The organism is Rhodococcus sp. DK176 (genome assembly GCF_038447315.2).
In the GTDB taxonomy this organism is placed as follows: Bacteria; Actinomycetota; Actinomycetes; order Mycobacteriales; family Mycobacteriaceae; genus Rhodococcus_F; species Rhodococcus_F jostii_A.
This window is the reverse complement of sequence record NZ_CP118321.2, coordinates 339,111-798,291: the sequence shown is the minus strand read 5'-3', so window position 1 is coordinate 798,291 and position 459,181 is coordinate 339,111. Positions and strand designations below refer to the sequence as shown.

423 protein-coding genes, 29 pseudogenes and 1 riboswitch (1 of these 453 running past the window's edge) are annotated in these 459,181 nt (G+C 65.9%); of the genes and pseudogenes, 235 read left to right on the top strand and 217 right to left on the bottom strand.

Going from position 1 to position 459,181, the window contains the following annotated elements:
• Positions 1–72: 72 nt before the first annotated feature.
• On the top strand, positions 73–1,614 hold the full coding sequence (locus tag PSR88_RS03700; protein WP_029538078.1) for an alpha/beta hydrolase: 1,542 nt from the start codon (positions 73–75) through the stop codon (positions 1,612–1,614).
• 160 nt (positions 1,615–1,774) lie between these two features.
• Here PSR88_RS03700 and PSR88_RS03695 read toward each other — a convergent pair whose 3' ends face one another.
• From PSR88_RS03695 to PSR88_RS03675, 5 genes and pseudogenes are all read right to left on the bottom strand, one after another.
• Positions 1,775–4,195: a hypothetical protein gene (locus PSR88_RS03695; RefSeq protein WP_342338059.1), complete on the bottom strand. Its 2,421-nt coding sequence runs from the start codon at positions 4,193–4,195 to the stop codon at positions 1,775–1,777.
• Positions 4,192–4,527 (bottom strand): helix-turn-helix transcriptional regulator, encoded by a 336-nt coding sequence (locus PSR88_RS03690; protein ID WP_342338058.1) that lies wholly within the window; start codon positions 4,525–4,527, stop codon positions 4,192–4,194. The genes PSR88_RS03695 and PSR88_RS03690 overlap by 4 nt, the downstream gene beginning before the upstream one ends.
• Positions 4,524–5,570, bottom strand: coding sequence for a tyrosine-type recombinase/integrase (locus PSR88_RS03685; protein ID WP_342338901.1), 1,047 nt, complete (start codon positions 5,568–5,570; stop codon positions 4,524–4,526). The genes PSR88_RS03690 and PSR88_RS03685 overlap by 4 nt, the downstream gene beginning before the upstream one ends.
• A 195-nt stretch (positions 5,571–5,765) precedes the next feature.
• Positions 5,766–6,806 carry a site-specific integrase gene (locus PSR88_RS03680; protein WP_342338057.1) on the bottom strand — a complete coding sequence of 347 codons (1,041 nt, stop codon included), beginning with the start codon at positions 6,804–6,806 and terminating at the stop codon, positions 5,766–5,768.
• Between the two features lie 143 nt (positions 6,807–6,949).
• Positions 6,950–7,605: pseudogene (locus PSR88_RS03675) on the bottom strand (transposase); the annotation flags it as partial.
• A 180-nt stretch (positions 7,606–7,785) separates the two neighbouring features.
• Between PSR88_RS03675 and PSR88_RS03670 the strand changes: the two are divergent.
• Positions 7,786–7,875, top strand: a pseudogene (locus PSR88_RS03670) (acyl-CoA dehydrogenase family protein); the annotation flags it as partial.
• A 263-nt stretch (positions 7,876–8,138) separates the two neighbouring features.
• Here the strand turns inward: PSR88_RS03670 and PSR88_RS03665 are convergent.
• The 5 genes from PSR88_RS03665 to PSR88_RS03645 all read right to left on the bottom strand — a co-directional run bounded on the left by PSR88_RS03665 (position 8,139) and on the right by PSR88_RS03645 (position 15,166).
• Positions 8,139–10,148 carry a fatty acid desaturase gene (locus PSR88_RS03665; protein WP_029539779.1) on the bottom strand — a complete coding sequence of 670 codons (2,010 nt, stop codon included), beginning with the start codon at positions 10,146–10,148 and terminating at the stop codon, positions 8,139–8,141.
• Positions 10,149–10,273: 125 nt separating this feature from the next.
• Positions 10,274–11,524 carry a PucR family transcriptional regulator gene (locus PSR88_RS03660; RefSeq protein WP_016884888.1) on the bottom strand — a complete coding sequence of 417 codons (1,251 nt, stop codon included), beginning with the start codon at positions 11,522–11,524 and terminating at the stop codon, positions 10,274–10,276.
• 204 nt (positions 11,525–11,728) lie between these two features.
• Positions 11,729–11,986, bottom strand: coding sequence for an aldolase/citrate lyase family protein (locus PSR88_RS03655; protein ID WP_148228369.1), 258 nt, complete (start codon positions 11,984–11,986; stop codon positions 11,729–11,731).
• 977 nt (positions 11,987–12,963) lie between these two features.
• Positions 12,964–14,379, bottom strand: coding sequence for an SLC13 family permease (locus tag PSR88_RS03650; RefSeq protein WP_016884886.1), 1,416 nt, complete (start codon positions 14,377–14,379; stop codon positions 12,964–12,966).
• Between the two features lie 313 nt (positions 14,380–14,692).
• The gene (locus PSR88_RS03645; protein ID WP_011593973.1) at positions 14,693–15,166 is read right to left on the bottom strand and encodes an Lrp/AsnC family transcriptional regulator; all 474 of its coding nucleotides are present in this window, start codon (positions 15,164–15,166) and stop codon (positions 14,693–14,695) included.
• Positions 15,167–15,408: 242 nt separating this feature from the next.
• On the opposite strand from PSR88_RS03645, the gene leuC reads away from it, so the two are divergent.
• Genes leuC through PSR88_RS03625 form a run of 4 tightly spaced genes read left to right on the top strand, consistent with a single transcriptional unit; the run spans position 15,409 to position 21,750 of the window.
• Positions 15,409–16,812: a 3-isopropylmalate dehydratase large subunit gene (gene leuC / locus PSR88_RS03640; RefSeq protein ID WP_029539778.1), complete on the top strand. Its 1,404-nt coding sequence runs from the start codon at positions 15,409–15,411 to the stop codon at positions 16,810–16,812.
• 6 nt (positions 16,813–16,818) lie between these two features.
• Positions 16,819–17,436, top strand: a complete 618-nt coding sequence (gene leuD, locus PSR88_RS03635) for a 3-isopropylmalate dehydratase small subunit (protein WP_016884884.1) — start codon at positions 16,819–16,821, stop codon at positions 17,434–17,436.
• Positions 17,429–18,205, top strand: coding sequence for an RraA family protein (locus PSR88_RS03630; protein ID WP_016884883.1), 777 nt, complete (start codon positions 17,429–17,431; stop codon positions 18,203–18,205). Before leuD ends, PSR88_RS03630 begins: the two co-directional genes overlap by 8 nt.
• A 35-nt stretch (positions 18,206–18,240) precedes the next feature.
• On the top strand, positions 18,241–21,750 hold the full coding sequence (locus tag PSR88_RS03625) for an indolepyruvate ferredoxin oxidoreductase family protein (RefSeq protein WP_083853147.1): 3,510 nt from the start codon (positions 18,241–18,243) through the stop codon (positions 21,748–21,750).
• Positions 21,751–22,091: 341 nt separating this feature from the next.
• On the opposite strand, the pseudogene PSR88_RS03620 reads toward PSR88_RS03625, so the two are convergent.
• Positions 22,092–22,253: pseudogene (locus tag PSR88_RS03620) on the bottom strand (TetR family transcriptional regulator); the annotation flags it as partial.
• 193 nt (positions 22,254–22,446) lie between these two features.
• Positions 22,447–22,602 carry a DUF6131 family protein gene (locus tag PSR88_RS03615; RefSeq protein ID WP_011593967.1) on the bottom strand — a complete coding sequence of 52 codons (156 nt, stop codon included), beginning with the start codon at positions 22,600–22,602 and terminating at the stop codon, positions 22,447–22,449.
• Between the two features lie 227 nt (positions 22,603–22,829).
• Here PSR88_RS03615 and PSR88_RS03610 point away from each other — a divergent pair, with 227 nt between their 5' ends.
• Entirely contained in the window at positions 22,830–23,105 is a 276-nt protein-coding gene (locus tag PSR88_RS03610; RefSeq protein WP_011593966.1) for a hypothetical protein, read from the top strand.
• A gap of 66 nt (positions 23,106–23,171) precedes the next feature.
• Here the strand turns inward: PSR88_RS03610 and PSR88_RS03605 are convergent.
• A pseudogene (locus PSR88_RS03605) lies at positions 23,172–23,464 on the bottom strand (hypothetical protein).
• A gap of 582 nt (positions 23,465–24,046) precedes the next feature.
• Positions 24,047–24,811, bottom strand: a complete 765-nt coding sequence (locus PSR88_RS03600) for a TetR/AcrR family transcriptional regulator (RefSeq protein ID WP_237724216.1) — start codon at positions 24,809–24,811, stop codon at positions 24,047–24,049.
• 685 nt (positions 24,812–25,496) lie between these two features.
• Here PSR88_RS03600 and PSR88_RS03595 point away from each other — a divergent pair.
• Positions 25,497–25,772: a hypothetical protein gene (locus PSR88_RS03595; protein ID WP_011593959.1), complete on the top strand. Its 276-nt coding sequence runs from the start codon at positions 25,497–25,499 to the stop codon at positions 25,770–25,772.
• Positions 25,773–26,131: 359 nt separating this feature from the next.
• Here the strand turns inward: PSR88_RS03595 and PSR88_RS03590 are convergent.
• From PSR88_RS03590 to PSR88_RS03540, 11 genes and pseudogenes are all read right to left on the bottom strand, one after another.
• Positions 26,132–26,409 (bottom strand): annotated as a pseudogene (locus tag PSR88_RS03590) (gas vesicle protein K).
• Between the two features lie 62 nt (positions 26,410–26,471).
• Entirely contained in the window at positions 26,472–26,681 is a 210-nt protein-coding gene (locus PSR88_RS03585; protein WP_411755674.1) for a gas vesicle protein, read from the bottom strand.
• A 5-nt stretch (positions 26,682–26,686) separates the two neighbouring features.
• Entirely contained in the window at positions 26,687–26,935 is a 249-nt protein-coding gene (locus PSR88_RS03580) for a GvpL/GvpF family gas vesicle protein (RefSeq protein ID WP_016884875.1), read from the bottom strand.
• The gene (gene gvpJ, locus PSR88_RS03575) at positions 26,922–27,326 is read right to left on the bottom strand and encodes a gas vesicle protein GvpJ (RefSeq protein ID WP_016884874.1); all 405 of its coding nucleotides are present in this window, start codon (positions 27,324–27,326) and stop codon (positions 26,922–26,924) included. The genes PSR88_RS03580 and gvpJ (PSR88_RS03575) overlap by 14 nt, the downstream gene beginning before the upstream one ends.
• The gene (gene gvpO / locus PSR88_RS03570; RefSeq protein ID WP_011593955.1) at positions 27,323–27,601 is read right to left on the bottom strand and encodes a gas vesicle protein GvpO; all 279 of its coding nucleotides are present in this window, start codon (positions 27,599–27,601) and stop codon (positions 27,323–27,325) included. The genes gvpJ (PSR88_RS03575) and gvpO overlap by 4 nt, the downstream gene beginning before the upstream one ends.
• A gap of 7 nt (positions 27,602–27,608) precedes the next feature.
• A complete protein-coding gene (locus PSR88_RS03565; RefSeq protein ID WP_011593954.1) occupies positions 27,609–27,860 on the bottom strand; it encodes a gas vesicle protein GvpG in 252 nt (83 codons plus the stop codon).
• 4 nt (positions 27,861–27,864) lie between these two features.
• Positions 27,865–28,671, bottom strand: coding sequence for a GvpL/GvpF family gas vesicle protein (locus PSR88_RS03560; protein ID WP_009480808.1), 807 nt, complete (start codon positions 28,669–28,671; stop codon positions 27,865–27,867).
• A complete protein-coding gene (gvpJ, locus tag PSR88_RS03555; protein WP_011593952.1) occupies positions 28,671–29,045 on the bottom strand; it encodes a gas vesicle protein GvpJ in 375 nt (124 codons plus the stop codon). Before gvpJ (PSR88_RS03555) ends, PSR88_RS03560 begins: the two co-directional genes overlap by 1 nt.
• Positions 29,042–30,403 (bottom strand): SRPBCC family protein, encoded by a 1,362-nt coding sequence (locus tag PSR88_RS03550; RefSeq protein ID WP_342338056.1) that lies wholly within the window; start codon positions 30,401–30,403, stop codon positions 29,042–29,044. The genes gvpJ (PSR88_RS03555) and PSR88_RS03550 overlap by 4 nt, the downstream gene beginning before the upstream one ends.
• 5 nt (positions 30,404–30,408) lie before the next feature.
• Entirely contained in the window at positions 30,409–31,167 is a 759-nt protein-coding gene (locus PSR88_RS03545) for a hypothetical protein (RefSeq protein WP_342338055.1), read from the bottom strand.
• 463 nt (positions 31,168–31,630) lie between these two features.
• The gene (locus PSR88_RS03540) at positions 31,631–32,017 is read right to left on the bottom strand and encodes a hypothetical protein (protein ID WP_342338054.1); all 387 of its coding nucleotides are present in this window, start codon (positions 32,015–32,017) and stop codon (positions 31,631–31,633) included.
• Between PSR88_RS03540 and PSR88_RS03535 the strand changes: the two genes are divergently transcribed.
• A complete protein-coding gene (locus PSR88_RS03535; protein WP_342338053.1) occupies positions 31,992–32,597 on the top strand; it encodes a hypothetical protein in 606 nt (201 codons plus the stop codon). The two genes, PSR88_RS03540 and PSR88_RS03535, sit on opposite strands and share 26 nt — an antisense overlap.
• A 101-nt stretch (positions 32,598–32,698) precedes the next feature.
• Here the strand turns inward: PSR88_RS03535 and PSR88_RS03530 are convergent.
• Positions 32,699–33,113: pseudogene (locus PSR88_RS03530) on the bottom strand (PAS domain-containing protein).
• A gap of 986 nt (positions 33,114–34,099) precedes the next feature.
• Here PSR88_RS03530 and gvpJ (PSR88_RS03525) point away from each other — a divergent pair.
• The 3 genes and pseudogenes from gvpJ (PSR88_RS03525) to PSR88_RS03515 all read left to right on the top strand — a co-directional run bounded on the left by gvpJ (PSR88_RS03525) (position 34,100) and on the right by PSR88_RS03515 (position 35,740).
• Entirely contained in the window at positions 34,100–34,462 is a 363-nt protein-coding gene (gene gvpJ / locus PSR88_RS03525) for a gas vesicle protein GvpJ (protein WP_009473324.1), read from the top strand.
• Positions 34,463–34,691: 229 nt separating this feature from the next.
• Positions 34,692–35,193: pseudogene (locus tag PSR88_RS03520) on the top strand (CHAD domain-containing protein); the annotation flags it as partial.
• Positions 35,194–35,344: 151 nt separating this feature from the next.
• Positions 35,345–35,740, top strand: coding sequence for a hypothetical protein (locus tag PSR88_RS03515; protein WP_009473321.1), 396 nt, complete (start codon positions 35,345–35,347; stop codon positions 35,738–35,740).
• Between the two features lie 74 nt (positions 35,741–35,814).
• Here the strand turns inward: PSR88_RS03515 and PSR88_RS03510 are convergent, their stop codons facing one another.
• Both PSR88_RS03510 and PSR88_RS03505 read right to left on the bottom strand, forming a co-directional pair.
• Positions 35,815–36,300: a DUF4190 domain-containing protein gene (locus PSR88_RS03510; RefSeq protein WP_016881697.1), complete on the bottom strand. Its 486-nt coding sequence runs from the start codon at positions 36,298–36,300 to the stop codon at positions 35,815–35,817.
• A gap of 276 nt (positions 36,301–36,576) precedes the next feature.
• The gene (locus PSR88_RS03505) at positions 36,577–36,930 is read right to left on the bottom strand and encodes a hypothetical protein (protein ID WP_016881698.1); all 354 of its coding nucleotides are present in this window, start codon (positions 36,928–36,930) and stop codon (positions 36,577–36,579) included.
• 154 nt (positions 36,931–37,084) lie between these two features.
• On the opposite strand from PSR88_RS03505, the gene PSR88_RS03500 reads away from it, so the two are divergent.
• The gene (locus tag PSR88_RS03500) at positions 37,085–37,372 is read left to right on the top strand and encodes a hypothetical protein (RefSeq protein WP_009473318.1); all 288 of its coding nucleotides are present in this window, start codon (positions 37,085–37,087) and stop codon (positions 37,370–37,372) included.
• A gap of 520 nt (positions 37,373–37,892) precedes the next feature.
• Here PSR88_RS03500 and PSR88_RS03495 read toward each other — a convergent pair.
• Positions 37,893–39,188, bottom strand: coding sequence for a serine/threonine-protein kinase (locus PSR88_RS03495; RefSeq protein ID WP_016881699.1), 1,296 nt, complete (start codon positions 39,186–39,188; stop codon positions 37,893–37,895).
• 226 nt (positions 39,189–39,414) lie between these two features.
• Here PSR88_RS03495 and PSR88_RS03490 point away from each other — a divergent pair.
• From PSR88_RS03490 to PSR88_RS03480, 3 genes and pseudogenes are all read left to right on the top strand, one after another.
• Positions 39,415–39,782, top strand: a pseudogene (locus PSR88_RS03490) (SRPBCC family protein).
• 293 nt (positions 39,783–40,075) lie between these two features.
• Positions 40,076–40,447: a gas vesicle protein GvpJ gene (gene gvpJ, locus PSR88_RS03485; RefSeq protein ID WP_016881700.1), complete on the top strand. Its 372-nt coding sequence runs from the start codon at positions 40,076–40,078 to the stop codon at positions 40,445–40,447.
• Complete coding sequence (locus tag PSR88_RS03480; protein ID WP_016881701.1) at positions 40,444–41,244, top strand: GvpL/GvpF family gas vesicle protein; 801 nt, start codon at positions 40,444–40,446, stop codon at positions 41,242–41,244. The genes gvpJ (PSR88_RS03485) and PSR88_RS03480 overlap by 4 nt, the downstream gene beginning before the upstream one ends.
• A gap of 485 nt (positions 41,245–41,729) precedes the next feature.
• Here PSR88_RS03480 and PSR88_RS03475 read toward each other — a convergent pair whose 3' ends face one another.
• Positions 41,730–43,235 (bottom strand): diguanylate cyclase domain-containing protein, encoded by a 1,506-nt coding sequence (locus PSR88_RS03475; RefSeq protein WP_342338052.1) that lies wholly within the window; start codon positions 43,233–43,235, stop codon positions 41,730–41,732.
• A 1,310-nt stretch (positions 43,236–44,545) separates the two neighbouring features.
• On the opposite strand from PSR88_RS03475, the gene PSR88_RS03470 reads away from it, so the two are divergent.
• Genes PSR88_RS03470 through PSR88_RS03455 form a run of 4 tightly spaced genes read left to right on the top strand, consistent with a single transcriptional unit; the run spans position 44,546 to position 48,418 of the window.
• Positions 44,546–45,178 carry a hypothetical protein gene (locus tag PSR88_RS03470; RefSeq protein WP_011593939.1) on the top strand — a complete coding sequence of 211 codons (633 nt, stop codon included), beginning with the start codon at positions 44,546–44,548 and terminating at the stop codon, positions 45,176–45,178.
• Positions 45,175–47,262 carry an SRPBCC family protein gene (locus PSR88_RS03465; RefSeq protein ID WP_342338051.1) on the top strand — a complete coding sequence of 696 codons (2,088 nt, stop codon included), beginning with the start codon at positions 45,175–45,177 and terminating at the stop codon, positions 47,260–47,262. The genes PSR88_RS03470 and PSR88_RS03465 overlap by 4 nt, the downstream gene beginning before the upstream one ends.
• Entirely contained in the window at positions 47,259–47,642 is a 384-nt protein-coding gene (gene gvpJ, locus PSR88_RS03460) for a gas vesicle protein GvpJ (protein ID WP_011593937.1), read from the top strand. Before PSR88_RS03465 ends, gvpJ (PSR88_RS03460) begins: the two co-directional genes overlap by 4 nt.
• Positions 47,642–48,418, top strand: coding sequence for a GvpL/GvpF family gas vesicle protein (locus tag PSR88_RS03455; protein ID WP_011593936.1), 777 nt, complete (start codon positions 47,642–47,644; stop codon positions 48,416–48,418). Before gvpJ (PSR88_RS03460) ends, PSR88_RS03455 begins: the two co-directional genes overlap by 1 nt.
• Positions 48,419–48,529: 111 nt before the next feature.
• Here PSR88_RS03455 and PSR88_RS03450 read toward each other — a convergent pair whose 3' ends face one another.
• Positions 48,530–49,183 (bottom strand): PAS and ANTAR domain-containing protein, encoded by a 654-nt coding sequence (locus tag PSR88_RS03450; protein WP_016881705.1) that lies wholly within the window; start codon positions 49,181–49,183, stop codon positions 48,530–48,532.
• 284 nt (positions 49,184–49,467) lie between these two features.
• Here PSR88_RS03450 and PSR88_RS03445 point away from each other — a divergent pair, with 284 nt between their 5' ends.
• Complete coding sequence (locus tag PSR88_RS03445; RefSeq protein WP_011593934.1) at positions 49,468–49,722, top strand: hypothetical protein; 255 nt, start codon at positions 49,468–49,470, stop codon at positions 49,720–49,722.
• Positions 49,723–49,740: 18 nt separating this feature from the next.
• Positions 49,741–50,028 carry a hypothetical protein gene (locus PSR88_RS03440; protein ID WP_016881706.1) on the top strand — a complete coding sequence of 96 codons (288 nt, stop codon included), beginning with the start codon at positions 49,741–49,743 and terminating at the stop codon, positions 50,026–50,028.
• A gap of 97 nt (positions 50,029–50,125) precedes the next feature.
• Here the strand turns inward: PSR88_RS03440 and PSR88_RS03435 are convergent, their stop codons facing one another.
• Complete coding sequence (locus tag PSR88_RS03435; RefSeq protein ID WP_009473303.1) at positions 50,126–50,383, bottom strand: three-helix bundle dimerization domain-containing protein; 258 nt, start codon at positions 50,381–50,383, stop codon at positions 50,126–50,128.
• 211 nt (positions 50,384–50,594) lie between these two features.
• Here PSR88_RS03435 and PSR88_RS03430 point away from each other — a divergent pair, with 211 nt between their 5' ends.
• On the top strand, positions 50,595–50,852 hold the full coding sequence (locus tag PSR88_RS03430) for a hypothetical protein (protein WP_011593932.1): 258 nt from the start codon (positions 50,595–50,597) through the stop codon (positions 50,850–50,852).
• A gap of 145 nt (positions 50,853–50,997) precedes the next feature.
• Here PSR88_RS03430 and PSR88_RS03425 read toward each other — a convergent pair whose 3' ends face one another.
• Positions 50,998–51,267: a hypothetical protein gene (locus PSR88_RS03425; protein WP_237735098.1), complete on the bottom strand. Its 270-nt coding sequence runs from the start codon at positions 51,265–51,267 to the stop codon at positions 50,998–51,000.
• Positions 51,268–51,484: 217 nt separating this feature from the next.
• Here PSR88_RS03425 and PSR88_RS03420 point away from each other — a divergent pair, with 217 nt between their 5' ends.
• A complete protein-coding gene (locus PSR88_RS03420) occupies positions 51,485–51,658 on the top strand; it encodes a hypothetical protein (protein WP_016881707.1) in 174 nt (57 codons plus the stop codon).
• A 655-nt stretch (positions 51,659–52,313) separates the two neighbouring features.
• Here the strand turns inward: PSR88_RS03420 and PSR88_RS03415 are convergent.
• Positions 52,314–52,460, bottom strand: coding sequence for an acyl-CoA synthetase (locus tag PSR88_RS03415; RefSeq protein WP_237724011.1), 147 nt, complete (start codon positions 52,458–52,460; stop codon positions 52,314–52,316).
• A 333-nt stretch (positions 52,461–52,793) separates the two neighbouring features.
• Between PSR88_RS03415 and PSR88_RS03410 the strand changes: the two genes are divergently transcribed.
• From PSR88_RS03410 to PSR88_RS03395, 4 genes are all read left to right on the top strand, one after another.
• Positions 52,794–53,324, top strand: a complete 531-nt coding sequence (locus PSR88_RS03410; protein ID WP_009473295.1) for a hypothetical protein — start codon at positions 52,794–52,796, stop codon at positions 53,322–53,324.
• A gap of 99 nt (positions 53,325–53,423) precedes the next feature.
• Positions 53,424–54,410, top strand: coding sequence for a hypothetical protein (locus PSR88_RS03405; RefSeq protein WP_016881709.1), 987 nt, complete (start codon positions 53,424–53,426; stop codon positions 54,408–54,410).
• A 301-nt stretch (positions 54,411–54,711) separates the two neighbouring features.
• Positions 54,712–55,116: a hypothetical protein gene (locus tag PSR88_RS03400; protein WP_237724012.1), complete on the top strand. Its 405-nt coding sequence runs from the start codon at positions 54,712–54,714 to the stop codon at positions 55,114–55,116.
• A gap of 390 nt (positions 55,117–55,506) precedes the next feature.
• Positions 55,507–55,845: a hypothetical protein gene (locus PSR88_RS03395; RefSeq protein ID WP_342338050.1), complete on the top strand. Its 339-nt coding sequence runs from the start codon at positions 55,507–55,509 to the stop codon at positions 55,843–55,845.
• A 397-nt stretch (positions 55,846–56,242) separates the two neighbouring features.
• Here PSR88_RS03395 and PSR88_RS03390 read toward each other — a convergent pair whose 3' ends face one another.
• The 4 genes from PSR88_RS03390 to PSR88_RS03375 form a co-directional block, all read right to left on the bottom strand.
• Complete coding sequence (locus PSR88_RS03390; protein ID WP_342338049.1) at positions 56,243–56,686, bottom strand: DUF6262 family protein; 444 nt, start codon at positions 56,684–56,686, stop codon at positions 56,243–56,245.
• On the bottom strand, positions 56,676–58,520 hold the full coding sequence (locus tag PSR88_RS03385; RefSeq protein ID WP_342338048.1) for a tyrosine-type recombinase/integrase: 1,845 nt from the start codon (positions 58,518–58,520) through the stop codon (positions 56,676–56,678). Before PSR88_RS03385 ends, PSR88_RS03390 begins: the two co-directional genes overlap by 11 nt.
• Positions 58,521–58,915: 395 nt before the next feature.
• Positions 58,916–60,028, bottom strand: coding sequence for a tyrosine-type recombinase/integrase (locus PSR88_RS03380; protein WP_342338047.1), 1,113 nt, complete (start codon positions 60,026–60,028; stop codon positions 58,916–58,918).
• Between the two features lie 283 nt (positions 60,029–60,311).
• Entirely contained in the window at positions 60,312–61,010 is a 699-nt protein-coding gene (locus PSR88_RS03375; RefSeq protein WP_016880795.1) for a GntR family transcriptional regulator, read from the bottom strand.
• A gap of 87 nt (positions 61,011–61,097) precedes the next feature.
• Between PSR88_RS03375 and PSR88_RS03370 the strand changes: the two genes are divergently transcribed.
• Together PSR88_RS03370 and PSR88_RS03365 are read left to right on the top strand one after the other, a co-directional pair.
• On the top strand, positions 61,098–62,510 hold the full coding sequence (locus PSR88_RS03370; RefSeq protein WP_011593915.1) for a CitMHS family transporter: 1,413 nt from the start codon (positions 61,098–61,100) through the stop codon (positions 62,508–62,510).
• Between the two features lie 14 nt (positions 62,511–62,524).
• Positions 62,525–62,929 carry a universal stress protein gene (locus tag PSR88_RS03365; protein WP_011593914.1) on the top strand — a complete coding sequence of 135 codons (405 nt, stop codon included), beginning with the start codon at positions 62,525–62,527 and terminating at the stop codon, positions 62,927–62,929.
• A gap of 486 nt (positions 62,930–63,415) precedes the next feature.
• Here PSR88_RS03365 and PSR88_RS03360 read toward each other — a convergent pair whose 3' ends face one another.
• Genes PSR88_RS03360 through PSR88_RS03335 form a run of 6 tightly spaced genes read right to left on the bottom strand, consistent with a single transcriptional unit; the run spans position 63,416 to position 68,142 of the window.
• Positions 63,416–64,249, bottom strand: coding sequence for an HpcH/HpaI aldolase/citrate lyase family protein (locus tag PSR88_RS03360; RefSeq protein WP_016880796.1), 834 nt, complete (start codon positions 64,247–64,249; stop codon positions 63,416–63,418).
• 46 nt (positions 64,250–64,295) lie between these two features.
• Positions 64,296–65,492 (bottom strand): lactonase family protein, encoded by a 1,197-nt coding sequence (locus PSR88_RS03355; protein ID WP_011593912.1) that lies wholly within the window; start codon positions 65,490–65,492, stop codon positions 64,296–64,298.
• Complete coding sequence (locus tag PSR88_RS03350; protein ID WP_016880797.1) at positions 65,489–65,806, bottom strand: antibiotic biosynthesis monooxygenase family protein; 318 nt, start codon at positions 65,804–65,806, stop codon at positions 65,489–65,491. Before PSR88_RS03350 ends, PSR88_RS03355 begins: the two co-directional genes overlap by 4 nt.
• Positions 65,807–65,845: 39 nt before the next feature.
• Entirely contained in the window at positions 65,846–66,316 is a 471-nt protein-coding gene (locus PSR88_RS03345) for a cupin domain-containing protein (RefSeq protein WP_011593910.1), read from the bottom strand.
• Positions 66,317–66,360: 44 nt separating this feature from the next.
• On the bottom strand, positions 66,361–67,779 hold the full coding sequence (locus PSR88_RS03340) for an NAD-dependent succinate-semialdehyde dehydrogenase (RefSeq protein WP_011593909.1): 1,419 nt from the start codon (positions 67,777–67,779) through the stop codon (positions 66,361–66,363).
• Between the two features lie 42 nt (positions 67,780–67,821).
• Positions 67,822–68,142, bottom strand: a complete 321-nt coding sequence (locus PSR88_RS03335; RefSeq protein ID WP_016880798.1) for a putative quinol monooxygenase — start codon at positions 68,140–68,142, stop codon at positions 67,822–67,824.
• An 85-nt stretch (positions 68,143–68,227) separates the two neighbouring features.
• On the opposite strand from PSR88_RS03335, the gene PSR88_RS03330 reads away from it, so the two are divergent.
• Entirely contained in the window at positions 68,228–69,280 is a 1,053-nt protein-coding gene (locus PSR88_RS03330) for an Ldh family oxidoreductase (protein ID WP_011593907.1), read from the top strand.
• A 207-nt stretch (positions 69,281–69,487) separates the two neighbouring features.
• Positions 69,488–69,853: a type II toxin-antitoxin system HicB family antitoxin gene (locus PSR88_RS03325; protein WP_016880800.1), complete on the top strand. Its 366-nt coding sequence runs from the start codon at positions 69,488–69,490 to the stop codon at positions 69,851–69,853.
• 255 nt (positions 69,854–70,108) lie between these two features.
• On the opposite strand, the gene PSR88_RS03320 is transcribed toward PSR88_RS03325, so the two are convergent.
• Positions 70,109–70,570 carry a Rieske (2Fe-2S) protein gene (locus PSR88_RS03320; RefSeq protein WP_011593905.1) on the bottom strand — a complete coding sequence of 154 codons (462 nt, stop codon included), beginning with the start codon at positions 70,568–70,570 and terminating at the stop codon, positions 70,109–70,111.
• A 261-nt stretch (positions 70,571–70,831) separates the two neighbouring features.
• On the opposite strand from PSR88_RS03320, the gene PSR88_RS03315 reads away from it, so the two are divergent.
• Positions 70,832–71,236, top strand: coding sequence for a YciI family protein (locus PSR88_RS03315; protein ID WP_016880801.1), 405 nt, complete (start codon positions 70,832–70,834; stop codon positions 71,234–71,236).
• A 438-nt stretch (positions 71,237–71,674) separates the two neighbouring features.
• Positions 71,675–73,648 carry a potassium transporter Kup gene (locus PSR88_RS03310; RefSeq protein WP_011593903.1) on the top strand — a complete coding sequence of 658 codons (1,974 nt, stop codon included), beginning with the start codon at positions 71,675–71,677 and terminating at the stop codon, positions 73,646–73,648.
• Positions 73,649–74,158: 510 nt separating this feature from the next.
• Here the strand turns inward: PSR88_RS03310 and PSR88_RS03305 are convergent.
• The 3 genes from PSR88_RS03305 to PSR88_RS03295 form a co-directional block, all read right to left on the bottom strand.
• On the bottom strand, positions 74,159–74,848 hold the full coding sequence (locus PSR88_RS03305) for a ZIP family metal transporter (RefSeq protein WP_029538205.1): 690 nt from the start codon (positions 74,846–74,848) through the stop codon (positions 74,159–74,161).
• 117 nt (positions 74,849–74,965) lie between these two features.
• On the bottom strand, positions 74,966–75,958 hold the full coding sequence (locus PSR88_RS03300) for a potassium channel family protein (protein ID WP_016880804.1): 993 nt from the start codon (positions 75,956–75,958) through the stop codon (positions 74,966–74,968).
• A gap of 556 nt (positions 75,959–76,514) precedes the next feature.
• Positions 76,515–76,844 (bottom strand): hypothetical protein, encoded by a 330-nt coding sequence (locus tag PSR88_RS03295; protein WP_029538206.1) that lies wholly within the window; start codon positions 76,842–76,844, stop codon positions 76,515–76,517.
• A gap of 132 nt (positions 76,845–76,976) precedes the next feature.
• Between PSR88_RS03295 and PSR88_RS03290 the strand changes: the two genes are divergently transcribed.
• Entirely contained in the window at positions 76,977–77,897 is a 921-nt protein-coding gene (locus PSR88_RS03290) for a S1C family serine protease (RefSeq protein WP_009473280.1), read from the top strand.
• Positions 77,898–77,930: 33 nt separating this feature from the next.
• Here the strand turns inward: PSR88_RS03290 and PSR88_RS03285 are convergent, their stop codons facing one another.
• The 3 genes and pseudogenes from PSR88_RS03285 to PSR88_RS03275 form a co-directional block, all read right to left on the bottom strand.
• Entirely contained in the window at positions 77,931–78,428 is a 498-nt protein-coding gene (locus tag PSR88_RS03285) for a hypothetical protein (protein WP_016880807.1), read from the bottom strand.
• 70 nt (positions 78,429–78,498) lie between these two features.
• A pseudogene (locus tag PSR88_RS03280) lies at positions 78,499–79,081 on the bottom strand (aldehyde dehydrogenase family protein); the annotation flags it as partial.
• Positions 79,082–79,365: 284 nt separating this feature from the next.
• Positions 79,366–80,313 (bottom strand): hypothetical protein, encoded by a 948-nt coding sequence (locus tag PSR88_RS03275; protein ID WP_016880809.1) that lies wholly within the window; start codon positions 80,311–80,313, stop codon positions 79,366–79,368.
• Positions 80,314–81,165: 852 nt separating this feature from the next.
• Between PSR88_RS03275 and PSR88_RS03270 the strand changes: the two genes are divergently transcribed.
• Positions 81,166–81,309 (top strand): hypothetical protein, encoded by a 144-nt coding sequence (locus PSR88_RS03270; RefSeq protein ID WP_009473275.1) that lies wholly within the window; start codon positions 81,166–81,168, stop codon positions 81,307–81,309.
• Positions 81,310–81,473: 164 nt separating this feature from the next.
• Positions 81,474–81,752, top strand: a complete 279-nt coding sequence (locus PSR88_RS03265) for a hypothetical protein (RefSeq protein ID WP_009473274.1) — start codon at positions 81,474–81,476, stop codon at positions 81,750–81,752.
• Positions 81,753–82,278: 526 nt separating this feature from the next.
• Here PSR88_RS03265 and PSR88_RS03260 read toward each other — a convergent pair.
• Together PSR88_RS03260 and PSR88_RS03255 are read right to left on the bottom strand one after the other, a co-directional pair.
• Complete coding sequence (locus PSR88_RS03260) at positions 82,279–82,878, bottom strand: glyoxalase (RefSeq protein ID WP_016880812.1); 600 nt, start codon at positions 82,876–82,878, stop codon at positions 82,279–82,281.
• A gap of 803 nt (positions 82,879–83,681) precedes the next feature.
• Positions 83,682–83,930: a citrate lyase subunit beta gene (locus tag PSR88_RS03255; RefSeq protein WP_011593891.1), complete on the bottom strand. Its 249-nt coding sequence runs from the start codon at positions 83,928–83,930 to the stop codon at positions 83,682–83,684.
• A gap of 308 nt (positions 83,931–84,238) precedes the next feature.
• On the opposite strand from PSR88_RS03255, the gene PSR88_RS03250 reads away from it, so the two are divergent.
• Both PSR88_RS03250 and PSR88_RS03245 read left to right on the top strand, forming a co-directional pair.
• Positions 84,239–84,637, top strand: a complete 399-nt coding sequence (locus PSR88_RS03250) for a hypothetical protein (protein ID WP_016880813.1) — start codon at positions 84,239–84,241, stop codon at positions 84,635–84,637.
• A 360-nt stretch (positions 84,638–84,997) separates the two neighbouring features.
• Positions 84,998–85,447, top strand: a complete 450-nt coding sequence (locus tag PSR88_RS03245) for a nuclear transport factor 2 family protein (RefSeq protein ID WP_016880814.1) — start codon at positions 84,998–85,000, stop codon at positions 85,445–85,447.
• 320 nt (positions 85,448–85,767) lie between these two features.
• Here PSR88_RS03245 and PSR88_RS03240 read toward each other — a convergent pair whose 3' ends face one another.
• The 4 genes from PSR88_RS03240 to PSR88_RS03225 form a co-directional block, all read right to left on the bottom strand.
• The gene (locus PSR88_RS03240) at positions 85,768–86,235 is read right to left on the bottom strand and encodes a hypothetical protein (RefSeq protein ID WP_011593813.1); all 468 of its coding nucleotides are present in this window, start codon (positions 86,233–86,235) and stop codon (positions 85,768–85,770) included.
• 59 nt (positions 86,236–86,294) lie between these two features.
• Entirely contained in the window at positions 86,295–86,504 is a 210-nt protein-coding gene (locus PSR88_RS03235) for a glyoxalase (protein ID WP_342338045.1), read from the bottom strand.
• Between the two features lie 141 nt (positions 86,505–86,645).
• A complete protein-coding gene (locus PSR88_RS03230; RefSeq protein WP_016880815.1) occupies positions 86,646–86,942 on the bottom strand; it encodes a hypothetical protein in 297 nt (98 codons plus the stop codon).
• A gap of 662 nt (positions 86,943–87,604) precedes the next feature.
• On the bottom strand, positions 87,605–88,615 hold the full coding sequence (locus tag PSR88_RS03225; RefSeq protein WP_037196167.1) for a zinc-dependent alcohol dehydrogenase family protein: 1,011 nt from the start codon (positions 88,613–88,615) through the stop codon (positions 87,605–87,607).
• A 369-nt stretch (positions 88,616–88,984) separates the two neighbouring features.
• Between PSR88_RS03225 and PSR88_RS03220 the strand changes: the two genes are divergently transcribed.
• Both PSR88_RS03220 and PSR88_RS03215 read left to right on the top strand, forming a co-directional pair.
• Complete coding sequence (locus tag PSR88_RS03220; RefSeq protein ID WP_029538216.1) at positions 88,985–89,509, top strand: hypothetical protein; 525 nt, start codon at positions 88,985–88,987, stop codon at positions 89,507–89,509.
• A gap of 65 nt (positions 89,510–89,574) precedes the next feature.
• Positions 89,575–90,123, top strand: a complete 549-nt coding sequence (locus PSR88_RS03215; protein WP_237723883.1) for an RES domain-containing protein — start codon at positions 89,575–89,577, stop codon at positions 90,121–90,123.
• A gap of 87 nt (positions 90,124–90,210) precedes the next feature.
• On the opposite strand, the gene PSR88_RS03210 is transcribed toward PSR88_RS03215, so the two are convergent.
• Positions 90,211–90,501 (bottom strand): DUF4193 domain-containing protein, encoded by a 291-nt coding sequence (locus PSR88_RS03210; RefSeq protein WP_011593883.1) that lies wholly within the window; start codon positions 90,499–90,501, stop codon positions 90,211–90,213.
• A 490-nt stretch (positions 90,502–90,991) separates the two neighbouring features.
• On the opposite strand from PSR88_RS03210, the gene PSR88_RS03205 reads away from it, so the two are divergent.
• Complete coding sequence (locus tag PSR88_RS03205; RefSeq protein ID WP_016880820.1) at positions 90,992–91,735, top strand: cutinase family protein; 744 nt, start codon at positions 90,992–90,994, stop codon at positions 91,733–91,735.
• Positions 91,736–91,842: 107 nt separating this feature from the next.
• On the opposite strand, the pseudogene PSR88_RS03200 reads toward PSR88_RS03205, so the two are convergent.
• A pseudogene (locus tag PSR88_RS03200) lies at positions 91,843–91,991 on the bottom strand (acyl-CoA desaturase); the annotation flags it as partial.
• Positions 91,988–92,365 (bottom strand): nuclear transport factor 2 family protein, encoded by a 378-nt coding sequence (locus tag PSR88_RS03195; protein WP_016880821.1) that lies wholly within the window; start codon positions 92,363–92,365, stop codon positions 91,988–91,990. The pseudogene PSR88_RS03200 and the gene PSR88_RS03195, both read right to left, overlap by 4 nt.
• A gap of 285 nt (positions 92,366–92,650) precedes the next feature.
• On the opposite strand from PSR88_RS03195, the gene PSR88_RS03190 reads away from it, so the two are divergent.
• The 5 genes and pseudogenes from PSR88_RS03190 to PSR88_RS03170 all read left to right on the top strand — a co-directional run bounded on the left by PSR88_RS03190 (position 92,651) and on the right by PSR88_RS03170 (position 95,970).
• Positions 92,651–92,980: an XRE family transcriptional regulator gene (locus tag PSR88_RS03190; RefSeq protein ID WP_337464686.1), complete on the top strand. Its 330-nt coding sequence runs from the start codon at positions 92,651–92,653 to the stop codon at positions 92,978–92,980.
• A 36-nt stretch (positions 92,981–93,016) separates the two neighbouring features.
• A pseudogene (locus PSR88_RS03185) lies at positions 93,017–93,124 on the top strand (transcriptional regulator); the annotation flags it as partial.
• Between the two features lie 73 nt (positions 93,125–93,197).
• The gene (locus PSR88_RS03180; protein ID WP_009473252.1) at positions 93,198–93,374 is read left to right on the top strand and encodes a hypothetical protein; all 177 of its coding nucleotides are present in this window, start codon (positions 93,198–93,200) and stop codon (positions 93,372–93,374) included.
• Positions 93,365–93,610, top strand: a complete 246-nt coding sequence (locus tag PSR88_RS03175; protein WP_011593877.1) for a hypothetical protein — start codon at positions 93,365–93,367, stop codon at positions 93,608–93,610. Before PSR88_RS03180 ends, PSR88_RS03175 begins: the two co-directional genes overlap by 10 nt.
• Positions 93,611–93,903: 293 nt before the next feature.
• Entirely contained in the window at positions 93,904–95,970 is a 2,067-nt protein-coding gene (locus PSR88_RS03170) for an FUSC family protein (protein WP_016880822.1), read from the top strand.
• 385 nt (positions 95,971–96,355) lie between these two features.
• Here PSR88_RS03170 and PSR88_RS03165 read toward each other — a convergent pair whose 3' ends face one another.
• Positions 96,356–96,883 carry a hypothetical protein gene (locus tag PSR88_RS03165; protein WP_011593875.1) on the bottom strand — a complete coding sequence of 176 codons (528 nt, stop codon included), beginning with the start codon at positions 96,881–96,883 and terminating at the stop codon, positions 96,356–96,358.
• A gap of 1,037 nt (positions 96,884–97,920) precedes the next feature.
• On the opposite strand from PSR88_RS03165, the gene PSR88_RS03160 reads away from it, so the two are divergent.
• Together PSR88_RS03160 and PSR88_RS03155 are read left to right on the top strand one after the other, a co-directional pair.
• On the top strand, positions 97,921–98,793 hold the full coding sequence (locus tag PSR88_RS03160; protein WP_011593872.1) for an LLM class F420-dependent oxidoreductase: 873 nt from the start codon (positions 97,921–97,923) through the stop codon (positions 98,791–98,793).
• Positions 98,794–99,099: 306 nt separating this feature from the next.
• The gene (locus PSR88_RS03155; RefSeq protein WP_009473244.1) at positions 99,100–101,340 is read left to right on the top strand and encodes an NADP-dependent isocitrate dehydrogenase; all 2,241 of its coding nucleotides are present in this window, start codon (positions 99,100–99,102) and stop codon (positions 101,338–101,340) included.
• A gap of 80 nt (positions 101,341–101,420) precedes the next feature.
• Here PSR88_RS03155 and PSR88_RS03150 read toward each other — a convergent pair whose 3' ends face one another.
• From PSR88_RS03150 to PSR88_RS03135, 4 genes are all read right to left on the bottom strand, one after another.
• A complete protein-coding gene (locus PSR88_RS03150; RefSeq protein ID WP_029538228.1) occupies positions 101,421–102,053 on the bottom strand; it encodes a hypothetical protein in 633 nt (210 codons plus the stop codon).
• A gap of 203 nt (positions 102,054–102,256) precedes the next feature.
• The gene (locus PSR88_RS03145; RefSeq protein ID WP_016880825.1) at positions 102,257–102,424 is read right to left on the bottom strand and encodes a hypothetical protein; all 168 of its coding nucleotides are present in this window, start codon (positions 102,422–102,424) and stop codon (positions 102,257–102,259) included.
• Entirely contained in the window at positions 102,417–102,674 is a 258-nt protein-coding gene (locus tag PSR88_RS03140; protein WP_029538231.1) for a Clp protease N-terminal domain-containing protein, read from the bottom strand. The genes PSR88_RS03145 and PSR88_RS03140 overlap by 8 nt, the downstream gene beginning before the upstream one ends.
• A 129-nt stretch (positions 102,675–102,803) precedes the next feature.
• Positions 102,804–103,337 carry a hypothetical protein gene (locus PSR88_RS03135; RefSeq protein WP_011593869.1) on the bottom strand — a complete coding sequence of 178 codons (534 nt, stop codon included), beginning with the start codon at positions 103,335–103,337 and terminating at the stop codon, positions 102,804–102,806.
• A gap of 282 nt (positions 103,338–103,619) precedes the next feature.
• On the opposite strand from PSR88_RS03135, the gene PSR88_RS03130 reads away from it, so the two are divergent.
• Positions 103,620–103,772, top strand: a complete 153-nt coding sequence (locus PSR88_RS03130) for a hypothetical protein (protein WP_016880827.1) — start codon at positions 103,620–103,622, stop codon at positions 103,770–103,772.
• Between the two features lie 54 nt (positions 103,773–103,826).
• Positions 103,827–104,732 carry a 4-hydroxy-tetrahydrodipicolinate synthase gene (gene dapA, locus PSR88_RS03125; RefSeq protein WP_009473241.1) on the top strand — a complete coding sequence of 302 codons (906 nt, stop codon included), beginning with the start codon at positions 103,827–103,829 and terminating at the stop codon, positions 104,730–104,732.
• Between the two features lie 58 nt (positions 104,733–104,790).
• On the opposite strand, the gene PSR88_RS03120 is transcribed toward dapA, so the two are convergent.
• The 4 genes from PSR88_RS03120 to PSR88_RS03105 form a co-directional block, all read right to left on the bottom strand.
• Positions 104,791–105,426 (bottom strand): GyrI-like domain-containing protein, encoded by a 636-nt coding sequence (locus tag PSR88_RS03120; protein WP_016880828.1) that lies wholly within the window; start codon positions 105,424–105,426, stop codon positions 104,791–104,793.
• 187 nt (positions 105,427–105,613) lie between these two features.
• Entirely contained in the window at positions 105,614–106,021 is a 408-nt protein-coding gene (locus PSR88_RS03115) for a YciI family protein (protein WP_016880829.1), read from the bottom strand.
• A gap of 181 nt (positions 106,022–106,202) precedes the next feature.
• Positions 106,203–106,907, bottom strand: a complete 705-nt coding sequence (locus PSR88_RS03110) for a hypothetical protein (protein WP_016880830.1) — start codon at positions 106,905–106,907, stop codon at positions 106,203–106,205.
• Positions 106,908–107,003: 96 nt separating this feature from the next.
• Entirely contained in the window at positions 107,004–107,384 is a 381-nt protein-coding gene (locus tag PSR88_RS03105; RefSeq protein ID WP_011593864.1) for an NAD(P)/FAD-dependent oxidoreductase, read from the bottom strand.
• A gap of 386 nt (positions 107,385–107,770) precedes the next feature.
• On the opposite strand from PSR88_RS03105, the pseudogene PSR88_RS03100 reads away from it, so the two are divergent.
• Positions 107,771–109,574, top strand: a pseudogene (locus PSR88_RS03100) (zinc ribbon domain-containing protein).
• Positions 109,575–109,966: 392 nt separating this feature from the next.
• Here PSR88_RS03100 and PSR88_RS03095 read toward each other — a convergent pair.
• Positions 109,967–110,116, bottom strand: coding sequence for a hypothetical protein (locus PSR88_RS03095; protein WP_009473232.1), 150 nt, complete (start codon positions 110,114–110,116; stop codon positions 109,967–109,969).
• A gap of 339 nt (positions 110,117–110,455) precedes the next feature.
• Between PSR88_RS03095 and PSR88_RS03090 the strand changes: the two genes are divergently transcribed.
• Positions 110,456–111,340, top strand: a complete 885-nt coding sequence (locus tag PSR88_RS03090; protein ID WP_029538234.1) for a class I SAM-dependent methyltransferase — start codon at positions 110,456–110,458, stop codon at positions 111,338–111,340.
• Positions 111,341–111,635: 295 nt separating this feature from the next.
• Here the strand turns inward: PSR88_RS03090 and PSR88_RS03085 are convergent, their stop codons facing one another.
• Genes PSR88_RS03085 through PSR88_RS03075 form a run of 3 tightly spaced genes read right to left on the bottom strand, consistent with a single transcriptional unit; the run spans position 111,636 to position 113,803 of the window.
• On the bottom strand, positions 111,636–112,259 hold the full coding sequence (locus PSR88_RS03085) for a cytochrome b (RefSeq protein WP_016880833.1): 624 nt from the start codon (positions 112,257–112,259) through the stop codon (positions 111,636–111,638).
• A complete protein-coding gene (locus PSR88_RS03080) occupies positions 112,249–113,352 on the bottom strand; it encodes a catalase family peroxidase (protein WP_016880834.1) in 1,104 nt (367 codons plus the stop codon). The genes PSR88_RS03085 and PSR88_RS03080 overlap by 11 nt, the downstream gene beginning before the upstream one ends.
• A complete protein-coding gene (locus PSR88_RS03075) occupies positions 113,345–113,803 on the bottom strand; it encodes a hypothetical protein (RefSeq protein ID WP_016880835.1) in 459 nt (152 codons plus the stop codon). Before PSR88_RS03075 ends, PSR88_RS03080 begins: the two co-directional genes overlap by 8 nt.
• A 208-nt stretch (positions 113,804–114,011) precedes the next feature.
• On the opposite strand from PSR88_RS03075, the gene PSR88_RS03070 reads away from it, so the two are divergent.
• Both PSR88_RS03070 and PSR88_RS03065 read left to right on the top strand, forming a co-directional pair.
• Positions 114,012–114,569, top strand: a complete 558-nt coding sequence (locus tag PSR88_RS03070; protein WP_192815045.1) for a sigma-70 family RNA polymerase sigma factor — start codon at positions 114,012–114,014, stop codon at positions 114,567–114,569.
• Positions 114,556–115,224 (top strand): anti-sigma factor domain-containing protein, encoded by a 669-nt coding sequence (locus PSR88_RS03065; RefSeq protein WP_016880837.1) that lies wholly within the window; start codon positions 114,556–114,558, stop codon positions 115,222–115,224. The genes PSR88_RS03070 and PSR88_RS03065 overlap by 14 nt, the downstream gene beginning before the upstream one ends.
• 24 nt (positions 115,225–115,248) lie before the next feature.
• On the opposite strand, the gene PSR88_RS03060 is transcribed toward PSR88_RS03065, so the two are convergent.
• From PSR88_RS03060 to PSR88_RS03050, 3 genes are read right to left on the bottom strand one after another with little or no spacing between them, the layout of a single operon-like run.
• Complete coding sequence (locus tag PSR88_RS03060; RefSeq protein WP_016880838.1) at positions 115,249–116,457, bottom strand: amidohydrolase family protein; 1,209 nt, start codon at positions 116,455–116,457, stop codon at positions 115,249–115,251.
• Positions 116,454–117,941: an APC family permease gene (locus PSR88_RS03055; protein ID WP_016880839.1), complete on the bottom strand. Its 1,488-nt coding sequence runs from the start codon at positions 117,939–117,941 to the stop codon at positions 116,454–116,456. The genes PSR88_RS03060 and PSR88_RS03055 overlap by 4 nt, the downstream gene beginning before the upstream one ends.
• Complete coding sequence (locus tag PSR88_RS03050) at positions 117,931–119,202, bottom strand: amidohydrolase family protein (RefSeq protein WP_016880840.1); 1,272 nt, start codon at positions 119,200–119,202, stop codon at positions 117,931–117,933. The genes PSR88_RS03055 and PSR88_RS03050 overlap by 11 nt, the downstream gene beginning before the upstream one ends.
• Positions 119,203–119,395: 193 nt before the next feature.
• Here PSR88_RS03050 and PSR88_RS03045 point away from each other — a divergent pair, with 193 nt between their 5' ends.
• The 18 genes from PSR88_RS03045 (at position 119,396) to PSR88_RS02960 (ending at position 141,273) form a co-directional block, all read left to right on the top strand.
• Positions 119,396–120,091, top strand: coding sequence for a GntR family transcriptional regulator (locus PSR88_RS03045; RefSeq protein ID WP_016880841.1), 696 nt, complete (start codon positions 119,396–119,398; stop codon positions 120,089–120,091).
• 376 nt (positions 120,092–120,467) lie between these two features.
• Positions 120,468–122,123 carry an ABC transporter substrate-binding protein gene (locus PSR88_RS03040; protein WP_083853030.1) on the top strand — a complete coding sequence of 552 codons (1,656 nt, stop codon included), beginning with the start codon at positions 120,468–120,470 and terminating at the stop codon, positions 122,121–122,123.
• 3 nt (positions 122,124–122,126) lie between these two features.
• A complete protein-coding gene (locus PSR88_RS03035; RefSeq protein ID WP_016880843.1) occupies positions 122,127–123,089 on the top strand; it encodes an ABC transporter permease in 963 nt (320 codons plus the stop codon).
• A gap of 12 nt (positions 123,090–123,101) precedes the next feature.
• The gene (locus tag PSR88_RS03030; RefSeq protein ID WP_016880844.1) at positions 123,102–123,968 is read left to right on the top strand and encodes an ABC transporter permease; all 867 of its coding nucleotides are present in this window, start codon (positions 123,102–123,104) and stop codon (positions 123,966–123,968) included.
• Complete coding sequence (locus PSR88_RS03025) at positions 123,969–125,645, top strand: dipeptide ABC transporter ATP-binding protein (RefSeq protein WP_016880845.1); 1,677 nt, start codon at positions 123,969–123,971, stop codon at positions 125,643–125,645.
• 32 nt (positions 125,646–125,677) lie between these two features.
• A complete protein-coding gene (locus PSR88_RS03020) occupies positions 125,678–126,091 on the top strand; it encodes a rhodanese-like domain-containing protein (RefSeq protein WP_016880846.1) in 414 nt (137 codons plus the stop codon).
• Positions 126,092–126,273: 182 nt separating this feature from the next.
• Positions 126,274–127,506 (top strand): acyl-CoA dehydrogenase family protein, encoded by a 1,233-nt coding sequence (locus tag PSR88_RS03015; RefSeq protein ID WP_016880848.1) that lies wholly within the window; start codon positions 126,274–126,276, stop codon positions 127,504–127,506.
• 29 nt (positions 127,507–127,535) lie between these two features.
• Positions 127,536–129,161, top strand: coding sequence for a TIGR04028 family ABC transporter substrate-binding protein (locus PSR88_RS03010; protein ID WP_016880849.1), 1,626 nt, complete (start codon positions 127,536–127,538; stop codon positions 129,159–129,161).
• A 10-nt stretch (positions 129,162–129,171) separates the two neighbouring features.
• Entirely contained in the window at positions 129,172–130,146 is a 975-nt protein-coding gene (locus tag PSR88_RS03005; protein WP_016880850.1) for an ABC transporter permease, read from the top strand.
• On the top strand, positions 130,143–131,039 hold the full coding sequence (locus PSR88_RS03000; RefSeq protein WP_016880851.1) for an ABC transporter permease: 897 nt from the start codon (positions 130,143–130,145) through the stop codon (positions 131,037–131,039). The genes PSR88_RS03005 and PSR88_RS03000 overlap by 4 nt, the downstream gene beginning before the upstream one ends.
• Positions 131,036–132,685, top strand: coding sequence for a dipeptide ABC transporter ATP-binding protein (locus PSR88_RS02995; protein ID WP_016880852.1), 1,650 nt, complete (start codon positions 131,036–131,038; stop codon positions 132,683–132,685). The genes PSR88_RS03000 and PSR88_RS02995 overlap by 4 nt, the downstream gene beginning before the upstream one ends.
• Before the next feature lie 114 nt (positions 132,686–132,799).
• Positions 132,800–133,705 (top strand): LysR family transcriptional regulator, encoded by a 906-nt coding sequence (locus tag PSR88_RS02990; RefSeq protein WP_016880853.1) that lies wholly within the window; start codon positions 132,800–132,802, stop codon positions 133,703–133,705.
• 179 nt (positions 133,706–133,884) lie between these two features.
• The gene (locus PSR88_RS02985) at positions 133,885–135,279 is read left to right on the top strand and encodes an NtaA/DmoA family FMN-dependent monooxygenase (RefSeq protein ID WP_051004114.1); all 1,395 of its coding nucleotides are present in this window, start codon (positions 133,885–133,887) and stop codon (positions 135,277–135,279) included.
• A gap of 1 nt (position 135,280) precedes the next feature.
• A complete protein-coding gene (locus PSR88_RS02980; RefSeq protein ID WP_016880855.1) occupies positions 135,281–136,471 on the top strand; it encodes an acyl-CoA dehydrogenase family protein in 1,191 nt (396 codons plus the stop codon).
• Positions 136,468–137,820: an LLM class flavin-dependent oxidoreductase gene (locus tag PSR88_RS02975; protein ID WP_016880856.1), complete on the top strand. Its 1,353-nt coding sequence runs from the start codon at positions 136,468–136,470 to the stop codon at positions 137,818–137,820. The genes PSR88_RS02980 and PSR88_RS02975 overlap by 4 nt, the downstream gene beginning before the upstream one ends.
• On the top strand, positions 137,820–139,148 hold the full coding sequence (locus tag PSR88_RS02970; RefSeq protein ID WP_020476747.1) for an NtaA/DmoA family FMN-dependent monooxygenase: 1,329 nt from the start codon (positions 137,820–137,822) through the stop codon (positions 139,146–139,148). The genes PSR88_RS02975 and PSR88_RS02970 overlap by 1 nt, the downstream gene beginning before the upstream one ends.
• A gap of 32 nt (positions 139,149–139,180) precedes the next feature.
• Complete coding sequence (locus PSR88_RS02965; RefSeq protein WP_016880858.1) at positions 139,181–140,233, top strand: aldo/keto reductase; 1,053 nt, start codon at positions 139,181–139,183, stop codon at positions 140,231–140,233.
• Positions 140,233–141,273 carry an aldo/keto reductase gene (locus PSR88_RS02960; RefSeq protein WP_016880859.1) on the top strand — a complete coding sequence of 347 codons (1,041 nt, stop codon included), beginning with the start codon at positions 140,233–140,235 and terminating at the stop codon, positions 141,271–141,273. The genes PSR88_RS02965 and PSR88_RS02960 overlap by 1 nt, the downstream gene beginning before the upstream one ends.
• Before the next feature lie 275 nt (positions 141,274–141,548).
• Here the strand turns inward: PSR88_RS02960 and PSR88_RS02955 are convergent, their stop codons facing one another.
• Positions 141,549–141,812, bottom strand: coding sequence for a WhiB family transcriptional regulator (locus PSR88_RS02955; protein WP_272942749.1), 264 nt, complete (start codon positions 141,810–141,812; stop codon positions 141,549–141,551).
• 229 nt (positions 141,813–142,041) lie between these two features.
• Here PSR88_RS02955 and PSR88_RS02950 point away from each other — a divergent pair, with 229 nt between their 5' ends.
• The 5 genes from PSR88_RS02950 (at position 142,042) to PSR88_RS02930 (ending at position 146,726) form a co-directional block, all read left to right on the top strand.
• Positions 142,042–143,460 carry a PLP-dependent cysteine synthase family protein gene (locus tag PSR88_RS02950; RefSeq protein ID WP_016880860.1) on the top strand — a complete coding sequence of 473 codons (1,419 nt, stop codon included), beginning with the start codon at positions 142,042–142,044 and terminating at the stop codon, positions 143,458–143,460.
• On the top strand, positions 143,447–143,677 hold the full coding sequence (locus PSR88_RS02945) for a hypothetical protein (protein ID WP_237723892.1): 231 nt from the start codon (positions 143,447–143,449) through the stop codon (positions 143,675–143,677). Before PSR88_RS02950 ends, PSR88_RS02945 begins: the two co-directional genes overlap by 14 nt.
• Entirely contained in the window at positions 143,656–144,297 is a 642-nt protein-coding gene (locus PSR88_RS02940) for an MFS transporter (RefSeq protein WP_342338899.1), read from the top strand. The genes PSR88_RS02945 and PSR88_RS02940 overlap by 22 nt, the downstream gene beginning before the upstream one ends.
• The gene (locus PSR88_RS02935) at positions 144,279–144,902 is read left to right on the top strand and encodes a hypothetical protein (protein WP_237723885.1); all 624 of its coding nucleotides are present in this window, start codon (positions 144,279–144,281) and stop codon (positions 144,900–144,902) included. Before PSR88_RS02940 ends, PSR88_RS02935 begins: the two co-directional genes overlap by 19 nt.
• 270 nt (positions 144,903–145,172) lie before the next feature.
• Entirely contained in the window at positions 145,173–146,726 is a 1,554-nt protein-coding gene (locus PSR88_RS02930; protein ID WP_016880861.1) for a catalase, read from the top strand.
• Between the two features lie 85 nt (positions 146,727–146,811).
• On the opposite strand, the gene PSR88_RS02925 is transcribed toward PSR88_RS02930, so the two are convergent.
• Complete coding sequence (locus tag PSR88_RS02925; RefSeq protein ID WP_016880862.1) at positions 146,812–147,315, bottom strand: GNAT family N-acetyltransferase; 504 nt, start codon at positions 147,313–147,315, stop codon at positions 146,812–146,814.
• A 143-nt stretch (positions 147,316–147,458) separates the two neighbouring features.
• Positions 147,459–148,010: pseudogene (locus tag PSR88_RS02920) on the bottom strand (TSUP family transporter).
• 254 nt (positions 148,011–148,264) lie between these two features.
• Positions 148,265–148,357: riboswitch (SAM riboswitch) on the bottom strand.
• A 287-nt stretch (positions 148,358–148,644) separates the two neighbouring features.
• Between PSR88_RS02920 and PSR88_RS02915 the strand changes: the two are divergent.
• Together PSR88_RS02915 and PSR88_RS02910 are read left to right on the top strand one after the other, a co-directional pair.
• Positions 148,645–149,754 (top strand): acyl-CoA dehydrogenase family protein, encoded by a 1,110-nt coding sequence (locus PSR88_RS02915; protein WP_016880865.1) that lies wholly within the window; start codon positions 148,645–148,647, stop codon positions 149,752–149,754.
• Positions 149,755–149,783: 29 nt separating this feature from the next.
• Positions 149,784–150,848, top strand: a complete 1,065-nt coding sequence (locus tag PSR88_RS02910) for an LLM class flavin-dependent oxidoreductase (protein WP_011593849.1) — start codon at positions 149,784–149,786, stop codon at positions 150,846–150,848.
• A gap of 95 nt (positions 150,849–150,943) precedes the next feature.
• Here the strand turns inward: PSR88_RS02910 and PSR88_RS02905 are convergent, their stop codons facing one another.
• Positions 150,944–151,975, bottom strand: coding sequence for an aldo/keto reductase (locus PSR88_RS02905; protein ID WP_016880866.1), 1,032 nt, complete (start codon positions 151,973–151,975; stop codon positions 150,944–150,946).
• A 329-nt stretch (positions 151,976–152,304) separates the two neighbouring features.
• Between PSR88_RS02905 and PSR88_RS02900 the strand changes: the two genes are divergently transcribed.
• The 3 genes from PSR88_RS02900 to PSR88_RS02890 all read left to right on the top strand — a co-directional run bounded on the left by PSR88_RS02900 (position 152,305) and on the right by PSR88_RS02890 (position 153,349).
• Complete coding sequence (locus tag PSR88_RS02900) at positions 152,305–152,586, top strand: methyltransferase (RefSeq protein WP_237723886.1); 282 nt, start codon at positions 152,305–152,307, stop codon at positions 152,584–152,586.
• Positions 152,583–152,918: a hypothetical protein gene (locus PSR88_RS02895; protein WP_237723888.1), complete on the top strand. Its 336-nt coding sequence runs from the start codon at positions 152,583–152,585 to the stop codon at positions 152,916–152,918. The genes PSR88_RS02900 and PSR88_RS02895 overlap by 4 nt, the downstream gene beginning before the upstream one ends.
• A 227-nt stretch (positions 152,919–153,145) precedes the next feature.
• On the top strand, positions 153,146–153,349 hold the full coding sequence (locus tag PSR88_RS02890; protein ID WP_005242781.1) for a cold-shock protein: 204 nt from the start codon (positions 153,146–153,148) through the stop codon (positions 153,347–153,349).
• 124 nt (positions 153,350–153,473) lie between these two features.
• On the opposite strand, the gene PSR88_RS02885 is transcribed toward PSR88_RS02890, so the two are convergent.
• The gene (locus PSR88_RS02885) at positions 153,474–154,817 is read right to left on the bottom strand and encodes an NAD-dependent succinate-semialdehyde dehydrogenase (RefSeq protein WP_016880868.1); all 1,344 of its coding nucleotides are present in this window, start codon (positions 154,815–154,817) and stop codon (positions 153,474–153,476) included.
• A 533-nt stretch (positions 154,818–155,350) separates the two neighbouring features.
• On the opposite strand from PSR88_RS02885, the gene PSR88_RS02880 reads away from it, so the two are divergent.
• On the top strand, positions 155,351–155,509 hold the full coding sequence (locus tag PSR88_RS02880; RefSeq protein ID WP_016880869.1) for a hypothetical protein: 159 nt from the start codon (positions 155,351–155,353) through the stop codon (positions 155,507–155,509).
• Between the two features lie 80 nt (positions 155,510–155,589).
• On the opposite strand, the gene PSR88_RS02875 is transcribed toward PSR88_RS02880, so the two are convergent.
• Positions 155,590–155,961 carry a thioesterase family protein gene (locus tag PSR88_RS02875; RefSeq protein ID WP_016880870.1) on the bottom strand — a complete coding sequence of 124 codons (372 nt, stop codon included), beginning with the start codon at positions 155,959–155,961 and terminating at the stop codon, positions 155,590–155,592.
• A gap of 265 nt (positions 155,962–156,226) precedes the next feature.
• Between PSR88_RS02875 and PSR88_RS02870 the strand changes: the two genes are divergently transcribed.
• Together PSR88_RS02870 and PSR88_RS02865 are read left to right on the top strand one after the other, a co-directional pair.
• A complete protein-coding gene (locus tag PSR88_RS02870) occupies positions 156,227–157,873 on the top strand; it encodes an alpha/beta fold hydrolase (RefSeq protein ID WP_016880872.1) in 1,647 nt (548 codons plus the stop codon).
• A 118-nt stretch (positions 157,874–157,991) separates the two neighbouring features.
• Positions 157,992–159,284: a wax ester/triacylglycerol synthase domain-containing protein gene (locus PSR88_RS02865; RefSeq protein ID WP_016880873.1), complete on the top strand. Its 1,293-nt coding sequence runs from the start codon at positions 157,992–157,994 to the stop codon at positions 159,282–159,284.
• Positions 159,285–159,336: 52 nt separating this feature from the next.
• Here PSR88_RS02865 and PSR88_RS02860 read toward each other — a convergent pair whose 3' ends face one another.
• The 4 genes and pseudogenes from PSR88_RS02860 to PSR88_RS02845 all read right to left on the bottom strand — a co-directional run bounded on the left by PSR88_RS02860 (position 159,337) and on the right by PSR88_RS02845 (position 161,926).
• Entirely contained in the window at positions 159,337–159,780 is a 444-nt protein-coding gene (locus PSR88_RS02860; RefSeq protein ID WP_011593840.1) for a DoxX family protein, read from the bottom strand.
• Positions 159,781–159,959: 179 nt separating this feature from the next.
• Positions 159,960–160,915 (bottom strand): annotated as a pseudogene (locus PSR88_RS02855) (NADP-dependent oxidoreductase).
• Between the two features lie 181 nt (positions 160,916–161,096).
• Complete coding sequence (locus PSR88_RS02850; protein WP_083853031.1) at positions 161,097–161,363, bottom strand: YdeI/OmpD-associated family protein; 267 nt, start codon at positions 161,361–161,363, stop codon at positions 161,097–161,099.
• 170 nt (positions 161,364–161,533) lie between these two features.
• Positions 161,534–161,926, bottom strand: coding sequence for a hypothetical protein (locus PSR88_RS02845; protein WP_157180083.1), 393 nt, complete (start codon positions 161,924–161,926; stop codon positions 161,534–161,536).
• Between the two features lie 551 nt (positions 161,927–162,477).
• On the opposite strand from PSR88_RS02845, the gene PSR88_RS02840 reads away from it, so the two are divergent.
• Complete coding sequence (locus tag PSR88_RS02840; RefSeq protein WP_016880877.1) at positions 162,478–162,819, top strand: YciI family protein; 342 nt, start codon at positions 162,478–162,480, stop codon at positions 162,817–162,819.
• Between the two features lie 160 nt (positions 162,820–162,979).
• Here the strand turns inward: PSR88_RS02840 and PSR88_RS02835 are convergent, their stop codons facing one another.
• Both PSR88_RS02835 and PSR88_RS02830 read right to left on the bottom strand, forming a co-directional pair.
• Positions 162,980–164,524 (bottom strand): protein adenylyltransferase SelO, encoded by a 1,545-nt coding sequence (locus PSR88_RS02835; RefSeq protein WP_016880878.1) that lies wholly within the window; start codon positions 164,522–164,524, stop codon positions 162,980–162,982.
• 51 nt (positions 164,525–164,575) lie between these two features.
• Entirely contained in the window at positions 164,576–165,778 is a 1,203-nt protein-coding gene (locus PSR88_RS02830; protein ID WP_016880879.1) for an NAD(P)/FAD-dependent oxidoreductase, read from the bottom strand.
• Between the two features lie 132 nt (positions 165,779–165,910).
• On the opposite strand from PSR88_RS02830, the gene PSR88_RS02825 reads away from it, so the two are divergent.
• Together PSR88_RS02825 and PSR88_RS02820 are read left to right on the top strand one after the other, a co-directional pair.
• The gene (locus tag PSR88_RS02825; protein ID WP_016880880.1) at positions 165,911–166,549 is read left to right on the top strand and encodes a TetR/AcrR family transcriptional regulator; all 639 of its coding nucleotides are present in this window, start codon (positions 165,911–165,913) and stop codon (positions 166,547–166,549) included.
• Positions 166,546–167,580, top strand: coding sequence for an LLM class flavin-dependent oxidoreductase (locus PSR88_RS02820; RefSeq protein WP_016880881.1), 1,035 nt, complete (start codon positions 166,546–166,548; stop codon positions 167,578–167,580). The genes PSR88_RS02825 and PSR88_RS02820 overlap by 4 nt, the downstream gene beginning before the upstream one ends.
• Before the next feature lie 28 nt (positions 167,581–167,608).
• Here PSR88_RS02820 and PSR88_RS02815 read toward each other — a convergent pair whose 3' ends face one another.
• Positions 167,609–168,532 (bottom strand): LysR family transcriptional regulator, encoded by a 924-nt coding sequence (locus PSR88_RS02815; protein WP_011593833.1) that lies wholly within the window; start codon positions 168,530–168,532, stop codon positions 167,609–167,611.
• Positions 168,533–168,718: 186 nt separating this feature from the next.
• Here PSR88_RS02815 and PSR88_RS02810 point away from each other — a divergent pair, with 186 nt between their 5' ends.
• Both PSR88_RS02810 and lexA read left to right on the top strand, forming a co-directional pair.
• Entirely contained in the window at positions 168,719–170,008 is a 1,290-nt protein-coding gene (locus tag PSR88_RS02810) for a glutamate dehydrogenase (protein WP_016880882.1), read from the top strand.
• Between the two features lie 64 nt (positions 170,009–170,072).
• Positions 170,073–170,735, top strand: coding sequence for a transcriptional repressor LexA (lexA, locus tag PSR88_RS02805; protein ID WP_037196199.1), 663 nt, complete (start codon positions 170,073–170,075; stop codon positions 170,733–170,735).
• Positions 170,736–170,884: 149 nt separating this feature from the next.
• Here lexA and PSR88_RS02800 read toward each other — a convergent pair whose 3' ends face one another.
• Entirely contained in the window at positions 170,885–171,190 is a 306-nt protein-coding gene (locus PSR88_RS02800; protein WP_016880884.1) for a hypothetical protein, read from the bottom strand.
• 165 nt (positions 171,191–171,355) lie between these two features.
• Here PSR88_RS02800 and PSR88_RS02795 point away from each other — a divergent pair, with 165 nt between their 5' ends.
• A complete protein-coding gene (locus tag PSR88_RS02795; protein ID WP_016880885.1) occupies positions 171,356–172,390 on the top strand; it encodes a LacI family DNA-binding transcriptional regulator in 1,035 nt (344 codons plus the stop codon).
• An 89-nt stretch (positions 172,391–172,479) separates the two neighbouring features.
• Here the strand turns inward: PSR88_RS02795 and PSR88_RS02790 are convergent, their stop codons facing one another.
• The 14 genes from PSR88_RS02790 to PSR88_RS02725 all read right to left on the bottom strand — a co-directional run bounded on the left by PSR88_RS02790 (position 172,480) and on the right by PSR88_RS02725 (position 187,884).
• Entirely contained in the window at positions 172,480–173,295 is an 816-nt protein-coding gene (locus PSR88_RS02790; RefSeq protein ID WP_011594393.1) for an ATP-binding cassette domain-containing protein, read from the bottom strand.
• 5 nt (positions 173,296–173,300) lie between these two features.
• Positions 173,301–174,359: an ABC transporter permease gene (locus tag PSR88_RS02785; protein ID WP_011594394.1), complete on the bottom strand. Its 1,059-nt coding sequence runs from the start codon at positions 174,357–174,359 to the stop codon at positions 173,301–173,303.
• A gap of 61 nt (positions 174,360–174,420) precedes the next feature.
• A complete protein-coding gene (locus PSR88_RS02780; protein ID WP_016880886.1) occupies positions 174,421–175,449 on the bottom strand; it encodes a substrate-binding domain-containing protein in 1,029 nt (342 codons plus the stop codon).
• Positions 175,450–175,595: 146 nt separating this feature from the next.
• Positions 175,596–176,576: a Gfo/Idh/MocA family protein gene (locus PSR88_RS02775; protein ID WP_016880887.1), complete on the bottom strand. Its 981-nt coding sequence runs from the start codon at positions 176,574–176,576 to the stop codon at positions 175,596–175,598.
• Positions 176,573–177,436: a sugar phosphate isomerase/epimerase family protein gene (locus PSR88_RS02770; protein ID WP_016880888.1), complete on the bottom strand. Its 864-nt coding sequence runs from the start codon at positions 177,434–177,436 to the stop codon at positions 176,573–176,575. The genes PSR88_RS02775 and PSR88_RS02770 overlap by 4 nt, the downstream gene beginning before the upstream one ends.
• The gene (locus PSR88_RS02765) at positions 177,433–178,440 is read right to left on the bottom strand and encodes a Gfo/Idh/MocA family oxidoreductase (RefSeq protein WP_016880889.1); all 1,008 of its coding nucleotides are present in this window, start codon (positions 178,438–178,440) and stop codon (positions 177,433–177,435) included. Before PSR88_RS02765 ends, PSR88_RS02770 begins: the two co-directional genes overlap by 4 nt.
• Positions 178,440–179,219: an SDR family oxidoreductase gene (locus PSR88_RS02760; protein ID WP_016880890.1), complete on the bottom strand. Its 780-nt coding sequence runs from the start codon at positions 179,217–179,219 to the stop codon at positions 178,440–178,442. The genes PSR88_RS02765 and PSR88_RS02760 overlap by 1 nt, the downstream gene beginning before the upstream one ends.
• Before the next feature lie 259 nt (positions 179,220–179,478).
• Positions 179,479–180,378, bottom strand: a complete 900-nt coding sequence (locus PSR88_RS02755; RefSeq protein ID WP_037196216.1) for a sugar phosphate isomerase/epimerase family protein — start codon at positions 180,376–180,378, stop codon at positions 179,479–179,481.
• Positions 180,379–180,439: 61 nt separating this feature from the next.
• Positions 180,440–181,438 carry a Gfo/Idh/MocA family protein gene (locus PSR88_RS02750; protein ID WP_016880892.1) on the bottom strand — a complete coding sequence of 333 codons (999 nt, stop codon included), beginning with the start codon at positions 181,436–181,438 and terminating at the stop codon, positions 180,440–180,442.
• Complete coding sequence (locus PSR88_RS02745) at positions 181,435–182,367, bottom strand: NAD(P)-dependent oxidoreductase (RefSeq protein WP_016880893.1); 933 nt, start codon at positions 182,365–182,367, stop codon at positions 181,435–181,437. The genes PSR88_RS02750 and PSR88_RS02745 overlap by 4 nt, the downstream gene beginning before the upstream one ends.
• Before the next feature lie 34 nt (positions 182,368–182,401).
• The gene (locus PSR88_RS02740) at positions 182,402–183,616 is read right to left on the bottom strand and encodes a Gfo/Idh/MocA family protein (protein WP_016880894.1); all 1,215 of its coding nucleotides are present in this window, start codon (positions 183,614–183,616) and stop codon (positions 182,402–182,404) included.
• Positions 183,617–183,671: 55 nt separating this feature from the next.
• Entirely contained in the window at positions 183,672–184,457 is a 786-nt protein-coding gene (locus PSR88_RS02735) for an HpcH/HpaI aldolase family protein (RefSeq protein ID WP_016880895.1), read from the bottom strand.
• Entirely contained in the window at positions 184,454–186,430 is a 1,977-nt protein-coding gene (gene iolD / locus PSR88_RS02730; RefSeq protein WP_237723893.1) for a 3D-(3,5/4)-trihydroxycyclohexane-1,2-dione acylhydrolase (decyclizing), read from the bottom strand. The genes PSR88_RS02735 and iolD overlap by 4 nt, the downstream gene beginning before the upstream one ends.
• Before the next feature lie 23 nt (positions 186,431–186,453).
• A complete protein-coding gene (locus tag PSR88_RS02725) occupies positions 186,454–187,884 on the bottom strand; it encodes an aldehyde dehydrogenase family protein (RefSeq protein WP_016880897.1) in 1,431 nt (476 codons plus the stop codon).
• Positions 187,885–188,588: 704 nt separating this feature from the next.
• On the opposite strand from PSR88_RS02725, the gene PSR88_RS02720 reads away from it, so the two are divergent.
• Positions 188,589–189,404, top strand: coding sequence for a bifunctional allantoicase/(S)-ureidoglycine aminohydrolase (locus PSR88_RS02720; RefSeq protein WP_029538258.1), 816 nt, complete (start codon positions 188,589–188,591; stop codon positions 189,402–189,404).
• Between the two features lie 80 nt (positions 189,405–189,484).
• Here the strand turns inward: PSR88_RS02720 and PSR88_RS02715 are convergent, their stop codons facing one another.
• A complete protein-coding gene (locus tag PSR88_RS02715) occupies positions 189,485–190,384 on the bottom strand; it encodes a helix-turn-helix transcriptional regulator (protein WP_016880899.1) in 900 nt (299 codons plus the stop codon).
• A 101-nt stretch (positions 190,385–190,485) separates the two neighbouring features.
• Here PSR88_RS02715 and PSR88_RS02710 point away from each other — a divergent pair, with 101 nt between their 5' ends.
• From PSR88_RS02710 to PSR88_RS02695, 4 genes are all read left to right on the top strand, one after another.
• Positions 190,486–191,535 carry an alcohol dehydrogenase catalytic domain-containing protein gene (locus tag PSR88_RS02710; protein ID WP_016880900.1) on the top strand — a complete coding sequence of 350 codons (1,050 nt, stop codon included), beginning with the start codon at positions 190,486–190,488 and terminating at the stop codon, positions 191,533–191,535.
• Complete coding sequence (locus PSR88_RS02705) at positions 191,532–192,938, top strand: MFS transporter (RefSeq protein WP_016880901.1); 1,407 nt, start codon at positions 191,532–191,534, stop codon at positions 192,936–192,938. The genes PSR88_RS02710 and PSR88_RS02705 overlap by 4 nt, the downstream gene beginning before the upstream one ends.
• A gap of 83 nt (positions 192,939–193,021) precedes the next feature.
• Positions 193,022–193,906 carry an aldo/keto reductase gene (locus PSR88_RS02700; protein WP_016880902.1) on the top strand — a complete coding sequence of 295 codons (885 nt, stop codon included), beginning with the start codon at positions 193,022–193,024 and terminating at the stop codon, positions 193,904–193,906.
• An 11-nt stretch (positions 193,907–193,917) separates the two neighbouring features.
• Positions 193,918–194,319 carry a cupin domain-containing protein gene (locus PSR88_RS02695; RefSeq protein ID WP_009473174.1) on the top strand — a complete coding sequence of 134 codons (402 nt, stop codon included), beginning with the start codon at positions 193,918–193,920 and terminating at the stop codon, positions 194,317–194,319.
• A 24-nt stretch (positions 194,320–194,343) separates the two neighbouring features.
• Here the strand turns inward: PSR88_RS02695 and PSR88_RS02690 are convergent, their stop codons facing one another.
• The 6 genes and pseudogenes from PSR88_RS02690 to PSR88_RS02665 all read right to left on the bottom strand — a co-directional run bounded on the left by PSR88_RS02690 (position 194,344) and on the right by PSR88_RS02665 (position 198,667).
• Positions 194,344–194,988: a TetR/AcrR family transcriptional regulator gene (locus PSR88_RS02690; protein WP_016880903.1), complete on the bottom strand. Its 645-nt coding sequence runs from the start codon at positions 194,986–194,988 to the stop codon at positions 194,344–194,346.
• Entirely contained in the window at positions 194,985–196,460 is a 1,476-nt protein-coding gene (locus tag PSR88_RS02685; RefSeq protein WP_011593823.1) for an MFS transporter, read from the bottom strand. Before PSR88_RS02685 ends, PSR88_RS02690 begins: the two co-directional genes overlap by 4 nt.
• A gap of 98 nt (positions 196,461–196,558) precedes the next feature.
• Positions 196,559–196,972: pseudogene (locus tag PSR88_RS02680) on the bottom strand (nitroreductase family protein); the annotation flags it as partial.
• 230 nt (positions 196,973–197,202) lie between these two features.
• Positions 197,203–197,973 carry an alpha/beta hydrolase gene (locus tag PSR88_RS02675; RefSeq protein ID WP_016880905.1) on the bottom strand — a complete coding sequence of 257 codons (771 nt, stop codon included), beginning with the start codon at positions 197,971–197,973 and terminating at the stop codon, positions 197,203–197,205.
• 30 nt (positions 197,974–198,003) lie between these two features.
• Positions 198,004–198,129 carry a hypothetical protein gene (locus tag PSR88_RS02670; protein ID WP_016880906.1) on the bottom strand — a complete coding sequence of 42 codons (126 nt, stop codon included), beginning with the start codon at positions 198,127–198,129 and terminating at the stop codon, positions 198,004–198,006.
• A 238-nt stretch (positions 198,130–198,367) separates the two neighbouring features.
• Positions 198,368–198,667, bottom strand: a complete 300-nt coding sequence (locus PSR88_RS02665) for a hypothetical protein (protein WP_202801304.1) — start codon at positions 198,665–198,667, stop codon at positions 198,368–198,370.
• Between PSR88_RS02665 and PSR88_RS02660 the strand changes: the two genes are divergently transcribed.
• On the top strand, positions 198,644–199,015 hold the full coding sequence (locus PSR88_RS02660; protein ID WP_202801305.1) for a hypothetical protein: 372 nt from the start codon (positions 198,644–198,646) through the stop codon (positions 199,013–199,015). The two genes, PSR88_RS02665 and PSR88_RS02660, sit on opposite strands and share 24 nt — an antisense overlap.
• Here PSR88_RS02660 and PSR88_RS02655 read toward each other — a convergent pair.
• Positions 198,981–199,778: a sulfite exporter TauE/SafE family protein gene (locus PSR88_RS02655; RefSeq protein ID WP_029538261.1), complete on the bottom strand. Its 798-nt coding sequence runs from the start codon at positions 199,776–199,778 to the stop codon at positions 198,981–198,983. The genes PSR88_RS02660 and PSR88_RS02655 overlap by 35 nt on opposite strands.
• 91 nt (positions 199,779–199,869) lie before the next feature.
• On the opposite strand from PSR88_RS02655, the gene PSR88_RS02650 reads away from it, so the two are divergent.
• Positions 199,870–200,646, top strand: a complete 777-nt coding sequence (locus PSR88_RS02650; RefSeq protein WP_029538265.1) for an AraC family transcriptional regulator — start codon at positions 199,870–199,872, stop codon at positions 200,644–200,646.
• Between the two features lie 34 nt (positions 200,647–200,680).
• On the opposite strand, the gene gnd is transcribed toward PSR88_RS02650, so the two are convergent.
• On the bottom strand, positions 200,681–201,580 hold the full coding sequence (gnd, locus tag PSR88_RS02645; RefSeq protein ID WP_016880910.1) for a phosphogluconate dehydrogenase (NAD(+)-dependent, decarboxylating): 900 nt from the start codon (positions 201,578–201,580) through the stop codon (positions 200,681–200,683).
• A 201-nt stretch (positions 201,581–201,781) separates the two neighbouring features.
• Between gnd and zwf the strand changes: the two genes are divergently transcribed.
• Positions 201,782–203,323 (top strand): glucose-6-phosphate dehydrogenase, encoded by a 1,542-nt coding sequence (gene zwf / locus PSR88_RS02640; protein ID WP_016880911.1) that lies wholly within the window; start codon positions 201,782–201,784, stop codon positions 203,321–203,323.
• A gap of 578 nt (positions 203,324–203,901) precedes the next feature.
• Here the strand turns inward: zwf and PSR88_RS02635 are convergent.
• From PSR88_RS02635 to PSR88_RS02615, 5 genes and pseudogenes are all read right to left on the bottom strand, one after another.
• Entirely contained in the window at positions 203,902–204,369 is a 468-nt protein-coding gene (locus PSR88_RS02635) for a hypothetical protein (RefSeq protein WP_342338046.1), read from the bottom strand.
• Positions 204,370–204,428: 59 nt separating this feature from the next.
• Positions 204,429–204,638, bottom strand: a complete 210-nt coding sequence (locus tag PSR88_RS02630; RefSeq protein WP_342338045.1) for a glyoxalase — start codon at positions 204,636–204,638, stop codon at positions 204,429–204,431.
• 141 nt (positions 204,639–204,779) lie between these two features.
• Positions 204,780–205,076 carry a hypothetical protein gene (locus PSR88_RS02625; protein WP_016880815.1) on the bottom strand — a complete coding sequence of 99 codons (297 nt, stop codon included), beginning with the start codon at positions 205,074–205,076 and terminating at the stop codon, positions 204,780–204,782.
• Positions 205,077–205,833: 757 nt separating this feature from the next.
• Positions 205,834–206,088: pseudogene (locus tag PSR88_RS02620) on the bottom strand (acyl-CoA dehydrogenase family protein); the annotation flags it as partial.
• Between the two features lie 23 nt (positions 206,089–206,111).
• Positions 206,112–206,297 (bottom strand): zinc-ribbon domain-containing protein, encoded by a 186-nt coding sequence (locus PSR88_RS02615; RefSeq protein ID WP_081437396.1) that lies wholly within the window; start codon positions 206,295–206,297, stop codon positions 206,112–206,114.
• A 53-nt stretch (positions 206,298–206,350) separates the two neighbouring features.
• On the opposite strand from PSR88_RS02615, the gene PSR88_RS02610 reads away from it, so the two are divergent.
• Together PSR88_RS02610 and PSR88_RS02605 are read left to right on the top strand one after the other, a co-directional pair.
• Positions 206,351–206,734, top strand: coding sequence for an epoxide hydrolase N-terminal domain-containing protein (locus PSR88_RS02610; protein ID WP_342338044.1), 384 nt, complete (start codon positions 206,351–206,353; stop codon positions 206,732–206,734).
• A gap of 339 nt (positions 206,735–207,073) precedes the next feature.
• Positions 207,074–207,437 (top strand): annotated as a pseudogene (locus tag PSR88_RS02605) (WhiB family transcriptional regulator).
• A gap of 231 nt (positions 207,438–207,668) precedes the next feature.
• Here the strand turns inward: PSR88_RS02605 and PSR88_RS02600 are convergent.
• Positions 207,669–207,783, bottom strand: a pseudogene (locus PSR88_RS02600) (malic enzyme-like NAD(P)-binding protein); the annotation flags it as partial.
• A gap of 1 nt (position 207,784) precedes the next feature.
• On the opposite strand from PSR88_RS02600, the gene PSR88_RS02595 reads away from it, so the two are divergent.
• Positions 207,785–207,937: a hypothetical protein gene (locus tag PSR88_RS02595; protein ID WP_016880917.1), complete on the top strand. Its 153-nt coding sequence runs from the start codon at positions 207,785–207,787 to the stop codon at positions 207,935–207,937.
• Between the two features lie 134 nt (positions 207,938–208,071).
• Here PSR88_RS02595 and PSR88_RS02590 read toward each other — a convergent pair.
• Positions 208,072–209,748: pseudogene (locus PSR88_RS02590) on the bottom strand (acetolactate synthase large subunit).
• Positions 209,749–210,308: 560 nt separating this feature from the next.
• On the opposite strand from PSR88_RS02590, the gene PSR88_RS02585 reads away from it, so the two are divergent.
• Positions 210,309–210,833 (top strand): YceI family protein, encoded by a 525-nt coding sequence (locus PSR88_RS02585; RefSeq protein WP_016880918.1) that lies wholly within the window; start codon positions 210,309–210,311, stop codon positions 210,831–210,833.
• A 54-nt stretch (positions 210,834–210,887) separates the two neighbouring features.
• On the opposite strand, the gene PSR88_RS02580 is transcribed toward PSR88_RS02585, so the two are convergent.
• The 3 genes from PSR88_RS02580 to PSR88_RS02570 are packed head-to-tail and all read right to left on the bottom strand — an operon-like array spanning position 210,888 to position 214,715.
• Entirely contained in the window at positions 210,888–211,139 is a 252-nt protein-coding gene (locus tag PSR88_RS02580) for a DUF3263 domain-containing protein (RefSeq protein ID WP_016880919.1), read from the bottom strand.
• Between the two features lie 41 nt (positions 211,140–211,180).
• Positions 211,181–212,320, bottom strand: coding sequence for a 2-oxo acid dehydrogenase subunit E2 (locus tag PSR88_RS02575; protein ID WP_016880920.1), 1,140 nt, complete (start codon positions 212,318–212,320; stop codon positions 211,181–211,183).
• A gap of 43 nt (positions 212,321–212,363) precedes the next feature.
• On the bottom strand, positions 212,364–214,715 hold the full coding sequence (locus tag PSR88_RS02570; RefSeq protein ID WP_016880921.1) for a transketolase-like TK C-terminal-containing protein: 2,352 nt from the start codon (positions 214,713–214,715) through the stop codon (positions 212,364–212,366).
• A gap of 273 nt (positions 214,716–214,988) precedes the next feature.
• On the opposite strand from PSR88_RS02570, the gene PSR88_RS02565 reads away from it, so the two are divergent.
• Positions 214,989–215,465, top strand: coding sequence for an Lrp/AsnC family transcriptional regulator (locus tag PSR88_RS02565; protein ID WP_016880922.1), 477 nt, complete (start codon positions 214,989–214,991; stop codon positions 215,463–215,465).
• Between the two features lie 86 nt (positions 215,466–215,551).
• Positions 215,552–216,256 (top strand): GntR family transcriptional regulator, encoded by a 705-nt coding sequence (locus tag PSR88_RS02560; RefSeq protein WP_016880923.1) that lies wholly within the window; start codon positions 215,552–215,554, stop codon positions 216,254–216,256.
• 69 nt (positions 216,257–216,325) lie between these two features.
• Here the strand turns inward: PSR88_RS02560 and PSR88_RS02555 are convergent.
• From PSR88_RS02555 to PSR88_RS02540, 4 genes and pseudogenes are all read right to left on the bottom strand, one after another.
• Positions 216,326–218,326, bottom strand: a pseudogene (locus PSR88_RS02555) (acetoacetate--CoA ligase).
• Between the two features lie 86 nt (positions 218,327–218,412).
• The gene (locus tag PSR88_RS02550) at positions 218,413–220,179 is read right to left on the bottom strand and encodes an FAD-dependent oxidoreductase (RefSeq protein ID WP_016880924.1); all 1,767 of its coding nucleotides are present in this window, start codon (positions 220,177–220,179) and stop codon (positions 218,413–218,415) included.
• The gene (locus PSR88_RS02545) at positions 220,172–221,062 is read right to left on the bottom strand and encodes a fumarylacetoacetate hydrolase family protein (RefSeq protein ID WP_009473143.1); all 891 of its coding nucleotides are present in this window, start codon (positions 221,060–221,062) and stop codon (positions 220,172–220,174) included. Before PSR88_RS02545 ends, PSR88_RS02550 begins: the two co-directional genes overlap by 8 nt.
• 68 nt (positions 221,063–221,130) lie before the next feature.
• Complete coding sequence (locus tag PSR88_RS02540; RefSeq protein ID WP_011593796.1) at positions 221,131–221,703, bottom strand: VOC family protein; 573 nt, start codon at positions 221,701–221,703, stop codon at positions 221,131–221,133.
• Between the two features lie 306 nt (positions 221,704–222,009).
• On the opposite strand from PSR88_RS02540, the gene PSR88_RS02535 reads away from it, so the two are divergent.
• From PSR88_RS02535 to PSR88_RS02510, 6 genes are all read left to right on the top strand, one after another.
• Positions 222,010–223,287: a PucR family transcriptional regulator gene (locus tag PSR88_RS02535; protein ID WP_016880925.1), complete on the top strand. Its 1,278-nt coding sequence runs from the start codon at positions 222,010–222,012 to the stop codon at positions 223,285–223,287.
• Between the two features lie 224 nt (positions 223,288–223,511).
• Positions 223,512–224,009: a flavin reductase family protein gene (locus PSR88_RS02530; RefSeq protein ID WP_009473140.1), complete on the top strand. Its 498-nt coding sequence runs from the start codon at positions 223,512–223,514 to the stop codon at positions 224,007–224,009.
• A gap of 91 nt (positions 224,010–224,100) precedes the next feature.
• Positions 224,101–224,742 carry a 3,4-dihydroxy-2-butanone-4-phosphate synthase gene (locus tag PSR88_RS02525; protein ID WP_016880926.1) on the top strand — a complete coding sequence of 214 codons (642 nt, stop codon included), beginning with the start codon at positions 224,101–224,103 and terminating at the stop codon, positions 224,740–224,742.
• 140 nt (positions 224,743–224,882) lie between these two features.
• Entirely contained in the window at positions 224,883–226,046 is a 1,164-nt protein-coding gene (locus tag PSR88_RS02520) for an acyl-CoA dehydrogenase family protein (protein WP_016880927.1), read from the top strand.
• 168 nt (positions 226,047–226,214) lie between these two features.
• Positions 226,215–226,826, top strand: coding sequence for a malonic semialdehyde reductase (locus tag PSR88_RS02515; RefSeq protein ID WP_016880928.1), 612 nt, complete (start codon positions 226,215–226,217; stop codon positions 226,824–226,826).
• Between the two features lie 100 nt (positions 226,827–226,926).
• Positions 226,927–227,307, top strand: coding sequence for a nuclear transport factor 2 family protein (locus PSR88_RS02510; protein WP_009473137.1), 381 nt, complete (start codon positions 226,927–226,929; stop codon positions 227,305–227,307).
• Positions 227,308–227,584: 277 nt separating this feature from the next.
• Here the strand turns inward: PSR88_RS02510 and PSR88_RS02505 are convergent, their stop codons facing one another.
• From PSR88_RS02505 to PSR88_RS02485, 5 genes are all read right to left on the bottom strand, one after another.
• A complete protein-coding gene (locus PSR88_RS02505; RefSeq protein ID WP_411755664.1) occupies positions 227,585–228,538 on the bottom strand; it encodes an AAA family ATPase in 954 nt (317 codons plus the stop codon).
• 611 nt (positions 228,539–229,149) lie between these two features.
• Entirely contained in the window at positions 229,150–229,470 is a 321-nt protein-coding gene (locus PSR88_RS02500; RefSeq protein ID WP_016880931.1) for a WhiB family transcriptional regulator, read from the bottom strand.
• 69 nt (positions 229,471–229,539) lie between these two features.
• Entirely contained in the window at positions 229,540–230,649 is a 1,110-nt protein-coding gene (locus tag PSR88_RS02495) for an alcohol dehydrogenase catalytic domain-containing protein (protein ID WP_016880933.1), read from the bottom strand.
• A gap of 119 nt (positions 230,650–230,768) precedes the next feature.
• Complete coding sequence (locus tag PSR88_RS02490) at positions 230,769–231,389, bottom strand: cysteine hydrolase family protein (protein WP_016880934.1); 621 nt, start codon at positions 231,387–231,389, stop codon at positions 230,769–230,771.
• A gap of 28 nt (positions 231,390–231,417) precedes the next feature.
• Positions 231,418–232,491, bottom strand: a complete 1,074-nt coding sequence (locus PSR88_RS02485) for an LLM class flavin-dependent oxidoreductase (protein ID WP_011593784.1) — start codon at positions 232,489–232,491, stop codon at positions 231,418–231,420.
• A gap of 364 nt (positions 232,492–232,855) precedes the next feature.
• Here PSR88_RS02485 and PSR88_RS02480 point away from each other — a divergent pair, with 364 nt between their 5' ends.
• The 11 genes from PSR88_RS02480 (at position 232,856) to PSR88_RS02430 (ending at position 243,155) form a co-directional block, all read left to right on the top strand.
• Positions 232,856–233,581 carry a GntR family transcriptional regulator gene (locus PSR88_RS02480; RefSeq protein ID WP_011593783.1) on the top strand — a complete coding sequence of 242 codons (726 nt, stop codon included), beginning with the start codon at positions 232,856–232,858 and terminating at the stop codon, positions 233,579–233,581.
• Between the two features lie 379 nt (positions 233,582–233,960).
• Positions 233,961–235,307, top strand: coding sequence for an MFS transporter (locus tag PSR88_RS02475; RefSeq protein ID WP_016880935.1), 1,347 nt, complete (start codon positions 233,961–233,963; stop codon positions 235,305–235,307).
• A gap of 4 nt (positions 235,308–235,311) precedes the next feature.
• Positions 235,312–237,222: an FAD-dependent monooxygenase gene (locus PSR88_RS02470; protein ID WP_016880936.1), complete on the top strand. Its 1,911-nt coding sequence runs from the start codon at positions 235,312–235,314 to the stop codon at positions 237,220–237,222.
• A complete protein-coding gene (locus PSR88_RS02465) occupies positions 237,219–238,088 on the top strand; it encodes an alpha/beta fold hydrolase (protein WP_016880937.1) in 870 nt (289 codons plus the stop codon). Before PSR88_RS02470 ends, PSR88_RS02465 begins: the two co-directional genes overlap by 4 nt.
• 120 nt (positions 238,089–238,208) lie before the next feature.
• Positions 238,209–239,153, top strand: coding sequence for a 3-carboxyethylcatechol 2,3-dioxygenase (locus PSR88_RS02460; protein WP_029538291.1), 945 nt, complete (start codon positions 238,209–238,211; stop codon positions 239,151–239,153).
• Positions 239,154–239,196: 43 nt separating this feature from the next.
• Positions 239,197–239,997, top strand: coding sequence for a 2-keto-4-pentenoate hydratase (locus PSR88_RS02455; protein ID WP_016880939.1), 801 nt, complete (start codon positions 239,197–239,199; stop codon positions 239,995–239,997).
• 18 nt (positions 239,998–240,015) lie between these two features.
• Entirely contained in the window at positions 240,016–240,963 is a 948-nt protein-coding gene (locus PSR88_RS02450) for an acetaldehyde dehydrogenase (acetylating) (protein WP_009473124.1), read from the top strand.
• The gene (gene dmpG, locus PSR88_RS02445; protein ID WP_016880940.1) at positions 240,960–241,997 is read left to right on the top strand and encodes a 4-hydroxy-2-oxovalerate aldolase; all 1,038 of its coding nucleotides are present in this window, start codon (positions 240,960–240,962) and stop codon (positions 241,995–241,997) included. The genes PSR88_RS02450 and dmpG overlap by 4 nt, the downstream gene beginning before the upstream one ends.
• 137 nt (positions 241,998–242,134) lie before the next feature.
• On the top strand, positions 242,135–242,380 hold the full coding sequence (locus PSR88_RS02440) for an SDR family oxidoreductase (RefSeq protein WP_029538294.1): 246 nt from the start codon (positions 242,135–242,137) through the stop codon (positions 242,378–242,380).
• A gap of 103 nt (positions 242,381–242,483) precedes the next feature.
• Positions 242,484–242,888, top strand: coding sequence for an SDR family oxidoreductase (locus PSR88_RS02435; protein ID WP_011593775.1), 405 nt, complete (start codon positions 242,484–242,486; stop codon positions 242,886–242,888).
• 39 nt (positions 242,889–242,927) lie between these two features.
• On the top strand, positions 242,928–243,155 hold the full coding sequence (locus PSR88_RS02430) for a hypothetical protein (RefSeq protein ID WP_148228366.1): 228 nt from the start codon (positions 242,928–242,930) through the stop codon (positions 243,153–243,155).
• A 334-nt stretch (positions 243,156–243,489) separates the two neighbouring features.
• Here the strand turns inward: PSR88_RS02430 and PSR88_RS02425 are convergent, their stop codons facing one another.
• Positions 243,490–245,730 (bottom strand): putative bifunctional diguanylate cyclase/phosphodiesterase, encoded by a 2,241-nt coding sequence (locus PSR88_RS02425; RefSeq protein WP_016880944.1) that lies wholly within the window; start codon positions 245,728–245,730, stop codon positions 243,490–243,492.
• A gap of 37 nt (positions 245,731–245,767) precedes the next feature.
• The gene (locus PSR88_RS02420) at positions 245,768–246,181 is read right to left on the bottom strand and encodes a serine/threonine protein kinase (RefSeq protein WP_411755663.1); all 414 of its coding nucleotides are present in this window, start codon (positions 246,179–246,181) and stop codon (positions 245,768–245,770) included.
• 572 nt (positions 246,182–246,753) lie between these two features.
• On the opposite strand from PSR88_RS02420, the gene PSR88_RS02415 reads away from it, so the two are divergent.
• Positions 246,754–247,887, top strand: a complete 1,134-nt coding sequence (locus tag PSR88_RS02415; RefSeq protein WP_016880946.1) for a BTAD domain-containing putative transcriptional regulator — start codon at positions 246,754–246,756, stop codon at positions 247,885–247,887.
• Between the two features lie 181 nt (positions 247,888–248,068).
• Here the strand turns inward: PSR88_RS02415 and PSR88_RS02410 are convergent, their stop codons facing one another.
• Complete coding sequence (locus PSR88_RS02410) at positions 248,069–248,440, bottom strand: DUF732 domain-containing protein (RefSeq protein ID WP_016880947.1); 372 nt, start codon at positions 248,438–248,440, stop codon at positions 248,069–248,071.
• Positions 248,441–248,692: 252 nt separating this feature from the next.
• Complete coding sequence (locus PSR88_RS02405) at positions 248,693–249,427, bottom strand: GOLPH3/VPS74 family protein (protein ID WP_237723905.1); 735 nt, start codon at positions 249,425–249,427, stop codon at positions 248,693–248,695.
• Between the two features lie 281 nt (positions 249,428–249,708).
• Here PSR88_RS02405 and PSR88_RS02400 point away from each other — a divergent pair, with 281 nt between their 5' ends.
• Positions 249,709–249,996: a DUF6461 domain-containing protein gene (locus tag PSR88_RS02400; protein WP_378584618.1), complete on the top strand. Its 288-nt coding sequence runs from the start codon at positions 249,709–249,711 to the stop codon at positions 249,994–249,996.
• A 283-nt stretch (positions 249,997–250,279) separates the two neighbouring features.
• Complete coding sequence (locus tag PSR88_RS02395; protein WP_016880950.1) at positions 250,280–252,139, top strand: serine/threonine-protein kinase PknD; 1,860 nt, start codon at positions 250,280–250,282, stop codon at positions 252,137–252,139.
• 22 nt (positions 252,140–252,161) lie between these two features.
• Here PSR88_RS02395 and PSR88_RS02390 read toward each other — a convergent pair whose 3' ends face one another.
• Both PSR88_RS02390 and PSR88_RS02385 read right to left on the bottom strand, forming a co-directional pair.
• Complete coding sequence (locus PSR88_RS02390; protein ID WP_020476749.1) at positions 252,162–253,373, bottom strand: LCCL domain-containing protein; 1,212 nt, start codon at positions 253,371–253,373, stop codon at positions 252,162–252,164.
• Positions 253,374–253,941: 568 nt separating this feature from the next.
• Positions 253,942–254,613, bottom strand: a complete 672-nt coding sequence (locus PSR88_RS02385; protein WP_016880952.1) for a hypothetical protein — start codon at positions 254,611–254,613, stop codon at positions 253,942–253,944.
• A gap of 178 nt (positions 254,614–254,791) precedes the next feature.
• Here PSR88_RS02385 and PSR88_RS02380 point away from each other — a divergent pair, with 178 nt between their 5' ends.
• Positions 254,792–254,935 carry a hypothetical protein gene (locus PSR88_RS02380; protein WP_016880953.1) on the top strand — a complete coding sequence of 48 codons (144 nt, stop codon included), beginning with the start codon at positions 254,792–254,794 and terminating at the stop codon, positions 254,933–254,935.
• A gap of 712 nt (positions 254,936–255,647) precedes the next feature.
• Positions 255,648–256,001 carry a DUF732 domain-containing protein gene (locus PSR88_RS02375; protein ID WP_009473109.1) on the top strand — a complete coding sequence of 118 codons (354 nt, stop codon included), beginning with the start codon at positions 255,648–255,650 and terminating at the stop codon, positions 255,999–256,001.
• Positions 256,002–256,078: 77 nt separating this feature from the next.
• Here PSR88_RS02375 and PSR88_RS02370 read toward each other — a convergent pair whose 3' ends face one another.
• Positions 256,079–256,255: an FHA domain-containing protein gene (locus tag PSR88_RS02370; RefSeq protein WP_337460123.1), complete on the bottom strand. Its 177-nt coding sequence runs from the start codon at positions 256,253–256,255 to the stop codon at positions 256,079–256,081.
• Between the two features lie 200 nt (positions 256,256–256,455).
• Here PSR88_RS02370 and PSR88_RS02365 point away from each other — a divergent pair, with 200 nt between their 5' ends.
• Positions 256,456–256,824 carry a PH domain-containing protein gene (locus PSR88_RS02365; protein WP_009473107.1) on the top strand — a complete coding sequence of 123 codons (369 nt, stop codon included), beginning with the start codon at positions 256,456–256,458 and terminating at the stop codon, positions 256,822–256,824.
• Positions 256,825–257,635: 811 nt separating this feature from the next.
• Here PSR88_RS02365 and PSR88_RS02360 read toward each other — a convergent pair.
• Complete coding sequence (locus tag PSR88_RS02360; protein WP_016880955.1) at positions 257,636–257,803, bottom strand: hypothetical protein; 168 nt, start codon at positions 257,801–257,803, stop codon at positions 257,636–257,638.
• A gap of 359 nt (positions 257,804–258,162) precedes the next feature.
• Positions 258,163–258,537 carry a nuclear transport factor 2 family protein gene (locus PSR88_RS02355; RefSeq protein ID WP_016880956.1) on the bottom strand — a complete coding sequence of 125 codons (375 nt, stop codon included), beginning with the start codon at positions 258,535–258,537 and terminating at the stop codon, positions 258,163–258,165.
• 338 nt (positions 258,538–258,875) lie between these two features.
• Between PSR88_RS02355 and PSR88_RS02350 the strand changes: the two genes are divergently transcribed.
• Together PSR88_RS02350 and PSR88_RS02345 are read left to right on the top strand one after the other, a co-directional pair.
• Positions 258,876–260,273, top strand: a complete 1,398-nt coding sequence (locus PSR88_RS02350; protein WP_011593757.1) for an NAD-dependent malic enzyme — start codon at positions 258,876–258,878, stop codon at positions 260,271–260,273.
• A gap of 129 nt (positions 260,274–260,402) precedes the next feature.
• Positions 260,403–260,578, top strand: a pseudogene (locus tag PSR88_RS02345) (glutamate dehydrogenase); the annotation flags it as partial.
• Between the two features lie 228 nt (positions 260,579–260,806).
• On the opposite strand, the gene PSR88_RS02340 reads toward PSR88_RS02345, so the two are convergent.
• The 3 genes from PSR88_RS02340 to hxlB form a co-directional block, all read right to left on the bottom strand.
• Positions 260,807–261,097 (bottom strand): hypothetical protein, encoded by a 291-nt coding sequence (locus tag PSR88_RS02340; protein ID WP_011593756.1) that lies wholly within the window; start codon positions 261,095–261,097, stop codon positions 260,807–260,809.
• Positions 261,098–261,575: 478 nt separating this feature from the next.
• On the bottom strand, positions 261,576–262,205 hold the full coding sequence (gene hxlA, locus PSR88_RS02335; RefSeq protein WP_016880958.1) for a 3-hexulose-6-phosphate synthase: 630 nt from the start codon (positions 262,203–262,205) through the stop codon (positions 261,576–261,578).
• Between the two features lie 36 nt (positions 262,206–262,241).
• Positions 262,242–262,823 carry a 6-phospho-3-hexuloisomerase gene (hxlB, locus tag PSR88_RS02330; RefSeq protein ID WP_016880959.1) on the bottom strand — a complete coding sequence of 194 codons (582 nt, stop codon included), beginning with the start codon at positions 262,821–262,823 and terminating at the stop codon, positions 262,242–262,244.
• Between the two features lie 147 nt (positions 262,824–262,970).
• On the opposite strand from hxlB, the gene PSR88_RS02325 reads away from it, so the two are divergent.
• Positions 262,971–264,263, top strand: a complete 1,293-nt coding sequence (locus tag PSR88_RS02325) for a LuxR C-terminal-related transcriptional regulator (protein WP_020476750.1) — start codon at positions 262,971–262,973, stop codon at positions 264,261–264,263.
• A 57-nt stretch (positions 264,264–264,320) separates the two neighbouring features.
• On the opposite strand, the gene PSR88_RS02320 is transcribed toward PSR88_RS02325, so the two are convergent.
• A complete protein-coding gene (locus PSR88_RS02320; RefSeq protein ID WP_009473098.1) occupies positions 264,321–264,527 on the bottom strand; it encodes a hypothetical protein in 207 nt (68 codons plus the stop codon).
• Positions 264,524–264,778: a hypothetical protein gene (locus tag PSR88_RS02315; RefSeq protein WP_237723896.1), complete on the bottom strand. Its 255-nt coding sequence runs from the start codon at positions 264,776–264,778 to the stop codon at positions 264,524–264,526. The genes PSR88_RS02320 and PSR88_RS02315 overlap by 4 nt, the downstream gene beginning before the upstream one ends.
• A 308-nt stretch (positions 264,779–265,086) precedes the next feature.
• Between PSR88_RS02315 and PSR88_RS02310 the strand changes: the two genes are divergently transcribed.
• A complete protein-coding gene (locus PSR88_RS02310; RefSeq protein ID WP_009473096.1) occupies positions 265,087–265,275 on the top strand; it encodes a ChaB family protein in 189 nt (62 codons plus the stop codon).
• 166 nt (positions 265,276–265,441) lie between these two features.
• The gene (locus PSR88_RS02305; RefSeq protein ID WP_011593749.1) at positions 265,442–265,870 is read left to right on the top strand and encodes a nitroreductase family deazaflavin-dependent oxidoreductase; all 429 of its coding nucleotides are present in this window, start codon (positions 265,442–265,444) and stop codon (positions 265,868–265,870) included.
• Positions 265,871–265,907: 37 nt separating this feature from the next.
• Here the strand turns inward: PSR88_RS02305 and PSR88_RS02300 are convergent, their stop codons facing one another.
• From PSR88_RS02300 to PSR88_RS02280, 5 genes are all read right to left on the bottom strand, one after another.
• Positions 265,908–266,690, bottom strand: coding sequence for a TetR/AcrR family transcriptional regulator (locus tag PSR88_RS02300; protein WP_029538303.1), 783 nt, complete (start codon positions 266,688–266,690; stop codon positions 265,908–265,910).
• 38 nt (positions 266,691–266,728) lie between these two features.
• A complete protein-coding gene (locus PSR88_RS02295; protein WP_016880962.1) occupies positions 266,729–268,312 on the bottom strand; it encodes an FAD-dependent monooxygenase in 1,584 nt (527 codons plus the stop codon).
• Between the two features lie 163 nt (positions 268,313–268,475).
• Complete coding sequence (locus PSR88_RS02290; RefSeq protein ID WP_016880963.1) at positions 268,476–270,185, bottom strand: (2,3-dihydroxybenzoyl)adenylate synthase; 1,710 nt, start codon at positions 270,183–270,185, stop codon at positions 268,476–268,478.
• Between the two features lie 43 nt (positions 270,186–270,228).
• On the bottom strand, positions 270,229–272,553 hold the full coding sequence (locus PSR88_RS02285; protein ID WP_011593745.1) for a hydantoinase B/oxoprolinase family protein: 2,325 nt from the start codon (positions 272,551–272,553) through the stop codon (positions 270,229–270,231).
• 11 nt (positions 272,554–272,564) lie between these two features.
• The gene (locus tag PSR88_RS02280) at positions 272,565–274,667 is read right to left on the bottom strand and encodes a hydantoinase/oxoprolinase family protein (protein WP_016880964.1); all 2,103 of its coding nucleotides are present in this window, start codon (positions 274,665–274,667) and stop codon (positions 272,565–272,567) included.
• 258 nt (positions 274,668–274,925) lie between these two features.
• Between PSR88_RS02280 and PSR88_RS02275 the strand changes: the two genes are divergently transcribed.
• From PSR88_RS02275 to PSR88_RS02225, 11 genes are all read left to right on the top strand, one after another.
• The gene (locus PSR88_RS02275) at positions 274,926–275,684 is read left to right on the top strand and encodes a maleate cis-trans isomerase (protein ID WP_029538305.1); all 759 of its coding nucleotides are present in this window, start codon (positions 274,926–274,928) and stop codon (positions 275,682–275,684) included.
• 23 nt (positions 275,685–275,707) lie between these two features.
• On the top strand, positions 275,708–276,352 hold the full coding sequence (locus PSR88_RS02270) for a VOC family protein (RefSeq protein WP_029538308.1): 645 nt from the start codon (positions 275,708–275,710) through the stop codon (positions 276,350–276,352).
• Positions 276,349–276,594 carry a hypothetical protein gene (locus PSR88_RS02265; RefSeq protein WP_009473087.1) on the top strand — a complete coding sequence of 82 codons (246 nt, stop codon included), beginning with the start codon at positions 276,349–276,351 and terminating at the stop codon, positions 276,592–276,594. The genes PSR88_RS02270 and PSR88_RS02265 overlap by 4 nt, the downstream gene beginning before the upstream one ends.
• Positions 276,591–277,826 carry a hypothetical protein gene (locus PSR88_RS02260; RefSeq protein WP_016880966.1) on the top strand — a complete coding sequence of 412 codons (1,236 nt, stop codon included), beginning with the start codon at positions 276,591–276,593 and terminating at the stop codon, positions 277,824–277,826. The genes PSR88_RS02265 and PSR88_RS02260 overlap by 4 nt, the downstream gene beginning before the upstream one ends.
• Positions 277,827–278,041: 215 nt before the next feature.
• Complete coding sequence (locus tag PSR88_RS02255; RefSeq protein WP_016880967.1) at positions 278,042–279,796, top strand: MOSC and FAD-binding oxidoreductase domain-containing protein; 1,755 nt, start codon at positions 278,042–278,044, stop codon at positions 279,794–279,796.
• 774 nt (positions 279,797–280,570) lie between these two features.
• Entirely contained in the window at positions 280,571–280,966 is a 396-nt protein-coding gene (locus PSR88_RS02250; protein WP_011593738.1) for a cupin domain-containing protein, read from the top strand.
• Positions 280,967–281,140: 174 nt separating this feature from the next.
• Positions 281,141–281,377, top strand: a complete 237-nt coding sequence (locus tag PSR88_RS02245; protein WP_016880969.1) for a hypothetical protein — start codon at positions 281,141–281,143, stop codon at positions 281,375–281,377.
• Positions 281,374–282,354 carry a PDR/VanB family oxidoreductase gene (locus tag PSR88_RS02240; RefSeq protein ID WP_011593736.1) on the top strand — a complete coding sequence of 327 codons (981 nt, stop codon included), beginning with the start codon at positions 281,374–281,376 and terminating at the stop codon, positions 282,352–282,354. Before PSR88_RS02245 ends, PSR88_RS02240 begins: the two co-directional genes overlap by 4 nt.
• A 259-nt stretch (positions 282,355–282,613) precedes the next feature.
• Positions 282,614–283,111: a dimethylamine monooxygenase subunit DmmA family protein gene (locus PSR88_RS02235; RefSeq protein WP_009473078.1), complete on the top strand. Its 498-nt coding sequence runs from the start codon at positions 282,614–282,616 to the stop codon at positions 283,109–283,111.
• 60 nt (positions 283,112–283,171) lie between these two features.
• Positions 283,172–284,197: a heme-dependent oxidative N-demethylase family protein gene (locus PSR88_RS02230; protein WP_016880970.1), complete on the top strand. Its 1,026-nt coding sequence runs from the start codon at positions 283,172–283,174 to the stop codon at positions 284,195–284,197.
• 324 nt (positions 284,198–284,521) lie between these two features.
• The gene (locus PSR88_RS02225) at positions 284,522–284,749 is read left to right on the top strand and encodes a hypothetical protein (protein WP_016880972.1); all 228 of its coding nucleotides are present in this window, start codon (positions 284,522–284,524) and stop codon (positions 284,747–284,749) included.
• Positions 284,750–284,875: 126 nt separating this feature from the next.
• Here the strand turns inward: PSR88_RS02225 and PSR88_RS02220 are convergent, their stop codons facing one another.
• Positions 284,876–285,301, bottom strand: coding sequence for a YciI family protein (locus PSR88_RS02220; protein WP_029538317.1), 426 nt, complete (start codon positions 285,299–285,301; stop codon positions 284,876–284,878).
• 166 nt (positions 285,302–285,467) lie between these two features.
• Positions 285,468–286,304: a class I SAM-dependent methyltransferase gene (locus PSR88_RS02215; protein ID WP_192815049.1), complete on the bottom strand. Its 837-nt coding sequence runs from the start codon at positions 286,302–286,304 to the stop codon at positions 285,468–285,470.
• A gap of 828 nt (positions 286,305–287,132) precedes the next feature.
• Between PSR88_RS02215 and PSR88_RS02210 the strand changes: the two are divergent.
• Positions 287,133–287,183 (top strand): annotated as a pseudogene (locus tag PSR88_RS02210) (hypothetical protein); the annotation flags it as partial.
• Positions 287,184–287,602: 419 nt separating this feature from the next.
• On the opposite strand, the pseudogene PSR88_RS02205 reads toward PSR88_RS02210, so the two are convergent.
• A pseudogene (locus PSR88_RS02205) lies at positions 287,603–287,877 on the bottom strand (FAD-dependent oxidoreductase); the annotation flags it as partial.
• Between the two features lie 1,397 nt (positions 287,878–289,274).
• Here PSR88_RS02205 and PSR88_RS02200 point away from each other — a divergent pair.
• The gene (locus PSR88_RS02200; protein ID WP_016880977.1) at positions 289,275–290,207 is read left to right on the top strand and encodes an NAD(P)H-binding protein; all 933 of its coding nucleotides are present in this window, start codon (positions 289,275–289,277) and stop codon (positions 290,205–290,207) included.
• 13 nt (positions 290,208–290,220) lie between these two features.
• Here the strand turns inward: PSR88_RS02200 and PSR88_RS02195 are convergent, their stop codons facing one another.
• The gene (locus PSR88_RS02195) at positions 290,221–290,829 is read right to left on the bottom strand and encodes a hypothetical protein (protein WP_029538320.1); all 609 of its coding nucleotides are present in this window, start codon (positions 290,827–290,829) and stop codon (positions 290,221–290,223) included.
• Between the two features lie 94 nt (positions 290,830–290,923).
• On the opposite strand from PSR88_RS02195, the gene PSR88_RS02190 reads away from it, so the two are divergent.
• Positions 290,924–291,220 (top strand): antibiotic biosynthesis monooxygenase family protein, encoded by a 297-nt coding sequence (locus tag PSR88_RS02190; RefSeq protein WP_009472946.1) that lies wholly within the window; start codon positions 290,924–290,926, stop codon positions 291,218–291,220.
• Positions 291,221–291,593: 373 nt separating this feature from the next.
• On the opposite strand, the gene PSR88_RS02185 is transcribed toward PSR88_RS02190, so the two are convergent.
• The 13 genes from PSR88_RS02185 to PSR88_RS02125 all read right to left on the bottom strand — a co-directional run bounded on the left by PSR88_RS02185 (position 291,594) and on the right by PSR88_RS02125 (position 304,854).
• A complete protein-coding gene (locus PSR88_RS02185) occupies positions 291,594–291,839 on the bottom strand; it encodes a hypothetical protein (protein WP_009472943.1) in 246 nt (81 codons plus the stop codon).
• Positions 291,840–291,999: 160 nt separating this feature from the next.
• Entirely contained in the window at positions 292,000–293,748 is a 1,749-nt protein-coding gene (locus tag PSR88_RS02180) for a sigma-54-dependent Fis family transcriptional regulator (protein WP_009472942.1), read from the bottom strand.
• 102 nt (positions 293,749–293,850) lie between these two features.
• Positions 293,851–294,171 (bottom strand): hypothetical protein, encoded by a 321-nt coding sequence (locus PSR88_RS02175; protein ID WP_009472941.1) that lies wholly within the window; start codon positions 294,169–294,171, stop codon positions 293,851–293,853.
• The gene (locus tag PSR88_RS02170) at positions 294,168–295,538 is read right to left on the bottom strand and encodes an FAD-binding oxidoreductase (protein WP_016880980.1); all 1,371 of its coding nucleotides are present in this window, start codon (positions 295,536–295,538) and stop codon (positions 294,168–294,170) included. Before PSR88_RS02170 ends, PSR88_RS02175 begins: the two co-directional genes overlap by 4 nt.
• A gap of 50 nt (positions 295,539–295,588) precedes the next feature.
• On the bottom strand, positions 295,589–295,915 hold the full coding sequence (locus tag PSR88_RS02165; protein WP_009472939.1) for a putative quinol monooxygenase: 327 nt from the start codon (positions 295,913–295,915) through the stop codon (positions 295,589–295,591).
• A 97-nt stretch (positions 295,916–296,012) separates the two neighbouring features.
• Positions 296,013–297,662 (bottom strand): chaperonin GroEL, encoded by a 1,650-nt coding sequence (gene groL, locus PSR88_RS02160; protein ID WP_005242375.1) that lies wholly within the window; start codon positions 297,660–297,662, stop codon positions 296,013–296,015.
• 46 nt (positions 297,663–297,708) lie between these two features.
• On the bottom strand, positions 297,709–298,734 hold the full coding sequence (locus PSR88_RS02155; RefSeq protein ID WP_016880981.1) for an NAD(P)-dependent alcohol dehydrogenase: 1,026 nt from the start codon (positions 298,732–298,734) through the stop codon (positions 297,709–297,711).
• Positions 298,731–299,474 (bottom strand): iron-sulfur cluster assembly protein, encoded by a 744-nt coding sequence (locus tag PSR88_RS02150; RefSeq protein ID WP_009472936.1) that lies wholly within the window; start codon positions 299,472–299,474, stop codon positions 298,731–298,733. Before PSR88_RS02150 ends, PSR88_RS02155 begins: the two co-directional genes overlap by 4 nt.
• The gene (locus tag PSR88_RS02145) at positions 299,471–300,517 is read right to left on the bottom strand and encodes an amidohydrolase family protein (protein ID WP_016880982.1); all 1,047 of its coding nucleotides are present in this window, start codon (positions 300,515–300,517) and stop codon (positions 299,471–299,473) included. Before PSR88_RS02145 ends, PSR88_RS02150 begins: the two co-directional genes overlap by 4 nt.
• A gap of 79 nt (positions 300,518–300,596) precedes the next feature.
• On the bottom strand, positions 300,597–300,938 hold the full coding sequence (mimD, locus tag PSR88_RS02140) for a propane 2-monooxygenase effector subunit MimD (protein ID WP_005242368.1): 342 nt from the start codon (positions 300,936–300,938) through the stop codon (positions 300,597–300,599).
• Positions 300,935–302,041 carry an aromatic/alkene monooxygenase hydroxylase subunit beta gene (locus tag PSR88_RS02135; RefSeq protein ID WP_016880983.1) on the bottom strand — a complete coding sequence of 369 codons (1,107 nt, stop codon included), beginning with the start codon at positions 302,039–302,041 and terminating at the stop codon, positions 300,935–300,937. Before PSR88_RS02135 ends, mimD begins: the two co-directional genes overlap by 4 nt.
• A gap of 50 nt (positions 302,042–302,091) precedes the next feature.
• Positions 302,092–303,135 carry a 2Fe-2S iron-sulfur cluster-binding protein gene (locus PSR88_RS02130; RefSeq protein ID WP_016880984.1) on the bottom strand — a complete coding sequence of 348 codons (1,044 nt, stop codon included), beginning with the start codon at positions 303,133–303,135 and terminating at the stop codon, positions 302,092–302,094.
• Between the two features lie 84 nt (positions 303,136–303,219).
• Positions 303,220–304,854, bottom strand: coding sequence for a methane monooxygenase (locus PSR88_RS02125; protein ID WP_016880985.1), 1,635 nt, complete (start codon positions 304,852–304,854; stop codon positions 303,220–303,222).
• A gap of 358 nt (positions 304,855–305,212) precedes the next feature.
• On the opposite strand from PSR88_RS02125, the gene PSR88_RS02120 reads away from it, so the two are divergent.
• Positions 305,213–306,841 (top strand): sigma-54-dependent Fis family transcriptional regulator, encoded by a 1,629-nt coding sequence (locus PSR88_RS02120; RefSeq protein ID WP_029538330.1) that lies wholly within the window; start codon positions 305,213–305,215, stop codon positions 306,839–306,841.
• Positions 306,842–306,954: 113 nt separating this feature from the next.
• The gene (locus tag PSR88_RS02115) at positions 306,955–308,412 is read left to right on the top strand and encodes a catalase (RefSeq protein ID WP_016880987.1); all 1,458 of its coding nucleotides are present in this window, start codon (positions 306,955–306,957) and stop codon (positions 308,410–308,412) included.
• Between the two features lie 90 nt (positions 308,413–308,502).
• Here PSR88_RS02115 and PSR88_RS02110 read toward each other — a convergent pair whose 3' ends face one another.
• Entirely contained in the window at positions 308,503–309,663 is a 1,161-nt protein-coding gene (locus tag PSR88_RS02110; RefSeq protein ID WP_016880988.1) for a hypothetical protein, read from the bottom strand.
• Positions 309,663–310,613, bottom strand: coding sequence for a metal-dependent hydrolase (locus tag PSR88_RS02105; RefSeq protein ID WP_016880989.1), 951 nt, complete (start codon positions 310,611–310,613; stop codon positions 309,663–309,665). Before PSR88_RS02105 ends, PSR88_RS02110 begins: the two co-directional genes overlap by 1 nt.
• A gap of 258 nt (positions 310,614–310,871) precedes the next feature.
• Here PSR88_RS02105 and PSR88_RS02100 point away from each other — a divergent pair, with 258 nt between their 5' ends.
• The gene (locus PSR88_RS02100) at positions 310,872–311,477 is read left to right on the top strand and encodes a TetR/AcrR family transcriptional regulator (protein ID WP_011593709.1); all 606 of its coding nucleotides are present in this window, start codon (positions 310,872–310,874) and stop codon (positions 311,475–311,477) included.
• Between the two features lie 87 nt (positions 311,478–311,564).
• Here the strand turns inward: PSR88_RS02100 and PSR88_RS02095 are convergent, their stop codons facing one another.
• Entirely contained in the window at positions 311,565–311,939 is a 375-nt protein-coding gene (locus PSR88_RS02095) for an ANTAR domain-containing protein (RefSeq protein ID WP_016880990.1), read from the bottom strand.
• A 75-nt stretch (positions 311,940–312,014) separates the two neighbouring features.
• The gene (locus tag PSR88_RS02090; RefSeq protein ID WP_016880991.1) at positions 312,015–312,977 is read right to left on the bottom strand and encodes an NAD(P)-dependent alcohol dehydrogenase; all 963 of its coding nucleotides are present in this window, start codon (positions 312,975–312,977) and stop codon (positions 312,015–312,017) included.
• Between the two features lie 252 nt (positions 312,978–313,229).
• Here PSR88_RS02090 and PSR88_RS02085 point away from each other — a divergent pair, with 252 nt between their 5' ends.
• Positions 313,230–320,330, top strand: a complete 7,101-nt coding sequence (locus PSR88_RS02085) for an amino acid adenylation domain-containing protein (RefSeq protein ID WP_342338040.1) — start codon at positions 313,230–313,232, stop codon at positions 320,328–320,330.
• A 4-nt stretch (positions 320,331–320,334) separates the two neighbouring features.
• Here PSR88_RS02085 and PSR88_RS02080 read toward each other — a convergent pair whose 3' ends face one another.
• The 3 genes from PSR88_RS02080 to PSR88_RS02070 are packed head-to-tail and all read right to left on the bottom strand — an operon-like array spanning position 320,335 to position 324,544.
• The gene (locus PSR88_RS02080; protein WP_011593705.1) at positions 320,335–321,576 is read right to left on the bottom strand and encodes an amidohydrolase; all 1,242 of its coding nucleotides are present in this window, start codon (positions 321,574–321,576) and stop codon (positions 320,335–320,337) included.
• A gap of 32 nt (positions 321,577–321,608) precedes the next feature.
• Positions 321,609–323,042 (bottom strand): amidohydrolase, encoded by a 1,434-nt coding sequence (locus PSR88_RS02075; RefSeq protein WP_016880992.1) that lies wholly within the window; start codon positions 323,040–323,042, stop codon positions 321,609–321,611.
• Positions 323,043–323,077: 35 nt separating this feature from the next.
• Complete coding sequence (locus PSR88_RS02070) at positions 323,078–324,544, bottom strand: MFS transporter (RefSeq protein ID WP_016880993.1); 1,467 nt, start codon at positions 324,542–324,544, stop codon at positions 323,078–323,080.
• A gap of 102 nt (positions 324,545–324,646) precedes the next feature.
• On the opposite strand from PSR88_RS02070, the gene PSR88_RS02065 reads away from it, so the two are divergent.
• The 5 genes from PSR88_RS02065 (at position 324,647) to PSR88_RS02045 (ending at position 330,079) form a co-directional block, all read left to right on the top strand.
• Positions 324,647–325,660 (top strand): Lrp/AsnC family transcriptional regulator, encoded by a 1,014-nt coding sequence (locus PSR88_RS02065; RefSeq protein WP_011593702.1) that lies wholly within the window; start codon positions 324,647–324,649, stop codon positions 325,658–325,660.
• A gap of 1,269 nt (positions 325,661–326,929) precedes the next feature.
• Positions 326,930–327,802, top strand: coding sequence for an SDR family NAD(P)-dependent oxidoreductase (locus tag PSR88_RS02060; protein WP_016880995.1), 873 nt, complete (start codon positions 326,930–326,932; stop codon positions 327,800–327,802).
• Between the two features lie 15 nt (positions 327,803–327,817).
• Positions 327,818–328,051 carry a ferredoxin gene (locus tag PSR88_RS02055; RefSeq protein ID WP_016880997.1) on the top strand — a complete coding sequence of 78 codons (234 nt, stop codon included), beginning with the start codon at positions 327,818–327,820 and terminating at the stop codon, positions 328,049–328,051.
• Between the two features lie 6 nt (positions 328,052–328,057).
• On the top strand, positions 328,058–329,287 hold the full coding sequence (locus tag PSR88_RS02050; protein ID WP_016880998.1) for a cytochrome P450: 1,230 nt from the start codon (positions 328,058–328,060) through the stop codon (positions 329,285–329,287).
• 189 nt (positions 329,288–329,476) lie between these two features.
• Positions 329,477–330,079: a TetR/AcrR family transcriptional regulator gene (locus tag PSR88_RS02045; RefSeq protein WP_011593695.1), complete on the top strand. Its 603-nt coding sequence runs from the start codon at positions 329,477–329,479 to the stop codon at positions 330,077–330,079.
• Between the two features lie 33 nt (positions 330,080–330,112).
• Here the strand turns inward: PSR88_RS02045 and PSR88_RS02040 are convergent, their stop codons facing one another.
• A complete protein-coding gene (locus PSR88_RS02040; protein ID WP_011593694.1) occupies positions 330,113–330,715 on the bottom strand; it encodes a TetR/AcrR family transcriptional regulator in 603 nt (200 codons plus the stop codon).
• Between the two features lie 71 nt (positions 330,716–330,786).
• On the opposite strand from PSR88_RS02040, the gene PSR88_RS02035 reads away from it, so the two are divergent.
• The 10 genes from PSR88_RS02035 to PSR88_RS01990 all read left to right on the top strand — a co-directional run bounded on the left by PSR88_RS02035 (position 330,787) and on the right by PSR88_RS01990 (position 346,101).
• Positions 330,787–331,968 carry an aromatic ring-hydroxylating oxygenase subunit alpha gene (locus PSR88_RS02035; protein ID WP_016881000.1) on the top strand — a complete coding sequence of 394 codons (1,182 nt, stop codon included), beginning with the start codon at positions 330,787–330,789 and terminating at the stop codon, positions 331,966–331,968.
• On the top strand, positions 331,965–332,726 hold the full coding sequence (locus PSR88_RS02030; protein ID WP_011593692.1) for an enoyl-CoA hydratase/isomerase family protein: 762 nt from the start codon (positions 331,965–331,967) through the stop codon (positions 332,724–332,726). The genes PSR88_RS02035 and PSR88_RS02030 overlap by 4 nt, the downstream gene beginning before the upstream one ends.
• 41 nt (positions 332,727–332,767) lie before the next feature.
• Positions 332,768–333,445, top strand: coding sequence for a PaaI family thioesterase (locus PSR88_RS02025; RefSeq protein WP_020476752.1), 678 nt, complete (start codon positions 332,768–332,770; stop codon positions 333,443–333,445).
• Entirely contained in the window at positions 333,442–334,692 is a 1,251-nt protein-coding gene (locus PSR88_RS02020; protein ID WP_011593690.1) for a CaiB/BaiF CoA transferase family protein, read from the top strand. Before PSR88_RS02025 ends, PSR88_RS02020 begins: the two co-directional genes overlap by 4 nt.
• Positions 334,693–334,885: 193 nt before the next feature.
• On the top strand, positions 334,886–336,427 hold the full coding sequence (locus PSR88_RS02015; protein ID WP_011593689.1) for a class I adenylate-forming enzyme family protein: 1,542 nt from the start codon (positions 334,886–334,888) through the stop codon (positions 336,425–336,427).
• A gap of 88 nt (positions 336,428–336,515) precedes the next feature.
• On the top strand, positions 336,516–337,922 hold the full coding sequence (locus PSR88_RS02010; protein ID WP_011593688.1) for an MFS transporter: 1,407 nt from the start codon (positions 336,516–336,518) through the stop codon (positions 337,920–337,922).
• A 4-nt stretch (positions 337,923–337,926) separates the two neighbouring features.
• Positions 337,927–340,059, top strand: coding sequence for a molybdopterin-dependent oxidoreductase (locus tag PSR88_RS02005; RefSeq protein WP_011593687.1), 2,133 nt, complete (start codon positions 337,927–337,929; stop codon positions 340,057–340,059).
• Positions 340,056–342,293: a molybdopterin-dependent oxidoreductase gene (locus tag PSR88_RS02000; protein WP_016881002.1), complete on the top strand. Its 2,238-nt coding sequence runs from the start codon at positions 340,056–340,058 to the stop codon at positions 342,291–342,293. The genes PSR88_RS02005 and PSR88_RS02000 overlap by 4 nt, the downstream gene beginning before the upstream one ends.
• Entirely contained in the window at positions 342,293–343,921 is a 1,629-nt protein-coding gene (locus tag PSR88_RS01995; RefSeq protein ID WP_011593685.1) for an FAD-dependent oxidoreductase, read from the top strand. Before PSR88_RS02000 ends, PSR88_RS01995 begins: the two co-directional genes overlap by 1 nt.
• On the top strand, positions 343,918–346,101 hold the full coding sequence (locus PSR88_RS01990) for a molybdopterin-dependent oxidoreductase (RefSeq protein WP_016881003.1): 2,184 nt from the start codon (positions 343,918–343,920) through the stop codon (positions 346,099–346,101). The genes PSR88_RS01995 and PSR88_RS01990 overlap by 4 nt, the downstream gene beginning before the upstream one ends.
• On the opposite strand, the gene PSR88_RS01985 is transcribed toward PSR88_RS01990, so the two are convergent.
• The 3 genes from PSR88_RS01985 to PSR88_RS01975 form a co-directional block, all read right to left on the bottom strand.
• Positions 346,077–346,538 (bottom strand): hypothetical protein, encoded by a 462-nt coding sequence (locus PSR88_RS01985; protein ID WP_011593683.1) that lies wholly within the window; start codon positions 346,536–346,538, stop codon positions 346,077–346,079. The genes PSR88_RS01990 and PSR88_RS01985 overlap by 25 nt on opposite strands.
• Before the next feature lie 366 nt (positions 346,539–346,904).
• The gene (locus PSR88_RS01980) at positions 346,905–348,056 is read right to left on the bottom strand and encodes an acyl-CoA dehydrogenase family protein (RefSeq protein ID WP_011593682.1); all 1,152 of its coding nucleotides are present in this window, start codon (positions 348,054–348,056) and stop codon (positions 346,905–346,907) included.
• A 50-nt stretch (positions 348,057–348,106) separates the two neighbouring features.
• On the bottom strand, positions 348,107–349,276 hold the full coding sequence (locus tag PSR88_RS01975; RefSeq protein ID WP_011593681.1) for an aromatic ring-hydroxylating oxygenase subunit alpha: 1,170 nt from the start codon (positions 349,274–349,276) through the stop codon (positions 348,107–348,109).
• Between the two features lie 323 nt (positions 349,277–349,599).
• Here PSR88_RS01975 and PSR88_RS01970 point away from each other — a divergent pair, with 323 nt between their 5' ends.
• From PSR88_RS01970 to PSR88_RS01955, 4 genes are all read left to right on the top strand, one after another.
• A complete protein-coding gene (locus tag PSR88_RS01970; protein ID WP_342338039.1) occupies positions 349,600–350,835 on the top strand; it encodes a 3-hydroxyacyl-CoA dehydrogenase family protein in 1,236 nt (411 codons plus the stop codon).
• Positions 350,832–352,466 carry an FAD-dependent oxidoreductase gene (locus PSR88_RS01965; RefSeq protein ID WP_016881006.1) on the top strand — a complete coding sequence of 545 codons (1,635 nt, stop codon included), beginning with the start codon at positions 350,832–350,834 and terminating at the stop codon, positions 352,464–352,466. The genes PSR88_RS01970 and PSR88_RS01965 overlap by 4 nt, the downstream gene beginning before the upstream one ends.
• A gap of 126 nt (positions 352,467–352,592) precedes the next feature.
• Positions 352,593–354,116, top strand: coding sequence for a class I adenylate-forming enzyme family protein (locus PSR88_RS01960; protein ID WP_011593678.1), 1,524 nt, complete (start codon positions 352,593–352,595; stop codon positions 354,114–354,116).
• 7 nt (positions 354,117–354,123) lie between these two features.
• Positions 354,124–354,864 (top strand): SDR family oxidoreductase, encoded by a 741-nt coding sequence (locus tag PSR88_RS01955; protein WP_011593677.1) that lies wholly within the window; start codon positions 354,124–354,126, stop codon positions 354,862–354,864.
• A gap of 138 nt (positions 354,865–355,002) precedes the next feature.
• On the opposite strand, the gene PSR88_RS01950 is transcribed toward PSR88_RS01955, so the two are convergent.
• Positions 355,003–356,364 carry an MFS transporter gene (locus PSR88_RS01950; protein WP_011593676.1) on the bottom strand — a complete coding sequence of 454 codons (1,362 nt, stop codon included), beginning with the start codon at positions 356,362–356,364 and terminating at the stop codon, positions 355,003–355,005.
• Positions 356,365–356,451: 87 nt separating this feature from the next.
• Positions 356,452–357,279 (bottom strand): SDR family oxidoreductase, encoded by an 828-nt coding sequence (locus tag PSR88_RS01945; protein WP_016881009.1) that lies wholly within the window; start codon positions 357,277–357,279, stop codon positions 356,452–356,454.
• A gap of 101 nt (positions 357,280–357,380) precedes the next feature.
• Here PSR88_RS01945 and PSR88_RS01940 point away from each other — a divergent pair, with 101 nt between their 5' ends.
• The 8 genes from PSR88_RS01940 (at position 357,381) to PSR88_RS01905 (ending at position 366,787) form a co-directional block, all read left to right on the top strand.
• Positions 357,381–358,196, top strand: a complete 816-nt coding sequence (locus PSR88_RS01940) for an enoyl-CoA hydratase/isomerase family protein (protein ID WP_016881010.1) — start codon at positions 357,381–357,383, stop codon at positions 358,194–358,196.
• Positions 358,197–358,244: 48 nt separating this feature from the next.
• Positions 358,245–359,282, top strand: a complete 1,038-nt coding sequence (locus PSR88_RS01935; protein ID WP_011593673.1) for an LLM class F420-dependent oxidoreductase — start codon at positions 358,245–358,247, stop codon at positions 359,280–359,282.
• Complete coding sequence (locus PSR88_RS01930; RefSeq protein ID WP_011593672.1) at positions 359,279–360,778, top strand: acetyl-CoA acetyltransferase; 1,500 nt, start codon at positions 359,279–359,281, stop codon at positions 360,776–360,778. The genes PSR88_RS01935 and PSR88_RS01930 overlap by 4 nt, the downstream gene beginning before the upstream one ends.
• Before the next feature lie 85 nt (positions 360,779–360,863).
• Positions 360,864–361,181 (top strand): hypothetical protein, encoded by a 318-nt coding sequence (locus PSR88_RS01925; RefSeq protein ID WP_011593671.1) that lies wholly within the window; start codon positions 360,864–360,866, stop codon positions 361,179–361,181.
• A complete protein-coding gene (locus tag PSR88_RS01920) occupies positions 361,178–361,630 on the top strand; it encodes a Zn-ribbon domain-containing OB-fold protein (protein ID WP_011593670.1) in 453 nt (150 codons plus the stop codon). Before PSR88_RS01925 ends, PSR88_RS01920 begins: the two co-directional genes overlap by 4 nt.
• Entirely contained in the window at positions 361,627–362,820 is a 1,194-nt protein-coding gene (locus PSR88_RS01915; RefSeq protein WP_011593669.1) for a thiolase C-terminal domain-containing protein, read from the top strand. Before PSR88_RS01920 ends, PSR88_RS01915 begins: the two co-directional genes overlap by 4 nt.
• Positions 362,821–362,845: 25 nt before the next feature.
• Positions 362,846–364,318 (top strand): aldehyde dehydrogenase, encoded by a 1,473-nt coding sequence (locus PSR88_RS01910; RefSeq protein ID WP_011593668.1) that lies wholly within the window; start codon positions 362,846–362,848, stop codon positions 364,316–364,318.
• A 39-nt stretch (positions 364,319–364,357) separates the two neighbouring features.
• The gene (locus tag PSR88_RS01905) at positions 364,358–366,787 is read left to right on the top strand and encodes a CoA transferase (RefSeq protein ID WP_016881011.1); all 2,430 of its coding nucleotides are present in this window, start codon (positions 364,358–364,360) and stop codon (positions 366,785–366,787) included.
• Positions 366,788–366,866: 79 nt separating this feature from the next.
• On the opposite strand, the gene PSR88_RS01900 is transcribed toward PSR88_RS01905, so the two are convergent.
• Entirely contained in the window at positions 366,867–368,105 is a 1,239-nt protein-coding gene (locus PSR88_RS01900; protein ID WP_016881012.1) for a cytochrome P450, read from the bottom strand.
• 461 nt (positions 368,106–368,566) lie between these two features.
• Here PSR88_RS01900 and PSR88_RS01895 point away from each other — a divergent pair, with 461 nt between their 5' ends.
• From PSR88_RS01895 to PSR88_RS01820, 16 genes are all read left to right on the top strand, one after another.
• Positions 368,567–369,790: an LLM class flavin-dependent oxidoreductase gene (locus PSR88_RS01895; protein ID WP_029538343.1), complete on the top strand. Its 1,224-nt coding sequence runs from the start codon at positions 368,567–368,569 to the stop codon at positions 369,788–369,790.
• Between the two features lie 49 nt (positions 369,791–369,839).
• Entirely contained in the window at positions 369,840–370,661 is an 822-nt protein-coding gene (locus PSR88_RS01890; RefSeq protein ID WP_016881014.1) for a mycofactocin-coupled SDR family oxidoreductase, read from the top strand.
• Positions 370,662–370,735: 74 nt separating this feature from the next.
• Positions 370,736–371,218: a Zn-ribbon domain-containing OB-fold protein gene (locus PSR88_RS01885; protein WP_016881015.1), complete on the top strand. Its 483-nt coding sequence runs from the start codon at positions 370,736–370,738 to the stop codon at positions 371,216–371,218.
• The gene (locus tag PSR88_RS01880; protein ID WP_016881016.1) at positions 371,215–372,390 is read left to right on the top strand and encodes a thiolase C-terminal domain-containing protein; all 1,176 of its coding nucleotides are present in this window, start codon (positions 371,215–371,217) and stop codon (positions 372,388–372,390) included. The genes PSR88_RS01885 and PSR88_RS01880 overlap by 4 nt, the downstream gene beginning before the upstream one ends.
• Positions 372,391–372,409: 19 nt before the next feature.
• Positions 372,410–372,892, top strand: a complete 483-nt coding sequence (locus PSR88_RS01875; RefSeq protein ID WP_016881017.1) for a lipocalin-like domain-containing protein — start codon at positions 372,410–372,412, stop codon at positions 372,890–372,892.
• Between the two features lie 17 nt (positions 372,893–372,909).
• On the top strand, positions 372,910–373,398 hold the full coding sequence (locus PSR88_RS01870; RefSeq protein ID WP_342338038.1) for a hypothetical protein: 489 nt from the start codon (positions 372,910–372,912) through the stop codon (positions 373,396–373,398).
• A gap of 35 nt (positions 373,399–373,433) precedes the next feature.
• Positions 373,434–373,748 carry a hypothetical protein gene (locus PSR88_RS01865; protein WP_016881019.1) on the top strand — a complete coding sequence of 105 codons (315 nt, stop codon included), beginning with the start codon at positions 373,434–373,436 and terminating at the stop codon, positions 373,746–373,748.
• Positions 373,749–373,759: 11 nt separating this feature from the next.
• Positions 373,760–374,296: a flavin reductase family protein gene (locus tag PSR88_RS01860; protein WP_016881020.1), complete on the top strand. Its 537-nt coding sequence runs from the start codon at positions 373,760–373,762 to the stop codon at positions 374,294–374,296.
• Positions 374,296–374,955, top strand: coding sequence for a TetR/AcrR family transcriptional regulator (locus PSR88_RS01855; protein ID WP_029538346.1), 660 nt, complete (start codon positions 374,296–374,298; stop codon positions 374,953–374,955). Before PSR88_RS01860 ends, PSR88_RS01855 begins: the two co-directional genes overlap by 1 nt.
• A gap of 96 nt (positions 374,956–375,051) precedes the next feature.
• On the top strand, positions 375,052–376,467 hold the full coding sequence (locus tag PSR88_RS01850; protein WP_020476754.1) for an aldehyde dehydrogenase family protein: 1,416 nt from the start codon (positions 375,052–375,054) through the stop codon (positions 376,465–376,467).
• A gap of 45 nt (positions 376,468–376,512) precedes the next feature.
• The gene (locus tag PSR88_RS01845) at positions 376,513–377,703 is read left to right on the top strand and encodes an aromatic ring-hydroxylating oxygenase subunit alpha (RefSeq protein WP_016881023.1); all 1,191 of its coding nucleotides are present in this window, start codon (positions 376,513–376,515) and stop codon (positions 377,701–377,703) included.
• Positions 377,704–377,789: 86 nt separating this feature from the next.
• The gene (locus tag PSR88_RS01840) at positions 377,790–379,139 is read left to right on the top strand and encodes an MFS transporter (protein ID WP_029538349.1); all 1,350 of its coding nucleotides are present in this window, start codon (positions 377,790–377,792) and stop codon (positions 379,137–379,139) included.
• Positions 379,140–379,308: 169 nt separating this feature from the next.
• A complete protein-coding gene (locus tag PSR88_RS01835; protein ID WP_411755662.1) occupies positions 379,309–379,461 on the top strand; it encodes a DUF1059 domain-containing protein in 153 nt (50 codons plus the stop codon).
• Between the two features lie 106 nt (positions 379,462–379,567).
• On the top strand, positions 379,568–380,449 hold the full coding sequence (locus PSR88_RS01830; RefSeq protein ID WP_011593652.1) for an SDR family NAD(P)-dependent oxidoreductase: 882 nt from the start codon (positions 379,568–379,570) through the stop codon (positions 380,447–380,449).
• Positions 380,450–380,454: 5 nt separating this feature from the next.
• Positions 380,455–380,682, top strand: coding sequence for a ferredoxin (locus PSR88_RS01825; RefSeq protein WP_016881026.1), 228 nt, complete (start codon positions 380,455–380,457; stop codon positions 380,680–380,682).
• A gap of 174 nt (positions 380,683–380,856) precedes the next feature.
• Positions 380,857–382,056: a cytochrome P450 gene (locus tag PSR88_RS01820; RefSeq protein ID WP_016881027.1), complete on the top strand. Its 1,200-nt coding sequence runs from the start codon at positions 380,857–380,859 to the stop codon at positions 382,054–382,056.
• A gap of 95 nt (positions 382,057–382,151) precedes the next feature.
• On the opposite strand, the gene PSR88_RS01815 is transcribed toward PSR88_RS01820, so the two are convergent.
• Positions 382,152–383,321, bottom strand: a complete 1,170-nt coding sequence (locus PSR88_RS01815) for an aromatic ring-hydroxylating oxygenase subunit alpha (RefSeq protein WP_016881028.1) — start codon at positions 383,319–383,321, stop codon at positions 382,152–382,154.
• Positions 383,322–383,489: 168 nt separating this feature from the next.
• Here PSR88_RS01815 and PSR88_RS01810 point away from each other — a divergent pair, with 168 nt between their 5' ends.
• The 3 genes from PSR88_RS01810 (at position 383,490) to PSR88_RS01800 (ending at position 386,999) form a co-directional block, all read left to right on the top strand.
• Positions 383,490–384,476 (top strand): GNAT family N-acetyltransferase, encoded by a 987-nt coding sequence (locus PSR88_RS01810; protein WP_011593648.1) that lies wholly within the window; start codon positions 383,490–383,492, stop codon positions 384,474–384,476.
• Between the two features lie 179 nt (positions 384,477–384,655).
• The gene (locus tag PSR88_RS01805; protein ID WP_016881029.1) at positions 384,656–385,480 is read left to right on the top strand and encodes a mycofactocin-coupled SDR family oxidoreductase; all 825 of its coding nucleotides are present in this window, start codon (positions 384,656–384,658) and stop codon (positions 385,478–385,480) included.
• 19 nt (positions 385,481–385,499) lie between these two features.
• A complete protein-coding gene (locus PSR88_RS01800; protein ID WP_011593646.1) occupies positions 385,500–386,999 on the top strand; it encodes an aldehyde dehydrogenase in 1,500 nt (499 codons plus the stop codon).
• A 102-nt stretch (positions 387,000–387,101) separates the two neighbouring features.
• Here the strand turns inward: PSR88_RS01800 and PSR88_RS01795 are convergent, their stop codons facing one another.
• From PSR88_RS01795 to PSR88_RS01785, 3 genes are all read right to left on the bottom strand, one after another.
• Positions 387,102–387,773 carry a TetR family transcriptional regulator gene (locus PSR88_RS01795; RefSeq protein ID WP_011593645.1) on the bottom strand — a complete coding sequence of 224 codons (672 nt, stop codon included), beginning with the start codon at positions 387,771–387,773 and terminating at the stop codon, positions 387,102–387,104.
• Positions 387,774–387,858: 85 nt separating this feature from the next.
• The gene (locus PSR88_RS01790; RefSeq protein WP_016881030.1) at positions 387,859–388,722 is read right to left on the bottom strand and encodes an alpha/beta fold hydrolase; all 864 of its coding nucleotides are present in this window, start codon (positions 388,720–388,722) and stop codon (positions 387,859–387,861) included.
• 27 nt (positions 388,723–388,749) lie between these two features.
• Positions 388,750–389,541, bottom strand: coding sequence for an SDR family NAD(P)-dependent oxidoreductase (locus tag PSR88_RS01785; protein ID WP_011593643.1), 792 nt, complete (start codon positions 389,539–389,541; stop codon positions 388,750–388,752).
• 107 nt (positions 389,542–389,648) lie between these two features.
• Between PSR88_RS01785 and PSR88_RS01780 the strand changes: the two genes are divergently transcribed.
• From PSR88_RS01780 to PSR88_RS01760, 5 genes are all read left to right on the top strand, one after another.
• Positions 389,649–390,611: a PDR/VanB family oxidoreductase gene (locus PSR88_RS01780; protein WP_011593642.1), complete on the top strand. Its 963-nt coding sequence runs from the start codon at positions 389,649–389,651 to the stop codon at positions 390,609–390,611.
• A gap of 24 nt (positions 390,612–390,635) precedes the next feature.
• Entirely contained in the window at positions 390,636–392,069 is a 1,434-nt protein-coding gene (locus PSR88_RS01775) for an MFS transporter (RefSeq protein WP_016881031.1), read from the top strand.
• A 192-nt stretch (positions 392,070–392,261) separates the two neighbouring features.
• A complete protein-coding gene (locus PSR88_RS01770) occupies positions 392,262–393,779 on the top strand; it encodes a class I adenylate-forming enzyme family protein (RefSeq protein ID WP_011593640.1) in 1,518 nt (505 codons plus the stop codon).
• Between the two features lie 34 nt (positions 393,780–393,813).
• Positions 393,814–394,656 (top strand): enoyl-CoA hydratase-related protein, encoded by an 843-nt coding sequence (locus tag PSR88_RS01765; protein ID WP_016881032.1) that lies wholly within the window; start codon positions 393,814–393,816, stop codon positions 394,654–394,656.
• A gap of 484 nt (positions 394,657–395,140) precedes the next feature.
• The gene (locus PSR88_RS01760) at positions 395,141–396,040 is read left to right on the top strand and encodes an alpha/beta fold hydrolase (RefSeq protein WP_016881033.1); all 900 of its coding nucleotides are present in this window, start codon (positions 395,141–395,143) and stop codon (positions 396,038–396,040) included.
• A gap of 237 nt (positions 396,041–396,277) precedes the next feature.
• On the opposite strand, the gene PSR88_RS01755 is transcribed toward PSR88_RS01760, so the two are convergent.
• The gene (locus tag PSR88_RS01755; protein ID WP_016881034.1) at positions 396,278–396,604 is read right to left on the bottom strand and encodes a hypothetical protein; all 327 of its coding nucleotides are present in this window, start codon (positions 396,602–396,604) and stop codon (positions 396,278–396,280) included.
• 768 nt (positions 396,605–397,372) lie between these two features.
• Between PSR88_RS01755 and PSR88_RS01750 the strand changes: the two genes are divergently transcribed.
• Positions 397,373–397,516 carry a hypothetical protein gene (locus PSR88_RS01750; protein WP_342338036.1) on the top strand — a complete coding sequence of 48 codons (144 nt, stop codon included), beginning with the start codon at positions 397,373–397,375 and terminating at the stop codon, positions 397,514–397,516.
• A gap of 105 nt (positions 397,517–397,621) precedes the next feature.
• On the opposite strand, the gene zigA is transcribed toward PSR88_RS01750, so the two are convergent.
• From zigA to PSR88_RS01725, 5 genes are all read right to left on the bottom strand, one after another.
• A complete protein-coding gene (gene zigA / locus PSR88_RS01745) occupies positions 397,622–398,848 on the bottom strand; it encodes a zinc metallochaperone GTPase ZigA (protein WP_016881036.1) in 1,227 nt (408 codons plus the stop codon).
• A gap of 112 nt (positions 398,849–398,960) precedes the next feature.
• Entirely contained in the window at positions 398,961–399,599 is a 639-nt protein-coding gene (nthB, locus tag PSR88_RS01740; protein WP_009472917.1) for a nitrile hydratase subunit beta, read from the bottom strand.
• Between the two features lie 25 nt (positions 399,600–399,624).
• Positions 399,625–400,248, bottom strand: coding sequence for a nitrile hydratase subunit alpha (gene nthA, locus PSR88_RS01735; protein ID WP_009472916.1), 624 nt, complete (start codon positions 400,246–400,248; stop codon positions 399,625–399,627).
• A gap of 72 nt (positions 400,249–400,320) precedes the next feature.
• Positions 400,321–401,880, bottom strand: coding sequence for an amidase (locus tag PSR88_RS01730; protein WP_016881037.1), 1,560 nt, complete (start codon positions 401,878–401,880; stop codon positions 400,321–400,323).
• Positions 401,880–402,953: a phenylacetaldoxime dehydratase family protein gene (locus PSR88_RS01725; protein ID WP_029538362.1), complete on the bottom strand. Its 1,074-nt coding sequence runs from the start codon at positions 402,951–402,953 to the stop codon at positions 401,880–401,882. Before PSR88_RS01725 ends, PSR88_RS01730 begins: the two co-directional genes overlap by 1 nt.
• Positions 402,954–403,739: 786 nt before the next feature.
• On the opposite strand from PSR88_RS01725, the gene PSR88_RS01720 reads away from it, so the two are divergent.
• Positions 403,740–404,786 (top strand): helix-turn-helix domain-containing protein, encoded by a 1,047-nt coding sequence (locus PSR88_RS01720; RefSeq protein WP_029538363.1) that lies wholly within the window; start codon positions 403,740–403,742, stop codon positions 404,784–404,786.
• A 94-nt stretch (positions 404,787–404,880) separates the two neighbouring features.
• Here the strand turns inward: PSR88_RS01720 and PSR88_RS01715 are convergent, their stop codons facing one another.
• Positions 404,881–405,420: a citrate/2-methylcitrate synthase gene (locus PSR88_RS01715; RefSeq protein ID WP_411755661.1), complete on the bottom strand. Its 540-nt coding sequence runs from the start codon at positions 405,418–405,420 to the stop codon at positions 404,881–404,883.
• Between PSR88_RS01715 and PSR88_RS01710 the strand changes: the two are divergent.
• Positions 405,382–405,646, top strand: a pseudogene (locus PSR88_RS01710) (AMP-dependent synthetase); the annotation flags it as partial. The gene PSR88_RS01715 and the pseudogene PSR88_RS01710 overlap by 39 nt on opposite strands.
• A gap of 139 nt (positions 405,647–405,785) precedes the next feature.
• Here the strand turns inward: PSR88_RS01710 and PSR88_RS01705 are convergent.
• The 3 genes and pseudogenes from PSR88_RS01705 to PSR88_RS01695 all read right to left on the bottom strand — a co-directional run bounded on the left by PSR88_RS01705 (position 405,786) and on the right by PSR88_RS01695 (position 407,270).
• A pseudogene (locus PSR88_RS01705) lies at positions 405,786–406,372 on the bottom strand (TIGR03086 family metal-binding protein).
• 134 nt (positions 406,373–406,506) lie between these two features.
• Positions 406,507–406,917, bottom strand: coding sequence for a VOC family protein (locus PSR88_RS01700; RefSeq protein WP_029538459.1), 411 nt, complete (start codon positions 406,915–406,917; stop codon positions 406,507–406,509).
• Between the two features lie 83 nt (positions 406,918–407,000).
• Positions 407,001–407,270 carry a Rho termination factor N-terminal domain-containing protein gene (locus PSR88_RS01695; RefSeq protein WP_009472909.1) on the bottom strand — a complete coding sequence of 90 codons (270 nt, stop codon included), beginning with the start codon at positions 407,268–407,270 and terminating at the stop codon, positions 407,001–407,003.
• A 178-nt stretch (positions 407,271–407,448) separates the two neighbouring features.
• Here PSR88_RS01695 and PSR88_RS01690 point away from each other — a divergent pair, with 178 nt between their 5' ends.
• Positions 407,449–407,604, top strand: coding sequence for a hypothetical protein (locus tag PSR88_RS01690; RefSeq protein ID WP_016881090.1), 156 nt, complete (start codon positions 407,449–407,451; stop codon positions 407,602–407,604).
• 28 nt (positions 407,605–407,632) lie between these two features.
• Positions 407,633–408,004, top strand: a pseudogene (locus PSR88_RS01685) (DUF421 domain-containing protein); the annotation flags it as partial.
• A gap of 53 nt (positions 408,005–408,057) precedes the next feature.
• On the opposite strand, the gene PSR88_RS01680 reads toward PSR88_RS01685, so the two are convergent.
• Both PSR88_RS01680 and pruA read right to left on the bottom strand, forming a co-directional pair.
• Positions 408,058–409,023 (bottom strand): proline dehydrogenase family protein, encoded by a 966-nt coding sequence (locus tag PSR88_RS01680; RefSeq protein WP_011593624.1) that lies wholly within the window; start codon positions 409,021–409,023, stop codon positions 408,058–408,060.
• Positions 409,023–410,678, bottom strand: coding sequence for an L-glutamate gamma-semialdehyde dehydrogenase (pruA, locus tag PSR88_RS01675; protein ID WP_016881092.1), 1,656 nt, complete (start codon positions 410,676–410,678; stop codon positions 409,023–409,025). The genes PSR88_RS01680 and pruA overlap by 1 nt, the downstream gene beginning before the upstream one ends.
• A 156-nt stretch (positions 410,679–410,834) precedes the next feature.
• Between pruA and PSR88_RS01670 the strand changes: the two genes are divergently transcribed.
• Positions 410,835–412,559, top strand: a complete 1,725-nt coding sequence (locus tag PSR88_RS01670; protein ID WP_016881093.1) for a PucR family transcriptional regulator — start codon at positions 410,835–410,837, stop codon at positions 412,557–412,559.
• 8 nt (positions 412,560–412,567) lie between these two features.
• Here PSR88_RS01670 and PSR88_RS01665 read toward each other — a convergent pair whose 3' ends face one another.
• Positions 412,568–413,296, bottom strand: a complete 729-nt coding sequence (locus PSR88_RS01665) for a GntR family transcriptional regulator (protein ID WP_029538463.1) — start codon at positions 413,294–413,296, stop codon at positions 412,568–412,570.
• 52 nt (positions 413,297–413,348) lie between these two features.
• On the opposite strand from PSR88_RS01665, the gene PSR88_RS01660 reads away from it, so the two are divergent.
• Entirely contained in the window at positions 413,349–416,198 is a 2,850-nt protein-coding gene (locus PSR88_RS01660) for an FAD-binding and (Fe-S)-binding domain-containing protein (RefSeq protein WP_016881095.1), read from the top strand.
• Between the two features lie 74 nt (positions 416,199–416,272).
• On the opposite strand, the gene PSR88_RS01655 is transcribed toward PSR88_RS01660, so the two are convergent.
• Positions 416,273–417,697, bottom strand: coding sequence for an amino acid permease (locus PSR88_RS01655; protein ID WP_016881096.1), 1,425 nt, complete (start codon positions 417,695–417,697; stop codon positions 416,273–416,275).
• A gap of 296 nt (positions 417,698–417,993) precedes the next feature.
• Here PSR88_RS01655 and PSR88_RS01650 point away from each other — a divergent pair, with 296 nt between their 5' ends.
• Positions 417,994–419,124: a PucR family transcriptional regulator gene (locus PSR88_RS01650; protein WP_011593618.1), complete on the top strand. Its 1,131-nt coding sequence runs from the start codon at positions 417,994–417,996 to the stop codon at positions 419,122–419,124.
• Positions 419,125–419,145: 21 nt separating this feature from the next.
• Here the strand turns inward: PSR88_RS01650 and PSR88_RS01645 are convergent, their stop codons facing one another.
• The gene (locus tag PSR88_RS01645) at positions 419,146–420,075 is read right to left on the bottom strand and encodes a LysR family transcriptional regulator (RefSeq protein WP_011593617.1); all 930 of its coding nucleotides are present in this window, start codon (positions 420,073–420,075) and stop codon (positions 419,146–419,148) included.
• Positions 420,076–420,245: 170 nt separating this feature from the next.
• On the opposite strand from PSR88_RS01645, the gene PSR88_RS01640 reads away from it, so the two are divergent.
• The 6 genes and pseudogenes from PSR88_RS01640 (at position 420,246) to PSR88_RS01615 (ending at position 429,511) form a co-directional block, all read left to right on the top strand.
• A complete protein-coding gene (locus tag PSR88_RS01640; RefSeq protein ID WP_011593616.1) occupies positions 420,246–421,694 on the top strand; it encodes a VOC family protein in 1,449 nt (482 codons plus the stop codon).
• A complete protein-coding gene (locus tag PSR88_RS01635; RefSeq protein WP_011593615.1) occupies positions 421,695–423,251 on the top strand; it encodes an aldehyde dehydrogenase family protein in 1,557 nt (518 codons plus the stop codon).
• A gap of 35 nt (positions 423,252–423,286) precedes the next feature.
• Positions 423,287–424,435: a Glu/Leu/Phe/Val family dehydrogenase gene (locus PSR88_RS01630; protein WP_016881098.1), complete on the top strand. Its 1,149-nt coding sequence runs from the start codon at positions 423,287–423,289 to the stop codon at positions 424,433–424,435.
• Positions 424,436–424,592: 157 nt separating this feature from the next.
• Complete coding sequence (locus PSR88_RS01625) at positions 424,593–425,759, top strand: NAD(P)/FAD-dependent oxidoreductase (protein ID WP_011593613.1); 1,167 nt, start codon at positions 424,593–424,595, stop codon at positions 425,757–425,759.
• 56 nt (positions 425,760–425,815) lie between these two features.
• Positions 425,816–426,845, top strand: a pseudogene (locus tag PSR88_RS01620) (transketolase C-terminal domain-containing protein).
• Between the two features lie 128 nt (positions 426,846–426,973).
• Positions 426,974–429,511, top strand: coding sequence for an excinuclease ABC subunit UvrA (locus PSR88_RS01615; protein WP_016881101.1), 2,538 nt, complete (start codon positions 426,974–426,976; stop codon positions 429,509–429,511).
• Between the two features lie 21 nt (positions 429,512–429,532).
• On the opposite strand, the gene PSR88_RS01610 is transcribed toward PSR88_RS01615, so the two are convergent.
• Positions 429,533–430,003, bottom strand: a complete 471-nt coding sequence (locus PSR88_RS01610) for a hypothetical protein (protein WP_237723907.1) — start codon at positions 430,001–430,003, stop codon at positions 429,533–429,535.
• 138 nt (positions 430,004–430,141) lie between these two features.
• Between PSR88_RS01610 and PSR88_RS01605 the strand changes: the two genes are divergently transcribed.
• From PSR88_RS01605 to PSR88_RS01595, 3 genes are all read left to right on the top strand, one after another.
• Positions 430,142–430,546, top strand: coding sequence for a class I SAM-dependent methyltransferase (locus PSR88_RS01605; RefSeq protein ID WP_411755660.1), 405 nt, complete (start codon positions 430,142–430,144; stop codon positions 430,544–430,546).
• Between the two features lie 159 nt (positions 430,547–430,705).
• Positions 430,706–431,032 (top strand): ANTAR domain-containing protein, encoded by a 327-nt coding sequence (locus PSR88_RS01600; RefSeq protein ID WP_009472896.1) that lies wholly within the window; start codon positions 430,706–430,708, stop codon positions 431,030–431,032.
• The gene (locus PSR88_RS01595; protein WP_016881104.1) at positions 431,032–431,196 is read left to right on the top strand and encodes a hypothetical protein; all 165 of its coding nucleotides are present in this window, start codon (positions 431,032–431,034) and stop codon (positions 431,194–431,196) included. Before PSR88_RS01600 ends, PSR88_RS01595 begins: the two co-directional genes overlap by 1 nt.
• 71 nt (positions 431,197–431,267) lie before the next feature.
• Here PSR88_RS01595 and PSR88_RS01590 read toward each other — a convergent pair whose 3' ends face one another.
• Entirely contained in the window at positions 431,268–432,950 is a 1,683-nt protein-coding gene (locus PSR88_RS01590; protein WP_016881105.1) for a nitrite/sulfite reductase, read from the bottom strand.
• 105 nt (positions 432,951–433,055) lie between these two features.
• Here PSR88_RS01590 and PSR88_RS01585 point away from each other — a divergent pair, with 105 nt between their 5' ends.
• The 4 genes and pseudogenes from PSR88_RS01585 (at position 433,056) to PSR88_RS01570 (ending at position 435,624) form a co-directional block, all read left to right on the top strand.
• Positions 433,056–433,883 carry a sulfurtransferase gene (locus tag PSR88_RS01585; protein WP_009472893.1) on the top strand — a complete coding sequence of 276 codons (828 nt, stop codon included), beginning with the start codon at positions 433,056–433,058 and terminating at the stop codon, positions 433,881–433,883.
• Positions 433,884–433,891: 8 nt separating this feature from the next.
• Positions 433,892–434,592 (top strand): annotated as a pseudogene (gene hemQ / locus PSR88_RS01580) (hydrogen peroxide-dependent heme synthase).
• Between the two features lie 73 nt (positions 434,593–434,665).
• The gene (locus tag PSR88_RS01575; protein ID WP_016881106.1) at positions 434,666–435,142 is read left to right on the top strand and encodes a MarR family winged helix-turn-helix transcriptional regulator; all 477 of its coding nucleotides are present in this window, start codon (positions 434,666–434,668) and stop codon (positions 435,140–435,142) included.
• 50 nt (positions 435,143–435,192) lie between these two features.
• Positions 435,193–435,624, top strand: a complete 432-nt coding sequence (locus PSR88_RS01570) for a DUF5313 family protein (RefSeq protein WP_016881107.1) — start codon at positions 435,193–435,195, stop codon at positions 435,622–435,624.
• 30 nt (positions 435,625–435,654) lie between these two features.
• On the opposite strand, the gene PSR88_RS01565 is transcribed toward PSR88_RS01570, so the two are convergent.
• Entirely contained in the window at positions 435,655–436,668 is a 1,014-nt protein-coding gene (locus PSR88_RS01565; RefSeq protein WP_009472889.1) for an alcohol dehydrogenase catalytic domain-containing protein, read from the bottom strand.
• A gap of 144 nt (positions 436,669–436,812) precedes the next feature.
• The gene (locus PSR88_RS01560; RefSeq protein WP_016881109.1) at positions 436,813–438,099 is read right to left on the bottom strand and encodes an MFS transporter; all 1,287 of its coding nucleotides are present in this window, start codon (positions 438,097–438,099) and stop codon (positions 436,813–436,815) included.
• Between the two features lie 104 nt (positions 438,100–438,203).
• Here PSR88_RS01560 and PSR88_RS01555 point away from each other — a divergent pair, with 104 nt between their 5' ends.
• Complete coding sequence (locus PSR88_RS01555; protein WP_009472887.1) at positions 438,204–438,587, top strand: ArsR/SmtB family transcription factor; 384 nt, start codon at positions 438,204–438,206, stop codon at positions 438,585–438,587.
• A gap of 4 nt (positions 438,588–438,591) precedes the next feature.
• Here PSR88_RS01555 and PSR88_RS01550 read toward each other — a convergent pair whose 3' ends face one another.
• On the bottom strand, positions 438,592–439,608 hold the full coding sequence (locus tag PSR88_RS01550) for a 3-isopropylmalate dehydrogenase (protein ID WP_016881111.1): 1,017 nt from the start codon (positions 439,606–439,608) through the stop codon (positions 438,592–438,594).
• A 419-nt stretch (positions 439,609–440,027) separates the two neighbouring features.
• Between PSR88_RS01550 and PSR88_RS01545 the strand changes: the two genes are divergently transcribed.
• The 5 genes from PSR88_RS01545 to PSR88_RS01525 all read left to right on the top strand — a co-directional run bounded on the left by PSR88_RS01545 (position 440,028) and on the right by PSR88_RS01525 (position 443,289).
• Complete coding sequence (locus tag PSR88_RS01545; RefSeq protein ID WP_009472885.1) at positions 440,028–440,435, top strand: hypothetical protein; 408 nt, start codon at positions 440,028–440,030, stop codon at positions 440,433–440,435.
• Positions 440,432–441,316: an alpha/beta fold hydrolase gene (locus PSR88_RS01540; protein WP_016881114.1), complete on the top strand. Its 885-nt coding sequence runs from the start codon at positions 440,432–440,434 to the stop codon at positions 441,314–441,316. Before PSR88_RS01545 ends, PSR88_RS01540 begins: the two co-directional genes overlap by 4 nt.
• Positions 441,317–441,510: 194 nt before the next feature.
• Positions 441,511–441,957, top strand: coding sequence for a PaaI family thioesterase (locus tag PSR88_RS01535; protein ID WP_037196368.1), 447 nt, complete (start codon positions 441,511–441,513; stop codon positions 441,955–441,957).
• A gap of 109 nt (positions 441,958–442,066) precedes the next feature.
• Complete coding sequence (locus PSR88_RS01530) at positions 442,067–442,804, top strand: IclR family transcriptional regulator (protein ID WP_029538469.1); 738 nt, start codon at positions 442,067–442,069, stop codon at positions 442,802–442,804.
• A gap of 317 nt (positions 442,805–443,121) precedes the next feature.
• A complete protein-coding gene (locus PSR88_RS01525; RefSeq protein WP_016881117.1) occupies positions 443,122–443,289 on the top strand; it encodes a hypothetical protein in 168 nt (55 codons plus the stop codon).
• A 409-nt stretch (positions 443,290–443,698) separates the two neighbouring features.
• Here the strand turns inward: PSR88_RS01525 and PSR88_RS01520 are convergent, their stop codons facing one another.
• From PSR88_RS01520 to PSR88_RS01510, 3 genes and pseudogenes are all read right to left on the bottom strand, one after another.
• Positions 443,699–444,640: an LLM class F420-dependent oxidoreductase gene (locus PSR88_RS01520; RefSeq protein WP_029538471.1), complete on the bottom strand. Its 942-nt coding sequence runs from the start codon at positions 444,638–444,640 to the stop codon at positions 443,699–443,701.
• 243 nt (positions 444,641–444,883) lie between these two features.
• Positions 444,884–446,260, bottom strand: coding sequence for an adenylosuccinate lyase family protein (locus tag PSR88_RS01515; RefSeq protein WP_237723909.1), 1,377 nt, complete (start codon positions 446,258–446,260; stop codon positions 444,884–444,886).
• Positions 446,261–446,523: 263 nt separating this feature from the next.
• A pseudogene (locus PSR88_RS01510) lies at positions 446,524–446,921 on the bottom strand (DDE-type integrase/transposase/recombinase); the annotation flags it as partial.
• Between the two features lie 45 nt (positions 446,922–446,966).
• On the opposite strand from PSR88_RS01510, the gene PSR88_RS01505 reads away from it, so the two are divergent.
• The 3 genes from PSR88_RS01505 (at position 446,967) to PSR88_RS01495 (ending at position 449,066) form a co-directional block, all read left to right on the top strand.
• Positions 446,967–447,296 (top strand): carboxymuconolactone decarboxylase family protein, encoded by a 330-nt coding sequence (locus PSR88_RS01505; protein WP_009472874.1) that lies wholly within the window; start codon positions 446,967–446,969, stop codon positions 447,294–447,296.
• Positions 447,297–447,357: 61 nt separating this feature from the next.
• Positions 447,358–448,149: an enoyl-CoA hydratase gene (locus tag PSR88_RS01500; protein WP_029538476.1), complete on the top strand. Its 792-nt coding sequence runs from the start codon at positions 447,358–447,360 to the stop codon at positions 448,147–448,149.
• Between the two features lie 704 nt (positions 448,150–448,853).
• Positions 448,854–449,066, top strand: a complete 213-nt coding sequence (locus tag PSR88_RS01495) for a hypothetical protein (protein ID WP_157173910.1) — start codon at positions 448,854–448,856, stop codon at positions 449,064–449,066.
• A gap of 10 nt (positions 449,067–449,076) precedes the next feature.
• Here PSR88_RS01495 and PSR88_RS01490 read toward each other — a convergent pair whose 3' ends face one another.
• The 5 genes from PSR88_RS01490 to PSR88_RS01470 form a co-directional block, all read right to left on the bottom strand.
• On the bottom strand, positions 449,077–450,513 hold the full coding sequence (locus PSR88_RS01490; protein ID WP_016881122.1) for an aldehyde dehydrogenase family protein: 1,437 nt from the start codon (positions 450,511–450,513) through the stop codon (positions 449,077–449,079).
• A gap of 278 nt (positions 450,514–450,791) precedes the next feature.
• Complete coding sequence (locus PSR88_RS01485) at positions 450,792–451,295, bottom strand: MaoC/PaaZ C-terminal domain-containing protein (protein ID WP_029538478.1); 504 nt, start codon at positions 451,293–451,295, stop codon at positions 450,792–450,794.
• Between the two features lie 30 nt (positions 451,296–451,325).
• Entirely contained in the window at positions 451,326–452,303 is a 978-nt protein-coding gene (locus PSR88_RS01480) for an HpcH/HpaI aldolase/citrate lyase family protein (RefSeq protein ID WP_009472867.1), read from the bottom strand.
• 7 nt (positions 452,304–452,310) lie between these two features.
• Complete coding sequence (locus PSR88_RS01475; RefSeq protein WP_016881124.1) at positions 452,311–453,522, bottom strand: CaiB/BaiF CoA transferase family protein; 1,212 nt, start codon at positions 453,520–453,522, stop codon at positions 452,311–452,313.
• Positions 453,519–454,709 carry an acyl-CoA dehydrogenase family protein gene (locus PSR88_RS01470; RefSeq protein WP_016881125.1) on the bottom strand — a complete coding sequence of 397 codons (1,191 nt, stop codon included), beginning with the start codon at positions 454,707–454,709 and terminating at the stop codon, positions 453,519–453,521. The genes PSR88_RS01475 and PSR88_RS01470 overlap by 4 nt, the downstream gene beginning before the upstream one ends.
• 370 nt (positions 454,710–455,079) lie before the next feature.
• Here PSR88_RS01470 and PSR88_RS01465 point away from each other — a divergent pair, with 370 nt between their 5' ends.
• Positions 455,080–455,820: a GntR family transcriptional regulator gene (locus PSR88_RS01465; RefSeq protein WP_011593587.1), complete on the top strand. Its 741-nt coding sequence runs from the start codon at positions 455,080–455,082 to the stop codon at positions 455,818–455,820.
• A gap of 71 nt (positions 455,821–455,891) precedes the next feature.
• Here PSR88_RS01465 and PSR88_RS01460 read toward each other — a convergent pair whose 3' ends face one another.
• Together PSR88_RS01460 and PSR88_RS01455 are read right to left on the bottom strand one after the other, a co-directional pair.
• Positions 455,892–457,193 (bottom strand): MFS transporter, encoded by a 1,302-nt coding sequence (locus PSR88_RS01460; protein ID WP_016881126.1) that lies wholly within the window; start codon positions 457,191–457,193, stop codon positions 455,892–455,894.
• 469 nt (positions 457,194–457,662) lie between these two features.
• Complete coding sequence (locus tag PSR88_RS01455; RefSeq protein WP_342338955.1) at positions 457,663–457,875, bottom strand: hypothetical protein; 213 nt, start codon at positions 457,873–457,875, stop codon at positions 457,663–457,665.
• On the opposite strand from PSR88_RS01455, the gene PSR88_RS01450 reads away from it, so the two are divergent.
• A complete protein-coding gene (locus PSR88_RS01450) occupies positions 457,852–458,865 on the top strand; it encodes an MmgE/PrpD family protein (protein ID WP_342338898.1) in 1,014 nt (337 codons plus the stop codon). The genes PSR88_RS01455 and PSR88_RS01450 overlap by 24 nt on opposite strands.
• Before the next feature lie 16 nt (positions 458,866–458,881).
• On the opposite strand, the gene PSR88_RS01445 is transcribed toward PSR88_RS01450, so the two are convergent.
• A protein-coding gene (locus tag PSR88_RS01445; RefSeq protein ID WP_016881128.1) for an HD domain-containing protein crosses the window boundary here: on the bottom strand, positions 458,882–459,181 show its 3' portion. It continues 339 nt past the right edge of the window; 300 of the gene's 639 nt are visible here — the last part of the coding sequence; its start codon lies off the right edge, out of view — the gene reads right to left on this strand; the stop codon is at positions 458,882–458,884.

Genomic DNA, 459,181 nt, shown 5'->3' with positions numbered 1-459,181 from the left:
ATTTATCCGAGTAAATACTCGGGCCGAGCCCGAACACAAGGTTCGGGCGGTCGCCATTTCAGGGTGGTTGACATGCGGTTTGTGAACCAGGTAACGGCGATAGCGTTTGTCTCGATTCTCGTCAGCTCAGCGTGTAGCAGCAATTCCGATCCGTCCGGTGCGCCACCGACGACTGTGGCGCATCCGCCGGCGGAGTTTGTCGAGGGTCCGTGCGCGAAGACGCCAAATCCGGTCCCACTGCTGGAGAATGCTCGCTGCGGGGAATTGTCGGTACCGGTGAACCGCACCAGAGAAGACAGCGGATCCTTGCGCTTGGCAGTTGCGATCGTTCCGTCGGAAACGCAGCCGCCGGCCAAGGCTCCGATCGTCTTTCTCATGGGCGGGCCCGGTCAGGATGCGGTCACCGATCCCCCGGTCAACCCGGACGTGCCGCTGAACCGTGATCGCGATCTGATCCTGATGGGACAGCGCGGCAACATAACGTCCAGCTCGCCGTTGCCCTGCCCGGAGATTTTCGAGTTCTTCGCCCACAGGATCGGAATGGCGTGGAACGCCGAGTCCACACGGGATGCGTACGTAGAAGCGGTGAAGGAGTGCCACGACCGCCTGGATCCCACCGTTGACCTCGCGGCATTCAATTCGACCGAGAGCACCTATGACCTGATCGACTTACGCAAGGCACTCGGCCTCGAGAGGTGGAATGTGTTCTCCCACTCGTACGGTACCGATCTTGCGTTGATCTACATGCGTCAAGACGCCGACGCTATCGAGTCGATCGTGTTCGACGGAGTGACGCCTCCATCGGCTGCTGCCCTGGGGTGGACCTGGGCCAGCGCTCGCCAAGCATTCGACAACATGGTCAAGGCGTGCGAGGACCAGCGGGCATGCAAAGAGCGCTATCCCGACCTGGGGGCCACGTTCATCCGGCTGGTCAACGAGCTCGAGGCGAAGCCCATCACCACGACGGTCAACGTTGAGGGTGTAGGAGAGACGAAAGTTGTCGTCGACGGCGGAATGCTGCTGAACTGGTTTGTCCCCGTGGCTACCCATCTACCGAAAGAGTTCCCCTCAACGGTCGATGAGCTCGCACACGGGAATGCGCAGCCCATTGCGTCGCGGTGGGCCGAGGTGTGGGGGCATCCGGAGAGGGGCGTCCTCCATTGGGGTCTCACCCTGAGCATTTGGTGCCGTGAATGGATCCCGTTCGAGACCGTCGAGCAGTCAATGCAACAGGCGGAAAAGGAATTCCCTGAACTCCCGGAGTCCGTTCGGGCCCAAGCGCCGCAGCTGCCGTTCCTGCGCGACGCCTGCCAGGTGTGGGACGTGCCGAGGGCCCCTGACTCGATCCGAGACATCACCGTCAGTGACATCCCTTCGCTTGTGCTGTCGGGTACCTACGACGGGCAGACCGGTGCGGTGTGGGGCGACTACATCGCGAAGGATCTCTCGGAATCCATAGTCGCGGTGGTGCCCGGAGCTGCACACGGTGTGTATGCAGAGCCACCGTGCGGAGCCGAGATAATCGCGTCGTTTTTCGACAATCCGGAGAAGCCGGACACATCCTGCACGGACACGACGCAACTGCCGGCATACGACATTCTCCCGCCACGCTGATGACGACCGAGGTGTTCGCCGTCGGTGGCCCTGAGTTGTCGCGCCGGGCGGTGCTTGGCGGGATCTGCATGCTCACTCCTGTCCGGTCAACTCGGTCAGCGTCGCCGAGATCGCGCGTTGGTAGGCGTCTTCGATGAGCGTTTCCGACGAAATGGTGACGTCAGGTATCACAACTGTCCGAATGCCCCCTCCTGTCGGCTATGTTGGCGGCGTAGGTGGTCCAATCTCCAGCGGAAATCTGCTGCCAGCGGACGGCGGAGCTGACGCTGATGCCGAGGGTTCGGGCGAGGATGGCTGCGGGGATCTGGGTGGCGAGGCCGAACAGTGCGGTGCTGCGTGCCTGGTTAGGTCGGATGCCGAGCTGGTTCAGTCTCAGCTTCAGTCGTTGGGCGCTGATCGGACGGCCGGGCTGACCGCCGGGGAATAGCCAGCGCGACGGAGTGGTGGCGCCGATGGTGGCGTGGCCTTTGCGTGTGGCGAACACGGTCCGGGCCAGGTCATCGACCGGTTCGGGGAGCCGGATCGGTGTTCGGCCGAAGCTGATGTGGACGTTGTCGTTGGTGATCGAGATCTGATCGACGGTCAGTAGGGCGATCGTGGAAGGACCTTGGGCGTAAAGGAGAACGAGCAGGCCGGCGAGGCGGTCGACGGAGTCGATAGTGTTGTCGTGCAGCAGTGTTCGGGCCGTTGTCCAGCGGTTGTCGTCGTCGATTGGGTTGGCCGGGCCATTCCAGCGCCGGGCCGGCAGGTAGGCGGTGGTGAGTTTGCTGGCATAGGCCCATCGGAGGAAGGTTCCGGTCTCGTAGCGGTAGCCGCCGGCTGGATCGGTGATCCACTGATCGAGGTCGGTCCGGCCGCAGCTGGCCAGGGTGAGTCCGCGGGTGGCGAGCCAGGTGAGAAGCCCGGCGGCGGCGCGGGCGTGGCTGCGGATGCGCAGCATCTGCTGCCGGGTGGTGGGACGTCCGTTGTTTCGGGTGCGCAGCCGCCGCAGCAGATGCCAGACCAGGTAGCGGTGCAGCAGCTTCTTCCATTCCGGATTCTGCTGCGTGGCAAGGAACTCGGAGATTGTTCGTTCCAGCCGCACGAGTTCCTCGTCACGCTCAGGCAGGGCGCCGACGGCGACGAGGGTGTGCCGCAGATACTCGGTGGCGGGACGTCTGGGCAGGGTGTCGAACGCGGCGTGGGTCAGGGGCATGCGGCCCGCGGCGAGGTCGGACAGGACCGTGGTGACGGGTTGTTTGGTGAGCCAGCGTTGTGCGGTGATCGAGTGTTCGGCGGTGGCGATGTCGTGTCGCAGCGCCAGCAGACCGGGTGGCATATCGGCGGTGACCGGACCCATGACCTGGTAGAGGCGTTGATTGGTCAAGCATTTCCCGCAGCGGCCCGGTGTGGGGTGGTCGGGGTCGCTGCAGGTGGGGCAGTCCCGCCAGGCGGGTGGTGGTGCGCAGTTGTCACAGAGCGGCTCGGTGAGGGTGCCGGCGGCGATCGCGGTGTGGCGTCCGCAGCGACCGCAGTCCGCGGCTCGGCGTTGGCAGGTCGGGCACCATGGTCGGCCGGTGCGCCTGGAGATGCCGCAGGGTGTGGTGTCGCCGCAGATCGAGCAGGTCCTGATCGGGAGGGTATGACAGGTCTGGCAGAGCGGTCCGTCGGTGGTCCGCCGCCCGACCGGACGTCGGCGTCCGCAGCCGAGACAGATCTCCAGATTGGCCGGGTCGGTGCAGAAGCAGTTGGCGCAGATAGGGCGCCGGTGCTCGTCCCTGCTGACCGGCTCGCGGCGGGCGCCGCAGCGAGCGCATTCTTCGATGCGGGAGTGCGCGATGCAGGTGCGGCAGACCCGCTGACCGTCCAGGGGCTTGTCGATGCGGACCTGCCGGCCGCAGCCCGGGCAGGTCGGCAGCACGATTCCGCGGACGCCGCTCGCGTGCAGGTGCTCGACGAGCCGCGGGATCACTCGCAGCGGCGCACGATGCCCCTCGCCGGTCAGCAGGGCAGGGTCGGCTTCCAACGCCCAGGCCACCCGCCGCTGGTAGCCGCGCTGACGACAGCAGCGGTCGAGAACGCCAGCGATGGCATCACGCGGGACGGCCGGATCGAGTGCGGCGACGGCGGCGTGGATGACCGCGATCGGGTCACGATCGTCGGGGTCCGGGCACTGGGCGCAGCGTGGATGCCCGTCGCGGTCATGTGACCGAACCTGTTTGAGGTTCCCGCAACCGGCGCAGGCTGCGGTGTTCTGCTCGCAGACACTGCAGTACCAGTGCTGTCCACGACGCATGAGGGTACGCAGCTGTTTTCCGCAATCGGCGCAGCAGGGCGCCGCGATCGCGGTTGCCCCGGCCTTGCGCAACGCCAACAGCAGATCCCCGATCGCGCGGGGTGCCGGGGACCGCCCGTCGGCCAACACCGCGGGCCGCGCGACCAGCGCCGCGGCGATCCGCCGCGATTTCGCCCGGCCCCCGACGGTGGAGACGACCACCGTTCGGGCCCGGCCGGGGTCCAGGCCCGGGTCGGCTTCCGCGACCAAATCGCTGATCAGCCCGACCGGATCACTGATCACCCGCTTCGGATCCACAGTGCTCACCGGTGACCGGTCTCGCGGACCCGGGCTCGTTTCGGGCGCAGGTCCCCAACTCCGGCGTTGCCGCCAACGACCTTCCTGCGCTTGGTGGCGGCCGAGGCCGCCGCGACGGGTTCGATGAGGTCGTCCATCCCGCAGCCGAGGATGTCCAGAAGTGCCATCAGCACCTTCAGGCTCAATCGTTCCGGGCGTTCGACGACGAGCCGGTAGACCTGGCTCGACGACAGCACGATCTCTCGTGCCGCGAGCGGCTCGATCAAGTCGGTGGTGGCGAACATCCCGCGCTCGGCCATCACCGCGCGTAGATTCCAGCGGTAGTCCAATTTCGGTGTCACGTGCGGTCCTCGTGTGCGGGGTCGGTCGAACCAAACAACGGTGAAAGGGCTTTTTGTAGAGCGGTATTCATGAAATCGTCGCTGACGTGAGTGTAGATGGCCGTGGAACCGTCGCATTCGTGGCCGACTTGCGATTGGATGAACCGGCGGTCAACCCCATCCTCCGTGAGATGGGTCACGTACGAGTGACGAATAGAGTGGGGTACAAGCGCTTTCGGCAATTTCAAGGCGTCACGATAAGCGACGAAACGGGCGTTGATCTCCACCGGCTTGATCCGGCCACCACGTTCGGTCAACCACAACGCCGGATGGTCGTCGAACCCGAATCGCGGGCGCACGTTCTCCACGTAATCGGCCACCGCCTCCACCGCCCAGTCCATCACCGACAGCACATTGCGCCGCCGCGGGGGCTGCCCCTTCTTCGCCTTGCCGTATCGGACGTTGAGCATGCCGTAACGACCGAACCGCGGTGCGTGCGGATTGCGGCCGAAATCGACCACATCCAGCTTGGACGTCTCCGTCCGGCGCAGTCCCCACCCGTAGACGGCCTTGAACAGGGTCGCATCACGGTAGGCGGCCAGCGCACCCTTGCGCTTCGCCCGCACTGCCCGCTCCACCTGGTCGTCGGCATAATCGAAGAACCGCTGCAGCTCCTTCCGCGTGAACGGGCGCGCCTCCGGCCGGCCCTCGTAGCTGTTCAGGTGCGCGATGGTGTTCCACTCGTGCACGATCGCCACCGGATGCACCTGCGGCCCGAACTCCCGCTGACACGCCGCAATCCACCCGTAGCGGCCATCGCAGAGGTACTCGCTGAACAACCGCAGATCCGTCTGATAACCCCGGATGGTCGACGGCGCCAGCTGCAACTCACCGGTCATCGACAGCGACCACTCGTCCACATGCGCCGGACCCCATCGCCACGGATACTCGTTGGTGAACGAGATGAACCGGCGCACCAACCGTTCCCGCGGCGCGATCGTCCCCTCCTGGAGCCCTCGCGCCGTCTGCTGGGCCCGCCACCCACGCAGCATCGCCTCGAACATCGCATCCTCCGGATGCAGCTGCGCCACTCCAGAAACCAACTCCAGATGTGCCGCACCTGCCAGATCACCACGCCTCAACGCCGCCTCCTGACCACGATCCACCCGCGACCCTCCAGCGCATGAATCATGCATCTAACGGAGTCGCTGGGCAAGCGTCCCAGCTCAAGCGGCGTGTCCGGCCTACCCGCGAAACTGTTACCGTCGGGCGGTCAGCAGGTGACCTGCGGAAACGCACCCGTCTGATGCAATTCCCGAGGGTTGGCGCACGTACCGCATGGTCGACGCGACCGTCCAGTGTCCTAGAAGTTGTTGGATGGCAACCAGATCCACGCCGCGCTCGTAGTTGTGGGTGGCGCACGCGCGACGCATACCGTGCGGGCTGAACCACTCCGCTTCGGGCCGACCCTCCACGTCCATCAGGTGCCGCAACCGGTTACGGATCGTGGCCGCGGCTATCCGGCCGCCGGACTCGTCACACAGCAGCACCGAGCTGTCCGGGAACCGGCCACGGACGTCATCGAGATACCAACGCAACACCAGATCCAGCCCGTCCAACATCGGCACCCACCGTGGCCGGGGCCCGGATCCCTTGGCGCCCTTCCCGAAGCGCACATGAAGCTTGCCGAAGGTGCCTCGCCCGAAGTGCACGTCACCGCGGTCGAGCATCACGACCTCTTCGGCGCGCACTCCGGCGTGATACAGCGTGCGGAACAACGCGTAGTCCCGCGCGGCCGGGCCATACTTGCGCGCGGTCGCGATCCGCGCCTTGAGGAACTCGAAGAATGCCGCCACCCGCTCCGCCGTCGGCGGCGTGTTCGCGGTTGGCGAGTCGTCGCCGACGTGGCGGGCGGCATTGAACTCGTCCAGCGGACAGGCCAGCCGCACCCCGAACGCTGCCTCGATCTCCGCCGCTTTGCGAACCTCGAGGAACCGGTGAAAGCCCTTGAACACCTGCACATAGTTCCGCCGCGTCGACACCGATCGACCCGAGCTGGCCAGCTCGCCCACCACCCTATCGACGTCGGCGGCGGTCACCTCCCACACCGGCCGACCAAGCGCCGCCAGCATCCGCTCCAGCACACCGACGTCATTGGCGATCGTCGATTCCGCGAATCCACGCGCGGTCCACGACGCGACGAACGCCTCCACACATTCGGCCTGGAAACACTGCGGATCTCGCGTTGCCACGCCCGGTGCGACGTCGCCCGAGATCACCCGCAGTCGCTCGTCACCCACCGCACGCCTTCCTCGCACCTAGCGTTGGGCGGTAACACCTTAACTCGCGGGCTTATACCTCGAAGATTAACGACACGCCAATCAGTGGGAAAACCTCAGGTAACAGCACGAAACTACGGAAACGAACCTGTGCTCGTTCCATATCCCTCACCACCGTCACCGGCCCATAGCCCCAGGATGTCGCGTTCCCCGTTCACGGTGACGCCGATCGCGACATAGATCGGCCGGTTCGTGACCTGACCGTCCCGGACCTTGACATGGATGGCGTCGATGAAGATCACCGGGTCTAGGGGCCGGACGGACCATTCGGCCATCTCCGCGAGGACTTTGTCGGTGATCTTGCTGATCGTCTCCCTCGACACCGAGGCGCCGTAGACGTCATCGAAATGGGCGACGATCTCACCTGTGGTGAGGCTTTCGATGAGAGCGACAAGATGATCTCGTCGACACCGGTGAGCCGTCTCTGTCGTTTCTTGACGATCTGGGGATCGAACGAGGCATCGGTATCACGGGGTACTTGGATTTCGACCGGTCCGATCTCCGTCAGCACCGTTTTCGCTCGTCTGCCGTTGCGGGAGTTCCCTCCATTTCTTCCTTCGATCTGGTGTTTCTCGTAGCCGAGGTGCTCCTCCATCTCTGCTTCGAGAGCGGTTTCGAGCACGTTCGCTGTGAGTTGGTTGAGTAGTCCGTTCGGTCCGACCAGTTCCACGCCGTCAGCCTTGCCCTGCGCCAGCAGTTGCTGCGCCAACTTCTGGTGATCGATCTTCGTCTGATCCATAGGATCGAGTGTCTCGGTCATGATTCCGCCTTCCCGCCAAGCAAAGCTCGGCGTGGGCCAGACTCAGATCAACCGATTACCGGACAGTCCCGTCGTAGGCGTCGCTCAGCTCGATGTACTTCGCGAGGACTTGTGCCCGCTCGACACCGAAGGAGTAGCCGGCAACGAAAGTGGCCCCTATTCGAAGACCAGCTTCGCGTAAGGCGCGGGATGGATGCTCGAGTGACCAAGATCTGGGCAGGATCGGACGAGATCATGAAAGAGATCATCGGCCGCGATCTCTCATTGTGATGTCGCTGGTCGGGGATTGTCATCGTACGCTGGCGCACTGCGATGCGAGTGTCACAGTGCGGCCCGCCAGGGGAGCGGGCCGCACTCGATATGACGTTGCCGGGTCGATGACGCTATGTGTGAACCGGATTCACCGGCGGTCACCCCCGCCGCTGACCGAGGCAAACCGTCAGAAGTTTCCGGCCACGGTCCACCTGGTGCCCTGGCGACGGCGGCGCCGGTGGCCCGTGCGGCCTTCTCGCGGTGTTCGCGTATGTGTTTGCTCAGCTGTCGTAGTCGACTGCGACTGTGGGTGTGGTGGGGTGGGATTGACAGGTCAGTATGAAGCCGGCCTCGGTCTCGGCCGTGTGAAGTGCGAAATTTTGCTCCATCGATACTGCTCCTGTGGTGACTCGGGCTCTGCAGGTGCCGCACGCGCCGCCGAGGCAGGCATAGGGGGCGTCGATGTTGTTTTTCAGCGCGGATTCGAGGACGGTCTCACCGGGGGCGAGTTGCACGGTGTGGTTCGCGCCGGACAGCGTGATGGTCACTTCGGAGGCGGGGAAGTTCTCGACGTGCGTGGGTCGGTTCGTGCCGCGGAACAGTTCGAGGTGTATCCGCTCGGTCGGCACCTTTTCGGTTGCGAGGTCATCGCGGATGGTGGTGGCGAGTTCGCTCGGGCCGCACAGGTACCACCGATCGATCGACGTGAGGTCGGTGGCGAGGAGGCGGTGAACCATCGCCAGGTCGATACGGCCGCGAAGAGGTGCGGGGTGGTGCGCCTGGGCTGAGCGGATGTGGAAGATGCGTAGCCGGTCTGCGTACCGGGATTCGAGCTCGTCGAGTTCGGCGGCGAACATGGTCGACTCTGCGGTTCGGTTGCCGTAGAAGAGGGTGAAGCGGCTCTCGGTCTCGATCTCCATGGTGGTGCGCAGAATCGACAGGATGGGCGTGATGCCGCTCCCGGCGGCTACCGCGACATAGTGGTGCCGGGCGAGTGGATCGAGGGGTGCGCCGAAGCTACCCGTGGGGGTCATCAGTTCCAGGACGTCACCGGCTCGCAGCGTGTCGACCGCGAAGCTCGAGAACTTCCCGCCGGGGATGTGGCGTACTCCGATCGACAGTTCTCCCGAGGTGGCGGAGGTGCAGATCGAGTAGTTTCGTCGCACCTGCTGTCCGCCGATGCGGTGTCGCACGGTCAGGTGTTGGCCGGCCTGGAAGTGGAACTGGTCGCTGAGGTGATCGGGGACGTCGAAAGTGACTTTGACGCTGTCTGGGGTCAGCGGCTCGACGCTTTTGACAGGGATCGGGTGGGTGCTGGCATGGCTTGCCGCGGAGGCAGGCGGCATTCGGACTGGGAGCAGTGCAGCGAGTGTGCCGTTGAGGCGTTTCCACTCCTGGTACTGCGTGGCGTCGAGCTGTTGCCCAAAGACGGTGCTTATTGCCGAGTCGCGCTCGAGGTAGGCGGCCTCATTGCGTTGCCAGGCCGCGACGTAGCGGTAGAAGGGGATGGAGGGGTGTAAGTGGTGGACCAGGTGGTAGTTCTGCGACAAGAGCAGGGGAGTCAGGATCCATTCTGAGCCGACGCGGTTGCGGGTCGCGCGGTAGCGGTTCTCGCGTTGGGTGTCTTCGAGGTCGTGGTGGGGTAGCCAGTCGAACCACCAGGCGAGCACGAACATCGCGACCCGTTCGGGGATCAGGTAGATCAGCGCGAGCGTCCACAGATGTCCGGTGAAGGCGGCCGAGGCGATGACGGTCACCGAAAGGGTCATCAACGACGCCGTTTCGAGAATCTCGGCGCGTGGTCGGCGACGCAGGTTGCGTACCAGGAAACTGATGTATGGCAGGTCCATGGCCGGGAAGCGGATGGGCAGCTGCCACCAGGGTGAGGCGCTGACGAAGTGATCGGGATCGGACTTACCGTCGTTGGTGTTGCGATGGTGCTCGATATGGATGAACGCGAAAGATCTGAATGAAATCAGAGGCGAGACGAAGAACATTGCCACGCGACCGAAGGCGACGTTGACCCAGCGATGTGAGCTGATCGAGTAATGCGAGGCGTCGTGCAGCACGGTGAACAGGACGAAGATTGCTGCGGAGCTCGCGGCGATGGTGGCGATCGCAGGCAACGTGTCGGTGAGCGCGGCCCAGGTCGAGAGGCCGAAGAGCGCAAGCGCAGATGTGCCGATGCCGACTATCGGCCAGGACAGCGTGGGAACCTGCTCGCCCGGATCAGGCAAGGAGTGCTCCGAGGCCGCTGTTTGGGGTTGGGGTGCTCGAGTCGTAGTCGACATCGGACTCCTCCTTCGCGCTTCGGGATGAGATTCCTCACAACCTAGATCCGGCCGGTATCGGTCGACAAGGCCTTCCCAGCCCTCTCCGGTGTGCTGTCAGCACATTCTCCGTGCTCGGGCACGGGTCAGCGAGGCTCTGACCCGTGCAACACCGAGGCCCCCAGCACATTGCAGACGGTCAGCGCTGCGTGTAGTTCGGCGATGTTGATCGTTGCGGGCCGGCCCCTGCGCTCTTCGGCACGACGCACCCTTTGCAGGACCGTGTTCCGGTGGATTCCCAAGGTGCTCGCTGCGGTCGCCAGACTCCCCTGCGCGTCGAGAACAGCCAGGAGCGCGGCGCGCTCGCTGCGCTCTTTCGCGTCGTCCCGTGCGAGAGCACCGAGCTGAGCGGCGACGAAGGCCCGCGCCGCATCCAGGTCGCGCGAGATGGCGTCTACCAACGCAACATCGCTGAACTGGGTGATCGATGGCGCCGCGCGACCGGATAGTTCGATGATTCGGCGAGTGCGTAGAGCCTCGAGGTGGGAGGTGCGGAAACCGGCTGCCCCCGGATGGGGTGAGCCCACCGCGATGTGAACGTTTTCGCGTTCGCCGGGAAACTCAGTCGCCATGCCCGTGAGCGAAGTTCTCACGTCCCCCGTGATCGATGCCCATCCCCACACCGCGAGCGGGCCGTCCGCCACGACGAGTGAGTGACCGGCCCCAAGGAACCTTCCAACCTGCCGAGCGAATCCCTCGAGGTCGACGCCGCGGTCGTCGACCCAGCACACGAAACCGATCTGCCGACCGGTGAACCGGTGGCTGAGCACACGTTCGGCACGAGCGATGTCGACGCGTTCCCCAGCGAGCAGTGCCCGCACGAGATCGGCGCGTTCCGCTCTTGCCTGGTTCTGGCGTCGGTCGAGCTCAGCGACGTACTCGGCAGCTACCAGACTGGAAATGCGGTCGATGTATCGAAATCCGAAGCGCTCGAGATCGATAAACGTCCTCAACGCGACAGCGGGGTCCTCGATCCAGTCAGTGAGTGAGTCGGAAAGCTTCTCGGTGAAGTACTCATGACCCAACCGATAGAACCGCAGCATCACATCGACGCTGTGCCCGCGTGATGCCATTGCGCGCGCGTGTTCGAGCGCCGTTACCGGCGCCTCCGCAGCCGCTACGTCGATCCCATGACGAACCATCGAAAGTACCGCTTCGAGATTCGACGAGCACGATCCCAGGGTCAGGCCGCGAAGCTCGGCATCCCCGCCGACCTCCGGTATTCGCTCGGCTATATACCTCAGCATGTCGTCAGCCAGGCTGGACACATTCGCCAGCAAATACGCAGCAATACCCCTTCCGGCCTCCGCACCGTGAGCCGGCTCCAGCGCCTCCATATCTGCACACTAACCTCGACCGAACTGCTACGGCCGACCCTTCACGACCGACGCAGCAATGGAGTTGTTGTTCCGTGGCTGCGCATTGCGAGGTCATGACCACCCATCAGAATCCGATCGACCAACAATCGCCGGCCATCTATGCTGGTCACGAAGTCTCCGGGATCAGTTTCGTCTTGGTAGCCAAACCATCTACCGGAGACCTCACCCATTCCCAGTCAACGGGCCACATCCGCACCGGCATGACCCAGATACGTAGGACAAGAGCGACACCCGCCGCACCGGCGGTACGCGTGCTGGGTCCTTCTTCGCGGCGATGACACCGTCCTCCAGGTCAAGGACTACAACGTCAGCCTGACTGCTGGTTGCGTCGGGGAAAGCTTCAGGTTTTGCCGCAGACACCAGGAGCCACGATCGAGCGTGCTCGTAGGGAATCGTGCTTGAAGGCTCAGACCGAAGCATGGACTCTATCGGTCCTCTCGGTGTGGATGAGATTGTGGCCGCGGCGCGGTTTTCCATGGCGGCTCGACCAGAGCCGGGAGGGGCCACAGCCACGTCGAAGGCTGGCGCCGTAGGTCGAACCTTCCTGTCCGGCATGCAGCATCGCAGGAGTTGGAGTTCGATTCGCGCGGCGGTCCAGGCAATGTCCGCCGTGCGGAATGGCGACGGGCCGCCTCCGACCCGATGCAGCGTGATTGGACAGATGCTCAGAGCTCTGGGTACGGCCAAGCGACCTGCACGCCACCGTCGAGAACGATCGTCTGCCCGCCCCCTGGGAGGGGCCGTTTCGTCTGTGATGGTGCTGTGACCTGGCGTGATGACATGTCCCCGGTTTGTGATGTGGGAGTGCCGGCGAGGTGTCGGGGAGGAGTACCGGTGCCGGGTGCCGCGACGCGGGCCATTGAACCCGGCGGCTTCGACCCTGGATTACCCCGTATATGTGGTCGGAAACGACGGTGGAGGGTTCGTCGTCGGCGTGGATCGTCCCCATGCCGGGCTGGGTCTGCCCATCATCGACCGCTACGGACACAGAGGGTTCATGCTTATGCTCGCCGAACACGCCGAGTAGGAACACCGCCGAGTAGAAGGTTCGACACCCGCTACCTGGATCCGCGCGGGCATTCTGGGCTAAGCGGACAGGCGAGTGTGGTGGACTTGAGATGGTCGTATCCGGGCCCCGAGCTGGAAGGTCGCCCCATGCGCGTCGGCGAACTCGAAGACGATGATCGAGGCGCGGCGGATCCCGGCCGAGCGGCCCGAATGGATCGCCGGGCATCGAACAGGGCGGAGGCGGCGCTCGGAAACCATTCGACGGAATGGTGCACCGCCGCGGGATGCTGTGCGGCGGCGGACTCTCTTCGGTGCGCTCCGCACGATGAAGCGCCGGCCACTGGAAGTGACCGGCGCTTGGGTATCGCAGAGGGATTGGGGTCCTGCGGCTAAACAGATGTGGGGAGGACGACGAGGAGCCAGGCGAGGATGGGGGCGACGAGGACGACGTACCCGGTGTATTTGAAGAGGGAGCGCTGGAACTTGTCGCGGTCGGGGACCTGGGCGTTGGCGAGGACCATGACGCCGTTGCTGGACAGGGGGCTGACGTCGACGATGACTGCGGAGAAGGAGACGGCGGCGACGAATCCGATGAGGCCGACCTCGCCCATCATCAGTAGCGGTGCCGCGAGGGGGAGGACGATGCCGAGGGTTCCGATGGACGAACCGACCGCGGAGACGGCGGCGACGGCGTAGCAGAGGATCAGGGCCGTCAGGAGTGGGGAGCCGAGGGAGGCTGCCGCGTCACCGAGGAACTCGAGAGTGCCGTTGGCCTTGAGCACGCTCATGTAGGTGAGCATTCCGCAGACGAGGAGTACCGCGGACCAGGTGACGTTGTTGACGGCGGGCTTGTGCTTGTTGGGTGCGAGGACGAGGAGGATGGCCGCGATGACCATAGAGCACACGCCGACGTCGATCTGGAAAACGGCGGATCCGATGAGCAGGGCGACCATGCCGAGGAGAGTGAGGACACGCAGCGGGGTGAATCCGGTGGATTCGATTTCCTCGAGCCGGTCCGGTTCGCGTCCGGGCTGCGGCGATTCGGTGGTCAGCACCATGGGGCCGGCACCGTGTCTGGCGGAGGTGCCGTGCTGGCCGGTGTTTGCTCCGGTGGTGACGAGGTCGCCGCCGCGTGGTTGCGGTGTGGGACTTCCTGCGATGGTGGGGTTGTCGGCGGCGAGGTCGTCGACATCGATGGTTTGGTCGTCCGTGCGGAGCAGGTCACGGCCGCGGACGAGGAAGAGGCCGAGTGCGAGTACGAAGCTGAGGCCGAGGGGGATGACATACAGGGCGAGGGGGTTGGTGGGCAGGCCGGCGGACTGGAGCCAACCGTTGGTAAATGCGCCGTAGACGGTGATCGGGGAGAAGGCGGCACCGAGCACGCCGTGGCTGATCATCATCCCCATCAGCAGGGGGTCGATCTTGTAGCGCTTGGCGATCGGCATGGCGATGGGGGCGAGCATCCCGACTGCCAGTACCGAGCCCATCGTCATCAGGCCGGCGCCGAGGAAGAACATCAGCCAGACGATGGCCCAGCGTTTGCCTCGGACGAGTTTGAGTGCCCCGGCGACGATCAGGTCGACGGTGCCGTTGACCCGGGCGATTCCGAACAGCAGGGTGATCCCGACGATGATGGTGAAGATGCTGCCGGGGAAGAACCCGAAGATGTCGTCCATGGATAGTCCGGACAGCCAGCCGCCGATCACGAAGGCGGCGGCGAACGCCAAGACCCCCATGTTGATGGGTGTCATGGTGCCGATCGCGAACAGGGCGATCAACGCCGCGATCGAGATGAAGTAGAGCATCGGAGGTAACCCTTTCGGTGGATGCCCGGGGATCCGAGCCGCCTGCCGGTGTGAACCGGTGGCAGTGAGCCGATGGCGGCGACGCCTGATCCGCCGGGGACCGCAGGTGGCGTTGCCGTGCCCCGCTATTGAAGGGTGATGGCGGTCACAGAATCAACTGGCCCGCCGAGAAAGCATCCAGTTGCTCAACGTGAACCAGTCGCGGTCAGGGCCGTTGAGCCAATAGCTCAGTATCCCGGCCCTCGCGTGGCGGATGGTTCAACTGAATCGCGAGCAGCGAGCCAGAAGCTCGGCTATCCCGGGATCCGGCAAATCAATTTTCTGCCCGCAGTTTCTCCACGATCGGAATGGTTCGGGGCCAGATGCGCCGGCTCAGGACGATCTCGGAGCGGGTGCGCAGGACGCCTTCGGTCTTCATGACCGACTGGAGGACGTCCTCGAAGTGGGAGTTGTCTCGGGCGACGAAGCGGCACAGTAGATCTCCTTCACCGGAGACGGTGTTGGCCTCGATGAGTTCGGGGATCGCGGTCAGCCGCTCCAGGGTTTCGTTGACCTGGCTCTGGGCGATGTGGACGTGCACGAACGCCATGACGGCGTAACCCAGCGGGGCGAGATTGATTTGGGGGCGCCAGGTGACGATCACGCCCGCTTTTTCGAGTTTGGTGATCCGAGCCTGGGCGGTGTTGCGGGCGATGTTGAGTCTGCGAGAGTACTCGCGCACGCCTGCGCGGGGTTCTTCGACGATGAGTCGGAGGATGTCGAGGTCGAGTTTGTCGAAGCCGTCCACTGGTACTCCTGTCGTGAGGGCGGGAAAGTAGTCCAAATGCGCATCCGGTTGTTCCGAGGCCATCCATAGTTGAGCACTTGGCATCATTTTTTGTACGTGTGTTTATCTCACGGTACAGGTCTGCATATGTTGTGGGTCATATCGAGCACGGCGGTCCGGTCGACGGACGGCCGCTCTGCACACTCCGCCTCACCACTGTGGGTCGATGGTGGAACGTGGCTAGGAAGGAACGGGTGCTGATCATGGGCTACACACTGGCGGACAAGATCTGGAGGAGCCATGTGGTGCGCTCCGCCGAGGGTGAACCGGACTTGGTCTACATCGACATGCACCTGCTGCACGAGGTGAACACCCCCGCCGCCTTCGCCGGTCTGCGCGCCGCCGGCCGCACCGTCCGCCGCCCCGACTTGACCCTGGGCACCGAGGATCACAACACACCGACCGACGACGTGCTGCGGATGATCACCGACCCGGGCGCGGCCGAGCAGCTCGACCACATTCGGCGTAACTGTCGGGATTTCGGTATCGAGCTGTATTCGCTCGGGGATTCCGCGCGGGGGATCGTGCACGTCATCGGTCCCGAGCTCGGACTGACCCAGCCCGGGATGACGCTGGTCTGCTGTGACTCGCACACCAGCACCCACGGCGCTTTCGGCGTCCTGGCCTTCGGCATAGGCACCAGCCAGGTCGAGCACGTCCTCGCCACCCAGACACTGCCGATGGCGCCGATGCAGAACATGCGCGTGGTCGTCGACGGTCAGCTGCCGCCCGGAGCAACGGCGAAGGACCTCATCCTCGCGGTGATCGAGCAGATCGGTACCAGCGGCGGGCAGGGCCACGTCATCGAGTACCAGGGTGAGGCCATTCGTGCGTTGTCCATGGAAGGCCGGATGACGGTGTGCAACATGTCCATCGAAGCCGGCGCCCGGGCCGGTCTCATCGCCCCCGACGACGTCACCATCGAGTATCTGCGCGGCCGCCCGCACGCGCCGTCCGGGGCCGCGTTCGAGGAGGAGGCCGCGTACTGGCGGACCTTCCATTCCGACGACGACGCCGTCTTCGACAAGGAAGTGCACCTCGACGCCGCCACCATCACCCCTCGGGTGTCCTGGGGAATCAACCCTGCCCAGTCCCTGCCCCTCCACGCCAACGTCCCCGACCCGGGCACCTTCGTCGACGCGGTGGATCGCGCCGCCGCCGAACGCGCCCTGGCCTACATGCAGCTGACTCCGGGAACGCCGCTGCGCGACATCGCGGTCGATGCGGTGTTCATCGGGTCGTGCACCAACGGCCGGATCGAGGACCTGCGGGAGGTGGCCGCCGTGTGGGAGGGCCGGCGCATTGCACCCGGGGTCGACGTTCTCGTCGTTCCCGGGTCGGAGGCCGTCCGCGCGCAGGCCGTGGAGGAAGGCCTCGCCGAGATCTTCGCCGCGGCCGGTGCCCCGCTGCGGTACTCCGGGTGCTCGATGTGCGTGGCGCTCAACGACGACCGACTACGCCCAGGCCAGCGGGCGGCGTCGACCAACAACCGCAACTTCGAGGGCCGGCAGGGGCGGGGTGTGATGACGCACCTGGTCTCACCCGCAGTGGCCGCCACGACCGCGATCACCGGACGTCTCACGGCGCCCGCAGACCTGGAGGACTGACCATCCATGAAGAGTTTTACCGAACACACCGGAATCGCTGCGCCGCTGCGGGTTTCCGATGTCGACACCGACCAGATCATCCCGGCGCGGTTCTGCACCGGGGTGACCAAGGAGGGCTATGGGGATGCCTTGCTTCACGATTGGCGTCTCGACCCGGAGTTCGTGCTCAATCGACCCAGCTTCCGGAACGCGTCGATCCTGGTGGCCGGGGAGAACTTCGGTGTCGGATCGTCCCGGGAAATGGCGGTCTGGGCGCTGCGGAACTTCGGCTTCAAGGCCGTCCTCGCCCCGCGGTTCGGAGACATCTTCCGCGGCAACTCCCTGAAGAACGGGCTGCTGACGGTCACGCTCGAGCAGTCGGTGATCGACGAACTCTGGGACACGATCGACAGCAGCCCCGAGGCCCCCATCACCGTTGACCTGGTCCGACGGGAGGTCCGTGCGAGCGGTGCCACCTACCCGTTCGACCTGGACGACAACGCCCGCTGGCGGCTGCTGAACGGCTACGACGACATCAGCCTGACCCTGCGCGATGTCGAAGACATCGACACCTACGAGGCGGCCCGCCGGCGCACCCTGCCGACGTCGCGCCGGGTCGCGATGGAAGGAGCACGCCGTGGCTGACACCGACCTCACCGACAGCCGAGCGCGCATGACCGGCACCGTTCCGCCGTCGAAGATCCTCACCACCGAGATCCCGCGCTACGTCGAAGACTATTCGACCCGGTTGCTGTCGATACCGGACGTCGCGTCCGCCGTCGCCGACGCCCTCGACGAACTCGGCATCGGCGCAGCGATCACCGCGACAGACCTGCCACCGGTGGCGGCCGACGCGCGGATGTGCGGCCCCGCGGTGACCTTGCGATATGTCCCTCTCGGAGGGGACGTGACCGGCAACCGCGAAACCGGGCGCGGCACCACCTTCGGTGACCGCGACCTCTACGGCTTGGGCCGCCCCGGCGACGTCGCTGTCATGGACTGTTCGGGATCGCGGTCCGGCGCGGTGATGGGTGCCCTGTCCGCCCGCTGGGCCGTGAAAGCGGAGATCGCCGGATGCGTCGTCGACGGCGCGATCCGTGACACGGCCTCCATCCTCGCCAGTGGTCTGCCGGTATGGAGTGCCACCCGGAATCCCGCCGCCGCCCGCTACCGCTACGAGACCGTGCAGATGAACGGCCAGGTCTCCCTGTTCGGGCATTTGGTCAACCCCGGCGACTACATCGTCGCCGACATCGACGGTGTCTGCGTGATCCCGTTCTTCGACGTCCCACGCGTCGTCGAGCACTGCGAGAACGCTCACCGCACCGAAGTCGCCTTCATCGACCGCATCGACGCGGCGGCGACTCTGGAAGAACTCGTCGCCGGGCTGACTCCGGGCACTGCCCCCGCCTGACCGCCGACGTCGACATCACACGAAGGAACACAGCCTTGTCCTCCACCATGCAGACCCGCCCGTCCACGTTCTCCCTCGACGACCGCTACGTCCTCGAAGAAGGCTCGGTCTACCTGACCGGCATCCAGGCATTGGTACGCGTGCTACGGGACAGGGCCATCCTCGACCGGCGGCGCGGCCACCGCACCTCGTCCTTCGTCTCCGGCTACGAAGGATCACCACTGGCCGGGTACGACCTCGAAATCGCCCGCAAACGCAAGCTTCTCGACGAGTTCGACCTCGTGCACCGTCCCGGTGTCAACGAAGAACTGGCCGCAACCGCCGTGCTCGGCACTCAGATGGCGCCGCAGATCGGACATCTGCGTTCGGACGGGGTCACCGGGTATTGGTACGGCAAGTCCCCCGGACTCGACCGCGCCTCCGATGCCATCCGGCACGCGAACCTCGTCGGAACCGATCCGCACGGCGGCGCCGTCGCCCTCGTCGGCGACGACCCGGGCGGGAAGTCCTCGAGCCTGGCGTGCGCGTCCGAGGTCGCCATGGCGGATCTGCTCATCCCCACCCTCTACCCGGCCGATTCCCAGGAGGTGCTCGACTACGGGCTGCATGCACCGTTCCTGTCCCGGTTCACCGGCCTGTGGTCGGGACTGAAAATCGTCACCGCCGTCGCCGACGGCGCGAGCTCCGCCGTCGTGCATCCCGACCGGATCGACCCGAGCTTCGGTGATATCGGACCGAGCACATACGCCCCGAACGCCAACCTCGTCGGCCCCAACCTGCTCACCCTCGAACGCAGCCAGATGATGGACCGACTGCCCCGCGCGCTCGACTACGTTCGCATCAACAAACTGAACGACATCGCGCAATCCGGGCCCGACGACCGGATCGGCATCGTCACCTCCGGGAAGACGTATCTCGATCTGCGCGAGGCACTCTCACTGTTCGGTCTCGGACCTGCAGACCTGCGCCGGTACGGGATCCGCATCCTCAAGCTCGGCATGATCTACCCCGTCGACCCCGAGATCGTGCACCGGTTCGCTGCGGGGCTCGGCGAGATCATCGTCCTCGAGGAGAAGCGGGCGTTCCTCGAGACCGCGGTCCGCGACATCCTCTACCGGCGCGCCAACGCCCCGGTGGTCATCGGTAAGACCGACCCGAACGGCAAATCCCTGGTCAACATCTTCGGAGAGCTCGACGCCGACCTGATCGCCAACGCCCTCAGCCGCCGACTGGGCGACGAATACGGCATCGAACCGGTCCAGCAGTGGAAGCAGCGACCCCGGACCTCGAAGATCGCACTGCCGCTGATCAGCCGCACCCCCTACTTCTGCTCGGGATGCCCGCACAACTCCTCGACCAAAGTGGCACCCGACACGCTGATCGGCGGCGGAATCGGCTGCCACGCCATGGTGATGATGATGGACGACAAGCAGGTCGGCGACGTGATCGGGCTGACCCAGATGGGCGGCGAAGGCGCCCAATGGATCGGCATGGCCCCGTTCCTCGAGGAGAACCACCTCGTCCAGAACATCGGCGACGGCACGTTCATGCACTCGGGCAGCCTGGCGCTGCGCGCCGCCGTCGCCTCCGGAGAGAACGTCACCTACAAGCTGCTCTACAACGCCACCGTCGCGATGACCGGCGGACAGGACCCGGTCGGCGCCATGCCGCTGGACCGGATCACCCGGCTGCTGCTCGCCGAAGGCGTGAAGAAGGTAGTGGTCACCACCGAAGACCGCAAGCGCATCAGCGCACTGAAACTCCCCAAGGGTGTCGAGATCCGGGACCGGGACGACCTCGTCGACGTCCAGACGGAACTGGCGGCCATCCCCGGGGTCACCGTCCTGGTGCACGACCAGGAATGTGCCGCCGAGAAGCGCCGCAAACGCAAGCGCGGCACACTGCCCACCCCGACCACCCGGGTGATGATCAACGAACGCATCTGCGAAGGCTGCGGCGACTGCGGGGAGAAGTCCAACTGCCTGTCGGTGCACCCCACCGACACCGAATTCGGCCGCAAGACCACGATCCACCAATCCTCCTGCAACCTCGACTACTCCTGCTTGAAAGGGGACTGCCCGTCCTTCGTGACCATCACCCCCGGCCCGAGGGAACAGCGCACCCCCGTCCCGGCCATTGCCGCCGACCTGATTCCTGACCCGGACGTGCCGGCGATCGACGACCAGTTCGGGATGCGGATCATGGGCGTCGGCGGCACCGGTGTCATCACCGTCGCGCAGATCCTGGCCACCGCCGCCGTGATCGACGGCAAGTTCGTCCGCAGCCTCGACCAGACCGGCCTGGCCCAAAAGGGCGGGGCCGTGGTGTCGGACCTGAAGATCAGCGCCGAACCACGCGAGGGCGCCTCGAAGATCGGCCAGGGACGCTGCGGCCTCTACCTCGGCTGCGACTCCCTCGTCGCCACCGACCCCAACAACTTGAAGGTGGCCAACAGCTCCGACACTGTCGCCGTCGTCTCCACCACCGAAATCCCCACCGGTCAGATGATCGTCGACACCGCAGTGCACTTCCCGGAACTGAGCACCATTCGCAGCGCCATCGACGGTGCCACCTCCCGCGCGATCTACCTCGACCCGGCCCTGCTCTCGCGTGAGCTGTTCGACGACGAGCAGTACACGAACATGCTCCTGATCGGAGCCGCCTTCCAGACCGGTGTCCTCCCCATCACCGCGGCCGCGATCGAGCAGGCAATCACCCTCAACGGTGTCTCGATCGAGGCGAATCTGCAGGCATTCCGCCGCGGCCGCCAGGCCATCGCGGACCCCGACGCCCTCACCGCCGCCATCGACGGCAACCGGCGGGCAGTGTTCGAACCGGCAGCTCCGTCCCCCCAGACCCTCGCCCTCGCCGGCACGGTCCGGGCCGCAACCGATTCCGAACTCGCCCGCATCGTCGAGCTACGCACCGCCGAACTCATCGACTACCAGGACACCGACTACGCCCGCGACTACGCCGAGTTCGTGGAATCGGTACGCCGGCAGGAGGCTACGCTGGCCGGACACTCCGCCGTGCTGGCCGAGGCAGTCGCGAAGAACCTGTTCAAACTCATGGCCTACAAGGACGAGTACGAAGTCGCACGTCTCGCCCTCGATCCTGCCTTCGACACCGCGATCAAGGACACCTTCGGCAAGAGCGCGAAACACTCAGTGCGCCTGCATCCCCCGATGCTGCGCGCGATGGGGATGAAGAACAAACTCTCACTCGGATCCTGGATCAACCCCGGATTCCGGACCCTGCACCGGATGCGCAAGATCCGCGGCACCAAGCTCGATGTGTTCGGCTACCACCACATCCGGAAGATGGAACGCGAGCTGATCACCGAATACCGCGACACCATCGAGCAACTCCTGCACCTGCTCAACCCGCACAGCCTCACCGCGGCGGTGGAGATCGCCGAACTGCCCGACCTCATCCGCGGATACGAACAGATCAAGGTCGCCAACGTGGCGACATACCACCAGGAACTGCACAAGCTCCTCCAGGCGTACCCGCTGACCGCCCGAGCCGAAAAGCAGGCCGTGTAGAAGCCGGCACGCAAACCGGCGGACACCGCTCACAGCGAGGCCCACACTCATGCATGCGACGGTGCCACCGCGCAGCACCGCACACGGAACCATCACAAAGGAACATCCATGAAGAAGTACGTCCCGTCCTGGCACGACGAGGAGGTCAAAGCACTGTCCGACCTCGCCACCGGATTCTTCGAACGAGAAGTCCTCGCCCACAACGAAACGTCGTTGACGGCCGGATCGACCAACAGGGACGAGATGCCGATCAGCGCCTCGAACGCGGGTATCCGGGAGGTGAGAAACGGGCGGCACGCGAGCTGGAACCGGGCACTGCCCGCCTCGATGACCGCGCGGGCAAGGTCTTCCTTGGAGCTGTAATGGTCGTACAACGCCCCCTTGCTGACCTGAGCGCGTGTGGTGATGGTGTTGAGCCGGGCATCGGCGTAGCCGACGCGGGCGAACACCGCCGCCGCTGCGCGTAGCAGCGCCGCACCGGTGATTTCCGCCCGCTTCTGCATTACGTGCCTTCGAGGGAGCGAGTGCCGTTGTTCATGTCAGGAACCGCCGCAGCGATCCAACTCCTCCACTACCCACGTTCTGGTCGGGTATCGCTGGCGTGCTCCCGAACCGGGGGAGCACCCGGGTTCCCACCGCCGCCGACCAGCTTGCATGCGGAGAGAGAAGTGCGCAGGGTGCCGGGGTGTCCGGCCTTTAGAACCAGTGACGGCGGCCGCCGACGGCGCGGCCGGTGCCCCCGAGCAGCGCGAGGATGACCCCGATGACCAACAGGATGATGCCAATGGTCCACAGGATCGAGATATGCGCCACGAATCCGATCACGAGCAGAATCAGTCCGAGAATGATCACGCTGAACCTCGTTTCGCCGCGAGTGGGCCATCGACCCGGCGGCCTCGACCCTGGATTACCCCATATACGTGGTCGGAAACGACGGTGGAGGGTTCGCCGTCGTAGATCGTCCGGTCCCGTACCCCTAGGCCGCGTCCCTGGTCTGCCCGCCATCCATCGCACTGACGGACACTGAGGGGTCATGCTTATGTTCGGCGAACACCGCCGAGGGAGAAGGTCCGACACGCATGCCCGAGAAAAACCGCAAGCAACCGGAGCCCCGAACCTTGACCGTGGGTACCCGGGTGTTGGTCCAGAGACAATTCGGACACGCCGAGGCCGGCGCGATCGTCGAGGACTACTCCGACCTGACGGACACCGCCGAACGCGGGCACGACTGGGCGCCCGTGCATCGGTGGGCGGTTGCCCTGGACGACGGGCGTCTGGTCTTCGCCGATACCGCTGACCTCACCATCGAGCCCGGAACCCGGGGATCCGGTCCGGGGGCCAGGACAACTGGCTGAGCGGCCGCATGCGGCCGACTGAGGTTCCAGATGCCTACGGCGACAGGTCCGGCTGAGCCGAGCTGGTCACTTCACGGTCACGCTCCCGGTGAAGAAGAACGGGGCCTGGTTGCCGAAGCAGAAGACGGTCACGTTGGATCCCTTCGCGAAGCCGCCCAGCCTGCCGACACCTGGGGCGAAGGCCCCGGTCTTGAAATTGAACCCCGAGTCGAAGCCGAAGCAGGTCCAGTTTTCCTTGTCCGGCACGGTGACAGTTACTTCCCCCGAACTTGCTGCCGCGACGTTCAGTGCGGCACTGCCGTTGCGGTACCCGTCCCGAGCGCGATCGCGGGAGCGATGACGGCCGATGCGATTGCCATGCGCGCCGCGCTCTTCTTCTTCACCTTGCTCACCTCATCCTGAGAGTCCCCGACTCCTGTAGCGAACGGGGGGTGAACATGCGGCGCGTCACGTCGTCCGGGACCACCGTCGAAGTTCAGGAACCCATTCTGTGAACACCTCAGAATTCCCCTGAAAGTGCAGGTCAAACCCTTGTGTCAGAGGTGACTCCGCTGATGCCCCATGGTGCCGACTCCGTAGTGCTGGGGCTGTCGGCCCCTGAAAGGGCGCTCATCGCTCTCTCGGCATCGGCCGCCGGCGGGCCTTCAGCGCGCGATGACCGTGTGGTCCGATTTTGGTGCTGCGACCCGTCGGGGGGCGTGGATGCGCTGCGCCCGGGCGTTCTCGTGGGCCGCGATTGCGTTCTGCCAGTCCTGGTCGGTCGGGGGGCCCATCGGACGTCGGCGACGGCGGTACGCCGAGTCGGGTGGCGACCTGCTCCCACGACATGCCCGCGGCGAGAGCCGCGGGCACGGCGCGGGCGAGGTACTCGTCGGTCTGTTCGCCCGCTGGTGCGGAACCGATGGTGTCGCGTCCGTTCCCGGGAGCGGTCACGGATTCCTTCATGGGGCCGACCTCATCGGTCGGAGATTCGTGGGCACCGTGGATCGCGCCGCACCGGATACTCCGTCGCGCGACGGACCGACATGGGATGCGACCGGTGGGACCGGGTGTTCGGGATCAGGATCGATCGGCGTGTCCGTGGGTGCGGCGGTGACTGGTGTGCGGCGGTGCGCGAAGTGCAGGAAGTACGTTTCGTCTTCTGGGGTGGTGAGCGCGGGCAGCAGCACCCGCCAACTCTCATCCACCTGGCGGGCCCCGGCGTCGGGGATGCCGGTCCCGGTGGCGTGCAGCTGGGCACCGTAGGCAACTGCGATGAGTACCTCGGCGACCTCCTGCGGATCGAGGCCCGCCCGGAAATCTCCCTCCGCGATGGCCCGCTCCACCAGGCCCCGAAACGCTTCGGTCCAAGTGTGGATGGTCGTGGTACGAAGATGGCCGCTGCTGTCGCCGATCTCGCGGACCAACCGGAACGCGGCCCGCACCATCGCCTCCCTTCGACCCGCATCCGCCAGGGTGTAGGAGAGCTCGATGAGCGCTTCGACGGCACGGGGATGGCGGCGTATCAGCCGCGAGCGAAGATGGCCCATGCGGTTCATCCCCTCGGAGATGACCGCGTCGGCGAGGGCCGGTTTCGACGTGAAATGGTGGTACACCGCGCCCTTGCCGACGCCCGAGTGCCCGGTGATGATCTCCAAAGTCGTGTTTACATACCCGTTTCGGTCGAATTCTTCGGCCGCACGCTGCAATACGCTATTCCGGGTCACGCGAGCCCGTTGTTGAATGACGATCACTCCTTCTTGAGGGGTCACTTTCGACGGCGATGTCTTCTATATGTGAGGTGCCGAAAGCTGTGCTGCGGCGGTATGCACCGGGGAGTAATTCTTGATCTGGTTTCGGGATGAGTCGCCGCTCATGGCGGTGGCTCGGCTCCCACCTGGTGAGCCGAGCCGCCGCCGTTCCAGGGTGTATACGCCGATCAGCCGATTCCGATGCCGCCGCCGAATGTCACACTGAGCCACTTCAGGAACGCCTCGAAGGCGATCGAGAGGTCAATACCTGCAGAACCCATGAACCTTCACTCCTCTTACCTGTTGTCGTTTACGAGATCATCCATCCCGCTTACCTGCATATCGCTCGGAGGTGCCCTCGTCGTTTCACCGAAACCGAAATTGGACACGATTTCGGACTTAACGAAAGACCAAATTCATTTGGACGAGTGATCAAAATAGGAAATGGACGAGTGATCAAAATGTGCGAAATCCCTGGGGTGAATCAGGACCAGGGGACTGGATCGATCCGGTGTGGCGTGGGTGCCGGATCTGCTTCCGCGTTCGGCGCCGCGCAACACAACGGGCCGTCGTGGCGATACATGGGCGGGGCGGGGTTGGGTGATCGATCGCGTCAGCGACCGTCGCCCTCGGCAACCAAGGAAGTTTTTCAGTGCTCGGTATGAACCTGTTCTGGGTGGTCGCGGTGCTCGCTGCCACGCTGATCGTGGTCGCAGCATCTTTCGCCGCGGCGGTCACCGCTGACGCGGCGTCTCGCAGGCAGGGGCCGGAACGGGCCGATCAGGTTGCATCCGACCCGGGGACGCGGGTGCTCACGGTCGAGTCACGGCATGGCGGACGGGATTGGCACCGGGTCGCGATACGGGCGTGGACGGTCTGTGTGGCCGCCTCTCTTATCGTGGTCGCGTTCGTCGGTGTGCTGATCATCGTGGGATGAGGATCAGCACTGGGCCACACCGCCCCTGAAGATCGAGATCGGAAGGCGCACAGTCCACCCGACCGTCACATCCGCCCAGCGGACGGGGATCACGTCCAGTGAGCTCGGGGTTCAGCATCGGTTACTTCACGCGGTTTCGAGGTGTCTGTCCGCGGTGCTCTCACCGACGGGCGCGGTCTCAGTCCGCCAGCGCCCTCGCCGGCTCCGGCCGTTCCGTGACCCCGCCGGGGGGTTCATCCGGCGGGGTATTGGGCCACCGCGCGGTCTGGGCGCGGCGACACCCTCAACGGTAGCTGTGTCACGGGTCGGCGTCCGGACGGAGCTGCCACCGTGGTGGGACAGAAATTGAGTGATCTCGGTTATTCGTTGGACAGCAGCGGCCCGAGTGGTCCGAGGTCGATGTTGAGGTCCTCGGAGTCAACCCGAACCGATCCCACCCTTCGGCCATGCGGGTCCTCGAGCAGCATCAGTGTCGTCCCGATCCGCTCGATCTGTTCGTCGCTGAGATCTCCGTGCTCGACCCTGCGCAGGGCCTGCCCGCTCCATCAGCTGACGCAGCAATTCGACGAGGATGAGAACCAGGGTGACCGGGCCACGTTCGACCGATTCGGGTCGGCGCCCCGATACGTTGCGGCAGTACACGGTGGCCCTCCCCGGTTAGGCGTCCAGCTCGGCGGGGCTTGCGCCAACTGTCCGGGATCAGTCATCGGTGGTATCCGGCCCCTTCGGAGGCGGCTCCAGGGCGCTGACCGAGGCGATGAGGGTGCGCAGCGAGATCCGCACCATGTCCACGTCGGCCAGCGACAGCGTGATCTCGCCGGTGATGACGACGCCGCCACCGAGCACCCGGTCGAGCAGGTCGACGAGGGCGATGCGGCGAGTGTCGTCCGCGGGGACCGCGGGGACCATGTCGCTCATGGATTCGCCCGATCGATCCCCGCGAAGGAGTATGGGGGCCACGGTCCGGTCATCTCCAGAGTCACACTCTCATGTTTGGTGTCGAGTGCCGCGACGGCCGAGGCGGATTCGTCGGCAAGTTCGTCGGCAAGTTCGTCGGTGCGGACCGGTTCGCCGGCCAGTCCGGTCACCCCGGCCGGTCGGGCATCGTCGACGCAGTCGGAGGTGATGCCGCACGGCCACCCCCCGTCGTCACTCGCGGTCATCGTCGTCTCGCCGCCTGCCCTCCACCTCGATCGGACTACCCGACTCCACCTCGGGACGCACCGTCCGGTCGGACTCGAGTGCGGCAATGCGCTCCGTGAGTTGTCGGTTCTCGAGTTCGAGGTCGCTGCTCTTGCCGGTCAGCCAGGGATCGTTCTCCCACCAGTTGATCCCGACCTCCTTCGCCGTCTCCAGCGACGCGATGACCAACCGCACCTTGATCGTCAGCAGTTCGATGTCGAGGAGGTTGACCTGAATGTCCCCGGCGATCACCAGGCCCTTGTCGAGTACCCGCTCGAGGATTTCCCCGAGATTCGTCGACTGGTGCCCGCCACCCATCCCGCCGGTGGGGCTCTGCGGAAGGCGCCCGGAGTTCGCGCCGGACAGGGTCATGACTGGTCAACGGCACCGCGGCTGTAGCGGCGGGTTCTGCGGTAGGACAACAACTCTCCGTCCATATCCAACACCACTTCGTACAGGGCGAGCAGGTCGGTCGAGGACGGGATGCGCCGATCCTCGACCACTTCCACTTCCACGGTCCACCCGTCGTCGGTCGGCATCACCGACGTCGCACCGAGCGGCTTCTTGCCCGTCAGCTGGGTGATGTCCCGCACCGCAAGCTCGGCGATGTCCTGCGCCGGCAGTGTCGGTGGCTGCTCCTGCGCCATGACCTGCTCACTCCCTCTCCGGAGTGGTGGGCTGAGCCGTTCCGGTCATTCGGTCGAGGATGGCCTGCTGCGCCTGCTCTTCCTCCTCGGCGGAGATCTCACCCCGCTCGCGGGCCTCGTCCAACTCCTCGAGCGCGCGGCGGGCGCTGGCGGGATCGTGCAGTTCCTCCTCGACCTGCCGCTGAATCAACTCGGCCAGCGAGATCACCCCACGCACCGGCGCGAGCGGCAGGGTGACGATGAACGAGAGCAGTCCCATCGCCTCAGCCCTCCGGCGTCGGGGACAGCACGAAGTCGTAGGCGGCGAGCGGTCCGAGCAGCCGCATCTCGACCCGGCCGTCCCACTGCTCCGCCAACGCTCCCACCGCCTGCTCGAGCTCGTCCTGCCGGGCAACCTCGACCAGGACCGCCACCTGGGCGGCATCCTCCTCGTGGGTGGGTTCGCGGACGTTGACCGAGTCGGCCAGCGAGTCGAGGGCCTCGACCACCGTGGCCGTATCTTCCTCCCGCTTCGCGACGATGGCGTTGGCCACGATCTCGCCGAGGGCCATCCGGGCGTCGCGGGTGGCGGCCTCCGGCTGGTCCCGGATCGTGTCGCGCAGGGCGCTGGCCCGCTCGTTCTCGCCGATCACCTCCCACAGGATTGCGTGTTCGACGTAGCGGCCCTTCACCACGTATTGGGCCTTACCCTCGAGTTCCTCCATGGCGGCGGCGAACTCGTCGGCGTGCGCGGTGAGCAGTTCGTCCTTCACCGCGTCGGTGTCGGTCAGGACCGCCCCGAACCGCAGCGGCAGTACCGGTGCCACCCGCGCAACACCGTCCAGCAGGTGGGCGTGGGCCTGGAGGTCCGCGGGTTTACCGATCGGCCGGTCCACCGAAATTTCACTGACCAGCGCCGCGATGTCGCCGTGTTTGATGGTGCTCACCCGCGAGTCGTCGACGCCGACCGCGTCGTCTTCGGTCTCCACATCCGCGGGCACGATGCCGTAGACGTAGACGCCGGTGGTACGCGGCTCTTCGGACGCATCGGCAGCCTGGTCCGACGCATCGGCCTGCTTCGACGTGGACATCATTTGTCCCCTCTGCTGGATTTACGTGACACCCGCTCGCGCTCGGGCTCCTCTTCTCCGCCGCCGAGGAGGTCACCGAGTTTGTCGCCGGCAGCCTCGAGCGCGCCCTTGGTCTTCGACTTGGCACCGCCCTCAGTGGCGCCGCCCACCAGGTCGGACAGGCCCTTGGGTTCGCTGCCGATCTCGAGCCGGTTCACCGCCTCCGCGAACCGCAGATACGTGTCGACACTGGCCACGACGATGCGGGCGTCGATCGTCAACAGTTCGATCCCGACCAGCGAGACCCGCACGTACGCGTCGATGACCAGACCCTTGTCCAGGATGGTGTCGATGACGTCGGCGAGGCTGCTCGAGCTGGGCCCACCGGTGGTCATCGGCGGGCTCCTCGCCTCGAGGCGGCGGACTTGGTGGCCGCGGTCTTGCGTGGACGGCCACGGCGTGCCGGTGCAGTGTCTTCACCCGACGCCGCGGTCTTGCGTGGGCGGCCACGGCGTTTCGGCGGTTCACTCGCGGCCGCGGTCTTGCGCGGACGGCCGCGGCGTGCCGGCGCGGGCGCCTCGTCCTCCTCGGCCTCCTCGTCGACCGCTTCCTCACCCTCGTCCTCGTCAGCCTCGTCTTCCTCTGCCTCGGGCTCCTCGTCCTCGTCAGCCTCGTCTTCCTCTACCTCGGGTTCCTCGTCCTCGGCCTCGTCTGTTTCCTCCGGCTCCTCGTATTCGTCCTCGTCTGCCTCGGGCTCCTCGTCCTCGGCTTCGTCTGTTTCCTCCGGCTCCTCGTACTCGTCCTCTGCCTCGGGCTCCTCGCCCTCGTCCTCGTCGCTTTCCTCGAGCTCTTCCGACTCCTCCGGCTGCGCCTCGTCCTCTTCGGGCTCGACCACCTGACCGTCCCGGATCTCTCCGCGCCAGCCCTCGACGTCGTCGGGATGGAGGATCGACTGTGTCATGACGTGGCGTGCAAAGTGTTTCAATTCCAGCCGTGCTCGGCGTCCCTGCGCACGCCAGAGGTTTCCCGTCTTCTCGAACAACCCCTTCGGGTGATACTCGAGAATCAGAACGATGCGGGTGAGATCCGGGGTCACCTCGTGGAACGTCACCGCACCGTCGATGAACCCCTTGGCGCCCTTCGAGCGCCACACGATCCGCTCGTCGGGAACCTGCTCGAGGATCGTCGCTTCCCAGGTGCGATGCGAAAGGAAGATCTGCGCCTTCCACTCGAGCTTCTCGTCCGATTCCTGCTCGACCCGTTCGACCTTCTTCATGAACGACGGAAAGTCGGCGAATTGGGTCCATTGGTTGTAGGCCAGCTGAACCGGGACCCCGACATCGATCGTTTCGACGATGTTGGTCAACTTCAGCTTCTTGCCTTTTCCGCTACCGCCACCACCACCGCCGGTGACCGCGTCCTTGAGGTCGGACGCCTTGTCCTTGACCGTCTGCTTGGCGCCCTCCCACCAGCCGCCACCGGTGTCGGACTCGTCCGGTGACTCATCGTCATCCGACTCATCGTCATCCGTTTTCTCGGAACCGGTGAGGGCGGCGAGCAGCCCTCCTTCGCCGCCGTTCTCGGCGTACTCGGTGAGCCGCCCGGAGGTGTTCGCCACCTTGTCCGAGACCGAGGACAGTGCCTTCTCGGCGACCGTGCCGACCAGTCTCTGCATTGCTTCCTGCAGCACGCTCGACGATCCGTCCCCGTCACCCGGTGCGGCCTCTCGTAGTTTCTTCGCGGCGCTCGTCATCGCCATCACCTCCGTGCCCGTCGGACGGGCGCTGAATCAGTGGTGGCCTTGGCCCGTGTCCTGCGTTTGCGGGCAGGAGCCTCTTCGTCGTCTTCGTCTGACTTCGCGGTTGACTTCGCGGTCCGCGACCTGCTCGCGGTGGGCCGGGAACTGCCGGAGTTCGAGGCCCGGCGGCGCGGCGTGGGCCGCTTACGTGGGGCCGGTTCCTCGTCGGCCTCGTCTTCGTCCGGCTCCTCGGCCCCTGCCTCGTCCTCGGCCCCTGCCTCGTCCTCGGCCGCTGCCTCGTCCTCGCCGCGCTCCTCGTAGTCGTCGGCCTCGTCTTCCTCGCCGGCGAGTTCGTCCTCCGGCTGTTCGTCGGTACCGGGCTGCTCGTCGTCCCGCGAGCGAGTGCGCTTCTTGCGACCGAATCTGCTCACCTTGGTGACATCGGTGACGTTGTCCGTGGCATCACCGACGGTGCCCGTGATCTCCTGGCCGCCCGATTGCAGCCGGTTGCTCAGCGAGTCGATGCGCTGGCTGGCAGCGGTGACCGCTGCCGCCTTCGCCGCGCTGACTAGTTCACCCCGGACCGTGTCGCCGAGTTTGGCGACCTCCGGGGAATTCGAGAGCATCTTGGTGCCGAGGGTGAGCAGCTCCCGCGGTCCGCCGGGGAAGCGTCCGGCCGTCCCGGCCCCGGCGAGCATCAGTGCCAGCTTCATCCGGCGGGTGCGCCCCAGCAGATAGCCCGCACCGATCGCGGCCGCCATCTGAGTCTTGTTGTTCATCGTGGAACCCCTTTTTTGCCGAGTGGTCACTTAGCACCTCTCGCCAACCTCGGAGATGTGTCGCAGGACCGTTTCGGAGATGTGCCGCAAGACCGTGCGCGGTAGGGGTGCGCGTTTTTTGACTACCCCAACCCGGGAACGCTCAATCACCAGCACAACCACTACTCCGGCCGACCCCACGGATGCCCCGTTTCTGCATCCACTCGTGCAGAAAGTCCGGCCGTCGATGATCCCGGAGCCTCCTGCAGCGACCGTGTCGAACCGTTGCGGCCGCGCATGGCATTACCTCTCGGAGATGTTGCCGTGCAGGGGAATTAAGTACTTAACGGTCGTTCCGTGGGGGTTCTTGTGCAAACGGAATTGGACGGAATCGCATGGTTGCGGAATGTCGCGATGAATTTTTTTGGTGGAGCGTCGTGTGCCGCCTGCTCACGAAATCGGTACTGCCCGCCCGTCGATCAGGTCAGCCTGCGGCGGCCCGCACCGCCGCGACGATCGCCATGACAAGCAGGGCCAGCAGCAGGACCACGAGCAGTACCGGCCCGAGGAGGAGTCCGAGGGCCAGGAGGAGGAGCAGGGCGATCTTGGCCTTGGTGCTCAATCCGGAGGCCAGCCCTTTGATCGCCGCCCACACCGGATTCTTACCCGTCAGGGCGGCCCGAACGCCCTCGAGTCCGGCTTGCATGCCCACCCCGCCGTGCGCGACCTCGTCGACGAGGGTTTTGATCCACTCCTGGATCTTTCGTTGGATTTTGTCCGTCAGCACGGCGCCGCGGTCTCGCGCCGCCTCCAGCAGCCGGTGAAGGTGGGTTTTGAGCCATTCGATGGCGGCCTCGACCGACCGCGACACCAGGCCCGGGGTGGTGTCGGCGGACCCGCCGCGGTCGGTGTCCTTCGCTGACGAGTCCGGTCGGCTTGTGCGAGTCGGTGCGGTGGACCGCGGGTGCGCGGACGTGCGCGGCCCCTCACCTCGGGGATGTGTGCGGGCCGCCGGCTTCGCGGTGGTGGCCCGCGCCGGCGCACGCCCGGAGGACTCCTCGCCGTCGGCGCGCCGCCGACGGGGTGTGCCCGAGGCCGACGCGGCGGTGGCGTCCGTTCGTCTCGGTCGTGGCGTCGGCTCCGCCGTCCGTGGGCTGCTGCGCCGCGAGGTGGCTCTGGTCGAGGTCGCGGCGGCCGGACGCCTGCGCGGCAGCCGCCCCGCCTCGGTTGTGGCGGTCGCCGCGAACCTCTTCGCCGCCGTGGATGTCCGGGCCTTCGGCTTGGTTGTGGTGGTCGGGTTGTCGCCGCCGGTGGTCGTGCCGTGGCCGACTGTGCCGCCTCGGTGCGAGGGTGTCCGGCCGCCCGTTCTCGCTCGTGCACCCATACATCGCAAGTACCCCCGGGTCGATCCGCGGAAACCGGATTCAGCGCCGAACACTGCACCGACGTGACACCACCGTCGCTATTCGACCACTGGATCAGGAACTGCTCTCGCCTGAGACGGGCTCCGAGTCCCGGACCGTTGGGATGACCGAGTGGCTGGTGTGGAACGTCAACCGAAATCCTTTGCGGGAGCACCATCCCACAGCAATTCGGTGACGTCGTGGAAGCAGACGAGCGTGACGGGGTCGTCGTGACGCTCGAGCACCGACTCGCTGACGAATGCGCGAACGGTCGAGCCGTCTCGATGCGTCAACGCGACGAGTTTCCCGGCGCTCTCCCGTAGCTCGGCCACGGCCGACGGGCCCGGGGACGCCGTCTGCATCAGATCACCGATCAACTGGCTATCGACCTCGTTCGGTGGATAGTCGAGCATCCGCCCGAACGCCCGGTTCGAGTACACGACGACACCCGTCGTGTTGCACCGCGAGGACGGGCACCGGCAACCGCTCGAGCAACACGAGAGCGGGTAACCGCTCGAGGTAACCCAGCGCGGTGTCCGGGTCCGGGCGTCGTCTCTCGTCCATATGTCGATCATCGGCCTCCGTCGTGTGCCGTTACATCGACCGACGCTGGGGCCACCGTAGAGTGCGCAGATCCCGGGTGACCCCGTTGGTCGGTTTCGGGTGCTGGTCACCGCCCGTGGTGGCAACCGCCCCGCCAGCGACGGCGCGGTTACCGGCCCCGAGCCGACTGCTGTCTCCTTCGAGGGACCGAGGAATACTGGAACCGGATCGCCTCGGCTTTTCCGCGCGATGCGGTGGACCGCCGGTGACACCGATCTTCGGCGGTCATCCGCGGCCGGGTGGATGCCGTTCGGGTACGGGGGCCGTTTTTGACCGAACCGGGCCCGCTGTTGCGTGAAGGCGAGGGCGTCCTGCTGCATGCGTCGTTGCCGACGAATAATGCTCCCTCGGGCGCGGGCGCGGGCGCAGCGCCTCGTCGTCGAGGAGGGCGGCGGCGCGATCGCCGTCGACCAGCAGGCGCTCGTTTGCTGGTCTGCCTGACGATGGTCTGCGTGGCCGCGGCGGCGGCGAGTGCTCCGAGGAGTAGAAGCAGGAGCAGGGCGACGTCGATGTTCAGGGGGTCACTAATCCTTTGTCCCGTTAGTTTCGTGCCCGGAACTTCGCTACGGCGCAACCTCCCGGCGGGCTTAGCAACAGCCCGAGAACGAGGGGGAGGACGAGGGCGACCGGTGCCGTGCCGCTCAACTCGGACACCAGCCCCTAAACGCGGCTCGCACCCGGTTGACGATCACCGGGAACCGACCAGGCGGCCCGTTCGTCCATCCGCCACACGTACGAATTTCCCAGTCAGTTCCGGTTTTTCACCGGTTGAAGATGCGCTGTTACGGGTAGTCCGGTCGGGGGTGGACCGCACCGGCACTCGCACGAGGGCAACGAGACGGCAGAGCAGCCGAGGAACGACCGCCTCGCAGGCGCAGTGACGAGCCACCCCGCAAGCGCAGCGCCCAACCGAAAACCTCCGGGAGCCGGAAACAAGGAGCGCAGCTATGACCACAGGCGGACCGAGCTCGAGCAGCCTGGCCGACGTCATCGACACCATCCTGGACAAGGGCCTGGTCATCGACGCGTACGTGCGGGTCTCGCTGGTCGGGATCGAACTGTTGACGATCGACGCCCGCATCGTCGTGGCCAGTGTCGACACGTACCTGCGTTTCGCGGAGGCGGTGAACCGGCTCGAGATCGGCAGCGAACCCAAGGGCCTGACCGACGTCGTCTCCGACATCAAGGGCAGCGGCAGCACGAAGTCCAAGACCAAAGGTGTCCTCGAGGGCGTCGGGGAAACGCTCAGTGAGCTGCTCAGCGGATCGGGAAGCGAACGCGAACCCGAACGCCGCCGGAGGCGGAAGTGACCTCCACAGACCACACCGACACCCCCGACGACAACAACGAGGCTGCTCCGGCCGCCGGGATCAACGCACAGGCATCAGCCCGCGGACGTGGAACCCGAAGACGGCGCCACCGGCATCCACGACACCCCGATCAAGATCGTCGCACACGGCGGCATCTCCGCACCCCGGCACTTTTCGCTCTGTAGAGCGCTGACAGAGTGCGCCGACCCTACGGTTTTGCGATGGGGAAGACGGTGATCTGCTCGCCGAGCAACACCGTCACCTCGAGCATGCGATGGCGGTCCTCGACAGCGGCCGCTACCGGGCACTGATGGCCGTATTGGCGCAGTGCCGCACCGGCCCACCGTTCATCGCGCCCGCCGATTCCCGTTCCATCCGCAAGGCGACCCGCAAGGCCGGGCGCAAGGCGGACAAGAGATTGATTGCCGCGGTCGCCGACACCGATGACGCGGCGCTGCATCGGGCGTGGAAGGCCGCCAAGCGGGCCCGCTACGCCGCCGAACTCGCCAGGCCGGTCCTCGGTAAGAAGAAGACCACAAAGAAGGCCGCCGAATACAAGAAGATTCAGACGGTGCTGAGCGAGCACCAGGACAGCGTCGTGGCCGCCGAGACCCTCCGCACGCTCGGTGCCCGGACCGGCACCACACCGGGCGAGAACGGGTTCGCGTTCGGGCTGCTACGGGCTCGAACGACAGGCGGCCCCGCAGGCGCGAGCAGACGCCGCGCAACTGCCAGTTAGCCCATTCGTGGGTGGGACCCCGGGTCGTGCGTGTCAGGGTGGGCCCGCAGCCCGCGCAGTCGGTTACGCACGCGCAAACCTGGGTAGTCGCGGCGAAAGATTAACTTTGATCCGAAGGTCGGGGCGCCGGAGGTTGTCCGCCGATGACCGATATCGTCACCGTCACCGAGAACGGGCGCTACCGGCTGCATCTCGAGCGCCGTCTGCACCACAACTGTGACGAGGTGTGGCGGGTCCTTCGCCGGCTGCATCCCGAATGCGTCGGCACGGGCATGGCGTGCCGTGCCCGGCCGCCCAACCTGCTCGAGTACGCCTGCGGGGAGATCGTGCTGCGGTGGGACATCACCAGTGACGGTCACTCGCGGTCGGTTCTGCGGTTCAGTCACTGTTGCCCCAGCCGACAGGACGGCATCGAAGAGATGGGCTGGTGGCTCACCGAACTCGACGTCCTCGGCGAACTACTCGACGGCGTGAACGTGACCGATTTCCGGCGCCGTGCCGAGGACATGATCGACCGCTGCCGACGCGCGTTCGAATAAAAGAGGATCGAGGGCAGATGAGTCCCACACTCATCGGTGGACTGTTTTTGAGGCGCCCGATGCTGTGGGCGGTGTCAGGGCTGCGGGACCTCGACGTTGTCGGGGACTGTGTCGCGCATCTTGTCCACTTCCTGTTCGATCCGATCGACGGCGCTGTCGTTGTTGAGGACGGTGACCACCCCGGCGGCGAAGGCAATCGAGATGACGATCGCCAGCCCGCTCAACACCAGGCCGGCGATCGCCACACCCTTGCCGGTGATCCCCACCCGGCGGGCCGCCCGCAGGCCGATCACCCCGAGGATCACCCCGATGATGCCCAGCACCAGCCCGACCGGGGACAGGATCACGATCAACACACACACGAACGCGGCCACCCCGAAGGCGAGCGCGAATGCCGCGGCCGCGCTGGTGCGCGCCGGCTTGGTCACCACCCGCTTCTCGACGGCGACGGCGACGGGGCGGTCGTCGACAGGGCGGTCGTCGACAGGGCGGTTATCGACTCCGGGTTCCATGCGCCGCGGGTCGCCGTCGCGTCCCGGGCCGGTCAGTGGTTTGCTCATCGTTACCTCCGTGTCGGCGGTCGCCTTGTGCGGCTCTGTCGGGACACCCCGTGATCTGGTGTGCCACCACACAAAGCATGCCCAGCTCACGCGCGCTCCAACCCGGAGCGGCCCCAGGGCGCCTGTCGTTGCCGGCGGTGAATCTTCTCGGGCACGGGAGGAGGCCACCGTGCGGCGACTACCGATCCCGAATAGACGTCGGCCGCTATCCGGTCCTCTGTGGCGAGAGCGTCGAACCATTTCCACCGCGGACAAGCCGACGGAATGAGAGCTGGCTCAGGAGGGATCGATTCCGTTCGGCCGGTGGTGGCGACGCGCGTAGAAGCGGTCCCGTTGCTCGTCGAGCAGGATCAGGCCCCGGTGTCGGATGCGCTGGTGCTCGCGGGCGATCAGTAGGTGGACGGCGGCGATGTGTCGAGTCAGGGCGTCGGCGCGGCGGGCCGCGTTCTCGTCGGCCAGCAGGTAGGCGGCGGCGCGGTCGCCGGCGATGAGGAACCGCTCGTAGACGAGCCGAGTGTGTGCCTGCTCGTCGAGATGGGATTGCGCGATCACCTCGACCAGCTGTCGGGGCACGCGCAGCAGCCGGTCGGGGAACCGGAGAAGGGACAGCGTGAGACCGCCGAGCGTCACACCGCGGATCGTAGCCGGATCGCTGTGCCTGGTGCCTGTTGACGCGGAAATCTGGGGGTCGGCTTGCGGCTCGCATGGTGGGTTCAGGTCGCGCTGTCGCGGGTAACCCGAGCCCACATCCCGTACGACTGCCCCCAACCAGGACCGATCCGACATGACCTCACACCGGCACATCACCACCGATCACGACGAGATCCGCGGTTGGATTCAGGCGCATCACGGCGTACCGGCACGAACGGCGACGACCACCGACACCGCAGCCGCCCTGCATATCGACTTTGCCGCGGTCCGCCCCGGCGAGCTCGAGCACATCTCCTGGGAGGAGTGGTTCACCGCGTTCGATGCGCAAGGCCTCGCCCTGTGTTACCCGGAGCCGCATCTGCGCGGGGGAGCGAGCGCGTGGTTCGAACTCGTGCCCCGCCGCGGCGGGATTGACCCGTGAGGTGGCCGGCGTGGCAGGCGTACTGCGGCATCGACGCGGGTACCCGGTCCGGGTGGGGCAAGCCGATGTCGAGAGGCCCCGCGTGAAGGTGATCGACGATGAGCAATCTGTACTACCCACTGGCTGTTGCGCTGTACATCATCGTGGCACTCTGGCAAGGCAATCTCGGCCACTGGTGACCTCGACCGAGTGCGTCCGTCGGGTCCGGGTGGTCTGCCGCCCGATGTAGAAAATCGACGAGATTCGAGGACCCCACCGTTGCTCCTCGATGGTGGCAGCGTGGTGTGCCCGAACCTTTGGGGGATGGTTGATGGCGGCGGACGGTGAGAGGTCAGCGCGACGACCGTGAGGGGATCGCCTGTGAGCGTGTGGATCCCGAGCGTCGGTGCCATTCGGTGGCCAGGGTCAGGTCCGGCGTCACCTCGTGGGTGACGATGAGGATTCATCGACCATCTCTGACGCTCCCGGAAGCGGCGTTTCCCTTCCTCGTGAGGTGGGCGAAGCACCGTGGGCGGTCGGTTCAGTTCCCGCCGCCGTTGCCGCGGCCGCCACCACTGTTGCCACCGTTGCCGTTTCCGTTGCCGTTTCCCTGGTTCCCGTTGCCCGGACCGCCCTGACCGTTGCCTTGGTTGCCGCCGCCCTGGTTGCCGTTCCCGCCGCCGGTGTCCACGCCTGCGCCCGGTGCGGTGCCGTTCGGCGCGACGATCTGGGGTGCCGGGGCGGTCGGTTCGGAGCTGATCATGGTGGCCGGCGGCGACGCTGCCGGGGTGAGGTAGCTGCTCGGGGCGGGAGCGGTCGGCGGGGGCACCGAGGTCGACCCGGTGGTGCTGCCCTCGTCCTGCGACGCGACGGCCAGGACGAGCAGTGCGATGGTCACCAGGACCGCCGCGACCGCGCCGAGGATCACCCCGGCACCCGGTGACCGACGCGGCGGTGCGGGAGGACGCGGGGGAACCGCAACGGACGGGACAGGGGTGAGCACCCGGGTCGGGGGTGGCGGCGACATCCTGCGCGGGTTCGCGAGGTCGTTGCGCATCTGGTCGGCGGTGGCGAACCGTTGCTGGGGGTCGCGGCTGAGGGCGCGCTCGATCACGGTGGTCAGTGTCGGGGCGAGGTCGGGGCGTACCGCGGTGAGCGGCTCGTGGTGTCCGTGGACGATCGCGTGGGCCAGCGACAGGATTGTGTCCCCGGTGTAGGGGCGGTGGCCGGCGAGGGCTTCGTAGCCGACGACACCGACGGCGTAGAGGTCGTCGGTCACCGAGGCAGGTTTTCCTGTGATGCGGTCGGGGCTCAGGTAGGCGACGGTGCCGAGGACCTCCCCGGCGGTGGTGTGGGTGGTGTCGGCGCTCTTGGCGATGCCGAAGTCGGTGACCTTCACGGTGCCGTGGGCGTCGAACAGGATGTTGCCCGGTTTGATGTCCCGGTGCAGGATTCCCGCCGCGTGTGCGGCCCCCAGGGCGTCGAGGGTCTGGGTGAGGATGGTCCGGGCTCGCGGGGCGGGGAGCGGGCCGGCGAGGAGGTCGTCGAGCAGGGTCCGCCCGGGCAGGCGTTCCATCACGATGTACGGGGCACCGTGGTCGTCGCCGCTGTCGTGGACGGCGACGACGTTTGGGTGATTCAGCGTCGCGGCGAGGCGCGCCTCGGATTCGAAACGCCGCCGGGTCTGCGGTTCCGAGGCCATCTCCGGGCGCAGCACCTTCACCGCGACAGCCCGGGCCAGGCGTTGATCCCACCCGTCGTACACGTCGGCCAGTCCGCCCCGGCCCAGGACCCCTCGCAGCTCGTACCGACCTGCGAGAACCACCGACACCGACATACGTTCACGCTAATGGGCGCGGCCACCGCCCGGTAACCACGCCGCCACCTACCGGTACCCGCCCGTTGGCACGCCACACCCAGTGGGCACCCAGGGCGCCGAGTGCTCGCGACCGGTTCGTCTTCCGTGTGGGATCGGCGAGAGGCGGGTACGCGAGGTCGCATGAGCACAATCGGTCCGGATCGCCGACGACCAGTGGACGCAGTTCGAGACGTTCCCGAAGTTCATGGAGGGGGTGCGGGAGATCCGTCAGCTCGACGACATCCACACACATTGGGTGCTCGATATCGCGGGGCAGACCCGTGAGTTCGATGCCACCATCACTGAACAGCATCCGGACGAGCGGGTGGCCTGGCATTCGGACGCTGGCCCCGATCATGCCGGGGTGATCACCTTCCATCGTCTCGACGGCTCCCACACCCGGGTGACCGCGCAGATGGACATCGACCCGGAAGGGTTCGTCGAGAACGCCGCGACAGGCTCGGCGTCCTCAGCCACCGAGTCAAGGCAGACATGACGTTCAAGCACTTCATTGAAGAGTGTGGCACCGAAACCGGCGGCTGGCGCGGCGGCGTCGACCGCCCCACCTCCTGAAACACCCTCAAGAGGTACTTCCTCCAACCGCCACACCTCGTCAGGCGGTGTAGTCACGGGCAACGGCTACCAGTCTCGGGCGGGGTCGAACCGTTTCGCACGGGCCGAATCGCCCGGGATTCCAGCGGTTTTGGCGGATTGAACTGCGGCCGTTGCGGGTAGTCCGGTAGTTCACGCGCGGGCATCCGTTTTCGGGGTATGCCCGCGCGGGGCGAGCCCGGCCGGGGCGCCGAGCGGACCGCACACGAAAAGTCCCCGGGGTCGGGCGGGAGCGGGGAGCGAGGAGCGATGCCATGACCACAGCGGGCGGTCCGAGCTCGAGCAGCCTAGCCGACGTCATCGACACCATCTTGGACAAGGGCCTGGTCATCGACGCCTACGTGCGGATCTCGCTGGTCGGCATCGAACTGCTCACCATCGACGCCCGCATTGTCGTCGCCAGCGTCGACACCTACCTGCGCTTCGCGGAGGCGGCGAACAGACTGGAGATCGGCAGCGAACCCAAGGGCCTGTCCGACCTCGTCTCCGACGTCAAGGGCAGCGGCAGCACGAAGTCCAAGACCAAAGGCGTCCTCGAAGGCGTGGGGGAGAAGCTCGGTGAGCTGCTCAGCGGATCCGCGAGCGAACGCGAACGCGAACCGGCACCGCGGCGGAGGCGGAAATGACCTCCGCCAACGACACCGGCGACCACGACGACGACAACGGCGAGGGTGCTGCGGCATCCGTGATGTACGTGTACGCAATCGTGCCGGCGGACGTGCAACCGGAAGAGGACGCCACCGGCATCCACGACGCCCCGATCGAGATCGTCACCCATGGCGACATAGCGGCATTGGTGAGCGAGATCGACCCCGACGACCGGCTCGGCACCCCCGCGGACCTGCAGGCCCACGCCCGTATCCTCGACGGAACCTCGCACGTCGCCCCGGTGCTGCCGCTGCGCTTCGGTGCCGTCGTGTCCGACCGCGACGCCGTTGTCAACGAACTGCTCGCCGAACATCACGACGAGTTCGCCTCCGCCCTCGACGAACTCGAGGGCTTCGCCCAGTACATGATAAAGGGCCGTTACGTCGAGGAGAGCATCGTTCGGGAAATCGTCGACGAGAACCCGAAGGCGTCCGCCCTGCTCGAGTCGATCCGGGGCCAGCCCGAGGAGCTCACCCACGATGCACGGATTGCGTTGGGCGAGATCATCGGCCACACCCTCGAGGCGAAGCGGGACGCGGACACCCGTATCACTCTCGAGGCGTTGTCGCCGCTGACCGACACCGTCACCGTACGCGATCCCACCCACGACGAGGACGCCGTCCAGATCGCGATCCTCCTCGAGGTGGACCGGCAAGACGAACTCGAGCAGACGGTCGGCGACCTGGCCGAACGCTGGGACAACCGGGTCGACATGCGCATCCTCGGCCCCATGGCGCCCTACGACTTCGTGGTGAGACCGAAGCCGGAGGACTGACGAAAGATTCTGTAGGGGTTCAGGTTTCAAGAAACCGTGCTCATTAGTGAGCTCGGTCCTGCCCTATGAGTTTTCGACTTTTTTCGTGCTCGATGATTCGTGTTCTGCCGCTGCACGTCGGAGCATTCGCGGATGTGGTGCGCGGGGAGTTCTGGCGACAGCGGTCGACGGCCTCCGCGGTGGCCGCCAGTATCAGGAGGGGGCGCACCCCAGGGCGGGTGTCGCGGTGGACCCGCCCGATGTCACACGTTCAACAGGCACGACATCACGGTGAGACGTAGCTACCCGGGGCGTTCCCGCCGTTGCCGGTGTTCCGAGCGTCAGAAAGCCGGGAGATGGATGCATACCTTGGCGGGCTCGTTGAGCCTCGGACAGGAGCACCCGGAATTACCGCGAATGAAGAGGCGCGAGCGGTGCGGCTGCCTCCGAGTTCGGACACCCTTCGTGCCGATCAGGTCGCTGTACGTCGCGTCGTGTGTGAGGGCTCAGCGGCCTGGGTCTGCGGGATCGGGATGGTGTAGTGCGTATCGGCCGGGCCCGGTGGCCTTGGCCCGGTACATCGCCCGGTCGGCGTGATGAATCAGCTCGTGCGGTGAGACCGCGGCGCCGGTGACGGCGATTCCGACACTCGCCGTGATGGGTGCAGCCCCCGGGTGCGGGTCGACGGTGGCGATTCGGTCGGCGATCGCGGTCGCATCAGCGGGACCGGTGACGGCCGGGCACAGGATCAGGAATTCGTCGCCGCCGAGGCGCGCCACGATGTCGGTGGGCCGAACCAGGGACCGCAGACGGTCGGCGAGTCGGACCAGGGCGGCGTCGCCGCCGGCGTGCCCCAGCCGGGCGTTGAGGTGCCGGAAGTTGTCCAGGTCGATCACCAACACCGCGACCCGAATGCCTGTGTGTGCCGCCTGGTCGAGGGCGGCGGTGATCCGCTCCAGCGCCAGGGTGCGGTTCGGTAACCCGGTGAGTGGGTCGTGCAGGCTCTGATGCCGCAACCGCTCCTCCACCTCGATCCGGCCGATCGCGGTGGACAGCACCGCGGCCACCGCACGCACGGGGGCCACCTCGTGCTCTCGGGCGACCCGTGGTCCGGCGAAATGGGCGGTCAGCACCCCCCAGATCGGATCGTGCCCGATCGGCACGCCGATGCCGCTTCCCAGCCCGTGCGCGGCCATGTCCGCGGTGGCGAACCGGCGTTCGTCGGCGCGGTCCGGGCAGCACACAACCGCCGTCTCGGTGGCCGCGTACCCGGTCAGCGAGCCGCGGCCGGCGGCGACGGTGCTCGGGCGCGGCCCGGGTCCGTGGTAGCCGAGCACCGGCAGCACCGCCCCGCTGGCGCCCGGCACCCGGGCTACCGCCGCGCACCGCGTCCCCAGCAGCGCGGTGACCGTCCCGGTGGCGGCGGTCGGGAGTGTGTCGAGGTCGGCGGTGACCGCGAGTCGGCTCAGCTCGGCGAGCGCGTGTTGTTCTCGGCACCGCTGGTCGGCCGCCGCCAACGCGGCGAGCAGCGGGTGTTCCCGCACGCCCGCGGTGGACGGCTCCCGGGCGATCGCCCCGATCAGCAGCGGGCGTCCGTTCTCGTCGCGTTCGGTGACGAAGACGGACAGGACCGTCGGAATCGGTGCCCCGGTGCGCAGGTGCCGCAGCTCGGTTCGCCCACACCACCGGCCCCGGTCGGTCAGGGCAGCGAAGACCTCCGATGCCTGCGCCATCGCGGTGTCGGTGCGGACGTCGGCGACCGTGCGCCCGGGCACCTCGCCGCCGTCCTCGAACCCGAGCAGGGCGGCGGCGGCCGGGTTGAGGTACCGGAGGCGGCCCGAGCCGAACTCCCACAGCCCCACCGGGGTCGGTGCGCATTCCAGCGCGGCGGCCAGTTGCGCGGACATCGCCGCGCCCGGGAACGATCCCGTCTCGGATCGGGTCACCTCTTCGGGGGACCCGGATTGTGCGGCGCCCTCCGGCACCCGGTACGGTCCGAATAATTCAGTCACGACTGGTCGGTTTCATTCTTGCCCAACATCTTTCAGTGAATAGGTATGTCGCACCGGCTGCCGCTATCGTTTCGCGAGAAGGCTCCCGGCGGCGCGGTGACACGCCGGGGCGGAGATCACCCGGGTCCCGATGCCCCGCGCCGCGGGTCCCCTGCCGATCCTCGGGTGTGTGGGGCGTGGTCGGGCAAGTCGCGCTGATCAACGAGTTGGTGACGAGGCAGTACCTGGTGTTCATCCGCGTCGCTTCCGTGGGGGTGTCCTTTGTATATGCTGCGGCCGGGAATTTCCGAGACCGGCCACTCTCGTGCGCGGTGAGATGAATATGCAGACACGGGACTCTCGGATATCCGGTGTCGGCAAAATCACGTGTACATATTGGGAGGCGCCCCACATTCTCGAACCGCGCTTCGCGCAAGGCTATTCCGGGGTCGACCGGTCCGATTTCGGGGTGACAATTTCGACTCGACTGCGGGGTCGCCCGCCGACCGGGCACCCGCAGGCCGAGCTCACTTCCCGCCCGAGGATGGCGGTAGGGACAGGGGGCATGGCCGGTGATCGTGCTGAGGTGATCGTGCTGATCAGGGCGGTGGCCCGGCCGCCCCCAGGTGTGCCGGGCCACCGCTGTCCTGGTTTACTCGGTCGGTCAGTTCAGTCCGATGCGGCCGCCGAAGGCGGCGCTCAGCCACCTGCCTCGAACGCGACGTCGAAGTCGATTCCTGCAGAACCCATCAGAATTTCCGCCTTTCCTGGTGATGAATCCACGGGATCGTCGATCTCCGCTTACGATGCCTATCGCGCTCGGGGTCGGGGAGTGTTTCGCAAATAAGCGAATTTCTCACATTATGAAAGTAACAACCGCCCATAATGTTCCCGGGAAAATCGATTTAGGAATGGGTAACTTCAAAATAATCGGCGCATTTGTTTCTCGTGTGTATTTGCGTGATCCACGAGGTTACGAAAGGTCGGGGCCGCGCGCGGGCCGAGACGGGGTGGGCGAGCACTCGACCTCGGTCCGCGCGCGGACGGGGCGCCCCGCCGGCCGACAGGTATCCCGAGGGCCGGCAGAGCCCGCGGTCTTTCGGTGCGGTCCGGTTCGATCGTGACGCGGTGGCGAACGAACCGCTCGCCGAGCACGACGACGAGTTCGCCTCCGCCCTCACGGAACTCGAGGCCTTCGCGCAGATTGAGCGTCACCGGCCCGGGGTAGTCGGCGGGAACGAAGGCACCACCCACCGACCACGGCCCCCATCTTTTTCGCCGACGCCGGCGCCGAGGTGCACCACACCTACTCGACAACAAGGGGTTGGGCGATGACGGGCAAAGGTCAGATGGCGTTGGCCGTGGGTGCCGGGTACATGCTGGGCCGCTCGCACAAGATGAAGTTGGCGTTGATGCTCGCGGGCGCCGGAGCATCCAGTCGGTTTCCTTCCGGCTCACTGGGTGTTCTCGGACAGGGGGGAAAGTTGCTCGCGAATTCACCCGAGGTCGCCAAGCTCGGCGAGACGGTCCGCAAGGAGTTGATGAGGGCGGCGAAGACCGCCGCGGTGACCGCGGCCAGTCGTCGCATCGACTCGCTCAGCTCCCGGTTGCAGTCGGGCGGGGGAGACCTCCACCTCGTCGACAGTGTCGGCACGGCCGCGGACGGGAGGAGGTCGAAGCGGCGGCGTGCCGAGGAACCGGATGACGAGTACGACGACGCGGAGGTCGAGGAGGGGCCGGGCACCGACGAGGACGAGAGCGAGGAAGACGATTCCGAGCGGGCACCTCGCGCCCGGAAGCGCCCCGCCGCGCGCCGCCGCTCCTCGAGCAGTGGTGGTTCCCGTCCCACCCGGTCCCGGTCGTCGACGAAGAACGACGACGAGGACGAGGCCCCCACCCGGGCCCGCAAGACCCGCGCGAAGGCAACGACCGATTCCGCACCCGTTCGACGCACCCGGAGATGACGACGATGACCTCGAACCTCGACAGTGCAGCGAAGAAGCTGCGCAAGAACGTCTCCGGTGTGTCCGGTGAGGCCGCATCGGTGTCACCGCTGCAGAAGGCGGCGCAGGGCCTGATCGGCACTGTGACCGACAAGGCGATGTCCACCGTCTCCGACAAGGTGCAGGGCGCCGCCGGTCGGCTGACCGACTACGCCGAGGGCGGTGGTGGAAGCCTGCTGTCCGCGGTCACCGGCACCGGAAACGGCAACGGCAACGGTGACGGTGACGGGAACGAGAAGGGCGACGGCAAGTCACTGTTCTCGGGGCTGACCGACAAGGTGAAGGACACTGCGTCGAATCTGAAGGACGCGGTCACCGGCGGCGGCGGTGGCGGCAAGGGCAAGAAGCTCAAGTTGACCAACATCGTCGAAACGATCGATGTCGGTGTGCCGGTTCAACTGGCGTACAACCAATGGACCCAGTTCGCCGACTTCCCGTCGTTCATGAAGAAGGTCGAACGGGTGGAGCAGGAAGCGGACGAGAAGCTCGAGTGGAAGGCACAGATCTTCCTTTCGCATCGCACCTGGGAAGCGTCGATCCTCGAGCAGGTTCCCGATGAGCGGATCGTGTGGCGCTCGAAGGGCGCCAAGGGTTTCATCGACGGTGCGGTGACGTTCCATGAGGTGACCCCGGATCTCACCCGCATCGTTCTGATTCTCGAGTATCACCCGAAGGGGTTGTTCGAGAAGACGGGAAACCTGTGGCGTGCACAGGGTCGGCGAGCGCGCTTGGAGTTGAAGCACTTCGGACGTCACGTCATGACCCAGTCCGTTCTCCATCCCGACGAGATAGAGGGTTGGCGCGGAGAAATTCGGGACGGCAAGGTTGTCGAACCCGAAGAGTCCGAGGACAACAACGAGGAACCGACCGACGACGAGACAGCCGCCGCCACCGGTGAGCAGGACCGGTCCGACGAGGAGACGGCCGAAGACGAAGAACCGGAGGAGGAATCGGAGGAGGAGCCGGAGGACGAGGCCGGCGAGTACGAGGAGGAGGAGCCGGAGGAGGAGCCTGAGGAGGAGGAGCCGGAGGAGGAGACCGGCGAGTACGAGGAGGAGGAGCCCGAGGAGGAGACCGGCGAGTACGAGTACGAGGAATCGGAGGAGGAGCCCGAGGAGGAGGAGCCGGAAGGCGAGGCCGGTGAGTACGAGGAGGAGGAGCCCGAGGAGGGGGAGCCGGAGGAGGAGACCGGCGAGTACGAGGAGGAGGAGCCGGAGGAGGAGCCCGAGGAGGAGGAGCCGGAAGGCGAGGCCGGCGAGTACGAGGAGGAGGAGCCGGGGGAGGAGGAGCCGGAGGAGGAGGCCGGCGAGTACGAGGAGGAGGAGCCGGGGGAGGAGGAGCCGGAGGAGGAGCCCGAGGAGGAGGAGCCGGAGGACGAGGCCGGCGAGTACGAGGAGGAGGAGCCGGGGGAGGAGGAGCCGGAGGAGGAGCCCGAGGAGGAGAACCCGGAGGACGAGGCCGGCGAGTACGAGGAGGAGGAGCCGGGGGAGGAGGAGCCGGAGGAGGAGACCGGCGAGTACGAGGAGGAGGAGCCCGAGGAGGAGACCGGCGAGTACGAGGACGAGGAATCGGAGGAGGAGTCCGAGGAGGAGGAGGAGGAGGAGCCAGAGCCACGGCGGCGTCGTCCCCGGACGGCCGCAGCGAAGAGGACCCCCGCGAAGAGGACCCCCGCGAAGAAGGCCCCAGCGAAGAAGGCCCCAGCGAAGAAGGCCCCAGCGAAGAAGGCCCCCGCGAAGAAGGCCCCCGCGAAGAAGGCCCCCGCGAAGAAGGCCCCCGCGAAGAAGGCCCCAGCGAAGAAGGCCCCCGCGAAGAAGGCCCCCGCGAAGAAGGCCCCCGCGAAGAAGGCCCCAGCGAAGAAGACCGCAGCGAAGAAGACCGCAGCGAAGAAGGCCCCAGCGAAGAAGGCCGCAGCCAAGAAGGCCCCAGCGAAGAAGACCGCAGCGAAGAAGGCCCCAGCGAAGAAGGCCGCAGCCAAGAAGGCCCCAGCGAAGAGGACCCCCGCGAAGAAGGCAACGCCGAGGCGTAGGACAGGAGCACGCGCATGACCACGGCAGGTGGACCCAGCTCGAGCAGTCTCGCCGACGTCATCGACACCATCCTCGACAAGGGCCTCGTGATCGACGCGTACGTGCGGGTCTCTCTGGTCGGCATTGAATTGCTGACCATCGACGCCCGGGTTGTCGTCGCGAGCGTGGACACCTACCTGCGGTTCGCGGAGGCGGTGAACCGGCTCGAGATCGGCAGCGAACCGAAGGGGCTGTCCGAGATCGTCTCGGGCGCTACCGAGGGCGGTGCCAAGTCGAAGACGAAGGGCGCGCTCGAATCGGCGGGCGACAAGCTCGGCGGCCTCCTCGGGGGTGGGGAGGAAGAGGAAGAACCTGAGCGAGAACGAGTGTCGCGCAAATCGACTCGAGGTGACCGGTGATGGCCACGTCGGAGCAGACGAAGCCGACGACCGGTGTGTATGTCTACGGCATCGTCCCGGCCGACGTCGAGGTCGCCGAGGATGCGACCGGGGTCGCGGACGGCACCGTGGAGGTGGTCACTCATGGTGACATTGCCGCCCTGGTGAGCGGACTGTCGGTGGACCGGGCGCTCGGCGCACCCGGGGACCTGCGAGCGCATGCGGACCTGCTGGACGCGGTGGCCGGGGTGGCGCCGGTGCTGCCCCTGCGGTTCGGCGCGGTGCTCACCGACGCCGACGCCGTGCAGGAGGAACTGCTCTCGGCGCACGTGGACGAGTTCAGTACTGCTCTCGAGAAATTGGAGGGCAGGGCCCAGTACATCGTGAAGGGCCGGTACGTGGAGAAGGCGATCCTGCAGGAGATCCTCGACGAGGACGATCAGGCGGCGGCGCTGCGCGAGGAGATCCGCGACAAGTCGGAGGACGCGGGACGGCAGGCGCGAATGGCCTTGGGAGAACTGGTGAGCAACGCGATCGCCGCCAAGCGCGAACAGGACACCCGCAGGGTCGTCGAGGCGCTCGACGACCTCGCCGCTTCCGTGAACGTGCGCGAACCCACGCATGAGGAGGAGGCCGCGCAGGTGGCGATCCTCGCCGACGTCGAGCGTCAGGGCGAGCTCGAACAGGTGCTCAGCGAGCTGGCCCAGGCCTGGAACGAGCGGGTGGAGATGAAGCTGCTCGGACCGCAGGCGGCGTACGACTTCGTAGTCACCCCGAAGCCGGAGGGCCAGGGCTGAGGGATGGGTCTGTTCTCGTTCATCGTCACCTTGCCGCTGCAACTACGCACGTGAGCGGAACCGTCCCCGGGATACCTTCCGTGTCAGGTGGACTCGTCGCTGGGGATTCCGTCACCTCCGCCAGGTGCCGACTCGTTGGTGGGCGGTCAGCAGCAGATGATCGAACCGCGCACGCAGCCCGGTGTCGGGGTCGAACTCGCGGAACCCGGCGACGATCTGTTCGGCGATAGTGCACAGCCGGGTGTTGGTTTCCTGGGAGCGCCAGGTCAGGACGTCGAACGCCCGGTCGGCGGTGATGCCGTAGACCAGCATCAGCGCACCTTTGGCTTGCTCGATCACCGCCCGTGACTGTGCGAGTTCGGCGACCGCCTCGTCGACGGAGTCCTTCACGTCGTTCTGGTGGGTGTCGGTGATGTCGATGTAGAACCCGGTCGTGCCGATCACCTGGCCGGTGTCGTCGTGCAGATGGTCGCCGACGACCACGACGTGGCGAACCTTGCCGGTGGTGTCGATGATGCGGTGCTTGCTGCTGAACGGTTCGGCGTCGGTGACCATCCGGTCCAGCACCCGGGCGACACGCGGGTGGTCCTCCGGGTGCTTGTGGGACAGCAGCAGGTCGGTGGTCGGGGTGACCTCGCCGGGTTGGTAGCCGTGCATCTGGGCGACGGCGTCGGACCACTCCCACCGCTGCCCGTCCAGCAAGAACCGGAAGCTGCCCACCCGCTGCGGCTCGCCGCCGAACACCTGTTCTGAATCCACGCCCATTTCTAGCGCATCGGTAGCGGGAGAGCTGCACGGACCGGGCCGTGACCAGACCCACGTGACTGCGCACGCCGGAGCCAATCCTTCGTTTGCCGACTACGCCGATGGGACAGTCGTGGCAGTGCATGTACTGGTGGTGTCCGTTTCAGGGGCTGGGGGCAAGCGCAGGCGTAAGCACCCAACGCTTTGGCAGCGGTGGGAGTGGGTACAGAACTGACCTCAGTAATGTTCTGACCAAGTAACCGGAACCTCCGGCGTACGCACACCCGCAGGGAAGGCGGTCGCAGATGAAGTTCCGAGAACACCTTGCCAGTGGTGTCGGAGTCCTTGGGCTGGCTGTCGACGCGGGTATCGCTCTGGCATCGATCGTGGTCGCAGTCCCGGTCGCGTTCATTGTCAGCGAGGTGGGCAAGGATCGGGCGCAGGCCCGCAGGCAGACTTCGCCCACCGTGCCGCCGGCGTCGACGACGCACGATCTCGGGACGGTCTTCACCTATCGGGAACGGACCGGAGGCGGCCGCTCGTCGCTGGGTGGCAGCTGAGGAGAAGGGTGGGGACACATGGCCGAGATGAGCGAGAAGACACCGGAACTCGGTGACGCGTTGCGCGTCGGTGCCCGAGTCCTGGTCCGCAGGCCGTCGGAGACGGCGGCGACCGGTGCGGCCGTCGAGGACTGCGCCGACCTGGTCCCGGCGCAGGATCGGGGGCACGAGTGGGCGCCGGTGCCTCGGTGGGCGGTGGCCCTCGATGACGGGCGGTTGGTCTTCGCCGACACAGAGGACCTCACGGTCGATCCGTCACCTGGCGCCCCCGAGGGCGAAATAGGCAAGGCGGTCGAGCCGAAGTAGGGGAAGGCCGCAGGTGATCGGCTCGGCGCCGGAGACCGCCGCGGGTTCGACGACGGGTGAGGCCGGCCGACCCCTCGTCATCGTCGGCCGGAGGTACCTAGAGCATGTGGTGCTCGACCCGGGCCGCCGCGGGCAAGGTGGCGGAGGTTGTCGCCCCAGCCGCCAGGGCCGCGTCCAGTGATCTGATCGCGGCTCGTTCGACCAGCAGGGGGACGAAGTCCCGGATCCGGCATCCGTCGAACCGGTGATGAGCGGTGTCAACCATCTCGCCGACCAGGTGCGGATCGAGGAACTCATACCGCCTGACCAGCTGTGCGCGCACCGCGTCGAGATGCTGTCTCTCGGTGACGTCCATGACCAGAATTGTCCTCCCGCACGCGCTCCACGTGGAGTGCATTTTTCACGGGTCGACCCGGTGGACCGCGCTCGTCTTCGCCGCCGATCGCCTGATCGGCGGGTTGACGTGTCGACCGGCGGGCTGCACGATGTGTCGCTGGACCGCAGCGCCGCAGTCTCGTTCGAGTCCCGCGGCACCGATCCTGTCGCGCCCAGCTGGAGGTCACCGGATGGCACCGATCGAGCACGACCCCGATATCGCCCAGGCACAGGTCTTCCTGCACCTGCTCAACACCGAGATCGACATCCTCACCGCCCGCATCGAAGAGACCGAAGCCGACGCCCACCGTGCCGGATCCTGGGACCGGCTGGGTGCGCGGGTACGGCCGGAGGAGGACACCCTGCAGGAGCAACTTTCCGAGGCGCACCACCTGGTCGCCCGGCTCACCGCCCGCTATCCCGAACTTCGGGACGTCGAACGGAACTGAGCCGAAGCATCATTCGGACGTCACCCGCGGCGGGGTGTTGAGGTGTGTTCGGCCGGGAACAATGCCACGGTGGTCACGCTTGCGGGGAGACCGATCTGCGGCCATTCGGCGGTCAGTGCCACCCTCCTTACCGGTGGCGAGACCGTCAGCCAGTACATCGGCTGGGTCCGGTAACGGCATGTCCCCGCGGCCCAGTCCTTCCGATCGGGGCGGTGGAAGCACGGGTGTCCGCGACCGCGAGGTCGTCCGTCCCAGCCCACACATCCAGATACGACCAGTGCGCCGACGGCTCCGCCGGATCGGTGAGCGGCCGGGTTTCATGCCGGGCCCGTTCGGCCGGGCAGCCGGTGGCGGTCAGGGTCAGGTGCGCGAGACCGGACGGATACGCCACGACCCGCAACAGCTCCAGGGTCAACTGAATGTCCGCGGCCAAGAGCCGGCGGCCGTGCACCTGGACACCGCCACATGCCGGTGGGGCGGTCGCGGGCCAGCGGGGTCTGCGCACGACCCCGATGGAGCACCCCCGCGAGGGCCGCCGCAAGCACAACGTCGTAAGACGAGATATACGCATGGGTAACAAAGCCGCGATATGCTTTGTCCTGTCAAAAGAACAGAGGGGGAGGCGGCATCCGATGAAGAAGCCCGGCGAGGAAACATCGCGTGAGAGTGGCGCGGTCGTGCCGAACGATCACCTGTCCTCGGACGATCTGGCCGGAGTTGTGGAGGCCCTCACCGGAGAACGCGTGACTCCCCGCAGCGCGACCGGCAACCTCGCCGGGGCGACCCGGCGAGCGGCGAAGAACTGAGCGGCGGCTCTCGCGGCTGAGTAGCCGCTGACCGCTCGTCGGGAAGCTGCGGGTCAAGCCTTGGCGAGGGTCGGGGTTCGGTGCTGTCTGGACCGGCTCCGTGTCATTCATGATTTGTGCGGGTGACTGCTGTAAACAAACATTTACACAACGTCTCGATTAAAAGAGCAGGTGAGCATACTTCTTGCTCTCCAGAGCGGCGCCGGAGCGCCTCGGCCACGGATTTCGCGCAGGTGGAGGCCGAAGTGTCCGTGACGAGCCAGCTCCCGGCGGACACTTGGTAACAGCACAGCCGATGATCGCGAAGTTGATCTTGTGCGAACACTGATACTGATCGGAACGGCCTTCGGACTCGGCGCGGGCCTGGTATGTACAGCCTGTTCGCCTGGTGGCTGTCGTACCCGGTGCATTTCTACGTCGGCAGCCACAAACCGCTCGGCGCCGAAGGGACCACCGGGCACATGGACGCCGTGGACCCCATACCCTTTCTTGCGGCCGGCGGGATCTTCAGCGCGGTCCTCGGGGCGGTCTCCGGGTTCGTCGCCGCACGCCGCGGCTGGCAGGACACGGTGCCTGATCCCGGCGGAAGTGCGCCGGGATCGTCCGGCCGTCGTTCTTGGACGGCGAGTCCGATTGTTCGAGAGGGTCGATGGTCCTAAACGCGCGACGTCTGGTGCCAGTACTGGGCCTTGATCTTGCGTTTGAACAGCTTTCCTGATTCGTCCCGAGGAAGCTCGGGGTCGAGGACGATGAGTCGGGGGACCTTGTAGTTGGCCAGTCGGGCACCGAGGTACTCGGGCATCCGCATATGGATGCGGCATTGGGCCTGCGTGGTCAGGGATCCGCCGCAGACGCCCGTCTAGCGCAACACTTAATCCATACCTGGCCGTGAACGGCGACCAGGGTGCGGCAGGTGACCGCCGTGGTTGCTGCTCGGACAGAAACCGATCCTGCCCCAGTCGCGGCGAGCGAATTGATCGTTGTTTCCGCATCGCACTCAGCGAGATTTTGTTACAAGCTTCAATCATATTTCGGGTGTGGCAATTATCTCGCAACCGAATCATTCAATTCGTGTACGAAAGACATTCGCCTCTCTACAGTGATCGGTACATAGCAAGATCAACTAGGAGAACTGATGCGCAAGACCACCTTTGCCGTAGCAAGCGCCGTGGCAACCCTGGGCCTGATGATGCCGGGCGTCACCGCGAATGCGGACCCTACCGCGTCGGGTCCGGCAACCTTCTCGGTTTTGAGCGGTCCGCTCAGCATCCTGGCACCCGGACCGTACGCCGGCGGCACCGTGGCTCCGGGCGAGACGGTCACACTGGTGACGACCGTGCCCCCTTCCGTCACCGATCTTCGCGGCGGTACGGCAGGTTGGACGGCGACCGCCGCAATCACCGATTTCACCCAAACTCTCGGAAGTTCGGTCATTCCTGCTTCCGGTGTCACATACACGGCGTCCGCGCCGACCCTTCGCACCGGTATCGCCACCTTCACCCCTGGCGGCCCGGCGGTCATCGATACCGCCAAGCCGGTCATGACGGCGGCGGGCGTCACGGGCAACAACACCGCCACCTGGCCGGCGAGCGTCGCAGTGGCCGTGCCGCAGGACGGTGTGACCGCGGGTGTCTACACCTCAGTGCTGGCCCACTCCGTCGCCTGAGCGGAGATCTCTGACGAGAAGAGGCGAAGCCCAGTGGATTCGTCTCGTCCGCGTTTGCCACTTGCGTTGTAGGAAGAGGACCGATCCGTGCGTTATGTGATGAGTCTGCTTGTTCTGGCTGCTGCATGGTCGGTGGCGACCCTGGCCTATGCCACCCCGCATCACGCCCAGGACCCGGCTGGTCAGACCGGACTTGGTATCCGGCTGGCCGAGGTCCCCGTCGAGCTCAAGGACGACCCGCGCGCCCTGTCGTACATCGTCGACAACGTCAATCCGGGGACCACCATCCAGCGGCGCATCGAAATTCAAAACCACACCGGTGCCCCGCAGAAGGTTGAGCTATACGCCGGGGCGGCCAACCTCACCGATTCCCAGTTCACCATCGAAGACGGCCGGGCGGTCAACGAGCTCACTACCTGGACCACAGTCGACCCGAAGGAAGCTGAGCTCGCCGACGGCACCAGCACCGACGCAGTCGTCACGGTCGCAGTACCTGAAGATGCCCCCGAGGGCGAGCAGTACGCCGTGGTCTGGGCGCAGATCACCGGACCACCCCCGACGGGAACCGGCACTCAACTGGTGAGCCGGGTCGGGATCCGGTTGTACCTCAATGTGGGACCGGGCAACGGTCCTCCGGCTGACTTCAGCATCGCTGAGGTCACCCCGCAACGGAATTCGGAAGGGATCGCCCAGCTCGTGGCCGAAGTGGAGAACACCGGTGGGCGGGCCCTCGATATGGCGGGTGAAGTACGTTTGAGCGGCGGGCCTGGGAGCTTGTCAGCGGGCCCGTTCAACGCCGTCAATGGCACCACCATCGCACCCGGAGCGACTGCTCTCGTCACCATCGACCTCAGCCCGGACCTACCGAACGGACCCTGGACCGCGGACCTCACATTGCGCAGCGGTTTGGTGAATCACCTGACGTCTGCGTCCGTGACCTTCCCGGATTCCGGCGTCGGTACACCCGTCGGCACCGGCGACAACGGGAGCGGATTTCCTTGGGTAATCAGTTTCGCGGTTCTCTTGGTTGCGTTGATCGTCACCGTCGTACTTCTGTTGCGGCAGAGAAGTCGCCAGAACACGTAGGGAACCCGCAATGACACGTCCAGCGATTATTCTACTGACGGTCGCGTTCCTCGTTGCCGGTGCAGCCGCCGCCCACGCGCAGGAAACGACACCCCCGGCAACGACGCCCCTCGCTACCCCTGCGACGACGACACCAGTCCCAGCCACCACCACGACGACCCCGGCGCCGACGTCAGTCTCCGCCAGCACCACGGTGGTGCCCACCGCCGGCGATGCAGCGGCCAGCACGCCGCCCGTCGTGGCAACTGCAACGCCGTCGACAACCAGCACACCAGCAGCAGTCGCACCCACACCGGGGGCGATGGTGGCAGCCGCGGAAACGGGCTTGCTCGCCATCACCACGGTCGGCGGGTTCGTTATGGGGGCATCGAATCCGGGAACCACGGTGGAAGGCTCCACGCTGGTAGCGATAACCGACCTGCGTCTGCTCACCGCGCCGACGTGGATCTCCACCGTGCAGATGACGGACTTCGTAGGCACAAGAACGGGACGAATAATCCCAGCCGGCGCGGCCGTGTACGCCTCCACTTCCATCGGATGCAGTACCTCGCCCGGCCCGCGCACGCTGGCAGCTACGCCCGTAGTCGTCCAGACCGCCCGCATCTCGCCGTGCCCCACGGAATGGACAGCGACCATCCATGTGTCCATTCCCCCGGACGCCGTCGCCGACACCTACCGTGCATCAGTCACACACTCCGTCGCCTGACACCCTGGCACTCTCGACACGGCTTCGGCTCGTCGGTCGTCAGTTTCCCCCTTGACGCTAGTGGCCGCACCAACGATCCACCCAGGAGCCGGTTACCGCTGCGGCAGTGCGGGTCCTGACGGCTACTCAAGCGGAGGAAAGCGCCTTCGAACTCAGTGTCGGCGATCTGATCGACTTCGAGTGGAAGAAATCCGCCGCAGACGCTCCGAAAGACTTGCTGTACCAAGCGACACAGGCGTGGCCTCAACCACCGGTGCCGCGAAAGCTTAGGTGGCGACTTAACCTCGATGCCGAGATGCCGCCGACGCACCTACTCATTTCGTCTAGGCGTGCCGTGCAGTCGGCCGGGATACTCAGTGCTTCAGCGAATTCGACGAGTACAGCTCACTCATGTGGACAAGAGAAGACACCACGGACGAGATCCCGGCATGGACTATCGGACTCAATGCCGTCGAGGCCCGGACCAATGGTGTGGACATTCCGAGCGGATTCGGATTCGGCATCCCATACGAGACAAACGTTGAGACCGCGACGGCCGAGATCGCAGAGGCGGTTCAGGACTGGCTCTCAGGCTACGAATTCGTCCTGTGGCCCATATCGAGCCGCAGCCCCTTGCTGCTTTTCAAGCCTGACGTCCGGGATGGAAACGCCGTCTGGATCGACCGCGTAGACGACTCGGTCAGTTATCCGATCAGTGAGCTCTGCACACAGCGTGGTCAACACCAGTGACCGACTTGCTGCGATCGAGCGTTCGGTTTCGATAGCACACCGGAATCCCCGTAGGGTTCGCCGTGCCGTGTGGGGATCGTTAATCGGCCTGGACGGGTCGTACCTGAGTGGCCACAAATGTGAAGTCCACTACCGTGCCGGTTGGCTTCTGCCACTCGAAGTCGACCTCTTGGCCAGGGTCGAGCGACGATCAGGACTTCGCCGGGACGAGAAACTTCACCGCGACGCTGAAGGCGTATTTTCCTGGGCTGTTCAGCAAGGGACTCGATGAGTGCATGGCGTCCTCATCGATGTTGAGGATTTTGAACTTCGAGACCCCCTGCTTATCTTCAGCTCGGTCAGTGTCCGCATCGCCGACCTGCGCGGATGCGTGGTGACAGTGTTGACGACGCAGCCGTCAGCATGGCCCGCTGAGGGTTCGAGATTTTCTTCTCGGCGTGTCGGGATTGCACTCGATGACGGCTGCGACCCGTTGTTCACCGAGGGCGATGGCGAGGGCCGCGCGTAGATGTCGGTTTTCGGTCTCCAGTTCGCTGTTTCGTTGTGTTGCGACCTCGAGCCGCCGACGAAGCGATGCGTCGGATGCGCGTTGCCGATCTGGAACCCGCTGAGCGATAGGTGACGGATTCTGCCGGTCACGCAGCCGTTCGATCTCGGAGCCCAGGTCGGGCTGTTTGTAGAGCCAGGAGCGTGAAACCCGGGCCTCCCGTGCGACCGCATCGAACGAAATCCGTTGCCCCGCATTATCCATCCTGCGCAGCGTGGCGACGGCACGCCGGCGCGTCGCGGTCGCTCGGCGCCGAGCGGAGGCGACGACATGACGGGAGTTGTCAGCGCGCATTCGGGGCCCCCTCTTCTTCTGCGTCTGTCTTCTCGACTTCGCTGATCCTCCGGTCGAGGTTGGTCAGGACCTGCTTGTTCATCTCGACCATGCGGGCCTGGCCGTTGCGTTCCGACACGTCGATGAGCGTGAGGGTGTGATGGCGCTGCTCACGCAGTTCGGGCAGGAATTTCGGGCCCGTGAGAAAGACCGGGCAGCTCAAACATGCGTTGGCGTGCGGGCAGGTCTTCTGCAACGGCAGCCCGCAGTATCCGTTCGGCAACGCTTGTGTCGCCATGCTGTAGCGCGCCTTAGCCCATTGCGCTTGGGCCAGAGGTCCTTCCGGATCGATCGAGATACGCTCGCCCTTGATGTTGACCTTGGTTGCCTGTTCCCAGTGCCGCCGCACGGTCTCGTCGGTGAGCTTGGCATAGTGCGAGGTCATCTCGTGCGAATCGTGGTCCAGAAGGACCCGGACGACCTCATGGGGGACGTCACGGTTGATGAGCCGGCAGGCGAAGGTGTGCCGCCATTGATGGGGCGTCAGATGGACCGGTCGGCCGTGTTCGTCGCGGATCTCGCAGGTCTCGAGCCATCGGTTGAGCATATGCCGGTAGGTGCCGTCCGAGAGCGGGGTGTGGCCGGAGACGTTGGCGTTGGGTCGGGGGAACAGGCAGGGTGTCCCGTCCGGCCATCGGTGCAGGACCCGTTTCTGCTGTTCGCCTATGGCCGCTTCGAGTTCCTCGTCGATAGGCACGGCAGCCTCGCGTCGCATCTTGGTGTTGAAGTAGCGGAGATAGGGGGCGCCTTGGCTGTCGTGGAGTAGGCAGTCGAAGTCGAGGGTCAACGCGCTCGAGATCCGCAGACCGCAGCGGGAGAGGATCAGTGTGATGAGCCGACCTGCCGGGTTGGGCCAGCGGTCCAGGTTGGCGGGGGCCTCTATCTGGGTCATGACGTACTCGGCGAGGCGACGGTCGACTTGTCTCGGGGTGGGAGGTGTGTCGCCGACGTAGAACGCCGCGGTACCGGGCAGTGTGTCGTCCCATCCGTATTGTCGGATGTTCTGGAAGAACACGTTGAGCGGGCCGATCCGCGCCTTCTTCGAGCCGTTCCCGCCAGGCTGTGACATCAGAAAAGCGAGATAGCGTTCCAGCAGAGGCCGGTCGATCTCGTCGATTGCGTCGATGCCGACGCTGGTGAGGAAGCTGCTGAAGCTGTTGAGCGCATCGACCCCCCTCCGAGCTGCGCCGATGCTCAGCCCGGACGACAGTCGCAGCCGCGTCCATCGCTTTCCCAGTGCACGCAGCCAGGGCTGGGCGATGCGATCGAACCGCAAATGGGAGCGTGAGCAGGGACGCCCGGCGGGAAGGGTGAGGCCGGGCAATTTATACAGCCGCCACACATCCTTGGAAAACTCGACGTCCCAGCCCGTCCCATCCCGCAGCGATTCCACCGCATCACGGGCATCGAGCAGAAACCCGATCAACTCAACGCCACGCGCCCCTGCGTGCTCGCGCCACTGGTGCTCGGACAGGTCCAGCAGCGAGACAACGCCGCGCTTCTTGACGAGACGGACTACAGCCATCACCACGCGCGGAGCGGCGGTGCGGGAGCGGGAGTCGCGCCGGCACTGCAACGAGTACTGAAACTCCAAGCGCAATTGCGGGTCCAGGGATCGCAGATCGATGCGGGCGGTTCCGATAAGTTCGCAGTCGGCGATGAAGCGGTCCGGGTCCGGCTGGCCCTGATACCGCCAGCGACCCTCGTGGCCCATGCAAAACAGTTTCGTCGGATTGACCCAGATATTGCAGAACGGCAGTCGACACTCGGCCGCCGTGGTGTCACTCGGGGTCATGTCAGGTGCGTCCCACTCTGCAACATCGGGCCTGCCGGCCCGCTCCCACCGATACAGATGCCTCGAACACAGCCCGTTCTTGGCGCCTCGCCCGTATCGGCAGCCGGTAACGATGCAGACGGCCAACGAGCTGCGTCCCCGCACCGGTGGGCCGGGGTCGGCGAGGAAGTCCGCCATCGGCGGCTTGCCGCGCTTGCGGAACCGGAGGGCATGGGGGTTGCACATCCCTCGCGTCGGTCCCGCCGGTCGGTCGCAGTCGGCGACCACACACGCGTCGGTGATGAAGACCGGATCGTCCGGGGCGGGGGCTAGGATCTCGGTGCGGAACTCGGCCCGAACGGCGGACATCAACTGTTCCAGCAGCCCAGATTGCCTCGATGCTTTGTCAGTAACTGTCACAGTCGGACCTCCCGTCCGGTGAACCAGCCCGCAGATTCGAGCGTCTGCCGGGCGTCCTCGACCGTGAGGTGGCTGTACGTGTCGATCGTGCTGGTGATCGAGGCATGGCCCAACAGGGACTGCACCGATTCCATGGCGGCACCGCGGCGCAGCAACCAGGTCGCGTAGGTGTGTCGAAACAGATGCGGCCCGAAGTCAACTCCGGTGCGTGTCCGCAGACGCTTGACCAGGTCGTAGACGGCCGAGTACGACCATGGGCGGCCGCGCGGTGCCGACCAGAGATTGACGAACACGTAGTCCGAATCGAGTGCCCCGTACTCCTGATTGAGATAGTCGGCATACAGGCGCATCAGCTCCGCGCTGGCCGGGATCGTTCGCGCTCCCGCCTTGGCGCGGGCGCCATTATCGTTATGGCGCGGCATGACCGTCACCGTCTTCTCGGCGATGGCGAAGTCTTCGTGACGCAGACCCAAGGCCTCGCCAACTCGGATCCCGGTGTCGAGCATCAGAGCGAACAACAACCGGTCCCGCAGGTGCTCGCAGGAGTCGAGAATCGATTGGACCTGTTGAACAGTAAGCACTTTCGGTATCTGGCGAGAAGTCTTCAGTTTGATCGTCCGACGCCGTTCGACACCGCGCTTGCTCACGTGGTGCAGAAACGGCTTGTACGAAGTCGCCGCACCACCGCGACCGGCTGGCTGCATCGTGATCAGTGACGCCGACAGTTCGACACCGTGACGAGCATGGAACCCGCAGAACGATGTCAGTGCGGCCAACTTGCGGTTCACGCTGCGGGCCGAGCAGTACGGCTGCATCGTCGGCAGCGCCGTCACCCTGCCGTCTCGGGCTGGTGGGGGCATCCGAAGCCAGGCCACGAACCCGGCGACGTCCTCCAGCGTCGCCGACTGCCAGTCGATCCTGTGTCGACCCAGGTAGGTCAGCCAGTCCTTCAAGTCGTGCGCGTATGCCTTGACCGTGTTCGGTGACTTCTCGATCGACACCAGATACGACAGGACGCGTTCGATCGGCTCCACCGGGATCTGGTCATCTCCGAGCACCGTCCAAGACTCGAACTCTACGGCCGGCATTAGCACTCGCTGCACCCGCATTTAGAACCTCCTGTTCCGTGATGGACAGCAGAAGGTAATCCCATCTACGACGCAATTTCGGGGATTTCGCGCTACGTCATGCACGTCGGAGAGGGCGTCGGTTCAGCTACAGATAACCTTCGGGGTGGAGCATCACCGTGTCGCCAGTAGTCAAAAGCGTGCGAGTTCCCGGATTCTCGGTCATACGACAGGCCTAACTCGCACGGTTCGGTGGCCAATTCGCAGATACGCGTCTGGTTCGATCGAGGCTCCGCTCAGGTTGCCGATCGGAACCGAACTGTCGTCACGCGGTGATCAGCTGGACGGGCACGCCCGATCCAGCAGGGTTGATGACGGCATCGAGGATCGTGCGCTGGGTCTCGGCGAGGTGATCAGTGCATGCGGTGGCCGCGGCGTCGCCGTCGCCGGCGAGGATTGCCCGGCACATGGTCCGGTGCTCGGTGAGGGAGGTGTCGAGGCGTTGGGGGCGCGAGTGCGCGATGATGCGCAGTCGGGCACTGTGGGGGCGCAACTCGGCGATGGAGCGGGCGAGGTGCTCGTTGCGGGTGTGCGCGATGACGGCCTGGTCGAATGCCTCGGCGAGCTCGTAGAACCGGTCACGTCGCTGGTCGAACGGCGCCTGATCTGCGAGTTGGTCGAGTCCGTCGAGGATTTCCGTGAAGGCCTGTCGTCCCGCGGGAACCGAGTCGATGTTGTCGGCGACCATCCGTACCGCTGCCGCTTCGAGCAACATCCGCAGTTCGAACAGGTCTCGCACCCCCTGGATGGAGATCGGCGCGACGCGGACCCCCTGTCGGTCGACGAGCGAGACCAGGCCTTCGGTCTCGAGCTGCAACAGCGCGCGACGCACCGGAGTGCGTGAAGCGGAGAAGCGCTCGCCGATGCTGATCACGCTCAGGGACTCCCCGGGGCGCAGGGTCCCGTCAAGGATGCTCTCTCTGAGCTGCGCGTATACCTGCTCGCTCTTGCTGTCGGCCGCCATGTGTGCATCATAACGAACAACATGGAACTCGCTAAAGTGTTCCATACGGTATACAGTGATGCACACCACTACAACGGAGGAAGTCCGATGCTCGTCATATTTGGCTTCTCGATGATCGCGGTATTCATGTACCTGATCATGAGCAAGCGCATCACTCCGGTCGCGGCCCTTATCGTCGTACCGACCGTGTTCGCCCTTTTCGCCGGTGCGGGAATGGGTTTCAGCGACATGATCATGGAGGCGCTGCTCAAGCTCGCCCCCACGGCGGCGTTGCTGTTCTTCGCGATCACCTTCTTCGGGATCATGATCGACGTCGGGTTGTTCGACCCGCTGATCCGACTGATCCTCAAGTTCGTCCGCAACGACCCGATGAAACTGGTCGTCGGAACGGCCCTGTTGACGTCGATCGTGTCGCTGGACGGCGACGGCTCCACCACGTTCATCATCGTGACCTCGGCGTTCCTGCCGATCTATCTGAAACTGCGGATGAGCCCGGTCGTGCTGACCGTGGTCGCGGCGACTGCAAACGGTGTGCTGAACACGGTGCCGTGGGGCGGGTCGACCGCCCGGGCGGCGGCCGCGTTGAATGTCTCGCCGATCGACATCTTCGTCCCGATGATTCCGTCGATCGTGGCTGGCCTGATAGCCGTTCTCGTGCTCGCCTACTTCCTCGGTCGCAGCGAACGCAAGCGAGTCGGCATGCTCACCCTCGACTGCGAATCGGTGGAAGAAGCTGCTCTCGTGGGATCCTCCGGTGGCACGGGCAAGACCCCGGACTCGGACAACACCGCGAGGGGGCCGGCGCACCCGTCCGCCGGCGGCGACGATGTCTCCGATTTCGCCGAACTCCCCACTGTGGGTGATCATCTCGAGAGGCCGAAGGCCCGTCCGAAGCTGGTGTGGATCAACTTCGCGTTGACCGCAGCAGTGATGACGCTGCTCGTGCTCGGCACTCTCGCGCCGCCGGTGATCCTGATGCTCGGCGTCGGTATCGCGCTGATCATCAACTTCCCCCGGGTGTCCGAGCAGGCCGATCAGCTCAAGTCCCACGCGTCGAGCGTGGTGTCGGTGGTGGCGCTGGTCTTCGCCGCCTCCGTGCTCACCGGGGTACTGTCGGGAACCGGAATGGTCGAGGCGATGGCCCAGTGGCTCGTCGAGATCATCCCGACCAGTTTCGGCCCGCACCTGGCCATCGTCACCGGCCTGCTGAGCCTGCCGCTGACGTTCTTCATGAGCAACGACGCCTTCTTCTTCGGTGTGCTCCCGGTGCTCAACGAGACGGCCTCGCACTACGGCATCGCCCCCGAGGAGATGGCCCGTGCCGCGATCATCGGACAACCCCTGCACACCTCCAGCCCCCTGGTCGCCTCGTTCCTGCTGCTGGTGGGCCTGGCCAAGGTCGAACTCGGTGACCACCAGAAGAAGGCGATCTGGCGGGCCTGTCTGGTCGGTCTGGTCATGCTCGTCGTCGGCATCCTCTTCGCCGCATACCCCGGATAGGACGGAACCCCGCCATGAACCTCGTCGTCTTGCTCACCGATCGCCCGGAAAGCCACAGCGCCCTCGACTGGACCCTCGACACCGCCGGAAAGCTCGCCGACGACCCGGCGGCGGTGACGGTGCACATCGTGATGGCCGGCGGTGCGGATTCACCGGCGAGCCCGAACTACACCTCCCCGGCACTCGCCGCGCAGGCGCGCCAGCGGCTACAGGATTCCGGTGTGAAGTACGAACTGCACGCCGCCGAAACCGATCTCGCGGACCAGGTCGTCACCCTGGCCACCGATACCGGCGCCGACCTCGTCGCACTCGGGCTACGCCGGAGATCCGCCGCAATGAAACTGCTCCTCGGCAGCCACACCCAGCGCATCCTGCTCGACGCGCCCTGCCCGGTGGTGGGCGTCAAGGAACCCGCCTAGCCATAGACAGTTCCCCGGCCACGGTGAGTGAGAACGCATCACGCGATCCCACCCACCGTGGCCGTCTGCGTACCGGCGTCTGATAGACGCAAGGTCATCCGATCGTGGAATGAGAATGAGATCCGTGCGTTTGCTGCGCACCATCCGGGGGCGGCGCGGGCGCAGGATCTGTGCGGGAGGTTGCGTCGAGGTCGCGGTGAGTAGCACCAGACCAGGGCTCTGCACTCCACTCGGCGTGCCGCCCGCGGACCTCGTACGCTCCCACGGCAGCGTGGGCATGATCGCGGGGCGGCGCGCGGACCGAGTCAGCAGGCGCACCCTGCACAGAACTCTTCCCGGTCCGGTTGCTCGCTGCTCTGTCCGCAGCGCACCCGAGACCGAGAGAGGCAGTGTGCCGCCCGCACCTGGAGGTGGCGCGGACGGCACGCTGCGGGAAGGTCCGCAACGCGGGTGACTGTCGGTTCGGGCCGCGCGGCGGACTGGTGGTCAGGAGCCGTCGGTGGCGAAGGCGGTCGCGAGCTGCCGGATACGGAGGGCGCGGGCAAGTTTCGGGCGGTCGCTGCCGTCGGTGACGTGCGCGCCGTCCACGCCGAGACGGGCGATGACGGTCTCGGCCCAGTCGATGTCGTGCGCGGTCGGGGACAGTGCGGTGCTGATCGACGCGATGTGGTCCGGGCGCAGGCACAGCTTGCCGGTCATTCCGGCCGCGACGCCGACCGCGACCCCGGCGATCAGGTCGGTGTCGGCGTGGGTGGGGCCGTCGATGGGCGGTGCGATCCGTTCGGCGCGGCTGGCGACGACCAGACGTGAGCGGGCATACGCCAGCGACACCGGGTCGGCCCCGGCGCCGGTGTCACGGCGGAAGTCGCCGCTGCCGAACGCCAACCGCGCGGTGGCGGCTGCCCGGGCAATGGGGCGGGCCTCCTCGAGCCCGAGTGCGGACTCGATCAACGCCACGATCGCAGTGCCGGCGGGCAACCGCTCGGCGGTGGCCTCGACCTGTTCGGCGTGCTCGGACTTGGCCAGCATCACCCCGCCGAGGCGACTGGTGTCGGCGAGCATCCGCAGGTCCTCGGCCCAGTGACTGGTGGTGGCGTCGTTGATCCGCACCCAGGCGGTATGGCCGTCACCGAGCCGCCGGGCGGTGTGGTGCCGGGCGGCGGGCTTGTCGCGGTCGGCGACGCCGTCCTCGAGGTCGAGGACGACCACATCGGCTCCGCAGGAGGCTGAGGCGGCGATCACCGCCGGATCGGCGGCGGCCGTGAGCAGCCAGGTCCGCGCGAGCGCGATGCGGGACGGATCGGCGGTAGACGTGCGCACGCAAAAGTCCTTTCGATGAGCAGCCCCGGACGTGGGGCGGCTGCGGTCACAGGGCGTCGACGAAGGTGATGCACGAGGGCGTGCCGGTGGCGATCGTGTCCCCGCGACGGTCCAGTCGCCCCGTCACAAGATCAACGGCGAACGGAACGATGCTGTCGCTCTTCTGATTCGCCACATACAAGGTTCCGCCCGCGCGGTCGAGGGTCATGAACCGCGGCTGGTGTCCCGCGGTGTCGGTGAGGGCCGGAGGCATCAGGGATCCGACCGGGGTGATGCCGAACGAGGCGACCGAATCGTGCCCGCGGTTCGAGACGTGGACGAATCGGCCGTCGCGGCTGATCACGATCGCCGCGGCGGTGGATTCACCCTCGAAGCCGGGTGGCAACGTCGACAACGCCGCGCCGGCGGTGACGGCGGCGGTCTGCTGGTCGTAGTGGTAGACGGTGACCTGCGAGGACAACTCGTCGACCAGGTAGAACGCCGGCAGATACGGGTGGTAGGCCAGATGCCGCGGCCCGGTTCCCGGCGCCGTGAGCACCGGATCGCCGAGCACCGACAGCGACCCGGATGCCGGATCGTAGCCGAGCCGGTGCAACCGGTCGGTGCCCTTGTCCGGGACGATCAAGTGCCGGCCGGTCGGGTCGAACAACACCTGATGCGGCTGGGGCCCCTTCTGATCGTCCGGCAGCGGCCCGGGGGTGCCGCTCAGCTGCACCAGTTGCGACCTCTCTTCGAGGGTGCCGTCGGCGGCGCGGGGGAAGACCGCGATCGACCCGGTGGCGTAGTTGGCGACGACCAGCCGGGTCTCGTCCGGGGAGAGGGCCAGGTGCACTCCGTTGGTGCCGCCCGTGTCGACGGTGCCGAGTTCGGTGAGATGGCCCGTGCCGCGGTCGATCCGGAAGGAGGTGACGCGGTTGCCGTCCCCTTCGACGCAATAGAGGGTGGTCGCGGCCCGGTCGGTGATCAGATAGGACGGGTTCGGTGTCGTGGGCAGCACCCGCACCGGCTGCCACTGCCCGGACCGATCGACCTGGAACACCGCGATGCCCTGCCCGCGGCCCTCCCTTTTGGCGGTGGTGTAGCAGCCGACGTAGGCGAACATCGCCCGCTGCTGGTCCGTACCGTCGCTCGATCCCAGCGGCCACGCACCCGCCGCGCCCACACTCGCGCCGACGGCGGCCAACGCCACCGCCCCACCACCGGCGGCCAGGAACGACCGCCGCCTCAACCGCGCCCCGGTCACCGCACCGACTCCACCGTGAATCCGACGTCGAGGCGATCGGTGTGTTCGACGGCCGGGGGTTGGGCGAAGTGTTCACCGACCAGATCGCGCCACCGGGTGAAGTCGTCGGATTCGCGGAACCGGATCGTGTGGTCGTCGAGGGTGTTCCAGTCGACGATCAGGTAGTACCGCTGCGGGTGCTCGGTGCTGTGCTGGACTTGCATGCCGCGGAACCCGTGGGCGCGGGCGAACAACGGAACGGCCTCGGTGAGTGCGGTTTCGAAGGCCTGGTTGTGGCCGTCGCGGATGTCGAGGCGGGCGATCTCCCACACCATGATCGAGGGTCCTTTCGCAGAGCCGGGAGGGGTCGGGGGTCAGGTGAGGTTGGTGCCGTGTTCCTCATCGATGCGGGTGGTAGCACCGGTGGCGACGATGGTCCGGTTGGCGTCGACGGAAGCGTAGGTCCAGAAGATGTGCAGCTCGTCGGTGTCGGAGGCGTTGCGGAAGAAGTGCGGGATGCCGGCGGGGATGAACGAGTTGTCGCCGACGGTGACCGGGTGCTCGGCGCCGTCGATGTGCGCGACCGCGGAGCCGCGGATGATGAGCACGGACTCGTCGCAGTTGTGGAAGTGCTCGGGGATCGCGGCGCCGGGACCGAACATGGTGATGCCGTTGAGGAAGTCCTTGCCACCGACCTGCTGGGAGACGAGCGGGATGGTGCGGGCGCCGCCGCCGCGCTGGCGGGGGGTGATCTGCGAGGAGCGCAGCACCGCGGCCTCGCGCCCGTCCCGCAGCTGCGCGGAGACGGCCAGAGCGGTGGGATCGGCGGTGGTGATGTCGGTCATGAACGAAACTCCTTGATTACTGGGCTGGTTGCGGGTGGGGTGGGTTATTCGGAGACCGGGGCCTGGGCGCCGGGTTCGTTCATCGCCCACCAGGTGCGGATGTTGACGAATTCGCGGATTCCGGGGGCGGCGAGTTCGCGGCCGTAGCCGGAGCGTTTGGTGCCCCCGAACGGCATCCGGGCGTCGGAGGCGACGACGGAGTTGATGAAGCACGCCCCGGACTCGATGCGCCGGCCGACGGCGATGGCGGCGTCGAGGTCGGCGCCCCAGACGCTGGCCCCGAGCCCGAACGGGGTGTCGTTGGCCACCGCGACCGCCTCGTCCGGTCCGTCGACGGTGATGATCGTCGCGACCGGCCCGAAGGTTTCCTCGGCGTAGACCGACATCCCGGGCCGCACGTCACCGAGAACGGTGGGGGTGTAGAAGAATCCGTCGGTGCCCTCGAGCGGGCGCCCACCGTGCAGGACGGTGGCCCCGGCGGCGACGGCGGATTGCACCTGCCGGTCGATGCCCTCGAGCAGATCCTTGCGGGCCATCGGCCCGACGTCGGTGCCGTCGGTTTCCGGGTCGCCGACCTGCAGCCGGCCGACGTTGTCGACGAACAGGCGGGTGAACTCCTCGGCGACGGCGGCGTCGACGATGAACCGCTTCGGGGAGATGCAGCTCTGCCCGTTGTTGAGGAACCGGCCGCGGGCGGCGAGGGAGGCCACGCGGGGAAGGTCCGCGTCGGCGAGGATCACGAACGGATCAGACCCACCGAGTTCGAGGACCGACTTCTTGATCTCCCGGCCGGCGATGGAGCCGACGGCGCTGCCGGCGCGTTCACTGCCGGTGACGGTCACCGCCCCGATCCGGGAGTCGGCGATCAGTTTCTCGGTGGCGGCGGGTACGTCGGGTTCGGCGATCAGCAAGGTGGTGAACAACCCGGCGGGCAGACCCGCAGCGAGGAGGATGTCCTGGCAGGCCAGGGCGCTGCCCGTGGTGTTCGGGGAGTGCTTGAGCAGGGCGGCGTTGCCGGCCATCAGGGCGGGGGCGGCGAACCGGAACACCTGCCAGAGCGGGAAGTTCCACGGCATGATCGCCAGCACGATCCCGACCGGCTCGTAGGAGACCCAGCTGCGGTCGGCGGAGGTGGGGTAGTCCTCGTCGGCGAGGAAGGTGGCGGCGTTGTCGGCGTAGTACTCGAGGCCGACCGCGCACTTGTCCACCTCGGCGCGGGACTCGACGAGCGGTTTGCCCATCTCCCGGGTCACCAGCCGGGCCAGGTCTTCGGACCGCTCCCGCAGGACGGTGGCCGCGGCCCGCAGGATGTCGCCGCGGGTCTTGAATTCCTCGGTCGCCCAATGCTTCTGCACGGTCGCGGCGGCGTCGACGAGGGCGTCGATGCGCTCCGGCGACATCGCCTCGTACGTGGCCAGCGGTTGCCCGGTGGTGGGGTTGATGGTGGTGATCGATGCAATCATGAACGGGTCCTTCGAACGACGGGACGGGTGGAAGCGGCGGCCTCAGGCATGCGCGGTCGCATCGGACTCGCTGACGAGCACCTCGGCGAAGGTGTTGACCTGGCTGCCGGGAACCAGGCATTCGTCCGCGCCGACTCGCCAGTCGGCGAAGTGCGGGGCCGCCTTGTGCTCGGCGAACGCCTCGGCGTCCCGGTAGAGCTCGTAGAAGAAGAAGTGGTTGGGCTCCTCGGCATGCTCGACGACATCGAAGCGCAGACACCCCGGTTCGTCCCGCACCGACCGTGCCGCATTGTCGGCGATCACCTCCAGGAACCTCGTCCGCTTTTCTGGCTTGACCTGCACCGACACGATCAGACTGAGCATTTCACTCCTTCGAACTCTTTCCAGCATCCCAGTTGGTATGTCATAGTGTATACCGAAACGTATCGAATAGGAACGGGGAACTGACATGAACGACGTCCGCGTGAAGCCCGAGGCTCTGACCGCCTTCGGCTGCGAGGTACTGGAGAAGATCGGCGTGCCTGGCGACGACGCGGCCCTGGTTCTCGACAGCCTCGTGCAAGCCGACCTGTGGGGACACCAGTCCCACGGTGTGCTCCGCCTGCCCTGGTACGCGGCCCGCCTGCAGTCCGGGGCGATGACGACGGTGACCAGCCCGGACACCCTGGTCGACGGCGGCGCTCTGCTGCTGCTCGACGGCCGCGCCGGCATCGGGCAGGTCCTCACCGAAACGGCACGCCGCGAGGCCGTCGCCCGTGCCCGCGAGCACGGCGTCGGTGTGGTCGGAGTACGTAACTCCAACCACTTCGGCACCGCGATGTACTACACCCGGCGCGCAGCCCAGGACGGGTGCGTGTCGATCCTGACCACCAACGCCAGCCCGGCTATGGCGCCGTGGGGCGGCCGCGAAAAGACCCTTGGCACCAACCCGTGGTCGATCGCCGCCCCGGCCCCCTCCGGCTCGGGCGTCGTGGCCGTCGACATCGCCAACACCGCCGTCGCCCGCGGCAAGATCTACCTCGCCCGCAACCGCGGCGAGGAGATTCCGTCCACCTGGGCCATGGATTCGGCCGGCCGCGTCACCACCGACCCGGCCACCGCCATCGACGGCGTCATCCTCCCCATGGCCGGGCACAAGGGCTACGCCATCACGTTCATGATGGACATCCTCTCCGGCGCCCTGACCGGAAGCCATACCGGAACCCGCGTCCGCGGACCCTACGAGGCCGACAAGGTCAGCGGCGCAGGACATCTGTTCATCGCCATCGACGTCGCCGCGATGGGCTCGACCACCGCCTACCTCGACTCCGTCGGCGAACTCATCGACGAGGTCAAAAACACCCCACTCGCCGAAGGCGCCGACGAAATCTTCTATCCCGGCGAACTCGAGGACCGCGCCGAACACCGGAACCTCGACGCCGGCGGCGTCATCCTGCCCGACCAGACCCGCACCGACCTCGAAACCCTCGGCGCCCAGGTAGGAATTACGGCCGACTTCTGATCACCAGGCAATACACCCGACCTGGTATCGAAATCCGTGAGGAGCGCTCAGATTTCATTCGCAACTCATGGAATCCAGCAGTTTCGAGCGAAATTGTGGGCGGGGCCAATGCGGCTCTGTGCAAAGCTGCGACCAGCTGGAATCGGCTCATGCCTCAGGTCGACCAGGTCCTCGCCGCTTACGACAAGCTCATGAAGGAGGGAGGCAATGGCTGACGCATCGCACTACACCTACCGGGTGACCTGGTCGGAACCGGACAGTGAGTTCGTCGGCACCGTCGCCGAATTCCCCTCCCTCTCCTGGCTCGCCGAAACTCTGAACGAGGCATTCGACGGCATCATCACCGTCGTCCGCGACGTCCTCGGGGACAGGGCGAGCACCGGCGAGAAGCCGCCCGTGCCGATCGCGGACCGTTCCTACACCGGCACCTTCACCGTGCGAACCTCTCCGCGGGTGCACCGCGCTCTGGCGGTCGAGGCCGACGAGCAGGGTGTCTCGCTGAATCTGATGGTCAAAAACAAACTTTCCGCCCCGGCTGCAGACCGCGTCACCCCCGACGTGAAGGCGGGGTGAGGTGGGGTTCCAACTCGACCCGCGAGTACGCACCGGACCGACCGTAGCCCCTCATCGTTCACGCTCGCCATGAAACACTCAATGCTCCAATCTGTTATCACCGCTGGGCGTTCAGTGCTGATCCAGCACAGTGGTGTAGTGGCGTTTCGTCAGGCACATACAGGCTTGGAGTCTCGGATTGTTTCCGAACGGGATTTGCCAGTCGATGAACGGGCCCCCACCTCGTCGGCGACGTCCCGATATGGGTCACACACCTCAAACGACCACGACCGAGTCACCCTGAACGGAGACACTTCGTGGGACGAGCGGAGCGATCGCCGGACCGGTGTGCACAGACCCGTCGAGATTGAACTTGCTGCCATGGCACGGGCAATTGATGGTGCCGCCGGAGACGTCGGAGACGGTGCATCCCGCGTGCGTGCATGTCGACGAGAACCCGCGGAAGTCACCACCGGTGGGCTGTGTGACGACAACATCGCCGAGCACCGTGCCGCCACCGACCGGAACGTCGCCGGTCGGCACGGTTGCACTCGCGGGATTCGCAGCTGGCCTGGCGCCGGTGCCGGGCGCAGCCGAAGCGCGGGTTCTACGGAACAGCGCGCTGCCGGCGGCCAAGGCGGCTGCCGCAGCGCCGATACCGACGAGAACTGTACGGCGGGGAAGCGCTAGTTGATCGCTCCGCAGGCTCTGCTGCTGGTCACGTTCGTCGGACGGCATGTCAGGTCGCTCCCTTGTCTGGGGGTGGGGTCGATGCGGACCTCTCATTAGTTATAACGAGGGACGGGGATGACTGGTTCACACGCGCCACACCGGGCAGGCTCTGCCCGCGGCGTGTTCGAGGACTGCCTCCTCGCGGGGCGCCACTAAAGAAAAATTCTCCCGAGAATGTTTTGGTGGGGATGCCGAGAACTGCAACCTGACTCCGTCCTTACTGAGAAAGCGCCAGAATGGGCGCACCACACGACGAGGAGTGAGACGATGCCGAAGTTCATGTTGCTGCAGAACTACGAGGGTGGATCGGGTTGCACGGTGCCGATGCCAGAGTGGACCCCAGCAGAGATCGCCGCGCACGTGAGGTTCCAGCAGGACCTGAACGCCGAGCTCGCCGCGGCGGGTGAACTGGTCGATGCCCAGGGTCTGGCGGGCCCGGAGGTCGCGAAGCGGGTGACGTTCGACGGCTCGGGCGTCCCGGTGGTCACCGATGGCCCGTTTCCGGAGTCGAAGGAACTGCTCGCCGGTTATCGGATGATCGACGTCGAGTCGCAGGCGCGCGCACTCGAGGTCGCTGCGAAGTCGTCGGCTGCCCCGGGCCCGGGTGGCAAGCCGATCGCGCAGCCGATCGAGGTCCGGCAGGTGATGGACGCACCGGAGATCGATCTGTGAGGTCCGACTCCGCGGTAGAGGACCTGCTGCGCCAACCGGCACCGCGTCGCGCTCGTTAGCGACGATCTGGACCGGATCTTCGATGTCCGCAACCAGGGCCGCCACTGTTGCCGTCGTCGCGCAAAACTTCGGAATGTCCATCGCCATCGGCGGCCTCTGAGGCAGATCGTGCGTGGCGCCGCAGAGATGCTCGATAGGTTGGGATTCGAGGGCACGAGCCTCGGTGAAATCACCTGGGCGTCCGGAATCGCGAAGGCACGCCGTATTCGCAGCCGTATTCGCATTAGCCTTCGACACCTTCGACCAGCCGTTGGAGCACCGCCGCTTCCAACGCTGCGGCGAGCGGCCGCTTGCACCGGTGAGCGGTGGCCTGGGGTTTTTCGACCCGCGGGACGAGAAACTCGACTTCCACGGTCACCGCGTCCAGGAAGGCCGACAATGGGATCCGGTCCTGCAGACGAGGAGCACACTGTGGACACAGAGCCCGGAGTCAGTCCGCCGAGGCGCACGGTGGGCGGTCGAGAAACGGTTCGAGCCGCCGTCGTGGTCGGTGCACTGGGTGTGGTGTTCGGCGACATCGGAACCAGCCCGATCTACACCATCCAAACGGTGTTCAACCCGGAGGATCCGCACCCCGTGCCGATCAGCACGAACAACGTGTACGGCGTTGTGTCGCTCATCTTCTGGTCGGTGATGTTGATCGTCACCGCTACCTACGTCTTGCTGGTGATGCGCGCCGACAACGACGGCGAGGGCGGGGTCATGGCGCTGATCACGCTGCTCCGACGTATGGGTGCGGTGCGGGGCAGTCGTGTTACCGCGGTGCTGGCCGGGCTCGGAATCTTCGGTGCCGCCCTGTTCTTCGGCGACAGCATGATCACACCGGCGATCTCGGTGCTGTCCGCGGTGGAAGGACTGAAGGTCGTCGAGCCGGGGTTGGAAGAATGGATCGTGCCGATCACGGCGGTGATCATCGTGGCGTTGTTCTCCGTGCAGCGCCGCGGCACGGCGGCGGTCGGGCGACTGTTCGGGCCGGTGATGATCGTCTGGTTCGTCTCGATCGGGGCCTGCGGCGTGAGCGGCATCGCGCGGCATCCGGAAATCCTCAAGGCGCTCTCGCCGACCTATGCCCTCAGCTTCTTCTTCGGACACTTCGGGATTGCCTTCTTCGCGCTGGCCGCGGTCGTGCTGGCGGTCACCGGCGCCGAGGCACTGTATGCCGACATGGGCCATTTCGGCAGGCGGGCGATCACCCGGGGTTGGCTGGTGCTCGTTCTGCCGGCGTGTGTGCTGAGCTACCTCGGGCAGGGTGCGCTGCTTCTCGGCGACCAGAGTGCCGTGAGCAGCCCGTTCTTCCTGCTCGCCCCCGGATGGGCGCGGTGGCCGATGGTGCTGTTGGCCACCGCGGCGACGGTGATCGCCTCCCAGGCGGTGATCACCGGCGCCTACTCGGTGGCATCACAGGCGGCCCAGCTCGGTTACCTGCCGCGGTTGCGGGTGGCACACACCTCGGAGTCGACGATCGGACAGATCTACGTCCCGTGGATCAACTGGGTGCTGATGGTGTCGGTGCTCACGCTGGTCTTCGCATTCCGCAGCTCGGCGGCATTGGCGTACGCGTTCGGAATGGCGGTCACCGGAACGATCACCATCACGACGCTGCTGTTCTTCTACATCGTCCGTACCCGGTGGGGTACGCCGTTGTGGCTGGTGGTGTGCGGCGCCGGCTGCTTGCTGGCGGTCGACCTGCTGTTCCTGGCGGCGAACCTGACCAAACTGGTGCACGGGGCGTGGCTGCCCCTGCTGATCGCGCTCACGGCGTTCACCGTGATGACCACCTGGCAACGTGGGCGCGCCATCGTCACCCGCGCACGGGAGCGAGCGGAGGGATCATTAGGGGACTTCGTCGGCCAGCTGCACGACTATCGGCCGCCGCTGGTGCGGGTCCCTGGCACTGCTGTGTTTCTCAACCGCGGAAAGCAGACGGCGCCGTTGGCGATGCGGGCCAATGTCGAGCACAATCGCGTGCTGCAGCAACACGTGGTGATCATGTCGATCAACACGCTGCCGGTGCCGCGCGTACCGGACACCGAGCGGACGGAGATCGACAAGCTCGGCTACGCCGAAGACGGGATCGTCCACGTGACAGCATTTTTCGGGTACATGGATGCGCCGAACATCCCGGATGTACTGCGACTGCTCGACCCCGCGGAGACCGAGGGGCCGATCGCGGTCGATAGCGCCTCCTACTTCCTGTCGAAGATCGAGTTGACGATGGGGACGGCACCGACGATGGCCACATGGCGCAAGCGTCTGTTCATCGCCACCTCCTACATCACGGCAGACGCTGCCGAGTACTTCGGCCTTCCGGGAGAGCGGACCGTGATCATGGGTTCTCGAATCGACGTCTAGGGCGAGTGGATCGCCGTCTCGTGTGCCCACTCGTCACCGGACGGTGGAACGCCGAGGGTCGCCGGCTCGGTGCGATCAGCCGTGCATGCGCGGGTAAACATGGGGGTGAATACGCCGATCGTGCAGCTAGCCACATTGCGCGTTCACTTTTTTACGTTGAGGTATGGGTGCTGGGACGAACCACACGATATTGTCGCCGGCCACCGAGTCAATGTCCGTGCTGGGGGCAGAATCGGCCCCTTCGGCGGGGCCCGACTATTGGACTATGCCGGCCGTATTGACGGCACACTCGGCGAGCGGCATTGGTGACATCGGCGATCGCCGCAAACAGCGATGCTCCATACCGCCAGTGGTTGCCGGGACGGCAGTATCGTAAACACCGGTTCGGCGACGGACCACTCGGCTTGGGGGAGCCGCCTCGGTGATGGTTCTCCAGGGCCCGAGATCTGTTGCGAGCCCAGAACGGAGCTGCATGGGCACCGTCCTGCCCCGGTCCGACGTGGCGGTGGCCTACGCCCCGAGGCCGAATGCCACGAGGAATCCCAGCGCGGTGGAAAGACCAACCCACCAACCACCCTCCCGGTAGGCCTCGGGCATCAACGAATCCGCCAGCACGGCGATCGTCGCGCCGCCGGCGAACGCCTGGATGGTGGCGATCGCACCATCGGAGATCCGGTCGGACACCCGGTTCGCCCCGATCACCACGAGGACGAGTAGCGCTGCGGTCGCTGCCCACACGGCGAAGGCCCGCCGACGGTTGAAACCGGGCTGGGCACGCATCGACGCCGCCCCGGCGACGGCTTCGGGGACGTTGCCGACCGCGACCGCGACGAGCAGCACAACTCCGCCGGTGCCGCCGAGGGTGACGCCCAGCGCCGTATTTTCCGGTACGCCGTCAAGCAGCGCACCGAGCATAAGAGCCCACCCGAGGGCACCAGCGCCGAGCTTGTTCTCGATCAGGTGGTCTGCGAGTACGTAAACCAATGCGCCCGCGAACAGTGCCGCGCCTGCGCCCCAGATGCCTTCGGTCTCGAAGGCGGGCTGGAACAGCTCAGTGGAGACCGCTGCAACCATGGTGCCGGCCCCGAAGGCCATCAGCGCGGCGAGTAGTGGTCTGGGCAAATTGTAGCGGAGGCCGACGCAGGCCCCGATCAGCAAAGGTAGTGCAGTTCCCAGTCCATACAACACGGCAGTGAGCATGCGGGAATGGTATCCGGGCCGACCTTTGGCGATTACCGGCCGACCGAGCGGGTGCCGGTCAGGCACAGCGGCGGGTGGCCCTCGTGGCCGGCGGACGGTGAGAACGCGTTTCCGGCATCACGGATTGACGTGGTGGCGCGCCGCATCGAGTTCGTCGGGTGTGCCGAGGGCTATCAGGATTGTTCCGGGCTCGACTCGGAGCGAGGGCACCGGATTGGCGATGAATTGTCCAGCGACAGTTCGTATCGCGAGAAGCAGCGCGCCGCTCGCCTGTTGAACACCGATCTGTGCGAGCGTGGATCCCGCCCACGGTGAGGTGGGGGAGAGGACGATCTCTTCCATGCGGTAGTCCAGGCTTTCGTCGTGCATCACCACGTCGAAGAATTCGGCCACATGCGGCTGCAGTGCGAAGGATCCCATTCTGCGCCCGCCGATCAGCTGCGGGTTGACTACCCGGTTGGCGCCGGCGCGTAGCAGTTTCGACATCGACCCCTCGTTGCGGGCGCGGGCGATGATGGTGAGGTCGGGGCGCAGTGCCCGGGAAGACAGGGTGACGTAGACGTTGTCGGCGTCGGTGTCGAGTGCGGAGATCAACGCGTGCGCGTGCGCGATGCCGGCGGCTTCGAGAATGCGGTCGTCGGTGACGTCTCCGATCACGGTGGGGTGATCGAGATCTCGCAGCCTCTCCGGGTCGCGGTCGACGACGACGATCTCCCGGCCGAGCGAGTCGAGATACTGCGCACTCGCAGTGCCTACCCGGCCCCATCCGCAGATGATGATGTGGCCGGTCATCCGGCTGATGCGTCGGTCCATTCGCCGTCTTTCCATGTGGTGGCGCAGGTGGCCTTCGATGAGCGCCTCGAGGAGGACGCCGAACATGTAGAGCGCGGTACCCACACCCGCCAGGATCAGCATGATGGTGAACAACTGTCCGATCCCGGTCAGCGGGTGCACTTCGCGGAATCCCACGGTCGTGATCGTCGTGACGGTCTGGTAGAGCGCATCCAGGATCCCGAATCCGAGGTCGATGTAGCCGACCGTCCCGATGACAACGACCAGCGCGAACGCGAGGAGCGCTCGGCCGATCCGTCCCAGTGGGCTCACTACCATGATTGTTCTCCCATCTCGGTCGGCGGGATAGGCATTTCATGCATCGACGCGCTCTGCCCTCACGCCGGTCGCAGGACAGAGCACCTGGCTGGGGCGAGACCAGTCCGAGAAGTCTCATGGGATCGCGACCGCGAATTCTTAGCCAGGTGGATGTCGGCGTTCGCGGCATGCGGCGTCAGGGTGGTCGGGAATTCGGTCGCCGCGAACCGGCACAGCAGACGCCGGTGTCCGGATGTTCGCGGCCCACCGCGACGTCTTCCGGGCACTGTTCTCGATGGCCCAACTCGACGCGGATGCGGTCGGCGGGGCCATCGCGCGGATCGAGGAGAACCGGGCCGGCGGGATGGCCCACCTCGCCCAGCGACTGGCCGAGCGCACGAGGTTCTGCGGCCGGAGGTCACCGTCGACGAGGCCGCAGACCTCCTCTGGCTATTGGCGAGCTTCGACAGCTTCGCACCGGGCGGAATCTCCCCGTCGACGACGTCTCCCGCACCCTGATCGCCGCCGCCGCCGAACGCAGCCTCTGCCGGTGAGTGGTCGGCCTCGTACCCCGCGGTCACGCGGGGTCGGTGTTTCTGCGGGGTTGGCGGCGCCGGTGGAACCGTGCACGCTGGAGATCCAGCAGGGTCGCGCTCTCGGCGTCTACTCGGCGGTGTCGACGGGCGATTCCGGCCCGGACGGCAGTCGTATGTCGGTGCAGTTCTGCTGCACGGCCGTTGGCGTTCTCGTCGTCGAGAAAGTAGCCGGCCGCTCGATCGCACTGAATGAGCAACTGTTCGTAGGCGAGGCGCGCGGGTGCCCGTTCGTCGAGTTGCGTGATCGCGATGTGCTCCACGAATTGCAAAGGGATACGTAGTAATTGGTAATTGATTCGCAATAGTGTCATCGGCACGTCGCGCAGTGTTGTCACGATCGGGGATGTTAGCGCTCGTGGAGGAAACGCGCGGAGAGTTTCGTCGGGTGGTCAGCTGGGAGCGAACAGGGGCATAGGTGGTCGTGTGCCGGCGCTGTAGTGGGTATGGGCGAACTGGAGGAGTTGGACGGGTACTCGAGGACGGTGATCTCGGTTGCCGATGCGGTGTTGCCGAGTGTGGCCAGCCTGGTTGTGCGGACGTCACGGGGAAGCGGGTCGGGCAGCGCGAGTGTGATCACCGATGACCGGCTGTTGCTGACGAGTGCGCACGTGGTTGCGGGAGCGAGCGGGGCCGAGGCGGCGTTCACCGACGGAACTGTTGTCCGCACCGACGTGGTGGGGCGCGATCCGTTGTCCGATCTCGCTGTGCTGCGTGCTCGGGGCGATGTGCCTGCTCCGGTGGAGTTGGGTGACGCCGCGTCGCTGCGGGTGGGGCAGTTGGTCGTTGCGTTGGGGAACCCGCTGGGTCTGGCGGGCAGTGTGACGGCGGGCATCGTGTCCGGGCTGGGACGCTCGTTGCCGGTGGAGTCGGGGCGGGTGATCGATGAGGTGATCCAGACCGATGCGGCGCTGAATCCGGGGAACAGCGGTGGCGCGTTGGCCGACAGTGCGGGCCGGCTGGTCGGGGTGAACACCGCTGTCGCCGGAATGGGGGTGGGTCTGGCGGTGCCGATCAACTCGACGACGAGGCAGATCATCGTCGCGTTGGTATCGGCGGGCCGGGTGCGTAGGGCCTGGTTGGGGATCGCGGGCATGCAGGTTCCGCTGCCCCCGAAGCTACAGGGGCGGATCGGGTCGAAGACCGGTTTGCAGGTTGCCGGTGTCTCCCCGCGCAGCCCCGCCGCCGAGGCAGGGTTGCGACGTGGGGACATCATGGTCGAACTCGACGGCAAGCCGATCGTGACGACGACTGCCGTTCAGCGGTTGATGGTCGAGGATGCGATCGACCGGCAGATCGAGATCACGGTATGGCGCAACGGTGCGCTGGTGGATGTGTTCGCTCGTCCCCGTGAGCTCGCGAGCTGACGACCACCCAGCGATGTGGGATCGGATCGACGGTCACCGATTCATCTCGTGACGGATCGCGTCCTGGACTCGCCCGTGAGCCACCGCGATACCGCCCGCGATATCGGTGAGCGTTTTCCGATGCTGGAGACGCAACGGGCCGTTCACTGCGCCATCGTGCAGGTGTTGCCGGTGGGGGAAGACCGGGCGCGGCTCGGCCTCCACGAGGTGTTGGTTGAACATTTCCGTGAGCTGCGACAGCTCGTTGAGTCGTCGGTAGACATCCTCGCTGGCGACGACCCGCGCCTGGCCGAGTAGAGAATCGAATTCGTCACCGCCGATCTGTCCGGCGTCATTCGGGTGCGATGCAGCCGAAGTCGTTGCGGTTGTGGCGAGGCGGGCCGTCGCTCTCAGCAGCTCGGCGTAGATCGCGAGCCGCAGCTTCACGAGTTGCTCTCGCCGCGCAGTCTTGCTGCGCAACCGTTCGGTGATCCACGGTGAGAGGGCCGTGCCCACTATTCCGGCCACGCCCATCCACATGATCGCATTCACGATCAGCCTCCCGTCTCTTCTTTCGTTTGTGCCGAAGACCCGTGTTCACATCCCGCCGCCTCCGCGTTACTCATTCCCGGACACTCTGGGGGGCGCCGTTCACGGCCGGTTCTGGTTAGTCGGAAGATCGTCTTGGCCTCGAGGTATTCCATCAGGCCGAACTTGCCGAACTCCCGGCCCTTGCCTGACTGTTTGTAACCGCCGAACGGCGCATCGAAGGCCAGCGGAGAACCATTGAGATGAACCATTCCCGTCCGCAGCTGTCGGGCCACATTCCGCGCCCGCTACGAATCGCTCGACGACACCATCCCGGACAGCCCATCGGCGGTGTCGTTCGCGATGCGGATTGCGTCGGCCTCGTCCTCGTAGCCGATGAGCATCATGACCGGGCCGAAGATCTCCTCGCGCGCGATGGTCATATCGTTCGTCACGTACGCAAAGACGGTGGGCCGGACGAAGTAACCGGTGGACAGTCCTGCCGGGCGACCGACTCCACCAGCGACGAGTGTGCCGCCCTCATCGATGCCGGTCTGGATCAGGCGCTGCACCTTGTCGAACTGTGTCTGTGACACCAGCGGTCCCACGGTCGTCCCCTCGGCCTCGGGTTGTCCGACCACGATCGACGCGGCGGCGGCTTTCGCGATCGCAATTGCACCGCTGTCGCATCCCGGGCCCTGGCCGGTATGCGTCGGAACGTTTCCGGCGCCTGACAACAATGACTCGCCGCAGCTCGGCCGTCTGTCCGCCGGCCGGGCCCATTGGAGGATGAATGCGTTGTCCCCCAATCGGAGGACAACGGTGATTTCGGATCGAGCGATAGGAATGCGAGGTGGTCGATCCATCACCGCACGAATGACCGGCTTTGTCCGACGTCACGATGCGGGATATCGACGATCAGAGCGTGAAGCCGAGCCCTGTCCGGCGGAATGGTGCCGCGTTACCTCGACGCGCTGACCGACGAGGACCGCGCGGGACGTCGGAGTGCGGCCGCCGCCATGGTGAGCGCCACAGCATCCTCGGCGAGCGCGGCCTGCCAGTCCGGCATCCGCCGGCCTGCCCACTGCCGCCACCATGCGCCGCCGTAGGAGCCGGCGAGGGCACCGACGGTTCCGATGATCAGGGCTGACGCCGTGTCGACCCGGTCGCGGTGGGCCAGCGCCGCGGCGCCTCCGCCGCCTGCGATGAGGCGTCCGGTGAGCGCGGGTTGGGAGAGGCGCGACGGTACGTTCGGGTTCTTGTCGGCGACCAGTTCGCCGCCGACGAGCGCCGTCGCGCCAACGAGGCGGGCCCGGTGCGCCGAGCCCGGGGCGCCCGACAGCAGTGCCGCCGCGATGCCCGTGGAACTGCGGAGACCGCTGGCCACGCCGATGACGGCCGACCGGACAGTGCTCGACCGTTCCGCCGCCCGGTCCCTCTGGTGTCCCGTCGCCACGTCCTGTTGCCGCAGGACTGTGGTGACGGTGGCGCCGTAGACGAGATGTGGCACGAGGTCGCTGAGCCAGTCCTGGGCGGTCCACTGCCGCGGGTCGCTGATGCCGCGCAGGGCGATCGGGATGTCGGTGGCTGCCATCGCGGCGAGTCCGATCCCGATCGTTCCGGCGGCCGGGGTCAGATGGGCGCCGGCGCGGCGGACGAGGGAGGCGGCAACGCCGAGTCCGGTGCCGACGACGATCCCACCGAGCGCACCGAACGCCGACCGTCGCGCCGCCAGCGCGTCACCGCGACCCGGTATCGCGACGCCCAGAGCGGTCGCAACGGACTCGACCGTCTTCTCCGGAACGGTGCTTGCGGGGCGGCCGCGGATCGCCATGTCCAGGTAAGTGACGGCGTCGAGCATCGTGGTGCCTGCGGCACCTGCAACGATGCCGGTCGTGACAGCGTTCATTGAACTGCCTCTCTCGCGTGATTCGACGACGGGGTCGTCCTTCCCGGGAGCATCCCCCGGTGGCGTACCGGGCAAACGCGGACGGGGTGTTGGGCGCGAGGCAGGGCATGCGGGCAGGAGTGAGCAGGACGTGATTGCGGGCGCCGGTGACTGGTTCGTTGTCCAGGAGTCGCGCGGGTAAAGGGGGTGTCCGGGAGCGTGGCGACGCCGGATATCTTGTGGCGCAGCCAAGCGCAGCCCCCGCCAACGATCGGTGTCAGCTGGCAGGGGCGCTACACGGACAAACCGCGCGTAGTGACGAGCGGCGTATTAGTGATCTTCGTGAGCCGGGGCGCGGAAGTCCAGGGAGTGTGATCTACGCCATTGCATAATTTTCTTCACTCAGTATTACCGACCAGTAAGTGTTTTCGGGTTTGTATAAGGCGTATGCGTGAATTGGTAATTCTGATCGGCGGGAGTCCTGCGGTATCGGACGAAATTCTCAATTCATCGTGTGGGAATTCAACATATCGGTACGCGGATGCGGCTGTGCCGCAGTATGTCCGGCCGTCGTTCGGAGCTGTCTGCGGAATCGAGGCACGCGGCGAGTTGCTCGCGGATCATTCGGTGCCTGCGCAGCGTACTGCTCGGTATGCAAAGAACAGGCACAGCGGTGTGACGTAGAACACGGCACATTCTCTCGGGAAGCATGGTGATCGGGAATGAGGTGTGGTTACACCCCTGCATGGGACCCAAAAGCGGGTATGGGTGTGGGTGATTCGGCCGTTGTGCAGGTGTCGACGTCGGACGATTGTGTGTGGTGCACCGTCATCGACGTGGCGGTCGGGAATCTCTGCACATGAAGGAAGAATCGTGATGGCACGGATCAGCAAGAAACTGGGAGCCGATTTACTGGATGCGTTGCGTGTCAGTGTCGTTGGCACCGTGGTGTGTGCCGGACTGGTCATGGGCGTAATCGTCCTGGCGATGTGGAAGTTCCCGATACCGGGTGTGTAGGCACCTGTGGCCTATGGTCCTTCGCCGGTGCCGGTAGGCCGGAGTGCAACACCGGGCGGCGGTTCGGCGATATAGCTGACGGGGGATTGGTTGTGCCCGTGGGGCCGGTGATCGATTTACGGCACCAGTCACGGGCGTCGTGTGGTGTGGAAGGAAGAATGGGAATGCTCGGGACGAGTACGGGTGCGATGGTTGGCCTACTGGTGATTGCGCTGCTGGTGGTCCCCGTCTCGTTCGCTGTGGCGGCACGGGCGGATGCGAAGGCCCGCCGCCTCTCGGGGCCGCAGCCTTCCGACGCGGACATGGGGCGATCGGTCGCGGTCGCGGAAGTGGCTGGTCGGTGCGATCAGTGGCGGCAGCTCGCAACGCGGGCGTGGCTGATCTGCGGCGGAGCCTCGCTGGTCGCAGTCGTGGTTGTGGGTGTACTCATCTGTATCGGGTGAGGACGGCGCAGACCGGGACCGCGCGAACTCTGGTTCGGGCTATCCAGCTTCCGTGTCTCCGGAGCCTCTCGACTGCCGTGGCATGCGCGTCCTGGAATCGTCCGGGAGTGCGGTGAACCCCTCGGTGAGCCGAAGCGGCCCGGTCGGAGTGTTCTCCGCTCCGGCCGGGCCTCGCCGGGACGTGGAACAAGCCGCCGCCGCGCTCTCCATCGGACGACCGGGTCCGCGCCGGTGCGCCTGGGTGGTTTGCCTTGGCCAATGTCTTCTCGGGCGTCGGAGATTGCATCGGCGATTTGTACTCGGTCTGTAGTGGCGCGAGGAAATGGTAAATCGGCCGGTCGGTCGCATTGCGGGTATGTGATCCACGCCACATGTGTTTTTCCGTGTCGACCGAACTGGATGCGTGGTGGCACCTGCCGTCGCGCGCTTCCGGTGGAAAGGCTTGGGGTGGTCGGTGTCGGCGGCCTGGACCGGTGACGACAAGCACCGGTTCCAGGTCGCGCCCGCACCCGAGAACTTCTCCGATTCACACTGTGTGCCAGGTGAAGCCGTCGGGGTCGGTGAAGGGTTCCGCGTCGCCGCCGATGACGATCCGGTGGGCGCCCGTGCCGTCGGGGGAGACGCCGGCGTCCTTCGCGAGGGCGCGGTGCCCGTAGAGCGCGAGCGTGACGTTCGGGCCGGTGGCGAACTCGACGTACTTGCGACCGAAGCTTCTCGTCACTTCCAGCCCGTGGTCGAGGTAGAACTGCTTGCTGGCTTTGACGTCTTCGACGCCGAGCAGCAGGACGAGGTCGTCGATGTGCCGGGTCGCCGGCCCGGTGTTCTTCTTCGACGATGTCGCGACCTTCCAGAGCGCTCCGTCGGGGCCCTGCACGACACCGCCGTACCCCCACAGGCTTTTCTTGACTGGTTTGACTGTGGTTCCGCCATTTTCGAGGGCAGCCCCGATGTAGGCGTCGACAATGTTCGGCTGGGACACGACGAGCGAGAGGGTGTAACCGCGGAAGCCGGTGGTCGGTGCGTCCGTGTCGCGGGCACTGATGTATGCGTCGACGCCTAGGGCGGCGAGGAAGACTTTCGCGGTGGTGGGGTCGGGGGATTCGAGGGCGAGGGATTCGATGTTCATGCGAGTGACGTTAATGCCGCACGTGAGTAGTCGCTTCTCGATTCCTGATCAGTCTGAGCTCGATGGTTACTCTGTGCGTGACGTAGGCGTAGCCAGCTTGCGCGACTGCTGGACGGGCACGCTCGGGGGTGGGAGCACTTCGGGGGCGTCGTGATCGAATTACTTGAAAGATGCTGCGGGATGGCACATTACGAATTCGATCGGTGCCCACCTCGACGAAGTGACGACCGAAGCGGAAGTCGCGTACCTGCGGACCCTTCTCGAACTCGGCAGGTCCCACCCCTTGGTCGCTCGAGATCGGGCAAGCTCTCACCCGGGTGCGCCACGACCAGCAAGATGATGCCGGCGACGATCGCCGGCTTCACGGGCGACCGCCGATGTCCCGGCCTATTCAGGTCCCTGAACAGTGCGGAAGTGCTCTTGGCGTGCTGCACGGAGTGCCGGGGCGGCGAAGGCCCGGTGTACGAATGCACTCAGTCGTCGCGGGGTACCGGAAGATGTAACGCATCTGCGTGTGAATCAGATCACATGTGTGCGTGGTTGCTGGAAACCACGCGACCGCTCACGGCGGCGCCCCCACAAAGCGACGAAGGCAGAATTCTCATGGCGACACCCTCGACTCCGACGATTTCCGTGTCCGCACCTAGAACTCTGAGGCGGACCAGCGCGATGAGCACCGCCGAAATCAAGGCGAGAATCGAAGCTATGTACGCCGACGATCGCCGACCGGACACTCCGACTGCTCGCTGACATAGTACCGAGCGGGGGAGCGCAAGGGCGAGCGGGTCGGAGCCGATTCCGGGTCACACCGGTAGTTCACCTACCCCGAACGCCAGTCGTGCGGTGGCGTCGGCGTCGGCGATGGCGCGGCTGTGGTCCAGCCCGGCAGCGACCCCGTCTTCGAGGTCGAGGATCATCGCGTCCGTTCTCACCTGCTCGGCGTGGGCGAATCGGTGCGGCTTGTCGGCCGGGACCAGCCGCCACGACCGGGCGGCGGCCGCGCCGATCCGGGCGGGCTGCCGGGTGGCCGGGTAAGTGGTGGATGTGGTCATCGGATTCCTTCTGCGCCTGTTCGGCGACCTCACCGAGAGACGCGGTACCGGTTTCCGGGGCCCAGGCCCAGCAGATGAGGCCACCGAGAGTCAACACGACGACGCACGCGATCAGCGCCACGTTGACGTCGTACTAGGCCACGACGATCGGGAGCAGGAAGGTGCTGGCGGCGGAGCCGATGCGGCTTGCGGCGACTGCGATTCCGAGCCTCGGCCCGCACCTGGTCTCAGCACGACGGTTGTCGGTGGCTACTGCGGAGGTTACTCGACGACGCCACCTTGTTGCGGTTGGCGATATTGTCCTCATCATGACTGCGCGCGTCGATATTTCGCTGCTTCTCGCGTCCGCCCGGATCGGCGTCGGCGTGCTGCTCATCGCGGCGCCGACCGTCGTGTTGCCTCGCGAGGACGCCGGCAACGGTACGAACGCCCTGCTGATGCGGACGGTCGGGGTCCGCGACCTCGTCCTCGGTGGGGGTGCGGTTCTCGCCCGGATGCGGGGCCGGCGCGACGAGTTCCGCCGCTGGGCGGGGGCCGGGCTCGCCAGTGACACCGGCGACCTCCTGGTGGGGATCTGCAGCGCCCGCCTGATCGGACGGTCCGGTGCGATCAAGGCCGTCGCGGTAGTGGCTCCGTGGGTGGCCGCCGGCGCTGCCGACCTGGTCAGAGGACCGCACTCGCCGGATGCGGTCCCGCGGACAAGTTAGACACCCCGCGCATTCGTGGCCTGCGAGCCCTTCTGCCCCTGGCCACCTCGAACCCCACACGCTGGTTCTCGTCTGCTCGACATCACTGCGACCTCCCGACTTTGCCGCCAGTCGTTCATCGATCAGCGATCAGTCATTGAATGGGCGTTGTGACGACCTCTTCGGCAAGCCGCTGCAGACGGGGCGGATCAGGGTCGCGCGCGCAGCGGGAGGAATTCCATGACCTCGGCATTGACGTGACGAGGTCGAGGTTCGATGGCTTACTCGCGAAGCCGCAGCTGGGCGGGCATCGAAGTCGTCCTCGAGTCGTACGGTTGGGGCCTTGGAAGAAAATGGCGTGCTCCTTTGGAGGGACTTCCCATGACCACCGATCTCGAATCACGAATTCGCCTGCTCGAAGACCGCGCCCTCATCAGCGAGCGGGTCATCAAATACGCGATGGCCGTGGACCGTGCCGACTGGGAGATGTTCGCCGACTGCTTCACCGATCCCGTGCACGCCGACTACTCCGAGAACGGGATGCCTGCAGCAGATTTCGCCCGTGACGACTTGGTCGGCATTGTTCGCGAGGCGCTCGGCAGTTACACGGCAACTCAGCACCTCAGCACCAACCACGTCATCGAGTTCGATGAAAACGATTCCGACCGGGCGCTCTGCTACTCGTATATGTACGCGCAGCACTACCGCGAGGGCGCCGAGGGAGGGTTCTTCCTGCGGCGAGGCTCGTACACCAACTACATGCTCCGCACATCGGATGGCTCGCGTATCGAGAGTCTGACCCAGCACGTCAGCTGGTCCGACGGCGAATAGACACCGTCATGGAAGCCACGGAACGCTTACCGACGGAGCGGGCAGGATCTAGGAGACCCTGCAGATGTACCCCCTGTGTCCAGCGTCGCCCCCTGCCGTGGACACCTGGGCCCCACCGTCACCCTGAACTGTCGGTGTTGCGACGACCGATAGATTCCAAGCCCCCGGGTGCTGGGACACATCGCGTTCTCAGCGGCTGCCGTGTCGGGGTCAATCCCGGCAGCACAAGAGTGATCGACAAAACGATCCAGCTGGCCGAAGGCCAGACCCTGAACGCCGCCGGGCGCCGGGGTTTGCGGTGCTCGACGGCGCCCTCTGGGTTAGGTGTTGTTTGCCGTTCGTGGGGTGTGGTTGCGGGCTTCGATGGCGGCGATGGTGTTGTCGAACGCCTTTCCCAGGACGCGGGTGCCGAAGACGCCGAGCACGGCTGCGAGTGCTCGTCCTTTGAGGTTTTTGCCGTCGCGGACCACGACGGCGTCGATGTCGGTGGTGCCGTCGGGGCGCGGGGTGAGGGTGTAGGTGTGGCCGGAGTTGCCGCCCCACAGGTTGGAGTCGGTGGTCGTCATGACGATGCGGTGGGGGTCGGTCCAGTCGTAGTGCAGGCGTTCCCAGGCCCCGCCGGAGCCTTCGGTGACGTCGGCGTGGGTGGTGTCGAGTTCGTGTACCTGGAGGTGGTCGTCGGCGCTGTTGCCGAAGATCGCCTGGCGGCCGGGCCCGAAGTCGGTGAGTGCGTCGAGGAATTGTTCCGGTGTGGCGGTGGTGGTCTGGTGCAGGTGGATCGTGGACATGACGTTCTCCTTGGTGGGTGGTGCCGGGGTGGGGGGTCGGTCGATGGTGTGGAGGGCGGTTAGAGGGGCGGCTCCGTCCCCGCCTGTTCGGCGACCATGTAGGCGGCGTACCAGTCGGGCCAGTTCGGATCCGCGGCGCCGGTGCGCGTTTCGTGTTGACCGTGGGCGGTCGCGGCGCGAATCAGCGCGCTGGTCAGGTCGGCGGTGCTGCCGAATGTTGTTGCCGTGGTGGTGACCGCCTCGGTGGAGGGGGGTTCGATGGTGTTCATGGTTGCCTTCTCGCGGGGTCTCGAAATACGCGGGGGATGTCGGGTGCGGGCCGTCATCCCAGGTTTGGGGAAGAGCTGTGCGCGGTTCGGTTCCCCTGGGTGTTGGGCGGCCGGGTTGCGCGACAGCGGGGTGCTGCTGTTTCAGCCGTCGAGCAGGATCTGGTCGAGGCCGATGGTGTCGGCGCGGCGGTCCTGCCGCTGGTCACGCTGACGGTCGTGCTGGTGTTGCTGTTGCATGTCGTTGTCGCGGTCGAGTGGGCTGTCGTGGGTGACGGCGGCGGCGGGCTGCGCGGCGTTCGGCGGTGCGGTGGTGGCGTTGGCGGCGGCGACCGGGACGAGGCCGAGTGCGGCGGTCGCGGCGGCGGCGGTGGCGAGTCGCTTCCAGGGGGAGGTGCTGGTGGCGGGGTGGGTGTTCGGGTGGAGCTGTGTGGTGCTCATGGTGATCGGTGGTCCTCATTCGGGTGCCGCGGGCCCAGCGTCTGCGGCTATTCGAACGGTGTCGGGGAGGGCCGGAAGTGTTACGCCGACCGAACCCCGGATTGATGTGACCTGCGTCACTGCTGGAAGGGTTGCTGGATCTCCCGGGTCGACGGCACGAAGTCGCTCGTTGCACTTTCGTAGCGGCGACCCCCACCGCCGGAGCCGGCGACTGCGGCGGATCGGGATCGATGTAGCACCGTCGTCCTGATCGTTCCTGCGGTCCATCTGTTGCTGTGCGCGGAGATCCCTGAGAAGCGGCGCTCGTCAGCCTGCGCCTGCGCGGATTACGCGACTGAGTCGAGGGTGGATCGGTGGGATCGACGGCGTGGTGCGAAAGGTCGTCGACAGGTGACTTGGGAAAGGGGCGAGGAACCGGAAGGCTGAGGCGCGAGACGTGACTCCCACTCGGCCAACGCTCCGGCCAGTGGTCCCAGATCGTGTGCATCCCGAGTCGCACACGTGAACGTGCCACCGGTGAGCGCCCCGGGACGGAGATCTTCAACGGACGGTCCTACGGCTTTCCGCCGGCTCGGGGTACGTGTGCCCGGCGCGCCCTCCCGGGCCGCCGCCCCGCCCGTGAGGTGGGCCGCGCCTACTCGTCGAAGGGCAGCGTCTGCCTCCTACCGTTCGAATACCAGCAACGGCTTTCCCCCGTGTTGGGGGGCTTCGGCCAGATAGACGGCTTCGCTGAAATTTTCGACGGGGATCGGCCGGCCCTCGGGCACGCGCAGCGCGCCGCTGTCGGCGAGCTGAACTGTCCGGTCGATTGCTGCGGCCATCCGTTCCCTCGGGGTCTCGGTGAGCCAGCGGAACAGCCAGAATCCCCGAACGGTCTTGGTTTCGTAGATCAGTGAACGCGCGAAGATCGGGATGGTGAGTTTGTCGGGATCGGTTTGGCGATGCGTGGACAGCGCACCGTAGACGACCAGCTCACCATTCGGGGCGAGCGCACGCGACACGTCCGCACCTACCTGACCGCCGACACAGTCGATCGCCTTGGCCACGCCGTCGTGGCCCGCAATGTCGGCCACCCGTTCGCGCAGGTCTTCATCCTCCGTGCAGATCACCGCGGTGCCCCCCAGCGCGAGGATGTCCTCGACAGCGGATCGACGACGGACCACGTTGAGGGTCTTGAAGCCGACGTACGCCCCGAGTTGGACGACCGACTGGCCCACGGTTGAACCGGCCGCGGTCTGTAGGAGCCATTCACCCGGTCGAACATCGAGCTCATCAGCGGTCAAGATCACGGCGGTGAGCGGATTGGCGAGAATCTGGGCGGCCGTGGACTCGCTCATGCCGGCGGGAACAGGCAAGACCCGCCCGGCATCGGCGATGACATACTCCTGCCACGTGCCCGTGACTCCGATCGTGATGGCGCGTTGCCCGACGGTTAGACCGACTGTGCCGCTACCGAGTTCGTCGATCACACCGACGGATTCGATTCCGGGCACGGTGGGGAACTCCGGGGTGAATCCGTATCTGCCGCGGATTGTATGCAGATCGCTGGCATGGACAGGTACTGCTGTCACCCGGATCCGGACCTGGCCGGGACCGGGCTCCGGAAGCGGGCGGGTCTGCAGGTGCAGAACCTCGGACGGTTCGCCCAACATGTCGGCAACGACAGACCTCATGGTTGTCATCTTCCTGGCGCTCCTTCATTCGGATTCAGATCTCACACGGTTCCGTGTCCATGGCGTCGGCCTCGCCGTTAGACGGCCAAGATTCGAATCAGCGCGGCCCACTTCCAGCCTTACTAGCTCTCATGCTGCCACCGCGGCCGAGTTGTCGGGGGTCTAGACCTCGGACCGCCCGGCGCTCTGCAGCCTCGCAGGAGCGCCGGCCACGCCGCTCACGGACTCGACCGAACGCTGAGCGGCGGTGTTCGAGATCGAAACCGATCGTGCATGTGCACCGGGACCGCTCGGACTCTGGTTGACGCGGTTGACCCAGAGGGTCATCATTGTGGTTGACAAGGTTGACGCGAAGGGTGGGTAGTGGTGATGACGTCGCTGGTGGAGCAGGAGAAGCAATTGATGGAGGAGCTCTCGCGGCGGGTGCACCGTACGTTCGCTGCGGCGGCAGCGGCCGGTGTGCCCACCGATGCGTTCGCGGACGTGCAGGCGATCGCGGATGCGATGTCGGCCGCGCTTCCCACCCATCATGTCTATGACCAGGTCGTGGGCCCGTTCTACGACACGGCCGGCCTGACTCGGTGGTGGAGTGTCAGTCGGCAGGCGGTGAGCAAGAAGGTCGCTACCAACGCGGTGATCGCGTGCCAACTCGAGGAGGGGCAATGGGTCTATCCGGTGTGGCAGTTCACCAGCAGTGGCACGGTGGACCCGGCGCTGGTGCAGGTGTGGCGTGTCCTGCGTGCGGGGGCGGACCCGTGGACGTGTGCGCTGTGGCTGCGGGCACCGCAGGATGCGTTCGGCGGTAAGACCGCGGTGGGCTGGTTGGCCGAGGGTGGCCGGGTCGACCCGGTCCTGGCAGCGGCCCGTGCGGACGTGCAGCGGTGGGCGGCGTGACCCGGGAGGGCGTTGCCCCACGAGCGCCCGGACGACGCACACTTACCGGGTTTCCTGGTTGGCGATTGACCGGGAGGAGGCAGGTCAAGCGGGGTCACCGGGTCTCGAATGGGCCGTGGTGGTTCTCCTCGTCCGGTAGCGGACGCTTCGATCTGTTCGCGCCGCGGGGTACTTGCTACGTCGGATTCGATGAGACGACGGCAATCCGGGAGACGGTGGGGGAGGCGTTGGCATCGCTCGGGGTGATCGCCCACGACTTCGCGGCCGAGCGGGCACTGTCGACTCTGCGGGTACCGGGCACCCATGACCTTGCGGACACCTGTACTGACGCGGCTGCCGCGTTCGGGCTCACCCGCGAGTTGTGTTCGATGACTCCGTACGACGTTCCCCGGGCATGGGCGACGGCGTTCGATGTCGAGTTCGACGGCATCCGGTACCAGACGCGGTTCACCACGGGAGGGGCGGCGAATGCGGCCGCGGTATTCGGTCCGGCCGGTGAGGTGTCCTGGCCGGTGGATCCCCGCCCGGAGTCTTTCGCGGCGGCGGCGAGGCGTTGCGGTATTGCGGTACAGCCGCTTCCGCGGTCGGTCCGGATCCTCGACCCGCCGACCTGACCATCCTGGCCGGCGCTCGATGGGCGATGTGCGTCGAAGCCGGACACATCAGCCGTTGGAGGCGGGGTGTCGGATGTGCGGACGTTCTCAGGCGCAGTCCCGGCAGATCAGCTCCCGATCGTCGGCGAGGCGGCTGCGGTGATGGACCAGAAAGCAACTGGTGCACGTGAATTCGTCCGACTGTTTCGGGATGACGCGGACGGTGAATTCTTCGCCGGACAGGTCGGCGCCGGGCAGCTCGAAGGACTCGGCGGTGTCGGTGTCCTCGACGTCCACGACCGGAGACTGGGTGGCTTTCCGGCTGGCGGTCAGCTGTTCGAGGGATGAGTCCGTCTCGTCGGATTCGGTGACTCTCGGTGCGTCGTAGTCGGTGGCCATAGTTGTTCTACCTCGTGCTCTGCGTGTTCGGACCCGCCAGGTTAGAGGATCCGGTGCCGCAACACGCTCCCGGGGTCGCCCGTGAGGTGGGGACGTCGTGTGTGGTGCGCTCGCTCTCGGACGGCCACCGTGCCGATGCGAATGCGTTGTTGTAACGAAGCGGGCCGGAAGTTCGGTGTACCTGACGCCTCCATCTCCTCTGGGTTCAACCGGCCTTGGAAGGCGTTGGTGTGCCGGTCCGCTGGTTATTGTCTGCCAATGTCATTCGCCTAGACGGCAGTGTGGACGTTGCAGCAACGCAATACTTTTGGCCGGGTGCAAATAGGTTGTGCGGGCACTTGACCCTGTAGTTCTGGCAATCCGATCGACTGGGATGGCTGAGCATTCGACGGACCTTCCACACCTGCTTCAACCCTCAATTCTCATCGCGTTCGAGATGCGGTGATCGACCTGTCGGGGGAGAAAAATATCCCGGGGTCGGTAATGAAGCATGATCGCGTCCGGTATTGAATGTACTGTTTACCTCATGGCGACACGCACGCTCGCTCGATTCCTGTACACGGCGGTGCTGACGTTTGCAGCGCTGCTCGGCGTACCCGTCGAATCCCCGCCCGCATCCGCCCAGCCGTGTCCCGATGTCGAGGTGGCGTTCGCCCGGGGTACCGATCAACCGGATGGCGTGGGCATCACAGGACTCTCATTCGTCGAATCGCTTCGTTTGTTCGCGGGCGCGCGGTCCATCGGGGTGTACGCCGTCAACTACCCTGCCGCTAGCAATTTTGATGACAGGCAAGCGTTTCTCCACACCTTCGTCGACGGGATGCGGGACATGCATTCTCGGATTCAGTTCATGGCGACAAGCTGCCCGAACACAAGGATGGTGGTCGGCGGTTACTCTCAGGGCGCGGCTGTGGCAGGGTTCGTCACCGCGGACGGAAATCCAGCCGGATTACCTACCGAGCTAGGCCTACCGGGGCCGTTGTCGCCGGATGTGGCGAGCCACGTCGCCGCGGTCGTCTTCTTCGGAAAACCCTCGGATCGGTTTATGCATGATGCAGGCAGTCCGCCGATCGTTGTCGGGCCGCTGTTCGGGCCCAAGACAATCGATTTGTGCGCTCCCGGCGACAACATCTGCGATGGGGCCCCTCTGGGACGCCCCAATGTCGCGCACGCGTTGTATCCCGCGAACGGGATGACTATCGCGGCTGCACAGTTCGCCGCCGCTCGCCTCTAGCCGGTCCGCGTGCCTGGCGCATCGCCTCATTGAGGATCGGGCTGGCGCTCGCCGGCCGCGCCGGAGCCGACTCGCGACAGTGAGGTCGGACGCAGCACACCGACACGGTCGTTCATCCAGTCCCATTGCCCGTGCATCACGTTGTGCCCGAGCTCCATGTTCTCGATGCTCTCGACAACGAGAGCATCCCGGTGCCCAGCACCCACAGTGAGCGCTCGCGGGAGCCGAAGAGCATCGCGCGGCCGCTGAGTCTCAGCTGGTCGGGACTGTCGGCGGGACCGGCGCCGAGGACGGCTCCTGCGGCGGCTGCTGCTGGGTGGGTTTGGGACTGTCCGAAACGTTCCTCGAATTTCGAGGATGTCCCGTGACGGTGGCGTTCGCCGTTTGTCGCGGGTCCGCCGAGCAGGGCACCACCCGGCGGCTCGACACGGCCTGCTGGGGCCGCTTGCCATACCCGAGCGCCTCGACGATCTTCCCGTCGCGGACGCGCATGAGATTCACTCCCCGATAGTTCTCGGTGCCGGTGATCCTCCAGCGGAAGACGGCTCGGTCGCCGTCGATGTCGACGTGCTCGACCGTGAACCTGATGGCGGGATCGGAGGCCAATCCCTGCCAGCGCGCGCGAGGCATTCGTCGTAGCCCGTCCCTCGGTTGCCGTCGGGCTCCGGGCCGGTGCCCTCCATCCCGCAGTCGGGGGCGATGAGGTCGATGAGTTTGTCGGGTGCCCGTTCGAGGAACGCGGCGTTGTATTGATCGATGACTGCTGCTGTGTCGGTCATGGCCGTATCGTCTGCCGCGGAGTCACTGCCGGCAACTCCCTGGAAGTAATGGCATCGACCCCCGGGGGTGAGCGAAGATTGATCGGTGATGACGCGGTTTCCGAGTGAGTTCCGGCGCTGGCGAACGGCCCGCCGGATGAGTCAGCTGGATCTCGCGCTTCGGGCGGCCACCACCCAGCGGCACGGGAGCTTCATCGAACAGGGCCGCTCCCGCCCGGGTCGGGGCATGGTGTTGCGGCTGGCGAAGTCGATGGAGCTCACGCTGCGGGAGCGCAACGAGATGCTCCTCGCTGCCGGCTTCGCCCCAGCGTTCCCGGAATCACCGCTCGACGACGAGGCGCTCCGCCCGGTTCGCCAGGCGCTGGAGACAATTCTCGATGGTCATCTCCCGTACCCGGCGATGGTCGTGCGGCCCCACGGCATCATCCTCGTCACCGCCAACCGGGCGTTCGAGATGTTCTACTAAGACGTCGACCCCGCGTTGCTCGCGCCACCGGTCAACGTGTTCCGCCTGGCCCTGCACCCCGATGGGAACGCGCCCCGGGTGCGCAACCTGCCGGAGTGGGGCCGGCACATCACCGAGCACCTGCGGGCTCAGCTGGCGCAGAGCCCCGACCCGGCGTTGGAGGCGCTGCTCGCCGAGCTCGAGTCCTACCTTTCCGCCGCTGCCCGAGGGGGCCGAGGTGCTGGGCTTCGCGGTGCCGTTGGAGCTGGGCTCGGCCGATGGCGACCTCCGGCTCATCACGACGCTCACGTCGTTCGCGACCGCCGCCGACGTGACGCTCGCCGAGCTGCACCTCGAGGCGTTCCTGCCCGCTGACCACGGCACCGCCGAGGTGCTGCGCCGCCGATGGGGGTGACGATCGACGATGCCCGGGCGATCGCCGCCACGTTGCCTCGTTCCTATGAGGCGCTCGTACGCGACGAGGTGAGATTCCGGGTCGGACGCCTGGTCTACGCGGCGTTCTACCAGGACGACACGATCATGGGTTTCGGCTTCCCCCGGGAAGAGCGGGTGGCGCTGGTGGCCTCGGAGCCCGATAAGTTCCTCATGTCCCGCCCCTCCGACATGCGGTACCGGTGGGTGAATGGCTGAGACTCGCATGGAGGAGGTGACACGGCGCAGCGTAGGACGGTTCATTGCTTGTCCAAGCGTCGTTCGCCGGCCGGGTTTGCTCTTCCTCGAAGGCGCGGTAGATCTCGAAGAGATCGGTGGCGATGTCTTCCGAGACTGACCGCGATAGGTAAGACGCGAATACGTACCGAATCAACCTACAGTGCATAGGATTAACGGTCGACAGGAAGTACTTCGGGGAGATATCGCAGAGCACCACGATGTGTAGGGGTGTCATGACGGATGCGCGGGTGCCGAAGGCGCACAATCGGTGAATGGCTTTTCGGTTCGTACAGGAGACTGTCCGTTTTCTCGCGGTCTCCGATCCCGGCAGGCTGCGGCTCCGTGCCGCAACCGCCACGACGATCACCGTCGTGCTCGCGATGGTGGTGCTGTTACCGGGTTCCGACGTGATCGGTCAGCCACTCACCGTCGCGCTGCTCGGGACGGTCGTCGCGATGCAGTCCTCGGCGGCGGTCAAGGACAGGGATCAGCACAGCAGGGTGATCACGACACTGCTGCTCGTGTTCCCGGCAATCGCAGCGGTGTCGATGTCCGCGGTGCTGTCACAGTTCGGGAAGGTCGCCGATGTGGGTTTCATCGCGGTGCTCTTCGCGGCCGTCTGGGTGCGGCGCTACGGCCCGCGAGGGACGGCTCTCGGGATGGTCGCGTTCATCTGCTACTTCTTCGCGCTCTTCCTTCGGGCCGAGCCTGGGCAGATTCCCATCCTCGCCGTGTCCGTCGTCGCCGGCGTCGGAATCTCGCTCCTCGTCCGTACGGTGATCCTGCCGGACCGGCCCGGGCTCGAACTCAAACGGTTGGTTCGGGCGCTGCGGGCCGCGTCGATCGACGTGCTGGAGGTGGCGCTGAACAGGGGTGATCGGAATCTCGATCTACTCCGCAAGAAACTCGATCGGCTCGGAAGCACCGCGCTGATGATCGACGACTGGCTCGACCGCAACGATGCAGCTCGGCTCCTGAGCGTCACGAATGATGATCTGTCCGTTCGCATCTTCGATGCGCAAATCGCTACCGAACAACTCGTCAGCGCGCTGTGGGCGCTCGACCCGAACAAGTCGTGGCCGAATTCGCTGGGGCAGGCGACCACGGCATTGGGATCGTGCCTGCAGAACAATCCGTCGGACGACCAACTCCGCGCTGCCCGACGCCTCGCCGCTGCGGCCGCAGACAAGTCCGATCCATCGACTCAGGCGGGTATCGCGACCGCCGTCGCGATGCGAGCAGTGCAGGCACACATCGCGATCCATCACATCACCAACAATGCCCTGCGAACAGATTCCGAGCCGAGGAAGAAGCCGGACGAGGACGAAGAAACGGACACCGGATGGAATCCGAGCACCAAAGCGGCGATCCAGGTAGCCGTCGCGACCAGCGCTGCAACGATTCTCGGTGAGCTCATCTCGCCCGACCGCTGGTACTGGGCGGTCCTGACGGCCTTCCTCGTTTTCACCGGAGCGTCTACCCGCGGTGAGATTCTCTCGCGCGCAGGCCACCGCGTGGTCGGCACCATCGCGGGAGTTCTTGCAGGAGTGGTGCTGTCCGCGGTGGTCGGAAACAACCAGCCGTTGCAGCTGCTCTTGCTCGTCGTCTGCGTATTCTTCGCGTTCTACCTCGTCACGGTCGCCTACGCATTGCTCTCCTTCTTCGTCACGGTCATGCTTGCGATGCTGTACGGACTGCTCGGCACATTCAGCATCGAGGTACTCGAACTGCGCATCTACGAAACGGCGGCCGGGGGACTGGTCGGAATAGCGGCGGCGTACTTCATCTTCTCCACCGGAACGAGATCGACGATGATCTCGAAGATCGACGACTACCTCGATCAGATGAGTGTCATCATCGACACCGCTATCGGAGCCGTCGTCCAACCAGGCCACGAGACTGACCTCGTCGCCGACATCCGGAAGCTGGACAACGCGCTGAAGGACCTTGTCACGGCGGGCAAACCCTTGGAAATGGGACCGACGACGCGGACTCGCCGGGGAGCGAAACGGTTGTTGCGGATCATGACGGTCAGCAATCGGTCGTCTCATGCACTCGCCCGAGCAGGGGTAAGCGCCTCCCGCGGCGAACCGGACAGCGAACCGTCGCAGGAGACCACGAAGGCATTGCGCCAAGCATCCCATGTCACCAAGGCAACCATCGCCGACGTCAAACGCGCACTCGCCGGCGAGCACGTAGAGCCTCCAGAGAAACTCACCGAAACCTCGGCACCCGACGTCATGCTGCAGTCGACCACCACGCCGGGGCCGGTTCGCAGTGCCGTCCGCTCGCTCAGCACCCTCAACCGCACGATGGGGGAGGCATTGACGCGTGTCTGATGGCTCGTACATATTCCCGAGCGAAGCACAAAGCAAGCCGGTCGAAGGGGGAAGCCTGTCGAAGTCCGGCGCTGACCCGCAATGGTGGGCTGTCTTCGCGAGGAGGGCGGGAGCTCGATTACCCATCGGCGGTGCGTACGATGGCGCAGCTCGTGTGGCTCAATCACGGCAAAGAATCGGTCGCGCCGGATCATTGGCGCATGTTTCGGTCACGCCGACCTCGGATGCGACTCGGCCGCATCGATTGCGGCACCGCCCACGGCGGTGATGCGAGCGAAGCGCTCTGCTGTTCCCGATCCCGCGGCACCGCCGGGCCAATGGGTGAACACAACAGGCCCCTATGGGTGACCACCCCCGATGTCGGGGGTGGTACAGGCGTCTGTGCCTATGAACTGCTGCCGAATGGTCCGGGAGGCGGCGCGACGGGGTAGGCCGCGACGTCCATGATCACCGAGCCCTCGCACGGGCCGCTGTCGATATCGGTACGCCAGGAACCGGTCAGCGTCCCGTCTGGTTGCGGTGTGTAGTACGCAACCGAGTGCGCCGGTGCCCACACCTTCGGCACCCCCTCGCCTTGGTAGCAGTCCCACTCCCAGTCGTAGGTGTGGACCCAGCTGGTCCCGTCCCAGGTGTACTGCGGCGGCAGCGGCAGTGTCGGGTTGGCTGGCGTGGGCCCATCGGTCACGGTGGCCACGCAGGTGTCGTCCGCGCAACTGGTCTCGAATGTGTACGTATCGGCGAAGTCGGGCTCCCACTGCCGCGCGGCCAAGCTCGTGCCGTCCTTCGTCGCAGCGAAGCGCTTCACGGAGTACTCGCCCGACCAGGACGGCTGCGTCGGTGCCGCCCCCGCGGGCATGGCCGCGACAACTGTTCCGGACGCTATCAACGCGACTACCAGCAGTGATTTGCGCATGACGAGATTGAATCACAGGTGTCGGCGGTGTACGGGGTGATAGGCGGCTCGGGTCTGTCGTAGGTGAATGCAAGGATGGGTGCATGAGTTCTTATGGATGGCGACGCCCGCTTCGGCGGGCGAGGGATGCGGTGCTCCAATCGCCGCCCCGGTCCGTCCTCATTCGGGGGTAGCGGGCCGGGGCGCATGAGCGCTGAAAGGCACTGCCTTGTCCCGTACCGATGCACATTCTCCTGTTTGGGTTCGCCTTCGCCGTGGCGAACTTGCCGTTGAACCGTGGCACGCCGACTGCCATGACGTCTGCGACCTCCCTGAGCGGTTTCAGGGAGGTCGGGCCTGGTTGCCCGCGACGAAGTGCTTCTGGGCCTTCGCGTACACGGGCACCGGGATTTGCTCGTGCTCGCTGTGCCACGACGGTGAGGGTCATGCTCGTGATCTCCGTCGCGAGCGTCGCCGTACTGTCCGTCGTCTCGTGGACAGGCGTGTCCGGTGGGGTGCCGGTGACACTTCGGCTTTCGACGACGTCGTTGTCCCGCATCGCAGACGGGATTGGTGGAAGTGATCACTAGGCGCAGGCGTGTTCAGTGCTGGTGTCGGCGCAGGTCTGGACGCAGCCCGGACGGGTGTTAGTCGTTGGCGCGCAGCGATTTCGAGTGATCGGCTCGAGTGTATCCGTATCCAGCACTGTGCTGCAGTCAGAAGCCGGTGTGTGGGCGGCGAGTGCGACAACGCGGTGGGCTCGATCACGAGAATCGGTCGAACAGGGCGCGGATCGCTCGACATTCTTCCGATACGGTCGAATTCGCCTGCAGGTGGACGCCATTCGGGGTGGTCGCTAGGAGGAGATCCTTGTGGACAAGAGATCCAGTTCGCCCCTCATCCGTGCAACTCGCTGCGAGAGTACAAGACCGAGCACGTCGCACACCTCGGACCGTCCACAGCCACAGGACTCCGAGACCCTCTACCAGGCGATCGGCAGGCCAAGGTGGTATCGACGATCCCTGGGTAGTCGTAGCCGACAAGCCTAACGTGGAGCTATGGAACTTGGACTGCACATCGCCGACTTCACCTTTCCGGACGGACCGTCGACCCTCGCGCACGACTTGTCTCGCATTGCCGTCACCGCCGAGGACGTGGGTTTCGCCAAGATCAGCGTCATGGATCACCTCTGGCAGATCGAACCGGTAGGACCGATCGATACCGAGATGCTCGAGGCTTACACCACTCTCGGCTACCTCGCTGCCGTCACGAAGAAGGTGGATTTGCTGGCCTGGGTCACCGCCACTGTCTACCGCGAGCCAGGCCTTCTCGCCAAGGCTGTGACCACGCTCGACGTCCTGTCCAAGGGGCGGGCGTACCTGGGAATCGGCGCCGCCTGGAACGAGGACGAGAGTGTGGGACTCGGGCTCCACTTCCCGCCCACGGCCGAACGCTTCGAACGACTGGAGGAAACACTGCAGATCTGCCTGCAGATGTGGAGCGAGAACGACGGACCGTTCGAGGGAAAGCACTACCAGCTCGGCCGCACGATGAATGTGCCGCAGCCGCTACGGCGCCCACACCCGCCGATTCTGATCGGCGGCGGGGGTGAGAAGAAGACGCTTCGGCTGGTCGCGCAGTACGCACAGGCCTGCAACCTGTTCGGGGGACCCGAGGTCGCGCACAAGCTGGAGGTGTTGAAGAGCCACTGCGACGCTCTCGGAACCGACTACGACGCCATCGAGAAGACCGTGATGTTCCCACTCCACCCGGGTGCGGGCGGACAGAACGTGGACACACTGTTGGGTCAGCTCGAGGACTTGTCGAAGCTGGGAGTCACCCACGTCCACGGATGGGTACCGGACGTCGCGTCGATCACGCCCCTCGAACTCTTGGGCGACCGCGTCGTTCCGGTGATCGCGGACTGGTGATCCGTCCGACGTACGGATCGCCGGATCCGGTCGTCCGCGGTTGCGCCGCCCGGCCTCGGTGGAGCGCATGGTGGGGAAGGTCCGGCGGTGGTGGGGTCGGTGATCGCTGCCGGAAATGAGGTGAACGCGATCGATGCGCACTTGACCGCGGAGTGTTCGCATGGTGAACCAAATGGTCGCAGTGAATCCAAATAGGGCGCTTGAATATGCTCTGATGATGTCGCACCTAACCTGGATTCGACGCGAGACCGATAGCCTCACGAGGAGCCTATCGACCTCGGAACGAACTGACGCGGGAGAACAACCATGAGCGCCGATAAGCATCCAACCATCATCTACACGCTGACCGACGAGGCGCCGTTACTCGCGACCTACGCCTTCCTGCCGATCGTGCGCACCTTCGCCGGTGCCGCGGGCATCGAGGTCGAGTCCAGCGACATCTCGGTACCGGCGCGGATCCTGGCCGAGTTCCCCGACCGCCTCACCGAAGAGCAGCGCGTCCCGGACAACCTTGCCGAGCTGGGTCGGCTGACGCAACTGCCCGAGACCAACATCATCAAACTGCCGAACATCAGCGCGTCTGTGCCGCAGCTCCTGGCCGCCATCAAGGAACTGCAGGGCAAGGGCTACCAGATTCCGGACTTTCCGGAAGCCCCCAAGACCGACGAGGAACGCGATATCCGGCAGCGCTACGGCAGGATCCTCGGCAGCGCGGTCAACCCGGTCCTGCGTGAGGGCAACTCCGACCGCCGCGCACCCCGGGCGGTGAAGGAGTACGTCCGCAAGCACCCGCACAGCATGGGTGAATGGTCGATGGCCTCGCGCAGCCACGTCGCGCACATGCGGCACGGCGACTTCTACCACGGCGAGAAGTCGATGACACTGGACCGGCAGCGCACGGTCCGGATGGAGTTGGTGACCAAGAGCGGCGAGACGATCGTTCTCAAGGAGGGGCTCGCCCTCGGCGAGGGCGACATCATGGACAGCATGTTCATGAGCAAGAAGGCCTTGCTCGACTTCTACGAGGAGCAGATGGAGGATGCGCGAAAGACGGGCGTGATGTTCTCCCTCCACGTCAAGGCGACGATGATGAAGGTCTCGCACCCCATCGTCTTCGGTCACGCGGTGAAGACCTTCTACAAGGACGCCTTCGCCAAACATCAGAAGCTGTTCGACGAATTGGGCGTCAACGTCAACAACGGCCTCGTCGACCTGTACGACAAGATCGAGACGCTGCCCAGCACGCAGCGCGAGGAGATCATTCAGGACCTGCACGACTGCCATGAGCACCGTCCGGAGTTGGCCATGGTCGACTCCGCCCGCGGCATCTCGAACTTCCATTCGCCCAGCGACGTCATCGTGGACGCCTCGATGCCCGCGATGATCCGCTCGGGCGGCATGATGTATGGCGCCGACGGGCGACTCAAGGATGCCAAGGCGGTAATGCCGGAGTCCACGTTCGCGCGTATCTACCAGGAGATCATCAACTTCTGTAAGACCAACGGCGCGTTCGACCCGACGACCATGGGCACCGTCCCCAACGTCGGGCTCATGGCGCAGAAGGCCGAGGAGTACGGCTCGCACGACAAGACCTTCGAGATTCCGGAGGACGGCGACGCCAACTTCGTGGATGTCGAGACCGGTGAGGTTCTGCTCACCCAGCAGGTCGAGGCGGGTGACATCTGGCGCATGTGCACCGTCAAGGACGCGCCGATCCGCGACTGGGTCAAGCTCGCGGTCACCCGGGCACGCAACTCCGGCATGCCGGTGCTGTTCTGGCTCGACCCGTACCGCCCGCACGAGAACGAGCTGATCAAGAAGGTCGAGCTGTACCTGCAGGATCACGACACGGAGGGCCTCGACATCCAGATCATGTCGCAGGTGCGCTCGATGCGGTACACGCTGGAGCGGCTGATCCGCGGGATGGACACCATCGCCGCGACCGGCAACATCCTGCGTGACTACCTCACCGACCTGTTCCCGATCCTGGAACTCGGCACGAGCGCCAAGATGCTGTCGATCGTGCCGCTGATGGCCGGCGGTGGCATGTACGAGACGGGTGCCGGTGGGTCGGCGCCCAAGCACGTCAAGCAGCTGGTGGAGGAGAATCACCTGCGATGGGATTCGCTCGGTGAGTTCCTGGCGCTGGCCGTCAGCTTCGAGGACCTCGGCATCAAGACCGGCAACGAGCACGCCAAGATCCTGGCCAAGACGCTCGACGCGGCGACCGGCAAGCTGCTGGACGAGAACAAGAACCCGTCGCGCAAGACCGGCGAGCTCGACAACCGGGGCAGCCAGTTCTACCTCGCGTTGTACTGGGCACAGGAACTCGCCGCGCAGACCGAGGACAAGGAACTGGCGGAACGTTTCGCCACGCTTGCCGAGGCGTTGACCGAAAACGAGGAGACCATCGTGCGGGAGCTCATCGAGGTGCAGGGCTCGCCGGTTGACATCGGCGGCTACTACCAGCCGGACAGCGAGAAGGCCGACGCCGTGATGAGGCCGAGCAAGACATTGAACACCACGCTGGCGGCCGCGCAACAGTGAGCACGAACCGCTGATCCGCCGGTTCGGGAACTGTGCACGGGTCGAACACTGGTGCGGGGCAGGGCCCTGGCCCTTGTGGGTCAGGGCCGCCCCTCCAGCGACCCTGTGACCGCCAGGTCGTCGAGCAGCCCCAAAAATGCTCGGGCACAGGGGAGGTCGGCAGTGGCCCCCGCCACGGTGGGCCAGTCGACCTGCTCGCGCAATGCGCGGGCGACGGGCAGCATCGGCACGAAATCGCACCGATGGGAACCGAGATGACGGAGTTTGTCGATCATGAGATCGGTTCCGCTGAGGACCGGTGCCCAGATCTGCCCGATCCGCATCGTCTCGGCCCGTTCGAGGAGTCCCTCCCCGGTCCCGGTGGTAGAGGCCGGATACAGCAGGATGACCCGGAGGTCACCGCCGACGACCTGCCGTGACCCGAGTCGGGATGAAACGATGGACCGCATCCCACCCGCAGCCAACGCGGTCCTCGCCTCAGTCAGGTGATTGTCCGAGGCGATGATGGTCACCTGGTGCTCGGCCGGCGGTCCGCCGCGGGCGTAGACGGCGCAGTCCCCGCCGACCGCGAACGCCCCGTGGGCGGTCGAGAGGATGTTCACGGCCCGCCCCAGCGTCCGCATCAGCTGGGCTTCGCGGGCCGCGACTATCCGAACGGTGGGGTACTCCCCCGCCCGTGGGGAACACCGGCGCGGCGGATGCTCGGTGGTCATGACCGGTGGATACCCGGCGTCGCAGACCTCAACCGTGCGATGGGTCATCTCGCTTCACGGAGTGCGGCCACGGGAAGTAGATCGACGGATCTTCGTGAGGGGCGCGCCGAGTATTGGCTTGCGCGCTTGTCACCGCAGGTGGCGATAGCGTTCCTGCCGATGGCTACGTCGGTGGCGCGGTTCTTCGCCCTCCACCGAAGCTGCTAGTCGGATTGGTTGAGGGCGTCCATGATGCGGTCGTGAATCCAGGTTTCGAGGTTCTGGCCGGCGGGGTGGGCGCGGGTGTACTCGTCGTCTGAACCGGATGGGGATGCGGTGGGCGGGCCCAGCGTGGGTTGCTGGGCAAGTTCGTGCTGTAGGTGCTCACGCATCTCGCTGATGCTGATGGGTGAGAGGTCGGTGAGGATCTGAGCGGGTGCCGGTCCTGGCGGTGTCGAGTTTGCCGCGGATAGCCGGTGCGGTGACACCCCAGGCGGTCAGTGCTGCCGCTGCGGGGCCGCCGCCATCGAGGATCCCGGCGAGTAGGTGTTCGGTGCCGAGGAAGTCGTGGTGGTGTGCGCGGGCGATGTCGGCGGCGAGGACGACCACTTGGCGGGCTTGATCGGAAAATCTCTCGAACATAATTGATCACTCGTGACGGATGGGAGTGGGTTCACTGGATCGGTGAATGTGTGGAGAGGTGGCAGGTTCCCGGGCGGCCCCGTCCCCGTCTGCTCCGCGTTCGGGTGTGTTGTGTTGTGCTGATGGGGGTTAGCTGCCGAAGATGGTGCCGAGGTCGTCGAGGTTGAGGGTGTCGCCGGCGGCAGGGGGTGCGGGATCCTCGCCGGCAACGGTGACGACCGTGGACGCTTGTTGCACGATGAACTCCGTGCCGGGCCATTGTGCCAGGTAGTCCTCGATTCCGGGGAAGTCGGAGATCCACATGGCCGGGTCGGTATCGGTGCGCGAGCAAGAGGCCAGTGCGACGTAGGAGCCGTCCGGAACGTCGATCACCGACTGGGTCGTCGTCCCCGGTTGAATCTCGCCTGTCTCGTACAGTGATTGACCGGCGCTGAGGACGTCGCGAAGGGGCGGCAGCACGCCGTCTGGTGCCGGTGCGAGGGAAGTTCCGCAGCCGATGGTGGTGCCGCTGCTGTTGGTGATGGTGTTGGTGACGGTCGATCCGTCAACGGTGAAGGCGAAGGTGACGTCGGTGGTTTCGGCCGCTGATGCCGGCGCGGCCGCTGCGACTGCCAGTGGGATGGTGGCCACGGCAAGGAGGGTGGTACGGGCGATCATGGGCATGCGGTGTCCTATTCGTCAGGGCAATGAGTAGTGATGTGTGCATCCTGCAGGAGAAACCGACCGATTGGCATTGTTTCCGCGAGTTTTGTTGAACCGGGGGACTTCGATGCTGTTGACGGTCATCGCCGTCGGTCTCCGATCCCGCAGGGGACGTGATGCCGGTCTTGAATGGCTCATGGGCTCTGCACAATTCGAAGACACTCCGGCGGTCTTGAAATTGGGACGGACTGCGGGACGCATTACTGGGTTACCCCGTGCGGGTTTCCTGGAGACTGGTCAGTCATGACCGATCAGCTGCACGCCGACCTCACAGAACGTCTGGGCCGGGCTGTCGCCCGTGCCGCCAGGGATGGTGACCCCCTGTTCGGCACCGTCGAGGTCACCATTGCCGAGTTGGCTGAGCTACTCGAACGCCGAGTCCCTCCCGGTGAATGACCGGGGGAGATCTGGTCTGGGTTGACGCGCGTTCGTCGCGCATACACTAGGGCGATGACCGATTCGTCAGCGCCGGTGGCTCCGTTCGGGCGCGTTCTTACAGCGATGGCTACGGCGTTCACCGTGGATGGCGAGATCGATGAGGAGGCGACTGCTCGGATCGCCGTACATCTGGTCGATCATGGGCACGACGGCCTTGTGGTCTCGGGGACGACCGGTGAGGCGGCCACGACTACCACCGCCGAGGACGGTCGGATCTTGCAAGTGGTCAAGGATGCGGTGGGCGACCGCGCGAAGATCGTTGCCGGGGTGGGAACGAACGACACACGGCACACGCTGGAATTGGCGAGGCAGGCTGTCATGCACGGTGCTGACGGGCTGCTGCTGGTGACGCCGTACTACAACAAACCGAGCCAGGGCGGTGTACTGCAGCACTTTCGGTATGTAGTGGAGGCAGTCGATGCTCCTGTCATGGTCTACGACATTCCCAGCCGGGCCGGTACCAAGCTGGCGCCGTCGACGTTCGAGACGATGGCGGAATGGCCGTCCGTGGTGGCGGTGAAGGATGCCGCTGGAGACCCCACTCAGGCGATCATGTTGCGCGAATTGGGCTATGCGGTCTACTCGGGAGACGACAGCCTCACCCTGGGGTTCCTGGCGTATGGGGCCTGCGGGGTTGTCTCTGTTCTCGGGCACGTGGCAGGCGACGAGATCCGCACGATGATCGACGCCTTCGTGTCGGGGGACGTCGAAACCGCACGGGAGATCAATGCCCGCCTGCAGCCGGCGTTGCGTGCGGTCATGGGTGTCCCCAATTACGGCGCGACGACGGTCAAGGGGGCACTGCAGTTGCTCGGTGTGCTCCAGAACAGAATCGTGCGGTCCCCGCTCCTTGCCCTCGACGACGGCGAGTACGAGGCGTTGCGGACGGGGCTGCACGCGTCGGGGTTACTGCACTGACAAAGCGGAGTATGCCGGAAGTGCGTCACGTGCTGATGGTTGTCAGGCGTGGTGGTTGTCAGGCGCCGGAGGCGGCGTGGGTGGTGATTGGTTGTCTGAGGATGGTGCGCTGCTTCTCGGGCGCGATCCTGCGGAAGTCGTTGAGGTAGATCTCGTGGTGCTTGCCGGACACACATAGTCCGTTGCTCGGGATGAAATCGTCGTGCAGTTGTGCGAGCACGGATGCTTCGTCGTCGAAGGAGCCGGCGTGCAGTGTCTGCACACACCGCCCTTCGCTCAGATCCGCGAGTCGGACGTCGTCGAGGCGTACCGGGCGGTTCTTGGCACCGACCTGGTCGACAGCGGTGGTGAACATGGCCTGGTCGACCCAGTTCGGGGTCATGATCATCATCGTCCAGTCCCATCGCGACTTGTCCCGCACCGTGGTGAAGGAGTCCATGTCGTCTGCCCACCACAACCCCTCGAGCGGAGGGACGACATAGTCGCGGCCGAGGTCGCGCTTGCTGGCGAATTTCAGCTTGTACGCGAGGGGGTAGAGAGCTTCGACGGCGTCGCTGAATGCCGGTGAGGTGTTGGGGTCGCCGTGACCGTCGATCATGAGGTATTGCAGGTCGGGCACATCCACGATCCGGAACTCGCCGCGTGGTGCCTGGTAGGCGGCGAGGGTCTTCTTGAAGTCGGTCTTGTCCGTCATCGGGCACCTGGACTCGCGTAGCGAGCCACCACCTTTCTGCCTCCGAGAGGCTCGATGAATAGAAGAACATCTCATGCGTCGGTTGCGGGGTGCGGTTCCGTCTCGCACCGCCTCGGCCGCCGTGGGGTGGAGTCCGCGGCGGCCGAGGATCGGCGAGCACCTTCGGGGTACTGGCCGGAGGAGGGGGTCAGTCAGCGATGGTGGGCGGCTCGGTGAGGAAAGGGCGTACTTCGAGCCACTCATGGATCGGTTTCCCTCCCGCCCCTGGAGCAGCGGAGAGCTCTCCTGCCAGCTCGATGGCGCGTTCGTAGCTGTCGACGTCGATCATCATCCAGCCGGCGATGAGGTCCTTGGTCTCGGCGAAGGGGCCGTCGGTGACCGGTGGGCGACCCTCGCCGTCGTAGCGGACGAACATTCCGTCGGGGGCGAGCGCTTGACCGTCGACGAACTCGCCGCTGCCTTCGAGTCGGTCCGCGAAGTCTTGCATGTACTGGATGTGGGCCGAGATCTCCTCCGGCGTCCACTGGTCCATCGGCACGTCGTTGACCGCAGCCGGGGCGCCGCGGTAGTGCTCGAGCAGAAGATACTTGGCCATTGTGTTTCTCCTCGGTGGTGGTGCGGCCCATTGTGGTCGCGTTCATTGTGGAGACGGAGCCGGTCGGGATTTCTCGACATGCCGCCCGAAGAGTTTTTTCGGGTCTCGTCCGAACCCGGGGTCGGGGGCTGGTAGTTGCGGTATCCGGGCGTGTCGTGCACAGCGCTCGCGGCGCACCTCGTCACAGTGTCGGCCGGTCCAGCGGCCGTGGGAGTGGCGCGAGTGCGCCGGCGTCCCGTAGTCGGCCGTACACGCGAAAGATCGTGTCGATGTCGCCCGGTGCTGCAATGTGCAGAAGCACGCCGCCGTCCAGCGTGTCCTGACGGACCGCCTCCGGGCCGTCGGGTACCAGGACGGCGCGGGCCGCGGACAGATAGCCGAACCGGCCGACGACAGGATCGCCGACGGTGAACCCGGCGTCGTCTTCGAGGGCATCGAGAATGTCGTCGTCGCTCACGTCACCGAAGTCCGGTTCCCACACCGACGCAAGCATTGCGAGTAATTCGGATTCGGGGACGACGGTGCCTTCGGGCGCGTCGACCGCCATCACCAGCGACTGCAGGAGAAACTGCGGGACACCACCCGCCACGCCGGACAATTCGACCGCCCACCCGTCCGCACCGGTGTGTATCAGCCGCAATCCGGTTCCCGTCAGATCCGACCACGCTTCAGCGCGCTGCGCGTCCAGGAGTACCGCTGTCAGGTCGTTCGGCGAACAGGTGGTGTCCGGTCCCGACGTGTGAACCTGCCGCCACTCGCCTCGCACCGGTGGCGCGGCCGCCGGCAGCAGTTCCGTGACGTGCTCCAACGTCTGCCGCCACCGTCCTGCCAGCGTTTCGACCGGCTCCGGCCGCGGCCCCCAGAAGGCCCGTACGACGCGTCGCATTCGAATACGTCCTCCCCCTCGCGATCCCTACGGTCATCCGTGCGTCCCGGGCGGGATCAGCGTCCGCAACGAACCGTGGTGCACCTGATTCTGTCATCAGATGCGTCCTGCCAACTGGAAAGGAAGCATCGCTTCCAGGATTCGACGGGTGGTAACCATGTCGGCGATCCCCTCAGCTGTGGCAGGTGCCAGCGTGACACCCAACATGCCGTGGCCGGCGGCAAGGTAGAGGCCGCGGTGACCGGGAACCGGGCCGATGAACGGCAAGCTGTCGGGTGTGGCGGGTCGTAATCCGGCTCTACCGGACCGAATTTCGACCTTCGTGTCGGGGGTCCATCCTGCCAAGTACGGGTGTACCCGGTCCACGAGGCGTCGGATCCGTCGCTCGGGGACCCGTTCGTCGCGGGCAGGTAGTTCGAATACGCCGGCGATGCGTATCGCGTCGTGGTACGGGCTCAGTCCCAGCTTGGGTTCCATCAGGTACAGCGCATGGCGTGGGGAAGTGCCGGCTCCCCGGACGTCGATCTCCGAGGATCGTGGTTCAGGTGTGCGGGAGACCCGAGCGGGACTGAATCGGATGCTCGACGACGCAGTCAGGGGTCACTTTACGGTGGGGCGAGTGGTGTGGCGGGATCGGTTGGCGCGGTTTGGCGGTGGCGTGGATCGAGCGTTACCTGTCGGTGCTCGGGGTTAAGGTCGAGGTCCTGCGTGAGCATGGGGACAAGTCGCTGGTGGAGGAGCTGATGGATGACTTCATGGCAGTGCTCGCTTAGTTTCCGGCCGTTTCTACCAGTTGCGGTCGATGCAGAGTCAACGTCGACTTCTTCGGCGATGCGGCAGCACGATGGGAGAGGGACTAGCTGATGGCCGATACCGGATTCACTGCGCTGCGGCAGTTCTCGTTCACCACCCGCCCCTACCTGGCTGTCGATGACGCGACCGGTGCGCTGATCGGGCTCGACGACCTCGACGTTCGTGTCGGGTGGATGCTCGACCTGATCTCGGGCGCCGAAGCGCACCTGCTGTCGCGGCTGTGGCAACCGGCCACCTTCGATGTCCTCGCCGCCGGATGTGACAGCCGAGGCCGAAAACTCCCGATGCAAGGTCATGTCGCTGCTGCGCGTCTCGGCTGGACCCCGCACTACCCGGACGGTGTCTACGTCCCGTCGCGTGTCACGCGGGTGGTGACCGCGCAGGCAGTAGGCACTTTGCGGGCTCTGGCATACCGAGACACCGCGATCACCGCACTGTCGGCCCGGTTCGACCCGGCCACCGGCCGCATCGCCGCACCCACTACTGCTGCGGAGTACGTCCCGTGCGGATACGCCCGAGGTGTGGTGCGGCAGCTCACCGCGCGCTCACACCGCACCGCCGGCGTGGCCGCGGAGCGCCTGCGGATCACCGACGTGCAAGCACCACCCCAGACCTCGGCGATGGCTCGGCTTTCCGCAGCGGATCGACAACTCGCACACATCACCGTCACCGACGCCGTCATGACGTTGACCGTCACACTACCCACCACTCCCGCCCCGGAAGGACGCGCGCAGTGGCGACGAGTCCGGGTGACCGCCGCGATCCCACCGCACCTGCACGCGCGGCCGATCGGCGAGTGGCATCTCCCGACCCTTCATCTCGACCACCGAGGTCTGCTGTTGCGGTGCGCTGCCACCGAAGCAGTCCCCGTCGCGGATATGAGATCGGGAACGACGGCGGTGGGCGTGGACTGGTCCCCGTCCACACTCGGTGCTGCTGCCGTCGCCACCGAAACCCCGGATGGTCTGGTCTCGGACTATCGGGGTTTCACGTACGACGACCGCGGCCTCGGGGCGAAGCTGGCCCGCCTACAGACCGAAGGGCAGATGCTGCACCGCAAAGCTGCTCGCTTGACACGGCTGGCCGCCACCGCCCCACCGGAGGTCCGCGCCGAGCTGGAGGCGAAGATCGCCGTCCTCGACGAGCACCGCACCGCGGTGGGTGCCAAGCGGGGGAAGATCAACCGGGAACTGGCGTTCCACTTCGCCCGCCAGGCCACCGACTACGCCGTCGACGCCCAGGCACAGCTGATCGCAGTGGAAGATCTCACCACCCTCGAGACCCGCGGACACGGACACGTCAACAACAACCGGGCCGCGCAGTCCGCCCGCCGCCAAGCCGTGGTCGCCCTCGCCCACACCGCCGCGGAGGTCGGTATCGCGGTGGTCTCGGTGCCCGCCCGAGGATCGTCCGCATTGTGTCCGGGCTGCGACGAACCACTTGCACGCCCCGGCGGCTACCACGACGCGTGGTGTACTCGCTGCAAGGTCGGCGGCAACCGCGACCACATCGCCGGGGTGAACCTGGCCAAACGCGCGCTCCTCGGCAAGAACAACGTCACCCCCCGGCGTGGGCAGTTGCCCGCGATCCGGGTCGCCGAGCACGCGCCCGTGCGCCAGTGCCGCCACAAGAAAAGTCCCACACCGCGTCGGCCGCGACACCGCCGGGTCCGCCACAGCCTGCCGATCGCACCACAGCGGATGGGGGTGACTCCGAAACAGCATGTTCCTGCACCACAAGCGTCGGTGTGGGACACGGTCAAACCCGTACCGCCGCACGGTGATGCGGGTAGCCGTGACACACGTCCATCTCCCACGCGCCACGCAAGTGGTAGATAGTGTGAGATCTACGTAGACGCTTCCCAGGAACACACCGCCGGAGGCACCGATCAAGCCGCTCATCAAGGAACTGATTGGATGAGCATCAGTCGAGCTCGCCGGTTACGGCCCGTGCACCCTGCGGAAACCCTGTTCGAGTGTTCGACACGCTGACCTAGCCGGCGAGGGTCTGACGGTCCGTTGATGTGCACCGATGCGACGTTCTCGACCATGATTCCGAACACTACGGACGACGTGCGGGAGCCTCTTCCATCTGTGTTCGAGCGAAGACGAGGCCCCATTCCTGAAATTGTCGAAATCTCCAGGTGAACCATCGGAACTGACGGTCTCGAACACGCCAATCGTCAATTTCCATCGAGCGATTCAACTGATCCGCTAGAGAGTCCTCGTCCGCGGCGGCGAGCTTCGTCAGTTCGTGACCGCGGGGCGGGTGGGCCTGCGGTCGTCGGCGAACATGGCCTCGATCCTCGACTTGATCTCCGCGGTGCTCATGGTGCCGCTGCGCCGGGGCGTCTGCCGTCCGGTGGGAGTCGTCGGGGCAATCGAGGTTGTCGCCATGTGTCCTGCTTTCGTCGGTTACCGATATGTGTGCCTCACGGTCACGGTTGTGATCTGTTTCACATCGTGGCCGACTATGTTGTACACCACATGTTCGGTCCCGTGCCACTCGGCCTGGTCACCTTGGCGGTGAGTGGGAATGTGACCGAGCGGGTGCGAGGTCGGCGAATCGGCTCCGGCTGATTGCGATGGCCCGAGCGTAGAATTGCGCGGGTTCGGTCGATCACGCTGGGCCCGGATTTCGGTGAGGCCTTACCGAACTTCTCCGGCCTCGTCGCCGGTCTGCGCTGCTCGGTCGTCGGCTCCGAATTGCGACAAGATCGGGAAGGTATTTCAGCGATGCGAACCGATGGAGACAGTTGGGACATCGTCAGTAGCGTGGGCCTGACCGCGTTGGGAGTGGCGACATTTCGGGCGTTGGAGACAGTGCGCCCCGACGCGCTGATTCAGGACGACTACGCGCGGTGGTTCGTCGAAGCGGCGGGTGAACCGCATTTCACCGGGCTGTTGGCCGACCCGTCGTTACTCGGGGACATGCCATTCTCGGGCTTCATGGGTTCTCGGACCAGATTCTTTGATGAGTTCTTCTCGTCAGCCACGGGCGCGGGGGTTTCGCAGGCGGTGATCCTCGCGGCCGGGTTGGACGCCCGGGCGTATCGCTTGGACTGGCCGACCGGTACGACGGTCTTCGAGGTCGATCAACCACAGGTGCTGGAATTCAAAGCGGAGGTCCTCGCCGATCATGGGGCTACGGCGAAGGCTGATCGTCGCCCGGTGGCCGTCGATCTTCGAGACGACTGGCCTGCCGCCCTCGAATCCGCAGGCTTCGACTCTGGCAAGCCGACCGCGTGGTCGGTGGAGGGGCTACTGGCTTACCTCCCAGGCGCAGCGCACGATGCGCTGTTCGAGCGGATCGACGAGCTTTCCGGCCCCGGTAGCCACCTTGCCGTGGACAACTTCGCGGCGGGAACCGATATGCAACGCTTCGACGCCATCAGGGCGAAGTATTTCGCCGAGAATCCGTTCGGCGACCTCGACATCTCCGAACTGTTCTACGGTGACGAGCGGGCCGATCCGGCGCAGTGGTTGACCGGGCACGGCTGGTCGGTGCGGTGGTCCACTTCGCTCGAGCTGGCGGCTGCCTACGGCCGGCCGGTCGCGGATCTCCCCGAAGAACTTGCCGATCTGTCGGAGCGGTCCACGTACCTGACGGCGGTCAAGTAACCCACGGTCCCGCTCGCGGCGACGAACGGCAGAAACGTGCCATTGCGGTGGGCCGCCATTCGCGCGTACATTGGAAGTTGCGGATCGAGAGAGTAATCGGCAACGGTGAAACACTCGAGAAGCAGAGATCCGGCCGAGAATGTGAGAGCATTCCCGGCCGAACCCCTGTCTGGGGCAAGTCCCGTATCTTCCGGCGGTCAACCCACCCGCGGACGTCCGCGCGATGGTGCGACCTCCGCGGCCGCGGCAGGCCGCGCGACAGCTGAGTCCACGATCGTGGCGGTCTCCACTATTCTCAATCCTGCTCTGCAGCAACGTCATCGACGATCCGCGCCGGTGCCGGTCGGGAAGCGGTAGGCGAAGACTCTCGGCGAGTGCGCCAGGGCGCCATCCGGTCGAGGAGCCTGTCCTTCAGGACCAGTACATGGAAGAGGACGGCGGTCATGTGTGCGGTGAAGGTGAAGAACAGCAGGTAGGCGAATGCGGTGTGAGCCCGCCTCAGTACCGCGTAGACGGTGGGATCGGGTGCAAGCAGGGTGGGCAGGTGCAGATGCTGGTAAAGGGTGATCGGGTTGCCACCGGCCGAGAGCATGGCCCACCCGGTGAGTGGCTGGATCACGAGCAGCCCGTACAGCAGGTACTCCGACGCGGTTGCGACCCGGCGCTCGACCGGTCCCATGGTGGCGGGTGGTGCGGGCGTGCGGCACACCAGCCGGTTGCCGATGCGGACGATGACCAGGACGAGGATCGCGGCGCCCAACGGGACGTGCACCGCGCGCAGCAGATGGTAGTGGTCGAGTGTCGTCACCATGACGGCGCCGACGAGCAGTTGTGCAATCACCATGACCGCCATCGCCCAGTGCAGCAACCGGACGGTCGGCGCGAACCGGAGCGGGCGGTCGGTCGGGTCAGTGGTCATCGCGCACCCCATCCACGTCGACGGAGGCCGGCGGTTCGGGCTCCCCGGACCGGCGGGTGAACGATTCGGTGTAGACCGCGGAGCGGGCGCTGAGCAGGGGATCGTCCGAGGGTGCGATACCCGTGGGGAGGATGAGCGGATCGAAGTTGAGGTCCCGCGCGTTGTGCGGCGCTTCGGTCCGGACCGCCTCGATGGTCACTGTGCCGACGTCGAGGACCTGCCGGGTCGGCGGCCACGGCCGGGTGGCGTCGTCGGTCCGATCGCCCGGCTGGCCGATGGTGAGCAGCATCCGCCACCGCAACGTCGCACGCGAGACTGCCGCGGTGAGTGTGTCGAAGAGATGGTCGCGCCCCAGCGGCGGCAGGCCGGGGGAGCGGGCCGGTTGCTCGGGGACCAGTGTCCACCGAACCGGAACCATGACTCCGGCGTCGTTGGTGCAATGGAAGGCGTTGAGACCGTAGAAGGTGCTGTTGTCGAACCCGGAGGTCGGTGGATGCTGTCGGATGAAGTTCATCGCCGCCGCGGTCTCGGGATGGCGGGACAGAAACGCCGCCATGCGATCCGGATCGGGTTTGCCGGTGGCCGGGTCCGGTTTCGAGGCGAGCAACCGCTCGTAGAAGCCGTCGGGTGTCCGGTCGGGGAACACCGGGGTGTTGATCATCGCGGTGCGCCACTGCTCGCCATCGGGGAGGTCGAACGCCAACCCAAGCCCCCGGACCGTGTCGTCGGCATCCGGAGTGGACGGATTCCCACCCGAGAGTGAGAACCGGCCGGTCACCGGGATGCGTCCGGCCCGGAAAACGCTGGCGGTGGAGACTATGGACCCGGCGCCGGTGGCGGTGAAATATCCGGTCGCGCCGACCCCTTTGGCGTGATTGCGCCGGAATCCGTCGTGATGCCCGGCGACCTCCTCGAACCGGTCGGTCAGCCGTGCCGGGGTCAGCGCGTCGGCGTCCAGTGTCCCCGCCGCGCAGAGGAACCCGCCGACGTCCACTGCCGCAATGGCGCCCACCGCGGCCAGGCCGAGCAGCGCACTGCGGCGACTGACCGCGGGGCGCGGCGCCTGAACCGGGGGTGTGGTGGCGTCATCCACGGGCGGAGTCGACCGTCACCACGTGCCAGGTTCCCTTGACGCCGTCGCCGCCCGTCTGCCCGGGGGCGGTGTCTTTCGCGAAACGGTACAGCGGGTGGCCGTCGTAGGTGATCTGCTCGGTTCCGTCCGGCCGCGTCGTGGCACCCGCGCGGGCGGAGAGGGTGGCGTCGGGCTGGGGTGCTCCGAGCGTGGGAGGCCAGATCTCGGCGCAGGGGCCGGTGCACCGGATGGTGCCCGGGGTGTCCTCGTCGAATCGGTAGAGCGTGAAACCGTCTCCGTCGGTGAGCACCGTACCGAGGGCGGTGTCCCGGGTGCCGAGTTCCACCTGCCCGGCGGCGGAGGCTGACGGCGGCATCGGGCGCTGGGCGTCGTCGGTGGCGGCGCCGCACGCCGACATCAGCGCGATCGTGGCGCCGGCGCCGGCCGCCGCAAGAATCGACTTCTTCAGCATCGTCGTGGGTCTCCATTCGTTCGTTCCGTGTGCCGGATCGTTCGGCGCTGGGGAGTACGGATGGTCGGCGACCCACGTTCAGCGGCCGCAGTCACCTCCGCACACCCGAGTGGCAGAATTCGAGATGAACGCCGCGACGCCCACGCCCGTACTCCTCGGTGGGTGTCGGGCGGGCCGACGCCGTATCCGGTGTTTCGGGAGGTGAGTGGTGCGGCTTCGTATCGTGCGCACACGCGGGGACCAGTCCGAGGGCGGCTTGGATGACGAGACGGTGTTGCGGGCCGCCTACGACGAACACGGGAGGGAACTGTTCGCCCTCGCCTACCGGTCCCTCGGAGACCGGGGCCGCGCGGAGGAGGCGGTGCAGGAGACGTTTCTGCGGGCGTGGCGGCGCGCGGACCGGTACGACCCGCGGCGCGCTACGCTCCGGACCTGGCTGTATGCGATCTGCCGCAACGTGGTGATCGACGCGATCCGGGCTCGTGCCGCCCGACCCGAGCTGGCCGACGCCGCACCACCCGAGCTGCCCGCACCCGAGCGTCCCCTCGAACAACTGCTGGTGGGGCTCGAGATGGAAGAGGCGTTGCGGCGGCTGTCCGATCAGCACCGCTCGGTGCTGGTCGAGATTCACCTGCGCGACCGGCCCGCCGCCGAGGTCGCCGCGCAGCTCGGCATTCCCGTGGGCACCGTCCGCAGTCGTGTGTACTACGCGCTGAAGGCTCTCCGACTCGTACTCGAAGAAATGGGGTGGCATGGTGATTACTGACCGCTGCCAGCAGATGCGCACCATGCTGGGGATGTACGCGCTCGGTCGCCTCGACGACAGCGAGACGATCACGCTTCGCGCCCACCTGGACGGCTGCCCGAGGTGCCGCACCGAGTTGCGTCCGCTGACGCCGGTGGCGGCTGCTCTGTCGGCGGCGGACCCGGACCGGATCACCGAACCTGCACCCCGGCCGTCATCGACGCTGCCCGACGCGATCTTCGGGGCGGTCGACCGCGAACGCGGGCGGAAGCGGTACCACCGGATCGCGGTCGCCGCCGCGGCCGTCGTGATCGCCGTCGGCCTGGTGGCCGGCGGGTTCTTCCTGCGCGGGGGCACCCCGACGGCCCCGCCCGGGCAGCCGGTGGCCTTCACGGTCCTCGCCGCAGGTGTGGATGCCTCCGCGCGGGTGGAGAACAGGGCGTGGGGAACCGGAATCAGCCTCGACGTCGCCGGACTCCCGCAGGGCCGCACCTACAACGTCTGGCTCCAACGCTCCGACGGAAGTCGCATGAATGCCGGCAGTTTCATCGCCGGCGGCGACAAGACGATGTCGATGCAGTTGGCGGTGGGGCTGCCGATGTCGGATGCGACGATGCTCGGAGTGAGCGCCCCGGGCGACGACCGGACCCTGCTGCAAGCGCCCCTGCGGTCCTGACCGGCGCCAACCCTCGTGGACGATTCAGAGGAGCAGGCCGTCGCGAGCCACGACCCGGCCTGCCCGCACCACCGTGTCTCGACGGGGGACGTCGACGACGATCTGCGGCACGCATTCTCCGTCCAGCAACATGAAGTCGGCAGGCGAACCCGGTTGCAGGTCGGCCCGCGGTAGCCCCATGACGGCAGCACCGCCGTCGGCGGCGAGCGTGTAACACGCCTCGAGGTCCGCGTCGAGGCGTGCGTCGAGTGCCCAGCCGAGCAGCCACGCGCGGTGCAGCATGTCCGCGTTACCGAATGGGCTCCAGTTGTCGCGAACGCCGTCCGACCCGAGCCCGACTCGGACACCGCGCTGCGACAGGTGGCGGAAGGGCAATACCGTTGTCGCGGACAGCGCTGCCGTCGTCAGTGCGATGTCCGCCTCCGCCAGCAGGTCCGCCGTCGACTCCAGTGAGTGGCAAGACAATTCAGCTACGGCGAAGGCGTGGCTGACCGTGACCCGGCCCTGCAAGCCGGCCGCTCTGGTGCGCTGGGCGATGTCGGTGAGAGTCGCGGCACCCGTCTCGCCGGTGTCGTGGAGGTGGATGTCGATCGGCAATCCGTGTCTTTTGGCGATCCCGAAGACGATGTCGAGTTGGCGGGGGTCTCGTCCCGTTCCGCCGGGGGTGTGGTCGAAACCGGCGGGGTCGATGCCACCGATCACGTCGATCAGCCCGCTCTCGGCGGCCACCTCGAGCAGTCCCGCGGTGCCTGGGGTCCGGTCGACACCGTGCTGTGGGAATGCGACGATCTGGACGTCCATCGCGTGGCGCAGGGCATCCCGGGCGGTGGCCACCGCTTCCACCCCGGCGAGCCCGTACGCGGGCGCCACGTCCACGTGCGCCCGCATCGCTCGTGTCCCGAGGGTGGCGGCGTGCGACATCAGCCGGAGGGCTCGGTCCGCGACGGGTGGTTGGGCGTGGTGGAGTTCGACGTCGCCGGCAACGAGTTCCTCGATCGCGTGCGCAGTCCGCCTGCTGTACCACGGCTCGCCCCACGCGGTTTTGTCCGGATGGATGTGGGCGTCGACCAGGGTCGGCACGGCGGTCTTCCCGAGGCCGTCGACGTAGTCGACGGCGGCTCCGTCGGGAATACTCTGTGCCAGTATGCCGTTCACGGCGATCAGGTCTCTCGCCGCGCCGCCGAAGGGGCGGACGTCGCGGAAGACGGTGACGGTGGTGTCTTCGACGGTCATCGTGTTTCTCGGTCCCGTTCCACGTCGACGCTGGTGAGTGATGCGTAGCGTGCCGGATCGCTGCGGCGGATGCGCAGGGCGACGTACAAGCCCGCCGCCGCGACAATCGGCAACGGTGCGAGCAGAAGGACGTTGACGAACCCGGAGCGTCCCGTCAGCAGGTCGAAGTGCACGATCGCGAGCACGGTGAGAACTGTGAGTCCGGCACAGGAGATCAGCGGCGCCCACACCACTCTTGCCGCCGACAGACCCCGCCGGTCGCGGCGGAAGAAGGCGTACACCGCGAGTGCGGCGAATGCCTGCATCGCCATGATGCCGAGGACGCCGATGCTGTTGGTCCACAAGAACACCACCGAGTACGGATCCACCGCGGACGCAGCGCCGGCGAGGACGATCACCGCGCTGAAGCCGGTCTGCGCGATCACGGCGCCACTCGGTGAGCCGTGGCGCGCAGACACCCTTCCCAGGAACCGCGGCAGGAGCCCCTCCCGGCCGAGGGCGAAGAGGTAACGGGCGGCGGCATTGTGGAAGGCCAGAGCCGCGGCGAACGCGCTGACGATGATGAGAGCGTGCATGGTGTCGGCCAGCCACGCACCGACGAACAGTCCACCCGCCTCGAAGGTGAGATCGGGCCCCGCCGCCGAACCGGCCATCGCGACCGCGGTGTCGGTGCCGAAGGCGCCCATGATCAGCCACACCCCGCCGGCGTAGAACAGTGCGAGGAACCCGACGGCAATGTAGGTGGCGCGCGGGACCGTCCGCTTCGGATCACGTGCCTCTTCCGCGTAGATCGCCGTCGCCTCGAAACCAGTGAATGCGCCGATCACCAGAACGAACATCCCGGCCACCCCTCCGGTCGCGAGCGTGCCCGGATCGAAGGACTTCACATCGAGTGCGGCCAACCCGCGTTCGCCGAGGATGCCCGCATTCATGACGAGCAGCGACGCCACCTCCAGGATCAGGGCGACACCGAGAACCTTGGCGCTGAGTGTGACCTTCAGCCAGCCGAGCACACCGACGGCGGCAACACAGACGCCCGACAACACCCACCACGGGACGTCGGCGCCCGTCGCACTGCGGATAGTCCCGGCCGCGAAGTAGCCGAAGGTGGCGGCGACCCCCGGTGTGATGAGGTTGTAAGACATGACGGCGATGTATGCGATTCCGACGCCGAGGCTGCGGCCGAGGCCCCGCGCGACGTAGGCGTAGAAGGCGCCGGCGTTGCGCACATAGAGACTCATCGCGGTGAAGCCGGCCGCGAACAGCGTGAGCAGCGCACCCGCGATCAGGTAGGCGAGCGGGGCACCGGCTCCTCCGATCCCGATCGCAAAGGGCGCGACTCCCGCCAGCACGGTCAGCGGGGCAGCGGCGGCGACAACGAAGAAAACGAGGTCGAACGTACCGATTCGACCGGCGGCGAGCCGGCCGTCGGCGGTCTTCTGCGCGGGGGCCTCGGCTTGGGAGACGTTTCGGTCAGTGATCACGGGAATCCTCGAAGGTCGGTGGCTGAATGCGGATGGTGGTGAGTGGCGTCGGGCTGACGATCCGGCCCCCGTGGAGGACGAGAAGTCGTTCGGGATGGGAGGCAACGGCTTCGGGGACACTGCCCGCGGCGACGGCCACCACATCGGCGCGTTTGCCGGGAGCCAGCCCGTAATCGGTCAGGCCGAGTGCGGCTGCCGCCTCGTCGGTGGCGAGGGCGGCGGCGTACCGGAGGTCGTCGTCGGTCATCAGCTCGCCCTGCAGGCCGATGATGGTTGCGCGTTCGAGCATGTCGGCGGTCCCGTACGGCCACCAGGTGTCACGGATGTTGTCGGATCCGGCGAAGACCCGGACTCCGTGTTCACGCAGACGGAGCACCGGAGGCATCGACCGGCTCGGGCCGTTGGTCATGATCGCGACTCCGGCTCGGGCGAGCGCCTCGGCCACCCGGTCCAGGTCGTGGTCGTCGAGTTGCCCGAGCGCATAGGCGTGGCTGACGGTGACCTTCCCGCCCAGACCCAATGCTTTTGTTCGCGTGGCAATTTCGCGTAGCTGGTGGGCGCCTGCCTCACCGCCGTCGTGGAGGTGGATGTCCACACCGGCGCCGTGCCGCTCCGCGAGCCCGAAGACGACGTTCAGCTGACCGTCGACATCGCCGTCGAATCCGGCGGGGTCGAGTCCTCCGATGACGTCGGCGCCGTCGGCGAGTGCGGCATCGAGGAGGTCGGCCACTCCCGGGGCGGTGACGACCCCGCTCTGGGGAAAGGCGACGAGTTGGATACCGAGTCGCGTGCGGAACTGTTCTCGCACCGCGAGGAGTGCGTGCAGTCCTGTGAGTTGCACGTCCGGGTCGATGTCGACGTGGGAGCGCACGTGCCCGGTTCCGAGCGACACCATGCGCCGGGCGAGGGCTGCGGCGCGTTCGGTGGCCGGCGCCTGCGTGTTGCGGCGCGATAGTCGCTCGGTGGCGATCTGTTCGCGCAGCGTCGGTGAGGTTCGGTGAGGCTGCCACGGGGAGCCGAGCAGGGTTTTGTCCAGATGACAGTGTCCGTCGACGAGCGCGGGGAGTAGTAGGGCGCCGCCGAGGCGATAGGCGCCGGGCCGGTGGTGGCCGGGCCGGTGATCGTCGACGGATTCGATCCGATCGCCGTGGAGTACGACGTCGGCGCGTCGGCCGCAGGGAAGAGTGACGTCTTCCAACGCCGTGGGTGTCGCGGTGTCGGGCGCGGTGGGATCGTGCACGGTGCCGATCGAGTGATGCATCAGTGTGTCTCCGGGTGTAGGCATAGGGGTATCAATGTGCAGGTCAGAGTTGGTTTGTTTCGAATGTCCGGGACGAAGTTTGGTCTACGGTATACCAAATGACCCGGGTGCGGAAGAGATCACCGAAGCCTGCAATGATGCGAGGGAGAGTCTGCGACCGAGCAGGCCCATCCCTCGAACCTGGAGTCGCGCAATGACCACCCGCCGCACCGCGCAGCGCTCCGCCTCGATCGGGGGCACCCATCAGTCACTGCGAGATCGCGCCTACATCGAATTGCGCGAACGCATCATCGAAGGCCGATATCCGGCCGGGTTCCGGCTGGTCGAGCGGGAACTCTCCGAGGAGTTCGGCCTGTCACGGATCCCACTGCGCGAGGCGCTGCAGCGATTGGAATCCGAGGGATTCGTGACGGTGGCACCACGACGCGGCGCCGTGGTCGCGAAATTCGACGCGGCCGCGGCCGAGCACCTGTTCGATGTGCGTGAGAGCCTCGAGGGGCTGGCGGCGCGGCTGGCAGCGCTGCACGCCACCGCCGACGAACTCGATGCCCTGCGTGCCATCGTGGCCCGTTCCCGCGCCGCCGCGGAGACCGGAAAGACCCGCCAGGTCGTCGCGCTCAACGCGGACTTCCACCGGACGATCGTCGAGGCATCCCACAACCCCCTGCTGCAAGATCTGATGGCGCCACTCGACGCGCGACTGCGACGGCTGTTCCACCTCACCTCGACCCGCGACGACGGCGACACCATGTGCGGCGAGCACGAGCAGCTCTACCAGGCGCTCCGAGCTCGAGACGCGGACGGAGCGGAAGAACTGGCCCGGCGACACGTCGTGGGCACCCGGGTCGAGGCCCTCCGCTCCCTGGCCGCCGAAACCGAGACGACCTGAGGATCGGTGCGACGGTCCCGGTCGACGGCGGGTTACCCCGCGTCGTTCACTTGAGTCAATCTTAAGGAATCTCGTAGTTCAGGTTGGTTGTTCGCGATTCCCGCACTGTGCACACTCAGCTGGTCGCCAGTTGTGACGAGTGTCGAGACGCGGAAGGAAGAACGTGATGAGCGCCCCAGGCCCCCTGTTCTCCTCCGCTGCGTTCCACTGTTGTCGCTGATCGCATGACAGGGCGCCTGTAGGCGCTCGACTCGGAGTGCGTACCTCCCCTCTCGTTCCGCCTTTCTCCGCCCGGCCGTTGCCGGTGCGGTTCCGGCGCGCCACGCGCACGTCTCGTCTCACCCCTGTTCGTCCCCGCATTGAGGAGTTCCGTCAGATGACCCGAAGATTCGTCGGCAGAGCAACAGCTCTGATTGCCGCTACGGCTGCCGTAGCACTGGTGCTCACCGGTTGCGCCGCATCCCGATCGGTGGCCTCCTCGAACGCCGGTGGCGATCCGGTTCCCGGAGGAACACTGCGGTTCGCAGTCCTCGACGCGCCCGCGAACCTCGATCCGCATTCCGGCAGCTCGTACCCGGAGTCGCTGATCACCAGCAATATCAGTGACAAGCTCGTCTATCAGAATCCCGCATCGGGAGCCCTCGAACCCTGGCTGGCTACGTCCTGGGACGTCAACGAGAACCTGACGGAGTTCACGTTCCACTTGCGGAACGACGTGACGTTCAGCGACGGCACTCCCTTGACCGCGGACTCCGTGAAGGAGAACTTCGATCTCCTCGGCTTCGGCAACAAGGAGCTCGGAGTCGTTCCGGTATCCGCGTACTGGGGTGGGTACGTCGGGACGCAGGTGATCGATCCCAGCACGGTCACGGTCACCCTCGACAAGCCGAGTGCCGGTTTCCTCCAGGGTCTTTCGATGTACTTCGCTGGGATCCTCGGGCACTCGACCCTGCAGCTGCGGAAGGAGGATCGCGCGCTTCCACAGAACATCGTGGCCACCGGACCGTTCGTCGTGACCGAACACGTCTACCAGGAGAAGACCGTCCTGAGGAAACGGGAAGGATACGACTGGGCGCCCGCCAGCCGAGGCCACAACGGTGACGCATACCTCGACTCGGTGGAAGTCTTGGTCATCCCCGAGGCCGGAGTCCGGACGGGGGCGTTGCGCTCCGGTGAGGTGGACGCCATTCTGGACGTCAACACCACGGACGAGGCGCCGCTTCGCGCCGAGGGGTATCAGATCGTTCCACAGCTGATTCCGGGCCGCGACATCGCCTTCGACTTCAAGACCGATCTCTTCCCGACCAACCAGCTCGCCGTGCGCGAGGCCGTCAAGCTCGGATGGAGCCGGGACGCGCTCGCGAAAACGGTCCTGACCGACAGCTACCGGCCGTCGTCCTCGGTGGTCTCGGAGCGTGTACCGGGGTATGCGGACTTCAGTGATCGACTGGTCGAGGACCAGGACAAGGCGAGACAGATACTGGAGCAGGCCGGCTGGAAAGAGGGCCCGGACGGCATTCGCGTCGACGCCGACGGGAAGACGCTCACGTTGAGCTTGCTCGCGATCAACAACCTGGTGATCAACAAGCCGGCATTCGAACTCATCCAGCAGGACCTGCGCGATATCGGCGTCGACCTGCAGCTGCAGGTCCTTCCCATTCCCGACTACCAGGCGGCGAGCAAGCTGCAGGGTAAATGGAACATCCAGGTGTTCAACACCAGCCGATCGGACGTGGCGGTACTCGAACAGACGTACTCTCCGTTGTTCACCAACGGTGCCAACATCACTTCGGACAACCCCGTCCGGCAGAAGGCGATCGATACGTTCCGCGCGGTGAACGAGACGCTCGATCCGGCACAGCGTGGCGCTGCGGCGGCGGCCGCGCAGGACTTCGTCCTCAACGAGGAGGTCCTCAGCGTGCCGGTCTACAACCCGGCTCAGGTGACGGCAGCCAACCCGAAGGTGCACAACTTGGGCTACGAGGCACAGTCGCGAAACGTCTTCTACGACACGTGGATAGAGCAGGGCTGACGAATGGGACGATACATTCTCGCCAAGCTGGGTCAGTCGCTGTTCGTCGTGTGGGCGGCGTACTCGCTCACATTCGTCCTGCTGTACGTCCTCCCGTACGACACGGTCGACCTCATGTTCGATCCCAGCGAGGCGGAACTGGTCAGCGACGCCGACAAGGAAGCTGCCCGCGCACATTACGGGCTCGATCAGCCGGTGGTCGTGCAGTACGCCACGCGACTGTTCGGTGCGCTGCTCGGGGACTTCGGTCATTCGGTGCGCACGGGGGAGAACGTGTGGTCGATGATCTTCGCGGTGTTGCCGCAGACCGCGATCCTGGCCGGCGTCGCGTTGGTGCTCGCGGTGATCGTGGCGTTCGTCATTGCACTGTCGGCGGCGTACACCCGCAGCAGGTGGCTGTCGCAGGCCATCGCGTCGCTTCCCGCCGCGGGTGTGTCGGTACCGGTGTTCCTGGTCGGGCTGGCGATCCTGCAGGTCTTCTCGTTCCAACTGCGGTGGTTCCCCCCGATCGGTAACGACGGCGTCGCCTCTCTCGTGCTGCCCGCAGTCACGCTGGCGATACCGGTGTCGGCGCCCATTGCTCAGCTACTGTTGAAGAACTTCGAGCTCGGGCTGGGGGCTCCCTACGTCACGGTGTCCGTGGCGAAGGGCGCCAGCCGACTGTGGGTTCTGGTCCGCGACGTACTCAAGAACGCGAGCCTGCCTGCGCTGACGATTGCCGGACTCACCCTCGGCAATCTGTTGGCGGGCGCCGTGATCGTGGAAACCATCTACTCGCGGTCCGGCCTGGGCAGGCTGACCGAGACGGCGGTCCGCACGCAGGACGTGATGCTCGTGCAGGCGGTGGTGGTCTTTGCGGCCATCGTCTTCGTGGTCGTCAACTTCGTGGTCGACGTCATCTATCCGCTGCTCGATCCGCGGCTGCGCACGCGGGTGCTGGACGGAACCGCCTCGGCGGCAAGGTAAGGAGGCGTCACAGTGACCACATTCGATATCCGCTCGTCGGTCGGCTCCACCGTCGAGACGGCGGGCGACCGTGTCCTGCAGTTCGCGCGGCTGGCATCGACCGCGCCCGGCCTGGCGTTGTCCTGGCTGGTGACCGTCACGGTCGTCCTCTGGGCGGTGGTGCCGGGCTGGTTCACCTCGTTCAGCCCCTACGACGGTGACGTCGACGCCAGCTTCAGCCCACCGAGTGCCGAACACCTCTTCGGTACCGATCGTCTCGGCAGGGATCTCTCCGCCCGCCTGATCTTCGGGGCGTCCACGACGCTCAGTGCGACGCTGCTCGCCGTCCTGGTGGGATTCGTCGTCGGTTCGGTCATCGGGTTGCTCAGCGGGTTCGTCGGGGGACGGACCGACGCGATCGTGATGCGTTTCGTCGACGTGTTGCTGGCGATTCCGGCGTTGTTGCTCGCCATGACGGTGGTGACGGCGCTCGGGTACGGAACTCTCAATGTGGCTTTGGCCGTCGGGATCTCCGCGGTTGCCGCATTTGCCCGGGTGATGCGCTCCGAGGTGCTGAAGGTCGCCCAGAGCGAGTACGTGGAGGCGGCATACGGATCCGGTGCCGGCTTTGTTCGGGTGGTGGTCCGGCACGTGCTGCCGAACTCCGTCGCCGCCGTGCTGTCGTTGGCTGCACTCGAATGCGGGTCGGCCATCCTGGCCGTGGCGGCACTGGGGTTCCTCGGCTACGGAGCTCCGCCGCCGGAGCCCGAGTGGGGTCTCGCCGTGTCGGAGGGCCGCGACTACCTCGCCACGTACCCCTGGATCTCGATCCTGCCCGGCGTCCTGATCGCCGTGGTCGTGCTCTCCACCAACCGCATCAGCAAATCGCTAGGAGATTAGATGGGCAACGTTGCACAGGGTGACCGTCCACTACTGCAGATCGACGATCTGCGGGTCAGCTACCGATCAGCCCGTGGGGCAGGAAGGACGGCGGTCGAGGATATGGGTCTGATCGTCCACCCGGGTGAATTCGTCGCCGTCGTCGGCGAATCGGGCTCGGGCAAGAGCACCACCATCCACGCCGCATTGAGACTGTTGCCGTCGTCGGCGTCCATCGACTCCGGCACCATTCACCTGGGCGGGCGTGATGTGACCCGATGGAAGGACCGGCAGCTGTCCCAGTTGCGAGGTCCGTTCGTGGGTTTCGTTCCGCAGGATCCGGGCACGTCACTCAATCCGGTGAAGAGAGTGGGTGTGCAGGTCCTCGAGGCGATCCGGTTGCACCGCAAGATCGACTCGGGTCCGGCACGGGAGCTGGCTCTCGAGAAACTGCGCCTCGCCGGACTGAACGGCGTCGAACGGATCTACGCCCAGTTCCCACACGAACTGTCCGGCGGGATGAAGCAGCGTGTCCTCATCGCGATCGCCCTCGCGAGTGATCCGGCGCTGCTGGTCGCAGACGAGCCCACCTCGGCGCTCGACGTGACGGTCCAGAAGGTGATTCTCGATCACCTCGCGGTTCTCCGCGACACTCTGGGGCTCGGCGTCCTGCTCGTCACCCACGACCTCGGTGTGGCGTTCGATCGGGCCGACCGCGTGGTGGTCATGCAGCAGGGGAGGATTGTCGAACAGGGCGACACACGGGTGCTGATCGAGAACCCGCGGCAGGAGTACACCCGGTCGCTGATCGCCGCTGCACCGTCCTTCCGCAGCGCCCGCCTCGGGCCGTCACCGCTCGCGCTCGCCGTGCGCGGGGCGGACGCCACCACGGGTTCCGGCGCCGTGCTCGAAATGCGTAACGTGACCAAGCGGTTCACGGTGGGGTCGGGCGCGAAGGCGTCCGAGTTCATCGCGGTCGACGGGGTCACGGTCGGTGTGGTCGCCGGTTCCACCCACGCCGTGGTCGGCGAGTCGGGTGCCGGGAAGTCCACGCTCGCGCGAATCGCGGTCGGGCTCACTCGCCCGGATGCCGGTGAGATCCTGCTCGAAGGAGAGAGAATCAACGGGCTGTCCCACCGCCGGCTCCGCCCCGTACGACGCAGGATCCAACTGGTACGCCAGAACCCGTATTCGTCACTGGACCCCAAGCTCGATATCGAGCAGATCATCGCGGAACCACTGGCTGCGTTCGGGATTCGGAAGAATCGTTCCGAACGCCGTGACCGTGTGGTCGAACTGCTCGACGCCGTCGCGCTCGACAGCACTTTTCTCCAGCGCAAGCCCGTCGAACTGTCCGGCGGGCAACGGCAGCGGGTGGCAATCGCGAGGGCACTCGCTGCCGATCCGAGGATCGTCGTGCTCGACGAGGCCGTCTCGGCGCTCGACGTCTCGGTCCAATCGCAGATTCTGCAGCTCCTCGTGGATCTGCAGGCCGAATTCGGGCTGACCTACCTGTTCGTCACCCACGACCTGGGTGTGGTGCGGTTGATCGCCGACGACGTCACCGTGATGCGCGGCGGGCGAGTGGTGGAATCGGGGCCCGTCGACGACATCTTCGGCGCGCCGCGTGAGGCCTACACCCGCAACCTCTTCCAGGCCGTGCCCGGCGAGAATCCGCTTCTCGCTGCTGCTCTCTGACACCCGAAGCCCCTCACAGAGAAGGAAAACAGATGACCGACAACACCGATACCGCCCGCGCCGCGAGCCGACTCACGCCCGCTCTCGTCACGCCGGTGCTCGCGGCCGCTGCCGTCAAGGGCGGCGCCGTGCTCGTCGACGTGCGCAGCGACAGGGGGCGCGGTGAGAACGGCGAGGTCCCCGGCGCGATCGTCGCCGACCGCCACGCACTCGACGAACAGTTCGGACTCGACTCACCCACGAGGCATGCCGCGATCATCTCCCTCGACCAGCCGATCGTCGTCGTGTGCGGATCCGTGGCGGGGTCCGGCCCGGTGGCCGAGGGACTGCTCGAGCGGGGATTCCGAAACGTGGTGCACATCGACGGTGGATTCGCAGCATGGAAGGCCGCCGGCCTGCCCGCGAACGAACCCGCAGGGGCACCCGGCGACGAGACCCGGGTTTAGCGGATCTTCACGAAGCGTCAAGGGCGATTATGTTGATCTGCAACATGTCTCGATATGAGATGAGATGGAGCACCGGGCCTGCCGAGCAGCTCTCCACGGGTTGCCCGTCCAGGTAACCCGTCCGTTCGACCGTCACCCTCCCGAGTGACGGCTCTCCATCACTTCATCCGAGGAGACCCTTCATGACCGTCACCCTGGCCGGAAACGTCAGCGATCATTCCACCGCGGTGGACCGTTCCCTGCCGCGGTTCCGAGAGATCTTCGCGCGACTCGCCGCAGGCGCGGCGCGGCGCGAACGCGCCCGGGAGCTGCCGTACCCGGAGGTGGCAGAGCTGTTCGCCGCCGGTTTCGGCGCGCTGCGCGTCCCCGTCGAGTTCGGTGGCCTCGGCGTGAGCCTGCCCGACCTCTTCGAACTTCTCGCGGAGCTCGGGCAGGCCGATTCCAACATCCCGCAGGTCCTGCGCGGGCACTTCACCACCGTCGAGATCCTCCGCAATCTGGAGGACGGGCCGGTCCGGGAGTACTGGCTGGAGAAGATCGGTGCGGGAGCGGCATTCGGCAACGCGCAGTCGGAGCCGACCGGCCGGGGAACGTTCGACATCTCGACCACCGTCACCGACCGCGACGGTGAGGCGGTGGTATCCGGCGAGAAGTACTACACGACGGGAACGCTGTACGCCGACTACATCCGGGTCGCCGTGACGGACAGCGACGGACGGCGCCGCTTCGTGGTCGTGGAGGCCACCGCGGCCGGCGTCGACCGCATCGACGACTGGGACGGGATCGGCCAGCGGCTGACCGCCAGTGGCACCACCACGTTCGACGGGTCGCCGGTCGCGGAGTTCGGCGAGTTCGGGCACCGCCCGGGATTTCTCGACCAGCAGTCCTCGTTCGTGCAGATCGTGCACCTCGCGACGCTGGCAGGGATCAACCGCAACCTGCGTGACGATGCGGTGGAACTCGTGCGGAGCCGGACCCGCACGAGTCTGCATGCACCGTCGGACGCGGCGACGACGGACTACGCCGTCCTCGGTGTCGTCGGGAAGATCGCGAAGAACGTTCTGGTAGTCGACAGCATCCTGCAGCGGATCGCAACGGAACTCGAGGACGTCAACGCACGATTCGCCGCCGAGGACTTCACCCCCGATCTGTACGCGCAGGTCTTCGTGAACACGTCCGCAGCCCAGATTGCCGTGATCGACGCAGTTCTGGACTCCGCCAACCTCATCTTCAATGCCGGCGGTTCCTCTGCACTGCGGGAGACGCGCAACCTGGACCGCCACTGGAGGAACGCCCGCACCCTCGCCTCACACAACCCCGTGGTCTACAAGCCGACGGTCATCGGTGACTATCTGGTCAACGGCACCACTCCCAAGTCGTTCGCCGACCGTTACGGCGAGCAGAAGACGTCCTGATCGCCGATCCAGCCTCAGAAAGAACAGAGATGAACTCGAGACGTTCTCGTATTCGATCCGTCGCGCTGACCGCCACGGTGGTCGGTTCCCTCCTCTTCGGTGCCGCCTGCGGGTCCGGCGCGTCGGGTGGCGACGGCGCCGCGGGCGAACCCGTGTACGGCGGAACGCTGACCTTCCTCGACCCGGTCGAGTACCAGGCGTTCAACATCACGAACACGCTGTGGTCCAACAGCCAGGTCACCCCGCAGTTGGTCGACCGCCTGACGTATCAGGATCCGGACACCGGCGAGATCGAACCGTGGATCGCGGAGAGCTGGGACATCAGCGGCGACGGTCTGGAATACACATTTCATCTCCGTGACGGTGTGACGTTCAGTGACGGAACACCGCTCGACGCGCAGGCCGTGAAGGCCAACTACGACCAGCACGGCTTCGGTGCGCCCGAACTGGGCATCGTGAAAGACGCGTTCTTCGGAAACTATGCCGGCTCTGACGTGGTCGACGACGAGACGGTCAGAGTTCACCTGTCCACACCGAACGCCGGATTCCTCCAGGTGACGTCCATCTACCGGTCGGGTCTTCTCGCGCCGTCGACACTGGGGAAGAACCTCGACGAACAGGGGCAGATCGCCAACCTGATCGGCTCCGGGCCGTTCGTGCTCGAATCCTCCAACAGCAACCAGGAAATCGTGCTGAAGCGGCGCGAGGACTACGACTGGGCTCCGCCGAGTTCCGAACATCAGGGCCGCGCGTACCTCGACCGCATCGTCTTCAAGGTCGTCACCGAGGGCAGTGTGCGGACCGGTAGCCTGCAGTCCGGTCAGGCGCACATCGCCCGGAACATTCAGCCCTACGACGAAGAGCTCCTCGCCGGCTCGGGTATCGACATCATCGCGAAGAGCGTGGACGGCGAGACGAATCATCTCAACATTCACCAGACCGCGCCGTTCGTGGCCGACAAGAACCTGCGACTTGCACTCCAGGCGGCGACGAACAGGCAGGAGATCGTCGACACGGTGCTCTCACCCAACTACGGAGTGGCGAAGTCTATTCTGCCGCAGTCGTCGCCGTGGTTCTCGGACAATTCCGGCGCCTTGACCTACGACCTCGACCGTGCCGAGCAACTCCTCGAGGATGCCGGGTGGAAGGTGGGTGCCGACGGTATTCGAGTCAAGGACGGTCAGCGGCTCAGCGTCGAAGGCTACGTCGCCCCGTTCTACCAGCCGTCGAAGGCGACGTGGGAACTGCTCGCCGAGCAGTGGAAGAAGGCCGGCGTCGAACTGAAGGTCAAGCAGGTCGACTACGGCACGTACACCAAGACCGTCGCGGAGAAGGGGCAACCGTTCTCGCAGAGCCAGCTCAGCCGAGCGGAACCCGATGTGTTGCGCACGTCCTACGATTCGACCTTGAACAACGTCACCTTCGCCCCGGATCCGCGGCTCGACGAGCTCGTCCGAGCGCAGGCCGCGATCACCGACCCGATGCAGCGCAAGTCCGCGGTGGCAGACATCCAGAAGTACCTCATCGACAACGCCGTCGTGATTCCCCTCTACGACGAGACCCAGATCTTCGCGGTGTCTCCCACGGTGCAGGGCTTCGGCACCGACCCTGTCGCGCGGTCGGAGTTCTACGGCACGTGGCTCAGCGAGAACTGAGCAGGCTGGGATGGGACGATACATCGCGTCGCGGATCGGCCAGGCGTTCCTCGTGCTGTGGGCCGCATACACCGCGTCGTTCGTGCTCCTCGCGGTTTTGCCGAGTGATCCGATCAGCATCCGGATCAGCGCGCCCGACAGCGGGCTGACCCCCGAGGACGGGGAACGGTTGCGCGAGTACTACGGGCTGGATCAGCCGATCGTCACGCAATACCTGCATCGCCTCGTCGGGGTGCTGCGCGGCGATTTCGGCTACTCGCTCACCCGGGGGACCGAGGTCCGCACACTGATTGCCGAGGCGCTGCCGTCGACGATCCAGCTCACCGCGTTCAGCCTGCTGGCGGGACTCCTGATCGCGGGCGCGCTCGGCGTCGCCGCATCGTACAGCCGCTTCGGATGGTTGCGGGGCCTGCTGTTGTCCGTTCCGCCGCTCTTCGCCTCCGTTCCGACATTCCTGATCGGCATCCTGTTCCTGCAGGTGTTCTCGTTCGAACTCGGTTGGCTTCCCGCGGTCGGTGACGGCAGCGCGAGTGCACTGGTCGCTCCCGTTCTCACCCTCGGGATCGCCGTGTCCGCTCCGCTCGCCCAGGTATTGATCCGTACCCTCGACAGCATCAAACGCGAGCAGTTCGTGCAGGTGGTCTTCGCGAAAGGCGCCGACGACGGGTATGCATTCCGTCATCATGTGCTGCGGAATTCGATACTGCCGTGGCTGACCCTGCTGGGGCTGACCATCGGCGAGCTGATCGCCGGGTCTCTCGTCACCGAGACCGTCTATTCCCGGGACGGCATCGGCAGACTCACGCAGAGTTCGGTTCAAGCACAGGACCTTCCGGTGATTCAGGCGGTGGTGCTGTTGGCCGCGTCGGTCTACGTCGTCGTCAATCTGGTGATCGATCTTCTGTATCCACTCGTCGATCCGCGGATCCGGCTCACCGGAGGTCGTGGCCGGATCCGCGCACACAAGGTCAAGGAGGCGGCATGACCGCGGTCGAACAACTCGACGTTTCCCTGCGTCCGAGCGAGAACGAGTCGCCGGGCGGCACCGAGTCGCCGTGGCGGCCGCCGGCATCTCGGCGCAGGAGGCCACGGTGGGACGTCACCATCGCCGCCGTGGTGATCGGGGTGGTGCTGGCCTGGGCGTTGTTCCCGTCGTGGTTCACCTCGGTCGACCCCACGGCCGCGACACCGTCGCTGAAGCTGCGGGGGCCGTCGCTCGAGCATCTGTTCGGCACGGACTACCTGGGCCGGGACATGTTCAGCCGCGTCATCTTCGGTGCCCGGCACTCGTTGACAGGATCGTTCATCGCGGTGGCCGTCGGTCTGGTTCTCGGATCGCTCACGGGACTGCTCGCCGGCGCCTTCGGCGGACTCGTCGACACCGTGCTGATGCGGGTGGTCGACGTACTGCTCGCCGTGCCCAGCTTCCTGCTCGCGGTGACGATCGTCGTCGTCCTCGGATTCGGCACCGTGAACGCGGCTCTCGCCGTGGGGCTCGCATCGAGCGCGACGTTCGCGAGGCTGGTCCGTACCGAGGTGCTCACCGTGCGTTCGAGCCTCTACGTCGAGGCGGCGATCAGCGCGGGCAGCAGGTTCGGCGCGATACTGTGGCGCCACATCCTGCCCAACTCGACCGGCACGGTGCTGTCGCTCGCGGCGTTGCAGTTCGGGACGGCGATCCTGGCGATCGCGTCGCTCGGTTTCCTCGGCTTCGGCGCGCAGCCACCGAGTTCGGAATGGGGTCTCCTCGTCTCGGAGGGGCGAAACTACATCGCCTCACGCTACTGGCTGACCCTGTTCCCGGGCCTCGCGATCGTGGCCGTCGTGCTCGCGACCAACCGAATCAGCCACTACCTGGGAGAAAGGCGCCGTCCGTGAGCGAGGTCGTGACAGAGGATCGGATCCCCGTCCTGGATGTGCGGAAACTGCGGGTCGGGTACCGCACAGCGTCGGGAACCGTCCCCGTGGTGGCTGGCGTCGACCTCACACTCGGCGCGGGACAGGTGCTGGCGCTCGTCGGCGAATCCGGCTCCGGAAAGACGACGATCGGTCAGTCCATCCTCGGATTGCTACCCGCAAACGGCGACGTGCTGGCGGGGGAGATCCGGCACGACGGCGAGAATCTCGTCGAGGCAGGCACCGACCGGATGCGGGCATTGCGGGGTTCCCGGATCAGCCTGATCCCGCAGGACCCCACGGTGTCGCTCAACCCGATCAAGCGGATCGGCCCGCAGATCGAGGACGTCCTGAAGTTGCACACCGACGAGAACCGTGCGACGCGGCGAGATCACGTCCACCGACTGCTCGAGCAGGTGGGATTCACCGACGTCGCGCGTCGGTACCGGCAGTACCCGCACGAGTTGTCGGGGGGAATGCGGCAGCGTGTGCTGATCGCCATCGCCATCGCGGGCGACCCCGATCTGATCGTGGCGGACGAACCGACGTCGGGTCTCGATGTCACCGTACAGAAGCGGATCCTCGACCTACTCGACGAATTGCGCGACCGCACAGGCACGTCGATGGTCCTCATCACCCACGATCTGGGTGTCGCCGCCGATCGGTCCGATCGCATCGCGGTCATGCGTGCCGGTGAGATCGTCGAGCAAGGCGAGACGCGATCGGTGATCGCAGACCCGGCGCACGACTACTCACGGCATCTGCTGCGCAGCGCTCCCACCCTCGGCCGGAGAACACGCGCCGAGCCGCCGACCGTGCAGGACGCCGAGACCCCGGTCGTGCTGTCGGCGCGGCATCTGACCAAGCAGTTCACCGTGCCCGGCGCGAGGGCCGCGGTGAACGCCGTCGACGACGTCTCGTTCGATGTGCGGCGGGGACGCACGCTGTCGATCGTGGGGGAGTCCGGGTCGGGCAAGTCGACCACTGCCCGGATGCTCGTACGGCTCACCGAGCCGACGAGTGGATCGATCGAGATCCTCGGAACCGACGTGACCGCACTGTCGCGCAGGCAGTTCCGGCGGCACCGCCGGGACATCCAGATCGTGTACCAGAACCCGTATGCCGCATTCGACCCGCGATTCGATCTCTTCTCGATCATCGAAGAGCCCCTGCGGGCACATGGTAGCACCACGCGCCCGGAGCGGACAGCACGCGTGCGGCGGGCGCTCGACGAGGTGGCGCTGCCCGCCGCCTACCTGGAACGGAAACCGAGCGAACTGTCCGGGGGTCAACGTCAGCGCGTCGCGATCGCGAGGGCATTGGTGTTGGAACCGAAGATTGTCGTGCTGGACGAGCCGGTCTCGGCGCTGGACGTGTCGGTGCAGGATCAGATTCTGGTCCTGCTCGATCGTCTGCAGCGCGAACTCGACCTCAGCTACGTGTTCATCTCGCACGACCTTGCCGTCGTGCGTGCGATCAGTGACGACGTCGCGGTGATGAACCACGGGAAGATCGTGGAATACGGAGCCGCCGAGCAGGTCTTCACCGACCCCGCGACCGACTACACGGCCGAACTCCTCGCGGCCATTCCCGGTCGGGGACTCGGCGCCCGCAACAAAACAGACTGAACAGAATCGTCATGATCGCAAACCTGTGCTGAACGGTCGCGGTTGGGCAGCATGGTGATACGGCCGAACGGAGATCACCCGCGCGACCGGCCGATCTACCCACGAGGACCTCCTGTGTATGACATTCGACGGTTGATTCTGCTCCGTGACCTCGCCGAGCACACGACGATGACGGCTGTGTCCGAACTCCACGGGATCACCACGTCCGCGGTATCCCAGCAGCTGAGGATCCTCGAGGACGAGGTCGGGGCGGTGTTGACGCGCAGGGAGGGACGCGTGCTGCGTCTGACCCACGCGGGCCGGGTGCTGGTCGATCACACCTCGAGAGTGGTTGCCGCACTGGAGGAGGCGGAAAGCGCGGTCGCGGCGACGGGGGAATCGGTCACCGGCGTCCTCACTTTGGCAACGTTCCAGACTGCGCTGACCCGGCTCGCGCTGCCGGTGGCCGCGCGGCTGGGTCGTGAGCACCGCGGACTGCGGGTGCGGCTGATCGACGCGATGCCGGTCCACTCGGTGCCGGCGGTCCGGCAGCAGGAAGTTGATCTGGCGATCACCTATACCTACTCGTTCCGGGCCCGGGACCTTCCCGCCGGTCTGGACTCGGAGTTCCTGTTCGACGACCCACTCGTGCTGCTGGCTCCGACTCCGTTGCGGGAGAAGGCCAGGCAGCACGGGCTCGGCGCGGTCGCGGACGTGGATTGGATCGCCGCCTCCGACGGGGCGCCCTCCATCGTGTCGGTGATGTTCGCGTGCCGTCAGGCCGGATTCACCCCGCGGATCGAACATCGGTGCGGCAGCTTCACGGGGATGGCAGAAATGGTCGAAGCAGGGTTCGGGGTAGCGGTGATCCCGGAGATGGCGGTCTCGGAAACCCATCGGCACCTCATTGCCTGCCCGGTTGCCAACGGTGCGCGGCAGATCGGCGTCACCTACCGCCAGGCGTCGATCGAGCGTCCGGCGGTGGCCGCGGCCATCCGGGCACTGCGCATGGTGGCGGCACCACTACAACTCGCGTCCTGAACCCTCTCTGGCTCATCGATGCCGCGTTGAGGAATTCTTAACGATCCTCGTAGCACCACTGGCTTGTTCGCGTCACGGGCGCCCTCGATACTGAAGTACGACAGGGCATCCCAGGGGGTGCCGTGGTCGACGGCCGGTCTGCACACCCGACCTTCCCGCCCTCGTTCGGATTGGTGACAATGAGTCCGCAACTGCACCTGAATATTTCACTTCTCACGCCCGGACACTTTCGAGGTTCCTGGCGGGTGGAAGGCAACCACCCCGGCGACTTCGTCGATCCGGCGCATTTCCGGCGTCTCATCCGCATCGCCGAGCGGGGACGCCTCGACGCCGTCTTCGTCGGTGACAGCCCCGCGCTGTCGGCGGACATCGATCATGCCCCCGGTCTCGGTCTCGACCCGGTGGTGATGCTGGCCGATGCGGCCGCGGGCACCGAACACATCGGGGTGATCGCGACGGGATCATCCACCTACAACGACCCCTACAACCTGGCCCGGCGGTACCTGTCGCTCGACCATCTCACGGGTGGCCGCACCGGCTGGAACGTCGTCACCACCCAGCATCCGGCCGCCTCCGCCAACTTCGGGTATCCGGATCCACCGGAGAAGGACGAGAGGTATCGCAGGGCAGACGAATTCGTCGAGGTCGTGACCAAACTCTGGGACGGGTGGGAGGCCGACGCCGTCATCGGCGACACCGAAAGCGGCCGGTTCGTCGACCCGGACCGGATCCGTCCGGCCGAACATCGTGGTCCGCGCCTGTCGGTCGCGGGAGCGTTGCCGCTCCCACGCTCACCGCAGGGCAGACCGCTCATCGTGCAGGCAGGCGCCTCGGAAGGCGGACTTACGTTGGCGGGAAAGTACGCGGATCTCGTGTTCTCGGCAGCGCAGACCATCGACGTCGCGAGGAACCTCAGGACGGACATCCGCGGCAGAGCGGCGGCAAGCGGGCGTGATCCCGACCGGGTCAAGGTGTCGACCGGTCTCATCACTGTCGTCGGGGGCACCGAATCCGAGGCGAGACGGCGCGAGGAGGAACTGCGCGAGACGATTCCGCTCGAGCCGGTGTTGCGGCAGCTCGCGGGTCAACTCGGTCTCGACCCCGACAACCTTCACCTCGACACGATGATCCGTGCCGATGATCTTCCCGGTGCCTCGTCTTCCCGGCCTCGTTCGGCCGGGTTCTTCGCGAGCACCCGTGCCCTGCTCGCCGACGAACCTCTCACCGCCCGGCAGCTGATCCACAGGTTCGCGGGTGGGGCCGGGCACCAACTGGCCGTCGGGACGGGCGAGCAGATCGCGGACCGTATCGAGGCATGGTTCCGGAGCGGCGCCACCGATGGCTTCACGATCATGCCGGGGGAGGTGGGCACCGGTCTCGAAGCTTTCGTCGACCAGGTGGTGCCGCATCTGGTGGCACGCGGACTCTTCCGCTCCGAGTACGCCCACAGCACCCTGCGCGGCAATCTCGGCCTCGAGGTGGCCGAGACCGGGGCGCCCGCCGCAAGCACGGCCAGTCGAGGTACCGGCCACCGGTCCGGCACATCCGTCGCCGGACCAGGAAGGAACGTTTGACATGACTGTCGGATTGACCGAACCCCGAAGCGCTGCGCTGGGACTCGACGAGAACCGATTCCGGGAGGTCCTCGCATTCATCGCCTCCCGCGGTGAATACCACGACCTCACCGGCGAATTCCCCTTCGACGCGTTCGCCGCGCTTCGGCGGATCGGAGCCCAGTCGTTGACGGTGCCCGCGGAGTTCGGTGGGGGAGGAGCCGGACTTGCCGAGGCCGTCGAGGTGATCGAACGCGTCGGAGCCGTGGACCCGTCGGTGGGACTGATCCTGCAGTGGAACTACACCAACCATCTGACGCTGCAGCGGCCCGACAACACCTGGCCCGACGACTTGAAGGCGGCGGTGTTCCGGACAGCCGTCACCGAGGGTGCCCTCATCAACGGTCTCGCGGTAGAACGCGAACTCGGCAGCCTGTCCCGCGGCGGCGTCCCCGCCACCACCGCCACCCGCCTGCCCGACGGAAGCTGGCGCATCGACGGAGAGAAAGCCTACGGAACAGGCATCTCCGGACTGCACTGGTTCACCGTCACCGCCACCACCACGGACCCCGAGCCGCGGGTGGCCACGTTCCTCTTCGACCGCGAGGCCACGGGATGGCGGGTCAAGCAGACCTGGGACCCCCTCGGATTGCGCGCATCGGACACACAGACCGTGATCTTCGACAATGCCCGTATTCCGCACTCCCGGCTGGTGGATCTGCGTGACCCCAAAGACGGGACCGCCAAGGTCCGTGGCGCAGGCAGACAGGCACTGCCCCTACTCCTGGCCGCCAACTACAACGGGGTGTCGATCGCCACGAGGGACTGGCTGGTCCGATATCTCCACACGCGCGTCCCCACCGCGCTGGGCGCCCCGCTCGCCACGGTTCCGCGTTTCCACGACCGCGTAGGCGAAATCGAAGCACAACTGCAGACCAGCCGGGCACTGCTCCGCCACGCGGTGGCGGAAGTGGAGTCCGATAGCGCCTTGCCCGGATTGGCGAAGCACGTGGCCACGACGACGGCGATCCGGATCACCGAGTCGGCTCTCGACCTCACTGGCAACCCCGGACTGTCCCGCAGCAACCCACTCGAACGGCATCACCGCAACGCCATGGTGGGCCGGATTCATTTCCCGCAGAGCGACTTCGTCGTCACCAACCTCGGGAAGTCGGCCATTGCCGCCGGCGCACCGCTCGAGGAGGAGCAGTGAACAGGCAGGTCCACCTCAACGTCAACATTCTCAACTCCGGCGTCTTCGGCGGATCCTGGAGGTTTCCCGGAACCGATCCGCTCGCCGCCTTCGGGCTCGACCACTACATCGGCATCGCCCGGAAAGCGGAGGCGGCCAGGCTCGACGCGATCTTCCTCGCCGACGGTCCGGCGATCCGGGAAGATCTGCGGTACCGGCCGTTCAACAGTCTGGAACCGTCCGTCGTGCTGGCCGCGGTGGCTGCTGCGACGAGTGCGATCGGACTGATCGGCACGCTGTCGTCCACCTACAACGATCCGTACGACGTCGCACGGCGATTCGCCACCCTCGACCAGCTCAGTGGCGGCCGGTCCGGCTGGAACGTGGTGACCACGGCCGGGAAGGAATCAGCACGCAATTTCGGATTCGACGACGAACCCGACCACGCCGATCGCTATGCCCGGGCTGCCGAGTTCGTGGAGGTGGTGCGGAAACTCTGGAACAGCTGGGAGCCGGACGCCCTGGTGGGCGACAAATCGACGTGGCGATTCGCCGACCCCGACAAGATCCACAGCACCGACCACCACGGACCTCACTTCGACGTCGCCGGGCCGCTGAACGTTCCACGCTCTCCGCAAGGGGAGCCGGTGGTGGTGCAGGCCGGTGCATCGACGGACGGGCGGGCACTCGCCGCCCGCGTCGGCGAGGTCATCTTCACGGCCGCGCAGACGGAGCAGGAAGCGGCAGAGTACTACCGAGACGTCAAGGCCCACGCGGTGGGATACGGGCGCAGCGCCGAGGGCGTCGTCGTCCTGCCCGGTCTGTCGACCGTGATCGGCAGCACCGAGGCGGAGGCACATCGCCGCCGCGAACTGCTCGCCGAACTCGTGCCGCCAGAATATGCGCTCACCCGATTGGCCGGTCAACTCGGGGTTCCCGAGGAAGCACTGGTGCTCGACGGGCCCTTGCCCTGGCACCTTCTGGCAGACGCGGACGAGGCAGGCGGATCGCAGACGTTCTACAAGATCGCTGTCGGACTGGCGCAGCGGGAAGATCTGACCGTGCGGCAGCTGCTGCGCCGACTCGGCGGTGGCGCCGGGCACCGGATCGTCACCGGCACCCCGGAGCAGATCGCCGACGCGATCCTGGACTGGGTGGACAAGGGCATCGCCGACGGGTTCAACCTGATGCCCGACGTGTTGCCCAGCGGGTTCGACGATTTCGTCGACTACGTCGTTCCGATCCTGCAACGCCGCGGCCGGTTCCGCACCGAGTACGAGTCGACGACGCTGCGCGGACACCTCGGCCTCGCCGTCCCGGCACACACCGTGCCCGGCCGCGGCGATGCGACCGATCGGGTGGTGGCATGATGACCGGCGGCGACCGCACCATGCACTTCCTCGTCAACGTCGGCAGCGCCGGATACCACCCCGCCGCGTGGCTCGACCCCGCGCTGACCCCGGACGCCTTCATCCGGCTCGAGCACTACCAGCGGGTCGCCGCCGTGGCCGAACGAGGACTGCTCGACGGATTGCTGTTCCCGGACATCCCGGTTCAGCAGCCGAGCATCGCCCGCGGACCCGCGGCCACGCTGGACCCGGTCCTGCTCACGAGCGCCCTGGCAGTGTCGACGGAACGTGTCGGACTGATCCCGACCGCCACGTCCACGCTGAATCTGCCGTACAACCTGGCCCGCAGAATTCTCTCGCTCGACCATGTGAGCGGCGGCCGGGCCGGCTGGAACGTGGTAACGACGTTCGAGCCGAACGCCGCCCGCAACTTCGGCATCGAACATCTACCCGAACGTGACGAACGCTACCGTCGTGCCGGCGAGTACGTCGAACTCACCAAGAAGCTCTGGGACAGTTGGGAAGACGACGCCCTGATCGGCGACCAGGTGTCGGCACGATTCGCCGACCCCGGCAAGGTGCACGCGGCGCAGCACCGGGGTGAGTTCTTCACCGTGGCCGGGCCCCTGAACGTCACCCGTTCCCCGCAAGGTCGACCAGTACTGGTGCAGGCGGGTTCGTCCGCTCAGGGCCAAGCCTTCGCGGCGTCCCACGCGGAGGCGATCTATGCCACCCAGTTCGGGCTCGAGCCGGCACGGCAGTTCGCCGGGCAGATCCGGGCCGCCGCGGCCGCAGAAGGCCGCGACCCCGCACAGATCCGGATCCTGCCTGGTCTCGTCCCCGTCATCGCCGGCACCACCGCGGAGGCTTCCGCAAAGTTCGATACATTGCAGTCCCGCGTGCACCCGGACAGCGCACCGGTCCGTGCGCTCGTCCGGTGGCTGGGCTACCCGGACGAGCAACTCGACCTCGACGCACCTCTCCCCGAGCGGCTCCTGACGTTGCCGGAGAACCGGATCGGACCGCAGGGATTCTTCGCGTCCCTGACGCGGTACGCGGCCGACACCGGGCACACCGTCCGGCAGCTCCTGTCGGAGTTCCTCGGCGGGCACCGCGTGGTGATCGGCACTCCGGAGCAGGTGGCCGATCACATCGAGACGTGGTGGCGGTCGGGCGCCGTGGACGGGTTCACCGTCATCCCGGCCGTTCTGCCCTCGTATCTGGAAGATTTCGTCGACCATGTCGTCCCGATCCTCCGATCCCGCAGAATCTTCCGTGCCGACTACCCCGGCCGGACGCTCCGAAGCCACCTCGGTCTCCGTGAGCCGATCAATTCGTTTGCCCGCTGACGATTGCGACGACAGAAAGCAGAAACCAGATCATGACGTACCGCCACCTCGGACGGACCGGTGTGCAGGTCAGCCCCCTCACACTCGGCGCGATGAACTTCGGATCCTGGGCGAACACCGACCACGACGACGCCGCCCGGATCATCCACCGCGCGCTGGATGCCGGAATCAACGTCGTCGACACCGCCGATGTGTACTCGCAGGGGGAGAACGAGGAGATCGTCGGCAAGGCGCTGAAAGGCCGCCGAGACGACGTGATCCTCGCCAGCAAGTTCCACGGCCAGATCGGTTCCGACCCCAACCATCGCGGCAACTCGCGGCGCTGGATCTTCACGGCGATCGAGGACAGCCTCCGACGTCTGCAGACCGATCATCTCGACCTGTACCAGATTCACCGGCCCGACCCCGGAACCGACTTCGACGAGACCCTCGGCGCGTTGAACGACCTGGTGCGGCAGGGCAAGATCCGCTACTTCGGCACCACCACGTTCGAGCCGCACCAACTGGTCGAAGCGCAGTGGGCCGCCGACCGGCGCCACCTGCAGCGCCCGGTCACCGAACAACCGCCGTACTCGATCCTTGCCCGGGCCGCCGAACGCGCCACGCTGCCGATCGCCCAGAAGCACGGGCTGGGCGTGCTCACCTGGAGCCCCCTGGCCGGCGGTTGGCTGTCGGGCCGCTACCGCGCCGGCGAGACCGAGACCGTCGAGTCCAGCCGGCTGACCCGTCAGCCGCACCGCCACGACCCCGCCCTGATCGCCAACCAGCGCAAGCGGGCGGCAGCCGAGGAACTTCTCAAGCTCGCGGACGACGCCGGGCTGTCGCTGATCCACCTCTCGCTCGCTTTCGTCCTCCAGCATCCCGCCGTCAGCACCGTCATCATCGGACCACGCACCCTCGAGCACCTGGAAAGTCAACTCGGCGCCGTCGACGCGCGGCTCAGCAGCGCCATCCTGGATCGCATCGACGACATAGTCGCGCCCGGAGTCACGATCAGCCCGGCCGACGAGGGCTACCGCCCCCCATCGCTCACCGACGCGGCAACTCGTCGCCGCGCCACAATCGCAGGAAATGACGATCACTGATGGCACTGCAGGACTTCCGCGTGTTCGGACGCACGGGTGTGAAGGTCAGCCCGCTGACGCTGGGCACGATGAACTTCGGGGCACGCGGCAAGACCACGCACGAGGACGGGATCCGGGTGATCCACCGGGCACTGGACGCGGGCATCAACGTGGTCGACACGGCCGACACCTATTCGCGCGGTGAATCCGAGGAGATCGTCGGTAAGGCGTTGAAAGGCCACCGGAACGACGTGATTCTGGCGAGCAAATTCCACAACGCCGTCGATGACAACCCGCAGCATCGCGGTAACTCGCGCCGGTGGATCACCGAGGCTGTGGAGGGCAGTCTGCGGCGTCTCGGCACCGACCACCTGGATCTGTACCAGGTCCACCGGCCCGAATCGCAGACCGAGATCGGCGAAACCGTCGCAGCGCTCGACGACCTGGTTCGTGTCGGCAAGATCCGCTACTACGGGACCTCCGTGTTCTCGCCGGCGGAATTGGTCGAGGCCCAAGGGGTGGCCGATGCACGGAACCTGCAACGCTCGTCGAGCGAGCAGGTGCCGTACTCGCTGCTGATCCGCGGCATCGAACGAGAAACCCTGCCGATCGCCCGCAAGTACGGGCTCGGCGTGATCACCTACGGTCCGCTCGCGGCGGGCTGGCTCAGCGGAAAGTACCGGATCGGGGCGCTGCAGCCCGAGTCGTTCCGCGCGGAACTCATCAAGGGCCGCTTCGACATCGATTCACCCTCCAACGCCGAGAAGCTCGCGGCCACGGATGCACTTGCCGTGCTGGCCGAAGAGTTGGGTCTCAGCCTGATCCAGCTGTCGCTGGCGTTCGTGTTGTCACACCCCGATGTCACGTCCGCAATCGTCGGACCACGAACTATCGAACACCTGGACACCTACCTGGACGCGGTCGATGTGCGGTTGTCCGACGACGTGTTGGACAAGATCGACGAGATCGTCCCGCCGGGAACCGTGTTCACCGAGCGCGACACCGGCAAGATTCCCGAGGCACTTGCCCGCCCGGAGCTGCGACGGAGCCCAGCCGCGTGACCGGAATGTCCTAGCTTCGCGATCGAACGGAGACCCCGCCAACTCGTCTCGAGGAGACGACGTTGACGGGGCCATCCACCACGTCGGCGTTCTCACCCCTCTTCTCGAACACCGCACGCAACCGCAGTCTCTCCCATGACTGCGGCGATATGAACGTACCTTTCCGCCCAGGGACGCACACGAAATCTACTCGCCGCGAATATAACTCGGCAGCCGATCCGGTGAGGACGCTCGGGCCGAGCCGCTCGTGTCAGAATGCCGGCGCGGGCATTCGTTCACCGGCCGAGTCGTGCCAGCCGTTCGCCCGGTGTCGTCGCACCCCAGACGCCGTGCTGTTGCCCGGTGTGGAGGGCATACTCGAGGCATTCCTCCACGACCGCGCAGCCGCGGCAGAACTCCTTGGCGAGATCTTCCCGCTCGGAGCGAGCGTTCCTGCGTTCGGCGTCCGCCGGGAAGAAGATCTCCGCGTCCGCTTCATGGCAACGCGCAGACAATCGCCACTGCCACAACTCGGTGTCGTGAGGTTGCAGTGTCGTCACCGGTGTCGACATCTTTCGACTACCCCCTTCGCTCTCGGTCGCCCCGAATTACAGCCCATTCGGCAACACACGAGAAGAATTCGAATCTCCAGGATTTCGGGGTGAACTCGCTGCGCCGTTCGTGGTGAGCCACTGAAGATCTGATCGGCGTGACGCGAATCCTGTTGTTCGACGACTGCTCTTGCGATGCTGACCGAGTGACACCCGGGCGGCCTCGAAAGGCAGACGCATGACCATCCTCGATCCCCCTACAGTCGACGCTGCGAGCCTCGGAGTCTACGACTCGATCACCGACGCCATCGGCAACACACCCCTCGTCCGGTTGAACCGGGTAACCGGAAGCATCTCCGCGACGGTGTATGCCAAGCTCGAGTTCCTCAACCCCGGCGGAAGTGTGAAGGATCGCGCCGCCCTGGCCATGATCCACGCGGCCGAGGAATCCGGGGAACTCCTGCCCGGAGGCACCGTCGTGGAGGGCACGTCGGGCAATACCGGGGTCGGGCTGACATTGGTCGCCGCCGCTCGGGGATACCGTTCCGTAGTCGTGGTCCCCGACAAGACGAGCGTCGAGAAGATCGCATTGCTGCGGGGGCACGGGGCGCAGGTGCATGTGACACCGGGCGGCAGGCCCAGCCACCATCCCGAGTTCGTACGCAACGTGGCCACTCGTCTCGCGGCGGAGATCCCCGGCGGCTGGCTCGCCGGCCAGTACGACAACCCGGCCAATCCCGACGCGCACCGCACCACGACCGGACCGGAGATCTGGCGTCAGACCCGGGGCCGAGTCACTCATTTCGTCGCCGGTGTCGGAACCGGTGGGACCATCACGGGGACAGGGGAGTTCCTGACGAAGATCTCCGGCGGGGCCGTAAAGATCATCGGCGCGGACCCCGAGACCTCCGTCTACGGCGGGGGAGACGGACGGGCCTGGTACATCGAATCCGTGGGGCATTTCCTGCACCCGCAGACCGAGCACGACGAGTGGCCGGATTCGTATCACCCGGACGTCGTCGACCGACTCGAGCGGATCCCGGACATCGAGGCGCTGACGGTGCTGCACCGCCTCGCCCGGGAGGAAGGACTCCTCGTCGGAGGTTCCGCCGGTATCGCGGTGGCCGCAGCCCTGAGGGTCGCGCGGACCCTCGGTCCGGACGACGTCGTGGTCGTGATCGTCCCGGACTCGGGCCGGGCCTACCTGTCGAAGTACTTCGACAACGAGTGGCTGGGACGGCTGGGCTTCCCGCTCTACCACGCAGCGACCGGACCCGTTGTCGGTGACGCACTGGGCGGCCGGGGAATCGCACCCCGGGCAGTGCCGTCCACCGCGACGGTCGCGGAGGCGCGTGAGTTGCTCGCGGACACCCCGGCCCTACCCGTCGTGCTGGCGCGCCCGGTCACCGGTCCGGTCGTGGTCGCCGAGATCCAGGGGACCGTCAGTGCCGCGGCGCTGTCAGACGCTCCGGATGACGACCCGATCGGCGTGCACGTCGATCAGCCGTTGCCCGTCGTGGGGATCACCGAAGAGCTGTCGGTGGCGGTGCGACGAATCGCGGGGCATCGAGGGCCGGTCGTCGTGTCCGAGGAGGGGCGGGCCGTGGCGTTGGTCGACGCCGACGTCGTCCGGACCTCCACGGATGAGAATCGGTAGGCCGATCCTGACCGACCTCGACACAGCTGGGGAACGCGCCGACGTCCGACCGGCGCCGCACGACACGGCGGGATGGCGGGAGGTGCTCGTCTGCGCCGCAGCCGGGTTCACCACACTCCTCGACTCCGCGGTGCTGGGAATCGGCTTGCCGGCAATCGGTCGTCCCTCGATGCGGGGACGGCGGACGTCCAGTGGATTCTGGCGAGTTACTCGCTGACTTTCGGTCTCGCGCTCGTCCCGGCGGGACGGATGGGTGATCTGATCGGCCGCAGGCGGTTGTTCCTCGCGGGGTTGAGTCTGTTCGCCGTGATGGGCCTGCTCGGTGCCCTTGCCGCGGAGCCGTGGACGGTCGTTGCGGGCCGCCTCGGCCAGGGCGTGGGCGCAGGAGTCGTCAGCTCCCAGGTTCTCGGCATCATCTCCGACCGCTACTCCGGAACGCGTCGGGCCAAGGCGCTTGCGGCGTATGGAACGGCGGGAGGGCTCGCCGGTCTCATCGGTCCGATCCTCAGCGGTGCGCTCCTCGGAGTCGGGGGTCTTGAGTGGGGATGGCGGCTGTTGCTCGTGCTGAACGTGCCGTTCGCGGTCGTCACCGTGGTGCTCGGTGCGCTGTTCCTGCGCCGGGACAGCCGCTCCCGGTCGGGGGCGACAGTCGACGTCGTCGGTCTCGGGCTGCTCGCCGCGGCGACGGCGCTTCTCTTGTTGCCCACGGTGTCGCACGTCGGGGCGACGCGCCGGTGCTGTCAGTCTCGGGCTCCGTTCTCGCCCTGGGATGTTTCCGGTGGTGGGAGCGGCGACACGCGAGTCGGGGCGGCACCCCGGTGCTGTTGCCCGCACTGATGCGGGCACGTGGGTACACCCTGGGGACAGCGGTGGCGCTGTTCTGGTTCGGCGCGATCCTGGCGATGAACGCCGTGATGAGCCTCTACCTGATCGAGGGACTCGGCGTCCCCGCGCTGCACGCGGCCGTGGTGATGTCGGGGAGTTCGCTGATGATGGCTGTGACGTCGGCATTCGGCTGGCGGGTGGTCGCTCGGTTCGGCCGCGCTGCGGTGGTGGGTGCGATCGTCGCGGAACTCTTCGTGGTCGCCGGATACGTCGTCGCGGCCAATGTGGTGCCGCGGACGTCGGTGCTTGCGGTGGTCGCCGCCCTCGCAGTCGTGTCCGGGGTCGCGAGCGGGTTCGTCGACGCCCCCAACCGTGCGATGACGCTGGAGTACGCGCCGCCCTGTGTGAGTGGCGTGGCGGTGGGACTCCTGCAGTTGTCGCAGCGGCTGTCGGCCACCGTCAGCCTCGCCGCGGTGCCCGGCCTGTATCTCGCGATCCTCTCCGCGGACGCCGGGAACTATGGCCGCGCGATGGCGGCGGGGCTTGCAGTGTGCACCGGAATGCTGGTGTTGTCGTTGGCATGTGCCGTCGGGGACGGCCGGAGGAGACGAGAATGAAACTTCCGTGGTGCCCGGCTCGATCACCAGGGAGAACACGGCTCAGCTCGTGCGCTGAAGGTGCGCCGCGTTCCCTCTACAAAAATTCACCTCCAGCATAAGTCTTGAACCAGTCCAGGAAGGGAGGACGCTGAGGGTGTGGCCGCACGTGGGATCCCCTGGCAGGGTCGCAGCTGTCGGCCGACAGCACCGCGGCGCCGACCCAAGGCCCACTCTTTTCCGTTACAGCCCAACGGAAATCACCATCACTCACCTCTGGAGGCATCGACGATGACTGATCCACATTCGAACGGCAACGGCACGACGATTCCGCCCACCACTACCAACGCCGGCATCCCTGTCGCGAGCGACAACGAGTCCCTCACCGCGGGCCCACAGGGCCCGATCCTGCTCCACGACCACTACCTGATCGAGAAACTCGCCCAGTTCAACCGTGAACGGGTCCCGGAGCGGGTCGTCCACGCGAAGGGCGGGGGCGCGTTCGGCGAACTCGAGATCACGCACGACATCTCCCGATACACCAAGGCCGACTTCCTGCAGCCCGGCAAGAAGACCGAGGTCCTGGCGCGGTTCTCGACCGTCGCAGGTGAGCAGGGCAGTCCCGACACCTGGCGTGACCCGCGCGGGTTCGCGTTGAAGTTCTACACCGAACAGGGAAACCACGACCTCGTCGGGAACAACACCCCGGTCTTCTTCATCAAGGATCCCAGCAAGTTCCCCGACTTCATCCGTTCCCAGAAGCGGCGTCCCGACTCGGGCCTGCGCGACAATCACCAGCAGTGGGATTACTGGACGCTCCGCCCTGAATCGGCACACCAGGTCACCTGGCTGCTGGGTGATCGGGGAATCCCGAAGACATGGCGACACCAGGACGGATTCGGTTCGCACACCTACCAGTTCGTGAACGCCGAGGGCACGCGGTCGTGGGTGAAGTTTCACTTCAAAACGAACCAGGGAATCGAATTCCTCACCCAGGAGGAAGCCGACGTGCTTGCCGGCTCCGATCCCGACCACCACCGGGCCGACCTCTTCCGCGCGATCGAGGACGGCGACTTCCCGAGTTGGACCCTGAAGGTTCAGATCCTGTCCGAGGAGGACGCGGAGGGGTACCGGTTCAATCCGTTCGATCTGACGAAGGTGTGGTCGCAGAAGGACTACCCGCTCATCGAGGTCGGCAAGCTCACCCTCAACCGCAACCCGGAGAACTTCCACGCGCAGATTGAGCAGGCCTCCTTCGAACCGTCGAATCTGGTTCCGGGAATCGGGGCGAGCCCCGACAAGGTGCTGCTGAGCCGCATCTTCTCGTACGCCGACGCACACCGGTACCGGATCGGGTCCAACTACGCGCAGTTGCCGGTGAACAGGCCGAAGTCTCCGGTGCACTCCTACTCGTACAAGGACGGGGCGTCGCAGATCCTGTGGAACGACCCCGAGATCCCCGTGTACGCCCCGAATTCGTACGGCGGGCCGGCGGCCGACCCGTTGCGTGCGGACAACGACGAGGGCGCATGGGAGTTCGACGGCCGCGCGGTCCGCGCCGGGTACCTCCAGCACGCGGAGGACAGCGACTGGGCACAGCCCGGGACACTGGTGCGAGAGGTCCTCGATGACGCCGCGCGCGACCGGTTGGTCTCGAACATCGTCGGCCATGTGTCGAACGGCGTCCGCGAGCCGGTGCTGAGCCGCGTGTACGAGTACTGGACGAACGTCGATGCCGGTCTCGGCAGACGGGTCCGTGAGGGTGTGGAGGCGGCGCACGGGCAGGCTGTGGACACGACGGCACTCGACCCCGCTGCGGCCTCGAGCACCACTGCGTCTGTCTGACCCGCAGGTCGTCGGCCGTCCCTGGATGCGGGGACGGCCGACGAACGCCGCCGTGTCTCCGGCGGCGGATTTTCGTTCGGCAGGTCTACCCGAATACCTTCTCGAAGCAGTTCGAGAAGGGCAATGCCTCGTATGGGGAGAAGATCGGAATCCTCGAGTAGCCACTCTTCTCATACAGCCTGACCGCGTCGGGTTGCCGGTCGCCGGTCTGGAGAATCAACCGGGGGCGCTTCGCGTCTCGTGCCGCATCCTCGACCGCGCTCAGCAGCGCGGTCGATACCCCGGTTCCACGATGCTCCTTGACGACGAACACCCGCTTCACCTCGAGGTCGTCGCCGTTCCAGCGCAAAGCGGCATGGCCCACGGCACGTGGCTCGGCAGACTCGATTTCCCTGACGTAGACCAGGATGGTGGCGTGCACCGATTCTGGATCCACGGCATTGGTGGCGGCACGGACGGCGTCCGACACTCGGTCGGAATATCTGGGACCGACCTCTGCCGCCATTGCCGCCCGCAGTGTCACCGCGTCGGGATCGGACCACTGGGCTGTGCGGACGACGAACTTGGTGCTCGTCGCGCTTTCGGTCATGACAGTTCTCCATACACGTAAATTCGATGAATCACAGTGTCATGGTGACGATGTGTCAGTCGACAGTTGAAATCACCGGAACCTCAATGCCATCCGGTGATCGAAACTCTTCCGTTCGGAGTGTGGGTGGGCTAGCGGTCCACTTACGGGAGTGCTGGTTCCGGGCCGGAGGCGGCCTGTGCCACTGCGCTGATTGCATCGGCGGATTCGCGTTCGCGGTCGCGGAGGTATTCGCGCAGGGAGTACAGGAATGCACCGATCCAGGCGGCGATGATCACCGTGTAGATCGCCCTCGATGCGAACGCCGGCAGGTCGATCCGTTCACTGCGGATAAGGCTGCGGGCGTTGGTGAGTACGATGATGCCGCCGACGGATGCGCCCACCAGTCGAGGTGGTATGTGGCGAACGAGCCAGGCTGCCAGTGGGGCAGCGAGCACGCCGCCGAGCAGGATTGCCGCGACCCACCCTGCGTCCCTGGGCTGAACAGGAACCCGAGGCTTGCTGCGACGGCGATGACGACCTCGCTCGTGTCGATCGATCCGATCACTTTCCGTGGTTCCAGGCAAGCGGTCGCCGGGTTGGTGCCGATGGCGATTAGCAGGGTGGTGGTGGTGACCCCGTAGGCCATTTCCGAGACTGCCGTCGACGAGTTGGGCGGCGAAGCCGACAAGTGCAATGGGAACGATGGTTTTCATGCCTACTTCGAGACGGCGATCGAATGCAGCTCCGACATGCGAAAACTATAGAGTCCAGGGGCAACCGATGAGCCGAGTTGGAATCTGCCTGATCGAACTACTTGCATTTCGGCACGGTGAGGGATCTGCACGAAAGTGCCAGTGATACCACAGGATCCGGAAGGGTTCGGTCACACGACGAACCGAGGGGTCGGTCTCGCGGGGATACCGAGGTTCTTTCGCAGGGGTTGTGCCGACGACCCTCATCAGTGTTCCCTCCATCGTTCCCGGCGGAAGCACCCTCACCTGCCTTCAGGGGGTTGCTGCGACGTCGTCGAGCCGGGTCTCTCGGTCGCTCTGGATGGTCGCCCGTGAGCCTACGGTTCGTGGCCTGTTCGAGCACCCCTTTTCATCAGCCCGATCGAAAACTCCGCCTGCACTGGATGTTTCCGATCTGGACGAATTAATGTCCGATCGAGTCGCACTGTCCCACGTCAGGTCCTGTTTCCCGTCGTGGAGGACGCAAGCGGTGAACGACCGGCGGTGACAACCGGCGTTAGTCTCTCGATGTCCGGATGCTGATCATCGTCACCCCGGCGGGTGGTGGGCATCCTGTGCGCATCTCCCATGGGCCGAAATGCAGGGAAGGGACGACATGACAGCGGCGAACATGGCCGTCAGTCCGGCCGAGGCTGTGACCGCCGCCGACCGCCACCCCTTCGTCGCTCACGTGCGGGAGTACGCCGAACAAGTGCTGCGCCCCGAAGCGCTGTCGACCGACCGCGACGGGGTCAGCGGCAAACGTATCGACGAGCTCGCCGCGCTGGGGCTCCTCAACCATCAAGCCCCACGGGAATACGGCGGCCTCGACATCGACCGCAACACCGACCGCCGCCTGCACGAGATCATCGCGGGCGCCTGCTTCAACACGTGGCTGGTCTGGGCGCAGCACGCACCGCTGGCAGGGCGCATCGTCGAATCCAGGAAACGAGGCGAACCGGTCCCGGAGCTCGCCGAGCGCATTCTGCGTGGCGAGCTTCTGCTCGGCGCCGGAGTCAGCGATGTCCGGAGGTTTCCCGACCACTACATCGCGGCCGGAAAGTCCAGCGGCGGCTGGATCTTCAACGGCACCATCTCCTGGGTCAGTGGGTGGGGGCTCAACTCGGCGCTGTCTGTCGCCGCGGTCGAGAAGCACACCGAGACCGTCGTCACCGCGCTCGTGCCGGTGACCGACCGCACGCGCAGTGCCGGCCCGCTCCCACTCGGCGCCGTCGCCGGCAGCCGGACCGCACGGGTCGAGCTCGACGACGTGTTCGTTCCCGACGAGCACGTACTCTCTGCCCATTCGCTGGAGACAGCAGTTTTCAACGACATCGGTACGGCCAGCGACGCACGGGGTCACCACTTCGGTCTCGCAGAGACGGTCCTTCGGGAGTTGGAGCAGGCGGGACAGCCGCTCGCCCAGGACGTGGCGGCGACGTGGCGGCCGCGCATCGCGCGGATTCGGAGCACGGCGTACGAGCTGTCCGATGAAGCCACCGCTGCGGGAGGCGGTCCGTACCGGCTCTCCGAACGCCTCGCGACCAAGGTCGCCAGTGGAGAGGCCCTGGCCACGATCACCCGTGCACTGCTGATAGCGCGGGCCGGCCGGGGGCTGAGCGGTGGCGACACGGCGCAACTCCATGCGCGGTCGGCGCTCTTCGTTCTGGTCCAAGGACAAACCACCGACGTTCGCCGAGCTCAGCTCGCCGAACTCGCCCGCTGATCACCGCCATCGAACAGGAATCACATACCATGAGTCTCGAATTCCTCTGGTACATACCGAATCAGGTCACCCCGGGACACCGCGGCGACGCCGTCACGGTTGACCACAACAGCCTGGATACCCTCACGACGCAGGCGAAGGCCCTCGAGGAACACGGCTGGAAGGGGGCCTTGATCGGCACCGGTTGGGGTCGGCCGGACACCCTCACCGTCGCCGCCGCCCTTGCGGCCAGGACGGCGACGTTCGAGCCGCTCATCGCGATCCGGCCCGGCTACTGGCGACCGGCTCACTTCGCTTCCGCAGTCGCTACTCTCGATCATCTGACCGGTGGCCGGGTTCGGATCAACATCGTGTCCGGGAAGGACAACCTCGGAGCGTACGGCGAACACGAGAGCGACCAGGCGCACCGTTATGCCCGCACGAAGGAGTTCCTCCAGCTCGTCCGCAAGCTGTGGACCGAGGAGAACGTCACCTACCGGGGTGAGCACTTCCAGGTCACCGATTCCACGGTGCTGCCCCGGATCTCGCCGCGCGAAGATCGACCGCACCCGAAGCTCTACTTCGGTGGCGCGTCCGAAGCCGCCGAGCGTGTTGCGGCGACCGAGGCCGACGTTCAGCTGTTCTGGGGTGAGCCGCTCGCGGGTGTGCAGGAGCGGATCGAGCGGTTGCGCTCACTGAGTCAGGAACTCGGCCGCGAGCATGCGCCGCTCGAGTTCGGCCTGCGGATCACCACCTTCGTCCGGGACACGACCGAGCAGGCCTGGGCCGAGGCAGAGGCGAAGGTCGCGGAGATGGCGAAGAATCAGGGTGCGCCTCCACAGAACCCGCATCGCCAGACCGCCGTGGGACAGCAGCGACTCCTCGACCTGGCAACCCGTGGCGACGTACTCGACGACAACCTGTACACCGCACCCGGGAAGGTCGGTGGCGGCGGCGCCGGCACTACCTGGCTCGTCGGCTCCCCGGAGGACGTCGCGAAGTCGCTGCGCAAGTACCAGGATCTCGGCATCACCCACTTCGTGCTCTCCGACACCCCGTATCTGCCGGAGATCGAGCGCCAGGGCAACCAACTGCTGCCGTTACTGCGCGAATGAGCCGGGGGAGCCCTACTTGCGCTTCCCCGCAACAGCTTTGCGCAAACAGAGACAGTCACCCGCCCGCGCTGTCGGCGCGAGCGGGTGAGTGGTTGTCAGAGCCTGAGTCCGGTTCCGTGCACCCCGTGCTCCTCGATAAGCGCGAGTTCTTCGTCGGTGAGCGGCGGGAAGTTCAGGGCCGCGATGTTGTGGTCGAGCTGCTCGGTCGAACTCGCTCCGATCAGCGCCGAGGTGACCTCCTGCCGCCGCAGCACCCACTGCAGTGCCAGCTGTGCGAGTGACTGGCCACGAGCCTCGGCAATCTTGTTGAGCTCGGCCGTGCGCTGCCGGTAGGTCTCGTCGATCACATCCGGCGTCAAGAACGCGCTGTTCTGTGCTCGTGCGCGCTCGGGAATCGTCTCCAGGTACTTGTCCGTCAGCAGACCCTGCGCCAGGGGTGAATACACGATCAGCCCGAATCCGTCCTGCCGGGCGGTGTCCAGCAAGCCGTTCTGTTCGGGACGACGGTCGTAGATCGAGTAACGCGCCTGGTGGATGAGCAGCGGAACGCCGGCCTGGCGTAGCAGTTCGGCGGCTTCGTGTGTGCGATCGGGTAGGTAGTTGGAAATGCCGACGTAGAGCGCCTTGCCCTGCTCCACCGCGCTGACCAGAGCCCCGACGGATTCCTCCAGTGGCGTGCTGAGGTCGGGGCTGTGGTGGTAGAAGATGTCGACGTAGTCGGTGCCGAGGTCGCGCAGACTTTGGTCGAGCGAGGTCAGGATCGACTTGCGCGAGCCGCCTTTGAGATACGGGCTCGGACCGATCGGGTTGCCTGCCTTGGTCGACAGGATGAGTTCGTCCCGATAAGGCGCGAGGTCCTTGGCGAGCACGGCGCCGAAGTTCTTCTGGGCTGCGCGATGCGGTGGGCCGTAGCGGTCGGCGTTGTCGAAGTGGGTAATGCCCAGGTCGAACGCGTGGAGGATGATCTCCCGCTGAGTCGCAAATGCGTAGTCGCTACCGAACTTCTGCCACAGGCCGAACGAGAAGGCGGGCAGATCGAGTCCGGAGTTTCCGGTTCGGTGGTACGGGACCTTCTCGTAGCGGTCTTCGGCCGCGGCGTAGGTGAGATCGAGGGGGCTGTCGGTCATCGGTGTCGTCTCTTCCGTTCTGTTCGGTTGTTGTCGCGGGCCGGTCACAGACTGGCGCGCGGTGTCGCCCGGTGCCGGAGAGACGGCGCAACATCGAGTCTGCTCCATACCAACACTGTCACCGGACGGCGATGGAAAGTGAATCGTTGAGATCGTGCAGATTCTCTGAAAAGACTGTCGAGCCGGCACCACATGCGCGACGAGACACAGCAGAAGCGGGGCAGAGTGCGGATCGTTTGACCCGATCTCGAATCGATCCGATCGATAATGTGGACAACGGCCCGAGGTCCCGCCCATCGTCGAGAAGTTCGAATCACCATCTTGGGGCTGTGGGCGATGACACCTGGGCCGGTGTGGCCGACCAATTTGCCGATGAGGCGTATGCCTCGGTGAAGGGACGCGTGCGCATCTATGTGCTGCACCAGCAGCTGTTGGAGCATTTGCCGGCGCCCCCAGCGACAGTGCTCGACGTCGGCGGCGGCGCGGGCAATCAATCGTTTCCGCTGGCCCGAGCCGGTTACGACGTGACGGTGCCCGACCCGTCGTCGGTGATGCTGGACAAGCTCGACAGCGACTCCAGCGACTGCCTGGTGAGACCCAGCGACGGGTGACGCTCGTGGTAGCCGACGGCGAGAACGCCGACGAGGCGGTGAATGGTCAACGGTTCGCCGCCGTGCTGTGTCACGGCGTGCTCGGGTACCTGGAGCAGCCGGAGCCGCTCGTCGACCAGCTGTGCCGGTGCACTGGCGCCGGTGGCGTCGTATCGATCACGACGGGCAACGCGAAGGCGATGGCAGTGCGCCCGGCCCTGGAACAACGGTGGGACGACGCCCTGGCATCGTTTGACACCGGGGGGGAGATCGGGGTGCTGGGAGGCCGACTCGAGCCGACACGGTGGAGGAACTCCGCGAGCTTGTGCGGATCCGCGGCGTGGAGCCGATGAGACTCCTACCGTCAACTCAGCCGCGTCTTTCACCTCGTGGGACGCAAAGGTCCGGGCTGACGGGACACTAGCGCTGGGTGATGGTCCGCTGACCGCGCTCGGTGTATGCAAAAACGTCGACCCGAAGGCGACCGGTTCTTCGCGACTACATCGAGGATGGCAGGATCAGGTCATCGAGATCGGAACCTCGATGTGAGGGTCCGGATCGAGATTTAGGGAGTATGGGCATGGCGCAGGGCATTGTGAAGTGGTTCAACGGTGAGAAGGGCTTCGGTTTCATCGCACCCGACGACGGAACTCCGGACGTCTTCGTGCACTACTCGGAAATCTCGGGCAGCGGGTTCAAGTCGCTCGACGAGAACCAGCGTGTGGAGTTCGAGGTCGGCCAGGGCCAGAAGGGCCCGCAGGCCACGAACGTGCGCTCTGTCTGACCAGCGCAACGTGGGGACCGCATCCGGTGGGTGCGGTCCCCACTTCTGTCGCCGGATGGGTATCCGGTGGGGGCGCCGGTATCGAACTGCACGCCGAGGGCGCTGAAATACTGGAATCGTCGGGTCAGCTGACGCGGATGAGTTTCTTGTTCACGAATTCGTCGATCCCGTATTTGCCGAGTTCGCGACCGAAACCGGAGCGCTTCACGCCGCCGAACGGCAGCTCGACTCCTTCGGCGCCAACGGCATTGACGAACACCATGCCGGCCTCCAGTGAGTCGGCGACGCGGTAGGCCTGATCGGGGTCCGTGGTGAAGACATACGAGCCGAGACCGAACGGAGTGTCGTTCGCCAGCTCGACGGCCTCATCCTCGGAACGCACCTTGTAGATCGTCGCAACCGGCCCGAACAGTTCCTCCCGGTAGGTTCGTGAATCCCGCGACACATTCGTCAGCACGGCGGGTGGGAAGAAGGCACCCTGGCGTTCACCCTCCGACACCAGCGTGGCGCCCTCGGCGATCGCCTGCTGCACCTGCTCGGACAGCCGGTCGGCGGCGGCGACCGACGACAGCGGCGCGAGTCCGTCTGCGGTGGCGAGCACCTCCGCGGTGAATCTGCTGACGAAGTCGTCGTAGAGGTCCTCGGCGATGATGAATCGCTTCGCGGCGTTGCACGCCTGCCCGGTGTTCTCGAAACGACCTTCTATTGCCGCTTTTACGGTGGCGTCGAGGTCATCGGAACTGAGCACGATGAACGGATCGGAACCCCCGAGTTCCAGCACCACCTTCTTGAGGTTGCGGCCGGCGATCTCGGCGACCGCTGCGCCCGCACGCTCGGACCCGGTCAATGACACGCCCTGGACCCGCGGGTCGGCGATCGCGTCGGCGATCTGCTCGTTGGTGGCGTAGACGTTGACGTAGGCGCCCTCCCGATATCCGGCGTCGGTGAAGATCTGGTGCAGTGCCGCCGCCGATTCCGGGCATTGCGGTGCATGTTTGAGCACAATGGTGTTGCCCAGTGCCAGATTCGGACCCGCGAACCGGGCGACCTGGTAGTAGGGGTAGTTCCACGGCATGATGCCGATCAGCACACCGATCGAGTTGCGGCGGATCAGCGCGGTACCGTCGCCCTCGACCAGGTCGATCGGCTCGTCAGCCAGGAACTTCTCGGCGTTGTCGGCGTAGTACTGGTAGATCGCGGCGCTGAAGTCAACTTCCCCCAACGACTGGTCCAGCGGCTTGCCCATCTCCCGCTGGATGATCTTGGCCAGTTCGTCGCGGCGTTCGGTGTGCAACTCGGCGACCTTCCGGAGCAGTTCGGCGCGCTCAACCACCGTCGAGCCGCGCGACCACTCGCGGTGCGCCTTCTCCGCCGCGGACAACGCCGCCTGCATCTGCTCGTCGGTCGCGGTCGGATATTCGCGCACCGTCTTTCCGGTGGCGGGGTCCACAACTGCGTACAGGCTCATGTTCACGTCTCCTCGGAAAGGGTGGGGCATTTCAGTATCGCTTGCGATGGGCGCCCGGGGTGGTGCACACGAGTAGATCGCCCGATCTTCACCTCGAGCGGCCGGCAACAGGCCGTGCGCTCGAGACACGAGGTAGGGCGGCGCCGCCTCAGCAGGTCGCTTATTCGGGGCGCCACGCAGTGAGATCGTTCACTGTTGAGCAGGCGGATGGTATGGGGGTATAGGCTTGGTGAATCGGAATGGTTGTCGCATCGAGCGAGTCGGCTCACGCGTTCCCGATTCGAGAGAATGCCGGCCGATTTGCGGCCGATGCAAGGAGCGTCCATTTGATGACAAGCGCTGCAGGCCCGCACGCCCAGGCGCCGCGCAGATCCGCACCGCGCGACCATCTCCCAGGGTGGGCACCACGCCTGATGGCGAGCCGAATGAGCCGCCCACGACATCATGCGGACGCGACACATTTCGACAATGATCTACCCGGTCGCCATCACCCCAGCCGGCCGCGCCCACATACACCTGAATCAAGGAACAGAATGACCATCGATCACGACAAATCCGAACTCCCACTCTTCTCTGCGCAGCGAACGCTGACCCACAGCACCCCGGAGCCCGTCTCCGACGCGCCGCGCACCGGCGATTCCCCCACGCAAACATCCGCCGAGATCCACCGGTCACTCTTCAGCGACGAGTGAGTAACCGTGCCCGCCATCAGGGCTGGGGGATCGGGCCGGTCGCGACATGGCGGTCAGTGGTGAGTGCGCGACAAGCGCGGTCAGCGATCAGGCTTCGCGGGTGACGCCGCCGCGAGAAACCGGTCCCGGTCGACGATCGCCCGGTCGATCTCGCCCGACGCGACCACCTTCCCCGAGCTATCGGTCGCCCGCACGGTGAAGGTGAGGCGGTGGCCGACAGCGGCGGCTGGTGGCTCGGCCGCGATCTCGACGGTTGCACCGACCGGTGTCGGGCCGCGGTGCTCGATTCGGACAGCGGTCCCGACTGTCGTCTGGCCCGCACCGATGAACGATGCAGCGCAGGTGACGGTGGCCGCCTCCATCCACGCAATCAGCCGGGGGGTCGACAGCACAGGAACGTCACCGCTGCCCAATGCGGTCGCGGTGTCGGACTCAACTACCTCGTAGCGCACGCCAATACAGTACGCCAGGCGCGGCCGAACCCTTGGTCAGCGCTTCCGGTTCCGGCTTTCACGGTCCCGCCGGTGGTGCACGATGACGCAGCACCGCAAAGACGTGTGCACCCGGGTTCCGTGGCGACATCTCCGATTCCGGGTTACCGGTCGTCGCGGTGGTGCGTCTGAGACACTGGCTGCTGGGGCGAGAGCGGGCTGGCTGCGCAGCGGCCCAGGCGCCACGATCGTCACGACACGGGACTACGAGGGGGATCGCGACAGTATGCCGGGGATCGATGGGCACTTGGACTCGAGACAGCGCGCGGGTGCGAGGTTTGCACGGCGTACGCGATTTGTCGCCCTCGTCGGCGGCCTCACCGCCACACTCGCCCTGGGGCCGGTACCGCTGGCCACCGCACAGCCGGCACCGGGTGACGATCTTCGCTGGGGGTCCTGCCCGGCCGAATACGAGCTGGACCCGGCATCCGATCAGTGCGCCTCGGTCACCGTTCCCCGCAACTACGCGGACCCCGCCGCCGGCACGATCGACGTGCTCGTCACCCGCCACCGCGCCGAGGATCCCGGCTCGCGCCGCGGCGTGCTGTTCACCAATCCCGGTGGGCCCGGCGGAGACGCGATCGGCTCGAACAGCATGTTCGTCGAGATCCTGCCCGACGCGGTCCGCACACAGTGGGACGTGATCGGTGTCCAACCGCGCGGTCTTCCCTACGCCGGCGCGGTCGAGTGCGTGCTGGCCCCTGAACAGACGACGGCGATGAGCCTCGGCTTCGGCGGTGCTGCGACGCGTAACGCATGCGAGTCCGCTGCGCCGGGCACCACGGCGCACCTGACGACCGAGAACACCGCGAAGGACTGGGAGCAGGTCAGGCTCGCACTCGGCGAGGACTCCATCGACATCTACGGCCTCTCGTACGGCACAATTCTCGGATCCACCTATGCGACTCTCTTCCCTCAGCACACCGGTCGCATGGTCCTCGATTCTGCGGTCGACCAGAAGTGGCTGTGGAACGACGTGTTGTGGCAGCAGAACGACGGCTACAAGGATCGCTTCTACGACCTGATGGACTGGATCGCCGCCCACGACGACACGTACGGGCTCGGTGACACTCCGCTGAAGGTGTATCAGCGGTGGTCGGACCGGATCGTCGAGGAAGCCGGCGGGAACCCGACCCTCGCGCCACCACCCGCCCAGATCGGTGACGTACCGCCCGGCCTGCAGGCCGTTGCGGATGCTTATCGCGGTGGGGTCGATCTCACCGGACCGGCACGCGTTCAGTTCGAGGCCTTCGTCCGTCGTCTCGCCGACCCGTCGCACGCCCAGATGTCGTCCAGCATCTACGTGATGACGCGGCAGGTGCTTCCCGCCCGCAACAGCTGGCCGCTCATGGCGCGGGTGATCCGGGACGGTCGAGACGCGATTCCCGCCGGCACCGCGATGGACGACCTGACGGAGCAAGAGTACGAGCGGATCGCCCAGGCCCAGATGATGCAGTCACTGGTCCTGTGCAACGAGAACAATGTCGCCGCTCGGCCGGACCGCATTCCGGGTTGGCTCTTCTCCACCTTCGTCACCGGAGATCTCTTCGACCTCATCGGGTACAGCTACAGCGCCGGGCCCGAATGTACCGGTGCGCCGCCCGTTGTCGCGCTGCCCACGTTGAGCAATCGAGGACTGGCGACGGCCCCGCTCGTCCTGCAGGGAATGCGCGACCCGCAGACCCCCTATCAGGGGGGAGTTCAGCTCGCCCACGACATGGGGGCGCACCTCGTCACCGTCGAGGGAGGAGATCACGGTGCGGGGATCCAGGGTGGCAACGCCGTCGTCGACCAGACCGTCACCGAGTACCTCGAGACCGGGCGCACCGCTGTCACCCACGCCCCTGAGGCGCCGATCACCGCCCCGCTGTGAAGGCCGGGGCCGGGCCGCGGACGGTGTGACATAGGCAAGCAACACTCTGGGTCCGTGCTGAGCTGCGGGACCGACATTCCTGGTTCGAAAAGGTGCCGACCCGAATAGACTTGCCGAGGTGAGCCGCGAGGATCCCGATCGGCTGTCCGCCGACGACGCACATATCCTGGGGCTCGAATCGGCGGTGATAACCGGCCACACGCTCAAGCTCGTCGTTCTCGGGCCGGCCACCTCCCCGCTCGACGTCGAGGCTCTGCGAACTGCCGTGGCGGAGCGGCTTTCGAGCCAGCCGCGAGCGACGCAACGGATCGATACCTCGGGACCGGAGCCGCGCTGGGTCGAGGCGACGGCGTTCGAGATCAGTGACCACGTCCGGCGCCGGGAAGAGCCCGGGTGTGCCTCGCGCGACGATCTGTGGCGGGCCGTCAGTAAGCTTATGTCCGAGCACCTCGACCACGAGCGTCCATTGTGGACGTTCGATCTGATCGGTCCACTCGGCGACGGGCGCGAGGCGATCGCGGTGCGGATCCATCACGCGATGGCCGACGGGATCAGCGCGGTTCGCTTCCTCGACGACGTCCTCTGGGATCGGCACCTCGAACCGCCCCTGGGAGGAACGCGGCCGGGCCTTCGCGCCGCTTCGCCGCAACGGTCGCGAATCGACGAGGCACTGCGGATGCCTGCGGTTGTGCATCGTGAACTCGGCCATCGCGGTTCACATTCGCCTTTCGACCGCCCGATCAGTGCCGCCCGCGAGCTCGCCTTCACCGTCGCCCCACTCGCGGAGCTGAAGGCAATCGGCGCCTCACGCCCCGGTCGACCAACCGTCAACGACGTACTCCTCGCGATCGTCGCCGGCGGCCTGCGAAGCTGGCTCGGCGCCGGCCAGGCGGCCCTGCCGCGTCTTCGTGCTCAAGTTCCGGTCAGCCTGCACCACCGGGACGAGGGAGCGGGCGAACTCGGAAACCGTGATTCCTTCCTGAATGTCGATCTGCCGCTCGCTGAGGCGGATCCGCTCACCCGACTCGACCGGATCAACGCCGAGACCAGCAAGCGCAAGCTCCTCGACGACGCCGAAGAGCTGTTCGATCTCTTCCACGCTCTCGGACGCGTGAAACGCGTCGAGGAAGCCGCAAAGCGACTCGCTGGTAGCGCGCGCGAGTTCAGCCTGTCGATCTCGAACGTCCCCGGCCCGCCCGTGCCGGTCAGCGTTTCCGGACGTCAGGTCGAGCGGCTCTTCTCCTCCTCCGAGCCCGCAGCTCACCACGCGCTGCGGATCTCGGCGATCTCCTGCGCCGGGATCGTCGGTATCGGGCTCTGCACAGACCCCGAGGCGCTGCCCGACGTTGCCCGGCTGGCGGTGGCGATGGAAGATTCATACGCCGAATTGCGTGACGCCGCGATCACCTAACATCGATCCGTTCGGTGTCAATGGCATTCGAGGCCAGCAGTCGGGTGGTGGTTCACGTGCGTCGGACAGGCATGATCGATCGCACCCGCGCGTCCCGCAGGTACAGACCGCCCCACACGAAGATGCCGACGTAAATCGGGAACAGGGTGGTGCTGACGATCGGCTGCTCGGTGAGCATGTTGGTAGCGACGGCTCCACCGAGGTATCCGGTCAGCAGCACCGCGCCCAGAATCGCCGTGGCGGGCACGATGTAGAGAATCAGGCACACCAACAGAACGACCCCGATGACACGGTTGAGGTTCTCGGCAAAACCCAGCTCGGCCATCGCCTCGCGCACCATTTGCGTGTTCGCGATGTGGATGAGCGAGTCGAACAGGAGAAACAGCACCACGAGGGCGCTGACGACCAGTCCAGCGATTCTGGCCTTCTTCGTGGTTCCGCCCGTCGGCGCCGGTGTCGCGTTGGAGGTTCCCGTGGAGGGTGGTGTCGATGTCATGAGACTTTCTCCTTGCTGTTCATGAAGCGGTACACCGCTGACCGGTGGCACCTGCCCGTCGGCGTCACGCGGGCAGATCGACTGCTCCCGCACGCTTCGTGTCTACTCACACCAGTACAGACCAGAGGTGACGGGAAAACTCACCGCGGCGCTCGAGGGATCTCCGTTCGTGGGCCCTCCTAGGTCGGCAACCCCGCAGGCGGGACGCCGAGGACCACCTTGCCCGGCACGCCCCGCCGTTTGGACAGGAACGCTGCCCGTGTCTCGGCGAGCGGGCGGACGGCGCCGACGTGCGGGCGCAGGTACCCCTGCGAGGTGAGCTGTGCGAGTTTCACGAGCTCTGATCGGTCGGGTTCGACGATGAAGAAGACTGTTCGTCCGCCGCGTGGTGTCACCGGGGGCGGCGCAATGATCGAGACCAGCACGCCGCCCGGCTTGACGATCGCGGCCGATCGGGCGAGCGCATCGCCGCCGATGGTGTCGAACACCAGGTCCACCGGTGCGAGCTGGTCCAGGTCGCGTTCCCCATCGAGGGGAAGGAATTCGACTGCGCCGTGGCTCGGGCGCGTTCCTCGGCTGCACGCCGTCCCGTCGCGACGACCCGCGATCCGGCCGCGTGCGCGAGCTGGACAACCAGGGAACCGGTCCCTCCCGCGCCACCATGTACGACGACGGTGCGGTCGGCGGCGTCGCCGAACTCCAGGCCGCCGTGTCGGAACATTCCCCGCCAGGCGGTCAGACCTGCGAGGGGCAGCGCCGCGGACGCCTGGAATCCTACGGTGTCGGGGATCGCAGCCAGGTTGCGTGCCTCGACGGCGACATACTCGGCGGCGCCGCCGTCGCGGTGCCAGTCGGTCAACCCGAAGACACGGTCACCGACCTCGAAACCGGTGGTGCCATAGCCAACTTCGGTGACAACGCCGGCCACCTCGTGTGCGGGGATGCACGGCGTGCGGTCGCGGCCGGCCCGATCCGTCCAGGTTCCTGGCCAGTCGAGCTCGTCGGGCACGAAGGATGCGGCGTGCACTCGGACGATCACGTCACCGGTGGCGGCGTGCGGGTCGGGGGCATCCTCGAGCACGAGTAGCTCCGGGTTCGCGGGACCTCGATTCTCATGGATGCGAACGGCTTTCATGTGATGCTCCTCGAGTCGTATACGACTACATCGAGCTTCCATGCGCTGAAGCTATGTCGATTGTCCACTGCGTCGAATATGTGCGCGACCTCGTTGTCTCCAGAAACAAGGTCGCGCGGACGACCGCGCGAGGCCGAAGGTCCCGGATCGGACAAGTCGGCTGCGGCTGAGTGGAAGGGTTCTACTTACCGGTCTTTTCCCGGTGGCTACAACCAGGCCAGCAGCATGGGCGGCGCTTGCCTTCAGCCAGTTCGGTATGCGCCCGCTTGATTCGACGCGCTCTCGTTTCGTCGAGCTTGGCATCCTCGACCCAGCAGATCCACTCATTGCGTGCGAGTGGTGTGATGTCATTCCACGCTTTCAGCGCCTGGCCGTCAACGGCCAACGCCGTTCGTAGGTCTGCTGGCACTCTATGCACCGTGCCGCTCGGGACCGTGCGCTTGCCCATGTTTGGAGTCTACCGACTGTCGTCGAGGTCGGGCGGGTCGTAGCCAACGGAGTCTTGGTGTTGATTCAGAGGCGGGCCCGCTCGATTTCGGCGCGGTCGCTGCACGCAGGATCGCGCGATGGTGAGTCTCAACTGCAATCGTGGACTGCCGGGTGAACCTGATGTCTGGTCTAGGTTGATGCGATGAAGGTATCCACGAGCGCATCGGTCGTCTCGGTGCTGTGCGCTGTGTCGGTGTGGCTATTCGTAGTGCCGCAACTGGTCACCACAGGGATAGTCGAGCCTGGACCGCTTCTCGGTCTGATGGTGTTGCTCCCGACACCGGTCTGTTTGATCGCGGCGTTGGTGGGGGCGGTCGCGGGCACGATCGGGCTTGTCCGACGCGCTGATCGGACGTGGGCCGGCGCATTGATGACGTTGGGGCAGGCTTTGACGTGGATTTTGGCCATCGTGATCGTGGTGTGGTCGCAGGCGTATGGTTCGACGGGGTGGGAGTTGTTGATACTGCCGGCGTCGCTGATGCTGGGGCAGGTTGTGGTCGCATCGGGCTTGATATCGGCCATGGTGAGTCGTCGCAGAGCCATTGACGCCGAAGTCGGGGGAAGGATGGCAGGTAAACCGATAGCCGCCACCTCCTCAGACTCCCGCCGCCGACACAAGCTCCCGAATTCGAGTGCCGCGTCCAGCATCCGACGTGTGTTCTGCCACCAGTAAGGTCGAGGATCAACTCGTCTGCGCCCGTACTTGCTGCGGAAGCGATGTCGTCAAGAATCTGCGCGAGTGTGCCTGAAAAGCCGATCCGATCGTCGCCGGACGGACTCTCGGGGAACGTGGACGTTCCCGACTACGATCATCTCCAGCCCTTGGACGGCAGTCCGCAGAATATTGCGCTGTGCAGTTGCTCGCCACAACGCGACCGTCACACTACTTACCCCACGCGCACTCGGGCATGTTGATCAAGTGCTTGATGCCCGCGGTATCGCGGCAGCGGTGAGCGCGGTGGTGGAGGCGGCCCGTACCGGCCGTTTGGGGGAGGGTGGGCGAATCTTGTGCGCGCCGGCCCGTGTCGGCGAGGATGGGTTCCGATCTGACGTGAGGCGAAGGAGTCGACGCGATGACGAAGTACCTGATCTCGTTCCCCAGTGGTGCCATGGTCCTTCCCGACGAGGATCTACAGGCAGTGTCGGATGCGTCGCACGCGGTGGTGGAGGAGGCGAAGGACGCTGGCGTCTGGGTGTTCGGCGGTGGAATCGACGAGAGCGTTCCGCCTGTCCTGGTCGATGGGGATGGCACGGTGACCGAGGGCACGTACCCGCAGATGAAGCAGCTCGAAGGCGGCTACGCGGTACTGGAGTTGCCCTCCCGCGAGGCGGCACTGGAATGGGCTGCGAAGATCGCGGTTGCCTGCCGGTGCGCGCAGGAGGTGCGCGCGTTCCACTACGATCCCGCCAGCTGACGGGTTCGACGTCTCGGGCAATCGCATTCGGCTTCGGCCGGCCGCGAACTGCGCACGGCGGCATCCCGTCGCGGCGACACCAACCGAAGTCGTTCCGGCGACGAATCGTCGGCGAGAAGTTCCTCGACACGAACGTCGCCGTGCAACTCCGTCCTGGAAGTTAAGTGCCGCAGAAGGTTTGGAAGGACTTACTGAATGACTGTGGGGCGGGTGTGGTGTAGTCGGACCACTCGTCGCGGCGGTCGAACGGATGCGTGACGACCTCCAATAGCTTCTCGAACGGAGCGAGCTCCCCGTCGGTCGCGGCGCGCAACGCAGCATCGAGCTGATGATTGCGCGGGATGTACAGCGGGTTGACGCAGTCCATCGTGTCCGCGGTCTCCGCTGCCCCGCGCCCATGTTTCGTCAGGTCGCCGCGCCAGCGTTCCAGCCATGGCCCGATGTGCTCGCGCGGAACGAGGCCGTCGAGAGGCGTCGAATATCCGCGTAGTTCGTCCGCGAGAGCACGGAAGGTGCCCGTCCAGTCGGCACCATGTTCCTCCAGCAGCGTCAGCAGGTCGTCGACCAGCGCTCGATCGACGAATTCGCCGGCCAAACCGAGCTTTGCCGCCATACCGGCAGCGTAGTGGCCGTCGTAACGCTCGTCGAAGGTCTCGAGAACTGCAGACACCGCGGTAATCGCGTCATCCGGCGCGGAATCTATCAGCGTCAGTAGCGTTTCCGCGAGGCGCGCCAAATTCCACTTCAGGACAACGGGCTGGTTGCCGAACGCATACCGGCCGCCGTGGTCGATCGAACTGAACACAGCGGCCGGGTCGAACGCGTCGAGGAAGGCGCACGGACCGTAGTCGATGGTCTCGCCCGAAATGGTCGTGTTGTCGGTGTTCATCACCCCGTGCACGAAACCGGTGAGCATCCACCTCGCCACCAGTGACGCCTGCGCCTCCACCACCGCCTCGAAGAACGACAGATAGCGATTACCGTCACGTCCCGGCGGCAGTTCGGTCAGCTCCGGGTAGTGGCGGGCGATCGCGTAATCGGCGAGCGGCTGCAACACCTCACCCTGCCGCACCGCGTATTCAAAGGTGCCCACCCGCAGGTGACTGGCCGCGACCCGGGCGAGCACGGCACCGGGCTCGGCGCCGTATCGATGAACGTGCTGGCCCGTCGCGACCACCGACAGTGCGCGCGTGGTGGGGATGCCGAGGGCGTACATGGCCTCGCTGACCAGGTATTCGCGCAGCATCGGGCCGATTACCGCGAACCCGTCGCCGCCCCGGGAGAACGGCGTGCGCCCCGAACCCTTGAGGTGTAGATCCACCCGCTGCCCATCGCTGCTGGTCAGCTCGCCGAGCAGCAACGCCCGACCATCCCCGAGGAGCGGTGCGTATCCGCCGAACTGATGGCCCGCATATGCCATCGCCACCGGCTTGGCCCCGGCCGGCGCCGTCGATCCGGACAGGACGCCGACCCCGTCCTCGCTTCGCAGCGTCTGGACATCCAACCGCAGCGACGCCGCAAGCTGCTCGTTGAGTACGAGCAACGTGGGGTCCGGCGCGTGGGCACCCTGCCACGGCACCGTCAGGGCGCCCAGCTCGTCGGCAAAGGTGCTCTCGAGGCCGGCCACCGCTGTGTTCGTGCCCACCGTGGAATCCGGAATTGCAGTCATCCTGCGAGGGTAACCACCGCACGGACCGCCGCGCACCCGATGGCACCGCGAGTACGGCCTGGTGTGCACGCGCAATGGAACGTGTGTTCAAGAGTTGGCTTGTGCGAGAACCGACGCGATGTTCGGCGCGGAGTAGACGTCTCGGATGGGCACCGACCCGCCGAGGACGCCGAAGATTCGCTCGACTACCTCCGGTTGGGCCGCGGCCGCTCGGTAGAACGCCGTGAGTCCGTTCGAGAGCGGCGCGAGGCGGGCCGTGCTGAGCGCCAGTTCGAAGCCGTTGGCGGTGAGCTGGTCGCGCTGACGTTGGTAGTCGCCGAGGGCGTCATCGACGGGACGGCCGGCGCGCGTGCTGTGGATGGCCTCCGCGAGCAGGTCGGCGCTGAGGAACGCATCGGCGATGCCCATCCCCGTGGAGGGGTCCTTGTGGTGGCCGGCATCGCCGAGGAGTGCCCAGCCCGGTCCGACCGATTTTCGGTACTGGTTGGGTAAGTCGGCGGTACCGACGAAACGTTGTTCACGCTGGCCGGAGGCGACCGTGTCACGCAGTCCTGGCACCAGATCGAGGGCGGCGTGAAAGCTTCGGTCGAGGTCTGTGCGGACGCGCGGAAATTCCCGACGGGGCCAACCGACGTAGATGCAGGTGAGCCCGTCGTTGGTGGGCCAGACCAGGATCAGCTGGCCGGTTCTGGCGTGGAACGACGCGCGCACATCGCCGAGGCCACTCCAATAGGAGTAGTACACGCACGTCAGCGGCGGATGGTGGTTGTAAACGTGAGCAGCGACTCGCCGCGCGACGGTCGAGTGCAGGCCATCCGCCCCGACGACCAGCGGTGCCCGCAACGACACCGAGCCGCCTACACCTCGGCGACGGCCGCGCACGCCCGATACGCGACCATCCGCCCACACCACGTCGTCGACGACGACGCCGTCGATCAGGTCGGCGCCCGCTTCGACGGCCGCCTCGACCAGCACCGTGTCGAGAACAGTCCGCCGCGGGCAGTATGCGGCGGTCTGCCCTTCGACGCCCGGCCCCATACCTGACATCTGCACCGGGCCGACGTCGAAGGTGAGCTGCTCGATCGGTGCGCAGCCGCGGGCGTGCAACCGATCGAGCAATCCCCAGTCCCGCAGTCGGAACGCGGCACGTGGCCACAGGAAGTGGGTGGACATGGTGTCGCTGGGAAACGACGCGCGATCGACCACCGCGACACGGTGCCCGCCGCGTGCCAGAAGCATCGCCAACGAAGCGCCTGCGCACCGGGCGCCCACCACGATCACGTCGAACATCGCGCCTCACTCAATCCGAAATCCCGTATCTCGCGCATCGCTAGCCGACCGGCTGCCCCGCAGCGAGTGCCTTCACATCGCCGACTGGAATCAAAGATAGCACGATCGTTCGTGCTGTACTAGGATGAGTTCATGGCACAGAAGCGGAACACGACCCCAGGGGCCAAGACGCGGGAGACCGTGCTGCACGCGGCCGCCGACATCGCATCGGTCGAAGGTCTGGACGGACTCACCATCGGGCATCTCGCGAGCCTGACCGGGATGAGCAAGAGCGGGCTGTTCGCCCACTTCGGCTCGAAGCAGGACCTCCAGCTGGCCACCGTCGAGGTCGCGCGCCAGCGTTACGTGCGCGAGGTGGTCACACCGGCGCTCGAATCGGGTCCGGGTATGCGGCGCCTCGCCGCCCTCTGCGAGTCGTTCCTGTCGTATGTCGAACGGGGAGTCTTTCCGGGGGGATGCTTCTTCGCTGCCGCGATGGCCGAGTTCGACGGCAAGACGCCCGGCCCGGTCCGCGATGCCGTCGCCGAGTGTCAGCGCCAGTGGATGGGGACCCTCGCGCAGGCGGCACGCGACGCACAGCAATCCGGTGAGTTGTGCACCGACACCGATCCGGACCAGCTCGCGTTCGAGCTGGAAGGCACACTGCTGGCGGCCAACTCATATTTCCATCTCTTCGCCGAGACGCGCTATCTCGACCGCGCCCGCCTCGCGGTGCGTACGCGCCTGTCGAGTGAAGCATCGACACCAGAACGGACGGCAACCCGCGCATGAGCACCCACACAGCCGGCAACCTCGCCCCCGGCGTCAGCGCTACCCGGCGTGGCCTCGGTATCTGCGTGACCCCACTCGAAACGCGCCGTGAGGTGATACTGCACGTCGCCCGCCGCGCCGAAGACCTCGGCTATGACGGGTTCTACCTCGCCGAAGGGTGGAGCCAGGATGCCGCCGTCCTGCTCACCGAAATCGCCACCAAGACCGAACGAATCACCATCGGTACCGGTGTGCTCAGCGTCTGGGGCCGCACCGCAGGCACCCTCGCGATGCTCGCCACCAGCCTCGACCAGGTCTCACACGGCCGTTTCGTCCTCGGCTTGGGTGCAAGCAGTCCGCAACTCGTCGAAGGACTGCACGACCAGTCGTTCACCGCACCGGTGGCCAAGCTGCGCGCGGTCACCGCACAGGTCCGTCGACTGCTCGACGGCGACCGGGTCCGCCCGACGGCAACCCACGACCACCGGCCCCTGCGGCTGGGTGTCGCCGCGCGCACCGGCCTGCCGATCTACCTCGCCGGACTCGGCAACAAATCCATCCAACTCGCCGGCGAAGTGGCCGACGGCTGGACGCCCTTCCTGGTCCCTCGGTCGTGGTTGCCCCGCGGAATCGACCTGCTCCAGCAGGCGGGGGCTCGATCCGGTCGCACCACACGCTCCTCGGTGTGCCCGGCCGTCCCCACCGCCGTCGCGGCCGATCACGCAACCGCCCGCGAGATCGCGTCCTGGTGGGTCGCGTTCTACCTCACCAGCATGGGCTCGCTCTACCGCCGCTCGCTGAGCGAACGGGGATACCGCGACCCGGTCGAGGCCGTGCTTGCGGGCAACCCGACCCACGACACCACCGACGTGCCGCCCGAAGCCCGAGTTCTGCTCGACGAGCTCACCGTCTGGGGCACACCGGACACCGCTCGCGACCAACTCCAGCACTGGTACACCGCAGGCGCCGAGATGCCGATCCTCACACTCCCACCCGACCGCACCATCGCCGAACTCGACTACATGCTCGAAACCATGAGCCCGCACCCCTGACGTTCCGTCCTGCGGGGGGTGAACGCGCTTACGGGTACGGCGAGCGCGCCGCGAGCCCCCGTGCGGCCGCCGCGGCACGCACTGCGTCGATCACCAGTTGCAGCGGCGGTCGGTGCGCTTCCGTCCCCCGATGGGCGATAGAAATGGTCCGCATGAGTGGTTCGGTGAGCGCGACGACGTCCATTCCCGGCGGGCGCAGCGTCAGTCCGAGATCGGAGACAAGGGTGACTCCCAGGCCCGCGGCAACCATCGCGAGTGCCGTAGCCTGCTCGCCGACCTCATGGTTGATCCTGGGTTCGAATCCGCAACGCTGACAGGCCAAGCGCACCGCGCGGCCGAAATGCGACGTGGGTCCCGCAAGGATCCAGGGATGCTCGGCGAGATCCGCCAGCGCCATCGTTTTGGCGGAAACCGTTCCCGGAGGCAGCGCTGCGTGCAGTCGCTCCACTGCGATCACCACCCTGGTCAACTCCGGGTCCCACTGCATCGGATAGTCGGAATAGTCGATCACGAACGAGAAGTCCAGCGACCCGTCCCGTACCGCGACTGCGGTGTCCTCCGGCGCAAGCTCCCTCGTTCGCACCTCGATGCCGGGATGTTCGGCGGCCAGCAACGTCAGCGCACTCGGCACCAGGCTCGACGCGACGGACGCCCACACGCCGACGGTCAATCGGGCGGTGACCCCGTCCTGCGTTTGTTCGAGAGCGGTGGTCGCGCGCTCCACCGATCGAATGATGTCCTCAGCGTGCTCGGCGAGGAGCAGGCCGATCTCGGTGAGCTGTACCCGCCGACCGCGCCGCTCGAATAGCTTTGCGCCGACGTCGCGTTCGAGCTGGGTGAGCTGTTGGGATACCGCGGATGTGGTGTAATGCAAGGCCAGCGCCGCGGCGGTCACGGTGCCTCGGCGATGCAACTCCCGAAGCATCCGCAACCGGCGCAATGACAGCTCCATGCCGCCAGCCTATGCATCCATTCCGAACCGTCCAACCGGACCACGCGCTCCGCTGTGTAGAAAGCGTGAACTCAATCCTTCAAGATTCTTAACTGGACGCCTGGTCACCAGCGCGCGCACTCTGGCGTCATCGGCTGAGTGGTCGTGGAGGCGAAGATTTTCTGAGGACGATTGGGGTAACTCGAGGTGACCACGACAACGGAATGCGGGTTCGGGCGCACCCCCGAGCACCGAGAGTCTGACTACCGTGAGAACACTGCGACGCAACCTCGGGTCGATGCGGCGACCGTGCGTGGCGGTGAGCCCCTCTTACGTGTGACGTGGTCTGATCCGGTCACCGAAGCTCGTGGTTACCTCGTCGTGCACACGTTGGTGTCCGACCTGGCAACCGGGGGCACCCGAATGCGCGCAGGCTGCACGATGTCGGAGGTGGAGGATCTGGCCAGAGGCATGGCCGCCAAGACCGCGGTTTTCGACCTGCCGGTCGGCGGCGCGAAGGGCGGCATCGACTTCGACCCGAAGGACCCCCGCGCCATCGGTGTTCTGGAGCGGTTCTGTCAGGCGATGCGCCCGTGGCTGGCCGCGCACTGGGTGACCGCGGAGGATCTGGGGGTGCCGCAGCATCTGCTCGACGACGTCTTCGCGCGACTCGGCCTTCAGCAGTCCTACCATGCGGCGATCAGCCGTGCCGAAGATCCGCAGAGGACTCTACGCCGGGTACGGGCAGCATTGAACGCCCCCGTGCCCAGCGGTTTTCTGCTGGGCGATGTGATCGGCGGTTACGGAGTCGCGCAGGCCTGCATCGGTACGGTGAACGCATATGGCTGGACTCCGGCAGACACGACGGTGGCAATCCAGGGCATCGGCACCATGGGGGGCGGCGCGGCCTGGTATCTGTACGAGGCCGGTATGCGCGTGATTGCTGTCGCCGACGCCTTCGGCACGCTGTACTGTCCCGACGGCCTGGACGTTCCCGCGCTGCTCGACCTGCGGGACTGCTACGGCGAGATCGACCGCTCCCGCGTCCCCTCGCATGTTCAGCGGTTGCCGAGCACGGCTGTGATCGCCACCGCGGCAGACATCCTCGTCCCGGCCGCGATCTCGTATGCGATCACTTCGGATAACGTCCACCAGGTCGCAGCGAAAGTCCTGATCGAAGCTGCGAATGCCGCGACGACCCCGCGGGCCGAGGCGGTGCTCACCGGCCGCGGCATTCCGGTGGTCCCAGACTTCGTCGCCAATGCCGGAGCAGTCGCCTGGGCCTGGTGGGTCCTACTGAGTCAGGTTGGCACCGACCCGGAGGATTCGTTCCTGCGGTTGCGTACCGAGATGCTGGCCAAGGTCGCGTTGCTGCTCGGGCAATGGAAACTGGACGGCGTGGCGCCACGGCAGACCGCGTGGGACCTCGTCACGGCCAACCGCAGCGCCCCGGCTCCGGCCGATCCTCTGGCAGTGCCGGCGCTCACCATCCCGTGAACGGTGAGCCATCAGCGCCCACGCCGTGCTCGAGGGCGCTGTCGTCACCCCCTACGATTCTTCGGTGACCGATTACGACGATCTCGACATGTTCGGTGGCCTCGATGCCTCCACCCTGCCATCCCGCCAGCAGCGGATTCTGGCAGCGATCCGGGACTGCGTGGCTGCAGACGGATGCACGCCGAGCACCCGACAGATCGGGGACGCGGTGGGCCTGCGCTCCGCGTCGTCGGTGTCCAAGCATCTGAAGAGCCTCGAGGAAAAGGGCTTTCTCCGAAGAGGCACGGCCATGGCTCGGCAATTGGACGTGCGCCCGTTCCTCCCCGAGGGGAAGCAAGGTCGCTCGTCCGAAAACAATGTGACGGTACCGGTGGTCGGCGATATCGCCGCCGGCGCACCGATCCTCGCGGAGGAGCACGCCGATGAGATGCTGACGCTCCCTCGCGAACTTGTCGGCTCCGGCACCGTGTTCGGGCTGCGGGTGCGCGGCGAGTCGATGATCGACGCCGCAATCTGCGATGGCGATGTCGTTGTGGTGCGCCGCCAGGACGAAGCGCATTCCGGCGAGATCGTCGCCGCGATGATTGACGGCGAGGCCACGGTGAAGGTGCTCCGGCGCCGCGATGGTCACGTCTTCCTCGAGCCCCGTAATCCCGCGTATGCCGTGATCGACGGCGACGACGCAGTGGTCCTGGGCAAGGTGGTATCGGTGATGCGGCGGATCTGAGGATCGACCATTCTGGCGGCCGCGCCTGCGGCTGCAACCCTCCGAGGAAATGACGGCGACTCAACCGCGACCCACTGGTTACCGGCATGTGTTCTGTCACAGGGTTCCTCGGTCGGGTGTACGGAACGATGCGGTGCCGTCGACCCTGATCAGAACGCTACTTCGTCGAGCTCCACGATGTCGTTGTCGATGTTGGCGAGGAGAGGACGCGGTGATGTGGTCGGGGTCGGGCCCGTGAGAGGTGGGTCTCGCCGATAGCACAGATCCAGGAGTGCGCTGTGGATGTCCTCGCCGCCCTCGACAGAAGGTCGTACCCGCAGCGCGCGTGCGAGTCTGTTGTAGTAGGTGCGCGAGGTCATGCCGAATTCGACGAGGAGGTCGTCGTCGTGCGGGCCACCGAAGGGTGCCCAACGCAGCGCGTACTCGATGAGGGCGTCACCAATTTTCTCTGACATGGGTCTCCGATCGAATGGGGGCCGACGTGAAGCGCAACGGCTCCCCGAAGAATGTCGTGGGAGTTGTTTGTCAGGAGCGTATTTCGCTTTCCCCTGTTAGTCTTGCTGTGATACATGCCTCAATCAACAGGCATTGCCCATCATTTTCACCTCGAGGGAGAAGTTGTGGCGCACAGTCGTTACAAGGTGCGGGAGATCGCCCAGCAGGCGGGGCTCAGCGAGGCGACGGTCGACCGCGTGCTTCACAACCGCCCAGGGGTGCGGGAAGGAACGCGTGCGGAAGTCGCGCAAGCGATCATCGACCTGGACAACCAGCGTTCCCAGCTGCGCTTGGCAGGGCGGAAATACCTCTTCGATATCGTGATGCAGGCTCCGCCGCGTTTTTCCGGAGCGTTCCGCGAGGCGGTGGAGGCGGAATTGCCGTTCCTCGCTCCTGCCGTGGTCCGGACCCGGTTCCATTTCCGGGAGACCGGCTCGGTACCGGCCATGGTCGAGGTGCTGGACAATCTCGTCAAACGCCCCTCGCAAGGTGTCATCGTCAAGGCTCCCGACACCACCGAGGTGTCCGATGCCATCGACCGGCTCACCGAGGCGGGGATCCCTGTCGTCACCTACGCCACCGACGTGCCGAACAGCAGTCGGGTCGGCTATGTCGGTATCGAGAATCGGGCCGCCGGTGAAACAGCCGCGTACCTGCTCGAACAATGGCTGTACGACTCACCGGCGAGTGTGCTGGTCACGCTGAGCAGCAACGCTTTTCGCGGTGAAGAGGAGCGTGAGATGGGATTTCGCGGCGCGCTGCGCCGGTCGGGCAACGTGGGGGGAATCGGATCTCAGCGCACGTTGGTCGACATCTCCGAGAGCGAGGGCCTCGATACGACGGTCGAACATCTCGTCCTCGCGGCCCTCGAACGCAACCCAGACATCGAGGCGGTCTATTCGATCGGCGGCGGCAACACGGCGACAGTGCGTGCCTTCGAGAAGCTCGGCCGCAGTTGCCGCGTTTTCATCGCCCACGACCTCGATCGGGACAACAAGCAGTTGCTGCGTGACAAGAAGATCTCGGCCGTTCTCGATCACGACCTTCGGTCGGACGCAAACCTGGCCTGCCGGATACTGATTCAGGGGCGTGGCGGGCTGTCGGGCGTGGCCACGCTGATGTCACCGATTCGGATCATCACCCCCTACAACATGCCCTGACGGTGGTTCCGGAAGATCGGCGCACGAATGCACCGCCCCGATGGTTCCGAGGCGGTGCGGTGTCGAGCGACGCGTTGGGGACGGGGAATTCAGCGCCGCAGTTCGTGGGTGAGTGCTTCGAGTTCGTCGCCGCCGGCCATTTGCTGGGTGAGTTCTTCGAGGCTGATCTCGTCGAAGGTGCAGTCCAGTTTCTGCCGGCCGCGGTTGAGGAGGACGAAGTGGTCGCCGACCATGTAGGCGTGGTGCGGGTTGTGGGTGATGAACACGACCCCGAAGCCCTGTTCCTTGGCGGCGGAGATGTAGCGCAGCACCATCCCGGACTGCTTGACGCCGAGGGCGGCGGTGGGCTCGTCGAGGATCAGGACGCGGGCGCCGAAGAAGATCGCCCGGGCGATCGCCACGCACTGGCGTTGACCGCCGGACAGCGAGCCGATGGGGGCGTCGACGTCGGGCAGCTCGATGCCCATCTTCGACAACTCGGACATCGTGGTGGCGCGCATCCCGTTCGCGTCGAGGGACTTGAACGGTCCCTTCCGCAGTTCCTGGCCGAGGAAGAAGTTCCGCCACACCGGCATCAGCGACACCACCGCCAGGTCCTGGTAGACGGTGGCGATGCCCTTGGACAGGGCCTCCTTCGGTGAGCCGAAGGTGAGGGCCTCGCCGTCGACGAGCAACTCCCCCTCACTCTGCTGGTGCAGGCCGGCGATGATCTTGATCAGGGTGGACTTGCCGGCCCCGTTGTCGCCGAGGACACCGGTGACCTCCCCGGCCCGCACCCGCAGGTTGATGTCCTGCAGGGCGATGATGTTGCCGTACTGCTTGCCGACGTGTTTGAGTTCGATCAGCGGGATCTTGTCGCCACCACCGGGTTCGGTATCGACGGGAAGTTGTTCGATGGTACTCATACCGGTCACCTCTTGGCGGCGTAGTTGCGGAAGGCATTGTTGGCGATGACCGCGAACAGCAGCATCGCGCCGAGGAAGAACTTGAACCAGTCCGGGTTCCAGCCGGCGTAGACGATGCCCTGGTTCGTCATGCCGAAGATGAACGCGCCGATCGCGGCGCCGATCGCGGTGCCGTACCCGCCGGTGAGCAGGCAGCCGCCGATGACCGCGGCGATGATGTAGAGGAACTCGTTGCCGATGCCCTGCCCGGACTGGACGGTGTTGAACGAGAACAGCAGGTGCATCCCGACGAACCAGGCGGCGAACCCGACGGTCATGAACAACCCGATCTTGACCTTGGTGACCGGGACGCCGATGGCGCGGGCGGAGTCCTGGTTGCCGCCGACGGCGAAGATCCAGTTCCCGATCCGGGTCTTGAACAGCACCCAGGTGGCGATCGCGGTGAACAGCAGCCACCAGAGCACGGTGATCCGCACCGACACCCCGCCGACCTCGAAGGAGGACGCGAACACCTTCTTCGCCGAGTCGAACCCGGCCATGTCGGACACGCTGGGGGTGGCGACCTGCCCGGTGATCAGTTTGGTGACCGCCAGGTTGATGCCGGTGAGCATCAGAAACGAGCTCAGCGTGATCAGGAAGCTGGGGATCTTCGTCTTCATCACCAGGTACCCGTTGAAGAACCCGACCGCCAGCGAGACGACGAGGGCGAGGGCGGCGCCGGCCCACAGGTTCAGGTGCAGGTTGTAGGCGATCATCGACGCCGCCAGGGAGCTGGTGGTGACGGCGACGCCGGCGGAGAGGTCGAATTCCCCGCCGATCATCAGCAGCGCGACCGCGCACGCCATGATCCCGATCGTGGAGGAGGCGTAGAGCACCGTGGCGAGGGCTTCGGGGCTGCGGAACGGGGGTGCAACGACCATGAAGAAGATGAAGATGGCGATCGCACCGAACAGGGAACCGATCTCGGGACGGACCAGCAGACGCTGCAGGCGTTTCTGCTCCTTCACCCGCTCGTCGTGGACGACCTTGTGACTGGCAAGGTCCAGATCTTGCTGTGTGGACATGACGTTCCTTCCGGGGCCGGACGGGTGCCCGGCACACGCAGTGGTGCGCCGGGCACCGCGCTCAGCGGGTTCCGCTCTTCGCGTACTCGGCGATCGAGTCGATGTTGGACTGGTCGATGAAGGCGGGACCGGTCAGGGTCGGTGTACCGCCACCGATGGTGTTGCGGTTGTTCAGGTACAGCCACAGCGAGTCCACGGCAAGGTAGCCCTGCAGGAACGGCTGCTGGTCGACTGCCCACTGGACGTCTCCGGCCTTGATCGCGTCGACGAGGGCTGCATTGGTGTCGAAGGTGACGATCTTCGCGGGGCTGGCAGCATTGGCGACGGACTGGATGGCCGTCAGGGCAATCGGCGCTCCCAGCGCGACGACGTGATCGATCGACGGGTCCTGCTGAAGTTTTGCGGTGATCGTCGCCTCGACCGAAGGCAGGTCCTTGCTGTTGACGTTGAGGATCTCGGTTTGCCCGTCGAACCCTTCGACCACGCCGGCGCAGCGTGCTTCGAGCGCGACCTGGCCTTGCTCCTGAATGACACACAGCGCCTTCTTCGCACCGTCAGCGGTGAGGCGCTGCCCGGCCGAGATGCCGGCGAGCTTCTCGTCCTGACCGAAGTACTGGGACACGCCCTGGGCTTGGTACTGGTCGAAACCCGAGTTGAAGGCGACGAGCGGGGTGCCTGCGTCGACAGCGGCCCGCACGGCCGGAGCCATGGCGTCGGGCTTGGCGAGGGTGAGGGCGATGCCGTCGACCTGGCTGTCGAGGGCGCTCTGGACCAGGTTGGCCTGATTCGGCGCCTCGGGGTCCGAGGAGTAGCGCAGTTCGATGTTGTCCTTCGCCGCTGCGGTTTCGGCGCCCTTGCGGATCAGGTCCCAGAAAGTGTCGCCCGGAACCTCGTGTGTGATCATGGCGATGGTGGCGTGAGGCGTGTCCGCGGAACCGGCGCCCATGCCGGAACCCGCCGATTCCGCCTTGCCGCCGGTGCCTGAGCATCCGGCGAGCAGTACCGTTGCAGCGACACCGACCGCCAGGGTGGTCACCCGGCGAGATGTGGTCCGTTCGGCCGGTGTGAGCCGACGCTTGTTCGTGTACATCGTGATTGGCCTTTCGGGATGCCGCGACCATCCAGCTGTGGGGTGGCAGCTGGGAGGAGGGGAGGGGGGAAGCAATGAGGGGAGTAGAAGTGCGCGCCCAGGCCGGCGTCGGAAGTCGGTCCTCCCGGCCTGGCGGGAGGCTTCGATTACCGCGGGGGAAGACCCGCGGCGATGTATGCGGCGTCGACGAACCGCATGTTCGTCACGGCATCGTCGGTATCGATCGGGAAGGGCGTCCCGCCGAGCAGGTGGTCGGCGAATACCTCGAGCTGGTACGTGTACGTCGAGCGGGTGCCGACGTGCAGCGTCGTCGTTCCGGCGTCGGTGCTGACGGTGATCCGGTCGTCGCCGTATTGGAGCATGTAGTCGTGGGCGAGTGCCTGACCTCGGTCACCGACGAGCCGCAGCGTCATCTCGAACCGATCCCAGTTCATCGAGTTGATGCTCGAACCCGTGGCGCCGTTGGGGAATACGAGGTCAATGTCCATGGATTCGTCGACTCCCGTGGTGCGTTCGACCGCGCGGGCCGCCACCACGGACGGGGCACCGCCGGCGAACCTGCCCAGCTGTCGGTGCACGTGCAGGCCGTAGCAGCCGAGGTCCATGACTGCCCCGCCGGCGAGTTCGAGGCTCCAGCGCGGGTCGTCCGGTTTGGGTTCGGGCATTCGCATGATGACCTCGACCCGCTGCAGCTCGCCGAGCGTGCCGTCACCAAGCAGATCGAACATCCGCCCGATGATCGGATGGAACAGGTAGTGGAACCCTTCCATGATCGGCGCACCCCGTTCACGCGCCGCCCGCCGCACCGTGTCGGCTTCGGCGGCGTTGCGCGCGAACGGTTTCTCGGTCAGGACCGCCTTACCGGCCTCGATCGCCTTCAGATTCCATTCGGCGTGGAAGGCGTTGGCCAGGGGGTTGTAGACGACGTCGACCTCGGGGTCGGCGATCAGCTCGGCGTACGAGTCGACGACCCGTTCTACCCCGTGTGTCTGCGCGAACGTCGCGGCACGGCCACGGTCGCGGGCGGCGACCGCGACCAGCCGGTGCCCGAGGGCCCGTGCCGGCTCCACGATCGCCAGCTCCGCTATGCGCGAGGCCCCGAGGACGCCGATCCGTAGCTCGGTCACAGCTGCAGACTCCGCAGGAATGCGGCGCTGGTCTTGACGTCCGCAACCGGTCCCTCGCCGCCCGGCTCCCCGGCGAGAATGGTGTCCTGCTCGAGGGTGAACCAACCGTCGAAACCGGATTCCACGAGGTGTCGGACCACGCCTGCGACATCGACGTCACCGGTGCCCAGGGGGGTGTACATACCCTGGGCGACGGCCTGCGTGTAGCTCAGCTCGCCGGTCTGCACGCGGGCGGCGAATTCGGCGTCGACGTCCTTCAGATGCGTGTGGGTGATCCGGTCCGCGGCGGCGCGTGCCAGTTCGAGCGGATCGGTGCCGCCGATGAGCAGATGCCCGGTGTCCAGGCACAGCGGAATCGAGGAGCCGTCGAGGACCCGCTGGACCTCGGTCTTCTTTTCGATCATGGTGCCCACGTGCGGGTGCAGGACGGCGCGGATGCCCTGCTCGGCGGCGACGTCGTGTAGCCGGTCCAGGTTCGACAGCAGGGTCTTCCAACCGGCGTCGTCGAGGTCGGGTCGCGAATCGTAGCCGTCGGTGCCGGTTATCGCGGCCAGCACCAGTACCTCGGCGCCGGCGGCCGTGAACGCGGCCAGGGTGCCGGTGATGTCGGGGACCGGGTCGTGGCCGGGGTCGTGCAGCAGTACCGGGGTGAAGCCGCCGACCGCCTTCAGGTCGTACGAGGCCAGGGTGGCCGCCAGTTCCTGCGGGTCGGCGGGCAGGAATCCGGCGGGGCCGATCTCGGCGGCTTCCAGACCGGCATCGCGCATCTCCGACAGCACCCGCTCGGGGCCGAGTTGGTGACCCCAGCCCGGGACTTCACAGACACCCCACGAAATAGGCGCTCCTGCAATACGAATCATCGTCGAACCTCACTCATCTGTACGGGGCGGTGCTGGGAGAGGGAAAGCGTGGCCGCCTCGGCGATCCAGGTCACCTCGAGGGCGTCGGCGGCGGTGCACGGTGAGGGCGCGGTGCCGGCGATCACCTCGAGGAACGCGCCGAGTTCGGCGCGGTAGGCGGAGGTGAAGCGGTCCATGAAGAACTGGTGCGGTGGGCCGTCGGGAAACGCGACGTCCGGTTCGAGGTTGCGGACGGGCGCGCTTGCGTCCCAGCCGGCGACGACGCTGTCCTGGGATCCGTGGACCTCGAGACGGCAGTCGTAGCCGCGGGCGTTGTAGCGGGTGTTCGACACCACACCGAGGGTTCCGCTCTCGAACGTCAGTGTGGTGGTGGCGGTGTCGACATCGCCGCAGTCGGCGAAGATCGAGCCAGCCTGGTTGGTGCCTGCGGCATAGACCTCGACGACTTCCTGGCCGACGACCCAGCGGACGATGTCGAAGTCGTGGACGCTGCAGTCGCGGAAGATCCCGCCGGATGCGGCCACGTACTCTGCCGGCGGCGGCGCCGGGTCGAGGGTGGTCGAGCGCACAGTGTGCAGCCAGCCGAGTTCCCCGCCGATGACAGCGTTGCGTGCTGCGGCGAATGCGGGATCGAAACGGCGGTTGTAGCCGATCTGCACCGGCACCGTCGAGGACTTCAGGCGCTCGACGACCTCGTAGCTCTCGTCGGCGGTGAACGCGACAGGCTTCTCACAGAAGACCGGAATCCCGGCGTCGACGGCAGCGAGGATCAAGGGGGCGTGCGCTGGGGTGGCAGCCGCGATCACTACTCCGTCCACTCCCGAGGCGAAAACGGCAGCGGCATCGTCGGCCGCGCGTGCGCCGAATTTGGTGGCGACCGCTGCGGTAACGTCGGGTCGTTCGTCGGTGACCACCAGTCCGTCGACCCCCGGCAGCTGCGCGAGGGTGTCGGTGTGGAATGCGCCGATCCGGCCGAGGCCGATCACGCCGATTGTCGATCCCATCAGTCCTGTCCTCCAATGACGGTCTGGTCCCAGTCGATCACCGAGCCGGTGACGACGCCGCTGCGCTCGGACAGCAGGAAGACCACCATGTCGGCGATCTCGTCGACCTGCCCGAGCTTGCCCATCGGCACCTTCGCCGCGGCTTCGGTCGCCCAGTTGTCGTCGGCGCCGTGGAAGCGTTGCTGGATCGCGGTCTCGCCTTCGGTCTCGGTCCACCCGATGTCGAGGCCGTTGATCCGGATCCGGTCGAAGCGGTGCGCGTAGGCCGCGTTGCGGGTCAGCCCCGCGAGCCCGGCCTTCGCCGCCACGTACGGCGCCAGGTAGGACTGTCCGCCGTGTTCGGCGATGGAGATGATGTTGACGATCGTCCCCGGTGCCTTACGTTCGACCATGTCCGCCACGGCGGCTTGCATGGTGAAGAAGGGCGCACGCAGGTTGACCGCCATGTGCTGGTCGAACAGCTCGGGTGTCGTATCCAGGAGGGTGCCGCGGGTGGTCAGACCTGCTGCGTTGCACAGAGCGTCGATCCGGCCGAACTCCTCGATCGTCCGAGTCACCGAGTCCTTCGCCTCAGTGGGATCGGCGAGGTCGGCCTGGATGAAGCGAACCTGCGCCCCCGTCGCATCGAGTTCGGCGGCAAGGGTTTTGCCGGCTTCGGCTCGGCGGCCGGTGAAGACCACCGTGGCGCCCTCCCGGGCGGCGGCGCGGACGACGCCGGCGCCGACACCTTGCGTCCCTCCGCTGATCAGAACGACTTTCTCGTTCAACAAGGTGGCCACTACATTCCTTTCGTTCTGTGACTCCCGGCATCGGTGCCGGTAGGTCGCTGATGCACACGGCCGGTCCGCGTGGTGCTGGATAATCCGGAAGCGGTGTGTGTGCGTCGGCGGGGGCTGTCCGTGTGCTCTGTTCAGTCTTGCTGTGACGTACGCCTCAATCAATACGAAGTTTCCATCATTTTCACCTCGAGGCGGCTTCGCTGGAGGTGGTCGGCCGTGCCCGTAACGACAGGCCCGATGATGAACGGAGAGCTGTAGATCAGATGTTGTCCCGTTTCGCAGCCGGCTGGTCGGCGATCTCGAAACACCGCAGTGCCCCGTCCCGTGCCCGGGTGAGAGCATCGGCGACGGGCAGCTGCCGGAATTCCTCCGACATGTGCTCGATACCCCACGGGCCGTCGAAACCGATGCGGCGTACCGCATTGATGAACTTCGGGACGTTGAATACGCCCTCACCGCAGGGAACTCGATTGTCGAAGGTGTCCTCCAGATCGGTACCGCGCACGGCGGCGCGACCGTCGTCGAGTTCGACTCCGAACACGAAGCGCGACGGAATGAGCTCCGGTAGAAGGTCGTAGTCTGTCCCGCCCCGGAAGGCATGCCAGATGTCGAGGATGAGCCCACCGTTGGGGTTGTCGACATCCTTGACGAACTGCGCAGCCTGTTCAGTGGTTCTGACAAGGTGCGAGAACGGCGTGTTCTCGAACGCGATCTTCACGCCCGCAGCGGCGCCGTCGGTCGCGAGAGCATCGAACTGCTCGCAGAGCCGGTCACGGGAGACGGCGACACCGTCGTCATCGGCGCCGACCTTGATGTTGTCGGTTCCGAGGACGGGGGCGGCCTCGAACAGGTCCCGGCGGACCTGGTCCGACAGTGCGCGGGCTTCACCGGTGGTCCACCAGTTCGTGATCCACTCGAGTTGGACGTGGGTGATGCCGTTGTCGGCGAGTAGTTTCGCGACTTCGCCGAGGCCGATCGTCTCGCGCGCGGCGACGAGGTCGGGGCGTGTCAATCCGAATCCGGTGTAGCCGGTTCGTGCGACGGCTTCGATTCGTTCCCGGATCGGGACCGGGCTACGGTCCGGACCCCGTGCCGGCATCACGTCACCGGCTGACGTCCAGCATGCGGCCAGTAGTTCCGGACGTGGTGAGTTAATCATTCCTCGTACCCCTCAGTGGTCTTCTCGATCGTAGAACGCAGATGAATGCGGCGGGGGTGCGTCATTCCCAGTGGTAGTCGACCTTGGTGGTGGCACCGTCGTTGTTCATCGAGTCGATCAGGGCGGCGGCCACCTGGGTGGCCCGCAACCCGTCGCGTGCCGACGCCAGCGGGGACACCGCCTGTGCGTCGAGGGCGTCGACCCAGGCCTGCAGTTGGCGCCGGTAGGCGTCGGCGAACAGTGGCCGCCAGTCCTCCGGGTACGTCGCCGCCGAATGCAGCGACGAGTCGACCGTCAGGGCGTGGCTCGGTGCCAGACTGACGGCACCGGTTTCGCCGACTACCTCGCAGCGCACGTCGTAGCCGTATCGGGCATTGACGAACACATCGACCACCGTCAGCACACCGTCGGCAGTCCGCAGCATCAGTACCTGCGGGTCGTGACGTGAGGTGTCCAACGAGGTGGGCTTCGGTGCATGCCAGCTGACTTCGACGATATCGGACCCGAGAAGCCAACTGGTGATGTCGATTTCATGGATCGCTGAATTGGTGATGGTGCTTGCCGAGTCGCCACCCGGGTACGACGTCACATTGCGGTGGGAGCTGCGCACCAGCAGCGGGGCCCCGACGGAACCGGACCGAATCTCCTGCACCAGCGCCTGGTACGGGGCGTGGAACCGTCGCATGAAACCCACCGACACGAGCGGATTCGCCAGTGCTAGAGCCTCTTCGCGGGCGACCAGGTCGACGCATTCGGCGAGCGTCGGGGCCAGCGGCTTCTCACACAGCACCGGCTTGCGGTGTTCGAGGCACAGCGCCACCTGCTCGGCGTGGGCGGAGTCGTGGGACGCGATCACCACCGCGTCGATGTCCGGGGCGGTGATCAACTCAGTCGCGGTCGAGACGGTACGCGCCGACACCTCCTGCGCGACAGCGTCCGCACGGGCCGCGTCGACATCGGTCACCACCGTCACCTGCGCACCCGACACCGACCGAGCGAGGGTCCGGGCGTGATCGGCGCCCATCACCCCGACTCCGATCAACCCCACCCGAATGCTCACGACGCTGCCACCGCGGCCGGCGCCCGCCCGTCGAGGACCGCGACCGCGCCCTCGACCGCGGCGCGGATGGTCAACGCCATCGCCCGATCGGTGAAACCCATCAGGTGCGGGCTCAACACGGTATTGGCGTGGTCGAACACCGGGTGATACGCGGGCGGTTCGGGATCGAATACGTCGAGACCGAGCCCGGCGAGGTGCCCGGACTGCATCGCCGCGTGCGCGGCGTCGAGGTCGATCAGCGCGCCGCGACTGCAGTTGACCAGCATGCTGCCCGCCCGCATCCCGGCCAGCCGGGACTTGTCGATCAGATGATGATTCTCGGCAGTGAGCGGCAGGTGCAGGGTGACGAAGTCACTTGCTTCGAGAAGTTCGTCGATACCTGCGCACCGATACTGCTCGGGCACGTCGGCGAACGGATCGTACGCCCGCACCTGCAGGTCGAACGCCTCGGCGATCTGGGCGACCTTGCGGCCGATCCGCCCGAAGCCGACGACGCCGAGGGTGGCGCCTTCGAGGTCACCAACCGTGACTGCACCCCGGTCGTTCCACCGCCCGCCCCGGACCAGACCTGTCAGCGTAGGAAGTCTCTTGACCAGTGACAGCAAGTGCGCGAACACCCCTTCGGCGACCGACACCGTGTTGCTGCCCGGAGTGATCACCACCGGGATGCCGCGCCGCTGTGCTTCGGCGACGTCGACGAGGTCGGTTCCGACACCGGTACGGGCGAGGACCTTCAGCGTCGGCATACGGTCGAGCAACGCGGCGTCCACGGTGAACGCCGCCCGCACGATCGCCGCCTCGGCGACGGCCAACTGCTCCTCGGTCGGGTCGAGGACCAGCTGTTGATTCTCAGCCAGATACGGGTCGACGAGCTCCCGATCGAGCGGGCCCAAGCCGACGAACAGTTGAGTCGAGGTGGTCGTAGTCATCGCAGTCCTTGCAGATGTCGAGGTGCGGGTGGGATCAGGCCGTGCGGGAGGCGGTGGTGCCGGCGATGTCGTCGAGCTTCTGCCACTGCCCGGTCGAGGCGGAGACCTCGGCGGCGGTGACGATCGCCGCGGCGGAGACGGCGTCGTGGACGTTCGAGTTCTCCTGCGGTCCACCGGATACGGCGAGCAGGAACTTCCTAGCCTCGATGGTCTTGAGGTCGTCGAAGCCGAGGGCATTGCCGGGTCCGGGCTGGAAGCGGGAGTAGTCACCGTGCTGAGGGCTGGCGTTGACCGTGGTGTAACCCTGTTCGGCGTTCGCGCGGCCCAGGCACACCTTCAGCTCGTTCATCCGCTCGAAATCCCACCTGACGGACCCTTCGGTGCCGTACGCCTCGATCCGGTATCCGCACTCGGGGCCCACGATCACCCGGGACGCCTCGATGGTGCCTACCGCGCCGGCACCGGGGGACTGCGAGCCGAATCGCACGAGGGCGGCGGCGTAGTCCTCGTTCTCGACCGGCCCCATGTCCCCGTTCTCGATGACCGCGAAGTGGGTTCCCGATCCCATTTCCAGTTTCGGGCGTTCGGTGTAGACGGTGCTGGTGAGCGCGTTGATTTCCGCGATCGGGCCGACCACGTACTGGCACAGGTCGCTGGCGTGGCTGAACAGGTCCGCCAGCACGCCGGAGCCGGCGAGTTCACGGTCGAACCGCCACGACAGGGCACCATTGGGCTCGTTCGCGTAGCCGGAGAAGAAGGAGGCACGCACGTTGGTGATGCGACCGAGCTTGCCGTCGGCGATCAGCGTCCGGGCGTGCTCGACTGCCGGGGCGTGCCTGTAGTTGTAACCGATCGAGGTGATCACCCCGGCCTGGGTGGCGGCGTCCTCGATCGCGGCGGTCTCGGAATAGCTACGCCCGACCGGCTTTTCGATCCAGAAGTGCTTGCCTGCCTTCGCCGCGGCGATACCGATTTCGGCGTGCAGGAAGTTCGGTGCACAGATGGACACGACCTCGACGTCGGGGTGCGCGAGGACGTCACGGTAGTCGGTGGTGCCCTCGGCGAAACCCAGGACGTTCTGAGCGAAATCGACGCGGCTGGGTGCGGTGTCGGCGGCGATCACCAGCTTCGGGGTGATCCCGAGCTCAGGGTAGACGATCGGGACGTCGCGGTAGGCGCGCGAATGCAGCTGTCCCATCCAGCCGACGCTGATCAGGCCGACGCCCACGGTGCGTGCGTTCGTGCTCACGGTGTTACCTCTTTCGGTTCTGCCCCAGCGGGCTAGGTGGTTCTGCCCGAGTGGGCTAGGCGGTCTGCTCGGGCCGGGCGGTGGCGAAGGCCTCGGTGAGGGCGGCGGCGAGCATGGTCGAGTCGGAGCCGATGGCCACGAAGCGGAATCCCAGTTCGACGTAGCCGGCGGCCAGGGGCGCGTTGGCGGCGAGGATGCCGGCCGCCTTCCCGTGCTGGTGGGCGGCCTCGAGGACCCGGCCGAGCGCGGCGGTGAACACCGGGCTGTCGAACTGCAGCGGCACCCCGAGGGCGAAGGACAGGTCCAACGGTCCGACGAAGAGCACGTCGACCCCGTCCTGTGCGGCGATCTCGTCGACCGAGTCGAGGGCGGCGAGCGTTTCGATCTGGATGACGCCCAGCGCGGACTGCTCGTCCGTCAGCAGCGCGGAGCGGTCCATGCCCCACCGGCAGGAGCGGTTGTAGGTGGCTACCCCGCGGTCCCCGTGCGGCGGGTACGCCAGATGCGTGATCGTGTCGGCGACCTGGTCGGGCTTGTCCAGCCGCGGGACCATGATCCCGGCCGCGCCCTGGTCGAGGGCCCGGCCGATCCGGATCCGTTCACCGGATTCGATCCGCACGACGGTCGGAACGCCGTAGCTGCCGGCGGCGAGGATGCCGTCGCGCAATACGTCCTCGGATCCGGACCCGTGTTCGAGGTCGATGAGGATCCAGTCGGCGCCGGCGGCGGCGCACACCTCGGCTGCGGTCGAGGACGCCATGCCGACGAAGGTGCCGACGGTGGTCTCGCCGTCGGCCAATCGCTGACGGAGCGTGCCCTTGTCGAGTGGAGTGTTGCTCATCCGAACCACCTCTGCCGTCCCACGGCGTTGTCGTAGTCTGCGCGCAGGGTCTGAACCCATTCCTGATCGGACACCTCGGCGGGTGCGACATCCCACCACACGTCCCCACCGGGCAGGTCCACGTGCGGCACCGTCGGCACCACGATCACGACCGGGCCGGACGCGGTCCGGGTCTCGTCGAGGGCGGTGCGCACCTCGTCGGCGGTGGTGGCGCGGATGGCCCGCGCGCCCAGTCCTTCGGCGATCTGCCGCAGGTCGACCTTCAGGTAGTCGCCCTCGAGGCGTGCCTTCTCGCCGGTCTCGGCGATGATGTCACCGTCGGTGCGGTAGCGGAACTCGTTGCCGAATTCGCGGCCGTTGCGGTTCATCTGCAACCGGTGGATGACTTGGTAGCCGTGGTTCTCGGACACCACGACGGTCACGTCCAAGTCCTCCTGGGCGGCGGTGACCAGCTCGGTGGGTGCCATCAGGAACGTGCCGTCGCCGATGAAGGTGACGATTCGCTGTCCCTGGTTGCCCTCGGCGAGGCGCACACCCATCGCGGCCGGGATCTCGTACCCCATGCAGGAGAACCCGAATTCGAGGTGGCAGTGCCGATTCCCGGTCGCGTCCCAGACCTTCTGCAGGTCGCCGGGCGGGCCACCGGCCGCGGCAATGATCGTGTCGCCGCCGCGGGCGTGTTCCTGCAGCAGCCCGATCAGCTGCGGCTGGGTGAGCACGGCGCCGGTGACCGGGGCGTGCGGGTGCTCGGCCGGGACGAACGCTGTGTCGGGGTCGAGAGCGGCCGCCCGGATCGGGGCCCAGTCCGCCTTCGCCGTCCGCGCGGTGTCCTGCCAGGCCGGGCTGGTGGTGTGCCCGGCGAGCGCGGTGGTCAGGGCCTCGAGTCCGAGGCGGGCGTCGGCGAGGATTCCGGTGGCCCCCTGCTTGCGGGTGTCGCCGTCGACGACGTTGAGGGAGGCGAACCGGACGTTCTCGTTCTCGAAGATCGACTGCGATCCGGTGACGAAGTCGGTCAGCCGGGTCCCGACGCTGAGCACGAGATCGGCCTGTTTGACCAGGATGTTGGAGGCGAAGTTGCCCTCGAGTCCGACACCGCCGAGCTGCCACCACTCGTCGCGGCTGACCGCGCCCTTGCCGCCGAACGATTCGACGACCGGGATACCAGCCTGCTCGGCGAGCTGCTCGAGTGCCGCGGTGGCGTCGGAGTAGTGCACGCCGCCACCGGCAATGATCACCGGACGCGCCGCCTCGCGGATCTGGGCGGCGACCGCGTCGACCTCCGCGGGGTCGGGCAGCGGGCGGCGGATCTTCCAGTCGCGGGGTTCGAAGAACTCGACCGGGAAGTCGAAGGCGTGGGACTGGACGTCCTGCGGCAGCGAGAGTACGACAGCGCCGGTATCGGTGGGGCTGGTCAGCACCCGCATGGCCTGGGGGAGTGCGGTCAGCAACTGTTCCGGGCGGGTGATGCGGTCGAAGAACCGCGCGACCGGGCGGAAGGTGTCGTTGACGGTGAGGTCGGCCTCGCTGGCGTGTTCGAGTTGCTGGAGCACCGGTCCCTGATGGCGGGTGGCGTAGGTGTCACCGGGCAGCAGCAGCAACGGAAGCCGGTTGATCGTCGCCAACCCGGCGGCAGTGACCAGGTTCAGCGCACCCGGACCGATGGACGCGGTCACCGCGAGGGTGGCGCGGCGGAGACTGGCCTTGGCATAGGCCGTGGCGATGTGCGCGAGGTACTGCTCATGCCGCCCCTGGACGAACGGCAGGTCATCGGACAGTTCGTCGAGGGCCTGTCCGAGGCCGGCGACGTTGCCGTGACCGAAGATGCCCAGTGCAGCGGGGATCAGGCGGCGCCGGTCGCCGTCGGCGACCGAGTATTGCGCGGCGAGGTATTTCACGACCGCCTGGGCCGTGGTCAGCCGGACTGTCTTGTGTGTGCTCAGTGGTGTCATGTCGTCGTTTTCTGTGAGTGCCACGAATGTGTGTGAGCGGGAGACGGTTACCAGGGGCGGCCGTGCAGGATGACGGTCTTTTCCTCGGTCATTTCCTCGACCGCGGACCGGACACCTTCCTTGCCGATGCCGCTGCCCTTGAGACCGCCGTACGGCATCAGGTCGGCGCGCCAGAGTGGAGTCCAGTTGATGTGGATGTTGCCGGCGTCGATCTGGCGCATCGCCCGAGTCGTCGCGCTGACGTCGGAGGTGAACAGTCCGGCGCCCAGACCGTAGTCATTGTCGTTGGCGAGGGCGATCGCAGATTCGATGTCGGGGGCGGAAGAGACGGCGACCGCGGGGCCGAACAATTCGTCGCGGCTGAACGAGGAGCCCGGGTCGACACCGGCAACGACGGTGGGGGAGACGACGGCGCCGTCCCGGTCACCACCGGTAAGGACCTTCGCACCGGCCAGTACGGCCTCGGTGATGGCCGAATGCACTCGGGTCGCTTCGGTTTCCGAGATCAACGAGCCGAGCTTGGTGTCGGCGTTCGCGGGATCCCCGATGACGATGTCTTCGACCTTCGGGACCAGGGCGTCGAGGAAGTCGGCCTCCACACGTTCGTCGACGATCACGCGTTGCACGCTGATGCACACCTGACCGGCATTGATGTAGCCGCCGGCAGCGACCGCCGAGGCGGCGAGTTCGATGTCGGCGTCGGGGAGCACGATCACCGGGCAGGACGCGCCCAACTCCAACGACAGCTTCTTGATCCCCGCGATCGAGGCCAACCTGGTGCCGGTCTGCGTGGAGCCGGTGAAGGACACCTTGCGCACCCGGGGGTCGGTGACCAGGACGTCACCGAGCACGGAGCCCGGCCCGGTGAGCACCGACAGCGCCTCGGGCGCGAGGCCGGCGTCGACGAAGCACTCGGCGAGCTTCAGTGCGGTCAGCGGAGTGGTGCGGGCCGGCTTGAGTACCACCGCATTACCCGCGGCCAGTGCGGGAGCGATCTTGTGCAACACCAGCAGCGCCGGATAGTTGAACGGGGTGATCGCCACGACGATGCCGCAGGGCTGGCGCAGGGTGAAGCCGACCTTCTCGAGCCCGGTTCCGGGGTTGGCGTCGAGCGGCAACGACGAGCCGTAGAGCTGACTGCCTTCGAAGGCTGCCAGTCGGATGATGCTGCCCGACCGGCTCGCCTCACCGCGCGCTTCGCTGATCGGTTTGCCGGTCTCCGCGCTGATGGTCTGCGCAATGTCCTCGGCACGCTGTTCTGCCAGATCGGCGGCCCTCATCAGGATGGCGGCCCGTTCGTGCGCGGGCATCGACCGCAACACCCGCGCACCGACCTCGGCGCGATCGAGGGCAGCGGTGGCGTCGGAGGCCGTGGCGACGGGCACCGTGTCGACCGCACGGCCGTCGAACGGTGACCGGACGGTCTCCGTGCGGCCGTCTGCCGCGGTCCGCCATTCACCAGCGAGCAACATATCCATGTCAGGACTCCATACGTCGAGTTCGTGGTCACCCCGCATTTGCCGAGAGTGACAGTGATTGCAAGCGAAAACGTTTGTTGCCGAACCTGATAGCGGGCGATTCGGTTCGGGAGCGAAAGGTCTTGTGCCCGCGCCAGTTCCGGATCTGACGCGGGATGCAGAAGATCGTCGGTGACGCCCGGCAACCGGTCAGCGCGGGTGCTGCCACCGACCGTGGTGGGCCCATGGGCGCCGATTGGTCGGGACGGCTGAAGCGGGGCGCGCTCGGGAAGTGCCGCTTGTTCTCATGCAGCCCAGTCTTGCTGTGATCCATGCCTCAAACAAGGCGAATAATCCATCAAATATCCCTCATTTCGAGGGAGCTTCATCCTGGGGTCTGAATCGCCGGGGTGAACGTCGGGGAAGTGTTGCTCACGCAGAGTGAGGACCGACGAGGGCAACGCTGGTGTAGCGCCGAAACACTCGGACCCCGCAGACGGGATGTTCCTACTGCGGTGCGTACCGGTGCCGCGAATTGCGCACGTGCCGGGCGTTCCACAGCCCGCTTCCAACGACGTCGTCGGCATCGACTACCAGTCCTCTCCACAACGGCGGGTGAGAGGGACGTGTGGTCGACGAATATTCTGGTGTGGGATCCACAGGCGGACGATCGACATCACCGGTGGCTCGCCACCGCCGCTGTCCCGACAACCGATGAGGAAAGCATGAACTACTTCGTTCCGCGAGGCGGCCTGCCGCCGCAAACCGATCTGACCACCGACCGCGCGGTCTTCACGGAGGCCTACGCAGTCCTGCCGCGTCGCACGATGAGCGATATCACCACGAGTCTGCTGCCGCACTGGAACGGGACCAGGGCGTGGGTGCTGGCGCGGCCGTTGTCCGGATTCGCGGAGACCTTCTCGCAGTACATCGTCGAGGTCTCGTCCGGTGGCGGTAGTGACCGTCCCGATGCCGATCCGGGCGCCGAGGCGGTCGTGTTCGTTGTCGACGGTGCGCTGACTCTCACACTCGACGGGGTCGAGCATGTGCTGGATGCGGGCGGCTACGCCTTCCTCGCTCCCGGCGCCCGGTGGAATCTGCACAACCACGGTCCGGCCACCGCGACGTTCCACTGGATCCGCAAGGCCTATGCGCAGGTCGACGGCATCGAGGTGCCCGAGTCCTTCGTGACCCGGGAGCAAGATATCGAGGGCGTCGAGATGCCCGACACGAATGGCGCATGGAAGACCCAGCGGTTCGTCGATCCGACCGACATCCGCCACGACATGCATGTCAACATCGTGTCCTTCGAACCGGGAGGTGCGATCCCGTTCCCCGAGACGCATGTCATGGAACACGGCCTGTACATCCTCGAGGGCAAGGCGGTGTATCTGCTCAACAAGGATTGGGTCGAAGTGCAAGCGGGCGACTTCCTATGGTTGCGTGCCTTCTGCCCCCAGGCGTGCTACGCGGGCGGGCCGAGTCGCTTCCGCTATCTGCTCTACAAAGACACCAACCGGCACGCCGGCCTCCAACTCTGACTCTCCTGAATCTGGTCATGATCCTGTGTGCCGCTGCCGTTGTCGCAAGGGTGGCGGCCCACCGATCGCCTGTGCGGGGGTCAATGCGGTCTGCTGGGAGCGTCGTGTTCGGTGCCGAGCTGATCCTGGCTGGCGGCCCAGGAGGCGAGGAGTTTGAGGGCGTCGGCGGAGGGTGTGCCGGCGGCTGCGGTGTAGATGTTGAGTTGGAGGCCGGGTTCGGAGGGCAGTTCGAGTGCTTCGAAGTCGAGGTCGAGTTGGCCGACGGAGGGGTGGCGCAGGCGTTTTCGACCGCTGCGATGAAATCGGACGTCCTGTGACGCCCAGCGTTGGCGGAAGAGTTCGCTCTGGGTGGACAGTTCCCCGACCAGCGCGATGAGCGCCTTGTCGTGGGGGTTGCGGCCTGCTTCGAGTCGGAGCATGGCGGCGGCGTCCCTGGCGACGGTGTCGTAGTCGACGAAGAATTCTTCGGCTGCCTGAGGGTGGAGGTAGACGAATCGGGTTGTGTTGGCGGGGCGGCGGGGGTCAGCGAGCACAGGGGAGTAGAGGGCGCGCGCGAGGTCGTTCATCGCGATGATGTCGTGGCGGCCGTTTCGGACCCAGGCCGGTGCGTCCGTGATGGCATCGAGTACTTGCTGGATTGCCGGGCGGACCGTCACCGGCGGAGTGCGGGGGCGGCGGGTGGTGCTTGCTTGTGCTTGCCGGGCGAGAGCGAAGAGGTGGTCACGTTCGGCGTCGTCGAGTTGCAGGGCGGAGACGAGGGCGTCGAGGACGCTGTCGGAGGCGCCGGCGAGGTTGCCGCGCTCCATGCGGACGTAGTAGTCGACCGAGACACCGGCGAGCATGGCGACCTCTTCGCGGCGCAGTCCTTTGACACGGCGGTTGCCGCCGAACACGGGTAGTCCGCTCTGTTCCGGGGTGATGCGTGCGCGCCGCGTGCTGAGGAACTCGCGGATTTCGGTGCGCAGGTCGGTCGAACTCATGAGTCCACGGTAGGCAGTGACCGCCGGATGTGGGAGGTACTGGCAGTACCCGGAACGTCCGTGACTCCCCGGGCGGCCCGAATGGAGGTCAACTGGGTGGCATGAAAGCGACGTACATGTTCGGCGCGGGCGACGTCCGCGTCATCGATGTTCCTGATCACACCATCCAGTCGTCCACCGACGCTCTGGTACGGATCGTGCGGGCCTGCGTGTGTGGCAGCGACCTGCATCCCTATCACTCCATGGACGCCGAACCTGCGGGCAGATCGATGGGCCACGAGTTCATCGGTGTCGTAGAAGCGATCGGTTCGGATGTGAGGACGTTACGGGTCGGCGACTTCGTCATCGCACCGTTCGCGGTGTCGTGTGGCACGTGCGTGTTCTGCACTGCGGGTCTGCAGACCTCGTGCGTGCGCGGCGGGTTCTGGAACGACGCCTCGCTGGGTACGGCGGGTGGTCAGGCCGAGGCGGTCCGGGTGCCGCTGGCCGACGGCACGCTGGTGACGGTACCGGTGGGCGAGGACGCCGACGATGCGCTGCTCAACTCCTTGCTGACGTTGTCGGATGTGTATGGCACCGGCTGGCATGCCGCGGTCCGCGGCGGCGTCGGCGCGGGCAGTGTCGTGACCGTGATCGGTGACGGGGCGGTGGGATTGTCGGCCGTGCTGTCGGCTCGCCTGCTCGGTGCCGAGCAGATCGTGTTGATGGGACGGCACCAGCGGCGGACCGATCTCGGTCGCGAGTTCGGCGCGACCGATGTGGTTGCCGAGCGTGGCGAGGAGGGGATCGCGAAGGTTCGTGAGCTGACCGGCGGACTGGGCAGCGCGGTCGTCCTCGAGGCGGTCGGTCACCGGCCGGCCTACGACCAGGCGGTGGGCGTCGTCCGCGCGGGTGGAGTGATCAGTCGGGTGGGGGTGCCCCAGTACGAGGACGCGCCAGTCGGGTTCGGGAGCCTGTTCGGGCCGAACGTCACGCTGACCGGTGGTCCGGCACCGGTGCGCGCCTACATCGAGCAGCTGCTTCCGGCGGTCCTGGACGGCACTGTCCAGCCGGGGAAGGTGTTCGACCGCACCGTCGGTCTCGGCCAGACGCCGGAGGGCTACGCCGCGATGGATGCCCGCGACGCGCTCAAGGTCGCGGTCCGGCCGTGACCACCGCTGTGTCCGGTCGGGCCACGACCTCCCCGACCGCGATTCTGGGTATCATCCTGGCAAGCTATTTCATGGTGTTGCTGGACAACTCGGTGATCTTCACCGGGTTGCCGAGCATCCGATCCGGACTCGACCTGTCATCGGCGGCGTTGTCGTGGGTTCAGGACGCTTACACCCTGGTCTTCGGTGGTCTGCTCCTGTTGGCTGCCCGCGCGGGGGACATCGTGGGGCGGCGCCGACTGTTCAGGATCGGTCTCGCGATTTTCGGAACCGCATCCTTGCTCGTCGGGATTGCGCCCGCGGGATGGTGGATGATCGCCGCCCGCGCGGTGCAGGGAATCGGTGCGGCGATCGTCGCACCGACCTCGTTGGCGTTGATCACGACCTACTTCGACGGCGAGGCCCGCAACAGGGCCATTGCCTGGTATGCCGCAACGGCCGGTATCGGCGCCAGCCTCGGCCTTCTGGTCGGAGGTGCGCTCACCGAGTGGATCTCCTGGCGAGCGGCCTTCCTGGTCAACGTCCCGATCGCGGTCGCCTTGATTGTCTGGTCTCGCACAGTGCTCGTCGAAACACCACGGCGAACCGGAAGGTTCGACGTGATCGGTGCTCTCGGTGCGACATTCGGCATGGGCGCCGTGATCTTCGGGATCATCGAATCCGCCGAGGCAGGTTGGGGATCGGCACGGGTACAGGCCGCTCTGGTACTCGGGGCTCTCCTGCTGGTCGGGTTGGTCGTTCACGAGGGTCGGGTGCAGCAACCGATCCTGCCGCTGCGGTTGTTCCGCAGTCGCGAACGCGCCGGCGCCTATTCGGCTCGCCTGCTGTACCTCGGGGCGATGATCGGATTCTTCTACTTCACCACCCAACTGCTCCAGGACGGCTTCGGCTTCTCCCCACTACACGCCGGGCTCGGCTTCCTGCCGATGACCCTCGTCAACTTCGTCGTCGCACTCGTTGTGCCCCGGCTGAGCGCCCGGCTGTCGAACGGGACTCTGCTCGCTACCGGGACGGCGCTGACCCTGGCCGGTATGGCATGGCTGAGCCGCATCGGCCCACTCGATACGTATCTCATGGACGTTGCACTACCGATCGTCCTGGTGGGCGCCGGGCAAGGCCTGGCGTTCGGGCCGCTGACGAACGCAGGAATCGCCGGTGTGGATTCGGCGGACGCCGGCGCGGCATCCGGACTGGTCAACACGGCGCACCAACTCGGAATGGCACTCGGTTTGGGCATTCTCGTCGCACTCGCGGCCGACGCAGGCGCCAACCTCGACGGACCAGCAGCGGTGACCGAGCACGTCGGCGCCGCGCTCACCGGCGGCACCGTACTGCTGGTCCTCGCACTGGTCGTCGTCCTCACGGTGATCGTGCCCGCTGCACGACACCGGCCCGTCGAATGACATCCGCTGGTCGAACCAGGTACTGCCGGTACCTGGTTCGACAGGCACTCCCAGCGCGCGCAGACCGAACCTAAGGTTGAAACATGACCATCCCCCAATTGACCTTGAACAACGAAATCACGATGCCGGCACTGGGTTTCGGTGTGTACCAGACGCCCCCTGATGACACCGTTGCAGCGGTCGAGGCGGCATTGGAGACCGGATACCGGCACATCGACACCGCAGCTGCTTATCAGAACGAACGCGAGGTCGGCGAAGCCATACGCCGTTCGGGCATCGATCGCTCGGACATCTTCATCGAGACCAAGATCTGGATCACCGACTACGGCTACGACGCGACGCTGCACGCGTTCGACAAGAGCTCCCGCAAACTCGGAATCGATCAGATCGACCTGCTGATACTGCACCAGGCTCTTCCCGGTGAGTTCACCCTCACCGTCGAGGCCTACAAGGCGCTCGAGACGCTGCTCGCGGACGGACGCGTCCGCGCCATCGGTGTCAGCAATTTCATGTCCGACCACCTCACGCGACTGCGGGACGAAACATCGGTGGTGCCGGCGGTCAACCAAATCGAGGTACACCCGTACTTCCGCCAATCCGACGTGCTCACGGCCAACGCCGAACACGGGATCGTGTCGCAGGCATGGTCCCCGATCGGCGGCATCACTTTCTACCGCAACGGCTCCCACGGCTCCACACTCGACGATCCCACCCTCCAGTCGATCGCAGCGGCACACGGTAAGACGCCGGCCCAGACGATGCTGAGGTGGCACCTGCAGCAGGGACGTCAGGTGATCCCGAAATCGGTCACCCCGTCCCGGATCACCGAGAACTTCGAGGTCTTCGACTTCGATCTCACCGCCGATCAACTCGCCGCGATCGACGCCCTCGACACCGGTGTGCGTGGCGGCCCGGAACCTGACGACATCACCCGCGAGACATTCGGCCTCGAGATCCCCGAAGCCTGAGGAGTACAGCAATGCAGATCGATCCCCACACCCCGACGACCAAGAACCCGCCCGAGCAATTCACGGGTGACGTCTGGCTCGACCGTATCGCCTTTCCCCGCGACCCCGGTCAGCGAATGGTAGTGGCGAAAGTGCGTTTTGCGCCCGGCGCCCGCACCGCGTGGCACTCGCACGCCCACGGTCAGACCCTGCACATCACCGAAGGAACTGCCTGGGTAAAGTCCCGCGGCGGACCGAAGGTCGAAGCACACGCCGGTCAAACCCTCTACTGCCCACCGAACGAACAACATTGGCACGGAGCAAGCGCCGACTCGTTCATGGAACACCTCGCTATGCTCGACAACGCCGACGACCCGGCCACCACCACGACCTGGCTCGAGCACGTCACCGACGACGAATACCTGACGGGGTAGTGTTCCCTCGCCACCCGCCGCACCTTATCGAGGCCACAAATTTTCCATGATTTGTGCGACGTCCTGTGCGCTCAGCGGTGCCGCATCGAGTCTTTCCGCGCCGGGCCGCAATCCCGCGATCATGACCGCGAGGATTCTGCGCCAGCCGGTGTCGGTGACGCCGCGTGTCGTCGCGACGACGCCGCGGAGGGACCAGAAGATGAGGTCCAGGTCGGCCTCGGTGGCGTCTTCGCGGATGCGGCCGTGCTGCTTGGCCCCCGCCAGCAACTCGAACAGGATCCGGCGATAGTCGTTCCTCAGAACTGTGGTCTGATCGTCGTTCCACATGCGAGAGAGACATCCGCGGTTCGACGCGAGGATGGCACCGCTGCCGTAGAGCACCTGTTCGAGGCCCTCGCCCTCCGGCGCGGAGAGGGCTTCGTGGGCCAGGGTGAGGAAGTCTTCGAGCACCTGGCGAACCAGTTCACTGATCAGTGCATCCTTGGTGGGGAACCGGCGGTAGAGGGTGCCGATGCCGACGCCGGCGACCCGGGCGATTTCGTCGACCCCCACGTCGAGGCCGCGGGCACTGAACACGGTCGCTGCCGCATCGAGTAGCCGTTGCCGGTTCTCCGCGGCGTCGCGGCGCAGTGCCTTGCCGCCTGCCGGATCGCTCATGTCGGACCTCATTCGGATTCGTCGCCCACCAGTGTGCCGCCGGCGACCAGCGCGAGTTCCGGGTGCCGCAGCTCGGGCGACGGTTCGAGATTCGTGGTGTCGTCCCGCTTCATCGCCGGGATGAACAGGGCCGCCACGGCGCCGAGGGCCACTGCCACACCCAGCATGACGAAGCCGTTGGTGTAGCCGGATTCCTGCGGCACCCCCGACGTGGACGCCCCGGCGGTGACGACGCTGGCCATGAACGCGGCGCCGAGTGAGCCGCCGATCGTGCGGATGTTCGCGTTCATGCCGCTGGCGACACCGGTCTGTTCGGACGGCACCGCTGCGACGACGACGTTCGACATCGCCGAGAAGGCCAGGCCGAAACCGATTCCGGTCAAGGCCGTGGCGAGGTAGATGTCCGTCTCGGTCTCGTGGAGGAATGCCACCACGAAGTAGCCGATCGCACTGACGATCGAGCCGGCGATCACCAGGTTTCTCGACCCCAGTCGAGTCGCCAGGCGGCCGGAGGCGAGTCCGAGCAGGAACATTCCCACGCTCAACGGCAGCAGCATCAGGCCCGATTCGGTGACCGAGGCGCCGAAGCCGAATCCGGCCGAGGGGGGTGTCTGCAGAAACTGCGGGAGGAAGCCGAACGCGGCGTACATCCCGACTCCCATCAGCAGGGCCACCAGGTTGGCGGCCCAGACGCTGCGGATCCGCATCATTCTCATGTCGATCAGCGGGTTGGCGGATCGCGCTTCGGCGGCCACCCAGGTCGCGGCGAGGACCGCGGCGGCGACCAGCAGTCCGATGACGATCGGAGAGCCCCAGCCCCAGGTCGGTGCCTGACTGACCCCGAGCAGCAACGCGACGAGCCAGCCGGACAGCAGCAGTGCGGTGAGCCAGTTGATCTTCCCGGCGGTGCGAACACGCGACTCGGGGACCAGGATCTGCGCGGCCAACCCGGCCAGGACGACCATGATCAGCGGAATCCAGAACAGCCAGTGAAAGCCCAGCACGGTCACGATAGGTCCGGCCAGGACGATGCCCAGACCGGCGCCGACGGCGGTGAGCGCGGCGATGATGCCGACCGCTCCGACCACCTTCTCCTCGGGGAACTCGTCGCGGATGATGCCGAACGCCAACGGCAGCACACCGCCACCGATGCCCTGGATCACCCGGGCGGCGATCATCACGGACAGCGAGGTGGCCAGGGCCGCGAGCAGCGACCCCGCGGCCAGTGCGACGAGCGCGATCACGAACACCCGTTTCTTGCCGTGCATGTCCCCGAGGCGTCCCATGACCGGGGTGAAGATCGACGCCGACAGCAGGTAGGCGGTCAACACCCAGGTGATATCGGTCTGTGTCGTGCCCAGCGCGGACTCGAGGGTGGGCAACACCGGCATCACCAGGGACTGCAGCAGGGCATAGGCGCCGACGCCCACGGTGAGAACGGCGAACGTCAACTGATGGTGCGTCCGCCGTGAAGCGGTTTTCATAGATTCTCCCAACAAAGCGGAGCGTTCACTCCGCATGCGGAGAATCTATCATTCGAAGCGGAGGTCAGCGCGACATCGCCTCCGTCGTTCCCGGATGCTTATTCGCGGATCCGCGTCACGACTTTGTTCAGCGGCGCCCGTGTGGTGCGGTAGTTGTTGGCCGGGTGGTCGGTGTCTGCGAAGCCGAACGAGATGCCGACCAAGATCTTTCGATCGGCGGGGATGTCGAAGTGCTTGCGGATGAGCGGGGAATGACTGGCGAGCGCGGCCTGGGGGATTGCCCCGAGTCCGAGGCTCCGCGCCGCGAGTAGGAATGTGCCCACGTACAGGCCGGTATCGACGGCCCCGTACACCCCGTGCACCGCGTCGGTGGTGATGATCGCGACGTGCGGCGCGCCGAAGAAGCGAAAGTTTTCGAACGCCTGGAGGGCCGAGGCTTCGCGGTCGCCGCGCTCCACGCCGACGGCCTGATACAGCTGCCAACCGCTGGCGCGGCGCCGTTCACGGTAGACTGTAAAATGCATTTCCGCGCGAAGCTGCGTTCTCGGTCATCGAGAAGCGACTGATGGGATGGGCCCCTGACGTGGTGGGGGAGTAGAACAGTTCACGTGGCGTCGGTGGCATGCCGGATCTGTTGCAAGCCCGAACCATTGAGCTGGTACCCGGAAGCTGGAGTGGCGATGCCGAGTCCTCCCGAGCCATTGGGGATTCCAGAGGCCGGGAGGACCGGGTCGGGCTGGTGTCAGTTCGCTTCGGAGTGAGCCGCGAGGTTCTCCCGGAAGAACGGCGTAGCTTCCGCCACGGCGTGGTCGACGTACTTCGGCACGTCGTAGACGTCCATGTGGGCGCCACCCTCGACGACCACCAGCTTCTTGGGACTGCGGACCCGGCCGTGCAGTTCGGTGGACATCCACAGTGAACCGGCTTCGCTGCCCGCCACGATCAGCAGCGGTGCCGTGAACAGGTCGTCGACCAGGTGGAACGCGTCGAATGTGAAGATCCGCGAGATGCTCTTGGTGAACAGCTGCTTGTTCCTCGCGTTCGGGTGCTGCGCCCGCGCCGTGAGGTAGTAGTCGTGCGCCTCGACCAGGTCGCGCGGAGTGCTCTCGTCCGGCTGTTCCGGAACGTAGGGAATGTACGCCGGATCTGCACCCTGGGCCTCGCCGGTCCGCTGCTGAGCGACTGCCTCCAGCGTGGGCACCGCGGCCGCGTCGGAGTCGGTTCCGTACCACCCTCGGCGGAACGAGGTGCCGATGTTCACGGCGCTGACGGTGGTGACGGCCTTGATCCGGTAGTCGGTCAGGGCCGCATTCACGGCGTACCCGCCGCCGGCGCAGACCCCGAGGACGCCGATCCGTTCAGCGTCGACATAGCCCAGGCTCTGCAGGAAGTCGACGGCAACGCGGACGTCCTCCGCCCGAGCGAACGGATCTTCGAGGTGGTGCGGGTCGCCGCCGCTCTCGCCCTGGAACGAGGCGTCGTAGGCCAGTGCGACGAAACCCTCCTCCGCCATTTTCGCGGCGTACAAGCCCGCGGTCTGCTCCTACACACCGCCGCCCGGGTGCACGGTGACGACGGCCGCGTAGCTGGCCTGCGGATCGAAGTTGTCGGGCAGAAACAGGTTGCCGGCCATGGTGATCGGGCCGTTGGGAAAGGTGGTGCTGTCCATTACCGAGTCCTTCTGATTGTGATGTGTGCTCGTTCGGTCAGAGGTTCTTGTTGTAGAAGGGGATGAGGGCGTCGAGAGCCTGCCCGACCGGGTCGGGCTGGTCGTACAGGTCGTAGTGCGAGAAGCCTTCGGCCACGACGAGCTGCTTCGTCTCGGAGCGGGCGCGGCGGTAGATCTCGAGGCCGTCACGGTAGGAACCGAACGCACCGGGCTTGTTTCCGACGACGACACACAGCGGCTAGGTGAGGAGTACTTCGGCGTGGGTGAAGGCGTCCCACCCGTATCCCGCTGCTCGTCGTGAGATCAGGCTGCGGGTGGCGCCGTTCGGCTTCTCCCCGCGGGGTGTCTTGTAGTAGTCGGTGGCCTCGACGACGTCGAGTCCCGTCCCGGCCGCCGCGTCCACGGTGGGCGGCAGCAGGTTCTCCACGTTCGGTTCGGCGCCGCGGACCTCGGCGGTGCGCTGCCCGGCGATCGCCTCCAGTGTCGCGATCGGTTCGTAGCCGCTGAACGCTTCATGCAGCAGGTGTCCGAAATTCACGCCCACGACACTGCCGACGACCTTGATCCGCCGTTCCGTCTTCGCTGCGCTGATGGAGTATCCGCCGCCGCCGCAGATGCCGAGCACGCCGATCCGGTCGGCGTCGACGTAGGGGAGGGTGACGAGGTGGTCGACGACGAAGCTGAAGTCCTGGACCCGTTGCGTGGGGTCCTCGGTGAATCGGGGTTCGCCGCCGCTGGCGCCCTGGTAGCTGGCGTCGAATGCGATGACGACGTAGGTTCACGGACGTCGTTGGGTGTGGGCGGCACCGGCGTGATCCTTCCTCCCGTGTCGGCGGGATACGCGCTTGCGGTTACCGAAGCGCAGCAAGCACAGTGGTCATGGTGACCGCGACGAGGAGCAGCACGTAACCGACCGCGTGGACACGGTCGGGCAGACGGGGTGGGCGTCGCCTCAGCGTGACGATCACCGGGAGTGCGCCGAGGAGAAGCGCCAGGGCCGCGGCCAGGTCGATGGAGCCGGCCAGGGCGGCGCCGGCGGGTGATCCGGGACCGCGGCCGACGAGGAAGATCAGAACTGCCGGCAGGCTGATGGCGAGGGTCAGCGGGGTTGCGAGTGCGGTGGCGACACCCATCATCAGTCCGGAGCGGCGCAGGAGAGGCACCGTCATGACACTGCCGCCGACGCCGAGAAATGCTGCGCTCGCGCCGATCGGTAGCCCGAGCGAGGTCGGTATGGCGAACCGTTGCCGAGAGTCGGTGGTGTGCGGCGCCGCCGGACGGAAGAAGCCCGGCCGCACCAGGACATCAACGATCGTCCCGACGAGGTAGATGACGAACCCCCACTGGATGATTGCGCCGGGTACGAGCCGGGCGAGCAACGCGCCTGCCACGCCTCCGAGACCGAGAAGTGCGAGCAGACAACGAGAGTCACGCAAGTGACGCAGCACCGTGCGGGAGGTTGCGGACGTGGCGACGGCAGCATTCACCATCATCACCGCCGCGGATGTTGCGACTGCGACCCGGGCGGCCGAGTCGCCGAGCCCTGCTTCTGCCCACAGGACGACCGGGACGGTCACGAACCCGCCGCCGAAACCGAACAGGGCGGTGGTCAACCCGGTCACGAGGCCGATGAGAACGAGAACGAACATATTCACTCGGTCCAGTTCACCGTATCGCTGTAGCGGCGACAATCGAATGTCAGTCGATTTCTTTCGAAAGTCAGCCGGTAGGTTAGGTGTGGTGAGAAATGTCCCGCTCGGCGACATCGACCGTATCGAGCGGGACGTGCTCCCGATCGCGACCGACTATCCGGCCGGCTTCGTGCTGGACTGGCACGAACACCGTCGTGCGCAGTTCCTGTACGGAGCTACAGGAACAATGGTCGTCGAGACCGACAACGGCACCTGGACGGTGCCCACGGCTCAGGGCGTCATGATTCCGCCGGCCACACGGCATCGGGTACGGATGCTCGGTGTGAGTACGAGCAGTCTTTACATCGAACCAGCTGCGGTGCCGTGGTGGCCCATGGCGTGCGTCGTGGTCGAGGTGTCATCGCTGCTCCGTGAATTGCTGCTCGTCGCCGCCGATCTACCCGCCGAGTACGACCGCGACGGTAGGGAGGGCGCCGTCGCGGCACTGCTGCTGTTCGAGCTGGCAACGCTCAGGTCGCTGCCCCTGCACCTGATGCTGCCCACGTCGGCCGACCTGGTCGCGTTGTGCCGGTCCTATCTCGGCAAGCCGGAGGTCGGCGTGACGAACGCCGAGTGGGCGGGCCGAGTGGCGATGAGCGAACGCGCCTTCACCCGGCGATTCCTACGCGAGGTCGGGGTCAGTCCGGCGGCCTGGCGCCTGCGGGCTCGGTTGCTGGCAGCCATCCCGATGCTGCGCTCGCAGCCGGTGACTCGGGTCGCCTCGACTCTCGGCTACGCATCTCCCGCAGCCTTCTCCTTCGCCTTCAGCCGCGAGTTCGGAATGGCGCCGTCCGCCGCCGGCCGCCGCGAGGACACGCACCGGTGAGTTGCCGGGCAGGTCGGGTCGAGGCCGTCACTGTTCAGGCGATCCCGGCGGGTTCGGAACGTCGGACAGCGTGCCCACCGAACTGGTTGCGCAGCGCCGAAACGGCTTTCATGGCGGGCGAATCGTGTTGTCTGGAGGCGAACCGCGCGAACAGTGCGGCGGAGATCACCGGCGCGGGAACCGCGTGTGCGATGGCTTCTTCGACGGTCCAGCGGCCTTCGCCGGAATCCTCGGTGTAGCCGGAGATTCCGGCCAGGTCGGGATCCTCGGACAGGGCCTGCACCAGGAGGTCGAGCAACCAGGACCGCACGACGGTGCCCTTGGACCAGGCACGCAGGACTGCGGGAACGTCCACGATCGAGTCCTCGGCGGCGAGCAGCTCGTACCCCTCGGCGTAGGCCTGCATCAACCCGTACTCGATGCCGTTGTGCACCATCTTCGCGTAGTGGCCGGCACCGACCGCGCCGGCATGGACGAAGGAGTCCTCACGGTCACCGTCCGGTCTCAGCGCGTCGAAGACCGGCATCAACCGGTCGATGTCGGCGGCGTCGCCGCCGGCCATCAGCGCGTAGCCGTTCGTGCGTCCCCACACTCCACCGGAGACGCCGCAGTCGAGGTAGCGGATGCCGTGTTCGGCGAGGATGTCCGCGTTCACCTTGTCGTCGGTGAACCGGGAGTTGCCGCCATCGACGACGAGGTCACCGGGCGCGAGCAGGCGCGAAAGCTGCCCGATCACCTGACGGGTCGGCGCACCGGCAGGCACCATCATCCACACCGCCCGCGGTGCCGGAAGCGACTCGACCAACGATTCGAGGCTGTCCACATCGCTGGCGGCGGCGTGAGGGTCGTATCCGATCGCCTCGAGTCCGCGTTCACGCAACCGCTCACGCATGTTCAGACTCATGCGGCCCAGACCGACCAGTCCCAGTTTCATCGTCACCGTTCCATTCTCGATTCTCGGTATCGTGCCGATGTCTATGTCTACGGCGGTTTCGGGGTCGCCTCACCTGACCGGACGGGGAGCTGTCACTGGCCGCTCGGCCAAGTGCATTTCGTCTCGACGCCTTCGACACTGGTATTCGACGCATTGTCCGAATGCGCGTGTGGTGGAGCGAAAGACGGAGTGGGAACAGAAGTGACCGTGTCTGAAGTGCAGGAGAGGGACCCGCTGGCAGCCGGCTCGGACGGCGGACTCGGTGAGGCGTTGATCGGCAATAGTGGTCAGGTCACCGAACCGGTCTCGATGGTGATCTTCGGAATCACCGGTGATCTCGCACGCAAGAAGTTGGTCCCGGCCATCTACGACCTCGCGCACGGTGGCCAGCTGCCACCGGGTTTCGATCTCGTCGGCTTCGCTCGCGACGGCGCGCACGCCAAAACTCGGCTGCGGGAGGCGGTGATTGCGCACGCGCGCAAACCATTCGACCCTGCGGTGTGGGCTGAGCTCGCCGAGCGTATCCACGTCGTGCAGGGGTCGTTCGACGACACGGCCGCGTTCGCCCGGCTTTCCGCCCGGCTGGCCGAGCTCGACGTCCGCCGCGGCAAACCCGGCAACTACGTCTTCTACCTGTCCATCGCACCCTCGGCGTTCGCCACGGTCTGCGACCAGCTGGCGATCACCGGCCTGAACCGCGATGCCCACGGTTGGCGCCGGGTGGTGGTGGAGAAACCGTTCGGGCACGACCTCGCCAGCTCGCAGACTCTCGGTGTCGCGCTGGAAAGGGTGTTTCCGCCGTCCTCGATCTACCGCATCGATCACTACCTGGGGAAGGAGACGGTGCAGAACATCCTCGCGTTACGCTTCGCGAACGGAATGTTCGAGCCGTTGTGGAACAACCGGCACATCGACCACGTGCAGATCACCATGGCCGAGAGCGTCGGAGTGAGCGGGCGCGCCGGGTACTACGACGGCGTGGGTGCTGCCCGCGACGTCATCCAGAATCATCTGCTGCAACTATTGGCGTTGATCGCGATGGAGGAACCCGTCGCGTTCGATGCCGACAGCATCGCCGCCGAGAAGATCAAGGTCCTCTCCGCCACCGGACTCCTCGAACCGCTCGCGGAGACATCTGCCCGCGGACAATACGGTGCGGGGGTGGAGAACGGTGTTCCCGTACCAGGATTGGCTGACGAGGCAGGCTTCCCAGCCGACTCGACGACCGAGACCTTCGCGGCCCTGACAGTCGGCATCGCGACCCGCCGGTGGGCCGGCGTGCCGTTCTTCATCCGCACCGGCAAACGCCTGGCACGGCGGACCGCCGAGATCGCGGTAACGTTCACACCTCCCGCCCATGGTTCACCCGCTGCCCGGGCCGCGGCGGTGTCGAACGTGCTCGTGTTCCGGGTTCAGCCGGACGACGGAATCGAGTTGCACATCGGCGCCAAACGTCCGGGCGGCGGCATGCACATTCAGCCGGTCAGCCTGGGGATGGACTTTCGGTCGGTGTTCGACCCGGCGCCGGAGGCCTACGAGCGGCTGATCTGTGACGTGCTGCGCGGGGACGCCACCCTCTTTCCTCGCCGTGAGGAGGTCGAATGGTCCTGGCGGGTCATCGATCCTCTCCTCGAGCACTGGGCAGCCCTCGGTCGCCCGGACAACTATCCGTCCGGCGCGTCCGGCCCGGAGTCTGCGGAACGAATCCTCAGCCGGACCGGCCGGGAGTGGCGGTCGCTCTGACCCGCGGTGCCGCCGCTCAATTCCGTGCGCCGTTCTGCGGCGCCGGGGTTCGGGCTGCAGGTCCGCCGACGCGTACGACGATCGACAACGAGGACGAGCTCCGGCGGAGCAGGGACAAGGGGATCATTGACATAAAATAGTGATGCAGACCATGCTCCTCGGGCGCAATTCGGTCAGGTGTGCGCATGTCGAACCGTGGGAGTGGGAGGAGGCTCTACGGCGCTGGTCCTCGACCAACTCAAACTCGGCACGAAGCCGGACCGCGCGGGGGCCGGTCAGCCGTCGACCGGACCCGGAACCGTGGCCGGAGCAACGACTCCCAGTCCTGTGCACAAGGTGCCGGCGGCCCCGGCGGGAGCCGCGGCCGAAGACAAGACTCCCACCCAGGCGGGGAAGCCGGTGCGGGGGCGCAGAACACCGGCGAGGACATCGTCTGCGAAGACACCGCCTTCGTCGCCACCGTGACGGTGGGCCCGACGCGGATGTCGCCGGCCTGCCTACCTTCACTGCTACGGACTGTCGGACATGGTGGCGCCGCCGGGCGCCGGGGTTTGCGGTGCTCGACGGCGCCCTCTGGGTTAGGTGTTGTTTGCCGTTCGTGGGGTGTGGTTGCGGGATTCGATGGCGGCGATGGTGTTGTCGAACGCCTTTCCCAGGACGCGGGTGCCGAAGGCGCCGAGCACGGCTGCGAGTGCTCGTCCTTTGAGGTTTTTGCCGTCGCGGACCACGACGGCGTCGATGTCGGTGGTGCCGTCGGGGCGCGGGGTGAGGGTGTAGGTGTGGCCGGAGTTGCCGCCCCACAGGTTGGAGTCGGTGGTCGTCATGACGATGCGGTGGGGGTCGGTCCAGTCGTAGTGCAGGCGTTCCCAGGCCCCGCCGGAGCCTTCGGTGACGTCGGCGTGGGTGGTGTCGAGTTCGTGTACCTGGAGGTGGTCGTCGGCGCTGTTGCCGAAGATCGCCTGGCGGCCGGGCCCGAAGTCGGTGAGTGCGTCGAGGAATTGTTCCGGTGTGGCGGTGGTGGTCTGGTGCAGGTGGATCGTGGACATGACGTTCTCCTTGGTGGGTGGTGCCGGGGTGGGGGGTCGGTCGATGGTGTGGAGGGCGGTTAGAGGGGCGGCTCCGTCCCCGCCTGTTCGGCGACCATGTAGGCGGCGTACCAGTCGGGCCAGTTCGGATCCGCGGCGCCGGTGCGCGTTTCGTGTTGACCGTGGGCGGTCGCGGCGCGAATCAGCGCGCTGGTCAGGTCGGCGGTGCTGCCGAATGTTGTTGCCGTGGTGGTGACCGCCTCGGTGGAGGGGGGTTCGATGGTGTTCATGGTTGCCTTCTCGCGGGGTCTCGAAATACGCGGGGGATGTCGGGTGCGGGCCGTCATCCCAGGTTTGGGGAAGAGCTGTGCGCGGTTCGGTTCCCCTGGGTGTTGGGCGGCCGGGTTGCGCGACAGCGGGGTGCTGCTGTTTCAGCCGTCGAGCAGGATCTGGTCGAGGCCGATGGTGTCGGCGCGGCGGTCCTGCCGCTGGTCACGCTGACGGTCGTGCTGGTGTTGCTGTTGCATGTCGTTGTCGCGGTCGAGTGGGCTGTCGTGGGTGACGGCGGCGGCGGGCTGCGCGGCGTTCGGCGGTGCGGTGGTGGCGTTGGCGGCGGCGACCGGGACGAGGCCGAGTGCGGCGGTCGCGGCGGCGGCGGTGGCGAGTCGCTTCCAGGGGGAGGTGCTGGTGGCGGGGTGGGTGTTCGGGTGGAGCTGTGTGGTGCTCATGGTGATCGGTGGTCCTCATTCGGGTGCCGCGGGCCCAGCGTCTGCGGCTATTCGAACGGTGTCGGGGAGGGCCGGAAGTGTTACGCCGACCGAACCCCGGATTGATGTGACCTGCGTCACTGCTGGAAGGGTAGCTGGATCTCCCGGGTCGACGGCACGAAGTCGCTCGTTGCACTTTCGTAGCGGCGACCCCCACCGCCGAAGCCGGCGACTGCGGCGGATCGGGATCGATGTAGCGCGGCGGGGTGTGGGCATTGAGCAGCCAGGCCCCACCCTTTGCGGTGTCACCGATGGGGAATGCGCGTGTCCCGTCGGTGCGGGTGCATGCGGCGAGCGCGGTGACCCACAGGGTGCCGGTGAGGTCGACGGTGTCGAGGGCGGCGAACAAATCGTCGGCGGCGGCGTCCGGGGCGAGGAGGGGGTGCTCGTGGATGGCAAGGCCGTAGGCGGCGGCCAACGGGGCGAGGGTGTCCAGGCAGCGGTGGTCGGGCTGCAGTACAGGACGCGTAACTCCACGCCGGTGAGGGTGTCGACGAGGCCGGCGGCTTGTTCCTGGCCGAGGGCGCTGAGGGGCCGGTGGGCGTCGGACCCGCGCCAGCTCTGCTTTCCTATCGCGTGGGCGTGCCGGAGTAGGACGACCATTCCAGGGCCTTCCCTCGCGAGAGTGTGCGTGTGCGGGTGGTCGCTGGCTGTCTGCGTGTGGGCCCGGCTGTGGTCTTTGCCTGGGTGGGTTGCTGGCGTCTGCAGGTCGGTTGCGCTACAGGCCGAGGTCCCGGCCGATGAGTTCTTTCATGAACTCGTTGGTGCCGGCCCAGATCTTGGTGATCCGGGCGTCTTTCCACGCGCGCGCCATCCGGTACTCGTTCATGTAGCCGTAGCCGCCGTGCAGCTGGACGCAGGAGTCGAGGACCTCGTTCTGGATTTCCTCAGACCACCACTTCGCCTTGGCTGCGTCCATTGCGGACAACCCACCGTGGGTGTGTGCGAGAAGGCACTGGTCGAGGTAACCCTGTGTGACGTCGGTCTTCGAGAGGGTCAGGTCGGTGGCTGAGTGTCGCATGCCATTTGTTGGCCCGAAATTTGCGTGCTGTTGCTAGCGCTGAACTTCCAGCACGACGGGCACCCCATGATCCGTTGTGAACTCGTTGTCTCGGTCGACCGGATTCTCGTCCGAGGCGCGCTCAACCATTCATGCCCACACTTCTGGCAGCACCACCAAATGGGCTTGTTGGTCCCTTAGCTGACGCGGACCGCGGTGAGATCGCCGTTCCGATATGGGTGCCCTTCAACAACCAAGTACGGTGCCCTCTCAGCGACTGAAAGCTGACCTCGGGTCGTCATGGCGTCGAAGGATGCGGCGTGCAAACAACCTCGCAGTTATGTTGCGGACCCTCGCGCTGGACGAGGGGAACGGGGAATGGTCTTACAGCTTCCCGGACACTAATCTCAGTGAGCTGGTTGCCTACTGGTGGGACGGCTACGACTGGCGCAGGGCCGAGGCCGCCATCAACGCCTACGAGCACTGCCAGGTGAGCGTCGTCGGGGTTCCGGTGCACCTCATGCGCAGGCCCGGCCTCGGACCTTACCCGAGCTGGGTTACGACACGATGGTCAGATCCGACTCCGTTTCTTCATGGAGCAACCAGTGTTGCGAAATAGGACACAAGTCATCTCATCCGTACTTTTACCCTTCCCAGGTGCGCACTCCACGGCCCGAGCCCCACGTTGGTGCGCCCACGGCGGCGGCCCTCCCGAGGTGATCAGAACCGATTTCGGGATGGACACCGCAGCGTTCTGTCGGGCACTGGTCGCGTATCTCGACGTCGCCGCGCCGGCACCGCTGCGGCCGCTTGGTCGAGCAAATGATCACCGTCGCTCGTCGAAGGTTCTGGCTGGGCACCTGAACTTAAAGAGACCGTCCGGACTGATTGTGAAGAATGTTGTTTGCGAAAGGATTACCGCGGTGACAGGTCCGCAGCACAAATACCCGTGAGTGAGATGAGTGAGACCGATCCGATGACTTGTATATCCGCTCGTGCGCCGAACACTGTGCCGGCTTCCCGCCGTGAAGGTACGCCACGGACCGGACCGCCCGCCGACCGTGATCGTGGAGATTGGCGCATGCTGGGGTCGTGCCGGAACGTCGAGTCGTCGTTGTTCTTCTCTCCAGAGGGGGAGCGTGGTCGGGACCGGGCGCGGCGCGAAGCGCGCGCCAACCGAATGCCGCGAGTACGCCCTGGCCGTTGCCGAACCGTACGGGACGTGGGGCGGGATGTCCGAGAACGACCGCAGACGGCACATCCGGCCCCGGCAACGAGAGGGGCGGGCCGCCGACCTTCCTGTCGAGGAACCGCTGCGCTGACAGACGATGCGCCGCCCTGAGAACTTCCACATCCTGTCTGGAATGCACGGGGTTGCTCGAAATCGACCCGCGAGCCCCCTACGAGATTCTTCGGACTGAGTATTGATGTAAGCGGTTGTGGTACTGAGTATTTGGTAGGTAGCTCAGATGCCGAATTGTTCGGGGCTGCGCTTGTATACCAGTGGCGCTGCGCAGCAGCGGCTCTTGGGGGGAAGAACCCGCCTCCGGCCCTTGGCAGGCGGAGCGCTTCATACTTTCGGTGATCCGGCGGGCACTGGCAACGAGCGCACCCCGGAACACACCGGGGAAGGCCAGCACATTGTTTCTGATTCGGGAAATCCGCGCGCATGACCACAGCCTCGATGATTCCGGCGTCGTCGATCACCTCGCGGCCGCCGGTGCTGTGCCGGGGCGGCATGAGCGCCGCGGAGATCAAAGCGAGGATCGAGGCCATGTTCGCCGACGACCGACGACCGGTCAGCCAGACGGGTCCACTCTGACACATCAAGGGGGACAGGATGAATGTGCTGCTTCTGCTGGTTTTGCTGATCACCGCGGTCGCTGTCGTGCTGGCGATGCAGACCGACGAGTAGTCCCGCTTTCGGCACTGAACGGCGCGTCACCGACCGGCGTTCTACTGGTCTTCGTTCCCTTTCAGCAGTTCATTGATGGTTGCTGTCTCGGTGGCTTCCTCGTGGTCGTCGAACAGCGGTCGAATTCCTCGAGCTGCCATGATCTGGTCGTTGCTGGTGCCGGCGGCGATCATCGGCCAGACCAGGGCGTCGTCGCCGACGATGAAGTCGATGACGACGGGGCGGTCGTTGAGGGCGCGGGCTTGGGCGATCACCGCGTCGACGTCCTTCATGGGTGGCCAGGTCGACGTTCGAGTACCGGCCGTCGTAGTGGATTTCCTGGAGTTGTTTGACCATGCCGAGGTTGCCGTTGTTGATCAGGGCTACCGTGATCGGGACACCCTCGATCGCGGCGGTGGCCAGTTCCTGGTTGGTCATCTGAAAGCAGCCGTCGCCGTCGATCGCCCACACCTCCCGGTCGGGTGCTCCAAGCTTGGCACCGAGCGCCGCGGGCACCGCATAACCCATCGTGCCGAGACCGCCCGAATTGAGCCAGGTACGCGGCTTTTCGTAGCTGATGTAGTGGGCGGCCCACATCTGGTGCTGGCCGACGCCGGAACAGTAGATCGCATCGGGGCCGGCGGCCTTACCGAGAGCTTCGATGACGAACTCCGGCGACAGGGCACCATCACGCGGACGGTCGTAACTGACCGGGTAGGCCCGGCGAACCTGGTCGAGGGCGCCAGCCGGTCAGGTCGATCGGTCGGCGTTGGTCTCGGCGGGAACGTATCGCGTCGATCAGTGCCGTGGTGGTCTGCTTGCAGTCGCCGACGATCGGCACATCGGCGAATCGGTTCTTGCCGATCTCGGCGGGGTCGATGTCGGCGTGAACGACCTGGGCGCCGGGCGCGAACGAGGCCGCTTCCCCGGTGACGCGGTCGTCGAACCGGGCACCGAGCGCGATCAACAGGTCGCTCTTCTGTAGCGCCGCAACAGCGGCGACGGTGCCGTGCATGCCAGGCATCCCGTAGTGCAGGCGGTGGCTGTCGGGGAACGCTCCGCGGGCCATCAGCGTCGTCACGACGGGAAACCTTGATCACACCCCCGCCGACGTAAAGGACCGGCGCCTTCGCGGCGGCGATGAGGTCGGCGGCCGCCCGGATCTGCTTGCCGTGCGGTCTAGTCACCGGCCGGTAGCCGGGCAGCTTGGTCGCCGGTGGCCAAGCAAAGGTGGTGGTGGCCTGCAGGACGTCCTTGGGGATGTCGACGAGCACGGCACCGGGGCGCCCGGTGGCGGCGATGTGGAACGCCTCCGCGAGAGTGCGGGGGATGTCCTTGGGGTCGGTGACCAGGAAGTTGTGCTTGGTGATCGGCATGGTGATACCGCAGATGTCGGCTTCCTGGAAGGCGTCGGTGCCGATCAGCCCGCGCCCGACCTGCCCGGTGATCGCCACGACCGGCACCGAGTCCATCTGCGCGTCGGCGAGCGGGGTGACCAGGTTCGTTGCGCCCGGCCCGGACGTTGCCATGCAAACCCCGACCTTGCCGGTGGCTTGGGCGTACCCGGTGGCGGCATGTCCGGCACCCTGTTCGTGACGCACCAGCACATGACGCAGCCGCTGGGAATCGATCAGCGGGTCGTACACCGGCAGGATTGCTCCGCCCGGAATGCCGAAGACCACCTCGACGGCCAGCGCTTCGAGCGCGCGCACCACCGCTTGAGCGCCGGTCATCCGCATCGGGTGGATTCGCTCGGGGAGCGCAGTGGAGGAAGCGGCGGAATTCCGGCTGGGCGGCTCGGTGTCGCGAATTGCCGGGAGGGGTCGCTGGATAGGGGAAAAAGTAGATCGCACAGGAAGTCCTCGAGTCGGGTCCGTGCTGTACTTGCTGCGCCGAATTGCGGTTACGGGTCAGACCGCGCCGTATACGGTGCGTCGATAATCGTGCGGCGGTGCCGTTGTCCGGGTCTCCGGCCTCGTGAGCTCTCCCGGCGGGCGATCGAGGAACGGCGTGGCGTTCTCGTGCCTGGCGTGATCTCAGTCAAGCAGTGACCGGCAGATCCGGCAACCAGCACTCATGAGGGTGAGCAATCTGCACGCCGGCACTGCTGCTGGTCCCGATCCCGGTGGTCATCCTGCCCACCGGCGACGCTGTCGGACGAAATCGCTGCGCACACCGTGATCGGCTGTGGGGACCAGCAGAGCACAGGAGCTGACGGTCGAACCTTGCACATCAACCCTAACTGTTATCAAATATTGCAATAGCCCGATCGGCGACACACGACCCAAGGAGTCCACCTATGCCCGACATCCATTCCGCGTCCTCGGCCTCCCCGGCCATTCCCGCCGGTACGTATGCCGTTGATACCGAGCAATCGGCGGTGACGTTCCGCGCCAAAGCGTTCGGGTTGATGTGGGTGCGAGGCCGTATCCCGGTGCGGGAGGGTTCGATCACGGTCAGCGGCGGCCGCATCACCGGGACCGGCCTGCTCGCCGCCGACCGGATCGATACCGCATTGGGGCCCCGTGATTGGCACCTGCGGTCCGCGCACTATCTCCACACGGACAAGCACCCCACGATCGAAGTGGCGATCGACGGTGTCGACCTGTCGAGCGGTTCCGTTCCGTGCGAGGTGACGGTCCGGGGGACCACCGCTCCCCCTCAGTTGCAGCTTCGATCGATCGCGGCGGCCGACGCACTCGACATCACCGCGGAGACGACGGTGGATCGCACCGTCTATCCGATGCTGGGCCCGTGGGCCGGAGTGTCACGTCGTGCGAACCTGGGCATCACGCTCGTCGCTCGGCCAACCGGGAACGCGTAGTACCCGAATCCGTTGGCGCAAGTAATCTCTCGCAACCATTCCGGTACGGATCGATCACACGGCAGCGTGTGCGGCGGCGACACTTTTCGAGGCCGGCCGGGCGAGCTTGCTCGAGCAGAAGTCCATCAAGTATGTCCGGGTTGAGAAGTCGACGTCGTTGATCACTGTGGACGTCACCATCGCCAGAAGGCGTTGGTAGAACACCTGCGGGGTGATGCCGAACTCGGGCAGGATGTATTCGTCTCCTCCGCCGTAACGGCACCACCGCGTTGCAAACGCCAGCATGGCCTGATCGTCTCGGGTCATCATTCCTCCTCGCCCCCGATGGTGTGGTGGTGCGATGTTTGTCAGAGATCGTTTGGGGTGAAACCGTTTTCGAGCCGGGCTTTGACGGTGGTCAGAAAGCGGGCGGCGTCGGCGCCGTCGACGATGCGGTGATCGTAGGAGATGGACAGGTAGGCCATCGACCGCACGTCGATGCGGAGCTCACCGTCCTGCCGGGACGGGACCAGGCGCTCGACCACGGCACCGACACCGAGGATCCCGGTCTGCGGTTGGTTGATGATCGGGGTGTCGAACAGTGCGCCCCGGCTGCCGGTGTTGGTGAGGGTGAAGGTGCCGCCCGTCAGGTCGTCGGCGGTGATCGTGCCGGTGCGGACCTTGTCGGCTTTGTCCGCGATCGCCTGGGCCAGTCCCTCGATGCCGAGCTGCTGGGCGTCTCGGATGACCGGCACCATCAGGCCCTTTGCGCTGTCGACGGCCATGCCGAGGTGGCAGTGGTCGTAGTAGGTCACCTCGGTGACGTCGGTGTTCAGCGAGGCGTTGAGGACCCGGTGCTCGGCCAACGCGTCGACGGCGGCTTGGGCGAAGAACGGCAGGAAGGACAGCTTGATTCCGGTCCGCTGCAGGAAGGCGTCCTTGTGGGTGGCCCGCAGCCGGGCGATCGCGGTGACGTCGACCTCGAGCACCGTGGTCAGCTGGGCGGCGGTCTGCAACGATTCGACCATCCGCTTCGCTATCGTGCGGCGGATCCGCGGTAGTTTTTCGGTGGTCGAGCCGGTCGCCGGCAGAGACGCAGCGGTGCCTGGTGTGGCCGGGGGTGTGGCCGTGTCCGGCTCCGGAGGCGGCGAGGGAACCGCCGCCGGAGCCGGGGGCACCGGCGGCGGGGTCTGTGCAGGATCCGCCGTCGGTGCCGGTATGGGAGGGGCCGCGGGAGCCGCAGCCGTGCCGCCGGATTCGGTGATGATGGCCAGTTCGGCGTCGATGGCGACGACGTCGTTCTCCTCGGCGAGGTGGCGCTGGAGAATCCCGGTGACCGGTGACGGAATCTCGGTGTCGACCTTGTCGGTGGCGACCTCGAGCAGTGGTTCCTCCGCGGTGACGTGGTCACCGGGTTGTTTGAGCCACCGGGTGATGGTGCCCTCGTCGACGCTTTCCCCGAGGGCTGGCATCCGCACCGTGGTGCCTTCGAGTTGTTCGGTTGTCATCGTGTTGTTTGCTCCTGGCCTGTGTGCGTGCGGGTCTCGGTGATCAGGGGATGATGTCGAGTGCGGCCCGCACGATGCTGTCGGTGTCGATGCCGTGGTAGCGGTACACCTCGTCGAGCGAGCCGACCTGCCCGAACTTGCTCACTCCGAGTGCGGTGCTGCGCACCTGGTTGATGCCGGCGAGGAAAGCCAGGGTGTGCGGGTGCCCGTCGAGGACGGTGACCATTGGGTTGGCGCGATCGGCGGGGAAGAGCTGATCGAGGATCCAGCTCTCCCCGGACCCGCGGCCCTGCCGCCCCTGCACGGCCTCGAACAGCAACCCGGGGCTGGTGATGCAGACGACGTCGGCGGGGATGCCCTGTTCGGCGAGACGATCGGCGGCCGACAATGCCTCGGTGATCATCGCCCCCATCGCCACGAGGGTGACCTGCGCGTCGTCCCGGCGCACCAGCGGATACCCGCCGGCCACCACCTGACGGCGACGGCGCTCGCGGGCCGCCGGGTCCGTGGGCACCGCGGCCAGGGTCTGATCGACCGGGCGAGTGGACAGGCGCAGATATGCGGAGGTGCCGTCCGGGCGACCGAGCCGGCCGATGCTGGCCAGCAAGGTCCACTCGGTGTCGATCGCGAACGCCGGTTCGTAGCTGATGCACCCGGGCTGCTCGAGACCGATGGACGGGGTCTTGATCGACTGGTGCGCACCGCCTTCGGCGGCCAGGGTGACACCAGAGGGGGTGCCGACCAGGATCGACTGCCCGCCCGCGTAGATGCCGTACGACCAGGGCTCGAGGGCGCGTTCGACGAACGGGTCGTACATCACGCCGATCGGAAACAGCGGCTGCCCCCACCGGCTCCAGGTGGCACCGAGCTCACCCATCAGTCCGACCAGGTTGGTTTCGGCGATGCCCAGTTCCATGTGCTGCCCGGTGGGCCGCTCATTCCAGTGCATGATGGTCTCGCGGTCGTCGTCGAACCAGTTGCGGCGCTCGGCCGCCGACCACACGCCGACCTTGTTGACCCAACCCGCCAGGTTGGTCGTCGAACTCACGTCCGGGCTGACCGTGACCACCCGCTTGGCCGCCTCGGGGGCTTCGCGGGTCAGGTCCAGCAGCACCCGGCCCAGGGCCGCCTGGGTGGTGGCGGTGCCCTTGGGGGTGCGGCCGATGTCGGTGGGGATCGTGAGCGCGGGCAGCGCCGGGACAGGGTTCCGGCGCAGCCGCTCCGCGTTGCTCGCGCACCGCCGCCCGGCCGCGGAGTCGGCGGCGAACCGGCCCCACGGCGACGCCGGGTCCATGCCCAGATCCGCCGCGAGCGAGGCGTATTCGTCGACCGACAGCAGCGACGAGTGGTTCTGCGGGTGTCCTTGGGTGGGCAGCCCGTAGCCCTTGATGGTGTAGGCGATGATCACGGTCGGCCGGGTGTCGTCGATCTGCCGATAGGCCGCGGTCAGGGCGGACAGGTCGTGGCCGCCGAGGTTGCGGATCGCCGCGGTCAGGGTGGCATCGTCGAGGCCGGCGATCAGCGCGCTGATCTCGGTGCTCCCGGGGCCGTTCCCGGGCAGGCGGGTGCGGACCTCATCGGCGCTGCACCGCAGCAGGCGCTGGTACTCCGGGTTGGGCATGTCCAGGATCCGGGTGCGCAGTGCCTGCCCACCGGGCAGGGTGAACAACTCTTCGAGGAGTCTGCCGAACTTGACGGTGATCACCTGCCAGCCGGCGGCGTCAAACATCTTCTCCAACCGGTTCGCGGCGATGTTGGGAATGACCCGGTCCAGGGACTGCCGGTTGAGGTCCACGATCCACACGACCTCACCGAGGTCGGCGATGCCCGGGTCGAGGATGGCCTCCCACACCGCGCCCTCGTCGAGTTCGGCGTCTCCGACCAGCGAGTACTGACGGCCGGTGCCCGCCCCGCCGGTAGTGGTTTCGACGTAGCGGCGGGCCATCGCACCCCAGATCGGGGCGGTAGCGCCGATGCCGACCGAACCGGTGGAGTAGTCGACGGTGTCGGGATCCTTGGACCGGCTGGGGTAGGACTGCAGGCCGCCGAACTCCCGCAGGGTGGTCAGGTACTTCTCGTCGAGCTCCCCGAGCAGGTAGTTGATGCCGTGCAACACGGGGGAGGCGTGCGGCTTGACCGACACCCGGTCACCGGGCTGGAGCTGTTCGAACCACAGCGAGGTCATGATCGAGACCATCGAGGCGCACGAGGCCTGATGCCCGCCGACCTTGAGGCCGGTGGGGTTGGGGCGGATGCGGTTGGCATGATGGATCATCGAGGTGGAGAGCCACAACACCCGCTGCCGAATCGTTTCGAGTGTCTCCAGATCCACCGGACCACCGGCCTGGGCGGGCGGGGTCGCGGTTCCGGGGGCGACGGGCAGGGTGTCGTGCATCGGATTCTCTTTCCTCACAAGGGCGGATCGCTGCGGACGAGCGCAACTATCAGAACGGCTCCGACGGGGTGGCCAGGGAGCAATCCACTCGACCGGTGACGGGGTGTGTGCGGTCGGATGCGGTATCGGAATGCGGCGGTGCCGGATCTGGTCTGACCGCCGCCCACCTGTTATAACAGTGGATCAGGATTTTGCCGCCTGCGCAATAGTCGGTGTCGAGATTGAGCAGAATGCACGCCGGCAGGGCGCTCGAGGGAAGGTGGGATTGGCACAATGCCAAGCACGCACAAAGCGGATCAGATCGACGCCCGGCTTCTGCTCGCGCTCGCGGAGTCGCCGCGGGCCACGACCATTGCCCTGGCGGACCGGATAGGACTCTCACGCAACACCGTTCAGGCCCGGATGGGCAAGCTCGACGACTCGCACGCGCTGCGCTCGTTCGAGCGCCGCATCGACCCGGCGATTCTCGGTTACCCGCTGCAGGCATACATCTTGACCAACGTCACCCAGCGCAAGCTTGCCCGTGTCGGGGCCGCCCTCGACGGCATTCCCGAGGTGCTCGAGGTCCTCGGCCTGAGCGGTGTCGCGGATCTGCTCCTCCACGTCGCCGTCCGGGACGCCGACGACCTGTATCGGGTGGCCGGGGACATCCTTGAGATCAAGGGGGTCAAACGCACCACCACCGCCCTGGTGATGCGCGAGATGGTCGACTACCGGATCGCGGCGCTGGTCGAGAAGCTCATCGACTGACACCGGCCGGTCCGCGCCCGGATCGGCACCGACCTGGTGCTATAACATGCCTCGTACGTGGTGACAGCGATGAGAACGAGACGGAGATGGTCGTGACAACGAGCACGAGAAACCCGCAACCGCCGGTGCGGTCCCTGACTCCGACCTCCGTTCCCGAGCAGGTCGCCAAGGAAATCCGGCGCTCGATCCTCGCCGGTGAACTCCGTCCGGGGCAGACGTTCTCGTTGCGGGAAATCTCCGGCCAGCTCGGGGTGAGTTTCATCCCGGTCCGGGAAGCACTCAAAGAGCTCGAAGCGCAGGGTCTGGTGGTGACCCGCCCCGGGAAAAGCGCCATGGTCGCCCCGCTCTCGCACGAGGACCTGCACGGGATCTATCGGCTGCGCCGCCAACTCGAACCGGAGATCGCCGGCCGCGCCTGCAAACTGCTCGACGACGCCGACCTGCGTCGACTCGAGAACTACGTGACCATGTTCGGCGACGAGAGCCTCGACCTCGACGACATCTACCAGGCGCACCACGCCTTCCACTACGAGCTGCTCCGGCCCGCCGCCACCGCGTGGGACCTGCGCGTGCTCGACGGCCTGTGGCACGCCGCCGAACGGTATGTCCGGCTGGCGTTCTCGGGTCGAGAGGCCGAGCCGGATGAACACGAGCGGCGGGGACACGTGCATGCGGAGATCCTCACCGTCGTGCGCACCCGCAACATGAGAAAAGTCGCCGCGGCGACACGGCAGCACCTCGACGACAACGAACAGATCGCGCTTCGGGCGCTCGACCCGATCGCGCCCTGAACGCTGCCGCCTCGGCGCATGTTCACGTCGGCTCTGCGGTCGCCGGGGCCCCGCCCCGGCGACCTGCCCTCAGGTGAGGGTAGAGGTGTCAGCGCGGTGGTCTTGGAACCGCTGCGCGTAGTCGATGTACCAGTCGAGGGCGTCGGTGTCGGCGACCGTGGCGCGGTTGATCGCGGTCTCCGGAGAGACTCCCTGGATCAGCTTCTTGACCGGAATCTCGAGCCGCTTGCCGGTACGGGTGATGGGAATAGCCGGGACGTCGATGATCTCGTCCGGCACGTGCCGGGGCGAGGCCTCCCGGCGGATCGTGGTGCGAATCTTCTCCACGAGCGCGTCGTCGAGGTCGTATCCGTCGCGCAGCACCACGAACAGCGGCATGTGATAGCCACCGTGGGGTAGTTCGGCGCCGATCACCAGCGCCTCGGCGATCTCCGGCAGCGCTTCGACGGCCTGATAGATATCCGCCGACCCCATCCGGACCCCGCCACGGTTGATCGTCGAATCCGACCGCCCGTGGACCACGCAGCCTCCGTCGGCTTCCATGGTGATCCAGTCTCCGTGCCGCCACACCCCGGGGTAGACCTCGAAATAGGCGTCCCGGTACCGGTTTCCGTCCAGGTCGTTCCAGAAGTAGATCGGCATCGACGGCATCGGTGCGGTGATCACCATTTCACCGACTTCCCCGACGACCGCCTCACCGGTCTCGGTCCAGGCCTGCACATCGACCCCCAGGTAGGGGCCCTGCAGTTCTCCCACCCGAACGGGGGAGAGCGGATTGGCGCCGATGAAGCCGGTGGCCACATCGGTGCCGCCGCTGTCGGATCCCAGGTGCACATCCGGGCTGACCGTGTCGTAGATCCACCGCCAGGTGGTGTCCGGCAGCGGGGAACCGGTCGACATGATCGACCGCAACCCCGACAGGTCGAAAGCGGTACCGGGCTCGGTGCCGGCCTTCTCGCACAGCGTCAGATAGGCGGCGCCGGTGCCGAATCGGGTGGCCCCGTAGCGGGCGCAGATCTCGAATTGGTGGTCGGGCCGGCCGTAGGTGGGGCTGCCGTCATAGGTGATGATCGCCGCGCCGGTGACCATGGTGTCGACGAGCATGTTCCACACCACCCAGGCGGTGCTCGCGGCGATGAACACCCGATCGGTGGGGCCGAGGTCATAGTGCAGCGCGTTGGCCTTGAGCGCTTCGAGCAGGATGCCGCCGTGCGAGTGCACAATGCCCTTCGGGAGGCCGGTAGTGCCGGAGCTGTAGAGGATCCACAGCGGATGGTCGAACGGCACCTGCTCGTACTGTGGTGCGGCGTCCCCGACGACCACATCGGCGTACGCGGCGATGTTCGGCCGGGGCTCCCCGGTGAAGGGTAGGCCGAGGTTGTCGACGACGACGGCGTGCCGCACGGTCGGGAGCTGGTCCAGCAGGGTGGCGAAGACGTCTCGGCGGTCGACGCGTTTGCCGTTGAACTGGTAGCCGTCCACCCCGATCAGCACGGTCGGCTCGATCTGCGCGAACCGGTCGACCAGCCCTTTCACACCGAAATCCGGTGCGCAACAGGACTACACCGCACCGACGCTGGCCGCGGCGAGCACCGCGACGACGGTGGGCGCGATGTTCGGAAGCATCGCCGCGATCCGGTCTCCGGGCTGCACACCGATCTTCCGGAAGTGGGCGGCGAGGTTGGCGACTTGCGCGACCAGCTCGGCCCGCGAGAGTTCGCCTGTGGTGCCGGTTTCGTCGACCGAGATGATCGCGGGCCCGGTCCGGTCGGTGTGACGGAGCAGGTTTTCGGCCCAGTTCAGCCGGGTGCCGGGGAACCACCGGGCCCCGGGCATCCGGGGGTCGGAGAGCACCGTCTGCGGTGGAGCCGAGGCGATGACGTCGAAGTACTCCCAGATCGAGAGCCAGAACTTTTCGAGGTCGCTGATCGACCAGCACCACAGCGAGTCGAAGTCGGTAGTGCAGACGTTTTTCTCGGCTGCGAGCCAGTGTTGGTATCGGCTCATGTTCGAAGCCGAGACCCGCTCGGGCGGCGGGGTCCACAACACTTCACGTCCTGGGGCGGTCATTGTTGGTGCGTCCTTTCCGGCTCCCGCCGCCACGGGCAGACGTGGTGTCCTGGTCTGCCCGTGGCGGGAGCGTTCGTGCGGTGGGGTCAGCGTGAGAGCACGGTGCCGAGTGCGCGGGTGAGCTCGTCGGCGGGGTCGGCGACGGCGCCGGTGCTGCGCCAGGCGACGTGGTTGTCCGGTCGGACCAGGATTGCCCCGGTGTCGTCGATCTGGCGAAGTTCACTCCAGCGGCCGGTGGGGTCGGTGTAGTCGGTGCCGGCGCCGATCTGGGCGACCTTGATCTGGACCCCGAACTTGTCGTTGGCCAACCGGGCGGCATCGGACCAGGCGGCACCGTCTGCGGCAGTGATGAGCACGAAGTGAGCGTTGTTGCCGGTGAGGTCGTGGGTGGAGATCTGCCGGCCGTCGTGCTCGAGCCAGGCGTGCGGGAGTCGGTGCCCGGGGCGGGTGGTGGGGTGGTAGTTGTGCCCCATCGGGTCGCGCGGCGGTGCCTCGGTGCCGTCCGGGACGAGGGCCCCGTCGCGGTAGGCGAAGCCGATTTCGAGGTCGTGGGCCTGGAATTCGGTGCGCTGGGTACTGATCACCTCGGCCGCGCGGGCCCGGCGGGTTTCGCCCATCGGGGTGTCGGAGAAGTAGTCCCGGAATACCTGGACCTGGGCTTCGAGCGGCTGGCCGGGGATCAAGCCGAGGCCGGCGTCGACGACCATGTGGTTGAGGAAGGTGAACATGGCCCAGTCGACGTTGCGCATGCCGACGAGGCGGCGTTCGGGCTCGTAGGTGTCGAGCAGGGCGGGGGCGGCGTCACCCTTGATCACCGCGGCCAGTTTCCAGGCCAGGTTGTGGGCGTCCTGGATGGCGGTGTTCAGGCCCAGACCGGTGGTGGGTGGGTGCCGGTGGGCGGCGTCGCCGGCGAGGAAGATCCGGCCGACCTGGTACTTGTCGGCGAGCACCCCTTCGAGGATCCAGTGGCTGACCTTGTGGATCTTCAATTCGAGGTCGGGCAGCTTGAGGAGCTCGCGCAGCCGGGGAACGATTGCCTCTTCGTCGAACCGGGCCGGGTCGTCCGGGCGGAAGGTGAAGTGCAGGACGAATTCTTCTGAGTGCTTGCCCCACGTGGGGCCCATGGCGGCCATGGCGCCGCTGTTCCAGGAGCCGGCGCCCTCGGGGTTGAGCAGCCAGGTGATCAGGACGTCGTCCTCCCACCACTGCGACAGGTCGGCGGTGAAGTGGGTGCTGACCATGTCGAGGATCCCGGTCGGGCCCTCCATTTTCACACCGAGTTCGGGTCCGACGGTCTTGCCGCCGTCGGCGGCGACCATGTACTGGGCGTGGACGGTGTAGGTCTCCTGGGTGTCGCGGTTCAGGACGACGGCGTGGATTCCGTTCTCGTCCTGCTCGAACGAGACGAGTTCGCGGCCGAAGTGGATCGAGTCCGGTGCCCGCTTCTCGGCGTGCTCACGCAGGAGGGGTTCGAGGCGGATCTGCGGGTAGTTGGTGGACGGGCACGGGCTGTCGACCGCGTATGCGCTCTCGAGTCGTCCGCCGCCGAACGATTCGAGGGTGTACAGGGTGCGGCCGTCCAGTTCGCCGTCGCCGCCGAGGGAGGTGACCCACCGGGTCTTGCCCATGTTCTTCGGTGGGGTGCCCACCGCGTAGATCGAGTCCGCGACGCCGACCTGGCGCAGCACCTCCATCGTGCGCTGGTTGAGGTAGTGGGCCTTGGGCAGATGGGAGGTGCTGGTGTGCCGCTCGACGAGGTGGTGGTCGATGCCGTGTTCGGACAGCAGGATCGAGGTGGTCAATCCACACCCGCCTCCGCCGACGATGAGGACGGGAACGGTGATCTCAGACATGGCTGGTGCTCCTGGAAACAGTGGTGAGTGGGTGCGGGCGGGTTGCGGCGGTGAAGTGGTGCCGCATCTCGCCGATGGTGTCGGCGCGGCTGACGAGTTCGTCGTCGACACCGATGAGCCGTTTTGGATCTCGGGTGAAGCCGATACCCGATGGGGTGCCGGTGAAGATGAGGTCGCCGGGGCGCAGCGGCAGGATCGACGACAGGTAGGACACGAGGACCGGGATCGGGAAAATCAGGTGCCGGGTGCGCGAGTTCTGCATCAGCTCGCCCGACAGAATCGTGCTGACCTCGATGTCGTCGGGGTCGGCGAATTCGTCCGGGGTGACCAGGACCGGCCCGATCGGGGCGAAACCGGCGAACGATTTGCCGAGGGTGAATTGCTGGGGTGGGGGACCGGACAGCTGCAGGTCCCGCTCGGACAGGTCCTGGCCGAGGGTCAGCCCGGCCACATACTCCCAGCCCTCGGCGACGGGAACGTGTCGGGCTTCCTTGCCGATGACCGCCACGAGTTCGACTTCGAAATCCACTGACCCGCCGGGGTGTTCGATGGTGTCGTAGGGCCCGGTGATCGAGGCGGGGAACTTGGTGAATACGAAAGGGGCGTCGGGCAGTGTCAGCCCGGATTCCTCGACGTGGTCGGCGTAGTTCACGCCGATCGCGAAGATCTGGCCGGGCCGGGGGACCGGGGCGCCCAGCTCGGACTCGACCACCGGCGCCCCGGCGGCGAAATTCACCGTGGCTGCCCATGCGGTGAACTCGTCCCATCGGTCGAAGATCTGCTGGGGTTCGGCGGAAAAGCGGCCCCCGCTGGCCGTCTCGACGTCGACGGCGATGCCGTCCGCCACGATCTGGAGCCGGCCGGCCTGGTTTGCCACACGCATGAGAAGTCCTTCGGGTGATCGATCGGAAAGATGCTGATTCGTCGGGCCGAGCGTGAGCTCGCGTGCGGTCAGCTGGTCAGTGCCGCCATCGGGTCGGGCAGGTCCGGGCTGGTCTGCAGGGCCCAGGAGTGGGTGGTGATCTCCGAGACCGGGGTGCCCTGGGCGAGTGCCTGCCGCATCGCCTCCGGGACGAACGACACTCCGACCGGGTTGTTGCCGTATTCGGGGCCGTTCATGTAGGCCGTCGCCTCGTCCGGCGTCGCGAAGTTGTCGATCTGCAGTTCGACGAAGTTGCCGTCCGGGTCCTGGTAGTACAGCGAGGTCGTTACCCCGTGCTGGATCGGCACCTTCGGTTCGATCCCCTTTTCCTTGAGCGAGTCGTAGCGATCGAGCAGATCGTCGAGTGTGTCGAAGGTGTAGGCGGTGTGGTGCATGCCCGCTGCACCCGGATTGCGCGGTTCGAGCTGCACCGGGGCGCCCAGCAGCGCGACCCGGTGGTGCTCCTCGTCGAAGGTGATGAAGCACAAGCCGTGCCCTTCGTAGACCACGTGCGCGTCCAGCACGGTGCAGTACCAGTCGCGCATCTCCTCGAATCGGCTGGTCTGCAGCACGACGTGCGCGAACTTGGGAGTGGCGGTCATCGTTGACTCCTTCGATACTCGCGGTCGGCGACCGCGAGGGGATATGTGGACACCGGACTACGGAAGGTCCGTTCGTCGGCTACGTGTGCCTACCTGGCGCTGGTGCTATACCTGATAACAGTCGGTGCGCCGACCTGTGCCGAAGACTTCTCTGTGGTCCCCGTCACGTAGTGGTCTCCCCATTTCACGAAATTCCACCGGAGATGGCTACGGGCTACGGAACAGGAACTGCGGGGGAAATTGGTTTACAGACCAAAACAGCTGGTGTGCTCGTTGTACCGTGGAGGCGGATCGGAAGGATGTTGAGTGCCGCATTGGACTGGTGAACTTTCGGGAACACGGGCCCGGCAATCGGAGCTCGAGTGGCTCAGTCCGGACGCCGACCGGATTCGCGCCGTGCTCGGCGACGGTGCGGTCACCTGGGCTGTCGAAGTCGGTCAGGACATCGCCGCCAAGATCTCCCGAAAAGTGCCGGCGGTGGGCGAGGGTGCGCTACCCCTGGACGCGATCCGGCGGGCCACCACAGCGACCGTGTGTCGAGCCCTGACACTGGTCGCCGGCCTCGGCGAGTCGGAGACGTCGCTGGCCAGCGCCGAGGTGGAGGAGATCGCCAGAGACTTCGCCCGTCGAGGCATGGAGCTCGACGACCTGCTCCGGACCATCCGCGTCGGGTACGCCGTGCTGGCGGCCGCACTTCTCGACGCGGTCACCCGCCTGATTCCACCGAGCGAGAGCGGCACCGAGATGCGCCGGATCTCGCTGCTGCTCTTCGAGGTGCTCGACGATTTCACCGGGGTGGCCGCGTCGGCTTTCCTCGAGGAGCAGAGCGCGTGGGCCGCGGGAGTATCCGCAGCGCGACTCGATCTCGTCACCAAGATCATCGCCGCGGACCCCATCGAATCCGCCCACGCCGAACAGGTCCTCGGCTACCCCCTCGGCGGCCACCACGTGGCCCTCATCGCCTGGAGTGGCCCGCACTCGGGCCATGACCTGCGGGCCGTCGTCGACCCGGTGCTACGACAGTGGGGAACACCGACCGCATCATTGGTGATCCCCGTCGGCCTGCAGGCGATCTGGGCGTGGGGTGCCATCACCCCTGACCCAACGCGCGCGCTGACGTCCACCCTGCCCGCCTTCGGCGACACTTTCGTCGTGACCGGCCAACTCGGCTCCGGGATCGACGGATTCCGCAGAAGTCACCTCGAGGCCCGCGCGGTCGAGCGGCTGGTTCGCCTGCGGGTCGGTCATCCACCCACCACCACCGCTCACGAGCACATCGCCCTCGAAGTGCTCCTCCTTGCCGATCCGGAAGCCGCGGTGCAGTTCGCCTCCCGACTGCTCGGCCCACTCGCGGGCAACGACCCCCGCATGGCCGATCTGCGTTCGACCCTGAGCCTCTACCTCGACATGGACCACAGTCTGGCCAAAGTCGCGACGGCAGAGCATATTTCCAAGAACACAGTGACCTATCGAGTGCAGAAGGCATTGAGTCTGTGCACGCCTTCAGGTGGATCGAGCACGGACCTGCGGGCAGCGCTGCGCATCTACGAGTGGCTTCGAGACGCCCCCATCGCACAGTGCTAGCTGTCGCAGGTCGGTGAGCCGCCGGTCCCCGATTGGTCTAGAAACCAAAAGACGGCGACAACCCTGGGTTCTGCAGTAGTGCGAACCACGCAACTCATGCGGTCTACTTGTGGTGTAGGACACACCAGATCCCGGTGGCGAGAGTCCACAAAGCCCAGAGACGGAAAACCGTCCCTTCGCCGGGAATCGCGGTAAGAACCGCAGTCGACAGAAGGAAGTCTACGATGCACACCCCCTTGAGTCCTGTCCAGGAAACGTTCAAGGACGTGATGTCACACGTGGCCACTCCGGTCGCCGTCGTGACCTCCATGGACGGCGGCCTGCCCTTCGGTACCACCGTCAGCGCCTTCACCTCCCTGTCGATGACACCCCCGATGGTCCTGGTCTCACTGGATCGAGGATCGGAGACGCTCGAACTGATCACGGCGTCGAAGAAGTTCGGATTGAACGTGCTGGCCAGCGATCAACAAGGCACCGCGCTCAAGTTCGCGAAGAAGGGCGGAATCGGCAAGTTCCAGGGCGTGCGGTGGGAGATCGACCACGACCTTCCCCGAATCGCGGGCGCCGCCGGCTGGATCGCCTGTCACGTTGACCAGTTCGTCGAGGGCGGCGACCACGTGGTCGTGCTCGGCACCGTCGTCGCAGCAGAGAACAACTACAGCGATCCGCTCACCTACCACCGCCGCGTCTTCGGCACGCACTCGGCGCTCGAATCCGCATAACCCGACCGCACGATCACGGCGTCGCCGCGACCAACTTCACCAAGCCGTATCGCCCACCGCAGCAAGATTATTCGCACCAGGAAGGCACGCCATGACGACCTCGTTCGCGCCCCGCGCCCCACGCCAACGGTCATGGTCGACGATCGCCGCCGGTAGCCGCGCCCTCGCCGCCGGTGAGCTGATCATCCTCAGCCATCTCCGCCGCGTCGTGCTCGTCGGGTCCGCCTCCGCCGTGACCACCGAGCAGATGGCCTTTCTGATTCGCCACACCACCGGATTTCTGCAGGTGGCGCTGCACGAACGGATCTGTGACCTTCTCGTTCTGCCGGAAGCGACCCCGACGGTTCGGACCAGTTCCACACTCGGCCATGGCCAATGTGTCACCGTCGACGCCGCTGCCGGTATTACCACCGGGATCTCCGGCGCCGACCGGGCGCGTACGGCCCGCATCCTCGCCGACCCGGCCACGGGCCCCGGCGACCTCACCCGGCCCGGGCACCTGGTCCCGGTGCGCGTGACACCCACAGAGTTTCGTACGCGTCAGACCACCGCGTCCCTCGCCCTCGCGCTCACCGACGCTACAGCCACCCAATGCTCGGGCGCGGTATTCGCCGACCTCGACGGCATCGCCGACCCGATCAGTGTCGGCGATCGACACGATGCCGAGATCCTCGCCGACCGGTACGGACTGACACTCGTCGCCGGCCCGGACCTGAAGGGCAACGTCCGCTGACACCCCGGCCGTGCCGCACCTGACCCCCAGACCCGACCCCCCAGCATCCGCACACCACCGGCGCGGTCCCCGCACGCCCTGAGCTGTGTCTCTCGCGCCCCATCCCACGAGACAGCCACTCACCCACACCGGAGGAAACAATGGACATCACCCGCACCGAACTCATGGACCGGGTCCACGCCCTGGTACCGGCCTTCGCCGAACGCGCCCAGAAGACCGAGGAAAACCGTGCTCCCCTCGACGAGACGATCACCGACCTCATCGACTCGGGAATCCTGGCCACGCTGACCCCCAAGGAGTACGGCGGACTCGAACTCGGACTCGACGTCGCCGCCGAGATCGTCCGCACCATCAGCGCGGCCTGCCCGTCGACCGGCTGGGTCACCTCCTTCTACATCGGAGCGGCCTGGCGAGTGAACATCTTCACCGAACAGGCCCAACGAGAAGTGTTCGCTGACAAGCCCTACACCCTCACCGCCGGTACCGCGGCCCCGCTGGGACAGGTGCAGAAGGTTGACGGCGGCTACCGCATCACCGGGCAGACGGCCTGGAACTCCGGATCGGTGCACGCGGAATGGTTCACCTTCGCAGGCGTCGTATTCGAGGAGGGCAGCGCCCCCACCCCGTTGTGGTTCCTCGTGCCCCGTGAGGACGTCAAGATCCTCGACACCTGGTTCATCGCCGGCATGGCCGGGACCGGCAGCAATGACATCAGCGTCGACGACGTGTTCGTCCCGGACTACCGCACCGGACCGTTCGACCTCGCCCTCGCCGGTACTGCGCCCGGGCAGCTGATCCACCCCAACCCCATGTACCACCTGCCCTTCCTGCCGTTCGCGATGGCCGAGGTCACCCCGGTCGTCGTCGGTGCTCTGCGCGGGGCGGCGGACACGTTCGTCCAGCGCACCCGGGACCGGCAGGGAACCATCAGCCAGGAGAGGGCCTCCGGCAAACAGGCCGCCCAGATGCGGCTCGGCCGGGCGCTGGCCGCCGCGGACGCTGCCGAAACACTCCTCGACGCCTTCTTCGAACGCCTCACCGCACAGCGACCCGAGCAGTCCGACCCCCGCGATCGTGCCGAGATGAAGCTCAAGGCAGCATATCTGGCAGATCTGGCCCGCACCGCACTCAACGACATGGTGCGCGGAATCGGCGGCGACGGATACCGGAATTCGGCACCGATCCAGCGATTCTTCCGTGACCTGTCCGTGCTGTCGGTGCACGCCTTCCTCGACATCGACACGGCTTCGGAAACCATCGGCCGGTTCACCCTCGACCTGCCCGTGTCCGATCCGCTCCTCTGACGAGCTGTCGCTACCACCTCACCCGAGCCTCGGTCGCGGCTCCACCACGGCCGACTCGGGAGGGGCAGCCGAGACCCGGACCCCATGACCCCAATGATGCGCCCACCGGCCGGACACCCGGTGAATCGGCATCGACCGGCGCAGGATCTGGAGAACAGGAACAGACACATGGTCGGCAGTAACTCGACGATCGAACGCCTCGATGACGCAGCCAGAGACCTGCTGTTCGCGGAAGCACGAACAGTCAACAACTTCGCACCGACCCCGGTCAGCGATGCCGAACTCGCGCAGATCTGGGAAATGGCCCGCTGGGCGCCGACGGCCGCGAACTCCCAACCGCTGCGCGTGCAATACGTGCGCACCGACGACGCCCGCCGCAGACTGATCGAGCACCTGGACGAGGGCAACCGTGAGAAGACGGCGTCAGCTCCCGTCACCGTGATTCTTGCGGTAGACAGCGGATTTCACGAGCACCTTCCCCATCTGCTGCCGATCCGGCCGCAGATCCGCGAGGTCTTCGCCGACAACGACGCGCTGCGCGAGCGCACCGGCAATTTCAACGCTGCCCTGCAGGCGGGGTACCTCATCCTCGCAATCCGTGCCGCCGGTCTGGCGGCCGGGCCGATGGCCGGATTCGACCCCACAGGAATGGACACCGAGTTCTTCTCCGGAACAACCTGGAGATCGATCCTGGTCGTCAACATCGGACACCCCGGTGAGAATCCGTGGTTCGAGCGTCTCCCCAGACTCGATCCCGCAGAGACCGTGCACTGGGCATGAGGGCTGTAGACGGCTTCCCCGGGGCGTGCCCACCTCCAATTCAGAACGACCCCAACACTGCCGGGGTCTCCGTCACATCACCAGAGAAAGAGAGTCCGCGATGACCACAGCCACGACCGAGGTCGAGACCACCCGCAAACTTCTCCAAGCCGCCGACACCGACATCGCAGAATTCTTCGACTACTTCTCCGACGACTGCGTCTTCCGCATGGGCAACAACGCCCCCGTCATCGGCAAGAGCGCCATCCAATCCTGGGTAGCGCAATACCTGACCTCGGTGGCGTCGATGCGCCACGAGATCATCGAACAATGGTCGGAGGGCACCGTAGCCGCGCTCCGGGTGGAGGTCACCTACACGTTGCAGAACGGTGAATCCTTCACACTCCCGGCCGTGACGCGCACCCGCGTCGAGAACAACAAGGTCACCGAATACCTGATCTTCATGGACCCCAGCCCCGTTATCTCTGGCACCACGCAATAGGGCTTCTATGAGCCGGCCCCCGCCTCCGGGGGCCGGCTCCTGTCTGCGGACATCGGGGAGGACTCTCGAGGCCCCACGACCTCCAGTTCACGTGACGAAGCACAAGCATCTCTTCCCGCCGCAAATGAATGCTATTGGGGTACAAACATTGTCGCGTTTGCGAGTCATGGGGCACCCGCCCCGGAGGAGGTCGCGGTGACGGTTTCACAGGCACAACATCCAGCGCGGTTGCTCCGACCGCGAGATGACGATGCCCTGCGCGCCCAGCTACGCGTCATCACGGCGGGGTTTGCCACACCCGCGGTGGTATTCGGCGGCTCCGTCTCGGGGGGAACCCTGAAGATCTCCGAAACACTGGGCACCAGAACTGCCGGACTGCGCGGCCTGCTGATTTCACCGATGTTGGGCCTCGGGGGGCGCGCGATGACCCAGCTCCGGCCCCAGCGGGGATGCTGGTCGCCAGCAGGAATTCGAGAATGCGCGGTTCGACGGCGTCGAGCACGTTCTCGACCAGGTATTCGCCGATCGTCCGGTGCCGTCCGGACAGGTGGTCGATCAGCAACCGTGGATCCTTTGCGTCACGCAGGGACAGCGATGCTGGCTGGAGGGCCGCCACCGACCCATCTGTCGAGGCCGTCAACCGGTCGATCTCAGAATCGGCGAGGACCAGCCCGTTCACGTCAACGAGAAAGCGTTTCGATTCGTCCGGGGCGAAGCGCAATGCCTCCGGCCCGACTTCGACCAGCTCATCGCGCACCCGCATCCGGCTTAAGGGGAGGCCGGTTTGGGTTCTGCTAGTGACCACGAACTGGAGGTGGTGGCATCCGTTATCGAGCAAATATCCCAACGCAGCGATCGTGCCCGGCTCGGTGACCCGATGCCAGTCATCGAGGATCACGGCGACGCGGTCGCCCCCGGCATGAATATCGTTGATCAGATTCGTCAGCACGTACTGCTGGGCCCGATCGCCGTGTTCTTCGAGGACCTGACCCAAATCTTGGGACAGCTCAGGCCGCACCCGGCGGAGGGCTTCGATCAGATGCCCAAGGAACCACACCACATTGTTGTCATCGGTATCGATGGTCAGCCACGCCGCGCTCACTCCGTCGGCGGTCAGTGCCTGCTGCCATTGGGAAGCGAGGGTCGACTTGCCGTAGCCGGCCGGGGCATGGATCACGGTCAACCGTGGGCGCCGACCGTCCTCACGCATGTCGATCAACCGTTGTCGCACCACCGGAACCTTGGCCGCGATGGGGGGCCGAAACCGAGTGGCCGGTGTCGGCGGCGTCAGAGCCCGGCCTGACCCAGGACGCGACCCGATATCGGCGGGTCGCTGAGTCTCGTCCGTTTCGAGACCGACCGCGCGTTGGGTGTTCGCCGATTCACCAGTCCCCATGGGTAGGGCCATCGCATCCACCGCGAAGCCGGCGCGGAGCTGCGTCCGTCGTAAACAACATCCGCGGCAGATACAGTTGCCGGTGGGTTGCGAGTCAGACCATGCGGCATCGGCTGCGATCCCGGGTAGAGCAAGTGACTCTTCATCACTGGGTTCGCGGGGTTCTGCCGCCCTGTCTGTCGCATGAGCGTCTTTGTCCGACAGCGACGCTGGGGTGCTGAGACTGCTATCGCAAATCTGGCCGGTGATTAGTTCAGCGGTGCTCAGCGTCGTCCTCGATTGCAATCAGAACCGTCCATCGCATGACCGTGTACGAGTGTGCGAGCGCGGCCACGGGTCTCTGCAGTGGTGCCGACGGCCACCCGCTGACGACGCTGATTCCGGCGCTCACGGCGTGGAGGCGGAGGATCGGCGTGGGTATTTCCCTGTTCGTCGGGATCGGCCTGTCACGCGCTGCGCTCGGTGGTGTTGTCGGCACGGCCACGGCCGCGGCCGAGGATGCGGTCGCGGTCCTCTTCGGACATCCCGCCCCAGATCCCGAAGGGTTCTCGCACGGCGAGCGCGTAGTCCCGGCATGGCCGTTGGACGGGGCATTGGGAGCAGATCTTCTTGGCCTCGTGGATGCGCTTCTGCCGTTTGGGTCCGCGTTCGTTGGTGGGGTGGAAGAACAGGGCAGGACTGACGATCCGGCACGTCGCGGCGAGGCGCCAGTTCAGTTCCTCGGGCTCGGGTAGGTCGCTTTGTCTGACGGTTCGATAGGCCCGCACAGCGGTGCTCCTTTTGCTGGAGGGCGGTCGAGCGCCCCGCACCGGTGGGTGATGCGGGGCGCCGGCGGATCAGGGGACGCTGACGAAGTTGGTGAAGCCGCCGTGCCGGGCCGGGAGGTCGGCGAGAGCTTCGTTGATCTTCTCGAGCGGGAAGCTGTGGTGCTCGAACACCGACAGGTCGAGGACCCCGGCGCCGGCGAGGTCGGCCATGTCTTGGGCCTCGGCGGTGGAGAACCACAGGCTGCCGAGGACGCTGATCTGGCTGCACATCAGCGAGAACATGTCCAGCGGTGGGCGTTCCATCATGCCACCGATGTCGACGGCCACGCCGCCGCGGCGCAGGGTGGTGATGGCGTCGAGGAACGATTCTGCCGGTGCGCCGGGGCCGAGTGAGTCGATGACGATGTCGACGCCCTCCCCGTTGTTGTGTTCGCGCACCCAGCTGCGCAGGTCGCCCTCGCCGACAGGCAGGACGTGGATGCGGTCGGGGGCGATGGATCGGACGTCCTCGAGGAGATCGGCGTTACGGCCGGTGCCGAAGATGTGGCTCGCACCGAGCGCGAGGGCGCTCAGGCAGGTACCCAGACCCAGGGTTCCGGAGATGCCATCGATCAGCACGGTGGAGCCGGCGCCGGCGCCGGCCTTGCACAGGGCCGAGTAACCGGTACCGAGGTAGCCGAATCGGGCGCCTTCCTCGAAGCTGACGGAGTCGGGCAGCTTCACCAGATTGCGTTGCGGCGCAGTCAGATACTCACCGAGCCCGCCGTAGGGGTAGGCGTCGAAGATTTGCTGGCCGTCGGCGCCGAAGGAGAAGTAGCCCATGAAGGTGTACTTGTCGCAGTTCTGATCGTGCCCCTGCCGGCAGGCGCGGCAGCCGCCGCAGGAGATTCCGGGGTTGACGTAGACGCGGTCGCCGACGGCGACGTCGGTGACGTGGCTGCCGACGGCGGCGACGACGCCGGCGGAGTCGAGGCCGAAGATGGCGGGGAGCTTCGGAAGCGGCAGGTAGGGGAACCATTCGCTGTAGGTGGCGAGCACGTTGGACAGGTTCGGTACGACGTTGCAGGCCTTGACCTGCACCAGCACGTCGGTGGCCCGCGGTTCGGGGGTCGGGAGTTCCTCGATCTGCATCGGCTGATTGATCTCGTGGAGGCGGGCAACGCGCATGGTCGACTTCATGAAGGGAACTCCTGAGTGGTGGTTCGTCTGGCTGGATAGCGGGATGTCGGGCACACGGAGTGCTGGTGTGGGCGCCGCGGGGCGCCCACACCAGTGCGGCCGGTTTCGGTTCGGTGTGGTCAGGCGGTGGTGCCGGTGACCGAGGCGGTCAGGGCGGTCCGGATGTCGTCGACGGTGGCGATCTCGGCGAGCAGTCCGAGCGAGTTGATGCTCGCCTCGTGCGCTTCGGGGTTGGCCGCCGAGCACGCGTCTTCGACGATCACGACGCGGTAGCCGAGATCGCTTGCAACGCGAGCTGTTCCCTCGACAGAGGCGTTGGTGGCCACACCGGCGAACAGGAGTGTGGTGATGCCCTTGCCCCGCAGGATGGTGTCGAGGTCGGTCCCGGCGAAGGCGCCGATCCGCTGGTGCGTGAGCACGATGTCGTCGCCGTTCGGCTTCAGCGGTTCGACGATCTCGGCGAGTTCGCTGCCCTCCTTGAGGCAGCCGGACTGGGCGACGATGCCCAGCAGCGGTGAGTTGACCTCGAGGTCGGAGAAGTCGGGTTTCCAGGCGACCCGGGTGTAGACCACGGGGGCGCCGGCCTCGCGGGCCGCGGCGATGAGCGCGGCGATCTGGTCGATGACGCGGCGTTCGCTCACCTGCTGGTGGAAGAAGTCGGCGAAGGCGCCGGTGGGGCCGACGACGTCGCCCTGGCAGTGAACGGCCACGACGGCGGTGGTGCGGGGGTCGAGTTCCATCAATAGCTCCTGGTTCGGGGGTGCGGGTTTAGGCGTGAGCGAGGATCGAGTGCCCGATGTTGTCGATGTCTCGGGCTGCGGTGAAGGGGTTGGACAGGAAGACCTGGAGGATGTCGACACCTGCCTCGCGCATCAGGGCGGCCTTGTCCCGCAGCTCGGCGGGTGATCCGTAGAGGCACCAGTAGTCGACGAGTTCCTTGGTGATGATCGGCCGGTGTGCGGGATCGAGTCCGCGCAGGTACTTCGCCCAGACGTCGAGGTAGTGCGGCTGGTCCGGGGCCTTCGGGTCGCCCAAATACCGCTGCGCGGCGGTGATGGAGGCATCGACGATGGAATCGCCCAGCTGGTCGCGGTGCTGGTCCATCAGGCCGGCGTTGGTGATGCACGAGCTGATCGGTCCGGAACCGAAACCGTTGGTGACACCGTCTTCCCAGGTCTCACCGCTGCCGAGTTGGTAGAACCAGGACAGGGAGACGAGTTTGACCGAACCGGGAGCTCGGCCGGCGTCGGCGACCGCCTTGTCGAGGCGACTGCGGATCAGCTTGATCATCTCGACGTTCGGTCCGAGGCAGTAGACGACGGCGTCGGCGTACTTGGCCGCCTCGGCGAGCCCGCGCGGTCCGCCGGCGGCCACCCACATCGGAATGTGGTCGGTGACGTTGTAGAAACCGCTGTCCTTGTCGAGGAACTCCACTTCCCGGGACTGTCCGAGCCAGTTGTGGGTGACCCGGCGTCCGGCCATCAGCTCCCGCGAGACCTCGATGGCGTGCGTGAGTTCGGAGATCTTCGCGGTGCGGTTACCCATCGAGCGCAGCGCGTTGTTGGCGGTGCCGATGCCGAGGAAGGTGCGCCCCGGTGCCAGGGCGTTGAGGGTGGCCATGGAGTTCGCGGTGACCGGGGCGATCCGGGTCAGCGGATTGGTGACCATGGTGCCCAGATTGATCGAGCTGGTCTGGGTCGCGGCGAGCGCCAGGTACTGGTACGGGTCGGAAAACAGCAAGGGCCCTTCGCCGACACCGAAGTGCGAGAACCCGAGGTCCTCGGCCTGCTTCACCATCGCGACCTGGTCGATCTTGGCGCAGGTGCCGATACAGAATTCCATCTTCTTCTCCTTGCATTGACCCGCTGGTGTGGTTCGACTCCATGAACGAGGGCGATCGGCTCGCGGGATGAGCAATCCGGGACTGCGTGTTCGGGTCCCGGGTCAGGTCGCGCAAGCGCCGAATGGTGAGCAATTCCGTTGAAAGGGAACGGCATTGAGCGGCGCGATCCCGCTACGGAAGGGTTGCCGCCGACCCGTTGTGCTGGTAAAACAAGACGTACACCTCAAAACTAGAATTCTAGCGTTCCAGATGACCGTAGCTGACGGTGACGCGGACCACAAGTACTAGAATGCAAGTTGCTGCGGTGAGCGCCGCAGGCGAGGGGGACACCATGATCAGCGCGCCCGACGAAAGCGTGTACATATGAGCACCACCAGCACCGATCCGGAGGCTGCCGCCCTTCTCGCGAATGTCCGGACCTCGGGCGCACGGCTCTCCGCCGCCATGTACGACATCCTCAAGACCAGACTGCTCGAGGGACGCTACGCGGCCGGGGAGAAGATCGTCGTCGAGTCCATCCGCCAGGAGTTCGGGGTCAGCAAGCAGCCCGTCATGGACGCCCTGCGCCGACTCTCCAGCGACAAGCTCGTCTACATCTTCCCGCAGAGCGGGTGCGAGGTCGTCTCCTACACCCAGCGTGAGGTCGAGGACTTCTTCACCCTGTTCGGAGGCTTCGAGGGCACGATCGCGGCGGTCGCCGCCGCCCGCCGGACCGACGCCCAGCTCACCGAGCTGGGCCTGATCTCGTCCCGGATCGATGCGCTGCTCACCTCCCACGACCCCGAGGTGCGCGCGCACGGATACCGCATCCACAATCGCGAATTCCACGCCGCCATCCACACAATGGCGCATTCGCGGATCATGGCCGAGACCAGCCAGCGGATGTGGGACATGTCCGACTTCCTGATCAACACCACCGGGATCACCAACCCGCTGTCGAGCGCCCTCCCCGAACGCCAGGACGATCACCACGCGATCATCGAGGCGATTCGGCAACAGGACGAGGCGACGGCCCGCGAGGCTATGGAACGGCACATCGTGGGAACCATTTCGGTCATCCGCAACGAAGCCGACGACTCGGTCGGCTGAGACGCCCCCACCGGCGGCCCGCCCCCCGCAACCACACGTTGCACGGGGCGGGCCTTTTCTATGCCCACTGCCGGGGGAAACACCCTTTGGCGATGACCGGCGCCTTGTGCCGGCGAGTATCGCCGGTCGCATCTCAACACCGGAGAGGCTTGCGTCACCTTCCATGGCGGCGTAACTTCGCTTCTAGACGTCTAGCATTCCAGTTGTGAATGTTTCTCTCACTTCCCTCAGAGAAAGGAGCGGCCATGACGACCGCTTCGCGCAGGTTGGTCCACGCGGCGCCGACATGTTTCGGCCCGCGGATCGGAGAAGCCCGACCGTGAGCAACACCTCCGCGTCCTCGACGAAGCCCGCAGCCACCTCACCGCTCCGGGTGGCGATGGCCAGCTTCATCGGCACCACGGTCGAGTACTACGACTTCTTCATCTACGGCACCGCCGCCGCCCTGGTCTTCCCCACGCTGTTCTTCCCCGATGTGTCCCCGGCAATCGGAATCCTGCTGTCCTTCGCGACCTTCGGGGTCGGGTTCCTCGCCCGCCCGCTCGGCGGCATCGTCTTCGGCCACTTCGGTGACCGGGTCGGCCGCAAGAAGATGCTGGTGATCTCCCTGGTCGGAATGGGCTCGGCCACCGTCCTGATGGGACTGCTGCCCGGTTACGCCCAGATCGGGATCGCCGCCCCGATCCTGCTGACCCTGCTGCGCCTGGTGCAGGGCTTCGCGGTCGGCGGCGAGTGGGGTGGGGCCACACTGATGGCCGTCGAGCACGCCCCGACCGCGAAGAAGGGCTTCTTCGGATCCTTCTCCCAGATGGGCGCCCCGGCCGGGACCAGCGTCGCGACCCTGGCATTCTTCGCGGTCTCCCAACTGCCCGACGAGCAGTTCCTCAGCTGGGGCTGGCGACTGCCGTTCCTGTTCAGTGCGGTACTGATCGTGATCGGGCTGTTCATCCGCCTGTCTTTGACCGAGAGCCCCGACTTCGCCGAGGTGAAGGCGCAGAGCGCGGTGGTGCGGATGCCGATCGCCGAAGCATTCCGCAAGCACTGGAAGGAAATCCTGCTCATCGCGGGGACCTACCTGTCCCAGGGCGTGTTCGCCTACATCTGCATGGCCTACCTCGTCTCCTACGGCACCACCGTCGCGGGGATCAGCCGCACCTTCGCCCTCGCCGGGGTGTTCGTCGCCGGCATCGTCGCCGTCATCCTCTACCCGGTCTTCGGGGCCCTCTCCGACACCTTCGGCCGCAAGACGATGTATCTGCTCGGGGCCGTGGCCATGGGGGTGGTGATCGCCCCGGCGTTCGCGCTGATCAACACCGGCAACCCCTGGCTGTTCATGGCCGCACAGGTACTGGTCTTCGGGATCGCGATGGCACCCGCCGCCGGAGTCACCGGATCCCTGTTCACCATGGTCTTCGACGCGGACGTGCGCTACAGCGGCGTCTCGATCGGCTACACCCTCTCCCAGGTCGTGGGCTCGGCGTTCGCGCCGACGATCGCCACCGCCCTGTATGCCGCCACCGAGTCCAGCACCTCGATCGTCGCCTACCTGCTGGTGGTCTCGGCGATCTCGGTGGTCTCGGTGATCCTGCTGCCCGGCGGCTGGGGCCGCAAAGGCGCAGCGAGCCAACTCGTTCGAGACGAAGCCGGCTCCGCCCGGCCCACCCCCGCGGTGACCACATTCTCAACCCCGGACACGGCCACGGACCTGCGTGTCCTCGACAAGTGAAGTGATGACAGACATGAGTGACCACGACCGAACCTCCTACGACACCGACGTCGTGATCGTCGGACTCGGGCCCGCCGGTGGCACGGCGGCGCTCGCCCTGGCAACCTACGGCCTGCGCGTCCACGCCGTCTCGATGTTCCCCTGGGTGGCGAACTCGCCGCGCGCGCACATCACCAACCAGCGCGCCGTCGAGGTGCTCCGCGACCTGGGCGTCGAAGACGAGGCACGCAAATGCGCCACACCCTGGGACCAGATGGGTGACACGCTGTTCACCACGAGCCTGGCCGGCGAAGAAATCGTCCGGATGCAGACCTGGGGAACGGGCGACACCCGCTACGGGGACTACCTGTCCGGCAGCCCGTGCACGATGCTCGACATCCCCCAACCGCTGATGGAGCCGGTGCTGATCAAGAACGCCGCCGAACGCGGCGCGATCATCAGCTTCCACACCGAATACCTCGACCACACCCAGGACGCGGACGGGGTGACCGTCCGGTTCCGCGACGTCCGCTCGGGCACCGAATTCACCCAGCGAGCCCGCTTCCTGCTCGGTTTCGACGGCGCACGCTCGAAGATCGCCGAGGAGATCGACCTTCCCTTCCAAGGCGAACTGGCCCGCGCCGGCACCGCCTACGTGCTCTTCAACGCGGACCTGAGCAAGTACGTCGCTCACCGGCCGTCCATCCTGCACTGGATCGTCAACTCGAAGGCCGGGTTCGGTGAGATCGGCATGGGCCTGCTGCGGGCGATCAAGCCGTGGAACCAGTGGATCGCCGGCTGGGGATTCGACATGGCCAAGGGCCAGCCCGACGTCTCCGACGACGTTGTCCTCGAACAGATCCGGACCCTCGTCGGCGACCCGCACCTGGACGTCGAGATCGTGTCGCGGTCCTTCTGGTACGTCAACCAGCAGTACGCCGAGCACTACCAGTCCGGCCGGGTGCTGTGCGGCGGCGACGCCGTGCACCGGCACCCCCCGAGCAGCGGGCTGGGATCGAACACCTCCATCCAGGACGCATTCAACCTGGCGTGGAAGGTCGCGTTCGTCGTCAAGGGCTACGCCGGGCAGGGCCTGCTCGAGTCCTATTCGCCCGAGCGGGTCCCGGTCGGCAAGCAGATCGTCGCTCGCGCCAACCAGTCCCGCAAGGACTACGCCGGGCTGCGCGAGTGGTTCGACTCAGGCAGCGACGATCCGGTCGCCGCCGGTCTGGAGAAGCTGAAGGAACCCACACCCGAGGGGGTCGCCCTGCGCGAGCAGCTGTACGAGGCGCTCGAGGTGAAGAACACCGAATTCAACGCCCACGGCGTCGAACTCAACCAGCGCTACGCCTCCTCCGCGGTCGTCCCCGATCCCGAGGCGGGAGACGAGGTGTGGGCACGAGACCGGCAGTTGTACCTGCAGGCCACCACCCGGCCCGGCGCGAAGCTGCCGCACGCGTGGCTGGTCGGCGCCGATGGCACCCGCATCTCCACTCTCGATGTCACCGGGAAGGGAATGATGACCCTGCTCACCGGAATCGGCGGCCAGGCGTGGAAGCGTGCCGCCGCCAAACTCGACGTGCCGTTCCTGCGGACCGTGGTCGTCGGTGAACCCGGCACCATCGACCCCTACGGCTACTGGCGGCAGATCCGCGACATCGACGAGGCCGGTGCCCTCCTCGTCCGCCCCGACGGGTACATCGCGTGGCGGCACAGCGCCCCGGTCTGGGACGACAGCGAAGCACTGACCAGCCTCGAGGACGCGCTCACCGCAGTCCTCGACCGCCCGTCCGGCAGCAGCGCACCGGCCCCGGACACCACGCAGGAGCCGCAGTACAACACCCAGGCCGTGCCGATCACCGTCCCGCACACCACCCCCGCGGACGCAGCACCCGCCTCCGCCACCAGCACCACAACCGAGGGAGTAAACCGATGACCCGCCCGTACACCAGCGTCTGGAACGACCTGAACCAGGTCGAATTCAGCCAGGGCTTCATCCAAGCGGGCCCCTACCGGACCCGGTACCTGCACGCCGGCGACACCTCCAAGCCGGCACTGATCCTGCTGCACGGCATCACCGGCCACGCCGAAGCATACGTCCGCAACCTGGCCGCCCACGCCGAGCACTTCAACGTGTGGGCGATCGACTTCATCGGCCACGGCTACAGCAGCAAGCCCGATCACCCGCTCGAGATCAAGCACTACATCGACCACGTCCTGCAGTTCATGGACGCGATCGGCGTGGAGAAGGCCTCGTTCTCCGGCGAATCGCTCGGCGGCTGGGTCACCGCCCAGTTCGCGCACGATCACCCGGAGAAGGTCGAGCGGATCGTGCTCAACACCATGGGCGGCACCATGGCCAACCCGAAGGTGATGGAACGCCTCTACTCCCTGTCCATGGAGGCAGCGAAGGACCCGAGCTGGGAACGCGTCCAGGCCCGGCTCGAGTGGCTGATGGCCGACCCGGCGATGGTCACCGACGACCTGATCCGCACCCGGCAGGCGATCTTCCAACAGCCGGACTGGCTCAAGGCCTGCGAGGCGAACATGGCCCTGCAGGACCCGGAAACCCGCAAACGCAACATGATCACCGACGCCACCCTCGAGGGCATCACCGCGCCCGCGCTGGTGCTGTGGACCACCAAGGACCCCTCCGGTCCCGTCGACGAAGCCAAGCGGATCGCCTCCCACATTCCCGGCGCGAAGCTCGCGATCATGGAGAACTGCGGGCACTGGCCCCAGTACGAGGACGCGGACACGTTCAACCAGCTGCACCTGGATTTCCTGCTCGACCGCGCCTGATCGCCCCGTGGGTGCCTGCCACCGCGAGCAGGCACCCACGAATCGGCGCCCCCACATAGCCACCCCGATCCCTCGCACTCCCGGTCGACGAACCGCGCGAGAACCAGAAGGAAACAGATGATGCCCGTAGCGCTGTGCACGATGTCGCATTCCCCCCTCATGGGACGAAACGACCCGGCCCAAACCGTGATCGACGACGTCGATGCCGCGTTCGAGAATGCGCGCACGTTCATCGCCGACTTCGCCCCCGACCTGATCGTGATCTTCGCCCCGGATCACTACAACGGGGTCTACTACGATCTGATGCCCCCGTTCTGCATCGGTGCCGCGGCCCAGTCGGTCGGCGATTACGGCACCGAATCCGGACCACTGAACGTCGACCGCGACGCTGCCTACACGGTCGCCCGGGAAGTCCTCGCCAGCGGAGTCGACGTCGCGTTCTCCGAACGCATGCACGTCGACCACGGCTTCGCCCAAGCCCTGCAACTGCTGGTCGGCTCGATCACCGCGGTCCCGACCGTGCCGATCTTCATCAACTCCGTCGCCGAACCACTCGGCCCGGTCAGCCGCGTCCGACTGCTAGGCGAGGCCGTCGGGCGGGCCGCGGCAAACCTCGACAAGCGGGTGTTGTTCGTCGGATCCGGTGGGCTGTCCCACGATCCGCCGGTCCCGCAGTTCGCCACCGCCCCCACGGAGGTGAAAGAGAAGCTCATCGACGGTCGCAACCCCACCGAGGCCGAGCGCAACGCCCGCGAACAGCGGGTCATCGACGCCGGTCGCGACTTCGCTGCCGGAGTGGCAACCATTGCGCCCCTCAACCCGCACTGGGATCGCAACCTGCTCGACGTTCTCGCCTCCGGCGAGATCGAGCAGATCGACTCCTGGACCAACGAATGGTTCGTCGAACAGGCCGGGCACTCCTCCCACGAAGTACGCACCTGGATCGCCGCGTACGCGGCGATGAGCGCCGCCGGGAAGTACCGCGTCACCTCGACCTTCTACCGCGAAATCCCGGAATGGATCGCCGGATTCGGCATCAGTACCGCCGTCGCCGTCGACGAATAGACCCCGCCGCTCCCATCACGCCGACCAACGAAAGGGACCCCGGATGACCTCCGTCCGCCCAGTAGACAATCACCTGATCGAGGACGCCGCCGCACGGCTGGCCGACGCCGAACGTGCTGGCGCCCTGTGCACCCCGGTACGGGATCTGATCGGGCGGACCGACATCGACACCGCCTACCGCGTCCAAACCCGCAACGTCGATGCGGTGGTCGCCGCCGGTCACCGGATCGTCGGCCGCAAGATCGGCCTGACCTCACCCGCGGTGCAGGCCCAACTCGGTGTCGACCAACCCGACTTCGGGGTGCTGTTCGACCACATGGACGTCAGCTCCGAGCTGCAGGTCAGACGGTCGCGGTTGCTGCAACCCCGCATCGAGGCCGAGATCGCCTTCATTCTCTCGCGCGACATCACCGACCCGATCACCAGCGAGGACGCCCCCGAGTACGTCGCGCAGGTGGTGGCGTCGTTCGAGATCGTCGACTCCCGCATCGCCGACTGGGACATCAGCCTCGCGGACACCATCGCCGACAACGCCTCCTCCGGCCTGTACGTCCTCGGCGCGTCGATTCCCCGCACGCAGGCACCGGACCTGTCCGCCATCTCGATGACGATGATCGAGAACGGCACCGAAGTCTCCAGTGGGGTGGGGGCGGACTGCCTGGGCAGCCCCTGGAACGCGCTGGTGTGGTTGGCGAACACCAGCCTGTCCTACGGCTCCCCCCTGCGCGCCGGTGAGGTCGTGCTCTCCGGGGCGCTGGGCCCGATGGTCCCCGTCGTCGCCGGCGCCACCTACGCCGCCTCCATCACCGGGATCGGCGACGTCCGGGTCTCGTTCACAGACTGAAGAAGGAAGCAGAAACCCATGAGCACCACCAAAGTAGCGGTCATCGGATCCGGAAACATCGGAACCGACCTGGTCATCAAGCTCGAGCAGGTCGCGAAGAACGTCGAGATCGCCGTCCTCGTCGGCATCGACCCGGCCTCCGACGGACTCGCACGTGCCCGCCGCCTGGGCATCAGCACCGTCGACACCGGGGTGCAGGGGCTGATCGAGCACCCCGAGTTCGACGACATCGAAATCATCTTCGACTCCACCTCCGCCAAGGCGCACCTGACCAACGCAGAAGCATTGCGCCCCTACGGCAAGCACCTGATCGATCTCACCCCCGCCGCGATCGGCCCCTACGTGGTGCCCGCGGTCAACCTCGACCAGCACCTGGGTGCCCCCGACGTGAACATGGTGACCTGCGGCGGCCAGGCCACCATCCCGATCGTGGCCGCGATCTCCAAGGTCACCGACGTGCACTACGCAGAGATCGTCGCCTCGATCGCGTCGAAGTCCGCCGGCCCCGGGACCCGCGCGAACATCGACGAGTTCACCGAAACCACCGCGAAGGCCATTGAGGAGGTCGGCGGCGCCGCGCACGGCAAGGCGATCATCGTCCTCAATCCCGCCGACCCGCCGCTGATCATGCGCGACACCGTCCTCGCCCTGGTCAGCAACCCCGACCAGGACGCAATCCGCCAGTCGATCACCGACATGGTCGCCACGGTGGCCGCCTACGTACCCGGCTACCGACTCAAGCAGGACGTGCAGTTCACCGAACTCGGCGGCGCCGACACGGTCGCCACCCTCACCGGCGGCGCCGACATCGGCTCACCGGTGTGGAAGGTATCGGTGTTCCTCGAGGTCGAAGGCGCCGCCCACTACCTGCCCGCCTACGCCGGAAACCTCGACATCATGACATCCGCAGCGCTCCAGGTCGCCGAAAAGCTGGCCGAGCGCACAGCATTGGAGATCGCACGATGAGCACCACCACCCCGACCGCCGACGACGACGTCACCCTCTACATCCAGGACGTCACCCTCCGCGACGGCATGCACGCCACCCGCCACCACATCACCCCCGAAAACGTCGCCGTCATCGCCGGCGCCCTCGACAGCGCCGGCGTCGACGCCATCGAGGTCTCCCACGGCGACGGCCTCGCCGGGCACTCCCTGACCTACGGGCCGGGCAGCAACACCGACTGGGAATGGATCGAGGCCGCCGCCGCGGTGGTGCACTGCGCCAAGCTCACCACCCTGCTGCTCCCCGGCATCGGGACCGTCGCCGAACTCAAACGCGCCCGCGCCCTGGGCGTGCAGTCGGTGCGGGTGGCCACCCACTGCACCGAGGCCGACGTCTCCGCCCAGCACATCAGCACCGCCCGCGAACTCGGCATGGACGTCTCCGGCTTCCTGATGATGTCCCATCTCGCCGAACCGCAGCAATTGGCGGAGCAGGCCAAACTGATGGAGTCCTACGGCGCGCACTGCGTGTACGTCACCGACTCCGGCGGCCGGCTCACCATGGACGGTGTCCGCCAACGTGTCCGCGCCTACCGCGACATCCTCGATGCCGAGACCCAGATCGGTATCCACGCCCACCAGAACCTGTCGCTGTCCGTCGCCAACTCCGTTGTCGCGGTCGAAGAGGGCGTCACCCGGGTCGACGCCTCCCTCGCCGGGCACGGCGCCGGTGCCGGCAACTGCCCGATCGAACCGTTCGTCGCCGTCGCCGACCTGCACGGGTGGAAGCACAATTGCGACCTGTTCGCCCTCCAGGACGCCGCCGACGACGTCGTCCGACCCCTGCAGGACCGTCCGGTGCAGGTCGACCGGGAAACCCTCACCCTCGGTTATGCCGGGGTGTACTCGAGCTTCCTGCGGCACGCCGAAACGGCCGCAAAACAGTACGGGCTCGACACCCGGCAGATCCTGCTCGCCGTCGGCGAACGAGGACTGGTCGGCGGCCAGGAAGACCTCATCACCGACATCGCCCTCGACCTCGCGGCCCGTCAGTAGGAATGCACATCGGCCGACGGGTCGCCCTGGTCACCGGGGGGCAGCCGCGGCATCGGGGCGGCCGCCGCACATGTGGTGGCCGCCTCCGGCGCCGAAGGATCGTCCACTACGGATCCGATCGGACGGCCGCCGCTGCGATGGATGACAGCAATACGGCTGCCGGGCATCTCGCGCCCGCCGTCCAGGCCGACCTGTCCCGACCCGAGGGGCCCGAAACGCTGATGCGGAAGTTCGACTCCGAACTCAACGGTCTCGGGCTCGACCGGGGGCTCGACATCCTCGTCAACAACGCCGGGATCAATCGGTGCGGAGCGCTCGAGCGCGTCACTGTTGAGGATTTCGACCGACTGGCGCGCTCAACCAGCGAGTCCCGTTCTTCGTGACTCAGCACGCCCTGCCCCGCATGCGCGACGGCGGTCGCATCGTCAACATTTCCTCCGGATCCGCCAGACCCGACGTCATCAGCTACGCCAGGGGGCGATCGAGGTGCTCACACCCGCCCTCGCCGTAGACATCGGCGAACGCGGCATCACCGTCAACGCCGTGGCGCCCGCGGCCCTTGACACCGACATGAACGCACGCTGGCTTCGCGGTGACGACCATGCCCGCGCTACCGCCGCCTCCACCACTGCGCTGCGCCAACTCGCCACCCCGGACGACATCGCCTGCGGTCGTATGTTTCCTGCCCGGACCACCGATTTTTCGTTGTTCAGGCAGGTCGAAGAGCCAACTGCCCGACGTGCACGACCTCGTGCACAGAGGAACGACACCCGGTGCGGGGCCGGGTGCCGTTCCCGACGGTTGTTACGCCGCCAACCTGACGGTTGTCACGCCGCCAACCCGAAGCTTGAGCCGAGCACTTCGTACAGGACGGGCAGCAAGTGCTGCTGACCTGTCAGCACTATGACGACCAGCAGGAGGATCACGAAGGTGGTCTTCCAGAACATTCTGCCGCAGGACCGGACCGTATGGCGCACTGCGGCCGCCGCGGCACAACCGACGGCGCTCGATCCGACCGTCCTAGCAGACGATGTGCCTGTGGTGCGGGTCGATCCGATCATCGCGTTACACGATGTGCTCGGCAGCCCGGGCCCGGATGCGGCGGAGGCCGCCGAGCATCTGCGTGGGGCGATCCTGGATGGAACCTGGCGTGGCTGACGTCGTGCGGATCGATGCCGCCTCCAACGCGGCGGACCTGGGGCCCAAGTGCTGGCGGATCTCGCTGCCGCCGCCGCGGGCAAGAATTACCGCATCATCGGCGGTCATATGGTGCACATCCTCAGCCATGTGTATCCCACCGAGGCGGCGGTGGCGCGGGTGACGGCGGACGCGGATGCGGGCACCCCTGGCCGTAGATCTCCTCGTGCCGCTGACGACCGGCCCGCGCATGGACACCGTGTACTCCCAAAGCATCGCGTGAACTACGTGAAAGACAGCATCGGTAGGGCTGAAGATATTGATCGATTTTCGACACCGGTCGTCTTTTGTAGGGTCAGTGGGCTGGCGGGGGTGCTGGTTTCGGTGCGTCGGTGCCGGCCCGGTGGTCGCGCTGCTGTGCGGGGATGGCGTCGGCGGGGGCGGATTCGGCGAGATAGGAGCCTTGGGCGAGGTCGCAGCCGCAGGCGTGGAGGGTGTCGAGTTGGATCCGGGTTTCCACTCCGTTGCCGATGACGGTGGCGCCGTAGGCACGGGCGATGGTGACGAAGGCGGTGACGACGGCCTCGGGGCGTGGCCCGGGCAGGGCGGTGATGTAGGACCTGTCGATTTTGAGGGAGTCGAAGATCGGGTAGCGGATGAGATATCCGAGTGGGCCGTGTCCGGTGCCGAGGTGATCGAGCAGCAGCACGACCCCCAGCTCGTGCAGCGCGGTCAGGATGCCGACGGTGCGGGCGGTCACCGACGCCGACGCGGTCTCGCTGATCTCGAGGCCCAAGCGGTGCGCGGGCAGCCCGGTGTCGGCAAGGATGTCGGCGACCTGGTCGGCGAAGATGGGGTCGCGCAGTTGCACGGTGCTGACGTTGACGTGGACGCGGACGTCGGTCCCGGGGTGCGTCGGCCAGGCGACACCTTGCCGGCAGGCGGTGCGCAGCCCCCAGGAGCCGAGAGGGCCGATCAGGCCGGTCCGTTCGGCGACGGCGACGAACTCGGTGCGACTGATGTTCCCGAGGGTGGGGTGCGCCCACCGGACCAAAGCCTCGACCGCGACGACGGCGCCGTTCCTCAGGTCGACGATCGGCTGGTAGAGCAGGGTCAGCTGGTCGCGGTCGAGTGCGGTGCGCAGGTCGGTGGACATTCGCAGCACGCGGTCGGCGTCGTAGCTGTCGCGGTCGCCCGGGTGGTAGAGCGCGTGACCGCCGGCGCCGGCGCTCTTGGCCCGGTACATCGCCAGATCGGCCCGCCGGATCAGCTCGTCGGCGGTGCAGGTTGGGTCGGAGAGGGCGATGCCGATGCTGGCGCGCAGCGGCACCGGGGTTCTGGCGGAGTGGTCCGGGGTGCGCAGGGCTGTGGTGATCCGGTCGGCCAGTGCGGTCGCGGCGTCCGCGGTGCCGATGTCCTCGCAGACGAGGACGAATTCGTCGCCGCCGAGGCGGGCGACGGTGTCGGCCGGGCGGACCGCCCCGACCAGCCGCTCCGCCAGCCGGATCAGGGCGGCGTCGCCGTGGGCGTGGCCGAGGCTGTCGTTGACGCCTTTGAAGTCGTCGAGATCGACCAGCAGCAGAGCGAGCAGGGTGTGGTCCTGGTGGGCGGTGTGGAGGGCGGCGGTGATCCGCCGGTACGCGGCGGTGCGGTTCGGCAGCCCGGTGAGCGGGTCGCGGCTGCTCTGCTGCCGCACCCGGGTTTCGGTGTCGATCCGGCCGATCGCAGCGGACAGCACGGCCGCGACCGCCCGCAGGAACGCGACGTCGCGGTCGGTGTAGTCACGGGGGTGGGCGCTGTGCACGGTAAGCACCCCCCAGCGGGTTCCGTCGCCGATCGGCACGCTGATGCCGCTGCGCAGCCCGCGCCCGGCCATCGTGGTGGTGGCGAACCGGGTTTCCTGCTGCCGGTTCCGGCAGACCACCACCTCGCCGGTGGCCAGGGCGTACCCAGGCTGGGATGCCGACCCGGTGGCGAAGGACCGCGGTTGCGGGGGATGTCCGCGGTAGGCGAGGACCTCGAGCGCGTCGGTGTCGGTGATCCGGGAGATGGAGGCGCACTGCACCCCGATCAGGGAGGCGGCCGCACCGGTGGCGGCGGGCAGCAGGGTGTCGAGGTCGGCGTCGACGGCGAGTTGGCCGAGCTCGGCCAGGGCGTGTTGTTCACGGGCCCGGTGCGCGGCCTCATCGAGGGCCTTCCGGAATCGGCGATCGTGGGTGCGGCGGTGGCGGCGGTCGCGCGCGATGATGGCGATCACCGCCGGGCCGGCCTCCCCGTCGCGCACGGTAAAGGTGGAGATGGACACCGGGATTGGTGCCCCGGTGCCGAAGTGTCGCAGCTCGCTGATTCCCTCCCAATGCCCGTCGCAGGTCAGGGCCGCCTCCACCTCGGGGGTCTGGGCCAGCCCGGCGTCGGTGAGGAACTCGGCGGTGGTCCGGGCGCGGGCGTCCGCATCGTCGTGCAGGCCCACCAGTCGGATTCCCGCCGAGTTGAGAAACATGATGCGGCCGGAGACGAAATCCGACACCATCACCAGGTCCGTGGCACGCTCGAACACCGACCGCCACAGGTCCGGGTCGGCCGAGTCGAATCCCATCTGTACACCTTCCTCATCCGACAGGTCGGCGAAATGACTACCGCCGATTCGTCGACGCATGATCGCGACGCGCCAGCGTGAGCGTCGCGACCGTAGGTGCCAGACCGATCTGCGGCCACCCGGCGGTGAGGGTCACCGACCGTACCGGCGCCGGGGTGTCGATCCAGTACTGCGGCTCGGTGCGGTACGTGCACAGTCCGGCCGTGCACGCCTGCAGATCCGGGTGGGCGAGGTACGGGTCCGCGACGGCGATCCGGTCCGCACCCGCGCACACCCCGAGGTAGGACCACCGCGCCGACCGATCCGCCGGGTCGGTCAGCGTGCGGGTCTCGTGGCGGGCCCGCTCGGCCGGGATGCCGGTGACGGTCAGCGCCAGGTACACCGCGAGCCCGCTGCCGAACCCGACGATCCGCCCCAGCTCCAACGTCAGGTGTGGGTCTGCGGCCAGCACGCGGCGACCGTGCACCCGGACACCCCCGCACGGGGGCGGAGGGTTCGCCGGCCAGCGTCGTCGATGCACAGCCCGATCGTCCACCCCCCACGGTGGCCGCAGCAATGCATGAAACCTGTGAATATCCTGAGGACCCGCGGAAACGCCGACCAAGGACTTCGCCCACCTCCGGGTAGGCGGCTGTTACGACGTTCCGGTTGCGGGTCCACAGCTCGGGATCGCGGCCTGCGCCGACCGCGGCGAGCACCCGGCACCCCAGGGCAATCCGCCGCGGCAACCGCGGATGCGCCGCCGCGTACACGGTGCCCATCCCCCCGACGCCGACCACGCGTTCGATGGTGTACCCGGCGAACACCTCACCCGGCCTCAAGATGCCGTGCTCACCCATGCCGTCACCACCTCACCCGGATGCCTCGCCGTCCTCAGTCAACACCGACCACCTCCGCCACGTCCGGGCATCAGCCAACCGTTGTCCGCGGGTCACGGCGGACAGGCTTTGTGTCAGCGCCGCGACGGTCCCCGACGACGGGGCCGCACCGGAGGGGGCCCACCGGGGTAGGGTCATCGATGTAGTGGACGGCACACAGCCCGGGACGGGACTGCACTTCGACGTACTCGGCCCGGTGCAGATGACGATCGACGGGATCGCCCCACCGCTGGGTGGCCCCAAGCAGCGTGCCGTGCTCGCGGCCCTGATCATCAACCGCAACCACCCGGTGTCCGCCGAGGGCCTCGCCGACCGGGTGTGGAATCATCGGCCGCCGCCCGAGGCCCGGGCGAGCCTGCAGGTGTTCATCTCGAATCTGCGTCGAATTCTGCGCCATGCCGGGGTCGATGCGCGGGCCGTGCTGGCCAGCGCGCCGCCGGGGTACCGGCTCATCGTGCCGGACCAGGGTTGTGATCTGGGACGATTCCTCGCCGAGAAGAGGGCCGGGACCCAGGCCGCCGCCGCCCGGCGATTCGAGGACGCGAGCGGGCACCTGGCCGCCGCGCTCGCCGAGTGGAAGGGCCCGGCACTCGACGATCTCCGGGATCTGGAGTTCGCCGAGACGTTTGCCGCCGCGATCGAGGAGGAGAAGGTGTCGGCCCTCGCCGCCCGCGCGGAAGCCGAGATCGTGTGCGGACGAGCCGAGGCGGTGATCCCCGAGTTGGTGTCCCTCGCGTCCGTGTACCCGCATCGCGAGCCGTTGTGGGGTCAGCTGATCACCGCGCTGTATGTGTGTGGCCGACAGTCCGACGCCCTCGAGGCGTGTCGCCGGCTGCGCTCGAACCTGGCCGAGGAACTCGGCATCGATCCGGGCCGTGATCTGTTGGAACTGGAGGGCCGCATCCTGCGGCAGGAATCATTGGCGGTGACCGAGACCGCGCTGGCGACCGCCGCTCATTCGGTCACCGTCCTCGAGACGCTGGAACGCGCCCTGGCCGCGCAGCTGCGTGATCGTCAGGGCCATGTCTTTCGGATCGGATCGGCGGGGGTCAGGATCGGCCGGATGCCCGACAACGACATCGTGCTCGCACAGGGCAAGGTCAGTCGCCACCACACGATCATCGTGGACACCGGGATGAACTTCGTGTTGCGGGACCTGCGTTCCTCGAACGGTGTGTACGTGGGCGGAAACCGCGTCGTCGACAGCGTCTGGCTCGTCGATGGTGACATCATTCGGATCGGCGACACCGAGCTCGAATTCCAGATCGTGCTCGAATAGCGCAGCGCCTCCAACCCCCGACGCGTGCGTCGTCGTGCTACCCGACCGGTGTCTTGCCTCGCGGCATCACCACCGGGCCTTGACGCTCCGGCCGGTCGCGGAGCGGCATCGACGGGCACACCCCACCGACCGGTTCGTCTCGGGTACGGCAACCGACTCGGCGGGGCGTGTGGCGGGTGAATCAAGCTGGGAGCGCGTAGGTGTATTGCGGGCAGTACACCGTCACGGCGTCGGTGATGATGAAGCCCGCCTCGTACGGCGAGTAGGAGGACTCGCTCAGGAAATCCAGTCCGATGTCGAAGAAGTCGTAGCCGCTCTCGAAGTCCCCGCAGACCGCGTAGCCCAGCGCCACCGCGTAGTAGGCCGAGTCGTAGGGGATGCCTTCTTCGTCGAGGGCGGTGAGGTACACCTCCTCCGGCGCATAGCTGGTGGCGTTGGCGACCCCGACCCCACCCACGGCGGCGACGCCGAGCACGGCGGTGACGGTGGCGACGCGAGCGGCGGACTTGACGGACTTGACGGACTTGACGGTCTTGACGGTCTTGGGGAACATGGCGGGTCCTTTTCATTGAGTTGCCATTGGCTGGTATGAAAAGGATCTGGGATGTCGCTTGTCGGATTCTGAACGAAAACTTGTGATGGTCTCCGCGAGCTCGACGCGGCCTGGCGCCGGTCACAGCGGGAGGACCGCTGCATCAACGGGTTCGGGTGTGATGCCGCCCCGGCTCCGCTCCGTGACTCGACGGTCTCGGAGGATCCCGAGCCGATCGGGCCCGGGTCGGATGTCCCGCTCGGCCGGGTCGGTCTAAGTGAAACTGGCGGCGCGCGTCCACTTCATGGTGCGCAATGCCGACGACAACGCCGGGGCGATCGGACCGATTCGTTTCGAGAAGGACACGATTTGGTCATGGTAGTCGCCTTCAACTTGGAAGTGTTTGCAGCGATATGGGATTCGCACTGACAGGGCGGCGTATACGGCGTCTGTGTCGGTAACCGCGCGTCCCTGACCGCGCGGATGGGAGGCGCGAAGGCTGGACTCGGCCCGCTCGCGGAGTTCGGCCAGCAGTTCATGCTGTTGTGTGCGGGGGAGGGACTTGGCATTGTCCGGCAGCATCGAGAGGGCGCCCTGCGCGGCGCGTGTGATGGCGTCGTGGTCGGGCTCGTCGGCTTTGGCCGCGCGCAATGTGTCCTCGACCGCCGCCCGCAGCCGTGCCCTCAACTCCAGGTCGGACGCCCGGTAACTCGTATAGGGGACCATGCCGAGGGACCGGCGCTGCTCGGTGGTCACGATTGTCTCACTCACGAGTTGGTCCCGGGCCAGCCGCTCGGTGGGCCGCGGGTCGGTGCCGATCCAGTGTTCCCAGGTGCGCGGGTGTGAGGCGGAGATCTGCGCGATCAGATGTTGCTCCAGCGCGCCCGGAAGCACCGGGGTGGACTCAATGACCGCGCGGCCCTTGCGATCCGCTACCTCGCCGGTCAGGTAGAACTCGGCAAGAACCCCCGCACGGACGAGTGCACCGAGTTCGTCGTACTCGGCGATGAGGCCGTCGGGGCGTGTGCAGAGCAGATACAGGCGCTTTCACAGCGAGAGGGGATGCACACATCCCATTCCAGCCCTGATGCCGCCGTGACCGAATCAGGCAACGGCGGCGTCGCTGATGATCCAGCGGAACAGCGGCGATGTCTGGATCACCGATACGCTGATCGCACCACCGCAGCATCAAGGGTGGACGAATTCATAGAGCTGAAGCTTCGGGAACGACGAGTTGTGGTGCGAATGGCGTACTGCCCGCAAACTTTTGACTGCTGACGCTCAGCGTCGTGGTCACGTGGTCGGATGTGGGTACGGCCCCCGAATCGCGGGTTGCGCTTGTCCGCGAGAGCGGCGGGATCGAACTGACGAGGCTGCGTGCGGCTGCCGCGAGTACCAACACATCGAGGGGTGTGTTCGCGTTGGTCGAACGGATAACCGGGGTAAGGATCGCTCCGGTGTTGCTCGACGACGGATCGTTCACGGTCGCCGGCATCAGATTACCCGGGTTGAATGTGCCGGCGCACTCCGTGCCACCGGCAATCGAACCACTGAGAACCCGTTCCCGTTATGGATAGACATCTGCGCCTGAATGCGGAATTCTTCGCGATCACCGTGCGTGGAACAATGCCGGACCCCCGCTGGGCACGCCGCCCGGCGGGGGCCGTCGAGTTCTGGTTCAGGCAGATGCAGTCGTGACGGCCGGCGGAACGCCGCGGGCTGGCGGAAGGTATCGGCGTCTGCCGTGGCGGCCGAGGTGGATGCCGTGGGCGACCGACTCGTGCCCCGTGAGTGTGCCAAGTCATACACTCCAATTGGCTCACATACAGCGCAGAGGTCCGACCGAAGGCGGTGTTGCCGATGGGTGGTGCGGAACTCGAGCCGGGTGACGTCTTCGCCGGCTACACCATCCAACGGGTGTTGGGGGTCGGCGGGATGGGCGCTGTGTACCTCGCGCGCGATCCTCACCTGCCTCGGAACACCGCCCTCAAGTTGCTGGACCGGAGCCTGACCACCGACGACTGTTTCCGCTCCCGCTTCGAGCTCGAGGCCGACCACGCGGCGCGGCTGGAACACCCGAACATCGTGTCCGTTTTCGACCGAGGCCGGGAAGCAAATCAACACTGGATTGCGATGCAATACGTCGCCGGAACCGATGCCGCGGTGGCGCTGCGTGAGGGTCCGATGGACCCGCCGCGCGCCGTGCACATCGTCGCCGAAACAGCCAAGGCTCTGGACTATGCGCACGAGAACGGCGTGCTGCACCGTGACGTCAAACCGGCGAACATTCTGTTGGGCATGTCGGGCGCCGGGCAACTCGAGCGGGTACTGCTCACCGACTTCGGTATCGCCAAGGCCCTCGACGAGACGCAGCACCTGACCAGAACCGGGTCGCTGGTGGCCACCCTGCAGTACTCGGCGCCCGAGGCTTTCCAAGGCATCCCACTCGACCTGCGCGCAGACGTGTACTCATTGGGATGCACCCTATTTTGCCTGCTCACCGGACACCCCCCGTTCACCGGAAGCACCCAGGAAGTCATGCGCGGTCATCTCTGTGGACCCGTACCGCGGATCAGCGCTGTGCGCGGTGATCTTCCGCCGACCTTCGACGACATCGTGTCCGCAGCTCTGACTAAGCGCCGTGAAGACCGGCTGCCGAGCTGCCACGCATTTTCCGCGGGCGTTCAGCTCGCCCTGTCACGCATGCAGTCCGCGCAGACGGCCAAGCAAATCCTCACGCGGAGGCAGACGGCGAACGTGCACGCCGCACCCGATACCCCGACGAGTCGGCAGCCGACGCCACGCCGGCAAGGGCAACAGCTTCCCCCTCCGGCACCGCAACCGCCCCCGCCGCAGAGGAACAGCGTTCCACCCCGGCGGAAACGGGCCGGGGTTCTGCTTGCGCTGGCCCTCCTCGCACTGCTGGCAGTCGGTGCCGCGGTGGTGTTCGTCAGCTGGCCGAACCGGTCAGCGACGCAGACCACCTTGCCGTTCGAAGGCCTCGACTATCCGGTCGGCGTGGCGGTCAACACTGCCGGCGATCTCGTCGTCGCCGACAGCAACAACAATCGAGTCCTGAGACTGGCCGCGGGCACCGGCGCCCAGGAGGTAATCCCGTTCACCGATCTCGACCACCCGTCGGGGGTGGCGACCAACGGCGCCGGCGACGTCTTCGTCGCCGACACACGCAACAACCGGGTGCTCGAGCTCGCCGCGGGAGCCACGACCCAGACGGTGCTGCCGTTCACCGGCCTGGCTGGGCCCGCCGGAGTGGCGGTCAGCGACGCGGGTCATCTTTTCGTCGCCGACAACAACAACAACAGAATTGTCGCTCTGCCAGCGGGTGCTGCGAGCCCGCAGGTGCTGCCGTTATCCGACCTGCACGGACCGGTCGGGGTGGCGGTCAACTCCGGTGGAGACGTATTCGTCACCGATACCGACAACAATCGCGTGCTCTTCCTGCCCGCCGGCGCCACCGACCAGACCGTGCTGCCGTTCACGGGCCTCGCGTCCCCGACCGGTGTGGCGGCAGATTCCACCGGTGTGTTTGTTGCCGACTACGGAGGCGGCCGCGTTGTCGCACTTCGGGCCGGTGCCGATACGCCGGCCGTCGTCCCGTTCACCGGACTGCACGGCCCGATCTGGGTCGCGGTCACGGCCACCGGTGATCTCGTCGTCACCGACGGCAACAGAGTGCTGCAACTGTCGGGCGACGGTTGATCTGGTCGCCGGCCGAGCGCGGTCAGCCACCACCGGCGACTTGGAACGAGCCGTACCAGTTTCCCCAGTCCTGGGACGTGACACCGTTGGCCGTCGATCCTTGGTAGGAGCCGAGACCGGGAGAGATCTCGACGATCACCACCCCGCCGCTCTGCTGGGAGATGACCCCCGCGTGCACACCGGCCGTGCACACGCTGGAGTCATCGGTGTAGGTGCCGGAACCCCACACGGAGCCGAAGGTTCCTCCTGGCGGGCAGTCGAACGACGCTCGACCTCCGTCCTGGCCGCGGAAAGCCTCGGCCGTCGTACTCCAGTCGGCGGGTGGCAGCGCCTGCGTTGTCGACGGCTGCGTCCGCGGGGGTGGCGCCACCGTGGTCCGCGGCGGTGGGGGTGGCGCCGCTGTGGTCCGGAGGGGTGGCGGTGGCGCGACTGTCGTTCGGAGCGGTGGGGGTGGCGCCGCTGTCGTTCGGAGCGGTGGGGGTGGCGCCGTCGTGGTACGCGTCGGCGTCGTCGTCGGTTGCTGCGGTGTCCCGCTGCCGACGTTGATCACCACGGGTGCCCCCGTCACGATGTTGATGACCGTGAGCTGGGTAACCGGCGTCGGCGCGGACTGCACGACGACGATCTTGTCGGGCTCGAAACCCGGCCACCGCTGCCCGGTGTATGTCGGGGCTGCTTTGGTGGGCTGCGGCGGCAACAGCGGGTTCCCGCACTGGCACCGAACCCTTGGTACACCGCGGTCGTCGACGAGGACTGCCGTCCCGGCCTGCAGCACGGACTGCAACGGTGTCGGTCGGTCATTCTCGTACCCGTGATTCGTCACCCGGGTATCGGAACCGAGAATCACGGGCGTGAGCGACTCGACAAAGGCGCGGACGTCGGTGATACCCAACACCTCGCCGAACGCGGCCCGCTGCCCCGGATTCTGCTCGAGGAATCCGATCAGTTTCGGCTTGTCGCAGACCGACAACTCGAGGGAGCCACCGTAGATTCCGGTTCGGTCGCCCGGCACGGCAATCAATCCGGGCCGTCCCGGATCCGGCGCACTGGGAGCCATCGTCGGCATCGATTCCGGCAGCGTGGTCGGCGCATCGGGCGGAACCACCGGCGGCGTCCACGGAAACGGCCCCTCGGATGCCGCCGCCTCGAGCAACACCTCACCCTCATCCGCATCACCCCTCACGAACAACAGATAGCCGCCGACGAGCAGTCCGATCAGCACGGCGGCGATCAACCCGACCAGCAGAGGCCAGCGGCCACCGCCCGGTGAACGACGAGGTGGCGGTGGAGGTGGAGGACCAGGGGGCTGCCCACCGGCGGGCGGCCACTGCTGGGCGTGCGGTTGCCACTGTTGGGCCTGAGGTTGCCACTCAGGCCCGCTGGGTTGCCAGTGCGGACCGCCTGGCGAACCCGGATTTTCGCTCATGGTGCACCGCCGTCGACCATGCCGCCGGATTTTCGCCTACGATACCCCCCAAACCGGGCCCCACGAGAACCGGTGTCGACGGCCCAGTTGGCTCTCCGGCTTGCGCAGGCGGTAACCGACGACCCGGACAACGGTCCACGAACCCGTTGATCGCGCCTGATCCCGGATTGTTGCTTCCCGACGTCGACGCGGGAAGCGCTCACCGCACTTCTCAGCGAGGTACTCGACGCGCTGGACGAACGCCTCTCGGCCACCGTTCGCTGCGGGCGGACAGGACCGGACTGTCAGTCAGGCAAGGACAGGGTGTTCGGCGAAGAAGGCGGCGGCCGAGGGTAATCGGTGACCGACTGCCCCCAGAATCCGGTGACGAGACCTGTCAGCTGACCGTCACCGTTTGAGCGACGGCTCCGCTGCTGTCGCACACCACGGTCACGGTTTGCTGGCCGGGAGGCGTGCGGAGAATAAGAACCAGGTTGCCCGATTCATCTACGAGGTCCTCAACGTAGAACGGCGTGTTGTCCGCGTCGGCTCGACACCACTCCCATGGCACCGCGCCGGTGATATTCACATCGACTCCGCCTGGGATGCCCCAGATGTTAACCAAGTAGCCCTGGGCAGGTCCTGGGGCTGGGGCCGGGGCCGGTCCGGGTCCGGGGCCGGTGGGTGCGACCGTGACCCATTGGCCGTAGCCTCCGCTGCGGTCGCACGCCACTGTCACCTGGTGGTCGCCGGGCTCGGCTGGAATATAGAAATCCAGATAACCCGCATCGTCTACTACGCCGCCAAACGTGTAGCCGTTGTCATTGACTAGGCAGTTCTCCCCGGGGGTACCGTCGGTGACATATACATCGACCTCGCCGGCATTGCCATATATCTCGACAGTTCCTGCGGCTGAGGCTATTCCATGTCCGAAGAGCGCCAGCGGAATCGTAGCGCCGACACATATCGCGGCGCGAAGGCCGGTGTGTCTCTTGATAGAGCCGGCGATTCGGGGCGCCGGTGTGGCGGTGGCGACGCGAGCCGTGGACTTGACGAACGTGGGGAACATGGTGGGTCCTTTTCTATGAGTAGCTTGGCAGGTACGAAAAGGATCTGGGATGTCGCTTGTCGGATTCTGAATAGAATCTTGTGACGGTCTCCGCAAGCTCGGCGCGGCCGGGCGCCGGTCCAAGCGGGAGAAAGGCCGCGTCGACGGGCTCAGGTTCGACGCCGCCTCGCATGGCGCCGTGGACTGGAAGGTCGCGGCGGATCCTGAGCCGATCGACCAGGACATCCATGAGCGGCCGAGCAGCGCGACGCGGCTTCAAGGTGGCCCCCTTCGCGGGAAGAACCAGCACGTCTATCCGCCCCGCACCGGCACCATCAACTGACATGGAGACGGGCTAACAGGGACAGGAAACTGCTCAACCCGATCCGAGCACACGGGCAACCAGTCCGCCGGACCATCGGGACCGCCGCCCCACACCGGGTCACGACGGAGGTGGTGGTGGAACGGCCAGGTGGGACATCTTCTCTGCGGCAGTCATCGACAACCGACTCACCACCACCCCGTCAACCAGGTGTTCGCCTTCTTTCAGAACCTGGCCAACGCACTCTCTACGCCAGGAATGTGGTCTCCTACGAACAGGTCTCGGGAAACGGCGGTGAGGTGGGGCCGTGGTGCATCACATTGTCAAGGTCGACGGCCGCCGGCTCGCGGTCACCGAGTAAGTGACCGACGTACAGCAGGGCAAGTACCTGCGTCGCCGGGGCATCGACACCCCCGCGCCCTTCGAGACCGAAATCCGCTTCGCCCCGGCAGGGGCCGGGGGCCCCGCGTCGCCTGGCACCAGGAGTCCGGGAAGTTCGGCGGCCACCTCGGCAAGATCCCCGATGGTGTCGTCGCGAGACTGTATGCCCGCAGCGCCCGCAGCAATCTCGGGAACGCGAAGACCGTCTCGACGACATCCACACCGTCAAGGCGGAGCCGAAAGGCCCGGGGCGGACTCACTGAGACCATCACAAGGTTCTGTTCAGAATCTAACAAGCGGCGTCTCGGATCCTTTTCCTACCAGCCAAGGTACTCACCGAAAAGGACCCGCCATGTTCACCAGTCTGAAGAAGTCCGCCGTCGGCGCCGCCGCCGTCGCCGCCGTTCTCGGCGCCGCCGCGTTGGGCGCGGTCGGCACCGCCAACGCCACAAGCTATCTGTCGCCGGAGGAGACATACCTGACCGCCCTGGATGCGGAAGGCATTTCCTACGGCTCGTCCTACTACGCGGTGGGGTTTGGCTACGAGATCTGCGGGGACTTCGAGAGCGGCTACGGCTTCTTCGAGATGACCGAGGCGTACCTGAACAAGTCCGACTATTACTACACGCCGTACGAGGTGGGCTTCTTCATTGGCGACGCCGTGGGGGCGTTCTGCCCGCAATATGCCTACGAGATCCCAGCCTGATTCCCCGTCGCACCGCCCCGCCGCGTTGGTGGCCGCACGCGATGCGAACCGGTCGACGGGGCATAGACCGGCCCTGCCTACCGTCCGACGGTTGGCCTGCAAGGGCACTGGTCGACCGCGATCTGGAATGCGAACTCGTGGCCGCCGATCCGAACGATGTCACCGTCGGTGAGCCGGACGCTGTCGACGACGCGGTTGCCGCGCACGGACACGCCAGTCGGGGAGCGCAGGTCTTTCCCACAGTGGCTCGCCACCTGTCGATCCGAGAATCCGGGTCGTTGGCACAGACGTACAACAGGCGCCTACGGCGACGACGACGGCACACCAACTCTGGAACTCCCCGAGGCGCGGTTTCGATCCGCATTGTCGACTGCGAATATGCCGACTCACATCGAAAGCGGCACACCCGCCCGGACGGGCACGATCTGCCCTCCCGAATGTACAAGGACACCACATGCAGACACTGCAACCCATCTTCGACAAGCGCGAGCAGCTCGCGCAGATACAAAGCGGACTGTTGCAGGGGGAATCGGTCATCGCCGTCTACGACTGCATCGGCACCGGTACTGGGTTCGTTGCCCTGACCGATCGGCGTGTCATTTTGCAGGACAGGAGCTTTGTCGGCAACAAGACCGCGATCACGTCGATTCCATACGGCAAGATTCGTTCGGTCTCCGTCGTCAGCAACAAAAGTTGGGCGGGCGCCTTCTTCTCCGGCGGCAGCATCGCGATCGATGCCGGCAAAGTGCACACGGCAGAGTTTCGCGGTATGGACAAGTCACGCCACGTCCATGACGTGATTCTCTGGCACATCACGCGTTGACCAAAACCAACAGGGAGCCTCGGCGTCTTCTGAAGAGACAACCCCCACACGCCCTCGGCGAACTCTGGGGTTGCGTATTGGGCCTGTGACGAGGACGGAGCACCACTCCTGACGTCTGGGAATCACAGGCGGGCGTCCCGTTCGGTCGTCTCAGCACGGCTCGGCACAGCTCGCGCGGCGGGGCGGGGTCCTTCTTGGCGCTTTCACTGGCCAGTCCTGAAGGCGGGCAGCATGGTTCGGGTGGGGCACCCGTGCTGGCGGCGGGGCTGGCACCCAAGGAGGGTGGGAAGTTCGACGAGGCGCCCTGGCGGGAGCTGATCGCCGGGTGGTTTTAGGAGGTCGGCGACCGGGCAGCGCGGGCGGTGACGTGGCCGGCGATCGCGGCGCACCACGACTGGATCGACGGACAGTCGAAGTCGACGGCAACGGTGGCGACAATCGCGCAACGCCTGCGTGACGACCACGGCGCAACGGTGTCGCAATCGACCGTTCGACGTTATGTGGCAGCGTAATTCGACGATGATGTGGTGGAGTCGAAGGTCACGGTGCCCCGGGTGTGGTCCCGCCCGGCGACGAGCCCAGCTGGACGACGGCAAGCTGGGGATGTGGCGTGATCCGGCCACCGACCGTCGGGTGGCGGTGTGGGTTCCGTTGTGGTCAAGCCCAAACGGACGGCCGACCCGCCAGGAGGCGCTCAGGAGCTTTTGGTCCCCGGGCGCCCACTGTCAGTTTCAGAAGGGCACCCGCACGTGATCGTCAGTCGACTGCACGAGCCCCGCGACGGGATTCACGCACTCGGAGCGGTGAAAGCTCACCAGACCAGACGTCGGAACTCTGGCAGATCGAGCAGTTGGCGGACGCACATCGCCTCGGCCCGCGCGGTCAAATCGTCCAGCTTCGCGAGCAGCGCCGGCGTGGCGGTCGCGGGATCGAGGTGTATCTGTTCCGCGACCCACCCCTGAATCGTTTCGCGATTCATCGTCTCACCGCCAATTCGGTTGAGCGTCCATCCGGGCAGGTGCCGGTGGGCCTGGTTGGTGCTCTCGTCACCCAGTGTCCGCGCGGCTGAGCGGCAGGTCCAGCGGATAGACCTTCGCAGCGGGCACCGGCCACTGACTGCGCAATCCGAGTGGCTCGGTCGGGGATTGGCGTGTGTTGTTTACGAGGTAGAGAACGCCTGCGACCAATGATCGTGTGGTCCTGAGGCCAGTTTGACGGCACGTGATCCGGGTGCTGTTAGTGCGGTTGACAACACCCAGCCTGAGCCGCGGTTCCGACCGCGGCTACCCACGACGTCATCGATGGCACGAGCTGTCATGCAATCGTGTCCGTTCGCGGCTACTTCGTGCCGAAGACTCGTTCCAGCATCGCGGTGTTCGCGGCGGACTGGAATTTGACGACCTTCCCATCGCGGAAAGTGAGCACATCGGCTTCGTCGGCGGACTCCCCACCGGCGGCGACTCGGGTGAGAACGACAACGACATCGTCGTCGGCGAGAAAACGCTCTGGTGTTGTCGTTGTGGATTTCTCGGCCAGTTTCATCCACATCGCGCCGACCTCCGGTTTGCCATGGAAGGTGCCGCTGACGGTGCTGTTGCCGGGCGAGATCCACTCGATGTCGTCGTCGAAGAAACTCATAGCCTTCTCGGCATCGCCCGCCGAGTACGCGGCGTACCCATTCTTGGCGGTCTCGATGTTTTGCTGTGCTGACATGGCTGCCCCTTACGTTGGTCCTGTAGCCCTACCCGAGTACAGGTGTACTAAACGTCGCAAATGCACGGCGACGCGCCCGGGGCTTACTTCGGACCGGGCGTTGCCGCCGCACGGCTCCCCGCTTCGAATCACGGAGTGTTCCGTCCGACCGGGCAACTTAGGCCGTTGATTCATCGCGGCTTGTCGGTGCCGGAGGGGTGTCCTCTTGTCCGGATCGGCGATGGCAGCGCAGACTAAGGGTGTTGCGGGCGGAAACACCCGGTGCGTGCGTGCCGATCGGGCACCCGATGATCCGGCCGGAACCCTGCTGGTCGTCATTCAGTATCCAGGAGCTTCACATGCCCAGTCCTAGCCCCGGTTATTCGATCACCGTCCGCGTCCATGCACCGGTTGGCGCCGGCACCACGTCGACGTTGGCGGCCGCGATCGCATCGGTGAAGGGTGCCATGACGGCACTCGATGTCGTCGAGAGCCATCCCGACCACATGGTCATCGACCTCACCTGCGACGCCTCGGACGTCGCGCACGCCGACCAGATCTCTACCGCGATCGCCGAGGTTCCGGGGGTGATCGTCGGCAAGGTCAGCGACCGCACCTTCCTTCTGCACTTGGGCGGCAAGCTCGAGGTGGTCCCCACGGTTCCGCTCAAACACCGCGACGACCTCTCCCGCGCCTACACCCCCGGCGTCGCCCGGGTGTGTACCGCCATCGCTGAACACCCCGAGGACGTGCGCCGCCTGACGATCAAACGCAACACCGTCGCCGTGGTCACCGACGGGTCCGCGGTCCTGGGCCTGGGCAACATCGGTGCCGCGGCGTCGATCCCGGTGATGGAGGGCAAGGCAGCACTGTTCAAACAATTCGCCGGGGTCGACGCCTGGCCGGTCTGCCTGGACACGCAGGACCCCGATGCCATCGTCGAGATCGTCCGGGCCCTGGCACCCGTCTACGGCGGCATCAACCTTGAAGATATCTCCGCCCCAAGGTGTTTCGAGATCGAGGCCCGGCTCCGCGATATCCTCGACATTCCGGTGTTCCACGACGACCAGCACGGCACCGCGATCGTGGTCCTGGCCGCCCTGACCAACGCGCTGCGGGTGGTCGGCAAGTCGCTCGACCGGGCCCGGATCGTGGTGTCCGGCGTCGGCGCCGCCGGGCACGCCGTCATCCGGTTGCTCGTCGCCCAGGGCGCGACGAACATCATCGGCTGCGGACGGAAGGGAATTCTGTCCCCGGACGACACCGCCGACGAGTTTCGTACCTGGATCGCCGAGCACACCAATCCGGAGGGTCGGACGGGATCACTGCGGGACGCGCTGGTCGGGGCGGACGTGTTCATCGGGGTCTCGGCGCCGAACATTGTCACGGGCGACGACATCGCGGCGATGGCCGACGAGTCGATCGTGTTCGCGCTGGCCAATCCGGTCCCGGAGGTCGACCCGGTCGCCGCCGGCGAACATGCCACCGTGGTGGCCACCGGCCGGTCGGACTTCCCGAACCAGATCAACAACGTGCTCGCCTTCCCGGGGGTGTTCCGCGGTCTGCTCGACGCGCACGCGGTCGACATCACCGACGAGATGCTGATCGCCGCGGCCGGAGCGATCGCCGACAGGGTGTCGCCGTCCGAGCTCAATGCCACCTACATCGTGCCGAGCGTGTTCGACGCGGGTGTCGCGCCAGCGGTCGCCGCGGCGGTGCGCGAGGTGGCCGAGCGGGGGCCACAGTCCGAGAAGTGAGCCGTTCGCTCATTGTTTCCGTGTCCCAGGCGGTCACAGCAGCGGGCGAGGTGTCCCGAGCCGGAACCGGCGCCCACGGCGCATCGCGCCCACCCGTCCCTACAGCGCGCCGCGTCGGGGCGGGAGTCATATCTGAACGCCCCGGTGCCCAGCGGTTTTCTGCTGGGCAGATGTGATTGACGGTTACGGAGTCGCGCAGGCCTGCATCGGAACGGTGAAAGCATATGGCTGGACTCCGGCAGACACGACGGTGGCAATCCAGGGCATCGGCACCATGGGGCGGCGCGGCCTGGCATCTGTACGAGACGGTATACGCGAGTACCTGACCCTGCCTCAGTGGCGACGACGTCCGTCCCGGCGACCCGGCCGTTTGATTGTGGCGGCGAACGCGGCCCGGAACGGATCTCGTCCGCGGCACCCCGAGATCCGTTCCGCCAACGGCCCCACCGACCCGGCAGGCGCATTCACGACCGCCTCCCTGTGACTACTACATCACACCGGTGGAAAGGGCGGGGGTGTGGCGCGCGCGATTACTACGGGCCGTCCGCGGTGCGGGATCGGGGTCGGGGTACGAGTTCGAACCAGGCGCTGATCCCGCCCTGTAGGTGCGGGTCCGGATAACTGAGGGCCAGGCCCTGCTGGTCGAAGGCGGCGAACCATTCCGTCCAGGAGATATGTTCGAGACCGGAGTCGACTCCGTGCAGGTCGATTCGAAGCACGTCGCCGGCCGTGGTGTGAGGGACCCGGGCGGGGATGCCGTGATGGGCTTGGGTCCATTGGCGGACTTCCTCGTGGTCGGTGGTGAGATGCGTGTGTGTGGTCATGAGATCGATCCTGCTGTGTCGCGACGTGGTGCCGTCGTTGCTCGGTCGCCGGGGCGGGTGAGGTGATCGTCGGGGCGATCGAGACCGGGTGCGCGGCGCCAAGGTGTGGGACCCGGCGTGGGGGCAGTGCCCGCATACCCACTGCGGCCGGGTTCAATCAAGGCGCGACCTGCACATCACGGCTGCCTTCACAGGTGTCGGGCGTTTCCGGCCGGGGCATGCCATGGTGGACGCTCATCTCGGTCGCCATCGAACGCCTGGTCGATCAGCCCGCTCGCGGCGCAGTCGGTAGATGGCCTCCTAACCAGGCATGGAGGCCGGCGAGGCGCCACGACCACTCACGGGGTTCTCCGCCATCTGTTGCCGGCGGAGAACCCCTCTCGGCTGTCTGCACCGGGACGGAATCTGACCCGGGGTGCGAAAGAGTGAAGGCCCTGAACTGGATGTGTTCAGGGCCTTCACCGTCAGCAATCGCGTGCTATTTGGTCAGTGCTTCCTTGAGTGCCTTCGCGGCCGCGGCGGGGTCCTCGGCGCTGTAGATGGCGCCACCGGCGACGGCGACGTCCGCACCCGCGTCACGGACGGCGGCGATGGTGTCGACCTTCACGCCACCGGCGACGGAGAACGGGACACCGGCGATCTTGCCGTCGTCGAGGAGGGTCTGAATGGAGTATCCGGGCTGGGCCTGCTCGTCGAGGCCGGCGTGGATCTCGACGAACGCGACACCGAGCTTGGCGATCTCGCGGGCCCGCTCGACCCGATTCTCCACGCCGATCAGGTCGGCGACGACCTTCTTGCCGTGCTTCTGGCCTGCCTCGACCGCACCCTTGATGGTGGCATCACCGGCGGCGCCGAGGACCGTGACCAGGTCCGCGCCGGCGGAGAAGGCCAGGTCGGCCTCGAGGAAGCCGGCGTCGGCGGTCTTGAGGTCGGCGAAGACCTCCTTGTCCGGGTGCGCCGCCTTGATCGCGCTGATGGCGCTGAGGCCGGCGCTCTTGATCAGTGGGGTGCCGAGTTCGATGATGTCGACGTACGGGGCCACCTTGTTGGTCAGGGCCAGCGCGTCGGCGGTGCTGAGTAGATCGACGGCAACCTGCAGCTTCGTCATGTGTTTCTCCTGGTTATCTTCTGATGGGATTCGTGGTCAGCCGATGTTGGCGTGGCGTTCCCACAGCCGCTCGGCGGTCTGGTCTTCATTGCTCCACAGCGCCTGGAACAGGGCATCGAAGGCGAGGAGCACGGACTGCTCGAACAGGCTGCCCGCGTACTGGGCGGTGATGGCTGCGCTGTGGTCCTGCTTGTCGGCCGCCGGCAGGACCAGGATCTCGTCGGCGCGCCGGGCGAGCGGCGAGTCCGAGGCCGTAGTCACAGCGAGCACCGAGGCACCCACCTTGTTCGCGGTATCGGCTGCGCCGACGACCGAGGCGGTGGTGCCCGACCCGGAGACGGCAATCAGCAGATCGCCGTCGCCGATGGCAGGGGCGGTGACCTCCCCGGCCACATGGACGCGCAGGCCGAGGTGCATCAGTCGCATCGCGGCCATCTGGACGGCCAGGCCGCTGCGCCCGTTGCCGATCACGAACACTGCCCGCGCGGTGGTGATGAGCGAACCGGCGCGGTCCCACTGTTCTGCGGCAACGGAATTGAGTAGGCGCTCGTTCTCGTCGAGCACGATGCGGCGCCCGTCACTGAACCGTGTGCGTGTCTGCTCGACGGTGACGGTCATGGTCCTCCTCGGTGATAGCCGTTCCGGTCTCATCCAAGGCTGCCGACTCCGGTGCGCCGCGGCACCCGGCCGGTCGGCCGGTTCGGGCCGGCCGCTTGGCCAGTGCCGTTGCCTCGTACCCGGCCATACTGTGAATGGGTGGTAAGCGTGGAGGACTCGGCTCGGTTGCAGGTCGACCCCTGGGTGGAGATGCGGAAGGTGATCACGGGACCGCTCCCGGACATCGCGACCCGCTTCTCCCGGTTCCTGGGCCGATGGTGGCCGCACGACGCGCTGGTGATCTTCACCCGGGAGTGCACCGGACGCCCCCGCAAAGTCGCCGGAAACCGCGAGATAGTCGACCGAGTGACCATCGACGAACTCGACGAGATCAAACAATCCATCGAACCCGGCGGTGTCGTCGCCGGAATCCGTTCACTGGGAGGTGGACGCCGCCGGGTCTGGGCGGTCCGCGACTCCGGCGACACGCTGCTCGTCCTGGTCCCGCGGCCATCTCAGGCCGGCCCACCCGAGCCCGATGGGGTCGCGGCGATGTTCGGGATCGTCGCGACCTCCATCCAGCAACAGGTGGCACAGGCCAGCCCCGACTATCTCGCCGAGTCACGGGCGGCGTCGAGTGAACGCGCCCGCACCATCGCCGAACTGACGGAGGTGCACGAGGCGACCCTGTCGTCGATCCTCGGAACCCTCCGATCGAACGACCTCGACGATCGGCGGTCGCGCATCACCGCGAGCGAGACGGCATCGGCCGCACTGATCGCGCTGCGATCGGCGGGTGCCGCCGATCGGGCCCTGTCAGAGGAGGCGGTCACCACGGCATTCGCCAGGTTGCAGGGCGAATTGCGACCTCTCTTGCGGCATCGGGAGGTCGACGTCGACTATGTCGACCCGCCGGCCGACGGCCGTCCGCTTCCGGGTGAGGTGGCGCATGCGGCGCGCGCGATGGTTCGCGCCATCGTGCTGGCATTCGGCGCACAACCGGTACTGGCCAGGCTGCGGATCGCGTGGGACTGCGACGGTGACAACGTCCTGATCGAGGTCCGTGACCAGGGGCCCGGCACCATCGACCGCAACGCGCTGACTCGGCAACTGTCCGGACGCCTGCACACGTTGCGCGGCCGGATCGACATCGAGTCCATCGCCGGATGGGGGAGTCGGGTGACGCTGACCATCCCGTTGGACCCGCCCGCCGCCCGTCCCGACGAGCATCTTCTGTCCACCCTGAACCCCCGCGAGCTCGAAGTCCTCGCGCACCTCGCGGTGGGCAAACGCAATCGCGCCATCGCCGAGGAACTCGGGATCAGCCAGAGCACGATCAAGTTTCACGTCGCGAGCGTGCTCAAGAAACTCGACGTCGCCAACCGTGGGGAGGCCGGAGCAATCGGAATACGAGCGGGAATTGCACCCGGCATTGCGTATTCCGCGCCCGGCACCAGCTAGAGAGCCGAACTTCGATCCCGGGGCGCTTCGGCCAGGGACCGGGCCGGCAGACGGTTGTCACATGCTGTCGAAGATGCGTTGTTCGGGAACTCCTGCATTCTGCGCTGCGGTAACCGCGTCGAGGAGTTCGTCGGTGAGCTGCTCGAAGGTGGCCGATCGGACCCGTTCGGGCGGTCGGTCGCTCGGGTGGGTGGTCAGGAAGCTGTGCAGCATGGCGCAGGTGTCGCGTACGTGCTCGAGAGCCCGGCGTTGGTCGTCGTTCATCGACGGTCCGGCGGCCGGCCGGCGTTCGGCGCCTGGGTTTCGTGCGGCGCGCTGGGCGGGCAGGCATGGTCTACCGCCCTCAGCAGGTCGTGCGTGAGTTGTTTGTAGGTGGTAAGCCATCGGTGGTCGACGGGTTCGTCGCGCAGATACGCCGTCAGGGCGGCGGTGTTCTCGCCGGTATCCAACCATCGGCGTAGGTCGGTGGTGCGATCCTGGACGTGCTGCAACAATGTGTGTGGCGAAACAGGCATCGAGTCTCCTCTGGTGCGGACTTCCCTTCGGCGAGAATGAAATTGGCGTTGCTGTGTGTTTTCCGGGGTCATTGTTACCCATACCGGGCCCCGGTGCCAGGTGTTTCCCCGGTCTACACCGTTGGCAGGCCACCGTGGAGACCCGCTTCGAGGCCTGTGATTCTCGGTGCCGGGTGCCCTGCGCAGACCCTGCCCGCAGGCGCCCCGCGGCCGAGATCGGAAAACCCGGTCAACCCGGTACCGCCGCGATGGTCCCGGGCGGACAATCGAGGGGTACATCACGGCCACGACCGAGAAGGAGTGGAGCGGTGAACCGAACCGAGCTCCCACAGACACTGCGGCGATCGTCGAAGGAGGTACAGGCGGCTTTCGCGGCGGCCCACGAGATGGCCGTCCGGCGGTACGGCGAGGGCGAGGAGGCCCAACGAGCGGCGTACGGGGAGCTCAAACAGAGTTACGAGCTCGCAACCGACCACTGGGTTCCCAAGCAAGACTGATTTTCCACTCGGGCCGGGTGACGACTGACGCCTGCATGTGCGTGGCGTCGGATTGGCGGTGCCGGAATGGTCGCCATCGCGGTCAGCGGGAAAGAGCGCGACACGAGACGACGACGTCGACCGGAAATGCCGCCCGTTCCGGTGCCGGGCTAGGACAATTCCCAGGATGAGCACCCCTGACGACTGGAACGCGAATATCATTGCCGAATTCCGGGCAAACCAGGGCCGAGTTGGTGGCCCGTTCGAGGGCGCCCCGGTGGTGCTGGTTCACCACCGGGGCCGTAAGACCGGGCGCGATCGTGTGAGCCCGATGATGTATCTACCCGATGAGCAAGGTCCGGACACGATCTACGTTTTCGCGTCCAAGGCCGGTGCCCCGAGCAATCCCGACTGGTACTACAACCTCGTCAGCGCAGGTGAGGCCGAGATCGAACGCGGCACCGAGCAGTACCCGGTGACTGTCGTCGAGGTGACCGGTGACGAACGGGATCGGATCTACACCGAGCAGGCGCGCCGGTACCCCGGCTTTGCCGAATATGCGGAGAAGACGGCGGGCATCCGGACAATCCCCGTGCTGGCGCTGCGACGCGCGTGACCTCCGTCAGAATCAGGGCCGTTGCTGTCGAGCGCGGTCAGTCGGGGCGTGATTCGTCGAGCAGCCGTTCGAGGTAGTTCAGGTCCTGGCGGATCATCGCGATCGCTCGCGCGGGACCTTCCGGGGTCGCCGACTGTGGGTCCTGATGAACCAACGAGCGTACTGCCATGTCCGCGAGTTGAGTGGCGATGACTCGGTCGTCGTCTGCGTTTCCCGGCTGATGCCACCAGGCGATCCAGTTGAGCATGCCGATGACGGCCAGAGCTGCGGTTCGCGGATCGACCGGTCGCATTTCGCCGATGCGGATACCGTCTTCGATGACGTGGATGAATTCCTTGAGCACGTGTCGACGGCTCTGCTCGTAGTTGCGTGAGATGTCTTCGGGTAATTCGGCTTCCGAACGGATGATCAACTGGAATCGATCCGGAGCCTGCGCCTGATGCAGAGCGATGGCGGTGGCCATCTCGCGGAGCTTTTCTGTCGGACCCAGATCGGTGCGCTCGTTGATGGTGTGTAGCAACGCGGCCGGTGTCTCGGTGCTCTCGCTGACCAGGCGGGAGAGGAGCTCGTCTTTGTTGGCCACGTAGTGATAGAGGGCCGGCCGTGTCAGGCCGGTTGCGTCGGCGATGTCCTGCAGCGTGGTGCTCGCGAATCCTCGTTCGGCAAACAGTCGAGTGGCTTGCTCGATGATCTGCTTCTCCACCAGCTCACGGCGAGGGTTGCTGCGAAGGCCCGCGCTTTCGGTCGCGGCCTGATCGCTGGAACGGGATTTGCCCCGGCCTCGGGGTCGGCGCTCGTTCGGGGCCTCCTCGCTTGTCATGTCCGAAGGATAACGGGCGCCGGTCGCTGGTCGCGTACTCATGTCGAGACCCGCAACCCGGAAAGCGCCGGATCAGCGTCCGACGTCGCCGGATCGCTGAAGAACGCGAGGTGCATCCGCACGCTGGCCAAACCTGCTGCGACATCTGCGCGGCAGGAACCGGGCGCCTCGACGACGACGACTGCGTCTGTGTGGTGACCGAGACGTTCGGCGAAATCGAGTCTGCTGAGCAGCGACGAGCGGGTGGATGGGCCGGTGAGCCAGAGAGTTCGCGCGGTTGGTGCGGTCTCGACGAGTGCGGTAGCCTCCGGGCCCCAGGCTGAATCGAAGTCGATGTCGAGCACTGTGGTGGTGGCTGCGTCGCGCAGGTCCGCCGGTGCGATCCGGTGCTCGAATCGGCGGTCACCGTGGTCGAGTGGTTGCCCGATCGTCCAGTCCGTGATGTCGGTGCCGGGGATCGCGTCGGCTGGCACGTCCGCGTAGTTCGCCAGGCCCTTCCGCACGAGCGTGGGGGCGGTGTCGTGGAATCGGCTGAGACTGACCTTCCCGGCGCGGGTCATGTACGCGATCAGCAGCTGTTCGACGGGTAGGTTCATCCGCTGCGGGAAGGACTCCCACCAGAGTTCGCTGCGGTGCGCGATGTGCTGGAGGTATTCGACGGCGGGGCGGCGGGTTCGCTCATATTGTGCGAGCGCGTCCTCGATGTTCGGGGAGGCGGTGAGTGCGTGGTCGAGTGCGATGGCGTCCTCCATGGCGAGCTTGGTGCCCGAGCCGATGGAGTAGTGCGCGGTGTGGGCGGCGTCGCCGAGGAGTACGACGTTGCCGCTGTGCCAATGCCCACACGAGATTGTCCGGAAGCGCATCCAGCGGGTGCGGTTACCGATCAGCCGGTGGTGCTGCAGAGTGCCGGCGAACGCTGCCTGCAGGTAGTGCAGTGAGGTTTCGTCGCTGTCGAGTGGTGCTGTCTGCTCGGTGGATACGTCGAATCCCGCCCGCCGCCACGTGTCCTCGTCGGTTTCGATGAGGAAGGTGCTGTGGTCGGGCGCGTAGGGGTAGGCGTGCGCGACGAACGTGCCGTGCTCGGTGGTGACCGGTGTGAATATCGCGCTCGGGAGAGCGAAGTCGGTTCCGCACCAGAGGTACAGGCCGGTGCCGGTGTCGATGTGTGGATCGAAGCGGTCTGCGAGCTGGGTGCGCGTTCCGCTGTTGATGCCGTCGGCCGCGATGATCAGGTCCGCGTCGAGGTCGGCGATGTCCCGGCGTTCGCCGAAGTGCAGTCGGACACCGGCCTGTCGGGCTTGCTGTTGCAGCACTTCGAGCAGGGATGTGCGCGCGATCGCAAGGAGGTCGCCGCTCTGAAGCCGGGCGATGTGCTCGCCGACCTGCATCGACATGTCGTGCGGGTGTGCAGCGGCAACGATGGCCTCCAGCGATGTCGAATCGGCCTCGCGAAGATTGCGCTGCGTGCGGGAGGCGAGGCCGACGCCGAATCCGAATGTCTTGTCCGGGGCACTCTGTTCGTACACGGTCACTTCGGCGTCCGGATGGCTGAGTTTGAGCAGTCTTGCGGCATAGAGACCGCCGGGTCCACCTCCGAGAACTGCGACTCGCGCGAGATTCATGGCAAAACTCCAGTCTGTGTGACGGTAAAGTCGAGTATTCTACGTTTGTGTCGAACAGTCAATATGATGCGTGCGGTCGATGTCGTGCGGAGAGTGATCGTCTTCGGGGCATGCCCATGTGGACATGCCCCGAAGACGTTGATCCAGAACGGAACAGGTGGTCCTAGACGGCCGCGCCGCGCGCATCGGCTTCGGCTTCGGCTTCGGCGAGGACCTTCGCGGCTATCGCGGCACGCAACCGCTTCTTGTCGATCTTGTTCACATTGGTGTGCGGCAAGGACGGCACCCATTCGAGCCGTTCGGGCCACTTGAACTTGGCGACGCCGAGCCGGGCCAGATGCTCTTGAATGGCCTTCATCGACAACGGCTCTTCATCGGTCGCCACCAGATATGCGCAGGTTTTCTCCCCGAGGCGGGTATCGGGCATGGCGACTACCGCCGCGTTGGCGATGCGAGGGTGCTCGAGCAGGAGTAATTCGAGTTCCTCCGCGTTGATCTTCTCCCCGCCCCTGTTGATGAGGTCCTTGATTCGGCCCTCGATCGACAGATACCGCTCGCCGTCGATGACGGTGATCGCGGCGAGGTCACCGGTGCGGTAGAAGCCGTCGGAGGTGAAGGCATCTCGGTTGTGCTCCGGGGCGTCGAAGTAGCCGGGGATCGTGTACGGGCCGCGGCAGCACAGTTCTCCGACGTCGCCGTCGGGGAGATCTATCTCGGTACCCGGCTCGAGGATGCGAATTTCGTCGTCGGACGCGATCGGGGTCCCCACGGTCGTCAGGCGAGCGTGAGTGGGGGAGTCGATCGGGGTCACCGTCAGCAGCCCTTCGGACATGCCGAACAGCTGGCCGGCCCAATGCCCCGCACCGTCGTCGACTCGTTCGAACAGTTCGGGTGGAACCTTGGCGCCCGACAGTACGACCCGTCGGAGAGATGCGCGGGCCTTGTCGAAGTCCGGGGTCAGAACTGCCTGGTAGTGGCCGTGCCCGATGAGGACTTCGGTCGCCTCCGTCCGTGCCATCAACTCGAACGCCGCGGGAGCGTCAGCGGTGGCCAGTACCAGGCAGGCGCCGACGGAGTGCGCCGCGTGCAGCCCACACGAGATTCCGGCGTTGTGAATGATCGGTATCAGGTGTGCCACGCGACTGTGTTCGTCCCAGCCGAGTCGTTTTGCGTAGAGCAGGGCGTTGTTCCAGTATTCGGCATGGATGCGCGGAATCACCTTGGGCACACCGGTGGTACCGCCGGACAGCTGGAACGCGACGACGTCGAGTGGGTCGATCCGCGCTTCTATCTGTTCGACCACGGCACGGGCTGCGGCGGGATCGGTCTCGCGACCGATGTCTTCCAGTCGGGTCACACCCGGCTGATCCTTACCCGCCTCGTCGCCGACGCTGATGATGTGCCGGATGCTGGGATGCCCGGCAGCGTGTTCGCGTGCGAACTCGACGAGATCGAATCCCGCGGTGCGGGCCTCGACGATGTGCCCCACGGCGCCGACCTTCCGGCTGACGTGCCCGATCTCGTGCATGCGGTGCGCGGCCAACGTCGCGACGGGAACCAGGCCTGCCTTGAGGCAGCCATACCAGGCAAGGACGGTCTCCAGGCGATTGGTCAGCTGGAAGATGACCGGATCGAGTCGGTCGAGCCCGAGCCGCACCAGTCCGGCCGCGATCCGGTCGGTCCGACGGTCCAGTTCGGCGAAGCTCATCGAACCCTCCGCACTGATCACCGCCGTTCGATCCGGGAACCGGGTGGCGATACGGTGCAGTCGCCGCCCGGTGGGATCGGCGCTCCACATCCCGCTTTCGCGGTAGTGTCCGGCCCGGTCCGCGGGGAAGGTGACGAGGCGTCCGCCCCAATCCGAGAAGGTCACCGCAATCCTCCTGCTTCCAGTGTCATCACGGGGTTCGCCGACATTATCGCTCCGCTACCGCGGGGAGGAGGCGGGCGATGTCCAGGGCGTGATCAGGGTGATCGGCGGGGACGATGCCGGAGTAGATAGCGGTCCAGCAACCGGGGCAGCACAGCTGCCGGAAGACGACGGGGGCGTCGACGTACTCGCGCGGATCGGAGGTCACCTGTGGTCCGGCGGTCGAGGAGGGGCCTTCGAACCGGGCGAGGTCCAGCGCAGCATTGGTCTTGTCGTCTCCGAGAAGGCGTCCGCACTGGGCGCAGGCGATCGCGCGGGTGTCCCCGATCGTGACCTCCGCCAGGTTGTCGTCGAGTCTGCGAGCCCCGGCCAGATCGAGCGCGGGGGCGTCGGACCGAGTAGTCCCCGAGCGGTCTCGACGCTCCGTGCGCATCTCGTCCCGCCGATCCGAGGTCCGGATCTCATCGACGTCTCCGCCGGAGAGGATGACTCCATAGACGGTTTCGGCACCGTTTTCGGTGACCTTGCCTTCACGGAAGTCTGCTGCCACGGCGGCCGGGTCGCGCAGCAACGGATCACCGTAGCCGCCGCCACCCTGCCAGTGCATGTACAGCACCTCACCGGGTGCCACGTAGCTCTCGGCGTAGCAGGCTCCGAGTTCACGGCCGCCACCGAGATCGTCCAGGGCGCCGGGGATGCGGCCGGCCGCGAACTGTTCGACGATGTCGGTGCCGCGGGCGAGGACCTCGACGCCGGTATTGCCGGGGTATCCGCCTGCGAGACCGTTGTTCTGAGCGACGGCCTTGCCCGCCGACGCCAGTACCAGGCCCATCGGCAGGCTGGTGCCGTAGGGGGTGATGGCGATGGAGGCACTGACACCGCCGCGCTGCCGTCCGGGTCCGCCGGAGTCGGGTTCCTCGCGGCGCCACAGGGTGAGCAGCGGGTAGAGGAATTCGGTCATTTCGGTGTCCGGGATGCGGCCCATCGGGATGCAGAAGAGACCACCGGTGTCCATGCCGTCGGCGGTGGGGCGGGCCCCGTAGCCGCCGGCCATCGGCTCCATCATGATGTTGAGGAAGGGCACCGACTGTTCGGGGCGTTCGTCGAGACCGGCGATCACGGCGGTGTCCCAGGTGCCGCAGCACGCGGCCTGCACGCTTGTGCCGAGATCGACCGACCGGTCGAGCATCTGCGACAGGCATTCGGCGATCAGGGTGCCGGTGAGCCAGGCGGGGCCGATCGGTCCGCGGCTGACCGCGGCGGGGAAGGTGGCGTTGTTGATCGTGCCCTCTTCGGAGACCAGGTCGAAGCAGCGCATCAGTCCGCCCGCGGACCAGGGGATGTCCCCGGCGAGGATCGGAAGCAGGGCGAGCATGACTCCGCCGCGCATGCCCGCGTACGTGCAGTTGATGACGCCGGTCTGCGGGTCGGTGCCGGTGAAATCGAAGGTGAGGTGGTCGGCGGTCTTGGTCATGGCCACGGTGATCTTGTGGATCCCGCGGTCGCCGGTGTGTGACTGATCCTGGTAGCCGGTGGCCTTCCAGGTTCCGTCGGGCAGCGAGGTGAGCTTGCCGCGCAGACGCCCCTCGGCGTCGGCCATCATCCGCTTCATCACGGCCTTGACGGTGTCGGCGCCATACTGCTCGATCACCGCGAGCAGTCGGTTGCGCCCTACGGTGTTGGCGCCGATCTTCGCGCGGAGATCGAGTCCGACGAGCATCGGCACCCGCGAGCGCCGCACCCAGGCGTCGGAGACATCGCGTTGCAGTTCGTAGTCGCGGACCACCTTGATCGGGGGTGTCGGCAGCGACTCGGAGAACACGTCCTGGGCAGAGGGGTCGAACGAGCCGAGCCCGGATCCGCCGAGATCGGGTTCGTGACAGATGGCGCTGGTCCAGGCGAAGAGCTTGCCCTCGTGGAAGATTGGTTGGTAGACGATCACATCGCTCTGGTGCAGTCCGCCGCCGACCCAGGGGTCGTTGCACAGGAACATGTCGCCCTCGGTGATGCCAGGGTTGGTCGCGCGGTGCTGGAGGGTCCAGTAGATGGCGAGGTCGACGGCGCCGACGAGCATGGTGTTGTACAGGCCTACCTGCACTTCCTGCCCGATCTCGTCGCTGATCGCGAAGTCGAAGTCGTTCGCGTCGGTGACGATGGGGGAGCCGGACATGCGTTTGAGTGCTTCGCCCATTTCGTCGGTGACCGACCACAGCCGGTGCCGGATGACTTCGTAGGTCAGCGGGTCGAGGTTGTCGATGTGCTCCTGGCTGACGGTGTGGACTGCCAGCGTCGGGGGCAGCGATCGCGCGAGTGCGTCGGGGTCGATCGGTCGGCTCGAGAAGATTTCGGAGCCGGGGATTTGCATGGTCATCTTCGGTGCTCCTACTGGGCGACGATGGTGAGGTTGCCGAGGCGGTCGACGGTGCCGGTGGTGTCGTGGGGAACGACGACGGTGGTCGTGGGGACTTCGATGATGGCCGGCCCGTGCAGGACGTGTCCGGCGAGCAGCTTGCTGTAGTCGTAGACGTCGGTGTCGACGTACCCGATCCGGCCGTCCAGGCACACTTTTCGGGTTCCGATGTGTGCTGGTGTGGGATCGGCGGAGTCCGCGGACTTGACCTCCGGCAGGGTAGGGGAGAACGGCAGGAGGCCGGTGGCCCGGACACGGTAGGTGATGGCCTGGATTCCGGCCTCACGGAAACCGCTGTCTTTTCCGTACAGTTCGGCGTACCGCTGCTCGAAGAGGTCCGACGCGGCGTGGATACCGGCGGCGTCGAGGCTGCCGGCAGGTACCGCCGTCGCTACCTCCGCGAGTTGCATGGTGTAGCGCATGTCGATTTCGCGTTCGATCTCCACCCCGGTGAACGTCAACCCCTGCCGGTTGAGTTGCTCGAGGACCTGGGACTCGAGTTGGGCGAAGTTGCGCTCGGCACGGACAGGATCGAGCGGCATGGCGGCAGGGTCGGACAGTTCGGCGGCGAGGACGATGTTGGACGAGGCCAATCCGTAGGCGGAGAACGCCGAGGCCACCTGGCCGAGTGGGACGATGACTTCCCTGACGCCGACCTCGCGAGCGTAGGCGGCGCAGTGGGCTGGGCCGGCTCCGCCGAAGGCGTAGAGCACGAAGTCGCGGGGGTCGTGTCCCGCCTCGACCACCGTTTTGCGCAGCAGGTCACCGGTCTGGGCGTTCTGTACGGCGTAGATGGCCGCGGCCGCGTCTTCGATCGACAGCCCGAGGGGTTCGGCGATCTTGGTGCGGATCGCGTCCCGCGCGAGGTCCTTGTCCAGCGGCTTACGGCCGCCGAGGAGCCCGTGTTCGGGCAGGATCCCGAGAACCAGATTCGCGTCGGCGTTGGTCGGTTCGATGCCGCCCTGGCCGTAGCACGCCGGGCCGGGGACGGCCTGGGCGCTGTGCGGGCCGATCTGGAGATTGCCGCCGGGGTCGACCCAGGCGATGGCGCCGCCGCCGGATCCGATGGGGTGTACCTCGAGGGTGGGAACGTTGATCGGGTGGTGGTTGATGATCGTGCTGGACGCCCGGACGGGCTCGCCGTCGACGACGAGGCCGACAAGGAAGGTGGTGCCGCCCACATCGGTGGCGATGATGTTGCGGTGGCCGAGTTGTTTGCCGAGGGACACCGCACCGACCACGCCACCGGTCAGCACCGATCCGACGGTGCTGATCGCGTTCTTCGGTGCCTCGGCGGCTGCGACGGCGCCGCCGTTGCTCTGCATCACCAGCAGGGGTCCGGCGAGTTTGCGGTCCCGCAGCTCGGACTCCAGTGAACCGAGGTAGTCACGCAGCCCCGGTCCGATCTGGGTGCTCATGATGGTCGTCGCGTTGCGGGCGAATTCGCGGATGCGTGGGCTCACCTCACTCGACAGGGACACGAACACCGTCGGGTCGATCTCGTGGACGAGCTCGCGGATGCGCTGCTCGTGCGTCGGGTTGCGGAACGACCACAGCAGGGAGACCGCGATCGCGGTGATGCCGTCGGCGAGGAGTGCGCGGATGGATCGACGGGCGGATTCTTCGTCGAGTGCGACGACGACGTTGCCGTCGCGGTCGAGTCGTTCGGTGACTTCCAGGGCATGCTTCTTCGGTATCAGTCCATGAGATTTGCTCTGTCCCATGACATTTTGTAACTGTTCCGGTGAGCCGCCCAGGTATCGGCCCTCGACGTTCATGATGTAGATGGAGTCGCGATGGCCTTTGGTGGTGAGGAAGCCGACCGGGGGCACGTTGCCCATGACGAGCGCGTTGAGTGACGACGTGGTGCCGTGTGCGATGTGGTGGGTGTTTGCCAGCATTTCCTCGATCGGGCAGCCCAATTGCCCGGCGAGTACCTCGAGGACATCGATCACGCCGCGGGAGTAGTCCGGCGGTGTCGAGGGGGCCTTCGCGGCGAGAACAGTGCCGGCATCGTCGTCCAATACCGCGTCGGTGAACGTGCCACCGACGTCCACTCCGATCACATATGCCATTGCAGCTGCGCTCCTTCGTGCTGGGGGAAATTCAGGGGGCGGTGTGAGGTCATCCTCGAACACTCCTTACGTCTGTGTCGAGTATTCGACGTGACTGATGACATGTCAAGAGGCAACTGTGAGTGCCGTCACGGATGCGAGGAAAGCCGCGGCGAACCCACGCTCGCGCCACTCGGGGTCTTGACGAATCATCATCGGCGTCGAATACTCGTCATAGGCGTAAATCTACGTCCGACTCCCCCTCAGAAGGGCCACAACATGGGCATTCATCGCATCGGGCTCGTCGTACCGAGTTCAAATGTGACCGTCGAGACGGAAATGCCGGCACTGCTCAACCGGCATGCGGACGCGCGGTTCTCGTTTCACTCGAGCCGGATGCGGATGCAGTCCGTGTCCCCTGAGCAGCTACGGGCGATGAACGCCCAACGCGAGCGATGCATCCTCGAGCTCGGTGATGCCGGGGTCGACGCTATCCTCTACGCGTGCCTGGTCGCCCTGATGTCGGTGGGGCCCGGAGAGCATCAGCGAGTGGAGGGGCTGATTGCCGAGCAACTGGCCACCGGCGGTTCGGAAGCGGCGATCCGCTCGAGCGCGGGCGCACTCGTCGAAGCACTCCACGCGATCCACGCCGAACGGATCGTCCTGGTCACCCCCTACATGCGTCCCCTCGCCGAGCAGGTCGTCGCGTACATCGAGGCCGAAGGAATCCGGGTAACGGACTGGCGAGCCCTCGAAGTCGCCGACAACGCGGAGGTCGGCTGCATCCCCGGCCACCGGGTGATGGACGCCGCCCGATCGCTCGACCGCGCCGGAGCCGACGCGCTGGTGCTCTCCGCGTGCGTGCAGATGCCCTCACTCGACCTCGTCCAATCGGCCGAAGACGAGTTCGGGCTGCCCGTCCTCTCGGCCGCCACCGCCGGCGCCTACAGCCTGCTGCGGGCGCTCGACCTTGCGGTCGACATTCCCGGAGCCGGCGGTCTGCTGCGTGCCGATGCTCCGGCCACCGCTGTTCAGTAGCCTCGAATCCATTGGAGTTCACCATGTCCGACCTGCAACACACAGTCAAAGGCGTCGACCACGTCGCCTACCCGACATTCGACCCCGCCGCGACCGTCACGTTCTACCGCGACGTTCTCGGGTTCCCGGTGGTGCACTCGATCTGCGCGGCCGGTTGGGGCCCGGAGAAACACCCCGACTTCATCCATTTCTTCTTCGATATCGGCAACGACGACCGATTGGCCTTCTTCTACTACTTCGGCCTCGAACCGTTCGACGGCGGCCCGCAGGGCGACTCCTACTCGCGCTTTGCCGAGGACGTCCCGATCTTCTTCATCCGCTCCCGTCATCTGGCAATCCACGTGGACAGCGAAGACGACCTGATGGAATACCGGCGGCGCTTGGACCACAGCGCGTGGCCGGTGGAGATGCAGATCCAGCACGAGACGATCGAGTCGATCTACACCCACGACCCCAACGGCTACATGATCGAAATTACCCGGGCGCTGCGCCCGGTCACCCCGCAGGAAGACCTCGACGCCAACCTGACCATCGACGCCCTCGTCGACGTCGTGACCGGCCCGGACCCCAGCATGGCCGCGCTGCTCACCCGCAAAGCCGAACTGATCACCGAACGGGCAGCGGCCTGGCATCAGGAGCAGGAATCGAAGGAGATGGTGACACGATGACGACCCTGTTCATCCTCGACGTCCCGGAGAACACAGCTGTCGCCGAGGTGGCCGGTCGCAACCCGGCGGTCACCGTCGACCACGTCGGACCCTACTTCCGAATCGTCTCCGACTCGGCCATCGTCATCGACCGCCGTGCCACCGGCTGCCGCCACGCCGTCTGGTACAGCAGCGTCGCCGGATTGGCGCAGTCCCGAATCACACAGTGGGACAAGGACGCCATGCGAGTCGAGCCGCAATGAACGAGAGCACCCAGCGGCTCGGCGCCGGCCGGTACATCGACGCCGCCCAGGCCCCCGACACCACCGTCACGTCGGTACACGAACTCACCACCGCGGACGGAGCGAAGGTCTCCGGCGTCCTGCGGATGGTGCCCGGCGCGCACACTGTCGTCGCGCTGATGCACCCGCGCCAGGATCTGACTCACCACGTGCTGGTGCCCGAGCTGCTCGCCCGCGGATACGCGGTGTGGACGCAGGGCACTCGATCGGTCAACAACGACGTCGCTCTCGTGCACGAGCAGGCTTTGCTGGATGTCGCGGCCGGGCAAATATTCCTGCGGGAGAGGGGCTTCGACCACATCGTCACCCTCGGCCATTCCGGCGGCGGGACCCTCTTTGCGTTCTACCACCAGCAAGCTGGGTTGCCGTCGGGGGAGCGGTTGACGCATACCCCCGCGGACAGACCCATCGATCTGGCTGGCGCCGACATGCCCCGGCCCGACGCGGCGATATTCATGGCACCGCACCCCGGTCAGGGTGCACTGCTGCTGCGGCTGATCGACCCGTCGGTCGTCGACGAGTCCGACCCGCTATCGACAGATCCGGACCTGAACCCGTTCGATCCAGCGAATGGATTCGCCGATCCACCCCACAGTTCTTCCTACTCAACGGAATTCATCACCCGCTACCGCCGAGCGCAGCACGACCGCATTACCCGCCTCGACACCATCGCCCGGCAACGCATCGACGAAGCGGCCGACGCGCGCCGACGGTACAAGAGCACGTCGGATCCGGGAGATCGCCGCGCCGCCCTCGCGCCCCGCGTCCTGACCGTCTATCGCACCGATGCGGACCTACGGTTCGTCGATCTATCGCTGAACCCGAACGAACGCCCTTACGGGTCGCTGTTCGGCCGGCGACCCGACCTGACCAACTACGGACTCGTCGGCTTCGGCCGCTTTTCCACGCCGGACGCCTGGTTGTCGACCTGGTCCGGGCTCAGCAGCAACGCCGACTTCCTGCGCTGCGCCCCGACGGTGACCGCACCGACACTGTTCGTCGAACTCACCGGAGACCAGGCCTGCTTCCCCGACGATGCCAAGACGATGTGCGATGCACTCGGATCGACGGACAAAACCCACGTCCGCGTTGCCGGCACCCACTTCGGCGGACCGATCCACGACGGCGCACCCACCGGTGCCAGCCTCGCCGCCGCCGACATCGGCGCGTGGCTGGCAACCAGATTCCCGTAGACAGGCGACCACAACGGGCCAGCCCAGGCCGAGTGGCGCAGATCACAGTTGGATATAGGATGTTCTGCGACGGGACGCCTTTGTGCCAACCGTAGGAGAGATGCAGACGAGGTGGTCGCTGTTGGTTGACGACGCTGCTCATTGCGATGACCGGGGCGCGAACGACGGACACCTCCGGCAACCCGTTCCGCGCGAAACAGTGAGGGGCAACCACAGTGGCACGCCTGCAGTCACTCAACGTCGGTATGCCCAAGGACGTGCCGTGGCAAGGCCGGACCGTCCACACGGGCATCTTCAAGTACCCCGTCGACGGTCCACGCGGGGTCCGCACGCTCGACATCGACGGCGACGGTCAAGGAGACCTCGACGGTCACGGCGGAGAAATACGTGCCGTGCTCGTCTATCAATGTCAGTCCTACGACTTCTGGCGGCGTCATCTCGGTCGCGACGATCTCGAATACGGTCAGTTCGGTGAGAACTTCACCGTTGACGGCCTACCCGACGACGAGGTGCACATCGGTGACCGCTATCGCATCGGTGATGCCGAGTTCGAGGTCACTCAGCCACGCGTCACTTGTTATCGGGTCGGAATGCGTCTGGGTGAACCCGAGATGCCGGCGCTGCTTGTTGCTCACCACCGGCCCGGGTTCTACTTCCGGGTCATCGCCGAAGGTCACGTGCAGGCAGGCGACGAGATCATCCGCACCCGGATCGGCCGGCACCGCATGAGCGTCGCCGCGATCGACGCATTGCTCTACCTGCCCGACCGGGACATCGGCCAACTCCGGAACGCAGTCGACATCCCGGCGCTCAGCCCCGGCTGGCAGCGATCGTTTCGTGATCTGCTCGACGCCGCAGAGCGCCCGACGCGCGCCGGCGAGCCGCCCGCCGGAGCTCAACCGGACGGCTGGGCCGGCTTCCGACCGCTGCGCGTCGCACGGATCGTTTCCGAGAGCACAACGGTGGCGTCGATCCACCTGGCACCACAGGACGACGCCCCGTTGACCCGTCCGAAACCCGGCCAGTACCTCACCCTCCGCGTCGCCGGCGCCGGCGAACCACCACCGGTGCGCAACTATTCGCTGTCGGCCGCGCCGTCGGACAACGAGTACCGCATCAGCGTCAAACGTGAGACCCACGGCCTCGTCAGTACCTATCTCCACACGCAGTTACGTGTCGGCGACACCCTCGACGTCGCCTCTCCGCGTGGCGATTTCGTCCTTCCCGAAGATCACGACGGCACGACGCCCGTGCTCCTGCTCTCGGCCGGCGTCGGGGTGACCCCAGTTCTGGCGATGCTGCATGCACTCGCCGCAGCCCACAGCAAGCGCGACATCTGGTGGCTGCACACCGCCCATTCAGCCGCCGAACACGCTTTCGCGGCCGAAGCGCACCGGTTGCTGACCGGCGTCGACCGAGGTCACGAACACGTCTACTACACCGCCCAGAGTTCGACGGCGAACCTGGATCCGCCCGCCCTCCCCGGCCGCATCAACCGCGAAGCCTTGGTCGCCCTGGGCCTGCCCACCAACGTGACCACCTACCTGTGCGGTCCCACCGCGTTCATGGCCGTGCTGCGCGAGGCACTCATGCACCTCGGTGTGGAGTCCGACCGCATCCATACCGAGTTGTTCGGCGCACTCCCGGCCATCAATCCTGGACTCACCGACGCGACCCACACCCCGCCACATCTGCCCCCTGGACCCGTCGGCAGCGGGCCGCGCATCACGTTCACCCGCAGCGGACTCACCGTGCCATGGAGCGACGAGTACAGCACCGTCCTCGATCTCGCCGAAGCCTGCGACGTTCCGACCCGCTGGTCGTGTCGCACCGGCGTGTGCCACACCTGCCAGACCCCGATCCTCTCCGGAACCGTTCGATACCGACCGGACCCCCTGGAGCCCCCGATGCCAGGCACGACTCTCTTGTGCTGCTCGCAACCCGAAACCGACCTCGTACTCGATCTCTGACAAGCCGCGGGGCTTCGCGGGCTACTCGTCCGCAGTCGTCAACTCGCGGATGGACACCGCTTCCGTGGATACGGATGCAGCATCGATCAGAGCCTGACCCGGTCGACGACGCGCAAGGTGGGGAAGTGCTGCACGCAAGCGTGCCGCGCATCTGTCCGGCTGTTGTCGTGCAGCAGCGACGCCACCGCATCGAGTGCCACGGGATCCCGAGTCGTGACAGGGCGCTGGGGGCGAACGCGGAGCCCAGAACGGCCGCGTCGGCTACTCCGGACGTCAGTGCCTCCAAACGCTGGTGATCGCCTGTGCTTCCTGCGGGAAGTGCAGGACCGATGGGGCTTCGTCCGCGGACCAGCGGGCTCTCAGGACCTTCTGAGTGAATGCACCCACTATCGATCCCTCCGGATGGCCGGCCAGGACGGTCGGTCCGGTCGGTCGTGTCCCCGCCTTTCGTGTCCAGATCCAGAACAGCGGGTGAAGGGTGTGGACAAGCGCAACCTTCCATCGGCGTTGTCCCCGAAGTGCTTCGACCAGCGAGCCACCAAGCCCTGCAGACAGCGCTGCCTCGGGATGGTCCGAGCCGGGCACCGCCGGTGACCCCGAGCGGCGGCGCCACGTCGACTCTCTCACCTCACCCGCAGCTCCTACAGATAAAACCTCCTTGTCACGCGCGTTTACGAGCGCGTAACCCACGGCATGGTTTCCTACCATTATCTTCAGTTTCATCACATGGTGATCGAGTGTCGATCGTGCAATCCCATCCCCAGGAGGACCCCAATGACCGTTGCCGATTCCAGTGCGATCGGACAGACCGTCGCACCGTTCCGCGTCACTGCAGATTTCTGGAAGTCTCTGCCGCAGATGCCGGTTGCGGAATACCCGGGCACCGAAGGCTTCATCGACGACGTGTACGCAAACCCAGACGGGTCCGAGATGTCGGCCGGTTACTTCGAACTCCGGCACACGGACGATCCCCTCGACTACCTCTACGAGTACGACGAAATGAAGGTTGTGCTCGAGGGCGAGTTCGTTCTCGAGAATCTCGACACCGGACAGAAGGAGGTCGCCAAGGCGAAGGACGCGATTTTCTTCCCGAAGGGATCGCGGATCCGATTCAGTACCCCTGAGGGTGCGTTGGCGTTCTATGTCGGTCAGCGCTCCTTCGCACCGTAACCAGCGATGGCAGTGAGCATGACCACCACCAGCGTGCCTCGCTGGGCGACCGCGTGGCCACAACGCGATGGTGACGTCGAGAGCTCGGCCTCCTGTTACCTGGTGGTGGCCGTGGGTGCTGCCGCGCGAATTCCCGCGCACGCGCTCGTGCGCCGGCCGCGACCGCTATGCGTAATGAGCATCGCACTCACCGACCCCGACGACGTCGCGTGTGTGGGGCTCGCTCAGGTGTGGGCACGGATCGGGACCGGCGTGATCGACATCCTCGATGGCAACAGGGGATGCACTCAGCGGACACGTCAGGTGTTCTGCGCGCACGGCCACACCGTCACGCTGACCGTCTACCACCACTTCTCCCGCCGTCACCATGCCTATCTTGGCTATCAAGCAGATTCGGAGGACCTGACGTGACCGAAGTAGTCGAGGCCGCGACAACCAACGCCGCGGTAGGAAGCGACCTTTCCGTCGTCGTTGCCGACACCACGATGCTGTGCGAGGACATCCGTCAGGTTGTCCTGGCACCAGTCGGTGGCGGAACGTTGCCGTCCTTCACCCCGGGCAGTCACATCGCGGTCACCTGGAAGCCGGGGACACGCAATTCCTACTCCCTGACCGGCCCGGCGATCGAACCGGACCACTACTCGATCTCTGCTCGACTGGACCGGGCCGGCGCCGGCGGGTCGCGGTGGGTGCACAACCTCGCAGTCGGCGACCAGGTGAACGCGTCCCGCCCGCGCAGTGCGTTCGCTCCGATTCCGAACGCACGCCACCACGTCCTCGTCGCCGGCGGCATCGGGGTCACCCCGATCCTGTCGCACGTGCGTGCGGCAGTGCAGTGGCGTCGCTCGTTCGAGGTGATCTATTCCTTCCGCTCCGGCTTCGGTGCACACGTCGACGACCTGATGGAACTGTGCGGGGACCGGTTGACGATTGTGAACACCCCGCAACAGTTCTGGGACCACGTGACACCAACTTTGACCCGCCAGCCGATCGGCACACACCTCTACACCTGCGGACCGACGCCAATGATCGACGCCGTCACCGAAGCCGCGCTCGCCCGGGGCTGGCCATTGCAGCGTGTGCACTCGGAGCCGTTCTCCTCCGGCATCTCCGCCGGGGGTGAACCCTTCACTGCGACCCTGGGCCGAACCGGTACCACTGTGACGGTCGGACCCGACACCAGCCTGCTCGACGCGCTGCTGGACAACGGCTTCGATGTGCCGAACCTGTGCCGGCAGGGCGTATGCGGGGAATGCAAGCTCGCGGTGCGCGGCGGACAGATCGAGCACCGCGACCTCTATCTCACCGATCAGGAGAAGTCCACCGGTGACGTGATGATGCCGTGTGTGTCCCGGGCCGCCGGCGCGGATCTGGAGCTGGAGCTATGACGTCCGCCGCATCAGGCACCGCCACGGAAGGCCTCATACACTTCCCATTTCCGTTTCCCCGCGACCGGTACCGGTACAGCGCCGATATCGAACCCTCCGGTGCACGAGTAGCTACCGCGGCGGGTGTCGGGAGTGAGCGACGAGTCGTCATCGACGATCACCACCGCGCCGAACTTGCCGAGCGCGCCCGGATCCTCTCCTCCGATCCTCGAACACCAAACCACAGAGCCTGCTCCTCAACGACTCTCAGAGGAATGTCATGACAAGCATCGACGAGTCCGACATCGCCACCGCGCAGGTCGGCATCACCGCGGCCAGCATGGACCTATCCGGCCGCCAGTACCTCCTGATCGCGATCGGTGATGCCCCCAGCACCACCGCCAAGGTCGCAAAGTGGGGGCGGGATCTCGCCTCCGCGGACCGCGCAGTGACGCTGTACAGCCTCCCCGACGGTGCGGGTATCGCTGACCTGATCGACACCAGCACCGTCGGGGTCCGCATCATGATTGCCGGGGCGGAGTACGGGGTGATGCAGGCCGTTGCGGTAGCGCGCGCCGCGGGAATTCTGCCGTGCGAGTTGTTCATCCACATCTCGCACGTGGACGTGATCAGCGTGTTCTGCCCGCACTGCGACACCGCCACCCGGGCCCTCGCGGGCCCCGACCACACCATCGAGTGCTCGGGCTGCGCCCGCGACCTCGTCGTGCGACCGCACACTTCCTCGCATCGTGCGATGTATCTGGCATCGGTTGCCTGACGACCGACCAGAGATCACCCTTGCACCGCCATTTCCGTCCCGACTCTGGAGCGAAGTACCGTGACCGAACTGCTCACAAGCGACCTGACCTGTTTGCCCTGGCCTTTCCCGGCGGGGGACGAAACTTTCCGCTACGCGGTCAATGTCGAGCCCGCACCCCGCTATACCCCCACCCTCGCCGGGGGCTGGGGTCGGCACGTCGTCGACCTCGGCCTCGAATACGTGCCGATGATGCAGCTCAAACGGGAGATCCTGGCGAAAGACCCAGGTCGAGTGCAGATTTTGCCGCACATGATGCCCGCCTGTTGGGACGTCATGCTCTACCTCATGCGGCAGATGGCCGACTCCTACCCGGAGACCATGCAGCTGACCGGCCAGGGCATCCGGTACCACTGGCGCAACACGTTGCTCGGTATCGACCAACACTTCGAAATGGGTGATCTGGTCACGCTGCCGGAGGACCCGCTGACCTTCATCGGCTGCCAGGTGCCTGACGACATCCTCCTGCTCACCGAGCGCCACGACCAACTTTGGTTCGATGCGGCCATCGTCACCTTCGCAGCCGACTGGTCGATCAAGTTCGACGTCGGTATGAACTTCAACGAAATTCACCGCCCGGTGCCTGGGCTGACCAGCGGCGGCATCACCAGCCGTGCGCAGCAGTTCATGCGCCATCTCACCACCGACCGGATCTTCCGCCGCGCCAACTGGACCTTCTCCGCCGTCGGCTCACCGCACCGCGACACCAGCCTCGAAACCCGGCCAGAATGGGAAGACGACATTCCGAAGCTCATCGCCGACGGAGACTACGGACGCGTGCAACTGCGGATCGAACTCGAACACCTCATCCGACTGCCCCTCACCGGAGCACTCGTCTTCAACATCCACACCTACATGGCGCCACTGTCGGACATCGCCACCATTCCCGCGTGGGCCGAGCAACTCGCCGACATCATCACCGAACTTCCCGCCGACATCGCCGCCTATAAGGGCATCGACAGTTACCGCCACGACGCCGCCCGCTGGCTGCGATCCAGATCGCGGAACGGTTCAACGACCGAGGACGCATCCTGTACTGCGCGGTGACGCTCCCGCACACGGTCCCGCAGGAACCGGTCAAGCTGTCCTCGACCCTGCAGCCGGGATCGCGCCAGGATTTCGACAGGCACACGATGGCAACCCATGCCCGCACGAACTCGACCCGACGGTCGGAGAGCGGGATGTGGTATTCGAGATCGAGACTGACCGTTTGATATATGCGGGACGGTCGGAGTCGGTCGACAACACTGCGCACCTGCTACCGCGGGGGATGCGGTTCGAGGTGAGCTCGGCAGACGAGGGGCGTTACCGTCACCCGGATGGGAGTATCGGCCGGCGGATGATCGTGCGGTTGCAGGATGTCGCCGAGGAATGAGGCGCTTTGGGATTGGACTGTCCACCGACGAGAAGGGACAGCCCGAGTTGGTCGTGCATCCGGAGATCAAGTTGGGGCGCGCGCACTTCCGGCCGGTCGGCGTCGAGCAACCCGAGCCCGAGGAGACGCCGAAGCAACGCGCCCGCCGGGAGTTGAAGAAGCGGATGACCGACGAGCGGCTCTCGAGGCAGAGAACCGGAGGTCCCAACCCCGAGAAGGGGTGAACGCCTCCGGCTCAACCGGTGCATCCGCAGCGTCGCCGACTCTAACCCACTCCTGCCCACGAAGTAGACAGTCCGCCTTGTTCGAGCGGCCCCGGCACTGCGATCAGAGGATCGGGGGACATGTCATCACCCGTTGTGAAAGCCGCACTCCGTAGCGGTGGGAGAGGCGGCCAGGAATGGGCGCACTTCGAGCCATTCGTGGATCGGTTTCCCACCTGCACCCGGGGCCGCGGACAGCTCGCCGGCCAGCTCGAGTGCCCGCTCGTGGGTCTCGACGTCGATCACCATCCAGCCGGCGATCAGGTCCTTGGTCTCCGCGAACGGGCCGTCGGTGATCGGCGGTCGTCCCTCGCCGTCGTAGCGGACGAACGTGCCCTCCGGGGAGAGTGCCTGACTGTCGACGAACTCGCCGGTGCTTTCGAGCCGAGCGGCGAAGTCGTTCATGTACTGCACGTGGGCGGAGATCTCCTCCGGCGTCCACTGGTCCATGGGCACGTCGTTGACCGATGCGGGCGCGCCCCGGTAGTGCTTGAGCAGCAGGTACTTGGCCATCATGTTCTCCTTGGTGCGGTACGGCCCATTCTGGCCGTATTCACTCCGGGGACGAAGCCGCGCGCGGCTTCTCGACATCCCACGGCGACATTTCCTGACCATCTTCTCTGTCGGGCCACAATCCTGCTAGGGGTGGGCGTCTCGTCCAGTCCAGTGATGATGGCCTCTAGTCTCGGGTCTGGTTGGCGTGATGCTTGACCCAACGCGCCTGTCGGTGGTCCCAGTAGCGGGCGCGATCGTGTGAGTGACGACACGGAGTTGAAGCGGGCGCTGCTGTTCCCGTCGTTGTTTTCCTGTGTGATTCTGCGTTTGCGCCGAGAGAACCATTGGCTGTCCGGTGCCCGATGGAAGGGCTTTGGTGGGGCAGCCTGTGTGCGCGCAGAACCACGTCGTGGGTGTGGTGTGCACCCGCGCCGCCGCTGATCGAACGCTCCCGCACCTCGTTGACGTCCACGTGCCAGCTGTCATCGAGTAGCGCCGCCACGTCACCGGGGGTGACCCAGTCGGCGGGATCGAAGCCGTGCTCGCGCGCCGCATCCGCGTCGGGGATGTCGTGGTGCACAACCAGCAAGGTGCCGCCCGGTGCGACGGCGGATATCAACGCACGTTCGGCGGAACGCTCAGCGGTTCTGCGCAACGCGGGGTACTGAGCTGAGACCAGGTCGAAACCACCCGCGGGCAAATCGGCATCGAGTAGTCCGCTCAATACCCATTTGATGTCCACGTCTTCCCCGTCGGCGTGGGCCCCGGCGCGGTCGAGGGCGATGCGCGAAACGTCCAGCGCGGTCACGGCCCATCCCTGGCGGGCGAGCCAGAGCGCGTCGGCGCCTTCACCGCAACCGACGTCCAGGGCGCGTCCCGGCCGTGCGCCGGTCATCTCGTCGACAAGTGCGCCGTTGGGTTCTCCGCTCCACACGCGAGCCCGCTCGCTGTAGCGCGCATCCCATTCGTCCGCCTCGCTTGATGTCGTCTTGACCTCGGTGACCTCGCCCGCTTCTTCCATACCGACACAGTGCAATAGCACCGACGGTTTCGGCGAGAGTTCTTGCCGTATCGGCAAGAATGCCGCTGCTCGGAGCAGCGCGGTGGGCCGACCGCGACACCTCACCCGCCTGCCCTGACACCTGTCGGAAGCGGAGGCATCTCACCCCTCTGCCCTGGGGCGATGCCACTTCCCGCTAAGTCCGAAGGGCCACGGCCGCAACGCGATACTGTCCACACCACGTCCAGCCAGCTCAGACAATGGGGAGAGGCCATGACCGGGAATGCAGCAACTACGCCGCCGCTCGGGGAAATCCTGACCGCCGACGAGATCGCCCAGTTCGTGTACTCCACCAGCCCGGTGGTGCTGGTGGACGTGGAACCGGCTCTGGCTGCCCGGCGCGGGCCTACGGTGATTGGCGGGGTGCGTTGGGTCTGCCGGATCTGGCGGGGAAGGTGCGCACGCTTGTGCCGGAGACAGCCGGCGGCCGCGCGGCGGTCGCCCTGATTCCGGCCGGGCCGGGCGCGCAGCGACCACCTCGGTTCGGTTCCCGGCGCCTGGGGGTCGGAGAGTGCGGGGTATGACATTGCGGTTGCCGACCACTCGCGATGGACTCGGACGCCGTAGCGGTCGCGGCACTGATCCGGTACTACGGCCGCCCGTATCCGGGCGGCGATGCCTATGTCGGGGCGCATTTCGATTCGTGGTCGAGCACCGGGGACCGGGCCGGTGAGGTGGACCGGGGGCCCGCGGATGATCTGGTCGCGGTGAACCGGTCCCCGCTGGCCCGGGGGCCCGCGTGGGACCTGGAAACCGCTATCTGGGCGTTGCCGGGGATCGGCCGGGACGAAGGCGACGAAGCTGATCGCCCGTAAACGCCCCCGGCTGTACCCGATCTAGGGTGCGTCCAGCAGGTCACGAGAGGTGTGGCTATGAGCGCGTCGTCGCTTGCCGGTGTAAGTCCGGTCCGGGTAGCTGCCAGGAGGCCCGGTAGCAGGCTGGCGGCTCGGTCTGGAAACGGGTCGGGGTCGGAGCCCAGTGTCGAAAGCCCTGTAATAGGGGGAGCGAGAATGCGGTCCGCAGCGTCAAGCGAAACCTGTGGGTGCGCAAAGTGTTGTAGATCGTGGGTGGAGGCGGTGGCATTGCGGCGCTTCGTGAGTAGCCGTACCCCGCAGTTACACCGTCCGATCACAGTCCCTCTCTCGTGCGTTCTCGATTGGGGCGGTTGGTCGCAGGTTGTCGTACAGATGTCCGCATCCGTGGATCAGGATCGGGACCAGTGCTGGGGAGAGCATGAAGGTCACCAACGGGAGGAACCAGCCCGGTGGTGTGGCGGCCGAGCACAGGTAGGTGCCGGGGATGCCGGTGCGGTACGGGTCGAGGCTGATCCGTGGCCGCATGACGACCTGGAGGGGGTCATTGCGGCCGGTGAGGGTGTCGCCGCCGACGTAGTTGGGGTTGTAGGTTTCCATGTCGGTGGCGGAGCGGACTTCGGTGGGAGGATCTGGTCGCGGAATCCGGGTGCGAGGCGTTCGATCTGGTCGAGGATGGCGTCGGTGGCGTTTCCGTCGTAGCCGTGGGGGACGTGAGGGTAGGCCTCACCCCCGCAGCGCAGCCCGTACCCTATTTCCGGGGTGGGGCCCGTTCCGAGCGGAGCCGCCGGTGCGCTGACGGGGCGGTGACACCACGAGGTCAGCGCTGTCGCTCCGGGGCCACCGGCGTCGAAGATCCAGGGCGGGCAGGTGTTCGGTACCGACGCCAGGCTGGTGGTGGGTGCGGGCGGCTCCGGCGGCGAGGGGTGACCACTTGACGGGCTTGATCGGAGAATCTGTCGAACACGATGGCCACGGTCCGAACTGCTCGCGCCCATTGTGTCGATCCAATGTTCCATCAGCGACTCGTCCCACGGTTTCACCCGAAAACAGCGGCCCCTGCAGTACTAGCTCAATCCCCGGAAGTTCGGACCCCACGGCCCGGGTCAGGAGCGGCAGCGTCACCGCACTACTCGCTCCGGCAAAACCCAACGAGACCCGGCCAACCTCCCCCCTGCCCGCAGCCAGTGCCGCCTTACGGGCGACCCCCACCGCGCCCGGCACTCCCTTCGCCTGCCCAGAAACGCCGCCCCGGCAGCTGTGAGCTGTACCGTGCGGGTGGTCCGCTCAAACAACACAACACCGAATTCGCGGTGGCTGCGACATATGCGATCGCGCCGCCATTACCAATGTGAACGGTGTGGACTCCTGAAGCTAGGGTGGCGCCTGTGCGTGACGTGACAGCCGGTACGTGAACGACCGGGCCGGGCAATCGTAGACACCCGTCCTACAGCCTGAGGCGGCGGCAGCGCCCGGCCGCGTTTGCGCCAAACATCACGAGATCGCCTGCGGTGACGGCCGAGTTGACGAACTATCTTGCGCCCGTGCCCGCCTCCGGTATCAGTGCTCCGGAGCATGTCGCCGGCGCGCTCGAACGACAGGACCCACCGCACGATGTAGTCGCGGAGGAGGAAGAGGCGGTGTAAGGGCGTCTCGATGGTGCTGTAGCACAGCACTTTACGGCGCAGATGCCGCCGAATGGTGCGGTGGTGACCTGCCGCATCACGGTCGTGCGGTCCAGGTTGAGCCAGACGAGATCTGGGCGCGGTCGGCGGGCAGCTCTCGGACGTTTCCGCGATCGCCTCCACGGCACGGGCCCTCGCGACGTCGGCTCGGGTAGCCCAGAGGAAGGCGCGATTGTCAGCCCGCTCATCCGAGACGGCCGCTAGCACTTGTGCCGTCCGACGAATCCGTGTCTTATTCGTTGGGTGGCTGACGTGCGTTGGCTTGTCGTACCGTCGTAGAAGTGCAGGTCGCTCCGGTGTGCCTGCGCAGGCGCACATCCGTCTGTTGTTGCGCCGGCCGGTAGAACCAGGAGGTTCACGATGGCTATCGCGCGCATTTTCGTATCAGCAGGGCAGTCGTGGCTCACGGCTGACGCGGACAGTGAGATTCGGTCATGAGTGACCGCGCGCCGTTCCTGATGACCGGTGTCGGCGGTGGTTACAGCAGTATCAGCCGGTTGGTCGCCGAGCTGCTGCTCCGCAGTGGCGAGCCCGTGCGGGCGATGGTTCATCGCGACGACGGCCGCGCCGATGCCCTACGGGAGCTGGGAGCGGACATCGTCGTGGGCGATCTGACCCGCCCTGGCGACGTCGCTGCAGCGTTGGCGGGCGTGAGGCGGATGTTCTTCAACATGAGTGTCTCCGCGGACTATCTGGAGGCCGCCGCTGTCGTCTGCGCGATCGCCGACGAGCGGGGCGATCTCGAGGCGTTGGTGAACATGTCGCAGATGACGGTGTCGCAGATGACGTCGACCAGCACCGACGAGTCTCGGCACCAACGGCTGCACTGGCTCGCCGAGCGCATCATGAACTGGTCCGGTCTGCCCGTCGTCCATGTCAGACCCACGGTTTTCCTGGACAATCCGCTGTTCACCGTCGTGGCGAGCCGTTCGGTAGCCGAACGCGGCGTCTTGGCCTTGCCGTTCGGTACCGGCAGGACCTCGCCCGTTGCCGCCACCGACGTCGCCCGCGTCATCGCCGCCATTCTTCAGGATCCGGCAGGACGTATCGGGCAGGTCTTCGAGCTGACCGGCCCCGCCGTCCTGGGCATCGATGGCCTCGCCGAGCAGTACACCCGTGGCTTGGGTCGGCCGGTAACGGGATCCGATCTGCCCTACGGCAGCTTCGTGGAGCTGATGGGCGCGGTGCCCGGTATCTCGTCGCACACCGTGCAACACCTTCTCACGGTCGCCACACTGCACCGCGACGATCGCTACAATCGGCTGACCACCGACGTCGAGGACGTCACCGGGCAGCCCGCGCAGTCGGTCGAGCAGTACGTCGCCGCACACCGCGAGCTGTTCTCGAGGCCGGCTGCCGCTGGGTAGAGGGTCTTGGTGGTCATCGCGGTGGTGTGTCGAACCGAGTCCACTCCGATGCCCACTGCCGCATCCGGGTCCGGGCCGACACTGCGTGTACGAGTGCCGGGACGAGGGCGATGCTGCCGGATCCGAGCGCCCATACCCCGCATGCGGCGGTCACGGCCACCACCGTGTCTTCCCGGTTACTTCGGATGGGGCCGGTGAGGTTGCCGTCGGCGCCGACGCTGATGGTGGTGGTCTGACCCGCCGTCGCGTGCGCATCGGTGGGTACCACGGCGGTGTGGTCCCCGTTGGGCGTGGACCAGCGGACTCGGGCACTGTCCTGGTTGTGGCTGTGTCGAAGTGCGTCGTCGGGGGTGTCGGGTGCTGGGTGGGTGTCCTCGAGCAGGACTGCGGGTACTTGGTGCACGCCGGAGCGCAGCGTTTGGGTTTGTTGTTCCAACCTGGTGTGGGTCGCCGTTCCGAATGCGGCGGCGCACGGGACCAGCAGCAGTATAAGCATCGCGGCGAGCAGCACGAGGACGGCCTCGTATCGGTCGCCGCGGCGCATCAGGCGGTTGCGACTCCACGGCCCGAGTCGCCACAACCGGATCGGCGTGGGTACCGGTGCCGATTCCTCCCGACGCATCATCCGACCTCCGGCAGGATTGCGGTTCTCCTCCTTTCGATTGTGCGACGGAATCCGTGGCGGTGCATTCCTGGCGGCGTCGCATACTGTGCCGATGATCCTGGAACACGCACTGCTGTCCGTGGCACCCGAGAGAGTCGAGGAATTCGAATCTGCATTCGGGCGGGCCGAGTCGATCATTTCGTCGATGCCCGGATTCCTGCGACTGCGATTGTCACGCGGCCTCGAGCGACCGAATGTCTATCTCCTGCTGGTCGAGTGGGAAGAACTCGAAGACCACACCGAAGGTTTTCGGCAATCCAGCCGGTACCAGCAGTGGAAGGACCTGCTGCACCACTTCTACGATCCCTTCCCGCTCGTAGAGCACTACGCGCCTGTCCGCGAAGTGTGATTCGAGGCCTCGCCGAGGCTGGCGCAACACGCGGACACCAGTCTGGTGGTGGCGGGGCTTCCGCCGTCACCACAGGACGGGCACACCATCGTGACGGTCCGTGCGATTTCGTCGACAGTGACGGTGAGCGGCACGGCGCACTGGCGGCACCACCTGTGTCGCGTGACGGCGTTGACGTGTGTCGGCGACGCGACGCATTGGTGAATCCACCGTCGGTGCAGCGGGCACGTCGTCCGATCGTCGGGGGCCAAGGTTCGCGCATCCTCAGCGGCGTCTTCCCTGGCCAGTTGATCACTCAGCACGGTCGCGCAGGACCGTCTCACCCCAGATGAGCGGTGGCGGGCCGGTGCGAGACGGATCGCGTAGGAGGTAGTCATGGGGTCACCTCGACGAGATCGAACCGGGAGTGCAATTGCGCCCAGGTCGCCCGGCGACGGCCATCGTGGGTGCGGTAACCGCTGCCCGGCTCCGGAACCCAGGTCCGCATCAGATCGTCACGTACCGCGGGACGGTCGGTGGGTTCGCACGTGTGCGCCAGCGCGGCGACCAGCCACACCCGGGAGGTGGTGCTGCCGGGGGAGACCGAGTCGGTATCCGCGCCGAGCGGGTTCGTAGTCATGGGTCGTCCTCACGTCGGTCCCCGTCGCGTACCGGTACTCGAAAAAGGTTGGACCTCAACGAGTTGCTGATCCGCGCGGGATTCTCTGTCTGACCTCATGATCCGCCGGCTGGGGTGTGATGCATGTCTCATTTCCTGACACCAAGCGGTGCGGGCGACGTCATATGTCGATGCCGAATTCCTTGATCTTGCGGTAGATGGTGGCCCGTGAGATGCCGAGAGCTGTTGCTGCGGCCTTCTTGTTGCCGTGGTTCTCTTCGAGGCTGCGCACGATGGCGTCGCGTTCGAGGGCCTCGATCTGTGTGAGTGTGTGTCGGCTCAGAGCTCGGCACATCGGGGGAAGCTGCTCGACCTCGACGACCCCGGAGCGCTGACGCTGGACCACGTCGTGCAGAACCTGCCGGAGCTCGGTGACGTTGCCGGGCCAGCTGTACTTGCAGAGTTGGCGCATCGCCGCAGGCGAGAGAGACAAGTCCGCGCCGCGCCCTAGCTGTCGCAGCAAATGCGGTACCAAGCTGTGAAGATCGTCGATGCGATGACGCAGCGCGGGCATGGTGACGGTATGGCTGAAGTGGGGAAGGATCAGCGTGTCGAGGTCGGTGTTGTGATCGGTTCCGCCGATGGTCGCGCCGATCCATCCGGCGTGTTCGCGTCCTTGAACGAGGTCGGCGACAGTCCGCAGCTGCGACTCGCCGAGGAGGTCGATGTCGCGCAGGATGACGCTGAATCGGTCTTGTCCGAGTTCCTGTTCGAGTGCCGGCAGGCCGGCGCTGTCGCCCGCCAGTTCGGCCACCGTGAAGATCCGTGTGCGGATGGGAATATGCTCGATGGCAACAGCTTTGAGAGCTGATGCGCGGCCGCTTCCGGCTTCGCCGGAGACGGTGACCCACTGTTGTTCGCGCGCGCAGCGAGCGATCTGCTGGCAACTGCGACGCCAGGACGCGCTGTTACCGGTGATTCCGGGCAAGACGCGGATGCTCTCCAGAGCAGGGGAACCCGATGTGGGGATCTCCAGCAGATGTACGTAGAACAAGGCCAGCTGCCGTCGGGCCCCGAGCCCGAAGTCCTCGACCGAGGACAGCCGGGCCGTCTGCCCGCTGGGTAGAGCGACGATGTGTCGTTGGGTGGCCGGAGCGCCGCTCAGGTCGACGGCGTGTTCGAGCAACGCACCCTGATCCTGGGCATCCAGTGCCACGCGTAGTTTTCGGTTGACGAGAACGACGTCGTCGCCGAGCGCCAACACCCCCGTTCGGGGTGACCGTCGACAGGCCTTCAGATAGGCGTTGAGTAACGCGGTCTGGTCCGCACTGGCCTGTGCCAGGAGCCGACCTTCGATCTGAGCCGTGGCGGATTTGGCGAGGGTGGCCAACAGCGGGCCCCCGTCCTCTACCCAGCCGGTGAGATCGAGCGCGCCGACGAGGGCGCCCGACATCGGATGGGTGATCGGGACACCGGCGCATGCCAGTTGCCCGAGACAGTCGGCGTAGTGTTCGGCGCCCGTCACCAGGGTGGGCTGACGAGTTTCGAGAGTGGTGCCGATGCCGTTGGTGCCGACGAATTCTTCCGAGTAGCTGTAACCGGGTATCAGTTGGACGTCGTCGAGTGTGCGATTGAGTCGTCGGCTGGCGGTGATCCTGGTCAAGATCACTCCGTCAGCCGAGGTCAGGATGACGCTCACCGGTTCGTCGACCAGTCCGTCCGCGAGTTGCCGCAGCACGGGTTCGGCTGCCGCCACGAGAGGGCAGTCCAGATTCGGCTCTCGTACGAACGGGAGGTCGAGTTGGTCGGGGCGCACCTTGAGCGACTTCGATCGCTGCCACGAGTACGAGATGGGCTGGCGGACGGAGCTGTCGAGGCCGTCGTCGGCGAGGAACAGCTCTCGCGCCTTCTGTAGATCCTTGCTGGTCATGCTGTATTGACGCCCCGATTCTCCGCCTCTCACGTAGTTGAGGGTACGTCGTCTCGATGTGAGACGGGTCTCAATATGAGACGGGGTGGTGGAGGACCGGGATCAGTGCGGAGAGGGCCGCGGCGTCGGCCGGGATGCACTGTCATCGACGTGGCCTTTCGACGCAGGGGAACGGGGATGAGCGATTCGCTGTAGCCGCTCGGCGCACACGGCGAGAAGACGGTGCCGGAGGGTGTCGTCGAGGGGCGGGAAACGGCGCCCGGCCAGGACCTTCAGGCGTTCGAAGTACCGCGCCTCGGTCCACCCGAACGTGACGAAGATGTCTTCGGCGCTGCCGCCGCCGAACACTGCCCACCGATTGCCGAACTCCAGGACGAGGTCGTCGTCCCGCTTCGATCGGACATGTGGTTTCGTGGGTGTCATATCGCACGCCCCGGATTGAGAATTCCGGTGGGGTCGAACGCTGCCTTGACTTCTGCCATCAGGGACCTCTCCACCGAGCCGATCATGGGTTCGAGGTAGCGGCGTTTGAGGTCGCCGACGCCGTGCTCGCCCGTGATGGATCCGCCCAGCGCCAAGCATCCCACCACCATCTCGTCGAAGGCCTGGTGGGCCCGTTCGGTGGCGTCCGGATCTGCGGCGTCGAACACGATCGTGGGGTGGAGGTTGCCGTCGGCAGCGTGCCCGAAGGTGCCGATGAGGAGGTGGTGGTGGTCGGCGATGCGGGTAATCGCGTCGAGCATGTGCGGTAGCCGGGGCACGGGCACGGCCAGGTCGTCGAGCAGAGTGCTGCCGCGGCGTTCGAGGGCGGTCAGCGCCACACTGCGGGCCTGCATGAGGGCGTGACCTTCGGCGGGGTCGGCGCTCACGTACAGCTCGGTGGCCGCGGCGGCACGGCACGCGTCCGCGCTGCGCCGGGCCTCCTGCTCGGCCGCGTCGCCGTCGCATTGGATCAACAGCAGCGCGCCGGCCGTCTGGTCGAGACCCATGTGGGTCATGTCGTTGACGGCCGAGACGGTGGTGCGGTCCATGAGTTCCACCAGGCTCGGGTCGGCCACTTCCTGAATCGCCATCACCGCGTCGACCGCCTGGACGGGCTCGGCGAAGGCGGCGACGACGGTGGCCGTGCGTGCCGGTGGTCGACGCAGCCGCATGGTCGCCTCCACGATGACGGCAAGCGTGCCCTCGGACCCCACGAGCAGTTGGGTCAGGTTCAATCCGGCGACATTCTTGCTAGTGGCGGCACCGGTGTGGATGATCCGGCCGTCGGCGAGCACCGCCTTGATCCGGGCGACGTGGTCGCCGGTGACCCCGTATTTCGCGCAGCATGCTCCGCCGGCATTGGTCGCGAGGTTTCCCCCGATCGTGGAGACGGCGCGACTGCCGGGGTCGGGGACGTACCAGAGTCCGCGCTCCGCGGCCGCGGCGGCGAGGTCACCGTTGATCACTCCCGGCTCGACCGTGGCGGTGCGGGACTGTTGGTCGATGGTGAGGATGCGGTCGAGTTTCTCGGTGCTGAGCACGATGCAGCCGTCGATCGCGTTGGCCCCGCCGGCGAGACCGGTGCCCGCCCCTCTCGTGACGACCGGAATGCCGTACCGGTGGGCGGTTTTCAGGGTTGTCACGACGTGATCGGTGGTCCGGGCGCGGACCACCGCGATCGGATGTCCGGAGGGGGAGAGCAACGACTGGTCGCGGGTGTAGGCGATCATGGTGTCGCTGTCGGTCATCACGGCATCGCCCAGTGCCGCGAGCAGACCCGCGACGGGGCCTGTCGTCACCACGGTCATGCTTGTCCTTCCATAATCTTGTATTCCGTCAGGTTGTGCACCGCACCGGGTTACCGGTTGATCTCCAGTTCGCCCATGCGGGACCAGTCGGTGCCGGGTAGTTCGGTGTGGAGGATGCGCGGTGTCTCGCTCAGTGCCGGGCGCATCGCGTCCAATCCCTTCCGGAAGTGGTCGGCAGCGACGTGGTCGGAGCCGGCCTGCCCGTCCCGGAACGCCTCGATCAGCACGAACTCGGCGGGATCGTCTGCGCTGCGATGCCATTCGAACCAGAGATTGCCCGGCTCGGATCGGGTCGCGTCGGTGAACTCCTTGGTGACGAGTAACCAATCGTTCCGGTACTTGTCGAGGACATTGAACTTCACGACGATGAAAATCACGATGACTCACTTTCTTCGGACGAATGCCTCCCCGCCGGAACGGGGGAGTGGGTCACCGCCTCGCAGGACCGTCGAGGCGGTGACCCACGGGCTTGCTCTAGTAGATGTTGGACGGGCGGACCATGCCTTCGGCGAGATCGCCGAAACCGGGTGCCATGATGGCGCCGGGATTGCCCAGCACCTCTTCCACGACAGCGGTCTCGGTGGTGATCAGAAGTGCCGCGATCGAGGCCGCGCTCTCGAGTGCGGCGCGGGTGACCTTGAACGGATCGATCACCCCGTCGTCGAACATGTCCCCGTATTCACCGGTGAGTGCGTTGAACCCGTGCCCGAGCGGCAAACCGGCGACCACCTCGACGACCTCGTCGCCGTCGAACCCGGCGTTGATCGCGATCCAGCGCAGCGGTTCGGCGAGGGCGCGGCGCACGACGTCACACCCGATGGCCTCGTCGCCGGTCAGGTCGAGATCGGCCAACGCCCGATGCGACTGCGCCAGCGCGGTACCACCACCGGAGACGATCCCCGCCTCCACCGCGGCGCGAGTGGCGGCCAGAGCGTCCTCGACGCGCAACATCCGCTCCTTGAGCTCGACGCTGGTCGCGCCGCCGACGCGGATGACGGCAACTCGACCGGTGAGCCGGGCGATGCGCAGTTCGAGGCTTTCCTGGTCCGCCTCGATCTTGGCGCGCTCGTGCTGGGACTCGAGCTGGGCGATGCGGGCGTCGAGCAGGCGCTGGTCCCCGTGCCCGCCGACGATCGTGGTCTCGTTCTCGGTGACGGTGATGCGGTCACACGAACCGAGATGCTCGACACTGATTTCGGACAGTTCGATGCCGGTGTCCTTGGCGATCACGTGCCCACCCAGTGCCACCGCGAGGTCTTCGAGCTCGGCGACCCGGCGGTGTCCGAAACCGGGGGCCCGGACGACCACCGACTGCATTGTCTTGTGCATGTTGCCGCCGACGAGTAGTTGCAGGGCCGGCCCGTCGACTTCCTCGGCAAGCACCACCAGGGGCCGGTCGGCGCGCTTGGCCACCTCGATGCTCGGCATGATGTCTTGGACCTGGGTGATCTTCTTGTTGGTCAGCAGGATCAGCGGATTGGTGTGCACCGCTTCCATCCGCTCCGGGTCGGTGACCATGTAGCCGGAGATGTAGCCGTGATCGAACTCGATCCCGTCGACGATGTCGACCGACAGCCCGAGGGTGTCGCTCTCCTCGGTGGTGACGACCCCGGACTTGCCGACGTAGTCGACGGCCTTCGAGATGGCGTGCCCGATCACCTCGTCGTCGCTGGCGGCGAGGGTCGCGATCCGTTGCAGATCGCTCTGCCCCCCGATCTGGGAGGCCTGTTCGTGGAGGGAGTCGACGACCACGGACACGGCCCGTTCGATGCCGCGGCGCACCCGCATGGGGTTGGCGCCGGCGTCGACGGACCGCAGCCCCTCTCGGACCATAGCCTGGGCGAGCACGGTTGCGGTGGTGGTGCCGTCGCCGACCACACCATTGGTCTTCATCGCCACTTCCTTGACCAGCTGGGCGCCCATGTTGGCGAAGGGTTCGCGGAGCTGGATCTCGCGGGCGATGGTCACGCCGTCGTTGGTGATCGTCGGTGGTCCGGTGAGCTTTTCGAGCACCGCGTTGCGCCCCTTGGGGCCGAGGGTCACCTTGACCGCGTCGGCGAGGGCGTTGACGCCGTGCTCGAGCCGCGCCCGGGCGTCCGTGTTGTACCGCAGCTCTTTTGCCATGGCTGATGTTTCCTTTCGTGCGTACTCGAGCGGGGGATGCGATGTGCTACGGGACGAGAATCGCCCGGCCGCGCACCCGGCCGGCATCGAGATCGTCGAGTGCTTGCTGGAAGTCCTCGAGCCGGTACCGGGTGGTGTGCAGGGTGACCTTGCCCTGGGCGGCAAGGGTCATGAGTTCCTGGAGGTCGTTGTAGGAGCCGACGAGATTTCCGATGAAGTTGATCTCGGTGGAGATCACATCGATCGTCGGGACGTCGATGTTCTCGCCGTACCCGACGACGTAGTAGTTCCCGGCGCGGCGCAGCATCGCGATCCCTTCTGCAGTCGCACCGCCCTCGCCGACGAAGTCGACGACGGCCTCGGCGCCGTGACCGCCGGTCAGGTCGAGCACCTGCTGGATGTGGGTGCCGTCGGCGACGATGCCGTGGTCGGCGCCGATCTTCACGGCGAGTTCGACGGCCGCGGGGTTGCGGTCGAGCACGACCACGGTGACGCCGGAGATCGCCTTCAGGACCTGGATGCCGATGTGACCGAGCCCGCCGGCCCCGATCACCACGCACACGTCTCCGGGCCGAGTCGTCTTCGCGACCTTGGCAACGGCGTGGTACGCCGTCAGGCCCGCGTCGGCGAGGGCGGCGACGTCGGCCGGTTCGAGCGAGTCGTCGATCCGGACCACGCTGCGGGCGGTGGTGCGCAAATATTCGGCGTACCCGCCGTTGACGTCGATGCCGGGGAATGTGCTGTTCTGGCAGTGCACGTCGTCACCGGACCGGCACGCCCGGCACAGTCCGCACGTGATGAGCGGGTGCAGAATCACCTTGTCGCCGACCGTCACGTTGGTGACGGCGTCACCCACGGCGTGGACCCAGCCCGAGTTCTCGTGGCCGATCGTGTACGGCAGCGCGACACCGGACTTCGCCTCCCACTGCCCTTCGAGGACGTGCAGGTCGGTGCGGCACACACCCGCGCCGCCGATGCGCACGATGACATCGAGCGGGCCGTCGATCGTGGGTTCGGGAATGTCGGTGAGCTGCAGTTTGGTGTGGTATCCCACCACTTGCACGGCCTTCATCGCGGGCTCCTGGTTCTGAGATTGGTGATTCGCGGTGTGGCGCCGACGGATTCGCCGTCGGCGTAGCGGGTGGCGAGCAGGCCGCGGCAGAAATGCGCGTTGCCTTCCATCGAGATGCGCACCGACTTGGCGAAGCGCAGCCGCATCGGCACCGATTCCGGGGCGATGCGCTTCCCGTCGTCGTCGACGAACACCCGACTGGCGGGGCAGATGCTCAACCCGATACCGATCCGGCGACGCAGCAGCGCGGCCTTGGCCTTCCCGGGAGCGAGGTCGCTGAGGGTGAGCCGGTAGATCTCGTTCACACCCACATCGGTGGTCTTCAGGTGCGCCTCGACACACCGCTCCATCGCCGCGGCGTGTGCCTTGGACCGGAACGTTCGGCGCAACTCGTGCAGACTCTCCTCCGCCTCGGAGCCGAACGTCCCGACGTATCCGGCGTCCGCCGCGAGACCGGTGTTGATCTTGTCGCTGTCGTGGTGGTCGTCGAGCAGCACCCGCACCTCGCCGATGTCCTCGACCAGACGCAGGGCGTCGAGGGCGTCGGAGGCCATGAGGTAGGCGAAGTTCGGCGAGCAGAACGCGGTGGGCAGCCGCAGGTGCACGGTCACCCCGTCGTCGTCGAGCATCACCGACCGGACGAAACCGAGATCGGTGATCGGCTCGTCGAGCTCCGGGTCGGTGACCGTCGCGAGCGCCGCGAGGATGTCCTCCTCCGCGCCGACGGCAAGGGTGGTCATGATGACACGACCTCCCTCGCTCCTGCCGCGACCTCGACACCTTCCTGCCCGGCCGGCTCGGGCAGCTGCAGGTCCGCGGGAACATCGATGTCGTACAGCGCTGCCGCGTTGAGGCCGAGGATCTTCTGCTTCTGCAGGGCGGTGATCGGGGCGTACTCGCCCTGCATGTCCTCGGGGATCTGGAAGTCGACGAACTTCTCGATCAGCCACTTCGGGGTCCACAGCGCATAGTCGCTGCCGAACAGGATCTTGTCCTCGCCGATCCAGTAGAGCAATTCGCCGATGATCTGGGCGAAGTAGCGGGGCCGGGTGTGGATGAACGGAAGGGCAACCGCCAGGCCGCCGTACACGTTCGACTCCTGCGTGGCGATCCAGCAGAAGTCCTCGAGCCGTGGAAGGCCCACGTGCTCGACGACGAACCGCAGGTCCAGGTAGTCGGTGGCGACCTTGTCGATGTCGGAGACGTCGAAGGCGTCGCGGTCGAGGGGACGGATCGTCGGGCCCTTGTGGACGTGAATGTTCTTGATCCCCAGCTCGATGCACTCTTCGAGGTAGCGCCGCGACCACGGGTCGTCGAGTTTGTAGCCGCGGGAGTCGCCGTGCCATTCGGCGGTGTAGAGCTTGACGCCCTGCAGGTTCATCCGGTCGGCGTCCTTGCGGAGCTGTTCGAGCCCGGCCTCCTCGTGGCGCGGGTCGTAGGCGTGGTTGTAGGTCAGTTTGCCGGGGTGCTTGGCGACCAGGGCGAGTGCTTCGTCGGTTCGCCCGAATCCGTTGTGGTAGAAGTCGCTGAGCAAGGTGGCCTGGAAGATCGCGTGGTCGACGTATCCCTCCACGAAGATGTCACGCTCGAAGCGTTCGCTGCCGTAGTACGTGTAGGTGTCGTAGTCCCACACGACCTCTTCGGGGCTGAGGTTCTTGTGATAGTCGTAGAAGCAGTCGATGAACTGCTTGCCGTGCACGTTCTTCTGGTTCGACTCGCGGGCGTCCCAGACGTGTACGTGGCCGTCCACGATGAAGTATTTCTGACCGTCCTTCTGATACATCGGGTCCTCGCTTGGTCCTGGTTTTCGGGTGGGCTGGGGGTGTCCGGGGCCACCCTGTGTGGCCCCGGACGGCTGCGGTCTACTGCGCTGTGAGGTCGAATCCGATGTACTCGGCGGCGTCCTCCGGGCTTGCGAACAGCAGGGTCTTCTCGTCGAGGTGGACCATGCGCCCGTAGTGGGTGGAGCTGATCTCCTCGAAGATGGAGCCGTCGAATTCCTGACCCAGGGCGTCTGTGAGTTCCTCGTAGTCGAAGTCGAGCAGGCGTTGGCCGTCGACGCGGATCATCGACGGGTACTCGGTCAGCTCCACACCGTCCTTGGCGCCCATCACCTCCGCGACGACGCGGCCGATGGGGGTGTTCATCAAGGTGACGCCACACATGTTGGAGAACTCTGTGGACGATCCGAATTGCATGCTCACTGGTCCAACTCCTTGGGGATGTCGAGCCCGAGGTCCTCGAGCAGGGAACGGAACTTGTCGGTGGCGGCATCGAAACTGGTGGCGAAGGTGATCGCCTTGTCGGCCGGCTGCGACCAGATCGGCTGCAGCGCCCGGGCGGCGTCGAGGCACCGTGGCACCCAGATGGCGAGCCAGGTGCCGAACAGCTCCTTGTTCGCCTCCCCGTGCTCGGGGTCTCGGGTGAGCAACCGGAACAGGTTGCGGGTGTAGGCGAGGTCGCGGTCGTAGTCGTGTTCGCCGGTGCCCACGATGGTGGGCGTGATGTAGTCACCGTTCCCGGCGGCGATCTGCATGACCAGTTCGCTGCGGAACAGGGTGCCGACCAGCTGCTCGAAGACGATGTTCGAGCCGAACAGCAGCTCACACCAGTCGGGAACCGCGGTGAGCCGCTCGACGACCTCACGGGTGGGCTGCCACTCGGGCGCGGACTGCCAGACCTCCTTGTGGGCGGTGCCGTCGAAGTTCTCGGTGGCCTCGGACAGGTCCAGGTTGAACAGGGCCAGGTCTTGGGCGAAGCGCATCTTGTGGGCGGCGTTCACCGCGACGGCGGTGTTGATCATGTTCGTCGGGCAGGACCGCTGGATGGAGGTGAACACGTGCAGAGCCAACCCGTTCTCGGCGTGCATCCACGCCCCCAGGTTGCGGGAGATGAACGTCAGCCACGGCGTGTTCCAGCCGTCGTAGACCCGGGCACGCTTGGCGTTGGACAGGCACAACTCCACCTGGTGGACCACCTTGGAGTTGTTGCGGTAGATGGTCTGGTCCCATTCCTCGTTCGGATCGAGGAAGGCGTGCCAGTTCGACGACTTCGCGGCCGTCCACTCCTGCGGATAGCCGCCGGGACCGTCACCGAAGCCGTAGATCCAGCCCTGGGAGAGGTGGCGGTCGGGATCCGGCTGCACGTCAACGGTCACGTCCTCGTACATCGTCGACCGCTTCTTGGCCGGCGTGTAGTAGGTGAAGGCGCGGCTGCGGGAGCTGGGGAACTCCAGCGCACCGGCTTCGGAGTCGGTGAACTCGATCTTCGGGAAGCTGCGTTGCTTGGACTCGGCGGTTGCGGTCATCTCGTTTCTCTGTTCTGTCGGTGAAGCAGGAAGGTGGTTTCCCAGGACGTCTACTCGAAGGCGGGGCTGGTGAACTTGTCGTAGAAGATCTGGTCTTTCGGGGTGCCGTTCGCCTCGAGCAGTTCCAGGGCGGCGTCGACCATCGGCGGCGGCCCGCACAGGTACACCTCGGCCCGGCCGATGTCCGGTTCGCGGCGGCCGACGACGTCGGTGACGTTGCCGTCCTCGACGGCGATCGCACCCACCGGCGGCGGGTCCATCGATTCCGAGAGGCAGGCCACGAACGTGAAATCCGTCAATCCTCGTCCGAGCTCGAGGATCTCGTCGACGTAGAACAGGTCCTGCGGGGTGCGGGCACCGTAGTAGAAGTGCACCTGCCGGGTGTTGCCCGTCTCGCTCATGTGCCGCAGCAGCGACAGCAGCGGAGCCATCCCCGCGCCGCCGCCGATGAAGACCATCGGCAGGACATGGCCTTCCTTGATGGTGAACGACCCGTATGGTCCGGTCAGGGCGATCTCGTCACCCACCGAGATCCCGTCCTCGAGCAGTCCGGCGAACTTGCCACCGGGGTATTTCTTGATGAGGAACTCGACATGCCCCGGCGTCGACCGGGTGGTCGCCATGGAGAAGGACCGATGCTCCTCGGTGCCCGGGATGTGCAGGTCGGAGTACTGACCGGGTTTGAATTCGTATCCCGCCGGCTCGACCGGGGCCAACCGGAGAGACACGATGTCCTTGGTCATCGGCTCGATCCTGGTCACCCGAGTGCGCACATCCTGGATGGGGACGCCGCCGAGAAGTTCGTCCTCGTCGAAATTGAGCAGCTCGATGGTGCAGTCGCTGTAGGCAGTCGAGCGGCAGAGCAGGACGTGTCCCTCGTCGACCTCGGCGTCGTTGCACGCAAACGTCGAGTAGTCCTCCATCTGGATATCGCCGTCGAGGACAAAGGATTTGCAGGCCGAGCAGCGTCCCTCGCGGCAGCCGTGCATCAGGTGGATGCCTTGCCGGAACGCGGCATCGAGGATGTACTCGTCTTCGCCGACTTCCATCTCGATGTCGACGGGCTCGAAGTTGATACGGTGCTTGTCGGCCACGGGGTCTCTCCTGGACTCGTGAAATGAATGGTGAAGCGGTGGGTGGCGCCGGAGTGGCCGCGGCGCCACCCACCGAGCCTGAGATCAGGCCGGAACTGCGCCGCCGGCGCGGTACGCGGCGATGTGCGCGTTGCGTTCGGCGTCGGACATCTCGTTCAGGAGCACGTTCGGGCTCTGGAAGGTGTTGCCCCGCACGTCTTCGAGAGTCCACATCTTCTTCGGATCGTCGAGATCGAGGTGCGGTTGGCCGACCAGGGTCTTGCCGTCGTCGCGAACATAGCCGAGATCGGAGACGATGTCGGCGAGGTCCTTGCCGTGATGCAGGGTTTCCCACTCCCGGAATCCGGTGAGCCGGCCCATGTTCGGGGTCGGGCGGCCCTGGTACTCGCTGCGGAATGCGACGGCGTCGGTCCAGTAGCAGGTTTCCGAGCAGTAGGTCCGCCACTGGTCGTCGACCTTCTCCACGACCATGTCCTCACGGATGAGGGCGGGAACCATGCAGGTCCAGCAGCGGTGCGGGTACTGGTATCCGACCTCCTCGAACGCGATCGGCTTGTTGCGGCCGGGGTAGGCGAGCCGGTTGTACTCCTCCCACCACTTGCCGTACTTCGAGTACCAGCCCGGGTACTTGTGCTCGAACCACTCGAAGTCCTTGTCGGTCATCGCGTCGATTCGCCAGTAGTTCACCGGCCATCCGGTGGCGAAGAACCGGGCCACCTCGTGGACGTAGCCCTTGTCGGTGATCCGCTTCCACGCCTCCTCGACCAGGTCGTGCGGGATCGTCAGGCCGTACTTCTCGAGCGGGATGAGGTAGCTGCGGTAGTAGTCGTCGTAGATCCACCGCCGCCACATCTCGGCGTAGCTTTCCCGGTCCTTGCGGCGGTCCTTCGTGCCGTACTCGATGAAGGTGCCGATCGCGGCGTCGACGACGCAGTGGTTGTTCCACCACGCGTACCGCAGGTCACGTTCGAGCAGTGGACGGTTGCGCTCGTCGGCGAGTGCCATCAGCAGGATCGAGTAGCCGTTGGAGATGTGCCGCGACTCGTCCGACTGCACCGAGTGGAAGACCGTCGGCAACAGGTAGTCACCGTTGGCGGCCGCCTCGTCGGGCATGGCTACGAACAGGGTGTTGGTGAACGCTGTCTCGGCGACCACGGTCAGGTAGATGTTCGCCGCGGTGATCGCGTCGCCGGTGATGAAGCCTTCACCGAACTGCCTGCCGATGGTGCCCGCGTAGTTGTTCGCGAACGCCTTCTCGGTCATGTCGAAACCGGCGGGATCGATGTAGTTGTTCATGTACAGCTTCTTGAGGTTCATCTGGATCGTCGAGTGACGAACCTCGTCGATCATCTGCACCGCCAGCCCGTTGTGGATCTCCGGGTTGGGGACGGCGTCGATGGCCATGGGCATCGCTCGGGCGGCCGAGATCTCCGGGAACGGAATGATCGACAGGAACAGCTTCTGCCATTCGAGCCACCGCTGCTGCACCTGGCGGAACATGTTGCCGCGGATGGCACCGTCCATGGCGCCGTACACGCGGTTGTCCTTCTCTTCCTCCATCGGGAAGTAGGACCGCATGATTTGCTTGAGAGGATCCTTCTTCGGAGCCTTCTCGAAGGTGTAGTCGGTGCCGAACCGGGTGGCCGGGGTTGCGAATGTCGGATCCCATGACAGTTCGGTGATCTTCGCGTGGGCCTTTGTCAGGCTTTGCCTACTCAATGTGCGCCTCCTGGATCGTGAGCCGGCCGGGTGCCGGCTGTGGGGGGACGTTGTGGAAATTGATTGAACCCCGTGAGCCAGCTCTCATTCGTCTCAGTGTGAGACGCAGGTCACTTCCGAGTGGGCGGTGGCTGCCTACACTTGCCCCGCGCCGCGGCAGACCATCACGCCCTCGATCAGCCGACACAGGAGATTAGAGCGAGTGACCCCACAGCCCATCAGCACGTCACACCACCGCACGACGCGGGATTCGAAGTCGGACTCCGAATTGGCTCCGCCCTCGAGTTCGCCTGCGGGATCGGACTACCTTCGTCTGAGCACTTGGCTCCGGGTGTCCTGGTCGCGATCTCGGCAGTCGTTGGGTGACGACGACCGGCCCGCCGCCGCGTACGTCGAGCGCGTGGCCACCGACACGGTGCTCGAGCGCGCCGCCCCATCCGTACTGCCCGACGTGACCGCCTACATCGAAAACGAGCCGGTGGCATTGATTCTCACCGATGCGAACGGCATCGTGCTCTCCCGCACCGGTGGCGACAGCGACTTGTTCACCGCACTGGACCGAGTCGACCTCGCCCCTGGCTTTCGCTACGCGGAAACCCAGGTCGGCACCAATGGAATCGGCACCTCGCTCGAGGTCGGCCGGCCACTCCTCGTGGACGGAGACCAACACTTCAGTGGTCCGCTGCGGTCCTTCTCCTGCGCGGGAGCGCCGGTGACGCACCCCGTCACCGGGGCGATCCTCGGTGTCGTGGACCTGACCACCGCCGCGCAGAATTCCAACACCATGCTGCTGTCCTTCGCCACACTCGCCGCAGCCCGCCTTCGCGAGCGCATGCTCGACGACGCAACCGAACTGGACCGGGCGATCTTCAGTGCGTACCGATCCGCATGCCGGCGCTCCAGCCGGCCCGTCGTCGCTGTCGGTGACGAGGTCGTGATGATGAACTCGCTGGCCCGGCAACAATTCGACTCACCGGACCAGATGGCGATTCTCGAACGCACCCGAGACATCGGCGGCGAAACGACGCCGGTCACGATCCTCACCGACCTGCCCAGCGGAACGATCGCACGCCTGAGTTACGAGCCGACATTCACCGGCAGCCGGCTGGCCGGGGGAATCGTCCGCATCACGAAACAGGTTTCTTCCCTGCGTCTTTCCACTCCGAAGGTGTACGCGCCCATCCCGCCCGCGATCGCCGGAGCCAGCCCGCTCTGGCGACACACGGTCCAGGCGGTCGTCGACGCCTGCCGGCGACAGGACTGGCTCGTCCTCGACGGAGAACCCGGCGTCGGCAAGACCGCCCTGATCCGAGCGGCACACCAACTCGTACCGGACCGCGGACTCGCCGTACTCGACGCCACCGCACTCGGCGACGACCTCCTCCCCGAGGTCTCCGACGAACTCGACAGCGGATCCGACCTGGCAATACTGCACGCACACGCCCTGGACGACGCTCATCTCACCGCACTCGCGGACCTATTGCAGGGCCCCCAGGCGCAGGAGCCACCTCGCAGACCGTGGGTGGTGCTCACCCGGTATCCCCAGGACTCGACCGACACCACCCCACTGCTGCGCATGTTCCCCAAATCAGTCACGGTGCCACCCCTGCGGCACCACCTGGACGACCTTCCCGATCTCGTGCGCAGCCTGCTCGACACCCTGGGGGCCACCGGCCTCACCCTGGCTCCGGCCGCCTCGAATCAGCTCGCCCGTCTGGCGTGGCGCGGAAACGTCACCCAACTGAAGACGGTTCTCGAGGACACCTACCGCCGGCAACGGTCCGGTGTCGTCGAAGTCGATACCCTGCCTCCCGCATGCCGTTCCACCACACGCCGAACGTTGACCAGGATGCAGGCGCTCGAGCGGGACGCGATCGTGGACGCGCTCGCGCTTCATGCCGGCGACAAGACGGCCGCCGCCACCGCCATCGGCATGTCCCGAGCGACGATCTACCGCAAGATCCGCGAATTCGGCATAGTGCTCTGACCGACCGTATCGCGGGAATGTCAGATTGAGACATCGCTTCGCTCTCCCTCGAGGGATGCTCTCGCCGAACCACATTCACCCGCCCAGCCTCGGGTGTAAGACAGGAGAAATCGATGACCAACCCGAACGGACTCACCACAGTCGCCGGTGCGCCGGTACCCGACAACCAGAACAGCCTCACCGCCGGCGCACGCGGTCCGATGCTCCTGCAAGATGTCTGGCTTCTCGAGAAGCTCGCGCATTTCGACCGCGAAGTCATCCCCGAACGCCGCATGCACGCCAAAGGCTCGGCCGCGTTCGGCACCTTCCGCGTCACCCACGACATCACCGCACACACCAACGCCGCCGTATTCTCGGAGATCGGTAAGCGGACCGAGGTCTTCCTGCGTTTCTCCACGGTCGCCGGTGAGCGCGGCGCCGCCGACGCCGAACGCGACATCCGCGGATTTGCCGTCCGCTTCTACACCGAGCAAGGCAACTGGGATGTCGTCGGCAACAACACCCCCGTCTTCTTCTTCCGTGACCCCCTCAAGTTCCCCGACCTCAACCATGCGGTCAAGCGTGATCCGAGGACCAACCTTCGCTCTGCGGAGAACAACTGGGACTTCTGGACCAATCTCCCGGAGGCGCTGCACCAGATCACCATCGTGATGTCCGACCGCGGCATCCCAAACGGCTACCGGCATATGCACGGATTCGGGTCACACACCTTCTCGTTCGTCAATGACGCCGGGGAACGCTCCTGGGTGAAATTCCACTTCCGCACCCAGCAGGGCATCAAGAACCTCACCGACGAAGAAGCCGCCGCCGTCGTCGCCGGCGACCGCGAGTCGGCGCAGCGCGACCTCTTCAATGCAATCGAGGAGGGCAACTACCCGAAGTGGACACTTTTCGTGCAGATCATGCCGGAAGCCGACGCCCAGACCTACCACTACCATCCGTTCGACCTCACCAAGGTGTGGTCGAAGAAGGACTACCCGCTCATCGAGGTCGGGGAACTCGAACTCGACCGGAACCCGGAGAATTATCACGCCGACGTCGAGCAGGCGGCGTTCTCCCCGGCGAACATCGTTCCCGGTATCGGCTTCTCCCCGGACCGCATGCTGCAAGGCCGGCTGTTCTCCTACGGCGACGCCGCCCGCTACCGGCTCGGCGTCAACCACCACCAGATCCCGGTCAACAGCCCCAGGGGCGCAACTCATGTCAATTCCTTCCACCGCGACGGCGTCATGCGCGTCGACGGCAACCAGGGCAGCGTCCCGAGCATCGAACCCAACTCACACGGCCGATTCGCCGACCAGCGCAGCTACGCCGAACCGCCGCTCGAAGTCGGCGTGGTCGCCGACCGGTTCGACTACCGAGCAGACGACGACAACTACTTCGAACAGCCCGGCAACCTCTTCCGTAGCATGAGCGCCGAGCAGCAGACTCTGTTGTTCGAGAACACCGCCCGTGCCATCACCGGAGCGTCGGCTGCCGTCATCGAGCGCCACATCGCCAACTGTGCCCAAGCAGACCCCGCCTACGGTGAAGGCGTGCGAAAGGCCTGTGAAGCTTTCGGCGCCTTGTAGGTCACGACATCCCAGCCCGTGATCTGCGCGCATCACCGCCAGATCACGGGTGGGGCCGCGTTGGCCAATCAGTCGCTCCCGTCGTCGCGCCTATCGGACCGCGTTCGGCACAGCACCCTCACCGGAGATCGGGCCGCGTCCGTCAGCGGGGCCCCGCGGCACCGTGAAGGTGGCGGCGACGCACAGAATCGCAATCGCGAAGCAGGCGATGGTGTACCAGAGATTTCCGATGGGATCGCCGTTGCCCGTGACGCCGTCGACAGCGCCGAAGTAGCTGGGCAACGCGGTCACCCACAGAATGCCCATCACGCCGAGATACACCACGCTGTAGACACGGACGAAATCGTTCGAGTAGATAGGAACGTCCGACGTCCGCCGTCGAAGCTGCGACCACTGCCGGATCAGGATCGGGATCGCGACGAGCACGATGACGATCAGTTCGGCCGCATACAGAATTCCCCGGACCGTGGTGCTCTCCATTCCGAGGATCGTCGCCGGGATCGGGAGGATGAACGTGCCCAAGGATGCCAGGAGACCGATCACGATCGTGCGCCACACCAGTTCGAGTCCGGTGAAGTCCCGGCCCCGGTCGGCGTGGCGGCCCACGAAGAACTGAACGCACAGGGCCAGCGACATGGGCCACAGGGCCGCGAACACCACCACGCTCGGCAGTGGGACCGAGTCGAACATGGGCTGGTTGACCGGGTTGGTGGTCGACCATTCCCACCACCTCAGCTGTGGTCCGAGCTGGTCGAAGATCTCGTAGAACGCGTGGTGCACGAAGCCCACGCAGATCGCGCCGACGAGTACGCCGTACTTCCGGAAGACGCCGAGCATCCGGACGAGTTCGAAGGCAAGCGTGGCCATCAGCGGATAGATCGCGATGATGTACAGCGGCAGTCGGCCCCACAGGAAGTCCACGGTGAACACGTTGTGCGCGAACATCGTGTCCACGTGCTCTTCGATCCCGAAGGCCGCCGGAAAGTACAGCGGCGGCTCGATGACGAACAGATACGCCGTGGCGCCGAACCAGAGCACCAGGTTGGTCGGATCGCCGTTGCGGCGCCAGCGCAGGATCGCGAATACGAGCGCGAGCACCGACCCGACCACGATGGTGAGCTCGAGAACCGGCAGAGTCCAGTTCTCCAGCGCCGACGGGCTACGGACCTCGACGAGTCCGCCGGCCTCGGCGCACGAGAAGCCGAGCGCTGCCGAGAGTTGGTCGAAGGTGGGTGAGCAGAGGTCGGCCATCAGTTGACCACCGCCGGGACGGGCTCGGTCCGTCGTTCGCGCGAGTCCGCGGTGTACCAGCGGGTGCAGTCGTAGCCTGCGTCGTATCGGGCGAACCACTCGTCGGCGAGCGCGGGCAGCTTTTCGTGGGTGGGGTCGTGCTTCGGCATCTGACTACGGACGATGCCGGCGAGCGCGGTGAGCTGTTCACCGCGCGGCAGGTCGTCGAACGCACGCGGCATGACGCCTTTGCTCAGGTAGGGCGCGAACGACGTGAGCAGTTTCTGCTTCGTGCGGTGCGTGGCGAACATCGACATCGAATCGACCTTCCGCTCCTCGAGCGGCACGTGCTGATTGAAGCCGGCGCAGGCGATCCGCATCACCTTCATCACATGTGCGAAGATCGACGGCGCCATCCGCATCCGGTACAGCTCTTCCCCGACAAGGGAATTGAAGATGATCATCGCGGAACTCCGGTGTTCGACCTCCTCGACGAAATGCCAGATGAACAGGGACGCAACCCGGTCGTCTCCCGGTCGGAACAGGGTCGCGTCGTTGTCGAGCATCAGCTTGAACACCGGCGTGAAGGTCGCCTCCAGATCCGCGGTGTAGGCGAGTCGGTAGTTCAGGGAGGTCGCCTCGGTGAGGAGGTCGTACTCGCCGATCACCGCGTCCAGGGTGTTCTGGAGCCCCGGGTATCGCCTGATCAGGGCTTTGACGTGTTGGCGATGCGCGGTCGAGTGGTGACCCTCCTGACGCATGAACGCCATGGCCTCTTCTGCGACCTCGGGGTCGGTCATCCGTGGTTTTGCCTGCATGATCGCCTTGACGATCATCTTCTCGAAGCCGACGGCCAGGAACGAGATCGCATTCGACATGTTCGACCAGGCCGGGTTGTCGGGGTTCCAGAGGAACGGGACGTCCTGTTCGTCGAACGCGAAATCCATCTTTCTGGGGTGCAGGTCGGTCATGTGGGATACCTCGTCTCGTGCGACATGAGTGGGCTGCAGCCTCTGGGTAGGTAGAGACCCGATCGTTTAACAACATACACATATCTGTCGGATTGTATGATTACGTTTCGGCGAATCCCTCGAGAGCGTCAGCGAAGCAGGGCTTCGGGGCGGAGAGTCAGGCGTTCGCGGTAACCTCTGAGTCCGGGTCGGGCGGTGCGCCGACAGCCCTTGCACGACGTTCGGGCCAACGGCGCGTTGTGAGAGGTAGGGAAAGAAGTGGCTGGCAGGCGTGGGTGGGGTGGCAGTCCACCTGGAAGTGACGAGGAAGCGTCCCGGCGAATCGTCACCGCCGCAGTCGAGCTCATCAGCCGGAAAGATACGGCGATCAGCATCGCCGACGTTGCGGAATCCCTCGGCGTCATCCGTCAGACGGTGTACCGATACTTTCCCAGCACCGACGCCCTCCTGCGAGCCGCGGCCATCGCCGCCGTCGCCGGATTCCTCGACCGCCTCACAGAACACCTGGTGGGTATCGACGACCCCGCTGACGCTGTGGTCGAAGCCGTGATCTACACGCTCAACGAAGCGCCCCGTATTCCGCAGCTCGGCATCATGCTGTCCGGTTCTCATTCCCACACCGAGGGGATCACGTCCGACGAAGCCCTCTCCTTCGGAATGACGATGATCAGACGCTTCGACGTCGACTGGGAGCGGCACGGCTACGACGAGGCCGCCCTGCGTGAGCTCGTCGAATATCAGCTGCGGACGATGCAGTCGTTCTTCATCTCGCCCGGAAACCCGCCGCGGAGCCAGGACGAACTGCGTGCGTATCTCCGACGGTGGGTGGGATCAACGGTCGCCGTCCCACACAGGCCGGCCTAGAGGCCAGGCGGCGATCTGCCGCAGGAATACGGGTGCGCTGCCGCCGCCGGCGACTCCGGCGTGCCGATAGTCGACGGGCCGCGCTGGTCACGGGTGAATCTGTGTCGCAAGGTGGGGATGGTGTCGCCCGTGGAGGCTGGCCATGCGTTGCGAAGGACGGTGGTGCCGCGAAGGTTGTCCGCGGAGTCCTTCCCACTCGGGGAACGTGCCCGGACGGCGACTGGTGAGGTGCCGGGTGTTGCTGGTGAGATCGATCAGGCACCGAGCGGCGCCCTGCACGGAGAGATGGTGCCGTCGTGCCACGTCGAGCAGTTCGTCGAACGCCTGCGCATCGCTGTAGCCGCGGCTGGTGATCAGCACCGACTTGGCGGTGGTCAAGAGTTCACGGTCGGAGGGCCCGCGGCGCCGGTCGAGGAAGCTTCGGGTGGGCCGCGCGGGGTTGGGGTTCTCGGATTTCAACATCTGGCACCGTCCTTTGTCTACGAGATTCCCCCAGGTCGCGATCTCGTAAACGTGCGTACCCGAGTGCCGGCCCGTCTAGGCCACGGTTATGACGACGTTGCCACTCTTGTGTCCGGTGTCGACATACCGATGCGCCTCGACGATGCGTTCCAGGGGATAGCTGCGGTCGATGACGATCCGCAACGTGTCCGCTTCGAGGAGCTGCTTGATGTACGCCAATGCGTCGTTCTTGCGGACCGACATACCGGTGACGACTTTCCTTCCGCCTCGGATCGACGTCCAGAGTTGCAGCAGGTTGTTGTTCAGCCCGGATGTGGGAACGTAGCACCCGTGCTCGGTGAGCGAGCCCTTGCACCGAGCGAACGAGTTCCTGCCGACGGCGTCGAAGACGACGTCGTATGCCTCGGTGTCGTCGGCGAAATCCTCGGTGGTGTAGTCGATGACGTTGTCGGCGCCCAGGGATTTCACCAACTCCGTGTTGTGCGGACCGCACACTCCGGTGACCTCCGCGCCGAACGACTTGGCGAGTTGCACCGCGTAGGTGCCGACGCTGCCGGAGGCGCCGTTGACGAGGACCTTCTGTCCGGTTCGCACCTTCGCCTTGTCCCGAAGGAAGAACAGTGCGGTTGTGGCACCGTCGACGGCGGCGACGGCCTCCTCGTAGGTCTTGTTGACCGGCTTGAGTGCGAGCGAGGCGGTTTCCGGTAGGCACTTGTACTCGGCGTAGGCGCCGATGTCGAAACCGGTGAACCCGAATACCTGATCGCCCGGCCGGAACCGGCGGACGTCCTTGCCGACGGCCTCGATCTCTCCGGCAAGTTCCAGGCCCAGGGTCCGCAGTTTCCTCCGTGGCCTTCGCAGGCCGAGGATCAACCGGCCCCACAAAGGCTCGCCGCGGCGCATCTTGCATTCGGCTGTTGTCACCGTTGTCGCGTGGACTTTCACCAGGACTTCGCCGTCCTTGGGTGTCGGCTTCGGGACTTGCGCGAGTTCGAGAACTTCGGGACCGCCGAACCGAGTGTGGATGATCGTCTTCATCGCGGACCTCCTCGGGGGCGTTCCAGGTCGTCGCGCCTCGAACAAGCTCACGGCCAAGCATAGTTCTCCGGCATCTTCGTCGTGGGGTCGCGCGGGCGGTGCAGGGTGTCCACACCACACACCTAGGGTGTGTTTTCGCGCATGGCGATCCGCGGGACTGTAGTGGCGTCGGTATATCCGGCTGCCCCTGCCCACAAGGACCGAGCGTCCCGCCGTCGATCCAGCGGCGCAAGCACCCTGGTTGGTGATTTGATGGAACACGCTGCGCGAGCGAACTACCGAGAGCATCGATCCGATCCGTTCCCGCTGTCCGCGGCGCAGCACGGGCTGTGGTTTGCGCAGCAACTAGCCCCGGACGTCCCGATCTGCATCGCGCAGTACGTCGACATCCGCGGGCAGCTGGACGTCGATTTGTTCCGTGAGGTAGCGCTCGTTGCCGGCCACGAATACGAGTCGGTGTTCCTGCGCCTGGTCGATGTCGACGGTGAGCCGTACCAGGTGGTCGATCCGCCTGCCGATGCGGCCATGGGAATCGTCGACTTCCGCAGTGCATCCGACCCGATGGCCGCCGCGGAGGCGTGGATGCAGGAGAACTACACGGCACGAGTCGATTTCGAGCACGACTATCTGTGCGAATCGTCGCTGCTGCGGGTCGGTGACGAGCGGCACCTGTGGTACAGCAGGATCCACCACGTCGCCCTCGACGGATACGGGGCGATGACGATGGTCAACCGTGTCGCCGCCCTGTACACCGCGGCGGTCCACGGTCTCGAGCTCGAACCGAACCGTGCAGCCGACCTGCACACCCTGCACCGCCTCGAAGGCGACTACCGGGCGTCCCACCGGTTCTCGTCCGACCGTGATTACTGGGCCGAACGTCTCCACACACGCACGAACGGCGCCTCCCTGACCGACATCGACGCTCCACCCGCCGCCCACAGCCTGACCGTGCGCGCGGCGCTGTCCGCCGATACCGTCGCACGGCTCGAGGACACCGACGGCCGGCCGGGCGCAACGGCAGCAGCCGCGTTGATCGCCGCCTTCGCCTGCTACCTCTCGCGGCGGACGGGACGGCAGGACGTGCTCGTGGACATTCCGCTGTCCGCGCGCACCACCGCTGTACTGCGCCGTTCCGGCGGCATGCTCGCCAACGTTGCGCCATTGCGTGTGCAGGTCCGATCCGACGACACCGTCGGCGACCTCGTGACCCGGGTCCAGCACGAACTGATGGGTGCAATGCGGCACCAACGCGGCAACGTCGAGGACATTCTGCGTGAGCTGGGTGTGTCCGCCGAGGCCCGCAGGATCTCGGGACCGATGATCAACGTGATGCTCTTCGACCAGGATCTCACCTTCGGCTCGCTGACCGGTGACTTCCGGATCCTCACCACCGGTCCTGTCCCGGACCTGTCCGTGAACGTGTACCGGAGCGGCACTCCGGCGTCGACGATCGTGGAGTTCGAGGCCAACCCGTACCGCTACCGCGACGACGACCTGCGGTCGCATCACGCCGGTGTCGTCGGATTGATCGACGAACTGCTCGCCGCCGACCCCGGTACTCCGCTCGCCGTGATCGGCGCTGCGGAGTTGGAGTGCTTGACTCCGGTGGTGGGTGGGGTGTCGGTGTCGGAGGTGTCGTTGCCGGAGTTGTTGGCGGCGTCGGTGGTGGTGGATCCGGGTGCGGTGGCGGTGGTGTGTGGGGATCGTCGGTTGACGTATCGGGAGTTGGATGAGGCGTCGAATCGGTTGGCGCGGGTGTTGTTGGAGGCGGGGGTGGGTGCGGAGTCGGTGGTGGCTGTGGCGGTGGCGCGGTCGGTCGAGTCGGTGTTGTCGGTGTGGGCGGTGGCGAAGACGGGGGCGGCGTTTTTGCCGGTGGATCCGCAGTATCCGGTGGGGCGTGTGGAGCACATGCTGGTGGATTCGGGTGTGGTGGTGGGGGTGACGGTCTCGGAGGTGCGGGATCGGTTGCCGGGTTCGGTGCGGTGGGTGGTGCTCGATGATGCGGTGGTCGTGTCGCGGTTGTCGTCGGTGTCGGCGGGGGTGGTGACGGATGTGGATCGGGGTGCGCCGGTGCGGGTGGGTCAGGCGGCGTATGTGATTTATACGTCGGGGTCGACGGGTGTGCCGAAGGGTGTGGTGGTGACGCATCGGGGGTTGGCGAATGTGGTGGCTGCGCAGCGGTCGGGTTTCGGGGTGTGTGCGGGTGCTCGGGTGTTGCATTGTGCGTCACCGAGTTTCGATGCGTCGGTGTTCGAGTTGGTGTGGGCGTTGGGGTTGGGTGCGCGGTTGGTGGTGGTTCCGCCGACGGTTTACGGTGGGGAGGAGTTGGCGCGGATTCTGGTGGGGGAGTCGGTGACGCATGCGGTGTTGACGCCGACGGCGTTGTCGTCGGTTGATCCGGTGGGGTTGGGGGCGTTGGGTGCGTTGGTGGTGGCGGGTGAGGCGTGCCCGCCGGAGTTGGTTGCTCGGTGGGCTCCGGGTCGGCGGATGTTCAATGCGTACGGGCCGACGGAGGCGACGATTATGTCGAATGCCAGTGGTGGGTTGGTGGTGGGGGAGTCGGTGACGGTTGGTGGTCCGGTTCGTGGGTTCGGTGAGCTGGTGTTGGATGGGCGGTTGCGGCCGGTGCCGTTCGGGGCGGCGGGGGAGTTGTATTTGTCGGGTCCGGCGCTGGCGCGGGGGTATCGGAATCGGATGGCGTTGACGGCGGGGCGGTTTGTTGCGGATCCGTTCGGTGGGCCGGGGGATCGGATGTATCGGACGGGGGATGTGGTGCGGTGGCGGCGTTCGGTGGGTGGTCCGGTGCTCGAGTATGTGGGTCGCTCGGATTTTCAGGTGAAGATTCGTGGTTTCCGCGTCGAACTCGGCGAAATCGACGCAGCGCTGACACGGCATCCCCGCGTCGCGTTCGCCGTGACACTCGGCCGCACCGCCCCGTCCGGGGACACCGTCCTGGTGGCGTACGTCCTGCCGTCCGGTGACGACGAACCCGACGTCACCGAACTGACCGACCATGTACGCGGCTTCGTGCCCGCCCACATGGTGCCCGCGACCGTCGTCATCCTCGACGAACTGCCCCTCACGCCGGTGGGCAAGCTGGACCGGCAGGCATTGCCGACCCCGGATTTCGCGATCGTCCGCACCGTGTTCCGCGCATCGACTAATACGGCCGAGCACACCGTGGCAGACGTCTTCGCCGAGGTGCTCGGACTCGACCGGGCCGGGCTCGACGATAACTTCTTCGACCTCGGCGGTAACTCGCTGAGCGCGACCCGCGCCGTCGCCCGCATCAACTCCGCGCTGGGCGTCGGCTTGGGTGTCCGGGAGTTGTTCGAGGCGCCGACCGTGGCGGAACTCGCCGACCGTGCCGCTACCGCGGATCGCAGCACCGCGGCGCGTCCCGCCCTCACGGCGACCCCGCGCCCCGACCGGGTGCCGCTGTCCCTCGCACAGCAGCGGATGTGGATCGTCAACCAGGTCGACACGACCTCGCCCGCCTACAACGTTCCGATCGCACTGCGCCTGACCGGCGAACTCGACATCGAGGCTCTGCGCGCCGCGTTCGGCGACGTCGTCGAACGACACGAACCGCTCCGCACCGTCTATCCCGGCTCCGCAGACGGCCCGCATCAGGTGGTGCTGCCCGCGGATCGGGTGACCCTCGACCTCACCCCGGTCACCGTGTCCGACGAGGCGGCGCTGCGCAGCGAGCTGGTGCCTCTCGCGTCGGCCCAGTTCAACGTGAGCCGCGACGTCCCGATGCGTGTCGCGGTGCTGCGGATCGGCCCGGACGAACACGTGGTGGCTCTCGTGTTGCACCATATCGCGGCGGACGGATCGTCGATGGCGCCGCTCGCCCGCGACGTGATGGTTGCGTACACCGCGTGTACGCACGGACGTCCGCCCGGGTGGGCGCCGATGCCGGTGCAGTACGCGGACTTCGCGCTGTGGCAACGCCGCACGCTGGGCAGCGACACCGACCCGGACTCGCTGCTTTCGGCGCAGCTGGACTACTGGTGCCGGACCCTCGACGGGATGCCCGAGCTGCTCGAGCTGCCGACCGACCGGCGGCGCCCGCTGCAGCGGTCCGCACACGGCGCCACCGTGCCGTTCGCGATCGGCGCGGACCTCCACAGGAAGCTGTCCGACCTCGCCCGGGACCACGATTCGACGCTGTTCATGGTCGCGCACGCCGCACTCGCCGTCCTGCTCGGCCGCCTGAGCGGCGAGACGGACCTCGCGGTGGGCACGCCCGTCGCCGGTCGCGGCGACGCGGCACTCGACGAGATGGTCGGCATGTTCGTCAACACCGTGGTGCTACGGACCCGGGTCGCACCCGAGAGTTCCTTCACCGACTTGGTGGCGCACGTCCGCGAGACCGACCTCGGGGCATTCGGGCACGCGGAGGTGCCGTTCGACCGGGTGGTGCAGGCGGTCGACCCGGTCAGGTCGACCGCGCACACCCCGCTGTTCCAGGTGCTGCTCGAGTTCCAGAACACCGAGGAGAGCCGCCTCGAACTGCCCGGGCTCACCGTCGAGGTCGTCGACGCCGGTGTCGAGGTCGCCAAATGCGATCTGTACCTGACCCTGAGTGAGAACGTCGACGGAACCGGCGAACCTGCCGGAATGTCCGCGGCGTTCGGTTTCGCCACCGACATCCTGGACGCGAGCACCGTGCGCGGGTTCGCGGACCAGTTCGTCCGCATCCTCGACGCGGTCACGGCGTCGCCGGACCGCCCGATCGGCGACATCGCCGTGATCGGCGCTGCGGAGTTGGAGTGCTTGACTCCGGTGGTGGGTGGGGTGTCGGTGTCGGAGGTGTCGTTGCCGGAGTTATTGGCGGTGGCGGTGGTGTGTGGGGATCGTCGGTTGACGTATCGGGAGTTGGATGAGGCGTCGAATCGGTTGGCGCGGGTGTTGTTGGAGGCGGGGGTGGGTGCGGAGTCGGTGGTGGCTGTGGCGGTGGCGCGGTCGGTCGAGTCGGTGTTGTCGGTGTGGGCGGTGGCGAAGACGGGGGCGGCGTTTTTGCCGGTGGATCCGCAGTATCCGGTGGGGCGTGTGGAGCACATGCTGGTGAATTCGGGTGTGGTGGTGGGGGTGACGGTCTCGGAGGTGCGGGATCGGTTGCCGGGTTCGGTGCGGTGGGTGGTGCTCGATGATGCGGTGGTCGTGTCGCGGTTGTCGTCGGTGTCGGCGGGGGTGGTGACGGATGTGGATCGGGGTGCGCCGGTGCGGGTGGGTCAGGCGGCGTATGTGATTTATACGTCGGGGTCGACGGGTGTGCCGAAGGGTGTGGTGGTGACGCATCGGGGGTTGGCGAATGTGGTGGCTGCGCAGCGGTCGGGTTTCGGGGTGTGTGCGGGTGCTCGGGTGTTGCATTGTGCGTCACCGAGTTTCGATGCGTCGGTGTTCGAGTTGGTGTGGGCGTTGGGGTTGGGTGCGCGGTTGGTGGTGGTTCCGCCGACGGTTTACGGTGGGGAGGAGTTGGCGCGGATTCTGGTGGGGGAGTCGGTGACGCATGCGGTGTTGACGCCGACGGCGTTGTCGTCGGTTGATCCGGTGGGGTTGGGGGCGTTGGGTGCGTTGGTGGTGGCGGGTGAGGCGTGCCCGCCGGAGTTGGTTGCTCGGTGGGCTCCGGGTCGGCGGATGTTCAATGCGTACGGGCCGACGGAGGCGACGATTATGTCGAATGCCAGTGGTGGGTTGGTGGTGGGGGAGTCGGTGACGGTTGGTGGTCCGGTTCGTGGGTTCGGTGAGCTGGTGTTGGATGGGCGGTTGCGGCCGGTGCCGTTCGGGGCGGCGGGGGAGTTGTATTTGTCGGGTCCGGCGCTGGCGCGGGGGTATCGGAATCGGATGGCGTTGACGGCGGGGCGGTTTGTTGCGGATCCGTTCGGTGGGCCGGGGGATCGGATGTATCGGACGGGGGATGTGGTGCGGTGGCGGCGTTCGGTGGGTGGTCCGGTGCTCGAGTATGTGGGTCGCTCGGATTTTCAGGTGAAGATTCGTGGTTTCCGCGTCGAACTCGGCGAAATCGAATCGGCTCTCCTCGGATACCCCGGTATCGATCGTGCCGTCGTGAACACCAGCGGCGACCGGTTGGCCGGCTACGTCGTCCCCGCTGCGGGCTCGCTACTGGACACATCCGCGGTCCTGGCGCACGCCCGTGCGCGGTTGGCCCCGCACATGGTCCCCGCGACCGTGACGGTGCTCGACGCCGTGCCGGTGACCGCGAACGGGAAACTCGACCGCGCCGCCCTGCCGGAACCGGACTTCACCGCGGCGCGCGCCGCGTACCGGGCGCCGCGCAACGCGACCGAGGAGGTGGTGGCCACCGCGTTCGCCGAGGGGCTCGGCCTGGACCGGGTCGGCCTCGACGACAACTACTTCACGCTCGGTGGCACGTCGCTCACCGCGACGAGCGTGATCGCCCGGATTGCCGAATCGTTTGCGCGCGTCGTGCCGGTGCAGTGGATCTTCACCCATCCGACGCCGGAAGCCTTGGCACACATGATCGCCACGGCGCCGGAGGACTCCCGCGCGGACGGCGCCGCCGACCGGTCGCTCGACGTGCTGCTGCCGCTGCGAACCACCGGAACCGGCAACCCGGTGTTCTGCATCCACCCCGCGATCGGATTGGCCTGGTGCTTCACCGGGCTGGTGCAGTACCTCGGTGACCGTCCGGTGTACGGGCTGCAATCCCCGGCGCTGACCGACCCCGACCTGCGCGTCGACTCCTTGGAGGATCTCGCCGCCCGGTACGTCCAGCGGATCCGCGCGGTGCAGCCGCACGGCCCGTATCACCTGGTCGGCTACTCGGTCGGCGGTCAGATCGCCCATGAGATGGCGGTGCAGCTCACGGAGGGCGGCGACGAGGTGGCCACCCTCGCGATGCTCGACACACACCTGACCGGAGGATACGGTCCCACGACGGAAAAGCCGACCGTGGCAGCACTTCTGGCGGAGCTCGGCGCGGTGGTCCCGGGCGACGAGGATGCGGCGGCGACCACGGATCGCGCCGTGGAAGTGCTGCGCCGCACCGGCGGACTGTTCGCAGCCGTGACCGCGGACGACCTCGACGCCGTCCACCGGGTGTTCACGCAGACCGTCGACCTCGCCCTCGCGCACCGCCCGTCGACACCGATCCGTGCCGATCTGCTGTTCTTCGGTGCGGCGGACTCTGTGGATGCCCCCACCGGCGTCTCCGCGTGGAGGCCCCACATCAGCGGCGAGATCATCGAACACGCCGTTCCCGTATCGCACCAGCAGATGACGAGTCCGGAAGCGCTCGCCGGCATCGGCCCCGTCCTCGCGCAGCACGTGACGATCGCCGAGCGCCGGCTCGCCCTGTCCTAGGCGATCACGCCCAGCTGGCGCGCCGGGTGAACCCCTCCGGCCGTTCCGCCTGCAGACGCAGCAACTCCCCGCGGACCTCGGCGTCCAGCGCGGCGTCGAGGACCGTCCACGCCAGCGCTGTCGCACCGTCGAGGATCGCGGCGTCGGCCGCGGGACTGGCTGCGGCGTCGGCGAAGTCGGCGTTGTGCGGGATCGCGGTGCTACCGAGCACCGCGATCGCGGGATGGATCGACGGCACGACCTGGGACACGTTGCCCATGTCGCTGGAGCCTCCGCCGAGTGAGGCGGACGTGAGTTCGCGGCCGGTGGCCTGCAGGTTTTCGTCCCAGATCGCCGCGAGCACCGCGCTCTGGACCATCGGCGCGTACGGCGGTTCCGTGGCCTCGTATGTCCACTCGCATCCGGTGGCGATCGCGCCCGCTTCGAAGCAGGCGAGCACCCGCTCCTTCACCTCGCGCCACTCACCGATCTCCGGCGCCCGCACCTCGACCTGCACCACGGTCCGGGCCGGAATGATGTTGGTGACGTCTCCGCCGTGCGAAACGAACGCGTTGACCCGTGTCTTCGCCCGGAACTGCTGCCGGACCAAACCGAGGGCACCCAGCGCGATCGTCGCCGCGGCACCGGCGTTGATCCCGTGCTCGGGTGCGCCGGCGGCGTGTGCGGCGCGGCCGGTGAATGTGACCTCGAATCGGTCGACCGCCTGCATCCACAGCGAGGCGCAGGGCATGTCCGTCCCCGACGCACCATGGACCATCAGCGACAGCGCCGCGTCCTCCCACGCACCGGCTTCGAGCATCGGGATCTTGCCGCCGCCGTGCTCCTCGGCGGGTGTGCCGAGCAGTTTGATCCGGAGACCGGCCTCGTCGGCGACCGCCGCGAGCGCGAGCGCCGCACCCACCCCGGCGGCCGCGATCATGTTGTGCCCGCACGCATGCCCGACCTCGGGCAGCGCGTCGTACTCGGCGCAGATCGCGACCGTGAGATCACCGTCGCCGTAGACCGCCTCGACGGCCGTGTCGAGCCCGTAGACGCCCACGGTGGTATCGAAGCCGGCGTTCCGGAGCGTGTCCCCGACGAGGCCGGCGGCGCGGTGCTCCTCGAACGCGATCTCGGGGGTGTCGTGAATGCGATGGCTGAGTTCGAGCAGTTCCTTCTCGCGATTCCGGACTACCTGCGCCGCAGTGTCCTTCAATGCTGCCGCGCGAGTCTCGGTGGTGTCTCCGACTGGGGTGACGAGAGTCATGTGGGTCCTTCCTGGTGGTTGCGACCGGACGGTCAGACGGCGACTGTGTCGCGCAGGGGCGGGGCGATGACCCCGTCGGGAAGCGGGGAGTCGTACGGGGTCTCGGAGATGCGGGTGCTGAATTCCTTGCGCGCGGAGGCCAGCAGTTCGGCATCCGTCAGCAGGTCCGCCGCGGTCGCGGCCATGATCTTGGCGGCGTGGATCATCCCCTTGTGTGCGGCGGGAAGCTTGCCTTGGGCGACCATCTGCCACGAGTGGGCGGCAGTGCCGACGGCGACGCACGCCGTGGCGCACTGCACGAGGGGTGCCACCCGGCTGACGTCACCTAGGTCGCTGGATCCGGTCAGCGTCGGCCGTGGCGTCCGCGCGTCGAATGTGACGATGTCGGTGTGCAGAGCGCTTCCGTCGCCGTCGAACTCACCGCCGAGTGTGCTCGCGGTGCGTCCCGACGCCGTCGCGGTGGTGAACGCCGATGCGGACTCGAGGTCGCCGGCGTCGAAGGGAACCGGTCCGAGCTCGCGGAGTCGCTCCTGCATCGAATCCTCGAGGACGACGTTGGGCAGGATGTCCGAGCATCCGCCGTCGATCTCGATCTCGACCGAGGTCTCGGTCATCAGCGCGGCGCCCTCGGCGATCTTCGTCACGCGGGCGAACAGCTCGCGCATGCCGGCCACGTCCGGCGACCGCACCAGGTAGTACGCCTCGGCGCTCGCCTGGACCACGTTGGGTGAGCGACCGCCTGTGTCAAGGATCGCGTAATGGATCCGGCAGTCCGAGGGCATGTGCTCACGCAGGAAGTTCGTGCCGACGTTCATCAGCTCGAGCGCGTCGAGAGCGCTGCGGCCGCGCTCGGGGGACACGCCTGCGTGGGAGGCGACACCGGTGAAGCGGACGTAGGCCTGGATGTAGGCGAGTGTCCGGATCCGTTGCACGGTGGTGGTGTCGCCGGGGTGCCATGACACGGCAGCGTCGACGTCGTCGAAGGCACCTTCCTTGACCATGAACGTCTTTCCGGCGGCGGCCTCTTCTGCCGGGCAGCCGTAGTAGCGGACGGTTCCGGGGAGGCCGTTCGCGTCGAGGTACCGCTTGACCGCGGTCGCGGCCAGGAGTGAACCGCCGCCGAGCAGGTGGTGGCCGCAGCCCTGTCCGTTCCCGGTTTCGTTGCCGGGTTCCGGTTCCGGCACGGCACTTCCCGATTTCTGGCTGAGCCCGGCGAGGGCGTCGTATTCGCCGACGATCGCGATCACGGGCGTGCCACTTCCGGCTTCGGCGCTGAACGCGGTCGGGATACCGGCCACCGCCCGGGTGACGGTGAAGCCCTCGGCCTCCGCGACGGCGATCTGCGCATCGACGGAAGTATGTTCTTCCCATCGCAGTTCGGGCTTGTTCCAGATTGCATCGCTCAATGCGGTGTACTGCGAGCCGAGTTCGTCGATGGTGCCGAGGAGGTATGGATCGATAGACACTTCGATGTCCTTTCGTTCGGTGTTCAGGAGAGATGTCAGGCGGGCACTTGTTCGTCGTCGGCGAGTGGGGTCGTGTCGTTCTCGGTGTTGGCCGGCTGCGACCGAAGTTTCAGTGCCAGGACAGCGGTGAGGACGCACAGTGCCGCACAGACTGCCCACACCACGTGATAAGCGCCCACAGAGGGGATCTGCTTGCCGCCGGCGGTGAGCGCGGGAGTGATCATCGACGACATCACGAGGGCGAACACTGCCCCGGCGACGGCTCCCGACGCGGTGCGGGATGTGTTGTAGAGGCCGGATGCGATGCCGACCGAATCCGGTGGGGCCTGCTGCACGATGACGGTGGGCAGGACCCCGACCACCACGCCACCACCCAGTCCCGCGACGACGAGCCACAGCGTGAACAGGGCGACGTTCCCCTGGACGACGATCATCAGGATGTAGGAGGCCGCCGCGAGGACCGCACCCAGTGCGAGCGATCCGGGCACGGTGAGGGCGGAATGGGCGAGCCGGTCGCTCACCGAGGCGCCGACGAACATCGCGAGCGCGAACAGTGCCAGGATCAGACCGGTCATCGAGGCGGTGACGCCGAGCCCGTAGCCGTTGGTCTCCGGTGAGGCACGGAGGAAGAGGGCGCTGGGGGTCTGGACACCGAATAGTTGGGCGCCGAACAGCATGGCCATCAACATGGGAACGCGCATTCCTCGCCCGACGACGTCGAGGTCCACGAGCGGGTGCCGGACGCGTCGTTCCACGAACACCCAGACGACGAGAACCGCGGCCCCGACGCCGATGGCCGACCACGTCAGCGCGCTCGTCCAACCCCAGGTGCTCGCGTTGGACACACCGCCGAGCACGCCGAGCAGTCCGACCGTGAGCAGGACGGCGCCGGTCCAGTCGACGGTGCCCGTCTTGCGCACCGTCGTCTCCGGGACGAGGAAGTAGACCACCGCGAGGCAGATCGTCATGAGGACGGCGGGAACGAGCAGCACGACGCTCACGTCGCCGATCACCGAGTCGAGGAGGAAACCCGAGAGTAGGCCGCCGACAGCGGCGCCCAGCGTGAGCGACCCGACAAGCCTGCCGATGCTCCGGCCGGCCGTGGCCGGATCACGGTCCCGCACGATCGCGAACTCGAGCGGAAGGAACGCCCCGAGCGGTGCCTGCAACGCCCGGCCGACGAGCAGCAGTTCGAACGACGGCGCGAACGCGACGAGGAACGAACCGAGCGCGACGGACGCGGTTGCGACGACGAGAAGCCGCTTGTGGCCGAAGAGGTCACCGAGTTTGGCGATCAACGGGACGCAGGCCGCCGTTCCCAGCAGATACATGGCGCTCACCCAGTTCAAGGCGGCGGACGACGCGTCGAAACGTTCGCCGATGGCGGGCAGCAGCGGGGAGAACCACCCCTGCAGCAGGCCGCTGGCGAACTCCATGACCACGAGGAATCCGACCGCTGCCGTGGCAGCGTCGCTTCCCTGGAGGTGGCGCGAAGAACTCATGTGGACTCCAAGAGGTTCAGCGGAAGGTGACTGGTGGAAGAGTGACCCGGTGTGAATTCCATCGTGTAAATTTGCAGCTTTCTCGGCACTAAAGGACCATCCATGCAGGATTACGAGCCAGATGACGTCGACTTCGGACTCATGCATGCATTGCAGATCGAGCCGCGAGCCTCCTGGAAGGCGCTCGCGCCGATCCTGGACGTCGACCCGGTGACGTTGTCGCGGCGGTACCAGCGGCTGCGCGACACCGGTCTGATCTGGATCACCGGTTACGACGCCGGGACTCCGGGACGTGGCGTGCTGGTCGAAATCGAATGCGCACCAGGGAAATCCGTCGCAACCGCGCAGGCGATGGCGGAGGACCCGATGGTCGCCGGTATCGACTTCACGGCGGGCGGTCGCGACCTCCTGCTCACGCTGATGGCGCAGGATTCGGCGGACACGTCTCGGTTCCTGCTTCATCGACTCGGCGAGTACCCGGCGATCCGGCGCGCCCGCACCCACCTCATCACCGAGGTGCTGTTCGAGGCGGGGAACTGGCGGCTGCGCACGCTGTCCGCGGCGCAGGCCGCCCGTGTTCCCGGCCCCCGGCCGCCCCGCCCGCGCGCTTCGCGGACCGTCTCACCCGACCTGAAACGCGTGATCCACCACGAACTCGGCATCGACGGCCGCGCGGCCACCACGGCGATCGCCGAACGCGCCGGCGTCAGCAATCAGCGCATCACCGACGCCATCGCGACGATGCGGCGAGACGGATCGCTCCTGCTGCGCACCGACATCGCCCGCACCTACTCCGAGTGGCCGGTCTACGCCTGGTACTTCATGCAGGTTCCCGCGCCCCTGATCGAACGGCTGCGGACGTCGCTGGGCCGAATCGAGGAAGTGCGGTTGGCGGTACTCGTGGCCAGCGAATACAACCTGATCATGGCCGTCTGGTTGCGCACCCTCAACGACGTCCACCGGTTCGAACTGCTCCTCGAGAAGCTCCTGCCCGGATCGCGGGTGGCCGACCGGTCGGTGGTCATGCAGATCGGGAAACACCTGGGCCACATCCTGGACGAACAGGGACGGGCCACGGGGCCGGTAGTTCCCATGACGCCACCGGGCAGGGCTTGACCACCACCCACTCTCGCGCCCCCGACCCACGGGCCGGGCCGGCACCAGACCTCGTTGCCTCAGTGTGAGGCTTGACACATGCAATGCCTGACATCTAACGTAATTTGTATCACTGTTAAGTGTGGCAGGGTGCTGGCGATCCGGTCATGAGGCGATAGGAGCTCACGTTGGCTCATGTAGTCGCGCAATCCTGCTGCAATGACGCAAGGTGCGTCTTGGTGTGCCCGTCGATTGCATTCATCCGGCTCCGAATGAGCACGGCTACGGTCACGCGGAGATGCTCTACATCCGATCCGATCGGATATTTCGAAGGCGCAAGTACCGATGCATGTCCGGTCGTCGCGATAGCTTCCGAATGCGACCTGACTTCGGAAACGTTGCGCTACGAGGAGATCGACGCGGCGTATCACGCCAGCCGGGATCCGCCCATCCCTGGTGCCGAACCTCCTGTCGCCGAGACGGCCCGGTGTCGCAACGCGCACTGCTGAGGTGGCGATTGTGGGGTCCGGCCCATCCGGCTGCTACGCGGCGGAAAGCTCCCGCCGTGGAGGTCTCCCTCGTCGAGACGCTCGATACTCCGTAGGGCTCATCCGATTCGGTGTCGCACCCGATTCATCAGGGGACCAAGACGGAACACCGATATCGCCCTTCATGCGTTGGAAGCGTTGTTGGAGAGCAAGATCAAGGAGAGTTCCACCCGGCCACGTGGCAAGGGAGGCGTCGGCGTCGTCGCCGCCGCGCGGCCGACACGCCGGATCGATTGAGGCGATGACAGCCACGATCGTCGAGGAGTTCTCGACTACCTCAGCTCCACCGGGAGAAAGGCGTAATGCTTTGCGCTAGCTTCTTTCTCCGTTGGAGGTGCTGGGATCCGACCGAGTGGACGGGTTCGCGCGGTCCACAACGGCGTCGACTACTTACGTTTGGCAAGCGCTCGACGCGTACGAGCGGCGGCTCGACAGGGAATGGGGCTGGCGCGTGTGAAGCTGGTAGATACAACCTGATGATTCAAATCGTCTCGCGTGCAGCTAGTTCTGGCTGCGATGACCTCGATACGTCGCTGCTCGGACCGGCTCAGAAAGTGATTGACGTCTCATAGACTAACGGTATAAGGTTTATTTGTATCGGAATTGCGACCCGCACTCGATCGTCTCGACCGGCGAAAGCGCCCCATCGGGGATCGGAAAGTCATGTAAACCAACAATGTTGGATGCTGTCCCGCTCCGCAAAATCTTCGGCATCCGATGAACCATCACAGAGGAGTTTGCAGTGAAGCTTCAGGACAAAGTTGCCGTCATCACCGGCGGCGGATCCGGGCTCGGGCGCCAGGGCGCGCAGTTGTTCGCGTCGGAAGGTGCGAAGGTTGCGGTAGTCGACATCGACGGCGATCGAGCCGAGCAGACGGCGAAACTGGTTGAGCAACAGGGTGGAACTGCGATCGCCATTACCGCCGATGTGAGCGACGAGGCCGCGGTGTATCGCAGCGTCGAGGCGACCGTCGATCAGTTCGGCAAGCTCGACATCATGTGGGCCAACGCCGGCGTCGTGTCCCGTGGGGGTGTGCCGTCGGTGGCAGGAGGCGAGCACGTGGAGTTTCAGGACCTCACTGATGCCGATTGGCAGCACGTTCTCGGGGTCAACCTCAGCGGCGTCGTGTACTCCTGTAAGGCGGCGGTGCCGGCGATGCGGGCGAATGGTGGCGGCACCATCTTGGCAACGTCCTCTGCGGCTTCCTTCGCCGCCTATCACAGCATCGCGATGTACTCGGCGACGAAAGCCGGCGTCAACGGCCTGGTTCGCGGCCTCAGCCTGGATCTCGGACGGTACGGGATTCGCGTCAACGCCCTCGCTCCCACCCACGGGATGTCGCCGAACTTCCTGATGGGTCCCGGCACCCCGGTCATCGGTCAGTCCTACGAAGAGACCGCGGGGCCGTGGGACCCGGGTGTCTCGCCGATTCCGCTCAAGCTCCAGCGTCCACCGTCGCTCGTGGACAACGCGAAGGTTGCACTCTTCCTCGTGTCGGACGACTCCGCATACATTTCGGGTCTGACGCTGCCCGCGACGGACGGCGGCACCCTGTCACGTGTGGCGATGATGTTCGAAGAGGACGCACCGAATCCGACGCTTCCTGTCGACTGAGCGGAGCGACCGTCCATGAGAACCCCTGCGCAGAACCGTGCGCCGTCATTGAGGGTCGACCGGTCCGCGTGTGCTGGCCACGGCCTCTGCTACGGGGCGGCGCCCGACATTGTCGACAGCGACGACCAGGGCTACCCGGTAGTCGTTGCCGAATCGGTTCCGCAGGAACGACGAGACCAACTGGATGCCCTCGTCGAAATGTGCCCCGAACGCGCGCTGAGCGTCGAACCCCCAACGCGGAAAGGTTGAGAAGCAGTGACGACAACCCAACTACCCGACAGGCTCATCGTGGACTTCGACGTCTACGACCAGACCCTGGCGATGCCTGAGGACGTGTTTCAGGAACGTGCTGCGGCGCTGAGGGCCATCGGCCCCGTCGTGTACTCGAAGGCGCATGGCGGACACTGGATCGTGACGCGCTACGAGGAAATCCACCAGGTCTTGCGTGACCCGGAGACCTTCTCCAGCTACCCCAACAACCTCGTGAACGCCGGTCAGGGGAAGTTCATCCCGATCGAGCTCGACCCGCCGGAGCACACGTACTACCGGCAGGCGCTGCAACCGCTGTTCAGTCCCAAGCGGATGAAGGAACTCGAGCCCCGGATCCGTGACGTCATCAACGAGCTCATAGACGATTTCGCGGCACGCGGCGAAGCCGAGTTCATCTCGGAGTTCGCGCACGAGTTGCCGACACGGGTGTTCCTGGCACTGATGGGTTGGCCGCTCGAAGACGCCGAGATGTTCACCACGACGACAGACGTCGCACTACAGGGTGTTCCCGGCGGAACCGAGGAAGAATCGGCCACGGCGCGCGAGGCTGCAGCCAACCAGATCTTCGGCTACTTCGGTGCCATCGTGGCCGGAGTGCGGTCAGGTGAGATCACCTCGGACACTCTGACCGCACAGATCATCAACACCCCGATCGAGATGGGGGACGGGGTACGGCTCCTCACCGACGAGGAGCTGTACCGCATGTTCTTCCTTCTGCTCATCGCGGGTTTGCATACTGTGCAGGGTTCACTTGCCTGGGCGATCATCCATCTGGCGAACAACCCGGGTCAGAGGCAGGAGATCGTGGACGATCCCGACACCGTTTCGGCGGCGGTCGAGGAGATCCTGAGGATCGAGGCCGCCGTGATCGCGGGCCGGCGAGCGACCCGCGACGTCGAGATCGGCGGAGTCACGATCAGGGAAGGGGACCAGCTCATCGTGCTGCTCTGCTCGGCGAACCGTGACGGCGCCGAGTTCGAAGATCCGGACGAGCTGAGGGTCGACCGCTCGCCCAATCGTCATCTGTCCTTCGGCGCCGGGCCCCACCGTTGCATCGGGTCGCATCTGGCACGAATCGAGCTCAAGCTGGCCATGGAGGAGATTCACAAGCGACTGCCCGATTACCGTCTCGTTCCGGAGGACCCGCCGATCCTGCACGCGACCCAGGTGCGCGGATGCATCCGACTTCCGATCACCTTTACACCCGCGTCCTGAGTCCGGGGCGGAGATTCGAGGCAGATGTCCGATGGTCCCGTGGGAATGTGGGACCTCGGACACCTGCCTCGTTCATTGGTGTAGGGGTGCTGGCCAGCGGGTGCGGAATACAACATCTTACGTGTATTGTCATTTGTATCGTGTCTGGTCGGGGTGGCTGGTCGGAATGATCGTGTCTGGAGCGCGAGGATGGCAAGAAGAAGAACTGCCGGGGTGCTGAGTCAGGACGCCGACGTCGCACGGTCCCAGATACTTGTGGCTGCTCAGGCTATGATTCTTCGCTTCGGAATCTCGAAGACCACGATGGAGGACATTGCCAAGGAGGCCGGGGTTTCACGCCCGACCGTCTACCGCTATTTTCAGGACCGTGAAACGCTCACCACCGAGCTGATCAGGTGGCGATCGCGCCAGACCCTCGATCGCGGCCGGAAGTTCCTGATGGAGTGTGCAACGTTCGAGGACAAGCTGATCGAAGGTCTCATCTACCTGGTCTACGACGGAATCAACGACCCGATCGTGCGCATACTTGTCAGTCCTGAACACGTCGGCGGAGATTCGTGGCTCGAGACCATCCCACTCGCAACGAGTCTGACCACCGAACTGTGGGGCCCGATCTTCGACGAGGCTAAGTCCAATGGCGAGATGCGCGCAGATATCGACACGGGCGAGGCGTGCTCCTGGATCACCCTTGTACAGCTGATGCTTGCACCGCGGCTGGACAATTCGGATCCGAGCGATCCCTCGCACCGCCAGATGATGAGGCAGTTCGTCCTGCCTGCCTTCCTGCCGTAGTTCCGACCGCCGTTCGCGGCGTCCCTCGCGGTCTCAGTTGCCGGCGGGCAGCAGGGAAGGGACGAGGAAGGCGCGTAGCTTCTCGCGGAACCGTTCCAATGAGCCGGTGCCGCCGTTGAGTTGGCTGATGCACATGATCTCGAGTTCGGAGATCCACTCGCAGAGCAGTGCCAGATCGACGTCGGCGCGGATGTCGCCGGCCTCCTGGGCGTCGCGCAGAATCGGCTCCCAGAGTTCGCTCGTGAGTTCGACGGCCTTGCCCGACGTGGTCAGCAGCGAGTTCGCCAGTGTCATCTCCGACGGCGAAACGAGCAGGTGAACCATAGGGTCCCGGAGACCGCTCTCGACGTTGTTGCAGATGCCCTCGACGAGGCGCTCCTCGATGGTGGGCCACTTCGCGATGAAGGCCCGGGCCGGCTTCATGTTCTTGCGCGCGCGCCGCGCGACCGACTCGATGATCAGACTCTCGCGGTCCGAGAAGTATCTGTAGACGGTCGCGCGGGACATATCCGCCGCGCGAGCGACGTCTTCCATGGTCGTCTTCGTGATTCCGAAGCGTTCGAAACACGTCTCCGCTGCGGTGAGGATCGTCGAGCGGACGTCGGTCGCGGGGTCGTTTCCAGTCCTTGCAGCCACCAGTAGACAGTACCGTCATCAATTTGAGTGAGACGCTAGACAAGCAATGTCTCATGTGCCACTCTCGGTGTATGGAGCGCGAAGACAAGATCACCCTCACCGAGCGACTGATCGCACATGTCGACAACAACAGCACCGACTACGCGGATGACCTGCTTCGAGTGCCGTTCTCGGCGTTCAACGACCCCGAACTCGCCGAACGCGAACGCAAGGTGGTCCGGCGACTGCCGCACATCGTCGCGCACGTCGACGAGCTGAAGAAGGCCGGCGCCTTCGTCACGACCGAGCTGATCGGCACACCGCTGCTGGTGGTGCGGCAGACGGACGGCAGCGTCAAGGCCTTCTCCAACGTCTGCAGGCACCGGGGTGCAAAGGTGGAGTTCGAGGAATCGGGTTGCAAGCGCATCTTCAGCTGCCCGTATCACAACTGGGCGTACGGCCGCGGCGGCGATCTGCGGGGGATGCCGCACTCGGAAGGCTTCGACGGCATGGACCGCGCACAGTACGGGCTCGTGGAATTTCCCTGCGAGGTACGGCACGGCCTGGTCTGGGTGGTTCCGACGGTCGGGGCTGATCTCGACATCGCCGCGATCCTCGGCGCCAAGCACGACGCGGAGGTGACGGCGACCGGAATGGCGGAGTCGTTCCAGGTGCGCAAGGAGACCTGGAGACTCGACATGAACTGGAAGATCGCCGTCGACGGCGTGCAGGACTCGTACCACCTGTGCCAGTTGCACACCAAGACAGTGTGCAACTACCTGGAGGGGAACATCACGGCATACGACCTGGTGGACCGCTCATGGCGAATCGTCGTCGCGCGCAAGTCGATAACCGAGGTTCGCGGCGCCGATCCCGACTCGTTCGACGTCCGCGACTACTCCCTCGCGAACTACACGATCTATCCGGGCACCATGCTTGTTACGGAGCCCAATCACTTCGAGATCTGGACGATCGTTCCCGACACCGAAGATCCCAACGTGTCGTACTGCACCATCCGTCTGCTCTCCCCAAAGGAGCCGGAGACCCCGCGCGAGAAGCGGATTCTCGACAAGAACTGGGAACTCCTCATGGAGACCCTGCACGCCGAGGACTGGTTCGTCACGAAGACGATCACCGCCAACGCGGCGCACGGGCAGGTCGACGAGCTGATCTACGGACGGAACGAACTCCCCGGTCAGGTCTTCCACAAGATGATCACCCGGGATGCCGAGGAGGTCGCGCGTGAGGAGGCCGCGGTCGGCGGTGCGAAGTGACGTCGGACGACCTGCATCGATCGTCCCCGGCTCCCGGGGTGTTGCAACTCGACCTAGCTCGCCCGGACGTGCACAACGCGATCTCGCTCGGTCTGCAACGTGAACTCGACGCCGCGCTCGCAGAGGCGGCACACGACCCGGACGTTCGGGTGGTGGTACTGGCGGGAGAGGGCGCAGCGGCGTTCTCCGCCGGATACGACCTGAAGGAACTTCGCGCGATGACCCCGGATGCCGGAGTCCTGAGCATGCTCGAACGAGAAGAGCTGCTGTGGCGGTACTTCACGTTCCCCAAACCGACGGTTGCCGCAGTCCACGGGATCGCCCACGGCGCGGGAACCCTGCTCGCGGTGTGTTCGGACCTGCGGGTGGGCGGCCCCGGCACCCGCATCACCGTCACCGCGGCGAAGTACGGCGGAGCCAACCTGACATGGGTCCTCGACCAGCTGATCGGCGCCGGGCCGACCCGCGATCTACTGCTGACCTCACGAGCAGTGTCCGGCGAGGAGGCCTTCCGGATGGGGCTCGTCTCCCGGTACGCGGCCGACGGCGACGTTCTCGGCGCCGCGCTCGAGGCGGCCGAACAGATCGCCGCTCAGCCTCCCGAATCGATGCGCGAGATCAAGGCGCTGCTGCTCGACGGACCGGGGCAGGGCCTGCGGAGCCGATACGACCGGGAAAACGTCGTGTCGCGCACGACCCTTCGACCCCGCCCGGTCGAGGAGATATTTCGCTCATACTTCGGAAGTCGCGCACAGTGATTCGCCGTTCGTCACTCTCCTCCACAGAAAGTGAGATCCGGATGGACGCCACCACTGTCTCGACCACCGACGATATCTGGAGTCCCAGCTGGGACGACCCGTTCGAACCGACTACCGACCATGACGACGAGTTCGCGGAACTGACCGACGCCCTGCGCGCGGTGCAGGAGGCCGTCACCCGCAGCCGGCCCACCCCGGAGGCGGCGGGCCGGGCAGCGCGAACGCTCCGTGACCTCGCGGCCCGACTGGCAGCGTTCGAGGTCGGCGAGGACGAGCAGATCTCCGGGCGCCGCTGGGACCTTGCGGGGCGCGGGCAGACCCTCACACCGGCCCTCCATCTCGACGAGGTGACCGAAAACCGGGCGCGCGGGCACGTCGTCGTCGGCAGATTTCATTCCGGCCGATACGCGATGAACGGTGGCGTGACACCGTTGATCTTCGACGAGATCCTCGCGCGCCTCGCCAACAGCTGCGGCAGACCGTGGGCACGCACGGCGTACCTGCACGTCAACTATCGGGCGCCCGCGCCACTCGACGTCGAATTGCGTGTGGAGGCAGAGTTCGCCGGCCAGGACGGTCGCAAGCGGTTCATGCGCGGTGCCATGTATCACGGAGACGTCCTCGTGGCCGATGTCGAGGGACTCTGGATCGAACTGAAACCCGAACAAACACAGAATGTCTCGCTGGCCGTGGGTTGGGGAGCGGAGGAGAATTCATGAGTGGGTACTCGCTGTTGGATGGTTTGCGGGTCCTCGAGGTCGCCCAGCTCGCCCCGGCGTCGCTGGGTGGGCACCTCGCGGACCTCGGTGCCGAGGTGATCAAGGTGGAGTCGGGGCCGCTCGGCGACCCGGTCCGCGTCGGTGGCAACCGGGCGATCGGCGATCCTGACGGACCGGCGTTCATGCACCTGCGATGGAATCGCGGCAAGAAGTCCGTCGCGCTCGACCTGCGCAGTCCCGAGGGCAAGCACGCCTTCCTCGACCTCGCCCGCTCGTGTGACGCCGTCGTCGAAGGTATGCGCGGCGGCTACCTGGACTGGCTCGGAGTCGGCTACGAGCAACTGCGCCAGGTGAATCCGAAAATCGTGCTGTGCACCGTGTCGGGTATGGGCACCGACGGCCCGTACCGGGCTCTGGGTACCGGCGGTCCGGTGTTCGACGCCTACGCCGGGCTGCGCGAGGTGAACACTCCCGCAGAGCCGCCGGCCGAGGGCATGGCCGGCTCCACCACGCCACCGATCGCGATGTACGCCCTCGGCGCGTACGGGGCGATGGGGTTGCTCGCCGCACTGCACAAGGCCGGAGCCACCGGTGTCGGCTGCCACGTCGAGGTGTCGGGCATCGACGTCGCCGCCGCGTGGATGCCCGACCTGGTGGATGCGGAGCTGAACAGGGACCGCTCGGTGCCGCGTCCGTCCTGGCTGCCGGACGGCCGGCTGCCCGACTGGCCGCGACTCGAGGCCTACCGCACCAGCGACGGTGAGGCGATCCTGTTCGGGTCGCACGTGGAGAAGTTCTGGCACAACTTCCTGGTCGCAGTTGGGCGTCAGGACCTGATCGGCGTCGACCTCACCAGCACCGACGCAGGCGCCGCCGCCCGCGCGGACCTCGTGTGGCGTGCGCTGACGGAGATCTTCGCGCAGCGCACCCGCGCCGAGTGGGTGCAGCTGTTCCTCGACCACGGCATCGCCGGAGGTCCGGTCAACAGCGTGGCCGACATGCTCGCGGACCCGCATTTCCAGGCGCGGGAGAACACCTACCGGGTCGACTACCCGGGGGTCGGTGAACTCGAATTCGTGGTCAGCCCGGTGCGGGTCGCCGGGGAGAAGTTCGCACCCGCCCTGCCACCGGTTGTCGGTGCCGACACCGCGGAGGTGCTGCGGTCGGTGGCCGGGTACGAGGATGCGCGGATCACCGCGGCGATCGACCCGAGAACGCCCCGACACGAGGCGCCGCCCGCCGGCTGACCGGGCGCATCCCACAGGAGAACGACACCCACACGAAATATATTGTGTGGGTGTCGTTTTCGTGCGACAGTCCGGTTCTGGGGGGTGCCCGAAATTTCCGGATCGAGCATTGCGCCATTCGCCTATAACTGTTAGGTTTACCGCACATGAAGTGAGGGTGGTCACACCCGGCTGACGAGCACGAGGAGCACAGATGAATCTCGCGGACCTGACCCGGTTCTGGGGTAAGACGCGTTCGCAGCAGCAGGCGATCGTGTTCGGGGACACATCGCAGACCTGGGCCGAGGTCGACGCGATCACCGACGCACTCGCCCGCGGGCTCGCTGCCCGCGGCGTCCGCAAGGGCGACCGGGTTGCCGTGATGATGCTCAATCGCCCCGAACTCGCGCACGTCATCCTGGCGACCCTCAAGCTCGGCGCGATCAGCGTCCCGCTCAACTTCCGGCTCACCGCCAAGGAGCTGGCACCGATGGTGGTCGACTCCGCGCCGCGCGTGGTGATCGTCGAAGACGGCTTCGCGTCGCTGCTCGAGGTCGCCACCGAACAGGCGGAGTTCGAGACCTACGCGATCGGGGGCAGTGCCCACCCGCCGTACGAGCGGTTGATCGACCCCGGAACCGCGCCCGTCGTCGCCATAGCCGCCGACGACCCCGGCTTCATCTGCTACACCTCGGGTACCACCGGCGTGCAGAAGGGCGCGCTGATCACCCACCGCAACGCGATGACTCCCGGCATCTCGCAGTCGATCACCTTCGGCTTCTCGCAGGGGGACCGGGTACTGTGCTCAGCTCCGCTGGTGTACACCGGCTCGGTCCTGTCGATCTTCATGCAGCTCGTCGTCGTGCCCGGCGCGACGATGGTGCTGTTGCGCGAGTACGACCCGGAGATCGCCCTCGACACGTTCGAGCGCGAGCAGATCACGGCAACCACGACCGTCCCGGTGATCTGGGAACGGATGACGATGCTGCCCGACTTCGGCACCCGCAAGCTCGCGAAGTTCACCTTCGCCGGCACGGGTGGCGCGCCGGTCAGCCTGGACCTGCTCGACTTCTACCGTTCACACGGCATCCCGCTCACCCAGTGCTACGGCCTGACCGAGGCGTCGGGCATGGTCTCGACCCTCGCCTACGAGGACGCCGTGTCGCGGCCCGGCTTCGCCGGGCTACCGCTGGTCGGCACCCACATCCGGATCGGTGAACCGGGAGTCGACACCCCGGCCGGAGAGGTCGGCGAGATCCTGGTCCGGGGCGAGCACGTGCTGCGGGAGTACTGGAACAAGCCCGAGGCCACCGCGGCGACCGTCGGCGACGGGTGGCTGCGCACCGGCGACCTCGGCATGCAGGACGACGGCGGATTCCTCAAGATCGTCGATCGCAGCAAGGACATGCTGATCTCCGGCGGCCTCAACGTCTACCCCGCCGAGATCGAGAAGGCGCTGCACGGCATCGACGGGCTGGTCGATCTCGCCGTCATCGGCGTCAAGGACGACCGGTGGGGCGAGGTGCCGATGGTGGTGTTCCACAGCGAGCGTCCCGCCGCCGACATCGTCGCCGACATCGCCGAGGTCGCCGGCGAGAACCTGGCGAAGTTCAAGCGTCCCAAGCACGCCGTCGCCCTCGGCGAGCCGCTGCCGCGCACGTTCTCCGGCAAGCTCGCCAAACCGTCGCTGCGTCAACGTTTCCCCGAGGTTCCCGCCGACGCACTCGCGGTCGACGGCACCGTCACACCGGTCTGAAGCATGTCTCCGAGGCACGCCGTCGGCTTGCCCATCCAGCTCGAGGCTTCATCCCCCGCGGTTCCCCCATCCGAGAGGAATACACGTCGTGGCCCCCATTCGTGAAGTCGACATCTCCCAACTCATCGACACCGCACCGGTGTCGGCCCTCCAGAAGCGTGCCATCGCACTGTGCCTGGCGCTCGCGATCCTCGACGGCATGGACGCCCAGCTGATCGGATTCGCGATTCCCGCACTGTCCGAGGACTGGGGCCTGTCCAAGGCCTCGTTCGGACTGCTGCTGGCGCTCAGCAGCGGCGCGATGGTCGTGGGCAGCCTGCTGTTCGGTCCGATCGCCGACCGGTGGGGCCGGCGCCGGGTGATCCTGCTGTGCACCGTGTTGTTCTCGGCATTCACGCTCGCGTCTGCCTTCGCGCCGTCGATGGGTGTGCTGATCGTGCTGCGCATCCTCGCCGGCATCGGGCTCGGTGGCGTCACCCCGAACCTGATCGCACTGACCAGCGAGTACAGTCCCGCACGCAGCCGCTCCACCATGGTCACCATCGTCGTTGCCGGCATGTCCCTCGGGGGATTCCTCGGCGGACTCGCTGCCGCTCAACTGATTCCGGCGTACGGGTGGCAGTCGATCTTCGTGGCCGGCGGCGTTCTCCCACTGATCGTGGCGGCGCTGGCGTGGGCCGGGCTGCCGGAGTCGGGCAAGTTCCTCGCGGCCCGCGGTGATCACGCCGGCGCCGCGAAGATCCTCTCGGCGATCGCCCCGCAGGCCGGCATCAACGGTTCGGTGACGTTCACCGTGGACGCCGTGGTGGCCACCCGGTCGCCGATTCGGGAACTCTTCGCCGGTGGCCGGGCACTGGACACGATCCTGCTGTGGGTGGTGTTCGTCATCAACTTCCTCGTGATCTACTTCCTGTTCGGGTGGATGCCGTCGCTGTTCAGCCAGGCCGGGCAGAGCGCGTCCAATGCGATCCTCGCCGCGGCGCTGTTCAACCTCGGCGGTATGGCGGGCGCGCTGTCCATCGGGTGGATCACCGACCGGGTCGGCACCGCATGGGCGCGGTCCCGGGGCTCGGACGCCGCCTACGCGGTGGTGATGGCCGGATACACGCTCGGGGCACTGTTCATCGGCGCCGTCGCGATGTTCCTGGCGAACTCCACCCTGCTGCTCATCACGATCTGCATCGTCGGATTCGGAATGTCGGGAAGTTCGGCAGGCATCATCGCGATCGCCGCGTCGATCTATCCGGTGGCGGCACGCTCGACCGGGATCGGCTGGGCCATGGGGGTCGGGCGCATCGGATCGATTGCCGGGCCTACTCTCGGCGCCGCCCTGATTGCGGCCGGAATGGACGCCCGCACCATCTTCCTGCTCATGATCGTGCCCACCGCCATCGCCGTCCTCACCCTCGGCGGGTTGTTCGTCCGAGAACGTGTGCGCGGACGCACCGGGGCGGGGGTCGCGGAACCGGCGGCCGCACCGGCCGAGGCGCACTGAACCGATGCCACCCGTCACGTCCCGGCGTACCTCGTTCTGCAGGCTGTGTGCCTCCTCGTGCGGAGTCCTGCTCGACGTCGAGGACGGGCGGATCACACGGGTCCTCGGAGACGCGCAGCACCCGATCTCCGGTGGGTACACCTGCCCCAAGGGACGCCGCGGCGGCGATCTGGTCCACGGCCCGGACCGGCTGACCACCTCGATGCGCCGCACCGGCGCCGGCACGCACGAGCCGGTGCCGGTGGCGCGGGCGACCGCCGACATCGCAGACCGGCTGCGCACCATTGTGGACCGCCACGGACCGGATGCGGTCGCACTGTTCATGGGAACGCAGCAGAACTTCGCCGCCCTCACCCCGCCGATGGCCCGGGCCTGGTTCCGGGGTACCGGCTCACACAAGCTGTTCTCCACGATGACCATCGACCAGTCCGCGAAGTGGGTGGTCGCCGAACGGATGGGAACCTACCTCGGCGGCCGGCAACGCTTCGAGGACGCCGACGTGTGGTTGCTGGCCGGTACCAACCCGGTCGTGTCCGCCAACGGCGGCGACGGGGACGGCGCGGTGGTGCAGAACCCGTCCGTCACCCTGCGGGCCGCCCGGGAACGGGGACTGCGGCTGATCGTCGTCGACCCACGACACACCGAAACCGCGGCCCTGGCGGACGTGCACCTGGCGCCCCGGCCGGGAACGGACGCCGTCCTGTTCGCCGGCCTCCTCCACGTCGTCCTCACCGAACAGCTCCACGACACCGACTTCTGTCGCCGGTACACCGCCGACCTCCCGGGACTCGCCGACGCCGTAGCCGACGTGACTCCCACGGTCGTACACCGGATCTGCGGCGTCCCCGCCGACCGGGTCCGTGCCGCGGCCCAGGTATTCGCGGGCGGGAGCCGGGGGATGGCAACGAGCGGGACGGGGCTGTGCATGGGCCCGCACTCGAACCTCGCGGAACACCTCCTCGCCGCCCTTAACGTGGTGTGCGGCCGGTACCTGCGCGAGGGGGAGCGGGCCGACGACCGCGCCGTCCTGACCCGGCACGCGCCCGCCCGCGCGGAGGTCGCCCCGCCCGCCCGGGCCTACGAGCACGGTTTCCGCAGCCGCATCGGTGGAGTGCGGGCGATGCGCGGTGAGCTGCCGTCCGGCATCCTCGCCGACGAAATCCTCGAACCCGGCCCCGACCGGGTGCGGGCGCTGATCGTGTCCGGCGGCAACCCGGCCGCGGCTCTCCCCGACCGAGCGAAAGCGTTGCGCGCATTGCGATCACTGGACCTGCTCGTGTGCATAGACCCGCGCATGTCGGACACCGCACGGCTCGCGCACTACGTGATCGCGCCGACCACGATGTACGAACGCGCCGACCACACCGCGATAATGGAACCGTTCTTCCCCCGCCCCTTCGCGCAGTTCACCCCCGCTGTGCTGCCGGCGCCGCCCGGTGTCGTCGACGACTGGCGGTTCTTCCTCGACCTCGCCGCCGCCTCGGGGCAGCCGGTGAAGTTCGCCGGCCGCATACTCGATCCCGACGCGCCGCCGACCTCCGGGCAGATGCTGGCGATGATGGCCGAACGGGGACGCGTCCCGTTCGCCGACGTGGTCACCGCCCCGCACGGACACCTCGCCGGGGCAAGTGGCGCAGTGGTGGGACCGGCGACGGAGGACGGTGCCGGGCACCGCCTGAGGTTGTTGCCCGCCGACGTGCGCGCAGAACTCGTCGCGGCGCTGACCGACCGAGTTGTCACAGAACAGTTTCCGCTACTCCTCACGGTCCGCCGGATACGCGAGGCCGTGAACTCCACCGGCACCCGCGTTCCGGGGCTCGTTCCGGGCGGCACCAACCCGGCAAGTCTGCACCCGGACGACCTGACCGCACTCGGGATCACAGACGGACAGGTAGTGACCGTGCGCTCGGCGGCCGGACGCCTGCGCGCGACCGCGCGGGCGGACCGCACCCTCGCCCGCGGCACCGTGTCGATGACGCACTGCTTCGGCAGCGTCGACCCGCGGGACGACGCCGGGGTGAACGTGAACGCGCTGACCGGAACCGGTGCCGGAGTGCAGGCGATCAACGCGATGCCGATCATGACCGCCGTGCCCGTCGCGGTCGGGCCGGTCGCACCCGAGGAGGAAGTCTCATGACCATCGCCGAACCGAAAACCGGACATCGCATCTGCCCGCTGTGCGAATCGACCTGCGGTCTTCTCGTCGAACTCGAAGGCCGCGACATCGTGCGGGTCGCGCCGAATCCCGATGACGTGATGAGCGCCGGGCACAGCTGCGCGAAGGGCCTCGGCCTCGGGCGCATCGAGGGCGACCCGGACCGGATCCGGATACCGCTCCTGCGCACCGCGGGCGGTGGATTCCGCGAGGCCACGTGGGACGAGGCGTTCGACGAGATCGGGCGCAGGCTACCGGAATTCGTCACCGGCGATCCGGGCAGCTGCGCGATCTACCACGGCAACCCGGCCGCCCACCACCTCGACGCCACGTTCTACCTCGGCGAGCTGATCGGCGCCGTCGGCACCAGCAACGTTTATTCGCCGGCCAGCGTTGACACGTGGCCGAAGAACCTGGCGCACATGCTGCTGTACGGCACCGGGCTGGGGATGAGTCTGCCCGACCTCGACCGCACCGACTACCTGCTGATCCTCGGCTCGAATCCGATGGTGTCCAACGGCAGTACCGTGACCGCACCCGGTATGCACCACCGGCTGCAGGCGCTGCGCGAGCGGGGCGGCACCCTCGTCGTGGTGGACCCGGTGCGCACCCGCACCGCCGAGGTCGCGGACCTGCACGTGCCGATCCGCCCCGGCACCGACGCCTTGTTCCTGCTCGGCGTGCTGTCCGTGATCGCGTCCGAGGGACTGTCCAGACCCGACCGGGTGCCGGACGTGGTGGATGGCCTCGGCGCCGCCCTCGCGATGGTGGCGGAATTCGAGCCCGATGCAGTCGCCGCGGCGTGTGGGATCGACGCCGACGTGATCCGCTCAGTGGCTCGTGGGTTCGCGGGAGCAGCTGCGGCGGTGGCGCATTCGCGGATCGGTACCTGCATGCAGGAGTTCGGCACTCTCGCGAACTGGCTCGTCGAGGTGCTCACGATCGTCACCGGCAACCTGGACCGGCCCGGAGGGGCGATGTTCGCATTGCCGCCCGCGGGCGGCCAGAACACCTGGCCGGTGACCAGGACGCCGAAGTTGATGTTCGACCGGTGGCGGTCCCGGGTACGCGGCCTGCCGGAGGCGATGGGGGAGCTGCCCGCGGTATGTTTCGCCGAGGAGATCCTCACGCCCGGGCCGGGCCGCACTCGGGCGCTGATCACCCTCGCCGGGAACCCGGCCCGGTCCCTGCCCAACAGCGACGCGATCGAGGACGCGCTCGGTGCGCTCGAGTTCATGGTGTCGGTGGACTGCTATCTCAACGAGACCACCCGCCACGCCGACGTGATTCTGCCCCCACCACCGGTGACGACCCGAGGCCACCACGACGTCACGCTCGCGCACTTCCAGATTCGGAACGTCGCCCGCTACACCCCACCCCTGCTGGACCTCGCCGACGGCGAGATGGCGGAGTGGCAGATCCTGCTGCGGCTGGCCGCGATCGCGAAGGGAACGCCGGACCGTCCGGTCGGCGAGATGGACGACGAGGTGGCCGCCGTCGCGGCCCGCCGCGCCGCGAAACTCGTCGGCTGCGAATCGGGACGGGCTATGGACGCCGTGGCCGGCCGTCGCGGCCCGCAGCGCTTGCTGGACCTGCGTTTGCGCAGCGGACCCTACGGCGACCGGTTCGGGCTCGACCCGGACGGGCTGACTCTCGCACTGCTGGAGGACAACCCGGACGGCATCGACTACGGGCCGCTGGCGCCGCGTGTCCCGGAGGTGCTGCGCACACCGGATGGGCGGATCGACCTGATGCCGGACATGATCGTCTCCGATCTGCCGCGGCTGCGAGCGAGCGTCACGAGGGCAGCACCGGATCTGCTGCTGATCAACCGGCGTCAGCGTCGCGGCATGAACTCTTGGCTGCACAACGCGCTGCCGCAGACGGACGGCGGCCAGTGCGCGCTGTTGATCAGCCCACCCGACGCGGCCGAGCAGGGTCTGGTGAACGGCGACCGGGTCGCGGTCACGTCCAAGGTCACCACCGTGACGGCCGAACTGCGGATCGACGACACGCTGCGCCCCGGTGTGGTGAGCATGCCTCACGGGTGGGGCCACGACGGGCCGGGCCTGCGGACGTCCCGGTCGGCCTCGGTCCCGGGGAGCAACTACAACGCCCTGGTGGACGACACCACTGACCTCGAGGCGCTGACGGCGTCCCCGATCTTCAACGGCGTCCCGGTCACGGTGACGCGCACGAGCGAGGAGCATCCCTGATGGCGTACGTGGTCACCCAGAACTGCTGTAACGACGCGACCTGTGTCGCGGTCTGCCCGGTCGACTGCATCCACCCGACCCCCGCGGAGCGGGAGTACCAGCGCACCGAGATGCTGTACATCGACCCGGGCGCCTGCATCGACTGCGGCGCCTGCGCCGACGTGTGCCCCGTGGACGCGATCGTCCCCGGCGACGCACCCGCCCCCGACATCGACCGGTACCGGGAAATCAATGCCGAGTACTTCCAGCGCAATCCACGCAGCATTGCGCCAGGCGCGCATGTGCAGCCGCTTCCGCTCGCCCTCGCGACCGCCGACGTCGCCGACCCCCCGGTGATGCGAGTGGCGATCGTCGGATCCGGACCGTCCGCGTTCTACGCCGCCGAGGAGCTGCTGGCCCGGCGCGACATCGCCGCCGAGGTCACCATGTTCGAACGACTGCCCGTGGCCGGCGGACTCGTGCGGTTCGGCGTCGCGCCCGACCACTGGCACACGAAGACGGTGGACCGGGTCTTCGACCGCACCGCGCGTCGTGACGGCTTCACGTTCCATCTCGGCGTCGAGGTCGGGAAGGATGTGACGATCGACGAGGTGCTGGCCCACCACCACGCGGTGATCCACGCGTCCGGCGCAGCGGGTGACCGGCGCCTCGGCATTCCCGGCGAGGACCTACCGGGCAGCCACGCCGCCAGGGAGTTCGTCGCCTGGTATAACGGTCACCCCGATCACGCCGATCGCGTCTTCGACCTCACCGCGTCCCGCGCCGTCGTGGTCGGCAACGGGAACGTCGCGCTCGACGTCGCCCGTATCCTCGTCTCCGACGTGGAGACCCTGCGCCGCACCGATATCGCCGATCACGCCCTGACCGCACTGTCCGACAGCCGGATCGAGGAGGTGGTGGTGCTCGGCCGACGGGGACCCGAGCACGCGGCCTGCACCACCCCGGAACTGCTCGCGCTCGGCTCGCTGCCCGGGATCGACGTCCTCGTCGACGGCCCGGTTCCGACAGGTCCGGACGCGCCGACCAAGCTGCGGATCCTGGCCGACTACTCCCGGCGGGAGCCGACGCCGGGGAACAAGCGCATCGTGCTTCGCTTCGGCACCACCCCGCAGGAGGTGACGGGTGACGAGCGTACCGCCGGACTGATCGTGACCGGCACCGACACAGGCACCGCGGACCGGATCGAGTGCGGGCTGGTCCTCCGGGCGGTCGGCTACCGCGGGCTGCCCATCGCTGGCCTCCCGTTCGACGAGGCCGCCGGAACCGTCGCCAACGTGTCGGGCCGGGTCACCCTGCCGGACACGGGGCAGGCCGTGGCCGGCCATTACGTGGCGGGCTGGATCAAGCGCGGCGCGACCGGGGTGATCGGCACCAATCGCTACTGCGCGGCGGAGACCGTCGAGGCCCTGCTCGACGATCACCGTGCGGGTCTGCTCGCCGCACCGACTGCGGGTTCCGCGGACCTGGCGGCGCTGGTGCGCGAACGCCGACCCGACGCGCTCGGCGGTGCTGACTGGCGCGCGATCGACCGCTTCGAGCGCGAGCGAGGGCGGGAGGCGGGCAGGCCCCGCATCAAGATCGTCGACGCCGGGGAGGCGGCTGTCGTCGCGGGCGCGGCCGTCCGATGACCCCGAAGGACACGACCCAGGTGCACACGTTCTGCCGCATCTGCGAGCCGGGATGCGGCCTGCTCGCCGACGTCCGGGACGGCGAGGTGGTCCGGTTGCAGCCGGACCGGGATCATCCTGTACACCAAGGGTTCTCCTGCCACAAGGGCGTGCACTACCTGCAAGTCCACTCCGATCCGGACCGGCTCGACCGGCCGCTGAAGAGGACCAATCCGCGGAGCGAAGAACGCGGCGACTTCGAACCCGTCGACTGGGATGTCGCGGCGCGCGAGATCGCCGACAGGCTCCGGGAAATACGGCAGAAGTACGGCCGCAACGCCCTCGCCGTCTATCAGGGCAACCCGTCGGCGTTCAACGGCGCCTATTACGCGAACGCCGCCACGCTCGCCCGCGGCTTCGACACCCGGATGCGCTTCAGTGCGGGAACGCAGGACACGTCGGCCAAATATGCGGCGAGTGAGGCGATCTACGGCGCGTCGATGGCGCATCCGATTCCCGACCTGCTGCACACGGACTACTTCCTGTGTCTCGGCAGCAACCCACAGGTCTCGCACATGACGCTGATCCACATTTCGGATCCGATGACCAAGATCCGCGCCGTGAAGAAGCGCGGTGGAACCGTGCTGTTCGTCAATCCGCGCCGCATCGAGTCGTCGTCGCCGGAGACCGGTGAGGTGCTGCTGATCAAGCCGGACACGGACTTCTACTTCCTCGCCGGAGTTCTGCACGAGATCGTGTTCCGGATCGGGTACGACCGGGACGTCGTGGAACGTCACGCGCGACGCGTCGACGAACTGCTCGACTTCGTCCGGCAGTATCCCGTCGACCGGATCGCCGCGGTCACCGGTATCGACGCCGACACGGTCCGGCAGGTCGCCGCCGACTTCTGCGCGGCGCCGAGCGCGAGCATCTACATGGCGACCGGCGTGAACCAGGGCCGGCAGGGCACCCTGGCCTATTGGATGCTCACCATGGTGAGCCTGTTTTCCGGCAACCTCGGCAGACGCGGCGGCAACATCTACTCCCGCGGTGTCGCCGATGTCGTACAGGGCTCGAAGCGCAAGCGGGAGGACCCCTTTTACGACGGTCCCTTCGGTGAGATGCGCACCGTCAGCGGCGACCTGCCGGCCGCGCTCCTCCCGGAGTTCATCGGGAACCCCGACGACCCGATCCGCGCACTGATCGTGGTGTCGGGCAACCCGCTGCTGTCGGTCGGCGGGGACGGCCGCCTGCGCCGGGCGTTCGAGCAGTTGGATCTGATCGTGACCGTCGATCTGTATCGCACGGTCACCGGCGAGATGGCGGACTATGTTCTGCCCGCGACGGATTGGCTGGAACGGGAGGACGTCAACTTCCTCAACACGATGGGCGTCGCGATGGAGCCCTATGTGCAGTACACGCCCGCGGTCGTGCCGGCGAAGGGGGAGCGCCGCGACGACTGGTGGATTCTGTCCCGCATCCAGCAGGAGATGGGCGTCCCGACCCTGCTGGACGACCCGGACCCGAATCCGTTCGCCGCGGTCGACGCGATGATGCGGGACTCGGGTCTGAGTATCGACCTTCTCGCGACGATGCCCTGCCAGACCGCGGTGCTGCCGGAGGCCGATCCCGCGCACGTGTTCAGCATCGCGGTCCAGCACGACGACGGACTGATCGACTGCTGCCCCGCACTGTTTCAGCGCTCGTACGACACCGCCGAACGCATTCTCGAGGAGCTGGCCGCGGAACCCGCCGATCAACTCAAGCTGATCACCCGGCGCACCCACTACATGGTCAACAGCTGGCTGCACAACCTTCCGGTGTTCAAACAGGGTGTCCATCAGAGCAATCCGTTGTGGATGAGCCCGGACGACGCGCGGCGCCGCGGCCTCGTAGAGGGCGACGACGTCACTGTGCGCAACCGCCACGGCGAAATCGAGGCGGTTGTGGTCTGCGACGACACCCTCCGACCGGGCGTGGTGGCGATGACGCACGGCTGGGGGCAGAGCACGGCGCGAGGGCTGGACGTGGCGAGGCGCAACCCCGGTGTGAACGTCAACCGGCTCGCGCCCACCGGCACGGACGGCTACGACCCCCTCAGCAACCAGTCGCAGCTCACCGGCATCAACGTCGAGGTGATCCGAACCATGGGATCCCCTCAGGGAAGAAGCGACGTTCAGGGCAGTGGCGCAACGGCATGACAGCTGGGCGCGACGGCCGTCGCCGGATCCAGGAGGTTCCGGATAATACGGAGAGTGATGTCGTCATTGACCATGGTCCCGTGATTGGTCAGATTTTCGGCGCAGAAATCTTGGACCACGACGTTGGAGACGTTCGGTCCGGGTGGTGGCTGAGACTCGCTCAGTTGCACGACAGGATCGGACCGGGAACTGACAGTGGCGTATTCGACTTCCGGCCGGGTCATTCCGTCGACGCCGGTTTCTGCGACGAACGCCGAACCTGCGGTGCCGTCGTCGACCACGGGAATTGCGCGTCCGACGAGATCTTTGGCCTGAGGGTGTCCGGCGAGGAGATTGAGCATCCCGTACGCACTGATGCCGTTGGTTGCGGCGGCGACACCGACCATCGTGCCGACCTTCGACTCTCCACCCCACCGGCTGATGTAATACAACGGCACGAGCCCGCCCTGGGAGTGCCCGACGATGTCGACCCTGTCTGCGCCAGTGGCGGTGAGAACTTCCTCGACTTAGTCACCGACCTGTTGCGCGGACACGCGCATATCCCCGGTCTGATGGAACCGTCCGGTGTTTGGGCCACCGTAGTTCAGGCCGAAGACGCAGTGGCCGTCCGCCTTCAGCTGTGGTGAGTACATCGCCCAGTTGGCGTACATGCACCCATCTCGTCCCACTCCTCTTCGGCGACTGCGGGCAATCGGCTATTTACCTATGAAGTCTAGGTTCTTGACGGGCGACAGGGGTGAGAACGACGAGACGAGTGCGGCCGAGAATCGTCAGCCGCACCCGTTTCGTCTGCCCGGATTCGATCAGGCCTTCATCAGATCGCGATGGATGATTTCCTTCATGATCTCGTTGGTACCGCCGTAGATCCGTTGGATCCGGGCGTCGATGTACGCCTTCGCGACGGGGTACTCCATCATGTAGCCGTAGCCGCCGTGGAATTGGACGCCGGCATCGATCACCCGGCCTTGCAGTTCGGTTGCCCAGAGTTTGGCCTTCGCGGCGTCGACGGCGGTGAGGGTGCCGGCGTTGTGTTCACGCACGCACCGGTCGATGTACGCACGCGACACCTCGACGGCCGTCTGAAGTTCGGCGAGCGTGAAGCCCATGCCCTGGAAATCGCCGATACGCTTGCCAAAGGCGGTGCGTTCCTTGACGTAGTCGAGCGTCCAGCCGAGAACTGCCTCGGCTGAGACCTGCGCGGCGATGCCGATGCCGAGTCGTTCCAGGGGAAGGCTCTGCATCAGATACGCGAAGCCGGAGCCCACCTCACCGAGCAGATTCTCCTTCGGGATACGTACGTCCTCGAAGAACAACTCGGCCGTGTCCTGTGCGTGCAGGCCCAGCTTGTCCAGTTTGCGGCCTCGGCTGAATCCCGGCGTTCCGTCCTCGACGACGAAGAGGCTGAAGCCGCGGGAGCCGGCAGAGACATCTGTCTTCGCGAAGACGATCACGATGTCGGCGAGGATGCCGCTGGTGATGAATGTCTTGGACCCGTTGATCACCCAGGTGTCGCCGTCGGCGACGGCGGTGGTCTGGATGGCGCGCAGGTCGCTGCCGGCGGCAGGCTCACTCATGGCGATCGCACCGATGGTCTCACCGGTGACGAATCCCGGCAACCACCGTCGGCGCTGTTCTTCGTCGGCGTGACGGAGAAGGTAGTTCAGGACGATATCGTCGTTCGTGGAGAACCCGGACTGCAGGGCCGATGCGCCGACTCGGGCGATCTCCTGCTGGATCACGAACCGGAAGCGGTAGTCGAGTTCACCGGGCCCGCCGTACGCCTCGGGGACGGGTAGTCCGAGCAGGCCCTGACGGCCCGCTGCCAGCCAGGTCTCACGATCGATCAAGCGATCCGCGTCCCATTTCTCGAGTTGGGGGACCACGTGCTTGTCGACGAATCCACGGACGGATTCGCGGAACAACTCGTGGTCCCGGTCGAAGAGATCGCTCTGCATGTTTCCTCCTGATTCAGGACGCCCGTCGGGCGACCCGCACCTCGTGCTTGTCAGTTCGTTGCCAGCAGTTTCTGGGTCTCACGCCGGAACACCTGGTTGGCAACCTCGTTCTGGCCCAGCACCATCCGTCCGGCGTTTGCGCTCGTCATACCGTGCTGGGAGTCCCGCAGGAGCGGGAAATCCTCGGCATGAAGAACTGCGAGCAGAATCTCCCAGTTCTTGTTCCACAGGCGAGTCCACTTCTCCTCGGTCATCTCGGTGTCCGCCACTGGTGGCACGATCAGGCGCATCTCCATGCGGCAGCGCTGCGGATCGGTGGGGTGGGGCCGGAACGTGAGGAGCTGGAAGTGATCCGGCTGCCGCAGCAGTGTGCTGTTGGGAAGCAGGAAATGGGTTTCCGTGATGTCCTTGGCCAGGCTTCGGTCGCCGGGGTCTTCCTCGATCCACCGATCGATCGACTTACGCGGGGCGATGAAGCGGCAGTGCCTGCCGAAGTCCTCGAACGCCATCACGTTGGTGTGGATGTGCTTGGCGGCAGTGTTGGGGTGGGCGTACTGGATGTGGTACCCGTCGAGGAAGGCGTCCTGCATGATCTTCCAGTTGACCGGCTCGTCGAATCCCTCGGACTGGACGGCGATCTTGGAATCGAGGTCGTACCCGGACAGAATTGCATCCATTTCGTTCCCGAGCCAGCCGGCCACGTCGATCTCGGCGTTCGCCTCGTCGACGACCCAGATGAAACCGTGGCGCTCCTCGGTCGGCAATTCGACGAGTCCCATGCTCGTGGTGTCGGGATCCCCGAAAGTGTTGTCACGGGTAATTGTCCGCAGGGTGCCGTCCGTGTCGTACGACCACCGGTGGTACGGACAGGAGAACAGGCGGCAGCGACCCTTCTCCTCCTTCTCGAGGAGGGCGCCCCGATGCCGGCACAGGTTGACGAACGTCTTGACGCCACCGTCGCGCTGGCGGACGACAATGATGTTGTTCCGCGGCATCTGCAGGGTGAAGAAGTCGCCGGAGCGAGGAATCTCGGAGCCGTGCGCGACGATCGAGGGAACTCGTCCGAAGATGAGGTCACGCTCTCGCTTGGCTATGGCCGGATCGGTGAATTCCTCCGGCTGAAACCAGGTGATGTGGTCGAACTCGTCCGTCGTGTCGTTGCGCAGGTGATCCAGGGCCCGGCGAATACGCTGCTCGCGGGGTGCTCCGACCTCGGTCATTGCATCTCCTCCAGTCTCGTGGGCGCTCCCGGCTACCGTGTGGGCACCGACTTTCGAACTTCCGTGCTTCGGATCAACGCCTCTAAATCTAACTGACGTAGTTTTACCTGTAAACCCCGGCGCCGAGGTTGCGGCAGGAATCGGGTCTTGCGCCAATAATCTACTGAGATTAGATTATTGCTCACTGCGGTCGATGTGATCGGAGTCACTCGGCGACGTGATGCCGGCGACGACCGGGCTGCCGGTTGCTATCGAACGGGAGGTACCTGCCGATGCACACTGACACGTCGGCCAGGACCGTACGAGCACGGATCGGGTCTGCGGTGTCGAGTGAGAGGTCCGAGAACCTGGCGGGCACCACGATCGGCGTCGTCGGCGCCGGGATGATGGGCGCGGCCATCGCCTACACCTGCGCGCGGGCCGGAGCCGACGTCGTGCTGTGGGCGCGAACTCTGGAGAATGCACGCCGAGGCAAGTCGTACTCCGACCGGCGGGAAGCGCATGCGCGAAAAGCGGGGACCTCGAACAGACCGATGTCGCAGGCCTTGCTCGGGCGCATCACGCCCACCGAGTGCATCAGAGATCTGTCGGCGTCCGCGCTGATCATCGAGGCGGTCGCAGAGAACGTCGCCGTCAAACAACAGGTGCTGCAGATGGTCGAGGCAGTCACCGACGCCCCCACGGTGCTTGCGTCGACGACGTCGACCCTGCCGATCGCCACGCTCTCCTCGAAGCTGCAACGCCCGCAGTACTTCATCGGGATGCACTTCTTCTCGCCTGTCGACCGGATGTCATTGGTGGAGACGGTTGTCGGATCGCGTACCTCGCAGGCCACCGTCGCGGCATCACTGACGTACGCGAGGAGGCTCGGGAAGGTACCGATCGTGGTGGGGGACAGTCGGGGATTCTTCACCAGCCGTGTGATGGAGCGCTATCTCGACGAGGCATTGGTCGCGGTCGGAGAGGGAATCGATCCGGGCCTTGTCGAGCGCGCAGCGACCGCCGCCGGATATCCGGTGCCGCCCCTCCACTTGCTCGACGAGATCACGTTGACGCTCAACCGCGCGGTGCAGCACGAGAACCGTCTCGCTGTCGAGGCGGCCGGCGGGACGTGGCGGGGGAGCGAAGCAGACAGCGTCCGCGACCGGATGATCGACGAATGCGGTCGCGGGGGCAGGTCGGACGGTCAGGGTTTCTACGAGTACGACTCCGATGGTAAGCGCTTGGGATTGTGGCCGGTCCTTCGTGAGGTGTTCGGTCCCGCACGGCATATTCCGTGCAGCGATATGCGCGACCGGTTGTTGTTCGTCGAGGTCCTCGAAGCGCTGCGTTGTCTCGGCGAAGGTGTCGTCGGATCCGAGACCGACGCCGACACAGGATCTGTTCTCGGCATCGGGTTCCCCGCGCACACGGGTGGGGTTCTGTCGTTCAGGCATTCCTATCCGGGTGGCGAGAACGGGTTCACCGCTCGTGCCCGCGAGCTGGCAGGCCGTTACGGCGACCGCTTCCTCCCGCCGGAGCAGAGTTCGGAACCATACGATCAACCGGAGTGCCCATGACCTACGTAGTTACCCAAGCCTGCTGCAACGACGCGACGTGTGTCGCGGTGTGTCCGGTGAACTGCATTCACCCGACTCCCGACGAAGCGCAGTACCAGCGCACCGAGATGCTCTACATCGATCCGGCCGCCTGCATCGACTGCGGGGCCTGCGCCGACGTGTGTCCGGTCGACGCGATCGTTCCCGACAGCGACCTCACCCCGGATGCCGAGATCTACAAGGACCTCAATGCCGCGTACTTCCTGGGCAACCCGACCGTGTCCGGCCCGAGCGAGGTGCCGACCGAACCTGTCGTCGCGGCGCCCCGGCCCGGTCCGCTGAAGGTGGCGATTGTCGGTTCGGGTCCCTCCGCCTTCTATGCAGCCGAGGAGTTGCTGACTCGGCGCGACGTCGACGTCGACGTCTCCATGTTCGAGCGGCTCCCGGTGGCCGGTGGGCTCGTCCGGTTCGGGGTGGCTCCGGATCACCAGACCACGAAGGCCGTCGAGCGGGTCTTCTCCCGTACTGCCCGCCGCAACGGTTTTCGTGCCTTCCTCGGTGTGGAGATCGGCCGGGATATCAGTGTCGACGAGCTGCTCGATCATCACCACGCGGTGATCTACGCGAGCGGTGCGTCCGACGACCGCAAGCTCGGCATCCCGGGCGAAGATCTGCCGGGAAGTTTCGCTGCACGCGAATTCGTCGCCTGGTACAACGGACATCCGGACTCCGCGGGTCGCACGTTCGATCTGTCGGGGCGTCGTGCCGTGGTGATCGGCAACGGCAATGTGGCGTTGGACGTGGCACGGATCCTGGCGTGCGATCCCGACCGGCTCGTGCCGGGTGATATCGCCGAACATGCCCTGGACGCACTTCGGCGCAGCACTATCGAAGAAGTCGTGGTCCTCGGACGACGAGGGCCGGAGCATGCAGCGTTCACGACGCCCGAGCTCATCGCGTTGGGAGCGTTGCAGGAGGTCGAGGTGAGCGTTCACGGCGGATACGACGCTTCCGACGATGCCCCGATCAAGTTGCGGACGCTGGCCGACTACGCACGCCGCTCTCCTCGACCGGGTCGGCGGAAGATCACCCTGAGGTTCCACGAGGCGCCCGTCGAGATCCTCGGTGACAGTCACGTCCAAGGTATACGGATCGCGTCCACCCGGATGGACGGAAGCGAACAGGATCTCGAGGCCTCGATGGTACTGCGTTCGGTCGGCTACCGCGGTGCTCCCGTGCCGGGATTGCCGTTCGACTCCCAACGCGGCACGGTCCCCAACGTTGCAGGGCGCGTCGTCGATCCGGTGGACGAGCGCCCGGTGCCGGGGGTGTATGTCGCCGGGTGGATCAAGCGGGGTCCGACGGGGGTGATCGGCACCAATCGATACTGCGCCGCCGAGACCGTCGACGCGCTCGTAGCCGACCATCAACATGCGCTTCTTCCGCAACCGAGCCGACCAGGTGACGAGTTGGCGGAGGTCGTGCACTCGCGGTGTCCGGACTCGTTCGGTTTCGACGGCTGGAAGCGGATCGACCGGTACGAACGTGTCGAAGGGCGACGCAGGGGCCGAGCGCGGCAGAAGCTGGTGGAGGTCGGTGCGATGCTCGCGGTCGCCCGTGGGACAGAGAACGACCAGTACTTGCGACAATAAACAACGACCTTTAGATTTAACACGCGGATGTGACGTACGGCTCTCCGGGAGGCCGGAGACACAGCACGGTGCGCCGTGCTCGCCGCCGAGAACCCCCGCGATCGACGACAACTCTTGGAGGCTTACATGAGCGGCACTGTTGTAGACGCTTTGACCTACTGGTCCAGGTCGAAGCCGGATCTGACCGCGATCGACTTCGACGGCGACGCCGTCACCTACGCAGAGCTGGCCGCATGGGCCGACGGCGTCGCCCACGACCTCGCCTCGCGCGGTGTCGTGCCCGGTGATCGGGTGAGCTTCCTCGGTGCCAACAGCCTCGAGTGGGCGGTGGCCTCGCTCGCTGCCATGAAGGTCGGTGCCATCGCGGTCGGTTTCAACCAGCGCATGCTCGCCGGCGAGCTCATCACCCTCGTCGAGGACTGTGAACCCACCGTCGTCTACTGCGAGGAGGCGCTGCTGCCGCGCCTCGAAGAAGTCCAGCAGACACGCAACACCTTTTCGATCGCAGTGTTCGAGAAGGATGTGCGTCCGCTGCGGGGCAGCGATCATGCGAAATACCGCACTCCGGTGGTCGACCTCGACACTCCCACCGCCATCGTGTTCACCAGCGGCACCACCGGCAAGCCGAAAGGCGTCATTTTCACCCACGCCACCGTCGCCGGCGAAATGCACGAGTGGCACTTGATGGAACCGATTCAGCCGAACAACCTGCGCCCGGTGCTGGTGCTGCCCCTGTTCACCGCTGCCGGCATCATCTGGGGTATCTCGCGCGTCGTCCTTCACGGCGGAACCCTGTTCCTGCAACCGGGATTCGATCCGGCGAAAGCGCTGCGCGTATTGGCCGAGGACAAGGCCAACACCCTGACCGGGCCGCCGATCCTTTTCGAGCAAATCGCGAAAGCGCCCGGGTTCGCCGACGCGGATCTGAGCCACATGGTCACCGCACACGTCGGTGGCGCACGCGTACCCGTCGACCTGCTGCACAAATGGCAAGCCCAGGGAGTGTCGCTGCGACAGATCTACGGTCAGACCGAGATCGGCGGATCCGCGACCGCGATGCCGCGCGAGGAGGCAGCCCAGCATCCCGACAAGTGCGGCTGGGGTGGCATCTTCACCAAGATTCGCGTTGTCGATGCCGAGGGTAATGATCTTCCCGCCAACGAAACCGGGCAGATTCTGTTGCGCGGCCCGGGCATGATGCCGGGATACTGGCGCAACGAGGATGCGACCCGGTCGGCTCTGATCGATGGCTGGCTCCAAACCGGTGACCTCGGCAAGCTCGACGAGAACGGTTACCTCACGTTCGTCGATCGCCTCAAGGACATGATCATCTCCGGTGGTCTGAACATCTCACCCGCCGAGATCGAAGCCGTCATCAATCAGATCCCCGGGGTCGAGGAGGTCGCGGTGATCAGCGTTCCCGACGCCAAGTTCGGGGAGACCCCGGCCGCGCTGGTCCGGACCACCACCGAGATGAAGGAATCCGAAGTGGTCGGTTTCTGCAACGAGCGTCTCGCCGACTACAAGGTGCCGCGGTACATCGTTTTCATGGACGAACCCCTGCCCCGGATGCCCAGCGGGAAGATCGCCAAGCGCCAGCTGCGCGACGCCTTCGCGGATGTGCCCGACAACTACGACAAGGTTCGGTGATCGAGCCGTGGACTCACCCAAGGTCGCTCTGGTCACCGGTGGTGGCCGCGGAATCGGTGCGGCCATCTCGCGCCGACTTGCCGCCGACGGATTCGCTGTCGCGGTGAACTATTCGCGCAGTGCGCGCGATGCCGAGGAAGTGGCCGCAAAGATTGTCGCGGACGGTGGACGTGCCGTGGCAATCCGAGCCGACATTTCACGGGCCGCCGAGGCCGAGCGGCTCATCGCCGACACCACCGTTCAATTGGGCGCCCCCACCGTGGTGGTCAACAACGCGGGCATGAACAAGGCAGGTGCGGCCCGGAAGCAGAGCCCGGAAGATTTCGACGAAGTGATCGCGGTCAACCTCAATGGTGCGTTCTACTGCACCCACTTCGCGCTACCCGCGATGTACGAAGCCGGTTGGGGTCGAGTCATCTTCGTCAACAGCCCGTCAGGCGGACGGCGCCCGTCCCCTGGGATGAGCGCCTACTCCGCGGCCAAGGCCGGGCTGGTGGGAATGGCCAAGTCGATGGCACTCGAGGTTGCCCGTCGGGGGATCACGGTCAACTGTGTGATGCCGGGCTTCGTCGCTACCGACATCGTGGCGTCGGGGGGCGAGGCGGGGGTCGAAGCCCTGACCAAGCACTGGCCCTCCATTCCACCCGAATCGATCGCCTCCACCATCTCGTTTCTGGTGAGCGACAACGCCGCCGACATCTCCGGCGAGGAGATCGGTGTGTGGCGAGGTGGCCCCGTCGGGGTGTGACCGTCGAATACAGCTGAGACCGCCCACCGGCTGAGCCAGTCCGGTGGGCGGTTTCTTGCTGTCCGCCCATTCCCTCCCGGAATGCGAAACGGGCTCCGATCCGGTGGATCGGAGCCCGTACCTCGAGTGGTGCTGTCGCTAAGCAGTGACCGGCGTTCTGTCGTCGTCCCGCTTCATCCCGGACGACGAGCGGGACCGGGACAGGACGGTTGCCCCGAATCCGAGCAGCGAGACCACACAGATCAGGAGGCTGAGCCACACCGTGGTGTCGTCGAATGCCAAGGCGACCGCGATGACCGGAACGAACGCCGCGCCGAGAGCGTTGCCGGCCTCACGGCCGAGACCGAGGCCGCTGTAGGCGTGCTGCGTGTCGAACAGCTCGATGACGTAGGCGCCCATCGGACCGAAGATGGCGGCGACCCCGATGCCGTTGCCTGCCGCCATGACCACCCAGTACAGCAGCGGGGGTGTTCCGACGCCCGCCAACAACGAGATGCCGACCCAAGCGAACACGGCGCTGTACAGGAATCCGAACATGATCACCGGTGCTCGGCCGACCCGGTCCGACAGGGAACCGAACAGCGGGATCAGAATGGCATTCGCGAGCTGCGCGGCGATCAGTCCGATCAGGACTTCGGTGCCGCCGAAGCCCAGCTGATTCTTGCCGAAGGTGCCCATGAACACGATGTAGAAATAGCCGATGCCGGTCTGACCGATGGTCATCACGAGCACCGTCAAAAGTGCGCGCGGCTGCTGGCGGATCACATCGAAGAGCGGACTCTTCGAGACGGTGTTGCTTTCCTCGATCGCACGGAATGCGGGGGTTTCGGGAAGGCTACGGCGTAACCACAGGCCGTAGGCGAGGATGACGGCGCTGCACAGGAACGGGATACGCCAGCCCCAGGCGAGGAAACTTTCCTGGGACATCATGGATGACACCGTCAGCAGAGACAGCGTGCCGAGCACGCCGCCGAGCGCCGCACCCATGCCGGGCAAGGAGCCCATCAATCCCTTCCTCTTCGCGGGCGAGAACTCCACGGCGACCAGAGCTGCGCCTCCGTACTCACCGCTGGCGCCGATGCCCTGCAGGATTCTGAGGAACACCAGCAGAGCCGGTGCGAGCCAGCCGATCTGGGCGTAACTCGGCAGCAGACCGACGAACAGCGTAGCGATACCCATCAGGACGAGGGTGAAGACGAGGATTCGTTTTCGGCCGATGCGGTCGCCGAGGCTGCCGAGGATCACCCCGCCCACCGGGCGGACCAGGAATCCGACCGCGAAAGTGCCGACCGCCTGCAGCGTTCCCAATAGGGGACTCGAGCCGGTGAAGAACACGGAGGCGAAGACCACCGACGCGGCCGAGGCGTAGAGGCTGAAGTCGTAGTACTCGAGCAGCGTGCCGACGAAGGCGGCGCGGCTTGCGCGTCGCGAGTCCGCGCGGGAGGGTCCGGAGTCTGCATCCACGGAGATTTCCGCAGCTATGGTCGTACGTTCGGTCATGCGAAACCTCGCGTTTGTGAGTGCTGGGCGAAGAGCCCGAATCATGTAGTGACGCAGACCACATTAAACTATTGACTTTAGAATTGTCTATCGCAAAGTCGACGCAGCCTGCGCCTCGTCCCGGTAGTTGGACGGCCACTTCTTGCCCAGTGTCAACCCACCGTCGACTCCGAGGGATTGTCCGGTGACGAACGTGGAGTCGTCGGAGGCGAGGTAGGCGGCGGCGTGCGCGAGGTCTTCCGGCTCACCGGCGCGGGGAATGGGCTGGAAGTTCGGCAGGCTGCGCCGCACGGCATCGACGCTGCGGTCGAGCGCGTCGTCCTCGAGGCCGGCACCGTGGCCGACGATGCGGGTGGCGACACCTCCGGGGATCAGTGCGTTGACTCGGATCCGGTATTCGGCCAGTTCCACGGCTGCGGTCCGGGTCAGTTGCAGCACTGCAGCTTTCGCGGCGCTGTACGGGTGTGGTCCGAATCCGGTGCGTATGCCTGCCACGCTCGACACATTGACGATGCTGCCCGACCCCTGACCGCGCATCACGCGCGCGGCATGCTTGGTCCCGAGAAACGCGCTGCGAGCAAGCATTGCGAACCCGTTCTCCCACTCGTCGAGCGACGTGTCCTCGAGGAAGGTCCATGCGCCCACCCGGCCGGCGTTGTTGACCATGCAGTCGAGCCGACCGAACCGATCGACTGCCACTGCGACGGCGGCCTCGACGTCGGCCTCGTTGCGTACATCGGTGTGCAGGTAGGCGCCTCGGTCGCCGAGGCCGGCGGCGACGGCCTGGCCCCGCGGGTCGTCGATGTCGGCCACGACGACGCGGGCTCCGCGTTCGGCGAACGCGCGGGCTGTGGCTGCGCCGATTCCGCTCGCGGCTCCTGTCACCACGGCGACCTTGCCGTCGAGGTTCGTCATCGTGGACTCCTTCGGTTGTGTTTCCGGGCTCGGTTCCTTGAGCTTTTAATCTAAAACCATTAGTCTACGTCTGTCGAGTACCTCGTCCCTGGGAGAGCGCTATGTCCGACGCGAAACTGATTCTGACCGAGCGGCCGCGGCCGGGCATTCTGCTGATCCGGCTCAATCGCCCGGACGAACTCAATGCCATGAACGTCGACCTCATCGAGGAGTTGCACGAGGTGCTCGCCGAGGTGCGCGATGATTCGCTCACCCGCGCGATCGTGCTCACCGGTGAAGGTCGTGCCTTCTGTGCAGGTCTCGATCTTCGCGGATACGGCACACCGCAGGGCGCAATCGAGGGTGAGGGCCGGGCCCAACTCGGACTGCGGGTGCAGAAGCACATCGCCGGTCTCGTCGATGCATTTCGCAGCACCCGCGCACCGATCATCGCGGCCGTCAACGGCGCGGCAGCCGGCGGCGGCATGTCGCTGGCCCTCATGGCGGACATTCGCATCATGTCCGAGACGGCGGTACTGCACGCCGCGTTCATCCGCCGCGGCCTGTCGAACTGCGATATCGGAATGAGCTGGCTCCTGCCCCGGATGATCGGTTTCTCCCGAGCGGCGCAGATCATGCTCACCGGCCGGTCCATCGACGCCGCCGAAGCCGAACACATCGGTCTCGCGTCGTCCGTCGAACCCGCCGACAAGGTGCTCGAGGTGGCACTGGACACCGCCGAGGCCATCGCGCAGAACAGTCCGTTCGGAGTCTGGATGACCAAGGAAGTCATGTGGTCGAACCTGGAGGTTCCCAGCATGCGCGCCGCCATCGACCTCGAAAACCGCACCCAGATCCTCAGCTCGCTGACGCGCGATCACAGGGAGGCCGTTGTCTCGTTCCTCGAAAAGCGCCCGCCCGAGTTCGAGAACCACTGACCACATTCCGACCGATTCGACGGCACACAGAGAAGCAGTGAGAAAAGTATGAGAGTGGGAATCGCCGCAGGGTATTGGGGATCGGGCCCGCCCCGCAATGTCGGGCGAATGCTCGCCGAGGCCGAGGCCCTCGGCGTCGACAGCTTCTGGACCGCCGAGACGTACGGCTCCGACGCACTGACACCGCTCGCGTGGTGGGGAGCGCAGACCTCGACGATCAAGCTCGGTACTTCGGTGTGCCAGATGTCGGCACGCACCCCGACGGCGCTGGCGATGGCCGCGCTGACGCTCGATCATCTCAGCGGTGGTCGCGTGATCATCGGCATCGGTGCGTCCGGACCGCAGGTCGTCGAGGGCTGGTACGGGCAGCCCTACCCGCGGCCCCTCGAACGCACCCGCGAGTACATCGAGATCATGCGGCAGGTGTGGGCGCGCGAGAAGCCGGTCACCTACTCTGGGCGGCATTACCAGCTTCCCGTCCAGGGCGGTTCCGGCTTGGGCAAGCCACTGAAGTCGATCGTCCATCCGCTGCGGGGCGATATCCCTGTCTATATGGGCGCCGAAGGCCCGAAGAACGTGGCGTTGGCCGCCGAAATCGCTGATGGCTGGACGCCGCTGTGGTTCTCGCCCAAGAGCGACGAGTTCTACCGCAAGGCACTGGCCGAAGGCTTCGCACGGGACGGAGCACGCCGCACCGCCGAGGACTTCGAGATCGCGAACGTGTGCTGGCTCGTCGAGAACGACGACGTGGAAAAGGCCGCCTCCCGGCTCAAGCCGACGGTCGCGTTGTATGCCGGTGGCATGGGCGCCAAGGGCGCCAATTTCCACAACGACGTGTTCGCACGCATGGGTTGGGGCGAGGTCTGCGCCGAAATCCAGGAGCTGTACCTGAGCGGGCGGCCCGACCTAGCGGCCCAGGCCGTACCCACCGAGATGGTCGAGGACGTCGCGCTGATCGGTCCCGCGGACAAGATCATCGAAGAGATCGAAACCAAGTGGAAGAACACGTGTCTGACCACTCTCATTCTCGGCGGGTGGCCCAAGCCGGGGAACCGTGAGCGCATCCTCGGGGCGGTGCAGTCGTGACCCTGCAGTCGGGAACGACCCTGGACCCGAGAACCCCGGTCCTGGTCGGTACCGGCCAGACCAGCGAACGCGAGGGGGGCGTGGAGCCCGTCGATCTGATGGTGCGCGCGGCGCGGGCAGCGGCTGCCGATGCGGGGTCGACGCGTCTGCTCGAACTTGTCGATTCGGTCCGGGTGGTCGGGCTGCTGTCGTGGCGCTACCGGGATCCGGGCGCTCTCCTCGGCGCGCGGATCGGCGCGACCGTGCGACACACCGGTTACTCCGGGAACGGTGGAAGCACGCCGCAGGTGCTCGTCAACGGGGCTGCCGAGGACATCGCTGCCGGGCGTTCCGATGTCGTGCTCATCGGCGGCGCCGAATCGTGGCGGACCCGCACCAAGTTGCGGGCACAGAAGCTGCGCCCCGACTGGACGGTGCAGGGCGAGTCGGTGCCCGCCGCTGACATCCTGGTCGCGGACGTGCCGATGGCGGCAGAGAGTGAACGCCGCATCGGTCTGGACCGGCCCTCGTATGTCTATCCGCTGTTCGAGCAGGCGCTGCGGGTATCGGCGGGACGCTCACTCGAGGAGCATCGGGAGGTCGTCGGCGGTCTGTGGTCGCGGTTCAGCAAAATCGCGGCGACGAATCCGAACGCGTGGGTGCAGCGCGAATACACCGCTGCGGAGATAGCGACGCCCTCGCCCGACAACCGGATGATCTCCACGCCGTATACCAAGTTGCTCAATTCGAACAACATGGTCGATCAGAGTGCGGTTCTGCTGATGTGCTCGGTCGAGACCGCGACCCGGCTCGGCATCCCGCAGGAGAATTGGGTGTTTCCACAGTCCGGCACCGAATCGCACGATACGTACGCGATCGCCGAACGAGAGGCGCTCGACGGCTCCCCGGCAATACGCATCGCCGGGGCGCGGGCCCTCGACCTCGCCGGCATCGGACTGGACGAGATTGCCTACGTCGATGTGTACTCGTGCTTCCCGTCGGCGGTGCAGGTCGCCGCGAACGAGTTGGGGCTCGCGCTCGATGATCCCGGCCGGCCGCTGACGGTGACCGGTGGCCTGACGTTCGGCGGTGGGCCGTGGAACAACTATGTCAGCCACTCGATTGCGACGATGGCGACGCGGCTGCGCGAATCTCCGGGATCGTACGGTTTGGTGACCGCCAACAGTGGTTACCTCACCAAGCACGCCATGGGGGTGTACCGGACGGAACCTCCCGTCAGTGGGTTCAAGCGTCTGGACGTGCAGGCCGAGGTCGATGCGCAGTCCACGACGAGAGCGCTGGTGTCCTACGCGGGCACGGCGTCGGCGGAATCGTGGACTGTGGTGTACAGCCGCGACGGCTCCCCGGAGCGTGGTTTCCTCGCTGCCCGCACCGCGACGGGGGAGCGGACCCTCGCGGTCACCACGGACGCCGAGGATCTCGTCACCCTCACCGAGCTCGATATTGCCGGTCAGCAGGTTTCGGTCTCGGAAGAGGGGCACTTCCGCTTCGCGTGACCTTGACGCCCTTTTATCTAATGTCATAAGGTTAATGGACTGAAGGACACGGCATGCGCGTGTCACGAAATCGAGGAGTTTCCAGATGTCTGTCGAAGACTTTCGCGCACTGTATGAGCAGCATGTCGGCCACGTTGTCGCCGGAAACATGAAGGCCGCTCTCGCCGACATGGTGCAAGAGAACATTCCGCAGGTCTTCGACGGAGTCGACACCCCCCGCGAGGCCGCGCAAGGCTTCGAGATCAAGGATGTGCGTGCCGAGGGCGACCAAATGATCGGCGAAACCGTCTATGACATGGGTGACCGGTCGATCGGACTGCGCTCGATCTGGGAACGCCACGACGGACGCTGGCTCGCCGCGTCGCTCGAGAACTTCCCCACCGGAACGGAGGCGCACGCATGACCGCGACAGAGCCCGCCGCCGAACCGTGGGGCCCCACACCCGACGGACTCGATCGACCCTACTGGGACGGCCTGCGCATCGATGAGCTGCGCCTTCAGCGCTGCAACGGGTGCCGCACCTGGATCTGGGGTCCGCAGGCCATCTGCGGTCACTGCCACAGCTTCGACCTCGGATGGGAAACGGTCGAACCGTTCGGCACCGTCTACAGCTGGAACCGCAGCTGGTACCCCTACATGGACGAATACGCCGACCGGCTGCCGTACGTGACGGTGCTGGTGGAACTGCCACACGCCGACGGCCGGCGGGTGCTGGGCATACTCGCCGACGACGTCGAAACGAACCCCGAAATCGGCGACCGGGTCGTCGGAGTCTTCGAACACTCCGAGGGCGCCCCCTGGCCGTTGCTGCGCTGGCGTCGCGCCGCGACCGCAGAAGGAGAAAAAGGATGAGCGCCAACATCATGCGCGGCGCGGCGGCAGTCGTCGGCGTCGCCGAACAGCACTACAAGCGCGGCGAAGCCCCGCACAGCGAAAAGCGCATGACCCTCGAAGTCATCCTCCAAGCGTGTGCCGATGCGGGTATCAGCCCCCGCGAGATCGACGGTTTCGTCTCCTACGCGGGTGGCGCCAACGACGGTGCCATCATCGGCGGCGCATTGCTGATCGACGAACTGCGTTGGTCGAACATGATGTGGGGCGGTGGCGGCGGCAGCGTCGCAGCCGCCATCACGAATGCGGCCACTGCGATCGCCACCGGCCAGGCAGACTGTGTGGTGGTGTATCGCGCAATGTCGCAGGCGGATACGGGCCGGCTCGGATACGCGAAGTACCACTACGGCAGTCACTTCCTCGCTCACGGTATCGGCTCGCCCGCACAGATTTGCGCGATGCGCACCCAACGGATGCTCGAGCACGGCGGAGTGCCGCGCACGGCCATGCGTTCTCTCGTCCTCGCGTCGTATCAGCACGCGCAGAACAACCCCACCGCGCAGGGCTACGGGCGGCCCCTCGACGAGGAGGCCTACCAGAACTCACGGTTGATCGCCGAGCCGTTCCACCTGTTCGACTGCTCCCGGGAAAGCGATGGCGCGGTCGCGCTGGTGCTCGTCTCGGCCGAGAGAGCCAAGACCCTGCGACCCGACCCGGCGTATCTCCTCGCGGGCGCGCAAGGTGCACCGGGCGGATACTCGGAACTGATCGACAACGATCTCGGCGAGCAGTACATGAGCGCCGGATTCGGCCCGGCAAACAACGGCAAACCCGGTGTCGCCGAGAGACTGTGGTCGGCAGCCGGTCTCGGGCCGGACGACGTGGACGTGGTTCAGGTGTACGAGAACTTCAGCGGCCCTGCCGTGGCGGCGCTGATCGATCACGGTCTGTGCCCGCCGGGCGAGGCTGCCGGCACATTCATGACCGTCGAGAACCTCACCGCGCCGAACGGCAAACTACCCGTCAACACCAGCGGTGGCAACCTCGCCGATTCGTTCATCAACGGCCTGAACCTGGCGGTCGAGGCGGTCAGACAGATCCGCGGCACCTCGACCAACCCGGTGGACGGCGCGAAGACGTCGCTGTTCATCGGCGGCCCGATGGCACCGCTGGTGAGTTCGGTGCTGTTCGGCCACGAAGAGACCCTGTGACCGCCTCCTTCCCGAAAGGCACTACATGAACGACCGTGACACGACACGCGGTGACAACGCCACGGACAGGAACGAGCTGTTCATCGGCGGCCGATGGGTGACACCGAAGTCCGGAGACACCGTCGATGTCATCGAAGCAGCCACCGAGAAGGTACTGGGCACCTCCGCGATGGCGTCCGAAGCCGACATCGACGCCGCCGTCGCGGCTGCGCGCACCGCACTGAGTGGTCGGTGGAGTGCGCTGACCAACGTCGAGCGGGCCGATCTGCTCGACAAGTTCGCTGCGGCCCTCAAGTCACGTGGTCGGGACACGTCCCGGCTGGTGAGCCGGGAGAACGGTATGCCGATCGCTCTTTCGGGCGGAGTCAACGGTTTCGGCCCCGCAGCCATGATTTCGTACTACGCAGCTCTGATTCGTGACGCGGTCAACGAGGATGTGCGGCCGAGCGCCTTCGGTGGCCGCACCGTCGTGCGCCGCGAGCCGGTGGGTGTGGTCGCGGCCATCACGCCGTGGAACTACCCGCAGCCGCTTGCGGCGATGAAGCTGGCTCCCGCCCTGGCGGCGGGGTGCACAGTGGTGCTCAAGCCCGCCCCCGAGACGGCGCTCGACGCGTTCGCGTTTGCTGAGGCTGCCGTCGAGGCCGGTCTACCCGACGGCGTGGTCAACGTTGTGCCGGCCGGCCGGGACGCCGGCGCCTATCTGGTTTCCCATCCGGGAGTCGACAAGGTGGCGTTCACCGGATCCACGGCGGCCGGTCGCGCCATCGGTGAAGTGTGTGGCCGATTGCTGCGTCCGGTCACTCTCGAGCTCGGCGGCAAGTCTGCGGCGATCGTTACCGAGCGCGTAGACCTCGACCTGTTCGGTAAGAATCTGCTCGAAGTGTCGCTGGTGAACAACGGTCAGACCTGCCACGCCAGCACCCGGATCCTCGCCCCCCGCTCACGATATGACGAGGTCGTCGAGGCCGTCACCGAGACCGTGCGGGCACTCACCGTCGGCGATCCGCTCGACAAGGCCACCGAGATCGGTCCGCTCGTCTCGGCCGCGCAGCGCGACCGCGTCCTCGGCTACATCGAGGCCGGCCGAGCCGCCGGCTATCGCATCACCACCGGCGGCGGCACGCCCGCCGCGCAGCCGCAGGGGTGGTTCGTCGAGCCGACCGTGTTTGCCGGAGTCGACAATTCCGCGCGCATCGCGCAGGAAGAGATCTTCGGCCCGGTGCTGACCATCACCGCGTACGACGGTGAAGACGAGGCCGTCGCGATCGCCAACGACTCCGAATACGGCCTCGGTGGCACGGTCTGGACCACCGACGAGCAGCACGGTCTCGATCTGGCGGCTCGAATCCACAGCGGCACGGTGGGAGTGAACTACTACGCCCTCGACCTCGACGCGCCGTTCGGTGGCGTCAAGTCGTCGGGGCTGGGCCGCGAGCTCGGCCCGGAGGGACTGGCACCGTACTTCACCTCGAAGTCGGTGTACTTCGGAACTCGCTGACGACAGCGGTTTCTGCGATGAGCAACCACTTTGGAGCACATGATGGAACTACCTCTGCAGGGTGTCCGGGTTTTGGAGCTGTCGGACGGATTCGGGGACACGGCGGGGCGGTTTCTCGCCGACCTCGGGGCCGAGGTCGTCCGCGTCGAACTTCCGGGAGGATCGGCCTCGCGCACCGCGCAGCCGATACTGGACGGTGTGAGCGTCCCGTTCGCGTTGCGCAACGCCAACAAGCGCGGCATCGTGCTCGACCTGGACGCGGACGACGACCGGGATCGGTTGCGCCTGCTGGCGCAGCGCTCGGACATTCTTCTGGAGTCGTTCCCGCCGGGCTTTCTTGCCACGCGTGGGGTGGGCGCCGCAGACCTGTGCCGCGTCAATCCCGCGCTCGTGGCCGTGTCGATCACCGGCTTCGGTCAGAACGGTCCGTATCGCGACTGGGCGGCGACCGAGCAGATTCTCTATGCATTGAGTGGTGTGCTTTCGCGCTCCGGCGAGCCGGGAGAGGCTCCGCTGCTGCCGCCGAACGGGCTGATCGACGAATCGGTGGGTGTGCATTCGGCGTGGTCCGCACTGCTCGCCTATTACGACCGGTTGCATACCGGCCACGGGCAGCTCGTCGACATCTCCGCGTTCGAGGTCATCGTGCACGGTTTCGACCCCGGATTCGGTGTGCAGGGCTCCGCTGCCGCGGGTCGATCCGAGGACTTCCCCCGGGGCCGGCCTGACGCGGCTAACTTCTACCCGGTGTATCGGTGCGGCGACGGGCAGGTGCGAATCTGCCTGCTCGCGAAGCGTCAGTGGCAAGCGATGTACGAATGGTTGGGTCGGCCGGAAGAATTCGCGGATCCGAAGTACGACACCATTCCCGCCAGGTTCGCCGCGTCCGAGCGGCTCAATCCGCTCATCGAGCAGCTGTTCAGCACGTACACCCGCGACGACCTCGTCGCGGAAGGTGCTGCCCGCGGAATTCCGATCGGCGGCCTCAACACCGTGACCGAGGTATTGACCACCGAGCACTTCGCTGCGTCCGGCACGTTCGTCGACGCCGAAATCGCTCCCGGTGTCAACGCTCGGGTTCCATCCGGCTACGCGAAGATCAACGGCGAACGGGCCGGATTCCGCTCCCGTGCACCGGAGCTCGGGGAGCACAACGACCTGGTTCTCCGCTCGGCCTCCGCAGACACCCGGGTTCCTATTCCCGCACCGCAGCGCGAGCCGGGTACACGACCGTTCGAGGGACTTCGGGTCCTCGACATGGGTGTCGTGGTGTTCGGCGCCGAGCTCGGGCGCCAGTTCGCGGACAACGGTGCCGATGTCATCAAGATCGAGAACTCTCAGTTCCCCGACGGGCTGCGCCAATCCAAGCGCGGCGCTGCTCTCGCGGCATCCGTCGCCTGGGGCCATCGCAATCGTCGCAGCCTCGGTCTCAACTTGCGCAGCCCCGAGGGTATCCGCATCTTCAAGCGCCTCGCTGAGGAAGCGGACATCGTGCTCGCCAATTTCAAGCCCGGCACCCTTGCGTCGATGGGACTGTCGTATGACGAGCTTGCCGCGATCAATCCGCGCATCATCGTGTCGGAGAGCAGCGCCTTCGGCAGTGTCGGCCCGTGGAACAAGCGACTGGGTTACGGGCCGTTGGTTCGGGCAGCCTGCGGCGTCTCGGCGCTCTGGCGATACTCCGATGCTTCCGACGGCCTGTGTGACGGCTCGACCGTCTACCCCGACCACATCGCCGGACAGGTCACTGCCACCACCATTCTCGCCACGTTGATCCACCGGCTGCAGACTGGACGCGGTGCCGCCATCGAAGTCGCTCAAGCCGACACCGCGATCGTCCAACTCCGCAACCAGCTCGTCGCCGAACACCTCGCGCCGGGCTCGATCAGCGCACCGGGCAATTCCGATCCGTACTCGGCGCCCTCCGGGGTGTACCCGTGTGCGGGTGACGACGAGTGGTGTGTCGTCACCGTCCGCGACGACGCCGACTGGGTCGCGCTGTGCGGGGTCCTCCGACGCCCCGACCTCGTCGACGACCCGCGTTTCGCCACCGACGAACTCAGAATTGCGCACCGGGCCGAGGCCGACGAGGTGCTGGCACAGTGGCTGCTGCTGCACACGCCGACCGAGGCGATGGACACGTTGCAGGCCGCCGGGATACCGACCGGCGCGATGATCCGGCTGCCGGACCTGTTGACCAATTCGCACCTCACCGCGCGGGGTGCCTACACCGAGCTCGAACACGAGCTGCTTCCGGCGCCGCTTCCGACGGCGAAGCAGGTGGCGCACTTCGCGGCGTTGCCGGACTGGCCGCTGCAACAGGCACCGCTGGCAGGTGCGCAGACCCGGGAGATCTGCGAGGTAGTGCTCGGTCTGAGCACAGTCGAGATCGACACGCTCGTGCACGACGGTGTGCTGCAACCGCCTGCGGACGATCCAGCGCTGTCACCGGTCTCCTCCACGGTGTGACACAGCAGAGAAGGTCCCCGGATTTCTCCGGGGACCTTCTACTGTTCGGACGGCGTTCCCACTTCCGGGTCGCGGGAAATCAGTGCGTCGGCGGCGTGAACGTGATCGGCAGCTTCTCGCATCCGCGGACCTGGGACGAATGGAACACCGCGGGGTTGTCCGGAACCAGCGCGTAGTCGGGAATCCTCCTGTGGATCTCCTCCATCGCGAGTCGCAGCTCGAGCCGCGCGAGATGGGAGCCGAGGCAGCGATGTGGGCCGGCGCCGAAGCCGATGTGTCGGTTGGGGTGCCGCTCGATCTGTAGCTCTTCAGGGCTGTCGAACTCGTCGTTGTCGCGGTTGGCGGACGTCATGACGACCAACAGTTGATCGCCGGCCTTGATGGAGACACCACCGATCTCGGCATCCCGGGTCGCGCGACGACCGCTGCTCGTGGCGGTCTCGATCCGCAGAATCTCCTCCACTGCCGATGGAATCAGCGTCGGGTCGTCGATGATCGCCTCGCGCTGCTCGAGATTGTGCGACAGGTGGATCACCCCCCAGGCGAGAGCACCCTGGACGGTGTGCAGTCCCGCGACGAGCAGCAGGAAGAACATCCGGCTCAGTTCCTCGTCGGTGAGTGACCGAGGCGTTCCGTCGATGTCGAGCGGGGTGTTGATGATCTGCGCGGTAAGGCTCTCGAAACTGTCTTCACCGGATCGAACTCGTGCGACGACCTTTCCGAAATACTCGTAAATCTCTCCGGCCGCCTTCGCGCGCGCCTCGGCCGATTCCACCTCGCTCGCCCCGGGGATGCCTTGAAGCGTGATGTCGGTCCACTCCGTGAACTGTGGTGCGTCGCTCAGTGGCCATCCCATGAGCGCAAGGAAGATCCGAGTCGGCAGCTCGTGTGCGAACTCCGAGATGAACTCGCATTCGCCTCTGTCGGCGAATTGGTCGATCAACTCGGTGATGATTTTCCGGATCTCGGGCTCGAGCGCCTTCATCTGCTTGGGACTGAACAGCGGCTGCAATGCCTGCCGGTAGTAGCTGTGTTCGGGCGGATCGAGCTCGAGCGGGAGGAACTTGCCCTGCGCGGCATTGAGCAGATTGTTCGGAAAGCTCGAGAACGTCTCCGGATCCTGGAGTACCTGAAGCGCTTCTTTGTACCGCGTGACCACCCAATGGCCCCCGTGATGCGGGGAGTAGAGGACCGGCCCTTGCTTGCGCAGCGCGGCCACGCGCTCCTGGAACACGTCTGCGGGCACGGCCAGGGACGGGTCGTACACATCGAAATCGGTGATCAGATGTTCGGGAAGATCGAGCTGTGTCGAGGTCATTGGCGATCCTTCGCGAGGGAGTGGTCCCGGGATCACCTCGCGGGGAGGTGATCTTCCGGGCGTCAGGCGAGTTCGCGCCGTGGCGAGCGCGAGGGCCGACGTGAGAGGGCGATTGCCCTGAGTTGAAGGTAGATCAGCGCTTTCCCACTGGTCAAGAGTGAAGGCGCGTCAATCCGAATTGGGCAGGGAATCGCTGCCGCGTAGCAGGTTCCGCTTGACCGCTTAACCGATAGGGTTTAGATTGAGCGATGTGACGCGCAGCACTGTAGTGCTGCTGGCGAGTCGCGTACCACCGCAGCATTCCGTGCACCTTTTGTGCTTCAAATCGCGAGTTTATTGCTTGTCTAGCAACAGGTTCCGCATTTCCGAGCGTCGATCGCAATCGTACTGCGGAGACCGGACGGCTCGGGACATCGTCACCATCTGCGGCGCCGCACGCAACGACCGACAGGAGATCTGAAATGGAACCGGAAGCTGGGAATAACGGGTCGGCCGTGAACAATGCACCGACCTCGAGGAAGGCACCACTGCGGTGTGGAGTGTTCCTTCCGCCGTACCACAACCCTCGGCGTAACCCCACGATGGCGATCGAACAGGACCTCGGCCATGTCGAGGACCTCGATCGGCTCGGATTCCATCAGGTGTGGTTCGGGGAGCATCACAGTGGTGGGTACGAGGTCGGGCCCTCGCCCGAGTTGATGATTGCCGCAGCCGCGCAGCGTACGTCGCGTATCGAGCTGTGTAGTGGCGTCATATCCCTTCCCTACCACCATCCCTTGATGGTGGCCGATCGCATCACTTTCCTGGACCACATGACCCGTGGCCGCATACGCATCGGAGTCGGGCCGGGTGCGCTCGTGGCCGATTCGCAGATGATGGGCATGGACTACAACCTGTTGCGGCCGCGGATGGAAGAATCCCTCGACGCCATCCTGGAATTGCTCAACACGCCGGGACCCGTCGACCGGAAGACGGAATGGTTCTCTCTCGAGGATGCGCGAGTCCAACTCGGCCCCTACTCGTACCCGGGGGTACCGATTACTGTGGCGGCCGCGATGTCGCCGTCGGGCCCGAAGCTGGCCGGCAAGTACGGGCTCGGCCTGCTGTCTATCGGCGGAACGAGCGCCAAGTCGGTCGAGTTGCTCGCCCAGACCTGGGACATCACCACCCATGAGGCAAATGTGTACGGGCAGAGCGTCGATAGAAACGATTGGGCGATCGTCGGCAACATCCATATCGCCGACACTTTTGAGCAAGCCGTGGAAGACACCCGGTACGGGCTGCGCGACTTCATGGACTACCGCCACGTCGTCACCCCGATGAAAATGATCGAACCGGGTGAAGAAGTCGCGCACGAGGAACTGGTCCGGCGTGTCAACGAGTCCGGATACGGCTGCATCGGCGATGCGAACGATGCCATCGACTACATCCAGAAGATCATCGACCGCACTGGTGGATTCGGCACCTTCCTCGCGACAGCACACGACTGGGCCGACATCGAGGCAACCTCGCGCATGTACCGCATCCTCATGCGCGACGTCATGCCCCGATTCACGGGCACCTGCGAACCGCTGCTGAATTCCTACCACTGGACACAGGCGCGCAAGGAAGGATTCAGCGAGCGCTTCGCGACCGGTATCAGCCAGGCGACGCAGGACTACGAACGCGCGAAGTGCGCAGGGTAGTACGTCCGGCAATTCCTATATCACTACCCACTTCGAATCAGGAGAATCGATGGCCACTCTCGACGGACTCGACGGAAAAGTTGCAGTCATCACCGGCGGCGCACGAGGGCAGGGCCGCTCGCATGCGCTCACTCTTGCCGCTGCGGGGGCCAAGATCGTGGTCTGCGACATCGCGGCGCCGATCGGCGAGGTGCAGTATGCACTCGCGACATCGGATGATATCGAGGAGACGATCCAACTGGTCAAGGAAGCCGGTGGCGAGATTGCCGGCATGCAGGCGGATGTCCGGAGCAGTGCAGACATGAGGGCTGTTGCGGATCTGGCCGTCTCTCAGTTCGGACGTATCGACATCCTGCTGGCGAACGCCGGCATCCACGATCACGCCGAGTCGACGATCGAGATCGAAGACGACGCGTGGCAGACGATGCTCGACGTCAACCTCACCGGGGCGTGGAAGGCCTGCAAGGCTGTCGTCCCCGTGATGATCGAGGGTGGCCGCGGCGGATCGATCGTGATCACCTCGTCGGTCGATGGGCTGGGTGCTTCCCCGTCGTGGGGGCACTACGGCGCCGCGAAGCATGGCCTGCAGGGGCTGAAGGACACCCTCGCATTCGAGCTCGCCGACCACAACATTCGTGTCAACACGGTGAACCCGACGGGGGTCAATTCGCCTATGGCGGCCGGCCTGTCGAAGGTGCTGCCGCACGTGGTGCGGAAGTGGAAGCATAACGACCGCACGAATCTGCTGGACGTGATGATGCTCGAACCGCAGGACATCTCAGACGCCGTGTTGTGGCTCGTTTCCGACGCCGCGAAGTACGTGACCGGAATCGACCTGCCGATCGATGCGGGTTACCTGACCAAGCACTGATCGTCGGGTTCCCCACGACGCCCGCCTGCAGCAGAAGGAAGCGATATGCCAGTTCACGAGAGTGGAGCGATCCGATGACGCCGGGTGCCGGTACAGCCCGCGAGTTTCCGGCCACGGCTTTGGCCGGTCCGTACGCAGACGGCCTCGACGTGCCGTTCTGGGAGGGTCTGCGGGCGGGTGAGCTGAGGCTGCAAAGGTGCGGAGAGTGTGATCTGTGGATCTGGGGACCGCGGTGGATGTGCGGCCGGTGTCAGACGTTCGACCCGAAATGGACTGCGGTGGAACCGGTCGGACGAATCTTCTCGTGGTCGCGGACCTGGCATCCCTTCATCGCAGAGCTAGCCGGTGAATTGCCGTTCGTCACGGTTCTCGTCGAACTCCCGGATGCCGGGGGACGACGAGTGCTCGGTCTACTCGCCGAGAATGGTGAGGGTGACATTGCCATCGGTGATGCGGTTGCGGGAATCATTCAGCAGCCTGCCGATGGACCCTGGCCGGTGCTTCGGTGGCGCTTGACGAGCACTTTCAACCAGACCGAACGGGAAACCCGGCGATGACCGATACCTTCCTCCGTGGTGCCGCAGCCGTCGTGGGTGCCAGTGAGTTCCATTACAAACGAGGAGAATCGCCCGACAGCGAACTCCGGATGACATTGCGAGCCATCGTCGAGGCTGCGGCTGACGCCGGTGTGTCACCACGCGAGATCGACGGTTTCGTCTCGTACGGGGGCGGCGACAACGACGGGACGGTCGTGGGTGCGTCGCTCATGTCGCCCCGGATCCGATGGTCCACCATGATCTGGGGTGGTGGCGGAGGTGGTGCTGCAGCGGCGATCACCAACGCGGCAGTCGCCATCGCTGCAGGGCAAGCGCGATGCGTCGTCGTGTATCGCGCCATGGCACAGCAGGATTCCGGCCGCCTCGGATACGCCAAGCATCACTTCGACGGCCATATGCTCCCGCACGGGGTCGGATCGCCGGCGCAAGCCTGCGCGCTGCGCACCCGACGAATGCTCGAACACGACGGTGTTCCGGAATCCGCGATGAGATCCCTGGTTCTCGCCGACTACTTCCACGCGCAGCACAATCCGCACGCCGCGGCCTACGGCCGTCCGCTCGACGAAGCCGAATACGAAGCATCGCGGATGATCGTCGAGCCCTACCGGCTGTACGACTGCTCACGGGAGAACGACGGAGTTGTGGCGCTCATCCTGGTCGCCGCCGACCGCGCCGAAGAACTTTCACCCAGTCCGGCCTACGTGCTGGCCGGCAGTCAGGGTGCGGTCGGCGGATACGCTGTCGACAGCGAGAACGATCTCGACTACACCTCGGCCGGATTCTCCGGAGCCGCCGGAGTTGCCGAAACCCTCTGGGCAGACGCCGACCTCGGTCCCGACCAGGTCGACGTCGTTCAGGTATACGAAAACTTCAGCGGCTCGGGTGTGGCTGCACTGATCGATCACGGTCTGTGCCCACGAGGTGCCGAGGCCGGCAAGGTCATGACCCTCGAGAATCTGACCGCCCCGCACGGGCTGCTCCCGGTGAATACCAGTGGTGGAAACCTCGCGGATTCATTCGTCAACGGAATGGGTCTGGCAGTCGAGGCCGTGCGCCAGGTGCGTGGATCCTCCACCAACCAGGTTCCCGATGCACAGGTCTCGCTCTTCATCGGCGGACCCATGGCCGCATTGTCGAGCTCGGTCCTTCTCTGCACGCGCGACGTGCTCTGAGCTGAAAGGAAGACACGACATGATCACCGACACCGAGGGCGTCTCGATCGCCGAACGAATCGTCGGGGCCTGGGAATTGGTCGAGTACTCGACGACCTCGGACAGCGGCAAAGTCGACTACCCCCTTGGTCCCGAGGCCCGCGGATTGATCATCTACTCGTCGGACGGGTTCATGTCGGCACAAATCATGCGCCCTGGCCGAACCCCGTACCGCTCGCGAAACGTCCACAGTGGCGAGGTGAGCGAACGAAGCGAGGCTGCCGGGGGATACCTTGCGTATTCGGGCCCCTACCACGTCGACGAAGACCGCTCCGCCGTATGGCACGAGGTGGCGGTATCGCTGTACCCGAACTGGCTCGGTGAGAACCAGAAGCGGCATGTGCGCTTCGACGGCGACCGGATGACCCTGTCCTCGGATCCACTGATGTTCCGCACCACCACCCTGTCACCGGCACTGGTGTGGCGACGAACCGCACCCCGTACGGGACGGACCACGTCGTGAACGGGGTACAGCTCACCGTGGCCGTGGACCTGTCGACGCCGGACGCGCCGGTCGACAGCACCATCGTGGTGCGGAGCCTGGACGACCCCCACACAGTGCGAATTACAGCCCCGAACCTTCGAGAGGCGCAAAAGAAGCGCGCATACATTCGGGCCGCGGGCGACACATCCAGTGGCCGGGTCGACGTACTGCTCGACGTCGTCGTCCATATCTCGCCGGACGCTCGCACCGCGCGCTCCGAAGCCGGCACAGGACAGAGGCGCCCGTCGGAAACTGGCATGACGGACGGTGACACCGTCGTCTACGTCGGAACGCCGAGCGGCCTGGCAAGTCTGATCCTCGACATCCGTGCGGCCGACATTGCCGACGGCGTCACTGTCGTTCCTGCTGTCACGGAGAGGAACGCTCGAGATGCATGTGTGCAATTACTGCTGGATGACGTGCTGCCCATCCTCGAAGCCCGCGGACCGGTCCAGGAATCGGCGGTGCGACAAGATGTCCACTAGTTCCCACCACATCACCATGAACGGGGGAGAAACCCATGCGAATCGTGGTTGACGAGATTTCCGGTAAGCCACAGTTCCGGCTCGAAGACGCCGACGAGTTCGGCTCCCTCCATATCGAGCCGGCCGACCCGAAGTGCAGGATCTGGGCAGACCGACTCTCGGCCCTCGGTCGACCATCCGGCGCACAGCAGGTCTTCGTCGATCCAGATACGATCCGCGGCCTTGCGGGCGAGAAGGCATTGGACCCGTCGTGGTCCACACGATTCGAAGCAATGATCGAGTTCGCTGATCGCCGCGGATGGATCAGTCCCGCAGGTGAAATCAGGGTGCACATCGCACTGAGAGTATGAGAGGACCATACGTGTCGACACGATCGGACAGCAGCACACAATCGGCTGTGAACATGCGGGCGCTTCGCGACGTTCTGGGACACTTCTGTTCCGGCGTGACGGTGGTGACGGCGATGGTGGGCGAGGAACCGGCCGGGTTCACCTGCCAGTCGTTTTCGGCATTGTCGCTGGATCCGCCCCAGGTCTTGCTGTGCCCGAGTCGGCGTTCGACGAGCTGGCCGACGATCCGTACCGCCGAGACATTCTGTATCAACGTTCTTTCCTCGGGTCAACGCGATCTCAGCGACAGCTTCGCGAAATCGGGCGGACCCAAATTCAACGGAGTGCAGTGGCGACCGGCCGAGCGCGGCGCGCCGATTCTCGAGGGGGTGGCTGCGTGGTTCGAGGTGGCGCTCACTGCGGAGCACGACGGTGGAGATCACCTCATCGCCGTTGCCGACATGCTCGATTTCGGGTCCGATCCGGCGACGGAGCCATTGGTTTTCCATCGGAGCCGATACGGCGGGGTCGTGGAGCTGAGTCTCGGGTCGATCGAAAGTGGGACATGATGGGGAGACCGGCAAAGCCTTTGATCAGCCGGAGTGCGACCATCGCGGCAAGCATCGAGATCATCGACACCGAAGGCATAGATGCGTTCAGTCTGCCGCGCGTGGCCAAACAGCTGAACGTAAGTACCTCCTCGCTGTACCACCACTTCGCTGATCGTCGTGAGCTCATGACAGAGGTGGCGAAGGAGCTGATGACCGGGGCGACGGTGCCCGAGTCTTCGTCGGGTACGGACTGGGTGGAGTGGTTCGTCGAACTCAGCCTCAATTATCGCGACGCCATCCTTCGTCATCCCAATGCCGCTCTCGTGTTGGTGCAGTTCCTTCCTCGTGATGTCCTGACCCGAACGTATGAACGGTGTGCGCGAATCCTCGAGGACGGGGGCGTTCCGGCGCAACTCCATGTGGTGATACTGGACGGGTTGGAGAAGCTCGCTCTTGCAACCACTCTGAGCGATCTCATGCGCGATCCGGTCGGTAGCACAGAGGTCTTCCCGAAGGTCGATGAGCGTAGACACCCGACCCTCGCCCACGCGCTCGAGGCCAACCAGTGGTCGTCGCGTGAGCTTTTCGTAGTCACCATCCGCGGATTCCTTGCCGGGGTGCTGGGTCTAGCCGCGACGCCGGTAAGTGACGAAAGCCTGCGAGAACTGCTCGGATAATGAGTCTGGAGTCTCTGCACTGTAGTGCTTTTCGGTGTTCGAGCGACTCGAGGCACCGGCAAATTGCATCAATTCAATTCTACGGAGAGAATCATCGTGAGTTTGGAACTGTATGTGGACGGCAAGTGGATTGCCTCCACGAGCACGGAGAGAATCGACGTCGTCAACCCGACCACCGAAGAGCGCATCGGAAGCGTCCCCGCCGGAGCTGCCGAGGATGTCGACATGGCGGTCGCTGCCGCACGGCGGGCCTTGGGCCAGTGGTCGCAGACCGCCCCGCACACGCGGGCCGAGTTCGTGTCGCATCTGGCCGACGAACTCGAGCGGCGACAGGACGACATCACTGACATCGTCGTCGCCGAGGTCGGCACCCCACGCAGGGTCGCTCGGTGGGCCCAGGTCGGACTGGGCATCGTCGATCTGCGGGAGGCAGTGACCGCGGCGAAGGACTTCCCGTGGGAAGAACCGCTCCGCAACTCCCTTATCGTGCGTGAGCCGGTCGGCGTGATCGGGTGTATCACGCCCTGGAACTACCCGCTGCACCAGATCACCGCCAAGATCGGCGCTGCGCTCGTGGCCGGGTGCACGGTGGTCGTCAAGGCCAGCGAGGTTGCTCCGTTCACTGCCCACGCTCTGGCAGAGGCGGTCGAAGCGGTCGGGATCCCGGCCGGAGTTTTCAATATGGTGCACGGCTACGGTCCGATTGTGGGTGAGGCCATCGCCGTTCACCCGGACATCGACATGGTCAGCTTCACCGGATCGAACTCGGTCGGTAAGCGAGTGCTGGAACTGGCCGCTGGGACCGTCAAGCGAGTGTCGGTCGAGCTGGGCGGCAAAAGCGCCGCGGTGCTACTCGACGATCTCGATGTCGAGGAGTTCGCGAAGGCCGTGCCGCACACCGTGCGCGCCTGCTACATGAACGGCGGGCAGTCCTGCAACGCGCAGACTCGCCTGCTCGTACCGCGCTCGCGCCTGTCCGAGGCGGAGACGCTCGCCGCACAGGCGGTGGCGGCGTATGCCCCGGGAGATCCCACCGGCGGCAACACGAAGCTTGGACCCATGGTGACCGCAGCTCAGCGCGAGCGGGTGCTCGGCTACATTCGTGCGGGCGTCAAGGAGGGCGCGAAGCTTGTCGCCGGCTCGGTCGACGCACCGGCCCGTACCGGATTCTTCGTCGAACCCACAGTGTTTTCCGAGGTGGACCCGGACAGCACGATCGCCCAGGAGGAAATCTTCGGTCCGGTGCTGTCGATCATCGCGTACGACACGACCGAGCACGCGATCGAAATCGCGAACGGCACGATTTTCGGTATTGCCGGCGCCGTGTGGTCCGCCGACGCCGAGCGCGCGAAGTCGGTGGCGCGCAGACTGCGTGCAACGCAGATCGAGGTCAACGGTGGAAAGTTCAATGGCGCCGCACCGTTCGGCGGATTCAATCAATCCGGCCACGGGCGTGAGGGCGGGGCATTCGGCCTCGAAGAGTTTGTCGAAATCAAGAGTCTGCAGCTTTAGCGACGTTCTTGTGGGCCCGCAGCGGTCCCCGAAGGAGTGAGCACGATGGTCTACACCGACCTGCCGTACGACGAGGCGACGAAAGCGGGTTTTGCCCGGGCGATGTTCGATCACCTCGACAACGGCACCACCGATATGGCACCGGAAATTCTCGAGGTCGATCCGCGCGTCTACACCGATCCGGAGCTGGCGGCGCGGGAGCGCAGAGAACTGTTCGGGTACGTGCCGATCATCGCGGCACACAGCACCGAACTGCCCGGAAACAACGACTTTGCGACCGTCCAGCTGCCGAACAACGAAGTTGTTCTCGTTCGGCAGGCGGACGGGAGAGTGCGCGGCTTCGTGAACACCTGCCGGCATCGAGGAGCGCAGCTCGTTCCCGAGGAGAAGGGTTCGAAGCGAATCTTTTCGTGCCGCTACCACGGGTGGGCGTATGGCAGCGATGGCAGGCTGCGGTCGATTGCGGACGAGCACACGTTCGGGACGGTCGATCGTAGTTGCATGAGCCTGCTGGAGGTTCCGGTCGAGGAACGGCACGGTTTCGTCTGGGTCATCGACTCCGCCGCGGGTGATCGCGAGATCGACATCGCGGAGTGGCTCGGCCGAGAGTTCGACGAGTCTCTCGCCGCCATGGATATGGACAAGTACCACTGCCATATCGCCCAGAACTTCGATGTGGACATCAACTGGAAGGTGTTGATGGACGCCTTCCTCGACGGCTACCACATCACCTCGACCCACGCCGGAACCGTTGCCCCGTACTTCTACAACAACGCGCAGGCGTGGGAACCGATGGGCAGGCACGGACGAATGGTCACCGCTCGCAAGAGCATCGACTCGGTGCGAGATGTGGCACCCGACGATGCCCCCATCGATCGGCATATCACCGTGGCGCACTTTCTGATGCCCAATATGTCGGTGCTCCGTCAACCGGATCATCTGGAGGTGCTCAACTTCGTCCCCACCCCGGGCACAGCCGTCAGGACTCGGATGCAGATGCGTTTGCTCACTCGGGAGCCGGTGGTAACGGACGAGCAGAAGGCGCGGTGGGACAAGAACTGGAAAATTCTCACGGCCGTGCTACGTGACGAGGACCTCGTGGTCAACGAGGGCGTACAGAAGTCCGTCGCGAATACAGATGTCGGACCCCTCTATTTCGGACGCAACGAGATTGCCAATCAGCACTTCCACCAATGGATGGGGCGCGCGTTCGCGGATCCGCGCAAGTGGGGCTGAGCTCCATTGCACCCATGGTGTGAACACGCGCCATCCGTGCAGTCACAAATACCGAACCCCGATACTAAGACCGAAGGAACCCCAACATGTCGCAGATTTCTGTCCCGGGGAAGGAAAGGGCCGTCTCGGGTGCTCGATCCGTGGTCCTCACCTGCTTGGCCATCACCATCCTCGATGGTGTCGACCTCATCATGTTCGGCGCGGTCCTGCCGACGTTGCTCGAACTGGAACAGTGGGGGATCACCACTGGATCGGCGGGGTTGATCGGCAGCCTGTCCCTGTTCGGAATGATGGCCGGAGCGATGCTGGCCGGCTACATCACAGATCGCATCGGGCGACGACCCGTGGTACTTGCATGCATCGTGAGCTTCAGCCTGTTCACCGGGCTGTGCGCCATTGCGCCGAACCTGGAATCGTTCGGCCTGTTCAGACTGCTGGCCGGCATCGGCTTCGGCGGAGCACTTCCCACCTTGATCGCGCTCACCCAGGAATACGTCAAGGTCGACCGGCGGCAGTTCTACAACGGTGTGATTCAAACCGGTTTTCCTATCGGAGGGTGCGTCGTCGCGATTGCCGCCATTTTCATAATCCCTGCCTTCGGCTGGAAATCGATGTTCGCAGTGGGCGGCCTTCTGGGTGTCGTGTTGTTCGTCATCGCGTACCGAAAGCTGCCCGAATCGATTGCCTTCCTCGCAAGCAAGGGTCGGCACGACGAGGCCCGCGAACTGGCACAGCGCTATTCCATCGATGCCGGCGCCGAATCCGGCATGGCACTCGAGAAGTCGAAAAGTGGGAGTACCGGCTCCCCATCGGGACTGCGGCTCTTGTTCGCCCCCGGCTACAGGATCGCGACGATCATGTTCCCGCTCATCACCTTCTTCGGTCTTCTCGTCTCGTACGGCATGAACACCTGGATTCCTCAGATGCTGAGGTCGTCCGGCTATGACCTCGGGTCTGCGTTGACGTTCCTGCTCGCCTTCAACATCGGCAGCGGGTTCGGCATGGTGGTTATTACCGGTCTTGCGGATCGGCTGGGATCGCGTCCCGTCATTTCCGTGAGCTTCGTCTTCGGGGCGCTCGCAGTGTCCGCCCTGACTCTGCAGCCGGCGCAGGCACTCGTGTTCGGACTGGTTCTCCTGATCGGCTTCTGTGCCTCGTCGACGACGGGCGTCTACGGATTCGTCGGAGTCTTCTACCCGGCGGCCGCGCGTGGCACGGCGCTCGGGCTGGCAGTGGGTCTCGGCCGGCTCGGCGGTGTCTGCGGTCCCATACTCACCGGAATGATCATGAGCTCTGCACTCGGAGCCGACTGGGCCTTCTACGCCTTTGCGTTCGCCGGAGTGGCTGCCGCAGTGCTGGTGTCGTTGGTTCCGCGGAAGAACAAGGCCGCGTCCGAGACGGACGTGTCTGTAGAGAAGGCCACGGAGCCCGCCTGATCACGATTGTTCCCGATGTGATCGAGTCGACGCGGGGGTTGTGAAACCTATGCGCATTAGTTAATGTGATGTGACGTCGACCACGTTCCTCGACGCGCTACCGAACTTCTCGGTCGCCGACGTGCTGTGAGCGTCCGACCGCACGAGAGGCGCAGAAAGGCTGACCGAGATGAGAATGAAGACAAGACTGAGCTGTCCGTGTGGCGCCGCGATCACCGGCAGCGACGAAGACGACCTGGTGGTGAAAACCCAGGAGCATTTGAGCGAGTCACATCCGGGCATGGAGTACTCACGCGAAGAAATTCTATTCATCGCGTACTGACACCGCTGTATGTGCGATACAGAGCTGCTCGGTGCCATCCCTGTCATCCCGCTGTCCGACGACAGCTTCCATTCGTCCGAACACATTCCCGAATACAGGAGACTTCATGAAACTCGAAGGTAAGGTTGCGCTGATCACCGGTGCCGGTTCCGGCCTGGGACGCGAGGCGTCGCAGCTGTTCGCCGCGGAGGGCGCGAAGGTCGCCGTGGTCGATATCGATCCGGAGCGCGCCAAGGGCACGGTCGAGCTGGTCGAAAAGCAAGGCGGTTCGGCGATCGCGGTCACCGCCGATGTGCGAGTCGAGCAGCAGGTGGTCGAGGCGGTGGCAGCCACCGTGGCCGCGTTCGGCAAGCTCGACATCGCGTGGGCTAATGCAGGCATCATTTCGCGTGGTGGCGTGCCGTCCGTCGCCGGTGGCGAGCAGGTCGAGTTCCAGGACCTGACGGACGCTGATTGGCAGGACGTCATCGGCGTCAACCTGTCTGGCGTGTTCTACACGGCGAAGGCTGCGGTGCCGGCGCTGCGGGCCAACGGTGGTGGTGTCATTCTGGCGACGTCGTCGGCGGCGTCGTTCGTGGCGTATCACAGCATCGCGGCGTATTCTGCGACGAAAGCCGGTGTGAACGGTATGGTTCGGGCCCTGAGCCTGGATCTCGGCAAGTATGGGATCCGCGTCAATGCGATCGCGCCGACACACGGAATGTCGCCGAACTTCCTCGCCCCCGCCGGTACGCCGGTCGTCGGCCAGTCCTATGAGGAAGCCGCGGGTCCGTGGGAGCCGAGCGTGTCGCCGATTCCGCTCAAGGTCAATCGTCCGCCGTCGCTGAAGGACAATGCTCGAGCAGCGCTCTTCCTGGTCTCGGATGAGTCCGCGTACATCTCGGGTGTCACGCTGCCGACGACCGATGGCGGCACGTTGTCGCGTGTGGCCATGATGTTCCCCGAAGACGGGAACAACCCTCCGCCGATGGTCACCGGCGAAGAGTAACGATCATGACTGACCACGACTCGAAAACGGAATACGGTACGCGCCGCCTCGTCGTGGATCGGTCGGTGTGCGCGGGACACGGTTTGTGTTACAGCCGTTCCCCCGAGGTCGTCGACTGTGACGATTCCGGGTACCCGGTGATCCTTCAGGACGCACTCGCGCTCGACGAGCACATCGCCGCGGCCGAGGAGGCCGTCGCGGTGTGCCCCGAACGAGCGTTGACTCTCGAATAATACTGTGGGAACGCATCTGCTACGAAGGCGGACGGCATGACCGACAGATCCTCGATATTTCCGTGCCATCCGAACGGCGCGTCGATCGCTCACGAACTACGTGGACGCTCGACGCGCCGAGTGGCTTTCGAAGGGTGTTCTGCCTTGACAACTCATGACATCGCAACGGATTTGATGGTTGATTTCGACGTCTACGACCCGGCTCTTGCCGCGCCGGTCGACGTCTTCCAGGCGAAGGCCGCCGGACTCCGCGCCCGCGGTCCGATCCTCTATTCGCCGCACTACGGTGGGCACTGGATTGTCACGCGTTACGACGACATCTTTCGCATTCTGCGTGATGCCGAGACTTTCTCCAGCTATCCGAACAATCTTGTCGACGCCGGGCAGGGCAAGTTCATTCCCGTCGAGATCGACCCGCCTGAGCACACGCAGTACCGGCAGGCACTCCAGCCCTTGTTCGGTCCGGCGCGGATGAAGGAGCTCGAGCCGAAGATCCGCGAGATCATCAACGAACTGATCGACGGCTTCGCGTCCTCCGGCCGATGTGAATTCGTCGCCGAGTTTGCGCACGCGCTGCCAACCCGTGTCTTCCTCACCTTGATGGGCTGGCCACTCTACGACGCCGAACGCTTCACTGAATGGACGGACATTGCGCTGCAGGGAATTCCGGGCGCCGGCGAGGAGGAGTCCGCTCGCGCTCGGGCGGAGGCGGCAACGAACGTGTTCGAGTATTTCGGTGCGTTCGTGGATAGGGTGCGTTCGGGTCAGGAAGATGGCGAAAGCGTCACCGCGCAGATCATCAACACACCGATCCGGATGGATGGCGCCGAGCGGTACCTGACGGACGAGGAACTGCGTCGCATGTTCTTCCTGCTGCTCATCGCGGGACTGCACACCGTGCAGGGTTCACTCGGCTGGGCCATGGTCCATCTGGCGAACAATCCGGCGCAACGCAACGCCCTGATCGAGGACACCAGTCTGGTGCCGGATGCAGTGGAAGAGATCCTTCGTATCGAGGCCGCGGTCAGCATGGGTCGTCGAGCTACGCGCGATGTCGAGATCGCCGGTGTGAAGGTCGAGGCCGGTGACCAGCTGCTGTTACTGCTCTGTTCGGCGAACCGCGACGATACCGAGTTCGACGATCCGGATGCTTTCGAGATCGACCGAGGTTCGAGCAGGCACCTGTCGTTCGGAGCGGGCCCGCATCGGTGCCTGGGGTCGCACTTGGCGCGACTCGAACTGACACTGGCAATGGAGGAGATTCACCGCCGGATTCCGGATTATGCGTTGGTCGAGAGTGATCCACCGCTGATGCATGGCACGTCTGTGCGTGGCTGTGTACGTCTACCGCTCACGTTCACTCCGGAACTGTGAGTTGAGGTGAGGAAGGGGACCCGATCGTGATCGGGTCCCCTTCGTGAAAGTGTGGGAACCTGTGTCCGCAGTTCCGCGAGTGTTGAGCCCAGATATCAGCTCTCGTTGACGAGTTTCTGAATTGCGCGGCGGAAGACCTGGTTGGCGACTTCGTTGCGGCCGAGGAGCATGTTGCCGGCGCTTGCGCTGTCCATGGCAACCTGTGAGCCTCGCAAGATCGGGAAGTCCTCGTTGTGGAGCACTGCTACCAGAATCTCGACGTTCTTGTCCCAGATCCGGTTCCAGCGTTCCTCCGTCAAGCCGCTCTCTTCGAGCGTAGGCGCGACCAGACGAATCTCCATGTGGCAGCGCTGCGGATCACTGCGGTGAGGGCGGAAGGTGAGCAGCTGGAAATGGTCGGGTTGTTTGAGCAACGTACTGTTGGGTCCCACCAGGTGGCTCTCCGTGATGTGCTCGGCGAGACTGCGATCGCCGGGGTCCTCTTCGATCCATCGGTCGATGGTCTTGCGGAGATTGAGGAACCGGCAGTGGTTTCCGAAGTCCTCGAAGGCCATGACGTTGGTGTGGATGTGCTTCGCGGCGGTGTTGGGGTGCGCGTACTGGATGTGGTAACCGTCGAGGAACGCGTCCTGCATCAACTTCCAGTTGATGGGCTCGTCGAAGCGTTGAACCCGAGTAGTCACCATCTTGTCCAGGCCGTAGGACCCCATGATCGAGTCCATGTCGGGGCCGAGCCAGTCGGCGACATCGATGGTTGCGTCGGCGTCGTCGACCACCCAGACGAACCCGTGCCGCTCTTCGGTGGGTAGTTGGACGAGGTTGCGTTCGGAGCGGTCGGCATCACCGAACGTGTTGTCGCGGGTGATGGTGCGCAGGCTGCCGTCGGTATCGTACGACCAGCGGTGGTACGGGCAGGAGAACAGGCGGCAGCGACCCTTCTCCTCCTTCTCGACCATGGCCCCGCGATGACGGCACTGGTTCACGAGGGTTTTGACGCTGCCATCGCGCTGGCGGACGATGATGACGTTGTTTCGCGGTAACTGCAGGGTGACGAAATCTCCTGCGCGGGGGATCTCGGAGCCGTGGATGATGATCGACGGAACCCGGCCGAATACACGCTCACGTTCGATCCTGGCGATGTCCGGATCGGTGAACTCGACGGGTTCGAACCACGTGACGTGCTCGAACTCGTCGGTGGTGTCGTTGCGCAGATGGTCGAGCGCGCGACGGATGCGTTCCTCGCGGGGGATTCCGACCTCTGTCATGGCTGCCCTCCAGGCTGTGATGCGGTGCGAATCGATGAATTAAACCTAACTTATATAGATTTAGCTGTAAACCCCGGGTTGCGTCCTCGGGCAGGTGTCGACCATTGCGGTTCTATACCGATTGGCATTAGATTTATGAGTACGAACCGGCAGATGAGGAGCGAACGAATGATCTCGTATCAGTGGTGTTCGGAACTGGATTCCGGCGATCGGGACGAGGTGCTGGCGCTTGTCGCGGCGGCCGCCGACTACGACGACGAGGCGGGCTTCTCCTCGATCAATCCCGGCGATGTGACCTCGACGAGCCGTAACGGTGTGCGGGTCTACCACCTGCCGATCACGGCGCGCAGAGATCTGAGTGCTCGCGACGATGCTCCGCTGGTGGTTGTGGCGTATCTGCATCTGCAGGTCGACGACGGGGGGCTGGGTACCGCGCAGTTCGTGGTTCACCCCGACTATCGGTCGCGAGGGATCGCGACGATGCTCGTCGAGGAGGTCGGTCTGGACACGACGGTGAACGGTGGCTGGGAAGGCACTGGCGCTGTGGCCCTGCGCTGCTGGGCGTACGGCACTCACCCCGCGTCCGAGCGCCTCACGCGCCGGTTCGGCGTCGCGCCGGTGAGCAGGTTGTGGACGCTGTTCCGTCACCTGTCTGGGCCGTTCGCGAGCCCGCTCGACGACGTCTCGGTCCCCGGAGGCATCACGCTCGCCGAAGCGCGCCCACTCGAAGATTCGATGGCGTCGAAGTCGATCGAGGAAGTGCTGGATGCGGCCGCGCTGGTGCCGGCGCAGCGGGAACGCCTCGCCGACGAGATTCGTCTCGGGGCCGGCACCGTGGTCGTCGCAACAGATTCTTCGGGAGCATCTCTCGGATTCGTCTGGTTCGACTCGGCGCTGTCCACGCACCTCGAACTCGACGCGGCGTCGGTCCGGGCGCTGGTGCTCACCGAGGCCGCGAGGCGGGAAGGCTTGGGCACCACGCTGCTCGTGGTGGCGCTCGGGGCGCTGCGCGACGCGGGAGCGCAGATCGCCCTGATTCGTATCGACCCGGACGATGCAGGCGCGGTGCGTATGTGCCGTCTGTTGTCGTTCGAGCAGGAAGAAGAGCACTCGTGCTACCAGGTCGGGGAGTGGGCCGAAGTACCCAGCTTCTGAATGGTGTGCCGGGTGATACGAAAAACGATTCTTGTTCGGTGTTGACCTAATGGTTGTAGGCAACTACGGTCTGTGTTGTGGCTCACAGATCGTGTGCCGATTTCATTTCGATCATTCGATCACCCCGCACGTTGCCTCTGCGCACCCTAGGCGGAACCTGTACTCGGAGAGGACTATCCATGGGACGACTCGATGGCAAGGTCGCATTCATCACCGGCGCGGCGCGTGGTCAGGGCAGGTCGCATGCCGTCCGGCTCGCGGAGGAAGGTGCGTCCATCATCGCGGTGGACATTTGCGACCAGATTCCGACCGTGTTCTACCCGATGGCGACCGCCGACGATCTCGCAGAAACCGAACGCCTCGTGAAGGAGGCCGGAGGCGCCATCGTTGCGTTGGTTGGCGACGTCCGCAAGCTCGAAGACGTCCAAGCTGCGTACGACGCGGGTATCGCACAGTTCGGCAAGGTGGACATCGTACTGCCGAACGCCGGCATCATGCCCGTCATCGGACCGGGCGAGCAGCGGCAGGCCTGGCACGACGCGATCGACACCATGCTCACCGGTGTGTGGCACGTGCTCGACGTGACCGTGCCGAATCTCGTCGAACGGGGTGAGGGTGGCTCGATCATCATCACCAGCTCGGCCGCCGGCCTGACGAGCATCGGTCTCAACACCTTGCCTGGCCAAGCCGGGTACAGCGCGGCCAAGCACGGTGTCGTCGGCCTCATGCGGCTGTATGCGAAACAACTCGCGCCCCACAGCATCCGGGTCAACACCGTGCATCCGACAGGTGTGAACACTCCGATGGTCGCGAACGCCGAGTACGGCGAGTTCGTCAACGCCCACCCAGAGGTCGCCGCCGACGAGTCGTACAAGAACCCGATGCCCGTCGAGCTGATCGAGGCCGTCGACATCAGCAACGCGATCGTGTACCTCGCTTCCGACGAGGCCCGCTACGTCACCGGTGTCACATTCCCCGTCGATGCCGGCTACAACATCCGTTGAGAGCGAAGGAGCTTCACTGATGACCACGACCGAAACCGCAACCGGTACGACGACCCCGTCGATCGCCGATCGCGACCAGATCTTCCTCGGCGGCCGTTGGGTCGATTCGACCGGTGACGAATGGGTCGATGTCGTCGACTCGTTCACCGAAGAGAAGGTCGCACGTGTCCGCACCGCGACCGTCGAAGACGTCACGAAGGCGGTTGCCGCTGCGCGTGAGTCGTTCGACAGGGGTGAATGGGCGTCACGCACCATGGCCGATCGAGCGGACGTTCTCGATGCCATCGCCGACCGTCTCGAGCAGCGCGTGGACGAACTGACGCCGATCGGCGTGATCGAGGTCGGTGTGCCGGTCAGCGTCAGCCGCCCGACCCAGCAGATGACCGGCGGCCTGTTCCGGGCCGTTGCCGCGGTAGCCCGCGAGTTCGAGGTCAGCGAAGAGCGATCCCGTGCCGACGGTGGCATCTCACGCATCGTCAAGGAACCGACGGGCGTGGTCGCCGCGATCATCCCCTGGAACGGGCCGATCGGCACGATCGCGTTCAAGCTCGCGCCGGCGCTCGCCGCGGGTTGCTCGGTCGTTCTCAAGACCGCACCCGAGGCGCCGATCTCGCCGTCGGTTTTCGCGGATATCATTGCCGAGCTGGTCGCGGAAGGTCGCATTCCCGAGGGTGTAGTGAGCGTGCTGTGTGCCGACCGCGAGGTGTCGGAGTCCCTCGTGACCAACCCGGACGTCGACCACGTCACGTTCACCGGCAGTACCGCCGCGGGCCGGCGCATCATGTCCCTGGCAGGCGAGCGCATCGCACGCGTGTCGCTCGAACTCGGTGGCAAGTCCGCGGCGATCATCCTCGACGACGCAGACATCAATCACGTGCTGCAGACCCTGCCCATGGGTGGCTGCATGCAGTCCGGTCAAGCCTGCATCGCGCTGACCCGCGTGCTCGTCTCGCGCAAACGTCACGACGAGGTGGTCGAGGCACTGAAGGCCGCGTACGGATCTCTACCGATGGGCAACCCGTGGGAGCCGACCAACTTCCTCGGCCCGCTCGCCTCCAAGCGTCAGCAGGACCGCGTGCTCGGCTACATCGACATCGCGAAGGAAGACGGCGCGAAGGTTGTGCTCGGTGGTGGCCGCCCCGAAGGCCTCGATACGGGCTTCTTCGTCGCAGCCACCCTGATCGACGACGTGCAGCCGGATTCACGGATCGCGCAGGAAGAGGTCTTCGGTCCGGTCATCTCGGTGATCACCTACGAAGACGAGGAAGACGCAATCGCGATCGCCAACAACTCGGTGTACGGACTGTCGGGCGCCGTCTACACCGAGGATCTCGACCACGGTTTCGAGGTCGCGCGGCGCATCCGTACCGGGACCATCAGCGTCAACACCGCGACGATGGACTTCACCCTGCCATTCGGTGGTTACAAGCAGTCGGGCGTCGGACGGGAGGGTGGCATCGAAGGTCTCGAAGAGTTCTTCGAGACCAAGACCGTCCACCTGCCTGCTCCTGCCCAGTAGGTCTGCAGACACGGTAGGTCTGCAGAGCTTGGTGCCCCACGGATTCGATCCGTGGGGCACCGGTGCGTCGAGGGAGGTTCGCGCGAGGAACGGCGGACTCGCTCAGTTGGCCGAAACCCTCACGTTGTCGGAGGGCGCGGCATCCGTGATCGCGGTACTTTCGTTGCGCACCACGCCGTGAAGGAAACTGCGAATCATTTCCTCGAACAACTGCCGGGAGGTCATCTCGTTTGCGGCGAGAGCCTTGGACAGCAGGGGCTGCGACTCCGGGTCGACGTTCGGGAAGATCGTGGACTTGGTGCTCGGCTTGCGCATCGCCTCGGTGAGCACCGCGCCGAGCGTCAGGCGCTCCATACCGTCGAGAATCTGGACGTGCAGGTGCGCGGGCACTCCGGACTTCTCGAGAAACCGGGCGGTGTCCTCGTAGGTGCCGATCAGCAGGTCACGGGGCAGATATTGCAGCAGGATCGGCGCGGCGTTGCGGTGTTTGAGGATCGACCGGCGAAGATTCATGCTCAGCGTCACGAAGAATTCGGGCCAGTCCGGGCCGGGCTTGCGTCGCGGTAGGTTTCCGGCGCCGGCGATCTGTCGAGCGACCGCTTCGAGAATCTCCGATTTGTCGGAGAAATGATGGTAGAGCGAGGGTGCACGCACTCCGATGTGTTTAGCCAGGCGTGGCAGGCTGAACGCATCGAGTCCCTCGGAGTCGATGATCTCGATGGACGCTGCCACGGCGGCTGCGCGACTGATCAGAGGTTTCGACGGTCGGGCCATATCTCGCTTTCGGTTCGAGCAGTACGCCGGGCCTGGTCGGCACGGCAGATGGTCAGAATGGTATATGTTCCCGTCGGTCAGGTGGTCATACGGTGAGAACCGCCTCGTCGAGGAACTCCACCAAGCCTCGACTCAAGACGTCGTTGTCGTCGCCGCCCACCATGTGCCCCGCGCCGCCCACATCGATATAGCGCGACCCCGGAATCAGCTCCAGGAGTTCGCGCGCTCCTTCCGGACTGACCACATCGGACTGGGCGCCACGGATGAGTAACGTCGGGACTCTGATCGCCCGCGCCGCGGCGCGGGCACGAATTTCGCGCGCGGCCGCCGCGTCCGCCGAATTCGTCTTATCCGACAGCATTCGCGGATCCCAATGCCAGTACCAACGACCGTCGTGCTCACGCAGGTTCTTGCGCAAACCCTCCACCCGCGGCGCGCGACTCCGGTGCGGGTTGTAGTCGATCACTGCTCCGAGCGCGTCCTCGAGGCTGTCGAAGCCGGACAAACCGGCGTGCATGAATTCGGTGATCTTGGCGAGACCCTCCGGTTCGGCCTTCGGGGTGATGTCCACCAGGACCAGCGCCCGGGCAATGCCTGGTTCGTCGCCTGATGCGACAAGTGAGGCCATGCCGCCCATGGACGCTCCGACGAGCACCGGGGGTTCACCGAGGTCGGCGACGACTGCGCGAATGTCGCGAGCGTGCGCGTCGGGGCTGTAGTCGCCGTCGGTCGACCACTGGCTGTCGCCGTGGCCGCGTGCGTCGATGCAATACGCGCGCCAACTCTGCTGGGCCAGCCGTATTCCGGTGCGCTGCCACGAGTGCCTGGTTTGCCCGCCGCCGTGGAGCAGCAGGACCGTGCCTTTCGGTTCCCGCCGGGGTTCCCACAGGTCGGCGACCAGTGAAACGCCGTCGCCGCGGAGGGTGGTCACCTTGGTGGAGTACGTCATGGTTGCATGGTCCTTCGTCGTCGGGAATCAGTGTCCGGAAGTGCCGCCGTCGACGGCGAGCGTCGAGCCGGTGATGTAGCCGGAGGCGCGACTGGCGAGGAACACCACAGCTCCGTCGATCTCGCGCTGTGTCGCGGTGCGGCCGAGAGAACTGCCGCGCAGGAACTCGTCGAGCGTATCCGACGACATCTCGGAGATCAGGTCGGTCTCCACAAATCCTGGCGCGATCGCATTGACGCGGATGCCCTTTCGCTTCGACCACTGATTCGACAGGTCGCGGGTCAGGCCGATCATGCCCGCTTTACTGGCAGCGTATGCAGCTTGGGGAAGTGCCGATTTGATGAGGCCGAGCATGCTCGCGACATTGACGATGGTCGAGCCCGGGCCCATCACGCGTCCACACGCTTGCGCTGCCCAATAGCTGCCCATGAGGTTCACGTCGAGGACTGCGCGGAAGTCTTCGGGACGCTCGCGCGTCGCAGGCGCGGAGCTGGTGACTCCGGCGTTGTTGATCAGGATGTCGAGGCGGCCGAACTCGGCGACAGCGGCCTGGGCGAGCGCGTCACACTGCTCGGGCACAGTGACGTCGGTAGGTACGACCAGGCAGCGGCGACCGGTGGCCTCTACTGTCACCGCGACGGCTTCGAGGTTCTCGCGCCGGCGCGCGGCGATCACCACGTCGGCACCTGCCTCGGCGAGCGCGCGGGCGAATCCGGCGCCCAGGCCGCTGCCGGCGCCGGTCACGACAGCGACGGATCCGTCGAGTCTGAACAGGTCGAGGACCGATTCGCTCTGGTCCGGCGATGAGGTTTGGGTCATGGCGATCTCCTGTGCGCGTCGTGGGTGCCGGTGGCCGGGCTTGCGCCTCGTAAACCTAACTGCTTAAGATTATAGGGCACGTGAAGTCTATGGGAACGAGAGCGCCGATGAACGGAAGCACCAACACCGACCAACGCAAAATGCGAGTGATCGGCAAAGACGTGCTTGCTCACGGTGTCATGGCAGTTCGACTCGCGGATCCCGATGGCGGCGCCGTCCCGGCGTGGGAGCCCGGAGCGCATATCGACGTCATCATCGACAGGTCGACGGTGCGGCAGTACTCGCTGTGTGGCGACGCATCCGACACCACCTCCTTGGCGATCGCGGTGCTCCGCGAAGAGGACGGACGCGGTGGATCGCGCTGGGTGCACGACTCGCTGCAAGTCGGAGACCTGATCGCGATCGCAGGCCCGCGCAACAATTTCACCCTCGAACCCGCGCAGTCCTACCTCTTCGTCGCCGGCGGTATCGGAATTACGCCCCTGTTGCCGATGCTCCGTTCGGCCGAGGCTGCCAGCGCCGACTGGCGCCTGCTGTACGGCGGCCGAATACGCACCAGCATGGCTTTTGCCGAAGAGCTGGTCGCTCGGTACCCCGGCCGAATCGAGCTGCGACCCCAGGACGAATACGGGATCCTCGACCTTTCCGCTGCCCTCGACGCCGTCCCCGACGGCACCGCGGTGTACTGCTGCGGACCGGAGCCGCTCCTGCAGGCGATCGAAAACGAATGCCTCGCGCATCCGAACCTGAGTCTGTACGTCGAGCGGTTCGCTGCCAAGGAGCGGCCGGCCAACGCAGTCGACAGATCGTTCGCGGTCGAACTCCGGCGTGCGGGCAGGACCATCACCGTCGACGCGAACGAAAGCCTGCTGGACGCCGTACTCCGGTCCGATGTCGACGCCCCCTTCTCGTGCCGTGAGGGTACGTGCGGGACGTGCGAAACCCGAGTCCTGGAGGGCGTTCCCGAGCATCGGGACTCGATCCTCACCGAAGACGAACAGGCCGAGAACGACTGCATGATGATCTGTGTATCGCGAAGCTGCACAGCGAAACTCGTGCTCGATCTCTGACCGGCATCGCAACGAGGAGATGCCGTGACCCAGGCACCTGATAGGGCCCACCTCGCCGCCCCCGAGTCGGCATGTAGATCGGCGCTGCTGGTCCCGGCGCTCTGCTTCGTCGTGATGATCACGTCGATGATGCAGACCGCCGTGGTACCGCTCCTGCCGGTAATTGCGGTGCAGCTCGACGTGGGCACGGACGCTGTCGGTTGGACAGTGACAGCGAATCTCCTTGCAGCCGCAGTGTGTACACCGCTGCTGGGTCACCTCGCCGATCGGCATGGTCCGCGGAGGGTGATGCTCGCCGTGCTGGGCGCGGTACTGATCGGCTCGGTGCTGTGTGTCGCGTGGAATGGGTTGCCGGCACTCATCGCCGGTCGAGTTCTGCAGGGTATGTCGTACGCGTTGTTCCCCGTCGGGGTCGCGGTAGTGCGGGGCGCACTGGGGCCGCACCGTGTCCCGATGGCGCTCGGCGTCATGTCGGGGGCGTTGAGTGTCGGCGGTGGTGTGGGAATGATCGCGGCCGGACTGATGTTCACCGAGGGGTCCGACTATCGACGTGTCTTCTGGATGCTGTTGATACTCACGACGACAGCAATGGTCGTCGGGTGGCGCGTTATTCCGCGTACCCCGGGGTCGGGACCGCGCGGCGGCTTCGACTTCTGGGGTGCGATCGGGCTCGCGATCGGCCTGCCCGGACTGCTGTTGGCATTGACGCAAGGTGGAACGTGGGGATGGCTGTCGGTGCGGACCATCGGTTGCACCGTCACCGGCGCGCTCGTGCTTGCCGGCTGGTACCGGCACGAACGGAGGGCCACTGCACCGCTGGTGGCTCCGGCACTTCTGACGGCGCGGTTGGTGGCTCCGGCGCATGTCGCAGCCTTCCTCGTGGGAGTCGCGATGTTCGTGCAGTTCCTGGCCATCGCAACGTTCGTGCAGATCTCCCGAGGGGAAGCGGGATACGGCTTCGATGCGTCGGTACTCGAGACCAGTCTGGTGTACCTGCTGCCCGGACAGCTTGCCGGTACGGCTGCGGCGGCCGTCAGTGGACTCGTAGTCCGACGGTTCCCCGCCCACACGGTGCTGACCGCAGCATGCGCCGTCGGTGTGTGCGGATTCGTGATGCTGATATTTGCGCATGACTACACGTGGCAGGTGATTACGGCGGTTGCGGTGATCAATGTCTTCGTCATAGTCGCCTACGGTGCGTTGCCGTCGATGCTCATCGGCAGCAGTCCTCCGGGGAGCACAGGGGCGGTGAACGGCATCAACGCGATCGCCCGGACATTCGGAAGTTCACTGGCCAGTGCCTTGGTTGCGGTGTTGCTCGCGACCATCACGATCCCGGGCACCTCGACGCCCACAGAACAGGCGTACATCGTGGTGTTCACAGTCGGGGGAGCGGCCGCATGCGCGGCGGGGCTCGTTGCTGTCACAGCGCGCCGTGTTGCAAAATACAAGACTTGATTGACGTCTCAAATTGGACCATATAGCGTGGATCGCACGGCGTACGAGCCAGGCTTCCCTGGTCCGATCCGCGCTGAAAACATCTGTCGTCAAATGCGATTCGGCCCGCGCCCTGTGTCATGCACCCCACATGCCCGGTAGGACCCGGTAGAACGACATCGCACATGCGCGACTCACGAAAGGTAAGGACGAATGGCTGCCACCGTCGGCTCGGCATTGCATTGGTGGGCGAAGACCAAGGGAGAGCAGGACGCGCTCACCGTGGCGGGTGAAACCCTCACATACCGCGAACTCCAGGACTGGTCCAGTCGTATCGCCCGGAAGATCGTGGACCTCGAAATCCAACCGGGTCAACGAGTCGGCGTGCTAGGCCCGAATTCGCTGACGTGGCCGGTGATCGCACTGGGCGTCCTCAAGGCCGGCGGCGTACTGATCCCGCTCAACCCACGGTTCAAGCCGGCGGAGCTCCGCAAGGTTGTCGACGACGCCGGCGCCGTCCTGGTCGTCATGCCAAACGAGTTCGCGCAGACGGTCGACGCGGCGCGCGAACTGGGTCGCACCTTCGACACGCTCTCATTCGACGAGCTCGCGCCCCTACGCGCGGGAGAACAGGACGACTTCCGCATCGATCTCGAACCCGACGAACCGACCGCCCTCCTCTTCACGAGTGGCTCCACCGGAATGTCCAAGGGTGTGATCTGCACGAACCGGACGTTGCTCAATATCGTCTTCGAGGCGTCACTCACCGAGGAAGGCTTCCGGCCCGGGTCCACATCACTGCTGGTGTTGCCATTGGTTTTCACCCCCGGCCTGGTATGGGGGCTGGTCATGACAACGGTGCTCGGCGGAAAGCTGATCATCGAGAAGGAGTTCGATCCGGGCCGCGCGGCTCAGCTTCTCGGCGAACACCATGTCCAGGCCATCTTCGGTGTGCCGTTGATCTTCGAGGCGATCTCGCGTTCACCCGAGTTCGCGGACGCCGACCTGTCCTCCTTGCGCACCGCGATCGTCGGCGGCGCCGCGGTCGCTCCGGCACTGTTGCAGCGCTGGGCGGACAAGGGCGTCGCACTGCGACAGATCTACGGCATGACCGAGGCCGGCGGTGTCGCCACCGCCACCCTCGTCGCCGAAGCCTTCGACCACCCCGACACGTGTGGATACGGCTCGATCTTCACCGAAGTGAAGGTGGTCCGTCCGGACGGCACCGATGCCGCTCCCGGTGAAGAGGGCGAAATCCTCCTGCGCGGTCCGGGCGTCACCCCCGGCTACTGGAACGACGCCGAGTCGACGACGGCAGCCTTGCAGAACAACTGGCTGCACAGCGGCGACCTCGGCACCCTCGACGACGAAGGACGCGTCAAGTTCGTCGACCGGCTCAAAGACCTCATCATCACCGGCGGCATCAATATCTCGCCGGTCGAGATCGAGCGGGTCATCTCGGAGATTCCCGGTGTCGAGGAAGTCGCTGTCATCGCAGCCGCTGACGAGCGCTTCGGCGAAACCCCGGCGGCGATCGTCACGGTGAAGGATGGCGTCGATGCAGCGGCAATCATCGAACACTGCGACCGGCTCGTGGCCGACTACAAGGTTCCGCGCTACGTGGTGATCCGGGACGAGCCGCTGCCGCGGCTCCCCAGTGGCAAGCTCTCGAAGACGGCGATCCGATCCGAATACCGGGACGTGGCTGAACGATTCGACAAGGTCCGTTGAACCGAACCGGCGGGGAACTCAGGAAGGAGTCATCGTGCCGGAAACCGGTACCCACGATGCAATAATACTCGAGCGGCACGGGGAGATCGCGGTTGTGCGATTGAACCGTCCCCACCAGCTCAATGCGTTCACCAACGCAATGTGCTATCGGCTCATCGAAATCTTCGACGAGACCGACGCAGACGACGAGGTCCGTGCGGTAGTCATCACCGGAACGGGACGGGCCTTCTGTGCGGGAGCCGATCTCGCAGCCGGCGGCGACACCTTCGTGCGGGATGACGACCCGGAGACCGGAGGCGCACCGGCCGACACGGGCGGTCAGGTCTCGCTGAGAATCTACCGTTCCCTCAAGCCGGTAATCGCCGCGATCAACGGACCGGCCGCGGGTGTCGGCGTCACCATGACCCTGCCGGCCGATATTCGCATCGCGTCGGAAACCGCGAAGTTCGGGTTCGTGTTCACGCGTCGCGGACTGGTCCCCGAGGCCTGCTCGACCTGGTTCCTTCCGCGGGCCGTCGGTATCTCGACGGCCGTCGAGTGGACAGTGGGTGGCAAGATGGTCTCGGCAGTCGAAGCGCTCGAACGAGGACTCGTCCGTGAACTCGTACCCGCCGATCAAGTGCTCGAGCGGGCACTCGACATCGCGCGGGAACTCGTCTCCGGTACCTCACCGGTGTCGGCAGCTCTGACCCGACAGCTGATGTGGCGGATGCTTGGTGCGTCCGACCCTGAGGTAGCACATCGGGCCGAGTCGATCGGCATCTACGTCCGCGGCACCGCGGACGACGTGCGTGAAGGTGTCGACGCATTTCTCGAGAAGCGCGAGCCGAAGTTCCCGAACCGGGTTACGGATGGATTGCCGAACCTGTTCGAGTAGTGCATCGGTAATCATCAGCCCTCCGGACTTCGACACTGTCCCTCGGCGTAATCGCACGATCCGTTCAGTGATCTCGTCGGGGCTGCCGGCGAAGACCATGCCCCCGTGTGGTGGCGGCTCCACGGGCGCAGCCGCCGCCACCGGATGGGTGGCGGCACCGGTGCCACTTCCTCCTGACGCATGGTCACCTCCACACGATCGTCTGTCTACAGAATCGAAAAGTGGGGTCGTCCCCTCTGCCTCTTCGGGGCATCACGGCAGGAGGGTGAATTCGCGGTGAGCACCGCATCGGGGAGCGCGAGATTGATCTGGCGAGTCGACCCATCGACCGGGGTCGGCCAAACTCAGCGACACCGACGCAGTCGGCTGAACCAGGTTCAACCTGTCTTGATACGACATGCAACGGGTGCCCGGTGAATCATTGTTCACCCCGTAGTGCAACATGATAAAGAATGCTCAGCTCGACAATGTTGGTGAGGAACCCATGGATCCCGTAGTCACACAGTCCGAACTCCGCGGTGCCGGTGTCACGCTCGCTGCCGACCGGTGGGATCCGCCGTCCCAGGAGACCGGCGGATCGGGTGTCGACAGGAAAGGCGTGGTGCTGTTGCTGCACGGCGGCGGGCAGACCCGGCATTCCTGGCGAAACACCGGGCGCAGCCTCGCGGCGGACGGGTGGTCCGCCATCGCGGTGGACGCACGCGGGCATGGGGACAGTCAGTGGGCGCCGGACGGGGACTACGGCATCGATGCACTGGTTGCCGACCTCACGTCGGTCGTCGCGGAGTTGGGGGAGAAGCCGGTACTCGTCGGTGCCTCGATGGGCGGGATGACGTCGTTGATCGGGCAGGGGGAGAACCCGGAGCTCGCTCGCGGTCTGGTCTTGGTTGATATCGCACCGAAGGTCGAAACCAGCGGCACCGCGGAGATCATGGCGTTCATGCGCAGTGGCCTCGAGGGTTTCGCGAGCCTCGACGAGGCTGCGGCGGCGATCGCGGCGTATACCCCGAACCGGGTGCGTAAGCCCAACCCGGACGGGTTGCGTAAGAACCTGCGTCTGCGTGATGGCCGCTGGTTCTGGCATTGGGATCCGGCGTTCCTGCGCCAGGGCGACGAACCGACTCGTCAGGCGGATTCGATCGTGCGGTACGAACGCGCACGGAAGGCCGCGGCTGCGGTCGCGGTTCCCACGATGCTGGTGCGTGGCAAGGAGTCGAAAGTGGTCAGCGAGGAAGGCGCCAAGGAGCTGCTCGAGCTGATTCCGTCCGCGAAGCTGATCGACGTGACCGGGGCCGGGCATATGGTCGCCGGCGACGACAACGATGTCTTCAGTGGCGGATTGACGGGATTTCTCGACGAAGACGTTATCGCAGCGCGTTACTGACGCGGTTGAGGCTCGGTTGCAGCGGCGACCGGATTCGGCTCCGAAACCGGTCGCCGTCCGACCGAGCCCGTCCGTAGGCGATCAGAGTGGGTCATGATCGTCAATGCTGCACTGTCGAAACATTTCTCGAATCCGACGAGCGTCGTGATCGCCGCTCAGGGCAGGATGGGGCGTGGGCGGCCGAACCGCAGCAGACCCTCGGATGGCGACCAAAAATGAAGCCGCCATGTTCGCGGCTCACAGGTGTGCAAGCATGGGGAACAGGGCGATCGCGGAGACGGTGATCCCCGCGGCGCCGGCAACGACGCCCAGCAGGGCCCGCAACGATGCCGCCTCGTCGTCTGCTACCGCGGACCGCGAGGTGGCGACGGCGCCGCAGATCACCGCGGCCACCCCCAAGAGGAAGCCGAGTCCGACCACCCAGAACGACGCCACGGACAGCGCCCCGAGGGCGATCGACACGGCGGGCAACCGCGACCCGCGCTGTTTCCGTATCCCGGTGTCGTCGAGGGCGGAACACATGTGGTCGTCGGCACCGGAGCTGTCGGGGACGGCGGCGGTCATGATCCTCCTTCTCACGCTTGACGAGTCGGGTCGACGGGGCACATAGGATTGACGAGACCGGAAGCGTCTTCAAGACTGTTCGGGCACACGGGAACGGTGTTGTCGAAGCCATTTCGGTGGTCGAGGGTTGCGACTCGGTCGAGGGTTTCCGCTTGTGACGAAGACCCCAAAAGAAATTTAGCACTCGTATCGTGGGAGTGCTAACTCTTTTTGCTAAGTAATTTCATGTCCCTATGCCGGCCGCTGAAGTGCATCGACCGCCGGACTCCATGGCCGTGGACATTCGCCGAGGTCCGAAGGGCGGACGTTGCTGGCCCGCTTGTCGAGCGAAGGCTCGTTGTTGCCTGGGGGCCGAGGTGGTTCCCGCGATGTCGGTGAGCGCGAATGCTGATCCATGTCGGCACGGCATGGTGGGGCGCATGTTGCGGACCGGCTGAGGGGGTGCAGTATCGGCGAGAGGGCATCCGTGTCGAGTCCGTCCGGCCCGTCTGCCGTGCCACGGGCGGTACGCGGTACACATGTGGCACAAAGGGGAGGCGGTGGACATGCTCGTCGACCGTGATCGGCCCCGCGACTCGATCCATGCCTTGTCGGATCCGATCTCGTCGAGCTGCTGGTCGAGGAGTTCTCTCGCCGCCCGTCCCTGCGTCCGGTCCGGGACGATGTGACGGCGCTGCTGTCGATGAGCCCCGCGCTGGCACGTCAGAGGAGCGTGCGGTCGCCAACCCGGCCGCCGCGGCGGTGTCCTGCACGCGGGTCGTCGCGTCCGTGCTGAACTCGATCGTCGAGCAGCACGAGATGCTCGACTCCACCGCCGTCAGCCGTGTCCTGGGGAAGGCGGCCACCAGCCGCAACACCGCCAGCCGGGACGCGGCGCTCCTCGAAACCACCGCGTCCTCACCCCTTCGCTGATCGCGCAGCGATGCGAGGTTGATCTGGCCCGATCACCGGCAGCAGCACGTGGGGGCTATGAAGATTCGCGAGGTGGTTGCGTAGTAACCCGAGGTGGCGTCGGGGTCAGACGGGGTTTGTTCGGGCAACGGTGCTGATGACCTGGTCGGTCTGGCCGTCGCCGAGTGGGTCGGGCCATGCTGTCCAGGTGTCGGGGCCGAGTTCGATCTCGGCGGTGGTCAGCAGACAAGCGTCGAGTCGGTGGCGCAGTGTGTCGGGGTCGATTCCTTGGCCGATGAAGACCAGTTCCTGACGGCAGTCACCAACTGGTTCTTCCCATTTGTCGAGAATTCCCGCACGGCGGTAGTCGTCCTCAGGCCAGTAGGTTTCGGGCAGGAACTTCCACCAACGTCCGACGTAGCCGTGTCGGATCAGGTGGCCGGCCTGGGAAATGCTGCCGATCTCGGTGAATCGGCTTGCATTCCAGTAATAGCCTTTGGCGCGCAGGAGACGCCCGTTGGCCCATTCGCTGGTGAGGAACTGGTGCAGCCGCCCGGGGTGGAAGGGGGCACGTTCACGGTAGACGACGGAACTGATTCCGTATTCCTCGGTCTCGGGGGTGTGTTCCCCCCGGAGTTCTTGGAGCCATCCGGGTGCCTGGGCGGCCTTCTCCAACGAGAACAAGCCGGTGTCCAAGATGGTGTCGAGGGGGATCTGGCCGTGGGACGTCGACTGTATGCGGGCAGTGGGGTTGAGTGAGCGCAGGACTGCGGTCAGTTCGGTCAGGTGATCCGACGTGACGAGGTCGGCTTTGCTGACCAAGATGACATCGGCGAATTCGATCTGATCGACCAGCAGGTCGGAGATGTCGCGTTCGTCGTCGGGTGCGTCGGCCTCGATGCGACCGCCCGTCTGGTAGTCGTGGAGGAAGCTGTGGGCGTCGACGACGGTCACCATGGTGTCCAGGCGGGCGATATCTGCCAGAGCGTGTCCGTCGGTGTCGATGAAGGTGAACGTTTCAGCGACCGGTAGCGGCTCGGAGATGCCGGACGATTCGATCAGGAGGTAGTCGAATCGTCCATCGGCGGCCAATGCACTGATTTCCGCGAGTAGGTCCTCGCGCAGGGTGCAGCAGATACAGCCGTTGGTCATCTCGACGAGTTTCTCTTGTGAGCGGCTCAGTGAGATCTCCCGTTCGACTTCGGCGCTGTCGATGTTGATCTCGCTCATGTCGTTGACGATGACGGCCACCCGCCGTCCCTCCCGGTTGCGCAGGACCTGGTTGAGGAGGGTGGTTTTTCCTGCACCCAGAAATCCTGACAGCACGGTCACGGGAAGTCGTGTGTCGGCCATGTTTGGAGTCCTTCCGAGGGGTCGGGGAGATCCCGGCTATGGGGCGTGGGCGGGTAACGCGCACTCGGGTTGCGTACCCGCCCACGCCGTTGGTGACAGTGCGGGCAGCGGGTCAGGCTGCCGGTTCGAGGTACCCCTCGAACAGGTCGACTACGACGCTGCCGGCGTCGGTGTCGTCTCCGAACAGGTCCTCGGCCGCGAACTCGACGTGGTAGGTCGGTTCCTCCCCGGCGTCAGCGCGGCCGTGGCCGATGGCGTCGGGGAACGGCCATGTCTCGCCGGTGCGGTGGGTGACGGTACCGACCCTGCCGCGGCAGTAGGCGGGCATCCGGATATGACCGGCAACGTATTCGTCGCGGACCCGGACACGCTGCCCGACCTCGAAAGTGATCGTGTCGGTGCGGGCAGGACGTCCCTCCGACTCGGCCGGCCGGGACAGGGGGAACGGGCCCCCGGCGAGGACTTCGAGCTCGTCGTGGGTGAGGATTCCCTTCTCGACCATGAGGGTGGCAACGCCGATGACGTACCTCTCGTAATAGGGCGTCATCATGTAGTGGCGCGGTTCCATCCGTTCGACGACGTGGCGGACCTCGTCGACACTGAATGCACCCAGGTCCGCCGCTCCGAGGAAGAGCAGGCTGTAGGGGAGGTGTTCCCACTCGGCGTGGAAGGTGGGGCCGATGTCGGCGTCGACGGTGTGGGGCACCTTGCCGAATCCTTGAACACCGGCGAGATCGTGTACTCCATCCATGGGGCTATCTCCTTTGGTTGGTGGTTCAGTTGGCCGAGACCTGCGGGACTGCGACCCCGATCAGGCAGTCCTTGGTCACGATCTGCTGCAGTTGTTCTCGGCTCCAGCCTTCGGTGCCGGCCGGCCGTTGGGGGAGCACGATGTAGCGGGTCTCGGCGGTGGTGTCGTACACACGGATCTCGACATTCTCCGGGATGTCGGTTCCCATCTCCGACAGCACTTTTCGAGGTTCACGGACGACGCGGGCACGGTACTCGAAGCTCTTGTACCAGGTCGGCGGCAACCCGAGGATGGGCCACGCGGTGCACGAGCACAGGGAGCATACGATGACGTTCTTGAGGGTGGGGGTGTCTTCGAGCGCCACGATGTATTCGCCCTGCGGTCCCAGATATCCGTACTGGTCCACGGCCGCGGTGCCGTCGGTGAGGAGCAGGTCGCGGAATTCCGGGTCGGTCCAGGCTCGCGCGACGAGTTCGGCGCCGCGTTTCGGGCTGAAGTCCTCCTCGAAGGTCTTCTTCCACCCTTCGGTGTAACCCTCTGGGACCAGGCCCTTTCCGTCGAGCGCACGGAACAGGGCCCACGCGCGATCCGACGCCGGCGCTTGAGCTGGTGCCGCGTTGTCTGGTGTGTGTTCGATCGTTGCCGACATTGTTTCCACTTTCTGTAGGGGCTGATACTTGTGAAGTGGTGGTGTGAGTGGCCGGGCAGGACGCGCCTTGTCTCAGGCGAGACTCAGACGTGCACTGGTAGCCGGTTGGCCGGATGCCGTGGGGAAGGCGCCGCGGATCTGTTCGAATGCGTGGCCGGCACGTAAGACCGTGGCGTCGTCGAATCGCTTCCCGATGACCATCATTCCGACGGGAAGACCGTTCACCAGACCTGCCGGCACTGACAGGGCCGGATGGCCGGTGACATCGAATGGGGCGGTATTCGCGATCATTCCGAGGGCTTTGGTGACATAGGTGACTCGGTCCACATCCTGCGCCGGAAGTTCGGAGGCAACGTAGGGCAGAGTCGGCATGACCAGGACGTCGTAGTTCTCCAGCGCCGCATCGTAGGCGGCGCGAGCGCGCGGTACCAGGTTGCGGGCCTTGCCGTAGCTCGATCCGCCCAACGCGGTGACACCGTGATGGCCGCACAAGGCGACGAGTTTGACGGTTTCGGACAGGGCATCAGCGTGCTGGATGCGGTGCTGCGCAAAGTACGCCATCAGTTCGGGGTCGTAGAGGCCGTCTGCGTTGAGGCCGTAGCCGTTGCCGTCGAGCATCTGATAGGCGCCGCCGTCGGTGGCGATCACGTTCCACACGTGGAACGCGTGCAGATGCCACGGAATGCTCACCTCGTCGACCACGCCGCCAGCCTCGGTGAAGCGGTGTGCGGCCGCGCGGACCGCATCATCGACCTCCGGCTGTGAGTTCGCGTGCCCGAATCCCTGACTCACGACGCCGACCCGCAGGCCGTCGATCCAAGTGTCGAGGGTCGAGACATAGTCATCCACCACGAGGTTGTCCGGTTGGCGGGGATCGTGGCCGTCACGGCCGGCGATCACCGACAGAAGCAGGGCGGCGTCTTCGACCGTGCGGGTAATGGGCCCGAGATGATCGATCGTGCGCTCGATGGGGAAGGCGCCGGTGTAGGGGACCAGCCCGAACGTGGGCTTGTGGCCGACAACGCCGCAGAATGCGGCCGGAATGCGGATCGACCCACCCTGATCGCCGCCGATCGCGAAATCGACATCGCCGGCTGCGACGAGGGCGGCGCTGCCTCCGGAGGATCCACCGGCCTCGCGGTCAGGGTCCCACGGGTTGCGCACCGCACCGGTGGCCGGGGTGAAGCTCGAACCGGAAAAGCACAGATCCTCACACACCGCCTTGCCCGCCACCGTGGCGCCGGCATCGATCAGTCGGGTGACCACGGTTGCATCACGGGTGGGAACGAACCCCTCCAGCGATCGCGATCCGTTCATCATGGGCACGCCGGCGACGGTCACGTTGTCTTTGATCGCCACCCGCCGGCCGGTCAGAGGCCCACCCGTCGCGGTCGAGATACTTGTGGTTACATACCATGCGCCCAAGGGATTGTCGCTCGCATCGGGTGTCGCATGATCGCGGGAGGGTGCCGAGAAACTCTCGTCCGCATACAGGTCGTCGACCACATCGTACGAACCGAGCGCGCCGTCGACCAGGCCTGCGAACTCCTGCCGAGTCGCAGCGTCGAAATATAGTCCGTAATGATCTGCGGCAGAACCGATTGCATCGTCGTTCGGTCGGATGACTGTCATCAGGTGGTGCTCCTCACGTGCTTGACCGATTGGGCGTCGCGCATCATGCCGGTCTGGGGGTGGCAGTTGATGTACTCGTACAGCTGATCGCAGGCGTCGAACACCGAGACCTCGTGATAGAGCCGAAGTTTTGACAGGCCGGCGGCGACGCGGAAGAAGGTGGTGAAGATTCGCAGATGGGTCGGATGCGATTCTGCCCAGCGCTCGAGTTTGTCGAGCGAACCCCAATGGCCGATGTTGTAGCTCAGATCGAGATAGTTCCCTTCCAGATCGATGTTGCGCACGAACCTGTTGCTGTAGCAGCCCACCGACTCGCCGTTGTCGCGAAGAAAATCCATGCCCTGCTGCAAGGTCGGGAGGATTTCCTCGAGATACAGGGCGCGTTCTTCGGATTCGGCATCCTTCCAATCCTGGCCGGACCGAATCAGCGCGATATTGTCGTGGCCTTGTACCACGACACGGCCACCGGCAGCGGGATCGCCGCTGATCACCCGCAGGTCGCCCGAGGGCTGCATCCAGTCATTCTGGGAGATCGGGAAACGTTCGCGCATCGAACCCCAGTACCCGTGTTCGTTGATCTCGCCGCTGATCCCGTCCATGACAGCGCCGACACCGGGGAGGTGGTCCTGAAAGGCGTAGAGCGTTTCGAATTGCTCGGCACGTGGGGCAACGATCTCGCGGAAGTAGCCAAGTCCCTCGGACAGTCGTTCATCTGATGCCCACCAGTCGGCGACGGCAGAGCCTTGAATCCAACGAGTGTGGGCAGCAAGGTCTTTCCAGTATCCTACGACAATCAGATTCTCGTAGCCCTGATTGTCCGCATGATGGGTCAGGTCGTGGTGCAACGGGCCGTCGTCGAGATCGAAGCCGGCAACGATGTCGCGCATGGCCGCAAGCGCGGCCGGGCGTTGCTCGTCGCCGCGGAACTGCACGCCGAGATACGCCATGACCACCTGCTGTAGGCGTTCGTCAGCACGTCCCACCCACATGGGGAAAGGGGGTTGGTAGTCGTCGGGCACACGCCGAGTCAGGCTCCGCGGACAAGTGAGATGGTCGCCGATTGCAGATTCCATGAAGACTCCTCATTCATGAGTTGGGGCTTGCCGAGAACGTTCGGCAACTCGGTTGGTAGTCGAAGCTACCGTGTTGTCCCGGTGTGGATTTGACTGCGAGCGACAGGTAGTTCGACGATCAGCGACGCTCGGCGCAAGAACTTGTGGTCACTGCCGGGAGAGCTGTGGCGCCGAAATCCTCGGCGCACACGCGCTCGTCGTGTGTACCCGCCATATGCGCGTGGAGTGCCACCGACCGTCGGTAGGCTCGTGCCGTCGCGATTTTGTTGACACCGCCCCTCAGGTCGGCCGGCCAACGGTGGGGGCGAGTCAGCAGTCGGAGAAGTGCAATGACAGCGTCGAGCAGCAGGAGCGGCATGCTACGTCGCTCCGCGAAGAGCAATTACTCGGTGGGGGTCCACAGAGCGGCGAACGGCGGCGACTTCCATAGTTTGTCCTTCTGTGTACATCGACGATCCGCTAGCGGCCGGGACGAGGAATCGTCAATCGGACCAGGAGGTCCCGTGAGCCATCCGGGTCTTTCCGGCGTACTCGAACCGTAGGAGCTTCCGAGGCGTGATGTTTGACGCTCAGCGACTACCCCCTTTGCACTCCGCGACATCGTCACCGCGGGGGGCGGAACCACTGGCGCCGGAATTCGCAGGGTTCGCGAATCACGCCCCGACACGTATGCGGCTTTGTCACGGGTGGGAAATCGTGTTTCTTCCGCGTAAATAGGCGAGCGCGCGTTGACATGCGGTTTCCCCGCTCATAGCGTTGGGTTCACGCGAGGAGAGGGAGCTGTTCATGACGTCGTTGCCACCGCCTGATGGCGACCTCGTGCATGGGGACGGCTCGGATTGCCGGCCCGCGAACACGCCGGTGCTGCAACCGTCACTGTCGCGCGCCGGGTCGACACCTCAGCAGCGCCGCGAGGTGGTTCGGACCACCGCGCTCGGCACCTGGATCGACACGATCCGCGACACCTTCGTCGCGCTGGATATCGATCCCGCCGAGCCCACGCACTTCACCGGCGCGGTCCACACCCGGCATTTCGCGCACCTGATGGCTGCCGACGTCACCGCGACATCGCAATCCTTCCGCCGAACGGCGAGGCTTGCCGACCGCCACCCACTCGATTTGATGCAGATCGGCATGGTGGTCGCGGGTGAGGGTCAGCTCATCCAGGACGGACGTACCTGCATTCTCGGCCCGGGTGATTTCGCCCTCTACGAGACCTCACGACCCTTTACCTGGAACCTGCATCCGGACTGGCACCTGCGCGTGTTCACCTGGCCGCGCGCCTCGGTGTCGCTCACCGAGAGCCAGTCACAGCAGTTGACAGCGCGAACCGTCAGCTCCACTTCCCCTGTGGGACAGTTACTGTCACCAATGTTGTCCAGGCTCCTCGTCGCCGACGGGGAGGTCTCCTCCGGAGGCGCGATCGGGCTCGCCGGCGGTTTGGCCGACCTGGCCATCACCGCGGCGCAGGAGGAATGTCAGCCCGACGATCCAGATGCCGCCATGCGGGAGTTGTACGCGCACATGGTGCAGTACATCGGACAGCACCTCGACGACCCGGACCTGTCCCCGTCCGGGATCGCGAAGGCTTTCTTCGTCTCCACCAGAACCGTCCACAGAGTGTTCGCGCGCTTCGACGCAACCGCTGCTGCCACGATTCGCGAACACCGACTCGAGGCCTGCCGCCAAGCGATGGTGTCCCCACGCAACATCCCCCGATCCCTGACCGACATCGCAGCCCAGTTCGGGTTCATCGATCTGTCCGTCTTCAGCAGAGCATTCACAGCGACCTACGGCATCAGTCCGAGCCGCTACCGCGAGCAGCACCGATGATCGAGGCCCGTAGGCCCATCCGCCGCCAGTAGGCGCCCGCCCGCGGACGGCGTCTTGCGCGGCTCTGCGTCGCGTTTCTCAACGGTGTCGACCTCTACGTCGAGGCGATCTGGTCCCAGCCGTCGACGGATTCGGGGGTGCGGGGCGCGGGTCCGGTGTAGATGGCGGCGGGGCGGACGAGCTTGCCGAGACGTTTCTGTTCGAGGATGTGGGCGCACCGGCCGGCGGTGCGGCCGCAGGTGAACATCGCGGGCATCATGTGCGCGGGGACCTCGGCGAAGTCGAGGATGACCGCGGCCCAGAATTCGACGTTGGTTTCGATGGCCCGGTCGGGGCGGCGCTCGCGCAGTTCGGCGAGGGCGGCCTGTTCGAGGGCGGCGGCGGCCTCGTAGCGGGGGGCGTTCAGGCGTTTCGCGGTGGCGCGCAGCACCCGGGCGCGGGGGTCTTCGGCGCGGTAGACGCGGTGCCCGAAGCCCATCAGCTTTTCTTTGCGGTCGAGGATGCCCTTGACCAGGGCGCGGGCGTCGCCGGACTTCTCGGTGTCCTCGATCATCGGCAGGACGCGGGCAGGGGCGCCGTGCTTCCCCCGGGATAGGTTGGCGAGGTCGTCGTTCGCGGCGCCAACGTGATGCACGGCTCTGTGGCGTCCGGAGGAGACAGACCGGACCATCGTCGACGGCTGGCTCCACACGGGCGACGTCGGCCGACTCGACGAGGACGGGTACCTCACCCTCGTCGACCGCATCAAGGACATGATCATCCGCGGCGGCGAGAACAGCTACCCCAAGTAGATCGAGAACGCACTCACCACCCACGACGGAGTCCTCGAGGCGGCCGTCGTCGGAGCGCCCCACGAGGTTGAATAGCCGATGTCGGACACTGTTTCGTTCCCTTCGATTTGCCGTGTGATCCATGACACTATGCTCGGGGGGTGGTCCGAAATATTCTGCCGGGCTCGAGTTCGCCTCGAGCTTTGTCCGCGGCGGACAGTGCGGACTGCTACGTGGCGGCGGGAACCCACCGTGGGTCGCGGCCGGTCAGGCCGAGCAGTTGCTCGAGCAGTGGCGCGGAGTCAGGAATGGTCACCGGTGGCCCGAACAGTCCGGGCGTGCCGTGCGGGTTCTGGTCGGCCGATGACTTCGCGAACTCGTATGCGGCGCCGAGTAGTTCCGGTGTGCTGTCGAAGTTCTGACCGGTGGCGACGGCGAGGTCCCAGCCGTGCACGACGATCTCGTCCACCGCGACCGCTCCTGCGACGTCGGCCGGTAGGTCGAGCCCACCTGCCTGGGTCATCCCGTGCCACGCGCTTCTTCGCGCCAGGCGCCGGCGAGAGCGGCCAGACGCTGGGGGATCCGGGTGCGCCAGTCAGCGCCGAGACGAGCGGCATCGGCGGAGGGTGGTTGGCTGCCCCCGGCCGGCGGGGTCTTCGTCGCGGCGGCGGTGAACGCAAGCGACAGCCCGTCGATGTGGTCGAGGAGATCACCGACGGTGAGCTCCGGGCACGGTGTCGGTGCTGTGAGTTGATCGTCGCGCACGGACTCGACGAGAGCGGTCATCACGTCGGTGGCGGGTTCGAGATCGAACATCTTCGGCACTCCTCGCGTCGGTCACTGTGCGGATCGGTGGCGGTTCCACGGTACGACCTGCCATCGATGGAGGTCGAAATCCAGGTCATCGGCCATGACGGGATCGAGTTCCCGGTGTCTGTCGCCAGGGCGTACTACCGGGGTTTGGCGATAAGCACTTCCCCTTCGAGTCCGTCGGGGTCGCGGAAGAAGATGCTCTGGACGGCGCCGAAGTCGTTGACGGCTCCGTCGCTGGCCGACTCGTCGATCAGATGTTGCCGAATCGTGGCGAATGCTTCGTGTGAGGCGGCCTGCAGGCCGACATGATCGATGCGTCCCCGTCCCCACATGGGTGTTTGGCGCTCAGGTTCGGTGTTGCCTTCGATCACGAAGATGTTCAGTTCGGTGTGCGGGCCGATGCGGATGACGGTCACCGTTTCCTTGCCGTCGTCGCCGTGGGAGCGCGTGGGCCCGACGTCGGCGTCGAACACGTCGGCGTAGAACCGGCCCAAGCGGCCGGAATCCTTGGAGATCCAGGCGATGTGGTTGATACCGTCGAGCAGCACGTTGTTCTCCTGACCTTCGGGTTGCAACGGCTGGTGAGGCCTCGATCGCGCAGGATCGAACGGCCACATGCGCGGCCGCCCGGCTAGTGATTGCGAAGCTCGTCGATGAGCTCCTTCTTGTTCAGTTTCGAATAACCCTGCAAACCCAGCTCTTTGGCACGTTTCTGGAGCTCGTCGACCGTCCAATCCTCGTATGACTGCGACTTCCCGCCCGACTTTCCGACGTTCTCGCGCCCACGACTGGCCGCGGCATTGGAGATTCGTGCGGCCTTCTCCTTGGAATCGCCCTTCTCGCGGAGTTCCTCGTACATTTCCTGGTCTTTGAGTTGGGGTTGCGAATCCTTGCGTGCCATCTCGTGTTCCTCCCATCCGAAACATCGACGCTGCTGCATCTTCCGCCTACCCGTGCCACAAACGAATCAAACAACGCCTCGTGTGCAGTGCAGTCGCGCGCAGTTAATTTCGACATGTTCGAGACCCAGGGATGCACCGGAGCCGTCCGCAGAAACCAGCGACGCTTCGCGGACCTACATGACGATCGATCCACCGCCCGGAGACACACTCACCCTGGGCTTCGACGCCTACATTCAGTCTTCGAGTCAGCTCGGCCACTCGGGATTGGTGTCGGTGTCCGAGAAGGGAGTCGACGTGGTCACCCTGGAGTTCACAACCTGGCTGGTGCCCTGATGGAGATCGTGATCCGTGCGGCGGTCCTGTCGTCATGGGCGACCTCTTTCAGCAGGGTGTGACGCAACAGGACTACTCCGTGACGTCCGCAGTCCTCGCGGTCGGAGTGTTCGCCCTGCTCACACTGGCCCTGGCATGGGCGAATGCGCGATTCCCCCGCGTGCGTGGGGTCACGCACGGTGTTCCCGTCATCATCGTTCGTGGCGGGATACCCGACCTGCAGCGTCTACGCACCGAGCGAATATCGCTGGACGACCTGATGGCGGATGCCCGGCAGAAGGGCATCGGCCGGTTCGACGAAATCGAGCTTGCTGTGCTCGAGACCAACGGCCGCGTCTCGTTCTTCACCCGGGCGGGCGGCGCGGGCGAAGGCGCGCCGGAGCAACCGGGCATCGCGTGAGATGCGGTGGGAGTCGCTCCTGCCTGGCGTACCGCGACGGCGTCCTGCGCCCGTTACTTCGTCGAGGTCAGTGACCTGAGAAAGAAGGCCAGGTTGGCGGGGCGTTCGGCGAGACGGCGCATGAAGTAGCCGTACCACTGCTCGCCGTAGGGCAGATAGACCCGCACGTGTTGCTGCTGCTCGACCAGACGCAACTGCTCGGTGTCCCGGATGCCGTGGAGCATCTGGATCTCGAACTCGTCGGTGGTGCGACCCGTGGCCTTCGCCTGCGTCAGTGCGGCGTCGACCATGGCCGGGTCGTGGGAGGCGACCATCGGGTAGCCCTCGCCGTTCATCAGGATCCGCAGACACCGCAGGTAAGCCTCGTCGACCGCGGGCTTACCTTGGTAGGCAACAGATGCGGGTTCCTTGTACGCGCCCTTGCACAACCGGATCCGCGATCCGGGCCCGGAAAGGTCCCGGCAATCCGCTTCGGTGCGCTTCAGGTAGGCCTGCAGCACGGTGCCGAGAGTGGGAAAGTCCTCGCGGAGCTCTCCCACGATCGACAGGGTCGAGTCGGTGGTGGTGTGGTCCTCGGCGTCGACCGTGACCCAGACGCCGGCTTCCTCGGCCGCGGTACAGATCTTGTGGGCGTTCTCGAGTGCCACGTTGTGACCGTCCCGGGGAAGGAACTGTCCGAGCGCGGACAGCTTCAGGGAGACCTCGATGCTGCGCGGCCGACCGCCGGAGTCAGTGGCCGGGGCACGCTGCGCCAGCGACGACAACAGCGTCAGGTAATGCGACACGGTGCCGGAGGCCCGCCCGAGATCGGTGGTGTCTTCGCCGAGGTAGTCGATGCTGATGTAGCGGCCGGAGTCGAGGATACCGGTGGTCGCGGCCACCGCCTGATCCTCGGTCTCGCCGGCGACGAACCGGTCGACGAGGCTCTTGGTCACCGGAATGCGACTGACCGTGCGTTCCATCCGCGGCGAGCGGGCTGCGGCGAGCAGGGCGGGCCGCAACAGATCCGCGGCCGCCATCAGATGTCCTCGGAGGAGTCGGCGGCCTGGTGGGGGTAGTGGTGGTCGGTGGCCGGGACGAACGTTTCCTTGATGGTGCGGGCGGAGGCCCAGCGCAGGAGGTTCTGCGGGGAGCCGGCCTTGTCGTTGGTGCCCGACGCGCGGGCTCCTCCGAAGGGTTGCTGTCCGACGACGGCGCCGGTGGGCTTGTCGTTGATGTAGAAGTTGCCGGCCGCGAATCGCAGGTCGTCGGTGGCCTGGGCGATCGCGGTGCGGTCGTCGGCGATGATCGAGCCGGTCAGCGCGTAGGCGGACCCCTTGTCGACCAGGTCGAGGACCTTGTCGAACGATCCGGCGGCGGAGTCGTCGTAGACGTGGACGGACAGGATCGGTCCGAAGTATTCGGTGCGGAAGGCCTCGTCGGTGGGGTCGTCACCGAGCAGGACGGTGGGGTCGACGAAGTAGCCGACGCTGTCGTCGACGTGGCCGCCGGCGGCGATGGTCAGGCTGGGGGTGGCCTTGGCGCGGGCGATGGCGTCGGCGTTGCGGTCGAAGGCCCGCTGGTCGATGACGGCGCCACCGAAGTTCGAGAAGTCGGTGACATCCCCGTATTTCAGCGTCGAGGCCTTCTCGATGAAGTCGTTGCCCATCTTCGCCCACACCGACTTCGGGACGAACGCGCGGGAGGCCGCGGAGCATTTCTGTCCCTGGTAGTCGAACGCGCCGCGCAGCAGGGCGGTGGTGAGGGTGTCGGGGTTGGCGGAGCTGTGGGCGAGGACGAAGTCCTTGCCGCCGGTTTCGCCGACCAGGCGTGGGTAGCTGTTGTAGTTCGAGATGTTGTCGCCGACCTGTCGCCACAGGTGCTGGAAGGTGGCGGTGGACCCGGTGAAGTGGATCCCGGCCAGGCGGGGATCGGCGAGAACGATGTCGGAGACCTCGGCGCCGGGGCCGTTGACGAGGTTGATCACGCCGGGTGGCAGGCCTGCGGCCTCGAGCAGTTTCATCGTCCAGTACGCGGCGACGGCCTGGGTCTGCGACGGCTTCCACACCACGGTGTTGCCCATCAGGGCGGGTGCGGTGGGCAGGTTCCCGGCGATGGCGGTGAAGTTGAACGGGGTGATGGCGTAGACGAAGCCCTCGAGGGAGCGGTATTCGAGCTTGTTCCACACGCCGGGGGAGGAGATCGGCTGGTCGGCGAGGATCTGCCGGGCGAACTGGACGTTGAAGCGCCAGAAGTCGATCAGTTCGCACGGGGTGTCGATCTCGGCCTGGTACGCGGTCTTGGACTGGCCGAGCATGGTTGCGGCGGCGAGGGTTTCACGCCACGGTCCGGACAGCAGGTCGGCCGCGCGCAGGAACACTGCGGCGCGGTCCTCGAAGGACAGTGCCCGCCAGGCCGGAGCGGCGGCGGTGGCGGCTGCAACGGCATCCTGGATGTCCTGGGCGCCGGCATTGGTGAAGGTGCCCAGGACCGCGGCGTGCCGGTGCGGCTGCACGACGTCGATCGCGGGGCCGTTGCCGCGCCGGTGCGCACCGCCGATGACGTTGTGGATCTCGGTGGGATTCGAACCCAGCTCGGCCAACTTCGCCTGCAGTCGGGCACGCTCGGCGCTCCCCGGTGCGAAGGAGCCCACCGGCTCGTTGATCGGCTGGGGCGTGGTGGTGACGGCGTCCATGGAACCTCCTACGGGGGTGTGGCGGCGAAGGAACCGCCGCTCGAACTAGACGTAGTCAACACCAGAACACAGCCGAGATATTGAGCCAGCCGGACAAGAATTGCTGACAATCATTGTACTGTTGGCTAAACCTGTTTTCACCTTCCGAACGGAGCGATGTCGGTGCCTTCCGGAAATCGAAGTCCTGCCACGGCAGCCGCGGCGCCCGTTACTTCTGCCGAAACCATCACGCTGCGTGAGCTTCTCCGTGCTCTCGACACCGCGGTCGTCGAGCTGATCGACGCTCCCGCGGGTGACGACGTCGACGTTGCATCGGTGGCGCTCGTCGACAGCTCCGACCTGACGGTCGAAACCGAATCGCAATCTCCGATGCAGGACTTGTATCTCCATGTGGGGGTTGCCGACGCCGACGCCGTGCGCTGGTTCGACGACGTCTCCGGGCGGGCGCGACGGCACCGGCCGCATGCGGTGATGTCGAAGACGGCGCACGAATCGAGCGCAGTGCAGGCGGCGGCGCACCGTGCCGGCGTCGCCCTCGTGGCGGTGCACCCTAAGGCCCGGTGGGATCACGTGTTCCCGCTGGTCCAGCGCATGCTCGACCGCTCTCGCCGCGGGCGTGGCGCACCTGCGGACCCGGATCTGCTTGCCACGGACACCGACCTGTTCGGCCTCGCGCAGATCGTCGCCCAGAACGCCGGGGGGATGGTCTCGATCGAGGACGCCCAGTCGAAGGTGCTCGCATACTCTGCCTCCGACGAAGCGGCGGACGAACTGCGCGCCTTGTCGATCCTCGGCCGTGAGGGCCCACGCGATTACCTGCAGACACTGCAGAAGTGGGGAGTGTTCGACCGGCTCCGTGAAAGCGACGAGGTCATCGACGTGCCCGCGCACGAGGAACTCGCCACCAAGCGGCGCTTGGTGGTCAGCATCCGCCAGTCCACCGAGAACACCTCGACCGCACCGCGGCTTCTCGGTTCGATCTGGGTGCAACAGGGCGACGCACCGTTCAAACCGGATGCGGTGGACGTGTTGCGCGGCGCTTCGGCGATCGCAGCCCGGATCATCTCCCGAAGTCTCAACGCCCCCTCCACCGAGGGGCTGCTGGTCCAACGGTTGTTCGGTGCGCGTGGTGGGGGCGTCGACGTTCCCTCCGTGGCCAGCGCCCTGAACTTGCCGATGAGCGGCGCGGCCGCTGTCGTGGGCTTCGCGCCGACCGGCTCGGAGAGCTCGACGGCCACCGGCGAGTTCGCCGGTATGGGCAGCATGCTCCGCCTGCACGCGAGCTCGTTCAGCCGCCATTCGGTCGCCACCGTGATCGGTGATCGCGCCTATGTGCTCCTTCCTCGCTACAAGTCCGCCGCGGGGGTCACCGCCTGGACGCGGCAGCTCGTCGACCAATTCGAGACCAAGCGTTCGATCGTGCTGCGGGCCGCGATCGCCGTTCCGGTTCCCGACCTCGCGCAGGTGGCCGCGGCACGGGTCGAGGTCGACCGGGTTCTCGACGGCACTGCCGCCACGTTCCCGGCGGGGCGGGTGACCACGCTCGCCGAATCCCGCACAGCGGTGCTGCTCGGGGAGATCCTCGACCTCGTCGGCGAACACCCCGAACTGCACGATCCGCGCATCGATGCGCTGTACGAGTACGACCGCAAGCATGGTTCCAACCTGTGCGAGAGCGCCGAGACCTACCTCGCGGAGCACGGGGACGTTCGTAATGCCGCCGCCGCACTGAGCGTGCATCCCAACACGCTGCGGTACCGGATCCGCCGAGTGGAAGAGATCATCGGGATCGGTCTGCAGGACGCCGCCGACCGGCTGCTGTTCGAACTGCAACTTGCCGTGCACCGGCGCGCGACACCGGAGAAGCCGCCGCAGGGGTGACGCGTTGGTCAGGAGATGACGGCAGACCAGATCTCGTCGACGGAGAGGCCGGAGTCGTCGCTGAGAACAGCTTGGGCGACAAGGAGTTTCCCGGTGTTGACCAGATGAACGCGCATGGCGGCTTCGGCTCCGTCGGGGTCCCCGGCGATGATGGCATCGATGATGGGCGCATGCTCGTCGTCGATGTCGGTGAGTGTTCTGGTCTTGTCGGCGGTATTGGCCCCGAGCAGCCGGGTGGTCTCGCGAAGGGTCTTGACGATCGCGCGGGCTCGGGCGTTGTCGGCGGCGTCGAGAATCAGGTCGTGAAGCCCGAGATCATGATGGGCGAACTCGTGTTCGTCGCCGCCGGCGGCGGCGTCCTGCATCAGGCGTCGTTGCCGCTGCAGTGCATCCGAGAGTATGGGGTCGGCCGCGGCTGCGGCCTTGCGGACCGCGGGTAGTTCGAGGGCCAACCGGACTGCGAAGATCTCCGCGATCTCCTTCGGCTGGGGGAGGAGAATGCGGAAGCCCTGGCGTGCTTCGAACTTGATGACTCCCACTTCTTCCAGGCGCAGTAAAGCGTCCCGCACCGGGGTTCGGGAGATGCCCAGACCCTCGGCGAGTTGGTAGACCGAGTACTTCACTCCCGGTTTCATGCGGCCGTCGTCGATGGCCGCCCGCACCGCCGCGATCGCCTGCTCCATCCGTCGTCCCGCGAACGGGGTGAGCGGTTCGAGTTCGAGCGCTTCGTCTGCCACCCGATCACTGTAACAACACGGGGCTGTTCGCAGCATGCTAGGTGCATGTAGCATGCTACGAATGATCTCCGCTGAATCACTGGCCGCTGAGCTGCGCAGTTCGGGAGTGAGCGATGTTCTCTCCGACGGCACCACCCGCGCTGCCTATTCGTCCGATGCGTCCCTGTACCGGGTGCGACCGCTGGTCGTCGCGCGGCCGCGCCATGCCGACGAGGTCGCTGCCGCCCTCGCGGTGTGCCGCCGAGAGGGCGTGCCGCTGACCTCTCGCGGTGGCGGCACCTCCGTTGCAGGTAACGCTGTCGGGACGGGACTGATTCTCGACTTCAGCCGGCACCTGAACCGGGTGCTGTCGATCGACAGGGACGCACAGACCGCCACCGTCGAGCCGGGCACGATTCAGACGGTGCTGCAGCAGGCCGTCGCACCGCACGGCCTACGATTCGGGCCCGACCCATCGACGTTCACTCGCTGCACCATCGGCGGCATGATCGGAAACAATGCCTGCGGTTCGCGCACGCTCGGATACGGCCGGACCTCGGACAACGTGAAGGGCTTGCACGTTCTGACCGGGACCGGGGAGTCGTTGCAACTGGGTTCGGCCGGGGAGGTGACGGCCTCCCCGGCGCTGAGTGCACTACAGCAGGTCACCCGCGCCGGTTTGGCGACCATTCGCACCGAGCTCGGGCAATTCGGCCGTCAGGTGTCCGGATACGCCCTGGAACACCTGCTGCCGGAAAATCGGTTCGACGTGACCCGCATGCTGGTCGGCACGGAGGGCACCCTCGCGGTGGCAACCCGCGCGACGGTCCGCTTGGTGTCCGAGCCCGCCCACCGCGTCCTGGTCGTGCTGGGGTACGCCGACATCGCGTCGGCGGGTGACGCGACCCCGCTGGTGCTGAAGTTCGATCCGACCGCCTGCGAGGGTATCGATTCCCGGATCGTCGAGGTGGTGCGCGAGCGCCGCGGCCCGGATGCGGTTCCGCCGTTGCCTGCGGGGGCGGCCTGGTTGTTCGTCGAGGTCGTCGGCGACGACCTCGACGAGACGATCGCCAGGGCCCAGCAGGTCGGACGGGACTGCGGAGCCGTGGACAGCCTCGTGGTCACCGACGAGGGGCGCACCGCCCAGCTGTGGCGGATTCGCGCCGATGGTGCCGGACTCGCCGGCCGCAGTCCTGCCGGCCTTCCCGCACACGCGGGATGGGAGGATGCGGCCGTGCCACCGGCCATGCTGGGCAACTACCTACGCGACTTCGACGCCCTGATGGACGAATTCGACGTCACCGGCTTGCCGTACGGGCACTTCGGTGACGGATGCATGCACGTGCGCATCGATTGGCCGCTCGACAAGCCCGGCGGCGACGGCATCTTCCGGGACTTCCTGGTCGCGGCGAGCACACTCGTCGCCGGCTACGGCGGATCCCTGTCCGGTGAGCACGGGGACGGCCGCGCCCGCAGCGAACTATTGCCACTGATGTACTCACCGGACGCGATGAAACTCTTTGCTGCCGTCAAGCACGTCTTCGACCCGGACAACATCCTCAACCCCGGAGTGGTGGTCGACCCCCACCCGGTCGACGCGGACCTGCGCATTCCCGCAGCCCCACTCCTGCGCCGCAACCTGGCCCTGGCCTACCACCACGACGACGGAGATTTCACCCAGGCGGTGCACCGCTGCACCGGCGTCGGAAAATGCCGGGCCGACAACACCGCCACCGGGGCAGTGATGTGTCCGTCGTATCATGCGACCCGGGAGGAGAAGGACTCTACCCGCGGCCGGGCGCGCGTGCTGCAGGAGATGATCAACGGCACCGACATCGACGGTGGCTGGCGATCGCCCGAGGTTCACGACGCCCTCGACCTGTGTCTGTCCTGTAAGGGGTGCTCCTCGGACTGCCCGACCGGTGTCGACATGGCCGCGTTCAAATCCGAAGTGCTGCACCAGAGCTACAAGGGCCGCATCCGCCCCGCCTCGCACTACTCGCTGGGATGGCTTCCGCGCTGGGCGAAGATCGCCAGCCACGCGCCCGGTCTGGTCAACGCCGCGATGCGCGTTCCCGGCATCGGACCGCTGGCGTTGTCGTCGGCCGGAGTGGACGAGCGCCGCACCATCCCACCGTTCGCGAAGCAGACGTTCCGGTCCTGGTTCAAGGCCACGGAGAACGACCGCGTCACGACCGGTGACCCGGTGCTGCTGTTCGTGGACTCGTTCACCAACTACTTCACCCCCGAGGTCGGGCACGCCACGGTGCAGGTGCTCGAGGCCGCCGGCTACCGGCCGCAACTGACCGACAAGCAGCAGTGTTGCGGGCTCACCTGGATCTCCACCGGGCAGCTCACCGCGGCGAAGAAGATCCTCGGCCGCACCGTGGATGCACTGTCCGGTAGTGCCGCGGCCGGAATTCCGATCGTCGGAATGGAGCCGTCCTGCACGGGTGTGTTGCGCTCGGACGCCGCGGAACTGCTCGGTAGGTCGGCGGCCGAACCGGTCGCCGACGCAACCCGCACCTTCGCGGAACTGTTGACGGACCGGGGGTGGGAACCGCCGTCTCTCGAAGGCAAGTCCGTTGTCGCGCAGCCGCACTGCCACCATCATTCGGTGATGGGATGGAGTCCGGACGCTCAGCTTCTCGAGAGGGCAGGCGCGCAGGTTCAGCGGCTGGGCGGATGCTGCGGATTGGCCGGCAACTTCGGGGTGGAGAAGGGGCATTACGAGGTGTCGGTGGCGGTCGCCGAGCAGCACCTCCTGCCCGCCGTGGCCGGGGCGGACGCGGACACCACGATCCTGGCCGACGGCTACTCCTGCCGGACCCAGTTGTCGGATCTGACCGATCGTCGCGGTGACCACTTGGCGCAATTGCTCGCCGCGCAGCTCGACGCCGACGCTGCGCGCCGACGGGACTGACCCCCCGGGTGTGCAGACACAAGGGTGGCGGGGGGTGAGACCGTGTCTGGTCTCACCCGCCGCCACCCGGGGTGTTACTTCGAGGCGGGCTTGGTGATCGGCCCGGGAGCGGGAGCGGAGATGTTGTTCGCGAGCGGGTTCTGCGGGTTGATGCGCCGGCGAAGCCGGTAGGCGATCAACGTCGCGATGAGTGCTCCGACGCTCAGGGAGATCTGCGAGCGGGACGATTCGACGTAGAACATCGACACCAGCACGGCGAGGATGCCGCCGGCGGCGAGGATCGACAGGTAGGGGAACAGCCACATCTTCAGGCGGAGTTGCGCGACTTCTTCACGGGTCATCAGGCCGCGCAGTTTGATCTGCGACATCGCGATCATGAGGTAGACCATCAGGATGGTGGCGCCGGAGGCGTTGAGCAGGAAGGCGAAGACGGTGTCGGGGGAGAGGTAGTCGAGGCCGATGCAGGCGAAGCCGACGAGGGTTGCAAGAAGCAGCGAGTTGCGGGGGACGCCGTGCTTGTCCAGCCTTGCGATGCTCTGTGGCGCATCACCTTTGTGCGCGAGGGTGAAGAGCATCCGCGAGGAGGTGTAGAGGCCGGAGTTCAGGCAGGAGAGTACGGCGACGAGCACCACAGCGTTCATGATGTCGGGTCCGCCAGGGATGCCCATGTGGGTGAGGGCGTCGACGAACGGCGACTGGCCGACCTTGACGTCGGTCCAGGGGACGATGATGGCGAGCAGCAGCACGGAGCCGATGTAGAAGAACCCGATGCGGGCGATCACGGAGTTGGTGGCCTTGGCGACGGCCTTCTCCGGCTCGGCGGATTCGGCGGCGGCGATGGTGGCGATTTCGGGGCCGACCATGGAGAAGACGGCGACGACGACGCCGGAAAGGATGACGGTCCAGCCGTTGGGGGTGAAGCCGCCGTGATCGGTGAGGTTGGAGAAGTCGGCGGAATGGCTGGGCCACAGGCCGAAGACGTAGGCGGCACCGAGGCCGAGGAACAGCAGGATCGCGGCGACCTTGATGCCTGCGAACCAGTACTCGAACTCGCCGAAGTTGCGGACCGAGCGGAGGTTCGTGGCGACCATGGCCAACAGCAGGACGACCGCCATCACCCAGGAGGGCAGGTCGATCCAGCGCTGCAGCAGTTTGCCGCCGATGACGGCTTCGGCGCCGACCGCGACGACCCAGAAGAACCAGTACAGCCAGCCGGTGGTGAAGCCGGCCCACCCCCCGAAGGCCTTGCGGGCATAGCCGGCGAACGATCCGGTCGACGGGTTGGTGGTGGCCATTTCGCCGAGCATGCGCATCACGAGGACGATGACGACACCGGTGATGGCGTAGGACACGAATGCGGCGGGGCCGGAGGTGTGCAGCAGGGCGCTCGAGCCCACGAAGAGGCCGGCACCGATGACACCCCCGATCGCGATCATGGTGAGGTGTCGTTGTTTCAGAGACTTCTGCAACGTCTCGGGCGGTTGTTCGAGAGTGGACATCAAACGCTCCAAAGGTCGAGTCGGACACGAGATCGAAAGCGCGAGCTGTGCCCCGGTGGTCGCAGGCGTGATCGGACGCCGCGATACCGTGACGGGCCGGGGACGGAAATGCGGTCCTGGTCCCGGCGAGATGGCGAACTTCCGTTCGTGTGTGATCAACGTAACGGCCCACCACGTAGCATGCTAGGGACATGTGCCAGAACTTTCCGCCCCGTCAGTCAGACACATGTATGGCCGATTCCGAATGATCGCCATAGTTATCGCTCACGAAATACGCTGTTCACGGAGATGGTGAAGTGAATCTCGATGAAGTGGTCACCGAGGTGGCCGAACGCCTGTCGGCATCGGTCGTCCTGGTCGACCGGGCCTTTTCGCTGATCGCCTACAGCACCCAGTCGCCTGACGTCGACAAAGATCGGGTGCAGTCGATCCTTACCCGCAGTTGCCCGCCGGAGGCGCGCGCGTGGTACGAAAGCTTCGGGATTGCCGATACCACGCGCCCGGTGATCACGCCAGAGAATCCGGATATCGAAGCGTCGTCGCGGATCTGTCTTCCGGCTCGCTACGCAGGCGCGGCGTACGGATATCTGTTCGTCCTGCCGGATGAGAACAGCGCCGTGTCCGACGGCGATCTCGCCGCCGCAATGTCCCTGGCCGGCCAGGCCGGCGCGCAACTCGCACACACGGCCCGGGGTCGTGACGATATGGCGGTCGCCGTCGTAGACCTCCTCGAAGGCGACCGAAAGGCTTTTGCCCGTGCGATTACTCGCATCGAAGAGTCCGGGCTCTTGCCAGATGGCGGCGCGTTGACCGTGCTGGCCGTCGACGGTTTCCTGCCCGCCCCCGGCGCACGCGCTCTGCTGGCACCGATCGGATCGTTGACCGCGGTGATGCTCCCCGCCGGCGGCGGCGCCGTCGACCCCGTTCGGTCCGTTGCCGAAAGCGGTGCGGGTGCCGGAGCTCTGGTCGGGGTGGGGGGTTCGCACCAGGGGTTGCGGTCTGCCCGCCGAAGCTGGCAGCAAGCCAAACTCGGCGTCCGGGTCGCCCGGCACGACGAATCGATGGGACCGATCGCGTACTGGGAAGAACTCGGCATCTACCGGCTGTCCTCGTGCGGGCCCACCAGCGTCGTCGCCGATGCAGTCCTCACCCCGTCCGTGCGGGCCCTGCTCGACCACCGCAACGTCGACCTGCTCGTCACCGCACAGACTTACCTGGACCAGGCCGGTGACACCGGCGCAACGGCCGGTGTCCTCGGCATTCACCGTCAGACGCTGTACTACCGCCTCGCGAAGATCGAGGAAATCACCGGCCTCGATCTCTCGGTGGGTGCGCAGCGCCTCGAGTTGCATGTCGGCCTCACGCTCGGGCGCTTCATCTTCGAGCACCTCGGAACCGAAGAGGGCGGCAACGGCGAGCAGACCTGACCGCTGTGTCCGATCGGGCGATCAGATCTTCTCGCCCGCCGTCGACGCCGGGTCGACCGCGGCGCGAACGATGTCGGTGATGGCCCGCACCGTAGGCCTGGTCTCCGAGCCGGCGAGACGGATGAGGACGATTCGCCGACCGATCTCCTGCTCGAGGTCGACGCGGATGATCGGCACCGAACTGTTGAGCCTGATCATCATGTCGGTGACCGGAGCGGCCCCCAGTCCCTTTCCGGCCAGCGCCAGAGACACCGCGGTATCGACGATTTCGTGCCGCACAATCGGCTCGAAACCCTCCTGACGGCAGGCGATGCGGACAGCGCGACCGAACTGGGTCTCCGCGGGAGGCAGAATCCAGTTCCACTCCGCGGCCTCGCGCAGATCGATGGTCCCCTCGGTGCGGATGCCGTAGGCGCCGGAGGAGACGGCGAGCCCGAATCGCTCGCTGCGCAGGGTGATCATCTCGATATCCGGTGTGCGGGGCATCGGTGAATTGGGGTAGTCCAACCCGAAGGCGACGTCGACCTGGCCGCGTTGGACCGCGGTGGCGGCCTCGTCGACGTCGAGTTCACGGCTGCTCAGGGCGAGATGCGGGTACTTGCGCTGCGCTGCGGCCACCACCGGTGGCAACAAGGCCGCGGCGGTACTGCCGAAGGTGCCGAGAAGAAGAGGCGCAGCGACATCGTCGTGCACCGCACGCAGCGCGTCGAGGGCAGTCTGTTCCGCGCTCAAGATCTTCACCGCATGCTCGGCGAGGACGGTGCCGGAATCGGTGAGCACGACATTGCGCCCCACCCTGGTGACGAGCCGGGAGCCGACGGCTTTCTCCAAGGCTGCGATCTGCTGCGATACGGCCCCCGCGGTGTATCCGAGTTCCTCGGCGACCGCGACCATCGTTCCGCGCCGGGCCAGCTCTCGAAGTGCGACGAGGTGCGCCAAGCTCATATTCATATAGAGATTCTAAACGGTTGTGGCTAACTTTCTTCGCTGGTGCTATTGATTTCCGCGGACCACGATGAACGTGCGGAACGAAACGTCGGACACGTCGGGGCTCTTCGGAGCCGGCCGGCGACCACGATCTCGATCTCACCCGATCCTCATCGACCCTGGAGTTGCACGCCATGCCGATCACCCAGCAGTGGGAACTGCGCGCCGAGTTCGCTCGCCGTCTCTCGCACATGTACGGGAAGGAAGTTCCCGCATACACCACGTTGCTCGAGGTATCGCAGGCCGTCAACGACACCGTGTTGTCGAATCTCGGTGCGGGCGCAGAACGTCTGGGTTCCATCGCCCGGGTCACCGCCGAACGTCACGGTGCCATCCGAGTGGGCACCCCCCAGGAGATGGCCCAGGTCGCCCGCGTGTTCGCGGCCATGGGCATGTACCCGGTCGGGTTCTACGACCTGCGCGAGGCCGCTGCCAGTTCGGTGCCGGTCGTCTCCACGGCATTCCGTCCGACGGACCCGGACGAACTGGCGCGCAACCCCTTCCGGGTGTTCACCTCCATGCTGGTGCCCTCGGATCGCCGCTTCTTCAGCGCCGATCTGCAGCAACGCCTCGAGAGCTTCCTCGCCAAGCGCCGGCTGTTCACCGCCGAACTGCTGGTACTCGCCGACCGGGCCACCGAGTACCGGGGACTGAATTCCGGTGACGCCGAGATGTTCCTGACGTTGGCCACTGCGGCATTCAAGCTATCCACCGAGGCCGTCGACCGCGCCTGGTACCGCGAACTCGAGCAGGTTTCCTCGGTGGCCGCCGATATCGGTGGCGTCGCCAGCACACACATCAACCACCTGACCCCCCGCGTGCTCGACATCGACGGTCTCTACGCCCGCATGGAGCGTCGCCGGATCGACATGATCGACACGATCCAGGGTCCGCCGCGATGGGCCGGTCCGGATCTGCTGCTGCGGCAGACCTCGTTCCGGGCTCTCGCCGAACCGCGGGTGTTCCGCGAGGCCGACGGCACCGTCGAGAAGGGTTCACTGCGAGTGCGTTTCGGTGAGGTCGAAGCCCGCGGCATCGCCGCCACCGTCCGCGGCCGCGAGGTCTACGACCGGTTGACCGTCGAGATCGAGCAGGCGGTCAGGGAGGCGGCCGCGACCGCGCCGGTGCCGGCCGAGGCACGCAACGAGATCGCTGCGGAGCTGTGGAACCAGCAGGTGCCCGCCACCGAACAGGGGCTCGCGCTCCACGATCTGGCGTACTTCACCTACCGGGTCGACAACGACAAGCAACGCAACGGCACGATGCCCGAACGATCGCTACAGGATCTGATCGATCAGGGCTGGGTCCGCCCGGAGCCGATCGTCTACGAGGACTTCCTTCCGAAATCCGCGGCCGGGATCTTCCAGTCCAATCTGACCTCGGACGGACACAAGGACACCACACAGTCGACGACCGATATCGACGCCGCCTGGATGGAAGGAGTTCTGGGCCGCACACTGCACAACCCGTACACGCTCTACGACGGGATCCGCCGCGCTTCCCTCGATCACGTTGCCAACCAATTGGGAATCCGCGGACCCATCGAAGAACCGGCACCCATCGCTACCCAAGGAGTCAAGTAAATGAGCACCGCTGTCGCCGAGACCATCGCCCTTCCCACCACCGACGAACTGCGCACTCTCGCACGCACCAGCCTGCAGCGGTGTGGGGTCGACCCGGCCGTACTCGATACCGCAGGGGTCGAGAACACCATCACCACCCGCTCCCCCGTCACGGGGGAGAGCCTCTTCGACTATCCCGCCGCCGACGCCACCGACGTCGAGGCCGCGATCGATGCCGCCCACGAGGCCTTCCTGCAGTGGCGCACCGTTCCCGGCCCGGTCCGCGGATTCCTGATCAAACGCCTCGGCGAACTGCTCACCGAGCACAAGGAAGACGTCGCCAACCTGATCAGCATCGAGGTCGGCAAGATCCGCTCGGAGGCCCTCGGCGAGGTCCAGGAAATGATCGACATCTGCGACTTCGCGGTCGGTCTGTCCCGGCAGCTCGACGGCCGCACCATGCCCTCGGAGCGTCCCGGACACCGACTGATGGAGACCTGGCACCCGCTCGGTGTCGTCGGTGTCGTCTCGGCGTTCAACTTCCCGGCCGCGGTGTGGTCCTGGAACCTGGCTCTTGCCATCGTCTGCGGTGACTCGGTGATCTGGAAGCCCGCGCAGCTGACCACCCTCACCGCCGCCGCCTGCTCGGCGCTGTTCGACCGTGCCGCAAAAGAATCCGGCGCCCCGGCCAACCTGAATGTCCTCGTCTCGGCGAGTGCCGCCGACACCCAGGCCCTGATCGACAGCCCGAAGGTGCCGTTGATCAGCGCGACCGGTTCCGAGCGGATGGGCGAGCAGATCGCTCCCCGCGTCGCCGCCCGGTTCGGCCGCGCCATCCTCGAGCTCGGCGGAAACAATGCTGCAATCGTCACCCCGTCGGCGGACCTCGACATCGCCACCCGCGGAATCGTCTTCGCCGCCGCCGGCACCGCCGGCCAGCGCTGCACCTCGATGCGCCGCATCATCGTCCACCAGGACATCGCCGACGAGCTGATCGACCGGATCTCCCAGGTCTACGGCCGCCTCCCGATCGGCGACCCGTTCGCCGACGGCACCCTCGTGGGCCCGCTGATCGACGGCAAGTCCCACGCCAACATGACCGCAGCCCTCGACAAGGCTGTCGCGCAGGGCGGCGAGATCCTCGTCGGCGGCAAGCGCCGCCCGAGCAGCGAAAGCTCGTACTACGTCGAGCCGGCGATCGTGCGGATGCCAGCCCAGAGCGAGATCGTCAAGGACGAAACCTTCGCCCCGATCCTCTACGTTCTGACGTACGACACGTTCGAGGAAGCGATCGCCCTGCACAACGACGTCCCGCAGGGTCTGTCGTCGTCGATCTTCACCACCGACCAGCGTGAGGCGGAGCGGTTCATCGCCGCCGACGGTTCGGACTGCGGCATCGTCAACGTCAACATCGGCACGTCCGGCGCCGAGATCGGCGGCGCGTTCGGCGGCGAGAAGACCACCGGCGGCGGCCGCGAATCCGGCTCGGACGCCTGGCGCGCCTACATGCGCCGCGCGACCAACACCATCAACTACTCCCGCGAGCTGCCCCTGGCTCAGGGCGTCAACTTCGGCTGACATCCCCCTATCGAATCGCACGAGGAGCAACGACGATGTTCGAATTGATCGACGAATGGGGTCCGGAGAAGGTCGTGTGTGTCTCCGATGCACGCACCGGCATGCGCGGCGTTCTCGTCATCGACAACACCGCCCGCGGAATGGGCAAGGGCGGCACCCGCATGTCCACCACGGTGAGTGTCGGCGAGGTCGCCAGGCTGGCCCGCAACATGACCTGGAAGTGGGCGGGGGTCGACCTGTTCTACGGCGGGGCCAAGGCCGGCATCTGGGCCGACCCGACTGCCTCCTCCAAGGAGGCGGTCCTGCGTGCCTTCGTCCGGGCACTCCGCAACGAGGTCCCCGAGGAGTACGTCTTCGGGCTCGACGTCGGATTGACCGAGAAGGACGCCGCGATCATGCTCGACGAGGTCGGCGGACGCGGCGGCGCGGTGGGCACCCCCCACGCGCTCGGCGGGTTGCCGTACGACCAGCTCGGGGTCACCGGCCACGGTGTCGCGGAGTCGGCCGACGCCGCCGCGCAGGCCCTCGGCCTGTCCACCGGTTCGCTGAGCGTGTCCATCCAGGGCTTCGGAGCGGTCGGAGCTGCGAGCGCGAAGCGCCTCGCGGAACTCGGGGCCACCATCGTCGCTGTGTCCACCTCGCAGGGCGGCATCCACAACCCGGACGGGCTCGACGTCGCCACCTTGCTCGATCTGCGCGATCAGTACGGTGACGGACTCGTCGACCAGTACTCCGACGCCAAGCCTCTCGCTGCCGGGGAAGAACTCTCGGTGACCGCGGACATCCTGATCCCGGCGGCGTTGCAGGACGTCATCGACGCCGATCTCGCCCGCACGTTGCCGGCCAAGATCGTCGTCGAAGGCGCAAACCTGCCGAGCAGCCCCGAAGCACAGTCGGTGCTGTTCGACCGCGGCGTGACCGTGGTTCCGGATTTCATCGCCAACGCCGGCGGTGTGGTCGCCGCAGCCGTGGCGATGGATGCCCGCTACTCCGGAATCCGCCCCGAACCGGCAGCCGTGTTCGACAACATCTCGAACAAGCTGCGCGCCAGCACCATCGACACCCTCGATGCGTCGAAGGCTCAGGGTCGAACCACCCACGAGGTGGCCCGCACCACCGCCCAGGAGCGCGTGCGCGAAGCCATGGTGCTCCGCGGGCGTTCCCCGCAGAACGCCGCGTTCTAAAGGGTTCGGAACCCCCCACGCGCAACTGTGTGACCCCACTCCGGTCAGCGGGCGCGCGCCATTCTTCCAGGCAAGCCATCGACCCGGTCGTTCGTCAGGTGTCCCGGAAACCGGTCGGGCATCACATCACTACTCTCGAAGGAAAGAAGAGGACGACATGAGCAAGGAACTTCCCGAACAGGCGTCCGTCGTCGTGATCGGCGGCGGCGTCATCGGCGCCAGCATTGCGTTCCACCTCGCCGAATCCGGGGTCTCCGATGTCGTCCTCCTGGAAAAGGACGAGTTGGCTTGCGGCTCGACCTGCAAGGCCGCCGGCGGTGTTCGCGCCTCCTTCAGCAACGAGGCCAACATTGCGATCGGTTTGCGCGGCCTCGACGTGTATTCGCGGTTCGCGCAGGAGTACCACCAGGAGATCGACTTCAGCCGGGACGGCTACCTCTATCTCCTCTCGGACCAGGCGAACGTCGACATCTTCACCGAGAGCGTCGCGCTGCAGAACCGCCACGGCGTTCCGAGCCGCATGGTCACCCCCGAAGCAGCACAGAAGATTTCGCCGCTCATCAGTACAGACGGGCTCCTCGCCGCGTCCTGGTCGCCCCAGGACGGTAAGGCCACCCCCGAATCGGTCGTGATGGGATACGCCGCCGCTGCCCGTCGACACGGTGCTCGCATCGTCCGTCACTGCGCGGTCACCGACATCGAGAGCACAGGCGGCACGATCACCGCGGTCGTGACCGAACACGGACGCATCAAGACCGACACCGTGGTGTGCGCTGCCGGAGCCTGGTCGGCCGGCATCGGCACCATGCTCGGGGTGAACATTCCCGTCGTTCCCGTCCGCCGACAGATCGCCTTCACTGAGCCGCTCTCCGAGTTGCCCGAATCCTCGCCGTCGCTGACCATCGACTTCCCGTCGAACTTCTACTTCCACCCGGAAGGCAAAGGCCTGCTTCTCGGCTGGTCCGACCCGAACGAGCGCGAGGGATTCAACCTCAGGTTCGAACTCGAGGACTGGCTGATGGGACTGGGCGCCATCGCCGAGACCCGGGTGCCGGCTGTACTGGACTACGGCATCAGCACCGGGTGGGCCGGTCTCTACGAGGTCACCCCCGACCGCAACCAGATCATCGATCGCTCCACCGAGGTCGAGGGCCTGCTCATCGCCACCGGCTACTCCGGCCACGGCTTCCTGATGGGACCGGCGACCGGCGAGATCGTGCGCGACCTCTACCACGGCAAGGAGCCCGGATACGACATCAGCTCCTTCGCTCTGGACCGCTTCGCGCAGTTCGGTATCGGCGCAGGTGAAACGAACATCGTCTGACCTCCGCCCAGTACACCGCCCAGCAGACGATCACCTGCCTCTCAGGAGCCGGATTCATGGCCGAACAGATCGATGATTACTTCACCACCACCGTCGCCGCTATGGCCACTACGACGCGTCCAGGGTTGATCGATCACGACCGGCCCGTCGAGGCAGGGTCGAGCCTGTCCGTGCAGCAAACCCTGGACCTGTTCGATTCTCAACTGGGCAGTCGGCACCTGGATCTGGTTGCCCGACGGCTTCGCGCGAAGGGCGAGGGCTTCTACACGATCGGATCGTCCGGGCACGAAGGGAACGCCGTCGTCGCGGGAGCCCTCCGGCCGACGGATCCTGCTCTGCTGCACTACCGTTCCGGAGCCTTCGGCTTTCCAGGGCCTTTCGCTTCCGGTGTTGTTCGTCTGCGAAGACAACGGCATCGGGATCAGCACCAAGACGCCGAAGGGGTGGATCGCCGCGAACTTCGGCAACCGTCAAGGTCTCGAGTACTTCGAGGCGGACGGATCCGACCTGCCGGCGGCGTACGCCACGGCAGTGTCGGCCGCCGAGTGGGTCCGGAGGAATCGGAAGGCGGTGTGTGTGTATCTGGAACCGATTGCGCTGTACCACACCCGCGATCTGTACGAGGACGGTGACGAGCAGTGGCTGGCACCGTATCCGGATCCGGCGAAGCGGGCCGGGAATCACGTGCCGATCGGCTCCGCCCGCACGTACGGTGACGGCGCCGACCTGACGATCGTCACGTTCGGCAACGGGGTCCGGATGACTCTGCGGGTCGCGCGCCGTCTCGAACGGGCGAACATCGCCGCGCGCGTGGTGGACATGCGGTGGCTCGCACCGCTGCCGGTGCACGACATTCTCCGGGAGGCGAACGCCACCGGCCGGGTGCTCATCGTCGACGAAACCCGCAAGTCGGGGGGAGTGTCCGAAGGTGTGGTGACGGCGTTGATCGACGACGGCTTCACCGGGCCGCTGGCACGCGTCACGAGCGACGACAGCTTCATCCCCCTCGGCGACGCCGCCCTCGAGGTCCTGCTCTCCGAGGAGACCATCGAGGCCGCGGCGATCAAGTTGGCGCAGGTGGGCTGATGGCATCGGTCGGGCCGGAATCTGGGGCGGACTCTCCCCGAGAGAGCGTCGCCAGTACACATTGTTCCCCGTCTCGAGTAAGACTGGGACGTAACCTGTCCGAGCACGAACCGACATCTGGAGCAGTTGTGCCCACCTTCGATCCCGGACCGCACGCTGAACCGTTACATGCCCAGGAATTCAACGGAATCGCAGTGTTCGACGCCAGAGAACACAACCTCGCCCACGTCGATGTGTTCATTCCCCGGGACTGCATCGTCGCGTTCACCGGGGTCTCGGGATCGGGGAAGTCTTCGTTGGCCTTCGGCACCATCTACGCCGAAGCGCAACGGCGGTTCCTCGAGTCCGTCACCCCGTACGCACGCCGGCTGATGGATCAGATCGGAGCGCCCAGGGTGGGGGACATCACCGGGCTTCCACCGGCGGTTGCCTTGCAGCAGGCCCGCGGTCATACCTCCGCCCGATCGTCGGTCGGCACCCTCACTCATATCTCGAACGTGCTGCGGATGCTGTTCTCCCGAGTCGGTACCTACCCGCCGGGCGCCCCCGTCCTGGACTCGAACGCGTTCTCGCCCAACACACCCGAAGGCGGATGCCCAGCCTGCCACGGACTCGGACGCACCCACGACGTCGACATCGATGCCCTGGTGCCGGACCCGAGCCGAAGTATCCGCGGCGGTGCCGTCGCCGCCTGGCCCGGCGCCTGGCTGGGCAAGAACTACCGCGACATCCTCGACACACTCGGTATCGACGTGGACCGCCCCTGGTCCGAGCTTCCGGAAGACGAGCGCGAGTGGATCCTCACCACCGAGGAACAACCCACGGTCACGGTGTCACCGGTGCGTGACCCGGGCAAGATGGTGCGCGACTACCAGGGGACGTTCTCGAGCGCCCGCACCTACGTCCTGCACACATTCGCGACGACGAAGAGCGCAACCCAGCGGGCGAAGGTCGCCCGATATCTGGTGTCCCGGCCCTGCAGTGCGTGCAACGGCAAACGGCTGCGCCCCGAGGCGCTGGCCGTACGGTTCGCCGGGCTCGACATCGCCGACGCCACGGAACTGTCACTGGCCGATCTGGCCTCGGTCCTCGACGCCGTCGTCGCATCCCGCGGTTCCGACGCAAGCGACGCAACCGAACGCGCATCCGTGGCGCTGGTAGACAACCTTCGCGGACGCCTCGCGGGTCTGACCGAACTCGGGCTGGGCTACCTGAGCCTTGCCCGTTCGACCACCACCCTCTCGCCGGGAGAACTTCAGCGCCTGCGGCTGGCCACCCAGCTGCAATCGGGCCTGTTCGGAGTGCTGTACGTCCTCGACGAACCGTCCGCCGGCCTGCATCCCGCCGACACCGAGGCGCTGGTCACCGCCGTGCGCCGGCACCGTGCGGCAGGCAACTCCGTCTTCGTCATCGAACACAACCTCGACGTCGTCCGCGCGGCTGATTGGATCGTCGACGTCGGTCCCGGAGCCGGGGAGCACGGCGGGCGGGTGCTGTACAGCGGTAAGGTGGACGGTCTCGCTCACATCCCCGAATCCGTCACTCGCCGATACCTTTTCGGGACACCCGAGAGTTGCCCCGAGCCCGGGCCGCCGAGCAGGTGGATCGAGCTCGCCGGCATCACGATGCACAACCTGCGGGATCTGACCGTGCGAATCCCGCTCGGGGTGCTCACCGCGGTCACAGGCGTGTCCGGATCAGGCAAGTCCACACTCGTGAGCCGTGTGCTCACCGACGTCGTCGCCCAACACCTCGGCCTCGACAGCGAACTCGGCACCGACACCGGGGGAGACGAGGCCGACGGCTCCACAGTCGTACTGGCCGAGGAGCGCGAGAACGACACCGAGCCGACGGTCGTGGCCGCCCACGGGCTCGGACAGATCAATCGGCTGGTGCGCGTGGACCAGACCCCCATCGGGCGGACTCCACGCTCGAATCTTGCCACCTACACCGGTCTCTTCGATGTAATTCGGAAACTCTTCGCCGCACACCCCGTTGCCCGTGAACGCGGATACAGCCCGGGCCGATTCTCATTCAATGTCAGCGGCGGCCGTTGCGAGGAATGCGAGGGCGCCGGTTCGATCACCATCGGCATGCTGTTTCTACCCGAGGCCTCCGCACCGTGCCCGGCGTGCGCGGGCGCCCGATACAACGCAGAGACCCTCGAGGTCCTCGTCGACGGCCGAACGATCGCCGACGTTCTCGCGATGACGGTCGACGACGCCCGCGCGTTCCTGAGCCACGTTCCGGCAGCAGCGAAAAGCCTTGACATGCTGGTCGAAGTCGGCCTCGGATATCTGCGACTCGGCCAATCGGCCACCACCCTGTCCGGTGGGGAGGCGCAACGCGTCAAGCTCGCCAGCGAACTGCAACGCATCCGATCCGGGAACACGCTCTACGTACTCGACGAACCGACAACCGGATTGCACCCTGCCGACGTCGACCGCCTCATGACGGTGTTGCGACGTCTCGTCGCGGCGGAAAATACCGTCGTACTCGTCGAACACGACATGCCGGTCATTGCCTCGGCGGACTGGATGATCGATCTCGGGCCCGGCGGCGGAGACAACGGCGGCCGGATCATCGCCTCGGGGCCACCGACGGTCGTTGCCGAGACGGCCGGCTCCGCCACCGCCGCTTACCTCGCCCGGCACCTCGCCGTGTGACGTTGCGTATGCGGTACCGGTTCAGTGCGCGTGGATTCCGTAGACGGTGACGACGAAGCTGTGGCCCTTGGCGGTGCAGGTGACGTCGCCCATAAACCCTGCGAGACAGGTGGTTCCGCCGTGGGTGATCGTCTTCTGATACATGCTCTGGCTGGTGGCGACCTCGGAGATGTCGGGGTTGCCGCCGGGCAGGGTGAACGGGGTGCCGGGCGGGTAGGTGGGGTGCGCCGGAAGCCAGGGAAGGTCGATGACGACGTGCCGGACGGGTCCCAGCCACGGCAGTCCGAACTCGCCGAGGATCGGGAAGTCCATCGGCAATGGTTGCGGCAGATCGCATCCCACAGTCTCGTCGGGTGCGATCGAGCAGTTGAAGTTCCCCACCCGGAAGTAGACGGGGGTGGGGGAGTCCGCCTGCGCGGGCGTGGCGAACGCGAGGAACGCGGCTGCCGTGGCTGTGAACAGGCCGGCGGCTCGGGTCACTGAAGGATTCATACGAGGTATATACGCTGGTAGCGGCGGGCGTTAGCTGGGGCGTGGCATCGGACGGCGGAGAACTGACCGTGAGGAGCGGGAACGTCATGGCGACGACAGGCGAGCGGACGGACGGACCGGACAGCACTGCCGTGCGAGTTGCCCTGTGGCGGGCGATGCACGTACAGGTCGACGCGCCGCCGCACGTTCTCGTCGACGAGATCGGCCCGCAGCTCGCGGTTCGAGGTCGACCAGCCCGGCCCCCAAACCTGGAAGCGGAACCGGCTGATCGAGCCGGGCTTCGGTGTTCCCGACTGGCTGCGGCTGGTGCCGGTCGACTTCGAGGCGAGCGAGTCCTGCTCGGAGCAGCTGGCTGCGGCGGGCTTCGATTCTCGCCCCCGCAGGAAATGCTGTCCCTGGCCCGCGAGGCCGGCTTCGCCGACGCGCAGCATGTGGCGGGAACTTCACTCGCCGAGCGCTACTTCGCCGATCGATCCGACGGCCCGCGCCCGTCGAGTGGAGAAGATTTGTTGGTGGCCACTACCTGAGCGCTTTGTCATGTGACGGCACAGCTGGACATTTGTCTAGATGACAGGCGCGGCGCCGTCGGCTAGAACTGTGGAGGCATCGACAGTGACGTGACTCACATTTTGCGTCCGGACGGGATCGTCGGCACACCGGCGGGTCGGAAGCCGATGCACGAGAGCGAAGGAGCATCGCGGAATGATCGAGGACAGCATCGAACCACTCACTCCGACTCCCGGCCCGACACGCCTGATCCCTCGTAGGCGTCCCGACGGACGCGAATTACTCGGCACGGCGAAGGGAATCCTGATCGCCGGTCGCGGCTGCAGTGACGCCCAGGCGTTCGACGAACTCCTCGACGTCGCGCGGCGTCATCACCTGACCGTCCTCGGCGCTGCCCGGAGCCTGGTCGACCTCGCTGCCGGACCCTCGCCGCGTCGTCGCTCGCCCGAAGCTGCCCGATTCGAAGAGTGGGAGCAGCTGGTCAACCAGCTTCCGCCCCGCCGACACGCACAGGCGAGCTGATGCGACAGGAATCGAGCCACCCGCGGGAAAGTACAGGGCCGCTCCCGGCCGACGCGATCGTGTGGCCGGAACCGAGCCCGCTCGATTCGTGGTGGAAGCACGTGGTCAACGACCATGCGGCCGCAGTCCCCGAGCGCGAGCCCGTCACCGACGCCGGCACGTAGCAGACCGCGACAGTCGGGTGCTCCGGGACGTCCTCAGCCTCGACTGCGTGGTGCACGGCAGTGCGAGCCGATCATGCGAGATCGGCTTCGGTGGCGCGTTGGACCCAGGTCGCGAACTTCTCGGAGCCTTCGCGGCCGGCCACGTACCGGCGGACGATCCGCTCGACGTAATCTGGCACCTCGGTGGCTGGGAGCTTGTGGCCGCGCAATTTGCGCCCGAAGCTCGTGTCCAGCCCGAGGCCGCCGCCGAGATGGACCTGGAATCCCTCGACCTGGTTGGAATCGACGTCGGTCACGATCATGCCCTTGAGACCGATGTCGGCGACCTGAATGCGGGCGCACGAGTTGGGGCACCCATTGAGGTGCACTGTGATCGGGTGCTCGAGCTGATCCTGCATGTCGGCAAGTCGTTTCTCGACGTCTGCGATGAGTGTGGCGGCACGCGCCTTGGTCTCGACGATCCCGAACTTGCAGAACTCGATGCCGGTGCAGGCCATGGTGCTCCGTCGCCAGGGCGACGGACGGGCGGGGAAACCCAGCTTTTCGAGGTCGGCTTGGAGGGAGTCGATGCTGTCGTCCTCGACGTCGAGGATCACCAGTTTCTGCATCGGGGTGATGCGGACGCGTCGGGATCCGGATGCTTCCGCTGCTCGTGCCAAGTCGGTCAGCACGGTGCCGCCGACCCTGCCGACGACGGGTGCGATCCCGACGGCGTTCAGCCCGTTCTTCTGGCGCTGGATGCCGACGTGATCGCGTGGTTCGTCGAGCGGTTCGGGTGCTGGTCCATCGAGCATCGCGCGTCCGAGGTATTCCTTCTCGAGCACGTCGCGGAACTTCTCGACACCCCAGTCCGAGACGAGGAACTTCAGGCGTGCCTTCGCCCTCAGTCGCCGATACCCGTAGTCGCGGAAGAGGGAGACGATTCCGATCCACACGTCGGGCACGTCTTCCAGTGGTACCCACGCGCCGAGGCGCTCGCCGATCCGTGGATTCGTCGACAGGCCGCCACCGACCCAGACATCCAGTCCCGGGCCATGGTCCGGGTGGTCGACACCGATGAACGCCACGTCGTTGATCTCGTGGACCACGTCTTGGAGACCGGAGATGGCGGTTTTGAATTTACGCGGCAGGTTGGAGTAGTCGGGGTTTGCGATCAATCGGCGTGTGATCTCGTGCAGAGCGGGTGTGGCGTCGAGAACCTCGTCGACGGCGATGCCGGCCATCGGCGAGCCGAGGACCACGCGCGGCGTGTCGCCTGCGGATTCGGCGGTCGTGAGGCCTACCCCTTCGAGTCGCCGCCAGATCTCGGGTAGGTCCTCGACCCTGATCCAGTGCAGCTGAATGTTCTGGCGGTCGGTGAGATCCGCGGTGTCGCGGGCGAACAGTCGGGAGACTTCACCGACGACGCGCAGCTGTTCGGTGGTCAGTGCCCCTCCGTCGATGCGGATCCGGAGCATGAAGTGCTCGTCCTCGAGCTCTTCCGGCGGCAACGTGGCGGTTCGGCCGCCCTCGATGCCAGGTGCGCGCTGCGTGTAGAGCCCCCACCAGCGGAAGCGGCTTCGCCGATCGGTCGGGTCGATGCCGGCGACACCGGTACGGCAGTACACCTCCTCGATTCTCTTGCGCACGTTGAGGCCGTCGTCATCCTGTTTGACCTGCTCGTTCACATTGAGCGGCTCACGGTCGCCCTGAGCCCATTGCCCCTCCGTGCGCGGGGCCTTCGCCTGAACAGAGCGGGTCTTCGGTGTGGTCATCGGTGCTCCTGTCGAAACTGTGTGCCGAAAACTGTAGCGCAGGCGAATAGATCGTGCATTAATTATATGTGCACACCCGGTTGCCGACGAAGTGAAGGATGAACCATGAGTAGAAGCAATTTTCTGGTCGACGCCGAATGGGTCGTCGAACACGGTCACGACCCCGACGTCGTCCTTGTCGAGGTGGACGAGGACACCGCGCAGTACGAGACGAACCACATCGACGGTGCCGTCCGCATCGACTGGAAGCGCGATCTTCAAGATCCGGTACGCCGCGACGTCATCGACCGGCGATCGTTCGAGAAACTCCTGTCCGAGAGAGGAATCGCCAACGGCGACACGGTGATCCTGTACGGGGGGAACAACAACTGGTTCGCCGCCTACGCGTACTGGTACTTCAAGCTCTACGGCCACCGCGACGTCCGGCTGCTCGACGGCGGACGCAAGAAGTGGGAGCTCGACGGCCGGCCCCTGTCGAGCGAGGAGGTCACCCGGCCGGCCACCGACTACGTGGCGTCCGAGCCCGTGTCGGGAATCCGCGCGCACCGCGACGAGGTGATCGAGCAGATCGGGAGCAAGAACATCGTCGACGTCCGGTCTCCCGACGAATTCTCCGGAAGGATCCTCGCGCCGGCGCACTTCCCGCAGGAACAACCCCAGGTTCCGGGGCACGTCCCGACTGCCGTCAACGTGCCGTGGTCCAAGGCTGCCGCTGACGACGGCACCTTCCTCGGCGAGGACGAGCTCCGCGCCCTGTACGGCGACGCCGGCCTCGACGAGACGAAGGACATCATCGTCTATTGCCGGATCGGCGAAAGATCGGCGCACAGTTGGTTCGTTCTCCACGAATTGCTCGGCTACCCCGACGTCCGGAACTACGACGGCTCCTGGGTGGAGTACGGCTCGTTGGTCGGCGCTCCGGTCGAGAGGTAGCCCGCGCCTTGACCCGGTCTCGCTTCACCGAACTCAATCAGCGCGTGCGGTTCATGATGTTCACCGTGTTCCAGGTGGTCCCCGGCGCGCTGCCGGATGTGCGCGACGAGGTCGTGGACGATGCGCACACTTACCTCGAGCGAGTCGCCGAGTCGCCGAGTCGGGTGTCGCGATCCGCGGAATCTACGACGTCGCAGGACTACGTGGGGACGCCGACTTCATGATGTGGACGCATGCCGACACCGTCGAGGAATTGCAGGCCGCCTACTCCGGTTTCCGGCGCTGCAGACTCGGTCGAGCGTGCACGACGGTATGGAGTGCGGTCGCGCTCCACCGGCCTGCCGAATTCAACCGCAGCCACATCGCGGCATATGTGGCCGACGAGGAGCCGGGTCAGTTCGTGTGCGTGTACCCGTTCAACCGATCGCTCGAGTGGTATCTGCTGCCGGACGCCGAACGGCGACGGCAGCTCGCCGAACACGGCCGAGCGGCTCGCGCCTACCCGGACGTGCGGGCCAACACCGTGAGTTCCTTCGGGTTGAGCGACTACGAGTGGATCCTCGCCTTCGAGGCTCCGGACCCGAGTCGGATAGTCGACATGATGCGAGACCTTCGCGCTACCGACGCGCGCAGGCACGTTCGGCTGGAGACGCCGTTCTTCTCCGGCCCGCGAACTGGCCTCGATGCCCTCGTTGCGCGATTCCCGTGACGATCGGCGGCAACCTCCAGAATGATTCGTGCAATATTAGTTATTGCACGAATTATTCTGGTAGCCTGGTGGCATGACCGCAGACATCCAGCAGGGGAAGGCTGGCGACGACCTACTCGCTCTCGACCGGCAGGTGTGTTTCGCGCTCGCGATCGCGAACCGGGCGGTGCTCGCCGTCTACCGCCCCTTGCTCGAACCGATGGGGCTGACGCATCCGCAGTACCTGGTCATGCTTGCTCTCTGGGGGAAGGCCCCGATGGCGGTCAAGGAGATCGGGACCGCACTGCAACTCGATTCACCCACCCTCTCGCCGCTCCTCAAGCGTCTCGAAGCGTCCGGACTGATCACCCGCACCCGCAGCCGCGCCGACGAGAGGCAATTGGATGTCGAACTGACCGAAGCCGGTGCCGCGCTACGTGCGGAGGCCGAGAAGATTCCGCCCGCCGTGATCGAAAAGCTCGGTGTCAGCCTGGCCGAACTCGAAGAACTTCACAACGTTCTCACCCGCGTCAATCAGGCTGCGCTCAGAGCGGGCGCGCTCGATCACTGAGGACAATCATGTCGAATTCGACTTCAGCACAACATGAACAGGTAATTGTCATGTCGCGAAACACGCAACGAACCCGGCCCGGCCCCCTACAGTGGCTGGGTTACGCGGTAGGCCGCAAACTTCCCGACTCCATGCAGGACTGGGTCCGCAACGACCTGGTCGGTGACTGGGCGGTTCCCCGGCACCTCCTTCGCAGCATGGTCCCGTTCGTTCCGGTCTTCGCCGCGTTCTTCCTGTTCCCGGGGCCGCTCGGACTGCGAGCGTCCATGGTCTTACTCGGAGTGCTGCTCGCCGTGTTCTATGCGGTGTCGTACATGGCGCAGAACCGATCTCGACGTCTCGAGAGGCACGGACTGCCGCCCGACCTGGAGAACCCGAGGAAGGCGTCCCGTCATGACGCCGAGAAGGCCGCGTACGAGAAGCTCCACGGACCGTCCGGCACCCGGGGCATCGGACGGCGCAGCGGCAACGAACTCCGCTGAAGGCAGTCGATCAACCGTTGCCGAGAACGGTCACATCGTGAGGACCATCCGGTAGCGTGCGCGTCCTTCCTCCATCGCGGCGTAGGCCTCCGCCGCTCGAGCCAGGGGCTGTTCCTCGATTCGGGCGCGCACGCCTGACAGGACCGCGAAGTGCATCGTCTCTTCGACGTCGCGGGCGGTGCCGGACGGGTGGCCGGTGACATCGACGCCGGGAGTGATCAGCTGTAGGGGGCTGATCGGCAGTGGGTCGGGCGTGACACCGACGACCGTGAGTTCACCGAGCGGAAGCAGCCCACCGACCACATCACCCATCGCTTTCGAACTCGCCGCGGTCCCCAGAACCACGGATACGCCACCGAGAGCCTGCAACGCTTCGCTGACGTCGCCGGCGGTGGAATCGATGTAGTGGTGGGCGCCGAGCTGACGAGCGTCGTCGCCTTTGTCGGCGCCGCGGGCGATGGCGATCGTCTCGAAGCCCATCGCCCGGGCGAACTGCACACCGAGGTGGCCGAGTCCGCCGATCCCGAGGATGGCGACGCGGTCGCCCGGTACGGCCCTGGTTTTGCGCAGCGCGTCGTACGTGGTGACCCCAGCGCAACTCATGGGTGCTGCTTCCGCGAAGGACAGCTCGTTCGGAATCCGGGCCAGTGCGTTTGCTGGAACGATCACCGACTCGGCGTATCCGCCGGGATACTGCCAGCTCGGCACCTGCAGCTTCTCGCAATGAATGAAGGAGCCCTGACGACAGGGGATGCACTGGTTGCAGTGCCCACCGAACCAACCCACGGCGACGCGGTCGCCGACGGCGTAGTTGTCGACGCCCTCACCGAGTTCGGCGATGGTTCCGGCGATCTCGTGTCCAGGTGTCAGAGGCCAAGACATGTCCGGGAACGCGCCGTTGACGAAGGCGTGGTCGGTGCCGCACACTCCGCACGCCGACACCGCGATGCGTACGTGGTCGCGCGGGGGCGACCCTGTTTCGACGTCGACGAGTGTCAGCGGTTCGCCGGGGGCCTGGACGTGAACTGCCTGATGGGTTGGCATCTGCATCCTCCCTGTCTGTTCATCCTGGGCGATCGAGACCCACGTTTCAGTCAAGCCCCTCAGCGGAGCTCCTGACAAGGGTTGACGGGGTCCGACCCATCGACCGGGAGACGGAAGACGCCCGGCGATGCGACCGCCCGAGTGTCATGGCCGTGCCCCTTCCAGCAGTGCTTCCTCGGCGGTGGCATCCGTCTCCCCGCGGATCACGTGCCCGTCCGAGGCGCGGGGACGCAGGTGTTCGGCCGTGCTGATTCGTACGGTGATCAGGGCGGCGAGGGAGAATGCCATGACGGCTGCCGCGAACGTGACGATGGCCGCGCCGAAGGGGAGGAATTGGATCAGGTAGCCCGTTCCCACGGGGAGCAGAGCCGCAGGAATGTAGCCGGCGATGTTCAATGTCGCGTTCGCTTCGGCGCGATGGTTCGAGGGGATGCGGGTGCCGATCAGCGTCAATGCCGCAAGTTGGCCGAGGCCCTGTGCGGCGCCGGCAAGAAGTGCCGCGATGACGAACAACGCCGGCGTCGGGGAGAGGGTGACGCTCGCCGTCAGCGTCGCCATCGAGACGAACGCGGCAGTGGAACTCAGGGCGAGATGGGTTCTGGTACGCAGATGCGCCAGGGCGAACTGGATTCCGGTCGCTACCAGAAACATGCCGCATGCCGCCGCGCCCGCGAGTAGCGGGCTGGGGGCGTCGATGCCGGTGGCGAGGACTGTGGGCCCGAGGGAGAGGAAGAAGGAAGTCGAGGTAATGCCTGGAGCGAATGCTGCTGCTCCCCAAGCGAGTTCACGGCGATTCGGACGAGGAACGGAAGGCCATGACCAGAGAGGTCCGACCGGACCGTCCTCTGCGAATCCGTGGGGGAGTGGCAACCGTATCGCGACGACCAGCGTCAGCGTCGTTATCGTGAGCACGATTCCGAATATCCAGGACTGTGGTGTGTCGATGAGCTGGGAGAGCGCCCCGGACAGGAGGGGGCCGAGTCCGGCACCGAATACCATTGCAGCGGAAGCGATCATGGATCCGGTCCGGCGCCGGTGGTCGGGGGCGAGATCGATCGTCGCCGACATGCCCGCGGTGACGGCCGCGCCGACCGCGGCGCCGGCCAGTAGCCTGGCCGCCAGCAACCACACTACGTTCGTGGCCGACAGGAAGAGCCCCGCCGCGGTGACCGCGGCGATCAGGCCTGGGACGAGCACGATCTTCCGCCCGTATCGATCGGCGAGTTTCCCGGCGACGAGAAGGGTCCCGATCAGCCCGACCATGTAGGCCCCGAACACGATCGTCAACGTTCCGGAACTGAATTCCCATTCTGCTTGCCAGCGCGTGTATAGCGGTGTGGGCGCGTTGGACAGCACGAAGACGGCTGTCACCGTGCTGGCGGCGGCCAGGGACCACCTCAGTTCCTTCGGGCCGGCCGAACTCTTCGCCATCGCTGTCTCCTCTTCCGCACCCGGTTCGATACCGGTCGTACTAGTACGAGATTATTCGTACAGAGATGGTACGACAAAATTCGTACTGCCGCTATGCTGGATCTATGACCGACCTTGCGCCGACCTATCGCATGAGCGACAGCGAAGAGCCTTCTCTGCCGACGCCGCTACCCGAACCCGCGGCATCGGAGATCCGTCTGGAGCGGGTCATGGGCGTCCTCGCCGACCCGCTGAGACTCACAATCGTCAATCGGCTGTTGACCAGCTCTGAGGAGTACGACCACACCTGCGGTTGGTTCGGATTCGACCGGCCGAAGTCGAGCCTCACCCACCACTTCAAAGCGCTCAGGGAGGCAGGTGTCATCCGACAGCGGCAGCACGGGCTCGAGCGACGAAGCCGAGTCCGCATCGAAGACCTCGATGAGCGCTTTCCCGGCCTCGTGGAACTCATCGCGAACTGGCAGCCGGCCGATGGCGAAGCAGTGTGAGTGATCAGGAGCCCACTCGGCTCCTGATCTGCTCACCGATTTCCTCGGTGGAGCAGGATTCGGGTCCGCGGGTCGCGACGTGGTCCTGAACGGCCTGGTCGATGGCGTTCGCCTCAGGTGACCGCCCGAGGTGATGCAGCATCAACGCGACCGACAGGATCGCGGCTGTGGGATCGGCGACGCCTCGACCTGCGATATCCGGGGCGCTCCCGTGAACCGGTTCGAACATGCCGGGATTCCTCCGTGAGCCGTCGATGTTCGCGCTTGCCGCCAGCCCGACACCCCCGCCCAGGGCGGACGTGAGGTCGGTGATGAGGTCGCCGAAGAGGTTGTCGGTGGCGATGACGTCGAATCGGGCAGGGTTTGTGACGAGGTGCAGCATGGCCGCATCGACGAGCATGTGATCGACCTCGACGTCCGGATACAGCGCTGACAGGTCGTCGGCAGCGCGCGTCCACAAGGAGCCTGCGAAGGCGAGAACGTTCGGTTTGTGCACGATCGTCAACCTCTGCCGCCTGACCGTGGCGCGCTCGAACGCTTCCCGGAGAAGTCGATCGACTCCGAAGCGTGTGTTGACACTGACTTCCGTAGCGACTTCATGCGGCGTTCCGACGCGGAGTGCGCCCCCGTTGCCGGTGTACGGGCCTTCGGTTCCCTCCCGGACTACCAACAGGTCGACATTCACGTCTCCGGCAAGCACTCGCGGCGCGCCGGGCATCGTCTTCGTCGGGCGTAGGTTGATGTGATGATCTAGCGCGAAGCGCATTTCGAGCAGGATGCCACGTTCCAGCGTGCCGGCGGGGACAGTGGGGTCGCCGATGGCACCGAGCAGGATCGCATCGTGATGCCGGATCTCGTCGAGTGTTTCCGGGGCGAGCAGACGACCTGTTTCCCGGAAGTTTCGGGCGCCCAGGTCGAAGTAGCTGGTGTCGATGGTGGGGGCAACCTCGTGCAAGGTCCTGACCGCCTGGTCGATGACTTCGGGGCCGATTCCGTCCCCTGGAATGACTGCAATTTTCATCAGATCTCCGAACTGCGAACGCGGGACTGTTTCCGCGCGTGACGAGTCGCCGAGCCCGAGTGCGTGGGTGCAGCGGGCGGAAGTGGCGGCGGTACACAGAAGCTATCGCGCATAGCCAAATGCTGGAATAGCGGTGCCACATAGTGAGATTCAGGTCAGTTTTCGAACCCCAGGGAGTATTCGCGTCTCCGAGCGATGCCGTTCGGCGCTGGGTGGGGTGTGGCGAGCTCGGGCAACGGAGGTCCACGTCAGCGTATTGACAAATTGTGAGGCAGTACACATACTCGAAACTGACACGGCGTACCGCTGAACGGCACAGTCCCCGATAGGGGTGGCTCGCGGCCGCCATGTCTCGCGAACCCCACGCCGCCCGCGTGTGATCGCAGGTCGAATAGCGACTTACTGGAAAGGGAAAGGCCATGCCATTTGTGGACACGGAGAGGTTCACAGAGGCGCTCAACTTGGATCCCGAATTCAAGATTGCGGCGCGCTTCTGGAACGCCATCGTCCGGTTGGAGATCGGCGATGAAACCTACGTGCTGGTGATTCGTGACGGTCGACTCGACTCCATGACACCGCCCGAGGGCAACAACCTCATGACGGTTGCGCGGAACTACGACATCGAGATCTCGGCGCCGATCGAAGAATGGAGCAAGTTCTTCCAGCGGGTGCCTCGCCCGTTCTATCAGGACCTCTTCTCGGCGGTCACCCGGCACAACTTCCGCTATGGGGGAGACATGAAGATGTTCTTCGCCTACTACGCCGCGCTCAGACGAGTGTTCGATTTCATGCGTTCGTACACCAACGTTGCCGAGGAGGCGAAATGACCACGACGAAGTTCGACAAGGCGGTCGGACGGTACGTCCATCTCACGATCGACGACGTCGAGTACCGGGTCTACTACGAGGAGAGCGGGTCCGGAATCCCGCTACTTCTCCAGCACACCGCCGGCTGTGACGGCCGCCAGTATCGTCATCTCCTCGAGGACGAGGAGATCACCTCGCACTTCCGCGTGATCACGTGGGATCTGCCGTATCACGGGCGGTCGCTGCCGCCGCTCTCGGTGCGATGGTGGGAGCAGGAGTACAACCTGACCCAGGACTTCTTCATGAAGTTCGTCGTTGCCCTGGCCGAGGCCCTCGACTGCGAGGACGCGGTGTACATGGGCAGTTCGATGGGCGGCAACCTCGCCCCCGATCTGGCACTGCACAACCCCGGCGTCTTCCGTGCCGTGATCGCGCTCGAGGCGGCGCTGCATTCGCCCGGCTTCTACCTCGACTACTGGTTCCACCCCGAGATCAGCAACGACTCCAAGCCCGCGGCGATGTACGCGCTCACCTCGCCGACGGCGCCCGAGGTCGGCCGCAGGGAAACGACCTGGGTCTACAGCCAAGGATCCCCTCCGGTCTTCAAGGGTGATCTCCACTACTACAGCGTCGAGCACGATCTTCGGGAAACGGCACAGAACATCGATACGTCGAAGACCGCCGTGTACATCCTCAACGGCGAATACGACTTCGCGACGGGACCGGAGGAGGCCGCGGAACTCGGCGCGCAGATCGAGGGTGCGAAGGTCGTTCCGATGGCGGGACTCGGACACTTCCCGATGAGCGAGGACGCAGCCCAGTTCTTCCGGTGCATCAAGCCGGTGCTGTGGGAAATCCGTGACTCGGCTGTGCCGTCGAAGGTGCTCTCGGCTACCCAGTAACCCCCTGACGGGTTGCGCGGCCGGCAGTGCTCGTGGTGGTCACGAGGCACGAGGCCCGCGCAACCTCGCGGGCCGCCGACGAGCGAGTTCCTCCAACCTCGCCGTCGGCGGCTCCGCGCCGCCCATCAGATCGCGACCCGACTCGATGGGTATGAAAGATCGAAGCCAGGATGGAAGTAGAAGTAGAGGTGGGCGTGAGCGAAGTCGAATGGGACGAGGTGCACGACGGTGGGTTCATCGGGCTGATCGGTCCACTGCTGCTGCGTCCCGGAGATGGCGGTGCACGGGAATACGGACTGCGGTGTGAACCCAAACATCGAAACCTTCGAGGAGTCGTGCAGGGCGGCCTGATCATGGCCTTCGCCGACCGAGCCCTCGGTTCGACCGCCCTCGCGGAGACCGGCACGCAGAACATGGCGACCGTGCAACTGAATGTCAGTTTCCTCGGTATCGTCCGGGTCGGTGACCTCTTGACGAGCTCACCCCGTATCGTGCGGCGCACGGCATCGATCGTCTTCGCGGACTCCGACCTGCGGGTGAACGATTCGGTGGTGGCAACGGCGACGGGCGTCTTCAAGATCCTCGCGGACAGTTCGCCGCCTGTCGGCGTCGGCGCGGCCGCCGAGATTCGCCTTCGGTGAACCGGTAGCGGACATCGAGACTGGACATTTCGACATACTGTGCCGATAATCGGCACAGTACGAAATGTTGCACCGCGGCGGAGCGGCGGTCGAGGGAGAGGAACAGTAGGTGCAAGGCATCGAACGAGGTTTGCGCGTACTCGAAGCTGTGGCGGAGAGCCAGCCGGTCGGAGTAGGCGAACTGTCACGCACCCTTCAGTTGCCGAAATCGACCGTGCAGCGGACTCTTCAGGCGCTCGCATCCGCCGGCTGGATCCGCAGCGATGGGAGCGAGTACACGCGATGGAAGCTCACCTCGCGGGCGCTCGCCGTGGGCAGGCGCGGCTGGGACAAGGGAGACTTGCGAACGGTCGCGCTCGAACCGATGCGTGAGCTGCGGGATCTGACGAACGAGACCATCACGCTCCAGGTCCGTGATGGTGCGGAACGGGTGGTTCAGATCGAACGCATGGATTCCCATCAGGCGGTTCGTACCTTCATCAAGGTCGGCAGCACATGGCAGCTACCTCACACGTCGGGGGGAATGGCGATCATGGCGTGCCTGCCGGACGATGAGGTCGACAGAATTCTTTCCAGTCCCATCCAGCAACTGACTCCGCAGACCGACACCGATCCCGGATCTATCCGAAAGAAGATCGAGGAGATCCGCCGCGTCGGATATGCGGTGAACGTCAATCAGAACCGGATGGGAGTATGTGCCGTCGGGGCAGCTGTGCTGGGGGAGGGGGGATGCCCGGTAGGTGGCATCGGCATCTCGATGCCGGAGACCCGTTTCGACGAGAATCGTGTGCCCTGGTGGGGGAAGCAGGTCTCCGACACTGCAGCGAACGTGAGTTCATTGCTCTGATCCGTCGAGCGCTGCGTCACCGGATTCCACACCTTGCTTGCTTTTTGGCGGCGACCACAACGACAGACTGATGCCCCGGTAGCCGATCGAACCAGCCGCGGATTGCTGGGTCGACTGTCAGCTCGCCAACATCGTGCGCCAAAGGGCAGCCGCGAAAGCTTCCCGTCGAAGCCGGGCGGTAATGAAATCGGAGCGGGGGTTCGTCGTCCCCAAGACGCTTCCGGATCGGACAGCTGCATCGTTACCACAATCGGTGGAAGCGACGCCTGGGCAACCGGTGCGCAGGGGCGCGGTGACAATCGAAAAGCCACATTCTCGTGGCTGCATCAATCACGCGCCGTATCGTCTGTGCCGGCGCGATCGCCGGATTCTCCGCTCTCGCCCTGATCGCGAACCCGGCAATCGGTTCGGCCGCTGTCACGGGCTCGTCGACGGGTACCTCGATCGAGTTGCGAGCGGGCACCTACGCGGTGATCACGCAATGATCCCGGCGACCATACAGCCGGAAAGTCTCGAGTAGCAGGAAGGCCAGCGTGACGATGATGATCGCGACTCCGATCAAGTACGGCATCACGAGTCCTTTTGGCTCCCGGGTTTGCGTCCTGTGCCTGTTTCCCAACGGCACCTTCTGTGGCATCCTTGGCCTCGTTGTAGGCAGTAACCGATAGCTGAACCACGCCAGTCCGATGAAACCGAATGACCATGATGGCCAATGGGCGGAGGTGGCCATGGGGCGGCGAAGGCGATTGCGGCCTTCGCGGTGGCCGACGGGATCCGCGGCGTTTCCGGTGGCCCTTGTGGTCGCGATCAGGGGACCGGTATGCACGCTGCCTCGTGCCGATATCTCCCTATTGTGATTCCGAAGAACCCGACATCTTATCGGCTACCGTATGTTCAGCGTTTGTTTACACGGTGGAAGATCTCGAGTGCCGTGTCCAGCATTTTTCTGCTCTCGGTGAACCAAGGATCTTGAAGGTTCAGATCGATGATCAGCTCGTCGACGCCCACTTTCGACGCAGCGACGACGTCCTCGACAATCTGGTCAAGCGTGCCGACGAAAGGTGTGCGTTCGGCCCCCGCGAGCTCGGAGGTGAGAGTTATATTTGCACAGACGATGTGCTCGAGGTGTTCGGCGGAGCGACCTAGTTCGACGGCCCGCTCGCGGATCTTGTTCCAGGTGGATTCGATCTCCTGGAAACCTTTTGAGCCGAAGGGAATAGACAGCCATCCATCGGCTCGAGAAGCGATTCGTTCGATGGTCCGGGGGGTACCTCCGCCCCCGATGAGAACAGGCACTCGTGACGCCGGCTTTGGGGCCACGATAGCGTTGTTGACGATCGTTCGTCGTCCTTGGTAGCTCACTGGGTCCGGTCCCCATGCTGCCGCGAGGACATCGAGCGTCTCGTCGAGGTAGCGCCCTCGAAACTTGGGATCCGCTCCTGCGGCACGCATTTCGTCTTTCGACCATCCGGCACCGAATCCCGCGACGAATCGGCCTTCACTGATCTGATCGATTGTTGCTATTGTTTTCGCCAGTTGGAAAGGAATATGTTGCGCGGCTATCAGCACGCTCGTCCCAAGACGCACGTGACTCGTTACCATCGCGGCAGCGGCAAGTACGCTGAGTGGATCTGCGGTTTGCCGATAATAGGATGGCCAATCGCCACCGGGCGGATCAGAGTATGGATAGGGTTCCTCGGGCGTTAGTGGATAGAGGCTTCGCTCATAGACCCAGAGGCTCTCAAATCCGTTATTTTCCGCAGTCTGAGCCACCTCGGTGACGTCTAGACGAAGGTTCACCTTGTCGCGTTGTGGTATCCGAAGTCCAAGTTTCAATTCTTGTTCCTTACGATTCGTCAGCCCAGCGCTTGCGTTCGGCCTTGTTTCGACTGCATATTGTGTGGTGTGCGCGACAAGGTAGTCACGACCGCCGGTGGGTTTCCCGCGCTCGTGCCCTCGTTGAACCGAATAGGGCACGAGTGTGCGCTCGAAATCAACTTCTCTGGAACGCCGTACAAGTTGAGTGGATCGTTCCTGTCGCTGGCCTGCTCGCCGTAAGATTGAACAGGTGTCGGATTGCTATGAGCTGATGGAGGGTCGGTCCTCCGCCTCAGCGGTGAGCGCGCGACTGACGCGGTCTGCCACCTCGGGCGCGAAACCTAGGTATTGCGCTGGATCAAGAGCTTTCATTATCTGATCCTGCGACAGGTGGGAGGCTACTCGTTCATCGGCTGTCGCAACCTCGGAGAAGTTCAGGTTTTGAAGGTCGGCGGATCGGGTCAACTCGACAAGAAGGTGATGGGCATGATCACGTCCAATTGATGAATCAAGAATCATCATCAGCGATTCGGCGTTGACCTGGCCCCCGGTGATTCCGACATTTCTTCGCATACACTCGGCATTTACTTGCAAACCTTCCAGCAGATGGTTCAGATCGGCTGCCATCGCGCCAGATCCAACCATCAACTCAGGGACAGTCACCCACTCGACAGCCCATGCCCCCATGTCTCGTTCGTGCTGGTGAGCGCCATTTCGGAGTAGCCCAGCGGATAGGCTTTGCGCAATTCGTGCTTTGGCTACGATGCCTTCGGAAAGGTGCGGATTTCGCTTTTGCGGCATCGTCGATGATCCGATGTGACCAGGCTGGAGAGGCTCGACCAGTTCCCCAAATTCTGTGGATTGCAGGCGAATCACCTCTGCCGCGATCCTCTCGGATACACCAGCGAGGAGGGCCATCAAGGAACCTAGCTCGGCTATGCGGTCTCGAGTCGCGTGCCAGGGTGCCACTGGTTCCGTAAGGCCGAGCCGCGATGCCACACCCGCTTTTACTTCGAAGGCACGGTCACCGTACCCCGCCATGCTTCCGGCGGCACCGAAGATCTGAACTGTGAGAATTCGATCGCGCGATTCTGCTATGCGTGTTTGCAACCGCTGCAGCTCATCTACCCAGGTAGCGGCCTTCAGACCGAATGAGATCGGAACGGCGTGTTGTCCATGCGTTCGACCAACTTGAGTAGTGTTGCGATGTTTCAGAGCGAGCGACGCGGCTGCCTTCGTGGCTGCAGCTACATCGCGCTCAATACCCTGCAGTGATTGACGCAGTTGAAGGGCTTGACCGGAATCCATAATGTCTTGAGAAGTTGCACCGTAGTGCACGAACTGTCCAAACTCTGTGCCAACCAACTTCTCCAGCGCGTTAACCATCGGAACGATTGGATGTTGCGTTGCGTTGACGTGTTGGCGCAGCTTATTGATATCGAAAAGATCGCTCTGGCAGTGCGCTGAAATACGCTGCGCAGCTTCGGCCGGGATGATTCCGAGTTCAGCCTGAGTTTGTGCTAGAGCGCGCTCTACATCCAGCCACCCCTGCAGTCGCTGCGGTCCGTCGAAAATCGCACGTTGTTCGGCGTTGCCGAAAAAGTCACGTAGCAGGTCATCGTCAAGTCCCACGCCCATGGTTCCGCCTTCGTGTCGGTTTGTGCGCAGGAGATCCGCGCCGCAGCTCTGTCTATTGGCATGCTGTTCCGCTAGTCGGCACGCCGTGTGTTGATAGTCCAACACCGAGTCTGCGTTGTCAATTCCCGTTTTCAGTATGTCGGAGATAGCGTCGCTGGTCGGGCCACAATGGCCGATCTGATGTTGTCCACGGTTGAGCTATCTGGCTGCTGCTCCCACGGTGCCCCAGGTCTATGCCGAGCATTGAACCAGCGAACTCACTCGGCCGCCTCCCGCTCCGCTTCGGCCCGTCCGGTCCATACCCATTCCCAGCGGATGGGCTCGGTCATGTAGAGCCCTATGGCCGACTCCATCATGGCATTATCGAGGGCGTCGGCGACGCTGCCGATCGAGCCCGTGATCCCGGATTCGACCAACGCCTCGGTGAACGCGAGCGACCTGTACAGACTGCCCGCATCCGCGTGATGCACCAAACCTGTTAGAGTGAAACGGAAATCAGTCCTCCGTCGCGTGAACAGCGCTTGCTCGAGGACGCCGCTGACCAACGGCGTGGCCTCGTAGTCATCACCCGCCAACCCAGAATTCGGCGGGAGAAGACATCGACGCAGAATGCGGTTTAGACGAACTCGGCCAATGTCCACACGAAGGTGACGTTGGCGACCGTTGTCTCGAAACGCTCTTCGAGCCATTATCTGAAGGAAACTTGATGACTGTGATGACGCACAACCATCGCACGGCGCCGCTCGGTGACCGAGCCAGCTCTATGGGGCAGGCGCTGGCCGCCTTCAATGCCTCGGTCTTCACCGGACCCGGTGAGATCCCCCGAAAATACCGAGAACTCATGGCCGTGGCGGTCGCACTGACCACGCAGTGCGAAGGATGCATCAAGGTGCACACCAATGATGCCGTCGCCTGCGGTGCAAGCGATGAAGAGTTGGCGGAGGCGACCTATATCGCAGCCAGTCTCAGAGCCGGAGGTGCTGTCGTGTACGGCCTGAAGTCCCTCGCGTCCGCCGAGCGTATCCGCAACAGCTAGGCCGAGTGCCATCAGCGCCCAGCGGCTGCATTGTCCTGCTGCTGGTTTAGAAAGGGAGACGATGACCGACTCGAGAATTGGCTCGGCGTCAATCGGCATCAGCGCCGACGGACCCATTGGTTGGATCACTCTGACGGATCCAGATCGTCGTAATCCCCTGTCGGTGAACGTGATGCGAGGGATTTGGGACGCTCTCGGTGCGTTGGGAGGCGATAACTCGATCCGAGTGATCGTGCTCCAGGCGAGCGGGGCGGCATTTTCCGCCGGCCACGATCTCAATGAACTCGTTGGGTGCTCTCTCGATGACGGACGCGCGGTCTTCGCTGCTTGCATCGAGATGATGCAGGCGATACATCGCGTTCCTCAACCGGTCATTGCCTCGGTGCAGGGTGTGGCACTCGCCGCGGGTTGTCAACTCGTCGCTGCCTGTGACCTGGCGGTGGCGTCCTCGACGGCTCGATTCGGCACTCCGGGGGTCAAGATCGGCTTGTTCTGCTCGACACCGATGGTCGCACTCTCCCGTGCGATCGGCAGAAAGCGGGTCCTACGGATGCTCCTTACCGGTGAGATGATCGATGCGGTCACGGCAGAGACCTGGGGTCTGATCAACCTCGTCGCCGAACCCCAAACCCTGACCGAGGTAACGCGATCGTTGGCCGAAACGGTCGCGGGGGCGAGCGCACTGACCCTGGCTACCGGGAAAGAAGCCTTCTACCGGCAAATCGAATTGTCCGAGGACGAAGCGTACCGGCAGATGCAAGAGACGATGGCTGTGAATGCCACCACTTACGATGCGCAGGAGGGGATTACCGCCTTCCTCGCCAAACGTCCCCCTGTCTGGCAACACCGCTGACTGCCTGTCTCGGCACGACCCTTCAACAGCCGGGCGAAGCGTGGTTCGCCTGCGGGTAGGTTAGTCATTCGGAAGATGCCGGCATCCGTCCGTCCGATTTGGTGGCGACAAGCGGGCGGCATGCGGAGTGGATCGGAGTGGGCAACCCAGGACAACACCCGATCGCGCCATACCTGCGGAAATCACGGTGGGCTCGCGGGGTGTGCCCCGCGAGCCCGGACGGGACGGCCGTGACGATCGCGCGGTGTTCACTGCGATCGTGTAGGTACGAGGTAAGTCAGTCGCGATCGGGAGGATTGACAGGGTTACGGGGTTCCCGGGTCGCGGTCCGTGGCTTCTACATGCCAGCGGATCGCTACTACTTGGGAAATTTCTTCCACAATGCCTCAGCGATGGAGAACGCCCCCCGTGCTGAGCTGTGCTCTGTACCGGGGCGTTGTCGCGGTGTGTGACGCGCCCGCCTACTGTCCAGGCGAACAATGAGATCGCCGTATTCCGGGCGATCGTCGAGGAACTTCGAACATACGGGCAGACCGGTCGCACCTTTCATCGGTTGTCGCGGGCGAGGTCGAGCGCCTGTTACACGAATAGGGCAGCGAATGCACGGTTTTCGGATCTTTCCACGACTCTCGTGTGCGAGTAGAACGTCACGACGTCCTCGGGCTGGGCCCGATATTGCCTTGGATCCTGAGCGGTTCAGTGAGGTGTCGCAGATCGAAATACCCCAGAATGCCGACCGGCTCTCCTCGAACCCGGAGTTCGAAGCGATGCCGATCGGCATTGTGGACGACTCGGGCCTCCTCGGGTTTGGTGCATTGCGCACTCCCGTCGACGCCCCAGCTACTGCGCCGCTTATGGGTGCTGCGATCTATCCCGTTGATTGTCTCGTCGGCGTACTTAGTCATCGAGAGACGTGATCTGCGGACGTCATAACCGTGCGGTAATCGTCTTGAGCTGGCAGTAGTGCTTGAGCGCCTCGAAGCCCTTCTCCCGGCCGAAACCGCTCAACTTGTAGCCACCGAACGGGGTTTCGACACCACCGGCGAAATACTGGTTGATGAAGACCTGCCCCGCCTCGATGGCGCCGGCCACGCGATGAGCCCGGCCGTGGTCTCTGGTCCAGACCCCCGCGACGAGTCCGTAGTCGCTGTCGTTGGCGATCTCGACCGCCTCCTCATCGGAATCGAATCGGAGCACCGTCAGCACCGGGCCGAAGATCTCCTCGCGCGCCACGCGCATCGTGTTGTCGACGTCGACGAAGATGGTCGGCTCGATGAACAACCCACGGCCCAGCCGCCCGGTATCGGCGACGTGTCCACCGGTCGCGACACGCGCACCCTCGCTGGGCCCGAGTTCAAGATACGAGCGGACCTTGTCGAACTGCCCTCGCGTGGCCAGGGATCCGATATCCGGGTCCTCGATGCCCGGCGCGATGACCGTGGTCTTCGCGTGCTGGACGAGCCGATCGACCAACTCGTCGTGCACCGAAGAATGCACCAGCAACCGGCTGCCGGCAGAACATACCTGTCCCGCCTTGGTGGTGAACGCGGTCCAGGCGCCTGTCGCGGCCGCGTCGAGATCGGCGTCGTCGAAGACGATGTTGGGGGACTTCCCGCCCAACTCGAGAGTCAGCGGAATCAGTCGTTGGGCGGCCGCCCGCATGATCGCCCGGCCGGTCTCCACCGAGCCGGTGAAGACGATCTTGCGGACCTTGTCGTGGCCGGTCAGCGCAGCTCCCGCATCAGCACCGAATCCGGGGACGACGTTGAGAACGCCCGCGGGCAGTCCCGCTTCGACGGCGAGACGGCTCATCTCGAGTGCCGACAGTGGCGTGTCCTCGGCGGGTTTGAGGACCACCACGTTGCCCATCGCCAATGCGGGTGCGATGGCCCGCGCGGCCTGGTTGATCGGCGCATTCCAGGGTGTGACCACGCCGATCACGCCGAACGGTTCGTTGCGGGTGTACGAAAGGTAGTCGGGTCCCAGCGGAATCGTCTCGCCGTGTACCTTGTCTGCCGCCCCGCCGTAGTACTCGAAGTATCGTGCGGCAGTCTCGATGTCCACGTTCGACTGCGACAACGTCTGACCGGTATCCAGTGTTTCGATTCGGGCCAGTTCGTCTGCGTGTTCACGCAGTGTGCGGGCGACCTCGAGGAGGATGCGACCGCGAGTGGCGGCCGGGGTGTCACGCCACGAGCGGAAGGCGCTCTGCGCTACGGCAACTGCTGCCTCGATATCCTCCGCGCCGCCGAGCGCGACTTCGGCGATGACGTCGCCTGTGGCGGGATCACGAGTGGAAAAGTACTGCCCACTCTTACTGCGCTCGTCATGTCCGCCGACGAACGTTTCGTAACGCTCTCGCATTGTGCTTCCTATTCCGAGTGGTGCACCCGGGTAACCGGCCGCACCGAGATCGTGCCGATATATGGCACAGTGTTTCTGTTGATAGCTTGGTTCGTTCCCGCGATCTCTGTCAAGGGCCGGGCGTCCTCCCACCAGCGGAGGAACACCCGGCCCGGATCGAAGATCGGAGGGACGAACTCGTCGATCCGCGGACCACGCAGCCGACCCGCAGATCCCATCCGGCTTCGGTGAGAACGGCTGTGGGCGTTGTAGGCGGGAACCCTCCCAGCCGGGGTCGACTACACGTGCGGCAGCGGGCGAGCGGGCTGTTCGCCGCCGCGTGCGTCGCCGTAGCTTCGCTTGGGTACGAGAACTTTGCGTCGGAAGATGCAGACGATCTGCCCGTCCTGCTTGTAGCCGCGGGTCTCGACGTACACGACGCCTCGGTCGTCCTTGGACTTCGAGGGCGTGACTTCCAGGACCTCGGTTTCGCCATAGATCGTGTCGCCGTGGAACGTCGGCTTGACGTGCCGCAACGATTCGATTTCGAGGTTGGCGATCGCTTTGCCGGACACATCCTGTACGGACATGCCGAGCAGAAGCGAGTAGACGTAGTTGCCCACGACCACGTTGCGCCCGAATTCTGTTGTCTCCTGAGCGAAGTGGGAGTTGATGTGCAACGGGTGGTGGTTCATCGTCAGCAGGCAGAACAGGTGATCGTCGTATTCGGTGACGGTCTTGCCTGGCCAATGCCTGTAGATTGCTCCGACTTCGAAATCCTCGAAGTACCGTCCGAACTGCATGTTCTGCTCTTTCTCCGTGGTCGTCACTGTTCACACACCGCTCTCTACGGTCTCGATCTCCGGCTTCCACACATCGAGTCGTTCCATGCCGGCCGCGCGGCCCTGGCCTGCGATGACCAACGCCATCTTGCGGGACGCCTCGTCGATCATTTCGTCGCCGAGCATCACGGCGCCCTTGCGGCCGCCCTGGTCGGAGGTGAACCACTCGTACGCGGCGAGGATGTTCTCGGCATGGTCGTAGTCGGCCTGGGCGGGACTGAAGGTGTCGTTGGCGGCGTCGATCTGGGCCGGATGCAGCACCCATTTCCCGTCGTAGCCGAGTGCGGCGGCCTGTCCGGCAACCCGGCGAAAGCCATCGACGTTACGGACCTGAACATAGGGTCCGTCGATTGCCTGCAGCCCGTTCGCTCGGGCGGCCATCAGGATCCGCATCAGCGGGTAGTGGAACGCGTCGCCGACCCCATAACCCGGCGGCTGCTCACCGATCACGAGCGACTTCATGTTGATGCTCGCCATGAAGTCGCCCGGGCCGAAGATGATCGTTTCGGTACGCGGCGACGCGGCCGCGATCTCGTCGACGTTGATCAATCCGGCGGCGTCCTCGATCTGCGCCTCGATTCCGATTCGGCCTACCTCGAAACCCATGGTCTTCTCGATCTGGGTCAGAGTGAAGTCGAGCCAGGCGATCTGGGCAGCCGACTGCACCTTCGGAAGCATGATGCAGTCAAGATTCTCACCGGCACCTTCGACGACCTCGACCACGTCACGATAGGTCCAGTGGGTGGTGAGATCGTTGACCCGCACCACGCGAATCTTCGATCCCCACCCGCCTTCGTTGAGTGCCGAGACGATGGTCTTGCGCGCACCAGGTTTCGCGAGTGGAGCACACGCGTCCTCGAGATCCAGGAAGACCTGGTCGGAATCGAGACCCTTCGCCTTCTCGATCATCTTCGGGTTCGAACCGGGAACCGCGAGGCAGGAACGCCGCGGTCGTTGTGTTCTGGACATGATCTCCCTATCTTGTTTCTTCGAGCTGGAGGGCAGCTGTTGCGTTGTCGAACTGGGCCAGCACTTCATCGGTATGTTCACCGAGTAGCGGTGCTCGCCGGACATGCGTCGAGGGCGCATCCGCGAACTTGATCGGAGAGTTGGCGATCGTCACCGGGTGGGGCACGCCGGGATGATCGACCTCGACCAACATGTTGCGGGCACGCACGTGGGGATCCGCATAGATGTCCTCGACGGTGTTGACCGGTGCCACCGGGACCTTGCCGCCGAGTGTTTCCACGATCTGGTCCTTGGTCCGGGTGGTTGTCCACGCGGTCACCGCAGACATGGTGAAGTCACGATTGACCAGTCGGCTGACGTTGTCCCTTGTGCGTTCGTCCGTAGCCAACTCGGGGCGCCCGATTACCGCGCAGAGTTGCTGCCAATGTTTGTTGCCCGGCGCGGCGATACTGACCCACCCGTCTGCGGCGGGCACGACATCGAAGGGGCAGAGCAGGGGATGGCTGTTTCCCTGCCGGGTCGGTACGTCGCCGGTGTAGGAGTGCTGGTAGACGGCGCGTTCGCACATGGCCAGCATGGCGTCGTACATCGACACGTCGACGAAGCCGCCGACTCCGTCGCGGCGTGCACGGTGCACGGCCGACAGCAGGCCGATCACCGCGAAGAGTGCAGGCACGGTGTCACCGAGACCGGGACCGGTCTTGATCGGGGGGCGGTCGGGCTCGCCGGTGATTTCCATCAAGCCGCTGACGGCCTGGACGGTGATGTCGTACGCCGGCCAGTCCCGCATCGGGCTGCTGCCGGTGCGTTCGTCACCGAATCCGCGGATCGCCGCATATACCAGGTGGGGATTCTTCTCCTGGAGTCGCTCGTAGGACAGCCCCAGCCGGTCCATGACCCCGTGGCGGAAGTTCTCCACGACGACATCGGCGTGCGCGACCAGTTCGAGCAGCGAGGCGCGCCCCTCCTCGGTGGTGAGGTCGAGAACGACACTGCGCTTGTTGCGATTGACGCTCTGGAAATACCCGCCGAATGCGCGTAGTTCGTCATCCGGTGCGAACGGTCCCTGCTCTCGGATGAAGTCACCATGAGGGGGTTCGATCTTGATCACGTCGGCGCCCAGATCTCCGAGGACCATAGTGGCGAAGGGCCCCGCGAGCATGGTCGTCAGGTCGATCACCACGACATCGTTCAGTGGCCCGGCGACCGGCGATGTCATCGTGTCTGCCTTCCGAGGATCGAATCCGAGATGATCTTCAGCTGGATTTCCGACGTGCCCTCGAAGATTTTGGTGAGCTTGGCATCCCGCCAGTACCGTTCGACGGCGAAATCCGTGGTGTATCCGGCACCGCCGTGAATCTGCAGGGCCTCACTGGTCACTCGTTCGGCCATCTCGGTGGCGAGGTACTTGACCATCGATGCTTCCACGGTGTTGCGCCGGCCGGCGTCGACCTCGGTGCACACCCGGTACATCAGCGATCGGGCCGCCTCCACCTCGGTGGCCATGTGCGCGATCTTGAATCGGATCGCCTGGTTCTCGCCGATCGGTCGGCCGAACTGGACGCGTTGCCGCGCATAGGCAATGGAGTCTTCGAGCGCTCCGCGTGCCACGCCGATGGCGCGGGCGGCGGTATGAATCCGGGCGGTCTCGAGATCGCCCATGGCGACCTTGAAGCCCTCGCCTTCGGGGCCGACCATGGAGTCACCAGCGGCGTAGGCGTTGTCGAAGGACAGCTCCCACGTCTTCCATCCGTGATATCCGATCTTCCGTACCGGCGTGCCCGTCACTCCCGGGGGCAGCTCACCCCGAGGCTTCGGCATGATGAAACAGCTGATACCGCGCGATCGGTGGTCGCGGTCAATGGGTGACGTACGGGCAAATACCTGAAGGTAGTCGGCTCCGTCGGCGAACGTGCACCACATCTTCTGGCCGCTGATCCGCCACCCGTCGGCTTCTCTGCGGGCCCGAGTCGACAGCGCTGCCACATCGGATCCTGCATCGGGCTCGGACAAGGCAAAGGCGCTGAGGAAATCGCCCGTAGCCATCCGCGGCAGGTACTCGCGGCGCTGTTCCTCGGTGAAACCCGCGGTGAATTGTTGTCCGCGAGCGATCAGGCTCGACACGCTCATCCACGCGCGGGCAAGTTCCTCGACGATCAGGGCGTATTCGAAGACCCCGAGGCCCAGCCCGCCGTATTCCTCGGGAATCAGAACACCGAAAAAGCCCAGCTCGGCCATCTTCTGGCGCAGTTCCATCGGAATCTCACCCTTGACCGGATCGAGTTCGTTCGCCACGGGCAATACTTCCTTGGCGGCGAACTCTCGCGCCATCGCCTGGATCGCGAGGCGCTCGTCGGTGAGATACCCGGCTCCTGACGAACCGACGTCGTCAACTACAGCAGTCATGAGGCTTCAACCCTTCATCCGTGCCTCTATACGGCACAGTGTTCCGATATGGATCAGGATGCCCCACCGTAGCCGTATTGGTCAACCCTCCCTCTGGTGAGTGGTGGCGCCAAACGCTGTCAATGCAGGTCAATGGCATATTACAACCGACATCCGGTCCGGTCCTGGTTCTCCGATGTCGGCCGGGGCTCGCGCTGTGGGCAGGGTTGCCGGGTGCGCAGAGACGCGAAGTGGTGTGCCGCTATATGGAATACCGTGCTGCAATCGACTACCATGGTTCCGTCCGATCCAGAGGGATCGGCCTGCGAAGACAGCACCTCGCGGCGACTGATGATGCCGAAGGGCGACAGGAACGGATCGGTGTGGGCTGATGGGTGGCCGTGACAACGAACAAACGCCGGCGCATCGTCGGTTGTCCCACGCGCTGCGCGAGCAAATCGCTGCAGGCCACTTTCACGGTGGTCGCCAGCTTCCCACCGAACTCGAACTTGCCGAACAGTATGGGTTGAGTCGGCAGACGGTGAGGCGAGCATTCTACGATCTCGTGGCGGATGGCCTGGTGTATCGCGTTCCGGGGAGGGGCACGTTCGTCTCCGAACTGGGGAGTAGGCACCTCCGGCGGCTCGGACCGATTGAAGAACTGACCAATCTCCCCACGGGCACCACCACGGAAATCGTTGCGCCTCTGCGACGTAGGGCCGATATCGAAGCCGCAAGCCGTTTACGCCTCGACAATGACTTCGTCTCCACGATCGCGTATGTACGCCGGTACGCGGGGATCGTGTTCGCGATGACGACCGTCCATCTGCCGGATCTGCACGCGCAGCATCTGTGTGGCGGCGCGGCGACGGAGCCGGGCGCGATCGGAGCGCACACGATCATCGGTCTTCTGGAACCTCACCTGGCGTCTCCCGTTGTCGAACTCGTGCAGTCGATCACCGTGGCGCCGGCGTCCGAGGAGACCGCCCATCACCTCGACTGCCCCGTCGGACATCCGCTGTTGCGCGCAGATCGCGTGTATCTCGATTCGGACAGTCGGGCAGTCGAGTTGGCGGTCGGCTACTACCTGCCCGAGCACTACACCTACCGAAACACCATTGGCAGAAGTTGAGGGGTTCTTCTCGGGCCGCCAGTGGCGGCCCGAGAAGGAGCGAATCCCGTGAACAGGGGGAGAAATGTCGATCAGGAATCTTCGCCCGAAATGTCGCTGCGGAACGTTTCCGGTACCGCTATGGCCCCCAGGAGCGTAATAATCGCGGTGGCCACGATGTACCACGGAAAATATTGGGAGTAACCGGCATTGGCTAGGCTAGTGGCTACAAGCGGGACCGTTCCGCCGAAGATTGCCACCGAGAGCGAGTAGGGAAAGCCTAGGCCGCTCACTCGTACGTGCGGTGGGAAGTTTTCGACCATCACAGCTGACGTGATCGATGTGCAGAGGCTCAACAGCAGTAGCCCGACGAGCTGAATGCATATCAGAACCGAAAAGTTCGAGCTTGTTATCGAGAGCAGGAAAGGCGTCACGATGACGGTGCCGACGCCGAATGCGTACATGCACGGCTTACGTCCATATCTGTCGGAGATCAACCCGGCCACCGGCTGTGCGAGTGTGTAGAGGATCAGCGTGATGATGCCGACCGTCATTGCGGTGGTGGCAGAGGCGCCGTTCTGGATCTGGAAGTACGTAGTCAGGTACGTCGCCCAAAAATATTGTCCAACACCCATTCCGGTGGCGATAGCAAACACGATCAGGGACTGTCTGGGGTAACGCTGCAGGGCATTGAGCGGGTTGCGGCTAACCGGTGCCGCGCCCTCGTCGGAGGCGGTGGTCTCGAGCGTTTCCTGCGTCCCGCGGCGAATGTACCAGGCCACGATCGCAGCCAGGGCGCCGACCGCGAAGGGGATTCGCCAACCGTAGTCCCGCATCGCATCTTCACCGATGAGTGCGACGAACAGCGTGATGAAGGCGAGACATGTCAACTTTCCTATACCCGAGGCGACGAACATGAAGCTCGAGTAGAAACCACGTCGGCCGGCGGGTGCGGATTCGACGATGAAGGCACCCGCCGTCGTGTATTCGCCTCCAGCGGACAATCCCTGCAGGATGCGTGCAACGGTGAGGATTATGGGCGCGGCGACACCGATCTGGCTGTACGTGGGGCAGATGGCGACAAGCAGGCTGCCGCCGGCCATGAGGCTGATGGTGAGGCTCAAGGCTCGCTGCCGGCCGTACCTATCTGCAAACAGTCCGATGAAAAGCCCTGCCAGCGGACGTGCGAGGAACCCGACGGCAAAGACGCCGAATGCGCTCAGGAGCGGCACCAGTCCCGACTCCGAAGAGGGGAAGAAGGAAGATGCGAAGTAGACCGCGAGGTAGGAGTACGCGAGGAAATCGAAGAACTCGACCGAGTGTCCGACAGTGCCCGCGATCAGCTGTCGCCTCGGGTTCGAGATGGCCGCTTTGTCGGATGTTTCTATCTTCATTGCGAAGCGTCTTTCTGTGAAGGCGTTGCTCGTGATTGTGGAGGGCAATGGCTGCCTGTGGCCCGATGGCGTTCCATTCGTGGGAGGGGCCTGACCCCGGACCCGTGACTCGACCATCGCATCGGGAAAATCTGCGATCGGTGCGAGCCCGTCACAGGGGCGTAGACAGTGAAGCCGATATCGGGTGTGCTGAATATCGGCACAGTGTGTCGGAAAATGAGTATCGTGCTTCGGATCACACTCTGTCAAGGGTGCCTCATCGCGTTCGCCCACGGTCGAAGTGTTCTGCGCTACAGGCCAGGTAGGAATGAGTAAGTAGTGAACGTGCAGGCGGCATCAGGGAGACGTGGTGGCGACTCGTTGAACGCTGTGCCGAAGAACGGTATGGTGTGCCGCGAACTGTGGAGCTGGGCGCACTGGGCGCACCGGTGGGGTGAAGGAGTGGGCTATGACGATTGCGCCGCACGAATCAACCGATGCCATCGCGCACGAACTCGCAGGGTGGGCCGTCGGTATCGAGCCAGGCGCCGGGGATCTCGATCTCGCTCGACGTGCTCTGGTCGACACCATTGCAGTAACCCTTGCCGCACTGGATGATCCGGCCGCTGCGTGGACGGATGGTCTGCCGGCTGCGCTGCGCTGGGCAGCGGTCGGGCACGTGCTCGATTTCGACGATCTGCACATACCCTCCACGACCCACATCAGTGTGGTGTGCGTTCCCGCCACGTTGTCGGCGGGCGGCGGTGGGCGGGAGTACCTGGCTGCGGCGGGGGTGATGGCACGTCTGGGTACCGCGCTCGGTTGGAACCACTACACACAGGGGTGGCACACCACCGCGACGGTCGGTGCCATCTCGGCTGCTGTCGCGGCGGGGCTGTCGTTCGGGCTCGATTCCGAGGGTATCGCTACTGCGATGGCGCACGCCGTCCCCGCCGCAGGTGGCGTCCGCCAGGCCTTCGGCACCGCAGGCAAGTCGATTCAGGTCGGATTCGCTGCCCAGGCTGGTGTGCGTGCGGCCGGACTCGCCGCTGCCGGCGCGACTGCCGACCCTCGTGCTGTCGGTGAATGGTTCCGGCTCGTCGGCGGGCGGATGTCCCCGCACGTCGAAGGTCCCATCATTCCGGATGGTCTCGGGCTGAAGCTTCACCCGTGTTGCTACGCGCTCCAGCGTCCAATCGCGGCGGTTCGGTCGCTTGGGTCGTTATCGATCGACGACATCGCCCGCATACGGGTGCACACTCCGAACAGCGCGGCTTTGCCGTTGATACACAACTTTCCGAGTTCGGGTCTGGAAGGTAAGTTCTCGCTGAACTACGGCATCGCGGCAGCCCTGCTGGACGGGTTCCCCGATATCGGGAGCTTCACCGACCCTGCTGTGCAGCGGCCGGAAGTGCGGAGCATTCTCGACCGCGTCAGTCTGGTCGCCGAGCCCGTGGGCGAGGGGGTGCTCGATGGAGACTGCACGGTAGTCGTCGAACTCCGCGACGGATCACAACTCGAGGCCGTGGTCGACCTGCCTGTGGGGCATCCGCGCCGGCCTGCATCCGTCGCAGATTTCGAAGCCAAAGTTCGAGGGTGTGTCGGTGATGAACGGGCGGCCGAGATACTGAACCTGGACTGGGTTTCGGCAGCGGCATTGTTGCAACGTCATCTGCCGGGCGGTGGCAACTGAAGAACCGGTACGGACATCATTCCGACCAAGCGGAATTCAGGATCACATCGACGAAGTCACCCCGGACGAAGCCGGGAACGAAGTGTGCCAGCACATCGGCCTTCACGTTGCCGAACGTGGTGTCCGGGCGGTCTTCGAGTCCGTCCGTGAAGGCGGCGAGGATCTCGTTCTTGAAGTCCGGCCGTGGGTGGGAGGCAATGACGGCGGCACGTTCCTCGTCGGTGATCGCGTCGTAGCCGATACCGAGTACGTCGAGTTCGACGCCGCGGGTAAGCAGCGCGATCTCCGGTGCCATATGCAGTGGAATCTCGGGGGT

Coding starts and splice junctions, on each gene's coding strand:
- PSR88_RS02115 (WP_016880987.1), top strand. CDS start 306,955: ATGACCAACCCGAACGGACTCACCACAGTCGCCGGTGCGCCGGTACCC.
- PSR88_RS02295 (WP_016880962.1), bottom strand. CDS start 268,312: ATGAATCTCGCGCGAGTCGCAGTTCTCGGAGGTGGACCCGGCGGTCTC.
- PSR88_RS02715 (WP_016880899.1), bottom strand. CDS start 190,384: ATGAGTTCGACCGACCTGCGCACCGAAATCCGCGAGTTCCTCAGCACG.
- PSR88_RS03240 (WP_011593813.1), bottom strand. CDS start 86,235: ATGTCCACGATCCACCTGCACCAGACCACCACCGCCACACCGGAACAA.
- PSR88_RS01975 (WP_011593681.1), bottom strand. CDS start 349,276: ATGACCGAGGTCGGAGCACCCCGCGAGCAGCGTATTCGCCGGGCCCTG.
- PSR88_RS01575 (WP_016881106.1), top strand. CDS start 434,666: ATGACCGCAGACATCCAGCAGGGGAAGGCTGGCGACGACCTACTCGCT.
- PSR88_RS01690 (WP_016881090.1), top strand. CDS start 407,449: ATGACGATCGATCCACCGCCCGGAGACACACTCACCCTGGGCTTCGAC.
- PSR88_RS01840 (WP_029538349.1), top strand. CDS start 377,790: ATGTCGCAGATTTCTGTCCCGGGGAAGGAAAGGGCCGTCTCGGGTGCT.
- PSR88_RS03325 (WP_016880800.1), top strand. CDS start 69,488: ATGGCTGACGCATCGCACTACACCTACCGGGTGACCTGGTCGGAACCG.
- PSR88_RS03340 (WP_011593909.1), bottom strand. CDS start 67,779: ATGATTGCATCGATCACCACCATCAACCCCACCACCGGGCAACCGCTG.
- PSR88_RS01595 (WP_016881104.1), top strand. CDS start 431,032: ATGCGACAGGAATCGAGCCACCCGCGGGAAAGTACAGGGCCGCTCCCG.
- PSR88_RS01515 (WP_237723909.1), bottom strand. CDS start 446,260: ATGGGCGTGGGACTTGACGATGACCTGCTACGTGACTTTTTCGGCAAC.
- PSR88_RS02470 (WP_016880936.1), top strand. CDS start 235,312: ATGACAGACATGAGTGACCACGACCGAACCTCCTACGACACCGACGTC.
- PSR88_RS02455 (WP_016880939.1), top strand. CDS start 239,197: ATGACCTCCGTCCGCCCAGTAGACAATCACCTGATCGAGGACGCCGCC.
- PSR88_RS02375 (WP_009473109.1), top strand. CDS start 255,648: ATGTTCACCAGTCTGAAGAAGTCCGCCGTCGGCGCCGCCGCCGTCGCC.
- PSR88_RS02945 (WP_237723892.1), top strand. CDS start 143,447: ATGAGAATCGGTAGGCCGATCCTGACCGACCTCGACACAGCTGGGGAA.
- PSR88_RS01550 (WP_016881111.1), bottom strand. CDS start 439,608: ATGAAAATTGCAGTCATTCCAGGGGACGGAATCGGCCCCGAAGTCATC.
- PSR88_RS01585 (WP_009472893.1), top strand. CDS start 433,056: ATGAGTAGAAGCAATTTTCTGGTCGACGCCGAATGGGTCGTCGAACAC.
- PSR88_RS02745 (WP_016880893.1), bottom strand. CDS start 182,367: ATGACTACGACCACCTCGACTCAACTGTTCGTCGGCTTGGGCCCGCTC.
- gvpJ (WP_011593937.1), top strand. CDS start 47,259: ATGACCACGGCAGGTGGACCCAGCTCGAGCAGTCTCGCCGACGTCATC.
- PSR88_RS01825 (WP_016881026.1), top strand. CDS start 380,455: ATGACTGACCACGACTCGAAAACGGAATACGGTACGCGCCGCCTCGTC.
- PSR88_RS02755 (WP_037196216.1), bottom strand. CDS start 180,378: ATGATTAACTCACCACGTCCGGAACTACTGGCCGCATGCTGGACGTCA.
- gnd (WP_016880910.1), bottom strand. CDS start 201,580: ATGAAACTGGGACTGGTCGGTCTGGGCCGCATGAGTCTGAACATGCGT.
- PSR88_RS02575 (WP_016880920.1), bottom strand. CDS start 212,320: ATGACAACCGAACAACTCGAAGGCACCACGGTGCGGATGCCAGCCCTC.
- PSR88_RS03305 (WP_029538205.1), bottom strand. CDS start 74,848: ATGCTCACTGCCGTGTTGTATGGACTGGGAACTGCACTACCTTTGCTG.
- PSR88_RS02055 (WP_016880997.1), top strand. CDS start 327,818: ATGAGAACCCCTGCGCAGAACCGTGCGCCGTCATTGAGGGTCGACCGG.
- PSR88_RS03190 (WP_337464686.1), top strand. CDS start 92,651: ATGAGTCAGCTGGATCTCGCGCTTCGGGCGGCCACCACCCAGCGGCAC.
- leuD (WP_016884884.1), top strand. CDS start 16,819: ATGAAGAGTTTTACCGAACACACCGGAATCGCTGCGCCGCTGCGGGTT.
- PSR88_RS03655 (WP_148228369.1), bottom strand. CDS start 11,986: ATGCTTCGGTCTGAGCCTTCAAGCACGATTCCCTACGAGCACGCTCGA.
- pruA (WP_016881092.1), bottom strand. CDS start 410,678: ATGGACGCCGTCACCACCACGCCCCAGCCGATCAACGAGCCGGTGGGC.
- PSR88_RS03395 (WP_342338050.1), top strand. CDS start 55,507: ATGTGGACAAGAGAAGACACCACGGACGAGATCCCGGCATGGACTATC.
- PSR88_RS03500 (WP_009473318.1), top strand. CDS start 37,085: ATGACCTCACACCGGCACATCACCACCGATCACGACGAGATCCGCGGT.
- PSR88_RS02845 (WP_157180083.1), bottom strand. CDS start 161,926: ATGGCCGATATCAAGCCCGATGCGACCACAACCTGCCCCAGCATCAGC.
- PSR88_RS02655 (WP_029538261.1), bottom strand. CDS start 199,778: ATGTTCGTTCTCGTTCTCATCGGCCTCGTGACCGGGTTGACCACCGCC.
- PSR88_RS03365 (WP_011593914.1), top strand. CDS start 62,525: ATGAACCTCGTCGTCTTGCTCACCGATCGCCCGGAAAGCCACAGCGCC.
- PSR88_RS02765 (WP_016880889.1), bottom strand. CDS start 178,440: ATGGGATCGACAATCGGCGTGATCGGCCTCGGCCGGATCGGCGCATTC.
- PSR88_RS01990 (WP_016881003.1), top strand. CDS start 343,918: ATGACCCCGAAGGACACGACCCAGGTGCACACGTTCTGCCGCATCTGC.
- PSR88_RS01935 (WP_011593673.1), top strand. CDS start 358,245: ATGAGAGTGGGAATCGCCGCAGGGTATTGGGGATCGGGCCCGCCCCGC.
- PSR88_RS01695 (WP_009472909.1), bottom strand. CDS start 407,270: ATGGCACGCAAGGATTCGCAACCCCAACTCAAAGACCAGGAAATGTAC.
- PSR88_RS01995 (WP_011593685.1), top strand. CDS start 342,293: ATGGCGTACGTGGTCACCCAGAACTGCTGTAACGACGCGACCTGTGTC.
- PSR88_RS01885 (WP_016881015.1), top strand. CDS start 370,736: ATGACGCCGGGTGCCGGTACAGCCCGCGAGTTTCCGGCCACGGCTTTG.
- PSR88_RS01905 (WP_016881011.1), top strand. CDS start 364,358: ATGATGGAACTACCTCTGCAGGGTGTCCGGGTTTTGGAGCTGTCGGAC.
- PSR88_RS02630 (WP_342338045.1), bottom strand. CDS start 204,638: ATGAACACCATCGAACCCCCCTCCACCGAGGCGGTCACCACCACGGCA.
- PSR88_RS03155 (WP_009473244.1), top strand. CDS start 99,100: ATGAGCGCCGATAAGCATCCAACCATCATCTACACGCTGACCGACGAG.
- PSR88_RS01830 (WP_011593652.1), top strand. CDS start 379,568: ATGAAACTCGAAGGTAAGGTTGCGCTGATCACCGGTGCCGGTTCCGGC.
- PSR88_RS02625 (WP_016880815.1), bottom strand. CDS start 205,076: ATGAGCACCACACAGCTCCACCCGAACACCCACCCCGCCACCAGCACC.
- PSR88_RS02870 (WP_016880872.1), top strand. CDS start 156,227: ATGCCGGGGATCGATGGGCACTTGGACTCGAGACAGCGCGCGGGTGCG.
- PSR88_RS01540 (WP_016881114.1), top strand. CDS start 440,432: ATGACCACGACGAAGTTCGACAAGGCGGTCGGACGGTACGTCCATCTC.
- PSR88_RS01500 (WP_029538476.1), top strand. CDS start 447,358: ATGACCGACTCGAGAATTGGCTCGGCGTCAATCGGCATCAGCGCCGAC.
- PSR88_RS03130 (WP_016880827.1), top strand. CDS start 103,620: ATGACCGATCAGCTGCACGCCGACCTCACAGAACGTCTGGGCCGGGCT.
- PSR88_RS02785 (WP_011594394.1), bottom strand. CDS start 174,359: ATGTCCACACAGCAAGATCTGGACCTTGCCAGTCACAAGGTCGTCCAC.
- PSR88_RS02280 (WP_016880964.1), bottom strand. CDS start 274,667: ATGGCATATGTGATCGGAGTGGACGTCGGTGGCACGTTCACCGACGCG.
- PSR88_RS03390 (WP_342338049.1), bottom strand. CDS start 56,686: ATGCGCGCTGACAACTCCCGTCATGTCGTCGCCTCCGCTCGGCGCCGA.
- PSR88_RS03515 (WP_009473321.1), top strand. CDS start 35,345: ATGACCGATATCGTCACCGTCACCGAGAACGGGCGCTACCGGCTGCAT.
- PSR88_RS03455 (WP_011593936.1), top strand. CDS start 47,642: ATGGCCACGTCGGAGCAGACGAAGCCGACGACCGGTGTGTATGTCTAC.
- PSR88_RS02960 (WP_016880859.1), top strand. CDS start 140,233: ATGGCACTGCAGGACTTCCGCGTGTTCGGACGCACGGGTGTGAAGGTC.
- PSR88_RS02045 (WP_011593695.1), top strand. CDS start 329,477: ATGGCAAGAAGAAGAACTGCCGGGGTGCTGAGTCAGGACGCCGACGTC.
- PSR88_RS01555 (WP_009472887.1), top strand. CDS start 438,204: ATGACCGACCTTGCGCCGACCTATCGCATGAGCGACAGCGAAGAGCCT.
- PSR88_RS01875 (WP_016881017.1), top strand. CDS start 372,410: ATGATCACCGACACCGAGGGCGTCTCGATCGCCGAACGAATCGTCGGG.
- PSR88_RS03560 (WP_009480808.1), bottom strand. CDS start 28,671: ATGTCCACGTCGAAGCAGGCCGATGCGTCGGACCAGGCTGCCGATGCG.
- PSR88_RS02980 (WP_016880855.1), top strand. CDS start 135,281: ATGACTGTCGGATTGACCGAACCCCGAAGCGCTGCGCTGGGACTCGAC.
- PSR88_RS02860 (WP_011593840.1), bottom strand. CDS start 159,780: ATGACATCGACACCACCCTCCACGGGAACCTCCAACGCGACACCGGCG.
- PSR88_RS02025 (WP_020476752.1), top strand. CDS start 332,768: ATGGACGCCACCACTGTCTCGACCACCGACGATATCTGGAGTCCCAGC.
- PSR88_RS02800 (WP_016880884.1), bottom strand. CDS start 171,190: ATGTCAGAGAAAATTGGTGACGCCCTCATCGAGTACGCGCTGCGTTGG.
- PSR88_RS01630 (WP_016881098.1), top strand. CDS start 423,287: ATGTTCGAATTGATCGACGAATGGGGTCCGGAGAAGGTCGTGTGTGTC.
- PSR88_RS02220 (WP_029538317.1), bottom strand. CDS start 285,301: ATGGCCAAGTACCTGCTGCTCAAGCACTACCGGGGCGCGCCCGCATCG.
- PSR88_RS01680 (WP_011593624.1), bottom strand. CDS start 409,023: ATGGCGGCCGCGGATCTGTTGCGGCCCGCCCTGCTCGCCGCAGCCCGC.
- gvpJ (WP_016884874.1), bottom strand. CDS start 27,326: ATGACCCTGTCCGGCGCGAACTCCGGGCGCCTTCCGCAGAGCCCCACC.
- gvpJ (WP_016881700.1), top strand. CDS start 40,076: ATGACCACAGCGGGCGGTCCGAGCTCGAGCAGCCTAGCCGACGTCATC.
- PSR88_RS03415 (WP_237724011.1), bottom strand. CDS start 52,460: ATGCCCGAGTACCTCGGTGCCCGACTGGCCAACTACAAGGTCCCCCGA.
- PSR88_RS03450 (WP_016881705.1), bottom strand. CDS start 49,183: ATGGGCGTGGATTCAGAACAGGTGTTCGGCGGCGAGCCGCAGCGGGTG.
- PSR88_RS03370 (WP_011593915.1), top strand. CDS start 61,098: ATGCTCGTCATATTTGGCTTCTCGATGATCGCGGTATTCATGTACCTG.
- PSR88_RS02885 (WP_016880868.1), bottom strand. CDS start 154,817: ATGAGCCTGTACGCAGTTGTGGACCCCGCCACCGGAAAGACGGTGCGC.
- PSR88_RS03165 (WP_011593875.1), bottom strand. CDS start 96,883: ATGCGCAAATCACTGCTGGTAGTCGCGTTGATAGCGTCCGGAACAGTT.
- PSR88_RS03400 (WP_237724012.1), top strand. CDS start 54,712: ATGGTGGCAGCCGCGGAAACGGGCTTGCTCGCCATCACCACGGTCGGC.
- PSR88_RS03650 (WP_016884886.1), bottom strand. CDS start 14,379: ATGCTCTACTTCATCTCGATCGCGGCGTTGATCGCCCTGTTCGCGATC.
- PSR88_RS01475 (WP_016881124.1), bottom strand. CDS start 453,522: ATGACATCGCCGGTCGCCGGGCCACTGAACGATGTCGTGGTGATCGAC.
- PSR88_RS01900 (WP_016881012.1), bottom strand. CDS start 368,105: ATGACCTCGACACAGCTCGATCTTCCCGAACATCTGATCACCGATTTC.
- PSR88_RS03120 (WP_016880828.1), bottom strand. CDS start 105,426: ATGACGGACAAGACCGACTTCAAGAAGACCCTCGCCGCCTACCAGGCA.
- PSR88_RS02085 (WP_342338040.1), top strand. CDS start 313,230: ATGGAACACGCTGCGCGAGCGAACTACCGAGAGCATCGATCCGATCCG.
- PSR88_RS01655 (WP_016881096.1), bottom strand. CDS start 417,697: ATGTCCACTCTCGAACAACCGCCCGAGACGTTGCAGAAGTCTCTGAAA.
- PSR88_RS02510 (WP_009473137.1), top strand. CDS start 226,927: ATGACCACAGCCACGACCGAGGTCGAGACCACCCGCAAACTTCTCCAA.
- PSR88_RS01565 (WP_009472889.1), bottom strand. CDS start 436,668: ATGCCAACCCATCAGGCAGTTCACGTCCAGGCCCCCGGCGAACCGCTG.
- PSR88_RS03375 (WP_016880795.1), bottom strand. CDS start 61,010: ATGGCGGCCGACAGCAAGAGCGAGCAGGTATACGCGCAGCTCAGAGAG.
- PSR88_RS03565 (WP_011593954.1), bottom strand. CDS start 27,860: ATGGGACTGCTCTCGTTCATCGTCACCCTGCCGCTCGCGCCGGTGCGT.
- PSR88_RS02610 (WP_342338044.1), top strand. CDS start 206,351: ATGGGTGCCCTTCAACAACCAAGTACGGTGCCCTCTCAGCGACTGAAA.
- PSR88_RS03065 (WP_016880837.1), top strand. CDS start 114,556: ATGGTGATTACTGACCGCTGCCAGCAGATGCGCACCATGCTGGGGATG.
- PSR88_RS02525 (WP_016880926.1), top strand. CDS start 224,101: ATGACGACCTCGTTCGCGCCCCGCGCCCCACGCCAACGGTCATGGTCG.
- PSR88_RS02440 (WP_029538294.1), top strand. CDS start 242,135: ATGGATGACAGCAATACGGCTGCCGGGCATCTCGCGCCCGCCGTCCAG.
- PSR88_RS02815 (WP_011593833.1), bottom strand. CDS start 168,532: ATGGAGCTGTCATTGCGCCGGTTGCGGATGCTTCGGGAGTTGCATCGC.
- PSR88_RS01810 (WP_011593648.1), top strand. CDS start 383,490: ATGATCTCGTATCAGTGGTGTTCGGAACTGGATTCCGGCGATCGGGAC.
- PSR88_RS02450 (WP_009473124.1), top strand. CDS start 240,016: ATGAGCACCACCAAAGTAGCGGTCATCGGATCCGGAAACATCGGAACC.
- PSR88_RS02710 (WP_016880900.1), top strand. CDS start 190,486: ATGAAAGCGACGTACATGTTCGGCGCGGGCGACGTCCGCGTCATCGAT.
- PSR88_RS03000 (WP_016880851.1), top strand. CDS start 130,143: ATGACCGCGGTCGAACAACTCGACGTTTCCCTGCGTCCGAGCGAGAAC.
- PSR88_RS02485 (WP_011593784.1), bottom strand. CDS start 232,491: ATGGAATTCTGTATCGGCACCTGCGCCAAGATCGACCAGGTCGCGATG.
- PSR88_RS02425 (WP_016880944.1), bottom strand. CDS start 245,730: ATGGGATTCGACTCGGCCGACCCGGACCTGTGGCGGTCGGTGTTCGAG.
- PSR88_RS01940 (WP_016881010.1), top strand. CDS start 357,381: ATGTCCGACGCGAAACTGATTCTGACCGAGCGGCCGCGGCCGGGCATT.
- PSR88_RS01590 (WP_016881105.1), bottom strand. CDS start 432,950: ATGACCACACCGAAGACCCGCTCTGTTCAGGCGAAGGCCCCGCGCACG.
- PSR88_RS01485 (WP_029538478.1), bottom strand. CDS start 451,295: ATGCAGTTCGGACGGTACTTCGAGGATTTCGAAGTCGGAGCAATCTAC.
- PSR88_RS01505 (WP_009472874.1), top strand. CDS start 446,967: ATGACTGTGATGACGCACAACCATCGCACGGCGCCGCTCGGTGACCGA.
- PSR88_RS03210 (WP_011593883.1), bottom strand. CDS start 90,501: ATGGCCACCGACTACGACGCACCGAGAGTCACCGAATCCGACGAGACG.
- gvpO (WP_011593955.1), bottom strand. CDS start 27,601: ATGGCGCAGGAGCAGCCACCGACACTGCCGGCGCAGGACATCGCCGAG.
- PSR88_RS01480 (WP_009472867.1), bottom strand. CDS start 452,303: ATGTCCAGAACACAACGACCGCGGCGTTCCTGCCTCGCGGTTCCCGGT.
- PSR88_RS03435 (WP_009473303.1), bottom strand. CDS start 50,383: ATGGACGTCACCGAGAGACAGCATCTCGACGCGGTGCGCGCACAGCTG.
- PSR88_RS02910 (WP_011593849.1), top strand. CDS start 149,784: ATGAGTCTCGAATTCCTCTGGTACATACCGAATCAGGTCACCCCGGGA.
- PSR88_RS02105 (WP_016880989.1), bottom strand. CDS start 310,613: ATGACCGACCTGCACCCCAGAAAGATGGATTTCGCGTTCGACGAACAG.
- PSR88_RS02385 (WP_016880952.1), bottom strand. CDS start 254,613: ATGTTCCCCACGTTCGTCAAGTCCACGGCTCGCGTCGCCACCGCCACA.
- PSR88_RS01820 (WP_016881027.1), top strand. CDS start 380,857: ATGGTTGATTTCGACGTCTACGACCCGGCTCTTGCCGCGCCGGTCGAC.
- PSR88_RS02675 (WP_016880905.1), bottom strand. CDS start 197,973: ATGGCGGAGGAGGGTTTCGTCGCACTGGCCTACGACGCCTCGTTCCAG.
- PSR88_RS03610 (WP_011593966.1), top strand. CDS start 22,830: ATGCCCGAGAAAAACCGCAAGCAACCGGAGCCCCGAACCTTGACCGTG.
- PSR88_RS02300 (WP_029538303.1), bottom strand. CDS start 266,690: ATGACAAGCGAGGAGGCCCCGAACGAGCGCCGACCCCGAGGCCGGGGC.
- PSR88_RS02540 (WP_011593796.1), bottom strand. CDS start 221,703: ATGACCGCCACTCCCAAGTTCGCGCACGTCGTGCTGCAGACCAGCCGA.
- PSR88_RS01815 (WP_016881028.1), bottom strand. CDS start 383,321: ATGACAGAGGTCGGAATCCCCCGCGAGGAACGCATCCGTCGCGCGCTC.
- PSR88_RS03685 (WP_342338901.1), bottom strand. CDS start 5,570: ATGTTCGAGGCGATGCTGCGTGGGTGGCGGGCCCAGCAGACGGCGCGA.
- PSR88_RS02830 (WP_016880879.1), bottom strand. CDS start 165,778: ATGTTCGACGTGATCGTGGTGGGCGCCCGGTGCGCAGGCGCTTCGTTG.
- PSR88_RS02035 (WP_016881000.1), top strand. CDS start 330,787: ATGGAGCGCGAAGACAAGATCACCCTCACCGAGCGACTGATCGCACAT.
- PSR88_RS01790 (WP_016881030.1), bottom strand. CDS start 388,722: ATGACGTACTCCACCAAGGTGACCACCCTCCGCGGCGACGGCGTTTCA.
- PSR88_RS02350 (WP_011593757.1), top strand. CDS start 258,876: ATGCCCAGTCCTAGCCCCGGTTATTCGATCACCGTCCGCGTCCATGCA.
- PSR88_RS01795 (WP_011593645.1), bottom strand. CDS start 387,773: ATGGCCCGACCGTCGAAACCTCTGATCAGTCGCGCAGCCGCCGTGGCA.
- PSR88_RS03225 (WP_037196167.1), bottom strand. CDS start 88,615: ATGAGGTCTGTCGTTGCCGACATGTTGGGCGAACCGTCCGAGGTTCTG.
- PSR88_RS03545 (WP_342338055.1), bottom strand. CDS start 31,167: ATGAACAACAAGACTCAGATGGCGGCCGCGATCGGTGCGGGCTATCTG.
- PSR88_RS02190 (WP_009472946.1), top strand. CDS start 290,924: ATGATCCTGGAACACGCACTGCTGTCCGTGGCACCCGAGAGAGTCGAG.
- PSR88_RS01470 (WP_016881125.1), bottom strand. CDS start 454,709: ATGACTGCTGTAGTTGACGACGTCGGTTCGTCAGGAGCCGGGTATCTC.
- PSR88_RS02155 (WP_016880981.1), bottom strand. CDS start 298,734: ATGAAGGCCGTGCAAGTGGTGGGATACCACACCAAACTGCAGCTCACC.
- PSR88_RS02285 (WP_011593745.1), bottom strand. CDS start 272,553: ATGACCATGCAAATCCCCGGCTCCGAAATCTTCTCGAGCCGACCGATC.
- PSR88_RS02215 (WP_192815049.1), bottom strand. CDS start 286,304: ATGGAAGAAGCGGGCGAGGTCACCGAGGTCAAGACGACATCAAGCGAG.
- PSR88_RS01845 (WP_016881023.1), top strand. CDS start 376,513: ATGGTCTACACCGACCTGCCGTACGACGAGGCGACGAAAGCGGGTTTT.
- PSR88_RS02090 (WP_016880991.1), bottom strand. CDS start 312,977: ATGAAGACGATCATCCACACTCGGTTCGGCGGTCCCGAAGTTCTCGAA.
- PSR88_RS03295 (WP_029538206.1), bottom strand. CDS start 76,844: ATGACACTATTGCGAATCAATTACCAATTACTACGTATCCCTTTGCAA.
- PSR88_RS01910 (WP_011593668.1), top strand. CDS start 362,846: ATGAACGACCGTGACACGACACGCGGTGACAACGCCACGGACAGGAAC.
- PSR88_RS01640 (WP_011593616.1), top strand. CDS start 420,246: ATGCCGATCACCCAGCAGTGGGAACTGCGCGCCGAGTTCGCTCGCCGT.
- PSR88_RS03005 (WP_016880850.1), top strand. CDS start 129,172: ATGGGACGATACATCGCGTCGCGGATCGGCCAGGCGTTCCTCGTGCTG.
- PSR88_RS02635 (WP_342338046.1), bottom strand. CDS start 204,369: ATGTCCACGATCCACCTGCACCAGACCACCACCGCCACACCGGAACAA.
- PSR88_RS02570 (WP_016880921.1), bottom strand. CDS start 214,715: ATGCACGACACCCTGCCCGTCGCCCCCGGAACCGCGACCCCGCCCGCC.
- PSR88_RS01770 (WP_011593640.1), top strand. CDS start 392,262: ATGGCTGCCACCGTCGGCTCGGCATTGCATTGGTGGGCGAAGACCAAG.
- PSR88_RS01545 (WP_009472885.1), top strand. CDS start 440,028: ATGCCATTTGTGGACACGGAGAGGTTCACAGAGGCGCTCAACTTGGAT.
- PSR88_RS01880 (WP_016881016.1), top strand. CDS start 371,215: ATGACCGATACCTTCCTCCGTGGTGCCGCAGCCGTCGTGGGTGCCAGT.
- PSR88_RS02825 (WP_016880880.1), top strand. CDS start 165,911: ATGGCACAGAAGCGGAACACGACCCCAGGGGCCAAGACGCGGGAGACC.
- PSR88_RS02530 (WP_009473140.1), top strand. CDS start 223,512: ATGCACACCCCCTTGAGTCCTGTCCAGGAAACGTTCAAGGACGTGATG.
- PSR88_RS03260 (WP_016880812.1), bottom strand. CDS start 82,878: ATGAACATCGAATCCCTCGCCCTCGAATCCCCCGACCCCACCACCGCG.
- PSR88_RS02135 (WP_016880983.1), bottom strand. CDS start 302,041: ATGACCGCAACCGCCGAGTCCAAGCAACGCAGCTTCCCGAAGATCGAG.
- PSR88_RS02725 (WP_016880897.1), bottom strand. CDS start 187,884: ATGGATATGTTGCTCGCTGGTGAATGGCGGACCGCGGCAGACGGCCGC.
- PSR88_RS03235 (WP_342338045.1), bottom strand. CDS start 86,504: ATGAACACCATCGAACCCCCCTCCACCGAGGCGGTCACCACCACGGCA.
- PSR88_RS02670 (WP_016880906.1), bottom strand. CDS start 198,129: ATGGACAGCACCACCTTTCCCAACGGCCCGATCACCATGGCCGGCAAC.
- PSR88_RS01670 (WP_016881093.1), top strand. CDS start 410,835: ATGTCGGTGCCTTCCGGAAATCGAAGTCCTGCCACGGCAGCCGCGGCG.
- PSR88_RS02360 (WP_016880955.1), bottom strand. CDS start 257,803: ATGAATCGCGAAACGATTCAGGGGTGGGTCGCGGAACAGATACACCTC.
- PSR88_RS03345 (WP_011593910.1), bottom strand. CDS start 66,316: ATGACCGACATCACCACCGCCGATCCCACCGCTCTGGCCGTCTCCGCG.
- PSR88_RS03385 (WP_342338048.1), bottom strand. CDS start 58,520: ATGACCCCGAGTGACACCACGGCGGCCGAGTGTCGACTGCCGTTCTGC.
- PSR88_RS03430 (WP_011593932.1), top strand. CDS start 50,595: ATGGCACCGATCGAGCACGACCCCGATATCGCCCAGGCACAGGTCTTC.
- PSR88_RS02970 (WP_020476747.1), top strand. CDS start 137,820: ATGACCGGCGGCGACCGCACCATGCACTTCCTCGTCAACGTCGGCAGC.
- PSR88_RS01460 (WP_016881126.1), bottom strand. CDS start 457,193: ATGAAGATAGAAACATCCGACAAAGCGGCCATCTCGAACCCGAGGCGA.
- PSR88_RS01560 (WP_016881109.1), bottom strand. CDS start 438,099: ATGGCGAAGAGTTCGGCCGGCCCGAAGGAACTGAGGTGGTCCCTGGCC.
- PSR88_RS02095 (WP_016880990.1), bottom strand. CDS start 311,939: ATGTTGAAATCCGAGAACCCCAACCCCGCGCGGCCCACCCGAAGCTTC.
- PSR88_RS03420 (WP_016881707.1), top strand. CDS start 51,485: ATGAAGAAGCCCGGCGAGGAAACATCGCGTGAGAGTGGCGCGGTCGTG.
- PSR88_RS03315 (WP_016880801.1), top strand. CDS start 70,832: ATGCCGAAGTTCATGTTGCTGCAGAACTACGAGGGTGGATCGGGTTGC.
- PSR88_RS02520 (WP_016880927.1), top strand. CDS start 224,883: ATGGACATCACCCGCACCGAACTCATGGACCGGGTCCACGCCCTGGTA.
- PSR88_RS03300 (WP_016880804.1), bottom strand. CDS start 75,958: ATGGTAGTGAGCCCACTGGGACGGATCGGCCGAGCGCTCCTCGCGTTC.
- PSR88_RS02660 (WP_202801305.1), top strand. CDS start 198,644: ATGCAGCAGGTGTCCGAAATTCACGCCCACGACACTGCCGACGACCTT.
- PSR88_RS02395 (WP_016880950.1), top strand. CDS start 250,280: ATGGGTGGTGCGGAACTCGAGCCGGGTGACGTCTTCGCCGGCTACACC.
- PSR88_RS01490 (WP_016881122.1), bottom strand. CDS start 450,513: ATGCGAGAGCGTTACGAAACGTTCGTCGGCGGACATGACGAGCGCAGT.
- PSR88_RS03115 (WP_016880829.1), bottom strand. CDS start 106,021: ATGGCCAAGTATCTTCTGCTCGAGCACTACCGCGGCGCCCCGGCTGCG.
- PSR88_RS01660 (WP_016881095.1), top strand. CDS start 413,349: ATGCTACGAATGATCTCCGCTGAATCACTGGCCGCTGAGCTGCGCAGT.
- PSR88_RS02560 (WP_016880923.1), top strand. CDS start 215,552: ATGGTCGTGACAACGAGCACGAGAAACCCGCAACCGCCGGTGCGGTCC.
- PSR88_RS02245 (WP_016880969.1), top strand. CDS start 281,141: ATGAGCATCGCACTCACCGACCCCGACGACGTCGCGTGTGTGGGGCTC.
- PSR88_RS02700 (WP_016880902.1), top strand. CDS start 193,022: ATGACCATCCCCCAATTGACCTTGAACAACGAAATCACGATGCCGGCA.
- groL (WP_005242375.1), bottom strand. CDS start 297,662: ATGGCAAAAGAGCTGCGGTACAACACGGACGCCCGGGCGCGGCTCGAG.
- PSR88_RS03175 (WP_011593877.1), top strand. CDS start 93,365: ATGGGGGTGACGATCGACGATGCCCGGGCGATCGCCGCCACGTTGCCT.
- PSR88_RS03320 (WP_011593905.1), bottom strand. CDS start 70,570: ATGCCGTCCGACGAACGTGACCAGCAGCAGAGCCTGCGGAGCGATCAA.
- PSR88_RS02685 (WP_011593823.1), bottom strand. CDS start 196,460: ATGAAAACCGCTTCACGGCGGACGCACCATCAGTTGACGTTCGCCGTT.
- gvpJ (WP_011593952.1), bottom strand. CDS start 29,045: ATGACCACCGGTGGGCCCAGCTCGAGCAGCCTCGCCGACGTCATCGAC.
- PSR88_RS03035 (WP_016880843.1), top strand. CDS start 122,127: ATGGGACGATACATTCTCGCCAAGCTGGGTCAGTCGCTGTTCGTCGTG.
- PSR88_RS02890 (WP_005242781.1), top strand. CDS start 153,146: ATGGCGCAGGGCATTGTGAAGTGGTTCAACGGTGAGAAGGGCTTCGGT.
- PSR88_RS01805 (WP_016881029.1), top strand. CDS start 384,656: ATGGGACGACTCGATGGCAAGGTCGCATTCATCACCGGCGCGGCGCGT.
- PSR88_RS02925 (WP_016880862.1), bottom strand. CDS start 147,315: ATGACCGAAAGCGCGACGAGCACCAAGTTCGTCGTCCGCACAGCCCAG.
- PSR88_RS03380 (WP_342338047.1), bottom strand. CDS start 60,028: ATGCGGGTGCAGCGAGTGCTAATGCCGGCCGTAGAGTTCGAGTCTTGG.
- PSR88_RS03350 (WP_016880797.1), bottom strand. CDS start 65,806: ATGGTGTGGGAGATCGCCCGCCTCGACATCCGCGACGGCCACAACCAG.
- PSR88_RS01965 (WP_016881006.1), top strand. CDS start 350,832: ATGACCTACGTAGTTACCCAAGCCTGCTGCAACGACGCGACGTGTGTC.
- PSR88_RS03205 (WP_016880820.1), top strand. CDS start 90,992: ATGATCGCGTCCGGTATTGAATGTACTGTTTACCTCATGGCGACACGC.
- PSR88_RS02005 (WP_011593687.1), top strand. CDS start 337,927: ATGCCACCCGTCACGTCCCGGCGTACCTCGTTCTGCAGGCTGTGTGCC.
- PSR88_RS01570 (WP_016881107.1), top strand. CDS start 435,193: ATGTCGCGAAACACGCAACGAACCCGGCCCGGCCCCCTACAGTGGCTG.
- PSR88_RS01925 (WP_011593671.1), top strand. CDS start 360,864: ATGTCTGTCGAAGACTTTCGCGCACTGTATGAGCAGCATGTCGGCCAC.
- PSR88_RS02185 (WP_009472943.1), bottom strand. CDS start 291,839: ATGACTACGAACCCGCTCGGCGCGGATACCGACTCGGTCTCCCCCGGC.
- gvpJ (WP_009473324.1), top strand. CDS start 34,100: ATGACCACAGGCGGACCGAGCTCGAGCAGCCTGGCCGACGTCATCGAC.
- PSR88_RS01785 (WP_011593643.1), bottom strand. CDS start 389,541: ATGACCCAAACCTCATCGCCGGACCAGAGCGAATCGGTCCTCGACCTG.
- PSR88_RS02410 (WP_016880947.1), bottom strand. CDS start 248,440: ATGTTCCCCAAGACCGTCAAGACCGTCAAGTCCGTCAAGTCCGTCAAG.
- PSR88_RS01600 (WP_009472896.1), top strand. CDS start 430,706: ATGATCGAGGACAGCATCGAACCACTCACTCCGACTCCCGGCCCGACA.
- PSR88_RS02475 (WP_016880935.1), top strand. CDS start 233,961: ATGGCCAGCTTCATCGGCACCACGGTCGAGTACTACGACTTCTTCATC.
- PSR88_RS01465 (WP_011593587.1), top strand. CDS start 455,080: ATGGGTGGCCGTGACAACGAACAAACGCCGGCGCATCGTCGGTTGTCC.
- PSR88_RS01980 (WP_011593682.1), bottom strand. CDS start 348,056: ATGCAGAGCGATCTCTTCGACCGGGACCACGAGTTGTTCCGCGAATCC.
- PSR88_RS03105 (WP_011593864.1), bottom strand. CDS start 107,384: ATGGAACCCAAGCTGGGACTGAGCCCGTACCACGACGCGATACGCATC.
- PSR88_RS02020 (WP_011593690.1), top strand. CDS start 333,442: ATGAGTGGGTACTCGCTGTTGGATGGTTTGCGGGTCCTCGAGGTCGCC.
- PSR88_RS01950 (WP_011593676.1), bottom strand. CDS start 356,364: ATGACCGAACGTACGACCATAGCTGCGGAAATCTCCGTGGATGCAGAC.
- PSR88_RS02545 (WP_009473143.1), bottom strand. CDS start 221,062: ATGCGTGTGGCAAACCAGGCCGGCCGGCTCCAGATCGTGGCGGACGGC.
- PSR88_RS02250 (WP_011593738.1), top strand. CDS start 280,571: ATGACCGTTGCCGATTCCAGTGCGATCGGACAGACCGTCGCACCGTTC.
- PSR88_RS02915 (WP_016880865.1), top strand. CDS start 148,645: ATGACAGCGGCGAACATGGCCGTCAGTCCGGCCGAGGCTGTGACCGCC.
- PSR88_RS02780 (WP_016880886.1), bottom strand. CDS start 175,449: ATGTACACGAACAAGCGTCGGCTCACACCGGCCGAACGGACCACATCT.
- nthA (WP_009472916.1), bottom strand. CDS start 400,248: ATGTCGGCAACGATCGAACACACACCAGACAACGCGGCACCAGCTCAA.
- PSR88_RS02145 (WP_016880982.1), bottom strand. CDS start 300,517: ATGTATCAGAAGGACGGTCAGAAATACTTCATCGTGGACGGCCACGTA.
- PSR88_RS02275 (WP_029538305.1), top strand. CDS start 274,926: ATGGGCATTCATCGCATCGGGCTCGTCGTACCGAGTTCAAATGTGACC.
- PSR88_RS03535 (WP_342338053.1), top strand. CDS start 31,992: ATGGCGGCCTCGACCGACCGCGACACCAGGCCCGGGGTGGTGTCGGCG.
- PSR88_RS03410 (WP_009473295.1), top strand. CDS start 52,794: ATGCGCAAGACCACCTTTGCCGTAGCAAGCGCCGTGGCAACCCTGGGC.
- PSR88_RS02110 (WP_016880988.1), bottom strand. CDS start 309,663: ATGGCCGACCTCTGCTCACCCACCTTCGACCAACTCTCGGCAGCGCTC.
- nthB (WP_009472917.1), bottom strand. CDS start 399,599: ATGGATGGAGTACACGATCTCGCCGGTGTTCAAGGATTCGGCAAGGTG.
- PSR88_RS02930 (WP_016880861.1), top strand. CDS start 145,173: ATGACTGATCCACATTCGAACGGCAACGGCACGACGATTCCGCCCACC.
- PSR88_RS01865 (WP_016881019.1), top strand. CDS start 373,434: ATGCGAATCGTGGTTGACGAGATTTCCGGTAAGCCACAGTTCCGGCTC.
- PSR88_RS02820 (WP_016880881.1), top strand. CDS start 166,546: ATGAGCACCCACACAGCCGGCAACCTCGCCCCCGGCGTCAGCGCTACC.
- PSR88_RS02015 (WP_011593689.1), top strand. CDS start 334,886: ATGAATCTCGCGGACCTGACCCGGTTCTGGGGTAAGACGCGTTCGCAG.
- hxlA (WP_016880958.1), bottom strand. CDS start 262,205: ATGACGAAGCTGCAGGTTGCCGTCGATCTACTCAGCACCGCCGACGCG.
- PSR88_RS01895 (WP_029538343.1), top strand. CDS start 368,567: ATGGAACCGGAAGCTGGGAATAACGGGTCGGCCGTGAACAATGCACCG.
- PSR88_RS02225 (WP_016880972.1), top strand. CDS start 284,522: ATGAGGCGCTTTGGGATTGGACTGTCCACCGACGAGAAGGGACAGCCC.
- PSR88_RS02720 (WP_029538258.1), top strand. CDS start 188,589: ATGAACTACTTCGTTCCGCGAGGCGGCCTGCCGCCGCAAACCGATCTG.
- PSR88_RS03140 (WP_029538231.1), bottom strand. CDS start 102,674: ATGTTCGAGAGATTTTCCGATCAAGCCCGCCAAGTGGTCGTCCTCGCC.
- PSR88_RS01755 (WP_016881034.1), bottom strand. CDS start 396,604: ATGACCGCCGCCGTCCCCGACAGCTCCGGTGCCGACGACCACATGTGT.
- PSR88_RS01915 (WP_011593669.1), top strand. CDS start 361,627: ATGAGCGCCAACATCATGCGCGGCGCGGCGGCAGTCGTCGGCGTCGCC.
- PSR88_RS02260 (WP_016880966.1), top strand. CDS start 276,591: ATGAACGAGAGCACCCAGCGGCTCGGCGCCGGCCGGTACATCGACGCC.
- PSR88_RS02905 (WP_016880866.1), bottom strand. CDS start 151,975: ATGACCGACAGCCCCCTCGATCTCACCTACGCCGCGGCCGAAGACCGC.
- hxlB (WP_016880959.1), bottom strand. CDS start 262,823: ATGACCGTCACCGTCGAGCAGACACGCACACGGTTCAGTGACGGGCGC.
- PSR88_RS03480 (WP_016881701.1), top strand. CDS start 40,444: ATGACCTCCGCCAACGACACCGGCGACCACGACGACGACAACGGCGAG.
- PSR88_RS02235 (WP_009473078.1), top strand. CDS start 282,614: ATGACAAGCATCGACGAGTCCGACATCGCCACCGCGCAGGTCGGCATC.
- PSR88_RS02770 (WP_016880888.1), bottom strand. CDS start 177,436: ATGATTCGTATTGCAGGAGCGCCTATTTCGTGGGGTGTCTGTGAAGTC.
- PSR88_RS03110 (WP_016880830.1), bottom strand. CDS start 106,907: ATGCGACGCGTCGTACGGGCCTTCTGGGGGCCGCGGCCGGAGCCGGTC.
- PSR88_RS03060 (WP_016880838.1), bottom strand. CDS start 116,457: ATGACCGTCGAAGACACCACCGTCACCGTCTTCCGCGACGTCCGCCCC.
- PSR88_RS03510 (WP_016881697.1), bottom strand. CDS start 36,300: ATGAGCAAACCACTGACCGGCCCGGGACGCGACGGCGACCCGCGGCGC.
- PSR88_RS02355 (WP_016880956.1), bottom strand. CDS start 258,537: ATGTCAGCACAGCAAAACATCGAGACCGCCAAGAATGGGTACGCCGCG.
- PSR88_RS02195 (WP_029538320.1), bottom strand. CDS start 290,829: ATGCGTCGGGAGGAATCGGCACCGGTACCCACGCCGATCCGGTTGTGG.
- PSR88_RS03010 (WP_016880849.1), top strand. CDS start 127,536: ATGAACTCGAGACGTTCTCGTATTCGATCCGTCGCGCTGACCGCCACG.
- PSR88_RS02565 (WP_016880922.1), top strand. CDS start 214,989: ATGCCAAGCACGCACAAAGCGGATCAGATCGACGCCCGGCTTCTGCTC.
- PSR88_RS02495 (WP_016880933.1), bottom strand. CDS start 230,649: ATGAAGTCGACCATGCGCGTTGCCCGCCTCCACGAGATCAATCAGCCG.
- PSR88_RS03665 (WP_029539779.1), bottom strand. CDS start 10,148: ATGTCGACTACGACTCGAGCACCCCAACCCCAAACAGCGGCCTCGGAG.
- PSR88_RS02270 (WP_029538308.1), top strand. CDS start 275,708: ATGTCCGACCTGCAACACACAGTCAAAGGCGTCGACCACGTCGCCTAC.
- PSR88_RS01960 (WP_011593678.1), top strand. CDS start 352,593: ATGAGCGGCACTGTTGTAGACGCTTTGACCTACTGGTCCAGGTCGAAG.
- PSR88_RS03290 (WP_009473280.1), top strand. CDS start 76,977: ATGGGCGAACTGGAGGAGTTGGACGGGTACTCGAGGACGGTGATCTCG.
- PSR88_RS01945 (WP_016881009.1), bottom strand. CDS start 357,279: ATGACGAACCTCGACGGCAAGGTCGCCGTGGTGACAGGAGCCGCGAGC.
- PSR88_RS03550 (WP_342338056.1), bottom strand. CDS start 30,403: ATGACGAGCGCCGCGAAGAAACTACGAGAGGCCGCACCGGGTGACGGG.
- PSR88_RS02585 (WP_016880918.1), top strand. CDS start 210,309: ATGCCCGACATCCATTCCGCGTCCTCGGCCTCCCCGGCCATTCCCGCC.
- PSR88_RS02580 (WP_016880919.1), bottom strand. CDS start 211,139: ATGACCCGAGACGATCAGGCCATGCTGGCGTTTGCAACGCGGTGGTGC.
- PSR88_RS03405 (WP_016881709.1), top strand. CDS start 53,424: ATGAGTCTGCTTGTTCTGGCTGCTGCATGGTCGGTGGCGACCCTGGCC.
- PSR88_RS01800 (WP_011593646.1), top strand. CDS start 385,500: ATGACCACGACCGAAACCGCAACCGGTACGACGACCCCGTCGATCGCC.
- PSR88_RS01610 (WP_237723907.1), bottom strand. CDS start 430,003: ATGAATCCTTCAGTGACCCGAGCCGCCGGCCTGTTCACAGCCACGGCA.
- zigA (WP_016881036.1), bottom strand. CDS start 398,848: ATGGCCGACACACGACTTCCCGTGACCGTGCTGTCAGGATTTCTGGGT.
- PSR88_RS03090 (WP_029538234.1), top strand. CDS start 110,456: ATGCGAACCGATGGAGACAGTTGGGACATCGTCAGTAGCGTGGGCCTG.
- PSR88_RS03310 (WP_011593903.1), top strand. CDS start 71,675: ATGGGATCCGGTCCTGCAGACGAGGAGCACACTGTGGACACAGAGCCC.
- PSR88_RS01780 (WP_011593642.1), top strand. CDS start 389,649: ATGAACGGAAGCACCAACACCGACCAACGCAAAATGCGAGTGATCGGC.
- PSR88_RS02365 (WP_009473107.1), top strand. CDS start 256,456: ATGCAGACACTGCAACCCATCTTCGACAAGCGCGAGCAGCTCGCGCAG.
- PSR88_RS02070 (WP_016880993.1), bottom strand. CDS start 324,544: ATGAGTTCTTCGCGCCACCTCCAGGGAAGCGACGCTGCCACGGCAGCG.
- PSR88_RS01730 (WP_016881037.1), bottom strand. CDS start 401,880: ATGACAGTCATCCGACCGAACGACGATGCAATCGGTTCTGCCGCAGAT.
- PSR88_RS01855 (WP_029538346.1), top strand. CDS start 374,296: ATGGGGAGACCGGCAAAGCCTTTGATCAGCCGGAGTGCGACCATCGCG.
- PSR88_RS03440 (WP_016881706.1), top strand. CDS start 49,741: ATGGCCGAGATGAGCGAGAAGACACCGGAACTCGGTGACGCGTTGCGC.
- PSR88_RS02840 (WP_016880877.1), top strand. CDS start 162,478: ATGACGAAGTACCTGATCTCGTTCCCCAGTGGTGCCATGGTCCTTCCC.
- PSR88_RS02790 (WP_011594393.1), bottom strand. CDS start 173,295: ATGAGTACCATCGAACAACTTCCCGTCGATACCGAACCCGGTGGTGGC.
- PSR88_RS03470 (WP_011593939.1), top strand. CDS start 44,546: ATGACGGGCAAAGGTCAGATGGCGTTGGCCGTGGGTGCCGGGTACATG.
- PSR88_RS01645 (WP_011593617.1), bottom strand. CDS start 420,075: ATGAATATGAGCTTGGCGCACCTCGTCGCACTTCGAGAGCTGGCCCGG.
- PSR88_RS02170 (WP_016880980.1), bottom strand. CDS start 295,538: ATGACCGTGGTGACGACAGGCCCCGTCGCGGGTCTGCTCGCGGCACTG.
- PSR88_RS02735 (WP_016880895.1), bottom strand. CDS start 184,457: ATGAGCAACACTCCACTCGACAAGGGCACGCTCCGTCAGCGATTGGCC.
- PSR88_RS03275 (WP_016880809.1), bottom strand. CDS start 80,313: ATGAACGCTGTCACGACCGGCATCGTTGCAGGTGCCGCAGGCACCACG.
- PSR88_RS02850 (WP_083853031.1), bottom strand. CDS start 161,363: ATGGGCAAGCGCACGGTCCCGAGCGGCACGGTGCATAGAGTGCCAGCA.
- PSR88_RS03145 (WP_016880825.1), bottom strand. CDS start 102,424: ATGCGTGAGCACCTACAGCACGAACTTGCCCAGCAACCCACGCTGGGC.
- PSR88_RS03170 (WP_016880822.1), top strand. CDS start 93,904: ATGGCTTTTCGGTTCGTACAGGAGACTGTCCGTTTTCTCGCGGTCTCC.
- PSR88_RS02465 (WP_016880937.1), top strand. CDS start 237,219: ATGACCCGCCCGTACACCAGCGTCTGGAACGACCTGAACCAGGTCGAA.
- PSR88_RS01835 (WP_411755662.1), top strand. CDS start 379,309: ATGAGAATGAAGACAAGACTGAGCTGTCCGTGTGGCGCCGCGATCACC.
- PSR88_RS03660 (WP_016884888.1), bottom strand. CDS start 11,524: ATGGAGGCGCTGGAGCCGGCTCACGGTGCGGAGGCCGGAAGGGGTATT.
- PSR88_RS03245 (WP_016880814.1), top strand. CDS start 84,998: ATGACCACCGATCTCGAATCACGAATTCGCCTGCTCGAAGACCGCGCC.
- PSR88_RS02000 (WP_016881002.1), top strand. CDS start 340,056: ATGACCATCGCCGAACCGAAAACCGGACATCGCATCTGCCCGCTGTGC.
- PSR88_RS02180 (WP_009472942.1), bottom strand. CDS start 293,748: ATGACCAGCAAGGATCTACAGAAGGCGCGAGAGCTGTTCCTCGCCGAC.
- PSR88_RS01635 (WP_011593615.1), top strand. CDS start 421,695: ATGAGCACCGCTGTCGCCGAGACCATCGCCCTTCCCACCACCGACGAA.
- PSR88_RS03445 (WP_011593934.1), top strand. CDS start 49,468: ATGAAGTTCCGAGAACACCTTGCCAGTGGTGTCGGAGTCCTTGGGCTG.
- PSR88_RS01890 (WP_016881014.1), top strand. CDS start 369,840: ATGGCCACTCTCGACGGACTCGACGGAAAAGTTGCAGTCATCACCGGC.
- PSR88_RS01920 (WP_011593670.1), top strand. CDS start 361,178: ATGACCGCGACAGAGCCCGCCGCCGAACCGTGGGGCCCCACACCCGAC.
- PSR88_RS02460 (WP_029538291.1), top strand. CDS start 238,209: ATGCCCGTAGCGCTGTGCACGATGTCGCATTCCCCCCTCATGGGACGA.
- PSR88_RS01720 (WP_029538363.1), top strand. CDS start 403,740: ATGACGTCGTTGCCACCGCCTGATGGCGACCTCGTGCATGGGGACGGC.
- PSR88_RS03025 (WP_016880845.1), top strand. CDS start 123,969: ATGGGCAACGTTGCACAGGGTGACCGTCCACTACTGCAGATCGACGAT.
- PSR88_RS02200 (WP_016880977.1), top strand. CDS start 289,275: ATGAGTGACCGCGCGCCGTTCCTGATGACCGGTGTCGGCGGTGGTTAC.
- PSR88_RS02175 (WP_009472941.1), bottom strand. CDS start 294,171: ATGACACCCACGAAACCACATGTCCGATCGAAGCGGGACGACGACCTC.
- PSR88_RS03050 (WP_016880840.1), bottom strand. CDS start 119,202: ATGCATCACTCGATCGGCACCGTGCACGATCCCACCGCGCCCGACACC.
- PSR88_RS02690 (WP_016880903.1), bottom strand. CDS start 194,988: ATGAGGTCCGACATGAGCGATCCGGCAGGCGGCAAGGCACTGCGCCGC.
- PSR88_RS02150 (WP_009472936.1), bottom strand. CDS start 299,474: ATGACCACCCTTGCCGTCGGCGCGGAGGAGGACATCCTCGCGGCGCTC.
- PSR88_RS03150 (WP_029538228.1), bottom strand. CDS start 102,053: ATGACCACCGAGCATCCGCCGCGCCGGTGTTCCCCACGGGCGGGGGAG.
- PSR88_RS02305 (WP_011593749.1), top strand. CDS start 265,442: ATGAGCACCCCTGACGACTGGAACGCGAATATCATTGCCGAATTCCGG.
- PSR88_RS03585 (WP_411755674.1), bottom strand. CDS start 26,681: ATGGTCCCCGCGGTCCCCGCGGACGACACTCGCCGCATCGCCCTCGTC.
- PSR88_RS01625 (WP_011593613.1), top strand. CDS start 424,593: ATGAGCAAGGAACTTCCCGAACAGGCGTCCGTCGTCGTGATCGGCGGC.
- PSR88_RS02515 (WP_016880928.1), top strand. CDS start 226,215: ATGGTCGGCAGTAACTCGACGATCGAACGCCTCGATGACGCAGCCAGA.
- PSR88_RS02880 (WP_016880869.1), top strand. CDS start 155,351: ATGACCATCGATCACGACAAATCCGAACTCCCACTCTTCTCTGCGCAG.
- PSR88_RS03045 (WP_016880841.1), top strand. CDS start 119,396: ATGACCACCCGCCGCACCGCGCAGCGCTCCGCCTCGATCGGGGGCACC.
- PSR88_RS02550 (WP_016880924.1), bottom strand. CDS start 220,179: ATGTCTGAGATCACCGTTCCCGTCCTCATCGTCGGCGGAGGCGGGTGT.
- dmpG (WP_016880940.1), top strand. CDS start 240,960: ATGAGCACCACCACCCCGACCGCCGACGACGACGTCACCCTCTACATC.
- PSR88_RS03595 (WP_011593959.1), top strand. CDS start 25,497: ATGAACCTGTTCTGGGTGGTCGCGGTGCTCGCTGCCACGCTGATCGTG.
- PSR88_RS03160 (WP_011593872.1), top strand. CDS start 97,921: ATGGAACTTGGACTGCACATCGCCGACTTCACCTTTCCGGACGGACCG.
- PSR88_RS01725 (WP_029538362.1), bottom strand. CDS start 402,953: ATGGAATCTGCAATCGGCGACCATCTCACTTGTCCGCGGAGCCTGACT.
- PSR88_RS03250 (WP_016880813.1), top strand. CDS start 84,239: ATGACTGCGCGCGTCGATATTTCGCTGCTTCTCGCGTCCGCCCGGATC.
- PSR88_RS02065 (WP_011593702.1), top strand. CDS start 324,647: ATGCAGGATTACGAGCCAGATGACGTCGACTTCGGACTCATGCATGCA.
- leuC (WP_029539778.1), top strand. CDS start 15,409: ATGGGCTACACACTGGCGGACAAGATCTGGAGGAGCCATGTGGTGCGC.
- PSR88_RS03135 (WP_011593869.1), bottom strand. CDS start 103,337: ATGCCCATGATCGCCCGTACCACCCTCCTTGCCGTGGCCACCATCCCA.
- PSR88_RS03085 (WP_016880833.1), bottom strand. CDS start 112,259: ATGACCACTGACCCGACCGACCGCCCGCTCCGGTTCGCGCCGACCGTC.
- PSR88_RS03330 (WP_011593907.1), top strand. CDS start 68,228: ATGAACGACGTCCGCGTGAAGCCCGAGGCTCTGACCGCCTTCGGCTGC.
- PSR88_RS03075 (WP_016880835.1), bottom strand. CDS start 113,803: ATGCTGAAGAAGTCGATTCTTGCGGCGGCCGGCGCCGGCGCCACGATC.
- PSR88_RS03580 (WP_016884875.1), bottom strand. CDS start 26,935: ATGACCGCGAGTGACGACGGGGGGTGGCCGTGCGGCATCACCTCCGAC.
- PSR88_RS03195 (WP_016880821.1), bottom strand. CDS start 92,365: ATGCCTCGCGCGCGCTGGCAGGGATTGGCCTCCGATCCCGCCATCAGG.
- PSR88_RS03495 (WP_016881699.1), bottom strand. CDS start 39,188: ATGTCGGTGTCGGTGGTTCTCGCAGGTCGGTACGAGCTGCGAGGGGTC.
- PSR88_RS03040 (WP_083853030.1), top strand. CDS start 120,468: ATGACCCGAAGATTCGTCGGCAGAGCAACAGCTCTGATTGCCGCTACG.
- PSR88_RS03020 (WP_016880846.1), top strand. CDS start 125,678: ATGACCGACAACACCGATACCGCCCGCGCCGCGAGCCGACTCACGCCC.
- PSR88_RS02965 (WP_016880858.1), top strand. CDS start 139,181: ATGACGTACCGCCACCTCGGACGGACCGGTGTGCAGGTCAGCCCCCTC.
- PSR88_RS03465 (WP_342338051.1), top strand. CDS start 45,175: ATGACGACGATGACCTCGAACCTCGACAGTGCAGCGAAGAAGCTGCGC.
- PSR88_RS03015 (WP_016880848.1), top strand. CDS start 126,274: ATGACCGTCACCCTGGCCGGAAACGTCAGCGATCATTCCACCGCGGTG.
- PSR88_RS02950 (WP_016880860.1), top strand. CDS start 142,042: ATGACCATCCTCGATCCCCCTACAGTCGACGCTGCGAGCCTCGGAGTC.
- PSR88_RS03230 (WP_016880815.1), bottom strand. CDS start 86,942: ATGAGCACCACACAGCTCCACCCGAACACCCACCCCGCCACCAGCACC.
- PSR88_RS02320 (WP_009473098.1), bottom strand. CDS start 264,527: ATGAACGACGACCAACGCCGGGCTCTCGAGCACGTACGCGACACCTGC.
- dapA (WP_009473241.1), top strand. CDS start 103,827: ATGACCGATTCGTCAGCGCCGGTGGCTCCGTTCGGGCGCGTTCTTACA.
- PSR88_RS02595 (WP_016880917.1), top strand. CDS start 207,785: ATGACCACAGCCTCGATGATTCCGGCGTCGTCGATCACCTCGCGGCCG.
- PSR88_RS02695 (WP_009473174.1), top strand. CDS start 193,918: ATGCAGATCGATCCCCACACCCCGACGACCAAGAACCCGCCCGAGCAA.
- PSR88_RS02490 (WP_016880934.1), bottom strand. CDS start 231,389: ATGGAACTCGACCCCCGCACCACCGCCGTCGTGGCCGTTCACTGCCAG.
- PSR88_RS03265 (WP_009473274.1), top strand. CDS start 81,474: ATGCTCGGGACGAGTACGGGTGCGATGGTTGGCCTACTGGTGATTGCG.
- PSR88_RS02340 (WP_011593756.1), bottom strand. CDS start 261,097: ATGACCACACACACGCATCTCACCACCGACCACGAGGAAGTCCGCCAA.
- PSR88_RS03335 (WP_016880798.1), bottom strand. CDS start 68,142: ATGCTCAGTCTGATCGTGTCGGTGCAGGTCAAGCCAGAAAAGCGGACG.
- PSR88_RS02080 (WP_011593705.1), bottom strand. CDS start 321,576: ATGACTCTCGTCACCCCAGTCGGAGACACCACCGAGACTCGCGCGGCA.
- PSR88_RS03700 (WP_029538078.1), top strand. CDS start 73: ATGCGGTTTGTGAACCAGGTAACGGCGATAGCGTTTGTCTCGATTCTC.
- PSR88_RS02480 (WP_011593783.1), top strand. CDS start 232,856: ATGAGCACCACCAGCACCGATCCGGAGGCTGCCGCCCTTCTCGCGAAT.
- PSR88_RS02315 (WP_237723896.1), bottom strand. CDS start 264,778: ATGCCTGTTTCGCCACACACATTGTTGCAGCACGTCCAGGATCGCACC.
- PSR88_RS02985 (WP_051004114.1), top strand. CDS start 133,885: ATGAGTCCGCAACTGCACCTGAATATTTCACTTCTCACGCCCGGACAC.
- PSR88_RS03095 (WP_009473232.1), bottom strand. CDS start 110,116: ATGGCGACAACCTCGATTGCCCCGACGACTCCCACCGGACGGCAGACG.
- PSR88_RS03255 (WP_011593891.1), bottom strand. CDS start 83,930: ATGACCACATCCACCACTTACCCGGCCACCCGGCAGCCCGCCCGGATC.
- PSR88_RS01760 (WP_016881033.1), top strand. CDS start 395,141: ATGGATCCCGTAGTCACACAGTCCGAACTCCGCGGTGCCGGTGTCACG.
- PSR88_RS02265 (WP_009473087.1), top strand. CDS start 276,349: ATGACGACCCTGTTCATCCTCGACGTCCCGGAGAACACAGCTGTCGCC.
- PSR88_RS03220 (WP_029538216.1), top strand. CDS start 88,985: ATGACGTCGCTGGTGGAGCAGGAGAAGCAATTGATGGAGGAGCTCTCG.